Here is a 344993-nt window from a genome sequence, read left to right on the forward strand (position 1 = left end):
TGGGCGAATTCGTCAAAAACAGGGAGCCAATTCGCTGTTTATCAATTTTCAAAAATTTTTCTAGGTTCAAATGATTATCTTCATTTTGAAGTCTATTTACATAAGATCTCAAGGTGAAGTATCTGGAGTTCATTGCTATCCGTAATCAATATTTGGCGCTATATTTTTAACGCCTTTTTCAAACTATTATAAAAAATATATGCGTTTAATTCACTTTTTCTTCTTCCTCCTAATGCCTAGTCCACTTTTATGGGGCCAAGAGAACGTTAAGCTTAAAATACACCTTGAAGGTATAAATAGAGAGCTGTTTAATATGCATTTTGATGATGGTCTCGTGAAAGATTTTATCAAAGCGCGTCAGGAAGATACGCTGATGCTGCTAGAGAGAGCTTCTTATACACCTTACCCAAGAATCTCAATTTCATATAAGGGTAAATATTATGATTATTTCATTAAAAATCAAATACCTACTATAAATATACATTATGATTCAAGTAGAGTGGATTTTCCTTTTTATTCTGATCAAACAGGCAATATTACACCGATTTATGATACAGTCTCCAGTCCAATTTTTCGCAAACTAAGAAGCGATCTAAAAACAGAGAACTTCCAACTTAGTGAGTTATGGAGCAAACATGGATCCGAAATTCGCACGAACGATTCCGTCAAATTTGCACTGAAGAAATTAACGAAAGAAATGAATGTAAAATCAATGGCTCTATTAGCATCTTACCCAGACGACTTTTTCTCTTTTCTATACTTTAAGGAACAAGTTCTCTTTCCAACACTTTCAGTCGAAGATGATTCTGATTATTATAAAAATCTACTGGATTACTACAAACGGACGTTTCCTAGTGAGTTTAGATTAACTGTGGAAGGTAAACAGATAGCCCAAGATATAGAACACAAAATCACTCCAATACTTATTAAAGAAGGAGACATGATGCCAAATATTTATTTTAAAGATATCTATGGGGATACCATTTTTTTAAAGAATCAACGTGAACGCTTTGTGCTAATGGATTTTTGGGCAAGTTGGTGTGGCCCTTGCGTAGCACAAATTCCTGACTTAAGACTTTTACGTGAAACTTTTTCAAAGGAATTGTTGAAGATAGTAAGCATTTCAATAGATCGTGATTCAGTAAGCTTCTTAAAAAGTGTTAAAGAAAATGAGATGAACTGGGTTCACGGTTTTGACCGCGGGGGTATACTGAGTAATTCTCTTGGTTTTACCAGCATTCCTAGGCTGGTTCTTTTGGACCAAAATGGTAAGATCGTTTACTACAAGACTGGAGGAAGGATTGACATGGAAAAGATAAATGCCATACTTAGAAAGTATAGTACTTTCTAAATTTCTGCTCCGTCATCAACTAATTGTAATCTTAAAAGTAAAATGTTCTAATCGATCGATGTTTATCAGGCACGTGTTTAATTTATCTTCAAAACGATCCAATGTATCCGTATTCTTAGAAATATATTTTGTAAATCATGTTTGTCTCCCTGTAAGTTTGACTTAAGAATCGAATCCCAATTCGGATAGCATCCGTTCGTGGTTATTCATAAAAACTGCTTAGGAAATATTACGCCCTCTTCTAAGATAAATTTCTTTTGATGTGCTGATTTATGTCGTTTATTACTTTATTACGCTGTTTGAATTAATTCAATTTTTGCTGAGGTTGGATTCCCACCTTATTCGCTGTTTGATCAGCTACAAAACTTTGATAAAGGAATATGTAATGACTAGCAGCATGCAATTTTGTAATATGTATTTACATGGACAAGATGGAGATTATAAACATTACTGTAGCATATTTTCAAATTCACTCGTATTGTTGATATATAAATAATCAATAAGTTATGAAAAGAAAATACAGAGTTCTGCTTCCAGCCTTAATTGCTGTCGTTCTTGGCTCTTGCAAAAAAGATGAAAAGATAGCCATTGATAACCTGATCGGTAAATGGACCGTCGCAAATGATGATCCTAGAATGGCCGTAGATGGTTCTGTTACATACAAATTCAACTCAGATATGACCTGTATTAAGAATATATACAATGCGCTTTCAAATCGAGATACGACTATTTTCAGAACCTATGTATTAAGTAATGATAAGACTTTGGTGACACTCTACGATGAGCGCAAGATATATACAGAACAGTATCTGATAAAAAAATTGAATACGAAGGAAATGAAGTGGGAGAATGCTTCTCCTAATGACGGTAACGATAATAAGAGGTTGGTTCGATCTAACAACCAATAGATTTCATTAACTTTTAACTCTCCCACTAATTTTGGTCAATACCTAAGAGGGTATATTAAGCGCTAATTTCATCTATGATGTTTCTATGGGCCGATGCTATAGACCTATGAAAGATAGCATACACTTTATAGAGTTGGTAAATTATTGGCATGGTATGACGAAACCGATATTTTCGGGATAATCGCAATGTGAATTTTAATACTTCTGACATATAGATAATACAATCTTTATTGAGGCTGTCTGCTTCCATAAAAATTTGCGCTAACCTCGTGGTATTATACTTCTCCCGCTATGTATAATAAGGATATATATTTTTATAAAATAAATAAATCAATTAGTTATGTAAATTAGAGCAATCCAATACAGCTGTTGGACCATTGAAAACATACAAATAGATCTTTCAATAAATCCCTTATATATGTGTTTGCTAAAATGTAGTAAGAATATCTCCGTGCTTATTGTTTTATTTGCTTTTCTCGGCGATACAACATTGGTAGCGCAAGAAAAGTTAAATGCGTATTTTGATCATCTTTTCCGAAATAATAAAATGATGGGAAGTGTAGCGGTACTGCACAATGATAGTCTATTTTATACAAGTTCAATAGGCTATGCCGATGTTGATTCTAAAAGAAAAAACGATAGCAGTACAAAATTCCGTATTGCATCCAATACAAAAACTTACACGGCTGTTTTAATTCTCAAGGCTGTAGAAGAACAAAAACTACGTTTGGAGACGTATCTTTCGACATTTTATCCCCAAATTAAAAATGCCGAAAAGATCACTATAGAGCAATTATTGAAGCATCGTAGTGGCATAGTTAACTTTACTGAAATCGATGGGAACGAAATATGGGACCAGAAATTTCATACAGAAGCAGAAGTTTTTAACTATATTAAGGATTTTAAAAGCAATTTTGAACCAAATACTGCCTTCGAATACAGCAATACGAATTATGTACTATTAGGGTTTATATTGGAGAAAGTATATCAGAAGTCTTACGCTACACTGTTAAATGAAAAGATATGCAAACCACTTAGACTTAACAATACTTACTTCTCTGCAGAGACAGATCCCAATAGACATGAAGCGGTATCGTATAATATTCAAAATAAATATATTAAAAATTCAAATGTAAATTTTTCCAATCATCCCGCTAGCGGTGGTATAGCGACTACAGCTGTAGAACTTAATCGATTTCTTTCAGGACTGTTTGAGGGTAAATTAATCTCCAAGGAGAGCCTTGCGTTAATGTTACCCGAGAGTAAGGGGGAATACGGAATGGGAATAGAAAAAGCACGATTTAAGAATCCAATAGGGTATATTCACGGTGGTAGAATTGAAAATTATTTCTCGGATTATTGGTATTTTCCTGCGGAAAAGCTGGGGATCGTGACTTTGTGTAACGCCGTTAATATTAACCTAGGCGAAGTCCAAAATACACTCATTCAATATGTTTATGGTAGAGATCCCATCTTACCCGATTTCAATAAAACAAAAGACCTGACTGAGGACAAGTTTCGCAAAATAGCAGGGACCTATCGATGTAAGGTGGGGAGTCAAACAATGACGATTTCTTCAGATGGCAAGAATTTGATCGGTCAGTTATCAGACAATGGACAGATGTATGTTCCTTATCGCTATAAGTCAGACTATACATTTGTCTATGATGATGAAGGTAGCATCTTAGAGTTTATGCCAGAAGAACAACGCTTGTTGTTGAAAGATGGAGACTTGGTGCTTGAATTTACGAGAATATAAAGATTCAATTTGACATTTTCCGATAGAAGACACGACAATTTTTAGGGAAAGCGGTGAAAAATTATATGGTGTTGTAAAGGAAAAAATGAACCGGCAGGCATACCGTAGCTGGCAAACGATGCTGAATGAGGCATTGGTTCGAGCTGCGGTTATTAAATATCTGAAAGATCATCATTTCAACTCCGAAGAAATCTCAAAGGAAACCAATGAACAGCTAGATAGGGGATTTCTTTGGATTGAAAAACTCGTTGATGAACTAGAAAACTTTGACCGTCAGCGCGACAAATATCCTACTTTAGAGAGTTATATGCCTGTACTTGCTGAGGCTTATCAATCCTATGCTACAAATATTTCTTCTTTAGATGAGTCCTTTGAAGAAAGGAGACCAAAAATTATTTCTTTTGAGGGTATTCAGGATGGACAAACCAATGTCAGCAATACCTTAAAGGAGCTGAAGATAAATTTCGACAGGCCCTTATTGGGACATGGACGGTCATTTAGGGGTATAGACTGGGAATTGGAACCAAACGAAACCTATGAGATCATCATTACAGGGAATGCGTTCCGGACTGCAGATGGGATACCGATTAAAGACCATTATCTAAAATTTAGCACAAAGTAATTTACTGCTGTCTTGGCCGATATTTGACCATACACATAATCAATTTAAATGAATTCTCAGAATTGCTACAAATATGTTTGCTTTATTGGGGCATGAAGCTATTTTTTTTAAGTATGGACAAGTTTTAATCATTGTAGAACCTTTCTCTAAAAATACGTGTGATTTTCTATTTCAATTTTTTAACAGCCTTATTTTCTACGAGCGACTTCATTTGGGTTACCGCTACTTTGTTCAGTTGTATAAGTCTTTCATTTTGTGGTAGGCCTTGTTGGATCAGCAACGCATTTATACTTTCCATGTTGCTTAGCACGACCAACTGTTCTATAATTGCGTAGTCTCGAATATTGCCCTTTTTGTCAGGATTAGTATCTCTCCATTGTTTGGCTGTCATACCAAATAGTGCGACATTCAGTATATCGGCTTCGCTCGCATAAACGAAATTCGCTTGCTGCTTGGTAATTTCAGCTGGAATGAGGTTTTCCTTTATTGCATCAGTATGGATGTGATAATTTACTTTGGCTAGTGTCCTTTGTAAATCCCAGTTCAATTTCAAACGATCATTTTCTTCATCTTTTAGACGCTGAAATTCTTTGATTAAGTAAATTTTAAAATGTGGGCTAATCCACATGCCGAATTCAAAAGCTATATCAGGATGCGCATATGTCCCCCCATATCTTCCTGCGGTCGCTTTTAAGCCGATAGCATTTGTCTTCTTAACCCAATCTTTAACACTGATTTTATAACTGTTAAGTCCGGCTTGACTTTTAATTATGGCGAATTCGCCATAATTAAAAAGAGGGTTATAAATGCTTTCCCAAATACCCAGATATTCAACTGTGTTTCTGTTTCGAAGCCAGTCAGAAATGAAAAAGTCTCCATCTTTAGCTTTTAGCATATCAGTAAGTGAAATAAACTCTTTTCCATTGTCGAGGATGATTGTTATTTCCTTTCCCTGTACATTAATCTTTTTATTCTTTGCCATATATTTAGATTTGATAGTTATTCTTCGTCAGTTTGAAAAAAATAGACGGAATAATTGGCTATTACAGATTTTATTTTAAGCGAGTAAATATACTAAAAAAAATAGTAATACATGGGCCGATGTTTATAGGGTATCGATTCTAAATGATCCATATCAATTCTCATATTATGATGGGCTTGGGCTCCAGTATTATTTATTTTTTTAATAACGTGAGATTCTTATACTACATGTTTTATCATTTCCTGATTTGAGCTTGTTAGCTCGGCATAACTACATTAGCTTTGGAAAAGTCAATGTTTTTGTACCTATCTTTCATTTTCTTGTCGAGTATGACCTTATCGTTCGTGAATGAAACAGGAGGGGTTTTAAAATGCCAGGTTCCCAGATAGTTTAATGAGTTTTCTGTAATCTTAAAAGTAAAGCGTTCTAATTTGTCTATACTTATCAGGCCAGCATTTACTTTATCTTCAAAACCATCTGTTGTATCCGTATTCTTGAAAATATATTCTGTATACATTTTGCCACCATACCACTTACTATTGGTCCACCAATAGTTTAGAATAGCGTAGTTACCCGGCTCAATGGTATATATGAAGGTGTTTTCCTTTGATGATTTGAATGTTGGCTTCACCCTAAATGCTTTCGCCACTTGACCTGCCGTTTACATTATCTTTCTTGCCGATGATTATTAGCGGATAAAGTTCTTTAGCTCCTTTTGCACTTAGGAAGAAGTTAAAATGATCAATTAAATAATTTCTGTTCTTGACTCGCGCTCCAAATTCACCCAATGCTTTGTTATAGCTTATCGTTTCTATGCTGTAAAGATCGTCCATAGTCGAAGGACGTAATAGAACTGTATCGTTTTCAAGGATCAAATCAGACGAAAAGAAAGTTTCTGGAATCATTTTTTTAAATCGATGGTAATATTTTTTTAATTAAGTTAATTTAAAACAAGTTCCGTATAATTATCGATTATTTTGTGATTGCTTTCAACGGTTTTCTATACAAAGCTAATATAGAGAAAGTTTAAATATCTAACGGTTTGTCCTTATTTTTCTTTCGAAGTAATCTATCCATTACTTTTTTTATTCAATTAATTTTTTATATCGTAGAATTGTCTGTATTTTGCAGACGAGATTTAGCCTATTTGATCCGATGAATTGTAATCATGTAATTAAGCAAATTACTAGGAGGCAGACTATAGCTTTCCTATGTAGTATTCTTATATTTATAACAGTTTCCTGTGTAAAGGAAGAAACCGTAGTACCTCCCGACAATAATCCCACAGAGGTCGTCATTTTGACACCGGAGAGTAATGCAGGCAATAATTTGATCCTAGCAGCTGAAGTCAGATATTTGAACAATAGTGATGCCATTCAGTCGCATGGCTTTTTAATTGAAAAATATAGCGACGAGACTCCCGTAAAAAAGGAATATGCCATTACCACAAGTTTACAATCAGGTCGTATTACTTTTAAAGTTCCCGACCCTGAGCATTACAAAGAAGGTGATTATTATACTTGTAAATACTTTGTTCGGACGGAAAAAGGGCTTTATTACAGTCAACCCGCTAGGTTTTTGGTAAGTAGCCTTAGGGTAAAGCCCAAGGAAGATCTCACAGTTGTCGTAGGGGAGATCATCACTGTTGATGGCGAGTTTGGCGATGCTGAAAAAAATTACGGTTTATACTACGGTTACGTACCATCCGAAGAGCAGAAAGTGCCATTTGAACTTATCAATTCGGGCAAAAGTATTCGTTTCAAAGTCCCGGCTGGAATAGAGCAGGGCAATAATGCGACCTTTAGATTAATTGGCAAAGAAAAAAATGGCGGACAATTAAGCGTTATTGTCGCTCAAGGTTTTATTCTGGCGACATTAGTTCCCCCTGCGATCTATACATACTATGTCGATGAAAATCTTCAGTTACCCTCATCTATAAGAGAATATAATGACAATGCCAGGCTGCAAGTTTTCGTCGGTAATGTTTTTTTGAAGTACTCCAATTACTTGAGACTTTATGACTTTGTTAAAAGTCAGAAGGGTAAGACTTTTCCGATAGGGTACACGAATGGGCGCGACACGATCACCTTTCCACAGCCTTTGCAGCTTAAAGAAGCTGATCCCGATGAGTTCAAGATGATCCCAGAGTATGTTCATCCGGGGACTAATTTTGAAGTAGTAGGGCCAGATCCTGGTCGATTTGATTTTTATGGTTATGCTACTGTTGGAAATAAGAAAGCCTATTATTTACTTCGGGATAATACATCAAAAAAGGGGGAGTTAGCCATAGACGATATTCCAGACGGTGAGTACTCCTTGGAAATGAAAAATAGTTTCTTCAGCTATACAAGCAACAATAAAATTAAAGTAAAGAGCGTACATATCAGTTCAAGCAGTCATACGGAATGTTATGCTGGAGATAAAATAAAGTTAAAAGGTACATTTATACTAAGGCGGTCTTATGGATTGCGTATTGATCCGGCTCAAGAAAGCTATTTTTCAACCTGTAATACGTCGGGTGAGATCATATTTGAAGTACCTGCTACCAAAGCCGGAAATTATCAAGCTCAGGTGACATATCTCAGCGAGATGGGACAACAGAAAAATTACTATTCCAATGCTATTCCATTACAAGTCAAGGCTACTGTAATCAATTCGGTCTCTCCATTACGTGCTACAGCAGGAACCCTGATTACGATTGAGGGACATGGATTGAATGGATACAAAGTGCGAATTGCTGATAGGGAGATTCAACATACGCTATCCCAGAACGATAAAATACAGTTTAAAGTACCGGATGATCTACCAAAAGGTAAATACCGGGTGAACGCCAAATTTTTTAATTATGTCATTGAAAACGTTGTTTTCGCTAGTGATTACCTTGAAATACTTTAATCGCAAAAAATAAATTATGAAAAAGACCAGGTCTATATATATAGTTGCATTTTTTTTGCTTTGGCTATCTATAAGCAGTTTAAGCATTTTGGTTGGGTGCAAAAAGAAAGAAGTCATCGAGCCTGTCGATTACAGTCCCATTCAACTGGAAACCACTACATTCAGTGATTTGGAAGATAAAACGGTTACCTTAAATGGACATATAGCTCGATTAAATGGGATACCTGTGGAGGATTGCGGATTCTTAATCCAAAAGGTAACCACCACAAACGGCGAGAAGGAAACTGTTGTCAGCTTGGGAAAAAAAGCTACAGTCGGGAATGTTACATTGAAATACCAGCACAACAGTAATTTTGAGTTGGGAGATCGTTATCAGTATACTTTGTATGTCAAAACAAAAAATGGTTTCTATCGTGGCGAGCCCAATACGTTTGAAGTGGATGGAATTAAGATCAATCTTTTGGAAGATAAGCTTGTGCCTAATAACAATAAAGTAACCGTTACTGGTGATTTTCAGTTCCTCTCCGAAAATATAAAGTTATATTATCAGAGCCAATATCAGGGTGAGCATGTCATACCCTATCAAGTCGGTAGTGATCGAAAAAGCCTTAGTTTTATTTTTCCAAAATCTGATAACTTCTATCATGGAAATAAGGTATCTGTTTTTTTACGTGTTAAAGATCAATCGGGTTTTGCCAGCAATAGGACAATAGCTAACATTGAAGTTTTAGGTGTAGCCAATCCACCCGTAAAAACTAAGTTTTATCTAAACGAGCCTATACCCATCACGGGCAACGCAATAAAATGGGATGGAATGCCTATGTCGGCGCCATTTTATATGCTGATCAATGGAAAAAAAGTTGAATGCTATCGCCAGGTCAATTTATATGAAATTGAAAGCCTAAAAGGAGGCAAATTTCAATTGGGCTTCCATAATGGGAAGGATTCCGTTATTTTCAAAGATTCCATTGAATTGATCAGACCGCTTGGTAGCAATATCCATTTTACAAAAAAGGTGATCCATTCTCCTTCCTTAATGAGGATCGATGGGATTGATATGTATACCTATCTCATGAACCCAGAAAAAGCTAGTTATTATCTAGGTAAACATAGCATCGCCCATTTTTTTGATAGCAGTACCGGGAGTATAGAGACATTTACCGTAGGCGATGTCTCAGATGGCGTTTACACTTTTGGATACAGTAGCCCTTATTATTCAGTCAGTTCTACGGAGCGAGTAGAGGTTAGGACCTTGAAGTGGAATACACCAGCAGATTTGACAAAATTTGTTGGTGAGCCATTTACGATTACAGGCAATTTCATCGAGGGGCAGACTTATTCGGTTATCGGAAATGGAATTTACGAGTATCCTGTTGCTCGAGACGGTAAAATACAATTTGCTTTGCCAGGTTATATCATTGGCAGTACAGAAATTCAGATCGGTTATAGCGTAAATTACAATTATAATGAGAATTATTATTCACCCCAAAAACAGCAGTTATATATTCGCAATTTTGAAGTCACTAGTATTAGTCCGTTAAAAGGGTATCCCGGTGATGTCGTCACGATTAAAGGTCGGGGGCTCAGCCAAATAAATGTGACCATAGGTGGAGCATATGCTACCAGCGTTTTTCGAAGTTCTGAAGAACTTCGATTTATCGTACCGGCATTTGCATCCAGAGGAAAAAGCGAAGTTATCATGACGATGCACGACAAAACCATGAAGTGTAAAGATCTTTTTGAAGTTTTATAGCTCGCTGAATCCCCAGAACTTGCTTACTCCCGCAGATCGGGAAAGTTACTAATGTGCTTTGGAAATTACATCAATTGTGTCTAGGGCTTTGAGGTCATCACAAAGCCCCGGGCACTATATTAAAGCATTTCATTAACCTGAAAAGCGAGTGTAGTTTTACTATTTCCTTCTTATAATTCCCAATTCTCCAACTAATTCCCAATTCTCCAACTTCGCTTTGCCTTTGAAAAAATCTATTGAAAACCGAAATAATTCTTCCGAATATCCATTGTAATAAACGATATATTTTCCATTTCCAGCTAACTTCACATAGCTTGAACCACCTGTGTCATAAAAGAAAGGTCTTCGATACAGTTCTTTTGCATTGAGGTCATAACAAACGATCCAAGTCGTATATTGTTGGTCCCATGTAATCGCATATATCAACTTGTTTTTCGTATCAGATTGCCAATAGTTGCCTTGGATGGGTTGACCTATTGGTGTTTTTGTTTTATAGTTGATCAATTGATTTCCTAAGAACGCCAGATCTTGGAAAGGTAGGATGCTAATCTCATCATAAACAAAGTTCGAGACCTTCTTTATCGGATCCCAAGTAAACAAACCTTGATAATTTTCTTTCATTCCAAAGTCAATACCGTTCGGCATCACTGTCAGCCCCGAGTAATAAAATACAGAGTTGTAGCCTGATATAAGCTCAAATTTATTTTTATTTGCAACATCAAGTGTTGCGACGTTCCTACCGGTAATATTATTACCCAAAAGTGTCAGAAAAGCCATTCCATTTTTGTTGAAGACAACCTCTTCCGGAATAACATAAGGGGATTGCGGATGATCATTTGGCTGCGGGGTGAATTGAATCTCCTCTAATACCAATAGCATCTCCCGGAGGATAACCCTCCTTATAAAACGTATGTATCAGATCTTTGGTAAATTTGTTTTCAATATAAGTCTCAGGTTTTTCAGTTATGATCAATCGATTGATGTAAGTGTTATGGTTAAATATCGCTTCCAGTATTTCCGCATAGTCTTTTTCAAAAGCGGAATAATTGAAAGTTTTTTCTGGAGCTTTTGCTTTAGGAGTTTTTTTAGTTGTGCTTTGACAAGCTAAAGCAAGAAATAAAACGGGTATTAAGAAGTATACTTTCATAAAATGGCGCGAATGATTTAACAGATGATGTCAAAATGTTTTCTTTTCCATAATGCAATTTACTAAATTCATTTATCAGGTTTTTATTTGTGACCTTATTGGTAGATTATTAAATATGAAAGCAGCAATTTTTCTTTTTTTCATTATCGTACTAGTCTCTTGGGATCGGATATATAGGTGTAAATAGCGATAGGATAGAATTTTGTGTTGGTCATTTTTCTGCTGATATCCCAAATCAAAATTGTTATAAAAGAGTCGCGGATGAATAGCACCTTCCAATTATAAAATTAATACACTTAGAGGTATGCTGCAATTACCTCTTTTGTTTTTTCATTTCTTCTATCTCTCGCTTTAGCTGGTCTCGACCTTGTTTCTTTGAAAATTCTTGTTCCGTTGCAGAATAATCGTACTTGAATAGTCTAGCTTTCATCTTAGTATTATTGACAAAAATACCAAAGTCTATGTTTGCTATCGTAAGCAAACCAAATGCTTCATAGCTAGGCTTACTATAAGGCGGTTTGGATATCCTCTCAAGTGAAGATTTTGATACCGTTGCCTATCCACTTTCTAAAATCGGTGACCATTCGATTCGGATGATTTTGTCCATTTGAATATTATTCTGAGAATTCAAAAATCAATTTTTACTTAATAATATCCGAAATCTCCATTTTATACGTAAATGCATATAATTTTAAAATAGTCTGCTTAGTTGTATGCTTTTACATATAATGGTGTTGCTTTTTTTTGTTTTATACGTTTTTGCATATAGTTATATCGTATTATGTGATATTATATGTTTTTGCATATAAATGAGTATATTTGTTTAAAGTTTATTATTATGATGACATTAGCGGATTTTGTAAAATCAAAGAGAAAAGAAGTCAACCTAACACAGGAAGAATTTGCTGAGCGAGCTGGTGTGGCATTAACCGTAGTCCGGAAAATCGAGCAAGGAAAGGAAAACCTAAATTTGGAAAAGGTGAATCAAGTTTTGAAGATGTTTGGACATACTTTGGCACCGGTTAGCTCAAGAGAAATAACGAAATCAGAAAATAAAAGAGATTATGAGGCGGGCAGATATATATTATAAAAATGATTTGGCTGGTAAACTTACTGAAACGAATGAAGGACAATATATTTTTGAATATGATGAGATGTACATCAAGAATTACCCAAATCAGTTCCTGACTTTCACAATGCCGGTTGTAGAAAAACCATATATTGATAAAAGATTATTTCCTTTTTTTGAAGGGCTGATTCCAGAAGGCTGGTTATTAGATATTGCTTCCAAAAATTGGAAACTGAATCGAAATGACCGGATGGGATTGCTTTTAGCCTGTTGCCAAAATTGCATAGGAGCGGTAAGTGTGCAACCAATAATACATGATGAAAATGAAGAATAAAAATTGCTTGTACTGTTATCGGGAATTAAATGCAGAGACAGAAGGTGACTTTCATGAAAGTTGTAGCTTGGAATTTTTCGGGACCAAACAGCAACCTGTTTTTGAATATTCCATGGAACAAATGGGGGAACTAGCAAAGAATATTGTCGAAAGAAGTGTCGCAGTTCCAGGAGTGCAACCAAAATTGTCTTTATCTGTAGTTAATGATACACTTAATGATCCTGACAGAGGGCGTTTGACAGTCATAGGAGCTTTGGGCGGTAATTATATTTTCAAACCACCTTCCGAAATCTTCCCTGAAATGCCGGCGAACGAACACGTTACAATGCGAATTGCCGAAGCATTCGGGATCAATGTAGTGAAATCAAGCCTGATAAGGATGTCTTCCGGGGAATTGGCCTATATTACCAAACGGATAGATAGGACAGACACCGGAGAAAAAATCCATATGCTGGACATGTTGCAGATTACGGACGCTTCCGATAAGTATAAAAGTTCCATGGAAAAAATAGGGAAGACCCTAAATGAATATTCAGATAACACCCTGTTAGATAAGAGTTATTTTCTGGAATTGGCGGTGTTTAGTTTTTTGACGGGCAATAACGATATGCATCTGAAAAATTTTTCAATGATCGATGGTGGTAATAGTTGGAAACTAGCTCCTGCTTATGATCTTTCTGAAAAATAAACCGTTGGCATTCAAATGGATTGATAATTCATTTTTATCTCAGGATTACAAGGACCTGTATAAACAACTGCTTGATCTTAGATATGAGATTCTTAACATGTAGAGAAGAAAATCCTTAAATTATGGATTATTTGTGGGATTTACACACATCGTTTCACTTCGATAATTAGCACGCAAATAATAGCGCCACATTTTTATAACAGGAAAACTTATGATAAAGTATTTCAAAGAACAGCGAGTACCATTTTTTATTGCTTTGGCCTATGTTGGAATAGGTACCTTGTCGGTATGTTCGATTCTTACTGGTGATCCGTTTTATAACGAATGGTTTGTTGTCGGTACGGTATTTACATTTCCGGTATCAATTATAAGTTTTGCATATCGCTACGCGGAAGGAGATCTACTTTACCCTGTATTTATCATTCAGGCAATTATGTTTGTACTTACTTTTTTTATTCTGAGTCATCTATTAAAGGCAGAGAAATAAAAAAGAGCAGTTGAAAATGACGATGAAAAAGCGGTGATAATCTCTATAGCAACAGTGTTATATTAAAATATACATCGCTATAACGTATAAAATTTTCATAGCTCACACCTAGCGACAATCCCTTCGTAAATGTCCGAATCCCCTATTATATACTGTTTATGTCCATCATAAAAGGCTTGGCAAATAAATATAGCAAAAGTTTGAATTGTTTAAGTGATTATTGATCTTTATATAGATAAATCTTTGATAAGCCAATAGAACTATGCGAAATATGAAAAGAAGACTTCGCTCTGCGGAAATCAAGCTGATTTCCCATTTGGTGCGAGATACACCAGAGGGAGCCGGTATTATAGCTTCATTGGAAGACTTGTTTGTTGAAGAAATGGACGATGGTGGAATGGGCAGCCTCCATGTAATTATAGAAGGAGAGGATCATAGGCGTTCTGGCGGTGTGCTAGTCGATATGGATTCTCACGATATCGACGGAATGTATTTGCTTATCTCTGTTATCGTGGATACTGACGATAATTTTTATGAATTAGATATTTTCAAAGGTGACTTTTCTCCTTTGATACAGTTACCTGATGTATCAATAAATTTATGATGCGGTATCTAAACAAAGATGAAATTCAATCCAGATTGAGATTAGGAAAATCAGTGGAGCAATGGTTGGGTGTTGTTCAGGAAGCAGATCATACCATACTCAGATGGTTAAGCATTGATAAGGAAAGCGACGAAAGCTTTTCTGTGGCCTATTTTGAATCCTTTGATGAGGGAAATGAAGATTTCTTGGACATCTATGCGTTTTCGTTGGTTGATCCTGATGAGCCATTTGGCGTGATAGATACTTTTTCTTCAGTTGCTGATGCGGTAGAATTTGCAGAGGCGACCTACAAGGCCTCTCCTAATAAATACACTGCTGCAGGAATGATTCAGGAAGAATATAGGGATTATATTAATCGATAATTTTTTGGTTAGAAAATATAGAAAATGAAAAGTTATGTATTATTTATTTTTGTTCTTTTATTAGAGGTTCGAGCGTCAGCGCAGTCTCTCTATTCCGCCAATCTGGACAGTGCCAGTCTGTTTCCAACCAAACACGGGCATTTCGAAAACTATGCATTTGTACTGAATGGAAATGTTATTGAACAGGATTCTTTGATCAATTATCCCGGCACGAAATTGAATACTGTGTTTCCTTACCCTATTCGTTTGGGAGGGCTCCATTACAGTGGAGCCGTTTATTTCCACAATAAAGAATACTATGCTCCCCCTGTACGTTATGCCAATGATCCGGCCTATTTTGTCAATGGTAGACAGGTTAGCCCATATCGTATTCGTTTGCTCAAAATAGAAGCCTTCAATAAAATCTCCAAGACAATACCTGACACAACAATAGACGGTAAGTTATACAAAGGTACCATTCACATCGATACTGATGAGGACGTTGTTGCGAACCGTATTCTACTGCCAGAAATGATTGAAAAATATACCCATTTGCCGCTCGAAAAGGTCATTGTCCATTGGCGTGGTCTAGGTAACCGTTACACCGATGAAGACGATATTGGTACTATCATTGATACAGGTTTTCCAATCCATTCGTTCAACCTAGGCAAAACGGATCCTATCGGTAACCTGGGCATTCGCACCATAGAGATCGATCGTGTCCGTTTTGCGGAAGGCGAACGTTATGTTGTTCATATCGCTGATAATACGTATAAATGGCGGAATGCCAAGGCAAATTTAATTTTTAGTGATCCACTGGCCGTTGATACAATATCCCCCTGTTACTTGCCTGATTTTGACGAAGACGGTTATTCCATTTTTACCAGTACCGAAATTTCTGCGCAGCCTTATAAGGGTAATAAAGTCTATTTGAAAAAACTAGCTACGTCAATGGGACTATCTACCGAGAAAGCCCCTACCGCAATAAGGGATTCAATCGCAGTACAATTTGTTGTGCTCAAAAATGGAATGCTATCAAGACTACAAAGCCTAAGCCCCGAAAGAGCCTGCCATGGAGATATACTAAAGGCGATCAAAAATAATGCTTGCATTTGGTATCCCGCAATCATGGGAGGACGTCCAGTATATGCTTGGGTGAAAATGAAAATTTTATACAGCACGGATTCTCGGGGAAATATTCGATCACTGGATCATATTGGAATTCCATATAGTATAAGAGAATTAAAAATCAACCCATGAAGATAATATACACTACCTATTACCTGTTTGTTTTTATATTTATGCTATTAGCATCTAGGGCATTATCTCAACAGGTAAATACCAGTGGGCGGGATAGTTCTCTATTATTTCCCAAAAGTTATGGCGCGTTCGAAAATTATGAATTTATCTTAAATGGTGGAACCATCAGACATGAAGATTTAGTCAATTATCCCGGAGCAATGCTGGGTAGGGCATTACCTTATTCGACTACAGCAAAAAACGGATACCAGGGGGCTGTCTATTTCCATACTCCCTGGTATCCGCCATCACCTTCTGATCAGTATGCCGACGATCCGGCGTATTTTATCAATACGATACAGGTTAGTCCTTATACAATTCGGGCATCAAAGGCAAAATACTATAAACAGATCCGTCGATCAGCACAGGATACGCTGATAGATGGTATATCCTACAGGGGTTCTATCTATGTAGATACCGAAGAAGATTTTTTTGCTGACCGTATTGCCCTGCCAGAACTTATCAGAAGATATACGGGCTTGCCTATTGAGCAGGTTACCGTACATTGGCATAGTGGATATCTTAATCAGTTGAATCCCGGTGTTACCATTCATCATAATTTTTTGTTGTATTTTATCGATCCCAGGGGTATTAAGCAGATTAAGGTCGATCGGATCCGCTTTGCCGAAGGAGAACGCTATTTTGTGCATTTAGTGGACGATGGCTATCCGTTTAGCTATTTTACAGAAAAAGGTTGGCGTTCACCGCAGCACACCTATTTGATGTTCAAGTATCCACGTGTTTTCGATCCTGCTGCACCCTGTTATTTAGCTGATTTTGATACAATAGGTACGAGAATATACCATCGTGCGAAAGAAGAACCCCGTCCTTTAGGAGGGGAGGAAGTTTATGTGAAAAAACTATCGGCTATTATGGGGCTACCTAAAGCAAAACTGAAAGGGGCAATGCGTCTGGATTCAATCACAGTCCAATTTGTTGTACTTGGGAATGGACAGATTACCGGGCTTGAATCTATGGGGCCGCTGCAACCTGAACATGTAGGCATATTAAAAGCTATCAAACAACATTCGTGTGTGTGGCCTGTTGTGTGGGAAGATGGACGGGTTTTGCTCTTTCGGCGAAAAATGGTTGTTTATTACCATAGAAATAAAGCAGGAAATATGAAGTCGCTAGATCGGCTTGAATATCGATAAAAATGGAAATTAAATTTAAAATTGAACAATTATCACCTTCTAATTTGGATTATCATGAAGAGCTAATTCACGAAAATATTGAAACAAGAAAGTTATTCGATGCTATTTATCATCATGGAGTAGGTGTTGAGGCAGTAATTGAATAGCACTGATTTTATTGAAAAACAACGCACGAAAAGGAAGGTTCATATAGATTAGAAGGGCTCAGTTATAAGATAATTGAGCCCTTCTTCTTTACTTCGAATCCCCTGGTTTGTGTATGTGCGGTTTTAAATCCGGATGTTTGGGTTTCGTTTCGGGAGTAACCCGTCGTCTTTTGTCGGGCGTGCCATCAGGTTTGTTTGGCTTTGGTCCCGGTTTGATTGCTTGAATTGTTTTCATATAAAAAATGTTTTTATCTAAAATACAGTTAGATAAAACACAGATTCTATGGTATCCCGTAATGTCTAAATAGTATTGGTCACTGCTATCATTTCTATTTTAAATTTGGTTTGAATAACCTTGTAGAGAGGAAGATATTTTGTTAATACTAAAATGGACACTTACAGATTAACCCTAAATACAATCAATTAACTCTATTTTTAGATTTGGAATATCGCTATACTCTTGAACCAAATTCTGAAATTCTGAGAAATTTGATTGTGGCGTATTCAGGTCAACATTAAAAACGATATAATAGCTAAATTTTGATTTTACAGAATTTATATATTGTAATAGTTTCTTTTTATATTCTTTACGCTTTTCTTGTTTTTGAATTTCTGGATTGTTTAAGAGTTTCAATTCGAAAATAATAGGGCCTATAAATCCATATTTTACCACGAAATCGAGCCTTTTATTATCAAAAATTTGGAGCTCTCTCATAATATCAACATTTCTTATCCCTTTATTAAGTAATGCATTCTCTAATGCTATTTTTAAAGTTTTTTGAAGAGTGTCTTCCGAAAATACAGGACCTTGAATATTTCCCTTACTTGCCATTTTAGTAATTACATGTGAATAAGCTTCTTCAAAGAAGAATGATTTAAAATCTAAAATAGATTCTTCAATTTTAGATTTCAAATCACTTACATCATATATTGCTAAGTATTTCCTTTTCCTAACTTCATTGTAGCTTTGAATCGACTCTGAGATACTTCTGTATGATACATTTTTGTTTAATAGTATAAACTTTAGCGTTTTTAGGTTTTCATGAAAAGTATGTTTGGTGCTTATATAGAGAGAGTTATTCAAAACACGTTCTATTTCAAATAGATTTCGAAGAGAAATGTTTAATTCATAGTATTTTAAGACTTCATTTTGCAAAATACTTCTTCTCTCAGAATTATCTGGAGTCAAATTCAGCTTTAAACTTTCCTCTAGGAGAATTAAAATTTTTCCTCCAATTTTGTCATCACTTATTTTATGTAAGCAAGAAAAATAGGGGGTCTGTCCATACCAATAATCTGACAGTTGATCTTGTTTAAATGTCTTTTGCTTTATGTTATTTATAAAATATTCAAATCTCTTATCTATTGAATCAGAGTCCAGAAAGAAGGATATTAAATATTGATTTGCAATATTGCCAATATAGTTCTTCTTATAATTTGCATGTTCAAGGTTTTGTAAAAACTGTTTATCCAGAAAAGTAGATGATAATTCTCCAAAAGCTTTTAATACCTGAATTTTAACATCTTCCCTCATTGTTTTATTATCTAGAATGTTTTTAAGATAGGGTTTGAAAATAATCCAGTTATTATTAGATATTATTGAAATAAAATTAAATGGTTCAGCTAGCGATAGGTCATCTGTTCTATTAATACAAAAGTTATATAACTCCTCTTGCTCTTCGAAGCTTACATGTCCCAAAATATCAAAAACTAACTTCGTTTGATCTGAATCGCTAAGTAGAGGAATATATTTAATAATTTTGACTCTATTATCTTTCATCAAGTCAATTAATTGAAGTTCTTTGGCAATTTTTAGATAATAAAATAATCTAAAAAACCTATCGTTTCGCACGTCAAGGGAACTATATGTTGGTGATCTTTCAGTAATAAATATCCTAAATGATTTTGGATCTATAGAGGTTATTATATTAGAGACTTCTAATTTGAGTTTTTCGATAGAATTACCATCAAGTTTTTCTTTGTATAAATCTTTTCTTTTTAAAAACTCGTCAAAAATAACATCTGTTACGGAGGTAGCATTTATTATTCTTGTGTTAAAGTTATCAACTAATGCTTTTTCGTCATCTTCTTTTTGTTTTGCTACTAGTTCTTTTTCCTCTAGGTTCTTTTCTTGAAAGTGTTCATGTTCTTTTGCTAATTCTTTAGCTAGATTTGGATTGTTTAATTTTATGTATACATTAAGTCTTTGTAGTTCAAATGGAGGTATTGATGATGAATTAAATAAATTAACTATTTGATTATATTCGTTAATATCTATAGATTCTGCTATGCCATTATGAAATTCATAAAGAATTGTTCTGTCAAACGTACTATGTTGTATTAATTCCGCGAGTGAGTCGTTTCTAATTAAAAATTTTATACACTCTCCTAAAAATAGCTGTTTTGAACCATCGAAGTAAGGATGTTCGTCATCTTCTATATAAGAAAATAGTATGTGTTTAATTTTATCTTTTAATATTGTTTTATTATCACTAATAATTTTAAATATCGGTGAAAAATCCACGTATGAATATTCATTACTGAAAAAAGTATTTCTATTTTGAGTATCTTTTAATAGGTGATCTGAAATTTTAATAATTGAATCTACATCTTTTAAACTGGATAAATACCTATCTTTATTATTGATGTCTGGATATTTAATAATCAATCCTAAGAAATCATCAACAAAAACTCCAGATTCATAACGAATATAACTTTCAATAATAATTTCAGCGGACTCCTTATTTTGGATGTTTTTAATAATTGCGTGACTTCTAAATTCTTCTGGGCTAATTAAGCTTTCTAGAATCCAGAGGTAGTTACTTAAGCCATTGCTCTGAGTTATTGAATTGATGTTAATTTTTTTGATGTATTGAATCCAGTCGTACTTCAGTTGTAAGGGGAGACGATCTTTTGGTGCTAAATTTTTAATGATTAGGCCTTTGTTGAGTTGTTGTGGATTTCTATAATTGGTGTCAGTATTATCTACTTTGATTAATTCTTGACTTTCGTCTGTGTAAAAGCCTGCGATTAAATCACAATAATTTCCTATTGAGTACTTTGAATATTGGTAATAATTAAATACGGTAGAGAAAATGTTTGGAATTGTTGAGCTATCAAAATTACCTAGATTAACATGCAACAATGTGTGAATTAACTTCTCATCTATGTTTGTGATGTTTACATTTTCAATGTAATTTGATAATATGGATAAGGTTTCCTGTGGGTTTATTTCAATGGCAAATGCCAAGACATTGTACCAATTTGGGTATATAATATTTAGATCTTTATTCAATATTAAATCAAATATAATTTGTGAAGTGTTTCCAATGCGTAATAGTTCTTTTGCAGCTAAATATTCAGTAAACTCTGTGTTATCAAAACTAATTACATTGCCGGTTTTCTTTAATGTTCTTTCAATAAAATGGTCTAAATTACAGCTGTTTAAGAATATTGTAGAAATATTTGAATGAATTTCGTCAAAAAAAGATACTAATTCATCTATAGTGATTTGATTTTTCTGATAAATTTCGAATACTAAAGCTATTTTTTCTAGGATTCTTTTACTTAATGTTATTTCATTAATATTTACATTTTTCTTTCCCCTTAATTTATTCCACTCCGACACTAATTTATGATATATTACTTTTTCGAATAAATCAATTCTACTAAAGTTTAAATCTATTTTTTCTGATTCTATATCATCTTTATAAGTGTCAATGAAAGCCTTTAAATATCTAGGAGTTTTAAGAACGTTAAATGACGATGAGTTTAATAGTTCAATAAAGTATTGTGATATCTTTTGATTTTCAAATTCACCGTCTATGTATTCAATTATTTGGGAATGATTAAACTCTTGAATCTGAATTATATTTTCAATCGGAAGTTGTAATAGTTGTGGTTTTAAATCAAATATATAATGGTTTCTACATGCTATAATTATATTTACATTATTAGATATAATTATCTCAACTTTTTTTAAAATCGACTTTATCATTGTCAAATCAACTTCATCCAAACTGTCCAAATACAGAAATTTTGTTGTTGACGGACTCTTATCACTTGGATCATTTAAGAATTTATTAAATATTAATCCAGGGTAGTCTTTACAGTCTAACAATTCCCCGTAAATATCTTGATGACTTTTAATTAGCTCAGCTAAATATTTAGATTTTCCATATCCTGGTTCACCTATAACCAACGTAATCTTTGATTTTTTAATTTCCTCAACGATGTTTATAGGTTTTGCCGTACTGTAAAAACCAAGTAAATCTTCTTTATTGTCCCCATTTAGATATCTGTCTAAGGACCTGTAGTGACTAATATTAGGTGTTATATTCATGTAACTAATTATATTGTTTTTGAATATAGCAAATGAATGTATATGTCACAATTTCTTTTATTTATTGTGTAAAATGTTATAGAGAAAGTATATTGGAATGCTATATATTACACCTAACCTTTTTGACTATTAAGGTGAAAAGTTTGTCCAACGTAGCGAATTCATTGTTATTGTCTCATGTAAGTTCAATTTTGTTTATCTTTACAATATGAACTAACTATCCCATTTACCACAACGCAAACAGGACGAATTAGATGAAATTGTGAAGATCATCTGTGAATTATATTTTCTACCTATAAGTATAAGAAAGTATTCTTCCGGATCATAAAGTTTTTTTAGAGATTCTCTATGCTTATGAAAATCTTCAAAAAACTTTCTTTTTGTTTTATATGAAGTTGTCCATAAAAAATTTGAAAGTTGTTCAGCCTTTTCAAACATCTCTTGTTCATTTTTTAAAGTATTTTTAAGCTTACTTTTCTTTATTAAAAATAATGGCGCTAAGAAAGGGAAATTATCACCACTTATTCCTTCAGACTTAGCTTCGGTATTAATTGGCCAATCAGTCGAGCTCTTTTTATTTAATAAATGATCTAATGATTCAAGAATGGAACTTTTGCCACAACCGTTTTCACCAATTATACTGGCAAAATTTTCCCCCTCTGAAATTGGTATATAATTAATTCCTTTATATATTTTAAAATGCCGAAGAAATAATGATATGATCATTTGTTTTGTTTTAGGTTAAAAAAAGCCCTCATAAGGCAAACGTAAATTAAATACTTTTTATAAAAATCTTCATATTCAACAATAGAAAATTAAAATGATAATATTTGAACTATGATTTTCAACTTGATCATATCAAACTTAGATGAAATATGGCTTTTTTGACTTTTATGTTGAAAAATAGCTATTTATTTTCATATTCCAAATAAGGGTTCTAAGTTTAAACATATTCTGTCTTCTTTCTCTAATTAAGTTGAGACCGTTGTCAACGTTTTTAAAGAGTAGGACTATTTCAAATTGGTTAGATTTTTAACTGATTTACACCTCGTGTACTTTACTCAATATTCTATAGTACTCTCTTCAAGATGTGGCCTTTTTCTAAAGGGAACAATGTTTTTGATCGCTTATGCCCTAAGCTTTTACGACCTTATCTAAGTTTATAAAGATTAGTATTGATTTTGATTGGACTCTTTGTTGTTTCTATCACTGTTGATCTTTGCAACTCAGAAGAAAGAGTTGTAAGCTTCATATTAGGAAAATATTTTTTAATAATATTTTTAACATATTTCAATTCAAGTCCATTTGAATTCTTAAAGTCTTCATCGATAGCTAAAATATTCTCGATAATAAAAGAGATTGAAGGAGTATCATTTAGTATTTTACTATATTCAGGGTTTTTAGAATGTTTTTTCTGGAGAACTTGACGTAAATTATTTGGTGGCGTGAGAACGATAGAGGATATTTTATTGTATTCTACAGCAAAGAAAGCACTAGCTTTTTTTACTATCTCTACATCGAAGACGTATTTTTCGTTGGATTGGATGTATTTAATCCATCGATCCGAAGTTCCAAGGATATTCGCAAAATCCTCTATAGTAATGCCGCTTTTCTTAAAGAAGTTTAGAATATTCTTTTTTGCTATTTGTGCATCGTATATTTTCATATACACAAAAGAATTTTTAAAATGAATTATAAAAGGGAAAGTGATTTCTTTTTTATAATTCATTTTATTATATTTGTATTATTGATTATCAGTGAAAAATGATCTACTGATATATTGAGCGTTAGACTTAAGAGCTTCGGCTGCAAATTCCGACAAATTGCAACGGACGAAGAGGTAGGTTTAATGCCCAAGCGGATATTTTGTGTACCTTTGGTATTCTATAACTTCTTGGGCTCCTACTGTAAATCCGTTCCGTTTGGCCGTCGGAAGCCTGCAGCGCGGTAGGTGGGAGCCTGTTATAGAGACTTTATTCCCCCGCCCATGAAGCTCACTTTTATATATTAAAAAGAGTGAGTAATGAATCAAAAAAAACAAACCACAAAAAACATCTTTAAATCCCCCGAGTAGCTCGGTACGATTCAGCCAGCGATGATCTGGTCACATCAGCTATGGAATTCGAGACGCCCAATTATTTACCTAGTGATACTCATTCAAAAGAATTCTAGCTCCTCCAATTAATCAATTTTATTACACATGGCTTATGGCCTGAAAAAGTAGCTGATTCAGTCGGACTGGAATAGCTATGCCTTAAGCTCACCATTAAAAATCTTGAGAATGAAATCCAATTATGCTCACCTAATCCTATTGGATATGGTCATCTATGAGACGCACAGGGAAGAATACGACCCCATTCAGAATGTACAGAATTTCTGGGGTAAATATTCTTTGAACACGATCCTTGAACATATGGTCGCATTGCAACCTAATGTCGACAACACAGAAGGGAATTATAGTATTGATCAATTGTCCACATTTTCTGTTGATCTTCTGCGAACAACAATAGCCTATTTCATGCTGCATATGGATAAAGCCGACTTGGGTAAAGTCCAAATTTCCACTTCTGTGAACGAAGAAGAATTAAAGGCAACCAAGGAAATCTCCGATTTCTTCCAGCGCGTATCCGAATCCAATACCAATTCCTAAAATAATGAAAAAATTAACATTGCATTTAATTCGCTTTTTAAAGCCATTGAAGAATACAACAATGCTTCTGACATGCATTGCTGTATTTCATATGTTTAGTTTATCAGCTCAGACGCCCCGCAACGACAGCGGGGCTCATGGGCTTTATATCAATGACCAGGTTCCCGAAGCCTTTTACAATGAGCTGCACCGGATGATCGACTGGTCTACCAGAAAGACCTATAACAGGTCCTTAGATAAAGATAGAAACAAACTTATCATACTGGATTTTTGGGCACACTGGTGTATGCCATGCCTTGGTTCCTTAAAAAATATGAATGAGGAGCTGCTCGGTGAAATAGATACTACGAAGGTTGCCATCATACCCGTCACGTATGAGGGTAATGCCGAAATTCAAGCTGTTCTGAACCGTTTTGCTTGGAAACATCAGTCTGTGATCAACGATTCGATCTTGTCCCGCTACTTTCCACACCAAGCTATCCCACATATGGTCTGGATCTATAAGGGAAAGGTAATAGCAATGCCGCGAGCTAATTACGCCACGTTGGAAAATATCAATATGCTGCTTGCTGGAAAAATGCCTTCCGTCTATAACGAGACTGATATCAAGATAATAGATCCTAATCAGCGCCTCTTTCAGGAGCATAATGCTCCAGCAGCTGTACACTATCAAAAGGATAGCTTTAAAGTTGGTGGCTACGCCGAGGGCTATGCGCAGGTAACTTTTAAAACAGTAAAAACGCCTAATGGTTGGCTCTACTATGGTATCAATATTCCCATCGATCAATTGCTTGTATTTGCCTATCAGGATCTGTTGACTGATAGAATGGATCTATTAAAAGCGATAAAATATGAGATTGGACCTGATCTGAAAAGTAAGCTTAAAATCGGACGCCCCAAAATGTATAATAATGACTTTGCTAAAGATTCGATCTATGGCGACTGGCTTAGGAAAAACAGTAGAACCGTTGAATTTCGCGCACCACAGGGAATACAAGCGAAGGAAGGTTTAAATCTTTTCCGACAGTACCTAGCTGATTATGCGCTAGCTGAATATCAGCTTGAGATCAGTATTGATCAATCAAAACAATATAAAGTCCCAGTGTTAAAATGTATCGGTAAACCGAAGGGGACAATTGCACTGCTAACAAAGAAAGCGAAGCCTTCTGACCCTGCTTATCGTTATTTCAATGGCCAATATGGAGAGCTTAAATGGTTAGACTATATCAGAACGGGTTTGCCAAGGCTCCCCAATAGGTTGTTTGATGATAATCGCATAGTCGATCAAACTAATTTGCCCAAAGAGCTGCTGGTCCATATGCAATTCCCTACGAATCTTATCGGTAAAGGAGCGATGGAATATGTACAAAGCGAACTGAAACGGTACAACCTAAAACTTGAAGTCGGTTTTGAAAAAGTCCCGATCCTACTGCTCAAGGAAGTTAAAAAACATACCAATTAACCTTTAAAACAAATGAAAACTATTTTCTATTTTTTTATACTACTATCGTTTCCATTGCTAACGAGTGCACAGCAAACCCGAAAAATTAGGGTGCTTGACAGCAACGATAGGCCTATCCCAAATGTAAGTATTCGGGTGATGCCTCAAAATAAGGTGTTAAAGACTGATGACCGTGGTTATTTTTCTTTTGTACAGGATGGGCAAAAGCAGATTGAAGCCTCTGCAATTGGATATAGTAGGCAAATAGTCTCCCTGCTGTCAGATCCCTCAATTACCGTGATACGCTTGAAAGCCACATCGGTACAGCTAGATGAAGCCATCGTCAATACAGGATATTATCGTTCGGATAAGCGGAATTTGCCAGGCTCCTTTGTACAGATTGATCAGAAGTTGCTGCAGCGCAATCCTTCTCCAAACATTATAGAGCGCCTGGAGGGTATTACCAGTGGGCTTCAATTTGACCGAAGAACAAATTTTAATGAAAACACCAATAAGCCTTCACTGCGACTGCGGGGTGTGGTCTCAATTGAATCCAATTCGGAGCCCTTGATTATTTTGGATAATTTTCCCTATACAGGCGATCTAAACCAGATCAACCCCGATGATATTGAAAGTATAACGGTGCTTAAAGATGCTTCTGCAGCAGCAATCTGGGGAGCTAAAGCTGGTAATGGGGTGATCGTACTAACATCCAAAAAGGGGATTAATAATACACCTTTGAAGCTAACCTTTTCAGCGAGCAGTATTTTAAAGGATAGGCCTGATTTATTTTATAATAGAAACTATATCCCCTCCGCGGATCGTGTCGATCTTGAACAAACGCTCTTTGGTCGGGGTTTTTACAACCGGGCTAATCCGACTTTACTGCCTGGTGTAGCCGCGCTCAATTTTAAATATAAGGATGGTCTGATTGATCTGTCCACACTGGAACAACAGAAAGAGATCTTGCGGAATAGAGATGTACGCAAGCAAGCTCAAGAACACCTTTACCGGATGTCCTGGATGCAGCGCTATAATCTCCAGCTTAAAGCTGGTGGATCAGATTTCAATTATTTGCTTTCTGCAGGCTTCGATCAAAATAACCTCAATATCGTGGGGGATCGGGATAGACGCTATACCTTTTCATTGAATACGGAATATAACCTGCTCAAAAAACTGGTACTCAATACCAATATCCGGTTAAATATGAACCAGTCCATCCATAATGGTTACTCGCTCAGCGACCTGAACTATACGCGCAATTTGGATGGTTATACAACCTTTGAGGATGGTGATGGAACGGCGCTTCCCATTAATTACCGCTACCTGTCTTCCTACGTAGAGAGTGCTCAGAAGAATGGCTTGCTCGACTGGTCTTTTAGTCCTATAAAAGATCGAAACCAACAGGATCTGAATTCGACAAACCGGAATCTATTGTTAGGGACAGGCCTTTCTTATGAGATTATCTCGGGATTGAACTTATCGCTCAAATATCAATTTCAGCAAGGAATTAACACAACTCGTAACCTATACAAAAAGGATAGTTACTTGGTACGCGATCTGGTAAACAGATTCACACAAGCGGACGGTACTTATATCATTCCTTTGGGTGCCATACTGGATCAGAACAATGGGAGCGATCAGTCGTACAACTGGCGTGGCCAGCTAAATTACAGCCGTAATTTTCTGAAAAGACATCAGATCAACGCATTGGCAGGAGCAGAGCTGTCCGAGAACAAAACCATTGCCGAAGCTGGAAGCCGTCTCTATGGTTATAACAGCGACAACCTGAGCTATCAGACAAGCTTCGATTATACAAAATACTATCCTGTCCGCCCAGAGGGCAGCGGCTTGATTCCAACCAATACGGCAACAACAATGGAATTGACAAACCGCTATATCTCTTACTACGGCAATCTGAATTATGTATTTGATAAGATGCACACCGTTAGCCTGAGTACCCGATGGGATGCCTCCAATTTATTTGGAGTTAAAACAAATCAAAAAGGTGTGCCGTTATGGTCCATCGGCGTCAATGAGGACCTCAAGAATTCCCTAAAGTTAACGCCAAACTGGATTTCTAGGCTCAACCTGCGGGCTAGTTATGGGGTGACAGGAAATGTGGTCAACAAAATCAGTGCTTTGCCAACGGCTTATGTGGCAACTTTCGTCTTCCCAAATTCATTGCCGAGCGCTACTTTATCCAGTGCAGGAAACCCCAGTTTAAAGTGGGAGCGGATAAATATCATTAATCTGGGACTCGACTTTGCTGTGCTGAACGCAAGAATTCGCGGAACGATTGATTATTATTCAAAAGATGGAAACGATCTGATCGGCGAATCTTTTTTGGACCCAACAACCGGAATCTTTACGTCAAATGGTGTGTCAAATGTTGACAATAGGATCAACTATGCCAATATGATCACCAAGGGGTTAGATCTCAATCTGAACGCAAACGTTATACAGGGCAATTTTAGATGGGATGCTAACCTATTGTGGAGCTATACGACTAATAAGGTGACCAACTACATGGCAAACAGTGCGGTCAAAACGAGCAGCTTTGTATCGTCTCCAAGACCTCGGGAGGGGCATTCGTTGGACGAAATATACGCGTACCCTTTTGGTGGACTGGATCCGGCTACTGGAATGGTACTAACCCCGCGTGGAGACAAGGATTATACAGGTTATTTTAATAGCATCTCGATAGACGACCTCATTTTAGTAGGCCGGAGCTTTCCGCCGTATCAGGGAAGTATACGCAATACATTTACTTATAAAAACTGTGGTCTGAGCTTTCTGGTACAGTGGAAAAATGGCTTCTATTTTAGAAGGAAATCCATTGACTATGCGAAGCTGTTTCAGAATAGCATTGGCAATATCGACTACCTCGATCGTTGGCAAAAACCGGGGGATGAACACACAACGATAGTACCTGCTTTACCAAGCGATGTAAACGCCAATCGGGATAGTTATTATGCAAATGTAAGTCCATTGGTAGTCAAGGGCGACTTTATCAAGCTCTCTGATATTCGTCTGGATTATAACTTCGCATTCAAAAGCGGGAGGGCCGCCAATATGGGATTATTTGCGCAGTACAATGGTGGGTTGATCCTATATCGTTCCAATAAATTTGGCATTGATCCGGATGCGGTCAATTCAAGTTATCCGATTCCCAATGCATATTCGATAGGTATTCATTTAAATTATTAAATCATGAAAAGACTTTTGAGTTTATTTTGTCTCTTATTTTTATGGGGTTGTAACCCCGGTTTTTTGGATGTAAAGAACAACAAATCGCAGTTAGTACCATCGACTTTGACCGATTTCGAAATGTTGCTCAATAAGTACACGGTTATGAATACATCCACGGGAAATGGTCTAGGTATTGCCAGTGGTGATGAAATCGCTGTGGATGATAATATCTGGCTGGCATTGAAAAAGCTACAGGATAAAAATGCCTATGTCTGGAGCAAAGATCTTTTTGAAGGTGAGGATGTGCCCGATTGGAACAATCCATATCAGACGGTTTTATATGCTAACCTTGTACTCGATGGATTGCAAAAATTGAAAGGCAAAGAGCAGGATGAAAGCACGCGACTTAAACTCGAAGGCTACGCCCTATTTTTTAGGGCGAAATCATTTTTTACTTTGGCAATGCATTTTGCTGCTCCTTGGGGAGATACTGACAACGAAATATTTGGAATCCCATTGCGGCTGGATTATGATCCGACGTTAATTTCTAAAAGGGCGACCGTAACCGAGACTTATGCACAGATTGAACGTGATTTGCTGCAAGCGCTAGATCAATTGCCCAAACAGGTGCCTGTATTGTATCTACCCAATCGGGCGTGTGCTATGATCATGCTTGCTAGGTTATATCTTGTTAAAAGTGATTATGAAAAAGCATTGACTTATGCCAATATGGCTTTAAACGAAGGGTATTCATTATTGGACTATAATAGTATTACACCTGGTGTTAGCTATACTTTCCCGGCAAGTGGAATAGGCAATAAGGAGTTTTTACTTTTTGAAAATGTTAATCAAGTTGAATATTTTTCCAAAACAAAATTGATCGTTCCGAGCTCTTTTGTGGATTTGTTCGATAGTAATGATCTGCGCAAAAGCTATTTCTTTACTAAGGTTGGAAACCTGTATCAATATAAGGGATCGTATCTTGGTTCTGCTTCACTCTTTACAGGAATAGCGCTTGACGAAGCTTATCTGATCAAAGCAGAATGCTTAGTGCGTTTAGGAAAAGTCAATGATGGATTGCAGGCCGTTAATGAGCTCCTAAAATATAGGTACAAACCAGGGGCAGCACCCGAGTATAAAGATATGACGCAGGCTCAAGCATTGGCACTAGTGCTGTTGGAACGGCGGAAAGAATTGTATCTAAGAGGACATCGCTGGTATGATCTAAGGAGGCTCAATCGGGAAGATAATCTTAAGATAGACCTAAAGCGGACGGTGAATGGGATAGAGTATAGTCTTCCAGCAAGGGATAGGAGGTACACTTTTCCAGTTCCTGAGGAAGTCATTATAAAATCTGATGTGCTGCAGTTTAAACGGTAAAAAATAGGCTCCATCATAAATTTGATGGAGCCAATAATCAAGACATGAAAAACAAAATTATGATGTATCTATTGTTCTGGTTTGTAGGTCAGATCACTTGTGATCTGAACGTTCGACAATTGTGATGCTTCATCAACTGTTAACCCTGATAGGTCGTGATTATCGGGGTTTTCAATAAAGAGTGCACAGCGCATGTCATCGGGAGTTGCGTTACATTGACCCGACAAGGTTGGATCTGTAATTGCACTTCCTAATACATCATCACTTGGATTGGATGCATTTGTTGTAATCTGATACCAAGACGATGACACTTTTTTCTCAGCATTTTTAAAACTGTTAAATCCGATAAAGGATGCCATTGCAACGACCACAGCTACTGCGGCTTTTGCATTAAATTTTAATATTTTCATACATTTAAAGTATTTCTGTTTTTTATAATTGTGTTTTCCCCTTTCGATAGGCTATTACGGCCGATCTAGGACGAGAAGCCCTCAGTCTTTTGGCAGACGCGCCCTTCTGCTGAACCAGCCTTGGGCTCAGCTTCCGCTGTAACAGCTATTGCTAATTTCTTTATGAACCTTACTTCGTCATCAATTTCCTCTGATGCGAAATCCTTATCTTTCTATCAAGCAGTAAGCCTGCAATACATGCAATCGAGATCAGACCATTGACCCAAAGATGTGCCTTCCAACTGATCGGAAATTCGAGGACACAATCGCACGGAATACTTCCCCAGGTATCTCGTAAGGCCAAGATCACATAGCTTGAAAAAACAAACATCAGGATGATCGTAAACCAAAAGCCCAATCTTTTAGTTCCTTCAAAAATAAAGAGGGTGCCTGTAGCTAACTGTACGGCGGGTAGGATATACGATAGCATAATGCCATACCCATTGGCAAAAGGTTGTTTGATCATCGAAGCACGGAATTCGGCGTAGGTGAATACCTTCTTCGACCCGACATAGATCCACTGACAGAGCAGAGTAAAAGTCAATACCTGCAACACAAATTCCTGGGGATGCTTTCTGATGTACGAAAGCACCCCAGTTAATTTGCGCCCAAACCAACTACGTGACCCTACGTTTTGAACTGTATCCGCTGCTGTGCCTCCATCATGCTGTAAATATCTTCCGCCTAGTGCCATAATCTATTTTGTTAATCGCTTACTTACATTAGTAAGACTAAATTACAATCATAAAGACCCCTCGCGTTAGGCCAAACTTGATTGATCGATAGGCCAAGTTTGATAAGGGCAATTTATAGATAGCCTTGATATTCGGTCAATAAATAAGGATATCCCTTTGGAAATTCACCATAGGTATGGAGGTAGGCGAGCACGATGGGGCACACTTCGCGCAGGTTAAACATTTCGATGATGGCCGGCAGGTCGAGCGGATCAATCGCCGAGCTATCGTAGGTACGGAGTATAGCAGTGATGTCCGCTTTAACCGATTCACGCCGCTGCTCTTTTTCATGGGCGTCGAGGTTACTGAATAATAGTTCTTGATATACGTTTTGAAGATCGACAACTTGTAAAATCTCATTGTGCCAATAATCGAGCTGAAAGCCATGTTTTAGCAAAATCCGAAATAATACCTCCAGACAATAGTGCAGTTCCATCGCCTCCATGTAGGGCGGCGAAAAGGTAAATACCATCAAATCCGCCCAGTTTTTATCAATTTCTCCATTCTCATGCGCCAATTGGATCACCAGATCTTCCATTGTCATTTCATCGAAATAATACTTGTCCCCGTCATGATTCTGATAGAGGTTACTGACAAAAGTGATTTCAGTGAGCATGCAGGAAATTAAGTAAAATAGCTCTAAGTAATCGTAGCCAATCGGTGGAAAGCAGATGTATAAATAATCATCAAGGCTTAATTTTTCTTCGGGCTGATCCACATGCGCGCGAACATCAGAGGAGGAGTCTGTCTCCCATACACTTGCGCTATCACTTTCCAGGTAACAGTCATAAAATAGCTGCCGGCTGTCCATGAGTTCCTGATGAAAGCTGCTTTCCTCCCAACCGCCAGGCGCCAACCGGCTCATCAGCTGCGGCAAAGCATCGTAAGCATCTTGAAGGATGGCATGGGTAGTATTAACATCCAGTTTTTTCTTTCTATAAAATTCATAAGAAAGTCGATTTAGTTTGATTTTTTATCGCGTATTTTGTTCGAGTTGTTGTTTAAACAGAGCGCTCGTCAAACCGGTCATCTTTTTAATAAATCGGTTCATTTCGCTCGGGCCACTAAATCCGACTTCATGAGCAGTAGTGCCCAGCTTATCGTGCTCCACAATAAGCTGCTCAATATGATCGAGAAGCAGCAGGTTGCGGTAGTCCTTCATACGGATACCGTAAAATTTGTGGAATTCGCGGCTGAGCTGTTGCGCGTCTGTCAGAAACACTGCAGCTACTTCTTTGATCAGCGCTTGAGCACCGCGCTGCAGGATCATAATATCCAGTAGCTGTCGGCAACGCACTGCAAGGTGATTGTCTATGTCAGTGTCACCCAGAAGCTTAAAACGGCTTAGATCGATCAGAAAAATCAGATGTTTGAGCAGGATATGCTCGTTGTTGAGCGTATTGGGGTTGAGTATGCTGAATAGGATACACAGGTATTTGACAGTAATGGGGCCAACACGAAAACCCACACTTTTGAGCGAAGTTGTTGACGCCTCTTTTTTTGCCTGAACCAAGTGTTTGAGAAATGAAAATTGTTGAATGGCCGGCGGCCTGAACATACCGGCATCCACGACAAAGCCAACCAGTATATGATGGCCTATAGGTAAATGTAAACGATAATGGCCCGATGCAACGTATAAATAAGCGCCCTCAGCGGGACAAAGCTCAAAACGGAATGCCTGATCCAGCCTTTCTCCCCAAATTTGAACTTCATTCAATAGCGGATAGATGACATGCAGGTCGTTCATATACACCTCAATCGTTACATCGGTCGACTTGCTGATCCAATACTCGTACGCGTAGAGATAAGCATATCGGCCGTCAAAGGTTTGTTCGCTGATCTGATTGTGAGAAGATTGCCAATGCCTCTCCTTCGCATGGCGAATAGGGTAACTTAATGGATGGGGAGGATCGTCAATGCGCTCGTATTCCGTACCAAATACAATTTTATAAGATCTTTTCATATTCTTTACAATTAGTTACGAGATGATTTTAGCAAGAATTCACCGTAAAGACCAAATAAAATGGTACATAACAGTATTTTTCGTGCGAATAACCAACGTGTAGCGTAGATGACATTTTCAGATTGCACCTGACAGATTTGTGCTGCCGTTGTCTTGCAGGCGTCCATTTGTGCTGTATGTACATTTTTTTTTGAAATAATTTTTCTTTGCCGACATCTTTGTTGCCATTGGATCCAATAAGGAGTTTTAAATTTTTGGTGAGGGAAGGTACAGCCCAAGGCCGGAAAATGGTTCAACAAACGATAGTATGAAATGGAGTCAACATGTGATTAAATGTGAAGAGGTATAGATATGCAGCCCTATACCGAATAGGGAGTGTGCTTTTGCGAAGGAAATCACTCCCTTAATTAACCAATTGAAGTCGGCTATGTGAAGGACATACGTAACCGAAAAAAACATGGTATTTTCAGCGGTAATCCCGTAGTTTTCTGTTTGTCGTAATTTTAACTGCCTGATTTTAGTCTCAATTAATAATATTTTTGTTTATATTGAAATTAAACAAATAATTTAGGTAAATTTATTTTTCTATATTTTTTTTAATTATAAACCTTTGTTTTAATAAAATAGCATGGATAAGTTAAATTATAGACTATTGATCGTTGATGATAATCCAGACTCGCTGGTGTATATTTTAATGTCATTGAAGGAACTTCCTTTTATCAATGACGACATCAAAATTGTTCGAAAGCCCATAGAAGCCCTCAACTATCTAAAAGAAAATGAGGTCGATGTGTTGATACTGGGTATGGATCTTGGAGATAAGGAGATTGATGGGATCAAATTGGCCAGTTTGATTCCCAATCCGCCCGTCATGGTTGCCTGTTCAGCACATACAGATTATGTGTTTAAGGCAAATGAGGCCGGTTTTTACACCTATTTTAGTAAAAAGATCAGTTTCAATGTATTGAAGGCCAAAATGGAAGATGTGGTCGAAAAGGTAGATAAGAAATTGCAGGACCAAGGCAGAGAAGTGAAAAGTTTAACGATAAAAGATCTCAATAACGATAGGATTCAAATAGAAGTTGACCAGATTTTTTATGCGCAAGTAGACAACGATATAATCGATATTTATTTGGAAAAAGATAAGTATCAAGTTAAAGGAAGCCTAGGAGGACTGCAGACTAACCTTCCAGCAGCCATGTTTGCCCGCCCTCGGATAAATACCTTGGTCAATCTTTCCAAAATTGATCTCTTGCGTTCAGGTGAACTTCATTTTGTCAAACCAAGAAATGGTTTCCCTATTACGGTTACCCGATCTTATAAAGATAATTTTCGGCATCAATACGAAGTCTATAGACAGAATAATAAATAAAAACCGGTAGGGCTGCGCCATTTCATGGCATCAATCAATGCAATAATTTATGTTACAATTGAATGAAATCGTACAATTGCTGCGAGAAATTAACGACAAGCTGTCCTGCAAAGCCTACCAAATCATGCCAAATGAAGGAAGGCAGATAGGCTGGAATGTGGACGAACTGATGACTCGTATGGCTGTGGTATCACGCCTCGGGATCTCTGAACGTACGTACAACCGCTGGGTAAAATCGGGAGTACTCAAACCCATTTGCCTGGGCAACAAGCATTATTACCGCGAACAGGACCTCCAGGATGCAATTAAGCGAAGCATAAATCGAGGTATGATCTAACATTGTTTTTTAAGGCTGATCTTTGGGAAAAGATTGGCCTTTTTATTTCGAGTGCACGAAGTGAACCAAGCTAGTCGCTGCTTCCTCTTTGGGATTACGTTGGGATTAGACAGCCCCTCGGTTGCCTATTCTATGGTATTTCTCTGTTATCTGTTTGCTTACCCTATACCATTTCCTTGCTTATTCTTTGCCATTTGTTTGCTTATTCATTGGTCTTTCTATGCTGTTTGGTTGCTGTTTCTTTGCCTATTGCTTGCCTATGAATAGCTTTTTTACGGCAACTTACAAGCCATTACCTGGCCTTAATGCTAACTAATTAACCTACAAATGGTCTCAGATTAACCTCAAGCAGGTAAATAACGATCAATTCAAAAGCAGGCGAGTCTGTATGAAGATCGCTCGAAAAGCACAACGTTTTCCATCAAAATGCTGGATTTGATGTCGTCGGAAATGGCATATTCAGTCAAGTGACGTCAGATGGCGCCATAAAGCAAATTCCTTTCATACACCGCTTTACCTTAGTACCATGATATCAAAGTAGTGGCTGCCTGCAGCGCCACTTTAGGGTTTAACAATTTAAAAAAATAATAACATGGCAAGATTTGTAAAAGGGATTCACGGATCCTATAGCGGAAAAGTTGGGAATGTCGTCGGAAGTTCATGGCGAGGAATAGATTATGTACGTTCGTTACCAAAAAAGAGTAGCAAGGCTTCGTCAGAAGCGCAGCTGGCACAGCGGATGAAGTTTGGGATGACGACCAGTTTTCTCAAATCTATCAAAGATATCCTGATGCTTGGGTTTTCAGACAGCAAGCTAAGGAACAAAACGGGCTATAATGCGGCCTTTCAACAGCTTATCAACCACGCTTTTCGGGGTAACTACCCACATTTTACGATAGACTTCGCGGCAGTCAAAATTGCCAGTGGTAGTCTGGCAGCTTTGGTTGGCTTAGTTGTAGGTGAGGTGGCGCCTCGTGTGCTAAACCTGACCTGGGATCCGATCAACAATCGTTTTAATGCCTTTGACGACGATCAGGTGCTGGTCATCCTGTACGATGAAGCGGACAACCTCTTTTTTGCGTACGAAGGTGCAACGAGATCGGACGCAGCGATAGATATCGTGCTACCCGACAGCTATACAGGAAAGAAAATAGTGGGCTGGTCTTTTAATATCCATCGGGATGGGCTAATCACCTCAACGAGCCAATACTTAGGGGAGTTTGTGTTGAACTAGCTGCATCTGTATAAAGGGAGGCTGCTCGCTCAGGAGCACCTCCCTTTTATCCTGAACCCCGTTTACTATTAACAAATTAAAAACAAAATAAATGGAATCCATACAAAAACAACTGGTCTCGGATGTCGAGGATATCTATTGGCCGCTAACAGGAGGACAGGTGCTTGGCATTGTACTGGTAGGTCTCCTCTTATTTTTTATCTCAGCAGGGCTTTTGCTACAGGCGATCGATCCTACAGCCGGGGTATTGGATCTAGGTATCCTCTCCGTGCTGCTCTTTGCCGTATTGGCTGGCGCGGTGGCTATTTATTGCTGCTGCTGGCTCCAGGAAATCCTGTGGCAGCCTTTTAAGTTTTTCCGTCAGGAATTTAGTTTTCACTTTAATCAATTGACATCATGGCAACAATGCATTATTTATTTTTCGGTATTCTTTCTGTCGCTATTCTCGTTCTTAGCCGTTTTGGCAATACTGCTGTAGCTTACAAGAAGCGGTCAGGCAGTTACGCTGAGCTCCGAAGTACCAGTTCTGAACTGGAGCGGGACAATGACCCATCAGTGAAACGATACTCCAGTTCGGGTGTACGCGCACGTATTGTCGATTTTGCTGTAAAGGAGATAGGCGTGCGCGAGGCCACAGGCAACAACGATGGCAGCAGGGTAGAGGAATACCTCGCGTATGTCGGACTGGGAAGGGGGGATGCCTGGTGTGCGGCTTTTGCCTCCTGGTGTTACGGCAAAGCTGGATTAGTAGCTCCGCGGAATCCCTGGAGCCCGGCACTTTTTCCGGTGGCTCGGCGTTATACAGCCCAGCAGATCGGGCAGGGGAGTGTTCGCCAGGCAGATCTATTCGCGATCTATAGCGCCAGTCTCCAACGTATCAACCATGTGGGGATTGTGCGCAAAAAAGAGGACAATTGGATCGTGACTGTGGAAGGAAATGTAGGTAATCAGGTCCTTTCAAAGCGGCGTCCTGCATCCACTATTCATGTGTTTTCAAATTGGCTGGACTGAAAGGAGGGGCTATGCTAAAGTATTTATTCAAGCGTGGGCGCTTTCTCATGATCTTCCCATTACTCTATTCCTGTAAACTTTATCAAAGCGAGCTGAAGGAAGCTCAGCGGGAAGAACAAACGCAGTCCAATTACAAGCAGCAACTGGATATTTGGTACAGGGGACTGAGCGACAGCCAATCGCGGTATTGGTTGTTTTGGACGGATAGCAGTTTTCGCTTTCACCCGGATAGTGGTCTAATCGGACAAAAGGGCCAGTTGGCCATGCTGGAATCTCAGGTAAGGATAAGTGCCAAACAGGAGGCTTCTACAAAAAGTAGCGCTAGCCGCATACAAATGCTGAAGCAGCAAAGCACAGAAAAATGGAGTGCATGGGCAGTACCCAATCTTTGGCTCATCGGATTGCTGTTGGTGGCATTTGCACTGGCTTGGAAATTTCGAAACTTTTTTAAAACATGATGCTGCTTGAAATCATAGATGGGCAAACATAAATTCCAGGGATAGACAATTTCTTTTTTATGCCAATCAAGAGTTTTGGTCAGTACACAAGAAAGCCGCAAAGAATGTAGTTCTTTACGGCTTTCATTTTTTAGTGCTTATGACGATAATGAAAGGTCGATAGCCCGGCTGTATTTATTTTTTCACTTCCGGAAGCTGAACGATCTTGATGACGTTCTGGTCACTGATATAGCGTTGGGCAACAGCTTTAACCAGCGCTGGAGTCAGCTTATCGCGTAACGATGCGCGTTCAAAAATACGGTACATATCATCTCCATTGTACAAGTTGCTGTACAGGTAGTTTGACCAGAAATCATTTGTTTTGAGGGCCGACTCATAGCTCAGCCTATCGTTCGCTTTGAATTTGTCGAGATTGACAACAGAAGGTCCTGCTGCTTTTAATTTCTCAATTTCCTCAAGTGAATACTTCGCCAGTTTGTCCGCATTGGCCACCGAACAGCTGAAAGCTACCGTAAGGGTGTAACGGGCATCAGGCAGCTTGCTATAATCCATCTGGATCGATGGCGAATACACACCACCTTCTTCTTCACGTAGTCGTTCCAACAAACGGATATCCAAGACTTCCCGAAAGGCCTGCAAAGCCATGTTATTAGCCTCACTATAGTCATATGGACCCGAAAGAACAAGATAGACCATCGCTTTGTCTTCTTTGCTCAGCGCCAGCTTTTTCTCGATCTTCCCGTCAGGTATTTGGATGTTTAAATTACGGTAAGCGGGTGCTTTCGACGAGATGCTCGGTAGTCCACCAATATACTTGGCAAGCAAGGGCTTTATTTTTTCAATATCAAAGCTGCCCACAAAACTAAAATTGTATCCCGAAGCATTAGCAAAACGTTCTTTGTAGATGTCCAAAGCACGCTGAGGATTGATCTGATTGATTTTAGCCAGTGTTAGGCCTGTCCGTCGGATGTTATCGCCCGAAAGGATGGCCATCACCGAGTCTTGGAATACAGCGTCGCCATTTTTATCGCGGTCTTTCAGTCCGTCTTTGGCATTGGCCAGGATACCGGCAACAATGGTCGTGTCTAGACGCGGTTCTGTAAAGTATCCATACATCATCTGCAGGGCAAGTTCCAGATCTTTGTTGTTGGCGTAGCCGCTCACGCCCTGGGCAGTCTCACTGATAAAGGGGGATGCCGAGGCCGTTCGTCCGGCTAATGATTTTTCAAATTGGTCGGCAGTATAGTTTCCCAGTCCGCTCGCAGCAATGAGGCCAACGGCATTCGTCGCGCTCTGAAAATCTTGGTCATCGTAAAGCGATGTTCCACCGTAGGAATATCCCTGAAAGGTGATCTGATTGTTTTGGTAGTTGGTCGGTTTTAAGACTACCCGGACGTCGTTGCTCAACGTCAAAGTCGTGGTTCCTAACCTGCTGTCTTTTTCTTCTTTAACAATTGTACCGGGCTGTACTTCCTGTTTGAGCAGTGGCAGGTCGTTGGCTTCCTCCGAGAATGCAGTCTGCTTCTCTTTGGACAACGTAGCGATCCAACTGTTGATATCGGCCTCTTTCGGCAGATTTGCCTGATCGGCTTCAGGAGCTGAAATAATGATGTCGCGGTTGCTATCGGTTAGATACTGTTGCAAGAGCTGCTGGATATCCGAAAGGCTGACCGCCGGAAGCATTTCGCGCGTCAATTTCATTTCATGATCGATGCCCGGAGATGCTACATCGTTCAGAAAATGCTGGATATATTCCTGCACGTACTGTTCGGATGCAATTTTGTCTTTTTCTTGCAGCATGTTTTCCATTCCGCTCATATAGGTATCTTTAGCACGCTGCAGCTCCGTGGCTGTAAATCCATATTGTTTGGCCCGCAGCAGCTCGCGCCATACTGCATCAAATCCTTCTTTCAGACGGCCGGGTTTGGCGGTGAGCTGAATCTGGAATACATCCAGTCCGCCCATAAAGCCATTTAGTGATGCCCCGCCGCTCAAGAATGGCGGATTGGATAGCCGAAATAACGGACTATATCGCCCTGCCATCATGGTGTTAAACAAGGTCTTGATCAGGTTGTGCTTATAGTCCGACAGGTTCTGTAATTTCCGCTCAGGGTGTTTGATGCTGATATCGATGGACGTTGCGGTAATTTCAGGATCCGTCACCACCATAAATTGGTTCTTGCCCTGCAACGGAATGGTATACGTTTGGCGGGGTGTAGGCTTAACAGGGTTTTTAAGCGCCGAAAACTGCTTTTTGAGAAGTTGCTCGGTCTGATCGACATTGATGTCGCCGACGACAATAACGGCTTGCAGGTTGGGGCGGTACCAGTTTTTGTAGAAACTTTCAATTTCCCGGTAGGGAAAATGTTGAATGACTTCTTCTGTACCGATGGGAATACGCTGGGCATATAGAGACTGATTAAGCGCTACGGGCAAGGTCTTGTCCTGAATGCGCTCGCCCAAGCTCTTGCCGGCACGTTTTTCTTCCAAAATCACGCCGCGCTCTTTGTCGATTTCTCGATGTGTTAAACTGATGCCCTGTGCCCAGTCCTGAAGAATCTGAAAGCCATTGCCAACAAGTTTGCCATCATTGGAGGGCAGCTGCAGTTGGTACACGGTTTCGTTGAAGCTGGTATACGCATTGATATCGGCTCCAAAGCTGATTCCATTTTTTTGCAGGTAGTCAACTAGGCTGTTGTCGGGATAATGCGTCGTGCCGTTGAAGGCCATATGCTCCAGAAAATGAGCCAGCCCACGTTGCTTTTCGTTCTCCAGGATAGATCCTACCTTGTTGACCAGATACATATAAACACGTTCTTGGGGTTCGGTATTCTTACGGATATAGTAGGTGAGTCCATTGGCCAGTTTACCATAACGGACGCTTTTGTCAAAAGGTAAAATGCTGGTGTCAGCTTCGTGGTGTGCCCACGCGATTTCAATCGCTCCGGAGGACGTATTGCTATAAGCAAGCACCGGACTAAAACCTAACAACGACAGGTAGAGCAGTCTTTTTAAATGCATATAATTGAGTGTATAAAATAGCGAATTAGAATATATTTTTTAGCGTTTCATAAAGAGCATCGCCACGAAGGTTGATGCCGATGATTTTACCTGTGGGATCCAATAAATAATTGGAGGGGATACTTTTGATATGATACTGGAGGCTTACCTGACCCTCTGGATCAACCACATTGGTCCAGGTCATACCGTCGTCCGAGACGGCTTTTTTCCAGTTGTTGAGTGCGAAATCTGTGGAGACACCCAATACTTCAAATCCCTTTGCCTTAAAAGCATTATAGGCTTTTTGCACATGCTCGTTTTCCACGCGGCAGGGTACACACCAGCTGGCCCAAAAATCAACGAGCACATATTTGCCCCGGAAATCGGTCAGCTTCACCTGCTGGCCTGTAGTGTCAGCTAATGAAAATTCTGGTGCAATATCGTCGATTTTTAGATTTTGGAGGTTGGCGAGCTGATTTTTTACCTCCTGTCCCAGCGGAGATTCCTGCAGTGAAGGCGTCAGCTTGTTGAATAACTCGGATACAATTTTTTGATTGCTGGAATCTTTCAGCAGCGCTTGTAGTTTAAAAAGGCTCAGTACACGATCGCTATGCTGCTGCACATAATTGATCTGCGCTGTCTGTAGTGCCGCAGACCACTTGTTGAGGCTCACGTCAATCGCGTTGATGGTGGTCCGTGCCGGCGAATCCATGCGAAAACTATCCTGGGAAAAGGCATTCTCTGCCTCGAAATAGGCAGCCATTAGCGTATTGATGCTGTCGAGTATGATTTCGTTAGCTTTGTCAAAACTTCTGGCTTCGGTATTGAGTGCTGAACCAGCAATCTCCGCTTGGTTGAGCTGACCAAACCGGGCCCGAATGGTAATCTTGCCCGGGTGAAGATAAAAATCCAATGTTTCAGATCGTTCCCCCGCAGCATCCATGTAAAATAGGTTCGCGATTTCGGGTCCTTCGGAAGTACCTGTAAAGCGAAAATGACCTTGTTCCAGCCGGGCAGAATCAAGCAGGAGATCGGAACCAAAACGTTGCAGAAACAGTTTTCCCTGTTGATTTTTTGGTACGCCCGCGAGCGTTCCCTGAAGGTGGTAGGTTGCTTTTTCCTGCGCCTTAACGAAGCATATGGAATAAAAAAAGGCAAAAGCTAATAGCGTAACTCTCATTGTATATCGTGTTTAGTTGTTATATCCCGGATTTTGCGTTAATTGCCTGTTATTTTGAAGCTCAACGGTCGGTAAAGGGTAGAGCTGGGCAAACGTCTTCCAGGTGGTCGGTTTTGCTTTTTTCATCACATTATCGGCTAATCCCAAACGTCTGAGGGTAAACCAACGGTCGCCCCATTCGAAACAGAGTTCGACACGGCGTTCTTGCACGATTGCTGCACTGACCTGAGATTTGGTTAAACCATCGGATAAATTCGAAAGTCCCGCACGCCGGCGTATGGTATTGAGGTCTTCAACCGCTGTTGGCAGACCAAGTTCCAGACGTGCCTCGGCGCGGTTGAGGTATTGTTCTCCCAGGCGCAATACCGACGTATACTCATTGTTTGCAGATCCGGCTTCGCCGTCCGAACGGTATTTGTTGATCTGATAGCCGTTTACTGTTTCTTCAAAACGGACGAAGTTTTCTTTCCGTTTATCGTTCTCCTCAAAGGCTTGCAAAAGACCCGTTGGATCTTCAGTCACGCCAAAGCTGGCAAATTCTCCTTTTATACCGATACCAATGGAGGCGCCCATACTGTTCCATAGCTGCAATATCTGCTCGGGATTATTTTTGGTGAAGATATCCATTGGCTCAGCCCCATCCGCACGGTCAAAGTGGCCCAGTTGGAACAACTGCGACTGTGCAATCACCTGACTGGCGGCCTCCTCGGCTTTGGTCCACTCTTTGGTGAATAGGTATACACGCGAGAGCAGAGCCAGTGCTGCCCACTTATTGGCCTTGACGCGTTCGCCCGGATAATCTGATGCCAAAAGCTGGCTGGCATCTTGCAGATCTTGAATGACCTGCGTATACACTGCCGCTGCCGCCGCGCGCGGTTTGAGGCGTTCTTCCGGGTAATTGGTCGTCAGCACCAAAGGAACATCGCCATAGAGGTTGACCAAAAAATAGTAATTGAGAGCACGCATAAATTTGGCCTGACCAATGGCTTCATCCTTGCCCGCTTGCGTCATGCCCTTGGATTGCCCAACGCCTTCAATGATTGCATTACTAACCCCAATGATGGAATATAGATTTCCCCAAAAGTCATTCGTCTGCGCCGAAAAGGGATTGAGGTTGTAGCTGTACATAAAACTATAGCCTGGGTTGAAGCTATTGACACCGGGTATCAACTCGTCAGAAGATAATCCCGTGTTCAGTGAAAGATCATTTTGATAAGCAGCAAATCGGCCATACATCCCGACGACCACACTGTCGGCCATGGTGTCATTCGCATAAATTTGGTCCGTCGTGTAGATATATTTTGGTGTCACCTCCAGCAGCTTGTTGCAACTGCTTGCGACGACAGCAACAGGTAAAAGGAGGCTGAATAATTTGATATAGTTGGTTTTCATATCCGTAGTCTAAATGGTTTAAAATGAAGTCCGTATCCCTAGCGTAAATGTGCGAAGCATCGGCATATCCACGCCGGTCTCTGGATCTGTACCCTTGTAGCTGGTGATCGTCAGTAGATTGGCGCCAGTAGCATAAGCGCGCAGGTTTTTAAGTTTTAGCTTCTCGAGAATCTTGCCGGGTACCGAATAGCTCAAAGTAATATTGCTTAAACGGATGTACGACCCGTCCACAAAATTGGCACCGGATGAATTGTAATTGGACATGGTGCTGGAGTTGGTGGTATAGGCCGGAAATTTAGCTTCTTCACCCGGATGTTGCCATCTGTCCAAGACAATTGCGGGGGCATTGATGACGCTTCCGGCACTCGTAAAGGGATAATTATAAATATGTGTGTTCTTTTTGAAACTGAAAAACACGTCTAGATCAAAGTTTTTATAATTGAACGAGTTGCCCAGACCACCAAAGAATGTCGGAATATTGTTCGCCAAAGGGACATAGTCATCTGGAAAACTGATAAAACCGTCGCCATTCACATCGCGGAATTGCGGTTGCCCATCTGCAGCGTTGATTCCAAGATAATCATACCCCCAGATCAGATTTAATGGTTTACCGATCTGATAAGTAAGGCTATTGGAAGAACTTGCAAGATTGGGATAAGACAAGAGCTTGTTGCGGTTGATACTCATCGTAAAGTTTGTTTTCCAGGTGAAAGCCAATGTATTGATCGGCGTGGTCTGGAGGCTAAATTCCCAGCCGCTATTCTGTACATTGGCATCCAGGTTTTGATTGACCGAACTAAAACCCACCTGTGTAGGTAATCCATAGCCAACTAATTGATTGCCCGACCGATTGCGGTAATAGTTTGCTTCAAAGATGATGCGGTCTTTCAAGAAGCCCATTTCAGCAGCAAGGTCAAGCTTTTTGTTGACTTCCCATTGATAATTTGCATTGAATGGGTTCTTCGGAAGATAGCCCTGCCCTTGGTAATTGTCGAATATACGTTCGTAATTGACGAAATAGGAGTAGTCGCCAATATTATCATTACCCGTCAGACCATAGCTGCCGCGCAATTTGGCAAAACTCAAGCCAAACTGATTATCCTTTAGCCAGCTCTCTTCGCTGAGGATCCAGGCTGCACCGACAGACCAAAAGTTACCATATTTTTTCCCTGGACCAAAACGGGAAGAGCCGTCACGTCTGACGGTTGCATTGATGACATATTTTTGGTCAAATGTCCATCCCATACGAGCAAATCCCGAAAGAAAACGATACTGAGTGTCCTTGGGCTCGATGTTGATAATTGGTGCGGCAGTGATGTCCCTAATCTGACTGTCGTCTGTATAGCCGTTTCCACTTGTGGTAATTGCTGAATTACCGCGATGGATATAAGTACCCCCGATAAGGGCACGAAATGAACTGCGCCCCACGATCAGATCGTAATTCAGCTGAGGCTCAAAATTGAAGGTAGCGGCGCTGGCCTTAGTAAAACTGTTGTTGCCCAAGATGTTTTCGGACGGCCGGAATGATCTCCGTGGATTGATGGCGAGCTGGTCCATTTTCATGCGCGTATAACCGGTATTGATTTTGGCCACGAGATTAGGTAACAACTCATAACTCAGCGCAATATTGCTGATTAAATTTTTAGTTTTATTTTCAAGCGTACGCTCCAGCGCAGCAATGGGGTTATCTATAGTCCAATTCAATTCTCCATCAGCATCATAAAGGGAGAAATTTGGAGGCAGGGTCTGAAAGTTGGTAAACGATAGTGGAATGACTTCGTTTTTATCCGTTGCATAGCTCGCCGAAAGGGAAGCTTTAAATTTGCCGTCGTTACTGTTGTAGTCGAGGTTACTTCGGAAGTTACCGACGGAAAGACCATTTTTCTTTTGATATACGGTATTTTCACGCCTAAATCCACCGCCAAGGAGGTAGTTGAAACCAGATGATCCACCCGATAGCGATAATTCAGCATTGGATGTATGGGCGACATTGCCAAAATATTCTTTTTGCCAGTTGTGATCTTCAGTTTGGCTCCATTTCAGCAGGTCAGGGTAGTCATTGGGCGTAAGCTCAACACCATCGTTTTTTGCAGCTTCACGCCGCATCTCCAGATATTGGGCGGTATTGAGCATTTTTACATAGTTAGCGATAGAACCAAAACTATGGTAATAATCAGCACTGATGGTGGGGCGACCTGCCTTACCACGTTTGGTCGTGATCAGGATCACACCATTGGCACCCCGGGCGCCATAGATGGCGGTAGCATCTGCATCTTTAAGTACTTCAATGCTGGCAATCGTGCTTGGGTCGATACTTTTAAAAGGGCTTTCACCCAAATAGGAGGAGGTGAGGCCATTCGCACCGATATAGGCGAGTGAATTGCTATTAAAAGGAATACCATCAACAATGTACAAGGGTTGTCGCGCTTCACCATCCTGGTTGACGGTATTAATACCCCGTATCTGCACTTGGGTCTGTATGCCCGGTAACCCATTGAGGGTATTGATCATCATACCGGGAACCCGATTTTGGAGCGCAATGAGTGGATCTGCTGTCGGTGTTTTCTCAATGGTGGCTGCAGTGACACTAGAAGTAGAGCCCGTATTGAGCCGTTTGGATACCTCTTGCCCATACGACAGTACGCTAACTTCATCGAGCAGGTTCTGCGTCTGCAACAGTTGCATGGTAACGGTGTTTTGGCTAGTTGACACAGCAAGCTGCCTTTCTTCGTAACCAACGGAACTGAATACTAAGGTATCCGTATGGCTGGTCCGCTCGATTTTAAAAGCGCCTTTATCATTGGTGAAAGTGACTTTGTCGTTGCTTTTGTTGTAAACGGTTACCAATTCTACGGGACCGGATTTGTCCCGTACAGTGCCGTCCACAAAAAGCTGTTTGGCAGGTTGCTGTTGTTTTTGATGCTGTTGGCCGCTTTTCTCCCGCGGAAGAATGGTGATCTCTTTTCCAACGATCTTAAAAGTGAACGGTAAATCCTTAAAGGCTTCTTCAAGAACATCGCGCAAGGCTTTATCCTTTGCCTGAACTTTAACGACGGTATTAAGGTCTATCTGATTGCCGGAAGCAATGATGTTATAGCCTGTCTGTTGTCGGATGGTTGAAAAAAGTTCTTTGAGTGTTGGTTTGCCCTGATAATTGAGCTGTTGACCAACGACTGTGCTACCAGCAAGAAGCGACGTGACCAATAGCAAGTTTTTTAGACGATTCATCGGGTCTGTGATTTAGGTTAATGTGTTTAGATTTCTGTATTAAAAAGGCTTCGTTATTTATTTTTGTGGACAACTATTTTGCCGTCACGATAGTTAAAGTTTAATTGACCGGTGCTTTCCAAAAAGGTAAGCGTTTTGGTCAATGATTGATTTTTGTCGATAGACCCCCAAAAGACAAGCTGTTTCGTAGCAGAGTCTTCGTATTCAAAATCTACATTGTACCATCTCGAAAGTGTAGCCAAAATGGCATCGAGCCGTTCGTTGTCAAATAGGAAATATCCTTTCTTCCAGGCCGTCGCTGCTTCGATATTGGCCGGTAGAATCTGGATCGATGTCTTGGAGATGAGCGATCGCTGTCCGGGTACAAGCAGGCGTTGATTTACATCGACCGAACCTTCAAGCAGCGTAGTTTCCACAAACTCGCGGTTGTCATAACTGTTGATGTTAAAAATGGTGCCCAATACCTTGACTTCTTGATTTCTGGATTTTACGATAAAGGGTTGATGTGGATTTTTGCTTACTTCAAAATAGGCTTCTCCTGTTAACGAGACTTCCCGCTTGGCGGCAGAAAATTGCATTGGATAGGTGAGTGTCGAAGCAGCATTCAGCCATACTTTACTCCCATCGGGCAGGTTGACCTGATATTGTCCACCTTTGGGAACTTCAACAATCAGTTCGCGCGATTGCAATTCCGTGTCGCTCACAGGCGATCCATCTAAATAGACAGCCGTACCGTTGACGATCTTAACACCCGATTTGCCTCCGTTGAGTGCGATGCTTGATCCGTCTTCCAATTTCAGGATGGCCTTTTCTTGTCCGGGTTTGAATTGATCTATCGCGGCTAGAGTATCGCGATGCGACTGTCCACGCGGGATAAAGAGTAAAGCAAAAGCAATCAGCAGGACGGCAGCTGCAGCGCTGATCCAAGCGGCTCTCCGGTACAATGGCCTACGCGAAGCTGGTTTTGCATCAAGCTGCTCCTGGATTTGAAGGAGTATGGCATTTTTTCGGTCTTCCTGTGCGGCGCCGTCCAGTTCCCATTCCACAGCTTGCTGCGATTCGTACCACGATTCTATCAGTTGGTTTTCCGCCGCTGAACTTATGCCGAGTTCGTATTTCAATAAGATTTCTGCAATGTTTTTCTGTTCCATGAGCGCCATTGTTTATAGTATAGTTGCACCAAAACGTATTTGGTGGTAGATAAATATTAAAAAAGGATGAAATTTATTTTAAATCGATGAGAAGGAGGAGAAGAAGCGAATAGAGACCTTGTTTCTTGAGGTTGTTTCTCAGAATGTTCAGTGCGTTGCTGATCTGTTTTTTGACCGTTTGGTCAGAGATGTCGAGACGTTCTGCAATTTCCTTATAACTAAGTTGTTCCTGTCGGCTCAATAGAAATACCTCTTTCATTTTTGCTGGGAGCCGTTCAATTTCACGATCAATAATCTGCTGAAGCTCCTTACCTTGCTGCTGGTCACTCAACGAAAATCCGGTTACTTCAATATATTCCAAAATAGACGCAATCAGCTTTTTTTGATTGCCTTGGGTTCGGTGATAGAAAAGAGCGCTCTTGCGGGCAGCCCCGTATAACCAGCCGTGAATATCCTGTATTTCGGACGATTGTGTCTTATTCCAGAGGTTGACGAAAATATTCTGTAAAAGATCCTCAGCATCGGTCTGGTCTTTCACCAGTTTGGACAGATAAATTAATAGTGGATCCCAATAAGATTTAAAAACAAGGTCGAACACCTGCCTGTCACCCTGCTGTAGGCGCTGAAGGATATATTTAGATTCGATCTCATTTTTAAGATTCACGTTAGTCGTAGTAGGTGACGACAAACTTAGATAAATTTGTGATTATTTGCAATAAAAGGTCCCGCTCGATTTTTAATGCCTAACTGTTTTATGCAAATTTTTGTTCCGGGGGTTTCATTCCAATGGCGCCAACTGGATTGCTTAACTACCGTCATACTTTCTGGATGATGCCACAGGATAGTTGGGTAAAATAGCTATTTTAAAGGCCTAGACATTAAAATTTGAACAATTTTGCGTCGAATTTGAACATCCAATTCTCCCATTCCCCCTAATTTTGGAATACCATTTTTTTAAAAGGAATCACACAGTTCTGTTTTATAAATCTCATAAGATCGTTGAGCAATATAATAACTGACTCCTTTGAAGAATTGGAATAACCAACAAAAAATAACACCTGATCATTCTGTAGTTCTAAAGTTTTCGGATAGCTATATGGCGCTTTTACAGCGGCTGCCTTTCCGGCAATTACAACTGAATAATCGACTAATCACTATTAAACTATAAAAAATGAACAGAAATTATGTTGAAAAGGATGTCATCCACGCCAAATATAAAGGCATGGTGACGTGGAAAATGATTGCATTGTTAGCCGTGTCATTTAATGCCACCGTAAAAGCAATGCCTTACGCGACTGATCCAACATTTGCCGTGTTGAAAACAGGAGGAAAATTAAACCAAATAACAATCAGTGGTACCGTTTCAGCGGATAATGAGCGGCTTTCGGGCGTATCTGTGAAGGTAAAAGGATCTGATCTGGGAACGAAAACCGACCAAAACGGAGCGTTCAAGATTAACGTGAACGATGCGAATGCAGTACTTGTATTTTCCATGGTGGGATACGATAGTCAGGAGGTCTCTATCGCAGGTAGAACGCAGATTGATGTTGTGCTCAAATCCGGATTTTCTCAATTGGAGGAAGTCGTGGTGGTAGGTTTCGGTACACAAAAGCGCGAAAACTTGACGGGATCTGTAGCTGTAGTCGATTCGAAACAATTGGAAAATAGACCCGTTAGAAATGCGATTCAGGCATTGCAGGGATTGGCTCCCGGGCTCAATATCTCCCAAAACAGTGGAACACTGGAAAGTAATCCCACTATAAATATTCGGGGCACGGGTACCATCGGTACGTCTTCATCGTCTCCATTGATCCTGATCGATGGTTCTGAGGGCTCATTGTCGGCATTAAATCCGCAGGATATTGAAAATATTTCGGTGCTTAAAGATGCTGGCGCTGCGTCAATTTATGGTTCACGGGCAGCTTTTGGTGTTATTTTAGTGACCACAAAATCAGGTAAGTCGGGCAAAACAACGACAAATTACAACAATAGTTTTCGCATCAATGCGCCAACACTGTTGCCGAAAATGATGGACTCCTGGACTTTTGCCAATTATTTTAACCAGGCAGACGAAAATTTTGGAAGCCAGGGTGAATTCAGTGCAGATGATTTGAAACGTATTTTAGATTACAAAAATGGCGTCATCTCGGCCTCTATCATACCCAATCCAAAAAACCAATCCTACTGGGCAGATGGCTATGGCTATGGCAACGATAATGTGGATTGGTTCGATACCATGTATAAAGACCATGCATTTGCACAAGAACACAATTTAAGTATTAATGGTGGGACTGAAAAAACAACCTATTACCTGTCGGGAAATTTTATGAAGCAGCAGGGCATGATGGCCTTCAATACCGACCATTATGATCGATACGCGATTTCGGCAAAGATAAATTCCAAATTGTCCGATATTTTAACCGTCGGATACAATGCGCGTCTCGTTCGGGAGGATTATCAAAGACCAGCCGCACTGACAAATTCCTTTTATGACGATCTTGGTCGCCAAGGATGGCCAACGCTGCCGCTCTATGATCCAAATGGACATTTATACAGTTCGCCGTCGCCAGCACTGGGTATGCGTGACGGTGGTACGGACAAATCAACCAAAGACTATATTTATCAGCAATTGCAATTGACCTTGGAACCTATCCGCGGCTGGAAAACCATTGCTAACATCAATTATCGTACGACGACGCAATTCCGCCATTGGGATTCTCAAAAATTGTACAACTATGATGTGAAGGGCGAGCCTTATGTGTACAAAAGCAACTCCAATGTGTATGAATACGCGTGGAAAGAAAATTATTATAACATTAGTGCCCATTCAGAATATGATAAACGTATAGGAGATCATCATTTTAAAACAATGGTCGGTTTTCAGGTTGAAAATACCGCTTACCGCGATCTATCGGCACAGCGTGATGGCATTTTGGTTCCCGGCCAGCCTGTTCTTAATCTGACCTCTAGCACAGATTATGATGGAAAACCTACCGTGCCAACGGTGACAGGGCAATATCAGAACTGGGCCAATGCCGGATTTTTTGGACGTATCAATTACGATTATGCGGATAAATATCTAATAGAAGGTAACTTACGCTATGATGGCTCGTCGCGTTTTAGAGCAGATAGCCGCTGGGGCTGGTTCCCATCCGTTTCTGCAGGCTGGAACATCTCCAAAGAAAAGTTCTTTACGGATAATGTTTCCTTTGTCAACTATTTGAAATTAAGGGCCTCGTATGGGGAGTTGGGCAATCAGAATACCACAGACTGGTATCCTACGTATATACTGTTACCGGTCGGCATTACCAACGGAGCCTGGCTGATCAACAATACGCGGCCCAATACTGCTAGCGCAGCAGGGTTGGTGAGTTCGACCTTAACCTGGGAATCGATCAACACGCTGAATGCGGGAATAGATTTTGGGCTATTGAATAACCGTTTAACGGGTTCATTTGAAGTATTTAAACGTAAAACGCTTGATATGGTGGGACCGGCACCACAGTTGCCTGCCGTCTTGGGAACGCAGGTGCCACAAACCAATAATACCGATTTGGAGACAAAAGGATTTGAAGCGACCATTGGCTGGACCGATAGGACCGACGGCGGATTTCGCTACAGTACCAAATTCTTAGTGTCGGATTATAGTACAACAGTGACCAATTATCCGAATAAGACCGGAAGTCTCGATGAAGATACCTACCGGACAGGGCAGCGTCTGGGAGAAATTTGGGGATATACAACCATTGGCATCGCAAAATCGCAGCAAGAAATGGATGCCCACCTGGCATCGTTGCCGAATGGCGGGCAAAATGACCTCGGAAGCCAATGGGGTGCGGGCGATATCATGTACAAAGATTTAAATGGCGATGGAAAAATCGGATCTGGAAGCAGTACCGAAAGTAATCCGGGAGACCGAAGCATCATCGGAAATAGTACACCGCGCTATTCGTTTGGTTTCAACTTCAATGGTGATTATAAGAATTTTGACTTCAGTCTATTCTTACAAGGTGTCATGAAACGTGATTACTGGCAGGGGGGATACTACTTCTGGGGAGCTACAAGTAATAAGTGGTGGTCAACAGGGCTGAAAGAACATGAAGATTATTTCCGGACAGCCGATAATGCGCTTGGTGAAAATCTGGATGCTTACTATGCACGTCCGATATTTGGTACCGATAAAAATCAGCAAGCACAAACCCGATATTTACAAAACGCAGCGTATATCCGCATCAAAAATATTCAGGTCGGTTATACTGTTCCAATGGAGACAACAAAGCGCTTTGGAATTTCAAAACTTAGAGTTTATATCTCCGGTGAGAATGTATGGACAGGCTCCAAAGTTGAGGGCATGTATGATCCTGAAACAATTGATGGCGGCAGCAACGGAACGGTCTATCCATTAACTAAAGTTTGGTCTGCAGGTTTAAGTGCTACATTTTAATAATTAATACCATGAAATTAAATACAACAACGATAAAATTCTTTTTGGGAGCGGTACTGATCGCAGCGACAGCTTCATGTAATAAATATTTGGATATTACGCCACCCTCTCAAATCGTACCGGAAGCTTACCTGAATGAGGAATCCCAGCTGGCCGCTTACACCGTTGGCCGCTATGCAGGCCTGCTTCCTTCGCATGCAAACTGGAACTTTGGAACATTTGGTATCGATGCCAATTCGGACAATATGATCAACCCCACCTTTGACAACCGGTATAATCCCGGACAGTGGCGTGTCGATGCAAAAGATGGGGATTGGAAGTTTGAGAATATCTATCAAATGAATTATTTCCTCAAAAATGTGCTGCCTAAATGGAAAAACAACCAGATCCTCGGAAATTCCGAAAATGTGGCGCATTACATCGGCGAAGCGTATTTTTTAAGGGCCTATGAGTATTTTAATAAGCTTCAGAATCTCGGGGATTTTCCGATCGTAAAAGATGTTTATAACGACGGCGACAAACAGGCCTTGATTAATGCAAGCATGCGCTCGCCTCGAAATGAGGTGGCACGTTTTATACTGTCTGATCTGGATTCGGCTATTACGCTTTTAAAAAGTGCATCTCCTGACGGGAAAAAACAACGTATTTCCAAAAATGTAGCCCTGCTGATGAAATCGCGCGTCGCTTTGTACGAGGGTACATGGTTAAAATATTTCAAAGGAACGGCTTTTGTCCCTAATGGCCCGAATTGGCCGGGTAAAAACAAGGCCTTCACGGCAAATTACAATTACCCGCTCGGAAGCATTGATAATGAAATAAACTATTTTTTAGATCAGGCAATGGGTGCCGCGAAAACTGTAGCAGACAATATTCTTTTGGTTGAAAATAGTGGAATTATCGAATCGCCAAACAATGAAAATCCGTATTTCAGTATGTTTGGCGCAGTGGATATGTCCGGATATAGTGAAGTACTTTTATGGCGGCAATACAATCTTTCTCTTGTCACACACAACGTACCCGTGTACGCGCAGAGCGGAAACTATGCAGTAGGCATGACTAGGGGTATGGTCGAAAGTTTCTTGATGGGCAATGGTCTGCCAATTTATGCCGCGGGTAGCGGTTACCATGGCGATGATTACATTGCTGATGTGCGAAAAGACAGAGATGACAGACTGCAGTTATTCCTTAAAGAGCCTGGACAACGCAATGTATTGGTCAACACAACAGTGGGATCGCATGGAACCGCCGTTGAACCGGTGCCTAGAATTTACGATTCGAGCTGGGAAACGCGCTATACCACTGGGTATACAATCCGCAAAGGAATTTCATACGATGGCCAGCAGACTAATAACGGACAGGCGTATACGGGCAGTGTGACATTCCGCGCCAGTGAAGCTTATTTAAATTATATTGAAGCTGCCTACGAACGTAATGGAAATTTAGATAATACCGCGCGTAACTATTGGGCAAAATTGAGAGAGCGTGCCAAAGTATCTACGGATATCGATAAGACCATAGGTGCAACAGATATGACCAAAGAAAAGTTGGATTGGGGAAGTTATTCCGCAGGTATCCAGGTGAATGCAACGCTGTATAATATCCGCAGAGAGCGTCGGAATGAATTGATGGCGGAAGGACTGCGCCTAATGGATCTAAAACGCTGGAGAGCGATGGATCAATTAATCACGACTCCATACCACTTTGAAGGATTTAAATTATGGGGACCAATGAAAAGCTGGTATACCGCCGGTCAATTGATTTATGGTGCTACCAATGACAAGGCTGTGGTATCGGACCCTGCTTTAAGCGTATATCTGAGACCATTGGAAATAAAAAGTAGTGCGCTTTCTTATGCCGGAGCAAAATTCGTCATGGCACATTACCTTTCGCCGATCGCCGTAGAACATTTTCAATTGACATCGACCGACGGGTCTGTTGAAAATTCTATAATCTATCAAAATCCGGGCTGGCCTACTGTGGCTGGACAGTCTCCTACGAACTAATTGGAACAGATCATTCCGGGAAATGCCATCGCAAAATTGTTGCTGAAGCTGTTTCCCGGAATCATTTGTATTAACCCCGTCCAAGTCTTAATTTCTATACCAATTGTTAATTCTTGGAGCATCAATGTTTAATACCCTTTTGTAAATCGGTAGGGGTAATGCCAAATTGTTGTTTAAACGATGTGGCAAAATATCGGGAGTCACTAAATCCCACAGCATAGGATACTTCTGAGATGGAGATGCTTTTATCATTTTCTAGCATTTGATATGCATGTTTTAAGCGCACATTTTTAATAAGCTTACTGGTCGAAAGATCGAGCAGGTTTTTTATTTTTCGATTGAGTGTGGACTTCGATAGTCCTAAGATTGCTGCCAAAGGACCTATCTCCAAAGTGCTGTCAGACATATGCTCCTCAATAGCTTTAATGGTTTTCTCGAGAAACTGTTCATCCACAGTTGGATATTCCAGTTTAGATATATCAATCTTGGGTTCGGCTTTGAAAGCTTCTTGGCGGGTCCGCTTGTTAATGACAAAACTATTAATTCTGGCCTCCAACAGCTTAATTTCAAAGGGTTTTGAAATATAGCCATCAGCACCGACATTGTACGAATCTACCCGATCTTCTAAACTGATCTTCGCGGTCAAAAGAATGATGGGAATATGGTTCTTTTCAATGTCTTTCTTCAGTTTTCGGCAAAGTTCCCAACCGTCCATTTTAGGCATCATAACATCAGATACAATAATGTCAACATCTTGGTCAGATAATAAGGCTAATGCTTCCAAGCCATTTGTTGCTGTTAGAACATGATAGGTTTGCGAAAGAATGCGTTGAATTGACTCCCTGAGATCATCATTGTCCTCCACAATAAGGAGTGAAAGCGCTTTCTTTTTTAATGTTGGATTCTCGGTATTTTCAACCTCCTGATGTACGAGAGCTGGTTTGGTATGCTCGATCAAAGTCATATCCAAATGCGTGCGTTCAGATGGGGGATAACTTTCCAAATCAATGGGGACGCGCAGTGTGAAGCAGGATCCTACGCCCAATTCGCTCTTTACAGTAAGTGTTCCATGATGTAGGTGTGCCAATTCTTGCGATAAGGCCAGTCCTATACCGTTGCTACCTTTTTTTCTGGTTGCACTATTGGTATAAAACTGGACGAATATTTTACTTAGTTCTTCACTGGGTATTCCTGTCCCGTCATCCTGCACATCAATCACCAATACATTTTTCCCGAGCTCCTTTTCAAGCCGGGTAATGACTTCGATACTTCCTCCCACATCGGTATACTTAAAGGCATTTGACAAAAGGTTAAATAGGATTTTATCCAGTTTATCCGCATCAAAATATGCTCCTTCAATTGGTTGGTGGTGCGTTATGTTGAATGTGATCTTATTTTTCTCCGCAAGTGGATAAAAATAAGTAATGCACAAGTGATCAACAAATTGTGTTAGATGACCATAGGCAACCTTTAAATCCATGGTGCGACGTTCCGTTTTCCGAAAATCAAGCACCTGCTGCAAGAGTCTTCTGAGGCGGTCAAGATTGGACCGCATACGATCCAATTGAACGTATCTGTTTTTTGTTACCTGTTCTATATCATCCACTAAACAGAATAAAATGGTCAGTGGGGTAAGTATTTCGTGAGAGATATTTGTAAAATAATTAATTTTGGAATTGGTAAGTTCATCCAGCTTATCTTTTTCGATCTGCGCAATTTTAAGCTCTTGTTTTAATTTTATTTTACTGTAGAAGAAACGGCCGACCAAATAGATAATAAGCAACACCAGGATAACATACACGGCATAGGCGATATTGCTCTCATAGAAAGCAGCCCTTTTTCTAATGGATATTTTCGTAATTTCACTGGCTGAATTGTTGGAGGTATCAAGCACTTTTACCATAAATGTATACGCTCCTTTGGGGAGATTATGGTACGTAGCAAAAGGTCGGGATCCCGAAACACTCACCCAGTCTTTATCAATCCCTTCCAGCTTATAAGCAAATCTTGTTTTTTCCGGCGAACGATATTGTAATGCCGAAAAATTGATCTCTAGCTGTTCTTCGGATGGATTTAATACCAGATTGAGTTTATCGAAATCCATTTTTGATGGATCACTTAATTCAAAAATGGACTGGTTGTTGATTTTTAAGTCGGTAATGAATACCTTTAATCTCTTTTGCTTTCGTGATTCTTTTGAGGATATGCCCACAATACCATTATTTCCTGCAAAAAATAATGTATGGCGCTGATTATTCTCAGTTATTGCCAGTGGGGAAAAAATTTTTACACTGACACCATCTTTAGCAGAATACTCCTCCATAACCTGCTTTTCCGGATCAAATCGGAAAATGGAACGGGCAGTTGTTATCCATAAAAAATTGTCAAACCAGTAGAGGTTTAATACCTGAAGCTGCCGGGAAAAATAATTACGCAAAAACTGTTGAAAGATTTTTGTCTTGGGATTGTAACGCAATAATCTTCCGTCCAGAGTGGCTAACCATAAAAAATTATATTTGTCCATCGCGATCGCCTGTATGCTGGACGAATTTAATTGGGGCGTAGACGAATTGAGCACAGTGACGACCCTAGCTTTTTTGCGGTCGTAACCGAACACGCCTTGATCTTTGGTGCAAAACCAGATCATTTCATTATCCGATTCCGCAGCTGCGGATACAGCAGCTTGAATTTCTTTTACAGGCTCAAAATCGCTGGATGGGTTTTTCTTTTGCAAAATACCGTTACTGGTCAGTACCCAGATAATTCCTTTGCGATCCCGGAATAGATCATTGGGTGTACCGATTTTAGGATCATAATCGGTTAATTGAATGGTGCCCGTATTGGTGAGAGCACTGCCTGTTTTGTTGAAAACTGAAATTTTTCGGTCATATGCACCAGATAACCAGAGTTCATTCCCAAAATCTATTACCGAACTGGCATCTTTAATGGCGAAATTGTCGGACAGGTCCGGTTGCTCACTATACATGATGATTTCCTTCGTACGGAGATTTAAGGAACCCAGACCCAGTCGGTCTTGATTGAACCATAAGATATCCTCTTGGTCACCTTGGTTTAACATGGTGATTTTTGGAGCGATACGATAACGCTGTTTGATATAGGGTAGATGGTAGTTGCTGATGCCTGATAGTGTAAAGTCAATGGTACTCATTCCCTCATCGAATATTCCTAACCATATCGACCCTTTTCGATCGAGATATAAATCACTGAAAATATTGGCTGTCTGATCGAAAAAAGGTTTAATATTTATTTCCCTAATCTCACCGTTTTTCATCGTTCTGAAACAAGATATTCCCGAAAAAGATAAAGTCCAGATATCGCCGTTGAAATTATCCTGCAAGATGTTGTAAAATATTTTCTCAGGCTGTCCCGCGTCGTTCTTAAGCGGTATTTTCTGATAGGTATCAGTACGCGTGCCACCTGTATTCGGATCAAAAGTATACAGTCCATCTCCCCAGGTACAGACCCAATAGCGCCTATTCTTATCTTGATAAATTTTAAATGGATTATTCCTGATACCTATCTTGGGCAATGAAATAAAACGATTGCTGTTCTGATCTAGCCGAACGAATCCCCTTTCCCAGAGGCAAGCCCAAATTACACCGTTTCGATCTTGATAGAGCGAGCTGACTGTATTACCGGGCAGCGGAGAATATTTTGAATCCACATGATAGTGCTGCTGGACGTTAAAATTTTTATCGAGTACATAAATGCCGCTACGCGTTCCAAGCCAGATACGATGCTTGTTGTCGATGAGAATAGCATTAACATACTGTCCAAGAAGCTGCGGACAGGCGATCTTTTCGATCCGGCAAGTTGCTTTGTCGATTTTACATAAACCCTTTTCCGTACCGACAAGTAATATATGGTCCATTTCGGTCAAGGCGCGGATATTATTGCTGATCGCAGCTTCCCCGAGCAGGGCTTCAGGATTGATATTGAGCAATTGATTGCCATCATAACGGCAAAGTCCGCCTTGAGTCGCAAACCAAATGAATCCATTACTATCCTGGTAAGTCCTGTTGACTGTCAGCGATGGAAGATTTTCGTTTATTTTTAAGGGAGTAACACGGAAGTCCTGTCCCTTAATTTGGATGGGAGCGACAACTGTGAATAGGTACAAAAATAGATAGATGCGAAAATTGGTCACGTGTTTCGTTTCCTTAGTTGATAACAAAAATATGAAATCCTTTTAAGAAACGAACAAACACGACACCAGGATCACTTCCTATTTTTAATTTTCCTTAAAGCTGTGCCGCTGAATGTATTCGGTGGGGCTCAACCCATACATCTTTTTGAATAGCGTAGTGAAATGCGTCTGATTGGTAAATCCGAGCGAATAAGCTACCTGAGAGATATTCATTTTTTTCTCCAGCAGCAGCTTTTCAGCTTGCTGTAACCGGATATTACGAATAAATTCACCGGTCGAAATACCCGTCAGCGATTTCACCTTACGGTGCAGCTGTACACGGCTCAACCCTACCTTATCGGCTAGAAACTGCACATTGAACTCCGAATTCTCCAGGTATTGGTTTACCGTTTTAACAATACGTTCCATCAGCTGCTCATCGCTAGACTTAAAGCTGATGGTTTTTACCTTACCTTCCTGCTGCTGCGCGCCCGAAAACTTTCCTTTAATCTTCATGCGGTTTTTGATGAGATTGTGTACAACAACATGAAGCTCATCCACCATAAAAGGCTTTGTCAAATAGGCATCTGCGCCGCGACCAATGCCTTCCAAACGGTCTTCCTGATTGGTTTTGGCCGTCAGTAACACCACAGGAATATGGTTGGTCGTGCTATTGCCTTTGAGCTTTTTGACCAACGTATAGCCGTCCATTAATGGCATGGCAACGTCGGAAATAATCAGGTCGGGCTGCTCAGCAAGGGCGACCTGAAACCCCTCGCCACCATTTTCGGCAAGCAGCACTTTATAGGATGGTGAAAGTTCCTGATGCAGATAGTGGAGAATGTCGCGGTCGTCGTCAATGACAAGAACTTTATAGCCTGTTTTTTGATAATCGTTCTTTGGATGTAGGTTAGTTGCTGAAACTGGGCGGCTCTCGTGTTTTATCGTCAACGCATCAGTTGGTCTCACAGGAGCAAGATCTTTCTGCCGCAGATGCTTGTTGCCCATCGGAAGACGGATTACAAAAAGGCTGCCGCTGCAGTCCATTCTATTTTCGGCATGTATCTGTCCACCGTGCAGTTCAACCAGCACTTTGGTGAGATGTAGACCAATGCCCGAACCCTGCCGCTGATAAGTGCTATGCGCAGCAGACTGGTAGTACCGCTTAAAAACATGGCGAAGATCGCTTTTGGCGATGCCGCTACCCGTATCACTGACAACAAGTTCTAAGATTTCACTTCCCTTTCCCCGTTGTTGAACGGCTAAGGAAACCGCAATGTGACCACCACTCGGCGTAAATTTAAACGCGTTGGAGATCACATTATGCAGTATTTTTTCAAAGCTGTTGACGTCTATCCAAATTGGAATATCGTCGGCATCGCTGTGTACGGATAGCTGGATCTGATGACTAAGGGCCTGATCCTCAAAAATGCCGATCATCTGCTTGACATAATCTACCGCATTGATTTCGCAAAATTTGAGATTCATGTGCCCGCTTTCCAGCTTTCGGATATCAAGCAACTGATTGACTAGACTAAGGATGCGCTGTGCATTGCGATTCATGTTCTGCAGCGTGGATCGGGTTTGCGGATCTGCTGCATTTTTCATGAGCTTATCGATTGGACTCATAACTAGCGTCAGCGGCGATCGGATCTCGTGCGATACATCCGTAAAAAGCTGTAACCGGAAAGCATGCAGACGCTCGAGCCGACGCTCATGCAGATACTTACTGATTAGGAATAGAATACCGGTCGCAAGTAGGATATAAATGCAGTAAGCCATTCCACTTAAATACCAGGGCGGCTGGATATGCAGCGTTACCATTAAGCTTGGTGAATAGATGCCAAATTTACAGGCGCGTATTTCCAATTCATGCTCCCCGGAAGAAAGGTTGTTGTACGTGATCAGGTTCACTCCCGGAAGCGTCGCATTCCAGCTCTTGTTGATGCCTTTAATGCGGTATTCATAATGTACATTTTCTGGACTGTTAAAATCCATTGTGGACAATTCAAAAGTGAAACTGTCGTCGTTGCTATGGAAGTAAAATTCGTTTGCAGCGATCAAGTCATCCTTATAGATTACGCTTCCGCTGGGTGCCATGCCAGGCTTAATGGGCTGGTTCTTGACATACAGATTGGTAATGAGTACCGGATGTGGATAGGTCTGCAGCTGTATCTTTTCAGGAAAAAATGAAGTAATCCCCTGCCGTCCGCCGTAATATATTTTTCCTTGGGTATCCTGAAAGTGAACGCTGCGGTTGTAGGACCGATCGACCAGGCCGTCTCCGGTATAGTAATTGACAATTTTGCCTGAACCGGGATTCAGACAGTTGATACCCTTGAATGTGCTGCACCAAATATTTCCTTTCTTGTCACCGCCTAAGCCAGTGATCACATTGCTGGATAGTCCGTTATTAGTGGTGTAAATGCTGACCGACCCTGATTTCTTATCGATCTGATATAGGCCGTTGTAGGTGCCGGCCCAGATGTGACCTAAATGATCGTCCAATAGGGAGATGGTGATCTGTTCGGATAATCGATGGCCTGTATACTGTTGAGAGAAGCTCTTTGTAGTGGGATCAAAACAGCTCACGCCCTTATGATGCCCAAGCCAGATAAGACCATCATCGGCGCATAAAACGGTAGCAATCCAATCATTGGCTAAGGCGCCCTTTGTCGAATTGCTGGTATTCATACTATAACTTTGAGCAATTTTCGTATCGAGATCGTATTCCACAAAGCCCGATCCAAATGTAGCAATATAAAGCGTATTGTTTTTGCCCAAGGCGAAAGATTTGACCTGTCTGGATGGGCAGATATCCCTGAGGGTGGATTGTCCTGTTATTGGATCAATTTGTCCAAGGCCTTTCTCATATGAACTGAACCAGATCGTACCGTCCGAAGCCGCTTCCAGTTTATTGATATCCGCTATGGTATTTATTTGTTGATGTGAAATGCCTTGACGGTCAGTTTTAAAAACGCCTTCTCGCTCCACGGCATACCAAATATTACCTTGGCGGTCACGCGTGATGGCACTGATGATGTTTTGATCTGTTTTTTCCCGGCCTGAAATACGCCAAAATTCAAACTGTTTGCTTTGCACGGGGATAAAAACCAGGCCCCGTTGAAACCAGCCAAGCCAAAGATTATTTTCGCGGTCCTGCAGCAGCGCACGTATCCGTGCATGTCGGTAGTCATTGTCCAAATTAGGCAGTTCAGCTTGTGCAGCAACCAGTGGCTTTTTTTCCAGATCCAGATACCATAGCCCATCACCCTCGGTACTGATCAGCAGATGGTTTTTCTGGCCTTTTGATAATTGGATCTCCGTTACGGTAGACTGCAGTTTCGACTTGTATTCAACGGCTTCGAATGTATTGTTTTGCGGATCATAGCGGCTAATCTTTGAGGGCGACGCGAATAGGAGCTTGCCGTCATGTTGCTGCACGATGTCATAATTGCCGCCCTTCGGCATCGGAAGCAGATCCGAAACGATTTGCCTTGCCCGCTTCTGGTCGGCAGAAACCTGCGAGACCCCTACACGGTCAATAGCTACCCAAATCCTGTTCATCCGGTCTTCAAATAGACTGCGGGCAAACATGCCGCCAACCAGCGTATTGAGTCGCGGTAGCGATAGCGCCTCTCTACGGCTAACCTGAATGTCGAAGATACCCCAGCCTGATGTGGCTACCCAAATGTGACCATCTTTTTTATGGATGATATCTGTAATGTGCGGTGCAATCTGATCAGGAAAATGGATGCGCACAAATTGGTCGCTATTTTCATCGTAATACTGCAGTCCATTATTGCAGCCCACCCAGAGCCTTTTGTCGCGGTCAAGATAAAGGATGATGACATTATTGCTCGATATGGACGTGCTATCCTGCACATCGTGGAGATATTGTACAAAACGGGTGCCGTCAAACTTGTTGAGCCCATACTCGGTACCTGTCCAGATATAGCCGTGTTTGTCCTGACTGATACTGTTGGTCAGATTGGATGAAAGTTCGCCAAAGCCATAGTCCCTATTATCATAGATGCGCGTAGCCTGTCCATGGGCATACCCTATAAAAGCAAATAGTAGTAAGACTGTCGAAAAAAGATCCCTCCGCATTGGTATGATTGGTTTATGCTTTTGAAGATACATATTATTGCGCAACCCTAAAAAGAAAAAAAAGCTTATGGCCCAATAAACCCTGTTTTACACGCCGATGTAACAAATTGAAATAAATATGAAACGTCAATGCAAGGCGTTGCAACAATGGCCAAAGGGAATGTAACAGTTACAAATGCGGCGACTCATTAAGAGTACTACTTTTAGGTTGCTGAAAAATGATCATCATGCAACATCCCTTGCTGTGCTAGTACTTAGCATTGGGAGTGGGGTACTGTATGTGCTGAATTCAGGAAAGGAAAAAACCAATTATAATGGAAATCATCATGTTTACTCATCACCGCTATTGGCGAGTGTTTTTGGTCGCTGTGCTGATCTACTGCTGTAGAGGCAATGCCCATGCTGTGTTGTCTAGTACCAAAGATACGGTGGCACGGGATTTTATAGCCCGCGAGTCCGGTCCCGGTTTCCTGGCTTTAGTCAATAATGGGGTGCCTATACCTATGCTTGTCGATCCGCAAGATCACAAGGGTGTATTGCGGGCTTTCGAAAATCTAAAAAAAGATTTTATACAGGTTACGGGGCATGGGCCCGACCAGCAAAAAAACGGGCGCTCCAACATCATTATAGGTACCTATGGCAACTCGAGCCTGATTGACAGTCTCATGCATAAAGGTCTTTTGGACAGCAGTGCGCTTGCCGGAAAGCGGGAAAAGTTTATAATGACGGTGGTCAATAAGCCCTTATGGGGCATTGATTCAGCGCTGGTTATCGCCGGCAGCGACAAACGTGGTACGATCTACGGCATTTATGAGCTGTCGGCCCTAATTGGTGTTTCACCCTGGTATTACTGGGCAGATGTGCCAATCCGCAAAGCAACCGCATTGTACGCCAAGCCAGGTCTCTACACGCAGGGGGAACCAAAGGTGAACTACCGCGGTATTTTCCTGAATGATGAAGCACCGGCATTAAGTGGTTGGTCCAAGGCGACGTTCGGTGGATTTAATGCAGATTTTTATGAAAAGGTATTCGAACTGCTATTACGGCTGAAAGCCAATTACCTCTGGCCTGCAATGTGGGGGAGTGCTTTTTATGATGATGATCCAAAAAATGGACCACTGGCGGATGAAATGGGTATTATCATGGGGACTTCGCACCACGAGCCGATGGCTAGGGCGCAAGCGGAATGGAAACGCTACGGCAATGGTGGAGCCTGGGACTATGCTAAAAATAAAGCCGGGTTGCAGAAGTTTTGGCGTAGCGGTATAGAACGTGCACGAAACTGGGAGTCTATCCTGACCATTGCCATGCGCGGTGACGGCGATGAACCCATGAGTGAAAAGCAAAATGTCAGTCTGCTGGAGCAGATCGTCCGCGATCAGCGACGCTTGATTGCGGAAGCCACAGGGCGTCCGGCAGCAGAGACACCACAGCTGTGGGCTTTATACAAAGAAGTACAGGACTATTATGATAAAGGCATGCGGGTGCCGGACGATGTAACGCTACTGCTTTGTGATGACAATTGGGGCAACGTACGTAAGCTGCCCGATCCGAATGCCACGCCACGAAAGGGCGGCTATGGCATGTATTACCATTTTGATTATGTGGGTGCCCCCCGCAATACGAAATGGATCAATGTGTCCCAGATACAGCGGATATGGGAGCAGATGAACCTCACCTATAGACATGGCGTAGACAGAATCTGGATCGTTAATGTCGGCGACCTTAAGCCCATGGAATTCCCCATTTCATTTTTTCTGGATATGGCCTGGAATCCCGACAGGTTTAACGCCAATAACCTGATGGACTACACCCGCGAATGGTGTAGGCAGCAGTTTGGCGAAGCGTATGCCACGGAAGCGGCCAGCATGATCAACCGCTATACCAAATATAACCATCGGGTTACCCCCGAACTGCTGAACGAACGCACGTTTAGCCTCACACATTATAACGAATTTGACAGTGTTGTCAACGATTACAACAGGTTGGCCATGGAAGCCTCGCGACTCCATTACTTGCTGCCAGATTCCCTAAAGGATGCCTTCGATCAGCTTGTGGCTTTTCCAATCAACGCCTGCGCGAACCTGTATGAGATGTACCATGCTAAAGCGATGAACGACTACTATTACGCGAGAAACGATCGCAGGGCAAATGACTGGGCCGATAAGGTAAAGGCTTGCTTTCTGCGCGATTCACTTTTTACCCATCATTACAACCATTCCATTGCCAAAGGGAAATGGATCCACATGATGGATCAGGTGCGCATCGGCTACAGCAGCTGGAATGAACCGCCTAAGGCTATTATGCCTGCTGTTCACTATTTGGCGGATACTGCAGTTCACCGTTCGCCGAAGGTATTTAGCGAGACCGATGGCTATATTGCAATGGAGGCCGCAAGCTATGCTGTAGTGAGCAGTGCACCGGAGGTACAATGGGTGGAGATTCCAGACCTGGGAAAGACCGTGTCGGCCATGACAACACAACCTGTTACAGCTAGCCTCGGAAATAACACCGCCCTAGAATACAAGATTCGCGTAAAAGAAAAGCGAGAAGCAAAGATCATAGCACTATTGTCGCCCACGCTCAATTTCAATGGAAACCGTGGGCTGCGCTATGCGATTTCCATTGACGGCGGTCCCGAAAAACTGGTCAATTTTAATGGACATTACAAGGGCGAACTCGGACAGTGGCAGGCACGCCGTATCATCGAAAGTGTGTCGGTACACAGCTTGCTGCCGGGAGAACATACCCTTCGAATCCGCTTCTTGGATCAGGGAATCGTGTTGCAGCGCATACTCATCGATTTTGGGGGGCTGAAACCCTCTTATCTCGGTCCGCGGCAGAGCGCAACCGCGCCGTTGATCGACACGGATAGTAAATAAATATTAATAAAAAAATAATTGTAGTCATGGAAAACAACGCACATTACTTACTACCTAACTTCAGGCGTAATCTGGATGGATCAAGAGGTGGACGTAACGTACAAATAATTGAAATTGCATACCCGAGTACGGTTGGTATGCTAGCGGTGGAGGGAAGCTGATGGGACATGTGATCCGATATGGGGTCTGCCTATTGTTAGCCGTGTTGTGCTATCTGGTAGGTCAGGCAGAAGATGGCAGCCAACTGTGGTTGCGCTACACCAAGGTCGCCGATAGAGAAGCTGCACTGCGCAAAATTCACTGCTCACTCCGTGATCCTGTGGCCAATACCGCAGTCCAGGAGTTACAGCACTATTGGCGCAGAGGTGATGTAGCGCTCGTGCTGGATAAAAAATGGCCAGAATACCAGCCTGACGGATATCGTATCCGGTCGGTAGTGGGTAAGACGATTATTCGTGCAGGCAGCAGTACCGGCCTGCTCTACGGAGCTTATCACTTGCTGCGGTTACAGCAGATCGGGAGTGAGCTTACACAGCTAGATATCGCTGAAACGCCGAGTTACCACTTACGCATGCTCAACCATTGGGATAATCTGGACGGTACAGTTGAACGGGGCTATGCCGGATACTCGCTTTGGAAGTGGGACGAATTACCTGCATTGAAGTCGCCTCGCTACGTCGAATATGCGCGTGCAAATGCCTCGATTGGTATCAATGCGGTTGTGCTCAATAACGTCAATGCGTCGCCCCTGATCCTGCGCGAAGACTATATAGAGAAGGTAAAGGCGTTGGCGGATAGCTTCCGTCCTTACGGTATCCGTGTGTTTCTGTCCATTAATTTTTCGGCGCCGGCGATTCTGGGCAATCTGCAGGATTCGGATCCGCTGAATCCCGCTGTGGCACGTTGGTGGAAAGACAAGGCAGATGCGATTTATAGCATCATACCTGATTTTGGTGGCTTTCTAGTGAAGGCCAATTCAGAGGGACAGCCTGGACCACAGGATTATGGCCGGACGCATGCCGATGGCGCTAATATGCTGGCCACTGCGCTGAAACCACACAAGGGGTTGGTTTTGTGGCGTGCTTTTGTGTATAATCCCTCGGCCGAGGATCGCGCCAAACAGGCTTATCAAGAGTTTGTGCCACTAGACGGCAAGTTTGACGACAATGTGATCCTACAAATCAAAAATGGGCCCATCGATTTCCAGCCGCGTGAACCGTTTAATCCATTGTTTGGAGCGATGCCCAAGACAAGCCAGATGGTCGAATTTCAGATCACTCAGGAGTACCTCGGGTTTTCTAATCACCTGGTATACCTCGCTCCGCTGTTTAAGGAGACGCTCGATGCCGAAACCTATACACGAAAGGAAGCGAGTACGGTGGCGGGTCTAACGCAAAAAGGGCCGAATCCACGGCTATCGGCGATTGCGGGTGTTGCCAACATCGGCGAGGACCGCAATTGGTGTGGTCACCACTTTGCCCAAGCCAACTGGTACGCCTTTGGAAGGTTAGCTTGGAACAGCGACTTATCCAGCGATAGCGTGGCGCGGGAGTGGCTCGCTTCAACCTTTTCGCCAGATCCGACCCTCATAGCTCGACTGTCGAAGGTGATGCTGGAATCGCGTGAGGCAGCAGTCAACTACATGATGCCGCTGGGCCTGCACCATATATTCGCTTTCGAACACCACTATGGTCCCGAACCCTGGGGCGATATTCCCGGTGGAAGACCCGATTGGATGCCTTGGTATTACCATAATGCAGATTCGCTGGGGATCGGATTTGACCGGACAGCATCGGGCAGCAATGCCGTTGCACAGTACCATAGCCCACTCCAGGAGCAGTTTGCAGCGGTGAGCAGCTGCCCTGAAAAATATTTGCTCTGGTTTCACCATGTACCCTGGGGCTACAGCATGAAAAATGGTCGCTCCTTATGGGATAACCTGTGCTATGCCTATCAGGAGGGGGTGAATCAGGTACGGTATGTTCAGCGTGTATGGGATGGTCTTGAACACAAGGTGGATGCGGAACGCTTTGAGGACGTGCAGGCAAAATTAAAAATCCAGGCAAAGGATGCCGTATGGTGGCGCGATGCCTGCCTGTTGTATTTTCAGACTTACTCCAGAATGCCCATTCCGCCTACCCTGGAGCAACCGGTGCATAAGCTGGACGAATTGAAAAAAATTAAACTAAATCTTAAACACCATAATTAGCTCCGCTAGATTAAATTATTAACCCTATTCATAGAAATAAAACCGTCAGAAAACCAGTATTGGCCCTTGGCGAACGGAAGAACGTAACAAATTGAAATGCTTTTGTTACATATTTTAATTGTTGTAAATACACTTAAAAGTATGTTTGTAATCAGATAAACCAAATTATAAATAAACCAATCATGTTAAAGCGGAAAGGGAAAATCATGCTGGGCATGTCCGTCGTTATATTGGCGACATTAACGGCATTCAGTACAAAAGAGTATAAAAGAAAACCGCAGAAAGATCGTCTTTCTGGACCTGTATTTTCGGATTTTGTCTACAAAGGTGAAGACGCAGTTTATAAGGAAAACCCGTTAAAGCCGGGACAGTTTTATTCGCCTATTCTTCAGGGGTGTTATCCCGATCCGAGTATTACGCGTAAAGGCGATGATTACTATCTGGTGAATTCCTCCTTTTCGATGTTCCCCGGTGTTCCGATCTTCCACTCGGTTGATCTGGTCAACTGGAAACAGCTGGGGCATGTTCTCGACCGCGAATCGCAGCTAAAAGTGGGGACATCAGGAATTAGCGAGGGAATATATGCCCCGGATATCGTGTACAATCGGCACAACGACACATTCTACATGATTACGACCCAAATTGCATCGGGCATCGGAAATATGGTCGTCAAAACCAAAGACCCCAAAGCTGGAAACTGGTCCGATCCAATCAAGCTGGATTTTGATGGCATTGATCCGGCACTATTCTTTGATGATGATGGCAAAGCCTATGTGGTGCACAACGATGCGCCAGATAAAGGTAAGCTGCGCTATGAGGGGCATCGTGTCATCAAACTCTGGGAATACGACACAGAGAAGGATCAGGTCATTAAAGGGAGTGAACGCATATTGGTGGATGGCGGCGTGCATCCTGCGGACAATCCCATCTGGATCGAAGGCCCACATATTTACAAAAAAGCAGGAAAGTATTACCTGATGTGTGCAGAAGGTGGGACGGGTAGCGATCACAGCGAAGTCATCTTTTCGAGCGAACAGATTGCAGGGCCTTATACCCCGGCACCCAAAAATCCGATACTCTCACAGCGACATCTCGATAAAACTAGGCTCAATCCGGTGGAATGGGCGGGCCACGCCGACTTAGTTGAAGGTCCGGGTGGATCGTGGTATGGTATATTTCTTGGCGTCAGACCCAATGAAGTCAACCGGGTCAACACGGGACGGGAAACATTTATCCTCCCCGTAGATTGGTCCGGCGAATGGCCTATCTTTCAAGGCGGCATGGAGCCACTTAAACCTAGTGTTCCAATGCCTGCCGGTGTGGAAAACAAAGGGAATGCTCCCGGTTATTTTCCCAATGGGAATTTTACGTTCGCCGACCCGTTGACTGCAGCGAAGCTCGACCACCGTTGGGTTGCTCTGCGCGGAGCCCGCGAAAAATTTGTACAGCAGTCCGATAAAGGGACAATCCTAAAGCCATATGCTATCGATATCAGTGAGCAAAAGCCATTATCCGCCCTCTTTTACAGACAACAGCATAAAAACTTTGAGAGCACAGTATCGCTAAACTATGTGCCATCTGCGCCCTCGGATCTCGCAGGCATCACCTGTCTGCAGAGTGAAAAATACCATTATGTGCTGGGCCTGACAAAACTGGGCAAAGAAAACTATATCGTGCTGGCGAGAAATGAGAACGGTAGCACCAAGATCCTCGCGAAGGAGAAGATCAATCAAAAAGGGGCTGTGCAACTAAAGGTCAAGGCGATTGGCGATGCCTATCAATTTGCCTATGCCCTGGCACCCGGCCAGTTTAAGCATATCGGCAATACGGTATCGGGCGATATCCTGTCGACAGACGTCGCTGGCGGTTTTACAGGTGCGCTGATTGGTCTGTACAGTACCTCAGCCAATAAAATCAGGTAGCTGCATTGACCTAAAAAAGAAGTATTAAAATAACGATTATAAACAGAAGTGAAAACAAAATTTTCTTAAATCCCTAAATTATGAGAATGACGAGATTTATTATTTCTGTGCAACGAAAAAGAGCATTACAGTGTATTCTGCCCTTGCTCTTTTTGCTGGCAGCCCTGCAGTTGGCTTTTGCACAAGATAAATTGGTAAAGGGCCTGGTTTCGGATCCGAAGAGACAGCCCATTGAAGGGGTGACCGTATCTGTTAAGGGCGGCACCAAAAGTTCCATCACCGACCGAAGTGGTGCATTCGCCATCGAGGCGGGCAGTGGTGCCACACTGGTTTTTACCAATGTAGGTTACAAAACGACCGAAGTCAAAGTACCTGGCAGCGGAATGGTGCAGGTGACCCTACAGGCTGACGATATTGCCATGGAGGAAGTGGTGGTCATCGGTTATGGTACCCAGCGTAGAGAGGCCGTCACTGGATCGGTGGCTTCGGTGAGTGGCGCCACCATGAACGAAGTGCCTGCAGCCAATATTAGCCGTGCCCTACAAGGGCGTATTGCCGGAGTCAATATGCAGCAGAACTCGTCAAAACCGGGATCGCCAATGCAGATTCGCATCCGGGGTACACGCTCGCTGACTGCCGATAACAACCCACTTATCGTACTCGATGGAATTCCATTTGCTGGCTCCATTTCCGACATTAATCCGGCAGACATCAAAAGTGTCGATGTGCTGAAAGATGCTTCGGCAACAGCTATCTACGGTTCGCGTGGTGCAAATGGTGTCATCCTGGTAACAACTAATAAAGGTCGTATGGGACAGGCGGCACAATTGGCCTATAACGGTTTTACGGGACTGCGCTCCGTGTTTTCCAAATATCCGATGATGTCTGGTCCGGAATTTGCCGAAATGCGCCGCTATGTCGGACAATTTCAGAATACCCTCGATGAGTCGGACGATACCAATACCGATTGGCAAGATCTCTTTTACAAAAATGGAATGGTCAATAGCCACGATATCAGTGTCAACGGCGGAGCAGAGAAGGGCAATTACAATTTCGGAGCGGGTTACTTTCGCGACGAAGGCGTGGTACCCTTGCAGAACTATACCCGATACAATTTACGTGCAGCGCTGGACCAGCAGGTAGGTAAAATATTCAAATTTGGGTTTAACCTGAACCAGAGCTATAGTATCACCAATGGCAATAACCTAGGGCTTTTTGGTGTGCTCAGCGCGACACCGATTGCTAATCCTTTTAATGCGGACGGCAGCTTGAAGCCGCGAATCCAACAGCAGATTTCTGGACAACAATGGGTACATACCCGCCAATCCTACGAAGCACTGGGGGATAGTTACATCAACCAGCAGCGTGTGTTTGGTTCGTACAATAATATGTATGGCGAAATCCAGATTCCTGGCGTAGAAGGACTGACTTACCGCACCAATCTTGGACTCAATTTCCGCCAGAACAATGATGGAAGTTACACAGGGCAGGGAGTCTTTAGCGGTACGCCCGACAATGTGTCCACTGCTTCGGTCGCAAACGGCAGAACCGTACAGTGGGTCATGGAAAACCTCCTGACCTACGACCGCACCTTTGCGCAAAAACATAATCTAAACCTTGTGGCATTGTATTCGGCCGAACAGAATACAGGCAACAGTACGCTCATATCGGCACGCGATATTCCAATCGATGCCTTCCAGTTCTATAACCTTGGCCGTGCTCAGGGGGAGATTATCGTAGATCCCAATCAGCAGGGCTATGCCAAAAGTAGCCTGATGTCTTTAATGGGCCGCGCCATGTATACTTTCGACAACCGCTATATGCTAACGATGACCATGCGCCGCGACGGTTCTTCGCGCTTGGCACCGGGGCACAAATGGCATACTTATCCAGCGATTTCAGCAGGTTGGAACGTTCACAACGAGAAGTTTATGTCGTCAGTATCTTGGGTAAATCAGCTTAAGCTACGACTAGGCTATGGCGAGACCTCTAACCAGGCTGTCGATCCTTACAAAACGCTTGGGTTGCTGAGCACAAGACCGTATAATTTTGATACGCAATTCCTGACGGGTTATTACATGTCTGAATTGCCTAACCCGATCTTGGGATGGGAGTTTTCCAAAACCTATAACTATGGTTTGGATTTCGGACTTTTCAAGAACAGGGTAAGCGGTACTTTCGAGTACTATGTTCAGAATACAGACAATATTCTGTTGCGTGTGGGGCTGCCACCGACCAACGGGGGAGGAAGTTATATGGCCAATATCGGAAAAACACAGAACAAAGGCTTTGAGCTTTCCCTCAATGGGGCGGTGATCGACAACGAAAGTGGCTGGAAATGGGATGTCGGGGTCAACTTGTATGCCAACCGCAATAAACTCGTTGAACTGACCTCCGGAAGTCAGCGCGATGAAGGCAACCAGTGGTTTGTGGGCCATCCAATAGACGTCATCTTTGACTATAAAAAGATTGGACTATGGCAACAGGACGATCCATATCGGGATATTCTTGAGCCAGGCGGCAATGTGGGAATGATTAAAGTGGAATACACCGGTGAGTATGATGATAAGGGTGCGCCAACACGTGCCATCGGTGCAGCAGACCGTCAGATTATTAATATTCAACCCAATTTTCTGGGAGGATTCAACACGCGTCTGGCTTATAAAAATGTCGACCTGAATGTGGTGGGAACTTTCCAGAACGGCGGTACACTAATCAGTTCGCTCTATGGTAGCACCGGTTATCTAAACCAGCTAAATACCCGCTCAGGCAACAATGTGAGTGTCGAATACTGGCGTGAAGACCGTACAGATGCCAAATACCCTAAGCCAGGAGGCATACAGAGTGGTGACAATCCCAAATATGGCAGTACCCTGGGCTATTTTGATGCCTCTTATTTAAAGGTGCGCACAATCAGCATGGGGTACAACTTTAAACAGAAATGGGTAGAACGCATGGGGATCGGCCGTCTGCGGGTATATGCGACGGTGGAAAATCCATTTGTCCTCTTCTCGCCCTACAATAAGGAGTCGGGGGGCGATCCAGAACCCAATTCTTATGGAGACGAAAATGTGGCCGTGGGTGGCCTGAGAAGAATCCTTGTGGTGGGTACCAATACGCCAGCAATGAGAAGTTATATTTTGGGATTAAATCTTTCATTTTAAAACATTCAGGCATGAAAACTTTCAATTCAAAACTTATTATAGGACTATGCGTCGGTTCACTCTTGCTCGGCATGAACAGCTGCTCCAAATTTTTGGATGAACAGCCTAGGGGAATCTTTACACCGGGTGATTTTAAGACAGCAAATGGGATCAATAACAGTATCGTGGGACTTTATGCCCACCTGCGCAACATATATGGACAGGCGTATTATTACAATGCCTGTCTAACAGGGACAGATGAAGTGACATATGCCCAAAGCGCCGACGAAAATTTTCAGGTAATGGACTTTTCAGGTCTCAGTACCATGACGGCTGTAAATAGCCGGGCGGATGTGGCGTGGCAGGCCGCCCTGCCCAACATCAACATGGCTTCGGGCATCATCGAAAATGCACCAGCAGTAGGTACATCGCCGGCGATCATTGCCGAAGCGCATTTTTTTCGCGCATTTGACTATTTCCTGCTCGTGCAGACCTTTGGTGGCGTGCCGCTCGACCTGGGTGGAGGCGAACTCAAATATAGTACGTCTGTAGAGCGCAAATCAACACGCAATACCGTGGCTGAGGTGTATACCCGTGCCATCTTTCCTGATCTGCTGCAGGCGATCGGCGATTTGCCGGAAGCACCGCGCTTAAAAGGTGCTGCCACAAAAACTGTTGCCCGCTTGTATCTCGCAAAGGCCTACCTGACCTATGCCTGGTGGCTGGAAAATCCTAAAAATATACCCACTTATCCCGAAACCGCGCGCACGGATCCTGATGGTAAAACCAGTGCATGGTATTTCCAGCAGGCTTACGACATAGCGGTTGGCGCAATAGAAAATCCAGGGCCTTTTGCTTTGCAGCCCACGTTTTATGATGTGAATGTCGGAACCAATGACCGGAACAACGAAATCTTGCTCTTTGCCGATCATACCGAGAGCAGTGAACTGTACAATGGCGGAAGTCTCAGCTATGGAAGCGGTGGTGCACCGGATAACTTTGCGGGCTGGATGATGACCTGGAACTATCCTTCGCTGACGAGTTCGAAAACAACGGCCTGGGCTACAGCCGACCTCATCAATTCGGTACAACGGGAGGCAGCACAAGCACTGGGACGTCCTTGGACACGGATGGCACCGACCATCAATGTGGTCACCGAAACCTTTGCCGATAAAACCAACGATTCGCGTTACGACGGCACCTTTACAACAGTATACCGGGGCAACTGGGATAAGGCCAATATTAGCAATCCTTCGTTGTTTAATGCCAACAATATGCCCGTCAAACCAAAAGAAGCGATCTTAACTTTCTTGAATGAAGAACCGCAGACGCCTATCAACTACGACAATAAAACCTATAAGAGTAGTATCGGCGCTGGAGTATTGCCAGGTCGTGCGGATTATGTGATCTCTCCAGAGGGCATCAGCCGCCGCGTTTATCCGGGGCTTTGGAAGTTGGGACCTTACCGCACGGACAACGGCAATGGTCTGGGGCAACCTAACGCGGGCAGCACCCGGCCGTTCAATATTGCCAAGTTCTCGGAGTTATATTTTATCGCTGCCGAAGCAGCGGTAAAAGGAGCTACGGCCAAAGCTGGCAAAAGTGCTCGGGATCTGGTCAATGTCATTCGCGGTCGTGCGGGGGTATGGCGTTGGGACAACAATGGAAACATGGCCAAGGAAGCCAACCATCGTGACGACATGATCGCAGCAACACCGGCGCAGATCACACTCAGCTACATCCTGGCAGAACGTTCCCGTGAGTATTATGGCGAGGGCTATCGCTGGTATGATCTGGTGCGTACGCAAACCTGGTCTGATATCGCCAAAACCTACCGCATTGCAGGTTCCAATGTTGGCGACCACACAGCAGCGACCTTTACCCGATCCATACAACCTTTTCATTATCTGCGACCTATTCCGCAGGGACAGCTGGATGCTATGGACATGTCGGCAGCTGAAAAAGCAGCTTATCAAAATCCCGGTTATAATTAATGGGCGTGCTGCGCCTGCCATCCGCGTACGATGGCAGGCGCAATGCCTCTGTCGCTATACTATTCCATCGCATGAAAATAAAAAGAGGACGATTTTGTGTTGTTCTGCTATCGTTAGCATTACTCTTCTGTGCCGGAGTTTCTTCCGCAGCGATACGGCTTCCCGCACTGATTGCGGATCGCATGGTATTGCAGCGTGATACGGAACTGAAAATTTGGGGATGGGCAGACCCTGGTGAAAAAATAACAGTACGTTTCCGGGATAAAAACTATCTGACGGAGACGGATGCTACAGGCAACTGGGCTGTTAGGCTACCCGCACAAAAGGCGGGTGGTCCTTATATGCTACAGGTTAATGAAATTACCGTCCGGGATATCTTGATTGGTGACGTGTGGCTCTGCTCGGGACAATCCAATATGGAAACGCCAATCGCGCGGCTGGTCGAACGGTTTCCGGAGATTAACGCATCCAACAACCATATGATCCGTTATTTTAAGGTGCCAACACAGCACGCGCTAGAAAACCGAAGCGAAATTGCCAGTGGTGGGCGATGGTGCTCCGCGGTAGCTTCGGAAGTCATGAATTGGACCGCACTGGCTTATTTCTATGCGCAGCAGAGCTATGCACATAACGGCGTACCCGTCGGTATGCTTGTCTCCAGCCTCGGCGGATCTACCATCGAAAGCTGGATCAGCCAAGAGCAGTTAAAGGAATTTCCGAAGCTGCTGCTTGACCGTCCAGCGTTGGACAGTATGCGCTTGGCCGAACGTGACCAAGGTATCAACGATTGGATAAAACCCGAATGGGACGATAGCGATTGGCCCACCTTTACGGTACCGGGTTTGTGGCGCGAGCAGCAAGTGGATAGCAAGGGAGTACTGTATTTCAGAAAGTCGTTTGAGTTGCCCGCAGACCTATCAGGTCGATACGGAATGCTCTATTTAGGCACCATGATCGACAGCGACTCGGTATTTGTGAACGGACATTTTGTGGGAGCCACAGGCTATATGTATCCACCGCGTAAGTATGCTGTGCCAGCGGGTATTTTACGTAAAGGTTCCAATCTGGTTACGATACGCCTTCGGTCAAATAGTGGAAACGGCGGATTTGTAGCGGGCAAGTCGTATAAACTGATTGTAAATGATAAGGAGATCAATTTGGCAGGGCAATGGAAATACCGGGTCGGTATGGATCTGGCGTTATCTAAAAGTTACCGCGCGCGACTTAAAAATAAAAATGAAGTCGGGTCGACGCTCTATCATGGTATGATCTACCCGTTGAAGGATGTAAAAGTAACTGGTGTCATCTGGTATCAGGGCGAAGCCAATTCAGATGCGCCCCAAGACTACGAACGGTACCTCAAGCTGCTGATCAAAGACTGGCGGCTCACACTAAATCGGCCTCAGCTGCCCTTTTTGCTCGTACAGTTGCCCAACTACATGCGCCAGCAACAACGTCCGTCTGAATCCGGGTGGGCGCGCATACGGGAGGCACAGTTTAAAGTAGCGAAAGAGGTTCCCTATACGGCGATGACAGTCAACTACGATATTGGTGAATGGAATGATATCCATCCTTTAAATAAAAAAGACCTTGCTGCACGGCTACTGCTAGCTGCCCGCAAGTTGGTGTATGGTGAAAAATTGGTCAGCGCAGGACCATCTTATCAGCGTATGGAAGTCAAAGGGAACAAAATCGTAATCTTTTTTACCAACGTCGGAAGTGGTTTAGCGATCCGAGATGGCAAGGTGCTAAAACATTTTGCTCTTGCGGGACAGAACCGCCAATTTAGATGGGCAAATGCGGTTATTAGCGGCAATACAGTCGTTGTTAGCCATCCGGATATATCCCATCCAGTAGCCGTACGTTATGCATGGGCTGATAATCCAGCCGATGCGAACCTCGTAAACAAAGAAGATTTGTTGGCTTCCCCATTTAGAACAGATAATTGGTGAGTCATACCTGAGCTAACGGGTAAGCCGTACCTAAGCCCGGATGACGTTATACAGAAGGAATTGATTCGTTGTGCAGCGCATGGTACATTAAAAAGGAAGACTGACCCGTGTATGGGCCAGTCTTTCTTTTTAATAACTTTTTAATAACGTTGGATTTAGATATCACGCATAATTCTAATATTTTCATGCGCTTCCCGCTGCTGGCTGAGTTGAATCTGAATCAGATTTTTAGCACCCACAGATAACTTATCCGCTTCCTCGAGTGCTTTGGTATACACCTCGCTGAAAGCAGCTTCCCCACGCTCGCATTGCTGCAATAAATCCTGTAAATCACCGCGCGACAGTTTTGATTTAATCACCATCCATAGCCGAAAAAGTTCGCCGCTCAATTTGGTGCGGTCCGTCGCATATTGACCGGCAAGCTCAACCAAAGGAGTGAGTTCAGCGATAAACTTTTCGGACTGCGCAATACGTTCTTTGAACACAGCCTCATGGGCACCTTCGCCCTGCTCATTAGCTAAGTCAATGGCAAGCTCGTAACCTTCGATGCGGTCATTGTTGATTTTAATAAGGTCATTTAAAATATTAGGGTCGTTCTGATTACTTTTCATTTTTTCCTTTATGCTTTTTGTTTTCCGTTATACTGTTTTTCTTCCTGTGCTGTCTCCCTTCACATGCTATCGTCTTTCCCATGCTGCTTTCCTTCCCATGCTATCGTCTTTCCTATGCTGTCTCCCTTTCCATGCTGCTTTCTTTCCCATGCTGTCTTCCTTCCCATACTATTTGTAAAGAGGAACACGAAAGATTAATCATTAGTTTGTCTTTATTTCTTTAATGATAATAAAAAAAGTGTTAGTACTTGATTTTGAGTGATTTTAATTCGAATGATAGTCGTCGATCCGTATGCTAACCCTGTATAAAGGCGTAGGATATGCAAAATTTTCTCATAAAAACAAACGTTCTGCCTCGTTAAAGGGTTTATTTCTTAAAAACACTAAATACAATGGATGTAAAAAAGGAAAAGAAAAGCAAGCTACAGACGTATTGGACGATATTAAAAAATACCGTATCCGGATTTACGAATGAAGACTCGATGAAATATAGTGCGTCTCTATCGTACTACACCGTTTTTTCCATCGGCCCAATCTTGGTTTTGATGATTTCATTGGCAGGAATATTCTATGGAGCCGAAGCAATTCAGGGAAAAGTCTTTGACGAACTAAATGGATTGGTAGGCAACAATGCCGCTAAACAGATCGAAGAGGTCATCCAAAACCTCCAATTATCGGGCAAGTCAAACATGGCACTGGTCATCAGTATTGTGACCTTAATTATCGGTGCCACGACTGTTTTTGGCGATATGCAAAATTCCATTAATAAAATATGGCACGTGCGGCCAAAACCCAAGAAAGGATGGTTAAAAATGATTCAGGATCGATTGCTGTCATCGTCGCTTGTGATCGGACTGGGCTTTTTATTGGTCGTCACATTGATTATCAATGGAATAATTTTGGCCTTAACGGGGCAGTTGCAACGCTATTTTCCAGATATCACTGTTGTGTTGATGAATGTAATCAATTTTGCCATTTCCTTTATCGTCATTGTAGTACTCTTTAGCGTTATTTTTAAAACCTTGCCGGATGTAAAGATCCAATGGAAGACCGTGCGCGCAGGTGCTTTGTTTACGGCCATTTTATTTGTCATCGGTCGCTACCTGATCGGAATCTATTTGGAACGATCAGCGACTCAGGATACCTATGGCGCGGCTGGTTCATTTGTGCTTATTCTGCTTTGGGTGTATTATACGGCGGCAATTCTTTATTTTGGGGCGATCTTTACGCGGGAATATGCGACAGAGATGGCTATCCCCATAGAACCTTCTGAATTTGCGGTACATGTCGAGACACAGGAGATCGAACGCAATGTCGATGAGATCCCACCAGCACCACTGGATGCAGAGGAAACGACAATCGATACAACGGAGTAAAAGAGCAGGAATATTTTTAACATTTGATAACATTTTTTTTAAAACGATTGTAGCTGTAGGCTGTTCTATCTATAAAAAACGAAAGGAAAATATTATGAGTGAATTAACATGGAAAGGTCGTTGGAACGAAATTAAAGGTAAGGTAAAACAGCAATATGCAGATCTTACAGATGATGATTTACTATACGCAGAGGGTAAAGAAGATGAATTGGTAGGTAAACTTCAAAAGAAAACAGGAAAAACACAAGATGAGGTTAATAGCTGGTTGAACGGTTTGTAGAATAGTGTTTTTATGGTAAAGGCGGATAACAGCAATGTTATCCGCCTTTTTTATGGACACTTTTTTAAAAAACATAGCTGCTTTAAAGACTTCAATTCATAAGAACTGCGAAACTGTTGGAATAGATCGTAGTACTAAAGTCCTACAATAATCGTCCGCAGCATCAAAGGCGAAAGATCGTCCGCATTCTTTTCCTTCGAAACCCTGATTAGCTGCGGTAGCATAGAAATTACGCTTTATAGCACTCAGCTGCTTGAAACAATCCCACATCCCTTAGAACGGGTAACCGATCGCAAGGTTAAACATCAAATTGTCTTTACGCCATCTGGAACTTCCAAAATCGATATCCTTTAACACCCAGCGCTCACCCTTCGGTAAGTAAGGAACGCGGAGTGGAATAGAAAAGTCGGTACGCAGGATCAGGAAGGTAAAGTCGAAACGTAATCCTAGTCCACCGCCCACAGCAAGCTCCTGGAGAAAATCTTTACTAAATTTTCCTCCCGGTTTGGTCTCATCTTCACGCTGAAGCCATACATTCCCAGCGTCAATAAAGGCTGCCCAATGTATTGGGCCAGTAATTTTTGCGCGGTATTCGGTATTGAGCTCCAGTTTGATATCACCGGTCTGATCGGCGTAAAAAAGGCCATTACCAAGACGTTCTGGTGCCACAGTACCCGGTCCGATTGCACGCGCACCAAAGGCACGGATGCTATTTGGTCCGCCCACATAATATTGTTTCAAATAGGGGAGGGAACGTGAATTGCCATACGAGTAGCTCATCCCGATACTTACCCGCGAGGCAAGCTGTGAATTTTCGCTAAGCTTGAAATAATGCCTACCGTCAACACTTGCTTTGATATATTGCGAGAAGTAGGCGTCGAAGAGTTTAAAGGTTTTGCCCTTATTAAAGTCCGCGCCTTTAATAAGCCCCAGAATATTGCCCGAAAAGTCCAGATTTCCCTTAAAATAAAAGGTGTTCTGTAGATGTTTTTTCATGGTATTCTGAAAGGTGAAATTATAGTTGGGACCAATGGTGAATTGGGGGTCTATCACATGGCGTAGCGCGGGAATGGTATCCATCTGATTTTTGTAGCTTTCTGAAATACCCCGCGGTTGCACATAGGTAATTTCCATCAATGCCAGATCATGCTGTTTCTCTTCGTTCTCCTGCCAGGTATATCCATAGTCCAAAGCAATGGAATTGAGGGTATAGGCTTTTCTCCGATTTAAAAATTCGTAACGTGCTTTGATATAGGTATTCGGAATAAATTGGCGCGACGGATTGATGGTGCCAAATGGCGTTAGTATGCGGGGGAAAGTCAGCGTAGCCTCGGTACCGTAGCGGAAATAGCTGGAGTTGAGATCAGCATTGCCACCCGTCTGTAATTCGTAACCGCCGAATACATTGATATTAAGCTTTTCGGCACCTTTAAAGGCGTTACGCAAGGTCCAGTTGACATTGACTTCGGTCCCGTTGTACACGCTGGCCATTTTGCCCAGTAGCTCTACCCGGATGGACTTCTTGGGCAACGGTGTAAGGTAATAGTAAACATCCAGCCCATTGGGCACCTCTTTGCTATCGACAAAGTTGTTTTTAACAAATTTCCAGCTATTCAGGTTCACGAGATGGCTGATGGTCCTGTTGTGGTTATCCCGGTTATACAGATCGCCCTCTTTGAAAAAGATGTGATTTGCAATAACGGGTTTGCGAAAGGTATGATTTGGATCGATAAAATAATAACTGCTGTCGAATAATTCAGCATTTCTGGCCGAACGTTGGTATCCCGTCCCGGTCTCGTTATAGTTGGGGTAGATATAAATCTTGTTAATCTTGGAAGGGATCCGCGCCTGTTCAGGCGTTTCCTTTTTGACCGTCACATAGAGGTTGACTTTGTGGTCGCCGATTGTACTGTCTACCTGCACGAGGATGTAGTCTGGACTAAAGTAATAATAGCCTTTGTTTTTCAATACATTGTCGATGCGATCCCTTTCATTGAGCACCACGTCAAGACTATAGTTGTTATTGACCCGCAAGAGGCTCGCGCTTGAGGTCTCCCGAATATCGCGGCCGAGTTGGGTTGTGCTGTCGACGTCGAAAGTGACGGATTTTATGCGGTAAATCAAATTAGGGGTGGCGGTATAGTCTACCGTAGCTTTTTTATTTTCGACGATGGTGTCTGAGGTGACTTCTGCATTGAAAAAACCAATATTCTCCAGTCTATTGCGGAGAAGATTCTCATTGTATTCTCGGTTTACATCGCTTAGCAGCACCGGTTCTTCGCCGATCTTTTTGAGAAATCGTTTGATAAAATTGCTTTGGGCTGTATCACCGGCCATGTTATTGAAATAAAGCTTGTAGGGCATTCCCAATACCCGCTTATTGGGCTTGGGGCGAAGCGACTCCGCTAAATAGGTCGCCAGCTTTTCTTTGTTTTTCTTTGAAATGGTATCCGATGCTATCTTGACATTCCCTTTGACATATAAACTCTCACCTTCAGGCAGGTTCTTAGTCGAAGAACAAGCAGCAATTAGTCCCCCTATTGTCACTAAGGCCATAAGCCATTGTAATTTAATTTGCATGGTAAGCCCTTTCCTCATCTTCATTTTTAATCGCTGTAGTTTTAATCGTATCTAAATGTTTCGGCGCATTATTTTTTTGCGTCCTATTTGTTGTGCTATCCACCTCCTGGCGGCGTTGCTGTTCTTTTTTCTGCTCTTCAATCCGTTTGCGGTATTCTGGGCTATGAAGCATTAGACTGTCGCGTATCACTGTTCTAACACTATCGCGATAAGCCGAATCCTGCTCCATACGGTCCACATCAAAGCGTTTCCTAAACTTTTTGCTGCCGGTATCGTAAAATTCCTTCAATTTTTTGGAGCGCATAAAGATCTCCTTAAATCTATTGTAGTCCATGTTGATAATGAATCCGATTCCGGTTTCAACAAATTGCCCCTGCAGGGTAACCTGATACTGATTTTTACGGTAGAAGCGCGCAAAGTAGCGTCCATCTTGAGAGAGTTGGTAATCCAGTTGGATATCACCTGCAATGTTATTGGAAGCCTCCCCGGGACGAGAATTTCCTTCTACCTCAAAATTAGATCCGATGCTGACTTTCAGGCGGTCGTTGAGTAACATCTTGGAGACGCCAATGTTTAGGTCGGTACGTGTCTGTGCCGCGCCGGTGCTGTAATCGTCTTCCGACGTGAGGTTGAAATCGAGCTCCACCCCAGTGATCAAATCCGAAGCGAGTCGGTTTAGCTGAGCACTCAAAAACGAACTGACGCTATTCCGTACCAGTGCTTCTGTACCACCACCGCCAGAAAGGCTTTCAAATGGATTGGCTGACATAAACCTACCCAGTACAATCAGCGAGAATACTTGTTTGTTAAGATCAGATGGGTTATCGCGCAATGTCGTCAGAGCGTTGTCCACCTTACTGATAACATCCTGCGATACAATGGCATTATTGGCATTTAGATCGATATCAAAGTTGAGCTGTGGCTGAAACAATTGATCCGAGATCTTCAACAGCACGTCGAATGGAATCTTTTGTTTATATAAGTTAGCATTTTGGGTACCGAGCTGTGGCGCAACCAATTCTAACGTTGGCGCCTTCAACGTGTATACGGCAGTTATGTTCAGCTGTGCGTCCAAAGGATCGCCATTCCAGGTTATTGTGCTTCCTTTTTGAAAGGTAAAGTCTCTGCTGACAGGTCCAAAGCTGAATGAATAGCTTCCTTTCTCCACGGTAAATGTACCTGACATCGTAATTTTACCGCTTGCATCCACCCCGGCATTCAGTTCGGCTTCCCCTTGAATGTTGAGGGCATCCTGAGAACCTGCGTCGAGCAAAATCTTAAACTTGGCATCCTTATCGGTCTGTAGATTGAGGTCGACGTCTATTCCGGTGAGTTTCGTGACGGTCATGGAATCTAGTCGGGCAAGTGCATTCGCCGTTGCGGTATCGCGTTTGTCCACAAATTCAACCACCCCTTTCCGGTCGGCCATCCCAGGCTCATTGTTGGGCATCACCAGCGTAAAATCGGTGCTATCGAGCACCTTGATGGTACCATCCACAATCGGTTTGTCCAGATTTCCGCCGATTTGCAGATTCGTGCCAAGATACATTTTTCCATAAAACATATCGTTGTCCGCTTGCGTGGAATTTAGTACTTCAAAGTTGTCCATAGCGATGTTGAGGTCAAAGTCAAAATCGGTGTAGGTCTGTGTACGGATCGAACCGCTAACTTGAGCCATATTCCCTTTGCTATCTTCCAGCTCGAAATTTGGGAAGGATATACCGTTTTGGTCAAAACGGATCTGTTCATCTTTTGCTTTAAAAAGTGAATTGAGCATCGCAACATTGAACTCGGCTTCCCTAAAATTAAGGTCGCCCCTGATCTGTGGTTTTGAAGGCGAGCCCGTTATTTTTAGCTGACCTTCGAGATTACCCTTGGCGTCTTTCAGGTTACCCATACTAAAGGCCTGTACGGTCTTCATGGTTAGAGGTGCGACATCCAGTGTAAAGTCAAGCGTGGCATCACCCTGTGGTGGATTGATAAAGTCTCCACTCAGAACGAGATTATTTCCGTTTTCGGTAATGCTAACATTGGCATTGAAGGTGTTTTCACGTGCATTATTGACTTTGATATTAATATTGCCAACGGTATCTTTTCCGAAGTAAAACTTATCTACCACAAGATCTGCAACAAACACAGGGCTACTTTCCAGTCGTGATAGTGTGGTTTGTCCGTTAATACCGCCGCCCACATCGAGACTGTCGCTCATCACCATTTTGGTCAGCGTCTCGATACGGAAATTGTTGAACGCTACATTTAGCGGTGAATTGAACAGGCTATCTTGGGAAGCAATGCGCAATTCTTGGCCCTTGTTTCGCAGTACAAAATTGTTGGCCAATAGGCCGGCGCTACCAAATTTCAGCGTATTGTTGGGGGCTACATCCCACTTATCGTAGTTGAGCATCAAGCCGTCCTGCAGCAGACTGAATTCAAATAGTCCATTTCGCGCCTGCATGTCTGCCCCAACGTGATATTGCTCTTTATCTTGTTTATCTTTGATCCACAGCCCCATATTAATCCTATTTTGAGCTACCTTTCCGCTGAAAACCGTATTGGTAAGCTCAATACTGCTGACTTTAACCTTGTTGATGAGTGCCGAATAATAGAGTGCACTATCGAGACTATTGATATCCAGGGTTACATTGTTTATTTCTGTACCGCCATAAACAATGCGCGGTGCATCCAACTTGGCTGACAGGTTTTTGGACGCACTGTTAAACAGGCCGTCCAAACTGATAGCTTTCATTTCAGTGAGTTCTGGAAGAAAATCCTGAATCAGTCTATTTCGGGTCAGCTGCGCCGAAAATTCGATGAGCTGCGGCGAGTAGGGGGGAATCGAAACGGGTTTTTCTGGTTTATAATAGACCTGCAGAAGATCCTGTACGGCACTTTGCAGTTCCAGAATTTTGTATTTGCCAACCAGGTGGGCATTCAAAAAATCAGATTTTAAGATCAGCTGGTTGCGGCTCGTATCGGCCTTGGCAAGTAACGATACAGAGTCCAGCGCATAACGATCGTTGTTGTATCGAATCAGCGAATTGGTAATATGTGCTTCACCGTTGAGGAAGTTTGGATCAGCAGTAGCAAAATTACCGCTTAGCTTACCCCGGTAGCTGATAGCATCCGGCATTAAATTTAACTTTTGCAGATTGATGCTGTCGACCAGTAGTTCAAAGGCCACTTTGGGATACTTAGCCCTTGTATTTGCCGTAGCATTTAGTTTCAGTTTGATATTTGGGTCGGGACTTAAAACGGATGCTTTGATAGCACCTTTATCTGCGGAAAGATTCATGCCGATATCGTGATAGCGGTAACCCATGGCATCGAGCCGGTTTACTTTACCGTCAAAGTTTGCCATAAGTCTTTTGGGGTCGGTTCCCCTTCCTTTGATTTTTCCTTCAAATGAGAGAATGCCCAAGGTACTGTCCATCTGCATGATCTGACCGATGTTGAAGTCGCGGACGCTGACTGCGGCATCGTAGCTGGTATCTTGTTTAGTCATATGGACCTTTCCATCGAGTTTGGCAGTTCCTTTTTCGGTTACCAATGCAAGTTTGGTGTTAAAGGCATTCATTCCGCCCTTAAATGTGCCGTTTAGGCCGATGGTGTTGGGTAGTTCGATACCACTCGGCAGCATGGACTTAGCAACCAGTTTTTCAATATCCGAACGGCCTGTCGTCAGTTTTTTCAAATTGAGGTCTACCGATAATTTGTTCATGTCGGGAAGCCCCTTTAGATGAAGGCTGGCGATCAGACGCGTATTTGATAACGTTTGAAAATCGATTGTAGGGATATGAAGATCATCTACACGACCAATAACGCGGGTGTCGATATAAAATTTCTTGTCGAGCAGCGGCTTCATCACCTGCATGGTATCGAGGAAGGGTGCGAAAAGCCGGATATCCCGCATATCGATATGGCTTTTGTTAATATTGGCATTCACCGTGATCAGTTCTGGTTTTTTGGCAATCAGATCTAGTGAAGGGTAACTGATTTTGAAGTAGTCCCGTATGAGTGTCCTTGGCGTTTCCGCATATAGGTTTTTGATTTCGGCACCGGTATTGGTATAGTTGAAATCGGCTTTCAGCTGCTTGATAACGAAGCCAGAATGGTCAGAAGCTACGAGCTCTTTCAATGATCCGCTGATGGAATCGGCGCTATAGTATAGATCAGTCAGTTGCGTTTTGAGACCCGGCATGTGGATGTTAAAATAATCGAAACCTTTCATGCGGGGCTGGTTGTCATCTTTGAAACGAATATTGGTGTTATTAATGCGGATGTCTTTGGCCGAGACCACCCAATTCATTTTTCCAGCCGCACTTGAATCTGTTTGAGCAGCATCGGCTTTTGTCGGATTAGCTTTTCCTTCTTCGGACAACGCTTTTTGAATTTTTCCCAGCAGGACATTGTTGTCCGACCCGTCTAGATCAAGCTTTTGAATATCCACAAACTCTTTGTTCAGATCAATTTTATTGAGGTCGGCATGGAAGCTTTTTATCTTAAATTCGGATTTAAGTGCGCTGGCCTGATCTTCATATCGGACCAGAATATTTTTGAGGTCTGCCACTTGGATGCCGACATCGGGGAGGAGGGACGTCGTCTGCGCGGTTTTATCGCTGATCCCAAAGTCTTCAACAGAAGGGCCCGAGCCATCTACGGCGGGTTTCCATTGCCTAACAGTGGCATTTAATCCGTCGATATGAATTTTTGGCAGCTCAAAGGCCATGTTGTTCGTGAGGTCAAACTTCTTTATATTGGTGTTTAAACTGCCTAGATAGACGTCAGCACCGGTACCGATTACTTCGTCGGTATAGACCACATGTATTTTTGAAAATTTAATTTTATCGAGGTTAAACAACAGGGCGGATGTGGTATCAGCAGTAGGTTGACTTTCTTTTTCAGACGCAAAAGCCTTAACGATATAATCGAAATTAAAGGCGCTGTCGGGTAAAGTACGTTGTATTTTGGCCGTAATACCCTCAGCTTCCAAACTTTGGATCTCTACCGTATTTTTCAGTAGTTTTAGCATATTGATATCCACCGCAATGCTCTTTCCAGCAACTAAAGTGTCCTTACTCTGATCTTCGAGATAGATGTTTTCCAAGACCAGTTTTTTGGGAAAATCAATATTGATATAGCCAATTCTAACGGGGGTGCCAATTTTGCCTTCAACATAATGGGTTACTTTTCCGGCAATATAATTCTGTATCGAGGGAAGACGCAGCAAAAAGATAATTAGAATGAAGAGTCCAATGATTCCGCCAATAATCCACAAAAGCGTTTTTAAAGCAATTCGGGTAAATCTGTTCAATGTGTTGTCTGATTTAAGTTTACACATAAGACAACACAACCGTGCAAATGGTTTGGAAATTATAAATAGATATCGCTATAATGTCATTTTTTTACCATAGCATATACGTCAGTATGATCAAAAAGCCGCCCCGGATAAGCAATTCTTGCGCAAGCTCCTCGCGATCCAACTTATACCAGCTATATTTTTCGTAATATCTGCCGATCGTTTTCCTGTTTTTCTCGCTGACAATTTTATAATATGTTTTCATAACCGATTTATATTGATGTCTTTTAACAGGATGCAATTATGATGCTATTTTGGCGAATTACAAGGGAATTTAGGTAGTTGGTGTGGTGGTTTAGGTAATAAAATACACTGTCAAGGCGTATTTAAACGCTGCAATTGAGTTTACACCAGAGGTAATGATGCCTCTATACGCTAATTACGGCTTCGCAAATAGCATATCGAAGCCGTAATGAGTGCAATATAGTTTATTTATATTTTGTTATAGTTGGTTGTTGTCGCTGCGCGTATCAGGCTCATGTGCTGTTCCATAGTCGTGTCGAGCAGCCACTCGTCTAGTCCGTTGCGCTTGATCAGAAGGAAGTGTATCCATCTGTTTTCCGTCGCTATAAAAAGTATCTTCACTAAAGTGATAATGCGTATAGAATGTGGATGGATCATAACGATTGTCGCTTACGACAAATCCAACATCGCCTGTGCCTTCAAAGACGTGACGGATGGATAATTCCGTTTCCGGATCGACATGATGCGCGTGGTAAGCAGGCAGCCGAATGACTTGATCTTCCGTGATGGATAGCACGACCACCTCTCCGTCATCAGCAGGATTGTATAGATAATCCGTTGCAGGCTCTTCTGTCGGAATCTCGTCGACAGTAAAGATCTCGCCAGGATTAACCGGCTCAACGGGAGGAGTTGGGTAGGCGGTATCATTACTCGCCTGAATCTTCGTGCCGTCATAAAGCGAGGCAAGACCTATGGGTACGAGTATTTTCTTATCTTCCTCCACAACAAATTCAGCATCATTCAGGTCGATGAGGAGATAGCGAACCTGTTGGCTCTGCGGATCAAACAGTAGATCGGTTACCTGTCCGATCAATTGACCAGCCTCATTTTTTACTTTCCATCCGCGGATATCAGGTTCTCCATCGACTATTTCATAATCGCTTCCTCCGAGTTCAATTAAATGATTATAGTTTTTGTCTTCTAATGCCATGTCTTTAGTTTTTGAGTTATTCAATTTTTTTACGAGGGTCTAAAGGGTATCCGTTAGTGGCGCTGTGGTATTTACACTTGTATCTGGAGCAGCTTCATTTATCCGCGCGCCGCTGTTGTAGCGGTTTACAAAATAAAGGACCAATCCCAATGCAAGGAGTGATAGCAGGAGCCATAGCCACCAAGGAGCTCCATTTTTAGGTTTTACTTCTAAATGTGCCATATATACTTTTTTAAAAAGAACAACACTTCACAGGCTTCGTTTGAAAAAATTTTTTATGTATAGGTCTGGCTATTATATTTTGTTAGCTATACCGCACGATTGGTATGAACGATATAGCTGGCTGATCACAGATGACCCTAACTTTGAAGGTCGCGTGTTATATAACTTCTGATGGGACCTATCAAAAAAATAAAAATAATTTAAACGATTTGCCGTGGACACTGTTATTTGATCGGAAATGTATTAATTAGTTAAATAAACGCAGGTTAAAGGATTGTTTTTTGTAGAGGCTAGGTTCGTGGTTGACCTAGCCTTTTTTTTGTACAAACGATTGCTAACTTTTTTTTATCTCTTATTTTTTAGGGGCAGCAAATGAGAATCAACTGGTAACCAAATTGACCCATTTTGCACTGCTTGTTCAGTGCTCGTTCAGTGCTTGTTCAGTGGTTGCTCAGTGTGGACTGAATAATCAATGACGAATCACTGTCTAAAAATTGATTAAAAATTGGTGTTAGCCATAAATTGATGTTACGTTGTATACGTTTTAATGTTTGATTTAATTATTTATCATCGGGCAGGCTTTGTCATTAAAAGGGGCGTATATCAGTGCCAAACCGCTTATGATGTATTCCATTAGGCATATGATGTATTCCATAAGAATTAACTAAGTTTGTAGCATAGCGCTTTTGAGAAATGCAATCTTTTTATTTCTATTGTTTATTTTTTTGTTCCTTCATCAGTACTTCGGTTGTTGGACAATCGCTGGATTATCCGTCTTTCCGGAATATTTCTTTGGGTACGAACGCAAATACCGTACACTCATTTGCGCAGGATAGTTTGGGAATGCTATGGCTAGGAAGTAACAATGGCCTATTTAATTATGATGGCTATGCGCTGCAGCCGCTTACGGGAACTAAATATCCTTTTCAGACCTTTGTATATTGTATTGAAATGGTCGATGATAAGCATTTTGCGTTGGGTACCGGACAAGGCGTTCTACTCTATAATTACCAGTTAGACCGTTTCGATTCTTTCCCTTCAGGAGGTCCTTCTGACGTCAGGTCACTACTGGTCGTGGGTAATACATTATGGATAGGCTCCATTGCTGGTTTGTACTGCTATGATATAAAGACGCATAAACTTATCGACTACACCAAGTCATTTCCTACTAATAAAGGCAGACCTGCCGTTTACGCACTTGATAAGATCGACGATAGCATCTTAATAGGCACGTATAATGGACTTTTTGAGTTAGATGCAGCTCATAAAGAGATTATTGCCTTAACATTGCCCGATTATAAAAAAGGGAGCAACCAATTTGTAAATTCCATATTTTCTATTCCGGAGGTAAGCAAAACATTTATTGGGACAGAATATGGGCTATACTTGTATGATGCTAAAAAACATATGCTTCGTAAGACTCCTGTGCTACAGAACCATCCGATCAAGGCGATGACGTCGAAAGATTCCAACACTTTATTGGTCGGAACAGATGACGGTCTTTTTACTTATCAGCTGAATCAGCAGCTCGTGAAGCGGATCAAACATGATTCCCGTAATAGAAACTCGCTGGCCAATAATATTATATGGAGTATCTTTAAAGACCGAGCGGGAAATATCTGGTTAGGTACGGATTTTGGCTTTTCATTGTGGTCTAATCGCAAGGTAGAAAAAACACTTCCAATATACCAATTGACAGCAAGTAACGACGGTAACCGTTTTTACAAAATTGCGAAGGACCGTAACGGTTGGTATTGGCTGGGTGGCGACAATGGTTTAATTCGGGTACATGGACTGGGCGATAGAAATGCTGAAAGCAATTGGTATCGGATGGATGCTGGAACCTATCGGCTGACCCATAACCGTATCCGCGATATCTATCAGGATCGTGCGGGATTGGTATGGATTGCTTCCGATGGTGGAGTCGATGTGTTCGACGCGCAGACCAAGCAGTTTAAAAACCTGACGATTATCGATGCTACCGGCAAACGGAATGCGAAATGGTCCTATAATATGCTGGAAGATGGACAAGGTAATCTGTGGATAGCCTCCTATATGGGGGGAATATTTGTGGTCAACAGAAATAGACTCTTGGAAGCTACTGGGCAGGTCGTCGCAAACCGAAATTTCAGCAAAGAGGATGGCCTCTTAGAAGATTTCGCCAATCAGATTGTCGACAATGGAAGGGGAGAGATCTTGGCACTTTTCTATAACAAAGGAATCAGCAGCATTGATGTGGCTACTGGGAAGATCAGGGATCTGACGGATAGTGCGGGGCACCCGTTAGATCGCGCGACCTTTATGCTCAAGGATAAACAGCATACGGTGTGGGTAGGGGAACACGGCGAGTTGCGACGAATTGCAGCGGATGGAAAAAACACGTTGATTCGTTTTGATCCTGTTGACAAGGGTGAAGTGACCGCTATGGCCGAAGTCAATGCTTATATCTGGGTAGCAACGAGTGCTGGAGTCTGGCAGATTAATAAGCAAAGTCTAAAGGCTGAATTATTGCGGTATGGGCAGCGTGTATCTTCTATGTACTACGATACGGAGCGAGACGAAGTAATCCTGGGAGGGGTTGATGAAGTAGTTTTGTTGCCTGCACAAAAGGAGGAAGCAGATGTAGACCGCTCGAAAAAGATTGTACTCACCGCAGTGTATGTCAATAATGAAAGGTTTGGTAGTTATGATTATGGTTTGCGCTACCGACACGAAATCACCTTAGCGCATGATCAGAACAACCTTCGGCTGGAGTTTTCCGACCTGGATTATGGAAATCATCTCGGCTATCGACTTGCCTATTCGTTTAAAGGTAAAAATGAAACCTGGATTCCAATGGAACGTGGAGATAATAAGGTGTTACTGTCCAACTTAAATTCCGGAAGCTATGATCTTCAGTTGGCGCGGGTGGATATTGCTGGACATGTAGTTTCTGAAATCTATACCTATTCAATTACAATACGCTACCCTTGGTATGCGACCTATTGGGCCAAAAGTCTTTATGTACTCATTGCTGGTTTCTTGATCCTCTGGATAGTCAACTTTTTCAGGGTACGCAGTACGCTGAAATGGGGGAGACGTGAGCGCCGTAAGGTTCAGGAGCTCACAAAGATGAAAATGGATTTTCTAACTGCTGTATCGCATGAGCTGAAAACACCCTTGAGTCTGATCTTGGCTCCCGTGAGCCAAATGATGCGGCAGACCAAGAACAGCGATAAAAAGAAGCAGCTGGATGGCGTACATCGAAATGCCTTAAAGATCAGTCAGCTTATTCAGGAATTGATGACTTTTGACCAGGTGGAGCAGCAGCAAATGCCTTTACAGGGATTGCTGAATTCTCAAATTGATCTGGTCGATTATTGCGCACAGCTTATAGCTGAATGGCAGCAAGTGCCTGAATACAGCAATATCCATATTGGATTTTCGACGACTGTAGAGAGCGTCTTTATACAGACGGATGTTGCCAAATTAGGATCAATCGTCAACAACCTGATCGCCAACGCCTGTAAGTATAATCGACCGGAGGGTAGCGTGAACCTGCGGCTGGAAGTAAATGGTGACGACGTTAAGCTGATCGTTCGGGATACCGGAATTGGCATAGCTTCGGAAGATTTCCCTTATATATTCAGCAAATTTTATCGCTCTTCTTTAAGAGAGGTCAGTGAGGTACAGGGAACGGGAGTAGGCCTTTACTTAGTCAAAAGTTATTGTGAACAATTAGGATGGGACATTGCGATAACGAGCGATCAAAATGGCACAACTGCAACGCTTTACTGGAAGCAGGATCGTATAAATAGCAAGAATCCTGCCGCCGGAACCAACACCTCAAGCAGAAAAAAACTGTTGATCGTCGAAGATAATGCCGAGCTTGCTGATTTTTTAAGAAATACCCTTCAAACAAATTACGATTGCAGTATCGTTGGTGACGGAAGTGAGGCATTACGGTTGATCGATGGGCATGGCTTTGTGCCGGATATTATCATTACAGATGCCATTATGCCCAATATGGGAGGCATTGAAATGGTCAAAAAGCTGCGCCAAAATACATTGACAGCGACAATACCCATCATTTTGTTAACTGCGCAAAGCGATGAGCTCATCAGACGTGAGTGGGTAGCTGTTGGCATAGATGCTTATATAGCTAAGCCTTTCGATCTGGATTTGCTGCAAATGCAGCTACAGCAGCTCCTGGAAAGGAAAAATAAGATTGTCGCTCAAGTGCGTATCGATCAAATCAGTCAACCAGCAGAACCAGTTGCGGTACATTCACCAGATGAAAAATTCCTAGCAAAAGTAACGCAGTTGATTGAAGAAAATATGGACGATTCGGAATTTTCCGTACAGCGGCTCAGCGAACTCACTGATGTAGCGGCAAGGCAACTCTACCGAAAAATGAAGCAGCTCACGGGGTATACTCCTGTGGAATATATTCGCAGTATCCGCATCAAAAAAGCCGCGCTGTTGCTACAGCAAAAGAAGTTTACTGTAGCCGAGGTGATGTATATGGTCGGATTCTCCAATTCGTCGTATTTCTCAAAATGTTTTCAGTCGGAATTTGGTATGTCACCAAAGGTTTATATGGAGTCTTATTCGTAACGTATTGTTGGTCAGTATTGTCTAATGGATGAGAGATGTGGAGATGTCCAATTTGTGTTGTTCTTTGTCCGATATGTGGCCTTAAAAAATAATGTGGTTTGATAGGTTTGTAATCGTAATAACCAAAAAATTATAAATCGATACAATCCATGCGTGTAATTATTTTATGCTGCCTTGCTCTTTTGGGGTACGCCAATACCTATGCACAGGTTAAGGCCAATACAAATGTTCCTACGGTCTTTGTTGATCACGAAGGTGTGATGCGCTGGTCCGACAGCAGAGCTGAGGCTTCATTTTATGGGGTCAACTATACCGTTCCTTTTGCCCATGCCTTTCGGGCACTTCAGGCTAGAGGAATCGACCGTAAGCAGGCCATTGATCGGGACGTTTACCACTTTGCCCGTTTGGGGTATAATGCTTATCGTATCCATATCTGGGATGTGGAGATCTCGGACCGAAATGGAAACTTGATGAGCAATGAACACCTGGATCTATTGGACTACCTCTTTTTCAAACTGCAGGAGCGTGGCATCCGGATTTTAATTACCGGCATGACGAATTTTGGAAATGGCTATCCCGAAAAAAATGAAAATACGGATGCCTTTACCTACCATTATGATAAGTGTCAGATCCATGCCAATCCACAAGCAATCGCAGCACAGGAAAAGTATATCAGCCAGTTGCTTCGCCATGTCAATCCTTATACAGGCTACGCTTATCAGGAAGATCCTTACGTTATTGGATTTGAAATTAATAACGAGCCGTGCCATACGGGTACCGTTCAAACGACTTCGGACTATATTGCACGGATGGTTAAGGCCATGAAAAAAAGTGGTAATAAAAAGCCGGTTTTCTATAATGTCAGCCATAATATGGATCATGTGCAGGCTTATTTCAATGCTGATATCCAAGGAACCACCTATCAATGGTATCCTGTGGGACTGGTTGCAGGAAGAGAACGTCTGGGGAATTTCCTTCCTTACATCGATCAGTACCACATTCCCTTTGCAAACTTGAAAGGGTTTGCCAATAAAGCAAAGGCAGTATACGAGTATGATCCTGCAGACAATCTCTACAGCTACCTGCATCCCGCGATGAGTCGTACATTTCGTTCGGCTGGATTTCAGTGGATCACGCAATTTGCTTACGATCCGATGGATATCGCCGCCTACAATACCGAATATCAGACCCATTATCTCAATTTAGCCTACACACCGGCGAAAGCATTGAGTACGTTAATTGCTGCCGAGGTGGCCTATACGATCCCCAGGAATAAAAAATTTAATCCATACCCGCAGAATACTTCTTTTGGCGATTTTGAGGTGAGCTATGATCAGGATCTCGCCATGATGAATGCGCCGGATAAATATTTTTATACGAATAATACAGCAGTCAAACCTGTAAAGCCAGAGAAATTGATGCATATTGCCGGCCATGGTTCTTCGCCTGTGGTGGATTATAGCGGATCTGGTGCGTATTTTTTGGATCGTTTGGAAGAAGGCTTATGGCGTTTGGAAGTGATGCCGGATGCAGAAAAAATCGCCGATCCTTTTGCCAAGCCGTCGCCAAGCCGCGAGGTGGTACATATCTTGTACCGATCTCAGGCGATCGATATTCAAATTCCTGACCTTGGCGAGATGTTCACCGTGCAGCAACTTTCACATAAAACTGGGGTGATTGGAGATCTTATAGTACCAAAAACCAGCTTCAGCGTTGAACCAGGAGTTTACCTGCTTAAGCGAAAGCATGTGCAGCTAAAAAATAGCTGGACAGCCTCTTCACCCTGGAAAAATGGTAGTCTGGGTGAATATTATGCGCCAGCAGCTGCGCCGCTGAAACAAACTTTGTTAATACACCAGCAGCCCGAGGCACTGGAGAAAGGGCGCAGCGCCAAATTGGAGTTCCGCTACATCTTTGAACAGCAGCCCGATTCGATTATTTTACAGACGGATCAGGTCTCATTTTGGAACGAACATAATCCTTACATCAAGCTGATTCCGAAAGATAGTTATAGGTATGAGGCGGATATTCCGGCAGCATTGTTAACGGGCAATGCGTTAAAATATACGGCCACAGTGTTCGTTGGTGGCAAACAGTTTACTTATCCTGACAATCAGGCCGGAGCTCCGCTCGACTGGGACTATCGCGTCAATAGCTATTGGACGGTCGGATTATATGACCAGCATGCACCAATTTCGCTGTTTGAATCATTGTCCAAGGTCGCTACATTCGAGACCTTCGCCATTCCGGAAACCGCTTATATAACTGCAGAATGGCAACAGCAGCATTTAGGGAAGCTGCCTCTCTGGGCGTTTAGCTTTCACGGCAAGGATTCGAGTGCCCAGTATTTCTGGCTTAAAGATATAAGAACAAAAATTCTTGATCGGCCAGTGGGGCTCGAACATGTTAAAAAACTTTGTATACTCTTAAAACATACCGGTGGCAATCCGACGCTAAAAGCAGGTTTTGTCACAAAGAAAGGGTACACCTACGTCAAAAAAATAGATGCAGTTTCAGCTACTGAAACGTTGGTTTGCCTGGATTTAACAGATTTACAGCTGGTACCAACGGCTTTGTTGCCTGCCCCTTATCCCGTTTTTCTTGAACGGTTTTTTAAACCGGTAGTTTCTGATCAATTTGATAAAAGAGCGATCGAAAAGCTCATTATCTCAGGCGAAAATATGGCGGGCGTTGTGCTGTCTGTAGCCGCGGTCTGGCTGGAGTAGTGTATAAAAACAGTAGTTTGGCAAATTGGCCGAATCGAGCGCTAAGGTGAGTGTAGCGAAGGAATTGCAGCAAAGGAAAGAAACAATTATAAACACATAAATTAAAAAAAATGAAAGGTTTTGCATTTAAAACAAGTTTATTAGGCTTGTCATTGCTATCCTGCCTTGGGGAAACGCAGCTCTATGCGGCAACAAAAGGGGAGAGTAAATGGATCAGGTTGATGCAACAACAGGATGTCCGGGGGGTAGTCCGCAATGAACAGGGGCAACCGATGGCCGGTGTTACGGTGTTGGTGACTGGAACCACCGTGGGGACTTCTACGGCCAACGATGGTACTTATCGTATTTCATTGCCGAAGGGCAAATCGCAACTATCATTCTCGATAGTGGGGTATACCAGTCAAACCTTATCGGTATCGGGAACATCTTTAGATATTAAGATGGTATCGGCGGGAAATGTTTTGGAAGAGCTGGTTATCGTAGGTTATGGCAGTAGTACAAAAAAGGATCTAACGGGTGCCGTCAACACGGTAGGTAGCAAAGATTTTAATACGGGATTGGTCGGTTCTCCCGAACAGCTGATCAATGGGAAAACGGCTGGCGTACAGGTGATGTCCAACAGTGGTTCGCCTTCCTCGGGAAGTACCATACGTATTCGTGGTGGGGCTTCTTTGAGTGCCAGCAACGATCCACTGATCGTGTTGGATGGGGTACCTTTGGAAACTGGTGGCATCAGCGGCAACAGTGGCAATTTTCTCAGTCTGATCAATCCCAATGATATTGAAAGCATGACCGTGCTCAAAGATGCATCCTCCACAGCGATTTATGGATCTCGTGCATCAAATGGGGTATTGTTGATTACGACTAAGAAAGGAAAAGGGGATACATTACGGCTTTCTTTTTCCTCCATTGTGTCCATGCAGCAGGCGATGGGTGTGGCTGATATGATGTCGCGCGATGAATTTGCTAACCTGATCAATAGCAAGGGAACTTCTGCGCAAAAAGCGCTATTGGGTAATGCCTCGACAGATTGGCTTTCTGAGGTTTTTCAGGATGCCATAGGAACGGACAATAATTTAAGTTTGCAGGGAAAGATCGGTAAGACGTTGCCTTTTCGAGCTTCTGCTGGCTATTACAATCAGCAGGGAACCTTGCGCACCGACAAGACGGAGCGTATGACGGGGGCGTTTGTGCTAAATCCGACATTTTTTAACAAACACCTCGCGGTAAACCTGAATGTTAAAGGAGCCCGAAATAACAACAGTTTTGCCAATACCGAAGCGATATGGTCTGCTGTGGCGTTCAATCCCACGCAGCCCGTTTACTCTGGGGTAGCTGCTTATGGGGGTTATTATGAGAGTCTCGACAATGCCGGTCTCCCAGCAACAGGTGCAAATCTCAATCCACTGGGCCTGCTTCGTCAGGAGAAGCACCTTAGTACAGTCAATCGAGCTGTAGGTAATCTTGATCTTGATTATAAGTTTCATATGCTACCCGAATTAAAAGCTCACGTAACGCTCGGATATGACTATGCGAAAGGGAATGGGTCAAATCTAATTCCTGCAAGTGCAGCCAATAATTTTACGATTGGAGGCGCTTTTGACCGTTATGAACAGACTCTTAAAAATAAACTATTCACAGGTTATCTAAATTATAACAAGTTTTTTGCAAACTTAAAAAGCACGGTTGACATTACTGCTGGCCACGATTATCAATATTGGAGTGCAGGGCGCCCACCGATCGTGTACTATAATGAAGCAGGCGATATACGTTCTACCGCTATCGCATCAGACGAGCGCCATACGCTGATCTCTTGGTATGGTCGGATCAACTACAATTACGACAGTCGTTATTTACTGACAGCAACGGTCCGGAAGGACGGTACATCACGATTCAGTCCAGAAAATCGCTGGGGAACATTTCCTTCTGTCGCCTTGGCATGGCGTCTTTCACAGGAATCTTTCATGAAAGGCATCTCGTTTTTGGACGATTTGAAGCTCCGTGCAAGTTATGGTATAACAGGACAGCAGGAAGGTATCGGCAATTATGAGTATTTGCCGGTTTATAATTTGGGAACCGCTTATGCCCAATATCGGTTTGGCGATCAGTATCATCTGGTGTATCGGCCATCGGTCTACAACAGGGATTTACGCTGGGAGACAACCAAAGCATTTAACTATGGTCTGGATTTTGGACTATGGAAGAATAGGGTATCTGGTGCAATTGAATATTATACAAGAAAAACACATGATCTACTGGCCAATGTGCCGGTGGCGGCAGGAACAAACTTTGACCAGAACGCAACCATTAACGTCGGAAATGTTGAAAGTAGTGGTTTCGAATTTCAATTGAATACCGTCCCTATTCAAAAAGATAACCTGCGTTGGGAAGTTAATATCAATGCAACCAATCAACACACAAAAGTAACCAATATAGCCTTGGTACAGGATGCGAATGCGGTTGGAACGTACGTCGGTCCTAATGTCAGTGGCCGTGGCATACAGATCCTGACAACAGGATATCAACCTTACATGTTTTATGTGTACAAGCAATTGTACAACGAGGCAGGAAAACCGTTGGAAGGCGTGTACGCTGATCTGAATGGTGATGGTGCGATCAATGAAAAAGACCTGTATCGCTATCAATCCCCGGCCGCAAAATGGCTGTTCGGTTTCAATACTCAGCTAACGTACAAAAAATGGACAGCAGCTACTACGTTACGCGCAAATTTGGGGAACTACGTCTTCAATAATACAAAAATGAACCTCAGTGCGTGGGAAACCGTTCAATATGTGGATCCGTCGATCAATAACCTTCATCGGGATTACTTGCATACGGGATTTCAAACTAGACAGTATTATTCAGATTACTACGTTGAAAATGCTTCCTTCCTTCGAATGGAAAATCTTTCCGTGAATTACAATTTTGGCAAAGTGGGCAAGATTTCCAATTTACGCGTGGGTGCAGTAGCACAGAATGTTTTTATTGTGAGCCAATATAGTGGTATGGACCCCGAGGTTCCGAGTGGGTTTGACAGTTCGTTCTACCCGCGCTCCAGAACGTTCTCCTTAAGTCTCAATATGGATTTTTAATGGCTACCTCAAAAAAGAAAACTTATATAACGATGAAAAATATAAAAAGATTTTGTTTTGGATTGTTTAGTATAATCTTGTTGCTACACGCCTGCACCAAGGACTTAAACCAATATCCAACTGTGGAAACTACATCGGAGTCGGTCTATACTTCGGTAGAGGGGTACCGTTCGGTCCTTGCTAAACTGTATGCCTCATTTGCGGTTGCAGGCAATGGCCGTGGTGATGCCGATCCGGACATGGCGGGTAGCACAGCCTCTTGGGGCTACCTTCGGGTGTATTTTAATTTGCAGGAAGTACCTACAGATGAGGTAATCTATACCTGGGCGGGTGGTGATAACATGACCGATATTCAGTATATGACCTGGGGAGCGTCCGATACATGGGTCAATGCCATGTATTACCGGATTTATTATACGGTCGCTATCTGCAATGAATTTCTACGAAACGCCACTACAGAAAAACTGGCAACATTTAGTTCGAACGAGCAGACGCAGATTCTGACATTTGCGGCTGAAGCTCGTTTTCTGCGTGCACTAGCCTATAGTCATGCGATGGACTTGTACGGAAACGTCCCGTTTGTGACTGAGAACGATCCTGTAGCTGCATTTTTTCCACCACGGATGACGAGGGGTGATCTTTTCAAATTTATTGAAAAGGAACTTCTGGAGGTCGCAGCAATCTTGCCAGAAGCGCGTCAAAATGAATATGGGCGAGTGAGCCGTGCTGCCGCATGGTCGTTATTGGCCAAGAATTATCTGAATGCTCAGGTGTATACGGGTACAGCACGGAACGCAGACTGTCTGAACTATGCAAAAAAAGTGATTGATGCCGGATATACTTTAAATGCGAATTATAAGCAGGTATTTAATGCCGATAACGATAAGCGCACCAACGAAATTATCTTCCCGATAGAAGCCGATGTGGCACACACGACGACCTGGGGTGCGACAACTTATCTGGTGAATGGCCCTATTGTGGGGAGCATGAAATCGTCAGACTATGGTGTACTTTCTGGCTGGAATAGTTTTCGTACACTTCGCGAATTTGTCGGCATTTTTCAAGCGGAAGATAAGAGAGGTGATTTTTGGAAAAATGGGCAGTCTTTGGACGTAGAAGATCCAGCCGCATCAAGCCAGGGTTATGGATTGGTGAAGTTTACAAATTTGAAAGATGATGGCACCTATACCACAGACGAAGGTTTGGTAAGCACGGATTTTCCGATGATCCGCCTGGCCGATGTGTATCTCATGTATGCCGAGGCCGTACTGCGCGGTGGCGGCGGTAGTGTACAGGAAGCCCTTACTCTGGTCAACGCGATCAGACAAAGGGGATATGGAAGTTCCGCTGGCACAATCGAGCAGGCACAGCTCACGCTGGATTTTATCCTTGCGGAGCGCGGACGTGAACTGTTTTGGGAATGTACGCGCCGCACAGACCTCATTCGATTTGGGAAATTTACCGGAAGCGCTTACCTCTGGCAATGGAAAGGAGGGGATATGAATGGTCGTTCTGTGGATGCAAAGTTCAATCTGTATCCGATTCCAACAACAGATATGAGCGCTAATCCAAATTTAATTCAAAATGCAGGCTATTAGCCTAGTATGGTATTGATAAATCGATGGGATAGTTTTGCGACCATGCAGTGGAGCTGAAGCGCATAAACGGGTATTTCCATAGGGGTTTTTAAAGATAATGATGACTTATGAAACAATTAACACTTTATATTTTGGTATTGCTTTTCGCTGCCTGCAAAAAGGAGGGCGGGACACCAGCTGTCGGGGGAATAAAACCTGCAGTGCTGCATAGTAGTACATCGGAATTGGTTTTAAAATCTACAGATCGCAAAGCTGTGGCACTGCAGCTTGTTTGGGACGAGGCGATCTTGACCAGCGAAGAACCGATGGCGCAGTCGGCCTTAAAAAATAAGATAGAAATAGCGGCAGATCCCGCCTTTACTGTCATCGCCAAAAGCGTGGAGCAGGTGGCGAGTTCCATCAGTTATACGCATGAACAATTGAATAATCTCGTCACGGGTATGGGATTTGTACCCGATCAAAAGAAAACATGCTATGTCCGTATTGCTTCTCGATTGGGTGCTAATACAGAATGGCTCTATAGTAACGTGATCGCCTTGACTATCACGTCTTACCAACCGGTTGATGAGGCGGCATACCTTTATCTTTCGAACAAAGAGATGACACAATTCCCATGGAAACTGTGTTCACGAAAAGAAGATGGTTTCTACGATGGTTTTGTTCGTCTCGACCAATGGTACAACTTTTATTTAGCCAATGCAGAAAGTGCCAGTGCATCACTGATCTATGGTTCTTATCCATTGGATGGTAGCCAATATATTTTATATAGCGGGGCAGATCGCTGGAACTGCTGGACAAGCAAAGGCGGATATCTGTACCTGACCGCCGATGTTAATAAGTTGGCCTGGAAAGAAACTGCGGTGGAATCCATGACGGTTACGGGCGATTTTAACGGTTGGAGTGCAACGGCCACGCCGATGACCTATGACCAAACGGCGAAAGTTTGGAAGGCAACAATCACGACAACAGCAGCTGAACAGTGGGGCATAAAAGTGTTGATCAATGGCAGTTGGACCTGGTTTTTTGGAGCTGCGGAAGGGGATGGCAACTGCGCACTATATACAGCAGATGGCAGTGGATTTGCTTATGACAAGGTGGGCACACATACCTTGATCCTCGATCTGAGCGATCCAAAACAGTTTAAGTATCATGTGGAGTAAACATCAATAAGATAACTCCTTAAATAATTGAATCGAATGAAAAAATTAACAATAGGAAAGGTATTTGCCGCAGCGATAGGCTTTTGTTTGGTGCTATCTAGCTGCAGCAAAAAAGATAGCTTCGAGCCCGCTGCAACCGCATCGCATTTGGCAAAAGGGGCTGATGTCAGCTGGATTACGGAAATGGAGGCTTCGGGTGTACAATTTTTCAATGCTGGAGGAAATGCAGTAGATGGACTGAAATTATTGCGTGGATTGGGAATGGATGCTGTACGCCTACGCGTTTGGGTAGATCCCGAACGTGGTTGGTGCAATAAGAACGACGTGTTGGTTAAAGCACGCCGCGCACAACATTTGGGAATGCGCATCATGGTGGATTTTCATTATAGTGATACCTGGGCAGATCCTGGACAGCAGACAAAGCCGGCAGCATGGAAGAGTTTGGCATTTGATGACTTAAAGAAAGCTGTGAGTGACCATACAAATGAGGTGCTACAATTACTGAAAGAGAACGATATTACACCGGAATGGGTGCAGGTAGGGAATGAAACCGGGAATGGCATGCTGTGGAATGAGGGCAAGGCCTCGGAGAGCATGGCTAATTATGCCATATTGAATAACGCAGGCTATGATGCGGTAAAAGCGATTTTTCCGGCAGCAAAAGTGATTATCCATCTTCACAATGGATTTGATAATAATTTGTTCCGTTGGATGTTCGATGGTCTGAAGAAAAACGGTGGAAAATGGGATGTAATCGGCATGTCACTTTACCCGACCCCCGAAAATTGGAAGGAACGGAATACAGCCTGCGTCAGTAACATTAAAGATATGATTGCGCGATACAATTCAGAGGTGATGATCTGCGAAGTGGGCATGAGCTGGGATGCCGCGGATACTGCAGAAATATGGCTCAAAGATCTTTTTAGCTCGGTTAATACCGTGCCGGATCACAAGGTGTTGGGAATATTTTATTGGGAACCTTTGGCTTATGGCGGTTGGAATGGCTACACGTTAGGCGCATTTGATAACAATGGACGTCCCACAAAGGCCTTGAACGCTTTTAAATAGACTATATTTACAGCGCTGAATGATGCTAATGAAATTCAACTTTAGACCCTAAACCCATAATTTGATGATGAGATTATTGCATATCGCTTTCGTATTATTCTTTTTGTTTTTGGTCGTGCCGATAGCATTGCATGGACAGTCGGTACGTCAGTCTTTCTTATTGGAGAAAAACTGGCGCTTTTTTCAGGGTGAAGTTGCCCAGGGCGAACGGACGACCTTGGAAGACAAGAATTGGAAAAATGTGACTGTACCGCACGATTGGGCTATTGCCGGACCTTTTGACCGTGCACACGACTTACAAGATGTTGCTGTGACACAAAATGGAGAGAAAAAAGCAACTGTAAAAACCGGCCGAACCGGAGGCCTACCTTATGTTGGGGTAGGCTGGTATCGTACCAAGTTGGATGTGCCTCAGTTTGACCCGAGCAGCAAACGCGTGGTGCTTAAATTTGATGGTGCAATGAGTGAAGCCCGGGTCTATGTCAATGGGAAGGAAGCTTGCTTCTGGCCGTATGGTTATAATGCATTTCACTTTGATGTGACCGAACTGCTGCATCGGGATGGCAGGAACAATACAATTGCCGTTCGACTGGAAAATAAAGCCCAATCTTCGCGTTGGTATCCCGGTGCAGGACTCTATCGGAATGTGCATGTAATCGTTACCGAGAAGATTCACATGCCTGTTTGGGGCGCCCATATCACAACGCCATTTGTCTCAGACAGCCTAGCTTCAGTAAAGTTGGAGACCACTTTGGAGCATGCTGATGGTAAATCGGTGCGCATGGTAACTGCAATTTTGAATGCAGAAGGCCGTGTCGTGGCGCAAAAAGAAAATGAGCAAAAAATAAATTATGGTAAGGCCTTTGTACAAAATTTTGAAGTTCCAAAACCTGCTCTATGGAGCCCCGAACAGCCTAATTTATACCGAGCTTCTACGCAAGTTTATGTCGATGGTAAGCTAATGGATAGTTTTGAGACTCGTTTTGGTATTCGTGAGGTGCGTATCATTGCCGATCGGGGATTTATGTTAAATGGAAAGATTCGAAAGTTTCAAGGTGTATGCAATCATCATGACCTCGGTCCATTGGGTGCGGCAATAAATGTGTCGGCTTTACGCTATCAATTACAGTTGCTCAAAGATATGGGTTGTGATGCAGTGCGCACCGCTCATAACATGCCCGCTCCGGAGCTGGTTTCGCTATGCGATGAATTGGGATTGATGATGATGATCGAGCCTTTTGACGAATGGGACATTGCCAAATGTAAAAATGGATACCATCGTTTTTTTGCGGATTGGGCAGAGCGGGATATGGTCAATATGATTCATCATTTTAGAAATAACCCCTCCGTGGTGATGTGGAGTATCGGGAATGAGGTGCCGACACAATGCAGTGCCGACGGATATAAAGTGGCTTCATTTTTACAGGCTATCTGCCATCGGGAAGACCCCTCTCGACCGGTGACCTGTGGTATGGACCAGGTTAGTTGTGTGCTGGAAAATGGTTTTGCCAGTTTACTGGACGTTCCGGGACTCAACTATCGTACGCACCGTTATGAGGAGGCCTATTCAAAATTGCCACAAAATATAGTATTGGGTTCTGAAACGGCATCCACAGTAAGCTCCAGAGGAGTATATAAATTTCCTGTGGTCAAAAAGGGCGACATGCTATATCCAGATCATCAGTCATCGTCTTACGATATGGAATATTGTTCATGGTCCAATCTACCGGATGAGGATTTTGCCTTGGCAGAAGACCATCATTGGACGATGGGTCAATTCGTATGGACTGGATTTGATTACCTCGGTGAGCCGTCTCCATACGATACCGATGCATGGCCCAACCACAGTTCCATGTTTGGCATTATTGACCTGGCAAGTATTCCCAAGGACCGTTATTACCTCTACAGAAGTTTGTGGAATAAAAATGAACATACCTTGCACATTCTTCCACATTGGACATGGCCAGATCGGGTGGGCCAGCAGACACCTGTGTTCGTTTATACGGACTATCCAAGTGCAGAACTTTTTATCAACGGCAAGAGTCAGGGGAAACGAAGTAAAAATAAGCATTCTTTACAGGAGCGTTATCGCCTGATGTGGATGGAAACACGATATGAACCCGGAGAAATCAAGGTTGTTGCTTATGATGAATCGGGAGAGCCGGTAGCTGAAAAGAGCGTACGAACAGCGGGAAGGCCGTTCCGGATTAAAATGGAAACGGTGCATGATTCCATTGCTGCTGATGGACGTTCGTTGGCTTACATCCGTGTCAAAGCAGTAGATAAACAAGGGAATCTCTGCCCGCATGCCAATGGATTAGTGCGATTTGAAGTCGGGGGAGCTGGTGCGTTTAAAGCTTTGGCTAATGGGGATCCAACGAACTTGGAGTCTTTTGAAAAACCACAGATGCACCTGTTCAATGGGCAGCTTACGCTGATTGTTCAGGCAGGCGAAAAATCGGGAAGTATCCGGATAAAGGCAAAGAGTACAGGACTGAAAGAGGATTTATTTATTGTGCAGACCACCGTTGTACGCGCAAATGATTGATTGTTAAGTCTTCTGAATATTTAACCATCTTCCTGGTTTTCAGTGGCGATTGTCACGACGGATATTGAACAAAAATACCGAAGTTTAAATCCCTTCGGTATTTTTGTGTAAAAAGACTTTTATTTTGTCAGCATACCACAAATATTAAAAGATTAAATTTATTAAAAGATTAAATTGTTTTGCTGTCGCGCAACATTTTAATAATATTGTGTGCTTCAAGCTGTTTGCTAAGTTGGGTATTGATCAAACTATGCACATTTTGCGAGAGTTCATCAGATCCATCTGCCAACGCTGTTTGGTACGTCGATTTAAACGCGTCTTCGCCCTGTTCGCAGGTTTCCAGTAAACTTCTTTCATCGTCGCCTGTGATATTTACTTTGATTCCCATCCAGGCGCGGAATAGTTTGCCGCTCAGCATGGTGCTATCCGTTGCCTCTTTGCCCTCAAGCTCAACATAAGGAGTTAACTCGGCAATAAATTCTTCCGATTGTCCGATATATTTTTGAAAGGTGGGAATCAGCTTATCTAGTCCGTGACTTGTTGCCAGATCAATTGCTTTTTTATAACCTTCAATACGGTCATTGTTGATTTTAATGATGTCATTGATGATCTCTGGATTGTTGATGTTGTTTTCCATAATATTATTATTTGTTACCATTTTTGTTTATTCGGAAAACAGCACCCACACACCCTTCGTTTGCAGAATCGCAGATTCAGGTATTTAAATCGTAACCCGTATTTATCGCACTTTTTATTGCAGCGTAATAAATGCAATTTAAAACTTTATGTAATTTATTGTTGTTCTTATCAACGAAAACTGCCATTCAGGCAGCGCAATGAAAACTATGCAACAACACATCCATGTAGCCATCATCGGGGGCGGACCCAGTGGCCTGTTTATGTACAAAAGATTGATTGAAAAGAATATGGGGGAGCTCAAAATATCTATTTTTGAGTCGAGAAAACAATTAGGTGCAGGGATGCCTTACAGCTATGAAGGTGCTACACCGGAGCACTTGACCAACGTCTCGGATCATGAAATCCCGGCACTGGTGACCACCATTGAAGAGTATGTCAAATCGCTGTCGGCAACTACACTTCGTACCTATGGAATTGATGTGGACGATTTTAATCGTTATAAAGTAGTGCCGCGGTTGCTGTTCGGCCGCTATTTATCGGAACAGTTTACGCTATTAAAGCGTATGGCAGATGCCAAAGGTATTGAAACCCAGGTGTACCTAGCTAGCCAGGTAAGCGATATCATCGACCTAGAAAGCCAAGCGCAGGTAAAAATAATGGTTGGAAGCACGGACACGTATATCGTTGATAAGGCCATTATTTGCACTGGACACAAATGGCCAACTAAACATGAGGGTAATGTCGAACACTACTTTGAATCGCCTTATCCACCATCTAAACTCGCCTTAAAGACTGATCATGCCGTTGGGATACGTGGAGCTTCGCTTACCGCGATAGATGCCGTACGTACACTGGCTCGGCACAATGGCTCTTTTGACGTGCTCGATACAGGGGAGATAAAATATCAAATTGATCCGGGAAGCGAAAATTTTAAAATAGTGATGCATACACGCAGTGGGCTTCTCCCTGCGATCCGCTTTCATCAGGAAGACCCGTTCTTAGCCAACAATCTCTTGATTTCAGAAGAGGAACTTATGCTTAATAGGCTCGAAAATGAAGGATTTGTATCGCTTGATTTTTTATTTGAGCGAAATTTTAAAGCCCAGTTTAAGGAGAAAGATCCCGCCTTCTACGACATGGTAGAAAAGCTCAGTCTCGAAGACTTTGTGGAAGCGGTACTTGCCTTGCGGGAGCAGAAAGATGCCTTCGAAGGTTTTCGTCAGGAACACGCACAAGCGCTAAAGTCCATCAAAAGGCACGAATCAATTTATTGGAAGGAAGTGCTTTCTGCGCTGAGCTTTACATTGAATTATCCAGCAAAATACATGTCTGCAGAAGATATGCTTCGTTTAAAGAAGGTGTTAATGCCCCTGATTTCTATTGTGATTGCTTTCGTACCGCAGGGCTCTAGCCGCGAGTTGCTCGCATTGCACGATGCCGGTCGTCTCGAGGTGGTAAACGTTGGTACCGAAAGCCGTGTTGAACCTGCAAAGGACTGTGGAGCCAATTACTTTTATACAAATGAGCAAGGTATAGAAAGTAAAACATATTATAAGACATTTGTCGATTGCGTAGGTCAGCAGCCGTTGAATTTTGAAGATTTCCCTTTTAAGAGTTTGATCGACAACGGTAATATTAGTCCCGCTTATTTGAGGTTCCGCTCTGTTGAGCATACCAAGGAACAGTTATTGGCGGGTAATGATCATATGTTTGTGGCACCGGATGGGGCTATCTTTTTGCGGGTGCCGGGGATAAAGATAGACGACAGCTTTCAGCTTGTTGATCACAGCGGGCGCTCCAACCAACGTATTTTTATGATGGCTGTACCTTATATCGGCGGTTATAATCCTGACTATTCAGGGCTTGATTTTTGTGCAGCGACTTCGGAAATTATTGCCCAAAGGATTGCTGAAGGGGGATAAATACGTAAATTTTTGTTAAAATACGGTATCATCCTCCGTGCTTGCTTAGGCGATATTCATTTTAGGCCCCCTATTGCTATATTTGGCGGCCATCTAGACCATCAGTTGGCATAGTCTTAACTCAATGGATGAAAAAGCATGCCTAAAACTATTTTAAAAAACCTGCAGATAGGTTTTGGAATATCGCTACTGTTGCTCTTAGCAAGTTCAACGGCTTCTTATGTCAGTATTCGTAAGCAGATTCATAATAGTGAGATGGTGGACCATAGCCGTCGGGTGATGAGCCGTGTTAATAAAATTCTACAGGATCTGCAGAATGCCGAGACGGGTCAGCGAGGTTATTTACTGACTGGGCTGGATAAGTTTTTAAATCCTTATCAAACTGGTCTTGAGTCGCTGCCTCAATCGCTAAGCCGTGCGCACGATTTGACAGCTGATAACCCCGATCAACAGCGGGTAATCGATACCCTGTCCACGCTGGTAAGGTCTAGACTGACCAAACTTGAAAATCTGGTTACTATCAAAAGGCGGGGCGGAATGGTGACGGTCTCCCAACTCGAAGAGGGGAAAGCCTATATGGATAGCTGTCGAATTTTAATCAGCCAGATTATAGATAAAGAAGAATCTTTGTTGAACAAGCGTTCGAATGAACTTGGACGATCTTCTGGCTACACATCGATTTTCGTTTTGCTGGCCGCAGTAGTTTCTTTGCTGATCACTGTCTTTTTTTACTTCCGTTTGCGGGATGATTTCTTTAAGCGAGAACAGTTACAACATGATCTGAAACGTAAAGATGAGGAGATCCAGCGGAGACTCAGCATTACCCAGCGCATTGCCCGTGAAATCGCAGCGGGAAATTATGATATGCAGATACAGGATGCTGAACAGGACGACTTGGGAAGCTTGACGGGATCGCTCAATGAAATGGCTAGGTCACTGAAAATTTCTTTTGATGAACTCAATAACAATAATTGGCATCAAGCTGGATTAACGCAGCTGAGCAATCTTTTAATGGGCAATAAACTCCAAGAAGAGCTCACGGCCGTCACGTTACGACATCTAACGACGTATGGCAGTTGTGTTAATGGGGCCATTTATCTCATGGAGCAGGATCAGTTGATGTTAAGAGGATCTTATGGCCTTGAAGATCCGGAGCATAAACGCTTTGCTGCAGGGGATGGCATGGTAGGGCAGGTATTTAAAGATGGCCAGGAGAAATTATTTGAAAACCTCGAAGATGCACATTATGTCATCAGCTTTGCTACTGGAAAAGTACAGGTAAACAACCTTTTTATCCTTCCTATTTTTGATGGAAGTGAATGTATCGGTGTAATGGAACTTGGTTCATTGCAGCCCTTTTCTTCGATACAGCTGGCGTTTTTTAGAGATGCTGTTCAAAAAGTGGGTGCTACACTCGCTGCATCGCAAGCTCGATTGGTTGTACAGAATTTATTGGAAGAGACGCAGGCGCAGACTGAAGAGCTGCAGGCACAACATACTGAGCTGGAATCACTGAATTCTAGTCTAGAAATGCATACCTATAAATTGCAGGCTTCTGAGGAAGAACTTCGTGTTCAGCAGGAAGAGTTGGTGCAGTCTAACCGTGAGCTGGAAGAGCGTTCCAGGCTGTTGGAAGATAAAAATTTGGAAATAGCTGAACGTAACCAAGAAATTCAGAAGAAAGCGGCAGAGCTGGCACAGAGTACACGCTATAAATCTGAATTTTTAGCTAATATGTCGCATGAACTGCGTACTCCGCTTAATTCAATTTTGCTGCTTTCTCGTCTGATGGCCGAAAATACGGACGGTAACCTCAATGACGAACAGATGGAATCGGCAGCCGTGATCCAGAGTTCGGGAAAGAGTCTGCTGACCCTGATAGACGAGATTTTGGATCTTTCTAAAATAGAATCCGGCAAAATGGATTTGGATGTACAGCCCGTATTTTTTGCGGACGTAATGCATGGTCTGTCGGCGATGTTCGGACCAATTGCTGCCGACAAGAAACTTGGATTAGAAATGAGCGTAGCGGAGCAATTGCCCGCTCAGATCGAAACAGATAAACAGCGGCTAGAACAGATTTTACGTAATCTACTCTCTAATGCTATTAAATTTACGGCATCGGGCAAGGTAACGCTACATATCGATCGGGAGCAGTCGCCCCGAAACGGGATTGTATTTGAAGTGCGCGATACCGGAATTGGAATACCAAAGGATAAGCAGCATCTAATATTTGAGGCTTTTCAACAAGCTGATGGCTCTACGCGCCGTAAATTTGGTGGTACAGGGCTGGGGCTTTCCATAAGCCGGGAATTGGCCCGCTTACTTGGCGGTGAAATCTTATTGAATAGTGAAGAAGGAGAAGGTAGTGTCTTTCAACTGATTATTCCCGAGCGCATTTCGGGCGAAAGTACATCCCTATTCGGCGCTGCGCAGACGTTGTTAGCAACCGACGGCGTGGAAATTTTACCTGTGGAGACTACATCTTTGGAACAAATTCCAACGGTACCAGCTTTACCTGCAGAAAAGACGTTGCAAATACCTATCCCAGCCGATATTCCGGACGATCGCGATAGTATCGTTCCTGGCGACCGCTTTATTTTGATCGTCGAGGATGATATCGAGTTTGCAAAGATTCTACTCAAATATACGCGCCAGCAAAACTATAAGGGGATTGTGGTGGTGCGTGGCGACATTGCTGCGGAAGTGGTAGCGCAATATATGCCGCTCGCGGTATTGCTGGATATTCAGCTGCCACTTAAAGATGGATGGCAAGTAATGGCTGAGATCAAGGAAAATCCCAAAACACGACATATTCCGGTGCATATCATGTCTTCTCTGCAGGTTAAAAGAGAGAGTCTGCTGCAGGGTGCTATCGATTTTATCAATAAACCTATGGCGTTGGAACAAATGGGTGATATGTTTCGCAGCATAGAGGATGCACTCACCAGACATCCTAAAAAGGTACTTATCGTCGAAGAAAACCCTAAGCATGCAGCAGCGCTATCTCTTTTTCTCGGGAGTTTTGACATTGTCTCTGAAATCAAAAGCAACGTGGAAGACAGCATTGCGGCGCTAAGCTCTGATACTGCAGACTGCGTGATACTCGATATGGGCGTTCCGGACCGGGTCGGTTACGAGACATTGGAGGCTGTAAAACGCAACCAGGGTCTAGAAAAATTACCGATTATTGTGTTTACCGGTAAGAATCTATCGCAGGTGGAGGAAATGAAATTAAAACGTTATGCGGATACAATCGTCGTTAAAACCGCTAATTCCTATCAGCGCATATTGGATGAAGTAGGCTTATTTTTACATCTTGTAGAAGAACACAAAGGTACTTCGGCGAAAGCTCCCGCTAGGCTCGGCTTTTTGGAAGATGTGTTGAAGGGCAAGAAGGTGCTTGTAGCGGATGACGACATCCGTAACATTTTCTCGCTCACCAAAGCGCTTGAGAAATATCAGATGACGGTTGTACCAGCAACGGATGGAAAGGATGCACTGAAGCAGCTAGAAGAAAATGAAGATGTGGCTGTGATTCTGATGGATATGATGATGCCCGAAATGGATGGGTACGAAACAATTGCGTCGATTCGAAGTAATCTCCGTTATAAGGATATGCCGATCATTGCTGTTACTGCCAAATCAATGATGGGGGATCGAGAAAAATGTATCGCTGCAGGGGCGTCAGATTATATATCCAAACCGGTGGATATCGATCAACTCTTGTCCCTGCTACGGGTATGGATGTATGAATAGTTGTTGTAGTAAAATAAAAGGCAATAGATAAAAGAGCATGGACAAGAACAAAACCGTATTAATCATCGATGATGATCAAAACAATATATTTGCGTTGAAATTGGCCCTAAAATCAAGAGGCTTTCAAGCCTTGGGTTGCCTGTCTGCGGAAGAGGGGCTTGCTCAGCTGCGGGATCGTGCTGGTGTCGGTCTGGTGCTGATGGATATGATGATGCCCGAGATAGACGGATATGAAGCTACCCAGCTGATCCGTAAAACTTGGGATTCGCAAGAAATGCCCGTCATCGCAGTCACGGCGCAGGCGATGACCGGCGACCGCGAAAAGTGTCTGGCAGCGGGAGCCAACGGCTATATTTCAAAACCGATCGACATCGAACTTCTGGTGCGGTTAATGGGGGAAATTGCAAAATGATCAATGGCAAAAAAATTGTTAGCCAAGAACAGGTGATGATATTGATGGAAGATGTGGAGCGTCGCTATGGCTACGATTTTACCCATTATACAATAGCGTCCTTATCGCGGCGGATCAATCAGCTTTGCCTACTGGATAATTTTGCAAGTTTTGCCGAATTGCGGTACCGTGTGTTACATGAACCCGAGTACATGCAACGATTTGTCGAAAAGATGACGGTCAACGTTACAGAAATGTTTCGCGATCCAAGCTTTTTTTTTCGTCTGCGCGATGAAATCCTACCCCAATTAGGCACTTCGCCCTTTATCCGTATTTGGATAGCGGGCTGTGCGACAGGGGAGGAAGCCTATTCATTGGCCATTTTGTTGCAGGAAGCCAAATTACTGCACAAATCACTGATTTATGCCACAGATATTAATCCTTCTGTTCTAGAGCAGGCTAAGCGGGCTGTTATACCCATGGCAAATCTAAAATCTTATGTAGAAAATTACCAGCTTTCGGGCGGAAAAGCGGACTTTTCCAGTTATTATACAGCCAATTATAAGTGGGTGAAGCTAACATCCAGCTTGCAGGAAAGGATTGTCTTTGCTTCACACAATCTGGTAAGTGATGCATCTTTCAATGCCTTTCAGCTGATTCTGTGTCGCAATGTACTCATCTATTTTGATACGCAACTGCAGGCTAAAGTCTTATCTTTATTTGATGAGAGTTTGGAAACCCTCGGATACCTAGCGTTGGGCAGTCAGGAAACGCTACGCTTCTCGGTACTGGCACCAGATTATCAGCAAGTGGGTAACGAAAAAATATGGCGTAAGGTTAAATAAAATGGGTTCATATTTCATTGAACTATTTTTAAAAAATTAACTTATTAAAAAAAATAAAGTATCTTAGTGGGATTGGAGGAAAAATGACTAAAATTCTTTTAGTTGATGACCATCGGCTTGTAAGAAACGGGATACGATTGATCATTGATACCCACGACAAGCTTTCTGTGGTAGCGGAAGTAGATAGTGCAGAGGATGCATTAATGTACCTTGAAAACAATATCTTGCCGGATTTAGTTTTAACTGACCTGAATATGCAGGGTATGGATGGAATAACTTTCATCCGAATGGCCAAGAAGATCTATCCAGACGTCAGATTTGCGCTTTTGTCGATGGTGGAAGAACCGAATGAAGTGGCAGAAGCTTTTCGTAGCGGTGCAGATGGTTATCTGTCGAAGGGTGGCGATTATGATGAAATCTTATTTGGATTATTACGTTTGTCCCAAGGGCATAAATATCTGATGACCAATTTCGGTCTACGGTTTATGGAAAATTTTGACGTGGAGAGTAGTACCAGTGTCGATGTGGCTTCACGTCTTTCGCAATATGAAATCACGGAGCGGGAGTTTGCTGTACTTGAACTCATTGCTCAAGGCTTTACTGCTGTGGAAATTGCAGATAAGATCTTTTTGAGCAAACGGACTGTTGAAGGGCACCGTCAAAATCTCATGGATAAGACCAAAAGTAAAAATACAGCCGACCTGATCCGTTTTGCATTTCAGCAAAAGTTACTGAGTTAGGGGAGGTTTTTTTGGGGATGAAAAGGATGGCCTATGGCTTTATGGATAAGCCTTCTGGATGGGTCTCAATTGAAAGCAAAAGGTGGCTTCCATGAGTTGGAAGCCACCTTTATTATTGTCTTATGCGTGCTCGAGTGTAGCACTTTTATTTCAACTTTTTCAATTTTATCATTTTCGTTGACGCAGGTATTGTATAACGGTTAAATGAATCCTTACTGAAACCTTCTACTACGTAGTTGCTTTCGGGATTAACATTAAGCAAAATATTCGTAATCGGTTGCTGACTAGCGCTATTGAAGACCAGCGTGATGCTGCGGTCTTTTTGATCGTAGTGCAGTTCGGCAATCTCGCCGGCATCTGTTGTGAGCCAAAGATTCTCCTTGGCAAGGAACACGCGGCCTTTGGATGCTGTCGTTAGTGCAACTTTGACCAGCTGTTTTTCGGTTTTTAGATTACCGCTGAATGCCAGCCACCCAAATTCAGGGTGCTCCACTATATAGGTTCCCGAATTGACTGCATAGCCATAAAAACCGGTTCCGTAATCTCCGGAGATCCCGTCATTGGCCAAGGTGGATGGGTAGGAGTGGAATGCTCCGGGACCGAAGCCGTCAGCTGTGACATTGGCCAGCGCTCCCATCATGCCTGCATGTCCGATACGTAGCAAGTAGAAATCATCGGGATGGTCCCGATAAGCTGTCAGAACAGGTATGGAATTAAGCGCTGAACCGTAGTGATGTAGCTGACGCTCGATTCGTGAAAGCTTCCCACCATAAACAAAATCCCAGTAACGCCGCGCACTGCCGTTGTAACCCCAGTGTGGAACGGTAGGCATATAGGCGATAATGGCATTCAACGTCACCTGTGCTTTCTCATCAAAGCCAAAAAAGCGCGACCAAAGAAATACTTCTTCTTGACCCGTGGAATCCCAAGGCATTTCACTTCCGAACGGATAATTAAGAGTTTTCCAATGCTCTGCCCGCTTGCGCATAGCAGCTTCAAGGTTATTGGCCATCGTCGTCAATCCTTCTCGGCGAAGATCTTGTAAGACGATAAGGAAGATACTGCCTTCCATTTGGCCGAACTGGGCGTAGTAAGGTGCCTTTTCTACCATGGCGATACTCGTTTGGTAAGCCCGTTCGAGGTAAGTTTGCCAGCTTTCTTCATTCACTAAATTCGTATAGTTGCGGGCGAGTCTGTACATCACCCAGTGCGCTGCTGCCACATGAGGATAATTGTAGGAACGACCAATATCGTCGGCTTCTTTTTTCGGCCAGGCAGACCAGGTCTTCCAGTTTATGTCTGTACGATAAGTGCCAGCTGGCATGGAGTCGGGTTCATAATAAAATAGGCTTTTAACAACCCCATATTTTTTGTCTCCTTCTTTGTGCTGGATATGGCCATATAAGGTCTCATTGACAAATCGTTTCAATTTGGCTATTTCCTGTTGATCGGGCTGCAATACTTGTTTCATCAGTGCGGCAAGCCAGCTTGCCGCTCCAGCTTCGTCACTGAGACCAGCAAACCAGGCACTTCTATTTTGGGTGATGGGTTGCTGTTCCTCATAGTCGTATGATATGACAGCCGGGGAGCGGCCGAAGGGATCTTTGTCATTCTCATACCATTGTTTTGTGGTAAGGAAATGGCCGAGATCCTGAACCACTTCTTTTTCGGACTTGATTACTTTGTATTGGACTGTCTGCGTAATACCGTCCCGATAGTTGATTGTTAGTCTTGCACGTCCCCAACGGTTGCCTTTCACTTCATATTCGGTCCATTGCTGCGGTGTGTTTCCTTTTTTTGTCAAGGTTAATGCTCCTTCGGGATAAACACTGATACTTTTAATAGCTTTGTTGTGCTTGATAAAAAGTTTGGCCGGATTGTTCATCGGAACAAGATAGCCAGGTACGCCAATAGCTACAGGCCTGTTGTTCTTCACTAATTCCGACTCTATTTCCCGGATACTTGGGGCAAGGACAAATTTCAAGGCAAAGGTCTTTGATTCATGTGGTTTCAAGAACGTAGAAGTCGGTGTATTCCATTGTTCTACACCTTTCCATTCAGTCTCGGCATGAGCCTTACTGTGGATCAGCCATTCATGAAACCCCTCAAAAGTAATACTTCGGGGAGTAGGGTCTGTATTAAGCGGATTGTAGGCTTCAAATCCTGCATTTTTATAGGGCAATACCAGCAAACTTGGACCGTTGCCGTGCAGGCGGTTGACTTGCAGATATCCGGCATCTTTACCGATGTAGGGATCGAAAAAGACATTCTGGGCATGTGCCTGATCGAGATTCTTCCAGTCCATATTATTATTGAATGGGAGAGGGATACCCATTGATCCAATCTCGATCGCATAATCGTTGGGGTTTGTGAGTTCAAAACTCAAGATCAGATCACCATGGTCATCTTGCCAGTGACGGATCACTTTCAAAGGGATATGGTTAAGCGTGGGAGTAATATCTGCACTAGCGAGGTTGTTTTTCGCAGGAGGTATTGCGATGACATGCTTACGTTCTGCAGCTGATGAATAGGCCGTCCATGAGCTGTCTCCCTGACGACGCAAACGGATATTGATATCGCCGATATGAAAAAACTGATTGCGATCCCTTTTGTTTAGAAGTTCAACTGGCGTATAGTCAAAACCCTTTTCGCCGCTATTGGGTCGAAAGGAAGATAGTGTCTGCGATGCGTTGAGTATAGCCACATTGAGTTTTTTGAGGGTGAAGCTTTTTGCACCCTCTTCCAAGCCCAAAGTGGCTTGCTGTGCTTTTACTGCTTTCCATACCGGATGTTCATCCTGCTGGCTATACACGCTATTTGACAACTGTGTGCAGAAGAGCGCAAATAGGATCCAATAGCTTTTTTTTAGATTCATTTTAGACATTTTAGTAACCATTTTAAGACAGCGAAGGTCATTGCTCTTACAAAGATGGATGATTGTACCCTGTATTTATGGGTGAATTTTAACCTTAAATAGCCCATTCTTAACCGATTTGACTTCAAAATTTGGAATACCGCTGCTGATTTATAAATTTAATGTAAAATTGACATTTATCGTAGGTTTTATTCGTGATAAAATCGATTGGTTGAGCTGTCAATTTTTGAACCAATAAACTTTGCGTTATGAGGATGAATTCTTTCTATTTTACGGTGCTGGCTATAATGTACTGGTCGTTGGGCAACAAGACGTTCGCGCAGTCGTTACAACCTTGGCAGCAACCGAATGTGTTGAATCCGCTACTGCCTGGATATTTCGCTGATCCGACGATTAAGAAAATTGCTGATACCTATTATATTTTTGCGACGACTGATGGGAATGGCTGGGGTGCGGGCCCGTCACAAGTATGGACATCGCAGGATTTAAGAAACTGGAAGATTCAACCGATGAACTGGCCCAATACACATTGGTACTGGGCGCCGGATATGACACAGGGATACGATGGCCGTTATTACCTCTATTATAGTCAGCCTGTTGAAATTTTTGGGGCGGTGGGCGACAGCCCAACGGGACCCTGGAAACCTTTAGTGCCTGACGGCAAATCGATGATCCCAAATTATATGATTCCGGGCGTGATTACCCTAGACGGGCAAACCTTTCGAGATGACGATGGCCGTATCTATATGTATTGGGGAACCTGGGGTATCTATCCCGATCATGGATGCGCTGTAGGGATACTCAATAACGATATGAAAACTTTCGAAAAGACAGCGTTGATCCCCAATACCGTGGCGAAGGACTTTTTTGAGGCTCCTTACATGTTTAAACGTAAGGGCATCTATTATCTGATGTACTCTTCCGGGCATTGTGAAGATGATAGCTACCGCGTACAATACGTTAAAAGTAAAGCAGGCCCTATGGGACCTTTTGAATATCCCTCTACCAATCCCATTTTGATCACCAATGAGGATGGTAGCATTCATGGCCCAGGACATCATAGTGTGCTGGAGCTAGACAACCGTTATTTTATTGTTTATCACAGACACAATAATCCGCATTCGGGAGGTGGTTTCCACCGTCAGGTGGCGATGGACGAAATTTTCTTTACGCCAGAGGGTGATATCGTTCCGGTGCGGCCTACACACACTGGCGTGCAGGATGTACTACCTTCTCAGGCAGAGCCGGTCGATTTGGCTTTTGGGAAAGCAGTGAGGGCATCCTCTTTCTACACTATGGATTTTAGACCCTCTTTCGTGGTAGATAATAATAATGGAACATTATGGAGGGCCAAGAACAACGAAGGACCGGCCTGGGTAGAAGTAGACTTGGGTAAGGTGGTGGATATACAGACAATAGCCATTCAATTTGAGTACCCGACTTATGCCTATCAGTACCGATTGGAGACTTCTGTCGACGGAATAAGCTGGACAAGTTATGTGGATCGTTCGGATAACAGCCGTTGGGCAAGTCCTATCGTTGAACATGGTAAAGCTTTGGGGCGATATGTTAGACTGCATATACTGAATACGCAATTGAATGGCCTTCCTCGTGGTCTGTGGAATATGAAGGTTTATACACAGCAGCTCGCTCAGGAGACATTGTGGTCGCCACCACAACACATGCCTGCTAAAGAAGTAACGCGAGGTGATCTGATCCATATTGATGCAGCGGATTACGAGGAGGGGCAACATGTGAAAAGTATTAAAAATAAGGGTTTGATAGGGGGATTGTTTAGTTCTGAACAGGCATTGGCCGTTAAAAATTATCAGGGAAAGCGAGCCTTTTTCTTTAATGGAACCACCGCGCTGCGATCGAGTTTTGCCGTACCGCAGTCGCTGGAAGGGAACAGCTCGTTTAGCCTTGCGCTGTGGGTAAATAATCCTACGGTCGAAAGATTTGAACAGCTGCTCGCCTGGTCGTCGGGATCGCAGGACCTCAGTAAGGCGCTATTTGGTTATGGCAGCGATCCAAAACAGGGTGCCATCATTCATGGATCGTGGCCTGATATGGGGTATTCGTCTGTTCCAGAGGCAAATGCCTGGCATCACATTGTATTCTCATTCGATGGCTATCAAGAGTCTATTTATGTGGATGGAAAGCTGCAGCGTACGGAAAACAGAATGCTATTCGTTAATCCGGGAAGGTCTTTTGTTCTTGGGGCTTCAGACATACTCAATCAAAACTTTTCGGGTTATGTAGCGGGTTTGAAACTGTATAATACCGCCTTGGATGAGCAAGCAGTAGTCAAGTTGGCAAATGTTGACCCGAAATGGCAATTTTTTGCGCTGCAAAGTGATGATTTGAACTTGGGTAAGCTCACTACCTTACGAAACCAGGGAACAGCAGCAGACACGTTGGTAACGCTCCAGAATGCGGAAGCCGTTGTGAAGGGGAACAGACTGTCAATAAAAGGAAACACCGTTGAAAGTAAGGCTTTGACAGCGATATTGCAGGAAAAAAACTATGCTTTGGACTTCGACTGGTACGATGGTACTGCGTGGCAACATGCTGTGATTACAGCTGATAATGGGAAGAAGAAATTCTATCATAATGGTAAATTTGAACAGCTGGGTCATTCAGACAAACTGCTGCGGATCATGAACAACGGTATCCAATTGACTTATCCCTTTCATTTCTTTCGTGCTTATCCACATCGCTTAACATCGGATGTAGTAAATAAAAGGTTCAGTCAGTGGAAGGAAGGGTTGGCTAATGGTTTGGAAGGGTATGTTCCAAAGGTACTTTCGCCACCGCACTTTATCAATGGCAATCAGGTCTTTGTGCAGGTGGAAAAACAGCAAGGACTTTGGTATCTGTTTCGGGGAGAAGGTGAACTATCGGGCTGGAAACAAGAGCCCTACCATCTTTTTAAATCGTCCAAAATTGAGAACGCCATCGAAGTGTTTGCCAAAGATGTCTTTGGACATGTGAGCAAGCCCACCCGACTGTCTGTTCGGGAGCTAAAGCCTAACTTGCTCCAGTTCTCACAACTACAGGGGGATACAGCCAAAAGTAAAAAGATCCCTTTTTGGGATGGATATGAAGCTATTGGTTGGAATGATAGTACACAGACTGAGGTTTCTTGGCAGAACAGCAGCTGGAGAATACAGTCCAGAGATACCAAGTGGGGCGACAAATTACATCCCGGCCCTTTTCTTTATAAAGAGGTGGAAGGTGATTTTACTGTGGAAGTCAAGGTCAGCGATGTAGCGGGATTGGCTCGTGGGATACGCACATCAAACGAAGCCGGTATTATGATTCAACCGGCGGACAGAAAGGATGTTTACATCAATCATTGTATTTTAACGGGATGGAACCTCGGCAATCTTTCGCGAAGCATTGGACCGCAAATTTTTCAGGAAGACAATACGGGCACGGGAATCAATTTTTCGCCTTATCTTCAGGTTCAAAAGGTGGGTGATTATTTCTTTTTACGTTCCTCAAAAGATGGTCTGGATTGGAAGGATCTACCGGGCACACCATTTGTACGAAATGATCTGAATGGTAAAAAGCTGCGCGTTGGACTGTATCAAATTGCAGGTAACAATGCGTTGGGCTATGTCGTATTTGATGCATTCAGGATATGGAAATAAACCTATTTTTCATTTTTTTATGCGCATAATATGGTTTTTATGCGCATAATGACCTTAGTCCAATAGCTAAAAATAATGTCTATTTTTCCTCAAAGATAGATTGGCATGGATTTGTCTGTTTTCCTCTAATATTTTTAACCCCCTTGCTGTTTAGCCATTCGGTAAAATGATCGGGATTTTCTGGTATAAACTGGATGACTTGACCATTTTTCAGGAGCAAGGAAAATATACCACAATTAGCAATGAATTTTTTGATTTCATCGGAACGGTGTTTCAATAGTGAAAAATATTCCATAACATTTGGCTCTTTTTTTAGTAGGTTGGATAAAATATCCAAAACATCATTAAATGGTTAATTCAATAGATTGTATAAATCATATCAAAGATGCAAAAAAATATTTTATATTTCTTTAAATGATTAGAAATTATTGCACTATTTTTTTTGGTATAGAATTGTTTTCGTTGAGCGATTGAATTTCCCTGTTTTGATACAAACACTTCGTAATCTTTTCTAAAAGAGCGTCATTTGTGCTATATGGCGCGATATTGAACCTCTTTATCGATCGCTTTGATCCTGTGTTTTAAACATTTTTACCCTTCTTTTAAATATTTGTTGCAAAGAGATTTTAATGAAAACAATAGTTTTGCTTTATAACCAACCGGCAAATAGCTAACTCATTTTACAAGGAATGAGCTGATAAAGGGAATAATGATTTTTTAAGCATACGTTTCCCACATATTGGGTGAGTATATACAATTTGAAAGTAAGTAATAACCAATTCATATCAATAAATAACCAAGTACCTGCCTTAATAGGCAGCAAGAAATTTATATCAAGTAAGATTATGAACAGAAATTATGTGTCATCTTTCTTTTGTTTTTCCAAAGAGAGGAATAGGAAAGTGAAGTGGTTGTTAATAGCTTCCATGTTAATGTCCATTGGACGACTGTCTGCTCAAGAAAAAGTGATCCATGGGAAGATCATAAGTGATCAGGGAAAGCCCATTATCGGGGCATCGATCAGAGTGAAAGATAAAACACTCAGTACATCCACAAATGAGAAAGGTGAATTTGTGCTCAAGCTCAATCCGGGCGAGACTATTATTGTGTCCAATGTAGGTTATAAACTCGTCGAATATGTCATCGGTAACTCTTCAGAGGTGAGCATTCCACTTGTTGCCACAACCATTGCGGTGGATGAGGTTGTGGTGGTTGGATATGGTAAGCAGAAGAAGGTGGATCTAACATCTTCTATTGCGGTTGTCGATACTAAAGATCTTGTAAAAGTACCTGGAGGAACGATAGCCACGCTTCAGAGTGCTGTGCCCGGTGTGCAGGTAACCAATGGAGCTATTCGTATCCGTGGTGTAGGATCCATTAACGGAACCGATCCCCTCTATGTGGTAGACGGCATGATCGGCGGGGCAATGCCCGACGAGAATAATATTGCCAGCATTCAGGTGTTGAAGGATGCTGCATCTAGTGCCATTTATGGTGCCCGGGGTGCCAATGGCGTTATTTTGGTCACCACAAAACGGGGTAAAGCCGGAGATGTGAAGATTGATTACAATGCTTTCGCTGGCATCAAAAATATCTCTCATGATGTACCGCTATTAAACGGACAGCAGCTGGCGGAATTGATTAATGAGGAAATGTATAATAAAGATCCTTCACGTCAAGACTACCTGGCTGCGCTCGCTAAACCGATGGCCATTGGGGAAGGATATAACATGATGGATGAACTGTTGCAGACCGGCAATTACCAACGGCATAATCTTTCCCTTTCGGGTGGTTCTCAAAATGCCAATTTTCGGTTAAGTGGTATTTATGCTACAGATAAATCCATTATTATTCAAGATAAAAACAAGTATTATGGCGCCCAATTCATCTCTGATTTTACCAAAGGTAAACTTAAGATAGGGGAAACACTTTCCTTGGGGTATACCCGCCGGAACTGGAGTGATAAAAATATCATCGATGCGCAGAAGTGGTCTTCGACATTGCCGCTATATGATGCGAATAGCAGTACGGGATTTGCAGGAGCTGGCAACGGAACCGACGTGCAGAGTGCATTGGCAAATGCATACCTCAATAAAAACGTCAATGATAACTTTTCGGTAAATGGGAATGCCTGGGCTACCTATGAAATTATAAAAGGACTGGTCTATAAATTTAATATGGGAATAGACCTTAGCCGGGTGCGGAATGAGGGTTACATTGGCAACTACTCGGTCGGTCAATATCAAAACCATAGTCCTGATGAACTCAATATATCCAGTAGTCAGAATAACCGATGGTTATTTGAAAATACGCTGACTTATGAAAATAATTTTGGCAAACATGCCATTTCGGCTTTGGCAGGTATCACCTCGGAAGAATCCCGTTACAATGCGGTGAATGCCGGGGCCCGGGGGTTGCCAAGTCCAGATGTTTTGATTCTCAATTCGGCCTCCTTGGCGAGTTCCCGCCTGGTTGGGTCAGGCGTGGGGCAGTCGGCCATGTATTCTATGCTTGGACGTGTCAACTATAATTACGACAATCGATATCTCCTGACATTTAATATGCGACGGGATGGATCGGCCAACTTTAGCAACCAATATCGTTATGGAAATTTTCCTTCGGTATCTGCGGGATGGCGCATCAGTCAGGAATCATTTATGAAAGCATTTCCTGCAATCAGCGAATTGAAGCTCCGCGGTAGTTATGGACTTCTGGGTAATTCGGATATTGCACAATATCAATATCAACGGACGGTTAGTTTTGATCATGTGTGGTATTATCTCAACAATGTGATGGTGACTGGTGCTTTACCACAGACTCCTTCTAATCCGAATGTAAAGTGGGAAAGCCAGTACTCTACTGATATTGGTGTCGATTTGGAACTTTTTGATCATAAATTGGCTTTGACCGTCGACTATTACAATAAAAGGACTGAAGACATGCTGATCAATGTGCCTATTTCGTTCACTGCTGGGTATGGCAACAACTTTCCGGTGCTGAATGCCGGTAGCATACGGAACAGGGGCTGGGATGTCTTGGCATCGTATAAAGATCGAGCAGGCAATTTTAGCTATCAAATCGGAGCCAATATATCTTTTGTGAAAAACCGTGTGCTCAGCTTGGGCAATAATAATGAAATTTTGTGGGGAAATATCTCACCTGGGGGAGAAAATGTAACGAGGACAGCCGTTGGCCGTTCAGTGGGGGAATTTTGGGGCTACACAACCAACGGTTTATATACAAACCAAGCGCAATTGGATGAAGATAAATCTTTTGCGCCCAATGCAGCACTTGGGGATGTGCGGTTCAACGACCGAAATGGCGACAAGGTCTTAAATGATCAGGATAAGGACTTTTTGGGAAGCCCAATACCCGATTTTAGCTATGGGTTCAATGCTGACGTAAGTTATAGCAGTGCTATCGGGATTTTTGATTTGTCGATGATGTGGCAGGGAAGTCAAGGGAACGATATCTACAACAATAGCCGCTATTGGGGCGAGGGAATGTACCATTACTATAACAATTTTGCTTCTACGCTGGATCGCTACCGTGCGGAGGAACTTATCTTCAAAAATCCAGTATCCGGTGAAACGACAGTGTATCCCAAAAATACAGATACCGATATTCCACGTGCTGTGCTTGGTGATCCTAATCAGAATTTAAGGGCTTCGAACAGGTTTGTTGAGGATGGTTCTTATCTGCGGCTCAAAGTCGTCAATATTGGTTACAGTTTTTCTAGCCCAACGCTTGAACGCTGGAAGATCGACCGATTACGGTTTTATGTCGGCGCAAAAAACCTGCTGACCTTTACCAAATATTCGGGGTATGATCCTGAAGTGGGGTCGGGCGATACACGCTCGAATTTGAGCCGTGGAATTGATGGGCAAACGCCATGGGGACTAAGCTTCCCAAATTCTAGAGAGTATTTTATGGGTATTCAATTTACATTCTAACCACGATATGGACATCATAAATAGACACTATATAAAACTTGCTGCTGCTGCTCTGCTGTTACAGTTTTCGAGTTGTAAACCAAATTTGGATCTCTCCAATCCGCAGGAATTGTCGACAGACACCTATTATAAGACAGCAGATCAATTGGAGAATTCGGTTATACCTGCATACCAGGCGCTGATCGGGCGTACGCAGGGTGGATATGCACGTAGTTTGTATTTTGAGCTTTTGGCTCCTGGAGATGATTACAACCACACGTTTAAGTGGGAGCCTATGTATCAGGATAGCTACAATACGCCTGCGAGCGATGGGATGACAGCTCAGACCTGGAGAGATTTTTGGAACGGGGTATTTGCGGCTAATTTAGCTATCGACCGTATTCAGAAATTTGAGGGCGAAATAGACCAGAATAGAAAAAATAGACTGCTGGGGGAAGCGTATTTTCTGCGAGGTTTGAATTATCTGCATCTGGGAATGTTGTTTGGAGAAACCATTCCGCTAATGAGTAAACCTGTTGAAACAAATGAAGATTATTATCCAGGCAATGCACCGGCGGGAGCCGTTTATGCGCAGATCGTGGATGATTTCAAGAAGGCATCGGGATTGTTGCCAACACGGGCAGCACTTTATGCCGACAGTAAAATGATCGGTAGAGCGACAAAGGGTGCTGCACAAGCTTATCTCGCCAAAACTTACCTTTATAAACCCATTTTGGCCAAAGGACAGGCGGCGGATTTTGCAAATGCTGAGATTCAATTAAAAAGTGTTATTGATAGTAAGGAGTACCAGTTGATGTCCTCTTACAGGGACAATTTCTTGGAGACAAAAGAGAATAATCAGGAGTCTGTTTTTGAAGTGCAGCTTTATAATGGCCCGGGTTGGCTAGGTGACGATATATCGAGTTCGTGGCGATGGCAGGAAATCGGCATGTTTGACGGTACTGGTGGCGCTTGGTGGAATCTCGCTCCCAATAAAATGGCGCATGATCAATTTGAGGACGGCGATCCTAGAAAGTTCATGACTTTATGGTGTGAGAATGGTGCGAATTTTACGCAATTGGATGGTAAGGTCACCACTTATACGGACTGGATGAAAAATTTAGCGACTAATAAGGATTTATATGGCACAAGAAAATATTGTCCTGATGTTCAAATAGCGGATTATGATAATGGTAACAACGACCGCATTTTTCGGTATAGTGATGTGCTGCTTCTTTATGCGGAGTGCCTCAACGAGCGGGGGGATGTCACCGGAGCCAAGCAATACATCAACCTGGTTAGGAAGCGTGCCAATAATATCGTTCCCGATGAACAGCCGCATCTTTGGTATCAAAAATCGAATGGAACAATTCCTGACGTAGACGGATTGCTTGCGCAGGGTTTAGTAAAAAACGGTGTTTCATTGAATACCGTCAAAAATATTATCGTTCATGAGCGATTTGTCGAATTCCTCGGTGAATATCAACGGTATTTTGACTTGTTGCGGTGGGGAATGGCTGATCCTGTCTGGTTGGAGCCGTTGAAGAAAGGGGGCTGGTCGCCAAAAGCCATGTATTATCCTTTCCCTCAAGCTGAACTGGATAATAATAAAAATTTAAAAGGTAATGAGATGAACAATTGATCTGAGAAAGTTATTGGTTATTTATTCATAGTTAGTGTTAGGTGGGGGTGCCCTTTTTAGGGCACCTTTTTTATTGCCTAACGGCACAAAAAAAGGTGTCTGTGTCGATATTGTATTAGTATTCATCGATTATGTAGTTTCTTTGTTGGTTCAATTCAGGTATTTTTGATATTCAAGAAGATAACAGATTATAAACCAAATGCCTTTGTCGAACATCTTTAGGTGAGGCATTTCGCAGATCATCATATCATGGACAGAAGAACAGCAATTAAGTTTCTCGGTGCAACTATTCCGACCCTTTTCCTTGGTAAATTCAGCGCGGCACATGCGTACCTCGGAAAAGCTCCTTTTCACCCCGACTGGCGTTCGCTAGAAAGCTATCAGGTTCCTAATTGGTTTAGGGATGCTAAATTTGGTATATGGGCACATTGGGGGCCACAGTGTGAGCCGGAAAGGGGGGATTGGTATGCGCGAGGCATGTATCAGGAAGGGTCGGATCAATATACATACCATGTTCAAAAATATGGGCATCCTTCCATTTTTGGGTTTAAGGATGTTATTCATCAGTGGAAAGCTGAAAATTGGAATCCTGAAGAATTGATGGAATTGTACAAAAATGCTGGAGCCCAATATTTTATGGCCCTAGCGAATCATCATGATAATTTGGACCTTTACCGCAGCAGCCACCATAAATGGAACAGCGTCAATGTTGGCCCTAAAAAAGATATTGTGGGCGGTTGGGAAAGTGCAGCAAAAAAAAGAGGGCTTAAATTTGGCGTGAGCGTTCACGCAGCACATGCTTGGACCTGGTATGAAACGGCTCAGCGAAGTGACAAAGAAGGAAAGTTTGCCGGAGTTCCTTATGATGGTAAATTGACAAAAAAAGATGGTGTAGGGACATGGTGGGCAGACTACGACCCTCAGGAGCTTTACGCGCAGGAGCATGAACTTAGTTTGGATAGCAAAGACGATCATACCGTCCATCGGCAATGGCATTGGGATGTCGACTCTGGCGTGAGTGTACCTAATAAAGCATACTGTGAAAATTTTAAAGCGCGGACGATGGAATTGATCCATAATTACAATCCTGATATCGTTTATTTCGACGATACGGTGCTACCGCTTTATCCAATAAGTAATGTTGGACTGGAGATTGCCGCCGATTTTTATAATAAGAGCATGCAGGAAAATAATGGTAAAGTTGATGTAGTCATTAATGGGAAGATCCTGAATGAACAGCAACGTAAATGCTTGGTATGGGATATCGAACGGGGGCAAAGCAATACCATTGAACCGCAGCCTTGGCAGACCTGTACTTGTATAGGCTCTTGGCATTACGACCGTCGTATTTATGATAATAATCACTATAAATCTGCTAAAACTGTGGTCCACATGTTGATTGATGTGGTCAGTAAAAATGGTAATTTATTATTAAGTGTACCTTTGCGGGGAGATGGTTCTATTGACGAGAAAGCGAAGGCGGTGGTGCAAGGAATAGGAAACTGGATGGCTGTTCATCAGGAAGCCATCATTGGAACGAGACCATGGCTTATCTTTGGGGAGGGACCTGCACAGGAGGAGGCTCCGTCATTGAGTGTTCAGGGTTTCAATGAAGGGAAAGGAAAAGCTTTTACCAGCGATGACGTCCGTTTTACCACGAAGGGGAATGTCTTGTATGCCTTTATTATGGGGATGCCGACCGAAAAGCAAATCAAAATTAAGTCTTTAGGCCGTTCGGCCCCGAATTCGAGAAAAGTAAGGCGGATACAGCTGCTCGGGAGTGATGATCGTATTTCCTATCAGCAACTCGACAATGTTCTTCAGGTCTCCTTACCTGAGAGCTTCGTTCAAAACAACATTGCGATGGTATTAAAAATAACGTAAAGTTTTGATTTTTTCTGTTGCTACAGCATGTGTTGGAGGCTGGATAAAAACGCTATAATTGTATCTCGCGGGATAGCAAGGCAGGCGGTATGACTAAAGCGTGCAATGTTGAAGCCTATGAAGTTACCGTTGCTATCGATCATCGGACTCCCGCATTCGTCGGAATGGATACGAGAATCGTGGATAAATACTCGCGGAAAATTATCCCTTCGCAATGACTTCCCTTGAGGAATGTTGTTTGCGGGATGCGGGTTTTCCCGAAGGTTCCATTTGGAAAGAATAAGTTTCGTTTGCAGCTCGTTCACGCCACGTCGGAAGCGAACTTCGAGTGTATCACCTGCATAAAATTGTTGCATCGCCGCGTTGATTTTAGCGGCGCTCGCCACATCATGTCCGTTTAATGCGATTATTTCATCGCCAGGATGAAGTCCAGCTCGGTCTGCAGCACCCATGCTATCTAATTGTGTTAAGGTTGGAAGGCCTTGAATTTCTTGCATCTGCGCATCGAAAGTTCCGGGGATGGAAATTCTTGGAAATCTTTGGGGCAACATGCCGAGGACGCCGGTTTTACGCTGACTGGCCGAAAGTAGCGACCACAACTTTATTCCAAGTAAGGAATCAGGAATGCCTTGTGCGGTAGTCTTGGTTATTGTGAAAGCGGGAAATTTATGGTCACTGACCAGCGCTATAAGGTCGTTTTTGTCATCTCTAAGCAGGATCTTCAAGGCATAGGCTTTGTCTCCAAATTTGATAATTGGCGCTTCGCCGACCTGACTGCTTTTGGATAAAATTACCTGTTTATTGTTTGTCAGGTTAAAAGCAGTGCCTAAAATATGCAGGCTATCTCCACCTAATGTACTACTGATCGAAATGGACTGAAATTTTGTTTTCGGAGGTTTTGCTGTTTTTTCTAATCCTAATGCCATGAGTTTCACCGCTAAAGGATCACTGTCCATTGAATCGTTCGCCGTGGGGTAACTATGGATCGCTGCTGGCTGGGTCAATGATCGCCAGTATCTGCGGTAGCTGTTTACGGGAACTTCGAAATTGGTGCCTTCAGGAGCATCAATACGGCTATGAAGACCAATTACGCGCCCTAGCGCATCAAATAAGGGACCGCCAGAATCGCCTGGTTCCATAATACTACTGCTTTGAATAAAACCATATTCATCCATTTTTTTTAGAATGCGTCCAGCACGGAGAAAGGGAATATTGAAAGGTAGTGTTTCCGGATACGATAGTCCAAAGCAGCGTTGGTTTTCAATGATGGATGAGGACCAGCCCATTTCTGCAAAAGGCCAGGGGCCTTCGCCCTGCATTTTCATCATGGCAATATCGGGCAAGTTATGCTGTTGGTCGACGACCAATCTTCCGAGCGCCTTAGCAATACCTTGGCTGCCATCGGAAAAAATAACTTGATAATAATTGCCGGGCTTTGTGGCATGTGCCACAGTGAGAATAAAGCCATCTGAGCGTACAATGACACCACTGAAAGGCGCACTATTTTGTTGGCGGCTTGCACTGTCGATACCAAATAGTTTTATGGAAGCCGCTAGGGCACGTTCAATAATAGGCCTCGGTATTTCGCGGTCGGCGGTATGCCTCTCCTGTGCTGGGCAGTAGGCGGAAAATGTGGTGAGACACAGGATTTTCCAGATCATAAAATATCGGAGCATGCTGTTTTCAGGAAATTGTCTGGCGGAACGTGTCATACTACAAAGAAGCTGATTTAACGGTTTAGGTTTGGCTTTGAAAAGCATAGCTCAAAGGTAGCGGATTTGTGAGCCAAAAAACAAGAGTAAGGATACAGTTCTGAATAAATTACTGACTTTAACTGATTTTCAAAGCAGTTTGCTGAAAAATTTATGGCTGAATTACTAAAATTATGAAAAACTCAATTATCTTTATCCACGAAAAGATGTACCGCTAGCTAAACGAATCTACCCATGAATTATACGAGCGAAAAAGAACTCCTTGAAGCTTTCCTAAAGGGAGAGGAGCAGGCTTGTGCGCATGTTTATAATCGTTATTTCAGCCGTATCTGTTTATATGCATCAAGCTTTGTGGATGAAAGCAGAGAAGCGCACGATATTGCCGAAGAGGGCTTTATTCGCTTGTGGGAAAGTGGACGACGCTATGAGAGCCTGTCACATCTGAAGGCAGCCCTCTATCAGGCTACCCGGCACGTTGGGATCAATCATCAGACCGCCCGGAGCAGAAGATTGAATCGGGTGGATAGTTATATGGCGCAGCAGGAACAGCATCAAAAATCCTATCTGCATGAAATAGTTTATACTGAAGCGATGGCCGAGCTTTATGAAGCTATTCAGAAGCTTCCACCCAAAGCTCGCGAAATTATACAGTTGAGCTATCTCGAAGGCAACAGCAACCAGCAAATTGCGGATCTACTGCAGTTAAGTATCCAAACGGTAAAAAATCAAAAATTACGTGCTCTAAGCCTTTTACGCCAACATTTGAAGCGCGATTCTTTTAATTATCTACTCTCATTGATCGTTCTTTTTGGAAAAATTTAATTTTTTTTCAGTTGTCTTTGGTACTTTTTTAAATCGGTGTGGTATCTATAGATGAAATAGCTCAAAATGGATCCTAAAGAAGAAGAAAAACTTATCCTTATCAGTTCGCTTGTACTGCGTGAAATGCGGGGAACGCTCAGTGGCGAAGACCGTCTTTTTTTGGAGAGCTGGCTGCAAGAATCGATATGGAACCAACAGGTCTATCAACGTTGCCTGGATGAGGCACAACAACGTGAGGGGTATGCCCGTCTGGCGCATTTTGATAAGCAACATAATTTCGAGTCGCTAAAGACTAAAATTTCGTTCCATTCTTCAAAGGAAAGAGTTGGACTCGTGAAGCGTCTATGGCCTTACGTCGCTGTCGCGAGCGTGCTTTTGGCACTGTCTGTCGTCTGGTATTGGTTTCAGGACAACGGTCATCCGGTTGAAACGCAGCGCACAGTTGCAATTGACCGGCTTCCAGCCTCACATCAGGCTATCATTACACTTTCGGACGGTAGACGGTATGCATTGAATAAAGATGAAAAACAAGTGGTTATCAATGGGGGTAATATACGCTATGACGACGGTCATGAAGTAGCCTCGATCGATGCGGCGGTGTCTGCCAAAATAGAAACTCCTCGTGGTGGTACCTATGATGTCACTTTGCCCGACGGCACGCGGGTTAAGCTGAATGCCGGAACGATACTTTCTTATCCAACGGAGTTTGCAAAGGACAAACGCGAGGTCAGTCTCCAAGGCGAGGCATTTTTTGAAGTTGCCAAAAGAAAAGATCAGCCTTTTATAGTCCATACCAAAAATCAGCAGGTACAAGTATTTGGAACGCAGTTTAATATTAACGCGTATCCGACATCAACCCAAATTAAAACAACTCTGCTAGAGGGTAGCGTACAGGTAAAGGAACTGATCAAAGGCCAAAAAGTAAACTTGCTCCCTGGAAATCAGTCGGTCAACACTGGAACGCAGCTGATCAAACAATCCGTAAACGTACAGCAGGAAATCGCCTGGGTATACGGCAAATTTAATTTTGATGGAAAGTCACTTCGGCAGGTCATGGATGAACTGTCCCAATGGTATGCGGTTGATGTGGTTTATAAGGGCGATGTGCCTGATGTTTCCTTCTTTGGAGGAACATTCAGAACGAGCAAGTTATCAACCATCCTCAATATATTAAAAGATCAGGATCTGTCGTATCATCTGACGGACGATGGGAAACTCATCATTGAACATAATGATTCTAAAGCACAGAAAGGAGGCCATTAGAGAACAGAGAATTATACTTGACCACACAACATAAATTAACAATTTGGACAGTTAATCCACTTAGCTAATCAGTGGATTCTGCAATCTAACCTAACTAAACTAACTAGAATTAATGAAATTAAGTTGTTTTTCACAAGCGACCAGAACCCTTTTATGGCTAGTTTTTGCTGTCTTACTCCAGCTGGGCCAGAAGGTAAATGCGCAAACAGTAACCTATTCCGGGCGCAATGTTCCGCTAATGGATGTGCTGCAGGCTATCAAGATTCAGACGAATTATGAGGTGCTGGGAACCAAAAAAATGTTGGAATCGGCAAAGCCAATTTCCATCAAAGCGGACAAAATGCCCCTTAAATTATTTCTTGATAAAATATTAAGTCCGCAGGATATCGGCTATACAATTGAATCGAAGACAATTTTCCTGGAACGGAAAGCTAGTCCACCGAAAGCTGAACCCAGAAGCCTTCCACAAGGGGGAAAACCATTGCAAAAGCAGATCCGGGGCCAAATCTTGGGAAAAGACCGGGTGCCTCTTTCCGGAGTGAATATTTCACAAATGGGTAATACCATTGCAGTAGCCGATCAAGAAGGGCGTTTTTCCTTTGTTGGCACAACGCAACCGCTTACATTAAGTCGGGTTGGTTATAAAAACTTCACCCTCGCTTTGATTGAAACTAAAGACGATTATAGCATCGTGATGGAAGAAGAGGCAAATGCACTGGAGCAAGTGGTTGTTACAGGTTATCAAGTGCTAAAAAAAGATTCCTATACGGGAACCGCGATTACCAAAAGCGGTGATGAACTGCGGCAGGTAAATCCGCAAAACGTGCTACAAGCGATGCAGGTATTCGATCCATCGTTTAAATTACTCGACAATAATCTTGCGGGCTCCAATCCGAATGCCTTGCCAAATATCAATGTGCGTGGATCGTCGTCACTGCCGACTGGTAGCGGTGAGGTATTACGAAGAGATAATATTACGACGGCCATCAATATGCCGGCGTTTATTTTAGATGGTTTCGAAGTCAGTGTTCAAAAAGTGCTCGATCTTGATATGACCCGAATAGAGAGTGTTACAATTTTGAAAGATGCGGCGGCGACAGCGATCTATGGCTCTCGAGCGGCCAATGGCGTTATGGTCATCACAACCAAGATGCCTAAGGAAGGTAAACTGCAATTGACTTATACGCTTGAAAGCAATGTAAATACACCTGATCTTACAGGATACAGTTTATTACATGCAAGCGATAAATTAGCTTATGAGAAATTAGCAGGACTATATGATCCGGTCATACAGCAGCGATCAAAAGAAGAGCTGGATGAAAAGTACTATAACAAATTAGCGAATGTATTGGGTGGGGTAGATACGTATTGGTTGTCCCAACCCGTTCGCACTGCGATTGGACAAAAACATGGCCTTTACGTTCAAGGTGGAGCTGAAACTTTCCGCTATGGTGTAGATTTACGTTATCAAACTCGACCTGGGGTAATGAAGGGTTCAGGACGAGATCAGTATTCTGGAGGCTTGAATTTTACGTACAATGTGAAAAATAAGCTCCGATTTCAGAATGAACTTGCGGTAACGATAGTGCGAGGTACGGAATCCCCTTATGGCTCATTTTCTGAATACGTGAATATGAATCCATATTATCGAATGACTGACGAGAAAGGCAATATATTACAAGAAGTGGATACATGGAACCGGCGCACAAACGAGGGTAACTTTAATCGAGAAGTTGTATTAAATCCACTTTATAATGCAACATTAAATAGTTTTAATAAACTCAGCTATACCGAATTGCTGAACAACTTCTCAGGGGATTTTGATTTGGGTAATGGTTTGCGCTTACGTGGTCAGGTCAGTTTATTAAAACGCCTCAACGCAAATGACAATTTCCGCTCACCGTCGGCAAATGATTTTTATACCTATGCTACTTCCCGTACAGACGAAAAAGGCAGCTATGAAAGTTATTCAAATAACGAATTGTATTGGGATGCCAATCTACGCTTAAACTGGATGCGTACCCTTGATAAACATAATTTTAATATTGTTGGAGGTACTAATATCCGCACAGAAAACTTCGATGAGCGTTCATTCAAGGCGATAGGATTTCCAAATGACCGATTTACTAGTATAGGATTTGCTAAAGGTTATGAAGAGGGGGGAAGTCCGGCAAGTAGCATCAGTGCTTCACGATTATTTGGTGTGTTTTTAAGTTCAAATTATTCCTATGACAACCGTTTTTTGTTTGACGCCACATTTCGTATGGATGGTTCATCAAAATTCGGAGCGAATAGACGGACGGCCCCATTTTGGTCGACTGGTATTGGATGGAATATGCATAAAGAATCGTGGTTCAGCAATGACGTCATCAGTCAATTAAGATTAAGGGCAACGGTGGGTCTTACAGGATCGGTACAATTTGATCCATATATGGCCCGTACCACCTATAGTTATGATAAAAGCAATTGGTATTCATCGGGCTTGGGGAGTTCAGTTAGGAATTACGGAAATGAAAACCTGACTTGGCAAAAAACACAAAACACGGATCTTGGGATCGACCTGGGGCTTTGGAAGGATCGTTTGACGATATCGCCACGTTATTATTATAAAATTACACGGGATATTTTAGCTGATATTAATCTAGCTCCTTCGACGGGTTTTAGTTCATACAAGGAGAATTTAGGTGATCTGGAAAACAAAGGTTTTGAAATTAATGCAAATTGGATTCCGATTCGAAATGAGCAGTGGACCCTGAGTTTGATGGCCAACTTGGTCCGAAATAGAAATAAGATTGTCCGGATATCAAATGCCCTAAAAAGCTATAACCAGCGGGTCGATGAGGCTCAAGAGGGAGACGATTTAAAAGCTGTACCGTTATTGCGCTATAACGAGGGACAATCTTTGGATGCAATTTATGCTGTTCCCTCATTAGGTATTGATCCAGAAAGTGGAAAAGAGGTATTTCTGAAAAAGAATGGTCAATTAACGTATGATTGGAATTCACGTGATATTGATGTTGTTGCTGTGGCAACGCCAAAACTGGAAGGATTTTTTGGTGGAACTTTGCGGTATAAACAATTTATGGTGGTGGCCTATTTTCAAGCTAGGTTTGGTGGAAAAACCTATAATCAGACGCTGGTTGACCGCGTCGAAAATGCCGATCCACGCTATAATGTGGACAGTCGCGTGTTAGCGGAAAAATGGAAAAATCCTGGAGATGTAACTTTCTACAAAAGCATTCAAGATCTTGGCCAAACCCGTGTTTCTTCTCGCTTTATTATGCCCGATAAATTGTTGGCCCTTCAATCGTTTAATTTATCATACGATGCCCGTAAAGAGTTTGCTAAAAAATTGGCTTTATCTAGCCTACGTATAGGTGTCATAGCTAATGATTTGTTCCGTTGGTCTTCCATTAAGGTGGAAAGAGGGATTACTTATCCTTTTGCACGAAGTGTCACATTTACCCTTCAGGCTGGTTTATAATCGAAAATATAAGAGTAGACAATATGAAAAATATTCATAAAATTTTAATACTGATATCCACATTGAGCTTATTTTCCTGCGCTAAATGGTTGGATATACAACCAGAAAGTGATGTAGACAAAAATGTGCTTTTTTCTACTGAGGATGGGTTTAAAGAGGCATTGTTAGGGGTGTATACGCGTGCGTCAAAAAGTGACTTGTACGGATTGGAATTGACCATAGGAACGCCAGAAGTTTTGGCTCAAAATTATGTCATGGCCAGTGGTGATAAATTAAGGTACGAGGAGACTAAAAAATTTAAATATCAAGACGCTAATTTTATTACTAGGAAGGATAACATTTGGAAGGGTCTGTACAATGGGATTGTAAATTCGAATTTAATTTTAGAAGAGATCGATAAGAAGCAGAAGCTATTTGTAGGCAATAACTACGCATTAATTAAAGGAGAAGCTTTGGCATTGCGGGCTTATCTTCATTTTGATGCGCTTCGACTCTTTGCTCCTTCTCCGATGCTAAATAGCAAGTCCGATGCCATTCCTTATGTAACAAGCTATTCGAATAAATCAACCAAGCTTTCTACGGTGGCGCAAGTGCTAGACTCAGCAATTCGAGATCTGGAAATAGCTAAAAATCTCCTAAAAGTGGACCCAATTAGGCAGCCTTCTTATCTAATAGGCTACCCAATTATAACGGATACTTTAAAAAATTCAGAGTTAAATAGCAGTGAGCTGTTTTTACAAAATAGAAGACACCGATTGAATTATTTCGCTGTTTGTGGTTTGCTGGCTAGGATTTATTTGTATCAGGGCGATCAAGTGAAAGCCTTAGCTAATGCCAACGAGGTTATCAATGCGAACAAATTTCCGTGGACCAATAAAACAGATTTTTTGGCTTTAGAACCTGATAAGAAAGATCGCATTTTTTATAAGGAATTGCTTTTTGCTTGGTATATACCTGCCATGAGCGGAACTTATAATAATGACTGGTTTGTGGACGGAACGGTTGGGATGTATTTGGACGAAGATGAAACGCGAACCATCTATAATGTTGCTGGCGATGGGGGCACGGATATACGATTCACCCAGTGGTTTGAAAGCAGGAGTTTGGGCACGCAACGTGCATCTACACTTCTGAAGTTTAGGAGAAATTCATTTAGTGACAGTTTTAGCGCTAATCTACATTATTTGGTCGCTCCGGCGATCAAATTAAGTGAAATGTATTATATCGCCGCTGAATGTACTTATGACAGTAATCCTACTAAAGCGATAGCATTAGTGGATGAGGTGAGGGAACACCGCGAGATCGGGAAAAAATTGCAAGTAAGTACAAAGAATCAATTTATCAGCGAACTAGTCAAAGAATACCGAAAAGAAATGTATGCTGAAGGGCAATTGTTTTATCTCTATAAGCGGTTGAATTTACCAATCAATGGCCAACATGGTGAGGTTATTCCGGCTAAACAGGAAATTTTTGTCTGGCCGCTTCCTGATGATGAGATTATTTATGGACAACGTTAAAAGATAATTACATGAAATTTAACCCTATTTTATTTATGTTATTAGGCCTGCTCTTGCTGTTTTCTTGTAAAAAAGCAAGCTTGATAACCTACGGCCAACCAGCAAACGTCTATTTTGACCTGAATGATGTCGATCGGGATAGTATCATTTACACCTTTGCTTATGATTTGGAAAAATCGAGTGATACAGTTTACGTTCCCGTAAAGGTTATGGGGTATCGCGAGGCTAAACCTCGAAAATATGAGGCCTATGTTGTAGCTGATTCATCTACGGCTAAAACAGGAATACATTATGACAAACTGGAGACGGCATATACCCTAAAGGCAGAAGAAGGCCGAACTTACTTGCCCATTATTGTACATAATGTAAAGGATCTGGAGCATCGTGCTGTATCATTGATCATCAAATTAAAAGAAAATTCAGATTTCGGTATCCGAAATCCAGATCTTATTCGTGTCAAATTGGTTTTATCCGCAAAATTGGAGCGCCCAAGTTGGTGGGACAATTGGTTGAATAATTATTCTCAAGTGAAACATCAGTTATTTTACATTGTAACTGAGCAGAAGTCGCTAACCACAAATGGCTTAGATGCCCCTAAAAATCTATATTTCGTCAATCTTTTACTAGCTATGTTGAACGATCCATTTAAATGGGTCAACGATCATCCGGAAAAAGGTTATGCACTAACTACAAAAGATAATGGCGAAACATATGATTTTTATCCTATTAATAATCCCGGTAGGAAAATATTAATTAAGAGAAATAATTCCACTGGTAAGTATTTCTTTATTGATGAAAATGGAAAGGAGGTGAGATAACATGAAATTCAACAAACTTAAGCTAACTGCAATAATTAAATATAGTTTTATCCTTTTAATTTGCACCTTTTTTTACGGTTGTTACAAGGATAAGGGGAATTATTCGATACATATTCCCAATGAACCTATTGTTCAGGGATTGGATACAGTCTATGAAGTACGTGTCGGGGATAGTTTGATCATTAAACCGAAAATAACGGGTGTAGAGCTAAGTAATCTATCGTACGATTGGCAAATTAGTGCGCCAGAGGCCATTGATCCAGAGGCAAATCATTACAGCGGGGCGACTTTGCGCCTGGCGTTTGGGCTGGGAGCAAATCGATATAAGGTGAGGTTTACCATTTCAGATCTTAGCAATAATATGAAGTATTTCCATGATTTCTATATTCAAGGAATTACTGAATTTTCCAGAGGTTCACTTGTGCTGTCCAACGACAAGGGCGTAAGCAAACTTACTTTCATAAAACCTGATAACTCGATTTTGCCAAACATTTATGAAATTATTAACAATGAGGTGTTGCCATCAGAACCGCTTCACATTATTTATGCCAATCACTCCATTGCCAATACTCCATTAGCGTATTGGTATATAGGAAAGCATGGAGGGGTTCGCATGACTTTGGAAGAGCTTAAAAAAGAAAAGGTTAAACCCGGTACACTGAAAGAAAACTTTTTCTTACCACCAGAAAATATCGATGTTGGGGATTTGCAAATGTATGAGCAAGGGGTGCTGCTTGGGGTTATCAATGGTAAATTTTATGGTGGGGCTACCAGCACCTGGAATCAAAGTAATACTTACGGCATGTTTGGAACACCTGCAGATGGAAATTATGTGTTGGCGCCACAGTTTATTATTACGAAGGTACAAAATGACCATTTCATTACAGCCTATGAAAGTAACAAGAGACAGTTTGTACGGGTTAATCTGTATGGGGGTGCGATGTATTTTGGTACGCAATACAGTACGGTTGGCAGAGAAGTATTTGATCCGACTAATGTGAAAATGGATCTTATGCAAATGGTACAGATTAATAGTACGGATATTTATGCGTATATGAAAGATGATGCAGGGAAAATATATGAACTTAAATTTAAGACCGATTTTATGCGGGAATTTAAGTTTGAGGCATTACAGAAAAAGCTGTTTTCTCATTCCGAGTGGATACATGCAGATACAAAAATGGTGGCGAGCCGTGTAGGCTATATTTATATAGCTTATCAAGATAAAGTATTTAGATATAACCCATTGAATGAACAAGTGCAAGAATTGCAAATGGCTTTCAAATCAACAGTTACATTACTAAAATTGGATGAAAGTGAGGATACGCTGATTGTTGGCGCCGGAGGATCGCTTTACTACTTAGCTGTACAGGTTGGAAAAAATGGCGAGCTTGTCAAGAAAATTGATGGGATTCCAGGCGATTTGGTGGATATAACTTGGAGAAAGTAACATTAACAAAATATTTAAATAACTCAAATAACTCAAATAACTCAAATAACTCAAATAACTCAAAAAACGATGAAAATTTTAAAAATTGTGCTATTCCTGTTCGCTGTTAGCCCTTTTGGGCTGTACGCACAACAAGGCGGCTTTTACATAAAAGGAACTTCACCAAAAGCTTTTAATGGTAAAAAAGTGTATCTAGATTATACAAAAGACGGATTTCCAGTCTCGGATTCATCGGCTATTGTGGATGGAAAGTTTAGTTTCAAAGGAGCTGTTGAGGAGCCTGCTTACTCCAGAATGGTGTTTGATCAGGACGGTAAAGGTAAATTGATCGCACAAAATATCGGGGATCGGTTATACTTTTATTTAAGCAATGAAACTTACAACATAGCTATCAAAGATTCGCTGCGTACTGCTGCCATAAAAGGATCGCCGCTGCATGATGCTTACGTTTCTTATTTAAAGGAAATTGGCGGTGGTTTCATGGATATCATTGATGCGGGGAATAAAGCTTTTGGGGCTGTGAAACAAGATGCTCCTGATGCCAATGAGCAGTATAAGGCTATCCATGAGCAGTTTGAAGCGCGGTTTGAAGCACGACGGGTTAAAGAGTTGGCTTTTGCTGCCAAAAACCCCAATTCGATCTTTGCGGTGGATGCACTTATTGATGCGGCCAATAAACGTAAGCTCAGTGAGATCGAACCGCTATTTTTAAAGCTGTCCAAAGAGGTGCGTCAAACCACGAATGGGAGACAGCTGGAGGCTCGTTTCTTGGCGGAAAGAAGTGTGAAAATTGGTCATAAAGCACCTGATTTTTCACAGCCCGACACCCAGGGAAAAATGATCAAGGTATCGGACTTTAAAGGCCAATATGTGCTGATCGACTTTTGGGCGAGCTGGTGTAGCCCCTGCCGTGCCGAAAACCCTAACTTATTGAAGGCCTACAACAAATATAAAAGTAAGGGGCTAGAAGTACTTGCAGTCTCTTTGGATGATACAAAGGGGAAAAATGCCTGGTTAAAAGCGATCAAAGATGATGGTTTGCCCTGGGTACATGTCGCAGATCTAAAGGGCTGGAGCAATGAGGCCGCGGTATTGTATGGTGTGCGTGCTGTACCGCAAAATTATTTGGTAGATCCTCAAGGAAATATTGTTGCTATCAATATCAAAGGTGAACTGTTACACCAGGAGTTGGCCAAAATTTTTGATAATTAATGGTCAGATACGCCGTATTGTTATTCCCTTTAATTCTAAAAGGATAATATTTTTGGAAGAAATGGCAATATCGAGGAGCATCTGTATCGCTGATTATGTTTTAAGGCTAGGGATTGGATTCCCTAGCTTTTTTATTTCGTTGTTTCTGTTAACAATTTAAGCATGCTTGCCGCATAGTTTTTACCCAGCTTTCGGTATCCAGCGGGGCTGAAATGCAATCCATCGCTTATCCCTTCGCAGCCTGCGGAGGATATAATATGGGCTGTCGGTACAGTGGCGGGCAAAGTTTGGATGATGCTGTTCATACTTGCGCATTTGCCACCGGCTTCGGTCGATAGGAGTTCGCCTGCAAGTAGGGGCACTTCATCTGCTCTCAAGTGCAAATCGCGTAATAGATTTTCATATACTTTTTTCACTTTATTAGGCCATTGGCGATCGCCAGTATTGGATTCGCCCTGATGAAGTAAGATGCCTTTGATGACACCTTTCTGTTGTGCTATCTTGGCTAATGCTACAAGTCTTTGATACGGATTATTGTCATAAGCTGCAAGCATGGATTTCATCCACTCCGGTGCTTTTGCCACATAGCTGGCCGTGCTGTCTTGATCAAATAACTGTATATGACAACCACCTACCGAAACGTTGACGACACCGATCTCGATATTTTGAGGAAGATTTTCTGTAAGCGTTCTGCCAAAATAATCTGCAGGTGTAAGTCCCGTGTGGCAGCGCGCGAGCGGTGCACGGGCGGGGGACCACTTGCCATACTGCCTTCCCAACTCGGGACAGTCTACTGCCGCAAGTACATGGAACCGACTATTGGTGATGGTATCCTGTGGTTCGAATTGGCCATGCCCCTCCATATTGGATTGTCCAAAACAAAGGTATATATGAAAGTTTTTGTCTTGGGCGAAAGCTGCTGTTCTTAAAACGTTCCCCAGCAGGAAGATGAACAGCAAGATTTTAAATGGTGTTTGTCGCATCGTGGAGTTTTTTATATTTCTAAAATTAACATATTTCGCGGTAAGCACAGCTTACCGCGAAAAGATATTATTTAGTTCATCGCTATAAATTTGAATTTGAACAATTGACAGGATGTACCGTAGTAGTCCCAAAGCTGCAGGTTGGAGTTCCCATCCATTGTACAGCTGGGGATATCCCATCCGCGTGTGGCATCGACTTTTGATACGATTTTGTAATATCCATTTGCTACAGCCGTTACCTTCCATGTCTGAGCATCATTGCTGTAATTCTGCCAGAGGCGGATGGAGGTTCCGAGTGCATTGCTGTTACTGGCTAGATCAATGCAACGATTGCTCGCACTCGCTTTCGATACAAAGCGCCAATATCCGTTACCGGCATCGATCGCTACCCATCGCTGTGCATTTGCACCATTTCTAGTCCAGGGTCTGAGTACAGCACCATCGGCATCCTGACCTGATTTTACATCAAGGACTTTGTTGGCGTCGGTTTGGAATTCAATCTCGTAAATCCCATTATTGACCAGACTAGTGACATTGCAGTTAGACATCGGATAATTGGAGGCTGCATATTGCTGAAACCATTGTTTGCTTGGTGCTGCACATGCTTCCCAATCGTTGTTGTAGGCTGTGCCACCATTGGGATCTCCTTTGTGGAGCAGATTGTCCGGAGCAAGAAGATTCCAGCTCACATTGCCGGACTGATCCACGATATACTTTAAATTTGCTCCAAAGCCATTGCCACCAGCGGTACCTGTGGAACCTGTACCGAAGGTACCATATCCTTGTGGAGCCCAGTCTGTCTCTGTAATCGCGATCGGCGCAATGTCAGCAATAGGTTTCACGTTAGTATTCCAGGCACTTTGAAAGGCTTGATAGGTATTGACACCACCCCAGTACCCTGGATATATATGTACCGCATAGCCGATGTTACCACCGGTAATCTGGTTATTGACATAGCCTTGGTAATGGGACTGCCAACCGGTACCGGGTATCCAGCATACGTTATTGGCACCGTTGTTACGGATAATATTCACCAATGGCTGGAAGAAATTTTTCAGTGCAGCGAAATGCTCGTTGCCAGTCATCCCCCAGGTACCATTTGTTCCCAATATTTCAACGGGCTCGTTGGCCAACTCAAACATCACATTGTCTGCATTCTTCAGTGAAGCGTGCTGCGAAAGAAAAGTCCATACCGTCTTAAGATAAGTATGATACGCATCGTTTACTGCAATACGGTGCGGGCATACCCCCGGCGGACGTAAGATAACATACATACCTCGGCTACGGGCGTGATTGATCAAAGGAATAATAACCTGGTTGGTGTAGGTAACCAAGCGATTATAGTTAAACCTGGAGATGTCGTTTTCAGGAATGGGCGCTCCTGGATCGTTAGTCCAATAAGGGTCGATGTGGAGACGAATGTAATTCAGGTACCAACCATCGGCTGCACTGGTGAGTTTGTCAATGACGGCTTTGTTGTAGTTGAGGGCACCTTGTACATTGTAGTTATCCCAGGTACAGTACCCTGAGTTGGCACCATACTGACAGCCGTTGAACCATGGGCTTGGAGTAATGGCGACCCCATGAAGGACGATGTTGTTATCGCATGGATCTTTGAGGTACTTTCCTCCTACATGTAATGTTGGAGTTGGGCGAGGCCAGTTTGTAACGGCTTGCGCAGAAACATTGGATTTAAGACTTCTTTCGGATTCGCTGGTTAGCGTTTTTTCTTCCAGCCGCGAACAGCTGAAAAGGAAGGTCATTAAAAAGACCACCAGTAACCACATGTTGTTTGTTCTCATAATTTAAATATTTAAGGGTGATTAATGATCTTATTTTTTAGCTACCAATGCCTCGGCCACTGCCTGATAGGCTGGCTTTCGGACAAATCCTTCGGTCCATAAACCAATCGGCTCTCCGCGACGCCAGAATGAACTCTCCTGATCGGGGCTATCCAATGGGCTCCATATGGTAATACCGTACTGCTTATCCTTTGGAATGATTTCGAGATATTTCTCAACGACATATCTGTACAGGTCAGCTTGTTTCTGATACATTTCAGCCGTGGCATTGCTAGTCTTGATGCCATTTCCTAAGCCAATGTCCAGCTCGGATACTTTGATCACCTTACCTGTGGAGGCCAATAGATTGAACATACTGACGATATTGTCTTTGCTGGTATTGATATCAATGTGCATCTGGGTGCCGATCCCATCTACTTTAACACCTTTGCTTTCGATGTAGCTGACATACGCGATTAGCCCCTTACATTTGTCGCCACTGCCTTCTAAGCCATAATCATTGATGAATAGGAGATCGTTGGCATTGCCATATTTGCGGGCAAGCTGGAAGGCTTTTACGGCATAATCTTTCCCTAAGTAATCTTGCCAGTAGAATTCGTCATCCGCCAGATCGGTCTTTCCGATTCCGGTCTTTAAGGCATGTTGGTCTGGCCAGTCGGACATCGGTTCGTTGACGACATCCCAAGCTTTGATGTAACCTTTGGTTTTTTCCAGCATACCAGCAATAAATGTGTCCAGCGCTTTGGTCAGTATGGCTTCTTTCTCGGCAGGGCTTTTCTCTATCGTGCTGCCTCCAGGACTGCCATAACCCTCACCATCTGCTGACTGTGCCCTAGTGGAGTTGTTTCCCCAGCCAAACCAGCCATCAATATTGTTTTCAAAATCACTGTTGGCAATAAGGCTTGCCGAACTACCTGTTTTTGTCAGCACGACTTTGTCGATGAAAATAGTTCCATCATATTGACCAAAATTGATGATAAAACGGTTACGCGCTGCAGTTGCGGTCACTTTGAGTTCGTATTCCTTGTAGCTTGTTGTTAATGCCAATGAACCCATATTGTCGCCCGTATAATTGGAGGTGCTCTGTAGATCGATACCAATGTTGCCCGCTTTACTGCCCCTGGCTACAATCTTCAATACATATTCTTTCCCTATTTCCGTTGGGTTAATGTCTGTGGCAGTCTGTGCTTCCCAGGCATTGACAACAGAGGGATTGCTCATTTTTAGTGCATGGCCCGCTAGAGCTGGTCCTCCAGAACCTGGTATAACCACAGGAGCGATTAACTTATTCAGGTAGGCGGCATTCTGTCCCGAATGCCAGCACAACGTGTGGCCATACAGTGCCATGTTGTTTTCCTGTGCAGCTGTGATCAGCTGTTCTACACGAGATAGATTCAGGCTTCCGTCGGCTTGCACAATGGAACCATGCTTCATTTCATAGCCCATGACCATTTCTTCAAAATTTCGGTTGGCTAAGCGGTAAAGCACCCCTTTATTTAAATAGTCGTTTATATTGAGCGCCACACCCAGCTTAAATCCGGGGTTGGCTTGCTTATCCAAATAACTTTTTAATGGGTTGTAGGCATTTATATCTTCTTGTGCAAGTACTTTCTCCGGTTTGTCGACGGCGTATTCCAGGGCATGATATTTGGAACATGAACTCCATACGGCGCCGAGCGAAAATAGGATGACGATAGTTTTATTGATTTTTTTCATCGCGGTTCATAATTGATTTGATACTACTTTTTAGTGGGTGTAAAAGTTTCCATTTTGACAGATCTGTCCCGCATCACGAGGGTATCCTTGCTTGTGACACTCATTTGTGCCATATCGATCGTATAGGATAGATAAAGTGCATCTCTGTCTGCATTGCCCCAGCTATTTTTTTCGCCCCGTTTGACAAACTTTCCGGTCCCTGACGCGGATACACCCGCGCTGCCCGAGCTAACGCTGCAATTGTTATCATCATCAAAAGTTAAGTTCAGATTCACATTGATATTAACATCATCAGTTCCCTTAAAAGATAGCGGCAAAATCGACTTTTTAAGTGCTGCTGTGCTGACGCTTTTGACTTCATCTTTTTCGACATAAGCCTGGTGCCTGACAACATTTTTAGTTAAGTTGCTGTTAGCACCTTTGCCCACGATCTGGTCGGTGCCCCGGCGGAGATAGTTGCCGTGCCAAGGATTGATATATTTGAGTGCATAAAAGATAAAATCTTTTGGCGCGACATCCCAATCGGATGCGATAGCCCTATTGGCTGTCTGTAAAGAAGTTTTACCGGATAGTATAGAATCAGCATTGGCAACTTTTGTCATCCTTAGAGGAAGTACGTAATAGGTTTCCAAGGATTTAGGGTCGGCAAAAAATGCGTCTGTCAGCTGTACCTCTACACCGCCCGTGAGGCTACCATTTGGTATGCTGATCTGGTTGCTGGCAAGTTGGTAGTAACTGGTCGGCAAAGGTGTGATCGACTGCCCATTCGGGTAGCTGAGTCCATTTGTGAGGCTGTTGTCGACAACGAAGTCAATACGAATATCTTTCTTGTTGTTATACACGCCGCCCGTAGTCGCCATGACTTGAACCTTATGTTGATTGTCGAGGGTGTTGTCAAAGATGTCTTCGCCCAGCGTTACCGTTCTGACGGGTGTCTGATAGGCGAAGTATACCGATTGAAATTCAAAGTCTGGGAACTCCCAGTCATTATTTTTGCAAGACGCCAAGCTAACTAAGGCCATCGCGTAGAGGATATTGATCTTTTTCATCGTGTGCTTGTTAAGTTTAATTCCAACCTATATTTTGTATAAGATTACTGTATTTAAGTACCTCACTGTAGGGGATTGGGCCATAATTCATATAGTTTTCATAGACTCTATTTTCTACAGGTATTTCGGTATAGTTATTATTAGTGATGCTTATTCCCTTGGCGGCGACATTGATGTCCATTTTCCAACGGCGGATATCCCAAAAGCGAAATCCTTCAAAGCAGAGCTCCAGTCGGCGTTCGTTTCGGATCAGCTGCCGCATTTGATCTTTATTGTTTTTTACTTGCTCGAGGTATGGATCACCATTGTTGGTGCCTACACCTGCACGCCTGCGGATAGCTTTGATGATATCGTATGCAGAGAACGTAAAGGTTCCCATGCCGGTAGGTCCCCAAGCTTCATTAGCAGCCTCGGCATAGGCTAGATACATTTCTGTCATGCGTATACGTGCGTTGAAATGCATTTGCTGGGTTGAAGATGATGGATTGAGATTGACATCCTGACGTAGGAGCTTTTTCAGGTAATACCCCGTCCGTGTGGAGGTTTCCACTTTGTTTAAGCCGTCATTTGTTGGACTATTGGCTGTTGTATTGATCGCTGTGTTGCTGACCCCCGCTGTTGCTCCATTGACAATGATATAGGTTTTCAATCGGGGATCCCTTTTGTCGTAAGGATTGGCCGTATTATAGGCCGAATTGGCATCACCAATGGGATATCCATTCTCCATGGGGAAGGCATCGACCAGGTTCTGTGTCGGGTTGAGTCGCCCTCTGCCAAATAATGTGGGCGGAAAATGGTCTTGCTCCATACTATTGCTATTTCCTTTGTCGGTGCGCCAAAGAATTTCGGCAGGATTGGATCCGGAGGTCAGGCCATCGACCACATCTTTATTGTACCAGGTAAATCCTTTAGGATCGATGCCACTGGCTCCACCTTTGGCTTGAATGACCTGTCCTGCATAGTTTGCGGCTTGTTCCCAAGTGGTTTTGCTCCCTTCACTGTACGCTGGACTTGCAGCCAGCAGCGCTGCTCTGGCTCGAATAGCTTGTGCGATGCGTTTGGTCATCCGTAGTTTAAATGTAGCGCCAAATACACGATTGTAATCATTGGCGTTTATGGATCCTGCATATTTGGCTGGAACCTGACCATCGCTAGTTATATTTTCGTAATCCATTGGTAGTAGGTCTTCTGCATTTTTTATATCATCGTACAACTGTTGCATACAGGCTTCAAATGAAGCTCGAGGTTGATTGAAATCCGAATTGACGGTCTCGGGAGTCAAATGAATAGGTACGCCCAGTATTTCCCCTGTACTTGACTTGCCGGCATGCGCTTGTAGGAGATGGAACATAAATAGCGCACGAAGACCGTAGGCTTCGCCTTTCATCCGGTCGTTGAATAGGGCGCTGACTTTTGGTTCCATTGCCCATTCTACCTGATCGGTTAAGGACAGAAAATTGTTTAGATATTGTATGGCTGCGTAGCTGTTTCGCCATTGATCGAAAGGGTTGTTTATGCTTGTCCACTGTCCGGTTGCCGTTTTTAGAAAAGTATTGTTCTTGTCGTTGCTCACGGCATTGTCGGTTGCTACATCGTCAAAGCTGTAACTGTTGCTCGGAATCCGGTTATATCCATTTAGGAGCAGTCCCTGGGCATACAAAGGACGGCTATTGGCTGTTTCAATTTCGAGATTGTTCTCTAGAGCCGGCTCAAACATATCTTCGCAGGAAGAAAATAACAGGCTGCTCAGGATAGCTATCGTTAGTATTTTTTTCATCATTCTCTTTTTAACTATTCATGATTAAAATAAAGCCTTTAGACCGACGTTGAAAAATCGGGTTTGGGGCGCTTGTCCAATATTCAATTGCATGGTTTCTTTTTCCTTTGCAATCATCAACAGATTGGATCCATTGGCATAAATTCCCAGTTCATGGATGAATTTGGAGCTGAGTATACGTTTGGGAAAATCATAGGAAAGCTGCACTTTGGACAGATTTATACGATCGTTCTTATAAAGCCAAAAGTCTGAACTTCTAAAGTTATTATCGCTGTTGAAAGTGGTTAGGCGTGGATAAGTTGCGGTCTCCTTGGTCGACTCGGTCCAACGGTCACGCACGGCCACCGAATATTTATCCTCTGCATCTACCCAAAAATATGAACTGTTTTTCATGGCCTTGGCACCGAATTGGCCTGTAGCAGCTGCAAATAGGGTAAAGTTGTTCCATTTCACTGTTAGGTTCAGTCCTAGTGTAAGTGGCGACCCCGCCCATCCGCCTTTGCCCAAATATACTTCGTCTCGTGTATCGATGGTGCCGTCTCCATTTTGATCTTTATACTTAATATCCCCTGGCTTTACTTCCCCAAATGAAGAGAAGGCCGAATTGTCGATATCGGACTGGCTCATATAGAAACCGTCGTGCTGTAAACCCCACAATGCATCGAGCGGCTTTCCGGCTCTATTTTGATAGCTAAACTGATAGAGTTCGTCCCTCTTGACTGCTTTTGTTGTATAATACATGCCATTGAAACCCAGCGATACAAAAGTTTGGTTGATCTGTTTGTTCAGATTGATGCCGAAGTCAATTCCCCGGCGTTCGTCAATGTTATAATTGATATAGGGAAGATCCGAGTAAACAGGCCAACCTGTCATGAAATACATGGGATATTGTGTTGTAGCCTGTACCAAACCGCCGCTCATACGATTAAAAAAGTAAGCGGTAGTGAAGGTGATCAGGTTATCGTAAAGTCCTCCTTCCAGGGCGACATTAAATTCCTTGCGTTTTGGAAACTTCATGCTTGGATTGTCCCCTCTTCGTCTGTCAAAAGAGTGCACCAATGCACCATCTGCCCAGCTATACCAAGCTCCGTCGTTGTAGGTGTAATAGCCTTGATAAAGGAAATAATCGCTAATGTCCAGATCGGTGTTTAGAATACCTGCTGAAGCGGACAATCTTAACTCGTTGACGATACTACTGTTGGCGAGGAAGTTTTCTTTTGACAAACGCCAGGCAAGTGCCAGTGTTGGGGATAGGGCTTGCCTGTTTCCCTGTGGTAATTTTGCAGAGTGGCTGTAAGCGCTACTAAAGTCAACATAATATTTGCTTGAATAGTTGTAGCCTAATTGTAGCCCTAGGTTAGCATTGCTGACTTTATGATAGCTGCCGGAGGCAGCGATCTGAAATGCATTGGCCAAAAGGATTGCCGAAACATGGTGGTTGTTATTGTAGGTGCGGTTAAAGTTTAGGGAGCCATTGAGTCCGATGGTCTGCCGATAGGTACTGCTGCTGATATTCTGGATACCTGAAATGCGGTCATCGCCATACTTTGTGAGGCTACTGATTCGATCTTTTCCATCGTAGTTATTCCATGAAGCCTGATACACCGCATAATTGTTGTTGTAAGACTGGTTGTAATTTGACTGATAGTCCACGGCGAGGTTAGTTTTAAAAACAAGGCCTTGCAGTATATTTTTCAAGTCAAAATTCAAACCCGTATTAAATTGAAACTGCCGGTTGAGATAACGATTTGTGCCACCGGCGTAAATATTTGCAAAAGCATTGGTTTGGTCAAGCTGACTTCCCCCCAGGAGATATTTGCCATCGATAAGAAAATTACTGTTGTTGACATAGACCATCGAGTTGATGTCTCCTTCTTCAATCATATCAATCGGGATGAGTGGGGAGAAGCGATGTGGCCGTATCGTGGCCGCTGCATCCCAATAGTTTGCATTTACTCCTTTTAAAACATAGAAACTGGCTGCTGCATCTACATTTAACGAGATGAGGTCGCTGACTTTGACATCTATATTACCGCGCATATTAAATCTATTGGCACCACCATTTTTTTTCGCTTGTCCAAAATTGAGCATAGAACCTTCTGACCAGAATCCAAAGTTGGTATAGTATTGCGCCCGCTGGTTGCCCCCCGATATTTCGGCAGTAGCATCGTAGCGGTTGTAATGATCTTTAATATAGTCCGATGAATAATAATCGACGTTAGGGTAGCGAAAGGGGTTTGTTCCAGCTGCATGCTGATAGATCGTTTCAGCACTATAAAGCGGTGTTAACCCATCATTTTGTCGGGCTTCGTTATACAATGTCATATATTCTGCTGAGCCTAAGTATTGCGGATAGCTTATCGCAGCGTTGATACCAGCATTCGCCCTGATTTTGATCTTCTGCCCCCCGGCCGTTCCACGTTTTGTGTTAATGCTGATGACGCCTTTGGCCGCCCGGCTCCCATAAAGTGCAATGGCATTGACTCCTTTTAGCACACTGATCTGCTCAATCTCTGTGGGCATCACATTGTTGGCATCGCGCGGAAATCCATCCACTAAGACCAGATAACCGCTCATTCCCCAAATATTTCCATTATAACCTGGAATAAATGCGTCGAGATTTTCTAGACTGTAGGTATTATAGCTCTTATCGAGCAATTGAGGAATATTGATGGTCTGCACATTGCCCATGAGATCATTTTTATGAACTTTGCGGAATGCGATTTGTACAATTGATGTACTATCTGTGCCGCTACTGTCTGGACTTGCGACTGTCAAAAATTCCCGGAATATATTTTTATCTGTTATAACGTTTGGATCATGTGATGCTTTGGCCATTCCTTCAGTGGTGGCGATCGAGCTTAATCCAAGACATAGTGCTATCGTTAATTTTTTGTACTTCATTTTTTGAATGATTAAATGAAAACTTGTTACCAGCCTGGGTTCTGATAGAACTCGGGATACATACTGACATCTCTGACTTTTAGTGGCAACCAGTAGTGTTTGCTCGTGAATTTGCGCTCCAAAATGATATTTTCTTGAATATTGACGACGCGATTTTGAGACGGATCTTGGTTGTTAAATACGCCTGCTCGATCAAAGGAAACCGCTTTTTTTAAGGTGTAAGGCGCTTCGGTCAATAACAACCAGCGGCGCAGATCATTAAAGCGGTGCCCTTCGAAAGAAAGTTCGACAGCACGTTCGCGGCGTAACTCGGAAAGCAGGGATTCGGCAGAACCGAGAAACTTACTGTCCACATGTCCCACGCCAGCCCGGTCGCGTACGATATTGATTGCGTCGACCGCAGTTTTACCATAATTGTCTGCTTTGCCCGTAGCCGAATTGGAAGCCATCATGGCAGCTTCTGCATACATCAGATAAACATCGGCAAGGCGCATGTAAGGGACGTAAATATGGAGCGTGGTTCCGTAACTATAGGCTTGGTCATATTTATTGGCTGTCAAAGGGATAAATTTACGTAAGACGTAGCCTGTCTGACTACCGGTACGGGTATCTCGATAGCTTCCGCCTGTATATAGGTTGGCGTTGCGGTTTTTTTCTTCTGATGCGGACATGTTGCCCTGAACTACTTTTGTGCCGTCAAAAATGATATCCTTATAAAAACGTGGATCCCGATCTTTCCAAGGATATTCGGCATTATATCCCGACTCCGAGTCGGACTTAGTAATGTCCTTTATCGGTAAGCCGCTTTTCATGCCATAGTAGTCGACATAATTTGCGGTTGGATTGAACTTAAGGTCGCCATCTCCGACCTCCAATGGGATATATTGTTTGCTCGTCCCCCAGTTAGATGCCCACGCATCAATGTAAGGCCCTCTAAAAATAGCTTCTGTGCTGCCGGGCATGGCCCAGTTTTGTCCGGTAGTATAAAAGTTTAAATGGATATTCGCTAGCGGTACCAGCGCATAATTTGTCTGGCCGCTTTCGACCAGAGAAAGCAATTCGCCAAAGGCTTGGGCGGCTTTTTTACAATAATCGGCGTGATAGGTTTTACTTCCTGTAGACTGAAAGTTCATCAACGGACTACCTGCCCAAAGGTAGTTTTTGCCAAGGTAGGCCAGTGCCATGATCTTATTGATGCGCAACTGGTTTTTACCCAGCGTACGTTTTCCGGCAGTAGTATTGTCCCAGTCGATGGGTAAAAGGTTTGCCGCTTCCCTAAAATCGGCTGCGGCGAGATCTGCACAGGCCTGATAGCTCAGTCGTGGTAACCGGAGCTTTTCGTCGCTCGGAAGTACATAATTAATGTAGGGCATACCGCCAAAATATTCCATCAGCCGGTGGTGAAACCAACCTCGGAAAAATAACAATTGCCCCTTGATCAGATCCTTTTCTTCTTGTGTTGCTTCGGTCAGTTTATCGATGTTTTCTAAGCCTAAGCTTATTTTGCGAAGCCCAAACCATGAGGCGCTCCATAGGTCGCGGAAGGCACGGTTGACAAATACATCGTCGTTTTTGGTGGTGAAATCACCCTGATCCATCCAACCGGCACCCCAACCATCAAAGTCTCTTTGCCAACCCCAAAAATTACCTTCGTCTATTTTGTTGACGAAATGAAAATTGTTTGCTGTGGAAGTTATTTCATCTTCGCCCCAGTTCCAGGAGTTGGTCCAGTAGTTGTTGCTGAAATTGACTACACAGTTATACAGCTCTTCGGTGTACCCCTGGAAGTTTATAAAATTTTTAAATGCTTCTTTGGATGATACGTTGGACTGCTCTTCTTTATCTAGATATTTATTGCAGGAGAGTAATGATGTGGATGACCACAGCACACCAGTTATAAAGATTACCTTGAAATATTTTTTCATCTGTCTAATTGCTTTAAAAAGTAATGTTTGCACCTAGATTAAACCGTTTTACAGTAGGATATGCTCCTTGGGAGGCCCAGCCTGTACCGGCGTAATTGGATTCTCGGTCATCGGGCATTTTCGACCAGAATACTAAGTTGTTGCCGTTTAGGAATAGGCGCAGATTCTGTAGCCCCATGCGCTTGATTACGCTCGATTCACGATTAAAATTGTAGGCTATTTCAGCGGTCTTTAATCGAATGTATGAGCCATCAAACATATACCTGTTGCCGGCGTTATAACTGCTCGGTTGCGATAGCCAGCGTGGGAGTGGCACATCGGCATTGATATTATCCTTTGACCAATAGGAGCCTTCATCGTAGGCCAGATTAAGCTGTCCCGAGAAACTATTGAAGACAACCTGCCGGGTGACATTATTGACAGCATACCATTGCGTCATGACACTGAAATTTTTCCAGTCGAAGCCAATTGTACAGTTGTATGTATTTTGGGGAACCGAAGGAAAGGCATAAGGTATATTATCCTTGGCATCAATAATACCATCACCGTTATAATCCAAGATGTGATAATTACCGGGAAGCTTTGCAAGATCATTGCTTTCGTGAATGGTGCTGCCATAAAGTTCGTCCCAAGTATTGTAATATCCCGAGCTCACGTAGGAATAGGTTTGATTTACCTGTTTGTTATCCGGTTTCTGATATTCTGGTAGCAATTCAGCTGCATCAGCATTGATGACTTTATCCTTAGCATGGGTAAAATTGATATCAGCCCATATTCTCCATTCGGTATTGAGTTGCTTATTAAATTTAAGTTCAACTTCATAACCTTTATTTTCTACCTCTCCAAGGTTGGCCGTTGGGGCCTCAACACCAAAATAGGATGGAATAGACCGTCCGCTACCGGTAATAAGCACATTCGTCCTGTGATCTTTGAAGAAATCTACCTTTCCGGAGATCTGTCCATTGAAAAGTCCAAAATCGACACCGAAGTTTAGCTTCTTGACTTTTTCCCAGCGGATATTTGGATTTCCCAGTATATTTTCTTTATACCAGATGTACGGACTGGTATTTCCATCGGAGTAGGAGAACCGACCGTCGACACCCATTCCTGAAGTACCGCCATAAGCCCATTGCGTAAGATAGAGAAATTGCCCACCACCACTGTCGTCACCAATATCACCATAAGAACCACGCAGCTTTAACATACTCAAAAAGGATAATGGTTTTAAAAACTCTTCTTCTGAAACTAACCAACCAATACCTCCTGAGTTAAAAAAAGCAAATCTATTTTCAGGTGCGAATTTTTCTGAACCGGTATAAGCACCGTTATATTCGAGCATATATTTGTTTTTATAGTTGTAGGTTGTACGGAATACCCAGTCTTCCCGATAGGAAGGAATAGTACTGCCTTTTCCGTATTGATTCCGGTTGACTAATCCCATAGCCGAAATATTGTGGTTTTGAGCAATGGTAGTTGCATAGTTTAATTGCAACTGATAAAATAATCTTCTATAAGTGAGTCTGTCGTCAACAAATCCTGCTCCTGTTGTCCAGTCAATCCCTTCCACAAAATCAAATCTATTGGTGCCATCGAAAGGGATCTGGTAAGTCGGAAGTCCAGTTTTGGGATCTATCCACTTGCTCTGTGTGTTATTATTCGCGTCGTTGATACCGCGGTTGGCTTCCACAAAGGTGTTGTCCAGTGACAGCGTTCCACGTACATTCAGTCCTTTTGTCAAAAATTTGAGGTCTTGTTCTAGTGTAAAATCGGTTGTGATTCGGCTGGTGGTTGTATACTCTGTTCCACTGATGGCCAGTACACGTGCGGAGTTTATTCCCGCATTCGGATTTGGCGCATTGAATCCCCAGGTACCATCCGAATATCGTGGATATATTACATCGGGAGCTACGGTGTAGGCTGCAATCCAATAGGAATAATTGTTGCCGCCGCCAAATGGACTTTTTCGGACACCACGGGAGCCCGCTAGATTTGTTGAAAATTTGGTCGTTGGCGTAAGCTGGAAATCCAGATTTGAGCGCACATTAAGGCGGTTGAAGCCATAGCCTGCTTTATAACCCCTGGCGTTTTCAAATTGGCGGAACATATCGCCTTCATAGAGGTAATCCGCGTTAGCAAAGTATTTGACAAATGGGGTGCCACCGGCAATATTAATACTGCTGTTTTGTGAAAACGCTTGACTTCTAAAGAGTTCCTTCGCCCAATCGGTATTTACATAGCGTTCTCTTTCGGTTTGATCTACCGGGAAACGATATTTATTGATAATATCCTGCGGTGAATAATCGGCCCAACTTGTAGGGTTGATGCCCAATTCATACTCAATCACCTTATTGCGTAGCATCAATGCATCATAAGAATCCATTTTGCCTGGAAGCTGGGAAACGGTCTTTACAATGTTGTTGACGGTACCCCTTATCATCATTTGTCCTTCTTTACCCCGCTTAGTGGTAATTAAAATAACGCCGTTTGCCCCTCTAACACCATAGACAGCAGTTGCCGAGGCATCTTTTAGTACAGAGATTGTTTCAATAGAACTGATATCTACCGCGGATAACGGCCTTTCCACACCATCGACCATCACTAAAGGGTCGGTATTATTCCACGTGCTACGGCCGCGGATCACGATACGAGGATCCTCTTCACCAGGCATACCAGTACTTGCAGTGGTAATTACGCCCGGTAGATTGCCTGTCAGTGCGGCACCTACGCTGGAAACACCTCCTGCGCGCTCAAGAATTTTACCGGAAGTCTGCGTAATAGCTCCTACAACGGTCTCCTTTTTCTGACGACCGTACCCGACAACTACCGTTTCTTCGATTTCGATTGACTGATCGGTTAACTGTACTTCAATGGTGTTTTTATTGTGGATATCGACTTCTATTTTGCCATATCCTAGCTTAGAAACAGTCAACAAAGTGTTATCTGCCGGGACCTGGATTGTAAATGCTCCATTATCATCAGTAGCCGTGGCCAGCGATGTGCCTTTTACCCGAATGGATGCACCGCTCACTTTTTTATGGTTACTATCGACGACAATGCCCTTTATCTGTCTTTTGGCCTGTGCAAAGAGTGTTGCTTGCCCCACGTAAAGTAGGAAAAGCAGTAAAGTGAATGGTTTAGCTATACCCCATAGCTTTTTCCAACGCCTTACTCGTGTGATTTTATATGTAATCATCATCGCATTTTTGGATTGATAAATAGGTTGAAGAATTATTGGTTAAATGTTCTTTAATTGGCGTGATACTTTTGTATCCCTATCCCCTTAGCTCATATTGATAGATATGAGGGGACAGTCAAGGATCATCAGATACTGTCATAAATTGTATATTATAATTGGTTAAATTCTCTATTATAACTGTTTCGCAACCGGTTGCATGGTTGAGATGCAATTTCCAACACTAGGAGATGCCTTTCAAATCAGTTTATAATTGTAAATCAAAGCTAGCCAATGTTAAATTTTTTGGATAGCAAGAATGTTTAAATGAAGGAAAATAATGTCAAAAATTGCCATCCATACAGCATAAATAATCGTTTCGACTAGTTTAGTAGGTATTAATTTGATAATTTAGTTGACAGTTCAGCATCGATTTTCTGTGCTGCAGATTACACACCTAAATATATGATACGGACATTACTGTTATTTACTTGGCTGTTGTTGACGTTTTTTTCTTATGGGCAAAACCAACCCGTAACCTTTCAACGCTATTATTCGAAGGACGGCCTTTCTTCCAATACTATCTATAGCATCTGTCGTGACAGTTATGGTTTTCTTTGGTTGGGAACAGAGGATGGACTTAATCGCTTCGACGGACGTCATTACAATGTATACCGGTATGACGCCAATAAGGAGAATAGTTTAATGGCTAACCATATTTCGGCGTTAAAGGAAGACAGAAAGGGGAGGATATGGATTGGTACGAACGGTGGTGGATTGAGTTATTATGATCGGGAAGCCGACCGAATTCGCTCCTATAATATTACGCCTGATGGTAAATGGGTGAGTACTGCAATCAATTCGATTGACCAGGATGCGAATGGAAATATTTGGATTGCTTCTTACGGTGCTTTATATGTTTTGGATGTAGATAATCTACAAAAGAAGATGGATCCCACCTATAGATACATTTTGGAAACGTTTGCTGGTAAAGTAACGGGTTGCGTATTCCGGGATAGACATAACAATATGTGGGTATCGTCGGAGAACGCAATATTCCGTATATCAGCAAACTTAAAGACCATAAAGCGTTTTGAGGTTCTTTCGGAACAGGATGGTTACGGAAATGGTATTGATATTACTTCCATTGTGGAAGATGATAAAGGCAGGATTTGGATGGGATCTATGCTAGGACTTAAATATTTGACGCCTGGAGATACCGAATTCAAGAAATTTAAATCGGAGGTCGGAAAAGGAGCGTTGAGCAGCCCCCGGGTTTATACCTTGTGCTATAATCAAAAGCAGGAATTATGGATCGGAACGGATAATGGTCTCGATGTATTGAATACCAATAATTTTACCGTTCGGACCTTCAAGCCGGACCCAAGTAATGTCCATAGCCTTTCTCATAAATCGATACGGTCGATTTGTATGGATAGCAGCGGGATCTATTGGATTGGTACTTTTCAGGGTGGCTTAAATAAGTTTGATACCAATTTAAGCCAGTTTAGCTTAAAAAGTCTTGACTTTTTGGAAGGAAGGAATGGCGATCCGGCCATCGTAACCTCGTTTGCTGCTTATCAAAATAAGATCTTTTTGGGAGTTGATGGTGGTGGTATTTGGAAATATGATCGAACAGCTGATCGATTGTCACCTTTTACACTTTCTGCTAGCCTGCCTAAAGATCTTACGGTACTAGCCTTGGAAAGAAAGCTCGATCAACTTTGGATCGGTACTTATCAGCAAGGGGTGGTTTGTTATGATTTCAATTCTGGAAATGTCAAACGATACACCGTTGGCAATAGGACAGACAACTTAAATAATAACGACATCTTTTGTTTAAAAGTTGACTTCCGGGGAGACACCTGGGTTGGGACAAATGGAGGTGGTATAAACATCATCCAAAAGGGAAGCGGGATTGTCAAAAAATACAAGCGAGAGGAGCCGTCAGATGATGGGATCGAGTTGCCTGGGAATTTTATACGTGCGCTGGCGGAAGATGAAGAACATAACATGTGGATAGGTACCTATGGATCGGGTCTAGTGATGTACGACCCTATTAAACGACATACTATAACTTATGATAAAGCAAAAAGTAAGCTTCCAAGCAATTATATATTAGCTGTACATACCGATAAAAAGGGCAATTTGTGGGTCGGAACAAATGGAAATGGGGTGGGTTTGCTACGAAAAGGGAAGACATTGTTTGAGACTCTTTCCGAGAAAGATGGTTTACTGAATGGCGCGATCCAGAGTATTATTGAAGACGATATGGGGCGGATTTGGTTTTCGACTAATAAAGGATTGAGTTGTTACTCTCTGACAAATAATAAGTTTAAAAACTATTCAAATGCCGTAGGATTACAAGAAGGGGCTTTTATGCTTGGAGCATCGTTGAAAACAGATGATGGTGAAATTTACTTTGGCGGTCAGAAGGGTTTTAACCATTTTTATCCTGCTCATTTAAAAACGAATAGTAATCCTGCCAGGGTCGCACTAACGGATCTAAAAATTGACAATGTGATTATTCAACCTTCAGACAAAGGTCCAATACAACAGTCGCTCCTGACTGCGGATCGTATCAACCTGAAGTATAAGCAGAATTTTTCCATTTCTTTTGCTGCGCTGAACCTCACCGTGCCCGAAGATAACCAATATGAGTACCGCCTTGTCGGTTTTGACAAAAACTGGATTCGAAACGGAAAGGAAAACAGCGCCTATTACACTAATTTAGATCCTGGAGATTATGTCTTTGAGGTACGTGCAAGTAACAATGATGGCATTTGGAACAGGGAAATTAAATCGATAGCTATTCACGTTGCACCACCTTTTTGGCGAACAATTTATGCTTATTTATTTTATGTGTTTGCCTTTGCTGGGGTACTTTTGTCTATCAGGCATCGAGGAATTCAAAAGTTAAAGCAAAAATTTGCGCTGGAGCAGGAACGTATTCAGGCGAGGCAGCTTATTGAACAGCAAAAAAGAGATGCTGAGACCAAACATCAGTTGGATGCGATGAAGATCAGGTTTTTAACCAATTTGAGTCATGAATTTCGCACACCAATCTCTTTAATCATGGGACCCATCGATGCGTTATTGGCCAAAAGTAAAGATAACAAACTGGGCGATCAGCTTAATTTGATCAGCCGCAACGCCCGCCGGCTATTGAATTTGGTCAATCAGTTGCTCGATTTTCGTAAAATGGAATACCATGAGCTAAAATTGCAGGACGAGGATGGTGAATTGGTGTCGTTTGTACAGGAAGTATACCGCTCCTTTCAGGACATGGCTTTACAAAAAGGTATAGATTATTCCTTTGTTCCCTGTCAGGAAAAATTGTATTGCCGTTTTGACCGCAATAAGATTGAACGTATTTTATTTAATTTAATTTATAATGCCTTTAAATTTACAAAAAAGGGCGGGGATATCGCCGTAAGTATAACAATGGCAAATATGGTCGACAAAAAGCTTCATGTCAATCTTGAAGTTCGTGACACAGGTATCGGTGTTCCGGAGGAGCTTCAAAAGTCCATATTTGAAAGCTTTTTCCAATACGATAATGAGGGTAAAGTGGCAAGTCAAGGTTCTGGAATTGGGCTATCGATTGCCCAATCATTTGTTCAGATGTACCGTGGTGAGATTTCTGTAGACAGCCAACCGGGCAGCGGCAGTGTCTTTAAATTTGATCTGTGGTTGGATCAGGCTGAACCGCAATATGAAGAGGTGCCCGATTGTGAAGCGATAACGGCGGTACAGCCAGCTGAACTTAGGCAGAGCCCACTAGTACTGATTATTGAAGACGATGAAGATTTTAGGTATTATCTCTACGAGTCCTTAAAAGAGCATTATCAGATCATTGAAGCTACGAACGGGAAGGACGGCTGGCAAAAGGCGCTTTTTCATCATCCCGATCTCGTGGTGAGCGATGTTCAGATGCCTTATATGAATGGTATGGAATTTTCTCAGAAGCTTGCCCAGGATAAACGGACAAAACATATCCCGGTCGTTTTACTGACTGCTTCACATGTCGATAATGGACTTGTCTGTGGCCTTGAGTCGGGAGCAGTCGGTTACCTGACTAAGCCGTTTGATATGGATGTACTAGTCGCTAAGGTTAATAGCTTGTTGCAGCTAAATCAGGCGTTCAAGGAAGTCTATAGTAAACAGGTATCTATTTTGGCGCCCGAAGTCACTATAGAATCCGAAAAGGATAAATTTTTACAAAAGGTACTCAAGTATGTCCACGATAATGTTGACAATCCACAATTATCGGTGGAAGCGTTAAGTGCTCATACGTTGATGAGCAGAGCCTCCCTGTATAACAAATTATTGGAACTTACGGGTATGTCACCCGTAGATTTTATCCGTTCAGTAAAATTAGAAAAGGCTGCGAGCCTGTTAGAGAAAAGTGATAAGTCTATTTCTGAAATTGCCTATGAAACGGGATTTGCCAATCCAAACTATTTTACAAAAGTCTTCAAAGCGAAGTATCAGATGACGCCGAGTGAATATATTCAATCGCAGAAAAGCGCGTCTGTGTGAGCGGTATATAATAGTTGTTTAAAAGGTTGTGTTAGATTACTTTTTGAGAAGGGTATGCTGTTTTAAACATTTTTACCCTTCTTTTTTTTATTTGTTGCAATCCTATCTACCTGAAAACAATAGTTTTGTCTTATAACCAATCGCTAGGGAGCTAGCGAATACAAAACTAATCAACTAAAAAAAATGAAATTTTTTATCGATACAGCAAGTCTCAGTGAGATTCGCTTGGCTCAGAATTTAGGTGTCCTAGATGGTGTAACGACCAACCCTTCGCTGATGGCAAAAGAGGGAATTGCAGGAACGGTTCATGTTCACGCACATTACAAAGCTATCTGTGATATTGTAGACGGTGATGTAAGTGCTGAAGTGATCTCAACTGATTACAGTTCAATGATTGAAGAGGGTATGCTCTTGGCGGCTTTAGACAATAAGATTGTGGTTAAGGTCCCGATGACCGAAGACGGTATTAAAGCTATCAAATATTTTAGTACTAAGGGAATTAAGACCAACTGTACCTTGGTATTTTCAGCTGGTCAGGCGCTCTTAGCCGCTAAAGCCGGAGCAACCTATGTATCACCTTTTGTGGGCAGGCTGGATGATATATCTGTCGATGGGCTGGCACTGATCCGCGAAATACGGACGATATTTGATAATTACGCTTTCCCAACCCAGATTCTTGCGGCTTCGGTACGCCACAGTGCGCATATTCTGGGTTGTGCCAAAATAGGCGCAGATGTGATGACAGGGCCCTTGCAGGCGATCTTTTCACTATTAAAACACCCGTTAACGGATAGTGGACTAGCGCAATTTTTAGCTGATCATAAACGCGTTGCTGCGCAAAGTAACAATTGAGATGGTCATGACAAAACATAGTATACATAATTTAGAAGCTATTGTTAAGCAGGTACGGAGAGATATAATCCGAATGGTGCATGGATGCCAGTCAGGACATCCTGGGGGATCGTTGGGTTGTACCGAATTGTTGGTGTGCCTATACTTTGAGTTGATGCAGCGAAACGACCATTTTGACTTGGACGGCATAGGAGAGGATCTATTTTTCCTTTCCAATGGACATATATCTCCCGTTTTTTACAGTGTTCTTGCACGGGCAGATTATTTTCCGGTAGATGAACTTTCCACCTTCAGAAAACTCAATTCACGCCTTCAGGGACACCCCACGACGCATGAAGGACTTCCTGGTATTCGTGTTGCTTCAGGGTCTTTAGGACAGGGGCTTTCTGTCGCTATTGGTGCTGCACAGGCTAAAAAGCTAAACCATGACAATCATTTAGTTTATGCATTGATGGGGGATGGCGAATTACAGGAAGGCCAAGTATGGGAAGCGGCTATGTATGCCGCGCATAACAAAATGGACAATTTGATTGCCATTGTAGATTACAATGGCGCTCAGATTGATGGCGCTACCAATGATGTGCTTTCGCTGGGCGATCTACCGCGAAAATGGATGGCATTTGGCTGGACCGTTATTGAAATTATGCGAGGAAATGATATTGAATCGGTGATTTCGGGACTTCGAAAAGCTCAAGCTTCAACTGGCGTAGGCATGCCAGTAATGGTGTTGTTACATACGGAAATGGGGAATGGCGTCGACTTTATGATGGGTTCACATAAATGGCATGGCATTGCTCCCAACGATGAGCAACTAAGCTTGGCCTTAAATCAGAATGCAGAAACATTGGGGGATTATATCGCTTAATACGCAAAGGATTTTGAAATAGATTAACATGAAAAAATATACATATACAGAGTCGAAAGACACGCGTTCGGGATTTGGAGCCGGTTTGCTTGAAGCAGGAAAGCAGGACGAAAATGTGGTCGCACTATGTGCCGACCTGATCGGTTCGCTAAAAATGAACGATTTTATCAAAGCCTTTCCTGAACGCTTTTTTCAGATAGGGATTGCAGAGGCAAATATGATGGGAATCGCGGCTGGACTTACCATCGGTGGAAAAATACCTTTCACAGGAACGTTTGCTAATTTTTCAACAGGGCGAGTATACGACCAAATTCGGCAATCAATTGCTTATTCGGATAAAAATGTAAAAATAGCAGCTTCACATGCTGGTCTGACGTTGGGTGAAGATGGGGCGACCCATCAGATATTGGAAGATATCGGATTGATGAAAATGCTTCCTGGAATGACTGTTATCAATCCTTGCGATTATAACCAGACGAAGGCCGCGACACTAGCTGCTGCTAAACATAAGGGGCCAGTTTACCTGCGATTTGGTCGTCCCGTGGTGCCGGTTTTTACGCCCGAAGATCAGGAATTTGTGATTGGTGAAGCCGTGATGCTGAATCCAGGCACCGCAGTGACTATATTGGCGACAGGGCATCTTGTGTGGGAAGCCATCCGTGCGGGCGAAGAGTTGGAAACTTTGGGTATTGACGCCGAGATCATTAATATCCATACCATCAAACCTTTGGATGAACATGCCATACTGAATTCTATTGCTAAAACCGGCTGTGTCGTTACCGCTGAAGAACATAACCGTATCGGTGGACTTGGCGATAGTGTCGCACAATTGCTGACAAAGAAAATGCCGAGGCCGCAGGAATATGTGGCTGTGAATGATAGCTTCGGTGAATCGGGGCCACCGAGTGCATTGATGGATAAATATGGCCTGAATGCAGACGCAATCGTAGCAGCTGCGCTGCGGGTACTTAAAAGGAAAGAGATGTAAATCAATTATAATATGAAAAAGATAATTTGCACACTATTGTGTGTTTTCTCCGTCAGTTTAATCGCTCAAGCTCAGCAGGCTGCTCCACAAGGATTTGATCTTGAGCGAGCATTGGGCTCAACTGGAAAAATAGATTCCATAGTTTATCCTTCAAAAACTGTTGGGGTAATGAGAAAAGCCTTAATCTATACGCCGCCTGGATATAATGCTGCAAAAAAATATCCTGTAATGTACTTGTTGCATGGAATAGGTGGGGATGAAAGGGAATGGTTCAGACATGGAACCCCGCAGGTTATTTTCGATAATCTATATGCCGAGGGAAAAATGGAACCCATGTTGGTGATTATGCCGAATGGCCGCGCTATGCAGGATGATCGAGCTGGTGGTAATGTGATGGCACCTGATCGGGTTGCAGCGTTTTCGACTTTTGAACAAGATCTTATCAATGACCTTATTCCCTATGTCGAAAATCAGTTTCCCGTTATCAAAGATCGCGAACACCGAGCGATTTTTGGATTATCGATGGGGGGCGGTCAGTCGCTGAATTTTGGACTGGCTCATATGGACACGTTCGCTTGGGTAGGAGGCTTTTCTTCTGCACCCAATACGAAGATGCCACAAGATTTACTCCCTAATCCACAAGAAGCTAAAGACAAACTAAAACTACTGTGGATATCCTGTGGTGATCAGGATGGCTTGCTTCATATTAGTAAACGTACGCACGAATACCTTTCGCAAAATGGGGTGCCTCATATTTATTATCTGGAGCCTGGAGGACATGATTTCAATGTGTGGAAAAATGACCTTTATAATGTTTCGCAATTGGTATTTAAGGATAAAAAATAAACAATTTTTAATTAGCAATAAACTAGTACATATTTTGCCGGGCTGGGTTTAACGTGGATAAATCTGTTGTTTAGGTCGGAAACGGTAAAAATAGGATGAAGAGAAATGATTAAAAACCTTATTTGGAAGCATATTATCACATTCATTGGAATCATAACATTGCATACTACACTTTTGTTTGCGCAAAAGCGGTCGGCTTTAACCCTATGGTATGATCGGCCGGCGGATGAGCGGATATGGGAGCAGGCCTTACCGCTAGGAAATGGTCGGTTGGGTACGATGTTTTATGGAATCCCATCGTGTGAACGCATGCAGCTCAATGAGGAAACTATCTGGGCTGGTAGTCCTTATCGGAACGATAACCCCAAAGGCGGTGGGGCATTAAAAACTATTCAGGATTATATATTTGACGGGAAGTCAGCTGAAGCTGAAAAGCTTGCAAATGAAACTTTCTTTACAAAGACCCATGGTATGCCTTATCAAACTGCCGGCAATATTCTGCTGCGATTTCCGGGCCATGATAACTATCAGGACTATTATCGTGAATTGGATATCGAGCACGCTGTAGCGCGTTCTCATTATACAGTAGATGGAGTAAAATATACGAGGGAGGTTTTCACTTCCTTTGCTGATGATGTGATCGTAATGCAGATCCGATCGAGCATGAAAGGGAAACTTAACTGCACCTTGGCGTATGAGAATGAGTCGAAGCATACTATTTTTAAGAGCGGTGATCGACTTGTTTTGGAAGGACGAGGTACTGATCATGAAGGTGTTAAAGGGGAGGTTGTTTATCAGATCCATACCGGAGTAAACCTTACGGATGGAGAGCTAGTTGTGGATGACGAATCGATTACTATAAAAGATGCGACTTCCATCCGTCTTTATATTTCAATTGCGAGTAATTTCAAAAATTATAAACAGTTGGGATCGGATCCCTCCAAGGGGGCTACGGAAAGGTTGCAAAAAGCGATGAGAAAGGATTATCAGTTAGCTTTTCAGCAGCATAAAACCGCTTACAATAAGCAGTTTAACCTTTTTCAACTGCATTTGGGCAGCGTCAACGACGAACAGCAACAGCCTATTTCAACACGAATTGCTAATTTTGCCCATACGCAGGATCCAGCGCTAGTTACCCTATTGGCTCAATTCGGCCGATATTTACTTATCTGTTCTTCGCAGCCAGGTGGTCAACCTGCTAACTTACAAGGCATCTGGAACCCCTCCATGCAGCCCGCTTGGGACAGTAAATACACGATCAATATCAATACGCAGATGAACTATTGGCCTGCGAATGTAACTAACCTTTCAGGAACGCTTCAGCCATTATTTTCCATGATTAAAGAACTCAGCGAAAGTGGAAAAGAAACGGCAAAAACGTTGTATAATGCATCTGGTTGGGTAGCTCATCATAATACAGATATTTGGCGTGTGACGAGTCCTATTGATTTTGCGGCAGCTGGAATGTGGCCCAGTGGGGGGCTGTGGTTGTCGCAACATGTATGGGAGCATTACCTTTTTACGGGAGATCGTTTTTTTTTAAAGCAATATTATCCCACTATGAAGGGCGCTTGTGATTTTCTTTTGTCTACACTTATAGTACATCGTGGATATCCAGATCAGCAATGGCTTGTTTTGAGTCCTTCAATTTCGCCCGAACAAGGTCCACTCGCTGCCGGAGTGACGATGGATAACCAGCTGTGTTATGACATGCTCACGCGTACTGCTTTGGCTGCAGACGTGCTGGGTATCGATTCTAGCTACAGGGATACTTTGCTAAGTACGGCTCGCCGTATTCCACCGATGCATATCGGTCGATATAACCAGCTACAAGAATGGATGGAAGATGTGGATGATCCGCAAAATCAACATCGGCATATTTCACACCTATATGGATTATTTCCAGGGAGCCAAATTTCACCTTTTGGCACACCTGAATTGTTTGAAGCAGCCCGTAATTCATTGATTTATCGCGGGGATTTCGCAACAGGATGGTCGATCGGCTGGAAAATAAACTTATGGGCCCGCCTTTTGGATGGAAACCATGCGTACGAAATTATAAAAAATATGCTAACCCTTTCTGATGAAAAGCATCCAGAGGGACGTACCTATCCTAATCTTTTTACAGCACATCCTCCATTTCAGATAGATGGTAATTTTGGGCTAACAGCAGGTGTGGCAGAAATGCTGGTCCAAAGTCACGATGGTGCTGTGCATCTCCTGCCAGCGATTCCCGATCGATGGAGCGACGGGTGGGTAAAAGGCATAAAGGCACGTGGAGGATTTGAAATTGAAATGCAGTGGAAAAAAGGAAAGATAAAGGAAGTCAGGGTATTTTCTGCTTTAGGTGGCATGTTGCGGCTTCGTACAGCTTCGGCATTGGAAGGGCCTGGAATTCAACTCGCAAAAGATTATCTGAGCAATGCTCTTCTCACTTCAATACGAACACCAAAACCTATTCAGTCAGCTGAATCACATCTGAAAGGAATTAAATTACCACACTATTACGAATACGACGTGCTGACCGTGCCCGGGAAATACTACACTTTAACGGCTTATTGAATTAACGTGAACATTTAATCATTTACTATGTTAAGAAAGAAAATTAGTGCTTTTGTCTGCTGCTTTATGATCCTGTTTTTGGATTCATTAGCGCAGCAAGCCCGTAATCCAATCATCTTTGCCGATGTACCCGATATGTCCATGATACGCGTTGGTGATACCTATTACATGAGCAGCACCACCATGCACATGAGCCCCGGGGTTCCGATAATGAAATCCAAAGATCTCGTCAATTGGACTTTGGTTAATTATGTGTATGATCGCCTTGCAGATCAAGATGAGCTCAATTTGTCGAATCAGAAGAATGCGTATGGGCACGGTTCCTGGGCAAGCAGTTTACGCTTTCATGATGGACAATACTATGTAAGTACATTTTCTTCCAATACAGGTAAAACACATGTCTATCGCACGGCAGATATTGAGGAAGGAAATTGGGTTTCTACCGAGTTTAGGCCGATGATGCATGATCATAGTTTATTCTTTGACCAAGGAAAAAATTATATGATCTGGGGTAGCGGACGGATCCATATTGCCGAATTGTCGCCCGACTTTTCAGGCATTAAAGCTGGGACAGAACGCGTGTTATTAGATGATGCTTCTTTACCTGCTAAACCTAAAGAAGGTAAAGTGGGTTTGCCGGCTGAGGGGTCCCAAATGTTTAAGATCAATGGCTTTTATTACCTTTTTAATATTTCATGGCCAGCTGGAGGAATGCGCACGGTGATTGTCCATCGGGCAAGTCAACTGGAAGGTCCGTATGATGGGAAAGTGGTTTTGCAGGATCAAGGTGTGGCCCAGGGGGGGCTGATTGATATGCCCGACGGAAAATGGTATGCGTATCTTTTTCAGGATTATGGTGCTGTAGGACGTATTCCATTTTTGGTCCCTGTCATATGGGAAGATGGATGGCCCGTGCTCGGTATCGGCGGAAAAGTGCCGACTACCTTAAATCTTCCTGCAAATAAAAGTTTAATTCCCGGAATCGTTAACTCCGATGATTTTGACCGGAAACATGGAGATGCGGCTCTTCCACTGGTGTGGCAGTGGAACCATAATCCAGACAATAATCTATGGTCTGTAACAGCGCGAACGGGCTTTTTGAGAATGCATACTGGCGATCGCACCGACGATTTTCTCTCGGCCAAAAACACCCTCACCCAGCGTACCATCGGGCCGACTTGCAGTGCAGCTATTGCTATCGAGGTTTCTAACATGAAAGATGGTGATTTTGCGGGCCTATCGCTATTGCAAAAAAAATATGGTTTAGTTGGTGTGCGTATGGAAGGAAATACGAAATCATTGGTGATGATCAATGCGGCGACAGGTGTACCACAAGAGGTGGCCAAGATCGGCCTCAAACAGCAGCGTATATATCTTAAAGCAAGCTGTGACTTTACAAACAAAAGAGATGTCGCTCAATTTTTTTATAGTACCGATGGGCGCAATTGGAACAGGATAGGTAATGAGCTAAAAATGAATTATACCATTCCTCATTTTATGGGCTATCGATTCGGACTTTTCAACTATGCAGCTAAATCCGCTGGTGGTTATGTAGATTTTGATTATTTCCATTTGACAAATTAAGATGATATGATGAAACGTTTTTTTATACAATCCCAATTCGGATTTTTGCTCCTATTCTTCGTTGTGGTGGGTAAATTAAGGGCGCAAAACCCCATTGTGCAGACTGCTTATACTGCGGATCCGGCCCCTTTGGTGTATAACAACAGACTTTATCTTTATACTACACAGGATGAAGAAGAATCTACCTGGTTTAACATGAACAATTGGCGTGTGTATTCGACCGATGATATGGTGAACTGGACCGATCATGGTGCGATTCTTTCTTATACAGATTTTGAATGGGCAAAAGGTGATGCCTGGGCGGCGCAATGTGTTGAAAAGAATGGTAAATTTTATCTTTATGTACCTGTCATTTCCAAAGTGAACAATCGAGGTGCGATCGGCGTTGCTGTAGGAGATAGCCCATTGGGACCATTTTATGACCCTTTGGGGAAACCATTACTGCAAAGCGAATGGGGAGATATCGATCCTACTGTGTTTATTGATGACGACGGCCAAGCTCATATGTATTGGGGTAACCCCCAGCTGAAATATGTTAAGCTGAATGAAGATATGATCTCCTATAAAGGTGATATTGTTGAGGTTCCGATGACTGCAGCATCGTTTGGAAAGAGGGAGGGCGACCCGAAGCGGCCTACGGGCTATGAGGAAGGGCCATGGTTATATAAAAGAAATAGTTTATATTATCTTTTTTGGCCGGGAGGTCCTTTGCCAGAATTTATTGGTTATTCGACAAGCCAAAAAGCCGAGGGACCTTGGAAGTACGGTGGTATAATCATGCCTGCGGAAGGAAAAGCCTTCACAAATCATCCTGGCGTTGTCGATTTTAAAGGAAAAACCTATTTCTTTTACCATAATGGTGCCTTACCTGGAGGGGGAGGCTTTACGCGGTCTGTCGCTGTTCAAGAACTGAACTTTAATCCAGACGGCAGTATCGATCCAACGAAAATGACAAATGGAATTACTCAAGCGACCGGCAAAGTGAATCCCTATGAACTTCATCAGGCTGAAACGATTGCTTGGTCCGAGCACGTTAAATCCTACCAAAATAAAAAGGTGGGCGTTTTTATAAAGGCAAAAAAAGATGGGGCTTTCACCTGCGTGAAGAATGTTGACTTTGGTGAGGAGGGAGCACGTAATTTTTTTGCACGGGTAGGAACGACGCATAATGGAGGTATCCATATGGAGGTACGTTTGGGAGCGGTTGATGGAGCGTTGTTAGGTACGATACAGGTGCCCATGACGGGGGGAGATGACAGATGGACTACAGTTGAGACAGCACTGTCCGATAAAGTATCGGGACTACACGATCTATATTTTGTTTTTAAAGGTAAGGCACCGTCAAATATCCTGTTTTTCGATTGCTGGAAATTTGGAAAGTAACATACTAACATGAAGCAAAGTAGTTTGAGCCAAGGGAAAAAATGCAACAGCATACAAGATAACTCAACAATTTAAGAAAAATTAATTTACTCAATTTATGAAGGGACTAAATATTGTCTTAAAAAAACGGACAATGGCATTTTTATTATCCGTTACAGGAATTTTATCAGCAGCAACAGCACTTGGGCAGCAGCAAAACCACCTCAACGATCCTAGTAAGGGGTTTGTGCACCAGTCTATAGGAAATCCTTATCTACCGCTATGGGAGCATCTCCCGGATGGCGAACCCCGTGTTTTCGAAGATCCTGACCAGCCTGGGAAATATCGTGCTTACATCATTGGTTCCCATGATTTACGTTTTAGCAGCTATTGTGGGCCTGACATTAGAATGTGGTCAGCTCCTATTGAGAATTTGAGCAGCTGGCGGGACGAGGGCGCTATCTTTACGTACGCGATCGATGGTAAATGGGATGTGATGTATGCGCCAGATCTTGTAGAGGTTAAGCGAAAAGATGGAAAAAAGGATTACTACTTGTTTCCTCATAGCAGAGGTGAGGGCCGTGAAGCGATGGTTGTTAAAGGTGACAGGCCTAATGGTCCCTTTAAACCTGTCAATCTGACTGAAGATGGCAAGCGTACTTTGCCTGGAAGTATCTTAGGATTTGATCCTGCCATTTATATCGAATACGTTACGGACCCTCAAGATCCTGATTTTGACATTGGATTCCGGGCATATGGTTTTTGGGGATTCCAACGTTCTATGGCTGCACAACTGGATCAGAAAACAATGTATTCGTTGAGGCCTGGTACGGAGGTGATCAATTATTTATTGCCAGCAAGTGCGCGATATGGCCAATTACGCGATCCAAAAGGAACTTCCTATCCTAATATTTTTGAAGGTGAGGATTTGGGAACCTTTAATTTTTTTGAAGCATCATCCATTCGTAAAGTGGGAAACAAGTATGTTTCGGTATATAGTGGTTACTCCGGCCCGGAATATGGCGTAGGAAGTTCAAATTCCACTTTGCGCTATGCGGTAGCAGACTCACCACTAGGACCATGGAAGAGCGGCGGCGTTTTAGTCGATTCACGTGCTCCAGTCTTAAACAAGGACGGATCTGCTATTGAAACGAGCAATGCAGGTCATAACACACATGGTAGTATCGAACTGATCAATGGACAATGGTATGTATTTTACCATAGACCACCGCGTGGATTTGGCTTTGCACGTCAGGCGGTGGTTGAACCTATCAAAGTATCTTGGGATGAGAAAAGTGTTAAAGATGGCGGAATGGTGTCCCTAAGAGCGTTTGACCCTTTTCAAGAGAATTTGACTATTAAAGATAAACAGGGCAAAGAGTATAAAGGTGCAGAAGTGACATCGGAAGGATTTCATTTTTATGGATTAAATCCCTATCAGTATTATTCGGCTGGATATGCTTGCTACCTGTCTGATATCAGTTTGCAACAGGATTCATGGGATGTATGGGATAATCATATGCCGGTGACAAATATGAAAAACGGAAATATTGCAGGTTTTAAATATTTCGGATTTGGAGGTTTGGATCAAGATAAGTTTGGATTGAAAGCTTTTGAGGGGACTAAAATTGGAAATCAAACGGCTTTCAATGTGTTTATTACGACAAAAACAAAAGCTGCCTTCAAGGTCAACGTATGGTTAGATGGCCCTTGGCATAACGAAACCTGGAAAGGTAAGCGAATTGCCCAAATTTCTGTTCCGGCGAATTCTGCGGCTGAAGTCAAGCAATTTACGGTCGACGTTTCCAAATTTGTAGATCAATTGGACGGTAAACACGCCTTATTTTTAGTTGCTGAGGGTGAGGAAGGAAAGCCGCTTTTCGATTTTATAGGCTTGGGATTTAGTTCGAAAGACAAAAAAATTGAACGTCCAATACCACCTTCGGTCACGATTACAGTAAATGGGACCAAACTAGCTTTACCATCCATTCCTGTACGATCTACGGATGAGAACGGTATTATTGGTTATCATGTTTATGAAGTTTCCTTTCCGATGGAAGCAAAAAGTAAAAACATTCCTTTGGTAAAAGCGACCGCCGATAATCCTGAAGTTAAGATTAAAGTGAATCAAGCCACTTCGCCGACGGGTTACGCTCAAGTTGATTGCCTTTATAGAGGGCAAACAAAAAGCTATGTGGTAAAATATACTACGAATTAAACGGTAAAAACTAAGCAGTTTAATAGCAGGTAGAAATGGGCTGTCCAAAAAAAGTTTGGGCAGCCTATATTTTTCAGGCTACGTAATATCTTTGATAATATCATTTCTGCTATCCGCATAGCGACAGTTAGATTTATTTTTAAAGAAGTTCTTTTTTACAGGAAGGGATCAGTGCTTACGATGAAGATTTTTATCGATTTATTCTTTGTTAAGTGGGTTTTTAAACATTTTTATTGGAATATAAAACATTTGTAATGGGTAATGGAAAAAAGCTACTTGTAGTTTTACCATTGTAATATAACTAATCGAATAACCAATTATATGGACCAAAATATGACAGAAGTGAAGCCTTTCAGAGGTTTTTACAAGCTTTCAACGAAGCAGCGCGTAGGGTTTGGTGCTGGCGATCTCGCACAGAATCTCATTTACCAGACTGTTTCGATGTATCTACTGATTTTTTATACCAATGTTTATGGGATCTCTGCAGCTTCTGCAGGAGTGATGTTTCTCATTGTTCGAATTGTCGATGTACTATGGGACCCCATCGTAGGCGCATTTGTTGATAAAAGAAATCCCCGCATGGGAAAGTATAGGTCTTATTTGGTGCTGGGAGGAATTCCGCTGACAGGATTTGCAATTTTGTGTTTTTGGAATGGCTTTTCGGGATCTTTAACCTATGCTTATATCACCTATGTTGGTTTATCGATGTTGTACACGTTGGTGAATGTTCCGTATGGCGCTTTAAATGCCTCCTTGACCAGAGATACGGATGAGGTTACAAAACTAACGTCTACGCGTATGTTTATGGCGAACGTGGGTGGTCTGGCTGTTGGATATGGGGTACCACTCATCGTAAAGTATTTCTCTCCAGATGGAAAGATAAACTCGAAAGATTCTGCCGAAGCCTGGTTTACAACGATGCTGATCTATGCTTTAGTTGGGTTAGTTCTTTTAATCTTTTGCTTCTCACAAACAAAAGAACGTGTCATCATGGATGAGAAAGATACAGATAATGTGCAGGTTTCCGACCTGTGGCGAGAATTTAAGCATAATCGTCCTTTGCGTATTTTGGCATTTTTTTTCATTACTGCATTTGCTATGATGGCAATCGGTAACTCGGCAGGATCATACTACATGATATATAATGTACATGCTCCGGATATGCTACCTTATTTTATGGCATTAGGATCTTTGCCTGCTTTTATTTTTATGCCTTTAGTGCCAGCCATCAAGCGGGCAATTGGTAAAAAGCAGATGTTCTATGTCTTCCTGACTATTGCAATCCTTGGAATGGTGATGCTATACGTTATTTCATCAAACGAAAGCCTCAAGGGAAATATTGTTTTGGTACTGGCTGCTCAGTTTATCAAGTCGACCGGAGTAATTGTTGCAACGGGATATATGTGGGCACTCGTTCCTGAAGTCATTTCCTATGGCGAATATAAAACCGGGAAGCGTATTTCAGGTATTGTCAATGCGCTTACCGGTATTTTTTACAAAGCTGGGATGGCCCTTGGAGGTGTCGTGCCGGGGCTGGTGCTAGCATATGTTAACTTTGATAAAGATAATGCAACAGCCCAGTCAGCACGTGCTGAAATGGGAATTCTATGGTTGGTAGCCATTATTCCAGCAATACTTTTAGTCGTGGCCATGTATGTTATTTCCAAATACGAACTGGACGATAGTACCATTGATGCAATCAATCAGGACATAGAGTCTAGACATACTTATTAATTAAAAACTAAATCATGAAGATGTTAAAAACTATTGTTGTGGCTGTAGCAGCCTTACTATCAAATCTATCTGCTTCAGCTACTTTGCAAAAACTGAAGCTGGCACCTGATTCATTGACCTTAAAGGAGGCATTTGAAGGTAAGTTTTTTATCGGAACGGCTTTAAACCTTGATCAGATCTGGGAGCGGGATGCCGCCGCAGTAGCTGTCGTCAAAAAACATTTCAATTCTATTGTAGCGGAAAATTGTATGAAAAGTATGTTCCTGCAGCCGCAGGAAGGCGTGTTCGATTTTAAAGATGCGGATCGTTTCGTATTGTTTGGCGAAAAAAATAAGATGCAGATTATTGGGCATACGCTCATCTGGCATTCCCAGACACCAGATTGGTTTTTTGTTGATAAAAATGGAAAAGAGGTGTCCAGGGATGTACTTATAGCACGCATGCAGAAGCATATTCATACCGTGGTGTCCCGCTATAAAGGACGGGTATACGGCTGGGATGTGGTGAATGAGGCCATATTGGATAATGGAGAATGGCGCAAAAGCAAATTTTACGAAATTATTGGTCCTCAGTTTATTGAATTGGCATTTAAATTTGCACATGAGGCAGATCCAAATGCGGAGTTGTATTATAACGATTATTCAACCGCCGTTCCAGAAAAAAGAAAGGGCATTATCGAAATGATTCGTCAAGTAAAAGCAGCGGGTGGTCGCGTCAGCGGAATTGGTATGCAAGAGCACAATGCACTGGATAATCCACCTATTGATGAGGTCGAAAAAACTATACTTGGATTTGCGGGACTTGATGCGAAAGTAATGGTTACGGAAATGGATATTTCGGTTTTGCCACATGTTCGTCCTAATATGGGCGCCGAAATTGGGGAGCAATATGCTTATAGCAAGGAGATGAATCCATACGAAAAAGGGCTACCTGCTAAGAAAATGGATGAGTTGGGAAGACGATACGTATCGTTTTTTAAGTTATACCTCAAACATAAGGATAAAATATCACGTGTGACGTTGTGGGGTGTTGGTGACGGAGACTCATGGAAGAACGGTTGGCCTATTCCGGGACGTACAGACTATCCATTATTATTTGACCGGAATTATCAGCCTAAGCCCTTTTTAAAAGATATTACTTCATTAACTCAAAAAAAAAAGAAATAGTAAGCATGAATAAGAGCAAGTATTTATATCCCAAAGATTATATGGCTGATCCATCAGCACATGTTTTTGAAGATAAAATTTACATTTATCCCTCTCATGATCGAGAAAGTGGAATACCGGAAAATGACAATGGAGACCATTTTGATATGCGAGATTACCACGTATTTTCTCTTGAGGATATTCAGGGGGATGTGGTTGATCATGGTAAGGTGTTAGATGTAAAAGACATTCCTTGGGCTGGTCGTCAGCTTTGGGATTCAGATGTGACGGAGAAAAACGAAAAGTACTATATGTATTTTTCCATGAAGGATAAAAATGATGTTTTCAGACTAGGTGTTGCTGTTGCAAGTCAGCCCTATGGGCCATTTATTCCGCAGGAGCATCCAATTAAGGGTAGTTATAGTATTGACCCTTGTGCATTTAAAGATACTACTGGAGACTATTATCTGTATTTTGGCGGTATCTGGGGGGGGCAGCTCCAATTTTATCGAAATAATAAGATTATATCACCCAATGAATTGCCTCAAGATCACGAAGATGCTTTGTCTCCAAAAGTTGTCAAGCTGTCTGCTGATATGCTGGAATTTTCGGAAGAGCCAAAGGATCTTGTCATTTTGGATAAAAATGGCACGCCATTGAAACATGGGGACACGGAAAAGCGATTTTTTGAAGCTTCTTGGATGCACAAATATCAAGGGAGATACTATTTTTCCTATTCTACAGGAGATAGTCATTTAATCTGTTATGCCACTGGAGACAATCCATATGGTCCATTTACCTATCAGGGTGTAATTCTATCACCGGTTGTCGGTTGGACCACTCATCATAGTATCTTGGAATACAAAGGTAAATGGTATTTATTTTATCATGATTCAGTTCCCTCAGGAGGAAAGACCTGGTTGAGAAGCATGAAAGTTATTGAGTTAACATATGATGAGAAAGGTCACATTATACCAATCGATGGATTGTCGTCGTAGATGATGTGAAGCACGATTTATCTACTTATTCGGCGTTTGTAACTCATTGGTGTTTCACCTGTGAATTTTTTAAATAGTCGATTAAAGTAAGAGATATTTTCAAAACCTAATTTAAAGCACAATTGTTGGATATTATCTTCATCGATTAACATCATCAATTGTGCTTTTTCTATTTTCTTTTGATTGATGTAATGTACAGGTGTGGCATTCATGTGTTTTTTGAACAGTCGGATAAGGTGATCTTTGGATATAAAAATCAGATTGGCAAGTTGTTCTATAGCGATCGGATGATGGATATTTTCGTCTATGTAATCTAGTACACGCAAGAGTCGTTTTTCCACCTGTGGTATTTTGTTCGTTGCTTCGGCTAGAAATCGGCTCATTAATAAATGAATGATAGCTTGGTTTTCGGCTGCTCTGGCGATAGGTGACGCCGTTTGCAGCGCCATGTTTTTCATTAATTCTGTTGAATTATCATAACCTTTCGGATCATACATTTTTAACTCACGACCGGGATTTAAATCGTAGAGGTGTTGAATGACTGTTGCTAACAGCTGATCTGATTTGATTTCCTTCGGGAAGGAGTAGCGGTCGAAAATACTCGATCTTAGCTCTGGATTTTCATAGATATGGATATAGTAGAGTGATAGTTTAGCGGAACAAGCGTAGCTATGTTGGATATACGCAGGTGTGAGATAGAGATAGCCGGGCCGAAGTTTGATGGTTTCGTCCGTTAAAATTATTGATGCTTCTCCTTCACACACATAGTGTATCCGCGCAAAAGGGCTCTGAATATCTTTGAAATTCCAATTCGCCTGATGTTCCGCATAGCCAATGTTCAATAGTGTAAAATCAAGTTTATTATTTTCGTTATTTATCATTACGCGAAGAAGAAATAGTTAGATACAATATTAGTCGTTTTCTTAAAAAGAATAGCGTTTTTAAAGTGTAAATATCGATAATGTTATAGTTGATTTATCTGTATATAGCGTTTTTTTACATATTTCTCTTTCTAAAACAGGATGTAAGTATTTGATATTTAGTTTGCTAATTTTTTATTTTCGTTGCTAGCAGTATGGTAGTGGATCATTGCGCTTGCATCGATATCGTGTTATTTTTTATCGTTAATGGAGTTTCTTTATCCGTTCTATATAATTATTTTTGGCTATACCATAATATCAAAGATCTCAAGCCAGTAAATCTCTTAAGTTTGAGCTTGAGCTTTGTTGTGATCAATAACAATCGCAAGTGCTATTTAAATCTTGATGCCATTTATAAATGAAAGCTATAAAAATAGTAAAAGAGGGACGTGTGGAAATCACGGATATTCCTCAGCCTACCGTTAAGGATGGACATGTCCTTTTAAAAATAGATTATGTTGGTTTCTGCGGCTCTGATCTGAATACATTTCGGGGCTTGAATCCATTAGTTCAGCTACCGGTTATACCTGGACATGAAATTGGAGCAACAGTAGTTGGATTGGGGACTGATGTTGGACCTGATATTAAGATTGGTACAAGAGTTACCGTAAATCCTTATTCAAACTGTGGTATTTGTACTGCATGTAAAAATAATCGACCTAATGCTTGCCGCTACAATGAAACGATGGGGGTACAGCGCGACGGTGCCATGACAGAATACCTTGTCGAACCAATACAAAAGGTCATTGTGGGTGGACAACTATCGTCCAAAGAATTAGCCTTGGTGGAGCCTATGAGTGTAGGTTTCCACGCCGTTGATCGGGCCGATGTCACCGACAGCGATATCGTATTGGTGTTGGGATGTGGTATGATCGGAGTTGGAGCGATTGTTCGGTCTGCTTTACGGGGTGCCACCGTTATAGCAGTTGACGTGAGCAAAGAAAAACTTGAGTTGGCAAAAAGTCTCGGAGCGACATTTACCATCAATAGCGCTGAGGAAGACTTGGCGGCTAGCTTGGATATATTGACGCACTCCATGGGAGCTGACGTTGTTATTGAAGCCGTAGGACGCAAGGAAACCTATTTAGCGGCGATTGATGCCGCAGCGTATACAGGCCGGGTTATATATATAGGTTATGCGAAAGAAGCTATCCCTTTTGATACACAGTTTTTTGTCAAAAAAGAGTTGGATATCAGAGGTTCACGCAATGCCACAGCGAAAGATTTTGCAGCGGTAATGCATTATTTGAAAATGAAAAAGTGCCCAATAGAACGGCTTATAACAGGAGTATATCGTGTAGAAGATGCACAGTTAGCTTTAGAATCATGGTTAAGCGATCCTGGGCGCGTTTTTAGGCTTTTAATCGAATTTTAAAATTCTATATGTCTATTGTCAAGGACCGAACAATAGTGCGATGCATCATCTTTATGCCCAATAATGGAGCAATAATTTGTTTTTAAAAAAATACGAAAAGCCTTTTTCATATAGCTGGAAAAGGCTTTGACTTAAATCTCTTATCCGTCCATAACTGATGTGGCGGAGATTCAAACTTATTTTTTCTTTCTGGATTTTTTCTCTTCTTCAGCAGGTAAATCTAAAATAGCCATCAATAGTAGATAATAGCCTTTTTCTAATCCCATTTTTTGTGCTTTTTGGTTGATAGTGTCCATATCTTTATTAAATTATTGTTTCTTAACTAATTTGTATTTGGTTAAGTAGAATCAAATGCTATACCTAAAATCCGCTAACTACGAGCTACCCGTATTTTTAAGCGATAAATTGCGTAGAGTTTTCACTTTTTAACAAAAAAGTACGTATAATCTGGGTATTAAATGCGATCAAATTATAAGTTAGACCCGAGCTTATAGTAATAATAACCTGAACATGTTTGCGGTAAAACATTTTCAGGCCAATATTGTCTTTATTTTAGATTAATAATTAAAACAGGTATTTATGAAAAAGATAATTCCATTTGCACTGATGTCGAGTTTATTGGTGCTCGTATCAAGTTGTGCAGCGATTGAAGGTATATTTAAAGCCGGCGTATGGTCTGGTATTCTATTAGTTGTAGTGGTTGTTGCTCTTGTAATTTGGTTGGTAAGCAAATTATTTGGTGGATCAAGATGATGACGAATATTTGATATTTACATGCTTAGAAAGCTATATTTTTTCTACTAGATATTTCCAGTAACGTTTCGGAACATGCCTTAAATGAAGTTTCAGATTTTTACGTGATTCAATGGTTGTACTCTTAAAGTAGGTTTTCCAAAGATGCTGATAAGCCTTTTCTTGAGGATCGAGATCCACTTCTAGCTGATATGGATCTCGAATTTCATCACTTTCATTTGGCGATACTTCGACAATAGTATTTCCATCATAATGAAAGCCATAATTTCGCCTTAAATCATAAATTAACCAACACTGGTCTGCGAATCGATTTTTAAAGAATTGTACAACAAGCGGAATCACATTGAAATCCGGCTCAACAACCGCTGTATACAGATGGTCATTAGATTTGACAAATCGTATAAATGCTTTCATACGGTGCCGTTCCCGATTGATCTTTTTAATCGATTGATGCAAACGAAGTATAGGAGGATAACCATAATTATGTATATCCAATTGTTTTGTGCGAAATAATTCAACAATCAGCCGAAATCCATTGAGCCATTCTATCTGATTATCGGACAAAAAATTATGGTAAAAAAAAATCGTGCCTTGGTTTCCAATTATTTTTTTCATGCCCGCAAGAATGCGTTGGGCTTTTTTATTATCTGTTGAAATGAGTCGTTTTTCCGAAAAAAGAGTAACTTCCGTCGCTTTTCCTGTTTTAGGAATGCTGTCAAACTCTTTCCTTTCAAACGCTTCAAATACGCAACACAGATAGCCGGAATAACTTCCGTCAAAAATATAATCCATTAAAATAAAGTTAATTGGCTATTCGATTCTTTTATTTGCGATTGAGGATTATGTTCCAGTATGGATTTTCTGATCTTTTCCGGATAGTGAAAGCCTGCAGTGATCAATGTATCCTGACATAGCATAAAATATTTCGCTCGATTATAAGCTATTCCAATTTTTTGCACTTGCTGTTCTTTTAATTTTCCATATTTGCGTGCCTGTATTATTTTTTTAGCGGATTGTCTTCCTATCCCCGGAATTCGTATGATCCAATTATAGGTAGCGGTGTTAATGTCAATAGGGAAGAATTGTGGGTTGCGAAGTGCCCAAGCAAGTTTAGGATCTATTTCTAGATCGAGGTCCTGATGTTTACTATTAAGTATTTCATGAAGCGAAAAGCCATAAAATCGAAGTAACCAATCTGTTTGATAAAGTCTATTTTCACGAACCAGCGGTGGTGCTGTTCCAATTTGAGGAAGGTTGGAGTCCGTTGCATTTATAGGAATGTAACCCGAATAATAAACCCTTTTGAGATTATAATCTTTATAGAATGTATTTGCAGCCAGCATAATTTGGAAATCACTCTCTGGTGTTGCCCCAATAACCATTTGTGTACTTTGTCCTGCCGGCACAAATAAAGGTGTTTTCTTATTGATTTTTCGGTCCTGCTGAAGATTTTGGATTTCATTTTTAATTATTGTCAACGGTTCGCGAACAGATTGATGATCTTTTTCGGGAGCGACAAGTTTTAGTCCTTCTTCAGTAGGTATTTCGAGATTTACACTCATACGGTCAACATATAGACCTGCTTCTTTTAACAGAGATTCACTTGCTCCAGGAATAGCCTTAAGATGAATATAACCATTAAACCGCTCTTCAGTTCGAAGCTTCTTGACAACTAACATTAAGCGTTCCATGGTATAGTCTGCAGATTTAAAAATACCTGAGCTTAAAAAAAGTCCCTCAATATAATTTCGACGGTAGAAATTCATCGTCAATTCGACAACTTCCTTAACCGAAAATGCTGCCCGCTGCACATCATTGCTGCGCCGACTCACACAAAAGGAGCAATCGTAAATGCAAAAGTTAGTCATTAAGATTTTTAGAAGGGAAACACAGCGCCCATCTTCGGTATACGTATGGCAGATACCACTTGCTGATGAATCACCGATACCACCACTATTTTTTCGCTTACTTCCGCTTGAGCTGCAGCTTACGTCATATTTAGCAGCATCCGCTAGTATCTGTAGTTTATCATCAAATCCAAACATATTCAATACATCATTTTTACATTGGTAAAAATACTAATATTGTTAGTAAATAACGCGCGTAGAATTACGTGTTTTAATTTTAAAAAGTATAGTCCCCTTTTATGTAAAGTATAAAGTATACTGCCTGAATTTGGTTAAATAGAAAACGATTTATGAGGGGACGTTGTTCTTTATTAAAAATAGTATTATGGCAGAGAATAATTTAAGTGATAAAGACGCTTTAGAAAAGCTAAAAGAAATCGTTGATAAGATTGACGTAGGTACAGTGTGCTCTTTTCCAAAAGATTCGGACTATCCCCATGGTGTCCCGATGAGTAGACAAGAAGTTGATAAAGAAGGTAACATTTGGTATATCTGTTCGGCAGAAAGTGAAACCTTTACAAATCTTTCACAAGATTCAAGAGTTTCTTTGTTTTACGCAGATCCTGGAAATTATACCTTTCTCAGTATAAATGGCGAGGCGAGTCTTTCGCGGGATCAAGAAAGGATAGATCGTTATTGGAACAAGATGATGGAAGGCTGGTTTGAAAAAGGGAAAGAAGATCCAAATATTAAATTGTTAAAAGTTATTCCCCAAGATGCTCATTATTGGGATTCAAACTCTAATATGATTGTCAACTTGTTTAAAATGCTTAAGTCGAGAGTAACAGGCGAGACAGAAGATATAGGTAAAGAGGGAGATCTTAATATATAGTGTGCTTCATATTAAATGTATAAAAAAGGCTTCTCAGTATTGAAAATTGGGGAGCCTTTTTTATGACAGGAGCAACGGCCCGACCAGTTATACATTTCCTTTAATAACACGAAGGAGAACCGCAATGATAGCGATTACCAATAGTATATGGATTAGTCCCCCGCCCACAAAGCCGCCAAAAAAGCTGATGGCCCATATGAGCACCAAAATAACTGCAATTGTATATAATAAATTTCCCATAGTAATAAATATATATCTGTTTATTGAATAACAATATTTATCGAACGATGGTTTACTATATTTAATCTTTTTTATTCATTAACCGAATCCAATTGCTGGTTATTTTTTTGTATTTTTTTCCATTTACGAATTCTCCCGGTTGCATTTTGATATGGTGAAGCGGTATTAAATTGTATCATGCGGCCTAAGGTCCATTTGCCATACCACGTCACTCCATAGAGTTCATAGTTTGTTTTTTGCTCAATTAAATCCGAGATTTTAAAAAATGTTTGATTGAGTTTGGTACACAGAGTCGTAAAATCTAAATCGGCATAATCCCGGTAGAATTTTTGCGCTAATTTGCCTAGTTCATTCCATTTAAAGCCTGTCTCAGGGAGTTCGATGTGGCTGTTTTCCTCGCTTTTCCTATTCCATTTGAGAACCAATTCACCCCATCCAATCAAATAAGAAAGTAGGTTATTTACACTCATTAGCGTTCCTTTGCTATGTCCTTCTAATGTCAATAAACTGGTTTGATCAATGGGAATACTGGACAGTTCATGGACGAGCTTGTTGTGATTTGTTTGGATCGCTTTAAGGAGTTCCTCTTTTGTAGTTGGTATTGCCATGATATAAATTTGAAATAACATAATTTACAGCTAATTTCTCAAAAAGGTGATTATAAAATAATGTTATGCTCTTAGCGTTGCTGAAATGCTGATCGGCAAACAGCATTATCTGAATTGAGCTATTGTTTCAAAGCAATAGTTCTTTTGAACTTATTATTGAATTTGATAAAATTCCATGATTTAAAATGAAAATAATATGGCTTATGGCGTTATTTTTTGTAAAATTTATTGTTTAAATATAATATGGTTGTGTTTTATTCTGTTTATAACGAATATTGACGTGTGTATTCAGGTGCAGGTTCTTGTAGTAAGGATACTGTTTATATCTAATGCCAATAAAATAATAAACTGAAAAATTTATAAAAAGATGAAAAAGATTTTAATTTTAGCAACCTTGGTTATGTTTTCCATTACAGGTGCTTTTGCTCAGATTCATAAACCTGTTAAATGGACTGTTGCTAGTAAAAAACTCAATAACAAGGAAGCAATTATTTACGTTAAGGCGACTATTCAAAATGGTTGGCACATATATTCCCAACATGTGAAAGATGGTGGCCCGATATCAACTTCCTTTAATTTCAGTAAAGCTACTGATTATGCGCTAGTCGGTAATACGGCCGAACCAAAACCCAAGATCAAACACGAAGAGGTTTTCAAAATGGATGTAGGGTATTTCACCAATGAGGTAATCTTTCAACAAAAAGTTTCTCTTACTAAAGGAGCGGCGACAGTAAAAGGCACTGTGGAATGGCAAGCTTGTGATGCTTCACAATGTCTTCCTCCAGATGAATACGCTTTTGCTGTGACGGTCAAATAGCCTAAAGCAATTCAAAACTAAAGCAATTGGATGCTTTATCTACCACAGTTGGACGACTATGAATAAAGTTATTTAGAATTATTTTAAATAACTATCTTTGCTTGTATATTGGAATAAGATAGGGTATATCTCTACTTATGTAAGTAAAACGATTATTCTTATGATTATGAATACAGTAGAACTGTTTGAAAATGAACGTGCAAGTGGCTATGATGAATTTGTTGAAACCTGGATCCCCAATTACCATTATTTTTTAGATCAGTTGCCTAAGATCCTGTCCGAAATAGAGCACAAAGATTTATTAGTGGTCGGATGTGGTACAGGAAATGAAATCGAACGCTTTGTCGACACATCAGAATCTTGGAAAATAACAGGGGTCGATCCCTCACCCGAGATGATTGGTCAAGCGAGGGAGAAATTTGAAGCAGATGAGAATGTTAACCTTGTGGAAGGTCTAGTAAGTGATTTGGATGAAGGAAAACAATATGGCGCCGCGACGCTTTTGCTTGTATTACACTTTTTAAAAGACGATGGCGAAAAATTGGGTATGTTGCAAGATATTTGTAAAAGAATGATGTCTCAAGCACCATTGGTATTATTAGATATAACAGGCAATAAGGAGCAAATTCAGCAAAACTTGGGGCTGTTGAGACTTCTTCTGCCTAAGGGTATAGATGAAACACAGGTCGCTCAAAGATTGCAACGAATCGAACATGAATTGTTGCATGTTTCTGAAGAGCGCTTAGCAGAACTCTGTGAAGAAGCTGGATTTGAACCTCCTGTTCGATTCTTTCAATCCTCAATATATATGGGCTGGATAACCCGAAAAAAAGATATTATTTCCTTTTCTTAGCAAAGGGATTGAAGGAAAGCCCCGCATTCATATAAAATGAAGGTTCGGGGCTTGCTTCCCATATATAATCGCGTTGGGGTTTGTTTTTCTCAAATATACGTGCGCGAGGTATGGCTTTTATTCCTGATTTAAAGGTGGCAATAAATGATCGCCCGAGGTTATGCTCATAAGTCAGGCCCGAATTGATCTCCATCTGATTGAAAGTATATACTTTTTCAGAACTTGGAAAGTTATAAAGGTAAAAGATTGTACTATTCAAATCTGAACCGATCGAAACTCGGCCATTCCACAATACCCCTTTTCGGAGATATATTCCTTTTGGTAAGATCACATCAAGTATCATCCCTTTGCCAAATTGCTGTTTGTAGGCGAAGGTTGGTAAAATCGGAAGAATTGCTGCCGGGTCTATAATCCCGATAATACCTACGGCCATTTGAATCTCCTGCGTAGCTTTTAGTACTACAGTGGCAGAGAGCATCCCATTCACGCGTTCGATTGCTTTTTCACTCCCATTTGTAGCGACCGTTGCTGTGTAAAAGGCTACTTTACCCCATAAACGTGAATAACGGGTCAGATTAAGTGATTCGTATTGATAATGATAGTGGCTGGCTAAATGTGTGATGGAATGCGCAACAAGGTCTGGACGACTGGAGTTTACAGAAGTGAACTGATAGCCAATATTGGTCCCCAGATTCCATGTTCGGCTCTTTAAAAAGTTAATGTTGATACTACCTCCTGCTTGGTACATCGATTCTACTTTCGTTTCGGATAAATCCCTACCGTGGAGTTTTGATGAATAGCTATATCCTGCATTGGATTCAAAGGTCAAATTGAGGACGCGTGTTATGGGAAATTTGTCGGTAATCACTGCCATCACTTTTTGCTGCACGCTATCCTTAGTTTGTGCGATTAAAGTGTATGACCAAAACAGTAATATAAACACTAAAAGTATTTTTTGCATAGATGTTTCATTAAAATTATTGTAAGAATAGCTGAAATTTGTAGGTGGTATTTTTTTTTAGACCAACAGGTGTTGTTTTTATACAAAAGCCCAATTTAGAAGAACTACGGAAAGCGAAGCTATACATCATCTACTAATTTTGGTATAAAAAAAACAGGTCTTCGTATAAGAGATCTGATTCTTGCCTAGAAAAACTTTATTTTTGTTATTTAAGTTAAATCTATTCTAATCCATGCAAGACTTTAATAATAGTATTGTTTTAAGGTTTTTTACAGAAAATAAATTCAGGCCATTGCGACATATATTTTTTCTGATCGGGTTACTCTTGCTCTTTGCTAATGCAAATTTACGTTCCCATTTTCAGAGCAGTTATCGGTTTTATTTTTCTATTGTCCTATGGTTTGTATTTGTCTGCATGTTTTATGCTAATATGTACGTATTGATACCAAAGTTTTTCTTTAAGGCCAAATATGAGTTATATGTACTCGCATTAATATTGCTCGTGACGGCCAGCGTGCTGGTTGTTATGTATATTGCTAATTACATCTATTCCATTCATATTCCGGTGATAAAAAAGGCTGAGTCGGACTCTATGGGGCTAATTGCAGCTTTATTTATCTGTATGCCTATCATTCTGACCACCACGACTTTTAAGCTCTTTAAACGCTGGTTGGAAGATAATAAGCGTATTTCTGAATTGAAAAATCTGGCTTTGACCACGGAGCTTATTTCCTTGAAAAATCAGATTCAGCCACATTTTTTATTCAACATGCTTAACAATGTTAAAGCTTTAATTCGAAAAGATCCTATTATGGCTACTGAAGTGATCATGAAGTTGTCAGATTTTTTAAGATATCAGCTGTATGAAAATAACGATGATAAGACGCTTTTGAAGTCTGAAATCAACTTTATTAGCAATTTTCTGAAATTAGAGGAAATACGCCGCGATAACTTAAAAACGCGTATATCCTGTCCTGTTGAATTAGAAAAAAAAGGTGTATTTCTACCGCCACATCTTTTTACGGCCTTTGTTGAAAACGCAATTAAACATAGCCTCAGCGCAGGTGATGGCTCTACTTTTATCACAATCCATTTTTCTGAGCGGGATCAGCAACTTTGTTTTGAATGTGAAAATTCGAAAGATCCCAATAGCCGGTATGTTAGCAGCAAATTTAGCGGATTAGGACTGGCTAATGCCAAAAGAAGGCTAGACCTTCTGTATAGAAATGATTATGAGCTCTCGATTTTAACAACCGAGGTGTTGTATCAGGTTAAACTTACTATTCCATTATGAATTGCATCATTGTAGACGATGAACCCCTGGCTAGGGAAGAAATGAAGAATTTAATCGAAGAGATTTCTACCCTTCAGATTGTTGGTACATTTTCCAATGCGATATCTGCATTGGAATGTATCAAAACGAATCCGGTTGACTTGCTTTTTTTGGATATCGAGATGCCCACGGTCAATGGGCTTGATTTTGCACAATCTCTTCCAGACGACAAATTAGTGATCCTTACGACTGCCTATGCGCATTATGCCCTGAAAAGTTACGAATTGGATGCAATAGATTATCTGCTGAAACCCATTAGCAAAGACCGTCTGGCCAAAGCGATCAACAAATCAATAGCTTATAAAAAACTATTGGAGCTAAAAGAAAACCAAAATACGGTTGAGAAGTACAGTAAGGACGCACTTTTTATTAAATCGGATAGGAAATACTATAAAATTGCATTTACCGATATTCGCTTTATAGAAGCGCTCAAAGATTATGTGGTCATCTATACTCAGAACAATAAACTGATTACTGCAATGAACTTGAAGACAATTCACCAGAAACTTCCTGTGAGGCTGTTTGCGCGTACCAGTAAATCCTATCTGATTAATTTATCGTTTATTGATTCTTTTGATAGTCACACTATTTACATCGATAAGTTTGAAATCCCGATTGGTGAGATCTATCGAGAGTCATTCTTTAAACAATATACCGGGGGACTCCTCTGATTGAACAGTCGCCCTAAGCAACTACAAAGCGATCTAGGAAATGAACTTGAATATTGTAACGCTGTAGGAAATCTGTCAGATATTCAACAGAACATTCTTCTGTTTCGAAGCGGAAAATAGCGTCCTCATCATCGAGATCGACAGTAGCATCTTGTACTTGTGGAAGATGAGTTTTGACTAATTGCATTAAAAAATTTTTCTTATCTTCTGTCTTTACTGAACTTTTAAAAATCAACACTTGCCTAGCTTTCATCATTACTAATTTATATGCGTTCAAAATCACTGCAATCTCCAATCACCTGTGGAGATATTGATACAAATCTATGTTCTTGACTATTTACTGCAATCTATATTATACGAAAGTATTTAATTTTTATACAAAGCGAGATTGATACAATATAAAATATCCCCAGTGCTATCAACTTCACTGGGGATATGCTACTATAAATTGTCTATTGATCTTACTAATCTTTCTTATGGAAAAAAGATGCTTTTGGAATATCGATCACCGGTGAATCTTTGACGCTATATTGAAGTTTTAGGGTGAATCCTCCACCTGCTTCGATGAAATCTATAGCAATTGGATGGTAGCCAGGTTCTAACGCAATCTGTCCACTTTTCATAATTGGCGCATGCTGTCCATCATTATCGACGACAGGCTGATCGTGTATCCGAAGGACACCACCATCATCACAAGTGAAATAGAAATTATAGACTCCTTTTTCTTTGACATAGAGATATCCTCTTATTTTAGCACCAAAAGAAGGCATTTTGATGGTATCGCTTAGTGATACATTGCTGATCACTTCGTGGCGTACTTCGGGACCGGCAATGGCAGATGTATTAGCAAAAGTTCCATTAAAGAAAGTTGCTTTAAGGCCTGGTGCCAATGTTGTTTCATCCACGCTCACACTTTTTTTCCAGGTATCATACTTAAAATTAATTTGGTAGAGCTCACTTTTTGCACCTGAAGACGAGATTGTTGCAAATCGAATAGGACCTTCTTTTTTTACTGCGAGAGAATCTTTCAGTACGGGGCTTTGTTGGGTTGGAAGACTACCGTCGGTGGTATAGTGTATTGGATTTTGAGGAAGTTCATTCGCGACCTTTAATATAGAATGTCCATCAACAATCACCTGTGTTTCGGCAAAACCTTCGAGGTCAGGCATGCGATAGCGCAAACCCATTTTGTCCCAGATTCCAAAGTGGGAAATTACTCGATTTCTATAGCTATCGTATAACGGTTTGTTGGTCCATACGCGTTCAGATAGCGCACTTAAACGCGGGAGAATCATAAACTCTAATCGCGCAGTGGTTGGAATCATTTCTGTCCATATATTGGCCTGAGCACCTTGGATCAAATGAGTTTTTGAACTAGATATATCTGAAGGTATCACGTTCATGTTATACACAGCATCAAGGCTGCTGCTATTCGGAAGATAATCAAAATATAGCGGATTGGTGGGTGTCATAACGACCCTATGACCGCGGTTCACAGCCTCCTTAGGTGCATTTTTTTCCCAGCCACGCCAGTACATAACCATCATGCTAGTGTCTGAGCTGCCGTCCAATATCTCATCCCAGCCGATGCTCTGTTTATTTTTTGAACGGATAAAATTGTTTACCCGTTTGACGAAATAGCTCTGAAGATCATGTAAATTGGCAATTTGCTTTTCTTCCATAAAAGCTTTAGCAGCAGCAGATTTTGCCCAAGAATCTTTTTCTACTTCATCGGCACCGATATGAATATAGTGGGAGGGGAATAGTTCAATGATTTCACTGAGCACATTTTCAACAAAAGTATAACTGCTTTCTTTCCACGGACTGATCGGTACGGAGAATTGTTTTCCCCAGCCGGCGGTTTGACTGTCCAACAGCAGTTCGGGATAAGCTTTTGTAGCTACCATCATATGCCCTGGCATATCTATTTCGGGAATGATTTCTATTTGTCGGCGCTGCGCATAAGCAACAATATCTCTGATATCCTGTTGGGTATAAAATCCCCCATACTCTTCTTTTCCGTTTGTTGTGCGTATTAATTCTTTGGGCAAATTAAAGTCTGGATTTTCTTTGGCCTTTACAAAGCAGGCGGAATCTTGGTTGTTATACGTTCTCCAGGCACCATCTTCGGTAAGTTTAGGGTACTTCTTAATTTCTATCCGCCAACCCTGATCGTCCGTCAAGTGGAGGTGGAATTTGTTGAACTTGTAGCTTGCAATGAGATCGATAAATTTATAGAGATACTCTTTTGGGAAAAAATGGCGTGCAACATCGAGTTCGACCCCACGCCATTGAAAAGCAGGCTGGTCTTTGATTGTAATATACGGAAGGGCCACTTTAGCTGTTGTGCCCGAAAGTAAATATAATTGCTGAACTGTCTGTAAACCATAAAATGCCCCCTTCTCCGAAGCAGCAACGATCTGAATGCCTTTTTGATCTATTTTCAATTCATAGGCCTCATCTGAGAGCCCTTGACCTTTGATCAATTGTAGCGAAGCACCAGCCCGCTTAACGCTTTTTTTATTCAATTTCCCGAACAGCGCATGGTCGATCCATCCCGATAAAGATGGAGAAGATAGCGCTGGATCGATGTAGTAACCCAATTCTTGTCCCTTTAGCTGAAAAAGACCGGGATTGGATGCTAATTGTTGAGGAAAAGGAATGAGTTGCGGAACAGTAGTTTTGTTTTGCGCAAAGTTTGTCGTTGGCAAGTATAGGACGCAGGACAGAAGAATGGTTGATAGAATTTTATTCATAAATTGTACTCTTTAGTAATCCACAAGTATGTTAGAATGAGCTGCAATATACCAATATTTCAGGTATTCGATCGCAAAACGCTTCACTTACTGTTGCTAATACGATTAATTTCTGTTTATAACTGTTTGACCGACATTTATGAATAATGTAGTATATTTAGCGCTGAAATAACCTTTGGACGAGGAAATATTGTGTAATACACCCTATTTTTGATATTTTAACCTGTTTACTATTTGATAATGTACTGTTTCCTGACCGGGCGCAGTGTATCCCAATTGAATGTAAACTGTGGTTAATGTGACGTTTGATTTTATGGTGTTGTGAATGTTGTATCTATGAAAAATTTGCTAGTTGTCGTTATTTTTCTGTGGCACTTGAGCCAAGTTTTTGCGCAGCCTAGTCGCGCTCATTTTTTTTCTATTCAAGATGGTCTGACCAATCAACAGGTCTTGGACCTTGTTCATGATAATGAAGGATTTATGTGGATAGCGACAGAGCTTGGTTTAAATCGATTTGCAGGAAAAGCATTTAAGAGCTATTACGCTTTGGAGAAACCAGAAGGCTTGTCTGTCAATAGTAATGAAATCAATACCTTACTGTACGATAATAAAAAAGTTTTTATAGGTACGCGTGCCAATGGGCTCAATGTTCTCGATCTGAAGACCAATAAATTCAGTTATTATACGCACGATTCGAATAATCCGAAGTCTATCGCCACCAACGATATTACGGACATGATCAAAGGTGCGGACGGCAATCTATGGTTGGCAACTTACCATCAGGGATTACAGTATTTTGACATCACAAAGAAAGAATTTCGCTGTTTCAATAAAAAGAGTTTGCCTGGTCTTCCCGAAAATAGTATCTGGTCGTTGGCTGAAGATAGAAACAGGATACTTTATATTGGTCATGTAAATGAAGGGGTGACCATATTTAATCCTATTAGTCAATCTTCCAAAAGATTGACTGTTCAAAATACAAATGGGCAATTGCCTGATAACGAAGTGAAAGCTTTGTTTTGTGATCGTTTCGATAACATTTGGATAGGTACCCGAAAAGGGCTTGCTGTCTATTCTCCTTCAACAGGTGAAATTATGCACATACCGTTGGCCGGAGCATCAAAAAATGGAAATGAACCATTTGTATATACGATTGAGGAAATCGGAAATACGATTTGGATCGGGGCTGAATCTTCTCAGCTTTTTCTTTTTCAACCAGCATATGGTTTTGATCAGCAAATCTCGGGTGTTAAAGAGCTAAAAACTATTGATTTGGGAAAGGGCAATAATGCAATGGTCCAACGTATTGTAGCAGATCGATTTGGGAATGTTTGGCTAGGGTTGTATGGTGGAGGTGTTGGTGTTATAAATCATATACGCCCTTTTTTTAATGTATTCCCCGAAGAAAATACGCTGCCTGATCGCCTAGCAACAGTAAGTAATATCATCGTTCGCAATAGCCAAACAATTTGGTTAACAACAGAGGGATCGGGTATTATTGAGATGGACAAAGATGGTCGTTTGAACAAACAGATAACGCATAAGCAAGGCAGCCCGGACGATTATATATTGACTGCTTTTAGCGATCACAATAAACATGTTTGGGCAGGTTTGCGGAAAGGTGGAGTAGCTGTTAGATATGCTGGCTCGTCCGCATGGCATGAAATTGATCTTGGAGAGCGCGTTACAGAAGTCCGTGCAATTTATGAAGATCACCGCGGAGGAATTTGGATTGCTGGATATCAAGGTATATTTATATATGATCCCATAAAACATACTGTAGAAAAAATGCTGATTAATAACCCTATGTTAGGTGACTATGCGCCTAGGACGCTAGTCGAGGACGGGCAGCATAATATGTGGGTAGGCACCTATGGACAAGGCCTCTATATCTACAACAGCAATCATCAATTAATTCGAAAAATGGATAGTGAGAATGGGTTACGAAATAATACCATCAACTATCTCTTGCGTGATAGGAATAATAACATTTGGGTGGCAACAAACCAAGGTTTGGCACTGCAGGAGTCTCAGAAAAAAATTGGAGACTTAAAAATATTGTCCGTTCCTGGCGGCAATGCCTGGCTGTTTATCAATGGTCTTGCGGAGGATCAGAATGGTCACATCTGGTGTTCGACGAAGTCTGGAATGCTCAGGTTCCTACCTTTAGAAAATCGCTTTCTACAATATGATCAGTCATTTGGCCTACCACTTGGCGGGTTTATTAATGGTAGCGTGGGAAAAGATTTGAAAAATAGGCTGTTCTTTGGAATGCAAGACGGAATCTGTTATTTTGATCCGAATGAGATCCCCTCAAATCTAGCGTTATCGCCTGTCCGGGTAAGCCGATTTATTGTTTTTAGATCCGGCGAATCAAATACCCAACAAGACGAATATCCCTCGCCTAAAAATGAGATTAACCTCAACTATAAGGAGAATAGCTTTCGTGTCGAACTTGCCGTAATGGATGTTGCGTTGGATGGATTGGTTGAATTCAGTTATCAACTACAAGGACTCAACAATGATTGGATCTTCCTTGGGAACGAGACGAATCTAGATTTTCGGAATATTCCATATGGGGATCATGAATTGTTGATCCGGACGCGGATGAAGAATGGGCAATGGTCCAAGACATATGAACGACTGCTTATTAAGATTGCACCGCCGATATATTTAAGTTTAGGCGCTAAAATAGTTTATTTGATTCTGATACTGCTTATCGTTTATACACTCATATTCTTTTACTTCAAAAGAATGAAAGCGGAAACCGAATTGAAACTTAAAGAGAGGCAACATCAACAGGATGAGCAGTTACACTCGGAACGGATGAATTTTTATACGCGAATTACGCATGAGCTCCGTACACCATTGACACTTATTTTAGGGCCTCTGGATGATTTATCACAAGAAGGGGAGCTGTCAGCAAAAAATAGAAGTTTGGTTCAGACTGTACAGAAAAGTGCAAATAGACTTTTTACGTTGGTGAATCAACTTTTGGAGTTTCGCAAAGTGGAATCACAATTTAAACCTTTGGTACTTGAATCCGGATCTTTACGTGACTTGCTCAACGACATCATTCATAAATATAAAACGCTAAACACTAAGCCGCAACTCCAAATACTATCGGATTTTCCCGAAGTTGAAACTCGTACGCTGTTTGATGCCGAAATTATGCAATTGATTGTTGATAATCTTCTATCAAATGCCTATAAATATACAGATTCAGGTTATATCAGATTGAGTCTAACATATGAGGAAACCAATCTTGCCAACTGGGCCGTATTAATGGTAGAAGATACTGGTTGTGGTATTCCTGCTAAGGATATTGAACGAATTTTTGAAAAATTTTATCAAATCTCCAAGGTTGGAGTTCAAGGTACAGGAATAGGTTTAGCATTAGTTAAAGAATTAACAGCAATCCACCAAGGAAAAATAGGCGTAGTCAGTAAAGAAGGTGGAGGTACAACAGTTTCAGTTCGATTTTTCTTAAATCGCGTGGTCGCTAAAAAATCTGAAGAGCCGGCGTTAAATGTGGAAGAAAGTCGTCCTTCGCTTGATCCTATTCGTCCGCTGATACTCTTGGTTGAGGATGATGTGGATTTGAGCGAATACATGGTGAAGGTGTTAAGCAATCATTATGATGTACTGACGGCCGAAAATGGAGCTATAGGATTTGAGCGTGCTCAAGCTGTCGTTCCTGATTTAGTGTTAAGTGATGTCATGATGCCCGATATGGACGGCTTTCTTTTGGCTGAAAAGCTCAAAGCAGAGCGGGTGACAAGTCATATCCCCATCATTTTATTAACTGCAAGAGATACCGATTTGGATAGACAACGTGGTTATGAGCTTGGGATTGATTCTTATCTAACTAAGCCTATTGGGAGCATGCTTTTGTTGAAACGTATTGAAAACCTTTTGCAGAAGCAAAAAATAATGAACGCCGTTGTATTGCAAAAGATAAAATCGGATAATCCGCCGGAACTAAAAAGTGAAATGATGGAAAAAGATAATTTATGGCGTGAGAATACATTCGTTCAGGATTTTATCACTATTGTAGAAGAGCATATGCAGGATGAAGTTTTGGACGCCGCTACGCTAGCAGAACGGATGAATATGAGCCAGTCCACACTGTATAGGAAACTTAAAGGGATTACGGGGAAGAATATCAACCAACTGGTACGTAAGATCCGGATACATAAGGCAGCCGAACTGCTTCGTTCCGGGAATCATAATGTGACAGAAGTTTCCTTCTTGGTCGGTATCAATAGCGCTATCTATTTTCGTCAATGTTTTAAAGAAGAGTTTGGCAAACTTCCGTCTGAATACCAAAAATCAGATGGAAAGGGGAAATAGCTTCCATAGGCCAAAAAATAAGCTCTAGGGGTTTCTAATCATTGATTTTGACCGAATATTGTATGTTTTTTGACGGATTTATATATGTTTTGGTGAGGTAAAACTCGCTAAGTTTGGCTTACAATTCAATTATAAATCTAGGGAGGAAGGGCAGCGATGCCGCTGATATAACCAATATAAACCATGGTGCGACATCTTTTTGTCTATTCTGACCTGATTATATTTTTTACTGTTTAATTAGCATAATTACTTTATGAACAACCTAAAAATTGTTTCTCTTTATACCCTGTTGAGCGTTGCGCCAACATTGGTATACGCACAACAAGGGAAAATTACGGGGCAGGTTTTGAACAAATCAAACGAACCGATTCTTGGCGCAAGTGTTATCGTCGAGGGGGCGGGTAAAGGGACGAAGACAGACATGTCAGGTAAGTTTGAACTCAATGCCAATAAAGGTATTCTCGTCGTATCATTTGTCGGGTATAAAACTTTAAAAATTCCATTGGATGGAAAATCAGATTTAACTATTCAGTTAGAACGTGATGAACATGTATTGGAAGATGTCGTCGTTGTAGGTTACGGTACGCAACGAAAGGCGACGTTAACGGGATCCATTTCAGAAGTAAAAGGAAAAGATCTCGTAAAAAGTCCGCAGCCAAATTTGTCCAACTCTTTAGCTGGAAGATTTTCGGGAGTGGTGATCAACAATCGTAGTGGAGAGCCTGGATACGATGGTTCATCAATCACGGTGCGGGGCCAAGCGACAACAGGTAGTAATGACGTGTTGGTTGTTGTCGATGGAGTGCCGGGGCAGATAGGAGGTCTGGAGCGCCTAGACCCCAACGATATTGAAAGTATCTCGGTGTTGAAAGATGCTTCCGCTGCAATTTACGGAAATAGGGCTGCTAACGGAGTAATTTTAGTAACCACCAAACGCGGAAAGAGTGGTAAGCCATCTATCACCTATAGCGGGAATCTTGGATTTAGTTCACCAACGAGATTGCCCAAAATGGCGGATGCGGCAACATATGCGCTATTGCGGAATGAAATCGCCTATGGTAACAGTTCTTCAGCGGGAATGAACCAAATCTATTCAGAAGAACAGATTCAAAAGTTTAGGGATGGATCCGATCCTTTATTGTATCCCAATACCAACTGGGCCGATGTCACCCTGAAAAATACCGCCTTACAAAGTCAACAAAATCTATCTATTGCAGGAGGAACGGAGGATGTCCGCTATTTTATGTCCTTAGGTTCGGTCTATCAAGACGGGATCTACAAAAAAGGTGTTACGAAATATAAGCAATATAATTTTAGAACAAATCTGGAGGCCAATATCACCGATCGATTTAAAGTTGGCCTATCGCTTTCGGGCAGACAAGAAGACCGCAAATTCCCGATAGCGTCGGCTGGAGATATTTTCCGTTCGATCTACCGTGCTTACCCCACAGTAAGTGCATATTATCCGAATGGCTTGCCTACACGGGGCATCGAAGGCTCTAATCCAGCTTTAATGGTGACCGATATAGGTGGCACTGTTGTCAATCCCAAGCAGGTGTTTAACGGTATCCTCAAAGCGAGTTATCAACTTCCTTGGGTAGAAGGATTATCTGTAGATGGTTTTCTTTCAATAGATAAATCCACTAATTTTAGTAAGAATTTTAGTGTTCCATATGTTTTAAATGAATATAAGCAAGCAAAAGATAGCTATGAGGAGTCGATTGTTGGCGGAAACAATAATAAAGCTACACTGACTGAGTCGCATACGAACGAGTCGTTGATTACAAGTAATATTAAGTTAAATTTCGAACGAAAATTTGGCGATCACGCCATCAATGCCTTTGTGGGATATGAGCAGAGTAAGCGACATTTGGAGTATTTCGATGCACAGCGCTTCAATTATCTGTCTACGCAATTGCCCGAATTATCTCAAGGCGGAATCGCTGCTACAGATTATCTCAACTCCGGATATAGCAACAATTACACCCGTAAAAGTGTCATTAGCCGTATAGCGTATAATTATAGCGAAAAGTATTTGTTTGAAGGACAGCTCAGGGCTGATGGCTCGTCAATTTTTCCTTCAAATAAGCGTTGGGGGTACTTCCCTTCCGTATCCGCTGGATGGCGAATCAGCAAAGAAGATTGGTTTTCCGACAAGATTGGATTTTTAGATGATTTAAAACTGAGAGCTTCTTACGGCAGTCTTGGAAACGATAATGTGGATGCATTCCAATATTTTGATAATTATACACTTGTGGGAAATGGATTAGTCGCACTTTTAAATGAAAAAAGCCAGATCGAGCCGAATGTTAAATTAGCGAAATTAGCCAATACTGACATCACTTGGGAAGTATCGAAGAAGCTTGACGTTGGGCTAAATGCACAATTTCTTAAGAATTTTACACTAGAGGCCATTTATTTCAAACAAAAAAGATCAGATATTCTGACCGAACGAAATGCATCGATTCCGGGAGTTTCAGGTATTGTCAATCCCTATAAAGAGAGCAGCTCCAAACCGTTAGTCCCTTCGGAGAATATTGGCAAGGTGAATAGCGAAGGATTTGAAGGAACTTTGTCTTATCAAAAGCCGGGAGAATTTAGCTGGGGAATGTCGGGTAATTTTACCTTTGCTAAGAGTAAAATTATCTTTATCGACGAGGCAAGTGGGACATTAGATTACCAGCGTCAGACAGGACGACCTTTGGGAACCTATTTGCTCTATAATGCTATTGGATTAAATAGAACTGAGGCAGATCTTAAAGGATCTCCGCAAGCACCTGGTGCGCAAATAGGCGATTTAATTTTTGAGGATTATAATCAAGATGGTAAGATCACCGCAGATGATATGATGCGGACAAAGTATGGAAATATACCACAGATCACCTATGGTTTTAGCTTAAATGCGGCTTATAAAAACTTTGATGCAGCAGTATTATTTTCTGGGCAAGCCAGGGTTAGTCAACATGTACTTCCCGAATCTGGTACGGTAGGGAACTTCTACAGCAGTTGGGCCGACAATCGATTTAATGCCGTTAATAACCCGAATGGCACATATCCAATGGTTCCCGAACGTGCTTCTTCGGCGGTCAGCGGGGGGCAGTATGGAAATAATTTTTGGTTAAATAATGCTTCCTTTCTGCGTTTGAAAAATGTGGAAATAGGGTATACACTGCCACATGAGGTTCTTTCGCGATGGAAACTGGGTGGACTGCGCTTCTACGCGAATGGATTCAATCTGTTGACTTGGACAAAAGTGAAGGATTATGATCCAGAAGGAAGTAGCGGTAGTGGACAATTCTATCCGCAACAACGAATTATTAATGTAGGTGTAAATTTAAAATTCTAAGGAGGAACATAACAGATGAAATCTTTAAGTAAATATTTCCTGCCCTTGGCTTTGGGAACGACTATCTTTTCAGCTTGTAACAAAAACCTGTTGGACGTTACAGCAACTGATCGTATTTTCACCGAAGCGATTGAAACAGATACAGCCGTTTTAGAAGCCTTTGTCATCAATAGATATATTGGCGAGAAAATAATATCAAATGAGGCAGATGGTACTAATCCAGGCTTCGGTCGCGGATTTGAATATGCGCTGTGGTCTTCTCTCACAGACGAATCCATGTATACCAATGATGATAATACCTGGCTTATTACCCGGGGACAATTGTCTCCCGAAAATTTAGGTGCTGCCGGATCGCTTTGGGGGCGTAGCTACCGAAGTATCCGCGAGTGCAATTACGCTAAAAAAGTATTGGCTAATATACAGATGAGTACATTGCATAAGCGCCAATTGGAAGGCGAGCTTCAATTTATAAGAGCGTTCAGGTATCATGATCTCATTCGAAATTTTGGACGCGTAGTGTTGGTGGGAGATACCGTATATGGATTGAAGGATGATCTAACCAAAGCAAGTCTTTTTGAGCGAAAATCCATGCAAGAAGGTATGGATTATGTAATCAAAGAATTGAATGAAGCGATTGAAAAGCTGCCCGCTGAAAATAACGACAAAACTTGGGTCATGGGGCGGGCCACAAAGGCTGCGGCCATGGCTTTAAAATCGAGATTACTTTTGTATGCTGCAAGTCCATTGTATAATGTCGGAAATTGGGCGGCCGCTGCTCAGGCAGCGCAGGAAGTGATCGCCCTAAATAAGTATAAGCTATACTCGGGCGGATACCAATCGTTGTTTTTAACAGACCGAAATCCGGAAACTATTTTTGCCAGATACTACACCAAAAATGCCAATCACGTGCACCTCGAAATTGCCAACGGACCAAATGGCTATGGCGGATGGGGCGGAAATACACCTTACCAAAACTTGGTCGATGCCTATGAAATGAAAAATGGAAAAGCTCCTTTCAATGAGGACGGTACCGTCAACACGGCTTCAGGTTACGATCCGAAAAATCCTTATGTTAACCGCGACCCCCGTTTTGACGCAACTATTTTATATAATGGCGCTTTATACAGGGGTAGGGCCGTGGAAACATTTATACCAAAGGGGCAAGATAGTCCGCAAGGAAGTGACAACTGGAATACTTCTAAAACCGGATACTATCTGCGTAAATTTATGAACGATGCCTATCCGCTTCAAAATCCTTGGGGTAATGCGGGATTTCAACCGTGGAATTACTTCCGCTACGCAGAAATCCTTTTGAATTTTGCAGAAGCAGCAAATGAAGCTTACGGTCCAGATGTGTTACCTGCTGGTGGTAGCTTAACAGCGCGACAGGCTTTAAATTTGGTTAGAACACGGCCATCTGTCGATATGCCCGAAATTCCTATGGGACAGTCGAAAGATGAGTTTAGAAAGCAAGTGCGTTACGAGCGCAGAGTTGAGTTAGCGTTTGAAGAACATCGTTTTTACGATGTCAGAAGATGGAAGATTGCTATGGTAACAGAAAATATCCCTGCTTATGGCGTGACTATAGATAAAAATGGTGAGGGTTTTACGTATACACGCAAGGAAGCGCTTTCAGGACGCCGATTTGAAGAAAAGCACTATTGGCTACCGATTCCACGCGCTGAGATATTATCTTCGAATGGACAATTGGAGCAAAATCCTGGCTATTAATTAGCATATTTGTTTACGTAAGTTATTCATCCTCTTGGTTCTTTAATAAGAGTCAAGAGGATGTTTTTGAGAAATAAATCAACCTTTAATAAATCAAATACTCCATGCGATTAACACTTATTACATTTTTATTGATGAATGTTGCGGCGGCAGTTTACGCACAAGAATACAAGTATGGCCCAGCAGAAAAAGATTTTGCCGGTTATCTATTCGCCTATTTTAAAGGGAACGCTGTAGCTGATGAGGCTGTGTGTTTTGCGATTAGCACTGATGGCTATACATATAGGGCTCTAAACGATAATCAGCCCATCTTAGACTCAAAGGTTATCAGTAAAACTGGTGGTGTAAGAGACCCGCATATTCTTCGTGGCGACGATGGGAAAACATTTTATATGGTACTGACTGACATGACCTCCTCCAAAGGCTGGGACTCCAACCGCGGAATGGTCTTGTTGAAGTCCCAAGACCTTGTGCATTGGTCGCATCAAACAATCGACATTCAGCTGCGCTTTAAAGGCCAGGAAGCCTTGAAAAGGGTGTGGGCACCGCAGACAATATTTGATCCTTCGGTAGGAAAATATATGGTGTATTGGTCTATGCAGCATGGAAACGATCCCGATATCATTTATTACGCTTATGCTAATAAGGAGTTTACCGATTTTGAGTCTGATCCTAAAGTACTTTTTCTGCCGAAAAACGGTAAATCTTGTATTGATGGTGATATCATTGAAAAGAATGGTCTATTCTACCTCTTCTATAAGACTGAAGGTCACGGCAATGGTATCAAACTAGCGATAACAGACTCACTGACATCAGGAAAATGGATTGAACAGCCAGGGTATAAACAGCAGACGAACGATGCTGTGGAAGGATCTAGCGTCTTTAAGATCAATCAGTCCGACAAATACATCTTGATGTATGATGTATATGGCAAAGGAAAATATCAATTTTGCATCTCTGATGATCTTGATCGTTTTAAAGTTATTGATCATGAAATTGATATGGATTTCCATCCAAGACATGGTACCATTATCCCCGTTTCCAGACAAGAACTAATTGATCTGACCAGCAAATGGGGAAAACCAAAAGACATGCAATTCACATTTAGAAAGAATCCAGTTTTGGATGGTTTTTATGCTGATCCGGATGTACTCTATTCCAATAAAACCAAAAAATACTACATTTACCCTACGAGCGATGGTTTTGACGGTTGGGGCGGCTATTATTTTAAGACCTTTTCGTCCCCGGACCTCAGCAAGTGGAAAGACGAGGGGGTGATTTTGGACCTGAAAAAAGATGTTGCCTGGGGACCTAGAAATGCGTGGGCACCAACAATTACGGAAAAGAAAGTTAAGAACGACTATAAATACTATTATTATTTCACGGCGGCGCAAAAGATAGGCGTTGCGGTAGCAGATTTGCCGACAGGTCCTTTTAAGGATTCGGGAAAACCATTGATAGATTTTAAACCTGAAGGTGTAAAAGGTGGTCAGGAGATAGATCCGGCGGCGTTTAACGATCCAAAATCTGGTAAAAGCTACCTATATTGGGGAAATGGCTATCTAGCGGTAGCTGAACTCAACAAGGATATGGTTAGCATCAAAAAAAACACTGTAAAAGTCATAACTCCTGATAAGACGTTTCGCGAAGGTGCATATGTAGTCTACCGTAAAGGCCGCTATTATTTCTTTTGGTCAGAAGACGATACACGGAGTGAAAATTATCGGGTACGTTATGGAACAGCCACTTCCCCCGATGGACCGATCACTGTTCCGGAAAATAATCTAGTCTTACAAAAAGATCCTGCAAAGGGGATATATGGAACAGGACATAATTCTATTTTGCAGATTCCAGGGAAAGATGAATGGTATATTGTTTACCATCGTTTTAATTATCCCAAAGGCATCGATATGGGTGACGCTGCAGGATTTAATCGCGAGGTGTGTATGGATCGGTTGTATTTTGACGATGAGGGCCATGTAATACCAGTAGTTCCCACGCTTTAATCACTAAACCAAATCTACATATAAATAAAATGAAAAGAATAATAAGAAAGTTGGCCGTGTTAGCGATCTCCAGCTATATAGGTATCCATACCCTATATGCACAGCCGGGGTTTGGCATCGCCGAACGCGTAAACTCAGACTGGCGCTTCCATTTGGGGGACATGGAGATAAAAGCGGGAACGGAAATGAATCGCGTTGGATGGCAACAGGTGAGTTTGCCACATGATTGGAGTGTAAAATACCCGTTAAGTCCTAATTTAGCCAGTGCGACAGGATATTTGCCCGGCGGCATAGGATGGTACCGCAAACAATTGACTATACCCGCAGACGATCAAGGTAAAAAGATTTTTATCTATTTTGAGGGAGTGTACAACCGAAGTGAAGTCTTTATCAATGGTAAATCTGTTGGCAAAAGGCCTAATGGTTATGTGTCCTTTTCTTACGATATTACGCCATACATTGAGTTTGGCAAAGAAAATACGATAGCCGTTAGGGTAGACCATAGCCAAAGCGCCGATTCGCGGTGGTATACTGGGTCTGGAATCTATCGGGATGTATGGATTGTTAAGGCCAATCCGCTGCATATCGACCAATGGGGTGTGTACGCCTATCCAGAAATGAAAGGCGGAAAGGGAATTTTAAATACCGAAGTAACTGTGGTCAATAGCGATGCAGCATCTTCTGCAATTGCAGTCGAGCAGCAGTTGATTGACATGACAGGCCGTATTGTCGCAAAGAAAACGCAAAAAGTACAACTCGGTGCCACTGATAAGGCAACCGTACAACAGCAGTTGAGCGTGTCGAACCCCAAACTATGGAGTTTGGATCAACCCCAACAGTATACCTTACGGACAATTGTGACGCAAAATAGCCAGCAGATCGATCGGTCGGAGGTGAAGACTGGTTTCAGAGCATTTACGTTCGATGCCAACAAAGGGTTTGCTTTAAATGGAGAGTGGATGAAGGTAAAAGGAGTGTGTTTGCACCACGACGCTGGTGTATTGGGAGCTGAAGTGTATCCAGAAGTATGGCGTCGACGTCTCCTAACCTTAAAATCACTGGGAGTCAATGCTATTCGTACAAGTCATAATCCGCAGGCATCTTCGTTGTATGCACTATGTGACGAGCTTGGTCTTTTGGTGATGGATGAAGCTTTTGATGAATGGGAATTTCCAAAAAGAAAATGGTTGCAGGGGTGGAATTTTGGTACGCCCGGCTTTGAAGGATCATACGACTTTTTTGAATCTTGGGGAGAGCAGGATCTTGCTGACATGGTCAAAAGAGATCGCAATCACCTTTCGATTTTTGCGTGGAGTATAGGCAATGAAGTGGATTATCCAAATGATCCTTACTCACATCCTATTCTTAACGGAGAAAAGAAAGAGGGTGGCTTTACACAAGCTTCGTATGGGGGCTACAAAAAGGATGCACCCGATGCGATGCGGTTGGGTGATATTGCCAAACGCTTGGTCGCGGTTGTAAAAAAATACGATAAAAGCAGAGCGGTTACAGCAGGGCTTGCAGGTGTAGCAATGTCTAACGAAACCGCCTATCCAGGCGCACTTGACATCGCTGGATACAATTATACAGAAAGCCGTTATCAACTGGATCATCAACGCTTTCCTGAACGCGTTATTTTCGGCAGCGAAAATAGACATGATCTTTCTGCTTGGTTAGCGGTACGTGACAATGCGCATATTTTTGGTCAATTTCTATGGACAGGAATCGATTATCTCGGCGAATCCGGACGTTGGCCTTCCCGGGGATTCTATTCGGGACTGCTGGATTTTGCGGGATTTGTCAAACCGAGAGGTTATTATCGCCAATCGCTGTGGTCGGATAAACCTATGGCTTACTTAGGTACTTATCCATTGAAAGGAGGGGCAGGAGCAACCGATGTGTGGTCGGCATTGGAGTCGGAGGAAGGACAGCTCAAGAATGAAGCCCCTTCTATGGACGCTTGGCCAATTTGGAATTATCAAGAGGGACAACAAATTCGGGTCGTTTGCTATACTAATAGTGCGCAGGCACGATTGGAACTCAATGGTAAGCTTGTTGGCGAAGAAAAGAAATATGATGAGAAAACAGGTATTATCTTTTGGGATATTCCCTATACTTCGGGCAAATTGGAAGTTGTAGGTTTAGACAATCATAAAAAGGAGATCGTCCGTCATGCAATACAATCAACTCAACGGCCCACGACTATTCATGCCACCATTCTTGGAGAACAAGACATAAAATCGGGCGCAATCATTCAAATTGCCTTGCAGTTGGTAGATGCCAACGATGAACCCGTCATACTGTCAGAAGATGAAGTAACCTGCGACCTCATCGGAAATGCACGACTGCTGGGAATGGAAGCAGGAAATAATGCCGACATGGGCGATTATACTGATAACAAACAGCGGGTATATCATGGTAAAATGATTGCTTATGTTCAAGTATTAGGTCAATCTGGCGACAAAGTCGATATAAGGTTCACATCACCGTGGCTAAAAACAGCAACGGTACAGTGTCTGGTAAAATAAGGGCATAATATGTGACAAGAAATAGGAAGGCTGGTTGATTTAATTAGCGTTTTAAATCATCAAGCTAAAAGAGCATTGGAAGTTTTTCCAATGCTCTTTTTATTTAAGGTGAATTGAAAAACTGACTTCGTTATAAAATAAAAATGCAGCTAAACTCAAAAAAGGAGGGGAGACTGTTGTGATTAATGGGGACGGTTTTTAAGATTGTTCAAAGAAAAGTATATTGGGTTGAAAGCCGGTTGTAAGTAACTGGCTTTCAATGTTTCTAACAACGATTAGTTTTTCCTATTCGTATTGCTAAAGTCCTGTTTAACCGATTTAGTGAAGGATAAAAAATGCTTTTTTTTTAAGTTTTATTTTGTTTATACAAAGTTATTTTCTATTTTAGTGTTGCCCATTCAAGGGCACTTTTCATAAAATAGGTTAATAATATGGCTAAAACACCCGGGGTACCCCATGCTTTCGGGTGTTTTTTTTATTAATTATCACCTTCTAATGGGCCCTATATATTGGGGTATACCAAAATTATATCATCAATATTTTTTATTTCGATACAGCATCTACATGTTGTTACATAAGCATAATTTTTTCACTTTTTTTTCTTCAATTTTCAACAAGATTACCTCATGATCAAAGCGCAACCAAATCTTGCGTTATCACAGTGCTTGTTCAGTGATCGTTCAGTGCTTATTCAGTGATGATTCAGTAAGCACTGACTAATCAGTGAGCGAATACTGTATTAAAAATGAATGAAAACTGTTATTGCCCGGAATTTGGTGTTTGATTGTTTCTGTTTTAATCACTATATTGGATATTTATAGTTTTTTGATTGTGGCAATCATTAAAAAAATCGTCGATGCCATAAGGATGAATAAGGTTGCGTGTTATAGATGATCTTTCTTTAAGTATTAATAGCATATCTTATTTTTAACTTTTTTTTGCGTAGGCTCCCTTAGCATTGTATCGTGTTGTTGTTCTTATTTTTATGTATGCTGGGTTAGGAATTTTGTATATATTTGAGAAGAATCTAAAGGCCATTGTCCGACGGGTAGATGAGTGAGAAGTGCTTCATCAGAAGTGACTATTAATTGTTTAAATTATGAAATATCTGTTCCTGTTGTTGTTAAGCATTTGTTTTTTGTCAAGTTGTGACAAAGAGGATGCTGATATTGACGCTACAGAGATTGATGGAATAGCAATGGGCAAAAGGTATCATTTTGAAGGACGTTCTGTTGGCTTTTCTGTGAGTCAGTTTTATGTAGATGGTACGGTAGATAAAAATTTCTATTTGGGCACGGTATGGGGATTGAAAGACACGACGCCGCAGCTAAAGTTAACCGCTCTTCGCTCTTATTATAAACCTTTTAAAAACACAGTTTCATCCACACAGCCAACTTTACCTTCGATTCGTATCATCCCAGGTTATGATGCTATTCGAGCTATTGCAAAGAAAAGCAGGGGCGAACCGGCTGTTTTGGAGCAATCTTCTGTAGGCGCATTTTTCGACTATAGGGCGATACGTTATCATCTCAATAATAGCCCTGATGTAGATAGTGTGCTGAAGTTGGTTCGCCATCGTGATTCGACCACAATAAAGAGGGCAAACAGCTTGCTATTGCGCCGGGAACATATTGCATTTAGCCTTCAAGTTGATCTAGCGGATTATGTAAAGGGTTTTAACAAGGAGGAAGTTGGAAAATTAAAAAAGACAGGATATAATCCTTATTATGTTTCGTCCGTGAACTACGGTACACATTCCATTATAATGGGAGAAAGCGATTTTCTGCGTGGTGATCTGAAAAACGTCCTCGAAAAATTACTTTATAACCAACAACTGACCGAATTGGATAAAGCGATTTTAAATGGTTCAGACGTATTGGTATATTTGCGCGGCGGACGACAAAAAGGCTTTATTAGACGCGCAACAGGTCTTAACCCAATTAGAAAACTTGTTGCGGATTATAAAAATGAACTTGAATTGCAACAGCATAGCTATGATTATCCTATTAGCTATAGTCTAGGTGGTCTCAATTCTTATGGACACCTAAAATTTTGGTATTCTTATGATTTTCTTGTACGAGAGGAGAAGGAGTGATTTTGCGTTTAGTCCTGCTTTTAATCCATTGAAGTGCAATAGCACTTGGTTCATCCGATGCTGAAAGGCTTGTGTTGTGATCTAGTGCCGGGAATAGGCAATACTCGAAAGGTTTACCCTGCGCTTTCAATGCATTGAGGCGTTCTATGGATAAGCCTACCGGTATTTGAATATCCTGCGAACCGAACAGCCAAAGTCCAGGTGCAGCTGTCGTTTTTAGCGATGCGACTGGATCGGTATTGATAAATTGATAACGATCTGGATCATTCATCACATGTTGACGAGCCTCAGTTTCCGTATGTTTATCCCAAAAGTCTTTTCTTCCGTTTGTGAAAAACTGAAATCGGAGCTGTTCACGTGCCGGAATTACTGCACCACTATACAAGACAAAAAAGTCGATCAATGGATTTTTGTTGGCCGCCAACGGGATGATCCATCCTGCTTGACTAAATCCCAACAGTCCGATTGGAATATTCGGGTTGTCCAGTTGTTGACGGAAAGTTGTTACAGCCGCCTGTGCATCTTTTGCAAGCAGGTTGAGGTTAGCGGAGTCAATATTATTTGTACCAACCTCAGGGCCCGCATAGATTCCCTCCGATTTTCCAACCCCGCGTTTGTCATAGGTAAATACAGCGATACCATTTCGGGCTAAAAATGAAGCGAACTCCGTCATCCTTTTCTCTTGCCCAGAGCCGTGAACAAGGACAATGGCCGCACGGGCATGTTTAGGCTGAAGTATGGAACCTGCCAATTCAATGCCCTCACTCCCAAATATGATATCTTTTGTTAACCAATCTGATTGTTGGGCTTTTGCATTCTGTGGATAGGGTATAAAATATAGAACCATCAACGATAGCAGCATGTTGAATCTGATCCTTTTTACCGAAATGAGCTTCGACGGAAAATAGTCTAATAAATGGATCTTAGGCATAAGAATTTCTCTGTTATATTTGTTGTTATCGAAGTTAATCACTTGAACTTTAAATAATTTGTTTTTTAGGCGGACTGTCCATTTATGTCGGTAAATAGCAGTTTTTTCGCTGTGAATAAATTTAGGACTATTCCAACGCCGGATCAGATCGCATGCTAATCACTTTAAGAATTTTTAGGCGGGAAGTATTTTTGTTGATATGCTGATGGAGACATTTTTGTTCGTTTCTTGAAAAAATGCGAGAATGTAGACAGGTCTTGAAACCCGAGTTCAATCATGGTCGCCTTGATTGGATTGGGCGCAGCCCTTAGTAGACGCTTAGCTTCTCTTAATAAGCGCAGGTGTATCAATTTAAGTGGAGCAACACTCATATGGTATTTAGTGAGCTTCCTAAGTGCATTTTCAGTCATATTAAGCGCATCTGCATAATAGGCAACATCATGTTGCTCCTTGTAATGTAGCTCGATCAACTCCAGGAATTTATTTAAAGTTACTGAAAGGGATGACGATTGGGGATATCCAATCCGATCCATCAGAATCCGACTAATTTCCTGTAAGCTAATTGATGCACGATTCCCTAAAAGTGGAAATAGCGGTTGAATCCGAGAAAGTTCCGATCCTATTTGTTGTAAATCGTTACGTAGTATTTCAAATTGGTATTCCGTGATGTCTATTATAGGGTGATGCATTAGTAACTTCATATTGATAGGAAGGCAAAGACATAGCTTTTCGAAATTTTGTCTAGAGAGTTTAAACTGATAAGCAGTGGTCTCTTCCATACAAGAGAAGGAACTTGACTGTCCTGGAAAAATTAAATGAATTTGATAGCTTTCTAACGGATATTTTTTCTGGTCAATTAGATGAATACCACCTTTTGATTGCAATAAAGTAAATACAAATTTTTCATTATTCTTAATTTGAATGGTGTAATTTGTAACCCTCCATAATTTGAATAAAAAACCTTGATGTTCTACATGTGAACCACAAACTTTTACATTGCCTGCACAGAATGTAATCCATTTTAATGCGAGAGGATAATTTGGCACAAATTTTAACTATTTTATAATGTTTGCGTGCGTATTTGACGGACGTTTCCGCTTTCTATTCACACGTGAAAAAAAATATTGATGTATTCGGCGCAGTCGACGCTCAAACTTTTTTGATTGAAAAACATTTGTGATTAATGTTTCTAGTATTCAAGTTAATATTTTTTTTTGAAATATGGTATTTTTATTGAAAGATAATCGATTGAATAATGAATAATGGATCGTGATACGGTGATTTTAGAGGTCCACTTCTTCGAGACTATTAAACAAAAAAAAAGGGTATTTTCGTTAGAAAATACCCTTTTTTTTTATAAAATATTCGTTATTGCATTTGTATGCCTTCCATGGCATTCGTGTTTTTATTTTTCTTAAACATGTTCATATCCATTTTTCCAAAGCGGTAGGAAAGATTCAATTTGATCAATTGTGGATTTGAAAGACGGTAATAGGTTTGAGAAAACCCTTCTCCGGAGGAAACGATTGTATTGCCTCGTGTTCTGAAGATATCGTTGATTGCCAGAGTTGCTGAGGCAGCCTGATTCTTTAAGAAGCTTTTTTTGATGGCAAAGTCGATGCCATAGAATGGTTTGATATACCCTTGTGAAGAGCTTTGCGCTTGGTTCATAGGTGGGCCAAATGTTTGAGCCTGCGTTACAGGCATATTTGTTTTGCCTTGATATTCAAAGGCAAGCTGCAGATTCCAGTTTTTCTGTAAGTTGAACGTATTGTTCAATTTTCCAAATACGGTCCACATACCTTCCGATGGTGTTTGTTCGTCGACTTCAATTTTAGAATTGTAGAAGTTAAGGTCTGCCGTCAGATCCCACCATTTTTTAAGCGTATTGGTATACGTGAATTCGGCCCCATAATTTTTGCTGGAGTTGGCATTGATATAGGTGTTAATGAAGTCCATTTTGTTTGTGACCGGATTCAGTTCCTGTGTCAGATAACGTGTAATCAGGTTGTTTGTACGTTTATAGTATACCGTTGCCAAAAATGTACCTTTTCCATGTGTACGACTATAGGACAATTCGCCGGATGTAGTAAATTCTGGTACAAGATCCGGGTTACCGCGCGTAATATTCAAGCTATCCGTGTAGTCAACAAAAGGGATGAGCTGGAAAAAATTAGGACGGTTGACACGACGGGTTACACTCATCTGTATTTGGTCTTTTTCGGTTATTTTTTTGCTCAAAAATAACGAAGGGAATAAGCTAAGCGGGTATTTATTGTGGAACTTTTCATGTGTATTCAGAAGTTCTCCGTCGTAAGTTGAACTCTCGGCACGTAAACCAACCTTATAAGAAACCCAATCTTTTAAATTGCCACCCAATGAGGCATAGGCAGCATAAACGCTGTTCTTATTGTTATAGTTTGCTGAAGCTGCGGTGATATTTTCAAAATCATCTTCATCTACGGCTTTTAAGAAGTTATTGTTGAGGTTTTTAAGTTTATTGATCTGCGCTCGTACGCCAGTTTCGAGTTTCATGCCATTTTTGAATGGTTTGACATAGTCTGCCTGAACAGTCATGAACTGATTGTCTCCGGAACCGATGTTTTTTTGGATCTGTGTTCCGCTGATCTTCCTGTCGAAATTGAGATAGTTGGTTGTATACAGGCCGTTTGATGTGTTGGTGCCGCCAAAGTAGTTGAAATCGACAGACAATTCCTCGCCTTCAGTTTTGAATTTTTGGACAAGGCCTGCTTGCAATCCGCGTGGTTTGAAGCTTCTTTCAGCTTCGGAGATCCGATCGCTCATTGAGGTACTGCCCGCAGAAGTGGTCGATATTGTTGAGTTTTCATTGGGCTTAAATTTACCTTGTACCAATACTCCTGCAACAGATAGGGTAGTTTTGGGGCTTAAATCGTAATCCACACCCAATCGGCCAAAGGTGATCATACCTTTTGTTTTGCCTTCGATATCCTGATCTACTTCAGACTCCACACCGTTAATTGTACTGATACGGCGACTGTCGCCTTCGGTGTTCGTGCGCATGCGCATATTCATTCCGGTCAGTGATATATTGACTTTATTCTGACGTAGATTTAGACTACCCATAAAGTTGGTGCCGCCAAAACGATCTCCACCCAGGGTGACCATACCGTTATATCCGGCTTTCTTATTTTTCTTCAGAATAATGTTGAGGATACCGGCCATACTTCCCGAAGCGTCATATTTGGCCGATGGATTTGTAATAATTTCGATTTTGTCGATCACGTCGGCAGGAATCTGGTCGGGAGTGAGTGTGGTCGGTTTTCCATCGACAAAAATGGTCGGAGCTGCATTTCTCAGTTTTACGTTTCCGTCAATATCGACTTGTACCGAAGGCATATTTCGGAGTACATCAATTGCTGTTCCACCAGCAGCAACAATATTTTTCTCCACATTGAATACTTTTTTGTCGATGTCCATTTCGAGAAGTGCCTTGCGGCCGGTGACGGTAACTTCATCGAGTTTACGGTTGTCATTTTCCAATTTGATTGCACCCAGATCTTTACTTGTTGCTTTATTGTCGCTATAATCTACCGAAAGGTCTATTGGAGTGTATCCGACAGAGCTGATTTTAAGCTTCCATTTTTCTCTTGCCGAAATGGCGGAGAAATTGAACTTTCCGTTTTCCGATGAACTGGTGCTTTTTACAAGAATTTCCCTTTCCTTACCTGTCGTTTGGTCTATAATGACCTTTAATAAATTAACCGAAGCTTGCGAAATAGGTTTCCCTTCGTTGTCTACAATTTGGCCCGAGATCTGGCCTTCAGAAATTGCGAAAGCAGGTCGTCCTCCTGCGGGGGCTTGAGCGTGTACAGCGGCAACTGTGGTTGCCATTAATGCTATTGCTATCGATCTTTTCATTTTTTCTTTGCTATACTATCTTTATGCAGATTAGGCTACATCATAGTACACAAATTTGAAAAGGATTTTTTAGCTATGCAACCATCTGTAGACCGAAGGAGCGAATGTGTAGACGAATGGATCTTTAGAGCGATGAAATCCGGAGATATGATGTAAACTGTTCAATATTTTTGATGTATTTTTTACCAATAGGAAGAGCTGCTTCGGGTAAGATTAGTCTATTTTGGGAGATTTTCTCAATACGGTTTTTGTTGACGATAAAGGAATTATGTACGCGGAGAAAGTCTGTAGTAGGTAATATTTTTTCCATCCCGCGTAGGTTACTACGCGTAAGAAGTGGCGATTCTCGGTCTACCAGATAAATCTTTACATAGTCTTTCAAACCTTCAATGTAACTGATCTCATGGAGTGATATTCTTGTCTTTTTGTATTCTACATTGACCATAATGTGATCTTGTACAACAGGTTGTTTCGAACGGAGCAGCATGCTTTCTTCCGCTTTTTGGACTGCGGCGGCAAGTCGGGTCTTTGAAATCGGTTTAAGGAGATAATCTAGGGCATTTAGTTCGAAACCTTCGACTGCATATTGGTGGTAGGCAGTGGTAAAGATAACCAGCGGGCGAGGAGTGAGTTCCCGAATAAATTGCGTGCCCAATTGATCGGGCATTTCGATATCAAGAAAAATCAAGTCAATATGGTGATCTTTTAAATATTCTTTAGCTTCGGCCGTGGCATTAAATTTACCGGCGACCTCAATATGTTCGAAATTTAATAAGTCGTCTTCAAGAATATTGAGCGCGAAGGGTTCATCATCAATCAATATACATTTAATCTTCATCAGTCATCAGTTTGAGTGTTACTTCAAAATCTCCATCGTCGGTCTTTATAATCGTAAGATCATGACGATTGGGATATAGTAATTGCAATCTTCTATGTACATTCATCAGTCCTATACCTTCATTTGGACGTGTTTCTGTATGTTTTAAAATTCTATTGCGGGATGTGAAGACAATTCCACCTTCAATTTCCTTAAATTGAAATTGTATCTGGGGTGCAGTTTTACTGTCCACACCGTACTTGAAAGCATTTTCTACAAAATGTATGAACAGAAGAGGGGGGATGAGCCTGTTTTTGACGGTATCTTCAATAACTAGGCTTACATTTCCTTCAATCGGAAGACGAAGAGTTTGTAAATCAATGAAGTTGCGCATATGATCGATTTCTTTAAACAGCTCGACTTTGGGGCCATCTACTTCATAAAGAATATACCGAAGCATTTCAGATAGCTTAACAATAGTCCCTTCGGAATCGGGAGACTGTTTGCGGATAAGCCAACGGATATTATTGAGTGTATTGAACAGGAAATGCGGGCTGATCTGAAGTTTTAACATGGTTAGTTCTGCCGTCGTTTTTTCCAGTGCAATCTGTTTATTGAGTTCTTTTTGTCTAGCCTGTTCGTCATACAGAAAGATCATGGAAGAAGTAATCATACAGAGGGAATAAATAATACCCGGACCGATCACCAGGCGGACAAAAAGAATATTCTCCTTCATCAGATGAGCGAGTTCTCCATCTGGGTTAAAATAGACTATGGTATAATTCAGGGCTACATAAGTAGCGAATCCCAGTGCTATCAATAGCACAAAGATCTTTCTACGGCCGAAAAAATAGGTCGGAGCGACAATGTAACAATGTAAATAAAAATGGGTAGCCAGGAATACGATATTTACTAAATGCGATAATGCTGAATAGGGCTTGAAATCTGCAATCTTATCTGGTTGGTAAAGATAGATAATAAAGGGTAAGAGCAGTAATATTGTCCAGATGACAATATGTAAATAGAATTTTCTGAAAAATCTGCCGATCATGTGATGCCTAATTAATCCCTTTAGTTTTGGATAACCCCAAACTTAGATAAAATGCTTTTTATATGCAATATAAATGCTTTTCAAAGCAAAAAAAATTATTCAGCAAAGCCTATTGTACAAATTCATCTGATCTTGCTGCTAATCGATAGGATATTTAAGGCATTCGGTTGGACCATATGAAAGCGGAAAATAAGCTGAACCGTTGCAAATAGTTTTGTATTTTGCAGGTATAAATTTTAGCATGCGGCAATCAGTCCAAACCGATAGCAGAACATGAACTTGATATTTAATCTGTATAGCGGAAAACAGCAGTTGCCGCTTTGGATCTTGGTATCACATAATTGGTCTTAGATGAGGGAAGAAATGGGGGGGCGTTTTAGCAATAATTTGAAAATATCTTATGGAAAATCATAAAGTTGTTTGGGGCATCATCGGATGTGGTGATGTCACGGAAAAAAAAAGCGGGCCTGCGCTAAATCTTGTTGCTAATAGTCAGCTTATGGCTGTCATGCGAAGGGATGCGGCCAAAGCTGCTGACTATGCCGAGAGACACCACGTTCCTTTGTGGTATTCACAGGCCGAAGATTTACTTGATAATATCGATATCAATGCGATTTATATTGCGACACCGCCGTCGTCTCATCTTGCGTACGCACTGTCTGCTTTACGTAAAGGAAAACATGTTTATGTAGAAAAACCTGTCACGTTAAATGCGCAGGAAGCTGAATCTTTACTGGAGGAAGTAAAAGCCAGGGGCGGAAAGTTGGTTGTAGCACATTATCGAAGAGCATTGCCTCTTTTTTTGAAAGTTAAGGAACTTATTGACCAACGTGCAATCGGCGAGTTGAGAACGGTGCAACTACGTTTGTGGCAAAGCAGAACACCAGATTTGGTGACGAAGGATGCCGGCGATTGGCGTACTGATCCTGCCGTTTCCGGAGGAGGTTATTTTTTTGATTTAGCCCCTCATCAGCTAGACTTGATGCTCCATCTTTTTGGGATGCCTGTATCCTATGATGGTTTTAGTTTAATTCAGGATGATAAAAGTGCCGTTGCAGATCAAACGACAGGGACCATTTTGTTTGAAAACCGGCTTGTGTTTCAAGGAAGTTGGTGTTTCAATGTTGCCAAAGAAAATCAGATAGACAGGTGTGAAATTATTGGAAGCCTTGGTCGTATTACTTTTCCCATTTTTGGAAATACTGTTTCTGTTCATACTACGTTAGAAGAGAAGGAATTTACATTTGACCATCCTGAAAATATTCAATTGCCGATGATTTCGCGTACAGTAGAATATTTCACGGGTACCGGGCCAAATCCATCTCCGATTGAAGAAGCATTGGTTTTGATGAAGATTATTGATAATTTTTCGGCAATAAGATCATAATACATGGCGCTGTTGATACACCGGTGTCTGCTCGCTGCAGTATTTGTGTCAGTTACTATTAAGTTCGTCTTATGCACTGATATTCACCGAAGACTCTTCTGAGACATTCAAACGACTTTATCTCAGGTTGTTTGTTTGAATTAATATTCTTCATACTAAAGACTAAATGTTATATTAGTACTATAACTGGGGAGATGCCAAGCTAATCATCTTCTTCGTGTTGAACACAATATCAATATAAACCAAATTAAACAATGGAGAGAAAAGAATTTATCCGAAGCACGGGCCTATTGGCGGCATCAGCATTTTTTGCACAGTCTAAAGTATTCGGTTTTCAAGCCGATACAGTCCGTGTGGGGCTGATCGGTACCAACGGTATGGGCTGGTCAAATTTGAATGCGATCTTGCATATACCTGGGGTGGAGTGTACAGCATTATGTGATGTCGATGAAAATGTGTTGCGGAATCGAGTTGAGGAATTAAAGAAGCGCCAGATAAATGTGAAAGCTTACGTTGATTATAAAGATCTGCTGAAAGCAAAAGACGTTGATGTTGTTATTATCGCTACGCCAGATCATTGGCATTGCCTGCAAATGGTTGATGCTGTTGCAGCCGGAAAAGATGTATACGTCGAAAAACCAATCGGTAACTCCATTCACGAATGTGAAATTATGGTTGCAGCTGCTAAAAAGCATAAACGTGTTGTTCAGGTCGGGCAATGGCAACGAAGTCAGCAGCATTTCAAAGATGCTATGGATTTTGTCCACAGCGGAAAACTTGGAAAGATACGTCTTGTTAAGGCTTGGGCTTATCAGGGCTGGATGAAGAGTGTTCCAGTGCAGCCAGATGCTTCTGTTCCAGCCGGAGTGCATTATGATAAGTGGCTAGGACCAGCGCCAAAACGAACATTTAATCCCAATCGCTTTCATTTCAATTTTAGATGGTATTGGGACTACGCAGGTGGTCTGATGACCGATTGGGGAGTACATATGCTGGATTACGCTTTGATTGGCATGAAAGTGTCGGATCCGGTGTCTGTAATGGCTGCGGGGGGTAAATTTGCTTATCCAGAAGACGCTGCTGAAACACCAGATAGCTTAACTACGGTCTATGAGTTTGAGGGATTCAATGTTCAATGGGAGCAGGCAACAGGTATTGATTTGGGGCCTTACCAAAAGAATCACGGAGTAGCATTTATTGGTAATAACGGTACCCTGGTGGTAAATCGCGAGGGCTGGGAAGTTATTCCAGAAAAAGGGCGAATGGATGCTGTCTCTTTTCAACGTTCACAGGATAATGGATTGGACAAGCATATGGTAAATTTTGTCGAAGCCGTTAGAAATAAGTCAGCAGAAGGTTTAAATGCTCCGATAGAAGCCGGTGCGCATATAGCCATTTTCTCGCAGATGGGAAACATAGCGTATAGGTCTAAAAAGAAATTATTTTGGGATAAACAAAAGCGCAGTTTTAACGATAAAGATGCAGACCAATACTTGGCAAAAGTGTATCATAATGGCTATAATTTGCCCAAGGTATAAGACCTGCAAACAACCTTGGTCTATGTGATCTTAGCAGAATGAATTGCTAGCCATTCTTCCTTACGATAGCAGATAAAGACTGAGGATATGTACAAAAGTAAGGCAGACGACTGATCAGTCTGCACCATGGATAGCTGCAATGGTTTGAATATCGATTTTCAACACGTAATCCATTGCAGCTATTCTTGCAGAAGAGTATGAATTTTTTCAATAGACGCTTCGTTCTCCAAAAATTCAATATAAGGTAGCAAAGGTTCGAGATCGTTCTTGTCCATTGTTTCTACGTCGTCAAATAAAGCATTTACAAAATCAGCACAGAAGGATTTTCCAAAACTATAGGTGCTAATTCGGGTAAGATCCTCATAATTGATTTCTGTAGCATTCAAATTAAATACAAGTTCAGGAATTTCGTAGTCACCTTCCGACGGATAGCCAATATACTTAAACATGCTTTCCTTCCATACACGAAATAAAATCTGATGGGAGACATGTTTTCCGAAGTATTCGAATACCTTGGAAAGTAGATCGCATGCGGTTTCGCGCTCAAATATGCCCGTAATGCTTTTGTCAATCAATTCGGCATAGGGAATAAAAATTGTGCTCTCAAAATCAACATCAAAATTAGCGGTGAGCATTTTGGGGATAAGTTCTTTGGGCTGGATTCTTAAAAGTTGTCTTGCTGTTAAGGAGGTTAAATTGTGCTTTTGTTCTCGACCGTGGCTGTCGGGGAGGTGTACTGTATGTTCTTTGTTGAGGAGTGAGATGACGAATTTCCAATCTTCGGGCCTTTTGAGAATCCTGCAGTTATGAGCGAGATAGCCGCTCCTCTTGGGATCGGCCTTCTTATCACCGACAATAACTTCTCCAGGCTGAATAATATGTTCTGGAGGAATTTTAAACCTACGTATATGTACAAAGAGTTCTTCTCCGGCAGGTAATGCAATCGTACCAAATCCTTTGTTATTGTCGAACCATTTGACTGCGCCGATAAACATGGCTGGGGTTGAGTTTTGTTTCAATAGCATAAAGATAAGTAATAAATGCGTTTATTACGTATTGAAAATGAAAAATTGTTCTATATACCATGTTGTTCGATCCATCGTACACTTATCCAAACATTTGGTTAAAAGGTAAAAGTATTTACTAGCATTTTGCGTTATTTATAACATATTGTTTTTCAGTTTGTTGTGTTTCTTAAAGACCATTTAGTTTATTTTTTGTATCTTTGCAGCGTCGAAAGACAGAAAGGAATAAATTTATTCCGCTACGGCATTGTGCCAGTTGGTACATCCTAGGTTGTTCGTGATACTTGTTAGAGTATTTTTTGAAATGCGCTATTGTTGTGAGTTTCGTCTTTAAAAGATTAGTTTCTTTTTCATCATTGCTCTTACCGAACGGAGAGTAAAGTATGTTAGTTAATAAGTTGATTGGACTGTTATTCGTTGGATTTCAATCAAATGAACTCCACCGGAGTGTTATTTGATTTTAAAAAAATATAACGTAGGCGTATGGCCTTAGTGGATTACTTATGCCGTTGTGGTTTATTTGTATTTAAAAAAATTAATATATGGATAAAATTAGAAAGGTAAAGGTAAAAGTTGAAGACTTGGTGCTGGTTTTTGGAAAGCAGAAGAAAGAAGCTTTGAAGTTACTAAATGAAGGATGCTCCAAAAAGGAAATCTTGGCAAAGACAGGTTGTACAATTGGCATCAATAAAGCTAATTTCGAAATTTTTGAAGGCGAATTTTTTGTTATCATGGGACTTTCAGGAAGTGGAAAATCTACGTTGCTTCGTTGCCTTAATCGTTTAAATGAGCCAACTTCAGGCAAGGTATTTATCAATGGGGAGGATATCACGAGAAAAAATAATAAGGATCTTCTCGAAGTGAGAAGGACGGAGATGAGCATGGTCTTCCAGAAATTTGGTCTGTTGCCACATCACACCGTATTGAGCAATGCTGCTTTTGGTTTAGAATTAAGAGGGGAAGAGCGTGAAACACGGGAATCTAAAGCGCAGCAAGCACTTGATACCGTTGGACTGAACGGGTTTGAACAGCAGCTTCCCTCACAGTTATCTGGGGGAATGCAACAACGTGTTGGATTGGCTCGTGCACTTGCTAATGATCCCGAAGTATTGCTTATGGATGAGGCGTTTTCAGCGCTTGATCCGCTGATTAAAACGGAAATGCAAGATCAGTTGCTTGAGTTACAAGATAATTTACAAAAAACGATCATTTTTATTACCCATGATTTGGACGAGGCGATCAAATTAGGCGATCGTATTGCCATTATGAGAGATGGTGTAATCGAACAGATCGGTACAGCGGAAGATATCTTGACAAATCCAGCAAGTGATTATGTTAAAGCCTTTGTCGAAAAAGTCGATCGCAAATCCATTATTTCCGCTGGCTCTTTAATGTTTGAAAAACCGACTGTAGTACGTTTCAAAAAAGATGGCCCTGAGGGAGCTTTACGTAAAATGCGTAGCACAGGAATAGAAATTCTTCCTGTAGTAGATGCACATGAAACCTTTCTTGGTTTTGTGCATATAAGTGAAGTCATCCAATCGGCCAAGCGCAAGGAGCTTACCGTCGAATCGATTATTCATACAAATGTTCCAACAGTATCTAAAGAAGTAACTGTGGAAGAAATGTTGCCGCTCATATCTGAGATTAGGTCGCCTATTGCTGTTGTGAATAATGATAATCGTTTATTGGGTATAGTCACCCAAACGTCTTTAATCATTGAAGCAACAAAGTATAATGAAGAGGAAATAATAGAATTAAAAGAGAAAGCAAATAAGTAGTAAAAATGAATAAAGTAATTGATATAGGACAATATATAGCCGTAGCGGTCAATTGGCTAACAGCGCATTTAGAGCCATTTTTTAATCTGATAAAGAATACTGGGAATGCCTCAATTCTTGGATTAGAGTGGATATTAATCACAATTCCCTTTTTTATCATCATCGGTCTTTTTACGGCATTAGCCTGGTGGAAATCAGGAAAGGGGGTTGCATTGACCACAGTTCTAGGTTTAACATTGATTTATGTGATGGGGTTTTGGACGGCTACTATGGAGACCTTGGCATTAGTGTTAGTCGCTACGGCAACGGCATTAGTTATCTCGGTTCCGTTGGGCGTGTGGGCAGCAAAAAATAAATTAGCGGCAAGCATTATTCGCCCCTTACTGGATCTGATGCAGACAATGCCAGCCTTTGTCTACTTGATTCCGGCAGTGTTATTTTTTAGTATTGGTAAAGTACCAGGGGCCTTTGCGACTATTATATTTGCTATGCCTCCAGCTGTGCGTTTGACAACCTTGGGGATTGATGCTGTTCCGAAAGATATCGTGGAAGCTGCGCGTTCATTTGGAGCAACTAATAGTCAGATCTTATTTAAAGTAGAATTGCCTTTGGCTGCAAAAACGATATTAGCAGGAATTAATCAGACTATACTATTGTCTCTATCTATGGTTGTTATTGCCGGAATGATTGCTGCAGGGGGATTGGGTGAAAAAGTACTTGAGGGTATTAACAACTTGGATATTGGTCTTGGTTTTGAAAGCGGATTGTCTGTTGTGATTCTTGCTATTATTTTGGATCGTATTACTCAGGGTTTTGTAAAAAAGAAAGCATAGTATGATGAAAATAAAAAGTATGGTATTTTGTCTGTTCGTGTGTATGTTTACCGCATGCACGACAGGCAGAAATAAAAATATTATCCATATTGGGATGGTGGACGGCTGGGCCGAAGGGGTAGCAATGACACATATTGCAAAGGTAATTATGGAGGAAAAAGGGTATCGTGTCGTTATCCAACGGGCTACCCCTGATATGATATTAGCCTCCATGAATAATGGTGATACCGATCTATATATGGATGTCTGGCTGCCATTGACTCATGGTAGCAAAGTGGCTAAATTCCCAAATCTTAAAGCGCTTGGAACAAGTTATAACCATGCCCGAAATGGCCTCGTAGTACCAGATTATGTAACTATAGATAGGATTGAAGAGTTAAAAAAACATGAGAAAGAATTTGATAAACGCATCATTGGTATAGAAAAGGGCGCTGGCATCACGCGTGCAATAGACCAAGTAGTCACAGATTATGGACTCGATTATAAACATGTGAATTCTTCTACAGTCGCCATGATTACTGAATTACAAAACGCGATCAAAGCAAAGCGATGGATTGTGGTGGCTGGATGGCAACCGCATTGGATGTTTGCTAAAATGAAATTGAAGTTTTTGGAAGATCCCAAAAAGACATTGGGCGAAGCCGAGCAAATTAAGATTTTTGCCCGGAAAAACTTTAACGTTGAACAGCCCGAGTTGGCCGTCTTTTTCTCTAAAGTTAGTTTTGACGAATCAACAATGGCAGACTTGTTATCGAAGATGGAAGAAAGCAAGGATAAGGATCGTACCGCAAAGCAATGGATTGAGCAGCATAACAATCTTGTAGCGGGATGGTTAGAGTAAGTGTCCAAATGCATAAATTTAAATTTGGTTCTCAGAAAAATAAGGGATGTGGTGTTAATGTTAGGTTAAGGAATCTTTAAGGTTGTATTGTTAACATGCTACTGATCTTTTAGTAATATAGCTTTCATTTTTTTGGTGAAAATTTAAAATAATGAAACCTATATTACTACCTCAATTTAGGAAAACTGCTCAGGCATCCTTGGCTATCGCATTGCTAAATACAGCGCTTGTCGATAGTGCACGGGCAAACCCGGCGAGTGAAACTATTCAACTCGAAATTAACGACCAATCTACTATCAAGGGTATTGTTAAGGATCAGGACGGCAAACCCATTGATGGCGGCACGATTATCAATGAAAGCAGCAAGCAAAGCACGCGTACTGAGTTTAATGGCAAATTCAATCTGAAAGGTCGCGTTGGCGACCAAATCCGTGTTTCTTCATTAGGGTACAAAACAGCGTCTATCACTGCGACAGATGGGGATCTTGTGATAGTTTTGGAAAAAGATGATTCTAAGCTGGATGAGGTTGTTGTAACGGCAATTGGTATTAAGCAACAAAAGAAGCAAATTGGTTACGCTACCCAAGAAGTCAAATTAGACGTACTTAAAGAGTCCAAAACAATGAATATTGGTACAGCCCTAACAGGGCAAGTATCGGGTCTAATTGTTAATAATCCAACGGGAATTTTTCAGGCACCATCTTTTCAATTGCGTGGTAAAACCCCGCTGATTGTTGTAGATGGTATTCCTGTAGAATCAGATTTTTATGACATGTCCAGTCAAAATATTGAGAATATCAATGTACTGAAGGGAACGGCTGCTTCATCTTTATATGGACTACGTGGTAAAAACGGCGCTATCTTAATTACAACCAAAAGTGCAAAAAGTGATCGATTGGAGTTTTCGGTTGGAACCAGTAATATGTTCTCTGCAGGATTTACCGTTTTTCCTGAGTCACAGAAAGAGTTTGGTAGTGGATCTAATGGCAAATATGAATTTTGGGATGGTGCCGATGGGGGGATTTCAGATGGGGATATGACCTGGGGACCCAAATTGAACTCAGGAATAAAGGTTGCACAGTGGAACAGTCCGATTCGCGATAAGCAAACAGGTGAAGTGATTCCTTGGTGGGGTGATGTGAGTGGAACCAAGTATAACGATAAGTCACGTTACGAAAGAGTGCCGATTGATTGGATTGCACATAACAATTTAGAGGATTTCCTTGGCACCGGATTGATCACAGAAAACAATGCGACATTATCGTATCGATCTGAAAAGGTAAGCATATTTGGAACAGGAAAATATGCCTATCAAAAAGGTCAGGTACCCAATACAAAGCTTTCCACAGGTGGATTAAATTTAAATACCTCTTACCGTTTTACACCCGAAGTTCAATTAGATCTTAACTTATCCTATAATAAAGTAAAATCTCCAAATTATCCGAGGTATGGATATGGGCCTAAAAATCATATGTATACCATTTTGTTGTGGATGGGAAATGATGTAAATGGACAGGAATTAAAGGATCACCTCTACATTCCAGGACAGGAGGGTTACCGCCAGGCAAACTACAACTATGCTTGGTACAACAACCCTTACTTTGCGGCCAATGAGCTAAATCAGGTATACGATCAGGATATTTTGGCGGGGCAGACTGCTTTAACTTGGCGTATTTCACCCGAAATTACCATCAAAGGTCGTGCAGCAGCAAGACAAAAAAATCTATTCCAAGATATGCAAAGCCCCAAATCCTATATGAATTATGGGGATTCGCGTAATGGGGATTATAAAAACTGGGATAGTAAACAACTAAATTTTGATGCGGATGTTTTGGCAACCTATATTAAACAATTATCTGATAATTTTGGTGTAACTGTTAATGCCGGATCGTCTACTTTCAAAAGGGATTATCGCGAACTTTATCAAACTACGGATGGTTTGGTTGTACCATTTGTCTATAATTTGGGCAATACCCAAGGCCCAGTTAAGGCAACAAATACAACGACTGAGAAAATAATTCGAAGCGCTTATGCTTCGGTAAATTTAAATGTATTTAAGTCTACCTATCTGAATTTTTCTGGAAGAAACGACTGGTCATCAACTTTATCTAAAGCTAATCAGTCATTCTTTTACCCATCGGTTTCACTGAGCAGTGTTGTTTCAGATTATTTCAAACTGCCAGCGCAAATTGACTTTATCAAATTGTACAGTTCCTGGGCATCGGTATCTTCAGATCTGGATCCCTATAGCATTACCGCGACTTATAAGAAAGATGTTACTTATGGTTCAACACCTTCTGTGACTTATCCAGCAGGTATTATTAATCCCAATATCCTTCCTCAGCAGTCCATTTCTTTAGAAGTTGGTGCTGCTATGGCTTTTTTTAGAAATAGGCTTTCGGCTGATGTGACGTACTATAATGTTGTTGATAAAAATCAGATTATCGATTTGAGTATTTCTCAAGCTTCCGCTTTTACTTCACGTAAAGTAAATGGAAATAAATACCGCACAAAAGGATTGGAGGTCTCCTTAACAGGAAATATAATTAAAAATGACCAATTTTCGTGGACATCTACCATTAACTGGTCTCGGGCAATTCAGCGTTTGGAAGAGATCTACAATAATCAGGGGAAATACGGCAATCTTAAAAAAGGCGATCGTGCAGACAGCTATTATAGCACTGTTTGGGAAAAGTCGGCTGATGGTAAGGTGATCTTAAATCCAAATACGGGTATGCCGACTAAAAACCCATTTCCACAGTATCTAGGTTACTTTCAGCCGGACTGGCAATTTGGTTTTGCAAATCAGTTTAAGTTTAAGGGATTCCAGGTAAATCTTGATTTCGATGGATCTATTGGTGGTGTAATGAATTCGACTACCATAGAAAAAATGTGGTGGGGTGGAAAGCATCCTTCTTCGGTATTATATCGTCAAGAACAATATGATGCTGGAAAACCAGTTTTTGTGCCAGATGGGGTGATCGTAACAGGAGGTGAGCTTACCCGCGACGTGAACGGTAATATTACTTCAGATACCCGAACGTATACTAGTAATACAAAAGCTGTTGATTGGCAGGCTTGGAGTCAAAATTATCCTTACCAGGCCAGAGTTACAGAGTCTGAAAGTAAACTGTTTGCCAATGTATTTGATCGATCATTTGTAAAACTACGTAGACTGTCGGTAGGTTATGATGTCAATAAGGTGTTTAAATTAAAACAGCTTACGGCCTTAAATGCATCACTATTTGGCTATAATTTAGCCATGTGGAAGAAAGTGCCTTATATCGATCCTGATTTTGGCGTTGGAAATGATGGTAATCTTCAGGATCCTTCCACACGATATATCGGTTTTTCTCTAGATTTTAAGTTTTAACAAAATAGTACGATGAAATTATTTAATAAACATATATTTCTTGGATTATTTTCTCTTTCAATCATGACTTCTTGTCAGAAATTGACTGAAGTAAATGTTAATCCAAATGAAGCGACAACAACCCACCCGCAAGCTTTATTGACGAAGGTAGAATGGGATGCTTTTCGGACCTGGCACGGTACCTCACCACTATATGCCTTGAAAATGATTGTGCAAACGGATGGTGAAAATGCGAATCAAATTTATAATTGGCAACGAGGAAGCTTTGAGCAATATGGTAATCTTCGCAATATTACCAAGATGACTGAAGAAGCTGAACGTATTGGCGCTGAAAGTTATTTGGCCTTAGCAAAATTTTTCCGTGCGTATTATTTTTATAATCTTACCTTAACGTTTGGTGATGTCCCTTATTCAGAAGCAGCAAAGGGTGAAAATTCTGCAATTTTTGCACCGAAATACGATACACAGAAAGACGTTTTGGTGGGGGTATTGAAGGAACTTGAGGAAGCAAGTATTATTCTGAAGAAGAACAATAACACCATAAATGGGGATATTATTTATGGTGGAAATAGTGGTAATTGGAACAAGTTAGTCAATTCATTTCGCCTAAAAGTATTATTTACGCTTTCGAAGAAATCGACTGATCTCCCATTTAATGCAGCAACAGAATTTTCAAAAATATTTACCAATGAGTCTAGAATCACTGATGTTAGTGGTGCTGAAGATGGGCAACTCGTCTTTTTGAATCAAGAGGGTAATCGTTATCCGGAGTTTAACTCTAGCGGTTATGGATCGGGAATGTATATGGATTCAACATTTATCCAACGATTGCAGGACCTGAAAGATCCGCGGTTATTTGTCGTCGCTACACAAACAAGACTGGGTAAAGAAGCGGGTAAAGCGATTAATGACTTTACGGCTTATGAAGGCGGTGATCCGATTGTTCCTTATGCACAGGTGAATGCAAAAGCTGTATTAGGTAAATTATCGAAAGTCCACGAGCGATTTTATCAAGATCCTACAGCTGAGCCATTGGTCTTATTGGGCTGTTCGGAGATGCAGTTTATTTTGGCTGAAGCCATTTTGAAAGGTTGGATAACGGGCGATCTCAATGCAACGTATACCAAAGGAGTACAGGCATCGTTCAAATTTTATGAAAAGTATGCGAAAAATTTAGGAACTTATACAAATGAAGCACAAGCGGCCAAATATCTTGCACAAAATTCGGTAAGTCTTGACGGAGCTAGCTCCAATGAGCAAAAGCTAGAACGTATCTTGATGCAGAAATACCTACGCTCATTTCATCAGGGGGGATACTCGGCTTATTTTGATCATTTGCGCACAGGATATCCGAGTTTCCGTAAATCTGCGAATGTGAAAACAGCCTATCGCTGGATGTATCCTCAAGATGAGTACAATAATAATACTGCGAATGTATCTGAAGCGATCAAATCACAATTTGGCGGAAATGACAATATTAATTTACAGGCTTGGTGGTTAAAATAATGGATTCAAGGAGGGTATTTTTAAAAAAAGCAGCCATGCTGGCTGGGAGTACAGTCGCTATAAACTGGCTGCCTGAATCAATACAAAAAGCCTTGGCGATTGAAGCTCCAAAAGGATCAACTTTTTTGGATGCCGAGCATGTTGTATTTTTGATGCAGGAAAATAGATCGTTTGACCATTGTTTTGGGACGTTGAAGGGCGTACGCGGCTTTAACGATCCCCGCGCAATGAAATTATCGAATGGTTTACCTGTATGGATACAAGGAAATAAGGAAGGTGCATATTTTGCACCTTTCCATTTAGATATCGTCAATAGTAAATCGACTTGGATGGGGTCGCTTCCGCATGGCTGGCGTGATATGGTTGCGGCTCGTCATGACGGGAAAATGGATAATTGGTTGGAAGCAAAGAGCTCTGGTAATTCAGAATATAAGGCCATGCCTTTAACAATGGGCTATTATAACCGTGCAGATATTCCTTTTTATTATGCTTTTGCAGATGCATTTACGGTTTGTGACCAGCATTTTTGTTCGTCACTGACGGGAACGAGCGCTAATCGATCGTATTTTTGGACTGGTACAGTGCGCGAAGAACCCCGTAATCCCGAATCTGTTGCGCATGTAGACAATGGTCAGATCAACTACAAGGATGTCAAATGGAAAACCTATCCTGAACGACTGCAAAAAGCAGGGGTCTCGTGGAAAGTTTATCAAAATGAACTAAGTTTACCAGTAGGCTTTAAAGGAGAAGAGGAAGATTGGTTGGCTAATTTTACAGATAACAACCTGGAGTTTCATCAACAATATGGTGTAAGATATCATTTGGCACATTATCAGTGGATGAAAGAACGGGTAAAAGAGCTGCATAAATTTTTGGAAACAAATCCAAAAGAAGAATTGCTGCACAAAGCCAAAGCGGAATTGGAAGATTTGAAAAGAGATGTCATTCATTATACCCCTGAGAATTTTGAAAAGCTATCCCAGTTCGAAAAAGATATCCATCGCAATGCATTTGTGACTAATCTAGCTGATCCCAATTTTCACAAACTTGATAAATTAAGTTATAAAGAAGGTGGAAAGCGGCAGGAAGTTGAGGTGCCGGCCGGAGATGTTTTTTATCAGTTTAGAAAAGATGTTGAAGATCGCCAATTACCTACAGTGTCATGGTTAGTGGCTCCCTGTCGGTTCTCGGATCATCCGGGCTCGCCTTGGTACGGGGCATGGTACGTATCCGAAGTCCTCGATATATTGACCAAAGAACCTGAGGTTTGGAAAAAGACGATTTTCATCTTAACTTATGACGAAAATGATGGATATTTTGACCATATAGCTCCCTTTGTTCCACCATTGAGCTCGGATAGCGATCAGGGCGCTGTGTCGGAAATCGATACTTCGGATGAATATGTTACGCTAGAACAAGAGCGAAAAAGGAAAAATAGTAAGAATGTAAGTTTTGAAAGTCCTATTGGTTTGGGCTATCGTGTACCCATGGTGATAGCCTCTCCGTGGTCGAAGGGGGGCTGGGTCAATTCCGAAGTTTTTGATCACACTTCTTGCCTGCAGTTTTTAGAATTTTTTTTAGAAAAGAAAACGGGTAAGGTGGTACAGGAAGAAAACATCAGCCAGTGGCGAAGAATGGTCTGTGGCGACTTAACAACTTCTTTTCGACCTATAGATGAAATTTCCAAAACAAGGCTTAATCCAGTGGATCGAGATGGGTATGTTGAACGTATATTCTCCGCCAGAAATAAAAAGCTTCCAACAGATTTTGTGAAAATAGACAGCCAAAAACTGGAGGAAATCAAATTGACAGGTCAGTATCAAGCTGCGATGCAGATGCAAGAGGAGGGTTGGAAGGATGCCTGTGCTTTACCATATGAATTGCAGTTAAAAGTACGGCAAACATCAACTATATTTTCCATCGCTTCAACTTTGGAAAGAAGACTCAATACGGCTAAAGCGGGAGCGGGTTTGCCTTATCAGGTTATTTCCTATGTGGCTTACGATGGACATCCAGTGGGTAAAGTTTGGAATTTTACGGTACGGGAAGGGGATCAATTAGCGTATGAATGGGAACTCGATAAAATTGTGGGCGAGTACATATCATTTGCTTTGCATGGTCCCAACGGTTTTTACCGTGCGATTGAAGCCGCAAAGTCATATATTCCTGCAATTGATGTGTATACGAAAGTTGTCGCTGGAAAACCTATTCTTTGTGTACAATTAGTGTCGCCAAATTTGGATTTAATTCTGAAGGACTGTTCCTATGATCTTTTCCAAACTAAAGCCATGCGCAAGGATGATCCTGCTTTGGTTGAAATCGATTGCAGCAAGAGTGAAGGTTGGTATGATATTGAAATTACATGTTCAAATGATCAAGCGATAAGATTCCGCTATGCTGGACATATCGAGACTGGCAAGTCGAGTAAGACAGACCCGCTTATGGGCAAAGTAAAGTTGTAGCTATCAGTGCTAATCAGAGAAACTTATGCTTGGCAGAAAAGTTCGAGGGGATGATGTTTAACCTCATGTTTTAACTTGAAGCATTAAACGAAAGCGCTGTTTCACGATCGATGAACACAGCGCTTTTGCTTTTGCAAAATAGAGCAAGTTTCTTTTTGTGTGCATTCGGGCAAAAAATGGGATTTGTGTCTCTTAAGTCAAAACGTTATTTTTATGGTTTGGATGGGAGTTCATTAAACAGAGCTAAACGTAATGACGAATATGGAGAAGCAAAAAATTATTTTGGTTGAGGACGAGCAGGACGTCGCTGATTTGATTGTACAAGGCTTAGGCGAGGATGGTTATCGGGTCATTCATTTGGGTCGGTCGGACGGATTGGAGCAGCTTTTGGCGAAGCAAGATGTTTCACTTGTGCTGTTGGACATCCTCTTGCCAGGAACTAATGGACTGGATATCTGTAAACAAATCAGGCAATGGGGGTATACGGATCTTCCAGTAATGATGCTCACAGCCTTGGGAACACCCGAAAATGTGGTTTTAGGGCTTGATAATGGAGCTGATGATTATCTTTCAAAGCCATTTAAACTTATTGAGCTTAAAGCACGCATTCGATCATTGATTCGCCGGCAAAAGTCTATTGTCCAGGCCACACAGCGTGAGCTTCAACCATCAAAAGACACCTATAGTTATGGTTTTTTAAGTATCGATGATTATAAAAAAACAGCCTATTGCGACGGCCAGGAACTTAATTTAACAAGTACCGAATATCGTTTGCTCTTATTGTTTATTCAAAGTCCGAAAAAGGTATTTGAGCGAACCGAGCTTTTAGACAAAATATGGGGAATTAATTTTGATATTGGATCAAATGTTGTCGATGTTTATGTGAATTATCTGAGAAAAAAGATTGAAAAAGTAACGAGAAAGAAGGCGATCCATACGGTTATTGGTATGGGATATGTACTAAAAATTGAAGATTGAATATTCCGAAATGCACAACTATAACCGAAAGCTTATCTATCTCATTGCAATTCTAGTCATATACGTGAGTTGTTTTGTTGGCTTTATCTTTTATTCCGTTACGAATTTTGCTTTTACTGATTTTTATAAGCGACTGGATCTTCGGCGAAATATTGCCGCTGAAAAGTTCCTGAATAGTAAATCTGCTTCCCAATCGGATCAATGGAGCCTTGATTTTATTGAGAATCTCAATAATCAGCATGAATTTTTAGTGGAATTTGATGGCAAGGATTCTATTTTAAGAAGCCAGGGATTCCACAATGAACTTTGGGATAAAATTAGTAAAGAGGGAACGTCAAATTTCAAGTCGGGCAAGCAATTTTATTCAACCAAATATTTCTCGCAAAACGGGCGTCACTATATCGTTGGGGCATCTGCGGAAAATTATTTTTATACCCATCATCTGGCTTATCTCCGGAACTTGCTTATTATAAGCCTGATTTTGGGTATTCTGTTTATTTTCGTCGTTTCGGTTTTCATGAAACGCTCATTCTTAAAGCCAATATTGACCATGATGAAGGAGGTGCAGGCGATTGGTTCCGAAAATCTCTATAAGCGATTGGATGAAGAAAAGTATAAAGGTGAACTTCATGGTCTTGCACAGACATTCAACCGGATGTTGACGCGGTTAGAGACCTCTTTTGAAACTCAAAAAAACTTTATTAGCAATGCATCCCATGAACTGAACACGCCATTAACTTCCATTATCGGGCAGGCAGATCTTGCCTTATCTAAAGAACGTAGCAATGAGGAGTACCAACGCACATTATCCAAAATCATTGAATCTGCAGAGCATCTGGAGAAAAAAACTAAAGCACTCTTATTGCTGGCGCGTACAGGTTTTGTGAACAACGCGACAGCGTTCAATCCGGTTCGTATTGATCAGATCGTAATGGATGCCGAGCTGACAGTGAAGGCTATCAATGATAAATTTAAGATTATAACAGATTTTAGCCTATTGCCGGATGATAGCATGCGACTTAAGGTGAATGGAAATGAAATTTTGCTGCAGCTTGCACTGTCTAATATTATCAGTAATGCCTGTAAATATTCATCCGATAGAACCGCTTACATCGCATTGGGTGCATTGGACAACAAAGTTTTTATTCTTATAAAAGACAAGGGTATAGGAATACCATCCCGAGAATTAGATCATATTTACGACCCCTATTTTAGAGCTTCGAATACGAGTGGTATCGATGGCTATGGAATTGGCTTACCTTTGGCAAGAAATATCATTAAGCTGCATGGCGGTTCGTTGAAAGTCAACTCTATTGTAGGGGAAGGGACAACTGTTGAAGTGGAATTACCGACTTATCTGCGATTTTAATCCAGTTTTAATTTCAGTGCATTTTCTAATCCAATTTTAATACTGTTGTTAACTTTCTAATGAAAAGCTAATTTTAGATTCATACCATTGCCATAACTGCGTTTTAACTTTGCTTAAAAAAATAGCATGGCTAAAACAACGCGCATATTAATTCCCAGCGATTTTACGGTTGATTCGCTTGAGTTTGTCCGGCAGAGTATAGAAGAATCGGTGGCCGAGCAAATTGATATCATCCTGGTATACGGTAATAAAAGCAGTAGTTCAGCAAGTGAATTGCTCGGTATTGGATTGGATGATCAGCTCGATATGCTCCAATCTGAATCTTTCTTAAATGCTTGTCGTGTGCTGTATCAGCTTTATCAAGACCGCCATCTCAATATCTTTGCCGATATTTTATGTACAGACAATAAAAATTATCTCCGACATTACCTCCGTGGGCAAGCTGTTGACGAAATTAGAATTCCATGCAATTATAACTATAAAAAGAAGACACGTCATTTTTTTAATGTTGCTGAAGCGCTTGGAAATCTCGGGGGCCAAATTCGTTCGACCATACTTTTTAGCGATAAGGGAGATCCCTCTCATCATAAAATGGCACTGACGAATGGATAATCAGCAGAAATTGTCCAACTGTCTTTGGATTAAATCATAATTTTCAAATTATCTATTTTTTATTTTTATGGCGAAATTACATGGCGGACCATCCCCTTTGCAGCGTTTGGTTAGCCTCCTACATCCCGAACGTAAAACAATCAATTTTATATTTATTTATGCTATCGTCATTGGTATGTTTAGTCTGACAATTCCAATAGGGATTACAGCGATATTTAATTTTTTAAGCAACGGAGCCATGTATAGCTCTACTTATATTTTAATTGCTTTTGTGCTGTTTGGCGTGGTCATGGCCGGCACGTTACTGATCGGACAACTCACGCTGGTTGAATATTTAGAACAGAAGATCTTTCTAAAATCAGCAATGGAATTTTCGTATCGCCTTCCGCGAATTGATCCCAAGGAATTGTTAGGGGAAAATCTTGTGGAATTGGTGAATCGATTTTTTGATGTGATCATTATTCAAAAAGGGATTATTAAACTTTTGATCGATATCATTGCTGCAGTTGTAACCATCTTCTTTAGCGTGGTGTTATTGTCCTTTTACCATCCTGTGTTTTTGGCTTTTGGGCTGGTCGTGATCTGTGTTGTTATCATTATATTGGCGCTATACTATAAAAGGGGATTACGGACGAGCATAGAAGAGTCCGAATACAAATATAAGACGGTGGCCTATCTAGAATCTGTTGCGGAGAATATAGCGCTTTATCGCGGGGACAAAGAAAAAATGCAGGCAGTGACAGACAATACAGATCATATTGTCGGTAAATATTTAGGAGCTCGCAATGATCATTTTAAGGTCTTAAAAAGGTTTTTCATAGGCTCTGTCATGCTTCGTACCCTACTGTTTGGGGCGATGCTTTTACTGGGATCTTATTATGTTGTTGAGCGACAAATGACTTTTGGGCAATTTGTGGCTGCCGAAGTCATTATCGTTCAAATCGGTTATGCGATCGAGAAACTGATGACCAATCTAAATACAATTTTTGATATGCTGACAGGAGTAGTCAAGTTAGCGGCGATAACAGATCTTGCGTTGGAGGAGGACGCTGCTAATTATGTGGATTAACAAGGATGAGACGAGTCAAAAGACAGTCTCGTGGAGAGATCTCTCTCAGGATGCAGTATCTAAACTATTAAAAGAACGGGGATCACTTGTTTTGGGACGCCTTTTGGTATGCTCTGCGGTTATCTTTGCGCTTGCATTATTCCTGCCTTGGAGGCAGACAATTGCTGGAATAGGTACGGTAACTGCGCTGCGGCCAGAAGATAGACCACAGACGATACAAAATCAAATTGGCGGTCGTATCGAGTATTGGGCGGTTACAGAGGGACAGGAAGTAAAGAAAGGTGACACAATTTTAGTGCTTTCGGAAACTGCCCAATCTTATTTTGATCCAATGCTACCCTTGCGCTTGAAAGAACAATTGCATGCTAAACAAAGCGGCGAGGATGCCGCAGATCAAAAGATGAAAGCTACAGAAGCGCAGATTCTGGCTTTACGCAACGGTTTGGAATTTCAGCTCGAGTCTGCTAAAAATAAGGTGATACAGTCTCAAAATCTAGTGAAAATTGATAGTGCTGAACTCGTTGCGGTTATGAGCTTTTTCGAGACCAGTGAAAAGCGGCTTAAGCGCTACGAAGAGGGGTATCGAGATGGGCTGTTTTCTTTGACAGATATTGAAACAAGACGTCTGAATCTACAAAATGACCGAGCTAAAGTTGTTAGTGCCGAAAATAAGCTTTCAAATTCAAGGCAATCTTTAACCAATGCCCGAATAGAATTAAATAACATTCGTGCAAAATATAACGAGTCTTTGGCGAAAGCACAATCTGATTTAAGTTCGGCTTTTTCCTCCAAAGCTTCTGTGCAAGGTGATATCGCTAAGCTTAGAAATGAGATTTCCAATATCGATGTGAGAAGAGGACTGTATATTGTTAGAGCTCCACAGGACGGATTTATTGTCAAGACTTTCAAAGCTGGAATAGGTGAAAATATGAAGGAGGGAGAGTCTGTGGCGACATTGCAGCCAAAAACCCCCTTGCTTGCCGTTGAACTTTATGTAAATGCGATGGATGTGCCATTGATAGCACCGGAAAGCGATGTACGGCTACAATTTGATGGGTGGCCATCGATTCAGTTTTCCGGATGGCCTTCGGTGGCAGTTGGTACTTTTGCAGGAAAAGTGTCGGTTATCGATAAAGTGAGCAGTACGAATGGTCAATTTAGGATCTTGGTGCGCGCAACAGCGCCGGTGCCTGAAGGGGATGAACCTTGGCCGGTCCAGTTAAATCAAGGGTCAGGAGCATTCGGAAGAGTTATTTTAAATAAAGTCCCTTTATGGTACGAGATATGGCGACAGTTAAATGGATTTCCGCCGAGTTTGGAGCGTGAACCTAAGGATAGTGGAAAAAAGTGATTATACTATGTGCAAATTGAATCTCATTTTTATTGTATTGTATGTTTTTCTATGCCATTTGCTTCCCGCGCAGGAAAAGGTGAATACGGCAAGAAAAACGTTCACTTTGGATGATATGGAAGCACTTTTGATGGCTAACCATCCGATTGTTAAACAAGTCAATCTATTGAGTGAGACTGCTAAAGCGCATGTGATGCAAGCATTAGGTAAGTTTGATCCAACTATCAATGCAAGTTTTAAAAATAAATACTTCGGCAGTAAGGAATACTATAACGAGTGGAATAGTGAGCTGAAAATTCCACTTTGGTTGGCTGGAGCCGACCTTAAAATTGCTTACGACAGAAATGTCGGTGACTATACCAACCCTCAATCTAGGACGAACAACGCTGGCCTGTCTGCCGTGGGCTTAAGTATACCACTGGGACAAGGATTGATTATTGATAGCAGAAGGAATACGTTACAGCAGGCAAAAGCAATGATACGCTATTTAGAAGGCGAAAAGATAAAGCAAATCAACAGCATTTGGTTTCAGGCAGTTTCAGACTACTGGAATTGGTATTTTGCCTATCAGCAGTATCAATTTTTACTGGAAGGTGTAAAATTAGCAGATCAACGCTTTAAGGCTATCAGCGAACAAACTGCCTTGGGTGATAAACCTGTGATTGACTCGATTGAGGCCTCTGTTGTGGTCAAAGAAAGGTGGATAGAGCTTTCCAAGTATGAAGCCGAGTTAAAAAATGCCCGAATTTTGTTGTCCAATCACCTTTGGAATGATCAGCAATTTCCAGTGGAACTTCCAGACTATGCAGTTCCTCATAAGGCAGCTGGCGAAATTCTCTTACCGGACAATAAAGTGATCCATGCACTTCTTGATTCAGCTAAAATTGCCCATCCTGAATTGATCAAATTGGCGAGTAAAAATCAACAGCTCGAATTTGAGGAACGCTACCGTAAGGAAATGCTGAAACCAAAACTTACGGTTTCAGGCACATTGATATCGAACCGCCGCAGTTTCAATGATTTTATACCACCACAGTATGATTTCAACTGGCAGAATTATAAACTGGGGTTTGAATTTGCATTTCCCCTATTTATTCGAAGTGAAAGGGGGAAATTAAAAGAAGTGAGAATTAAGTTAGATCAATTACACTACGAACAGGTGGTTACCGAGCGCAACATTTACAATGATGTTATTAGAAAATACAACGAATTAACAGCTTATAGTACGCAATTCGAACTTCATGCTTTAAATGTAAGTAACCAGGAACGTTTACTTAAGGGAGAGTTAAACAAGTTTGAACTAGGTGAATCAACCTTGTTTGTGGTTAATAGCAGAGAAAGCAAACTGATCGAAATGCGCATAAAGCAAGAGAAGCTTTTTACGGATTTTCGGAAGGCACTAGCAGAGTTATACTACAAGGCCGGAACCAAATTTTAATCTGATTTTAATCTAGGTATTCTTTTTAATCTCATTTTAATATCCGTTCGAACATTCTAATAGAAAGTTAATTCCAGATTCATTCGATTGCCATGGTGGCCTATTAATTTTGTATAAAAATAATTGGATATGGCAAAGGCAACGCGGGTATTGATCCCAAGTGATTTTACAATTGATTCGCTTTTTTTTGTTATTCACAGCATCGAACAATCTACAGCGGAAGAGCTTGACATCATTCTAGTCTATGGCAATAAGAGTAGTGCTTCGATCAGTGAACTATTAGGAATTACATTGGAAGACCAACTCAGCAATCTTCAATCCGAAGATTTCTTGAAAGCCTGCCAAATGATCTGTCATCGGTATGAAAATCGTAAGCTAACAATCTATACCGATATCCTCAGCTCGGACAATCTCAATTATTTACAGCATTATTTGCGTGGAGCTCGGATTGATGAAGTCAAAGTTCCAACAGATTATGAATTTGAAAAAAGAACACGGCATTTTTTTGACGTCGGACAGGCTTTGCTTCATTTGAATAGAAGCAAACAGAAGAATGTCAGGATTGTAGAAAAACCTGGAACAAATAAAACAGGGAGAAATGTGTTAGCGGATTTATTTTTTAACAAAAAATGGGATGTTAATTATTAAGAGAAAAATACTGGCAAAATTCAACTTTGTATTGTTGACTTTTTTGCTTTTGGGAGCAAGTTCAATGGTTGTTTTTTATGAAAACCCTGAGCGGCTTTTAGAGGGGGAATGGGAAGAGCAAGGTTGGTACTTTGAGAAAGTGGAGAAGTCTCCTATGTTTAAAAAGCAGACGGTTATTCATGAAGGAATAAAGGATGCCGCAATAGCTCATCTTCCGCCTTTGCAGGATGGGTTATGGCACTTTGAGAGGATGGGCGATAAAAATTTTATTGCGCATCATGAGGATAAACAATACAACTGGTTTTTGAAGGGGAGGGGGCACATCCTTGAGCTTCGAAAGAATGATGAGCTTATCGAAAGTTTTGTTATTCAGAAACTGAATAAAAACCAATTGGTGCTGCACCTTAATTTGGATATGCAGACAAAAGGGATAGCGCGTATCGTGTTGAAAAAAGGAGGAAAGGAAAAATATGCTGAGAAAATATAGCAATCATAGGACCATCGAAGATAATATTAAGTTGGGAGGGATTACCGCTTTTTCGGCGGGAATGGTTAATGTCGCTTCCGTCATCGTCTTTTTCTCGTTTACATCCAATGTAACCGGCTATTACGCCGTTTTTGCGCAGGAGATAGCGAAAGGAAATTGGTATCAAGGGGCAGTGGTGCTGTTTTGGATATTACTTTTTTTGACGGGAAGCATGCTTTCGAATCTTATTATTATCCATGGTAAAGGACGTTTTAGTTCCTACCTGACTCATTCTATTCCCTTGGCGTTGGAAATACTGAGTATATTGTTTGTAGGGATATATCTGGATGTATTTTATGAGGATTCATTAAAAGAAACAGAGATACTTGTTGGTGCACTATTGTTTTCGATGGGACTACAAAATGGTTTAACGGCGAGCATATCAAATTTTGTCGTAAAAACGACACATCTAACAGGGTTGACGACAGATCTTGCAATATTAATTTCGATGTTCACTAAAGAATCAAACCGAAATAATAAGGCATTGGTGGACAAATTTCATTTGCTTTTGAGCATTGTTGGAGCTTATGTACTTGGAGGGCTTTTAAGCGGTATTTCTTTTACCTACTTATCGAATAAAACTTTTTACATAGTCTGTTTTGTTCTTTTAATTATCGGCTTGTACGATCATTATAAATTGTATATGTTGAAAAAACAATTTGTAAATCGTCATCGTGAGGGAGTGGCGACCTAAACTGGGGGCTATATAATTTTATCCAGTTGGTATGGGAAATCTTCGTTCATCAGCTGTTTATAATTGTGGCAGAATTGTTGAAATTTTATACGGGCATCCTCTTGCTGATGTAAGGCAAACATCGCTTTTACTTGAGAGAATATAGCCTGTTCATTCAAAGGATCCAATAACAGTATGGCATGGGCTAACGCAATGCTTTTTTTATGTTGATGTGCGAGGTCCGCTTGCTGAAGTTTCGACAGCAAAATAGGGAGCAAATTTTGTTCAACTTCAGTTTTTAAGGTATCAAATACAGGGTGATCCAATCCCTGCAAGAACTTTCCCCGCTGAATGATTTGAGTTAATCTGCTTTCATTGATGTACGAAGGATCATCCATTAACTGGGTACATGCTACATAATCACAATAGAATTCTTCTGTTGTTTCAATAATAAATCGGCCCTTCTTATGTACAAGTTCTATTCCTGTAAATTCGCTCAGTACTTTTCTTAAATGGTTGATCGTAACTCCTCGTGAGTTCTTGACCTTATCTTCTGATTTGTCAGGCCACATCATCTGGCTGAAATATGGAGAACTGATACCCCATCGGTGGGATAGGATGAGGCAAAATGCCTGCTTAAGTTTTGTGCTAAATAAATAGGAGACATCCCGTTTGTTTCGGTCAAACGCACGGAACTCACCGAATAGAAAAATTGCATTCGGACGGACAGAATCGTTTTTTTGTGGCAATTGAGCAGTTACTACTATTGGATTAGTGATAACGGCCGTCTCTTCTAGTAGATTAGTTAATTGTCTTTTTCCTCTTTTTTGCCTCCAAATAAAGTAAGTACTCAATCCAAATATTCCCAATACCATCAAGCATAGGAATACCTTGCGCTGTGAACCATATCTGGGAAAGCTGTTTAGCTCTGTCAAGGTTATAGGAGTCATGTTTAATGAATAAACCTTTAATGTCGATTGGATATCATCCTTTGATTCCTGAACCAATACTAGGAGTCGGCCTAACTGCTTATCCATATAAAGTTGGGCATGTGTACTTATTTTATCTGAGTAGATCGGGATGGAGTCGCCTACTATGGCAAAACTTCCATCTTGAATCGAAAAGCGATAAAGTTGAATATGTGATTTTGTTAGATACTCTGGATAGCATAAAGCATAAAAGTGCGCTTCATCAGGGAAGGCCAAACCTCGGGCCGGTACGATATGCTTATCTTTCCACATGATGTCCCATTTTTTAATGATTTTCTTACTGTTCAAATTAATTTGATAAAAATCATACAGATATTTTCGCCCAACAATATGTTCTCCGGATTCATTGCCCATACCTCCAAATATATAGGCGGTATGATCTTCGGTACCTTTTCCAGCAGTAAGAAAATAACGTGGGAAGATCTTATCACCTGACCATCCCTGTACGGTTTGCCATTTGTTGGAGTCGACATCGTAACGTCTAAATTCATCACTGTATGTCATATTGCCATAGCCCCCGAAAATATAGAATCGCCGATTTCTTTCGTCATAAAAAGAGCCATGATGATTTAGCTCCTTCTTGATCAGGTCGGAGCTCTCAACTGTCCATTTGTAACTTTCAAGATCGAGACTCGCGACTGTAGGACCGAAATAAGATTGCGTATAAAAAAGTTCATAAACATAGAGTTTATTTGTCGCGGAGTCGATGAAATTATTTCCTAAAACCAGTTTAACAGGACAGGGGTTTTGAAATGCCAACTTATTTGTCTGATTGGTTTTTATATTGTATATGGTTATGGAATCCTGATTAAAATAGTAAATCTCTTTTGTTCGCTGATTGTAACATGAGCCAGCTTGCGACGGTGAACTGTTTGAAAAAATATTTTTCCATTTGTAAGAATCTAGAATCAGCCATGTTGGATTGGAAACGCTCCCGTAAGCATTGCCGTCTTCATCGTGGACAATACCTCCCGCATTTTCCTTTAGTGGAAAGAAGTACTGATGCGTTGCATTTCCAATACGTACATTTTTGATGGACATCATAGGTACATCAATTAGATAATCACTTTTTCCAAAAATAATCCGGGGAGTGTATACTTGTGGTAGCTTGACCCTTGGTGATTCATACGTCTGATCCTGGATCTTGAGCTTAAATGCTTGCTCTTCAAGATCAAAGGTCAACTGAATGTTTATCCATTCCTCCTTAAACAGGCGCTGTTGATTTATTTTCGCGATGATCAGACTAGTCTTACCTTCTTCATTCAGTCGGAAGATACAATTTTCTCCCTCTTCATCATAAAACAGATTATAAATCGTATTGTTGTCTTTATTCTTGACACGGAAGATATTACCTAATGAGTTGGATGAATAAATGGATAATTCAAATGCTAAGGTAAACTGCTTCTCAAATGAAATATCCTTTTTATTAAATAATTCATAGGAGGTTCGTTTATCTATAGGTTCATGGCCGGCGCTAAACTTGAGCCCCTGAGATAGGGAAAGTATCGGAATTAAAAGCAAAAAAACAATATATAGTGTACAGCGTGGCATAGCACAATCAAAAACTTAAACCAATTCGTCGTCGACAATGAGCTGCTTCATGTTACCTGTTGCCCCTTGTCGGCTTTTAATGAAATCGTAACGGTTAGGATATCCCTTATCAATATCTAACAGCGTTAAAAGTATGCAAAAAAATGCGGCCAATAAAATAAAACCTATGTTACAATCACCAAGTGGCATTTGTATCATTAATGATTATATAAAAACAAATAGCGGCAAGGGTTATCGTTTTATTTTTGCGTTTTAACCCAAATTTAACCCAAAAAATAATCAGTCAATACTACCTTGCGTTCGAATTCCTACAGGTATTTCCGGTAGAAACTCGAACTAATTATAAATCGAAAATCTTACTTATGAAAGTCTTTAAAAAGCTGCAATTTGTTATTGTTGCTTCTGTATCCATGATGATTGTTCCGTATGGATATGCCGAGGCACAAACATCTTTTTCCGTTGCCGATATCAAAAACAGTCACAATATTCAAGAGCAAAACTTACTCCGTGCGATGGAACTTTTTGAACGATCAATGGAAGTTTATTTCTCGGCTGATGGACAAGCTATGTATCGTTTTTATAACCCGGATACAAAGGTGCGTTCCCAAGAAAAAGCAAGTGTATGGATGTATTCCGCCTCGATAGAGGCTGTCAATGCCATCTTAGGTGGTCTCAAGTCGCAGAAAGAAAATGGGAACCATCGTTTATTTGATCAATACTATAAGCGCTATGTTAACCTGTTGGCCCAGCTCCATGGTAATGCAGCCTATTATTTAGGTTCCTTCAACCTTATTTCCTTTACGCAGACACAGGACTGGACAGTTTACGCTGTAGATCGTGTTGGGGAAAAAGGTAAAGCCAATGTAACCGGCGTTCTCAATGTTTATGACGATCAGATGTGGATTATACGGGAGTTGATAGAGGGTTACCGTCTGACTGGTAAAGATACATATCTAAAGGAAGCCGAGTATCTGACTGCTTATGTCCTCGATGGATGGGACTGTACACGTGATAATCGAGGGCATGAAAATGGTGGAATACCTTGGGGACCGGGCTATGTAACGAAACATGCCTGTAGCAATGCACCAATGGTTAGCCCGCTGATTTGGTTACACGAAATCTATAAATCCAAGAAGGACCTCATAACATACCGGTATATTGATATAAAAGACCAACAATCCCGTCGTTCCAAAACGATTCGGAAGAGCGAGTTTTATTTGGATTTTGCTAAAAGGATTTACGCTTGGCAAAAGGATCATCTATTGAACGATAAAGGTGTATATGATGATATGCTGGGCGATTGTTATCCAGATTGCAGTATTGCCTACGAAATAGTGGATGGCATAAAGTACCGAAAAAACACCCAACTGAGGAAAGCCGTTGGCACCTCTTTTTCCTATAACAGCGGCACGATGATTTCTGGAGCTGCTGATCTGTATCGGGCGACCCAATCAAAAATCTATTTGGAAGACGGCGAGCAGTTGGCCGATGCCAGTTTCCAATATTTTGCTAAACTAGGTTCGCAGATTCCTGCGCACTATACTTATGCTTCGGATGGATTTAACAACTGGTTTAATGGTGTATTGCTTCGAGGGTTTCTTCAGATTTCTCCAATTTTCAAAAAAGCTGGAAGTTATAAGGAATCCTTTCAACAGAATTTGGACTATGGATATACACACTTTTTACGTTCAGGCTTATTACCACAAGATCTTCTCGGGGGATGGCATGCAGACAAAGGTAAAAATAACCTAGAGGGAATGTTCATGTTTGCCTATGCGGCACAGTACGCAATGCTGGCTCAGGATCATGACGGGAAATAACCGGATGAGGTAGAAGATCAACGGAAGCAAGATTTACTTTAGAAACAAATACCAATAAAACCGAGCCTACAAGCTCATGAAATACTTCAAATAGCACAATCACTAGTTAAAACCAATTTATTAAGATGAAAAAGGATATAGGGAAATCGAGGCGGCGACTCAGCACACTGCTTGTGCTGATGGCGCTGGGTATTCCGTCCATCGGATGGGCCCAACAACGGAATGTCAGGGGAAAAGTATTGGATAGTAACAATAAGCCGATTGCTGGAGTGACGATATCGGTTCAGAACGCAGATAGCCGTATAGAGACAACGACCAACGCGGACGGAAGCTATTCCATTAGTGTTCCTGAAGGTAAAAAACTATTATTTAAGTCTCTTGGCTTCAGCGCTAAGGAAGAGGTTACTGATGGGAAATCCACGATTAATGTTGTATTGCAAAGCGATGATATGCAGTTGGAAACAGTTGTTGTAGTCGGTTATGGTACGCAGCGTAAACAATCACTAACCGGTGCCATTGCATCTGTCAAGGGGACAGAAATGAGGCAGACGAAAAACGAAAATCCGCAGAATATGCTAACTGGTCGGGTGGCTGGTGTACGCGTTTGGCAGAAGAGTGCAGAGCCAGGAGCTTATAGTGCAAATTTTGATATACGTGGCATGGGAGCTCCCTTAGTCATAATTGACGGGGTACCCCGTACAAGTGAAGACTTTCAACGTCTCAACCCGAGTGATATTGAAGATGTTTCGGTACTAAAGGATGCATCGGCTGCCATTTATGGAGTGAGGTCGGCAAATGGTGTTGTACTGGTAACGACAAAAAAGGGAAAGGAAGGGAAGACGAACGTCAATTATAATGGATCTTATACTTTTCAAAGGCCTTCGGGACTGCCTGTATTGGCTGATGCGATCAGTGCCATGACGGTCTACAATGAGAAATCCATGAATAATATCAATGGTGGCAGTCCCATATATACCGAAAAAGATTTTGAAGATTTTAGAAATGGGACACGACGTTCGTCCGATTGGACTGGTCTGATCTTTTCAAAATATGCGCCGCAGACTCAACACGATATTAGTTTTTCGGGTGGAAGTAATAAAGTTCAATATTATATTGGGGGCGGTTATTCATACCAGCAAGGCTTTTTTAAATCAGGTGATCTTAATTATAATAAATACAACTTGCGGTCCAACATTTCGGCAGAATTGGCCAAGGGATTGAGACTTGACTTAAATATCAGCGGCATGGCCGATCAACAAAATAATCCTTACAACAGTGCTGTTGATATCATTCGGAATTATTGGCGTCAGGGTGTATTGTTTCCTGCATACGCAGATCCTGACAATACTTTGTTAAATTATGAGGGACTAGATTTAGAACAAAATACCGTCGCGATGATGGATGCCGCTATTTCCGGCTATCGCAAATTCAAAAAGAAGACTTTTCAATCTTCCGCTGCGTTAAATTATGATTTGAGTAATTTATCCCCTTTGCTTCAAGGATTTTCAGCAAAAGCGTTAATTAGTTACGATTACCGTGCGGATAACAATTCCCTGTTCAGAAAGGAATATTATCAGTATGCATTGAATAAAACAACAGGTAAATATGATCAGAAACTCTATAACTTGAGCAGTCCAAATCAAATGAAGCGGGAGTTTTACGATAAGCAACAGGTATTGGGACAATTTATTTTGAATTATGATCGAACTTTTGCGGAGCAACATAAGCTAGCTGTGCTTGCGGGCTGGGAATCACAAAAAAACGATGGTGATAACTTCTATGGATTGAAAAATCTTGCTTTTGGTTCAGATCAATTGCTCGCTGGTGTAGAAGACGGACAAATGATTTCCATGTATGGCGGAATCGGTGACTACTATAATGAAGCGAAGTCTGCGCTATTTGGACGTGTTAACTATGATTTTGCTGGACGTTATATTGCCGAATTCCAGTTTCGCTATGATGGATCTTCCCGTTTTGCAAAAGGGCATCAATGGGGTTTTTTCCCTTCCGCTTCTATAGGATGGCGTATCTCTGAAGAACCATTTTTCAAATCGATTGACGCACTCTCTTTTGTCAATCAACTCAAATTACGCGGTAGCTACGGTGTGCTGGGTGACGACTTGTCAGATTCATGGGATTTTGGTTGGGTGCCTGGGTATGTTTATCCTGCTACAAGCGGAAATGCTGAAAATGGATATAACAATCAATACGCGCCAGGCTATATGTTCGGTGATAAATACATTACGGGCGTAAGCCGAAAGGCTATCGCCAATGAATTAATTACTTGGTATAAAGCGAAAACCTTCAATGTCGGTTTAGATTTTGAAGGCTGGAACGGTTTATTTGGTTTTACCTTAGATTATTTTGAACGAACGCGATCAGGGCTATTTCAAAGGCGTACAAGTGAATTTCCTACGGTAATCGGGGCCATAGCCCCGATGGAAAATGCCAATAGTGATCGTCATATGGGAATGGAATTGGAATTGAAACATCGTAATAAAATCAACGATTTCTCCTATAATATTCGCGCGATTGCCACGGTGACCAGAAATAAATATCTCACAGCAGTTCAAAATGGTCCGTACAAAAACTCGTACGACCGTTGGCGTAATGACAACTTCAATGACCGGTATCAAGGAATACAATTTGGCTATGAATCGGCAGGACGGTTTGAAAATTGGGCCGATATCTGGAGCTATCCAATTTACAAGGAACGTGATGTATTGCCTGGAGATTATAAATACCTGGATTGGAACGGGGATGGCGAAATTAACGATCAGGATGAACACCCATTTGCCTTTGACCAAACGCCTTGGGTCAATTATAGTTTGAATATCGAAACTGCGTATAAAAATTTCGATATTAACCTTTTATTTCAAGGCTCAGCTTTGGGGTCAATGGAATATAAAGAACCTCTTTATGCAATATGGGGCACAAACGGAGGCGGAACGCTTGAGCAATATCTTGACCGCTGGCACCCTGTTAATCCATTGGCCGATCCTTATGATCCCGCAACAGAATGGGTGCAGGGCTATTATGGTTTCACAGGACGATACCCAAAATCCAATTCTGAATTTAATCGGGTGAGTACAGCTTATTTACGTCTTAAAAGCATTGAATTGGGCTACACCTTTTCGAATTTAAAACCATCCTCCTCATCGATGCGATTACGTGTTTATGCAAATGCTTACAATTTATTTACGATCACAGGCGTGCGATATGTGGATCCCGAACACCCAGACGATAATTTAGGTCGGATGTATCCATTGAATAAAACCTATTCATTAGGCTTATCGCTTACTTTTTAGCAAGCAAAAAATACATTACGATGGAGCCATCATGATTTATTTAATCTTATTGGGGAATGGATAAATCGGATAGCTTCATCACAATTGAAAAGCAAATTTATACAGATGAAAAAATTACTCGTTATATTATCATTAGCTGGCTCCATCGGATTTATAGGTTGTGCCGATCTGGATATCACGCCAAAAAATATTGTCACAGATCAAGATCTATTGAATACCCCAGCCGGTATGGATATCTATATGGCTCGGATGTACAGCCTAATGCCTTTTGAAGATTTTAAGTATATGGCACAATGGGGGATAGAATTTAATGGTTGGCTGGCTGCCATTGGAATTGAAGGAACGGGCGAAGCTGTGACCAGGGATGGAATTAGTACTTCGTTTACTGGCGAGCGGACAGCGTATTGGGAAAGAGCGTTCGAATTACTTCGGGATGCCAATCATCTCATTGAAACTCTACCGAATTACAAGGATAAATTTTCTGAAGAACTTTATAATCATTACTTAGGTGAGGGATACTATGTTCGGGCAACCGTATTCTACGCCATGGCACGACGCTTCGGGGGAATTCCTTTGGTGACGAAAGAACTGCAATATCCGAATACATTGGATAATCTGGAAATACCTCGTTCCAGTGAGGAAGATACCTGGAATCAAATCCTCAAAGACTACGATGAGGCCATTAAATTACTCATGGCGAAGAGTCCCAAAACAGGTTATTCCAACAAGTTCGTAGCCCTGTCTTTTAAGTCCGAAGCCATGCTCTATGCTGGAAGTGTGGCCAAATATAATGAAACTGTTTCTGGTCGCTTGACTGGTCTCGGAAGAAAAACTGGTGTACGGGTGATCGGTTTCGATGCCACCACAGCAAGAGCTGCATCACAAAAGTACTTTGGAGAAGCTTACGCCGCAGCTCGACAGGTAATAGCAGCTGGGGGGTATTCGCTGTATAAAAAGAAATGGGCAGCGAACGATAAAGAAGCTCAGTATCAAAATATGGTGGACATGTTTAGTGACCTCAGTAGTCCGGAAAATATATACGTTAAACAATATGTTTATCCGACATTGACACATAGTTTTGATGCATTTAGTTCGCCCTTCACTTTTCGATCGCCACTGTCTGCGGGTACTTGTCCAACGGTAGATTTTATGGAACTGTTTGATGGATTTGACAAATACGCCGACGGCACAGTTAAAGTGACTACCGGACAAAGCAGCAAGGACGGGGAGTATAGACTGTACGACAAACCGATGGACTTCTTTAAAAATGCTGAACCTCGCTTGCGTGCTTATGTTATCTTTCCCGATGATATTTTTAAGGATCGAAAAATGGAAATACGGGCGGGCATTTACACCGGTTCAGCACCCATAAAGCCGCTGTTCACGGATTATTCTTATGCAAGCGCGGATACACGTTACCAACAGCTGGGTGCTTACACAGGTTCACCAAAGACGCTTTACCTGAGTCCAAGAGATGGTGGTGGTCAGCAAACTGTTGATTATAATGGACAAAAAATGAATGCTGCCGGAAACGAAGGACCATTCTTTGATAATGGTGAAGCGACATTAACTGGTTTTTATGTGCGTAAATGGCTGAATACAAATCCAGCAAAAGAAGTAGGGGAAGGGAAATCTGATCAGCCCTTTATTTTAATGCGTTACGCTGAGGTCTTATTAAATGCAGCTGAAGCAGCTGTCGAACTCAAAATGCTGGGTGCGAATCCTACTGATGGAAGCGACCCTTTACAGATGGCAACCAGTGCTGTCAATGAGATTCGCTCGCGCGCGGGAGCAGATTTGCTAACAGGTGCGATCTCTGGAGATAATGCCGGAAGAGATATTGTCCGGAGAGAGCGTCGCAAGGAACTTGCGTTTGAACATAAAGCAAAATGGGATTTGCGTCGATGGCGAGTGCTGCATTTTGAAGGCCGGGATGGTTTTTGGGGAACACAGAAGGATAAAAATTTATATAGCAACAATGAAAATTTTAGGTTCAGGGGGTTATATCCATTTTTTTCCACCTCAACGGGTAAATACTTCTTTGATGCACGATTTCAATGGGTAAGTACCAAAACATTCCGGTATACACCTATAGACTATTATTTTGAAATCCCCGGAGGAGAGGTAGCTAAAAGTCCCGTGATTGACCAGCAACCTAACCGATAAATAAGTATGCTGTGCTGAGAGCGTAGAGGCGCTAAGCACAGGTCACTTGGAAGGTCTGAAATTCTAATAACAAAGTGAATGACTGGTGGAGCAGCGTTCCGGAAAATAGCAAGCAAATCAATTCGGAATATTCAAACCATCACTAAACGTAAAAGAGATGAAAAATAGTGTTTTCGGCGCGATAGGCATCCTATGTATGCTAAGTTCGTGCAGCCTTTTTGAGGCAGATAATTATGAAGCGCCTTCGGTGGCATTAAAAGGTGTTGTGGTCGACGCATCGACCGGCGAACCCATATTGACCGATCAGGGAAGTGAGGGGATTCGCGTTCGGTTAAAAGAACTCAGTTGGGGCGATAATGTGGAACACAACCCTGATTTCTATTGTATGCCTGACGGAACGTTTCAGAACACGAAATTGTTTAAAGGTAATTACAATATCACTGTTGATGGACCTTTTATTCCATTGGTGCGTACCGATGGCGATGGGAAGGTGCTATCAGATGACAGCAAAAACATGGAGCTGAATGGCTCTCATGAAATCAAGATGGAGGTGCATCCTTTTCTCAAAGTCGAATGGGTCGGAAATCCGGTTGTGGAAAACGGAAAGGTAAAAGCCAAGGTAAAAGTTACCCGCGCCATAACCGAACAGTTTTTTCGGGATAAAATTGAACCTTTGGGAAATTATAATGGGGATTTTTTAAATGTGACAGATATACAATTCTTTGTCAGCTATTCCTCCACGGTAGGGTATAGAGCGCGGGACGAACGTTGGTCTAGCAAAATCGAGTATGGGGGCAACAGTTTTAACGCAAAATTAGGGCAGGTTATTGATCTCGAATCTGTGGGAGAAATCCCAAAAGGGCGGACTGTTTTCATTCGGGCAGCCTCGCGAATTAATTACGACACTCCCCGTGGAACGGGAACGCGCAGATGGAATTACAACGAAGCCAAAAGGGTCGATATTCCCTAAGGGAATCTGTAGCCATGTTGAGCCAGTCTGTTAAAAATACCATGATAAAATTTGAATTTTCAATAGGACTGGCTCACTCCTCATTTGCTCGATCTAATGGGGTAAACCTGTTGAATAGTAGGGGGAATATAGGCGTAAACCGTACGTAAAGAAGTAGACAATAAATTATGATAAAAACGAATATACTCTCGTTAATAATGTTGGCGGCGTTGACGACGGTCGCCCAAGAGAGAGATCCGGTAAAGACGACATTTCAAACCTCCAGCGAGTGGCGCCCTACAATCGATAATCGGGCGGACGCGGTGATGGTCTATGGAACAGGAGGGAATCCATCCGACAAATCCCGAAAGCCCCCTTTTGAAGAACGTGTCAAGTCCTGGCGCGATAAGGGGTATATTGTTCATTTTATGACTGGGATTGCCTGGGGCGAGTACCAAGATTACTTTACAGGGAAATGGGATGGGAAGATGCACTTGGATGAGGGACAGGTCGATGTCAAAGGCGATACCATCTGGCATGGTCATATGGTACCCTATATCGTTCCTACTGAAAATTATTTAAAATATATCAAGCAGATGCATGTCAAAAGGGTCATTGATGCTGGCATCGACGCCATATTTATGGAGGAACCGGAATTCTGGGCACGTGCCGGATACAGTGAATCGTTTAAAAAAGAATGGAAAAAATACTATGGTTTTGAATGGCGACCACAGCATGAGTCGCCAGAGAACACCTACTTATCCAATAAGTTAAAGTATGCTTTATATCTCCATGCGCTGAATGAAGTCTTTACTTATGCTAAATCTTACGGTAAAACCAAGGGGATGGAAGTAAAATGTTATGTGCCGACGCACTCTTTGATCAACTATTCGCAGTGGATGATCGTCAGTCCCGAAGCGAGTTTGGCTTCTCTTCCCTGTGTGGATGGTTATATCGCGCAGGTATGGACAGGAACTTCACGTGAACCGAATTATTTTAATGGATTAGCGAAAGAACGCGTTTTCGAAACGGCATTTTTGGAATATGGTGCAATGGAATCTATGACGGCTCCTACCGGACGGAAGATGTTTTTTTTGACAGATCCGATCGAAGATTGGCCCCGGGACTGGGCCGATTATAAGAAAAACTATCAGGCGACATTCACAGCACAGCTTTTATATCCAAATATCGCCAATTATGAGGTGATGCCCTGGCCCGAACGTATTTATGAGGGACTGTATAAAACAAGCGCTAATAGTGATCAAAAAGAAAAAATACCAAGACATTATTCGACCCAGATGCAGGTTATGATTAATAGCCTGAACAGTATGCCCAAATCAACCGGCAAAGTCTCTGGATCGACAGGGATCAGTGTGCTCTTGGCAAATTCATTGATGTTCCAGCGTTTTCCGACACATGCAGGATATGATGATCCACAATTAGCCAACTTTTATGGACTCGCCCTTCCTTTCCTAAAACGCGGGGTACCTATAAAAACAGTTCATTTGGAGAATTTAGCGGTCAAGAATGCTCTCGCGGACACGAAAGTCCTGCTCATGTCTTATTCCAATATGAAACCGTTAGCCCCTAAAGCACATCAGTACCTTGCAGATTGGGTAAAAAATGGTGGCGTCTTAATGTATTGTGGAACGGATCTTGATCCTTTTCAATCGGTACAGGAATGGTGGAATAGGAATGGTAGAAAGTATCAAAGGCCATCCGATCATCTATTTGAGCAGATGGGACTGAAGGACGAAATGGCAAAAGAGGGAAAATACAGGTATGGGAAAGGCACTTTGTACGTATTACGATCCGATCCTAAGGAATTTGTGATTAAACCTGATAACAGTCAGAAACTGCTGGATGTGACCAAGAATCTTTATGAAAGTAATGGTAAAGGGGAAAAGCTGCAATTTAAAAATTATTTTACACTGACGCGAGGCAATTACGATATGGTAGCTGTATTGGATGAGAGTGTGAGCAATCTTCCTTATCAGGTTAAGGGAAATCTAATCGATCTTTACGATCCGACTTTGCCCATTATCACGTCTAAAAGTATACAGCCGAATGAGCAGTGTTTGTTTGTGAATATCGATCACATAAAGAACAAACAACAACCACAGGTGTTGGCCTCCGCAAGTCGTATCTACAACGAAATAACGGCTAATCATCGGTATTCATTTACTGCAAAAAGCCCGATTAATACGACCAACATTTCGCGTATATTATTGCCTAATAAGCCAAAGCGTATTTTGGTAGGTAAACACAATGTCTTTTCAGAAGCAAATTGGGATACGAGAACAAAAACCTATTTACTGGGATTTGAAAATAGTCCTGATGGTGTTCAGGTAGATATTGAATGGTAACCTCGATGTTAAGATAAAGATACCAATCTGTATCAGGAAAACCTGAGCTAAAATATGCTTCAATCGGCAGATCCGATTCTAAAAAAAGAACCAGATTCCTAGCAAATCTGGTTCTTTTATTTATTCCAATTGAAGAGCAATTTGAATTTAATTTCGGACATATGTATTGAAAGGCTGCCTGTTAACCTAAGTTTAATGTGTCTAGAATGGAGATTATGGTTCAAGTAATAGTTCCCCTCGATTGTGATTCCTGAAATTCAGTTGGACTTTGTCCAAACTGTTTTTGAAAATTACGCGAAAAATGTGTTGCGGAACTGTAACCTAATAAATTTGAAATTTCGTACACTTTATACTGTTTTTGAATAAGCAGTTCTGCTGCTTTTCGGAGCCTGGTCAAATTAATCAATTCATTGGGCGAGAGGCTCGATACAACATTGATTTTGCGGTACAGTGTAGGTCTACTCATACAGAGAATGTCGGCCATGCGGTCCACATTGAACTGTGGATCATCGAGGTGCTGCATAATAATTTCTTCAATTTTCAGCAAGAACTCCTGTTCACTTTGGTTTTGGCCAATCTGCTGTATTTGGGACATTGGATTTTTGATAAAAAACTCTTTAACCTTTATCCGGTTCTTTAACAAGCTAGCTATTTGCGCCCTCAAAAAAGCAGGCGAAAAAGGTTTTTCAATGTAAGCATCAGCACCAAATTCCAGTCCTTGAATTTTTGATTCAATACTATTTTTTGCAGTCAAAAGTATCACTGGAATGTGTGCATAAGCGATATTTTCCTTGATTCTTTGACAAAGCTCAAAACCATCCATTTCCGGCATCATTACATCGCTTACAATCAGATCGAAATATTCAGAAGCGAGTAAATCCAACGCTTGCTTTCCATTAGAACTTGTCGTTATCTGATAATCTTCATTGAGATCATCTGCGATGAATTCGAGCAGTTCGGTATGGTCATCTACTAGTAATAAATTGGATTTGGCATTCATAATTATGGATTTGTATTGTGATTCAAAGGTAACGTCAAAGTGAATACGTTCAATTGAAGGTCATTTGTAGTATATAACAAGGTACCTTGGTGTTTCAACGTTAGGGATCTTGTCAATGCCAAGCCCAGACCACTTCCAGGAACATTCTTATTTTGTTTTAAGCGATTGAATGGTTCAAAAATTCTTTCCCTTTCTTCTGAAGGAATTAAAGCGCCGTCGTTTTTCACGGTCAATATAAAAATATTTTTCTGTATATCCATATTCAAATTTACCTCAATAAAGGATAAGGAATATTTAAGGGCATTATTCAATAGGTTATAGCATATCTTGTCAAATGCGTCCGCATCGATTTGACCGATAATATCGGGTATAATTTTCGATACAATCTGTTTTCCTTGCGACTGTAAAGTCACTGTAAAGTTACCGATGATTTCCTGAACCATCAGGCTGATGTTTTCTGATTCAAAGTGCAATTTAAACCCTTCCGTTTCGACTTTCCTAAAATCCAGCAATTGATTGCTAAGGGCAATTAGTTTCTCCGTGTTGTTTTGCATGGTCAATAATAGTTTGTCGGTGACGGGATTGTGATCTACCTTATCCATAAGTTTTTCTAGGGGGGCTTTGATCAAGGTCAATGGCGTGCGTATTTCATGCGCAACATCGGTATAGAAATTGATTTTTGAACGATAGAGTTCTTGTTCGCGTAGGTTCTGTACGGTTAAGAGATGTTGGCGATTGCGTTGTTTGATCTTTTCATTAAAATGATAAATTATAAATATAATCAGTCCAGCGGCTATTAATGCATAGCAAATAAAGGCCGGTACACTTGCCCAGATCGGTGGAAGGATCGTGATTTTAAGACTAGCAAAAGTAGGGATTGTATTGCCATTGGGATCTTCTGCTTTTACTGTAAAAATATATTTTCCGGGAGAGAGCTTGGTAAAATATGCACGTTGATTGCTTGTAATGTCTATCCACTTGTCGTCAAGGCCTTCCATCTTATAACTATAATGAATAGAGTGGGGGGCTTGATAATGCAAAGCCGCAAAATCAAGGCTGAAAGATGATTCGTCGTGTTTTAGTTTTATATTCTTAGTGAATAATATTGATTTGGATAGAATATTGGGATCGGTATATTGATTGATCGCTCTGTTGTTGATGTAAAAATTAGTGATATAAATCGGTATTTGATTCTTATAGTTAATTTGGTTTAGCTTTTCCGGGTTGAAGCGAATAAGTCCATTGATGGTGCCGAAATAGAAGTTTCCATTCTCATCATCAAAAGATGAATTGTAATTGAACTGAATAGTCGGAAGGCCTGACTCCAAGTTGAAAATCCGTTTTCTACCATTGGGAAGGTGGTAGCGTACCAAGCCCTTAGACGTACTCACCCAAAGATTATCTTGTTTATCTTCTAAGAAGGCTAGCGTCACATTACTGGGCATTCCTTCGGCTAGACCAATGTTTTGAAAGCCCTCTTGATTTATTTTTTTCTTTGCCATTCCACCTTCTGTGGCTATCCAAATCTGCTGTTGAGAGTCCTCAAATAAGCTATTGATCCTATTATTTGGCAAGGAGCTAGGGTCGTTCTGCCGATGTGTGTAATGTTTGAAGTAACGCGTCGTCGGGTGATAACAAAACAGTCCATCTCGCCACGTGCCAACCCAGATATTCCCCTTTTTATCTTCCAAAATGCTTGTGTAAAACATATATTCTGGAACATTATTGATGAGGTGGAACGATTTTTTATCAAAATCAAAGCGGTATAATCCACGCGTTGAAGCTACGAGAATATCCCCTTTCCGGGTTTTGTAGAGATAAAATAGAAAATTACTTTGGAGATCGGATGATGCCACATTACTGTTGCGGTCGATGTGATAGATAACTTTTTGAAGCTTGGGCGAAAAAATGTCGAGACCATTGACGAAAGTGCCTATCAGCAATTTGTCGCCAATAGGGAGAATTCCATGGATGTTGTTATTTGCCAGATTGCCTTGTTTGTCCGAGAAGTTTTGAATTCTACCCGATATGGGGTCGAGTTTTGATAATCCACCGTTTTCGGTGCCTATCCAAATATTATGGTCGATATCCTTTTTTATAATGCGTACGGCAGACCCTTTTAAGCTCCCTGGGCGGTCCTGTGGCAGGAATTTTTCGATTATACTGTTGTTTTTATGATAATAGTTGATTCCACCAAAATACGTCCCCAACCAGATACCTTCGTCTTTATCCTGTAAGACGTTATAAATAGCATTGTCGGATATGCCCCAAGGGTTTTCTTGCTCTTTTTGAATATTGATGAATTGTTGACTAGCTATTTGATATATAAAGAGACCAGATTCTGTTGCAAACCAATATTCATGATCGTTTGGCTGTAAAATATCTCTTACATAGAGAAATTGCTTCAATTGTTGGGGGCCCAGTATGGGTTTAAGCGATTTGTCTTTGAATCGGTAGCTATAGACCCCCGTTTTGGAAGTGCCGATCAATAGATCTCCTTCGCGATTTTCTTTTATTTTCTCAATACTAAACCAATCTTTAGCACCATATTTTGCTTGAAAGTCGAGCATCAGCACAGGGGTGCCCGCAGCATCTATTTGGAAAATCTTCCCTTCAGGAGTGCCAAAAAACACCGTTCCGTTTTTCGTGCAGCTGATGGAGGTGATGTACAGGTCTGATTTAGTCAATTGTCGAATTTCATGACTCATCAAATCATGGTAATAGAGCATTCCATTGGATATAAACCAAATCTTTTTGCGTTGATCGGTAATGATAACAGGGACATCTGCATTTTCAAATTGTTTGCTCAAAAGTCTAAATTGTTCATCCACGGGATCGTAGCAGTAGATTCCCTGATCTGTACCAATCCATATTCTTTTTCGAAAGTCTTCTGTCAGCGAAATGATGTTGTTGCCACCTAGGGTGTTTTTCCCAAGGCTCGGGGCGTCAAAATGTTTGAAATTATTGCCGTCGAAGCGATTTAACCCATCCTTTGTACCAAACCAAAGAAAGCCATGACTGTCCTGCATACTACAGATAACTGCATTGTTTGACAAGCCTTCATTAATTTGATAATGATTAAAATAATAGGGCTGTGCATAGAGCAACCGTGGAAGAAACAGAAAGAATAGAAAGCGTAGAGACTTCAGGTTGATCATGATCATTTGGTTATTGATACAAAATAGTGCTAAAATGAAACAATTTAATCTTAAAATTTCTCAAAAATTTAAGACTTTAGCCTATGTATAGTAATCGCTAAAATTATAAAAAATCTAGAAAAGGACACAAGTTCTATCTAAACAAAGATTATAAACCATTTTAAAATACGACGAATGAAAGGAAAAATGACCTTGCTTGGTCTTTCTGCAATGCTCGCTTTTTGTGTGTCTTGTCAGCAATCGACTGGTTCCAAAACTCCTAAAGCAGATTCTTTAGCGGCCCTGATGGATACTGTGCAGTTCCGCGCAACCATTGATCAAAAACAGGCTTACCTCTATAAATTGAGCAATAAAAATGGCGTGCAGGCTTACTTCACCAACTTTGGCGCACGATTAGTCGGTTTGTGGGTTCCAGATAATAAAGGGAAGTTATGCGATGTAGTTTTAGGATTTTCTAAAGCTTCTGATTATAATAATCCAAAAGAGCCATTTTTCGGTACCATTGTTGGACCTTTTGGCAATCGTATCGCCGGAGGGAAATTTAAACTGGGTGACGAAACCTATACGTTGGCGGTAAATAATGGCCCCAATACCTTACATGGCGGTTTCAAAGGGGTGCATTTTGCCCATTGGTCATTAAAATCTTCCGATCCATCATCGCTTACTTTTGCCTATACCTTACCGGACGGAAATGAGGGCTTTCCGGGCAATATTCAAATGGAAGTGACGTATACGCTTAACGACGATAACGAATTGATGATTGGTTACCGGGCTACCTCCGATAAAAAGACGGTGATCAACTTAACAAATCATGCTTACTTTAATTTAAATGGTGAGGGAAGCGGTACAATTCTGGATCATCAACTTCAGTTGTTTGCCAACCAATATACACCTGTTGACAGCACCTTGATACCTTCTGGACAGTTGACTTCGGTGAAAGGAACGCCTTTTGATTTCACGAATTTAAAGTCGATTGGAGAAGATATCAACGCAAATGACCAGCAACTTAGCTTTGGAAAGGGATATGATCATAATTTTGTATTGAGTAGAGAAAAGGAAGGAGACTGGTATAAAGCGGCGCATGTGGTCGGTGATAAATCAGGTGTCGTCATGGATATATTGACGGCTGAACCGGGTATACAGTTTTACAGTGGCAATTTTATGAACGAGCAGGTACAATTGAAGAATGGAAAAAAAGATTCATTTCGCACCGCTTTTTGTCTAGAACCGCAGCATTTCCCGGATGCTCCGAATCAACCTGCTTTTCCAACAACAGTCCTTAACCCTGGAGAAGTTTATCAGACGAAATCCCTGTATCGTTTTTCGGTAAAATAATACATATTTAATAGTGATTGGTTTGAAAGTGCACCGCTGTGAAGTGGTGCGCTTTCTTCATTTAATAGGTTTAAATGCATTTTGCAGTTGCGTTTTATTGATTTGATACAAATAGGCAGTTTTTTGAGAAAAATCAATCATCCAACTCATTCATTAAACCTTATTTTTGGATAATCTGTTATAAACTAATCAAGCCAACAATGACGAAAAAAATCGGTTTATTATCTTATTTGATTGGAATTTGTTTTCTAAGTTCAGCGCAAAGCAATGTCGTAATTGCTGTTGATCATTTGCCGGTGCAGGGGAAAAATTTAAACTATATTAATAACCGATTGCCTTTAAAACAGAATGCCCTGCTAAAATTACCTGTAGGAAGCATCGTACCCGAAGGTTGGCTTGGGAAATATCTGCAGCTGCAGAAAGATGGTCTTACAGGCCATTTGGGAGAAATTAGCGCTTGGCTATCCAAGAAAAATAATGCTTGGCTAAGTACAGATGGGAAAGGAGACTATGGTTGGGAAGAAGTTCCTTATTGGTTAAAAGGCTACGCTAATTTGGGCTACATCTTGAAGGATCCTAAAATCATAGCGGAGTCAAAGATCTGGTTAGAAGCGGCCCTTAAAAGCCAGCGTCCTGATGGATACTTTGGCCCATTGATCCTGCGTAATAACAAACCGGATCTTTGGGGTAATATGTTAATGTTATGGTGCCTGCAATCTTATTATGAATATAGCGCTGACCAGCGTGTTTTAACGTTGATGACCAATTATTTTAAATGGCAGGCCAATTTGCCGGATAGTTTTTTTCTCAAGGATTATTGGGAGAACAGTCGTGGTGGTGACAATTTGCTATCCGTTTATTGGCTCTATAACAGAACACAAGGTAATGAATGGTTGATGGATTTGGCGGATAAAATCCATCGGAATACCGCCAATTGGAGACAAAAAGACGATTTGCCCAATTGGCATAATGTCAATGTTGCCCAATGTTTCAGAGAGCCAGCAACCTATTATTTGAAAAGCCAGTCGAGTGACGATCTGAAAGCGACCTACGCTAACTTTCATTATGTCCGGCAGGTATTTGGTCAGGTTCCAGGGGGTATGTTCGGTGCAGATGAAAATGCCCGTCCTGGATATACCGACCCCCGTCAAGGCGTCGAAACCTGTGGCATGGTGGAACAGATGGCCTCTAACGAGATCCTTCTCGGAATAACCGGAGACCCTTTTTGGGCAGATCATGCCGAAGAAGTTGCATTTAATACCTACCCCGCAGCTGTAACAGCCGATTTTAAAGCGTTGCGGTATATCACGAGCCCGAATATGACTATCAGCGACAGCCATAATCATGCCCCTGGAATTGATAATAACGGGCCATTTTTAATGATGAATCCCTTCAGTTCCCGCTGCTGTCAACACAACCATAGTCAGGGTTGGCCGTATTATGCCGAACATCTGTATATGGCAACCAATGACAATGGTATTGCGGCGTTATTATATGCTGCATCGAAGGCTGAAATAAAAGTCGGAAACAACCAAGCTGTTCAGATCAAACAACAGTCCAATTACCCTTTTGAAGAGTCTTTGCGATTTGAAATAAGCACCCAGGGTAAAACTGTTGATTTCCCATTTTATCTCCGTATACCTGCCTGGGCCAAGCAAGCGAAGGTTACTGTCAATGGTAAAAGTCAGGCTGTAGAAGCTGGTGCAAAATATATTCGAATTGAACGGAAATGGAAAGACGGTGACAAAGTCGAACTCTCCTTACCGATGACCATAGATCTGAAAACATGGAAAACCAATAAAAATTCAGTGAGTATCCAACGGGGACCATTGACCTATGCCCTCAAAATAAAAGAGAACTACGTAAAAAAAGATAGTAAAGCCTCGGCAATTGGCGATTCGAAATGGCAGGAGACTGCAGATCCATCAAAATGGCCATCCTATGAAATCCTTCCTGCAAGTGACTGGAATTACGGACTTGTACAAAATCAGTTGCAAACATTAGACCAATTGAAAGTTGTGAAAAGGGCGTGGCCTAAGGATGCGTTTCCCTTCGATGCAGAGGCAGTACCTATTTCTATCCTTGTCAAAGCGAAACGTATTGACGGGTGGAAAATTGATGAAAATGGTCTGACAGGCGTATTGCCACTTAGTCCAGTGGAAAGTATGGGCGAGGTACAGGAAGTCGAACTGATTCCCATGGGAGCAGCACGTTTACGCATTGCTGCTTTTCCAACCGTGAAATAATGTAAATACGATATAAAATAAATGACTTAACGATTTTTATGATGAAGAAAACCTTATTTTTTGCCAGTTTGATGATGGCAGCACAATTGAACTTTGCTCAGGATTGGAAACCCGCGGGGTCACATATATTAACCCCTTGGGGCGAGAAAGTAACAGCACAAAAGCCACATCCTGAATATCCTAGACCACAATTAACCAGAACCAACAATTGGCAAAATTTAAATGGCTTATGGAAATATGCAATTACTCCAGTAGGTAATAAAGAGATTCCGCGTCAATGGGAGGGGAATATCCTTGTTCCTTTTGCTATTGAGTCGGCGTTGTCGGGTGTTGGTAAAGAAGTAGGAAAAGATAAGGCACTATGGTATAATAATACCATAACACTGGATAAGTCTGTCAATAAAAACAAGGTTCTGTTGCATTTTGGGGCAGTGGATTGGCAATGTGATGTGTATGTAAATAGCCAATTGGTTGGAAGACATGAGGGTGGTTTTGACCCTTTTTCCATGGACGTGACCAGTTTTCTAAAAAAAGGTGCAAAGCAGGAAATTGCCATCCGGGTATGGGATCCTACGGATGATGGACCTCAACCACGCGGTAAACAGGTGAACAAGCCGAATGGGATATGGTATACGCCTGTCACAGGAATATGGCAAACCGTGTGGTTGGAAAGTGTTCCACAATCTTATATTGTTAATACCAAACAAACACCACGATTGGATGAAGGGATCTTAGCATTTCAGGCTACTGTCGAAGGAAGCCAAGCGGGTGATGAAATAAAGGTCCGTGCATTAGATGGGGGGAAAGTTGTGAAAGAACAGGTCGGGCAGCCCAATACATCTTTTGATCTTGCAGTACCTAATTTGCAACCATGGTCGCCGAGTAACCCTAAACTTTATGACTTAGAAATCCAGTTAATTCGTAAGGGCAAGATTGTTGACCAAGCGAAAAGCTATTTTGCCATGCGGAAAATAGCCATGCAAAAAGACGAAAATGGTATTCAGCGGTTGATGCTGAATAATCATTTTACCTTCCAGTATGGCCCATTGGATCAAGGTTGGTGGCCGGATGGACTACATACAGCACCAACGGATGAGGCTTTGAAATTTGATGTGATCAAAACAAAGGAAATGGGATTCAATATGATCCGTAAGCATATCAAAGTAGAGCCGGCGCGCTGGTACCGTTACTGCGACAGTATAGGTATGCTTGTTTGGCAAGATATGCCTAGTGGTGATCTTGGCGGAAATCATTGGGATATGCAGCCAGGGAAAATTTCTGGTGGAAATCGGGATAAACAGCGTTCGCAGGAATCTGAAGGTTACTACAAAAAAGAATGGAAAGCCATTATGGAGGTATTGCATAACTATCCAAGCATTGTTATTTGGGTGCCGTTTAATGAGGCCTGGGGACAATTCAAAACCAAGGAAATTACCGAGTGGACTATGGCTAATGACCCTTCAAGACTGGTTAATAGCGCTAGTGGCGGTAACTTTATGGAAACTGGACATATCTTGGATATCCATAATTACCCAAACGCAGCCATGCCTGATCCAAATTTGTTTGGGGCCAAACAAGTGCTTGCATTGGGTGAATTTGGAGGTTTGGGTTTGCCGATAGATGGACACTCATGGCAACAAAAAGATAATTGGGGATACCAAAGTTTTAAGAATAAAACGGAATTATTGGAGCGTTACAAACGCCTGATCCATGACTTGACACGTCTAATTCCTATGGGATTGTCTGCCGCTGTGTATACCCAGACAACAGATGTGGAAGTAGAAACAAATGGCTTGATGACTTATGACCGTAAAGTTGTCAAAATGCCTGAGGCAGAGTTGAACGCTGCTCATCGTGCGCTCTACAATGCACCTACCAAGTAATTGATAGCGATATGGCCGCAACTCGAGTTGCGGCCTAAATTTAACGGTGAAAATATACCGGTCAACCTAAATCTATTTGATACAAATCAATGAAATTAAAATTACTAATTGCAGCGGCTATTGTATGTCAGTCGGTATCGTCGTTTGCACAAAAACAGCCTCCTAAGAATGACCTTCGGGCGCCTGCCTATCCCTTAATAACAATAGATCCCAATACAAGTGCTTGGTCCTATAGCAACGAATTGAATGTAGATGTTGTCCACCATTGGACTGGAAAGTCATTTCCTTTACTGGGTGTCCTTAAAGTGGATGGGAAATCCTATCGCTTCCTAGGAAAAGAAGAAGCTGAACCTCTGTCTTTGGCACGGATGGGCGAACATGCGGCCTGGACCGGAAGTTATGTCATTAGCGAACCCGCTTCAGATTGGATGAAACCTTCATACGATGCAGATCAATGGAAAACTGGCGTCGCTCCTTTCGGCACCAAAGATAAAGAGCCTCAGGTGAATACGGATTGGCAGGAAGCTAAGATCTGGATCAGGAGAGTAATTGAACTTGATGAAGATCTCACCGGAAAACCTGTTTTTATCGAGTTTACGCACGATGATGATGCCATTTTGTATGTCAACGGATTTGAAGTTGTTAATACGGGGAATTCGACAGGCAAAAATAATCGGGTCAAACTGCCCGAACATATCGTGAAGACACTTAAAAAGGGGAAAAATATACTTGCTGGTTATTGCCATAATAGGGTAGCGAATGGTTATTTTGATTTTGGACTGTTTGCAGAAAAAGAAGGTAGTATTCAATTCGAAACGGAAGCAAAGCAGCTTGCCGCCAATGTTCAGGCCACACAAACACATTATTCGTTTGATTGCGGTCCAGTCAATCTAAATATTACTTTTATGGCACCGTTGCTCATGGATAATTTGGACCTAATGTCGCGACCCGTAAATTACCTTTCTTATCAGATCCAGGTAAAGGATGGCAAAAAACATCACGTACAGCTTTATTTGGAAGCTGCTCCAAACTGGGCTTTGAATTCTCCGGCACAAGACGCTGTAAGCAGCTCATTCCGCAGTGGAAACCTGCAGTTTGTGAAGACTGGAAGTAAAAGTCAGCAGATTCTCGAAAAAAAAGGAGATGATTTACGAATAGATTGGGGATATTTTTATATGGCTGGTAACGCTGCAAAAACGAAATCTATTGTTGGCAACAGTCAGGAATTGCGTGTTAAATTTCTAAAAAACGAACATACATTACCTTCAAAAGAAGGTAAGCAGCTGGCTTTAATACAAACTTTTGATGTCTCATCAAGCTATCAGGATAAGATCTTATTGGGGTATGATGACTTGTATTCTATCCAATATTTCGAACAAAATTTACGGCCGTATTGGAATACAAATGGAAATCATACAATTGAGAAACAATTTGAATTGGCCGATAAAGAGTATGCTGCTCTCAAAAAGGCTGCTGATAAATTTGATGCCGAATTATGGAGTACAGCTCTTCGTAATGGGGGAGAGGACTATGCCGCATTGTGTGCCTTGGCCTATCGGCAAGCAATCGCTGCCCATAAACTTGTGAAGGCATCCAATGGCGATTTACTTTTATTATCCAAAGAAAATGATAGCAATGGGTCAATAGGAACGGTTGATGTAACCTATCCTTCGGCTCCGATTTTCCTGTACTATAATCCGGAATTGGCAAAAGCGCTAATGAACGCTATTTTTTATTACAGCGAAAGCAATAAGTGGACAAAACCTTTTGCTGCGCACGACGTTGGAACTTATCCGCTGGCAAATGGTCAAACCTATGGTGGAGATATGCCTGTGGAAGAATCCGGAAATATGTTGATACTAACCTATGCATTAGCTAAAGTGGAAGGAAATGCCACTTATGCAAAGAAACATTGGAAAGTGTTGTCGACATGGGCAGATTATTTAGTTGATAAAGGTCTGGATCCCGAAAATCAATTATGTACAGACGATTTCGCTGGCCATTTTGCACACAATGCTAATTTATCCATCAAAGCTATCTTGGGGATTGCTTCTTATGGTTATCTGGCCCAAATGCTCGGTGAAGAGGCTACTGCTAAAAAATACTTGACGGAAGCGAAAGCGATGGCTATGAAATGGGAAGGCATGGCCAAAGATGGGGATCATTATAAGTTGACTTTTGACAAGGCAGGAACCTGGAGCCAAAAGTATAATATGGTATGGGATAAATTGCTCAAGATGAATATTTTTGATCCTGCTATTCGCGAAACCGAACTAAGCTACTATCTCAGAAAACAAAACCAATATGGATTACCACTGGATAACCGTCAGCCTTACACCAAGACGGATTGGATTATTTGGACGGCGACCATGGCAAATGATAAACCTACATTTGAAACCTTTGTAAAGCCAGTATACCGTTTTATGAATGAGACAACAGATCGGGTTCCGATGTCCGACTGGACGTATACGGATCGACCTAAAAGAGCTGGATTTAAGGCAAGATCCGTTGTAGGAGGCTATTTTATCAAAATGCTGGAAGAGAAATTGGCAAAGGCGAAATAGCGTTTTCCTATGATGTAGAGAAATAATATAATAAAATAATAAGATGTTGAATACAATGTTGTTAAGATATTGGATCGGTGGAGTTGTTGTACTGAACGTGTTAAGCTCCTGCGGAAGCTTTTCAGGTTCAGTAACGCAACTTGGACCAGAGACAATTGCAAGGGCTAATAAGGTGCAGCAAAAGACCTATACCAATCCGGTTTTTGAGCCTATACTTGCTGATCCTACAGTTGTTAGAGACCCCAAAAGCAACATGTTTTATGCCTACGGGACAGCCGACAATTGGGGAGATGGCAAAGGCCAGCGTCTGGTATCCATTCTACAATCTTCTGATCTAGTTCAATGGACCTGGATTGGTACAGCCTTCAGCTCAAAACCGAGCTGGAAAGCCGAAGGTGGAATCTGGGCTCCCGACGTAGTAGAGCTCAATGGGAAATACCTGATGTATTATGCCTATTCGACATGGGGAGATCCTAATCCAGGGATAGGAATTGCTCTTGCTGATGCACCGGAAGGACCATTTATAGATCAAGGTAAACTTTTCGATAGCAAGCAGATCAATGTACCCAATTCAATTGACCCTTACTTTTTTATGGAGAATGGACAGAACTATTTGTTTTGGGGTAGTTTTAGCGATGCTGAAACGCAGGGCACTTATGGTGTGGAATTAGATCAAAATGGAACAGCTGTACCTGATCTAAATAAAAAATTTAAAGTTGCTGCCGGTGATTTTGAGGCTGTTGTAATTCATAAGCGGAAAGGGTATTATTACTTTATCGGATCCAAAGGATCTTGTTGTGAAGGGGAAAAAAGCAGTTACCATGTTCTTGTAGGACGGTCTAGAAATTTGAAAGGGCCTTATATGGATCGGGAGGGACGCAATCTGGTACAGCGAGGGAGCGGAACGTTGCTGTTAAGGGGAAATGATCAATTTGTGGGGACAGGTCATACTTCGCGCATTATTACAGACGATAAGGGAAAAGATTGGATACTCTATCATGGTATGGACCCAAAGCAGCCTCGTGTTGCGACGGGTGGAAATCGTCGGATGCTATTTTTGGATCAGATCGTCTGGGATAAGGACTGGCCCAAAATTGAAGGGGCAACCAGTAGTGTTGCAGTGCAACCGGCACCAACATTTAATTTTAAATAGCATTTTCAATAGCTAGTAGCAGCGGATGGCCGATCTTTGTCGGGTAGGACTTCCGCTGCCTATTCCTTACACGATATAGCACCATAAGATACAGCAAAAGAAAAAACATCTCGAAGTGCTGTATGCTGTTTTGGGGTGCGATGAGCGTTGTGGTAAATATTTGTGAGCGGTAGCTAAGTTAAATGGCTATGGAGCCAGCTGCTGATAAACTCGAATACTTCTTTTTTGCATTCTTCATTTAAAATTTCATGTCGCATTCCCGGATATAATTTGACCGTAATATCAGCTTGCCCTTGGTTGCGGAGCTGCTCTGCACTTTTTTCAACTCCAGCGCCAAAATCGCCAATTGGATCATCCTGTCCACTGATAAAAGCTATCGGAAGCGTTTTTGGGATAAGCTGTGTAGGAATAGGATCTGTCGCCTGTAGTGAAAGATCCAGTACCGTATGAAACCCATTATTGGTAAATAGACCTCCGCAGAGTGGATCTTCCAAAAAAGAAATACGATTTGTCTTATTAACGCTTAGCCAATTGCTGTTACATTGGTTCGGTTCGTTCTTAAAACGGGCGTTGTTGCGTTTGTCAAAAATACGATTAATCAATTTACTTCTTTTTTTGGGTGCAACAGTATTTAGAAAAGCGAGTAAAAGATGAAAAGCGGTGGAGCCCTTTTGACGCTGTCCGGTACCCACAATTATCGCCCCCTTAAATTGGCCCCCAATTTTTTGTAATACGCAACGTGTAACAAAGGATCCCATGGAATGTCCTAAAATAAATTGCGGTGTTTTTGGATAGGCTTCCCGTAAGAAACTACTCATCGCAATTGCGTCATCGACAAGCTGTTCTTTGGCCTTTTCTTTTTGGAAATAGCCCAAAAGAGCGGGTTGTGAAGCCGTTAATCCGTGCCCCAATTGGTCGTAGGTTAAAACTGCAAATTGCTGTGCTGTCAAATAACTGGCCAGTTCCTGATATCGACCACTGTGCTCTTGCATACCATGGATGATGAGGATCGTGGCCAATACAGGATGATCTGTAGGCTCATAGATGTTATAAGAAATTTTATACTTATTTTCTGCCGTATTAACGGCATAAAAATTTGACGATACCCTATTCATGGTGCGTTTTGTTATTTATAGTAAACTAAGACAAATTTATGGTATTTACAAGGTCAGTAATCGTTGTAGCTTTCAAGAACATTACTGTTATTGCCTAAAATAGGGACAAAAAAAAAGCACTATTAATTTTGTTGTTTGAGCATATTTTTTAGATTTTACTTAATTTAGAATGTACAAAGCGTACACGAAACAAGAAGAAAAGAAACCTGACATGTTGTTCATGATGCGGAGTGAGTGAGAAGAGATTGCTGTAAATAATTTAAAGTAAAAGTTTTGCTGGTTCGTCTAGGCTGCTATGGACATTGCATACCAAAATCATATGGCAGAGAAAAATTCCAGATCATTTACGGATACCGTTAAGACTTATGGGAGTCAGCTGCTGCGTTTTGTTAAGGGGAAAGTAAAGAAAACTGAGGATGCAGAGGATATCTTACAGGAAGTTTGGTATCAATTCAGCCGTTTAACGAATATGGATGAACTGGAGAATGCTGGAGCCTGGCTTTATGCCGTCACACGCAATAAAATTACAGATAGCTATCGAAAAAAGAAAAGTGAATCACTTGATGATCTGATCGCAGGCGACGATGATAGTGAAAGTTCATTTCCCATCCGTCAGTTTCTTTTGGCTGACGACTCCAACAATCCCGAGCTAAAATTATTTAAGGATATTTTTTGGGACGAATTGATGAAAGCATTGGACGAATTGCCTGAAAAGCAACGCCGGGTTTTTATGTTGAATGAACTGGAAGACAAAACACTTCAAGAAATTGCTGTGATGGAAAATGAGCATTTAAAGACAATCATCAGTCGCAAAGGGTATGCAGTGAAGCATCTAAGAGTACGATTGCGGAGTTTATATGAAGAATTAAAATTTTAAGGATTAAGCTATGAATGGAAGAATGAAAAGACAGCGGAAGGGTAAATTCGCTTTTATGTTTGTCGCTATTATTGTTGGTGTTTTTTTATTGGTGGCGTTGTTACAATATTTATGGAATACGTTAATGGTGGATATTTTCCATTTAAAAGCAATTACCTATTGGCAGGCACTAGGACTCTTTGTTTTGTCAAGAATCCTGTTCGGCAGGGGATTTGGTAAACCGGGGGGCGGGAGATTTCGAAAAGGTTTTCCAACTCAAATGGAAAACGGAGAGGATCTTTCCGAAGAGGAGAGGGAGCGTTTGCGTGAGGAATGGAAGCGTCGTTTCAGCGGACGATGCGGATTCTGAAAAAACAATAAAAATTTTAAAGTAAAAACTGTTGTTGGGCGTCTTCTTTTATAAAGGCGCCTTTTTTATGTCGATATACCGAAAGAAATGACAGAACGCGATGATCTGTCAGAATGGATGTTGGCGACACTAAATTAATTACAAATATGAAGGTCAAGAAGAAGTACAATTTCAGACAGATGAAGGTATGTGCTGACGGAAACCTTAAAAAAGATGTATTCAAATGAAAAATAAACTTCGATTTATATTGCCGCGCCTGATCGTGCTTACGGCAATAGCAGGATTAGCAACGCTAATTATTGGGACGATCTTTAAACTCTTGTTGTTTGGAACAGTGCTGTTTGGTATAGGAAGCTTTGCCGCAGCAAGAATGCGCAGAAGAGATCGGCGGGCTTTCCAAATGGACACGGCCCCAGTACACCCGAATGTTCAGCGTCACTATGATACAGTCGTAGCGATCGTGCCATTAAATGCACAAAGCCGTTCGAAGAGAGCGACAATAGTTCCCGTTTATTAATAGCTACAAAAAATCGCGATTGTGGAAACAATCCTGCGATCATCAATTTACACTTAGTATTCAACATTAAAAATTAAAGTCATGTTTAAAAGAGATAATTACAACAGTGGATATTCAAATCATAATAAATTTTGCGGAAAGCATTTCAAGGACCGTTTTGAAAAATTTCAGCAGCATTTTTTTGAAGGCGAACCCATGCAAAGCGGAATGAGACAGCAATTTTTTCCTGTAAATATTGTCGAGAATCAAGAATTCTTTGAAGTACAGCTTTTTGCTGCTGGCCGCAAGAAAGAACAGTTCCAAGTCAGCATCCAAGAAGGGATACTTAAAATTTCATGTACTGCAAATAGACAAGACAATGCCATAGATTATATTTATAAAGAGAACGATGGATTAGCATTTGAGCGTGAATTCCAATTAAATGAACACGTGCTTACCGATAATGTACATGCCAGTTTTGAGGATGGGGTGTTGACGGTCATTCTCCCAAAAGATCTCGAAAAGGTAGCGAGGCCACAAGAGGTTGTTATTGATTAGCAACAAATAGTAAACGTAAATCAGTATTTGAGCTGATTTTGAAAAAGGGCAGCATATAGAAATTAGCTGTCCTTTTTTATTTCTACGTATGTCTATCATACCACTTTCCGTTATACGACGCTTAAAATGTCGAAAAGGTATTATCATTCATTTAGATAGTGTATTTTATATAATATAAATTTTGTCTATAGTTTATCAAATCATTCGATGGAGCGGATCGACTGTATTTATGTACTTTTATGAAAATTGAAATCAAACAATTTGATCAATTAAGGTATTATATAAAAAAACTTTCTTTTAATATGGACAACAACGAAAAAGACATTAGCAAATGCCCCTTTCACAATGGTACGATGCGCAACTCCGTCGCAGGAGGTGGAACTCAGAATCAAGATTGGTGGCCAAATAGACTACGTGTAGACCTGTTGAGACAGCATGCGAGCAAGTCAAATCCAATTGATGAAGGCTTTGACTACGCAGCGGCATTCAACCAATTGGACTTAGAAGCCGTAAAAAAAGATTTACATGCATTGATGACTGATTCTCAGGATTGGTGGCCAGCAGATTTTGGACATTACGGCCCATTATTCATCCGGATGGCGTGGCATAGTGCAGGAACATACCGTGTAAGTGATGGTCGGGGTGGCGCAGGATCTGGTCAACAGCGCTTTGCTCCTCTAAATAGCTGGCCAGATAATGTTAGTTTGGATAAAGCGCGCCGCCTGTTGTGGCCTATCAAACAAAAATATGGTAAGAATATTTCTTGGGCAGATTTAATGATATTAACGGGTAATGTTGCCCTAGAGTCTATGGGCTTCAAAACTTTCGGTTATTCAGGTGGACGTGTTGATGCTTTTGAACCAGAATTGGATGTATATTGGGGGTCTGAAACCACCTGGTTGGGTGGCGATATGCGTTATGCGCACGGCTCGGAAGGAGTGGCCGAACCGCACGGAGTCTTATCTGCCGATGATGATGCAGATGGTAAGCTGCACACGCGCAATCTTGAAAAACCATTGGCTGCGGTACAGATGGGATTAATTTATGTGAACCCAGAAGGACCGGATGGAAATCCTGATCCGATTGCTGCAGCAAAAGATATACGGGACACTTTTGGTCGGATGGCTATGAATGATGAGGAAACCGTTGCTTTGATTGCAGGAGGACATACTTTTGGGAAAACTCACGGTGCAGGACCTGCAGACAATGTCGGAAAAGAACCAGAAGCCGCTGGTATAGAACAACAAGGCCTTGGTTGGAAAAGCACTTACGGCAGTGGAGTGGGTGCTGATGCCATTACCAGTGGACTGGAGGTCATTTGGACACAAAAACCAACAGAATGGACCAATCTTTTCTTTAAAAATCTGTTTGAGAATGAATGGGAATTAACAAAAAGTCCTGCAGGAGCACACCAATGGGTAGCTAAAGGTGCCGATTCAACCATTCCCGATCCTTTCGATCCAAGTAAAAAGCGCCGGCCAACGATGCTGACCACCGATTTGTCTTTACGTTTTGATCCAGTTTACGAAAAGATCTCGCGTAAATTTTATGAAGATCAAGAAGCATTTGCAGATGCATTTGCCCGGGCATGGTTTAAATTAACACACCGTGATTTGGGACCGCGCGAACGTTATCTCGGTGCCGAGGTTCCTGCTGAGGAATTATTGTGGCAAGATCCAATTCCGGCTGTTGATCATGCTCTTGTTGATTCGGATGATATTCGTGCGTTGAAAACGACCATATTGAATACTGGGCTCAGTAGCTCCGAGCTTGTTACAACAGCTTGGGCTTCGGCATCTACCTTCCGAGGATCAGATAAGAGAGGCGGGGCAAATGGCGCTAGGATACGTCTGGCTCCACAGCGTTATTGGCAAGTTAATAATCCAGCACGATTACAAAAAGTGCTTACCGCTCTCGAGCACATTCAACAGGATTTTAATGGAAAACAACAAGCTGGAAAGAAAATCTCTTTGGCCGATTTAATTGTTCTGGGTGGGGGGGCAGCGATAGAACAGGCAGCTCGCTCGGCAGGACATGACATCGAAGTCCCATTCCGTCCTGGACGTATGGATGCATCTCAGGAACAAACTGATGTTGAATCTGTTGGATATCTCGAGCCAATTGCAGATGGATTCAGAAACTATCGTAAAGGCGCTTATACCGTATCTACCGAGTCCCTTTTGATTGACAAAGCACAATCGCTCACACTCTCTGTACCGGAATTAACTGTGCTTATTGGCGGAATGCGTGTTCTTCAAGCGAACTTTGACGGTTCTCAACTGGGAGTAATGACAGACCGTCCGGGGCAATTGACCAACGACTTTTTTGTTAATCTATTGGATATGGGGACAGCTTGGAAAGCAATCTCGCAGGATCGGGAAGTTTTTGAAGGATCAGATCGCAAATCCGGTACTAAAAAATGGGAAGCGGGACGGGCAGATCTTGTTTTTGGATCGAATGCGGAGTTGAGAGCAGTTTCCGAAATATATGGAAGTGACGATGCGAAAGATAAATTCGTACAAGATTTCGTGAAGGCTTGGACTAAAGTGATGGAGTTAGATCGTTTTGATTTACATCGCTAATACGACTGGACAATTAATTCGATCATCGTATTTTAAGATTAGGGTTAGTTTACAATCAGGGCTGGTACATTTGTAGTGCCAGCCCTGATTGTATTTTAATGTTCAGGCGTATTCTCCTGATCATTCGTTAGAAATTCGGAGGTGAAATGCTGTTGTTGCTTTTTCTGTCTGAATTTCTCCTCATTATAGGAAAGGGAGTGCCCTTTAGGTATCGATAAGGATGACCATGTATCACCCAAACATATTTTTCCAATATAAAGAATCTGTCCAATATGGTAGGGGTAATGTGCTAGCTGCCGTAAGATAGCCTCCATAACGGTGTGTCCTTGATGACGGATATAAATAATTTTATCGAAATCATTTTCATCGAGCGATCCGATGGCTTCGAATAGACAAGTCCACCCAGTATTCCAATACGATATCAGTTCATCACGGTCTGTCCAGGTGTTTTCAAATTCTCGGTCCCGGTTTCTATCATCTTTTTCTCCGTCGGTGGTTAGAAAATCAGTCCAACGGGAAAGCATATTGCCGCCTAAATGTTTTACAATTAATGCGATGCTGTTGCTCGAATCGTTTGGATACCAAAATAATTGTTCCGTGCTCAACTGTTCAAATGTTTTATCACCCAATGATTTATAATATTGAAATTGTTTTATACAAGTCCCTAAAAAATTATTCATAGCCCTATTAAATCGTCAACTTATGGTATCAATATACAAAAATGTCGTGAAACTAATCCCAACTTAAGTTGTGTAACGCGAGATTAGTGGTTATTGATCAGTTAATTTCACGGATGTGCATGTTAACGCTATTATTGACAAGGCATTGAAGGAGGAGTAAGAATAAGCGGTCTAAGGGCAGGTAAAGCAAAGGTGATACTGGGGAAGTACCACCTTTTTTGCTAACTAAACATTAAACATAAATAAACAGTCTTTTTCAAGACCACACTAAAAATTACATGACTACTCTGCCGCTGGTCGATTTGTCAACCTGGACATTTTTTGGTTGATTTTTTAATACAATTTTTGCAGATGTGGAAACTTTTCCTTGTAAGTTTTCTTTCACACTTAGCGTTACATTTGCAGATGAATTTGCTTGTATTTGAGCATTTGTCGTTGTAAAACGACTCATATCAACCGATGCGGATGAGTTGGTGTTCAAATTTAAATTTGAAGCATTCCCTGAAATATTCTGCCTGGACGAACTACTTGCCGAAACTTGCAAATTTTTACTGCTTACTTCGGTTGTTAATTTACTCGAAGAACTTGTTGCAAGACTAATGTCATCCGCTACTATTTTCTTCAGAGATACGCTGGCTGAAGACGACACGTCTACAGTAATTTTGTTGCTCTTAATGATCTCATCGGTATAAATCGAGCTGCTTGAAGATGCCGAGAAACGTGACGGTATCTTGCTCGAATAAACAATTACACGATTGTTTCTTGCATTTCTGATTGAACTGTTTCTTTTATACTGTACATAGAGGGTACCATTTTTTACAGTCGTTTCGATAAGGGATAAATGCTCGGGGTTATCCGCTTCAACAACAACCTCATTGCGATTAGAATGGATGTAATCCACACGAAGCGAGGTTGCCGATGAAATGCCATCTGGAGCAGCGATCTTACGTGTTTCCCGTTCTTGTGCCTGCGCTACATATAAAAATGAAATAAAGGCAATGGTTAAGATTCTTTTCATTATCTTTTTGTTATTAGTTTAAAATTATTGTAGATAAAAGTTTCATTTTATTTTCCCATTTATCATTTCCAATTCACATAAACATGCACCTGATTGTTTTGTTGAACATATAGTATAATAGTAGTGCCAAAATTATTGATATACCTAAGGTGTTGATTCATAGTTGTATTTTTATGTGTTTCGGATTTCCTTAGTGCTCATTTTTGAACATAGACTGTTCGGTATCGGACAGTCTAGTTTTACCATATGCGCCCTATATACGCAGCTAACCAGAATTGATACTCTAATTGGGAAGCTGTTATAAATACTTGTCGCATCTTCTCCCGTTTTGTTGCAGTAGTTTCTGCAGCAATTTTATCAACATAATTTTTGGCTTTGATAACTCCCTGTGCAAAATCGTCACCGCTATAGGTTTCAATCCATTTGGAGTAAGGGTTATCAAGCGTATTTGCGGTCGACACAATGTGATCACCTACTGCTTTATAGATCCAGAAACATGGGAGTGTTGCAGCCATGGCGACTTCAATACTCTCGAATGCAGCTACGCTTTTGAGAAAATGGATATAATGATGGCAGGTTGGCTCAATTTTGCTACTGTTGTCTCCAGATGTTAAACCAAATTCTCGAAAGTAATTTTCATGCAGTGCTCTTTCAACAAGAAGTGCATTGCGCCCAAACTCGAAATAGTCCAATGCTTGTTGGTTGTCAGCGCTCTTTGCACCTATAAAAGCAAGGACACGACCAAATTCTTCCAAATAGAATGCATCTTGCCGCATGTAAAATTGAAATTTATCCAAGGGAAGACTTCCATCACTAAGCTCAACGATAAATGGCATAGCAAGTATATCCGAATAAATTGGTGTTATAGCATCCCAGGCATGATCAGTCCAGTTCATATTGCATAAGTTTAAGGGGGTTATGGAAGTGATTTAATGGCCCATTTCCTTTGCCAATGCGAAGATTTTTACTTCCCAAAATCGCCGCGTGTATATAGGATAATGCGATGTCTACTGCGCGATCGAGAGCAACGCCTTGTGCCAATTGGCTCGCAATTGCTGAAGAGAGCGAGCAGCCGGAACCGTGTGTATTTTTGCTGTTAATTTTTTGTGACTTGAATTCAATTGGAGGCTTTTGCTGTTGAAATAAGAGGGATGTTAACTCTTCACTCTGTAGATGTCCACCTTTAATCAGAACAGATTGACAACCCGCAGCCAGTAAACTATTTCCAGCTTTTTCCATCTTTTGAACAGTATGAATAGGTTCATCCACTAAGACACTCGTCTCATCTAAATTTGGTGTAATCAGTGTTGCTAAGGGGAAAAGACGTGTTACGCAGGCCTGGATGGTGTCTTCATGAATAAGTTTGTGTCCACTCGTCGATACCATGACCGGATCAAATACGATTGGTCCCTTATACGTTGATAAATAGTTACTGATGAGCTCTACAAGCTCAATATTGTGCACCATGCCTATTTTGATTGCATCTGGATAAATATCCTCAAAGATTGCATCCAGCTGATCTTGTACAGCCGAGGTAGGTATCTCATAAATACGTCTCACACCTTGCGTATTCTGAACGGGGAGGGCGGTTAAAACATTCATCGCATAGCAGCCCAATGCCGATATCGTTTTGGTATCTGCCTGTATGCCGGCTCCGCCGCTTCCCTCGAATCCTGCGATGCTGAGTATAGTAGGAACCCTATATTTTTTGTTTTTTGTCATTTTAGTAAGGCTTTTAATTGTGCACTGGCTTGTCTGGGATCGGCACTTTGACAGATGGCCGAAACAACTGCGATGGAATCTGCGCCCGCTTTCCAAGCTTGTTGTGTGGTGTGGAAATTCATGCTTCCGATCGCGATCAATGGCTTTTCGGTCCTATTCCGAAGGTGCTTTAAACCCGTAATTCCCCATTCGGTAACAGTATCTCTTTTGGTAGGTGTTGAAAAGATGGGACTTACACCAAGATGGTCGACGACTAGCATCTGTTGGCTCTCCAGCTGTTGCACAGCTTCTATGGACCATCCAATAGTTAATCTGTCTCCATATTTTTCTCGAATGGCGACTGGTTTGAGATCGTTTTGACCCACATGCACTCCCCAGGCCCCGATCTGTTGGGCAATTGCTGCGGCATCATTAATTACCAAAGGAATACCATAGTGATCGGTAATCTTTTTCAAGCGCATGGCCTTTGCTAAAAAGGTAGCGGGATTATCCGTTTTCTCTCGCAATTGAATCAGATCAACACCACCAATAATAGCCTCTTCGGCGACCTGAAGCCAATTTTTGGGATAACAATCCCGCTCGGAGATGACTAAATATAAAGGATATGGGAAAAGCGGATTAATGTGCATAGTGTTTGATCTTGAGACTTGATTGCAGACGTTCTGCATTAAGCCGATAGAGTTCATCATAAAGATTCAATTGCAGTGTGCCCGGGCCGCTGGCTGATTTGGCTGCGAGCTCTCCGGCCAGGCTTAAGAGGGAGACCCCTGCGACAGCAGCTTCAAAGTGGCCATCCGTAACAGCCAGGAATGCACCAATGAGTGCAGTAGCACTACAGCCAAGTCCTGTCACTTGCGTCATTAAGGGGTGGCCGTTATACACTTCAACCGTGTGTTTTTCCGAAAGAATATAGTCTACATTTCCAGAAATACAGATGATGGAGCCAGTATGTTGTTGCAATAGCTTTCCAAACCTGAGCGCATCTTTACTATCCGCGGTGCTGTCAACTCCCTTTGTATTCGGTTGGTTGGAATTGTACAGCGTTATGATTTCCGATGCATTGCCACGGATTACTGTTGGTTTTAGCGCTAGTAGGTTGGAAAGTAGGTCATTGCGAAATGCTGATATCCCGGCACCAACAGGGTCCAATACCCACGGTCGTCCGATGGTATTGGCGTGTTCCGTAGCGACCAGCATCGCTTCGGCTGTATGTTCACTTAAAGTACCGATATTAATGACGAGCGCTTGTGCAATGTCCACAACTTCGCGTACTTCCAATGGGCTGTGTACCATTACAGGGGATGCTCCTAAGGCCAAAAGTGCGTTGGCCGTAGTATTCATCACAACGAGGTTTGTGATGTTATGCACGAGCGGTTTTTCAATCCTCACCTGCTCCAATAAATTGATAATAGAATCTTCCATTCTTTTTGCATGTTAAGCTATATTCGTGTGGCTTTGAGGGAAGGAAGAGCGATGGGCTGTGCAGTATAAAGATATGCTGTACAGTGGATTGTTGCTTTTCCCTACGCCGGTATAAACCGAATCAGGTTCAAAGGGACTATCTCAATTCTATACAGAATACCCCCAAAGCCATCCCAAACTTAAACAAAAAAGTGGACTTTTCATATTAAAAGAGCGTGCATCATCATCATGAAAATGAATTACGCCTTTCGGTCGGAACTAATTTCAGTATATTCATCCGGGGTATAAGTAACCCGCGCAAAATTTTTGGTTAAAAGTTCTGTTTCTAAAATCTTTCCACCTTGAAATTTTAAAAACTTCTCGCGCCAGATCTCGTTCTTCCGAAAGAACTGATTGTCTATTTTAAGAAATTGGTGCTCTTTTTCAAATACATGGTACGCAAAATCCAGCTCTTGATCGATTCTCAATTCACCTTCTAAACATTTGTCGGTAAACCACAGATTTATTTGAAAGGTGTAAGGGGTATTGTTAGTGAACTGATAGTCCCGATAATTATAGAATACGGTAGCGCCACTACCGAAAGGTAGTACACGGCCATCGTCGGGAAAAGGATCAAAAGAGTGGTGGTAGCGTTCAGTGACCGTAAGCGGGCTGTGAATGACAAGCCAATGGATGAGATTTGATATTTGACAGATTCCACCACCAATGCCCGCTCGCGCTTCGCCGAAAGAAAGTTCCATTCCCGACAGATACCCTTTTTTTGCGGTAGGTAGTCCTACCAATTTACAAAATGAAAAAGTTTCTTGTGGCCTGATCAGAATGCTCGTGATCTGTGATGCTGCAATTTTCAGATTGGTAACTTTATTGATCTGCAATTGCATGTTGTTTTCGCCCAGTTTCTTTAACAATACAGACTGGTGTTTTTTAACGCGGAAGGGAAGTTTATCAGCTGATTTAACAGCAGCGTATTTTTTATCATCCAACAGCCAAACGGCTTTTCGGTGCATTCTTCGTGCCCATACCGCAAGAAAATATAGTATTGGATGACGTTGACTTATTAGTATTCTTTTTCTCAATTCGACCTTTTTTTTGCTTTCAAAATTAATCAAGAAATGTATGTGTTCACACTTTTTTTCTCCTTTTTTAAAAGTTTGTCCCGCGATTTGTCACACGATTTGCGACACGATTTGTCCTCTGGTTTTGAGGGCTTGCTATCTTTAGTGATTTTAAAGGATGGGGGATTGCGATGATGCTTTACAACAGCAATATCAAGAAATGAACAATAGTCGGATAGATTTTCAGCTTCGAATTATCATTCATTTGGAGAGATATTGCTGTTGTTCGTGTTGCGAGCTAGTTTAACACTTCTTTCAAAAATAATAACGTATGCGCCCAGGCGCGTTTCGCCATCACTGGATTATACTCTGGCGACTCTGGATTGGTAAAGGTATGTCCAGAATTTGCATAGGTGATTATTTGCCAATCTGCTTTCCCTTGGTTTAATTCCTTGATCAACCCATCGTAATCTTCTTTGGATACACTTTTATCGTCTGCAGGATGCTCAACAAGCACTTTTGTTTTGATAGCACCATTGGGTCTGTCTGCAGATTTGGATAGGCCGCCATGAATACTGACCACTGCATTGACGGGTAAATGCGCTCTTGCGGCTTCGAGCGCGCCGGTACCTCCAAAACAGTAGCCAATGATAGCAATCTTGTTGGGATCCGCTCCTTCTTTTTTTAGTTGTTCTAATGCTAGCGTGATGCGATGCTGATAAGCCTTATAGTCGGTTTTGTAATGTCCGGCTATTTTCGATGCTGCCGTGTTGTCTGAGGGAATGTTCCCTTCACCGTAAATGTCAGCAATGAAAGCAATGTAGCCTTCTTTTTCCAGTTGTAATGCGGCTTGTTTCGCTTCGTTGTCAATTCCCTTCCATGCCGGGAGAATGAGGACAGCTGCTCCTTTTTTTGCCGTATTGGCGGTAATCAATCCTTTGAGTTTTTGCTCACCATCTTGATACGAAATTTGTTTTAGTTCTTGCGCTTGTGAAGTCATGGTAACCATGGTAAGCAGCAATAGGGTCATTACTTTTTTCATATGTAAATAATTTTTCTGTCTATGTATTTGCAATCGTCGTTAGGCTATTATATTTATCCTTTTTGATTGGGTTACTTTTTGCTCTTGGCAACCTGAATCAAGACTTTATAGATTCAATAATGCCGATAACGTCGAGTTGTCCAAAACCGTTTTCATGCGCTTTTGCGTACGTCTCAAGCAGTGCTTTTAAAAGCGGATAATCGGCGCCAGCCTGTTGGGCCAGCCGGATATCTTTTAGCATAAGATCCAGTGCGAACGCTGGAGCGTAATTTTCTTCCACAAGCAAAGGTGTTTTCACTTTTGTCGCACCACTGCCACTGGCACTATCGTTGATAATTTCGAGCATTTGCCCCCGATTAATGCCCAATTTGTCTGAAAACAGGATCGTCTCCGCAAGCCCTTGATAAATGGTGGAAAGAAAATAGTTTATGGCAAGTTTGGCCGAGATCCCCTGGCCATTTTCCCCAAGATGTTTGATCGATTTGCCCATTTTCTCAAGGTAAGGTGTAGCGCGATGAACATGTTCTGATTCGCCACCGACCATAATAATAAGGGAACCTTCAGCCGCTGGTTTAGTACTGCCGGCTACAGGTGCATCAATAAAAGCCCCGCCTTTTTCTTTTAATTTCGATGCAGTAGAAATAGAGCCTTCGTGCGAGATTGTACTCATATCGACAAATAGTTTACCCTTGACATTGCAGTGAAGGATTTTTTCATATACATCGTCGACGGCATCATCATTCGTGAGCATGGAAAATATGATATCACTTTGATCGACGAGTTCGGCGATATCTTTTCTGATCAAATGCTCTTCAAAACCCAGTGTCTTACTGCTGTTTCTGTTATAAACAGAAAGCGGGAATCCGGCTTTTTCTAGATTTTTAGCCATGGGATAACCCATATTTCCTAGTCCTATAAATCCTAATTTTTCTATCTTCATCTAAAATAAAAATGATATGAATACCTTTCGAAATTTACTTATAGCTAAAGATACGAATGTTTTGCTCAATCCACTAATACCCTGATTTCGTTCCGAAGCAATACAATTTTATCCTCCTGTTCCAGCTTTTTTAAAATTCGGGAGACAACCACACGGGATGTGTTGAGGTCGGAAGCAATATCTTGATGGGTGAGGGTGAGTATTCGGTCATCATTCAGTTTTACCTTCGCCTGGAGATAGTTGATAATTCGTTCTTCCATATTAGAAAAGGCTAAGCTATCAATGGCTTGTAGCATTTCCTCCATGCGGCTTGAATAGCTTGAGATTATGAAATTTCGCCAAGAAGGATATTTTCCCATCCAAAGATTGACAAGTTCGTTGGGAATCATGGCCACCGTAGTTTTTTTCTCAGCACGTGCACGGATTTCACTCTTTTTATTTCCTAGACAGCAGGCAATTGACATCGTACAGGTTTGACCTCGCTCCAGATAATAAAGCAGCAATTCTCCCTGATCTTCGTCTTCGCGAACAATTTTTATTGCTCCATCCAAGAGCAGGGGCATGGACTTGATATATTGATTGGTATCGATAATGAGATCCCCCTCATTAAATGTTTTTATCTGCGCATTTTCCGCTATTTCCGTGATTAATGACGGTTCAAGAATTCCGCTATAAGCTTGTTGGATTGACAACATATTTTTCAGTTAGTTGAATGTATCTATAATATAACCTTATTGGATTGTTTGCAGAAAAAACTTTACTGCAAAATCCCCGCATGAAACTCAAAAAGGTTACTTATTCAAATAAGACAAAATTTTATTCCTGTTAAATTTAGTGTTTTTTCAAAAATATGATGAATACATTGTGTTTATTTTAGCCTTTTTTATTATCTGTTGCCCATTTTTTCAGGGAATCCATGTTTTTATAGGGAAGGCTAAAAATATTTTTTTACGTATCGAGATACGCTCGGACTTCACGCATGTTAAAATTAGTTAAAAAGACAATCAATTCCTAGTTTTGCAGCACAAAAACAAAACAATCACATCTACCATGAAAAAGTCTTTACTTTTTTTTGCCCTTGTCTTTGCTAGTTACGGTGCCGTTCAAGGTCAAACAGCAAATACTGGTTCAGTTTCAGGAGTTGTCAAAGAAGCTACTGGACAAACGGTTAAAGGAGCAACTATTAAAATTATCCACATCCCAAGTGGACAAGTAATAAGTGGCTCAGCCGATGCCGAAGGAAAATTTCAAATTTCAAATCTTCAAGAAGGGGGGCCTTATAAAGTTGAGGTCACTTATATCGGAGAAACGCCAGTTATTTTTGAAAACATCATGCTGAAATCGGGGGAACCGTTGAATATCAATCCAATTTTTACAGCTGGATCGTCAACGAATTTGGATGAGGTCGTTGTTGTTGGTCATGGGGTCATCGATATTGCTGCAGGTAGAAAGACGCCGATAGCTGTTTCAACGATCCGCAAGCAAGATCTGGAAGAGCGGGTTGGAGCGCAGGATATTACTTCCGCATTGGCAAATACGCCTTCCGTTTATATCACTGGCCAGGCAAAAGGGTTTGGTGAGTCTTCTATGACAACCCGTGGTTTTGATCAGTCCAATACCGCATTTCTGTTGAACGGCCAGCCGATCAACGGTATGGACAACGGTAGTGTCTATTGGTCAAATTGGTCGGGACTTACAGATATTGCGTCCTTGGTGCAGATCCAACGTGGGTTGGGATCCTCTAAGTTAGCGATTTCCTCTGTCGGAGGAACCGTGAATTACGTAACACAATCCACTGCAATGAAAGAAGGTGGTTTTGTGCGCACAACGGTCGGCAACGATATGTTTATGAAGGCAACAGTCGGTTACAATACCGGGCTCATGAAAAATGGTTTTGCTGTTTCCGCTATGTTAACACAATGGTCAGGTAACGGTTATATGGACCATACGGAAGGTGCCGGACAAAGCTATTTCTTGTCCGTTGGATATAAAGCCAACGAAAAACACAACCTGAACTTTATGGTAACAGGTGCTCCACAATGGCATAACCAAGGATATACCTCAAAATTGTCGAACTACCTTGCTAATGGCAGACGTTACAACGACAACTATAAGGATGCAAATGGCGTGATGATGAATGCGCAGAAGAATTTTTATCATAAGCCTGTAGCCAACTTAAACTGGGACTGGACGATCGACGATAAATCATCTTTATCTACCGTTGTATATGCTTCTTTAGCGGCAGGTGGGGGCCAATCTTTGCGGAGTGATAAATACAATACAGGTAAATATTTGGCTGCTGATGTGAACAATCACCAATGGTTTGGTATAGTTTCTAACTATAACCGTAAGCTCTCAGAATCCCTTAATTTTAATGTGGGCTTTGATGTAAGGGATTACAAAGGCACACACTATCGTAAATTGACCAATCCGCTGGGTAATACAAATGGTGTTGTATTAGGTGGTAATGTTAATTTTCCTAACAAACCGCTAGTTACGAACACCTATTCGACAAATCCATGGAAGGCGTTCTCCAGTAAACCTGATTCGCGTGATGAACGTTTAGCTTGGGATTACAATCAGTACATCCGTTATGGAGGTCTGTTTGGTCAATTGGAGTATGCGAAAAATGGCTTTACGGCATTTTTCCAAGGATCGGTTTCTGAACAGCAAAACAAACGTTCTGATTATTTTCAATATACACCGGGTAATGAGGATTCTAAAGAAGTGAACAACTTTGGATACAATACGAAAGGTGGTGTAAGTTATACATTGGGGCATCATAGTATTTTTGGTAATGCAGGGTATTATTCCCGTCAGCCATATCAAAACAATATTTTCATGAATTATGCAAATGATATCAATGAAAATGCCGAAAACGAAAAAATACTGGGTTTAGAAGCAGGCTATAAATTTGCTTCTCGATTTTTGGATGTGAACGTCAATGTTTACCGCACAACCTGGGAAAATCGTGTTACTGGAAGCTCAAGTTTAGCAACAGCAGATGATGTGAAAAAATATAACCCGACAAACGACCCTGGCATTTTGGTAGAGAGAGCCTATTTATATACAACAAATTACGGTGTTAAGCAGGTCCATAGAGGCGTAGAAGTAGATTTTGAAGCCCGTCCTGTAGAAAAGTTGAGTCTCACAGGATTTTTATCTATCGGTGATTGGAAGTACGATGGCGCAGTAAACTCGGTCGTGCGTAACGATAACCGCATAGAATTGGGACGCTCACAGGTAAACTTGACAGGTGAACATGTTGGTAACGCTGCCCAAACTTCCTATGGATTTGGTGCTAAATATAAGGTGTTTAAGGGGCTATCTGTAGATGCAAATTATAGATATTATGAGCGTTTGTACGCATCGAATTATCGCAGAGAAGTAATCGATGGTCAAACTTATGGGCGTTATCTGAAATTACCGTCTTTCAATCTTTTGGACGCAGGTCTTTCTTACCATCTTCAGGTGAGTGATAAGAACGACATAAGTTTCCGTGTTAACATGAATAATGTGTTGAATAAGTTTTATATTTCTGAAGCAACATCCAGCAACTTGGTCACAGATGTTAACAATTCTTGGAATGGTATAGATACATCCAATTTCGTTTTAATCGGACAGGGTAGAACGTGGAACGCATCGGTGAAATTTACCTTCTAGTAAATTTTACTCTAATTACAAAAAGCTCACAATATTTTGTGAGCTTTTTTTGTTTTTAAATAAAAACTTAATAATTTTAGGTGATCTAATTGTCAACCTGATGTTACATAAATTAATTTGTCTGGAAAGTTTACAGATCGGTACTGTCTATTTTTCTGCTTTTGTCGTTAATCTGGATGGTGGAAATACTGGCTTTGCTTTATTTATTAACCAGGAAAATGATCCAATCTTTATTTTTCGAAAAGAAAAGCACAATGAGGTTTCCTTCCATGTGAATGAAGAGCAATTCTTCTGGATTGTTAAAAACAGTCAATTTACGCCTGTTGAACGTCAAAACTTTTTTGCCGAATTTGTCGAATTTTTGCGTTTGATGGAAGAAAAGGTTTCCAATTATGTTTTCAAAAAGGAAAAGTTAATCCGGTTTACCAATTCAAGAGATATTATCCGATATAAATATTTGTACCTAACGGGAGAAATTCATGGATAAGAATATCTAAATAGGGGAATTGATCGCTGGTTAAATTTCTTTTGTAATGAAATTTAGCTTAGTTTTGAGTATGAAGCATATGTTTTCGAATCTAGCTGTTATTCTTCAAAACAATACTCTTGTGGAATCAGATTTTACACTGCCAGTACCCATCCTTCTTGCTAAGTTTTCTTTTTTGCCCATTGCATCGTTTTTTCCTCAATCTTGTCCGCCTTTTCCGTCTGATTGGCTTTCTGCAGTTGGCGATCGCGCTCTTCGATGCCTATTGGAAGGGTTTAATATTGGTATCCTTGGAAACGGTAATCCTGTTGCTTTGTTTGAGGAGGCCATTGATTTGACTAATCACGCGCTTGCCTATAGCTACTTGGGACTTTATTATGTTAAGATAGGCACTTATGACAAGGCCATTGAAACGTTCACTAATGCTATCGAGCACTTTCCAGAAGAACCATTTTTCTATGCCAGCCGTTGTTTAATCTACAGACAGATCGAGGAAGATGAGGGGGCATTTTATGACTATCAGATTGCGAAGAGACTGGATTTTAATTATCATAGTGTATTGGAATGGCAGGAAAATCAGGCTGAATTAACTTACTTCGAGGCTGAAAACCTGGTTATTCAGGAGCTGGAATCAAAATCTCAACAGCTAAGTAAAGACGAGATAAATTCACTGGGGCTTGAATATGTTCATTCCTATAGCTATCTAAAGGCGATCAATCTTTATTCCTGTGCTATTGTTAATTCTGAGGGTGGCGATAGTAATCTTTTTGTTTTCAGGGGAAGTTTGTACCTGAAATTGACCTGTTTTGAATTGGCGTTGTCTGATTTCAATCAGGCCATCGCCCTTGATAAGAACCGAGCTGCTGCTTATATATTTCGTGCAAAAGTTTTTGAATCTTACCGCAATTACCAGAGTGCATTGCAAGACTATGCTCAGGCAGAAGAAATCGATGGTAATTCGTCGATTGTGTATGAAGAAAGAGCCTCTTTATTCGAGCGTTTGGGTAATTTTAAGGAAGCATTACTGGATTTTGACCGCCTTGTAAGCCTCAATCCGGAAGATTTTTATGTGTATTCATTGCGAGCCGATCTGAATGAAAAGCTCGAGAATTTTACGGAAGCGCTGGCAGATTATTCCAAAGCGATCGATCTGAATCCATATTATTCTGATTTGTATTCTTATCGTGCCGCAATTCGCGAAAAATTGGGTGACGCTGTCGGAGCGAGAGCAGACTTGGATAAGTTCAATGAATTTGAAGATGAATAAACAAGGCCGACCTGAGTAGGGGCCTTGTTTATGCGTACTGTTTTCTAGTGCTAAACCCTTATTTGATAATCCTTTTTATTTTATTGGAACGGGTAATGAGTTTGTGTAATTTGTCATAGTCCTCTGTGGCAATAGCGTCATGCAAGGATTGAAGTTGCTTGATATGCTCTTCGAGCACTTCGAGTACGTTTTCTCGATTCTGCTTGAAAATAGGTGTCCACATATCCGGTGAGCTTTTGGCCAGACGAACCGTAGATTCAAATCCGGAGCCTGCAAGTTCGAAAATACGTCCTTGAGATTTTTCTTTTTCCAATACCGTTAAGGCAAGTGCAAAAGAAGTGAGATGGGAGATGTGGGATACATAAGCGGTATGTACATCATGTTCATCGGCATTCATAAAACAACTTCGCATCTCCAGTTGGTCCGTAATAGCATCGGCGATCTCGAACGCATCCTCATCGGTTTTAAAGGCTTCGACATATACCATCATTTTGCCTTTGAACAAGCCGGCTACAGCTGCTTCCGGTCCCGAATATTCTGTTCCGGCCATTGGATGGGCTGCTACATAACGCCCCCGGTTAGGATGATTCTTAATTTTATGGAGAATATTTGTTTTCGTTGATCCCATGTCAATGACGACTTGATCGGTGACCAGATCCAAAATTTGAGGAACAACATGTAAAATGGCATCGACAGGAATCGTGAGCACCAATACTTTACACTTCTTAATCGCGTCTTCCAGGCTGGCTGTTTCGTCGATAAAGCCGATTTGCATCGCTTTATCCAAGTTTTTTTGACTCTTATCTACACCGATTATTTTGTCGCAGAATTTTGTTTCTTTTAGGCGAATGGCAGCGGAACCGCCTATTAAGCCTACGCCGACAATGGCTATGTTCATATATAAACAATTATATTAAGTTCTTAGAAGCTATCTTTTATTCGTTGGATTGATTCTTTGAGTACATCCACAGTGGCACAAAGGCTAATACGTATGTATTGATTACCTCTATCTCCGAAAATTCCTCCCGGTGTAATAAATACCCGTGATTTTTCCAAAACGGCATCACTCAGTTCGTAACCGTCCTTGTATTTTTCGGGAATGCGGGCCCATACGAACAATCCTACTTGATCTTTTTGATAAGAACAAGCTAACAAATCCATAATCTCATAAACCTGTTGACGTCTTTCCGCATAAATCTTGTTTAGGTCAGCATACCAAGATGCGTCCAATTGCAGGGCTTTTGCGGCAGCCAGTTGCACAGGTAAAAACATGCCCGAATCCATATTGCTTTTGAAACGGAGAACTTGGTTTATACGTTCTTCGGCGCCTATGAGTACACCAATTCGCCATCCAGCCATATTGGAAGACTTGCTCAGCGAATTTAATTCAATGGCTACATCTTTCGCTCCTGCAATACTCATGATACTTTTTGGTGTATCTGTCAGGATAAAGCTATACGGATTGTCATGACAAATCAGTATGTTGTGCTCTTTGGCAAATTGAATCAGCTTCTGATAGAATGCATCAGGTGCGGATGCACCTGTAGGCATGTGTGGATAGTTTATCCACATCAATTTAACCTTTGACAAGTCCTGTTTTTTGAGCTCATCCAAATCAATAAGCCAATTCTTCTCTTGTGTTAGGTTATAGGTAATCGCTTCGGCACCACTCAGCCGTACGGCTGCAGCGTAAGCGGGGTATCCAGGATTGGGGATAAGAGCTTGATCTCCTTCTTGAAGATAAGTCATGCAGATGTGCACAATCCCTTCTTTTGATCCAATTAAGGGAAGTATCTCTGTATCTGGATTAAAAGTTGCATGATAATAACGTTGATACCAATCCGCAACGGCTTGTCGTAGGGCAGGAGCACCTTTATAATTTTGATAGCCATGCGCATTTGGGAGTTGGGCATTCGTACTTAATGTCTCGATTACCTCCCGATGCGGGGGCAAATCTGGACTTCCGATTCCTAGATTGATCACGCGCATACCCTGTTTATTTAAATCATCTATTTCCCTTAATTTTTTGGAGAAATAATATTCTTCGGTGTGCTGCAATCTTTTGGCAACGTCTATTTGCATTTTATTTTACTAAATATGGTGTTTGAATAAGGCTAAATTAGGGAATTATCCATTAAAATGAGATTTTTTTATCGATTTTTCAAGCAGAGCAGGTTGAACGCTTTTGTTCTTTGGATGCAACAATTTTATAGTCCCTTAACACGATAGGTGCTTTTCTTGATTAATTTGTTATTTTTGTTCAATTTCCTCCATAAAAATCTGAAAGGAAGAGGAGAGATCGACGAGTTACTTTTTTGTTGAAGAGTAGTTTGTCTAAGTTGAAATTAAATGAAAACATATTTTAGGCTCTTATCGTTTGCTAAACCCATTGAGAAATTTGCAATCCCATATGTAATTTTCACGCTGATCACGGTTATTTTTAGTACATTAAATTTAGCATTGCTTGCTCCATTACTCCATACACTTTTTAACGCTGGTAATACGACCGTCGAAGCGGTAAAACCCGAGACTTATACCGACATTCTCGCGTGGTTTAATTACTATGCAAGTGTTGCCAATAACCAGCTTGGAGCCTATGGTGCGTTGAAATACGTGTGTATTGTTATTGTAATTTCAGTTTTTATCAGCAATCTGTTTCGTTATTTCTGCCAACGTATCATGGAAAACTTTCGCATTCATACTTTACTCAAATTGCGCAGAGCGGTTTTTGATAACGTGATGGATCTGCATGTTGGCTATTTTACGGGGCAGCGAAAAGGGGATATTGTGTCTAAGGTTGCTTCAGATGTACAGGTGGTGCAATATTCTGTTACAGGAACTTTACAAGTTGTTTTTAAAGAGCCTTTGCAGCTAATAGCCTATATTGTCATGCTGTTTAACATTTCAGCACAATTGACATTCTTTTCGCTCTTGGTTATTCCCATCTCTGGGTTTTTTATCGCTAGGATTGTTAAAAATCTCAAAACTCAGGCCCATGCTGCTCAGGAATCTTATGGAAATATGATATCTTATTTGGATGAAGCGTTGTCTGGCATCAAAATAATTAAAGCTTTTAATGCGGTATCGTTTATTAAGAACAGGTTTCATAATGAGAACGAACATTATGCGAATATCGGACGCGCTATGGCTAAACGGCAACAGTTAAGTTCACCCGTTTCTGAATTGCTTGGCGTTATTATGGTGGCAATTATTCTTCTGTATGGAGGTCATTTGGTCCTTTCAGGCGACAAAAGCTTGACCGCACCGGAGTTTATTGCCTACATCGCTATTTTTTCACAGGTCATGCGTCCTGCAAAAGCTTTAACGGATTCTTTTAGTGGTATCCACAATGGTCTTGCCGCTGGTGAACGGGTTTTGGAACTTATTGATGAAAAGACTGAAGTCAAAGATTCCAAAGATGCCAAACTTGTTAAAAGCTTTGAGAAAAGTATCGTATTCAATCAGGTGAGTTTTTCGTATAGCCAAGACAAAGAAATCTTACAGCATATTGATTTAACGATAGAAAAAGGGAAAATCGTTGCATTGGTAGGTCCTTCAGGAGGTGGTAAATCGACTTTAGTCGATTTAATTCCGCGATTTATGGACGTTACGGATGGGCAGATTCTCTTTGATGGTACAGATTTAAGGGCGCTAAATCAGGATTCTTTACGGGATATGATCGGTGTAGTCAATCAGGAATCTATTTTATTTAATGATACGATCTTTAACAACATTGCTTTTGCCAATGTTTCTGCGAGTCAGGAGGAAGTAGAAGCTGCTGCACGGATTGCGAATGCGCATGAATTTATTTTAAAAACGGAGCATGGTTATCAGACCAACATCGGCGATAGGGGCGGCAAATTATCAGGTGGTCAACGTCAGCGCATATGTATTGCGCGAGCCGTCTTAAAAAATCCGCCAATCATGCTACTCGATGAAGCGACTTCCGCTTTAGACACTGAATCTGAGAAATTGGTACAGGACTCTCTTTATAAATTAATGGATAATAGAACAACAGTTGTCATTGCGCATCGCTTAAGTACCATTCAGAATGCAGACAAAATTGTTGTTATTGAAGCGGGGAAGATTGTAGAGATGGGCAGTCATAGTGAGCTGATACAGCGCGAAGGATTGTATCGGAAATTAATCGAAATGCAACAATTTACGGATTAGGCCACTTTTTAAGCGCTTTGTCAAATTAGTTGTTGTCACATTTTTTTATTATAACTTTTGTAGCCTTTTCGGTACATTTGATTTAAGATAGGAGATACATTTAATGAACGCAATAGATAAATTGAATTTCTTTATTAACGACAAAAACTTAGCTGTCGAATTGAGAAATATAGCGGAGAAAGTTTTGCGAGAGGAACGTATCACGTTTGATGAAGGGGTTCTTTTGTATGAAAAAGGTGAATTGGGCTATCTTGGTGTACTTGCGAATTATATCCGTGAGAAACGTCATGGTGACCGTACTTTTTTCAATCGTAATTTTCACATCGAGCCGACCAATGTCTGTGTCTATGACTGTAAGTTCTGTTCGTATTCCAGGCTCATAAAGGAGCGGGCAGAAGGCTGGGAGATGGAGGTTGATGGTATGATGGATATTGTCAAAAAGTATGACAATGAGCCTGTGACTGAAGTTCATATCACGGGAGGTGTCGTTCCTAAACAAAACCTCGAGTTTTACGCCGATTTTTTCCGTAGATGTAAGGAGCACCGTCCTGAACTGCATATCAAAGGACTTACACCTGTTGAATATTACTATATTTTTAAGAAGGCAAAACTGAGCCATTACGATGGCCTCAAGTATTTACAATCTTGCGGGTTGGATTCTATGCCGGGGGGAGGTGCAGAGATTTTTCATCCAGAAATCAGAGAACAGATCGCGCATGATAAATGTACGGCTGAACAATGGTTAGATATTCACGAGCAGGCACACAAGCTAGGTATGCACACCAATGCAACCATGCTTTATGGTCATATAGAACAGTTTTGGCACCGCGTAGATCACATGGATCGCTTAAGACAATTGCAGGATAAGACGGGGGGCTTTCAGACATTTATTCCTTTGAAATTTAGAAATAAAGGGAACCAAATGTCCCATATTCCAGAAGTATCCGTGATAGAAGACTTGAGAAATTATGCCGTTGCTCGGATATACATGGATAATTTTGATCATATTAAGGCCTATTGGGCAATGATCTCAAGAGATACAGCGCAGTTATCCTTGGCGTTTGGCGTAGATGATATCGATGGAACATTGGACGATACAACAAAGATATACAGCATGGCAGGAGCGGAGGAACAAAAGCCGGGAATGACCACACAAGAAGTTGTTGAACTCATAAAAAATGTTGGCCGTCATCCTATTGAAAGAGATACGCTGTATAACGTGGTTACAGATTATAAAGATTTTGTATTTGATCAAGGTAATCAAAAGAAAAGCTATTACGCATTACCCGTTGTTAATTCATAACTAGACTCATACTTTGAAAAAGACATTTTATTTTATACGGCACGGACAGACTGATCTAAATTTAAAAGGCATTGTACAGGGGAGAGGAGTTAATTCGCCGCTGAACAAGATGGGAGTAGCGCAAGCTCAGGCTTTCTTTGATCGTTACAATACCGTGCCTTTTGATAAAATATATACCTCAACCTTATTGCGTACTCATCAAACTGTACAGGGATTTCTAGATTTGAACTTACCTTGGGAACAGCTCGTTGGATTGGATGAAATAAGCTGGGGAGTTTATGAGGGAAAAGAGCAAACACCGGAGTTGTTAGCTGGTTTTGAAAAATTAGTAGCAGCATGGCGCAATGGAGAATTGGATGTCAGTATTGAAAACGGAGAGTCTCCCAATGAGCTGATGGCCCGTCAGCAGGTCGCCTTGGATCATATGCTAGCTCAGACAGACGAAAAGAATATTCTCGTATGTATGCACGGACGTGCATTAAGGATTATGCTTTGCCTCATGACGGGCGTAGAGGCCCGCTATATGGATGATTTTCCGCACACCAATACTGCTTTATATAAATTGCTGTATGATAATGGTCAATTTGAGATTGTAGACCATTACAATATTGCACACTTAGAAGCATTGATAGATGAATAAAATTAGAGTTTCTGCCGTATCGTATACAAATACGTATCCATTTCTGAATGGTATACGTCAATCAAAAATAATGGAACAGATCGACTTGAGTGTCGATTATCCAAGTGCATGTGCACAGAAAGTAATTGATGACGAAGCTGATATCGGTATTATCCCGACAGCTGCTTTATTAAGTCTTCCTGAATATTATATCAATACGAATTTTTGTATAGGTACAGAAGGTGCCGTCGATTCCGTATTTATTTTTGCTAATAAACCTATTGAAGAGGTGGAAACCTTACGCTTGGATAGACAATCGCGCACTTCAAATGGATTAGCCCGTGTATTGATTAAGAACTATTGGAAAAAAGAAGTAGAATTGATCACTGACGAATCTACCGAGCCAGATGCTTATGTGTTAATTGGAGATCGCACCTTCGGTAAAAAGAACGCAGTTCCCTATGTCTATGATTTGGGAAAAGAGTGGTTTAATTTTACAGGACTGCCCTTCGCTTTCGCTTTATGGGTAAGCAACAAAGAGCTTCCAGTATCTTTTGTGAAACAATTTAATGAGGCTTTAGCGTATGGTGTGGAACATGCAACTGATGTTATTGCCGGTCTACCCGAGTTTGAAGGCTTTGATTACACAAAATATTTAACACAGCATCTCGATTTCCATTTAACAGATAAAAAGCGAGAGGCTGTACAATTGTATCTTCGCTACTTAAAAGCATTGGATTAATCGTGAGGTCTTTGACCTGGGCGGAATAATGCTTAAAATTACTACCCTAAAGATTTTCGGATTCAATCGCCAGACGAGCTATTTACATTGATGTATACTGCTTATCTGACGATTGTATTTGTAGCCTAAACTAACCCTACCTTCATCTTATTACCGAATTTTTCTGTCATCAAATTCGCATGAATAGTTATATGGATAACTCGCATTGTTTATCCATTATATTGCCCTTGCCAGTAATTATTATAACCAAGTGCGCACCAAATTCATCATTAAAAAGGACATTACACTAATTTAACACCGAGTTAACAGGGGGGTAGCACCGGTATACCCCTGATGCCCCCCTGTTAACCCCCTGTTATACCCTTGTTAATAGTCAAGGTGGTGTTGTTTAAAGGTTAATTTAATCGCCGAGAAAAGTCTTAATTCCTTGGGAACGCGCTTGTTTTAAAGCTAAATTGCTATCGCTATGTCGAGTGCTGGTTCATTAGTCACACGTGTCGAATCTCGACTTTTAAAAGGTGCTTCCCGTATCATAAATGATGGATAATTGTTCCATGGCAACGGCACGCGCAATGATTGATCAAGAATTTATCTCTTGAAAGAGAGAATATAAGTTAAATAAGGATGGAATTAATACGGGGGGAGAAGGTATCATATCCTGAAAAAAGAAATGCAAGCATAAAATTTGATTTATACTTGCATCTCTAATGGATTTATCTTGGGGTAATTAGGTGCGTCCAATTTTCACTTTACGTCCCTTAATTTTTTGCCCATTCGCTTTATTGATAATAATGGAAGCAAATTTTCTTCGGACAGCAACGTATGCTGATTTGTCTTTTACTTCTATGATACCAATGTCATCCTTTTCAATTCCTTCCAAATTGAGCAAAAATCCGACAATATCGATCTTGTTGATCTTATCCTTTCGCCCGGCACTAATATAGAGTGTCGCAAATGGTGAGTTTTCAGGGAGATTATAGAATTCCGGAAATTCTTCCTCAGGTATTTCTGTTGGAATGTAAGGGTATATTTCTTCCGGTTTGAGGATTACATAGACATCACCCTTAGCTTGCATACGGGCTGTGCGTCCATTGCGGTGAGTAAAATCGTCTTCTTTGTGTGGCAACTGGTAATGTATAATAGAATCAACTTCTGGAATATCCAATCCCCTTGCAGCAAGGTCTGTTGTGATCAGTACATGATTAGAATGGTTTCGGAATTTTAGAAGTGCCAGCTCGCGATCCTGTTGTTCAAGTCCCCCATGAAAGGTATCGTGGATAATATTGCGGTTGTCGAGAAGTTCACTAATGTGATCTACTGCATCGCGGTGATTACAGAAGACAATCATTTTTTTTGTGCCAATCTTGCAGATGAGTTTAAGTAGTGCCTCTAATTTCTTTTGAACTGGAGCAACTACTTTTCTAATTGTAATCTGTGGGGTATGTTTTGAGTTGTGAAGAAAGTCAACTAGGATGGGCTGCTTTATTTGCGTGAACGGTGGGAGCGTGTCCATCATCGTTGCGGAAGTTAATATTCTTGATTTGATCGTGGGGATGTGTTGAATAATAAAATCCATTTGATGCTGAAATCCGAGTTCCAATGATTTGTCAAACTCGTCCAGCACAAGAGTATGGATGTTGGAGGGATCAAAATTTTGCTCTTCAATATGCTGTTTTATACGCCCTGGTGTTCCAATGATAATTGCAGGGGCATCCTTGAAAGCATTTTTTTCGATGCGTGTGTGATGTCCACCATATGCGCAAGTGATTTTGTAGCCTGTAGCGACCTTGCGTAGCACTTGTTCAATCTGTAAAGCAAGCTCGCGTGTAGGCACTACTATTAATACTTGAACTTTTCGAGCCTCCGCCTTCAATTGTTGCAAGATGAGTAATGAAAAGGCTAAAGTTTTGCCAGATCCGGTGGGCGAAAGTAGAAGAAAATCGTGATCCTTCTGATACGATTCCAACACCCTTTCTTGCATTTCATTTAAGGATGAAATATATAATTTGTCTAAAATAGCTTTTAACTGCATTCGACAAAAATACGAAATACTACTATTCTGAGGAGAACAAACAGCGATGAATATTTAAATACAAGTTGATCGATACAATAAGCACCAGGTTACCGGTCTACAAAAGATGATTACCTGGTGCTTATTTATAGTATAACTAGAATAAGGTTGGAGATAGGATTATATCGATTCCTAATAGGTATCGTTTTATAAGATATCAATACCTTCTCTTCTTAAAGACTCTTTTTTGTCCTCTTCCCATATACTGACTTGAACTTCGCCTATATGCTGTTTCTTGAGCATAAACATACAGACGCGCGATTGTCCGATACCTCCGCCCATGGATTCAGGCAATTCGTCATTCAGCAGCATGCTGTGAAAAGTCAGTTTTGATTTTTCTGTGCAGTTTCTGATTTCCATTTGATGTGCTAGCGCCATTTTATCAACGCGGATTCCCATGGATGAAAGTTCAAAAGCTGAATTTAAAATTGGGTTCCATACAAGAATGTCTCCATTCAATCCTTTGTGACCGGCTTCATTAGTTGTACTCCAATCATCGTAGTCCGCTGCGCGACCATCGTGAGCTACGCCATTGCTGAGGGCGCCTCCAATGCCATGTAAGAATACGGCACCGTGTTCTTTTGTAATGGCATTTTCACGTTCTTTAGCAGTTAGGTTGGGGTATTTTTGCAACAAGTCTTCAGATGAAATGAAAGTAATGGATTCTGGAAGAATCGCTTTTATAGTTGGATACTTGCTTTCAACCTGTAATTCGGTAAATCGCAAAGCTTCATAAATTTTTAGTACTGTTTCTTTTAATGAAGCCAAATTGCGTTGATTTTTATCAATTACTTTTTCCCAATCCCATTGGTCTACATAGATGGAATGAATAGGGGTGTAATCTTCATCAGGACGCAGTGCTTTCATATCTGTAACGATGCCTTCGCCAGATAACATCTCGAGCTCTTTTAAACGTACTCTTTTCCATTTTGCAAGGGAATGTACGACGACAGCTCTTTTTTCATTCAATGATTTTATTGGAAATGATACCGGACGCTCAATTCCATTCAGGTCATCATTTAACCCGGTCCCGTCCAAAACCACCAGTGGTGAAGAGATTGGAATTAAATTTAAGGCTTTTTTTAATTGTTGGACAAATGTATCTTTAACGAAGCTGATAGCAACTTCGGTATTTAAAAGTTTTCTTCCCTCCATATGTGTTAAATGAAATACTATGCGCGGACTGCTACGCATAGTTTTTTATTTTTTTATTCAGTTATTTGCTACAAAAGTATGAAAATATCATCGGTTAATGTGTTTGATTGTGATTTTTAATATTTATCTATTAAAAACTTGAAAAAATAAAAAAATTCTAACAAAATGGATACAGGCTAATATTTAATTATAAAACTAATAATCTTTTGAACAGCTAAAAGTGTTGGGTTACTTACCAAAAGAGCCTTGAAGGATCTTCAAGGCTCTTTTGTATAGACTGCATTATCGGTATTGGCTATACGGAAAAGCTTTCGCCACAAGCACATGTGCGACTTGCATTGGGATTGTGAAATTCAAATCCCTTTCCCTCCAAACCGTCAGAATAATCAAGCTCTGTACCAGCCAAATACAAAAATGATTTAATATCCAAACAGACTCTTACTCCTTTATCTTCAAAAAATTGATCGCCTTTTTTTTCTTCGTTGTCGAAGTTAAGCTTATAGCTTAAACCTGAGCAGCCTCCGCTTTCTACAGCAACGCGCACAAAGTAATTGCTGTCATATTGCTCATCCTTCATGATTTCCTCGATACGAGTTTTTGCCTTGTCAGTAACTGTAATCATAGTATTATCCTTTGTATAGCGCAAAGATACATACAATCTTGCTATATTTCTGCTGTAATAAAGTTTTTAGAATGTCATAAATTAATTGATCAGACTATCTTTGAACATTTGCCATATAGGCGATTGATCGCGTATTTTTTTGACAGCTTCTTTGATCATTTCCGCGCACTGGATAATCTCCTCTTTGGTGGTCAATAGGCTTAAGCTAAATCGAATAGCAGATAATGCGTTTTCTTTGGATTGTCCCATGGCCATTAGCACATGCGAAGGTTCCCTGGATCCGGTCACACAAGCCGAGCCAGAAGAAAGTGCCAGTTTGGGGCAGGCAGTCATTATTTCACTGGCTAGGATATGTCTGAAGCTGATGTAACTGGTATTTGGTAGACGCGGTACATTTTTCCCGTGAATGATGATTTCGGGGATATCGTTTAGCAATTCTTCCAAGAAGTCACGGTTTCTTTCAACTGTGCTATATAGTGCTGGGTGAATGAGGGAGATAGCCTTTCCAAATCCTACGATTGCAGGAACGTTGTATGTACCGCCCCTAAATTCATTTTCTTGGCCTCCACCTATAATAAGCGGGCTAATCTGAATCGGTCTCGACTTTCTCCGGATGTAGAGTGCGCCGACTCCTTTTGGCCCATGAACTTTGTGGGCACTTAAGCAGAGTATATCAATATTCAACTGCTGTAAATCGATATTGACTTTTCCGATGGCCTGTGTCGCATCACAAAAAAACAAAACATCTTTTTCGGTGCAGATTTCGGAAATATCCGTGATCGCAGACAATACACCTGTTTCGTTATTGGCCGCCATAATACAGACCAATATTGTTTGCTCGGTTATCGCACTTCTTAGATCATGCAGGGCAATCATGCCCTGAGCGTCTACTGGAAGATAGGTAACTTTTGCTCCTTTTTTAGCCAATTGCTCACAGCAACTTAATACGGCTTTGTGTTCTGTTGCGACGGTGATAATGTGCTTTCCTTTCGATTGATATTTTTCGAATATACCTTTAATGACGGTATTGATACTCTCCGTCGCGCCAGAATTGAAGAATATTTCTTTTGGAGCACAGTTAAGGGCAGCTGCAATATTGTTGCGGGCTTGCTGTACCGCTGCATTGCCCTCACGGCCCATTTGGTGATAGACACTTGATGCATTTGCATAGTTTTGGAGGAAGTAAGGTGTCATTTCGTTCCATACCTCATCCAAAATACGCGTCGTGGCATTATTGTCTAAATATATCATATCCTTCATTCGGATAAAGATATGAATAATGAAAGTTATGCTGAAGCCTTAACGTCAACTTCCTTTTTTTTGACATTTGGGTCATATCTTAAGCCCGGAGTTAACCAATACATCAGTATGATACGGGAATAGCGGTAGTTGAATGGAGACATTAACACAACGCTCATAATAGCGACTGTGGCATAGAGTATGAATGAAGAATCGTTGCCGGTTAAAATATAAGTTGCCATACAGGCTGTAACCATTTCAGCGATTGCAAAAGCATAGGTTACGTACATCGCACCATAGAAATATCCTGGTTCACGCTCATAGCGCAGGCCGCAGTATTCACAGTGGCTGTTCATTTTTTGGACTTTCATACCGTAGGCAGGTCCTTGATACACATGGCCGATTCTGCATCTTGGACATTTTGCTCGCCATGCAGCTTTAAATTCAGATAATTCGTATTTAACTTCTTCCATAGTTATAGTTGTTTTCTGAACTCTTCAGGTGTGAGTCCAGCAGATTTTTTGAAAAATTTAGTGAAATAAGAGTTGTCCTTAAATTGCAGTTCATCTGCAATTTCGGTAATATTTAAATTCCTATTGACCAGAAGTCGTTTCGCTTCAAGAACAATACGGTTCCGTATAATTTCTCCAGCAGATTGACCAATGTAGGATTTACAGATCGCATTGAGATGATTCGGTGTGATAAATAGCTGATCTGCATAAATGCTGGGCAGCTTTGTGGCTTTAAACTGCTGCTCAACTAATTGCTGAAAGCTATTGAATATTTTATGATTGTAAGGGTTGCCTTTTTCGAGGTGCTCCTTCTCTGTACCAATTGATATAAATAATATAAACTGCAACAAAAGTGTACGGATATAATCTTCCGATAGCCGCTCGGTTTTCGCAAATATGATTTGATCCAGAATAGCTGTTGCTTGATTTCGATATTGTTCAGCCAAAACGAATATCAGATGTTCAATTTTGCCCTGTAAAAAACTGAAGCGTTCGAGGTAATCCGTACGTAAAAGAAAGGATTGAAAATAGTCGATAGAGAAATTGACAACATAACCGGCTTCATCTCCCACAAAATTCCAGGTATGGACCTGACCAGGAACCATAAAATAAATCTGATAAGGCTCAATCTTATACTGATTAAAATCAATGATATGCTCGCCCGAACCTTGCGTGAAAAGAACAAAATGAAAAAAATTATGTTTGTGTGGAAACACCATATCCTGATGTTTGATGATATATGCTTTAAGATCATCAATATGAAGCGTTGTGTTATTGTTCAGGTCAATACTACAACTATCAAGAATAGGTATGGTGTTTTTTCTAATCATATGACAAAATTAAGTTAAATATTCTTTCTAAAGTGGTGTTTATTTTTTATTCTGTGGTGTTTTTCAATGATTTTGTCACTTTGATTACAAGAAGATCCTATTGGCAAAATCGTGTTCTTAGCTTTTATTCGGTATTGACACATGTTACTGCTCATGACGCAAACCAGATTGGGATTTGGAGCACATTGTTTATCGCTAAGTTTTCTGTTTTTGAATAGGATGTGGATATGATGTCTTAGGGACGCTTGAGTAATTTTGCGGGCAGAATGCTCCTATGGATGTTTGAGCATGCGATCAATACTCTTCGTACGGTAGAAATATAAAAGCGGAGGGTGAAATCACCTTGAGCGTGCTCCTCTCAACTGGAAACGTATGTAAAAGTCGCAGGCCACCTGTTTTATTCTGGTTCGGGCGATAGTGTCACGATATTGACTATTTGTGCCTGAACGAGAAGAGCTGATTAGCGAAATGCCCGAAATTCCACGCAGGAGAATATGCTGGAGTTGAAGAGAAAGGAAATTTATAGGACTTCCAATTTAATTAACGAAGCCCTTCCGAAAATTCAATCCTGATCATTTCCCAAGGCATTGAGGAGAACAAAGTACCTGTAGGCAATAATCGCCTGCTGGTACTTTTTTAATTTTAGAGGATCCATCTGACTGTATCGAGGTAAGATGGCCTTATTTAAGCTGTTCAACAGCTGATAAAATCTTCTTTTCATTCGTATAATTATTATTGGTATACTTCTTTATTGATGACTTGTGGCATTTTTTCACCTCTGATTGCTGCCAATAAATTGTTGGCAGCCATTAAGGCCATATTATCCCTGGTTTCTACGGTGGCAGACCCGATATGAGGAAGAATGCATACATTTTCCAGTGCTAAGAGCGGATTATCTGGCCTCATCGGTTCAGGGTCTGTCACGTCAAGTCCTGCACCCCATAATTCGCCAGCCTGCAGTGCTGCTGTCAGGTCGAATTCATTGACCAATCCACCTCTTGCAGTATTCACTAATATGGCGGAGTTTTTCATGCGTGCAAATGCATTTTTGTCAAACCGCCTTTTAGTCTCCGCTGTCAAAGCAGCGTGTATGGAAAGTACATCGCTACGCATTAGCAATTCATCGAAATTTACATATTTGGCACCCAAAACTCGCTCTGCTTCCTCATTTCTGCTCCGATTATAGTAGATAATTTCCATGTTATATGCTGCTCTGGCTTTTCTGGCCAGTTCAAAGCCAATCCGCCCCAGTCCATAGATGCCCAGAGTTTTATTGTTGAGTTCGATCCCTAGGTTTTCAGTAGGATCGAACCCTTCCCATTTACCCTGCAATATTCTTTTATGGTTGAAAAAGGCTTTTCTCGATACCGCTAGCATTAAAAGAAAGGCGACGTCTGCGGTTGCCCCAGAAAGTATACCCGGGGTGTTGCTCACAGGGACCCGATGATGTGTTGCGGCTGCAATGTCCACATTATCATAGCCGACGCTCATGAGTGATAGGGCTTTAAGGTTGGGGCAGTTTTCAAAAAAATCGGCATCAAACTTTTGCATCCCACCGTTAAGGACGTAGTCGCATTGTTGGCTGGCTTCGATAAGCTCGTTTTCGGAAAGTGGGCTGGCCGATTCGTGAATTGTAATCTCGTGGCCTGCAGATTGTAATAGATCTATGCCTTTTTGTGGAATTTTTTTTGTGATGAATATCTTCATGTATGTAAATGTTTTTTTATTCTCATAAAAACTTATCGTCACTAGGACAACAAAAAAAGCCATATTGTTGTTTCAATATGGCTTATTATTCGTGATGTTTTAATCTTTAATTCTGATGGAGGAGATAATTTAAAATAGTTTTACCCTGATCATCGGTAGAGATAGCTGAATTTGACAGCATGACCACTCCACTTTTTTTATCTGGGGATAAGGCGAGATACGAGCTACTTCCGGCCGTTGCGCCGTTGTGCCAGAAGACCGTAAGGTTGTCAATCAAATTCATATGCCATGCCAGGCCGAGGTCTGTGTCGGGTGGTAGAAAAAATGTAAATAATCTGGTATTTGCCATGGCATTTTCGAGTGGAGTCTGCGGCATCTTGAATTGCGCGTTCGCAAATTTCAGTAGATCCTCGAGCGTGGATTTTAGTGCACCAGCTGGGGCAAATACGTCAAATGACCAAGGTAATGCTTCGTGACCCTCTTTGTTGTATACTTTAAAAGTATCTTTCCTTTTAGGTTCTAATACTTGAAAAGTATTGTTCATTTCAAGTGGTTTACAAATGATATCCCTTACAAGCTGATCGTAACTTTTTTTATAAAGACTGCATATGATATCCCCGAGAACAGCATAACCTAGATTGCTGTACTCATACTCTTCGCCCGGATTTTTCTTGTTTTTAAATCCTGAAAGATAGTTGTAAAGTGCTTTTTTGTCATACGTTTTGTAAGGATCGTTCTCGTTGAAACCGTTTACTTTGTCAAAATTATCTGGAAGCCTCGGTAAGCCGGAGGTATGATTAGCCAACATTTGAAATGTTATTTTTGAAAGCTCTTCATTTTTTTTGAGTGAGTCAGGAAGGAATAGGGCTATAGGTTGATCTAAAGTGACTGTTCCTTCTTCGACAAGATTTGACAAAAGGATAGCGGTAAAAACTTTACTCAACGAGCCAATTTCATAAATAGACGTTTTTGTGGGCGGAGTCTGGTTTCCTTTGGCCGTCTCGCCATAAAAATAAGTTTTGGTTTGTCCATTCTTTATAATACCAATGGCAAGGGATTGTGTATTTTGTTGTTTGAGGTAAGCGTGCGCAACAGAATCAATAAACAGGTCGTCGTTATCTACCGATTTTTGTGTGGCAGGCACCATGATCGTTTCTTCGACTTGTGGTGTTGTAGTCGAAGGAGTAAACTTTAGCGTATGGAATTTTAGGGTCGGATCTGTTGCGAACAGGACATCGTAAGATTTGCTATCGAAATCCATCTGATAAGTTGCGATCCCTTTTTCAAATCCTTTTCGTGTTGAGCTTTTTACTCTTCCTAATGGGTATAGATTTTCGAGTACCTGCGTGAATCGAGAAAGATTAAATTGTTGTTTGAATGAATCGCTAGCCAAATTATAGGCTGAGTCAGTCATCTGCGAATTGATAAAAAACTCCAGCTTATTATATACTCCTCTGTTGATCTGTTCTTCGGAACTTGTTTGGGCGAAAGAGTACGATGAGATGCCCAGCAATATGAGTGTAATAAAATTTTTCATAACTATTGATGGGCACAAATCTACGGAATGTTTAAATTCCAATCAATTGTTTTAATCGCGCATAGCCTGATTTACTGATGTTGAGCTTTTCGCCTGATACTAGTGCTGCAATGTAAGAATCCTTTTCATAAGGTTCTAGTTTGGCTAATTGATCGACTTTAATGATAAAAGAACGATGGATACGCACAAATTGATTTGAATCCAACGCTTTTTCAAAAAATGCCATGGTTTTATTTTTAAGGTACATACCGTCTTTAGTATGAATTTTAACATAGTCATCGTAAGATTCGAGATATTTGACTGTATCAATTGGAATAATCTTGATCTGTGTACCTGTTTTGACAACAATACGGTCAATTTTTGTTTCGTCTTGGGCTGTAAGTACCTCATAGTTGGGCTGTACTTTTTTTTCTGGAGCCGAGAAGTTTGTCCTAAATTTTTCTAATGCTTTTTTGAAACGCGCAGGTGATACTGGTTTTAACAGGTAATCTAATGCATTTTTTTCAAAAGCTTTTAAAGCGTATTCATCAAAAGCGGTCGTAAAGATAACAGCTGGCGGACTGTCTATGAGTTCAAGCATTTCAAACCCTGTTAATTTGGGCATCTGAACATCCAGAAAAATTAAGTCAGGTTCATGGGTATGAATAGCCTTAACGCCTTCAAAACCATCTCCACATTCGGCAACGACAGTTACATCGGTCTCGTTTTTTAAATAACCGGCAATAATGGAGCGTGCCAAGGGTTCATCATCGATAATAACGACTTTAATCATATTGAGGTATTTTTAGGGTACTGATAAATATATTGTCTAGTATTTGCGTTTCCAGCAGGTCATTTCTTCCATAGAGGAGATACAATCGACGTTGAATGCTCGAGAGTCCAAACCCGGTGCCTTTTTTTGGTTTTGATTGTTCTTCAGTGTCGAAAGGATTGGTGATTTGAATCCATAATTGACCTTCATTTGACTGGCATTTTATTTTTATTTCGACCTGATCCCTCACGTTGTAGAGTCCATGCTTAATAGCGTTCTCTACAAGGGGTTGGATGATCATTGCGGGTAGTCTGTTGTTAAAAATTTCTTCTGACGAAGAAATGGATGTATTTAGTCTATGACCAAAACGTACTTTCTCGATATCGAGATAAAGCTGTAGATGGTCAAGTTCTTCTTCGAGTGTGATGATTTGGTTATTTTCCTTCCTTAACGTCCCTCTCAGAAAATCCGAGAGCTGGAATGTCATATTACGGGCTTCGTCGGGATTTGCACCAATAAGCGCTATAATGGAATTGAGGCTATTAAATAGAAAGTGTGGTTGCAATTGTTGCCTGAGATTGTATAATTCGGCTTCCCGAAGCAGATTTTCGGACTCTTGTTTTCGTTTGATATTATTGATATTGTCTTCTTGAATATTCCAAACGATGTTGATAATGGCAACCGATGTTAAAATGAGGAAATTAACAATGCCGCGATACGGTAAAGTTAAATCCAGGAGAGGGGTGAAGTTAGATTGAATAAAATAACTCATTAAGAATCGGCTTAATCCGATGCTTATTCCGCCCATGATTAATCCGATAATCAGTACTTTCCATATTTCTCTTGGTTGTGGGGTATAGAAGTTTAGTGCAGATGACATGCCATAACAGCAGAACATCATGACTACACTATTGATAAAGGAATCTTTGAATGCGAGTTGTTGGTCAAAGCCAGAACGAAGCATCAATAAGTATTGTAACGCGAGATATCCGATAAATACGGATATACATATAATGCCAATTAAACGACTTTTAACACTGAGGAACAGCTTGTTTTTCATTTATTAAGCATTTTTTATGGTTAAATTACCTAGAATACAGGTGCCTGTAATATAGATTTTTTTATCCGTATCGGGGTTATAGATCGTTTGGAATCGGCGGTCATCGACAGATCCTAAGATGGAAGCCACGTTACTGAACACCGTCCAATGCGGAGGGATTATAATGCGTGCGCTACCAAACAATTGAAACGTATCGATCACAATCGGCTGTTGGATGTCAGCTTTTGTTAAATCCAGTTCTATACTTCCAAATACATTGGTCAAATTACCTCCTCTAAAATTTTTAGAGTAAATTACTTTCTTTTGTCCCGCAAAGATTGTATTCAGATTGAGGTTATCCTCAAATGACTGTTGAAAAGGATCTTTTCCTTTGTCGCCAAAAGCCTGCTGATTAGGCGAGGCTTGTTGGCTTGGATCGTATTGCTCATTAAATGGTCTTGATTCCTGGTCAGCAAGGCTAACGTCTGTAATCCCTTCGGTCGGCACAGTTACTCGCTTGTCCCAGTCGTAAGATCCTTGAGGCGGATTGGGGTAAGTGGGTGGAACCATCGGAGGTTTCCTTTTACTCATAATAAAGTAAATCCCAAGAGAAATGATAATGATAGGAACGGTTACCGAACCAAAGTCGGTACGCATCATTCTCGAGATGAGGCTTGCTCCACCGATGATCAATAGAATAATCGCCGATTTTTTCTGAAATTGGGAATTTATGCCAATGACTAATCCAATAATAATTAATATCGTTTGCCAACCAAATAACCAATCTGGAAACCAGCTTCCTAGATTTAGGTTGTTCAGTAATAAGAATATACCTACGATAATTACAATCGCTCCTACAATATTGCGGCTATTATTGCTGTTTGGTATGATGGGTTCTTTTTCCATAATGTTTTTACTATTTATGACTCAAAGATAGCGTCACCAATATATTCTACACATTTGCTTTAGGTAATACAACTTATATTTTCGGTAAATGTAATGATTTCGTCGGTAAAAAATCTCGCTGTTCAATTTTTCTCCCTGTTATAAAAAGGAGTGGGCTGCCATTTTTACGCGTTATTGTGTTTTTTTTTAATATTATTTGGTGGATTAAAATGAATTATTATATATTTATCAAAGATTAAGATTACTTTAAACTTAAATAACAACCAATGGGAGATTTTGAAAACAAAGAACGTGAAGAAGTTTTTTCAAAAAAGGTGAGAGCAGGTAAGCGTACTTATTTTTTTGATGTAAAAGCAACTCGATCGAACGATTACTACATTACTATCACAGAAAGCAAGAAGCGCTTTGAGGATGGCCAGTTTATTAAGCATAAGATTTTCTTGTACAAAGAAGATTTTGAAAAGTTCGCAGAAGGTTTGACGGATGTGGTGAACTACATCAAATCTAACCAGGAGGTAATCGAGAAACGTTATGAGCCTAACTTTGACGATGCATACGCTGAAGAAGCGGGAGCGCGTTCCAAAGACGATTTTTCGTTCTAGTATCGTAGAGCGAAATCTTAATGAAAAAAAGAAATAAAAGCCACTGAAGTGGCTTTTTTATTGTTTGACGAGTATTCCCTGTATGCCGTCCTAGGATGAGACTAGCGGAATGCTTCGCAGAAAATCATTTAATACCATATTGAATTTTTCGGGTTCCTCAAGATTGGGCAAGTGACCAGATTCGTCAAATTCCACATAGCGGACATCGGGGATATTTTCGATGAGTATATTGGTCTGTTCCTCACTCATCAGCTTGTCGTGTTTTCCTTTTATAACCAATGTTGGGATAATAATTGTTTTTAGTGAATGGCTTGTGTCTGTCCGGGATGCGAGAGCGAGCTGTGTCGCGCAGATGCTGGCGACTTCATTTCTCCGTATACAGCTTTTGATCAGTTCAACAGCTTCGGCATTTTCGCGGATTGTTTTGTCGTGAAATACATTGCCTATAAAACCAATGGCAAAAGGCCGTCTGCCATATTTTAGTAAAGCCTGGATAGAATCAAATCTTTTTTGCTTGGCTTTGTTGTCATCAGCAAGGGAATTAGTGTCGCATAGAATAAGCCCTCTAAGCTGTTGCCCGATCAATTCGTAGGTTCGCAGTGCGATGTAGCCTCCCATGGAAATGCCGCACAGGATGACGTGGTTGAGGTCGAGTTTGCGAATAAATTCTACTAGATCTTTGGCAAAGACATCAATGGAGAAAAAACCATGACCGTTGGTACTGAGGCCATGTCCTCGAACATCAATTGCTATACCCGTATAGTCTTCATCCAAATCTTGAAGCTGTTGTTTCCAGGTGTTTTTATTAAACGGGAAACCATGGATAAATATAATGGTTTTGGGGGAAGGGGCTAAGATGCTCGGTCTGATGTAATAGGAGATACTAATATCTCCAATGCGTATTTTACTGCGCTTTAATTCTCTTTTGTTCATGAATAATAGCATTTGTCCGTGTCTGAAAAAAAAAGTTGATATTTTAAATATAATATTATCAACGAGATAAAAGAAATGTTGTTGTGTAAAGTTGAAAAAAGAGAAAAAATGTTTGTTAAATTGATAAATATAACGATATTTGCATCACCAAAACGGAAATGAATACTATTTTATTTTCTTTGCCTAGCGCTCCTAGCTCAATTGGATAGAGCATCTGACTACGGATCAGAAGGTTAGGGGTTCGACTCCCTTGGAGCGCACGATACAGATTCTGTACGATAAAAAAAAGGCATTCCTAGCTCAATTGGATAGAGCGTCTGACTACGGATCAGAAGGTTAGGGGTTCGACTCCCTTGGAGTGCACGTAATGAAGCCAGTCAATTTGATTGGCTTTTATTTTGGAAGCTGCTTACCAGCTGTCAAAGGAAGGCGATAGACTTCTTTTTGAAAAAAAATTTGTAAAAAAAACGAATTCTGACTATATTTGCATCACCAAAACAAATGGGACAGAGTTCTAAACGTATTGGTTTATTGCGCTCCTAGCTCAATTGGATAGAGCATCTGACTACGGATCAGAAGGTTAGGGGTTCGACTCCCTTGGAGCGCACGACTGAAAAGCCTAGTCATCATCTGTGATTAGGCTTTTATTTTTTAACTCGTTTTAATTTCTTAAATAAAACTATGCTAAACCTTGTAATATTTGGCCCTCCGGGTGCAGGTAAGGGAACCCAATCTGCAATGCTTATTGAAAAATATCAATTGGTGCACATTTCTACTGGTGATATTTTTAGAGCACATATTAAAGGTCAAACCCCGCTTGGTCAACAAGTGAGCCAGATTATTGCTGAGGGGAATTTAGTGCCAGATTCGATTACAATAGCAATGCTGGAGGAGGAAGTAAAGAAAAATCCGGATGCAAAAGGATTTATTTTCGATGGATTTCCTCGCACTGTTGCGCAGGCTGAGGCTTTGGATGCTTTTTTAGAAGGTATCAACACCTCCATTTCAGTCGTAATCGCACTGGATGTAAATGAGGATGAATTGAAAGATCGTATTGCCAAACGGAGGGAGATTTCTGGACGTGCGGATGATGACGCAGATAAATTAGTGAAGCGTATTGATGAATATTTCACAAAGACGATTCATGTATTGCCTTATTATGAGGCTCAGGGTAAGCTTTCTAAAGTGAATGGTATCGGCGAGATCGAGACTATCTTTAAGAGCTTAACCGATATCATCGATAATTATTAATTAAGGTAAATACTTTTTAGACTGTAATAAATTATAATGGCGCAAGGTTCGAATTTTGTTGATTATGTGAAAGTGTGTTGTCGTTCTGGACATGGTGGGGCAGGTTCGGCTCATTTGCACCGTGATAAACACACGGCTACAGGCGGGCCTGATGGTGGTGACGGCGGTCGTGGAGGGCATATTATCCTAAAAGGAACGACTAATCTCTGGACGTTACTTCATTTAAAATATCGTAAGCATATTATTGCATCAAACGGTGAATCTGGAGGCAGCTCGCTACGCACGGGTGCAACTGGTCGCGATGAGATATTGGAGGTTCCGCTGGGTACTATAGCAAAGGATGCGGAGACTGGCGAGGTGTTATTTGATATTACAGAGGAAGGTGAAACCAGGATACTGGTGCCGGGTGGAAAAGGTGGTCTGGGTAACTGGCATTTTAAGTCGCCTACGCAACAGACACCACGGTTTTCGCAACCAGGCCTTCCTGGTAAAGAGCAGTGGATGATACTGGAACTGAAGGTTCTTGCAGACGTTGGATTGGTAGGATTCCCAAATGCGGGTAAATCGACGTTACTGTCGGTCGTATCTGCTGCAAAGCCAGAAATCGCAAACTATCCATTTACGACGCTCGTACCTAATTTGGGTATGGTGAGCTATCGGGACAATCGTTCCTTTGTAATGGCTGATATTCCGGGAATTATTGAGGGGGCTTCTGAAGGGAAAGGCTTGGGTTATCGTTTTTTACGACATATTGAGCGGAACTCAGTGTTGTTGTTTATGGTCCCTGCTGATACGGACCGGACGATCCGTGAAGAGTATGCCATTCTTTTAAATGAATTGACCGCTTATAATCCTGAATTGGCCGATAAACCGAAACTGTTGGCTATTACCAAGTCTGATATGCTCGACGAAGAGTTGGAGAAGGAGATGGAACAGGAACTACCGGAAGATATTCCTTATATTTTCATTTCTTCGGTGACTGGTAAGAATATATTGCCATTGAAAGATATGATCTGGAAAGCGATCAACTCTTAAAATTCGAAAATATAAATAGTAAGGGCGCTTCAAGATACGAAGCGCCTTTACTGTTTATGTTGATTTACATAGGCAATAAAAAAAGAGATTTTTTTTAAGTTTTTTTGCTAATTTAACTCCATTATTTTATCCATGATGGGAGGAGAGTTTCCATTCCGTCGCCAAACTAAATCTAAATGAAAACAGAAGAAGAAAAGTATTGCGTGCAGTGTGGTAAATTGATTACGATCAAGGCCGAAGTTTGTCCGTATTGCGGTGTAAGACAGCCGATATTTTATGCTAACCAGCCCTTTCAACAACAAAATAGTACGTTTCAGGACGATAGATGGTTGCCGGCCCTGTTGTTTTGTATCTTTTTGGGACCATTTGGTGCGCATCGGTTTTATTTGGGACAAATTGGTACGGCAGTTATTCAGTTGGTCACTTTGGGCGGCTGTGGTATTTGGTATCTGATCGATTTGATTATGATTATTGTCGGAAAATATAGGGATGCGGACGGCAATTATATCAAAAGTCCGATCAACAATTAATGATTATGTTTTTCCTGAAATACCTAAAACATCATTGGATATACTCGCTGATCATCGGGTATTTCGGGATCGCCATTGGCTTGCACCTTTTGGCAGATATACACATTCTTATCCCCTGTGTGTGGAAGGCGATAAGTGGATATAACTGTCCGGGCTGTGGCCTTACGCATGCTTTTATTGCGTTGTTGCACTTGCGGTGGCAAGAGGCGTGGTTAGAAAATCCATTGATTTACTTGATTGTGCCGGTGTTGACTGCGCTGACTTTGAGAGACTTTATTCGTTTTTGGCAGTTGGAATCAAGGTGAAATAAAAAAATGAAAAATGTTTTCACTTTTAAGCGATAAGTCTTAACTTTGTCTCCCGTGAAAATTAAAGAAAAGACTTTATTGGTAGGTGCCTTAGGAAACGGTTTGTCAATCGTGATGATGCATTGTTAATTGATATTTAGCCCATTTGAGGGCTTTTTTTATATCCAATCAAGAAGGCTTTAAAATTCATAAAAGTAAGGATACACATTTTATAATATTACATCGATAATGACCAACTACAGCAAATTGCCTGCAATTTTAGTTTTAGAAGATGGTACAGTTTATCACGGTAAAGCCGCTGGTAAAATTGGTACGACTACTGGGGAAATCTGTTTCAACACAGGGACAACCGGTTATCAAGAGATTTTTACAGATCCATCTTATTTTGGACAAATCATGGTAACGACCAATGCCCATATTGGTAACTATGGTATTGATGAGGACGATACCGAATCAAATCACATTCAGATTGCGGGATTAGTTTGTAAGAATTACAACATCAACTATAGTCGTAAAATGGCTGATGAATCTATCCAAAGCTATTTTGAAGAGGGGAATTTAGTTGGTATTTCTGATGTGGATACGCGTTCTTTGGTAAGACATATACGTGATAAAGGAGCAATGAATGCAATTATTTCTTCCGAAACATTGGATGTGGAAGCATTAAAGCGTCAATTGGCGGAAGTTCCTTCAATGGATGGACTCGAGCTGTCTTCAAAAGTAACGACAGCAGAACCTTATTTCTTCGGTAATGAAAATGCTTCGTTGCGAGTAGCGGTTTTGGACTTGGGAATCAAGAAAAATATCTTGCGGAATTTTGAAGCTCGCGATGTATATACGAAGGTATTTCCTGCGAAGACGACATTCGAAGAAATGGAACAATGGAATCCTGACGGCTACTTTATTTCCAATGGTCCTGGTGATCCAGCTCCGATGGATTACGCTATCGAGACAGTAAAAGCTATTTTGAACGCGAATAAACCAATGTTCGGCATTTGTTTAGGTCATCAGATCCTCGCATTGGCAAATGGTATCCGCACCAGTAAATTGCATAATGGGCACCGTGGGATCAATCACCCAGTGAAGAATATCATTGCTAATCGTTGTGAAATTACGTCGCAAAACCATGGTTTTGGGGTTGTAGCTGAAGACATTGAAAATTCTGATTGCGTTGAGGTAACACATGTTAATTTGAACGATCAGTCTATTGAGGGAATCCGTATCAAAGGGCAAAAAGCATTCTCGGTGCAATATCACCCCGAATCATCACCAGGTCCTCATGACTCACGTTATTTGTTTGATGATTTTGTAGCACTGTTCAAAAACTAAAACGTATAATATTATATAAAAACCCTTCATATTTTGAAGGGTTTTTTATTGAAGCCACCATACCAATTATTCAGAATACGCACATTTTATTCAGAATAAATAGGGGAATAAATACATTTTTTGTTATATTTGGTTGTGAAAAATGTCTGTAGATGAGAGTGTGTCTTATCTACACTAAGTAATGAAAATAAATTATAGTCTAATAAAGAGATGAGTTTAATTATCGATGTTCATGCGCGTCAAATTTTGGATTCGCGCGGTAACCCTACAATCGAAGTAGATGTTACTACACAAAATGGTTTTGTTGGTCGTGCAGCTGTACCTTCAGGTGCTTCAACAGGTGTTCACGAAGCAGTTGAATTGCGCGATGGCGACAAGTCAACATATTTGGGAAAAGGTGTTTTGAAAGCTGTTGAGAATGTAAATACTACAATTGCTAAAGCTTTAGAAGGTGTAGATGTTTTCGAACAAAATGCCATCGATAAAATCATGATTGATTTAGACGGTAGCGAAAATAAAGGTAATTTGGGTGCAAATGCTATTTTGGGTGTGTCATTAGCGGTGGCAAAGGCTGCAGCCCAAGAGTCACGCCAACCATTATACCGTTATATTGGTGGTGTAAATGCAAATACGTTGCCTATCCCGATGATGAATATTATCAATGGTGGTTCTCACTCTGACGCGCCTATCGCATTTCAGGAATTTATGATTATGCCTGTTGGTGCTCCTTCGTTCTCTGAAGCTTTGCGTTGGGGTACTGAGGTTTTCCATACGTTGAAAAAAATATTGCATGACAGAGGTCTTTCAACAGCTGTAGGTGACGAAGGTGGTTTTGCACCAACTTTTGAAGGTACTGAAGATGCTATTGAAACCGTGCTCAAAGCGATTGAGATTGCTGGTTACAAACCAGGTCAAGACATTTGTTTAGCATTGGATTGTGCTTCTTCTGAATTCTACAAAGACGGTAAATACGATTATGCCAAGTTTGAAGGGGATAAAGGTGCTGTACGTTCGAGCGAAGAACAAGCGAGCTATTTAGCAGAATTGACAGCAAAATACCCAATTATCTCTATTGAAGATGGTATGGCTGAAGATGATTGGGCAGGATGGAAAACATTGACAGACAAAATCGGTGACCATGTTCAATTGGTTGGTGATGATCTTTTTGTAACAAACACAAAACGTCTTCAACAAGGTATAGATACGCATACTGCAAACTCTATTTTGGTAAAAGTAAACCAAATTGGTTCATTGACTGAAACGATCAACGCAGTGACTTTAGCACAAAATTCTGGATACACTTCTGTCATGTCGCACCGTTCTGGAGAGACGGAAGATGCTACTATCGCTGACTTAGCTGTAGCATTAAACTGTGGTCAGATCAAAACAGGTTCTGCTTCCCGTTCTGACCGTATGGCTAAATACAATCAATTGTTGCGTATCGAAGAAGAATTGGGTGGTAATGCCCGTTTTATAGGTAAAAACTTTAAATACGCTAAAAAGTAAGCAAAAGCTTGTTTTTAAATATTAAAGCCGAAGTATATGCTACTTCGGCTTTTTTGTAGTGATGAATTTTCCAACGATTTTCTCGATTGTCAACTCATTTACGCTCGTGCTTTGTCTTTATTAAAACAAGGTATTGGGGGTATTTTTATTTGGATGAGTCAGATCCAAGTTTAATGTTGTGTTCAGTTTTTTGATAAAATGTGTCGCCAGTAGGGGGGATTCCACCTCAATGTTTTGGTGAATAAAGAAGTACAGTTTTTGTAGGCCATTTTCTCGCCACAACTTCAACACATCGATCCATTGATCCAGTCTATCATAATCTGACGCGTGGTTGGCACCAACATAACGGATAAAAGCAGTAGGCGTGGTTAGATGCATATGCAACATATCTCGTCGGCCTGCAGTATCGACCAGAATATTAGTCACATTGGTCTCTTCCAACAGAGCATATAGTTCTTTTGTGACATCGGATTTTGAAAACCACTCTTTATTTCGCACTTCCAATGCCAGAGGAACTTCTGTAGGCCAGTCATGTAAGAATAGTTTTAAACGGGCCATATCCTTTGGGTTATAATTGTCATGCATCTGTAGAAAGGCCATACCCAGTTTTTCATCGAAATGAACGATAGCGTCTGTAAAAAGTTTCACCTTATCAGCAGTGTTTAACAATCGGCTGAAATGACTGATAGATTGTGGAATCTTTGGAAAGAACTTGAAGTTAGCAGGTGTTTTATGTTTCCAGGTCTCCACCTGATCTATGCTAGGCGAATTGTAGAATGTAGCATTGAGTTCGATGCTGTTAAATTGTGTGGAGTAATACGCAAGTTCATCTTTTGTACCTCTCGGGTAAAAACCCTTTAAATCCTGTTTATTCCATTTTGCACAACCTACATATACCTCGAAAGGCTTGTCATTTTTGAAATGCTGCAATAGGTTTAATGTTTCTGGTGGAGTTGGGGGAAGGGTAAAGTCGATTTCCTCAGGATGTTCTACTTGGCCGAATTTCATATCAGTTTTTTCTTAATTTATAATCAAATAATACATGAGCCAACAGGGCCAAAAGCGTATAGCATGTACCTACGAAAATAACGCCTGGCCATTGAAAGTGTTGCCATGCCTGTGCAGCAAAAAAGGTGCCTGTTGATCCGCCAATAAAATAGCTGACCATGTATACCGTGTTAAGTCGGTTATTGGCGCCAAGGTTTAGTGCATAGAAATCACTTTGGTTTAGGATGTGCATGGATTGTAGGCCAAGGTCAATCAAAATAACGCCGAAGATCAGTCCCCAATGATAATTACCAAAGAGGGCAAATAACAACCAGCTAAACAACATTAATAGAATAGCGTACAGGATAATTTTTGCTTTGCTCATGTATACAGTCAGTCTATTGACGAAAGCAGCGGCTAGTGCGCCGCATGCGCCTACGAGGCCAAATGCTCCGGCGGTTGCCGGGCCATCAAAGAAAGGTGGGGCCGCAAGGTGGAACACAAGTGTTGTGAAGAATGCAGAAAAAGCGCCAAAGCCCATGGCTCCACGGAATGCCGCTAATTGCAGTACGGGCTGTTTCTTTGCAAAGTCCCAGACCGAACGCATCAATTCGCTATAGGTACCTTTAAAATTAGGCATCACTTCAGGTAACCTGATGGCTATGGCTATGGCCGTAACGATCATGATCACTGCGGCGATACAGTACATTTCACGCCATCCGAAATAAGACCCGATAAATCCGCTTAAAACCCGCGAAAGTAATATACCGATCAGCAGACCCGACATGACCATTCCTATGGCCGAAGCCTGCTTTTCTTTCTGCGCAAGTTCCGCAGCCATAGGAACAATAACCTGAGGAATAACGGACGTAAAACCTATCAAAAAGCTGAATATTAAAATCGATAGAATTGAGGTGGAAATAGCCATACCTATTAAGGAAAAGATAATAAAAACGAAGTCGATCAAGATCATTTTTTTGCGTTTAAACATGTCTCCTAAAGGAACAATCAGTAAGAGACCAAATGCATACCCGATCTGAGTCAACATAGCTGAATTGCTAACCGTAGCCTCATCAACATGGAGGTCTTTGGCAATCAATCCTAGTAAGGGCTGATTGTAATAATTGTTGGCGACAACCAAACCAGTGGCGATGGTCATAAGCCACAAGGTTGCTTTCGGTAATTCTTTTTTTGAATCTATTGTTTGCAACATGGGTATTTAATGTAATTCATCCCAAAGATCCTGAAACTTCTGTTTCAACGCTGCCACTTCTTCCTCCAATTGAGCTACTCGATCTAGTAAGACCTGGTCATTTGGGGAGCTGCCCACGGTACCGCTAGTTTCGTAAACTTCAAGATTGATTTCTCCCAATAAATGAATATAACGGACTTCTTTATGTCCCATCTGTTTCGGTAAAGATTTAATGTAACCTTCTTGGGCTAATTTTTCCAATTGTGCATTGATTTCGCTCAATGACTCAAATTCATACAATCTTCCGGAGTTTGAGTTGATTTCACCTGCGGTCATTGGTCCCCTAAGAAGCAATAAACAAATAATGGATAATTCAGAAGGCACGAGTGGAAACTGGATGGCAAAATTGTGTTTATACTTCGTGACACGTGACCCGCCACCTATAACAGTAGCGATTAAGCCCTTTTTCTTCAATACATCCAGCGTAGCAACAATATCCTCTTCTGTATACTGTACAACTGGCTTACGGGAAGTTTTTTGATTACAAGCAGCTTGTAAGCTGTTGATGGTCATTGGGTAATATTCAGGGGTAACTCTCGATTTTTCGATTAGTGAGCCTAGCACACGTTGTTCCATGGCAGACAATTGGGGCAAATTAGTTGTTTCCATTTATTTTCAATAATAAAAATTTATGATCGAGTACAAGTATGCTGTTATGGTGTAATAACATTGGCTTGCCGGTTGTTCTTTCTCAAAGATGCCCTTTTTCTCATATAACTCCAAAGATCCAATCGATATTGTTGAAATAAATTGGTACGGGTTATGTATTTAGATTTCTTATATTCGCATGAGTAATATAAGATTTAAGGTGCTTAAGATAGCTTTTCGTCCAGAATTTGTACACCCCCTAAAAGAAGGGCATCGTTTTCCGATGTTGAAGTATGAGCTCATTCCTCTACAGTTAAAACATGAAGGGATAGCGGATGAGTCTAATTTTTTCAGTCCTGAACTTGCGAGCTTTGAATCCTGTTGTCTGGTGCATGATCCGGTATATGTAAGGCAGTTATTTGAGCTTACACTGGATTCCAAAATGGTCCGTAGAATAGGTTTTCCATTGAGCCAAAGTCTTATTGACAGGGAACGCTATATTCTCGATGGGACAATCCAAAGTGCAAACTATGCACGGGCGTATGGGGTAGCATTTAATATTGCCGGAGGAACCCATCATGCTGGTTATGATTTTGGTGAAGGCTTTTGTTTGATAAATGATCAGGCAACCGCAGCTGGGTACCTACTGAAGCAGCAATATGCCAGTCGTATCCTGATCATTGATCTGGATGTACATCAAGGTAATGGTACTGCGCATATTTTTAAAGGACATCAGCAGGTATTTACATTTTCGATGCATGGCGAGAAAAATTATCCCTTTATCAAACAGCGATCGCATCTAGATATAGGTTTATCGGATGATATCTCGGATGCAGAATATCTTGGTTTATTGGAAGATAACTTAGCGGATATATTCAGGAAATTTGAGCCTGACTTTGTTTTCTACCAAGCTGGGGTAGACATTTTAGAAACAGATAAGCTAGGGAAGTTAAATTTAAGTATTAGCACCTGTCGTCGCAGAGACGAACTGGTCTTTGAGATATGCCATAAAAATCGCATCCCTATTCAGGTAAGCATGGGAGGAGGCTATTCTCCCGAAATTAAAGATATTGTCAATGCACATTGTCAGACTTTTAAAATAGCAATAGATTTATATAATTTATAAGATAAAAATATGTTTTTTCACCAAGATGCAACTTTTGAAGCGTTATCTATTCATCGCGTGGGCAATAAGGCCCAGGATGAATTTTATATTTTGTCAGATGCCCCCGTTTCTCTTGCGGAAGATGAAGTGCTACCTGGGCTACTGATGCAATATTTTATGAGTCCCTTTGCAAAGGTGAACGAGGTATATCGTCTGTATCATCCCAATGAAGAATTAGAGCTGAATGAGATTTTCTATTTTGTAAGACAGTATTTCAAGAATCAGCTTCCATTTCATGATTTTTCCCAACAAATTTCAAAACACCTGTATGAAGTTTCCAATCATCCTAAAATTAAAGCAGGAGAGGTGTATGTCGTAGCGTTGAAGAACGTTCAGATCGAAGGGGAAGAGCATGATGCCATCGGTATATTCAAATCGGAGAACAAGGAAACTTATCTGAAAGTATATCCAGAACAAGGTGCATTTCTGTTGGAGTATGAACAAGAAGCAATTAATATTAATAAACTGGATAAAGGCTGTATTATTATCAACGTAGAAGAGGAAGAAGGATATAAGGTATTGGTGCTTGACCAGACGAATAGGCAGCAGGAAGCGGTTTACTGGAAAGATGATTTTCTTCAACTGCGCGTGCGCAATGATAACTTTAATCAAACCGGCAATTATCTGAAAGTTTATAAGAATTTTGTGGAGGAAAAATTGGATGAGACTTTTGAATTGGAAAAAGCGGACAAGATTGATCTGTTAAATAAATCCATGAACTATTTTAAGGAAAAGGAAACATTTGTACAAGAAGAGTTTGAGGAGGAAGTGTTAGGGAATCCACGGGCAATTGCTTTATTCCAAGATTTTAAAGCTGGTTTTGAGGATGAATTTGACACGCCGTTTCAGGCAAATTTTGAAATAGCAGACAAAGCCGTAAAAAAAATGGAATCTTCTTACAAGTCTGTTTTAAAGCTTGATAAGAATTTTCATATCTATGTTCATGGTAAACGTGAATATCTGGAAAAAGGTTATGATGAGGATAAGGGTATGAATTTCTATAAGGTTTATTTTGAGAACGAAAGTTAATCGTTTTAAAAATTATTGAATGGAAAAGCGGGATAAAATAGCGGTTTTTACTTTTTTTGCTCTATTTATTGGGACTTTATTTTTCTCCGTGACCGAGAAAAACAGCCAATGGATTGAGGTCTTTTATGCACAGGGATTTTATCGTTTTTATAGTAATGTTTCGAGGTTTGTGTTTGGTTATATTCCCTTTAGTCTAGGCGATCTCTTTTATGTTGCAGTTGTTGTGTTTTTTCTCTATTTAGCTGCGAAATTAATTGGAAACATATGGAAAAGAAGATGGAAAAGATTTGTTCGATTAGTATTGTCCATGATCAATTTGTTATTCGGACTCTATTGTTTCTTTTACCTATCTTGGGGGCTCAACTATTACCGTCAGCCAATCAGTACAAATGTACATCTACAAGTCGATAGCTTAAGACTAGCGGATTATCTAATGGTATTGAATGATTTTTTGGATAGTACAAATACCTTGCGTGAACATGTAAATCCATCGCAATGGGAAGAGCGTAAAGAGTTTATTCAAAAAGAGTTGACAAGATGGGTCAAAAACGATACAACGTTTGCGGATTTTTTATCAACAGATCAAATTGGCGCAAAATCACCGATTAATAGCCGTATGGTTTCTTTTTTTGGTGTGTCGGGCTATTTTAATCCATTTACCCACGAAGCTCAAGTGAATAAAGCCATGCCAGCAACTTTTTTACCATTTACTACTGTGCATGAACTTGCTCACCAGCAAGGCATCGGTTTTGAAGATGAGGCAAATTTTATTGCTTTCGTGCGCTTACAGAATCATCCTCAAAACTTTTACCGGTATTCGGCCTATCTACAGACCTCCCTATATATGTTGCGTGAGCTTCAGGGCATGTATCCTGAGTTATGGAAAGATTTTAAAGGGCGATTAAGTGTAAAGGTGTTGAGAGACTTAGCAGGAGAAAGACAATTTTGGAGTCAATATACTGGGTGGGTCGACGATGTAATGGGATTGTTTTATAACCAATACCTAAAACACAATAATCAGCAGGAAGGAATAGCCCGATATGATCGGATGACGCGGCTGGTATTGGCCTATGAGCTTAAAACAAGAGGGTGTAGGCAGTAGGATAGGGATTATATATGTAAAAAAAGCCGTATTTAAAAAAGAATACGGCTTTTTTATGATTTTAACTTTAGTGTTATTGGGTTGAAATTAGTTCAAATGTTCCTTCTGTTCCGGGGCTCCCAGAGAAAATTTGCCCTTGAGGCAGTCCTCTTAATCCGGTGGGGGCGGTTTTAATCCGGTCGTAAATATTTCTTAAGTCCGAATTTGCATTGATGGCACGTCCACCTGCTACTACATCTGCATAAATATAATTTGTCGCTTTCTTGTCCGTTGTTTGAGGTTTAATACTTCCGTTTGTTAAAGTGACTTTAACTTTTCCTCCATTTCCGTTCGGAAAAGTTTTGGTTCCATTGAAAGCGTCATCTCCTTTTGCAATGATATATAGGGACCCTAATTTTTGAAAATTAGCACTGATGTCAAAATTAGTTCCGTTATTCTTCCCATCTGTTCCATGGATAGTTGCTTTGTTTCCAATTTCAGCATAACCAATGGTGAGCTTAACATTTTTCTTACCATAGAAAGAAAAAGTAGAATTATCCTTCATGATCAAGGTATCGATGTGTATAGCGACAGTAGAATCTCTATTATCGATATTTTTTTTTGCCTTTTTACCAATTTCTAATTTAGAAATATGTTGTACTTCCTGTGCTTTACCTGTTAAGGTCATTGCAAAACAAAGAAAAAAGCCTAGAATAATTTTACATTTCATAACCCTTTTAATTAATAGTGACTACTGATAGTTTGACAAATGAAAGGGAAAAGAGTTTAAATTTTAGCGAGATATTTTACAATCAATTTGGCCGTTTTCTCTGAAGCCCCAGGAGAACCCAGTTTTTCAGCAAGGATATCGTAGTTTTCCATCACACTTGCGCGATGCATTTTGTTATTGATCAATTCACCTACTTCATAGGAAATATCATACGCTGTGCAGTCGTCTTGAATCAATTCCCTTACTGATAGAAAGTTATTGATTAGATTTACGAGCGAGATAAATTTGACTTTGACAACTAGTTTAGCTATCCATACCGATATTGGGTTAGCTTTATAGACGACTACCTGGGGTACTTTCAAAATACCTGTTTCGAGCGTAGCAGTTCCACTCGTAACGACTGCGACTTCCGCGTTATTGAGAATATCGTAGGTTTGATTGAAAACTATGGGAATATCGATACCTTTAAAAAACTGCTTGTAGAACGCTTCATCAAAATTGGGAGCACCTGCAATTACAAATTGATGAACAGGAAAAAAGAACGGAAGTTCGGCCATGATAGGCAGAATATTAGTAATTTCCATTTCCCGGCTTCCCGGCAAGAGGGCGATGAGTGGTTTTTCTGAAAAACCATTTTCTGCTCTGAAATTGGGGTTGAATTGGTAGGTTGAAATCGCGTCTAATAGTGGGTTTCCAACATAATCTACGGGCATGCGCCATTTTTTGTAAAAATCCACCTCAAAAGGCAGAATGCAAAACATGTGATCGACAATCCGTTTGATTTTCTTTACACGGCCTTGATTCCAGGCCCATACTTTAGGGGAAATATAATAGCAGGTTTTAATTCCATGTTTTTTCGCAAAATCAGCAATTTTCAAATTGAAGCCAGGGAAATCTATCAGAATGACAGTATCTGGTTTTTCTTTTAATAGATCATTTTTAACTTGTTTGAGGTTCCTTGATATCTTTGGCAGATTTTTTATAACTTCTATAAAGCCCATAAAAGCCATTTGCGATGTATGAATTAATGGTTTTTTTCCAGCCTCTTCCTGCATTAGATTTCCTCCAACAATTTGAAAAGTTGCATCGGGATCTTCAATTTTTAATGCTTTAATAAGGTTTGCACCGTGTAAGTCTCCTGAAGTTTCGCCTGCTATAAGATAGTATTTCATATGTCAATGATTTATTCTTTAATCATCCCATCGAATATACCTTTCTATTTTAAAATCGGGTGTAGTTTTAAAATGGATATTCCCTTGAAATGATCGTTTTTGAACTGTTAAAGATAAGATTATTCTAGGGATATGATGAATTTGCCTATAATATTCCATATATTTAATCAAAGATGGCCAACTTGTGAAGAAAAAATCTTGAGTATAAAAGCTAAATAGTATTTTTGCCTTATGCAACGATTGTGGTATTTAATAAGAAATAAGTATTTGTTAGCCGCTTTGGCTTTTTTGGTGTGGATGTTATTTTTTGATAGAAATGACTTTGCCACACAGTATAGTTATCAAAAACAGAAAGCGAACCTAGAGAGTGAGCGCTCTTTCTACCTTAAGGAAAATGCGGCAATCATTAAAACAATTAACGATATTCGTTCCAACCCGCAAGAAGTACAGCGTATTGCCCGTGAGAAGTATAAGATGAAAAAAGATAATGAGGATATTTATGTTATTTCTAAAGTGGCACCTAAAGAAAATCCTTAATAGCTGAGAAGTATATTCAAGAAATAAAAAGCGAGCGGCCATCACATGTACATGATGGCCGCCGTTATAAAAAGTGTATAGATATGGGTATTTTAATTTGCAGCTTGAGCTACTAAACCAATATATAATGGTTTGTTTTGATCATTTGCCTTACCGATGAGTATTAAAGAATAATAATAGCCTTCAGCCAATTTAATTTCGCTCCGGGTCGCGATTGTTTTCCCTGCTTTATCACGTGCTGTGACAGTGAATGTTCCACTTTTTTGGGCAATAAATCCCTGATGCGCGTTTGCTGAGTTCTGTGTTTCTTTAGCTCTATTTGTCCATTCTGACGGGGAGGTCTCACTGCCGATCTGAAGGGTGACCTGATCTGTTCCCTCCGCAAGATTAAAGAAACGTAAACCGGATTCGGTGTTTTTAATTTCCTTGTTGATTCTGTCGGTCGTGATTATCTGTACCGGTTTTGATTTTGTTCCAAATAGAAAGGATGTATATATCGTACTGTCTTTTACAGTAATTGTTGTATCTGTCAAGATACTGTTATATTCGGAGGAAACAGCTATTTTTCGAGCTCCGGTGAATAGTCCAACGATTGGCCTATAGCTTTTGAATTCCATAGGATAATTGGGGTTTTGTAAAGCCCCGCCATCCGCATAATAGACGACAGCATTAGCGTCGCTGTAACCATTAACCATGGTAAAGAGCGCCATAGGAATTTTTTGGTCATCATTATCTTTCAGACAGCTTGAAAGTAAGAATGTCGCTAGAACGATGGAGATAAAATTGAATAATCTATAGTTTTTCATAACTGTGTAACATTAAATCTTTTGTTGTATAAAACACATTGCGCTTGTGTTGTCTATTATACGCACATTAAAGATAGTTTGCTACAGCTAGCTATAAAAATAATAAATTTGTGTGTAGTTGTTATTTAATCAAGCGTGCTTCGGCTATTCCAAGTGTAAAATAGTTCGTATAGCAGCTTGACAGTAAATGTTTGTCGTATCATATTTTCACTGTAGTGCAAATAGTTGGTCGTCCTGATTAGTGATCCTTATTGAGTGTGAATCCGCTGAAACGTAGGAATTTGGATTATTAATCTAGTAATCCTAATTTTGGATTATGAACAGTAGAATTAAGAAGATTGCAACAGTTATGTTTGAGCGCTTTAGACAACGTAAAATTACGGAGGAGGAGTTATCTCAGGCGGAATCTAAGGCAAAAAACCTAGGTAGCTATGTTGGCGAATTTAAATTACTGATCGCGATGTGTAAAGACGCAATCACAGGTAAGTTTAAGATGAACAACTGGAATCTATCCATCATCATCGGAACGATCATTTATGTGATTTCTCCGATAGATGCTATCCCTGATTTTATTGCTGTCGGCGGCTGGATAGATGATGTTGCTATTGTAGCTTATGCCATCCGTAAGCTGTCGGAGGAGATAGAGCGTTATAAGCTCGAAAGATTGAACTTTGAAATAAACCATTAATAAAAAAGCTACNNGTAGCTTTTTTATTAATGGTTGAAGACTGCTTAGTGCTTAAAGTGTCTAACCCCCGTTGTCACCATTGAAATTCCTTTTTCATTGGCCATATCTATCGACAACCGATCCTTGATTGAACCGCCGGGTTGCAATACGGTTGCAATACCTGCTTCCGAAGCGATTTCAACGCAATCAGGGAAAGGGAAGAAAGCATCTGATGCCATCGCACAGCCTTTGAGATCAAAACCGAAAGAAACAGCTTTCTCGATAGCTTGTTTTAATGCGTCTACACGAGATGTTTGACCTACTCCGGACGCTAATAAAGTGCCATTTTTGGCAAACACGATTGTATTTGACTTGGTATGTTTAACGATTTTGTTCGCAAAGTATAGGTCTTGAAGTTGTTCGTCAGTAGGTTCTACTTTCGTTACAGTAACCATTTGCTCTGCATTTTCAATTGTTTTGTCTTTATCTTGTAGAATAACGCCGTTCAACAATGTTTTGAACTGTTGACTAGGTAATGTAACCTCTTTACGAACAAGAATAATTCTATTCTTTTTCGCGGTAAGTATAGCGATAGCTTCCTCCGAATAAGAAGGTGCGATCAATACTTCAAAGAATAATTTATTAATTTCTTCAGCTGTTGCAGCATCTACTTGACCGTTTGTTATTAAAACTCCACCAAACGCTGAAACAGGATCACAAGCCAATGCGTCTAACCAGGCTTGTTTGATGGTTGGTCTAGAGGCAACTCCACACGCATTTGTATGTTTTAGAATCGCAAATGTAGGTTCTATAAACTCATCAATTAAATCTACCGCCGCATCAACGTCAACAAGATTATTATAGGATAATTCTTTGCCGCTTAATTTATCAAACATGTTATCTAAATCGCCAAAGAAAACGCCTTTTTGGTGAGGATTTTCACCATAGCGCAGTACTTGGGCTTTTTGTTCAGATTGTTTAAAAACTTGAAGTGGGTTTTCTTGATTGAAGTAATTGAAGATTGCGGTATCGTAATGCGACGATGTATTGAATGCGCGTTTGGCAAATTCTTTACGTTGTTCTAGCGAAGTATTACCTTCTTGATTTGCGAGTATTTCTTCCAATGCTTGGTAATCATTTTTAGAAGAGATAATTACAACATCGTTGAAGTTCTTAGCCGCCGCACGGATCAAAGAAATTCCACCGATATCAATTTTTTCGATAATATCTTGTTGGGATGCACCAGAAGCAACTGTTTCTTCAAACGGGTACAAATCCACAATAACCAAATCGATCTCAGGTATCCCGTATTGGGCAAGCTGCTGTTGATCAGACTCAAGGGGGCGGCGAGCCAAAATACCTCCAAACACTTTTGGATGCAAAGTTTTTACACGACCACCTAAAATAGAAGGATAGCTCGTGAGGTCTTCCACTGGAACAACATCTATACCTAAATCTTTGATAAATGTCTCTGTTCCGCCAGTGGAATAGAAGGTAACACCGTATTTGTTTAATAATTCAACTAAAGGAGCTAGGCCGTCTTTATAATAGACTGAAACCAAAGCATTTTTAATCTTTACAGGATGGTTCATTATGATGGATTTGTTTCGTGGCGCAAAGATAGGTATTTAAAATCTTGATATCAATAAATCAAATACTTTAAAAATAAAGGAGAATCTATTTGATAGCTTCTCCTTCGTAATTTTATACCAAATTGAGCTTTAACTTTAGCTCTTTAGAAATTTGATTGGTGATCTCCCATATTGGTTCTGGCTCATCGGTATTATTGAATATTACCTGATCGCAAGTATCTTGATAGGGTAATAGATACTCGTTATAAGATGGGAGTACATGGTTCACCCATTTGTACATCACATCGTCTTCAAAGTAGCCCCTTTCAACCAAATCGCGGTGTAGGCGTCGTCTCAATGCGATATCTTGATCGGCGCTTAAAAATATCTTATGATTAATTAAATCATTAATTTCTGTATAATAGAAAATGAATAAGCCTTCGATAATTAAAATCGGAGCCGGTTTAATCTCTAAAATTTTTGGTGTTAGGGCAGGATTGTTAAAGGTATACTCTTCCTTATGTATTGTTTCACCGTTAAAAAGTGCTTTGATATCTTTGTAAAAAGCTTGTCTGTCGATTGATGTTGGAATATCGAAGTTATAGAGCCTATTTTCCTCCTGAGTTTTGGTATTGGCAGGGATGTAATAATCATCTTGGGAAATTAAGGTGACCTCACTGGGCTTGAAATGTTTTAAAAAACTATTTAAGAAAAAAGTCTTCCCAGAGCCACTACTACCGGCAATTCCTATGACATACGGTTTGTTATTCATTTGTATTGTGCTATAAAAGCTATTTGATTGTGTTAATTTTCTAGCGGTAATCCATACGCAATTTCCACTTGGAAGCGTTTATCTAATGCTCCTATACTTGCGGCAGCTGATTTTGACAACACGACAATTGCATTTTGGTTCTCGGCATTATCATTAAATTTGCCCACTACTTTTGCGTATGTAACGCTTTTCGTCATCGGGTTAGTAATTTTTAGAATGGTACCTACTGGAGCCGACTTGTGTAATGCGAGGTTACTGGTGCCTTGAGATGAAAGTCCATCAATCCACACACCAATACCACGTTCTGATTTCTCACGGATTCCATAACGGTTTGTTGAAATTTGATTTTCTTCTTTGTTATCATCGTCTGTGGAGTCGGGTCTTACAATTTCGATTCCTTTAGGCTCTACTAATTTTGGTCTTTCCGGTGGGAGCGGCTGATTGGGGATCATGAGTTTCATTCCACCGCTAATGATATTATTTTTTAAATTGTTCGCTTTTTTGATATCTTCAACAGAAATACTAAACCTTTTGGATATCGCGTAAAGTGTTTCTTTTTCACCAACAATGTATTCCGTAAAACCTTCTTGCTGCTGCGGATTACGCGGATTTAGCGCTACCGGATTGCTACGGTCGTTAGTAATGACAGGTTTCGCTTTTCGACCGGTCGGAATCTTAACGATCTGACCAAGGTTTAGCGTACCATTACCATTTATTTGAGTCAATTGTCCTACCGTTGTTTTATACTTCTTACTTAGTTGATAGTAATTGTCTCCTTTTTCAATTTTGAATAGTACGAATTCTTCACCATTAATCACCTCATTTCCGATTGAATCGGGAATAGAATAAGTAGATAAAGATGTTGAATTTTTCGCTTCAACTTGTTGAATAGCTACTACTGCGATGGATAGCATAGCTATCTTTTTATATGTCTTTAATTCGAATAAAACTTTCATATATTTTGCAATTATACTAAATACGAAACAAACTCCCGTTTATTATCTGTCAAAAGGAATATTTGTCCGTGAATAAGAAAATAAATGTTGAAGAGCTTTAATTCCAGTCCCGAAACCGGAAGGATAGACTGTGTCAACATTTCTCTTGTTGATTGAACTAACCTGATTTGATAGTGATTATTTTTTTGTTTTTCATAGAAAGCCCAAATAAAGTAGTCATTTACTCGATTTATCCAGATATCACCATCAATAGGGAAGTCCTTCAAAAATAGGGGTATTTCACCATTATAGATAATTGGATAGACGAGCTCACTGGTATAAGGTTTAATGGTAATCAAATTTTTGCTTTCGATTGACATCGATTGAATATTCAAAAACAATTGTTGGCCCTGCGCTACCGTTTTGGGCCTAATGAGCAATCCTTGATCAACCAGACTGATGAAAACGTAATTAAACCAGGTTTCTTGACGCTGTGGGTTGTAGCAATCGATTACCTGTATACCTGCATCGATCGGTGAATTATTGGAAATCTTCTTTAGTATTAATTTTTTGCATTGGATTCCACCAAGTACCCATTCTCTGGTGATTGCCTTGAAGTCTTGCAAGACGTAAGTTCCTTCAAAAGTGATGACGTTGAAATAAGGGAAGGTATCTTCTGGATTTCTTGTTTCTATGGCGATCAATTTATTTTTTGCATCAATTTCTATGCGCCAAATTGGGTATGTAAAAATGAGATTGAAAGCTTTTGAAATTTCCTGATTTGCCATGTGATTTAAATCCAAGGGGACAAACTTAGATAAAGTATGAGTTAAATGCAAAAATAATTGCTAATGGACGTGGCAAAAAAAAGTCCAGACAACGCTGGACTTTCTTGAAAAAAAATATATCTTAAAATTTTGAACCAATTGTTAGTATAACATTTGTTCGTTGGTTTTTTATATCTGCAGCGGGGCTTGCAGTATTCCAATAGTTTTCGTCGATAGTATAAGGACTTTCTTTGTAATTGATGGCATTATAAGCTCCCGTCAAATCAATATACATGCCACGGCCTAGTTTTGCGCCGATGCCCAGCGAGGCCGTATAATTTGTATAATCTGCATTTTTATAAGGGTTACCACTATAATTAAAGCCAGCTCTTCCACTGAAGACATTATCAAACAAAACTTCACCACCGATTCTGGCATTAAATGCGCCTTGATATGTATCTTTGATGTTTTGATTCATGTTTTTTTCTAACGTTTTGCTGTAGTTACCTACATCCCTAAAACGCATAGCAGCATAATCCACCCACTCCACATCTGCGGTTATCAATCCTCTTGAAAAAATTTGGCTTGCACCCACAGCTAATTTATAAGGTGTATTCATATTGTACTCCAGGTAACTATGTCCTGCGTCATCGCTGGTTCGGTACTCTTTAAATGACTTATCTTCATTAGGTCTGAAATAACGAAACTCTGAATTACTATATGATTCATCCCTGATGCTCATAAATGTTGGAGATTTCGCCGTAAATCCCATGCTGAAAGTAGGTGTGAACTTGTATATGACCCCAAGTTTAAAATCTACACCAGTACCATCCGTTGCTTGAGCATAATCATCATAAAGTTCATAATCTTTATCCAACATAGCATACTTCTGTGCATTGGTTGGTTTTAAAAACTCTGAATCTTTGTTGATATCTTTTAATTGGTCGGCTGTCATTGTTTGACCATATTCAGTAAACCAACTTGAGTTGTCGTAACTAAACGCTGTAAATCCTAGAGCAGCTCCTAAATATAGTTTGTTACTATAGTTGGCACCAAACGACAGAACAGATTCGGATTTACTGCCTTTTTCTAAGATGGAATTGACTTGATTAAAGCCATTCTTTCCATCGTAAGTCCCGCCAACCGTGATTGGTATATATGATCCTGCCTTTTTAGGATCTACGTCGAATAATAATGAATTACCATAAACTTCCTGCCCCCAGCCATTCATACCGCTAGGTGACGATAGCCGGTCAGAATAGGCATCCGTAATTGAGCTTGTGTTGTTGACACCGTTATACTGTAATAAATTATTGTAGATATTGTTGCGGTTATAGGCAATACCCACATTAAAATTTAACCAGCCTCTATCTAAATTTCCACCATTTCGGTAGGTTGGCAGGTGAAAAACAATACCCGCATTATCCAGATTGAAATTATTCTTACTGCTGTTTGAATTTTGACCAAAATAGTCGGTTTTATTTTTGTTGTTAAGGTATCTGGCTGTTACTGATACGTCAGATTGATTAAAGTACCCCAAACCCGCCGGGTTACCGGTAATCGAACTTATATCTCCACCTAATGCGGTAGATGCGTTTCCCATGGCTTTAAAACGAGCTGTTCCCCCATTGTCCCCTTGGGAGAATAGAAGTACATCTTTCGTATATTGCGCTTGAGTAGTCCCTGCTGCACCTAAAATGAATGCAGTTCCAAAAAGTAATCTTTTGATTGTCATATGCTGAAATATCATCAATAATAAAGTAGTAGCACACAACGATGTGTATGCTACTATTCAAAATGCCTTTAATTAGCGAGTACGTCCTCCGCTTGATCTTGAGCTACCTCCTCCAGAGAAACCTCCTCCCGAAGATCTTGAGCTTCCGCCTCCAGAAAAGCCTCCACTAGAGCGAGAAGAACCACTATCATAACTTCTAGTCGGTGGTGTATATGAAGGTCGTGATGTTGAACTCGGGTTGCTTGAGCGTGTTTCCACAGACCGGCTCATTGGCCGTGATACTTCACCAGAACTGTTTCGTGTTCTCGAACCATTATTATAGTAACCATTTGTGCGTCTGGTACTATTTTGATAAGAACCATTCACTCTATCCGATGTTCTTGAGCGTGTACCATCTGAGTAAGCTCTATTTGATACACCATCAGATGTTCTTGTTCGGCTTCCTGATCTATCATAAGAAGAACTGCGTGTTACGGAACCGTCAGAAGTTCTTGACCTGTTGGAAACAGACGTAATACGACCTCTAGAATCACGAGCTACCCCAGTACGATCGTATCCGCCAGAATTTCTAGCTACGCTATTGCGGTCATATCCTCCAGAAGTGCGGGATCTTGAGGATGAACTACGCGTGTTATAGTTGTCCCTATAAACTGATCTACTTGAAGCATAACGTGGTCTTGAGTTGCCCCAGTAACCACCACCCCAGTAACCATTTCCGTACCAACCAGATCCCCAGTAGCCTCCGCCGTACCAGCCACCCCAAGGTCTGTAGCCACCATACCATGGCGATCCCCATCCCCAGCTAGATCCCCATCCGAGACCAATTGACCATGAAGAACCCCATCCAGAGTTCCATCCCCATCCCATTCCGAATGATGGACCGTATCCGTACCATCCTCCAAATCCATAACCATACCATGGATCAAAAAATGGGTCGAAGTAGGTCATACCTGGACTAGCGTAGTAAAAACGGTTGATACGATTGGCATATTCAAGATCTTCATAAGAATCACTATTGTAATCCTGATCAGAATATTCATCCTCATAATAGCCGCCTTGCGACTGTCCGTTTTGTTCGGATTGATCTGCGTCTGTGTAATAATAATCTGGGCTTTGGTAAACCTTTTGTCTCGCTTGCCCATTATTGCCGTAGACATCGTCGCCATAAATTTGCCTACTTGTACCGCAGGAACCTAAAATGAACGCTCCTGTTATGGCAAGTGCTCCGATAAATAATCTATTTTTTTTCATAATATCCTAAATCGTTATTTTCGATTATACAGCCTTATTTACTATCTTAGACGCAAATTTCTCGAGGTGGTTTAATCGAAGTAATCAAAAATACAAATATTTTTTTTGAACGCTTTTCGCATTGGAATTACAGACGGGATTTAAGGTAATAATGTTACAATAATTTATCAATCACATATGAGTAAAGGAATAACAAGTCGTGCAGAAGATTATTCGCAATGGTATAATGAGCTTGTAATCAAAGCTGATCTGGCTGAAAATTCAGCTGTACGAGGATGTATGGTGATCAAACCATACGGATATGCTATCTGGGAAAGAATGCAGGCAATCTTAGACAAAAGATTTAAAGAGACTGGTCATAGCAACGCTTATTTCCCTTTATTCATTCCCAAATCGTTTTTTTCTAAAGAAGCAGCGCATGTGGAAGGTTTTGCTACAGAGTGCGCCGTGGTTACCCATTATAGGTTAAAAAACGATGGTACAGGTAAGATCGTCGTGGACGAAGAGGCGAAATTGGAGGAAGAGTTGATCGTGCGTCCAACTTCAGAAACGATTATATGGAATACTTATCGCGGATGGATTGAATCTTATCGTGATCTCCCTATTTTGGTCAATCAATGGGCAAACGTGGTGCGTTGGGAAATGCGAACACGTCTTTTCTTACGTACAGCTGAGTTTTTATGGCAGGAGGGGCATACTGCACATGCCACAAAAGAGGAAGCTATTGCGGAAACAGAACGTATGCTTGATGTATATGCCGAATTTGCAGAAAAGATTTTAGCTGTACCCGTTGTCCGTGGAAGGAAAACAGAAAATGAGCGTTTTGCGGGAGCATTGGATACCTATTGTATTGAGGCATTGATGCAAGATGGTAAAGCATTGCAAGCAGGGACATCCCATTTTCTTGGCCAAAACTTTGCCAAGGCATTTGATGTGAAATTTACTTCTAAAGAAGGCAAGTTAGAACATGTATGGGCAACTTCGTGGGGGGTTTCTACCCGACTCATGGGTGCATTGATTATGGCTCATTCCGACGATCAAGGGTTGGTATTGCCACCGAAATTGGCCCCGATTCAGGTTGTGATTGTTCCGATTTTTAAGACTGAGGAAGAAAAGGCGCAAATTGATGTATTTGTGAATCAGTTAACAACTGAACTGCGGGTGAAAGATATTTCGGTAAAATATGATGATCGCGATACACAGCGTCCGGGTTTTAAATTTGCTGAATGGGAATTAAAGGGAGTACCTGTTCGCGTCGCTGTCGGTGCAAGAGATATGCAAAATGGTACAGTAGAATTGGCCCGTCGTGATACACAAACGAAAGAAACTGTTGCTCAAGAGGGCCTAGCCAGTACGATTAATACGTTATTGGATACAATACAAGAAAATATCTATCAAAAAGCGTTGAATTTCAGAACTTCTCATTATACGGAAGTAAATTCTTATGAAGAATTTAAAGAAGTACTGGAAGGTAAAGGTGGATTTATCTCCTGTCACTGGGATGGGACAACAGAAACGGAGAAGCGTGTAAAAGAAGAAACTAAAGCAACAATTCGTTGTATTCCTTTGGAAGCAAAGGAAGAGCAAGGGGTCTGTATATTTACCGGCAAACCTTCCAGTAGGCGTGTGCTTTTTGCTAAAGCTTATTAATCGTTTGCAATATGAGGATACTCATTTTAGGATGTGGTTGGCTTGGAGAGTCTTTTGCGGTATACATGAAGCATCAAGGCCATGAAGTCTGGGTAAGCACAACAACATATGAAAAATACCATCGGCTAAAAGCTGAGGGTATTTTTTCGTTTATGCTTGATTTTGATGGAGAAAGCTTTCCGGAAAAGGTTGATATACCCATTCAATTTGACTTCGTGTTAAATAGTATACCAGCAAGTCAGAAAAATAGCGTAGAAATGCTAGATAACAGATTTTTTAATATCAAGCAATTTTTTAGCCGTATTAGTTGGCAAACGCATGTGTTTTTAAGTTCTACTGGAATTTATCCCTCTAAAGATGTGGTGTTTGATGAATCTTTTACGAATAGGGCTGAGCTTGCACCAAAGCTCTTGATGGCTGAAGAGTCTATGTTGGAATTGGCCAATACCGTTGTTTATCGTTTAGGCGGCCTATTTGGTAAGAATCGTGTCTTTGCAAAATATTTCTCTGAGCGTATCTGTACCACTGGAGAGCAGCCTGCTAATTTTGTTCATATTGACGACGTTGTCGCTCTGCTGGAAGCGACCACTAACCGCACACTTAAACATACCATTTATAATGTTGTTGCTCCCTTACATCCTAAGAAAAAAGATGTCATTATTGCTTCTGCAAAAAAATATGGTTATGCTTTGCCTCTCGCGTTCGAAGCAGCTGAAACGACTCAGAAAATAGTGAGCGGAGAATTACTGCAAGAAGAGCTGGACTATCAATTTGTTTTGCCTGACCCATTGCAGTTTTAGTCTTATTTTTCTTTTTTAAAATGAAAAAGAAATTTTGATTGTCTGGGTGGAGAAAATTAAATAAATTGATTAATTTAACCTTAGTCCTTGCGAAGCAAATTCAGTTACGTTAAATTCACTTAAAAGATCTTGTGCGCTGAAATTTGTCGATAGCCACGGATCATTTCCGGACATCAGGATTTCCTTTAAACAAACCGAGTAATAGATTTATTATTTTAACAGCTTATTATATAAAGCCATGACAAATGTAGAGAGACATCAATATATCTTAAAACAATTAAAAGAAGTCGGCGTAGTTCAAGTAATTGATCTGTGTGAAGAATTGGGAGTTTCTTCTGTAACTATTCGGAAGGATTTGACTTTGTTGGAAGATAGTGGATTGTTGTTTAGAACGCATGGCGGGGCGACACAATATAATCCGTATACGACTGACCGTACTGTATTCGAAAAAGAGAAACTTCGTTCGGATGATAAAAGTAGGATTGGAAAGAAAGCAGCTGAGCTGATCGAGGAAAACGACTCTATCATTATAGCTTCTGGCACAACGATGCAGTCGCTTGCCAAGCAGATTGTTCCAAAAGGCAATATCACTGTAGTAACTTCGGCATTGAATGTTGCTATGGAGTTAATAAAATATCCTTCTGTTGAAATTATGCAGCTGGGAGGGACGCTTCGCAAGACATCTACTTCCGTCACAGGGAAATATGCAGAAAATTTGTTAAAAGATTTTTATTGCAGTAAATTGTTTTTGGGAGTGGATGGTATCGATTTGGAATATGGTGTGTCAACTTCAAGCGCCCAGGAAGCACAATTAAATCGGATTATGATCGATACTGCTCAAAAAGTGGTGGTGCTTGCAGATTCTTCTAAATTTGGCCGGCGAAGCTTTGGGAGAATTTGTGGTTTTGAAAAAATTGATATGTTAATTACAGATGATAAGGTTAATGCAAGCTTTGTAGAATCATTGGAAAAAGCTGGTGTAAACGTGATTGTTGTTTAATAAGAATTAAGCTCAAGACCATTCTGATCTTTTAATTAAAATTCCCCCAATAACTGAATGACTTTATGGGGGAATTTCTATTTTTGAATAGTTCGTTTAAATAATCGCTGGTTCCTGCTGGCTCAGGCAGTGGAAACTTCCCAGTCCCCAAATGATGTCGACCGAATTTATTCCAATGACTTTACGTTTAGGAAAGCAGCTTTGGATGATGTCCAGTGCTCTTTGGTCGTTTTTGTCGTTGAAGACTGGCACAACAACAACATCATTGGCAATGTAGAAATTAGCATAAGAAGCGGGTAATCTGGTACCATCATAAATAACAGGGGCCGGCATTGGGAGCTCAATGATATGCAGGGGTTCTCCGTTTAAGAGTTTAAATGAACGAAGCATTTCCAGATTTTCCTGAAGAATCTGGTAATTCTCATCTGAAGGATCTTCTTCTACAACAGTTAGTACTGTATTTTCATTAACGAAGCGTGTAATATCATCAATGTGGCCGTCTGTATCATCTCCAACTATACCATCACCAAGCCATAACACTTGTTCTTGACCGTAAAACTCTTTTAAATATATTTCTATTTGTTCTTTCGTTAAGTGCGGATTTCGGTTTTTATTCAACAGGCACGCCGTTGTTGTCATAATTGTTCCTGCACCATTAAATTCAACTGATCCTCCCTCCATGACGATGTCAGGGGTAAATAAAGGAAGACCCAATTTTTGGGCAATGCGAGTTGGAACGATATCGTCAAGTTCAAATGGAGGATATTTACCACCCCACGCGTTGTACCCCCAGTCAACAACTGCTTTTTGATTTGTCGACGGGTTAATGATAAAAGCAGGGCCGTGGTCTCTACACCAAGCATCATTGGTTGGATTAAAATAAAATTCGATATTGCTAAAATCTGTCGTCACGTCTTTCAGGGCCTGTATAGCAAAATTTTGCATTTCCTCATTAGCGACGTTAATTCTTACCTTTTGGCCTTCGGATACGACCTTAATAAATTGACAATAAGGTTCGTATATGGTTTCGATTTTTCCAGGCCACGATTCCTCTTTGTGTGGCCAGCTCAGCCATAAGGCCTCTTGCTTAGCCCATTCTGGAGGAAATGAGAATCCCTGTTTTTTTGGGGAATTGTCAAAATAGGTCTGTATAAATGTATTTTTCTGTTCCATACTTATTTTAAGGGGATTAAAAAAGCCATTTCAGTTCAACTCAGCACAGCTATGTACCTTCGCAACCGAAATGGCAAGTATATGCAATATTAGTCTTCGTCAATAAAACGTTTGGTGATTGGGGAGTATGTTTCAATTCTTCGATCTCTCAGAAATGGCCAGTGTTTTCTAAAATAATCCGATTCATTTAAGTCTAATTCGACGACCTCAATTTCCTCCTTGTCATGAGAAGCTAGGTAAAGCAATTTCCCCTGTCCATTTGTTACGAAACTTCCACCCCAGAATTTCATGGCACCATTTTGTTCATATCCAACCCGGTTAACAGATACCACTGGAACGCCGTTAGCAACTGCATGGGAGCGTTGTATGGTTTGCCATGCGTTATATTGATCTTTGTTGGTTTCTTCGTCCTGATCAGTTGCCCATCCGATAGCCGTAGGATAAAATAAAATTTCAGCGCCCATTAAGGCGGTAATCCGAGATGCTTCAGGGTACCATTGATCCCAACAGATTAAAATTCCTATTTTGCCAAATTGTGTTTTGAATACTTTGTAGCCTAGATCACCCGGCGTAAAATAGAATTTTTCATAAAAAGCGGGGTCATCTGGAATATGCATTTTCCGATATTTTCCTAAATATGAGCCATCCGCATCTAGTACCGCGGTTGTATTATGGTAAAGTCCTTCGGCTCTTTTTTCAAATAATGAAGCGATAATGACGACTCCAGTTTCCTTGGCGATAGCCGATAGCGCATCTGTGGATGGACCGGGGATGGATTCAGCCAATGCGAAATTGTCATAATCTTCTACATCGCAGAAATATAAAGAGGTAAATAGTTCTTGCAGACACACAATTTGCGCACCTTTTGCAGCGGCCTCTTTTACTTTAGCGATAGCTTTTTCGAGATTCTCTTGTTTGCTTGCGGTACAGCTCATCTGTACAACTCCAACTTTTACTTTGCTCATTCTTTAATGCTTATTTAATTCAAGCACAAAGATACTATTCTTAATTTGGATTTGGTCTTTAGGTAAAAACAAAAAGAGCTCTTAGAGCTCTTTTCGTAATCTTGCTACAGGGATATTCAATGCCTCCCGATATTTTGCTACTGTTCGTCGTGCAATATTATAGCCTTTTTCTTTCAGGATCTCAGTAAGCTTTTCATCAGCTAGCGGTTTCCGTTTATTTTCTTTTGAAATACACTCCTCCAATATTTTTTTAACCTCTTTATTGGATACCTCTTCCCCAGAATCTGTTTGAATAGCTTCTGAGAAAAAAGATTTTAGGAGAAAAGTGCCGAATTCTGTCTGTACATATTTTGAATTTGCCACCCGCGATACTGTCGATATATCCATGTCAATTCTATCCGCAATATCTTTCAATATCATGGGTTTTAGCTTTCGATCATCACCTGTCAGGAAATAATCATATTGGTATTCCATGATGGCATTCATTGTTTTGAGTAAGGTTTGCTGACGTTGCTTTATGGCATCAATAAACCATTTTGCTGAGTCAAGCTTTTGCTTGACGAATTGTACAGCTTCTTTCATTTTTTTATCCTTTTGATCCGATTTTTCATAGTGCTCGAACATGTGCTGGTAATCACGGCTTATACGGAGCTCGGGCGCGTTTCGGCCATTTAAAGTCAAATGTAGAATACCATCATTGTTGCTAATATGGAAATCCGGGATAATATGAAGCTGTTTACCAGCCACTGCGCCAGAGTCTCCAGGCTTTGGATTAAGTTTTAGGATCTCATTCACTACATTTTTTAAATCCTCGGATGAAATACCCAATGATTTTTCTAATTTATCATAATGCTTTTTGGTAAATTCTTCGAGGTAGTTCGCTACTACTTTAATAGCAAGTTTAATTGTAGGATTTTGAGTGTCTTTTTTTTGCAGCTGGATCAAAAGACATTCTTGTAAATCCCGAGCGCCAATTCCGGCCGGCTCAAAATCTTGAATGACTTTCAACATATCAAGCACTTCATTTTCTTCAGTCATTACGTTTTGCCCAAACGCTAGATCGTCTACAAGATTGATAATAGGACGGCGTAAGTACCCGTCGTCATCAAGACTGCCAATAATTTGCTGGCCAATTAGAAAGTGCTTGTCATCTAAAGCCAACAGGTCTAATTGCTGTTGTAACTGCTCATAAAAGGAATGCTGGATTGCAACAGGCATTTCTTTCCGATCATCATCATCATCGCCATACTCATAGCCGTTACCATAATCTTTGAAATCGTCCTCCTGAATATAGTCTTCCAAGCTAAAGTCGTCTGAGTCGAATCCATCTTCATTGTCAAAATTATCATCGGGATCTTTGTCAGGATATTCTTCTATAGGATCGGTCATATTAGTCAAGCTACCATCTTCTAACGCAGGGTTTTCCTCTAATTCTTCCTTGATTCTTGCATCTAATGAAACAGTCGGAACCTGCAACAATTTTATAAATTGTATCTGTTGCGGAGACAATTTCTGTAATAGCTTTTGTTGTAATGTTTGTTTTAACATGCTAATAGTTGACTTTTTTACATCTAAATTTAAACAAATATCATTATTATTTTAAAATAAAATCGATAATAAATAAAAAAGGGGTATAATATTTGTGGAAGGCGGCTTAAAAAGGGAAATTTGACCTATCGAATTATGCTCAATTTTTGGGTTGTTTTACGCATACCATTTATTGTTAAAAAATGTAAATAGTTGATTACAGCGATTTATTTAGTTGTATATTTAGCCCCTGAAAATAGATAGAAAGGCATGTCAGGCGGGGTTAAACCTTTTGCTGGTCGGATGTGTTGAATATAAGGTAAATTTCCATTTATGTTTAAACGTATTAAGAATAGAATTCTTCGTTATTTCGTTATAGCAATATACTTTGTCATTATATTGGTTTGTGCTATACAATTGAATTTTCTTTGGCTTTTCGGTTATTCTCCGACTAAAAAGGATATTGTTATGCCTAGTGTTAGTATCTCAACGGAGTTATATACCGCGGACAGTGTTTTAATTGGCCGGTATTTCGATGAGGATAGAAATCCAATTCCGTTTGACAGTATCCCTAAAACAGTAACGAATGCTTTGATAGCAACCGAGGATGTACGTTTTTATAGTCATAAGGGTGTTGACTTTTTTGGATTAGGATCGGGAATTTTATCGACTTTAAAAGGAGATAAGCGGGGTGCAAGTACAATTACGCAGCAATTAGCTAAAAATCTTTATCGTACTCGCTATAATAAGTCGGGTGGTTTGTTGACACGTCTTCCTGTTGCCGGATTAGTGGTGACTAAATTTAAGGAGTGGATGACAGCTTACAAACTGGAGCAGCGTTACTCCAAAAACCAGATATTGGAAATGTATTTGAATACTGTCTCGTTCAGTAATAACGCTTATGGAATTGAAACGGCTGCAAAACGATATTTTTCAAAAGGAGCGAATCAGTTGACTCAAAACCAAGCGGCTGTTTTAATAGGGATGCTAAAAGGTACTACATTGTATAATCCGATTCGAAATCCTGAAAATGCATTTGTACGAAAAAATATCGTATTAAGTCAAATGTATAAAAGTGGCTTTTTAAAAAAAGAAGAGTATGATGGTCTGATTAAAGAAAAGATTGTTTTGAATACGAATAGTCAAGATATAAATGCTGGTGGAGACTCTTATTTACGTACTGCTGTAGCGAAGTGGTTGGAGAAATGGTCAGAGGAAAATAATTATGACATCTACACTGACGGGCTGAAAATTTATACCACTATAAATTCTAAACTTCAAAAGCATGCTGAAGAAGCGGTCGCCAAGCAAATGGTAGAATTGCAGCAACGTTTAAATAATACTTGGGATGGACAGGAGCCATGGCGCGATTTGTCAGGCAAAGTTATTCCTAATTTTTTGGATAATTTGGCTAAAAAGATCCCTTATTATGCTTTTTTGAGTAAAAAGTACGCCAATACTCCTGATAGTATCTCTTATTTCCTCAACAAGAAGAAGAAGATGGAAGTCTATAATTGGAAGGATGGAGGCAAGATTGAAAAGGAGATGTCTACAATGGACTCTTTGAAATATTATGCGATGATGCTGAATGCGGGGATGATGTCAATGGATCCGTATTCAGGTGAAATCAAAGCATGGGTTGGTGGAATAAATCATCAATATTTTAAGTATGATCACGTGATGCAAGCGAAACGACAAGCGGGATCTACGTTTAAGCCTTTCGTATACTTAGCAGCCTTAGAATCGGGAATGTCTCCTTGTGATAAAATTACAGATAAGCCTGTTACCATCAAGATTGATAAAGGTGATTCTGTTGAGATATGGGAACCTAAAAATGCTGACTGGAATTTCTCCTACCGTGAAATGTCTTTGCGGCATGCGATGGCCCGCTCCATCAATTCGGTTACAGTTCAGTTAACTGATATGGTCACGCCTTCGAAAGTTGTTGATGCGGCTCACCGTTGTGGTATTACGAGTAAATTAAATCCGGTTGCTTCTGTAGGGCTTGGACCTAATGATGTTTCTGTTTTTGAAATGGTGAATGGGTACTCAACAATGATGAACCATGGCGAGCGCGTGACACCTTTGCTGGTTTCTAAGATTGAAGATCATGATGGTAACGTGATTGCAACGTTTCAGGCAGAACGTAAACAGGTCGTTGATAAGCAAGATGCGTGGTTAATGACGTATATGCTCCGTGGTGGGATGGAAGAGCCAGGTGGTACTTCTCAAGGATTGTGGGAGTGGGATTTATTTAAAAAGGAAAATGAAATAGGAGGGAAAACAGGTACTTCTTCTGAATATGTAGATGGCTGGTATATGGGGGTGACAAAAGATCTGGTTACAGGTATTTGGGTAGGGTGTGACGAGCGGAGCATTCACTTTAAGAACTCGCATACGGGAGAAGGTTCTCGTACTGCATTGCCGATTTTCGGAGTTTACCTTGAATCCGTTTATAAAGATAAGAATTTAGGGTACACCATGGGTAAGTTTCCAAGCCCTACTGTTGAAATTACAAAATCATACAAATGTGAAACGCCGCGTTACAGTGATCCGGAACCAGAGCAGATGGATTCTACTCAGTTAGAGGTGCCTACTGATGAAGGATTTATCGGGCCGGAAGAAGAGGGTGGTGAAGAAAGTCAACTTGAACGCAATAATACGGATCAACTTGAGCGTAACAATACTGAAGGTGGTGCGGATAGTTTGCAAAGTGAAAAATTATCATCGTCTGAAGATGGGCCTGTTCAGAATTAAATAACTGCTTTTAATACTTGTCTTCAAAAATATGAAATGGCCGCCTAGTTTTTATACAGGTGGCTTTTTTTTGCTAAGCGGCGTAGCTTGTGCCTCTTTTGGCGAAATCTCGGTGTGGCTGCGGGAAAAGATTATTCCAGTTTGGATTAGATTTACGGATGAGTCTTTCAATCTGCATGGCTGTAAAATGCTGTAGTTCGTCTATCTTTTTGTTTGCTGTCTCTAAACTTGTAAAATCTTCCGTATAGATTATTCTATTTAGGCTTGGGCCTTGATTGAAGATGAAACTGTTGGATTGCTGTAGCTTCATTACTGTAGTGAATATGTTGGTGCTGAGACCAATTTCGAAGCGTTTCCGATTGCTATCTGTCACTATATATAGAATAAAATTGCTCATAATGCTAAATTATTTGGACGTTTAAAATATATTTACTAATTTTATTGGCACAATATTACTAATAAAATTAGTTTTTGCAAAATATTTTTTGAAAAAATAACATGTCAAATATTTCGTCCAATCTGAAGTTCCTTAGAAAAGGAAAGAAAATTACACAGCAACAATTTGCTGATATCATGGAAATTAAGCGAGCGTCTGTCGGGGCGTATGAAGAAGATAGGGCTGAGCCTAAATATGAGTTGTTGAAGAAGATTGCTGAATTCTATGGGTTGACTATGGATGAACTGGCAAACGATGTTATTGACGACAAGTGGAAGCCAGTTCCCAAAAGTAATGCATCCAATTTAAGGGTGCTAAGTGTCACTGTGGATACGGATAACCGTGAGAATATTGAACTGGTGCCTGTAAAGGCTAGTGCTGGGTATTTAAATGGGTATGGTGATCCGGAGTATGTCGCAGAATTACCTAAGTTTTCGCTTCCAATGTTTGGTCAGGGCACATTTCGCGCTTTTGAAATTAAAGGAGACTCGATGTTGCCTTTGCCGTCAGGATCTATTGTCGTGGCGGAGTATGTGGAAAACTGGCATGATATTAAGCCTGGAAGTACGTACGTAGTCGTGTCGAAGGAAGATGGCGTGGTGTATAAACGTATCGCTTTTAAATTTAAAGAGGATAAAGGCTTGAAGCTCGTTTCTGATAACAAAACATATGTGCCTTATTGGGTTGAGACGTCGGATATCCTTGAAGTGTGGAAGGCGAAGGCTTTTATAAGTACGCAGCTCCCTGAACCGACGCCTGAGCCGACAATGGAAACATTGACGAGTATGATGGCACAAATGCAGAAAACGATTAATGCAGTTGTTGACAATTCAAAGTAGTGAAATATTTTTAGCATTTTGAGCGATATTTGTTTTTTATTTTATAAAGTGCTATATTTGCATATCTGAAAGGAAGGGGGCTCGTATTGCCCCCTTTTTTTAATTCAATTAAATAGCATTTCTACAGAAAGAACAATGCAGCATATAGAGAAACGAGTTGTTGAACTCATAGAAGAGAAAATAGCGGATCGCGATGACTTATTTATTGTCAGCGTGAAGATGCATCCAAATAAAATTCTAGAGATTCTTTTGGATGGGGATAATGGTATTAATATTGACGATTGTGCACAGGTGAGCCGTCATGTGGGTTTTCATCTGGAAGAAGAAAATGTAATTGATAATGCCTATCGTTTAGAGGTTTCCTCACCAGGTATCGATGCTAATTTTGTGAATATCCGACAGTATCAAAAGAATATAGGTCGTACGATTCAGGTTAAGTTGATTGATAATACTAAAATTGAAGGTACATTGGTGACGCTGGATGATACGAAGATCAATGTTCTTCAGAAGATTAAAGAAAAAGGTAAAAAAGCGCAAGAGGTAGAAAAAGAACTTCCTTTTGATCAAATAAAAGCAACAAAAGTGGTAATTTCATTTTAATAATAATGAGTAACAGCAACATCAATCTGATAGACTCTTTTCAAGAGTTTAAGGAGTTTAAGAATATCGATAGACCTACTGTTATCACAGTATTGGAAGAGGTTTTTCGTAGTATGATCCGTCGTCGTTTTGGTACGGATGAAAATGTGGATGTTATCGTGAATCCAGATAACGGGGATTTGGAGATTTGGAGGACTCGTGTCGTTGTTGAAGATGAATTTTCAGAGGATGATGATCTTGAAATCGAATTAGCTGAAGCTAGAAAACATGACGAAGACTTAGAAGTAGGTGATGATTTTATTGAGCAGATCACCTTAGAAAGTTTTGGTCGCCGTGCAATCCTAGCGGCTCGCCAAACGCTTGTGTCGAAAGTTTTGGAATTAGAAAAAGATGAGGTCTTTAAAAAATATAAGGATAGAGAAGGAGAGTTGGTTATTGGTGAAGTGTATCAGATTTGGAAGAAAGAGATCTTGGTATTAGATGAGGATGGTAATGAATTAATTCTTCCGAAGTCTGAACAAATTCCTGCCGACTACTTCAAAAAGGGCGATGGTATACGTGCAGTCGTGCATAAAGTTGATATGATGAATAATAATCCAAAGATTATTATTTCACGTACCGCACCAGCGTTTTTACAACGTTTGTTTGAACTGGAGGTCCCTGAAATTTTTGATGGTTTAATTACCATCAAAAAAATCGTTCGCGAACCTGGAGAAAGAGCGAAAGTTGCTGTTGAATCGTATGACGACCGTATTGATCCGGTAGGAGCTTGTGTGGGTATGAAAGGGTCCCGTATTCATGGTATCGTACGTGAACTGCGTAATGAGAATATCGACGTTATTAACTTTACGACAAACCATTCCTTATATATCGCTCGTGCTCTGAGTCCTGCAAGGATTAGTTCAATCAAAATTGATGAAGAAAATAAAACTGCAGCTGTATACCTAAAATCCGATCAAGTTTCGTTGGCAATTGGACGTGGTGGGCACAATATTAAATTGGCAGGAAAATTGACTGGATATGAAATTGACGTTTATCGCGAGAATGATGAGTTCGATGAGGATGTTGATATCGAAGAGTTCAGCGATGAGATTGAAAGCTGGGTAATCGATGAATTAAAACGTGTTGGTTTGGATTCAGCGAAGTCTGTGCTATCTCTTAGTGAGGAAGAGTTAGTGAGACGTACAGATCTAGAAGAAGATACAATTCGCGAGATTGTACGTATTTTGCAAGCTGAATTTGAATAAAATTCAGCTCATTAATTTTTTTCTATCTAACATTCGGAATAAATTGTTTATGGATGGAAAAAAACATATTTTTGTAATTATATTAAAATAGTTTATATTATAGATGACTGAAGGAAAAGGAACAAACTTGCTTAAAGCAGCAAAGGAACTCAACATCGGGATACATACCGCCGTCGAATGTTTAGTGAAAAAAGGATATGATGTAGAAGCAAAGCCTAACACTAAATTGAACGGAGAGATGTATGGTGTGCTGTTAAAAGAGTTTCAGGGAGACAAATCACTGAAAGATGAAGCTAAACAAATCGTTATTGGCAAAATTCGTCGTGAGGAGTCGCCGTCCACTTCTCCTAAGGAATCATCTAAGAATGAGGATAACGAAGATCGTGATGAGTCCAAGGAAATCTTGGTCAAGAATACGGTAGAAATTCCATCAGCTAAAGAAGCTACTCCTGAAAAGGTAGAGGAACCTACGCACCAAGGTGGTATGAAGGTTGTTGGTAAAATTGATCTTGACGCTTTACGTAGAGGCGGAAATAAGGTTAAGAAGGAAGAACCTGTTAAGGAAGAGCCTAAAACTACCAAGGAAGCACCAGCTGAGGTAAAAGCAGAAGTTAAGGCGGAAGAAAAGAAGGATGCCGAAGTGAAAACGCCTAATGTTGAAGCAAAAAAAGAAGAACCAAAGGTTACTGAGAATAAGCAAGAAGCTATAGTGCCCAAAGCGGAGATTCAAAAACCGGAAGTAGATAAAACTGAAGTAAAAGCAACTCCGGTTGTAGAGACAAAAACTGAACCTGTGAAGGTAGAAGAGAAGAAAAAAGAAGAAACAGCGCCAAAAGCTGTACCAGTAACTCCAATAGTGGAGCCTGTAAAAAAACAAGGTGATGATATTTTTTCTGCTCGCGCAGAGAGATTGACAGGTCCTAAAGTCGTTGGTAAAATTGAATTGCCAACAGCGAGACCTTCCCACAAACCTGTGGCTTCATCTTCAAATGCTGGAAATAACAACGAGAAACGTAAGCGTAAGCGTACGAATCCAAATGGTCCAGTTAATCCGAACGCGGCTCAAGGTCATGGTAATAATAATCAAAACCGTGGGCCACGTGATGGTAATAATCCCAATAACCGAGACCAACAAGGTAATCGTGGTGGGAATCATGGTAATAACAATAATCCTAACAATCGTCAAGGGCAAACCGGAAACCAACAAGGTAGGCCAGGGCAAGGTGGTGGAAATAACCAACACCCAGGCAGACCGGGGCAAGGGACCAGACCGCAATACGGAAATCGTTTTGACAATAGAGGAAAAGGAAGACCTGTTGAGAATAAGGAAGAGCCTACAGAAAAGGAAATACAAGACCAAATCAAAGCAACACTTGCTCGCCTAAGTGGTGCAGGTAAGTCGGGGAAATTTGCGCAGCGCGCCAAATTGAGACGACAGAAACGTGATGATGTTGCCCAACATGCAGAAGAAGCTGCAATGGAGCAAGAGATGATGGCGAAAGTATTGCGTGTTACAGAGTTTGTAACTGCAAACGAATTAGCTAACTTGATGGACGTTCAAGTAACTCAGATTATTGCAACTTGTATGAGTTTGGGTATGTTTGTGTCAATTAATCAACGTCTAGATGCTGAAACTTTAGCAATAGTAGCGGATGAATTTGGTTATCAGGTAGAGTTTATCAAACCTGAGGATGAAGAAACTGCTGAGCTTGAAGAATCCGATACTGAACAAAACTTGATTTCGAGAGCACCTATTGTAACTGTAATGGGACACGTCGATCATGGTAAAACCTCATTACTGGATTACATTCGTAAGGCAAACGTTACTTCTGGTGAGGCCGGTGGTATCACCCAACATATCGGTGCATATGCGGTTAAATTGGAAGATGACCGTAAAATCACATTCTTGGATACGCCTGGTCACGAAGCTTTTACGGCTATGCGTGCCCGCGGTGCCAAAGTTACTGATATTGTTATTATCGTTATTGCAGCGGACGATGCTGTCATGCCACAAACAAAAGAAGCAATCAACCACGCGCAAGCGGCAGGTGTGCCAATCGTATTTGCTTTTACTAAAGTGGATAAACCTGGAGCAAATCCTGATAGAATCCGCGAGCAGCTTTCTGCGATGAATATCTTAGTTGAAGACTGGGGTGGTAAGTTCCAAGCGCAAGAGATTTCAGCAAAAACTGGAGAGAATGTCGACCTATTATTAGAGAAAGTTTTATTGGAAGCTGAGATGTTAGATCTAAAAGCTGATCCGAAAAAACGAGCTGTTGGTTCAGTAATTGAAGCAGCTTTGGATAAAGGTCGTGGTATTGTGACAACGGTATTGATACAAAGTGGTACATTACGTGTTGGAGATCCTATTTTAGCGGGATCGCATTCCGGTAAAGTTAAAGCGTTGACTAATGAAAGAGGTGAACGTGTTAAAGAGGCGGGACCGTCTGTTCCAGTACAAATCTTGGGAATGGCAGGAGCGCCGACAGCAGGGGATAAGCTTTATGTTCTTGAAAGCGAGTCTGAAGCTAGAACTGTAGCCAACAAACGTCTTCAGTTACAACGCGAGCAAGGCATGCGTGCTACTAAGCATATCACCTTGGATGAAATCGGTCGTCGTTTAGCTATTGGTAACTTCAAAGAACTTAATATTATCGTTAAAGGTGATGTGGACGGTTCTATCGAAGCATTATCAGATTCATTATTGAAATTGTCTACTGACGAGATTCAAGTTAATATCATTCATAAATCAGTGGGTGCGATCTCTGAATCGGATGTATTGTTAGCTTCTGCTTCCGATGCGATCATCATAGGTTTCCAAGTACGCCCAACACAAAACGCACGTAAGTTAGCTGAGAACGAGCAAATTGATGTACGTTTATATTCGATCATCTATGATGCGATTGATGAAATCAAGTCTGCGATGGAAGGTATGTTAGCTCCGAAATTTGAAGAGAAAATTGTTGCTGAGGTTGAAATCAGAGAAACATTCAAAATTTCTAAAGTTGGTACCATCGCGGGATGTATGGTTCGCGAGGGTAAAATTAATAGAAACAATGATATCCGTGTAATTAGGGAGGGTGTTGTGATCCATACTGGTAAACTGGCATCTTTGAAGCGTTTCAAAGATGACGTGAAAGAAGTTTCACAGGGTTACGAATGTGGTTTAAATATTGACCGTTTCAATGATATTCAAGTGGGAGACATTGTTGAAGCTTACGAACAAGTTGAAGTGAAACGTAAATTGTAATCATTGAGGTGATATACGTATAAAATAGAAAGCGGCATTGATTAAATAAAATCAATGCCGCTTTGTTTTTACCCTTCATATAATTCAATCGGGAGCTGATCAGGATCAAAAAAGAATGTAAAGCGTTTATTTGTTAGCTCATCTATTCTGATTCCTTCGTGTGATATCCCTGCTTTTTCAAGCTTATTTAATTCTAAGTCGAGATTATCTACTTCGAACGCAAGATGTCTTAAACCTGCAGCTTCTGGGAAGCTAAGCCTTTTGTGTGGCGAAGGAAAAGAGAACAGTTCGATAATATAGTGATCATTTAGTCTGAGATCCAGTTTATACGAATCGCGTTCTTTGCGATAATATTCTTGTATAATATCCAAGCCTAGTACGTCGGTATAAAATTCTTTTGAACGCTCATAATTGCTGCATATAATGGCAATATGATGTATTTTATTTAGGTTTAATTTCATCTATCGATACTTATAGCTTTGAGCTGTTTATACAGTTCTGCCTTTATATGGTAAAAAAACATATGATATTATGTTGAAAGTTATTTTGCTCTTTCATATTGTTTAGGCCATGGAATGTCAGCAGCTAATTCTTTCGCAAAATGTAAAGGAAGGTGAGGGTCGTCAAGAAATCCCCTAGCGATTAAAATTAAATCAGCTTGTTTTTTTTCAATGATCTCGGAGGCCTGAAAAGCTGTTTTGATCAAACCTACAGTGCCCACCTTGTTCTCAGTATTCTCTTTAATCGCTGTGGCAAAAGGGAGCTGATATGCAGGCTTGATAGCTATTTTTTGATGAGAGACTAAGCCTCCGCTTGACACATCAATGAGATCTACGCCCAATGTGTACAATAATTTTGATAAAGAGATAGACTGTTGTAGATCCCAACCATTCTCAGCCCAATCTGTCGCAGAAATACGTATCCATAAATTTTGAGTTGTTATTTCCTGTTTTACTTTTTTCACGATTTCAACAAGAAAACGGATTCTATTTTCGAATGTACCACCATAACTATCCCTTCGTAAGTTACTCAATGGGGAAAGAAATTGATGGATCAGGTATCCATGTGCAGCATGAAGTTCAATAATTTCGTAACCGGCTTGTATCGCTCTTCTCGTTGCTGCTCTGAATTGTTCAATCAATATTTCAATAGCGGCAATACTGAGCTCTTGTGGTTCGTGGTCTCCCGCATGGAAAGCGATGGGAGATGGAGCCACTGTTTGCCAGCCCTGAGGATCGGTTGGCGAAAGTTGTTTTCGGCCTATCCAAGGTTTATTATTGCTGGCTTTGCGGCCAGCGTGCGCTAGCTGTATCCCCGGAACAGAGCCATTTTCTTTGATGAACGTGGTTATTTCTTTTAATTTGCCGATGTGGCGATCGCCCCATATACCAAGGTCTCCCTCACTGATTCGGCCTTCAGCAGTAATAGCCGTTGCTTCTTGTATTATTGCGGCAGCACCACCGGCGGCAAACTGGCCCAAGTGTACTAAGTGCCAATTATTCGCAAATCCATCCGTTGCCGAGTACTGACACATTGGAGACACAACCAGGCGATTTTTTAATAGTATATTTCCAATATTTATTGGTGAAAATAATTGACTCATAATTCCTTGTTTAAATGAGGCAGGAGTAAAGAACGCTCTTGCCTTAATACATATAATACATCATTAAAAGCAGCCTTTGAAAGGCTTTTATTTAGCCCATCCCATCTTTTTTCGATCATTACGGATTTGTAGACCATAAAGAAGCCGATTTCAGCATAGCCCGTCTAGGTAGTTTTAAGTTGGCTACGACCAACTCTGCAAAATCTTCAGGCTGTAGAACTTTTTCTGGATTGCCATCTGTTAGGCCAAGGTCTTTGGACATATCCGAAGCAATAGTACTTGGCATTAGCGTACAGACACGAATATTGTTTTTTCTTACTTCGCGCATTAAGGAATCCGCAAAGCCTATCACGCCAAATTTTGAAGCACTATAAGCAGAGGTGGTTGCCGATCCATTTAATCCAGCAGTAGAAGAGACCATAACAATATCACCTTGATTTTTCTCAATCAATTGTGGAAGAATTGCTCTTGTAACAAAATATGTACCCAATAGATTGACATGAATGATAGATGTCCATTCTGCAATATCCATGTCAAGTACAGTGGAAAAAGATGACACACCAGCGTTGTTAATTAGAATATCAAATTTTCCAAAACTTTCTGTAAGTCGCTGAACTTCCTGTTGTACGGCTGAATAGTCGGACACATCAAAAACAGCATAAGTAACCTCAGTACCCAACTCAGCCAACTCAGCAGCGGTAACCTTTAAACTAGATTCATTTCTTCCTGTAATGGCGATATGAACACCTTCCTTAGCCAACGCAAAAGCAATCGCTTTTCCCAATCCTCGAGCTGCCCCTGTAATTAAGGCTCTTTTTCCTGTTATATTTTCCATAACATAAAATTAAGTATATACATTTTTACTCGTGTCAAATAAAACTCAAAAAAGGTAAGTTACTTTACTTTTTTTATAATGTTTTCGATAATTGGGTAGGTATTTGCCCGTATTTCTTCAAATTGGTCTGCATGACGCCACTCTGCCTTTGTAATATCTTCCGATGTTTGCGGTATTAATTTAGGGACTTTGTTAACACCCATTTCATACCAATTTGTTGTTTTTAGAACGAATTCACCGTTACGCAAAAAATAAGTATGATATGACGTAGTAATTTTCTTCCCTAAATAGTCAATTTTTATACCACATTCTTCTTCGACTTCACGTACTGCCGCTTCTCGCATTTTTTCATTATCTTCCACTTTACCTTTAGGAAGATCCCATTTGCCGAGGCGGTAGATAAATAAATAATCTCCATCACCATTTTTAACTAGCCCCCCGGCTGCCTTAATAATCTTCATTTTGTTTTTTAAGTTTTGAAATACTGTTTCAAAATCTTTGTTGATGTAGAGATATGTTTTTGGAACCTTATCAATTTCAGATTGTTTGAAAAGTTTTTGGAGGTCAATCTCTTGAAAACTAATTGTTTGCGGGTTTTTAGTTTTCGATGGAACGAAATCTGCTAAAATTAGCAGGGTTTCGTTCATATAAATTTTATAAATTTGCGCCATGAATAATTTAAATGAGGTTGAACAAAAAGTTGCTGAATCCTTATTGCAAATTAAAGCAATAAAATTGCAACCTAAAAGTCCTTTTACATGGGCATCAGGTTGGAAGTCTCCAATTTACTGTGATAACCGTATCACTTTATCTCATCCGTCGATTCGTACATACATTCGTCAGAAGCTTTCTAAGCTTATACAAGAGGAGTTTGGATCAGTGGATATGATTTCTGGAGTTGCTACGGCAGGTATTCCACAAGGAGTTTTGGTAGCACAGGATTTGGGACTGCCATTTTCTTATGTTAGAAGCTCAGCTAAGGATCATGGTCGTCAAAATTTAATTGAAGGTGAAGTGGTTAGCGGTCAACGTGTCGTTGTAATTGAAGATCTAATTTCGACGGGTAAAAGTAGCCTAATTGCGGTAAAAGCGTTACGTGAGGCTGGCTGTAATGTTGTTGGATTGGTATCTATCTTTACTTATGGGCTACAGCAAGCAGTTGATAATTTTGCGGAAGCAAAGTGTCCTTATTTTAGCTTATGTAATTATGATGCGCTGATTCAGGTCGCAGCAGAAAATAGTTATGTATTGGAAGAGGATATCGAAATCTTGAAGAAATGGCGCTTGAACCCCGCTGCTTGGGGAGAAAATTTTCAATAAAAAAGCATTAATTTATCGTTATGACGACTATTCAGAACACAACTGAGATCAATAAAAATGTAGCTGAGGTGTATAGATTTTTGGCAGACCTCAACAATCATGAACAGTTGATGCCCGAAAATATTTATAATTGGTCTTCTACTTCGGACGAAGCTCGATTTACGATACAGAATATGGCAAAACTGGCTCTCAAAGTTGAGGATCGTATTGAAAATCAAGCTATTAAGTTGGTTCCTTTGGAGAAGGCACCTTTCGAAGTTACGCTCCGCTGGGAATTACAAGATGTTACAGCTACAGTGACAAAAGCAACCTTTATTATTGATGCGGAGCTGAATATGATGATGAAAATGATCGCTTCTGGCCCCCTTCAAAAATTAGTTGATTTTCAGACCAGCAAGTTAAAAGAAGTGTTTGGGTAGGTTGTTTATAACGGATATATAAAAAAGAGGCTGTCTCAA

The 344993-nt window shown here is 41.1% G+C and carries 247 protein-coding genes, 3 tRNA genes and 1 riboswitch; of the genes, 148 read left to right on the top strand and 102 right to left on the bottom strand.

The features are described from left to right. Window positions 1-199 precede the first annotated feature (199 nt). The 4 genes from B3139_RS17810 (at window position 200) to B3139_RS17825 (ending at window position 4640) form a co-directional block, all read left to right on the top strand. Window positions 200-1351, top strand: coding sequence for a TlpA family protein disulfide reductase (locus B3139_RS17810; protein WP_293884888.1), 1152 nt, complete (start codon window positions 200-202; stop codon window positions 1349-1351). 506 nt (window positions 1352-1857) lie between these two features. Continuing rightward, complete coding sequence (locus tag B3139_RS17815) at window positions 1858-2259, top strand: hypothetical protein (protein WP_293884889.1); 402 nt, start codon at window positions 1858-1860, stop codon at window positions 2257-2259. 418 nt (window positions 2260-2677) lie between these two features. Further along, a complete protein-coding gene (locus tag B3139_RS17820; RefSeq protein WP_293884890.1) occupies window positions 2678-4018 on the top strand; it encodes a serine hydrolase domain-containing protein in 1341 nt (446 codons plus the stop codon). Between the two features lie 37 nt (window positions 4019-4055). Then, entirely contained in the window at window positions 4056-4640 is a 585-nt protein-coding gene (locus tag B3139_RS17825; RefSeq protein ID WP_293885077.1) for a DUF4932 domain-containing protein, read from the top strand. A 166-nt stretch (window positions 4641-4806) separates the two neighbouring features. Here the strand turns inward: B3139_RS17825 and B3139_RS17830 are convergent, their stop codons facing one another. The 3 genes from B3139_RS17830 to B3139_RS17840 form a co-directional block, all read right to left on the bottom strand. Then, window positions 4807-5622, bottom strand: a complete 816-nt coding sequence (locus B3139_RS17830; RefSeq protein WP_293884891.1) for a KilA-N domain-containing protein — start codon at window positions 5620-5622, stop codon at window positions 4807-4809. Window positions 5623-5878: 256 nt separating this feature from the next. Continuing rightward, window positions 5879-6271: a hypothetical protein gene (locus B3139_RS17835; protein WP_293884892.1), complete on the bottom strand. Its 393-nt coding sequence runs from the start codon at window positions 6269-6271 to the stop codon at window positions 5879-5881. Further along, on the bottom strand, window positions 6255-6527 hold the full coding sequence (locus tag B3139_RS17840; RefSeq protein ID WP_293884893.1) for a hypothetical protein: 273 nt from the start codon (window positions 6525-6527) through the stop codon (window positions 6255-6257). Before B3139_RS17840 ends, B3139_RS17835 begins: the two co-directional genes overlap by 17 nt. Window positions 6528-6777: 250 nt before the next feature. Here B3139_RS17840 and B3139_RS17845 point away from each other — a divergent pair, with 250 nt between their 5' ends. Both B3139_RS17845 and B3139_RS17850 read left to right on the top strand, forming a co-directional pair. Next, window positions 6778-8517 carry an IPT/TIG domain-containing protein gene (locus B3139_RS17845; RefSeq protein WP_293884894.1) on the top strand — a complete coding sequence of 580 codons (1740 nt, stop codon included), beginning with the start codon at window positions 6778-6780 and terminating at the stop codon, window positions 8515-8517. A gap of 16 nt (window positions 8518-8533) precedes the next feature. Continuing rightward, window positions 8534-10270: an IPT/TIG domain-containing protein gene (locus B3139_RS17850; RefSeq protein WP_293884895.1), complete on the top strand. Its 1737-nt coding sequence runs from the start codon at window positions 8534-8536 to the stop codon at window positions 10268-10270. 159 nt (window positions 10271-10429) lie between these two features. On the opposite strand, the gene B3139_RS17855 is transcribed toward B3139_RS17850, so the two are convergent. Together B3139_RS17855 and B3139_RS17860 are read right to left on the bottom strand one after the other, a co-directional pair. Next, window positions 10430-11149, bottom strand: coding sequence for a hypothetical protein (locus B3139_RS17855; protein WP_293884896.1), 720 nt, complete (start codon window positions 11147-11149; stop codon window positions 10430-10432). Further along, a complete protein-coding gene (locus B3139_RS17860) occupies window positions 11103-11417 on the bottom strand; it encodes a hypothetical protein (RefSeq protein WP_293884897.1) in 315 nt (104 codons plus the stop codon). The genes B3139_RS17855 and B3139_RS17860 overlap by 47 nt, the downstream gene beginning before the upstream one ends. A gap of 838 nt (window positions 11418-12255) precedes the next feature. Between B3139_RS17860 and B3139_RS17865 the strand changes: the two genes are divergently transcribed. From B3139_RS17865 to B3139_RS17905, 9 genes are all read left to right on the top strand, one after another. Beyond that, window positions 12256-12507 (top strand): type II toxin-antitoxin system Y4mF family antitoxin, encoded by a 252-nt coding sequence (locus B3139_RS17865; RefSeq protein ID WP_293884898.1) that lies wholly within the window; start codon window positions 12256-12258, stop codon window positions 12505-12507. Continuing rightward, on the top strand, window positions 12482-12820 hold the full coding sequence (locus B3139_RS17870) for a HipA N-terminal domain-containing protein (protein WP_293884899.1): 339 nt from the start codon (window positions 12482-12484) through the stop codon (window positions 12818-12820). Before B3139_RS17865 ends, B3139_RS17870 begins: the two co-directional genes overlap by 26 nt. After that, window positions 12810-13508, top strand: coding sequence for a HipA domain-containing protein (locus B3139_RS17875; protein ID WP_293884900.1), 699 nt, complete (start codon window positions 12810-12812; stop codon window positions 13506-13508). The genes B3139_RS17870 and B3139_RS17875 overlap by 11 nt, the downstream gene beginning before the upstream one ends. Before the next feature lie 211 nt (window positions 13509-13719). Beyond that, window positions 13720-13995 carry a hypothetical protein gene (locus B3139_RS17880; protein ID WP_293884901.1) on the top strand — a complete coding sequence of 92 codons (276 nt, stop codon included), beginning with the start codon at window positions 13720-13722 and terminating at the stop codon, window positions 13993-13995. A gap of 271 nt (window positions 13996-14266) precedes the next feature. Continuing rightward, a complete protein-coding gene (locus B3139_RS17885) occupies window positions 14267-14599 on the top strand; it encodes a DUF6984 family protein (RefSeq protein WP_293884902.1) in 333 nt (110 codons plus the stop codon). After that, a complete protein-coding gene (locus B3139_RS17890; protein WP_293884903.1) occupies window positions 14596-14961 on the top strand; it encodes a hypothetical protein in 366 nt (121 codons plus the stop codon). Before B3139_RS17885 ends, B3139_RS17890 begins: the two co-directional genes overlap by 4 nt. A gap of 24 nt (window positions 14962-14985) precedes the next feature. Continuing rightward, window positions 14986-16200, top strand: coding sequence for a hypothetical protein (locus B3139_RS17895; RefSeq protein WP_293884904.1), 1215 nt, complete (start codon window positions 14986-14988; stop codon window positions 16198-16200). After that, entirely contained in the window at window positions 16197-17393 is a 1197-nt protein-coding gene (locus B3139_RS17900; protein ID WP_293884905.1) for a hypothetical protein, read from the top strand. The genes B3139_RS17895 and B3139_RS17900 overlap by 4 nt, the downstream gene beginning before the upstream one ends. A 2-nt stretch (window positions 17394-17395) precedes the next feature. After that, entirely contained in the window at window positions 17396-17539 is a 144-nt protein-coding gene (locus tag B3139_RS17905; protein WP_293884906.1) for a hypothetical protein, read from the top strand. Between the two features lie 409 nt (window positions 17540-17948). Here B3139_RS17905 and B3139_RS17910 read toward each other — a convergent pair whose 3' ends face one another. From B3139_RS17910 to B3139_RS17920, 3 genes are all read right to left on the bottom strand, one after another. Next, window positions 17949-21881 carry a hypothetical protein gene (locus tag B3139_RS17910; protein ID WP_293884907.1) on the bottom strand — a complete coding sequence of 1311 codons (3933 nt, stop codon included), beginning with the start codon at window positions 21879-21881 and terminating at the stop codon, window positions 17949-17951. A gap of 213 nt (window positions 21882-22094) precedes the next feature. Next, window positions 22095-22607 carry an AAA family ATPase gene (locus B3139_RS17915; protein WP_293884908.1) on the bottom strand — a complete coding sequence of 171 codons (513 nt, stop codon included), beginning with the start codon at window positions 22605-22607 and terminating at the stop codon, window positions 22095-22097. A 424-nt stretch (window positions 22608-23031) separates the two neighbouring features. Next, entirely contained in the window at window positions 23032-23610 is a 579-nt protein-coding gene (locus tag B3139_RS17920; RefSeq protein WP_293884909.1) for a hypothetical protein, read from the bottom strand. A 552-nt stretch (window positions 23611-24162) separates the two neighbouring features. On the opposite strand from B3139_RS17920, the gene B3139_RS17925 reads away from it, so the two are divergent. Genes B3139_RS17925 through B3139_RS17940 form a run of 4 tightly spaced genes read left to right on the top strand, consistent with a single transcriptional unit; the run spans window position 24163 to window position 30544 of the window. Then, window positions 24163-24531: a hypothetical protein gene (locus B3139_RS17925; protein ID WP_293884910.1), complete on the top strand. Its 369-nt coding sequence runs from the start codon at window positions 24163-24165 to the stop codon at window positions 24529-24531. A 4-nt stretch (window positions 24532-24535) separates the two neighbouring features. Further along, on the top strand, window positions 24536-25993 hold the full coding sequence (locus B3139_RS17930) for a TlpA family protein disulfide reductase (protein ID WP_293884911.1): 1458 nt from the start codon (window positions 24536-24538) through the stop codon (window positions 25991-25993). 12 nt (window positions 25994-26005) lie between these two features. After that, window positions 26006-29182, top strand: coding sequence for a SusC/RagA family TonB-linked outer membrane protein (locus B3139_RS17935; RefSeq protein ID WP_293884912.1), 3177 nt, complete (start codon window positions 26006-26008; stop codon window positions 29180-29182). A gap of 3 nt (window positions 29183-29185) precedes the next feature. Then, the gene (locus tag B3139_RS17940) at window positions 29186-30544 is read left to right on the top strand and encodes a RagB/SusD family nutrient uptake outer membrane protein (protein ID WP_293884913.1); all 1359 of its coding nucleotides are present in this window, start codon (window positions 29186-29188) and stop codon (window positions 30542-30544) included. Between the two features lie 68 nt (window positions 30545-30612). On the opposite strand, the gene B3139_RS17945 is transcribed toward B3139_RS17940, so the two are convergent. The 4 genes from B3139_RS17945 to B3139_RS17960 all read right to left on the bottom strand — a co-directional run bounded on the left by B3139_RS17945 (window position 30613) and on the right by B3139_RS17960 (window position 33690). Continuing rightward, window positions 30613-30954 carry a hypothetical protein gene (locus tag B3139_RS17945; protein WP_293884914.1) on the bottom strand — a complete coding sequence of 114 codons (342 nt, stop codon included), beginning with the start codon at window positions 30952-30954 and terminating at the stop codon, window positions 30613-30615. A 169-nt stretch (window positions 30955-31123) separates the two neighbouring features. Beyond that, window positions 31124-31687, bottom strand: coding sequence for a MauE/DoxX family redox-associated membrane protein (locus B3139_RS17950; protein WP_293884915.1), 564 nt, complete (start codon window positions 31685-31687; stop codon window positions 31124-31126). A gap of 113 nt (window positions 31688-31800) precedes the next feature. Next, complete coding sequence (locus B3139_RS17955; protein ID WP_293884916.1) at window positions 31801-32592, bottom strand: hypothetical protein; 792 nt, start codon at window positions 32590-32592, stop codon at window positions 31801-31803. Window positions 32593-32700: 108 nt separating this feature from the next. Further along, the gene (locus B3139_RS17960) at window positions 32701-33690 is read right to left on the bottom strand and encodes a helix-turn-helix domain-containing protein (RefSeq protein WP_293884917.1); all 990 of its coding nucleotides are present in this window, start codon (window positions 33688-33690) and stop codon (window positions 32701-32703) included. Between the two features lie 628 nt (window positions 33691-34318). On the opposite strand from B3139_RS17960, the gene B3139_RS17965 reads away from it, so the two are divergent. The 6 genes from B3139_RS17965 (at window position 34319) to B3139_RS17990 (ending at window position 38102) form a co-directional block, all read left to right on the top strand. Next, window positions 34319-35062 carry a LytR/AlgR family response regulator transcription factor gene (locus B3139_RS17965; protein WP_293884918.1) on the top strand — a complete coding sequence of 248 codons (744 nt, stop codon included), beginning with the start codon at window positions 34319-34321 and terminating at the stop codon, window positions 35060-35062. Window positions 35063-35111: 49 nt separating this feature from the next. Further along, window positions 35112-35399 (top strand): helix-turn-helix domain-containing protein, encoded by a 288-nt coding sequence (locus tag B3139_RS17970; RefSeq protein ID WP_293884919.1) that lies wholly within the window; start codon window positions 35112-35114, stop codon window positions 35397-35399. A gap of 592 nt (window positions 35400-35991) precedes the next feature. Then, the gene (locus B3139_RS17975; RefSeq protein WP_293884920.1) at window positions 35992-36633 is read left to right on the top strand and encodes a DUF6266 family protein; all 642 of its coding nucleotides are present in this window, start codon (window positions 35992-35994) and stop codon (window positions 36631-36633) included. Window positions 36634-36724: 91 nt separating this feature from the next. Then, window positions 36725-37111, top strand: coding sequence for a hypothetical protein (locus tag B3139_RS17980; RefSeq protein ID WP_293884921.1), 387 nt, complete (start codon window positions 36725-36727; stop codon window positions 37109-37111). Continuing rightward, the gene (locus B3139_RS17985) at window positions 37030-37644 is read left to right on the top strand and encodes a CHAP domain-containing protein (RefSeq protein ID WP_293884922.1); all 615 of its coding nucleotides are present in this window, start codon (window positions 37030-37032) and stop codon (window positions 37642-37644) included. The genes B3139_RS17980 and B3139_RS17985 overlap by 82 nt, the downstream gene beginning before the upstream one ends. An 11-nt stretch (window positions 37645-37655) precedes the next feature. Beyond that, on the top strand, window positions 37656-38102 hold the full coding sequence (locus B3139_RS17990; RefSeq protein WP_293884923.1) for a hypothetical protein: 447 nt from the start codon (window positions 37656-37658) through the stop codon (window positions 38100-38102). A 174-nt stretch (window positions 38103-38276) separates the two neighbouring features. Here the strand turns inward: B3139_RS17990 and B3139_RS17995 are convergent, their stop codons facing one another. The 6 genes from B3139_RS17995 to B3139_RS18020 form a co-directional block, all read right to left on the bottom strand. Next, complete coding sequence (locus tag B3139_RS17995) at window positions 38277-41123, bottom strand: M16 family metallopeptidase (RefSeq protein ID WP_293884924.1); 2847 nt, start codon at window positions 41121-41123, stop codon at window positions 38277-38279. Window positions 41124-41148: 25 nt separating this feature from the next. Next, window positions 41149-42282, bottom strand: a complete 1134-nt coding sequence (locus tag B3139_RS18000; RefSeq protein WP_293884925.1) for a TlpA disulfide reductase family protein — start codon at window positions 42280-42282, stop codon at window positions 41149-41151. 12 nt (window positions 42283-42294) lie between these two features. Further along, window positions 42295-43593, bottom strand: coding sequence for a RagB/SusD family nutrient uptake outer membrane protein (locus tag B3139_RS18005; RefSeq protein WP_293884926.1), 1299 nt, complete (start codon window positions 43591-43593; stop codon window positions 42295-42297). A gap of 99 nt (window positions 43594-43692) precedes the next feature. Next, window positions 43693-46902, bottom strand: a complete 3210-nt coding sequence (locus B3139_RS18010) for a SusC/RagA family TonB-linked outer membrane protein (RefSeq protein ID WP_293884927.1) — start codon at window positions 46900-46902, stop codon at window positions 43693-43695. A 53-nt stretch (window positions 46903-46955) separates the two neighbouring features. Next, the gene (locus B3139_RS18015; protein ID WP_293884928.1) at window positions 46956-48053 is read right to left on the bottom strand and encodes a FecR family protein; all 1098 of its coding nucleotides are present in this window, start codon (window positions 48051-48053) and stop codon (window positions 46956-46958) included. A 73-nt stretch (window positions 48054-48126) separates the two neighbouring features. After that, window positions 48127-48717: an RNA polymerase sigma factor gene (locus B3139_RS18020; protein WP_293884929.1), complete on the bottom strand. Its 591-nt coding sequence runs from the start codon at window positions 48715-48717 to the stop codon at window positions 48127-48129. A gap of 507 nt (window positions 48718-49224) precedes the next feature. Here B3139_RS18020 and B3139_RS18025 point away from each other — a divergent pair. Next, entirely contained in the window at window positions 49225-52497 is a 3273-nt protein-coding gene (locus B3139_RS18025; RefSeq protein ID WP_293884930.1) for a SusC/RagA family TonB-linked outer membrane protein, read from the top strand. Window positions 52498-52508: 11 nt separating this feature from the next. Then, window positions 52509-54500, top strand: coding sequence for a RagB/SusD family nutrient uptake outer membrane protein (locus B3139_RS18030; RefSeq protein WP_293884931.1), 1992 nt, complete (start codon window positions 52509-52511; stop codon window positions 54498-54500). 121 nt (window positions 54501-54621) lie between these two features. Here B3139_RS18030 and B3139_RS18035 read toward each other — a convergent pair whose 3' ends face one another. Continuing rightward, window positions 54622-58695, bottom strand: a complete 4074-nt coding sequence (locus B3139_RS18035) for a hybrid sensor histidine kinase/response regulator transcription factor (RefSeq protein ID WP_293884932.1) — start codon at window positions 58693-58695, stop codon at window positions 54622-54624. 57 nt (window positions 58696-58752) lie between these two features. Beyond that, entirely contained in the window at window positions 58753-62757 is a 4005-nt protein-coding gene (locus B3139_RS18040; RefSeq protein WP_293884933.1) for a hybrid sensor histidine kinase/response regulator transcription factor, read from the bottom strand. 314 nt (window positions 62758-63071) lie between these two features. On the opposite strand from B3139_RS18040, the gene B3139_RS18045 reads away from it, so the two are divergent. The 7 genes from B3139_RS18045 (at window position 63072) to B3139_RS18075 (ending at window position 76859) form a co-directional block, all read left to right on the top strand. Then, the gene (locus tag B3139_RS18045; protein ID WP_293884934.1) at window positions 63072-65639 is read left to right on the top strand and encodes a glycosyl hydrolase 115 family protein; all 2568 of its coding nucleotides are present in this window, start codon (window positions 63072-63074) and stop codon (window positions 65637-65639) included. Between the two features lie 26 nt (window positions 65640-65665). Beyond that, window positions 65666-65800: a hypothetical protein gene (locus tag B3139_RS18050; RefSeq protein WP_293884935.1), complete on the top strand. Its 135-nt coding sequence runs from the start codon at window positions 65666-65668 to the stop codon at window positions 65798-65800. After that, a complete protein-coding gene (locus tag B3139_RS18055; protein WP_293884936.1) occupies window positions 65800-67848 on the top strand; it encodes an alpha-glucuronidase in 2049 nt (682 codons plus the stop codon). The genes B3139_RS18050 and B3139_RS18055 overlap by 1 nt, the downstream gene beginning before the upstream one ends. A gap of 182 nt (window positions 67849-68030) precedes the next feature. Beyond that, window positions 68031-69770: a glycoside hydrolase family 43 protein gene (locus tag B3139_RS18060; protein WP_293884937.1), complete on the top strand. Its 1740-nt coding sequence runs from the start codon at window positions 68031-68033 to the stop codon at window positions 69768-69770. Window positions 69771-69850: 80 nt separating this feature from the next. Further along, the gene (locus tag B3139_RS18065; RefSeq protein ID WP_293884938.1) at window positions 69851-72934 is read left to right on the top strand and encodes a SusC/RagA family TonB-linked outer membrane protein; all 3084 of its coding nucleotides are present in this window, start codon (window positions 69851-69853) and stop codon (window positions 72932-72934) included. Window positions 72935-72945: 11 nt separating this feature from the next. Next, the gene (locus tag B3139_RS18070; RefSeq protein ID WP_293884939.1) at window positions 72946-74907 is read left to right on the top strand and encodes a RagB/SusD family nutrient uptake outer membrane protein; all 1962 of its coding nucleotides are present in this window, start codon (window positions 72946-72948) and stop codon (window positions 74905-74907) included. 71 nt (window positions 74908-74978) lie between these two features. Beyond that, window positions 74979-76859: a sialate O-acetylesterase gene (locus tag B3139_RS18075; protein WP_293884940.1), complete on the top strand. Its 1881-nt coding sequence runs from the start codon at window positions 74979-74981 to the stop codon at window positions 76857-76859. A 155-nt stretch (window positions 76860-77014) separates the two neighbouring features. On the opposite strand, the gene B3139_RS18080 is transcribed toward B3139_RS18075, so the two are convergent. Continuing rightward, the gene (locus B3139_RS18080; protein ID WP_209575067.1) at window positions 77015-77470 is read right to left on the bottom strand and encodes a PA2169 family four-helix-bundle protein; all 456 of its coding nucleotides are present in this window, start codon (window positions 77468-77470) and stop codon (window positions 77015-77017) included. A gap of 392 nt (window positions 77471-77862) precedes the next feature. Here B3139_RS18080 and B3139_RS18085 point away from each other — a divergent pair, with 392 nt between their 5' ends. Both B3139_RS18085 and B3139_RS18090 read left to right on the top strand, forming a co-directional pair. Continuing rightward, window positions 77863-78846 carry a YihY/virulence factor BrkB family protein gene (locus tag B3139_RS18085; protein WP_209575065.1) on the top strand — a complete coding sequence of 328 codons (984 nt, stop codon included), beginning with the start codon at window positions 77863-77865 and terminating at the stop codon, window positions 78844-78846. 94 nt (window positions 78847-78940) lie between these two features. Next, window positions 78941-79126 carry a CsbD family protein gene (locus B3139_RS18090; RefSeq protein WP_046675215.1) on the top strand — a complete coding sequence of 62 codons (186 nt, stop codon included), beginning with the start codon at window positions 78941-78943 and terminating at the stop codon, window positions 79124-79126. A gap of 273 nt (window positions 79127-79399) precedes the next feature. Here B3139_RS18090 and B3139_RS18095 read toward each other — a convergent pair whose 3' ends face one another. The 5 genes from B3139_RS18095 to B3139_RS18115 form a co-directional block, all read right to left on the bottom strand. Continuing rightward, window positions 79400-81730: a BamA/TamA family outer membrane protein gene (locus B3139_RS18095; protein WP_293884941.1), complete on the bottom strand. Its 2331-nt coding sequence runs from the start codon at window positions 81728-81730 to the stop codon at window positions 79400-79402. Continuing rightward, entirely contained in the window at window positions 81696-87017 is a 5322-nt protein-coding gene (locus B3139_RS18100) for a translocation/assembly module TamB domain-containing protein (protein ID WP_293884942.1), read from the bottom strand. Before B3139_RS18100 ends, B3139_RS18095 begins: the two co-directional genes overlap by 35 nt. 91 nt (window positions 87018-87108) lie before the next feature. Further along, entirely contained in the window at window positions 87109-87267 is a 159-nt protein-coding gene (locus B3139_RS18105; protein WP_293884943.1) for a hypothetical protein, read from the bottom strand. A gap of 237 nt (window positions 87268-87504) precedes the next feature. After that, window positions 87505-88236 (bottom strand): PRC-barrel domain-containing protein, encoded by a 732-nt coding sequence (locus B3139_RS18110; protein WP_293884944.1) that lies wholly within the window; start codon window positions 88234-88236, stop codon window positions 87505-87507. Window positions 88237-88275: 39 nt separating this feature from the next. Beyond that, complete coding sequence (locus B3139_RS18115) at window positions 88276-88458, bottom strand: hypothetical protein (RefSeq protein ID WP_293884945.1); 183 nt, start codon at window positions 88456-88458, stop codon at window positions 88276-88278. A gap of 693 nt (window positions 88459-89151) precedes the next feature. Here B3139_RS18115 and B3139_RS18120 point away from each other — a divergent pair. The 7 genes from B3139_RS18120 (at window position 89152) to B3139_RS18150 (ending at window position 105246) form a co-directional block, all read left to right on the top strand. Next, a complete protein-coding gene (locus tag B3139_RS18120; RefSeq protein WP_293884946.1) occupies window positions 89152-93054 on the top strand; it encodes an ATP-binding protein in 3903 nt (1300 codons plus the stop codon). 149 nt (window positions 93055-93203) lie between these two features. Further along, on the top strand, window positions 93204-95780 hold the full coding sequence (locus tag B3139_RS18125; protein WP_293884947.1) for a hypothetical protein: 2577 nt from the start codon (window positions 93204-93206) through the stop codon (window positions 95778-95780). Between the two features lie 110 nt (window positions 95781-95890). After that, entirely contained in the window at window positions 95891-98872 is a 2982-nt protein-coding gene (locus B3139_RS18130) for a SusC/RagA family TonB-linked outer membrane protein (RefSeq protein WP_293884948.1), read from the top strand. A 32-nt stretch (window positions 98873-98904) separates the two neighbouring features. After that, window positions 98905-100470, top strand: a complete 1566-nt coding sequence (locus B3139_RS18135) for a RagB/SusD family nutrient uptake outer membrane protein (protein ID WP_293884949.1) — start codon at window positions 98905-98907, stop codon at window positions 100468-100470. A 107-nt stretch (window positions 100471-100577) separates the two neighbouring features. Continuing rightward, on the top strand, window positions 100578-101630 hold the full coding sequence (locus tag B3139_RS18140) for a DUF5111 domain-containing protein (RefSeq protein ID WP_209575047.1): 1053 nt from the start codon (window positions 100578-100580) through the stop codon (window positions 101628-101630). Window positions 101631-101666: 36 nt separating this feature from the next. Then, complete coding sequence (locus B3139_RS18145) at window positions 101667-102698, top strand: glycoside hydrolase family 53 protein (RefSeq protein ID WP_293884950.1); 1032 nt, start codon at window positions 101667-101669, stop codon at window positions 102696-102698. Window positions 102699-102762: 64 nt separating this feature from the next. Next, window positions 102763-105246 (top strand): glycoside hydrolase family 2 TIM barrel-domain containing protein, encoded by a 2484-nt coding sequence (locus B3139_RS18150; protein ID WP_293884951.1) that lies wholly within the window; start codon window positions 102763-102765, stop codon window positions 105244-105246. 169 nt (window positions 105247-105415) lie between these two features. Here the strand turns inward: B3139_RS18150 and B3139_RS18155 are convergent, their stop codons facing one another. After that, complete coding sequence (locus tag B3139_RS18155; protein ID WP_209575031.1) at window positions 105416-105883, bottom strand: PA2169 family four-helix-bundle protein; 468 nt, start codon at window positions 105881-105883, stop codon at window positions 105416-105418. 208 nt (window positions 105884-106091) lie between these two features. On the opposite strand from B3139_RS18155, the gene B3139_RS18160 reads away from it, so the two are divergent. From B3139_RS18160 to B3139_RS18180, 5 genes are all read left to right on the top strand, one after another. Continuing rightward, on the top strand, window positions 106092-107807 hold the full coding sequence (locus tag B3139_RS18160) for an FAD/NAD(P)-binding protein (RefSeq protein WP_293884952.1): 1716 nt from the start codon (window positions 106092-106094) through the stop codon (window positions 107805-107807). 138 nt (window positions 107808-107945) lie between these two features. Further along, complete coding sequence (locus tag B3139_RS18165; protein ID WP_293884953.1) at window positions 107946-111566, top strand: response regulator; 3621 nt, start codon at window positions 107946-107948, stop codon at window positions 111564-111566. Window positions 111567-111603: 37 nt separating this feature from the next. After that, complete coding sequence (locus B3139_RS18170; RefSeq protein WP_293884954.1) at window positions 111604-111978, top strand: response regulator; 375 nt, start codon at window positions 111604-111606, stop codon at window positions 111976-111978. Beyond that, window positions 111975-112802, top strand: coding sequence for a CheR family methyltransferase (locus B3139_RS18175; protein ID WP_293884955.1), 828 nt, complete (start codon window positions 111975-111977; stop codon window positions 112800-112802). Before B3139_RS18170 ends, B3139_RS18175 begins: the two co-directional genes overlap by 4 nt. 83 nt (window positions 112803-112885) lie before the next feature. Further along, window positions 112886-113542 (top strand): response regulator transcription factor, encoded by a 657-nt coding sequence (locus tag B3139_RS18180; protein WP_209575022.1) that lies wholly within the window; start codon window positions 112886-112888, stop codon window positions 113540-113542. A gap of 145 nt (window positions 113543-113687) precedes the next feature. On the opposite strand, the gene B3139_RS18185 is transcribed toward B3139_RS18180, so the two are convergent. Further along, window positions 113688-116417: a DUF5695 domain-containing protein gene (locus B3139_RS18185; protein WP_293884956.1), complete on the bottom strand. Its 2730-nt coding sequence runs from the start codon at window positions 116415-116417 to the stop codon at window positions 113688-113690. A gap of 248 nt (window positions 116418-116665) precedes the next feature. Here B3139_RS18185 and B3139_RS18190 point away from each other — a divergent pair, with 248 nt between their 5' ends. Next, the gene (locus tag B3139_RS18190; protein ID WP_293884957.1) at window positions 116666-120073 is read left to right on the top strand and encodes a family 43 glycosylhydrolase; all 3408 of its coding nucleotides are present in this window, start codon (window positions 116666-116668) and stop codon (window positions 120071-120073) included. Window positions 120074-120152: 79 nt separating this feature from the next. Here B3139_RS18190 and B3139_RS18195 read toward each other — a convergent pair whose 3' ends face one another. Then, window positions 120153-120410 (bottom strand): hypothetical protein, encoded by a 258-nt coding sequence (locus B3139_RS18195; protein ID WP_293884958.1) that lies wholly within the window; start codon window positions 120408-120410, stop codon window positions 120153-120155. A 508-nt stretch (window positions 120411-120918) separates the two neighbouring features. Between B3139_RS18195 and B3139_RS18200 the strand changes: the two genes are divergently transcribed. The 3 genes from B3139_RS18200 (at window position 120919) to B3139_RS18210 (ending at window position 127531) form a co-directional block, all read left to right on the top strand. Beyond that, a complete protein-coding gene (locus tag B3139_RS18200) occupies window positions 120919-124026 on the top strand; it encodes a SusC/RagA family TonB-linked outer membrane protein (protein ID WP_293884959.1) in 3108 nt (1035 codons plus the stop codon). Between the two features lie 7 nt (window positions 124027-124033). Continuing rightward, window positions 124034-125647: a RagB/SusD family nutrient uptake outer membrane protein gene (locus tag B3139_RS18205; protein ID WP_293884960.1), complete on the top strand. Its 1614-nt coding sequence runs from the start codon at window positions 124034-124036 to the stop codon at window positions 125645-125647. A gap of 249 nt (window positions 125648-125896) precedes the next feature. Continuing rightward, entirely contained in the window at window positions 125897-127531 is a 1635-nt protein-coding gene (locus B3139_RS18210) for an alpha-L-fucosidase (RefSeq protein WP_293884961.1), read from the top strand. Window positions 127532-127551: 20 nt separating this feature from the next. Here the strand turns inward: B3139_RS18210 and B3139_RS18215 are convergent, their stop codons facing one another. Next, window positions 127552-129243, bottom strand: coding sequence for a trypsin-like peptidase domain-containing protein (locus B3139_RS18215; protein ID WP_293884962.1), 1692 nt, complete (start codon window positions 129241-129243; stop codon window positions 127552-127554). A 234-nt stretch (window positions 129244-129477) separates the two neighbouring features. Here B3139_RS18215 and B3139_RS18220 point away from each other — a divergent pair, with 234 nt between their 5' ends. The 7 genes from B3139_RS18220 (at window position 129478) to B3139_RS18250 (ending at window position 139809) form a co-directional block, all read left to right on the top strand. Continuing rightward, on the top strand, window positions 129478-130065 hold the full coding sequence (locus tag B3139_RS18220) for an RNA polymerase sigma factor (RefSeq protein ID WP_293884963.1): 588 nt from the start codon (window positions 129478-129480) through the stop codon (window positions 130063-130065). Window positions 130066-130131: 66 nt separating this feature from the next. Beyond that, window positions 130132-131328 (top strand): FecR family protein, encoded by a 1197-nt coding sequence (locus B3139_RS18225; protein ID WP_293884964.1) that lies wholly within the window; start codon window positions 130132-130134, stop codon window positions 131326-131328. A 112-nt stretch (window positions 131329-131440) separates the two neighbouring features. After that, window positions 131441-134812 carry a SusC/RagA family TonB-linked outer membrane protein gene (locus tag B3139_RS18230; protein WP_293884965.1) on the top strand — a complete coding sequence of 1124 codons (3372 nt, stop codon included), beginning with the start codon at window positions 131441-131443 and terminating at the stop codon, window positions 134810-134812. A 23-nt stretch (window positions 134813-134835) separates the two neighbouring features. Then, a complete protein-coding gene (locus tag B3139_RS18235; protein ID WP_293884966.1) occupies window positions 134836-136329 on the top strand; it encodes a RagB/SusD family nutrient uptake outer membrane protein in 1494 nt (497 codons plus the stop codon). Between the two features lie 11 nt (window positions 136330-136340). Next, window positions 136341-137147: a DUF4843 domain-containing protein gene (locus tag B3139_RS18240; protein WP_293884967.1), complete on the top strand. Its 807-nt coding sequence runs from the start codon at window positions 136341-136343 to the stop codon at window positions 137145-137147. Between the two features lies 1 nt (window position 137148). Next, window positions 137149-138597: a PKD-like family lipoprotein gene (locus B3139_RS18245; protein ID WP_293884968.1), complete on the top strand. Its 1449-nt coding sequence runs from the start codon at window positions 137149-137151 to the stop codon at window positions 138595-138597. Window positions 138598-138666: 69 nt separating this feature from the next. Then, entirely contained in the window at window positions 138667-139809 is a 1143-nt protein-coding gene (locus B3139_RS18250) for a TlpA disulfide reductase family protein (protein WP_293884969.1), read from the top strand. A gap of 131 nt (window positions 139810-139940) precedes the next feature. On the opposite strand, the gene B3139_RS18255 is transcribed toward B3139_RS18250, so the two are convergent. The 8 genes from B3139_RS18255 to B3139_RS18290 all read right to left on the bottom strand — a co-directional run bounded on the left by B3139_RS18255 (window position 139941) and on the right by B3139_RS18290 (window position 155161). Further along, on the bottom strand, window positions 139941-140792 hold the full coding sequence (locus tag B3139_RS18255; RefSeq protein ID WP_293884970.1) for a sialate O-acetylesterase: 852 nt from the start codon (window positions 140790-140792) through the stop codon (window positions 139941-139943). Between the two features lie 71 nt (window positions 140793-140863). Continuing rightward, a complete protein-coding gene (locus B3139_RS18260; protein ID WP_293884971.1) occupies window positions 140864-142594 on the bottom strand; it encodes an RICIN domain-containing protein in 1731 nt (576 codons plus the stop codon). 30 nt (window positions 142595-142624) lie between these two features. Beyond that, complete coding sequence (locus B3139_RS18265; RefSeq protein WP_293884972.1) at window positions 142625-144310, bottom strand: endo-1,4-beta-xylanase; 1686 nt, start codon at window positions 144308-144310, stop codon at window positions 142625-142627. Between the two features lie 23 nt (window positions 144311-144333). Next, window positions 144334-145359 carry a DUF5627 domain-containing protein gene (locus tag B3139_RS18270; RefSeq protein WP_293884973.1) on the bottom strand — a complete coding sequence of 342 codons (1026 nt, stop codon included), beginning with the start codon at window positions 145357-145359 and terminating at the stop codon, window positions 144334-144336. A gap of 16 nt (window positions 145360-145375) precedes the next feature. After that, window positions 145376-147136, bottom strand: a complete 1761-nt coding sequence (locus B3139_RS18275; RefSeq protein WP_293884974.1) for a RagB/SusD family nutrient uptake outer membrane protein — start codon at window positions 147134-147136, stop codon at window positions 145376-145378. Between the two features lie 24 nt (window positions 147137-147160). Further along, window positions 147161-150040 carry a SusC/RagA family TonB-linked outer membrane protein gene (locus B3139_RS18280; RefSeq protein ID WP_293884975.1) on the bottom strand — a complete coding sequence of 960 codons (2880 nt, stop codon included), beginning with the start codon at window positions 150038-150040 and terminating at the stop codon, window positions 147161-147163. A gap of 26 nt (window positions 150041-150066) precedes the next feature. Continuing rightward, window positions 150067-151965 carry a RagB/SusD family nutrient uptake outer membrane protein gene (locus B3139_RS18285; RefSeq protein ID WP_293884976.1) on the bottom strand — a complete coding sequence of 633 codons (1899 nt, stop codon included), beginning with the start codon at window positions 151963-151965 and terminating at the stop codon, window positions 150067-150069. A gap of 13 nt (window positions 151966-151978) precedes the next feature. Then, window positions 151979-155161: a SusC/RagA family TonB-linked outer membrane protein gene (locus tag B3139_RS18290; RefSeq protein ID WP_293884977.1), complete on the bottom strand. Its 3183-nt coding sequence runs from the start codon at window positions 155159-155161 to the stop codon at window positions 151979-151981. Between the two features lie 441 nt (window positions 155162-155602). Between B3139_RS18290 and B3139_RS18295 the strand changes: the two genes are divergently transcribed. The 12 genes from B3139_RS18295 to B3139_RS18350 all read left to right on the top strand — a co-directional run bounded on the left by B3139_RS18295 (window position 155603) and on the right by B3139_RS18350 (window position 174833). Next, a complete protein-coding gene (locus B3139_RS18295; RefSeq protein ID WP_293884978.1) occupies window positions 155603-159679 on the top strand; it encodes a two-component regulator propeller domain-containing protein in 4077 nt (1358 codons plus the stop codon). A 183-nt stretch (window positions 159680-159862) separates the two neighbouring features. Then, window positions 159863-160531 (top strand): fructose-6-phosphate aldolase, encoded by a 669-nt coding sequence (gene fsa / locus B3139_RS18300; RefSeq protein ID WP_121123024.1) that lies wholly within the window; start codon window positions 159863-159865, stop codon window positions 160529-160531. A gap of 7 nt (window positions 160532-160538) precedes the next feature. Then, complete coding sequence (locus tag B3139_RS18305) at window positions 160539-161396, top strand: transketolase (protein ID WP_293884979.1); 858 nt, start codon at window positions 160539-160541, stop codon at window positions 161394-161396. A gap of 28 nt (window positions 161397-161424) precedes the next feature. Further along, a complete protein-coding gene (locus tag B3139_RS18310; RefSeq protein WP_293884980.1) occupies window positions 161425-162384 on the top strand; it encodes a transketolase family protein in 960 nt (319 codons plus the stop codon). A 12-nt stretch (window positions 162385-162396) separates the two neighbouring features. Continuing rightward, the gene (locus B3139_RS18315; RefSeq protein ID WP_293884981.1) at window positions 162397-163230 is read left to right on the top strand and encodes an alpha/beta hydrolase; all 834 of its coding nucleotides are present in this window, start codon (window positions 162397-162399) and stop codon (window positions 163228-163230) included. A 105-nt stretch (window positions 163231-163335) separates the two neighbouring features. Further along, entirely contained in the window at window positions 163336-165792 is a 2457-nt protein-coding gene (locus B3139_RS18320; protein WP_293884982.1) for a glycoside hydrolase family 95 protein, read from the top strand. Between the two features lie 27 nt (window positions 165793-165819). Further along, complete coding sequence (locus B3139_RS18325; RefSeq protein WP_293884983.1) at window positions 165820-167376, top strand: glycoside hydrolase 43 family protein; 1557 nt, start codon at window positions 165820-165822, stop codon at window positions 167374-167376. Between the two features lie 6 nt (window positions 167377-167382). Next, window positions 167383-168759 carry a glycoside hydrolase family 43 protein gene (locus tag B3139_RS18330; protein WP_293884984.1) on the top strand — a complete coding sequence of 459 codons (1377 nt, stop codon included), beginning with the start codon at window positions 167383-167385 and terminating at the stop codon, window positions 168757-168759. A 133-nt stretch (window positions 168760-168892) separates the two neighbouring features. Then, window positions 168893-170956 carry a hypothetical protein gene (locus B3139_RS18335; protein ID WP_293884985.1) on the top strand — a complete coding sequence of 688 codons (2064 nt, stop codon included), beginning with the start codon at window positions 168893-168895 and terminating at the stop codon, window positions 170954-170956. 333 nt (window positions 170957-171289) lie between these two features. Further along, entirely contained in the window at window positions 171290-172690 is a 1401-nt protein-coding gene (locus tag B3139_RS18340) for an MFS transporter (protein WP_209574963.1), read from the top strand. A gap of 14 nt (window positions 172691-172704) precedes the next feature. Further along, window positions 172705-173856 carry an endo-1,4-beta-xylanase gene (locus B3139_RS18345; RefSeq protein WP_293884986.1) on the top strand — a complete coding sequence of 384 codons (1152 nt, stop codon included), beginning with the start codon at window positions 172705-172707 and terminating at the stop codon, window positions 173854-173856. Window positions 173857-173861: 5 nt separating this feature from the next. Then, window positions 173862-174833 (top strand): glycoside hydrolase family 43 protein, encoded by a 972-nt coding sequence (locus tag B3139_RS18350; protein WP_209574961.1) that lies wholly within the window; start codon window positions 173862-173864, stop codon window positions 174831-174833. 17 nt (window positions 174834-174850) lie between these two features. Here B3139_RS18350 and B3139_RS18355 read toward each other — a convergent pair whose 3' ends face one another. Next, window positions 174851-175714 carry an AraC family transcriptional regulator gene (locus B3139_RS18355; protein WP_209574959.1) on the bottom strand — a complete coding sequence of 288 codons (864 nt, stop codon included), beginning with the start codon at window positions 175712-175714 and terminating at the stop codon, window positions 174851-174853. A gap of 397 nt (window positions 175715-176111) precedes the next feature. Between B3139_RS18355 and B3139_RS18360 the strand changes: the two genes are divergently transcribed. Beyond that, the gene (locus B3139_RS18360; protein ID WP_293884987.1) at window positions 176112-177128 is read left to right on the top strand and encodes a zinc-binding alcohol dehydrogenase family protein; all 1017 of its coding nucleotides are present in this window, start codon (window positions 176112-176114) and stop codon (window positions 177126-177128) included. Between the two features lie 579 nt (window positions 177129-177707). After that, window positions 177708-177881, top strand: a complete 174-nt coding sequence (locus B3139_RS18365; RefSeq protein ID WP_209574955.1) for a hypothetical protein — start codon at window positions 177708-177710, stop codon at window positions 177879-177881. A gap of 33 nt (window positions 177882-177914) precedes the next feature. On the opposite strand, the gene B3139_RS18370 is transcribed toward B3139_RS18365, so the two are convergent. Continuing rightward, window positions 177915-178673 (bottom strand): TIGR03915 family putative DNA repair protein, encoded by a 759-nt coding sequence (locus B3139_RS18370; RefSeq protein WP_209574953.1) that lies wholly within the window; start codon window positions 178671-178673, stop codon window positions 177915-177917. Beyond that, entirely contained in the window at window positions 178673-179926 is a 1254-nt protein-coding gene (locus B3139_RS18375) for a putative DNA modification/repair radical SAM protein (protein WP_293884988.1), read from the bottom strand. The genes B3139_RS18370 and B3139_RS18375 overlap by 1 nt, the downstream gene beginning before the upstream one ends. A gap of 187 nt (window positions 179927-180113) precedes the next feature. Between B3139_RS18375 and B3139_RS18380 the strand changes: the two genes are divergently transcribed. Next, complete coding sequence (locus B3139_RS18380) at window positions 180114-180620, top strand: pyridoxamine 5'-phosphate oxidase family protein (protein WP_293884989.1); 507 nt, start codon at window positions 180114-180116, stop codon at window positions 180618-180620. A gap of 87 nt (window positions 180621-180707) precedes the next feature. Here the strand turns inward: B3139_RS18380 and B3139_RS18385 are convergent, their stop codons facing one another. Then, window positions 180708-180860, bottom strand: coding sequence for a lmo0937 family membrane protein (locus tag B3139_RS18385; RefSeq protein WP_293884990.1), 153 nt, complete (start codon window positions 180858-180860; stop codon window positions 180708-180710). 71 nt (window positions 180861-180931) lie between these two features. Next, window positions 180932-181468, bottom strand: coding sequence for a ClbS/DfsB family four-helix bundle protein (locus tag B3139_RS18390; RefSeq protein WP_293884991.1), 537 nt, complete (start codon window positions 181466-181468; stop codon window positions 180932-180934). A 367-nt stretch (window positions 181469-181835) separates the two neighbouring features. On the opposite strand from B3139_RS18390, the gene B3139_RS18395 reads away from it, so the two are divergent. Next, window positions 181836-182285 carry a protein-disulfide reductase DsbD N-terminal domain-containing protein gene (locus B3139_RS18395; RefSeq protein ID WP_209574944.1) on the top strand — a complete coding sequence of 150 codons (450 nt, stop codon included), beginning with the start codon at window positions 181836-181838 and terminating at the stop codon, window positions 182283-182285. Window positions 182286-182451: 166 nt separating this feature from the next. Continuing rightward, entirely contained in the window at window positions 182452-183138 is a 687-nt protein-coding gene (locus B3139_RS18400; RefSeq protein ID WP_293884992.1) for a class I SAM-dependent methyltransferase, read from the top strand. Here B3139_RS18400 and B3139_RS18405 read toward each other — a convergent pair. After that, a complete protein-coding gene (locus B3139_RS18405) occupies window positions 183122-184099 on the bottom strand; it encodes a hypothetical protein (protein WP_293884993.1) in 978 nt (325 codons plus the stop codon). The two genes, B3139_RS18400 and B3139_RS18405, sit on opposite strands and share 17 nt — an antisense overlap. A 430-nt stretch (window positions 184100-184529) precedes the next feature. On the opposite strand from B3139_RS18405, the gene B3139_RS18410 reads away from it, so the two are divergent. Further along, window positions 184530-185393: a sensor histidine kinase gene (locus B3139_RS18410; protein WP_293884994.1), complete on the top strand. Its 864-nt coding sequence runs from the start codon at window positions 184530-184532 to the stop codon at window positions 185391-185393. Beyond that, window positions 185390-186103: a LytR/AlgR family response regulator transcription factor gene (locus tag B3139_RS18415; protein ID WP_293884995.1), complete on the top strand. Its 714-nt coding sequence runs from the start codon at window positions 185390-185392 to the stop codon at window positions 186101-186103. Before B3139_RS18410 ends, B3139_RS18415 begins: the two co-directional genes overlap by 4 nt. Before the next feature lie 13 nt (window positions 186104-186116). Here the strand turns inward: B3139_RS18415 and B3139_RS18420 are convergent, their stop codons facing one another. Both B3139_RS18420 and B3139_RS18425 read right to left on the bottom strand, forming a co-directional pair. Then, complete coding sequence (locus B3139_RS18420; protein ID WP_293884996.1) at window positions 186117-186398, bottom strand: hypothetical protein; 282 nt, start codon at window positions 186396-186398, stop codon at window positions 186117-186119. Between the two features lie 169 nt (window positions 186399-186567). Continuing rightward, entirely contained in the window at window positions 186568-188859 is a 2292-nt protein-coding gene (locus B3139_RS18425) for a family 20 glycosylhydrolase (RefSeq protein ID WP_293884997.1), read from the bottom strand. Window positions 188860-189195: 336 nt separating this feature from the next. On the opposite strand from B3139_RS18425, the gene B3139_RS18430 reads away from it, so the two are divergent. From B3139_RS18430 to B3139_RS18455, 6 genes are all read left to right on the top strand, one after another. Next, window positions 189196-193212 (top strand): hybrid sensor histidine kinase/response regulator transcription factor, encoded by a 4017-nt coding sequence (locus B3139_RS18430; RefSeq protein WP_293884998.1) that lies wholly within the window; start codon window positions 189196-189198, stop codon window positions 193210-193212. 253 nt (window positions 193213-193465) lie between these two features. Beyond that, window positions 193466-196558 carry a SusC/RagA family TonB-linked outer membrane protein gene (locus B3139_RS18435; protein WP_293884999.1) on the top strand — a complete coding sequence of 1031 codons (3093 nt, stop codon included), beginning with the start codon at window positions 193466-193468 and terminating at the stop codon, window positions 196556-196558. A 15-nt stretch (window positions 196559-196573) separates the two neighbouring features. Next, a complete protein-coding gene (locus tag B3139_RS18440) occupies window positions 196574-198289 on the top strand; it encodes a RagB/SusD family nutrient uptake outer membrane protein (RefSeq protein WP_293885000.1) in 1716 nt (571 codons plus the stop codon). Window positions 198290-198393: 104 nt separating this feature from the next. Further along, on the top strand, window positions 198394-200295 hold the full coding sequence (locus B3139_RS18445; protein ID WP_293885001.1) for a family 43 glycosylhydrolase: 1902 nt from the start codon (window positions 198394-198396) through the stop codon (window positions 200293-200295). Between the two features lie 29 nt (window positions 200296-200324). Beyond that, window positions 200325-202823 (top strand): sugar-binding domain-containing protein, encoded by a 2499-nt coding sequence (locus tag B3139_RS18450; protein WP_293885002.1) that lies wholly within the window; start codon window positions 200325-200327, stop codon window positions 202821-202823. A gap of 1099 nt (window positions 202824-203922) precedes the next feature. Beyond that, on the top strand, window positions 203923-204918 hold the full coding sequence (locus B3139_RS18455) for a hypothetical protein (protein ID WP_293885003.1): 996 nt from the start codon (window positions 203923-203925) through the stop codon (window positions 204916-204918). Here B3139_RS18455 and B3139_RS18460 read toward each other — a convergent pair. The 5 genes from B3139_RS18460 to B3139_RS18480 all read right to left on the bottom strand — a co-directional run bounded on the left by B3139_RS18460 (window position 204851) and on the right by B3139_RS18480 (window position 211617). Continuing rightward, window positions 204851-205849, bottom strand: a complete 999-nt coding sequence (locus tag B3139_RS18460; protein WP_293885004.1) for an alpha/beta hydrolase family protein — start codon at window positions 205847-205849, stop codon at window positions 204851-204853. The genes B3139_RS18455 and B3139_RS18460 overlap by 68 nt on opposite strands. 164 nt (window positions 205850-206013) lie before the next feature. Further along, window positions 206014-206895 (bottom strand): helix-turn-helix domain-containing protein, encoded by an 882-nt coding sequence (locus B3139_RS18465; RefSeq protein ID WP_293885005.1) that lies wholly within the window; start codon window positions 206893-206895, stop codon window positions 206014-206016. 322 nt (window positions 206896-207217) lie between these two features. Continuing rightward, entirely contained in the window at window positions 207218-209749 is a 2532-nt protein-coding gene (locus tag B3139_RS18470; protein WP_293885006.1) for a TonB-dependent receptor domain-containing protein, read from the bottom strand. 124 nt (window positions 209750-209873) lie between these two features. Further along, the gene (locus B3139_RS18475) at window positions 209874-210587 is read right to left on the bottom strand and encodes a LytR/AlgR family response regulator transcription factor (protein ID WP_293885007.1); all 714 of its coding nucleotides are present in this window, start codon (window positions 210585-210587) and stop codon (window positions 209874-209876) included. Continuing rightward, window positions 210577-211617 (bottom strand): sensor histidine kinase, encoded by a 1041-nt coding sequence (locus B3139_RS18480; protein WP_293885008.1) that lies wholly within the window; start codon window positions 211615-211617, stop codon window positions 210577-210579. Before B3139_RS18480 ends, B3139_RS18475 begins: the two co-directional genes overlap by 11 nt. Window positions 211618-212017: 400 nt before the next feature. Between B3139_RS18480 and B3139_RS18485 the strand changes: the two genes are divergently transcribed. Both B3139_RS18485 and B3139_RS18490 read left to right on the top strand, forming a co-directional pair. After that, the gene (locus tag B3139_RS18485) at window positions 212018-213004 is read left to right on the top strand and encodes a Gfo/Idh/MocA family protein (protein ID WP_293885009.1); all 987 of its coding nucleotides are present in this window, start codon (window positions 212018-212020) and stop codon (window positions 213002-213004) included. Between the two features lie 254 nt (window positions 213005-213258). Then, window positions 213259-214542, top strand: coding sequence for a Gfo/Idh/MocA family protein (locus B3139_RS18490; RefSeq protein ID WP_293885010.1), 1284 nt, complete (start codon window positions 213259-213261; stop codon window positions 214540-214542). A 179-nt stretch (window positions 214543-214721) separates the two neighbouring features. Here the strand turns inward: B3139_RS18490 and B3139_RS18495 are convergent, their stop codons facing one another. After that, window positions 214722-215567, bottom strand: coding sequence for a cold-shock protein (locus B3139_RS18495; RefSeq protein WP_293885011.1), 846 nt, complete (start codon window positions 215565-215567; stop codon window positions 214722-214724). Between the two features lie 542 nt (window positions 215568-216109). Between B3139_RS18495 and B3139_RS18500 the strand changes: the two genes are divergently transcribed. From B3139_RS18500 to B3139_RS18570, 15 genes are all read left to right on the top strand, one after another. Continuing rightward, entirely contained in the window at window positions 216110-217348 is a 1239-nt protein-coding gene (locus B3139_RS18500; protein WP_293885012.1) for a quaternary amine ABC transporter ATP-binding protein, read from the top strand. 5 nt (window positions 217349-217353) lie between these two features. Further along, the gene (locus tag B3139_RS18505) at window positions 217354-218181 is read left to right on the top strand and encodes an ABC transporter permease (protein WP_293885013.1); all 828 of its coding nucleotides are present in this window, start codon (window positions 217354-217356) and stop codon (window positions 218179-218181) included. A gap of 1 nt (window position 218182) precedes the next feature. Further along, the gene (locus tag B3139_RS18510; protein ID WP_293885014.1) at window positions 218183-219022 is read left to right on the top strand and encodes a glycine betaine ABC transporter substrate-binding protein; all 840 of its coding nucleotides are present in this window, start codon (window positions 218183-218185) and stop codon (window positions 219020-219022) included. Between the two features lie 151 nt (window positions 219023-219173). Continuing rightward, window positions 219174-222395 (top strand): SusC/RagA family TonB-linked outer membrane protein, encoded by a 3222-nt coding sequence (locus tag B3139_RS18515; protein WP_293885015.1) that lies wholly within the window; start codon window positions 219174-219176, stop codon window positions 222393-222395. A gap of 12 nt (window positions 222396-222407) precedes the next feature. After that, on the top strand, window positions 222408-223901 hold the full coding sequence (locus B3139_RS18520; RefSeq protein WP_293885016.1) for a SusD/RagB family nutrient-binding outer membrane lipoprotein: 1494 nt from the start codon (window positions 222408-222410) through the stop codon (window positions 223899-223901). Then, on the top strand, window positions 223901-226363 hold the full coding sequence (locus tag B3139_RS18525; RefSeq protein ID WP_293885017.1) for a phosphocholine-specific phospholipase C: 2463 nt from the start codon (window positions 223901-223903) through the stop codon (window positions 226361-226363). Before B3139_RS18520 ends, B3139_RS18525 begins: the two co-directional genes overlap by 1 nt. Window positions 226364-226624: 261 nt before the next feature. Continuing rightward, window positions 226625-227341 (top strand): response regulator transcription factor, encoded by a 717-nt coding sequence (locus B3139_RS18530; RefSeq protein WP_293885018.1) that lies wholly within the window; start codon window positions 226625-226627, stop codon window positions 227339-227341. Next, window positions 227331-228710, top strand: coding sequence for a HAMP domain-containing sensor histidine kinase (locus B3139_RS18535; RefSeq protein WP_293885019.1), 1380 nt, complete (start codon window positions 227331-227333; stop codon window positions 228708-228710). The genes B3139_RS18530 and B3139_RS18535 overlap by 11 nt, the downstream gene beginning before the upstream one ends. A gap of 126 nt (window positions 228711-228836) precedes the next feature. Beyond that, window positions 228837-229322 carry a hypothetical protein gene (locus B3139_RS18540; protein WP_293885020.1) on the top strand — a complete coding sequence of 162 codons (486 nt, stop codon included), beginning with the start codon at window positions 228837-228839 and terminating at the stop codon, window positions 229320-229322. Between the two features lie 67 nt (window positions 229323-229389). After that, complete coding sequence (locus B3139_RS18545) at window positions 229390-230391, top strand: ABC transporter transmembrane domain-containing protein (protein ID WP_293885021.1); 1002 nt, start codon at window positions 229390-229392, stop codon at window positions 230389-230391. Further along, window positions 230381-231742: an HlyD family secretion protein gene (locus B3139_RS18550; protein WP_293885022.1), complete on the top strand. Its 1362-nt coding sequence runs from the start codon at window positions 230381-230383 to the stop codon at window positions 231740-231742. The genes B3139_RS18545 and B3139_RS18550 overlap by 11 nt, the downstream gene beginning before the upstream one ends. A gap of 7 nt (window positions 231743-231749) precedes the next feature. Continuing rightward, window positions 231750-233180, top strand: coding sequence for a TolC family protein (locus B3139_RS18555; RefSeq protein ID WP_293885023.1), 1431 nt, complete (start codon window positions 231750-231752; stop codon window positions 233178-233180). 129 nt (window positions 233181-233309) lie between these two features. Then, entirely contained in the window at window positions 233310-233828 is a 519-nt protein-coding gene (locus tag B3139_RS18560) for a hypothetical protein (RefSeq protein ID WP_209574858.1), read from the top strand. Further along, complete coding sequence (locus B3139_RS18565; protein WP_209574856.1) at window positions 233815-234315, top strand: hypothetical protein; 501 nt, start codon at window positions 233815-233817, stop codon at window positions 234313-234315. Before B3139_RS18560 ends, B3139_RS18565 begins: the two co-directional genes overlap by 14 nt. After that, window positions 234299-235048 (top strand): YoaK family protein, encoded by a 750-nt coding sequence (locus B3139_RS18570; protein WP_293885024.1) that lies wholly within the window; start codon window positions 234299-234301, stop codon window positions 235046-235048. Before B3139_RS18565 ends, B3139_RS18570 begins: the two co-directional genes overlap by 17 nt. A gap of 8 nt (window positions 235049-235056) precedes the next feature. Here B3139_RS18570 and B3139_RS18575 read toward each other — a convergent pair whose 3' ends face one another. After that, a complete protein-coding gene (locus tag B3139_RS18575) occupies window positions 235057-237537 on the bottom strand; it encodes a kelch repeat-containing protein (RefSeq protein ID WP_293885025.1) in 2481 nt (826 codons plus the stop codon). Between the two features lie 392 nt (window positions 237538-237929). Here B3139_RS18575 and B3139_RS18580 point away from each other — a divergent pair, with 392 nt between their 5' ends. The 5 genes from B3139_RS18580 to B3139_RS18600 all read left to right on the top strand — a co-directional run bounded on the left by B3139_RS18580 (window position 237930) and on the right by B3139_RS18600 (window position 248176). Further along, window positions 237930-239387: a glycoside hydrolase family 76 protein gene (locus tag B3139_RS18580; RefSeq protein ID WP_293885026.1), complete on the top strand. Its 1458-nt coding sequence runs from the start codon at window positions 237930-237932 to the stop codon at window positions 239385-239387. A gap of 125 nt (window positions 239388-239512) precedes the next feature. Beyond that, window positions 239513-242695, top strand: a complete 3183-nt coding sequence (locus B3139_RS18585) for a SusC/RagA family TonB-linked outer membrane protein (protein WP_293885027.1) — start codon at window positions 239513-239515, stop codon at window positions 242693-242695. 105 nt (window positions 242696-242800) lie between these two features. Beyond that, the gene (locus tag B3139_RS18590; protein ID WP_293885028.1) at window positions 242801-244861 is read left to right on the top strand and encodes a RagB/SusD family nutrient uptake outer membrane protein; all 2061 of its coding nucleotides are present in this window, start codon (window positions 242801-242803) and stop codon (window positions 244859-244861) included. Window positions 244862-245018: 157 nt separating this feature from the next. Then, on the top strand, window positions 245019-245831 hold the full coding sequence (locus B3139_RS18595; RefSeq protein WP_293885029.1) for a DUF3823 domain-containing protein: 813 nt from the start codon (window positions 245019-245021) through the stop codon (window positions 245829-245831). 167 nt (window positions 245832-245998) lie between these two features. After that, window positions 245999-248176 carry a hypothetical protein gene (locus B3139_RS18600; protein WP_293885030.1) on the top strand — a complete coding sequence of 726 codons (2178 nt, stop codon included), beginning with the start codon at window positions 245999-246001 and terminating at the stop codon, window positions 248174-248176. 220 nt (window positions 248177-248396) lie between these two features. Here the strand turns inward: B3139_RS18600 and B3139_RS18605 are convergent, their stop codons facing one another. Then, on the bottom strand, window positions 248397-249176 hold the full coding sequence (locus tag B3139_RS18605) for a response regulator transcription factor (protein WP_293885031.1): 780 nt from the start codon (window positions 249174-249176) through the stop codon (window positions 248397-248399). A 2-nt stretch (window positions 249177-249178) separates the two neighbouring features. After that, complete coding sequence (locus B3139_RS18610) at window positions 249179-252334, bottom strand: sensor histidine kinase (protein WP_293885032.1); 3156 nt, start codon at window positions 252332-252334, stop codon at window positions 249179-249181. A 174-nt stretch (window positions 252335-252508) separates the two neighbouring features. Between B3139_RS18610 and B3139_RS18615 the strand changes: the two genes are divergently transcribed. The 5 genes from B3139_RS18615 (at window position 252509) to B3139_RS18635 (ending at window position 261515) form a co-directional block, all read left to right on the top strand. Then, complete coding sequence (locus B3139_RS18615; RefSeq protein WP_293885033.1) at window positions 252509-253669, top strand: aldose epimerase family protein; 1161 nt, start codon at window positions 252509-252511, stop codon at window positions 253667-253669. Between the two features lie 200 nt (window positions 253670-253869). After that, window positions 253870-255915 carry a beta-L-arabinofuranosidase domain-containing protein gene (locus B3139_RS18620; protein WP_293885034.1) on the top strand — a complete coding sequence of 682 codons (2046 nt, stop codon included), beginning with the start codon at window positions 253870-253872 and terminating at the stop codon, window positions 255913-255915. Window positions 255916-255953: 38 nt separating this feature from the next. After that, entirely contained in the window at window positions 255954-257798 is a 1845-nt protein-coding gene (locus B3139_RS18625; protein ID WP_293885035.1) for a glycoside hydrolase family 2 protein, read from the top strand. Window positions 257799-257887: 89 nt separating this feature from the next. Next, a complete protein-coding gene (locus B3139_RS18630; protein ID WP_293885036.1) occupies window positions 257888-260362 on the top strand; it encodes a glutaminase family protein in 2475 nt (824 codons plus the stop codon). A gap of 55 nt (window positions 260363-260417) precedes the next feature. Then, complete coding sequence (locus B3139_RS18635) at window positions 260418-261515, top strand: family 43 glycosylhydrolase (RefSeq protein ID WP_293885037.1); 1098 nt, start codon at window positions 260418-260420, stop codon at window positions 261513-261515. Window positions 261516-261688: 173 nt separating this feature from the next. Here B3139_RS18635 and B3139_RS18640 read toward each other — a convergent pair whose 3' ends face one another. After that, window positions 261689-262630 (bottom strand): alpha/beta fold hydrolase, encoded by a 942-nt coding sequence (locus tag B3139_RS18640; protein ID WP_293885038.1) that lies wholly within the window; start codon window positions 262628-262630, stop codon window positions 261689-261691. Between the two features lie 319 nt (window positions 262631-262949). On the opposite strand from B3139_RS18640, the gene B3139_RS18645 reads away from it, so the two are divergent. The 5 genes from B3139_RS18645 to katG all read left to right on the top strand — a co-directional run bounded on the left by B3139_RS18645 (window position 262950) and on the right by katG (window position 267492). After that, the gene (locus B3139_RS18645; RefSeq protein WP_209574828.1) at window positions 262950-263507 is read left to right on the top strand and encodes an RNA polymerase sigma factor; all 558 of its coding nucleotides are present in this window, start codon (window positions 262950-262952) and stop codon (window positions 263505-263507) included. A gap of 10 nt (window positions 263508-263517) precedes the next feature. Continuing rightward, complete coding sequence (locus B3139_RS18650) at window positions 263518-263856, top strand: hypothetical protein (protein ID WP_293885039.1); 339 nt, start codon at window positions 263518-263520, stop codon at window positions 263854-263856. Window positions 263857-264118: 262 nt separating this feature from the next. After that, the gene (locus tag B3139_RS18655) at window positions 264119-264373 is read left to right on the top strand and encodes a hypothetical protein (protein ID WP_293885040.1); all 255 of its coding nucleotides are present in this window, start codon (window positions 264119-264121) and stop codon (window positions 264371-264373) included. Between the two features lie 81 nt (window positions 264374-264454). Beyond that, window positions 264455-264910: an Hsp20/alpha crystallin family protein gene (locus tag B3139_RS18660; protein WP_209574822.1), complete on the top strand. Its 456-nt coding sequence runs from the start codon at window positions 264455-264457 to the stop codon at window positions 264908-264910. A gap of 302 nt (window positions 264911-265212) precedes the next feature. Continuing rightward, window positions 265213-267492, top strand: coding sequence for a catalase/peroxidase HPI (katG, locus tag B3139_RS18665; protein ID WP_209574821.1), 2280 nt, complete (start codon window positions 265213-265215; stop codon window positions 267490-267492). A 95-nt stretch (window positions 267493-267587) separates the two neighbouring features. Here katG and B3139_RS18670 read toward each other — a convergent pair whose 3' ends face one another. The 10 genes from B3139_RS18670 to B3139_RS18715 all read right to left on the bottom strand — a co-directional run bounded on the left by B3139_RS18670 (window position 267588) and on the right by B3139_RS18715 (window position 276066). Further along, on the bottom strand, window positions 267588-268172 hold the full coding sequence (locus tag B3139_RS18670; RefSeq protein WP_293885041.1) for a DUF1572 family protein: 585 nt from the start codon (window positions 268170-268172) through the stop codon (window positions 267588-267590). A 274-nt stretch (window positions 268173-268446) separates the two neighbouring features. Then, window positions 268447-269190 (bottom strand): GIN domain-containing protein, encoded by a 744-nt coding sequence (locus tag B3139_RS18675; protein ID WP_209574817.1) that lies wholly within the window; start codon window positions 269188-269190, stop codon window positions 268447-268449. 239 nt (window positions 269191-269429) lie between these two features. Further along, window positions 269430-270086, bottom strand: a complete 657-nt coding sequence (gene tenA, locus B3139_RS18680; RefSeq protein WP_209574816.1) for a thiaminase II — start codon at window positions 270084-270086, stop codon at window positions 269430-269432. Continuing rightward, window positions 270073-270912, bottom strand: a complete 840-nt coding sequence (thiD, locus tag B3139_RS18685) for a bifunctional hydroxymethylpyrimidine kinase/phosphomethylpyrimidine kinase (protein ID WP_293885042.1) — start codon at window positions 270910-270912, stop codon at window positions 270073-270075. Before thiD ends, tenA begins: the two co-directional genes overlap by 14 nt. After that, complete coding sequence (gene thiE, locus B3139_RS18690; RefSeq protein WP_209574812.1) at window positions 270909-271541, bottom strand: thiamine phosphate synthase; 633 nt, start codon at window positions 271539-271541, stop codon at window positions 270909-270911. The genes thiD and thiE overlap by 4 nt, the downstream gene beginning before the upstream one ends. Further along, entirely contained in the window at window positions 271531-272334 is an 804-nt protein-coding gene (gene thiM, locus B3139_RS18695; protein WP_209574810.1) for a hydroxyethylthiazole kinase, read from the bottom strand. The genes thiE and thiM overlap by 11 nt, the downstream gene beginning before the upstream one ends. 81 nt (window positions 272335-272415) lie before the next feature. After that, window positions 272416-272508: riboswitch (TPP riboswitch) on the bottom strand. Window positions 272509-272573: 65 nt separating this feature from the next. Beyond that, window positions 272574-273410 carry a VanW family protein gene (locus B3139_RS18700; protein ID WP_293885043.1) on the bottom strand — a complete coding sequence of 279 codons (837 nt, stop codon included), beginning with the start codon at window positions 273408-273410 and terminating at the stop codon, window positions 272574-272576. Between the two features lie 277 nt (window positions 273411-273687). Continuing rightward, window positions 273688-274431 (bottom strand): dienelactone hydrolase family protein, encoded by a 744-nt coding sequence (locus B3139_RS18705; RefSeq protein ID WP_209574808.1) that lies wholly within the window; start codon window positions 274429-274431, stop codon window positions 273688-273690. 97 nt (window positions 274432-274528) lie between these two features. After that, window positions 274529-275371, bottom strand: a complete 843-nt coding sequence (locus B3139_RS18710) for an NAD(P)-dependent oxidoreductase (RefSeq protein ID WP_293885044.1) — start codon at window positions 275369-275371, stop codon at window positions 274529-274531. Between the two features lie 65 nt (window positions 275372-275436). After that, window positions 275437-276066, bottom strand: a complete 630-nt coding sequence (locus tag B3139_RS18715; protein WP_209574805.1) for a Crp/Fnr family transcriptional regulator — start codon at window positions 276064-276066, stop codon at window positions 275437-275439. 355 nt (window positions 276067-276421) lie between these two features. Between B3139_RS18715 and B3139_RS18720 the strand changes: the two genes are divergently transcribed. The 3 genes from B3139_RS18720 (at window position 276422) to B3139_RS18730 (ending at window position 280788) form a co-directional block, all read left to right on the top strand. Then, window positions 276422-279034 (top strand): TonB-dependent receptor, encoded by a 2613-nt coding sequence (locus tag B3139_RS18720; protein WP_209574803.1) that lies wholly within the window; start codon window positions 276422-276424, stop codon window positions 279032-279034. Window positions 279035-279134: 100 nt separating this feature from the next. After that, entirely contained in the window at window positions 279135-279521 is a 387-nt protein-coding gene (locus B3139_RS18725; RefSeq protein WP_209574801.1) for a hypothetical protein, read from the top strand. Between the two features lie 121 nt (window positions 279522-279642). Then, window positions 279643-280788, top strand: coding sequence for a tetratricopeptide repeat protein (locus tag B3139_RS18730; protein ID WP_293885045.1), 1146 nt, complete (start codon window positions 279643-279645; stop codon window positions 280786-280788). Between the two features lie 58 nt (window positions 280789-280846). Here the strand turns inward: B3139_RS18730 and B3139_RS18735 are convergent, their stop codons facing one another. Continuing rightward, window positions 280847-281686, bottom strand: coding sequence for a prephenate dehydrogenase (locus B3139_RS18735; RefSeq protein WP_209574797.1), 840 nt, complete (start codon window positions 281684-281686; stop codon window positions 280847-280849). A gap of 23 nt (window positions 281687-281709) precedes the next feature. After that, window positions 281710-282870, bottom strand: a complete 1161-nt coding sequence (locus B3139_RS18740; protein WP_209574796.1) for a pyridoxal phosphate-dependent aminotransferase — start codon at window positions 282868-282870, stop codon at window positions 281710-281712. Between the two features lie 267 nt (window positions 282871-283137). On the opposite strand from B3139_RS18740, the gene B3139_RS18745 reads away from it, so the two are divergent. The 4 genes from B3139_RS18745 to B3139_RS18760 all read left to right on the top strand — a co-directional run bounded on the left by B3139_RS18745 (window position 283138) and on the right by B3139_RS18760 (window position 287625). After that, window positions 283138-284961 (top strand): ABC transporter ATP-binding protein, encoded by a 1824-nt coding sequence (locus B3139_RS18745; protein WP_209574794.1) that lies wholly within the window; start codon window positions 283138-283140, stop codon window positions 284959-284961. 103 nt (window positions 284962-285064) lie between these two features. Next, a complete protein-coding gene (gene mqnE / locus B3139_RS18750; protein WP_209574792.1) occupies window positions 285065-286264 on the top strand; it encodes an aminofutalosine synthase MqnE in 1200 nt (399 codons plus the stop codon). A 13-nt stretch (window positions 286265-286277) separates the two neighbouring features. Further along, window positions 286278-286904, top strand: a complete 627-nt coding sequence (locus B3139_RS18755) for a histidine phosphatase family protein (protein ID WP_209574791.1) — start codon at window positions 286278-286280, stop codon at window positions 286902-286904. Continuing rightward, window positions 286897-287625, top strand: a complete 729-nt coding sequence (locus B3139_RS18760) for a menaquinone biosynthetic enzyme MqnA/MqnD family protein (RefSeq protein WP_293885046.1) — start codon at window positions 286897-286899, stop codon at window positions 287623-287625. Before B3139_RS18755 ends, B3139_RS18760 begins: the two co-directional genes overlap by 8 nt. A 727-nt stretch (window positions 287626-288352) precedes the next feature. Here B3139_RS18760 and B3139_RS18765 read toward each other — a convergent pair. The 12 genes from B3139_RS18765 to B3139_RS18820 form a co-directional block, all read right to left on the bottom strand. Continuing rightward, window positions 288353-289657 carry a DEAD/DEAH box helicase gene (locus tag B3139_RS18765; RefSeq protein WP_209574787.1) on the bottom strand — a complete coding sequence of 435 codons (1305 nt, stop codon included), beginning with the start codon at window positions 289655-289657 and terminating at the stop codon, window positions 288353-288355. 186 nt (window positions 289658-289843) lie between these two features. After that, window positions 289844-290851, bottom strand: coding sequence for an aspartate--ammonia ligase (asnA, locus tag B3139_RS18770; RefSeq protein WP_209574785.1), 1008 nt, complete (start codon window positions 290849-290851; stop codon window positions 289844-289846). A 295-nt stretch (window positions 290852-291146) separates the two neighbouring features. Further along, window positions 291147-291473, bottom strand: coding sequence for a HesB/IscA family protein (locus B3139_RS18775; protein ID WP_209574783.1), 327 nt, complete (start codon window positions 291471-291473; stop codon window positions 291147-291149). A gap of 81 nt (window positions 291474-291554) precedes the next feature. Next, window positions 291555-292733 (bottom strand): cysteine desulfurase family protein, encoded by a 1179-nt coding sequence (locus tag B3139_RS18780; RefSeq protein WP_293885047.1) that lies wholly within the window; start codon window positions 292731-292733, stop codon window positions 291555-291557. A gap of 26 nt (window positions 292734-292759) precedes the next feature. Further along, window positions 292760-293185, bottom strand: coding sequence for a DUF983 domain-containing protein (locus B3139_RS18785; RefSeq protein ID WP_209574781.1), 426 nt, complete (start codon window positions 293183-293185; stop codon window positions 292760-292762). Between the two features lie 2 nt (window positions 293186-293187). Next, window positions 293188-294054, bottom strand: coding sequence for an AraC family transcriptional regulator (locus B3139_RS18790; protein WP_293885048.1), 867 nt, complete (start codon window positions 294052-294054; stop codon window positions 293188-293190). A 562-nt stretch (window positions 294055-294616) separates the two neighbouring features. Further along, the gene (locus B3139_RS18795; RefSeq protein WP_293885049.1) at window positions 294617-294775 is read right to left on the bottom strand and encodes a hypothetical protein; all 159 of its coding nucleotides are present in this window, start codon (window positions 294773-294775) and stop codon (window positions 294617-294619) included. A gap of 11 nt (window positions 294776-294786) precedes the next feature. Beyond that, complete coding sequence (locus B3139_RS18800; protein WP_293885050.1) at window positions 294787-295761, bottom strand: 2-hydroxyacid dehydrogenase; 975 nt, start codon at window positions 295759-295761, stop codon at window positions 294787-294789. A gap of 106 nt (window positions 295762-295867) precedes the next feature. Then, on the bottom strand, window positions 295868-297298 hold the full coding sequence (locus tag B3139_RS18805; RefSeq protein WP_293885051.1) for a serine hydrolase domain-containing protein: 1431 nt from the start codon (window positions 297296-297298) through the stop codon (window positions 295868-295870). A gap of 31 nt (window positions 297299-297329) precedes the next feature. Beyond that, window positions 297330-298070: a LytR/AlgR family response regulator transcription factor gene (locus tag B3139_RS18810; protein WP_209574772.1), complete on the bottom strand. Its 741-nt coding sequence runs from the start codon at window positions 298068-298070 to the stop codon at window positions 297330-297332. Continuing rightward, a complete protein-coding gene (locus B3139_RS18815) occupies window positions 298063-299109 on the bottom strand; it encodes a sensor histidine kinase (RefSeq protein ID WP_209574770.1) in 1047 nt (348 codons plus the stop codon). The genes B3139_RS18810 and B3139_RS18815 overlap by 8 nt, the downstream gene beginning before the upstream one ends. 3 nt (window positions 299110-299112) lie before the next feature. Further along, on the bottom strand, window positions 299113-299994 hold the full coding sequence (locus B3139_RS18820) for a LiaF transmembrane domain-containing protein (protein ID WP_293885052.1): 882 nt from the start codon (window positions 299992-299994) through the stop codon (window positions 299113-299115). 266 nt (window positions 299995-300260) lie between these two features. Here B3139_RS18820 and B3139_RS18825 point away from each other — a divergent pair, with 266 nt between their 5' ends. Continuing rightward, a complete protein-coding gene (locus tag B3139_RS18825; protein WP_209574768.1) occupies window positions 300261-300596 on the top strand; it encodes a DUF3276 family protein in 336 nt (111 codons plus the stop codon). Between the two features lie 90 nt (window positions 300597-300686). On the opposite strand, the gene B3139_RS18830 is transcribed toward B3139_RS18825, so the two are convergent. Beyond that, window positions 300687-301529 carry an alpha/beta fold hydrolase gene (locus B3139_RS18830; protein WP_209574766.1) on the bottom strand — a complete coding sequence of 281 codons (843 nt, stop codon included), beginning with the start codon at window positions 301527-301529 and terminating at the stop codon, window positions 300687-300689. Window positions 301530-301715: 186 nt separating this feature from the next. Between B3139_RS18830 and B3139_RS18835 the strand changes: the two genes are divergently transcribed. The 6 genes from B3139_RS18835 (at window position 301716) to B3139_RS18860 (ending at window position 304345) form a co-directional block, all read left to right on the top strand. Beyond that, window positions 301716-301789 (top strand) — tRNA-Arg (locus B3139_RS18835). Window positions 301790-301818: 29 nt separating this feature from the next. Further along, window positions 301819-301892, top strand: a tRNA-Arg gene (locus B3139_RS18840). Between the two features lie 170 nt (window positions 301893-302062). After that, window positions 302063-302136: transfer RNA gene (locus B3139_RS18845), tRNA-Arg, on the top strand. A 74-nt stretch (window positions 302137-302210) separates the two neighbouring features. Then, a complete protein-coding gene (locus B3139_RS18850; RefSeq protein ID WP_209574764.1) occupies window positions 302211-302780 on the top strand; it encodes an adenylate kinase in 570 nt (189 codons plus the stop codon). 36 nt (window positions 302781-302816) lie between these two features. Then, window positions 302817-303815 carry a GTPase ObgE gene (gene obgE, locus B3139_RS18855; protein WP_209574762.1) on the top strand — a complete coding sequence of 333 codons (999 nt, stop codon included), beginning with the start codon at window positions 302817-302819 and terminating at the stop codon, window positions 303813-303815. Between the two features lie 176 nt (window positions 303816-303991). Continuing rightward, window positions 303992-304345, top strand: coding sequence for a TM2 domain-containing protein (locus tag B3139_RS18860; RefSeq protein WP_209575131.1), 354 nt, complete (start codon window positions 303992-303994; stop codon window positions 304343-304345). 23 nt (window positions 304346-304368) lie between these two features. Here B3139_RS18860 and B3139_RS18865 read toward each other — a convergent pair whose 3' ends face one another. Further along, window positions 304369-304515, bottom strand: a complete 147-nt coding sequence (locus B3139_RS18865; RefSeq protein ID WP_293885053.1) for a hypothetical protein — start codon at window positions 304513-304515, stop codon at window positions 304369-304371. Here B3139_RS18865 and B3139_RS21585 point away from each other — a divergent pair. The 3 genes from B3139_RS21585 to eno all read left to right on the top strand — a co-directional run bounded on the left by B3139_RS21585 (window position 304465) and on the right by eno (window position 307488). Continuing rightward, entirely contained in the window at window positions 304465-304650 is a 186-nt protein-coding gene (locus B3139_RS21585; RefSeq protein WP_409050303.1) for a DUF2752 domain-containing protein, read from the top strand. The two genes, B3139_RS18865 and B3139_RS21585, sit on opposite strands and share 51 nt — an antisense overlap. Window positions 304651-304881: 231 nt before the next feature. After that, window positions 304882-305982, top strand: coding sequence for a glutamine-hydrolyzing carbamoyl-phosphate synthase small subunit (gene carA, locus B3139_RS18870; RefSeq protein WP_293885054.1), 1101 nt, complete (start codon window positions 304882-304884; stop codon window positions 305980-305982). Between the two features lie 210 nt (window positions 305983-306192). Further along, a complete protein-coding gene (eno, locus tag B3139_RS18875) occupies window positions 306193-307488 on the top strand; it encodes a phosphopyruvate hydratase (RefSeq protein WP_209574756.1) in 1296 nt (431 codons plus the stop codon). A 120-nt stretch (window positions 307489-307608) separates the two neighbouring features. Here the strand turns inward: eno and B3139_RS18880 are convergent, their stop codons facing one another. Genes B3139_RS18880 through B3139_RS18890 form a run of 3 tightly spaced genes read right to left on the bottom strand, consistent with a single transcriptional unit; the run spans window position 307609 to window position 310336 of the window. After that, window positions 307609-308496: a DUF72 domain-containing protein gene (locus tag B3139_RS18880; protein WP_209574753.1), complete on the bottom strand. Its 888-nt coding sequence runs from the start codon at window positions 308494-308496 to the stop codon at window positions 307609-307611. A 1-nt stretch (window position 308497) separates the two neighbouring features. After that, window positions 308498-309688, bottom strand: coding sequence for an MFS transporter (locus B3139_RS18885; protein ID WP_293885055.1), 1191 nt, complete (start codon window positions 309686-309688; stop codon window positions 308498-308500). Between the two features lie 6 nt (window positions 309689-309694). Further along, window positions 309695-310336, bottom strand: coding sequence for a YceH family protein (locus B3139_RS18890; protein ID WP_209574748.1), 642 nt, complete (start codon window positions 310334-310336; stop codon window positions 309695-309697). Window positions 310337-310514: 178 nt separating this feature from the next. Between B3139_RS18890 and B3139_RS18895 the strand changes: the two genes are divergently transcribed. From B3139_RS18895 to B3139_RS18905, 3 genes are read left to right on the top strand one after another with little or no spacing between them, the layout of a single operon-like run. Next, entirely contained in the window at window positions 310515-311441 is a 927-nt protein-coding gene (locus B3139_RS18895) for a histone deacetylase family protein (RefSeq protein ID WP_293885056.1), read from the top strand. 9 nt (window positions 311442-311450) lie between these two features. Next, the gene (locus tag B3139_RS18900; protein WP_209574746.1) at window positions 311451-312509 is read left to right on the top strand and encodes a nucleoid-associated protein; all 1059 of its coding nucleotides are present in this window, start codon (window positions 311451-311453) and stop codon (window positions 312507-312509) included. A 19-nt stretch (window positions 312510-312528) separates the two neighbouring features. Then, the gene (locus tag B3139_RS18905) at window positions 312529-313611 is read left to right on the top strand and encodes a DUF3810 domain-containing protein (protein ID WP_209574744.1); all 1083 of its coding nucleotides are present in this window, start codon (window positions 312529-312531) and stop codon (window positions 313609-313611) included. Window positions 313612-313684: 73 nt separating this feature from the next. Here B3139_RS18905 and B3139_RS18910 read toward each other — a convergent pair whose 3' ends face one another. Further along, window positions 313685-314320: a hypothetical protein gene (locus B3139_RS18910; RefSeq protein WP_293885057.1), complete on the bottom strand. Its 636-nt coding sequence runs from the start codon at window positions 314318-314320 to the stop codon at window positions 313685-313687. 56 nt (window positions 314321-314376) lie between these two features. Beyond that, on the bottom strand, window positions 314377-315492 hold the full coding sequence (gene lpxB / locus B3139_RS18915; protein WP_209574740.1) for a lipid-A-disaccharide synthase: 1116 nt from the start codon (window positions 315490-315492) through the stop codon (window positions 314377-314379). Window positions 315493-315723: 231 nt separating this feature from the next. On the opposite strand from lpxB, the gene B3139_RS18920 reads away from it, so the two are divergent. Beyond that, a complete protein-coding gene (locus tag B3139_RS18920) occupies window positions 315724-316029 on the top strand; it encodes an FtsB family cell division protein (RefSeq protein ID WP_209574738.1) in 306 nt (101 codons plus the stop codon). 92 nt (window positions 316030-316121) lie between these two features. On the opposite strand, the gene B3139_RS18925 is transcribed toward B3139_RS18920, so the two are convergent. Continuing rightward, window positions 316122-316835: a DUF4397 domain-containing protein gene (locus tag B3139_RS18925; RefSeq protein ID WP_209574736.1), complete on the bottom strand. Its 714-nt coding sequence runs from the start codon at window positions 316833-316835 to the stop codon at window positions 316122-316124. A gap of 316 nt (window positions 316836-317151) precedes the next feature. Between B3139_RS18925 and B3139_RS18930 the strand changes: the two genes are divergently transcribed. Continuing rightward, complete coding sequence (locus B3139_RS18930) at window positions 317152-317523, top strand: YkvA family protein (protein WP_293885058.1); 372 nt, start codon at window positions 317152-317154, stop codon at window positions 317521-317523. Window positions 317524-317567: 44 nt separating this feature from the next. Here the strand turns inward: B3139_RS18930 and purH are convergent, their stop codons facing one another. From purH to B3139_RS18960, 6 genes are all read right to left on the bottom strand, one after another. Next, entirely contained in the window at window positions 317568-319094 is a 1527-nt protein-coding gene (gene purH, locus B3139_RS18935; protein WP_293885059.1) for a bifunctional phosphoribosylaminoimidazolecarboxamide formyltransferase/IMP cyclohydrolase, read from the bottom strand. A 112-nt stretch (window positions 319095-319206) separates the two neighbouring features. After that, window positions 319207-319896 carry a uridine kinase family protein gene (locus tag B3139_RS18940; RefSeq protein ID WP_349676356.1) on the bottom strand — a complete coding sequence of 230 codons (690 nt, stop codon included), beginning with the start codon at window positions 319894-319896 and terminating at the stop codon, window positions 319207-319209. Next, window positions 319878-320801: a LysM peptidoglycan-binding domain-containing protein gene (locus B3139_RS18945; protein WP_209574728.1), complete on the bottom strand. Its 924-nt coding sequence runs from the start codon at window positions 320799-320801 to the stop codon at window positions 319878-319880. Before B3139_RS18945 ends, B3139_RS18940 begins: the two co-directional genes overlap by 19 nt. Before the next feature lie 11 nt (window positions 320802-320812). Then, the gene (locus tag B3139_RS18950; protein ID WP_293885061.1) at window positions 320813-321568 is read right to left on the bottom strand and encodes a hypothetical protein; all 756 of its coding nucleotides are present in this window, start codon (window positions 321566-321568) and stop codon (window positions 320813-320815) included. Window positions 321569-321689: 121 nt separating this feature from the next. Further along, window positions 321690-323282, bottom strand: a complete 1593-nt coding sequence (locus tag B3139_RS18955) for a hypothetical protein (protein WP_293885062.1) — start codon at window positions 323280-323282, stop codon at window positions 321690-321692. Between the two features lie 72 nt (window positions 323283-323354). Continuing rightward, the gene (locus tag B3139_RS18960; RefSeq protein WP_293885063.1) at window positions 323355-324533 is read right to left on the bottom strand and encodes a hypothetical protein; all 1179 of its coding nucleotides are present in this window, start codon (window positions 324531-324533) and stop codon (window positions 323355-323357) included. Between the two features lie 177 nt (window positions 324534-324710). On the opposite strand from B3139_RS18960, the gene proS reads away from it, so the two are divergent. The 3 genes from proS (at window position 324711) to agaR (ending at window position 327983) form a co-directional block, all read left to right on the top strand. Further along, window positions 324711-326183 (top strand): proline--tRNA ligase, encoded by a 1473-nt coding sequence (gene proS / locus B3139_RS18965; protein ID WP_293885064.1) that lies wholly within the window; start codon window positions 324711-324713, stop codon window positions 326181-326183. 11 nt (window positions 326184-326194) lie between these two features. Further along, complete coding sequence (locus tag B3139_RS18970) at window positions 326195-326983, top strand: GDP-L-fucose synthase (protein WP_293885065.1); 789 nt, start codon at window positions 326195-326197, stop codon at window positions 326981-326983. Between the two features lie 238 nt (window positions 326984-327221). Then, window positions 327222-327983 carry a transcriptional repressor AgaR gene (agaR, locus tag B3139_RS18975; RefSeq protein ID WP_209574716.1) on the top strand — a complete coding sequence of 254 codons (762 nt, stop codon included), beginning with the start codon at window positions 327222-327224 and terminating at the stop codon, window positions 327981-327983. A gap of 96 nt (window positions 327984-328079) precedes the next feature. On the opposite strand, the gene B3139_RS18980 is transcribed toward agaR, so the two are convergent. The 3 genes from B3139_RS18980 to rpoN form a co-directional block, all read right to left on the bottom strand. Further along, entirely contained in the window at window positions 328080-329156 is a 1077-nt protein-coding gene (locus B3139_RS18980; RefSeq protein WP_209574714.1) for an agmatine deiminase family protein, read from the bottom strand. 89 nt (window positions 329157-329245) lie between these two features. Further along, window positions 329246-330121 carry a carbon-nitrogen hydrolase gene (locus B3139_RS18985; protein WP_293885066.1) on the bottom strand — a complete coding sequence of 292 codons (876 nt, stop codon included), beginning with the start codon at window positions 330119-330121 and terminating at the stop codon, window positions 329246-329248. Between the two features lie 81 nt (window positions 330122-330202). Next, window positions 330203-331669, bottom strand: coding sequence for an RNA polymerase factor sigma-54 (rpoN, locus tag B3139_RS18990; protein ID WP_209574710.1), 1467 nt, complete (start codon window positions 331667-331669; stop codon window positions 330203-330205). Between the two features lie 447 nt (window positions 331670-332116). Here rpoN and B3139_RS18995 point away from each other — a divergent pair, with 447 nt between their 5' ends. Further along, complete coding sequence (locus B3139_RS18995) at window positions 332117-334405, top strand: transglycosylase domain-containing protein (RefSeq protein WP_293885067.1); 2289 nt, start codon at window positions 332117-332119, stop codon at window positions 334403-334405. Between the two features lie 73 nt (window positions 334406-334478). On the opposite strand, the gene B3139_RS19000 is transcribed toward B3139_RS18995, so the two are convergent. After that, window positions 334479-334802 carry a hypothetical protein gene (locus tag B3139_RS19000; protein WP_293885068.1) on the bottom strand — a complete coding sequence of 108 codons (324 nt, stop codon included), beginning with the start codon at window positions 334800-334802 and terminating at the stop codon, window positions 334479-334481. A 101-nt stretch (window positions 334803-334903) separates the two neighbouring features. Here B3139_RS19000 and B3139_RS19005 point away from each other — a divergent pair, with 101 nt between their 5' ends. From B3139_RS19005 to infB, 4 genes are all read left to right on the top strand, one after another. Next, complete coding sequence (locus B3139_RS19005) at window positions 334904-335680, top strand: XRE family transcriptional regulator (protein ID WP_209574703.1); 777 nt, start codon at window positions 334904-334906, stop codon at window positions 335678-335680. A gap of 135 nt (window positions 335681-335815) precedes the next feature. Beyond that, window positions 335816-336280: a ribosome assembly cofactor RimP gene (gene rimP / locus B3139_RS19010; protein ID WP_293885069.1), complete on the top strand. Its 465-nt coding sequence runs from the start codon at window positions 335816-335818 to the stop codon at window positions 336278-336280. 5 nt (window positions 336281-336285) lie between these two features. Further along, the gene (nusA, locus tag B3139_RS19015) at window positions 336286-337527 is read left to right on the top strand and encodes a transcription termination factor NusA (protein WP_046675481.1); all 1242 of its coding nucleotides are present in this window, start codon (window positions 336286-336288) and stop codon (window positions 337525-337527) included. Between the two features lie 103 nt (window positions 337528-337630). Next, window positions 337631-340777, top strand: coding sequence for a translation initiation factor IF-2 (gene infB / locus B3139_RS19020; RefSeq protein ID WP_293885070.1), 3147 nt, complete (start codon window positions 337631-337633; stop codon window positions 340775-340777). A gap of 68 nt (window positions 340778-340845) precedes the next feature. On the opposite strand, the gene B3139_RS19025 is transcribed toward infB, so the two are convergent. The 4 genes from B3139_RS19025 to B3139_RS19040 form a co-directional block, all read right to left on the bottom strand. Then, a complete protein-coding gene (locus B3139_RS19025; protein WP_293885071.1) occupies window positions 340846-341238 on the bottom strand; it encodes a VOC family protein in 393 nt (130 codons plus the stop codon). Between the two features lie 80 nt (window positions 341239-341318). Further along, window positions 341319-342380 (bottom strand): NADH:flavin oxidoreductase/NADH oxidase, encoded by a 1062-nt coding sequence (locus B3139_RS19030; protein WP_293885072.1) that lies wholly within the window; start codon window positions 342378-342380, stop codon window positions 341319-341321. 118 nt (window positions 342381-342498) lie between these two features. Then, a complete protein-coding gene (locus B3139_RS19035) occupies window positions 342499-343215 on the bottom strand; it encodes a 3-ketoacyl-ACP reductase (RefSeq protein ID WP_293885073.1) in 717 nt (238 codons plus the stop codon). A 59-nt stretch (window positions 343216-343274) separates the two neighbouring features. Beyond that, window positions 343275-343886, bottom strand: coding sequence for an NUDIX domain-containing protein (locus B3139_RS19040; protein WP_293885074.1), 612 nt, complete (start codon window positions 343884-343886; stop codon window positions 343275-343277). Here B3139_RS19040 and pyrE point away from each other — a divergent pair. After that, window positions 343885-344535 (top strand): orotate phosphoribosyltransferase, encoded by a 651-nt coding sequence (gene pyrE / locus B3139_RS19045; RefSeq protein WP_209574687.1) that lies wholly within the window; start codon window positions 343885-343887, stop codon window positions 344533-344535. The genes B3139_RS19040 and pyrE overlap by 2 nt on opposite strands. 20 nt (window positions 344536-344555) lie before the next feature. Then, window positions 344556-344954: an SRPBCC family protein gene (locus tag B3139_RS19050; protein ID WP_293885075.1), complete on the top strand. Its 399-nt coding sequence runs from the start codon at window positions 344556-344558 to the stop codon at window positions 344952-344954. The last annotated feature ends 39 nt before the right edge of the window (window positions 344955-344993 follow it).

The organism is Sphingobacterium sp. UBA1498 (genome assembly GCF_002325125.1).
Taxonomy (GTDB): Bacteria; Bacteroidota; Bacteroidia; order Sphingobacteriales; family Sphingobacteriaceae; genus Sphingobacterium.

Bases quoted from the DNA above. Each gene is read 5' to 3' on its own strand.
- B3139_RS18120 (WP_293884946.1), top strand. From the start codon at position 89,152: ATGCAATCTTTTTATTTCTATTGTTTATTTTTTTGTTCCTTCATCAGT.
- B3139_RS18530 (WP_293885018.1), top strand. From the start codon at position 226,625: ATGGAGAAGCAAAAAATTATTTTGGTTGAGGACGAGCAGGACGTCGCT.
- B3139_RS18040 (WP_293884933.1), bottom strand. From the start codon at position 62,757: ATGCGGAGGGATCTTTTTTCGACAGTCTTACTACTATTTGCTTTTATA.
- B3139_RS17945 (WP_293884914.1), bottom strand. From the start codon at position 30,954: ATGAAAATATTAAAATTTAATGCAAAAGCCGCAGTAGCTGTGGTCGTT.
- B3139_RS18590 (WP_293885028.1), top strand. From the start codon at position 242,801: ATGAAAAAATTACTCGTTATATTATCATTAGCTGGCTCCATCGGATTT.
- B3139_RS17885 (WP_293884902.1), top strand. From the start codon at position 14,267: ATGAAAAGAAGACTTCGCTCTGCGGAAATCAAGCTGATTTCCCATTTG.
- B3139_RS18475 (WP_293885007.1), bottom strand. From the start codon at position 210,587: ATGAAGATTAAATGTATATTGATTGATGATGAACCCTTCGCGCTCAAT.
- thiM (WP_209574810.1), bottom strand. From the start codon at position 272,334: ATGGAAGATTCTATTATCAATTTATTGGAGCAGGTGAGGATTGAAAAA.
- B3139_RS17930 (WP_293884911.1), top strand. From the start codon at position 24,536: ATGAAAAAATTAACATTGCATTTAATTCGCTTTTTAAAGCCATTGAAG.
- B3139_RS18490 (WP_293885010.1), top strand. From the start codon at position 213,259: ATGGAGAGAAAAGAATTTATCCGAAGCACGGGCCTATTGGCGGCATCA.
- B3139_RS18180 (WP_209575022.1), top strand. From the start codon at position 112,886: ATGACTAAAATTCTTTTAGTTGATGACCATCGGCTTGTAAGAAACGGG.
- B3139_RS17940 (WP_293884913.1), top strand. From the start codon at position 29,186: ATGAAAAGACTTTTGAGTTTATTTTGTCTCTTATTTTTATGGGGTTGT.
- carA (WP_293885054.1), top strand. From the start codon at position 304,882: ATGACCAACTACAGCAAATTGCCTGCAATTTTAGTTTTAGAAGATGGT.
- thiE (WP_209574812.1), bottom strand. From the start codon at position 271,541: ATGCACATTAATCCGCTTTTCCCATATCCTTTATATTTAGTCATCTCC.
- B3139_RS18050 (WP_293884935.1), top strand. From the start codon at position 65,666: ATGGAAAACAACGCACATTACTTACTACCTAACTTCAGGCGTAATCTG.
- B3139_RS17920 (WP_293884909.1), bottom strand. From the start codon at position 23,610: ATGAATTATAAAAAAGAAATCACTTTCCCTTTTATAATTCATTTTAAA.
- B3139_RS18335 (WP_293884985.1), top strand. From the start codon at position 168,893: ATGGCATTTTTATTATCCGTTACAGGAATTTTATCAGCAGCAACAGCA.
- B3139_RS18345 (WP_293884986.1), top strand. From the start codon at position 172,705: ATGAAGATGTTAAAAACTATTGTTGTGGCTGTAGCAGCCTTACTATCA.
- B3139_RS19040 (WP_293885074.1), bottom strand. From the start codon at position 343,886: ATGGCGCAAATTTATAAAATTTATATGAACGAAACCCTGCTAATTTTA.
- B3139_RS18445 (WP_293885001.1), top strand. From the start codon at position 198,394: ATGCGATTAACACTTATTACATTTTTATTGATGAATGTTGCGGCGGCA.
- B3139_RS18085 (WP_209575065.1), top strand. From the start codon at position 77,863: ATGGATGTAAAAAAGGAAAAGAAAAGCAAGCTACAGACGTATTGGACG.
- B3139_RS18155 (WP_209575031.1), bottom strand. From the start codon at position 105,883: ATGGAAAACAACATCAACAATCCAGAGATCATCAATGACATCATTAAA.
- B3139_RS18625 (WP_293885035.1), top strand. From the start codon at position 255,954: ATGATGAAGAAAACCTTATTTTTTGCCAGTTTGATGATGGCAGCACAA.
- B3139_RS18055 (WP_293884936.1), top strand. From the start codon at position 65,800: ATGGGACATGTGATCCGATATGGGGTCTGCCTATTGTTAGCCGTGTTG.
- B3139_RS17870 (WP_293884899.1), top strand. From the start codon at position 12,482: ATGAGGCGGGCAGATATATATTATAAAAATGATTTGGCTGGTAAACTT.
- B3139_RS17900 (WP_293884905.1), top strand. From the start codon at position 16,197: ATGAAGATAATATACACTACCTATTACCTGTTTGTTTTTATATTTATG.
- B3139_RS18580 (WP_293885026.1), top strand. From the start codon at position 237,930: ATGAAAGTCTTTAAAAAGCTGCAATTTGTTATTGTTGCTTCTGTATCC.
- B3139_RS17820 (WP_293884890.1), top strand. From the start codon at position 2,678: ATGTGTTTGCTAAAATGTAGTAAGAATATCTCCGTGCTTATTGTTTTA.
- B3139_RS18910 (WP_293885057.1), bottom strand. From the start codon at position 314,320: ATGAAATGTAAAATTATTCTAGGCTTTTTTCTTTGTTTTGCAATGACC.
- B3139_RS18135 (WP_293884949.1), top strand. From the start codon at position 98,905: ATGAAAAATATAAAAAGATTTTGTTTTGGATTGTTTAGTATAATCTTG.
- B3139_RS18295 (WP_293884978.1), top strand. From the start codon at position 155,603: ATGATACGGACATTACTGTTATTTACTTGGCTGTTGTTGACGTTTTTT.
- B3139_RS18620 (WP_293885034.1), top strand. From the start codon at position 253,870: ATGACGAAAAAAATCGGTTTATTATCTTATTTGATTGGAATTTGTTTT.
- B3139_RS18315 (WP_293884981.1), top strand. From the start codon at position 162,397: ATGAAAAAGATAATTTGCACACTATTGTGTGTTTTCTCCGTCAGTTTA.
- B3139_RS18010 (WP_293884927.1), bottom strand. From the start codon at position 46,902: ATGAATCGTCTAAAAAACTTGCTATTGGTCACGTCGCTTCTTGCTGGT.
- B3139_RS18165 (WP_293884953.1), top strand. From the start codon at position 107,946: ATGCCTAAAACTATTTTAAAAAACCTGCAGATAGGTTTTGGAATATCG.
- rpoN (WP_209574710.1), bottom strand. From the start codon at position 331,669: ATGTTAAAACAAACATTACAACAAAAGCTATTACAGAAATTGTCTCCG.
- B3139_RS18520 (WP_293885016.1), top strand. From the start codon at position 222,408: ATGAAATTATTTAATAAACATATATTTCTTGGATTATTTTCTCTTTCA.
- B3139_RS18015 (WP_293884928.1), bottom strand. From the start codon at position 48,053: ATGGAACAGAAAAACATTGCAGAAATCTTATTGAAATACGAACTCGGC.
- thiD (WP_293885042.1), bottom strand. From the start codon at position 270,912: ATGACAAAAAACAAAAAATATAGGGTTCCTACTATACTCAGCATCGCA.
- B3139_RS17980 (WP_293884921.1), top strand. From the start codon at position 36,725: ATGGAATCCATACAAAAACAACTGGTCTCGGATGTCGAGGATATCTAT.
- B3139_RS17845 (WP_293884894.1), top strand. From the start codon at position 6,778: ATGAATTGTAATCATGTAATTAAGCAAATTACTAGGAGGCAGACTATA.
- B3139_RS18145 (WP_293884950.1), top strand. From the start codon at position 101,667: ATGAAAAAATTAACAATAGGAAAGGTATTTGCCGCAGCGATAGGCTTT.
- B3139_RS18060 (WP_293884937.1), top strand. From the start codon at position 68,031: ATGTTAAAGCGGAAAGGGAAAATCATGCTGGGCATGTCCGTCGTTATA.
- B3139_RS18710 (WP_293885044.1), bottom strand. From the start codon at position 275,371: ATGAAGATAGAAAAATTAGGATTTATAGGACTAGGAAATATGGGTTAT.
- B3139_RS17905 (WP_293884906.1), top strand. From the start codon at position 17,396: ATGGAAATTAAATTTAAAATTGAACAATTATCACCTTCTAATTTGGAT.
- B3139_RS18080 (WP_209575067.1), bottom strand. From the start codon at position 77,470: ATGAAAAGTAATCAGAACGACCCTAATATTTTAAATGACCTTATTAAA.
- B3139_RS18435 (WP_293884999.1), top strand. From the start codon at position 193,466: ATGAACAACCTAAAAATTGTTTCTCTTTATACCCTGTTGAGCGTTGCG.
- B3139_RS18525 (WP_293885017.1), top strand. From the start codon at position 223,901: ATGGATTCAAGGAGGGTATTTTTAAAAAAAGCAGCCATGCTGGCTGGG.
- B3139_RS18930 (WP_293885058.1), top strand. From the start codon at position 317,152: ATGAACAGTAGAATTAAGAAGATTGCAACAGTTATGTTTGAGCGCTTT.
- B3139_RS18150 (WP_293884951.1), top strand. From the start codon at position 102,763: ATGATGAGATTATTGCATATCGCTTTCGTATTATTCTTTTTGTTTTTG.
- obgE (WP_209574762.1), top strand. From the start codon at position 302,817: ATGGCGCAAGGTTCGAATTTTGTTGATTATGTGAAAGTGTGTTGTCGT.
- B3139_RS17850 (WP_293884895.1), top strand. From the start codon at position 8,534: ATGAAAAAGACCAGGTCTATATATATAGTTGCATTTTTTTTGCTTTGG.
- B3139_RS18970 (WP_293885065.1), top strand. From the start codon at position 326,195: ATGAGGATACTCATTTTAGGATGTGGTTGGCTTGGAGAGTCTTTTGCG.
- fsa (WP_121123024.1), top strand. From the start codon at position 159,863: ATGAAATTTTTTATCGATACAGCAAGTCTCAGTGAGATTCGCTTGGCT.
- B3139_RS18585 (WP_293885027.1), top strand. From the start codon at position 239,513: ATGAAAAAGGATATAGGGAAATCGAGGCGGCGACTCAGCACACTGCTT.
- B3139_RS18815 (WP_209574770.1), bottom strand. From the start codon at position 299,109: ATGAAAAACAAGCTGTTCCTCAGTGTTAAAAGTCGTTTAATTGGCATT.
- B3139_RS18260 (WP_293884971.1), bottom strand. From the start codon at position 142,594: ATGAGAACAAACAACATGTGGTTACTGGTGGTCTTTTTAATGACCTTC.
- B3139_RS18045 (WP_293884934.1), top strand. From the start codon at position 63,072: ATGGAAATCATCATGTTTACTCATCACCGCTATTGGCGAGTGTTTTTG.
- B3139_RS17985 (WP_293884922.1), top strand. From the start codon at position 37,030: ATGGCAACAATGCATTATTTATTTTTCGGTATTCTTTCTGTCGCTATT.
- B3139_RS18775 (WP_209574783.1), bottom strand. From the start codon at position 291,473: ATGATTACAGTTACTGACAAGGCAAAAACTCGTATCGAGGAAATCATG.
- B3139_RS18960 (WP_293885063.1), bottom strand. From the start codon at position 324,533: ATGAAAAAAAATAGATTATTTATCGGAGCACTTGCCATAACAGGAGCG.
- B3139_RS18265 (WP_293884972.1), bottom strand. From the start codon at position 144,310: ATGAAAAAAATCAATAAAACTATCGTCATCCTATTTTCGCTCGGCGCC.
- B3139_RS18760 (WP_293885046.1), top strand. From the start codon at position 286,897: ATGAATAAAATTAGAGTTTCTGCCGTATCGTATACAAATACGTATCCA.
- B3139_RS18130 (WP_293884948.1), top strand. From the start codon at position 95,891: ATGAAAGGTTTTGCATTTAAAACAAGTTTATTAGGCTTGTCATTGCTA.
- B3139_RS18980 (WP_209574714.1), bottom strand. From the start codon at position 329,156: ATGGAACAGAAAAATACATTTATACAGACCTATTTTGACAATTCCCCA.
- B3139_RS18175 (WP_293884955.1), top strand. From the start codon at position 111,975: ATGATCAATGGCAAAAAAATTGTTAGCCAAGAACAGGTGATGATATTG.
- B3139_RS17925 (WP_293884910.1), top strand. From the start codon at position 24,163: ATGAAATCCAATTATGCTCACCTAATCCTATTGGATATGGTCATCTAT.
- B3139_RS17865 (WP_293884898.1), top strand. From the start codon at position 12,256: ATGATGACATTAGCGGATTTTGTAAAATCAAAGAGAAAAGAAGTCAAC.
- B3139_RS18485 (WP_293885009.1), top strand. From the start codon at position 212,018: ATGGAAAATCATAAAGTTGTTTGGGGCATCATCGGATGTGGTGATGTC.
- B3139_RS18600 (WP_293885030.1), top strand. From the start codon at position 245,999: ATGATAAAAACGAATATACTCTCGTTAATAATGTTGGCGGCGTTGACG.
- B3139_RS18030 (WP_293884931.1), top strand. From the start codon at position 52,509: ATGAAATTAAATACAACAACGATAAAATTCTTTTTGGGAGCGGTACTG.
- B3139_RS18920 (WP_209574738.1), top strand. From the start codon at position 315,724: ATGCAACGATTGTGGTATTTAATAAGAAATAAGTATTTGTTAGCCGCT.
- B3139_RS17990 (WP_293884923.1), top strand. From the start codon at position 37,656: ATGCTAAAGTATTTATTCAAGCGTGGGCGCTTTCTCATGATCTTCCCA.
- B3139_RS18570 (WP_293885024.1), top strand. From the start codon at position 234,299: ATGCTGAGAAAATATAGCAATCATAGGACCATCGAAGATAATATTAAG.
- katG (WP_209574821.1), top strand. From the start codon at position 265,213: ATGGACAACAACGAAAAAGACATTAGCAAATGCCCCTTTCACAATGGT.
- B3139_RS18825 (WP_209574768.1), top strand. From the start codon at position 300,261: ATGGGAGATTTTGAAAACAAAGAACGTGAAGAAGTTTTTTCAAAAAAG.
- B3139_RS18790 (WP_293885048.1), bottom strand. From the start codon at position 294,054: ATGATTAGAAAAAACACCATACCTATTCTTGATAGTTGTAGTATTGAC.
- B3139_RS18125 (WP_293884947.1), top strand. From the start codon at position 93,204: ATGCGTGTAATTATTTTATGCTGCCTTGCTCTTTTGGGGTACGCCAAT.
- B3139_RS18740 (WP_209574796.1), bottom strand. From the start codon at position 282,870: ATGCAAATAGACGTTGCCAAAAGATTGCAGCACACCGAAGAATATTAT.
- B3139_RS17875 (WP_293884900.1), top strand. From the start codon at position 12,810: ATGAAGAATAAAAATTGCTTGTACTGTTATCGGGAATTAAATGCAGAG.
- B3139_RS18860 (WP_209575131.1), top strand. From the start codon at position 303,992: ATGAAAACAGAAGAAGAAAAGTATTGCGTGCAGTGTGGTAAATTGATT.
- B3139_RS18340 (WP_209574963.1), top strand. From the start codon at position 171,290: ATGACAGAAGTGAAGCCTTTCAGAGGTTTTTACAAGCTTTCAACGAAG.
- B3139_RS18225 (WP_293884964.1), top strand. From the start codon at position 130,132: ATGGATCCTAAAGAAGAAGAAAAACTTATCCTTATCAGTTCGCTTGTA.
- B3139_RS18810 (WP_209574772.1), bottom strand. From the start codon at position 298,070: ATGATTAAAGTCGTTATTATCGATGATGAACCCTTGGCACGCTCCATT.
- B3139_RS18450 (WP_293885002.1), top strand. From the start codon at position 200,325: ATGAAAAGAATAATAAGAAAGTTGGCCGTGTTAGCGATCTCCAGCTAT.
- B3139_RS18985 (WP_293885066.1), bottom strand. From the start codon at position 330,121: ATGAGCAAAGTAAAAGTTGGAGTTGTACAGATGAGCTGTACCGCAAGC.
- B3139_RS17960 (WP_293884917.1), bottom strand. From the start codon at position 33,690: ATGAAAAGATCTTATAAAATTGTATTTGGTACGGAATACGAGCGCATT.
- B3139_RS18745 (WP_209574794.1), top strand. From the start codon at position 283,138: ATGAAAACATATTTTAGGCTCTTATCGTTTGCTAAACCCATTGAGAAA.
- B3139_RS17955 (WP_293884916.1), bottom strand. From the start codon at position 32,592: ATGAGCCGGTTGGCGCCTGGCGGTTGGGAGGAAAGCAGCTTTCATCAG.
- B3139_RS18925 (WP_209574736.1), bottom strand. From the start codon at position 316,835: ATGAAAAACTATAGATTATTCAATTTTATCTCCATCGTTCTAGCGACA.
- B3139_RS17965 (WP_293884918.1), top strand. From the start codon at position 34,319: ATGGATAAGTTAAATTATAGACTATTGATCGTTGATGATAATCCAGAC.
- B3139_RS18400 (WP_293884992.1), top strand. From the start codon at position 182,452: ATGAATACAGTAGAACTGTTTGAAAATGAACGTGCAAGTGGCTATGAT.
- B3139_RS18515 (WP_293885015.1), top strand. From the start codon at position 219,174: ATGAAACCTATATTACTACCTCAATTTAGGAAAACTGCTCAGGCATCC.
- B3139_RS18705 (WP_209574808.1), bottom strand. From the start codon at position 274,431: ATGAAAAAAGTAATGACCCTATTGCTGCTTACCATGGTTACCATGACT.
- B3139_RS18615 (WP_293885033.1), top strand. From the start codon at position 252,509: ATGAAAGGAAAAATGACCTTGCTTGGTCTTTCTGCAATGCTCGCTTTT.
- B3139_RS18540 (WP_293885020.1), top strand. From the start codon at position 228,837: ATGGCTAAAACAACGCGCATATTAATTCCCAGCGATTTTACGGTTGAT.
- B3139_RS18360 (WP_293884987.1), top strand. From the start codon at position 176,112: ATGAAAGCTATAAAAATAGTAAAAGAGGGACGTGTGGAAATCACGGAT.
- B3139_RS17880 (WP_293884901.1), top strand. From the start codon at position 13,720: ATGATAAAGTATTTCAAAGAACAGCGAGTACCATTTTTTATTGCTTTG.
- B3139_RS18905 (WP_209574744.1), top strand. From the start codon at position 312,529: ATGGAAAAGCGGGATAAAATAGCGGTTTTTACTTTTTTTGCTCTATTT.
- B3139_RS18725 (WP_209574801.1), top strand. From the start codon at position 279,135: ATGTTACATAAATTAATTTGTCTGGAAAGTTTACAGATCGGTACTGTC.
- mqnE (WP_209574792.1), top strand. From the start codon at position 285,065: ATGAACGCAATAGATAAATTGAATTTCTTTATTAACGACAAAAACTTA.
- B3139_RS19030 (WP_293885072.1), bottom strand. From the start codon at position 342,380: ATGAGTCAATTATTTTCACCAATAAATATTGGAAATATACTATTAAAA.
- B3139_RS18220 (WP_293884963.1), top strand. From the start codon at position 129,478: ATGAATTATACGAGCGAAAAAGAACTCCTTGAAGCTTTCCTAAAGGGA.
- B3139_RS18895 (WP_293885056.1), top strand. From the start codon at position 310,515: ATGAGTAATATAAGATTTAAGGTGCTTAAGATAGCTTTTCGTCCAGAA.
- B3139_RS19005 (WP_209574703.1), top strand. From the start codon at position 334,904: ATGTCAAATATTTCGTCCAATCTGAAGTTCCTTAGAAAAGGAAAGAAA.
- B3139_RS18095 (WP_293884941.1), bottom strand. From the start codon at position 81,730: ATGAAGATGAGGAAAGGGCTTACCATGCAAATTAAATTACAATGGCTT.
- B3139_RS18365 (WP_209574955.1), top strand. From the start codon at position 177,708: ATGAAAAAGATAATTCCATTTGCACTGATGTCGAGTTTATTGGTGCTC.
- B3139_RS18795 (WP_293885049.1), bottom strand. From the start codon at position 294,775: ATGAAAAGAAGATTTTATCAGCTGTTGAACAGCTTAAATAAGGCCATC.
- B3139_RS18330 (WP_293884984.1), top strand. From the start codon at position 167,383: ATGATGAAACGTTTTTTTATACAATCCCAATTCGGATTTTTGCTCCTA.
- B3139_RS18205 (WP_293884960.1), top strand. From the start codon at position 124,034: ATGGACATCATAAATAGACACTATATAAAACTTGCTGCTGCTGCTCTG.
- B3139_RS18495 (WP_293885011.1), bottom strand. From the start codon at position 215,567: ATGCTATTGAAACAAAACTCAACCCCAGCCATGTTTATCGGCGCAGTC.
- B3139_RS18955 (WP_293885062.1), bottom strand. From the start codon at position 323,282: ATGACAATCAAAAGATTACTTTTTGGAACTGCATTCATTTTAGGTGCA.
- B3139_RS17890 (WP_293884903.1), top strand. From the start codon at position 14,596: ATGATGCGGTATCTAAACAAAGATGAAATTCAATCCAGATTGAGATTA.
- B3139_RS18455 (WP_293885003.1), top strand. From the start codon at position 203,923: ATGAAATATCTGTTCCTGTTGTTGTTAAGCATTTGTTTTTTGTCAAGT.
- B3139_RS18850 (WP_209574764.1), top strand. From the start codon at position 302,211: ATGCTAAACCTTGTAATATTTGGCCCTCCGGGTGCAGGTAAGGGAACC.
- B3139_RS18110 (WP_293884944.1), bottom strand. From the start codon at position 88,236: ATGGCATTAGAAGACAAAAACTATAATCATTTAATTGAACTCGGAGGA.
- B3139_RS18565 (WP_209574856.1), top strand. From the start codon at position 233,815: ATGTTAATTATTAAGAGAAAAATACTGGCAAAATTCAACTTTGTATTG.
- B3139_RS18460 (WP_293885004.1), bottom strand. From the start codon at position 205,849: ATGCCTAAGATCCATTTATTAGACTATTTTCCGTCGAAGCTCATTTCG.
- B3139_RS17840 (WP_293884893.1), bottom strand. From the start codon at position 6,527: ATGATTCCAGAAACTTTCTTTTCGTCTGATTTGATCCTTGAAAACGAT.
- B3139_RS18025 (WP_293884930.1), top strand. From the start codon at position 49,225: ATGAACAGAAATTATGTTGAAAAGGATGTCATCCACGCCAAATATAAA.
- B3139_RS17975 (WP_293884920.1), top strand. From the start codon at position 35,992: ATGGCAAGATTTGTAAAAGGGATTCACGGATCCTATAGCGGAAAAGTT.
- B3139_RS18470 (WP_293885006.1), bottom strand. From the start codon at position 209,749: ATGAAAAGATCGATAGCAATAGCATTAATGGCAACCACAGTTGCCGCT.
- B3139_RS18865 (WP_293885053.1), bottom strand. From the start codon at position 304,515: ATGCGTAAGGCCACAGCCCGGACAGTTATATCCACTTATCGCCTTCCA.
- B3139_RS17970 (WP_293884919.1), top strand. From the start codon at position 35,112: ATGTTACAATTGAATGAAATCGTACAATTGCTGCGAGAAATTAACGAC.
- B3139_RS18885 (WP_293885055.1), bottom strand. From the start codon at position 309,688: ATGTTGCAAACAATAGATTCAAAAAAAGAATTACCGAAAGCAACCTTG.
- B3139_RS18075 (WP_293884940.1), top strand. From the start codon at position 74,979: ATGAAAATAAAAAGAGGACGATTTTGTGTTGTTCTGCTATCGTTAGCA.
- B3139_RS18270 (WP_293884973.1), bottom strand. From the start codon at position 145,359: ATGAAAAAGATCAATATCCTCTACGCGATGGCCTTAGTTAGCTTGGCG.
- tenA (WP_209574816.1), bottom strand. From the start codon at position 270,086: ATGAACTGGACTGATCATGCCTGGGATGCTATAACACCAATTTATTCG.
- B3139_RS18240 (WP_293884967.1), top strand. From the start codon at position 136,341: ATGAAATTTAACCCTATTTTATTTATGTTATTAGGCCTGCTCTTGCTG.
- B3139_RS18510 (WP_293885014.1), top strand. From the start codon at position 218,183: ATGATGAAAATAAAAAGTATGGTATTTTGTCTGTTCGTGTGTATGTTT.
- B3139_RS17860 (WP_293884897.1), bottom strand. From the start codon at position 11,417: ATGAAAGTATACTTCTTAATACCCGTTTTATTTCTTGCTTTAGCTTGT.
- B3139_RS18320 (WP_293884982.1), top strand. From the start codon at position 163,336: ATGATTAAAAACCTTATTTGGAAGCATATTATCACATTCATTGGAATC.
- B3139_RS18170 (WP_293884954.1), top strand. From the start codon at position 111,604: ATGGACAAGAACAAAACCGTATTAATCATCGATGATGATCAAAACAAT.
- B3139_RS18820 (WP_293885052.1), bottom strand. From the start codon at position 299,994: ATGGAAAAAGAACCCATCATACCAAACAGCAATAATAGCCGCAATATT.
- B3139_RS18255 (WP_293884970.1), bottom strand. From the start codon at position 140,792: ATGCGACAAACACCATTTAAAATCTTGCTGTTCATCTTCCTGCTGGGG.
- B3139_RS18370 (WP_209574953.1), bottom strand. From the start codon at position 178,673: ATGGATTATATTTTTGACGGAAGTTATTCCGGCTATCTGTGTTGCGTA.
- B3139_RS18630 (WP_293885036.1), top strand. From the start codon at position 257,888: ATGAAATTAAAATTACTAATTGCAGCGGCTATTGTATGTCAGTCGGTA.
- B3139_RS18555 (WP_293885023.1), top strand. From the start codon at position 231,750: ATGTGCAAATTGAATCTCATTTTTATTGTATTGTATGTTTTTCTATGC.
- B3139_RS18290 (WP_293884977.1), bottom strand. From the start codon at position 155,161: ATGATGATTACATATAAAATCACACGAGTAAGGCGTTGGAAAAAGCTA.
- B3139_RS18780 (WP_293885047.1), bottom strand. From the start codon at position 292,733: ATGAAGGATATGATATATTTAGACAATAATGCCACGACGCGTATTTTG.
- B3139_RS18765 (WP_209574787.1), bottom strand. From the start codon at position 289,657: ATGCAGTTAAAAGCTATTTTAGACAAATTATATATTTCATCCTTAAAT.
- B3139_RS17935 (WP_293884912.1), top strand. From the start codon at position 26,006: ATGAAAACTATTTTCTATTTTTTTATACTACTATCGTTTCCATTGCTA.
- B3139_RS18890 (WP_209574748.1), bottom strand. From the start codon at position 310,336: ATGGAAACAACTAATTTGCCCCAATTGTCTGCCATGGAACAACGTGTG.
- B3139_RS17810 (WP_293884888.1), top strand. From the start codon at position 200: ATGCGTTTAATTCACTTTTTCTTCTTCCTCCTAATGCCTAGTCCACTT.
- agaR (WP_209574716.1), top strand. From the start codon at position 327,222: ATGACAAATGTAGAGAGACATCAATATATCTTAAAACAATTAAAAGAA.
- B3139_RS18545 (WP_293885021.1), top strand. From the start codon at position 229,390: ATGGCGAAATTACATGGCGGACCATCCCCTTTGCAGCGTTTGGTTAGC.
- B3139_RS18670 (WP_293885041.1), bottom strand. From the start codon at position 268,172: ATGAATAATTTTTTAGGGACTTGTATAAAACAATTTCAATATTATAAA.
- B3139_RS18610 (WP_293885032.1), bottom strand. From the start codon at position 252,334: ATGATCAACCTGAAGTCTCTACGCTTTCTATTCTTTCTGTTTCTTCCA.
- B3139_RS18275 (WP_293884974.1), bottom strand. From the start codon at position 147,136: ATGAAAAAAATACTAACGATAGCTATCCTGAGCAGCCTGTTATTTTCT.
- B3139_RS18640 (WP_293885038.1), bottom strand. From the start codon at position 262,630: ATGAATAGGGTATCGTCAAATTTTTATGCCGTTAATACGGCAGAAAAT.
- B3139_RS18105 (WP_293884943.1), bottom strand. From the start codon at position 87,267: ATGAAAACATATTATAAAATTGTCAGCGAGAAAAACAGGAAAACGATC.
- B3139_RS18000 (WP_293884925.1), bottom strand. From the start codon at position 42,282: ATGAGAGTTACGCTATTAGCTTTTGCCTTTTTTTATTCCATATGCTTC.
- asnA (WP_209574785.1), bottom strand. From the start codon at position 290,851: ATGGAGGGAAGAAAACTTTTAAATACCGAAGTTGCTATCAGCTTCGTT.
- B3139_RS18395 (WP_209574944.1), top strand. From the start codon at position 181,836: ATGAAAAAGATTTTAATTTTAGCAACCTTGGTTATGTTTTCCATTACA.
- B3139_RS18405 (WP_293884993.1), bottom strand. From the start codon at position 184,099: ATGCAAAAAATACTTTTAGTGTTTATATTACTGTTTTGGTCATACACT.
- B3139_RS18830 (WP_209574766.1), bottom strand. From the start codon at position 301,529: ATGAACAAAAGAGAATTAAAGCGCAGTAAAATACGCATTGGAGATATT.
- B3139_RS18190 (WP_293884957.1), top strand. From the start codon at position 116,666: ATGAGGATGAATTCTTTCTATTTTACGGTGCTGGCTATAATGTACTGG.
- B3139_RS18900 (WP_209574746.1), top strand. From the start codon at position 311,451: ATGTTTTTTCACCAAGATGCAACTTTTGAAGCGTTATCTATTCATCGC.
- B3139_RS19050 (WP_293885075.1), top strand. From the start codon at position 344,556: ATGACGACTATTCAGAACACAACTGAGATCAATAAAAATGTAGCTGAG.
- B3139_RS18385 (WP_293884990.1), bottom strand. From the start codon at position 180,860: ATGGGAAATTTATTATATACAATTGCAGTTATTTTGGTGCTCATATGG.
- B3139_RS18735 (WP_209574797.1), bottom strand. From the start codon at position 281,686: ATGAACATAGCCATTGTCGGCGTAGGCTTAATAGGCGGTTCCGCTGCC.
- B3139_RS17995 (WP_293884924.1), bottom strand. From the start codon at position 41,123: ATGCATTTAAAAAGACTGCTCTACCTGTCGTTGTTAGGTTTTAGTCCG.
- B3139_RS18505 (WP_293885013.1), top strand. From the start codon at position 217,354: ATGAATAAAGTAATTGATATAGGACAATATATAGCCGTAGCGGTCAAT.
- B3139_RS18115 (WP_293884945.1), bottom strand. From the start codon at position 88,458: ATGGCACATTTAGAAGTAAAACCTAAAAATGGAGCTCCTTGGTGGCTA.
- lpxB (WP_209574740.1), bottom strand. From the start codon at position 315,492: ATGAAATACTATCTTATAGCAGGCGAAACTTCAGGAGACTTACACGGT.
- purH (WP_293885059.1), bottom strand. From the start codon at position 319,094: ATGAACCATCCTGTAAAGATTAAAAATGCTTTGGTTTCAGTCTATTAT.
- B3139_RS18650 (WP_293885039.1), top strand. From the start codon at position 263,518: ATGAATGGAAGAATGAAAAGACAGCGGAAGGGTAAATTCGCTTTTATG.
- pyrE (WP_209574687.1), top strand. From the start codon at position 343,885: ATGAATAATTTAAATGAGGTTGAACAAAAAGTTGCTGAATCCTTATTG.
- B3139_RS18200 (WP_293884959.1), top strand. From the start codon at position 120,919: ATGAACAGAAATTATGTGTCATCTTTCTTTTGTTTTTCCAAAGAGAGG.
- B3139_RS18390 (WP_293884991.1), bottom strand. From the start codon at position 181,468: ATGGCAATACCAACTACAAAAGAGGAACTCCTTAAAGCGATCCAAACA.
- B3139_RS18380 (WP_293884989.1), top strand. From the start codon at position 180,114: ATGGCAGAGAATAATTTAAGTGATAAAGACGCTTTAGAAAAGCTAAAA.
- B3139_RS17855 (WP_293884896.1), bottom strand. From the start codon at position 11,149: ATGCTATTGGTATTAGAGGAGATTCAATTCACCCCGCAGCCAAATGAT.
- B3139_RS18660 (WP_209574822.1), top strand. From the start codon at position 264,455: ATGTTTAAAAGAGATAATTACAACAGTGGATATTCAAATCATAATAAA.
- B3139_RS18215 (WP_293884962.1), bottom strand. From the start codon at position 129,243: ATGACACGTTCCGCCAGACAATTTCCTGAAAACAGCATGCTCCGATAT.
- proS (WP_293885064.1), top strand. From the start codon at position 324,711: ATGAGTAAAGGAATAACAAGTCGTGCAGAAGATTATTCGCAATGGTAT.
- B3139_RS18560 (WP_209574858.1), top strand. From the start codon at position 233,310: ATGGCAAAGGCAACGCGGGTATTGATCCCAAGTGATTTTACAATTGAT.
- B3139_RS18480 (WP_293885008.1), bottom strand. From the start codon at position 211,617: ATGATCGGCAGATTTTTCAGAAAATTCTATTTACATATTGTCATCTGG.
- B3139_RS18210 (WP_293884961.1), top strand. From the start codon at position 125,897: ATGGACAGAAGAACAGCAATTAAGTTTCTCGGTGCAACTATTCCGACC.
- B3139_RS18280 (WP_293884975.1), bottom strand. From the start codon at position 150,040: ATGAAGTACAAAAAATTAACGATAGCACTATGTCTTGGATTAAGCTCG.
- B3139_RS19035 (WP_293885073.1), bottom strand. From the start codon at position 343,215: ATGGAAAATATAACAGGAAAAAGAGCCTTAATTACAGGGGCAGCTCGA.
- B3139_RS18285 (WP_293884976.1), bottom strand. From the start codon at position 151,965: ATGAAAAAATATTTCAAGGTAATCTTTATAACTGGTGTGCTGTGGTCA.
- B3139_RS17910 (WP_293884907.1), bottom strand. From the start codon at position 21,881: ATGAATATAACACCTAATATTAGTCACTACAGGTCCTTAGACAGATAT.
- B3139_RS18325 (WP_293884983.1), top strand. From the start codon at position 165,820: ATGTTAAGAAAGAAAATTAGTGCTTTTGTCTGCTGCTTTATGATCCTG.
- B3139_RS18090 (WP_046675215.1), top strand. From the start codon at position 78,941: ATGAGTGAATTAACATGGAAAGGTCGTTGGAACGAAATTAAAGGTAAG.
- B3139_RS18375 (WP_293884988.1), bottom strand. From the start codon at position 179,926: ATGTTTGGATTTGATGATAAACTACAGATACTAGCGGATGCTGCTAAA.
- B3139_RS18595 (WP_293885029.1), top strand. From the start codon at position 245,019: ATGAAAAATAGTGTTTTCGGCGCGATAGGCATCCTATGTATGCTAAGT.
- B3139_RS18720 (WP_209574803.1), top strand. From the start codon at position 276,422: ATGAAAAAGTCTTTACTTTTTTTTGCCCTTGTCTTTGCTAGTTACGGT.
- B3139_RS17950 (WP_293884915.1), bottom strand. From the start codon at position 31,687: ATGGCACTAGGCGGAAGATATTTACAGCATGATGGAGGCACAGCAGCG.
- eno (WP_209574756.1), top strand. From the start codon at position 306,193: ATGAGTTTAATTATCGATGTTCATGCGCGTCAAATTTTGGATTCGCGC.
- B3139_RS18635 (WP_293885037.1), top strand. From the start codon at position 260,418: ATGTTGTTAAGATATTGGATCGGTGGAGTTGTTGTACTGAACGTGTTA.
- B3139_RS18880 (WP_209574753.1), bottom strand. From the start codon at position 308,496: ATGAAATTCGGCCAAGTAGAACATCCTGAGGAAATCGACTTTACCCTT.
- B3139_RS18950 (WP_293885061.1), bottom strand. From the start codon at position 321,568: ATGGCAAATCAGGAAATTTCAAAAGCTTTCAATCTCATTTTTACATAC.
- infB (WP_293885070.1), top strand. From the start codon at position 337,631: ATGACTGAAGGAAAAGGAACAAACTTGCTTAAAGCAGCAAAGGAACTC.
- rimP (WP_293885069.1), top strand. From the start codon at position 335,816: ATGCAGCATATAGAGAAACGAGTTGTTGAACTCATAGAAGAGAAAATA.
- B3139_RS18805 (WP_293885051.1), bottom strand. From the start codon at position 297,298: ATGAAAAATTTTATTACACTCATATTGCTGGGCATCTCATCGTACTCT.
- B3139_RS18235 (WP_293884966.1), top strand. From the start codon at position 134,836: ATGAAAAATATTCATAAAATTTTAATACTGATATCCACATTGAGCTTA.
- B3139_RS18415 (WP_293884995.1), top strand. From the start codon at position 185,390: ATGAATTGCATCATTGTAGACGATGAACCCCTGGCTAGGGAAGAAATG.
- B3139_RS18945 (WP_209574728.1), bottom strand. From the start codon at position 320,801: ATGAAAGTTTTATTCGAATTAAAGACATATAAAAAGATAGCTATGCTA.
- B3139_RS18140 (WP_209575047.1), top strand. From the start codon at position 100,578: ATGAAACAATTAACACTTTATATTTTGGTATTGCTTTTCGCTGCCTGC.
- B3139_RS18800 (WP_293885050.1), bottom strand. From the start codon at position 295,761: ATGAAGATATTCATCACAAAAAAAATTCCACAAAAAGGCATAGATCTA.
- B3139_RS18605 (WP_293885031.1), bottom strand. From the start codon at position 249,176: ATGAATGCCAAATCCAATTTATTACTAGTAGATGACCATACCGAACTG.
- nusA (WP_046675481.1), top strand. From the start codon at position 336,286: ATGAGTAACAGCAACATCAATCTGATAGACTCTTTTCAAGAGTTTAAG.
- B3139_RS18160 (WP_293884952.1), top strand. From the start codon at position 106,092: ATGCAACAACACATCCATGTAGCCATCATCGGGGGCGGACCCAGTGGC.
- B3139_RS18500 (WP_293885012.1), top strand. From the start codon at position 216,110: ATGGATAAAATTAGAAAGGTAAAGGTAAAAGTTGAAGACTTGGTGCTG.
- B3139_RS18430 (WP_293884998.1), top strand. From the start codon at position 189,196: ATGAAAAATTTGCTAGTTGTCGTTATTTTTCTGTGGCACTTGAGCCAA.
- B3139_RS18305 (WP_293884979.1), top strand. From the start codon at position 160,539: ATGACAAAACATAGTATACATAATTTAGAAGCTATTGTTAAGCAGGTA.
- B3139_RS18645 (WP_209574828.1), top strand. From the start codon at position 262,950: ATGGCAGAGAAAAATTCCAGATCATTTACGGATACCGTTAAGACTTAT.
- B3139_RS18185 (WP_293884956.1), bottom strand. From the start codon at position 116,417: ATGAATCTAAAAAAAAGCTATTGGATCCTATTTGCGCTCTTCTGCACA.
- B3139_RS18230 (WP_293884965.1), top strand. From the start codon at position 131,441: ATGAAATTAAGTTGTTTTTCACAAGCGACCAGAACCCTTTTATGGCTA.
- B3139_RS18065 (WP_293884938.1), top strand. From the start codon at position 69,851: ATGAGAATGACGAGATTTATTATTTCTGTGCAACGAAAAAGAGCATTA.
- B3139_RS18675 (WP_209574817.1), bottom strand. From the start codon at position 269,190: ATGAAAAGAATCTTAACCATTGCCTTTATTTCATTTTTATATGTAGCG.
- B3139_RS19000 (WP_293885068.1), bottom strand. From the start codon at position 334,802: ATGAGCAATTTTATTCTATATATAGTGACAGATAGCAATCGGAAACGC.
- B3139_RS18310 (WP_293884980.1), top strand. From the start codon at position 161,425: ATGAAAAAATATACATATACAGAGTCGAAAGACACGCGTTCGGGATTT.
- B3139_RS18995 (WP_293885067.1), top strand. From the start codon at position 332,117: ATGCCTAGTGTTAGTATCTCAACGGAGTTATATACCGCGGACAGTGTT.
- B3139_RS17895 (WP_293884904.1), top strand. From the start codon at position 14,986: ATGAAAAGTTATGTATTATTTATTTTTGTTCTTTTATTAGAGGTTCGA.
- B3139_RS17915 (WP_293884908.1), bottom strand. From the start codon at position 22,607: ATGATCATATCATTATTTCTTCGGCATTTTAAAATATATAAAGGAATT.
- B3139_RS19025 (WP_293885071.1), bottom strand. From the start codon at position 341,238: ATGAAATTAAACCTAAATAAAATACATCATATTGCCATTATATGCAGC.
- B3139_RS18070 (WP_293884939.1), top strand. From the start codon at position 72,946: ATGAAAACTTTCAATTCAAAACTTATTATAGGACTATGCGTCGGTTCA.
- B3139_RS18245 (WP_293884968.1), top strand. From the start codon at position 137,149: ATGAAATTCAACAAACTTAAGCTAACTGCAATAATTAAATATAGTTTT.
- B3139_RS18355 (WP_209574959.1), bottom strand. From the start codon at position 175,714: ATGATAAATAACGAAAATAATAAACTTGATTTTACACTATTGAACATT.
- B3139_RS17815 (WP_293884889.1), top strand. From the start codon at position 1,858: ATGAAAAGAAAATACAGAGTTCTGCTTCCAGCCTTAATTGCTGTCGTT.
- B3139_RS18440 (WP_293885000.1), top strand. From the start codon at position 196,574: ATGAAATCTTTAAGTAAATATTTCCTGCCCTTGGCTTTGGGAACGACT.
- B3139_RS18715 (WP_209574805.1), bottom strand. From the start codon at position 276,066: ATGTTGTCAATCCAACAAGCTTATAGCGGAATTCTTGAACCGTCATTA.
- B3139_RS18550 (WP_293885022.1), top strand. From the start codon at position 230,381: ATGTGGATTAACAAGGATGAGACGAGTCAAAAGACAGTCTCGTGGAGA.
- B3139_RS18425 (WP_293884997.1), bottom strand. From the start codon at position 188,859: ATGAATAAAATTCTATCAACCATTCTTCTGTCCTGCGTCCTATACTTG.
- B3139_RS18250 (WP_293884969.1), top strand. From the start codon at position 138,667: ATGAAAATTTTAAAAATTGTGCTATTCCTGTTCGCTGTTAGCCCTTTT.
- B3139_RS18785 (WP_209574781.1), bottom strand. From the start codon at position 293,185: ATGGAAGAAGTTAAATACGAATTATCTGAATTTAAAGCTGCATGGCGA.
- B3139_RS18410 (WP_293884994.1), top strand. From the start codon at position 184,530: ATGTACGTATTGATACCAAAGTTTTTCTTTAAGGCCAAATATGAGTTA.
- B3139_RS17830 (WP_293884891.1), bottom strand. From the start codon at position 5,622: ATGGCAAAGAATAAAAAGATTAATGTACAGGGAAAGGAAATAACAATC.
- B3139_RS18350 (WP_209574961.1), top strand. From the start codon at position 173,862: ATGAATAAGAGCAAGTATTTATATCCCAAAGATTATATGGCTGATCCA.